Annotated in this window: 311 protein-coding genes, 7 tRNA genes and 16 pseudogenes (1 of these 334 only partly in view); 148 read left to right on the top strand and 186 right to left on the bottom strand. The window is 41.5% G+C overall.

Annotation, left to right across the window (positions count from 1 at the left end):
* The first annotated feature begins 467 nt into the window (after positions 1–467).
* Positions 468–2,702: a GumC family protein gene (locus tag D1367_RS23570; protein ID WP_181984939.1), complete on the top strand. Its 2,235-nt coding sequence runs from the start codon at positions 468–470 to the stop codon at positions 2,700–2,702.
* A gap of 51 nt (positions 2,703–2,753) precedes the next feature.
* On the opposite strand, the gene D1367_RS23565 is transcribed toward D1367_RS23570, so the two are convergent.
* The 4 genes from D1367_RS23565 to D1367_RS23550 form a co-directional block, all read right to left on the bottom strand.
* Entirely contained in the window at positions 2,754–3,251 is a 498-nt protein-coding gene (locus D1367_RS23565) for a lipase family protein (RefSeq protein ID WP_181984938.1), read from the bottom strand.
* Positions 3,202–4,152: an alpha/beta hydrolase family protein gene (locus tag D1367_RS23560; protein ID WP_118168641.1), complete on the bottom strand. Its 951-nt coding sequence runs from the start codon at positions 4,150–4,152 to the stop codon at positions 3,202–3,204. The genes D1367_RS23565 and D1367_RS23560 overlap by 50 nt, the downstream gene beginning before the upstream one ends.
* A 421-nt stretch (positions 4,153–4,573) precedes the next feature.
* Complete coding sequence (locus D1367_RS23555) at positions 4,574–5,941, bottom strand: lipoxygenase family protein (RefSeq protein WP_118168638.1); 1,368 nt, start codon at positions 5,939–5,941, stop codon at positions 4,574–4,576.
* Positions 5,942–6,153: 212 nt separating this feature from the next.
* On the bottom strand, positions 6,154–8,931 hold the full coding sequence (locus D1367_RS23550) for a LamG domain-containing protein (protein ID WP_118168636.1): 2,778 nt from the start codon (positions 8,929–8,931) through the stop codon (positions 6,154–6,156).
* Positions 8,932–9,650: 719 nt separating this feature from the next.
* Between D1367_RS23550 and D1367_RS23545 the strand changes: the two genes are divergently transcribed.
* Positions 9,651–10,796 carry a SpoIID/LytB domain-containing protein gene (locus D1367_RS23545; RefSeq protein WP_118171628.1) on the top strand — a complete coding sequence of 382 codons (1,146 nt, stop codon included), beginning with the start codon at positions 9,651–9,653 and terminating at the stop codon, positions 10,794–10,796.
* A gap of 127 nt (positions 10,797–10,923) precedes the next feature.
* Here D1367_RS23545 and D1367_RS23540 read toward each other — a convergent pair whose 3' ends face one another.
* Positions 10,924–12,222 (bottom strand): hypothetical protein, encoded by a 1,299-nt coding sequence (locus D1367_RS23540; protein WP_118168634.1) that lies wholly within the window; start codon positions 12,220–12,222, stop codon positions 10,924–10,926.
* 127 nt (positions 12,223–12,349) lie between these two features.
* Between D1367_RS23540 and D1367_RS23535 the strand changes: the two genes are divergently transcribed.
* Together D1367_RS23535 and D1367_RS23530 are read left to right on the top strand one after the other, a co-directional pair.
* Positions 12,350–13,390 (top strand): histone deacetylase family protein, encoded by a 1,041-nt coding sequence (locus D1367_RS23535; protein WP_118168631.1) that lies wholly within the window; start codon positions 12,350–12,352, stop codon positions 13,388–13,390.
* Positions 13,391–13,691: 301 nt separating this feature from the next.
* Positions 13,692–14,171 (top strand): hypothetical protein, encoded by a 480-nt coding sequence (locus tag D1367_RS23530; protein ID WP_118168629.1) that lies wholly within the window; start codon positions 13,692–13,694, stop codon positions 14,169–14,171.
* A gap of 89 nt (positions 14,172–14,260) precedes the next feature.
* Here the strand turns inward: D1367_RS23530 and D1367_RS23525 are convergent.
* The 9 genes and pseudogenes from D1367_RS23525 to D1367_RS23485 all read right to left on the bottom strand — a co-directional run bounded on the left by D1367_RS23525 (position 14,261) and on the right by D1367_RS23485 (position 22,858).
* Positions 14,261–14,332: transfer RNA gene (locus D1367_RS23525), tRNA-Gln, on the bottom strand.
* Positions 14,333–14,477: 145 nt separating this feature from the next.
* A pseudogene (locus D1367_RS23520) lies at positions 14,478–14,908 on the bottom strand (ISKra4 family transposase); the annotation flags it as partial.
* Between the two features lie 151 nt (positions 14,909–15,059).
* The gene (locus D1367_RS23515; protein WP_118168627.1) at positions 15,060–16,214 is read right to left on the bottom strand and encodes a polysaccharide pyruvyl transferase family protein; all 1,155 of its coding nucleotides are present in this window, start codon (positions 16,212–16,214) and stop codon (positions 15,060–15,062) included.
* A 113-nt stretch (positions 16,215–16,327) separates the two neighbouring features.
* Complete coding sequence (locus D1367_RS23510; RefSeq protein ID WP_118168624.1) at positions 16,328–17,779, bottom strand: lipopolysaccharide biosynthesis protein; 1,452 nt, start codon at positions 17,777–17,779, stop codon at positions 16,328–16,330.
* A 318-nt stretch (positions 17,780–18,097) separates the two neighbouring features.
* Entirely contained in the window at positions 18,098–18,895 is a 798-nt protein-coding gene (locus D1367_RS23505; RefSeq protein WP_118168622.1) for a WecB/TagA/CpsF family glycosyltransferase, read from the bottom strand.
* Positions 18,867–19,001, bottom strand: a complete 135-nt coding sequence (locus D1367_RS32900; RefSeq protein WP_267255621.1) for a hypothetical protein — start codon at positions 18,999–19,001, stop codon at positions 18,867–18,869. The genes D1367_RS23505 and D1367_RS32900 overlap by 29 nt, the downstream gene beginning before the upstream one ends.
* A gap of 656 nt (positions 19,002–19,657) precedes the next feature.
* Positions 19,658–19,741: transfer RNA gene (locus D1367_RS23495), tRNA-Leu, on the bottom strand.
* A gap of 106 nt (positions 19,742–19,847) precedes the next feature.
* Positions 19,848–20,990 (bottom strand): alpha-hydroxy acid oxidase, encoded by a 1,143-nt coding sequence (locus tag D1367_RS23490; RefSeq protein ID WP_118168618.1) that lies wholly within the window; start codon positions 20,988–20,990, stop codon positions 19,848–19,850.
* A gap of 452 nt (positions 20,991–21,442) precedes the next feature.
* Positions 21,443–22,858, bottom strand: a complete 1,416-nt coding sequence (locus D1367_RS23485) for an RNA-guided endonuclease InsQ/TnpB family protein (RefSeq protein ID WP_118168016.1) — start codon at positions 22,856–22,858, stop codon at positions 21,443–21,445.
* Positions 22,859–22,937: 79 nt separating this feature from the next.
* Here D1367_RS23485 and tnpA point away from each other — a divergent pair, with 79 nt between their 5' ends.
* Positions 22,938–23,342, top strand: a complete 405-nt coding sequence (gene tnpA / locus D1367_RS23480) for an IS200/IS605 family transposase (RefSeq protein WP_118168015.1) — start codon at positions 22,938–22,940, stop codon at positions 23,340–23,342.
* Positions 23,343–23,442: 100 nt separating this feature from the next.
* Here the strand turns inward: tnpA and D1367_RS23475 are convergent, their stop codons facing one another.
* From D1367_RS23475 to murA, 3 genes are all read right to left on the bottom strand, one after another.
* Positions 23,443–24,345, bottom strand: coding sequence for an RpnC/YadD family protein (locus D1367_RS23475; protein ID WP_118171627.1), 903 nt, complete (start codon positions 24,343–24,345; stop codon positions 23,443–23,445).
* A gap of 95 nt (positions 24,346–24,440) precedes the next feature.
* Positions 24,441–25,319, bottom strand: a complete 879-nt coding sequence (locus tag D1367_RS23470) for a M48 family metallopeptidase (RefSeq protein ID WP_118168616.1) — start codon at positions 25,317–25,319, stop codon at positions 24,441–24,443.
* Positions 25,320–25,904: 585 nt separating this feature from the next.
* Complete coding sequence (murA, locus tag D1367_RS23465; protein ID WP_118168614.1) at positions 25,905–27,272, bottom strand: UDP-N-acetylglucosamine 1-carboxyvinyltransferase; 1,368 nt, start codon at positions 27,270–27,272, stop codon at positions 25,905–25,907.
* 409 nt (positions 27,273–27,681) lie between these two features.
* Here murA and D1367_RS23460 point away from each other — a divergent pair.
* Both D1367_RS23460 and D1367_RS23455 read left to right on the top strand, forming a co-directional pair.
* Positions 27,682–27,762, top strand: a tRNA-Leu gene (locus D1367_RS23460).
* A gap of 93 nt (positions 27,763–27,855) precedes the next feature.
* Complete coding sequence (locus D1367_RS23455) at positions 27,856–28,677, top strand: TrmH family RNA methyltransferase (RefSeq protein ID WP_118168612.1); 822 nt, start codon at positions 27,856–27,858, stop codon at positions 28,675–28,677.
* Between the two features lie 80 nt (positions 28,678–28,757).
* On the opposite strand, the gene D1367_RS23450 is transcribed toward D1367_RS23455, so the two are convergent.
* From D1367_RS23450 to D1367_RS23440, 3 genes are all read right to left on the bottom strand, one after another.
* Entirely contained in the window at positions 28,758–29,015 is a 258-nt protein-coding gene (locus D1367_RS23450; RefSeq protein ID WP_118168610.1) for a hypothetical protein, read from the bottom strand.
* A 186-nt stretch (positions 29,016–29,201) separates the two neighbouring features.
* Positions 29,202–29,627, bottom strand: coding sequence for an acyl-CoA thioesterase (locus tag D1367_RS23445; RefSeq protein WP_118168608.1), 426 nt, complete (start codon positions 29,625–29,627; stop codon positions 29,202–29,204).
* Positions 29,628–29,768: 141 nt separating this feature from the next.
* A complete protein-coding gene (locus D1367_RS23440; RefSeq protein ID WP_323808667.1) occupies positions 29,769–29,930 on the bottom strand; it encodes a hypothetical protein in 162 nt (53 codons plus the stop codon).
* Between the two features lie 1,012 nt (positions 29,931–30,942).
* Here D1367_RS23440 and D1367_RS23430 point away from each other — a divergent pair.
* Positions 30,943–31,257 (top strand): S-layer protein, encoded by a 315-nt coding sequence (locus D1367_RS23430; protein WP_118168602.1) that lies wholly within the window; start codon positions 30,943–30,945, stop codon positions 31,255–31,257.
* A gap of 429 nt (positions 31,258–31,686) precedes the next feature.
* Here D1367_RS23430 and D1367_RS23425 read toward each other — a convergent pair whose 3' ends face one another.
* Both D1367_RS23425 and aroB read right to left on the bottom strand, forming a co-directional pair.
* Positions 31,687–32,262: a Uma2 family endonuclease gene (locus D1367_RS23425; RefSeq protein WP_118168600.1), complete on the bottom strand. Its 576-nt coding sequence runs from the start codon at positions 32,260–32,262 to the stop codon at positions 31,687–31,689.
* 80 nt (positions 32,263–32,342) lie between these two features.
* A complete protein-coding gene (gene aroB, locus D1367_RS23420; RefSeq protein WP_118168598.1) occupies positions 32,343–33,476 on the bottom strand; it encodes a 3-dehydroquinate synthase in 1,134 nt (377 codons plus the stop codon).
* Between the two features lie 249 nt (positions 33,477–33,725).
* Here aroB and D1367_RS23415 point away from each other — a divergent pair, with 249 nt between their 5' ends.
* The 4 genes and pseudogenes from D1367_RS23415 to D1367_RS23400 form a co-directional block, all read left to right on the top strand.
* Positions 33,726–33,881, top strand: a complete 156-nt coding sequence (locus D1367_RS23415; RefSeq protein ID WP_181984849.1) for a hypothetical protein — start codon at positions 33,726–33,728, stop codon at positions 33,879–33,881.
* Between the two features lie 18 nt (positions 33,882–33,899).
* Positions 33,900–34,046: a hypothetical protein gene (locus D1367_RS31210; protein ID WP_181984850.1), complete on the top strand. Its 147-nt coding sequence runs from the start codon at positions 33,900–33,902 to the stop codon at positions 34,044–34,046.
* A gap of 308 nt (positions 34,047–34,354) precedes the next feature.
* On the top strand, positions 34,355–35,077 hold the full coding sequence (locus tag D1367_RS31880; protein ID WP_220450974.1) for a hypothetical protein: 723 nt from the start codon (positions 34,355–34,357) through the stop codon (positions 35,075–35,077).
* Positions 35,078–35,304: 227 nt separating this feature from the next.
* Positions 35,305–35,559, top strand: a pseudogene (locus D1367_RS23400) (RNA-dependent DNA polymerase); the annotation flags it as partial.
* 373 nt (positions 35,560–35,932) lie between these two features.
* On the opposite strand, the gene fabG reads toward D1367_RS23400, so the two are convergent.
* Entirely contained in the window at positions 35,933–36,679 is a 747-nt protein-coding gene (gene fabG, locus D1367_RS23395) for a 3-oxoacyl-[acyl-carrier-protein] reductase (RefSeq protein WP_118168596.1), read from the bottom strand.
* Positions 36,680–36,876: 197 nt separating this feature from the next.
* Between fabG and trxA the strand changes: the two genes are divergently transcribed.
* Both trxA and D1367_RS31205 read left to right on the top strand, forming a co-directional pair.
* Positions 36,877–37,194: a thioredoxin gene (trxA, locus tag D1367_RS23390; protein WP_118168594.1), complete on the top strand. Its 318-nt coding sequence runs from the start codon at positions 36,877–36,879 to the stop codon at positions 37,192–37,194.
* A 216-nt stretch (positions 37,195–37,410) separates the two neighbouring features.
* Entirely contained in the window at positions 37,411–37,572 is a 162-nt protein-coding gene (locus tag D1367_RS31205) for a hypothetical protein (RefSeq protein WP_181984937.1), read from the top strand.
* A gap of 1,122 nt (positions 37,573–38,694) precedes the next feature.
* On the opposite strand, the gene D1367_RS23385 is transcribed toward D1367_RS31205, so the two are convergent.
* From D1367_RS23385 to D1367_RS23375, 3 genes are all read right to left on the bottom strand, one after another.
* The gene (locus D1367_RS23385; protein WP_118168592.1) at positions 38,695–39,951 is read right to left on the bottom strand and encodes a hypothetical protein; all 1,257 of its coding nucleotides are present in this window, start codon (positions 39,949–39,951) and stop codon (positions 38,695–38,697) included.
* A gap of 564 nt (positions 39,952–40,515) precedes the next feature.
* Entirely contained in the window at positions 40,516–41,043 is a 528-nt protein-coding gene (locus D1367_RS23380) for a hypothetical protein (protein WP_118168590.1), read from the bottom strand.
* Positions 41,044–41,755: 712 nt separating this feature from the next.
* Positions 41,756–42,355 carry a DUF4360 domain-containing protein gene (locus D1367_RS23375; protein WP_118168588.1) on the bottom strand — a complete coding sequence of 200 codons (600 nt, stop codon included), beginning with the start codon at positions 42,353–42,355 and terminating at the stop codon, positions 41,756–41,758.
* 613 nt (positions 42,356–42,968) lie between these two features.
* Between D1367_RS23375 and D1367_RS32895 the strand changes: the two genes are divergently transcribed.
* The 3 genes from D1367_RS32895 to D1367_RS23365 all read left to right on the top strand — a co-directional run bounded on the left by D1367_RS32895 (position 42,969) and on the right by D1367_RS23365 (position 44,937).
* Complete coding sequence (locus tag D1367_RS32895; protein WP_267255623.1) at positions 42,969–43,097, top strand: hypothetical protein; 129 nt, start codon at positions 42,969–42,971, stop codon at positions 43,095–43,097.
* Positions 43,098–43,591: 494 nt separating this feature from the next.
* Positions 43,592–44,248 carry a DUF2301 domain-containing membrane protein gene (locus D1367_RS23370; RefSeq protein ID WP_118168586.1) on the top strand — a complete coding sequence of 219 codons (657 nt, stop codon included), beginning with the start codon at positions 43,592–43,594 and terminating at the stop codon, positions 44,246–44,248.
* A 158-nt stretch (positions 44,249–44,406) separates the two neighbouring features.
* The gene (locus tag D1367_RS23365) at positions 44,407–44,937 is read left to right on the top strand and encodes an ElyC/SanA/YdcF family protein (protein ID WP_244944960.1); all 531 of its coding nucleotides are present in this window, start codon (positions 44,407–44,409) and stop codon (positions 44,935–44,937) included.
* 510 nt (positions 44,938–45,447) lie between these two features.
* Here D1367_RS23365 and D1367_RS23360 read toward each other — a convergent pair.
* Positions 45,448–46,527, bottom strand: a complete 1,080-nt coding sequence (locus tag D1367_RS23360; protein WP_228674762.1) for an SGNH/GDSL hydrolase family protein — start codon at positions 46,525–46,527, stop codon at positions 45,448–45,450.
* A gap of 259 nt (positions 46,528–46,786) precedes the next feature.
* Here D1367_RS23360 and dprA point away from each other — a divergent pair, with 259 nt between their 5' ends.
* A complete protein-coding gene (gene dprA, locus D1367_RS23355; RefSeq protein WP_118168580.1) occupies positions 46,787–47,902 on the top strand; it encodes a DNA-processing protein DprA in 1,116 nt (371 codons plus the stop codon).
* A 151-nt stretch (positions 47,903–48,053) separates the two neighbouring features.
* On the opposite strand, the pseudogene D1367_RS23350 reads toward dprA, so the two are convergent.
* Together D1367_RS23350 and D1367_RS23345 are read right to left on the bottom strand one after the other, a co-directional pair.
* Positions 48,054–48,310: pseudogene (locus D1367_RS23350) on the bottom strand (Txe/YoeB family addiction module toxin).
* Positions 48,291–48,497: a prevent-host-death protein gene (locus D1367_RS23345; RefSeq protein ID WP_118168578.1), complete on the bottom strand. Its 207-nt coding sequence runs from the start codon at positions 48,495–48,497 to the stop codon at positions 48,291–48,293. Before D1367_RS23345 ends, D1367_RS23350 begins: the two are co-directional and overlap by 20 nt.
* A gap of 542 nt (positions 48,498–49,039) precedes the next feature.
* Here D1367_RS23345 and D1367_RS23340 point away from each other — a divergent pair.
* A complete protein-coding gene (locus tag D1367_RS23340) occupies positions 49,040–49,645 on the top strand; it encodes a Uma2 family endonuclease (protein ID WP_118168576.1) in 606 nt (201 codons plus the stop codon).
* 7 nt (positions 49,646–49,652) lie between these two features.
* Here the strand turns inward: D1367_RS23340 and vapC are convergent, their stop codons facing one another.
* The 4 genes from vapC to D1367_RS32385 all read right to left on the bottom strand — a co-directional run bounded on the left by vapC (position 49,653) and on the right by D1367_RS32385 (position 51,164).
* Positions 49,653–50,060, bottom strand: coding sequence for a type II toxin-antitoxin system tRNA(fMet)-specific endonuclease VapC (gene vapC, locus D1367_RS23335; protein WP_118168574.1), 408 nt, complete (start codon positions 50,058–50,060; stop codon positions 49,653–49,655).
* Positions 50,057–50,308 carry a DUF2281 domain-containing protein gene (locus D1367_RS32395; protein ID WP_118168572.1) on the bottom strand — a complete coding sequence of 84 codons (252 nt, stop codon included), beginning with the start codon at positions 50,306–50,308 and terminating at the stop codon, positions 50,057–50,059. The genes vapC and D1367_RS32395 overlap by 4 nt, the downstream gene beginning before the upstream one ends.
* Positions 50,309–50,568: 260 nt before the next feature.
* A complete protein-coding gene (locus tag D1367_RS32390) occupies positions 50,569–50,901 on the bottom strand; it encodes a glycosyltransferase family protein (RefSeq protein WP_228674763.1) in 333 nt (110 codons plus the stop codon).
* Positions 50,898–51,164: an HsdM family class I SAM-dependent methyltransferase gene (locus tag D1367_RS32385; protein WP_244944959.1), complete on the bottom strand. Its 267-nt coding sequence runs from the start codon at positions 51,162–51,164 to the stop codon at positions 50,898–50,900. The genes D1367_RS32390 and D1367_RS32385 overlap by 4 nt, the downstream gene beginning before the upstream one ends.
* Before the next feature lie 299 nt (positions 51,165–51,463).
* Here D1367_RS32385 and D1367_RS23320 point away from each other — a divergent pair, with 299 nt between their 5' ends.
* Entirely contained in the window at positions 51,464–51,667 is a 204-nt protein-coding gene (locus tag D1367_RS23320) for a hypothetical protein (RefSeq protein WP_118168570.1), read from the top strand.
* Positions 51,668–51,863: 196 nt separating this feature from the next.
* On the opposite strand, the gene D1367_RS23315 is transcribed toward D1367_RS23320, so the two are convergent.
* The 3 genes and pseudogenes from D1367_RS23315 to D1367_RS33125 all read right to left on the bottom strand — a co-directional run.
* Positions 51,864–53,417: a serine hydrolase gene (locus D1367_RS23315; protein ID WP_118168568.1), complete on the bottom strand. Its 1,554-nt coding sequence runs from the start codon at positions 53,415–53,417 to the stop codon at positions 51,864–51,866.
* A gap of 177 nt (positions 53,418–53,594) precedes the next feature.
* On the bottom strand, positions 53,595–54,335 hold the full coding sequence (locus D1367_RS23310) for an RNA methyltransferase (RefSeq protein ID WP_118168566.1): 741 nt from the start codon (positions 54,333–54,335) through the stop codon (positions 53,595–53,597).
* Positions 54,336–54,902: 567 nt separating this feature from the next.
* Positions 54,903–54,953 (bottom strand): annotated as a pseudogene (locus D1367_RS33125) (HNH endonuclease); the annotation flags it as partial.
* A 138-nt stretch (positions 54,954–55,091) separates the two neighbouring features.
* On the opposite strand from D1367_RS33125, the gene D1367_RS23295 reads away from it, so the two are divergent.
* Positions 55,092–56,543, top strand: a complete 1,452-nt coding sequence (locus D1367_RS23295; RefSeq protein WP_118168564.1) for a RecQ family ATP-dependent DNA helicase — start codon at positions 55,092–55,094, stop codon at positions 56,541–56,543.
* Here the strand turns inward: D1367_RS23295 and D1367_RS31190 are convergent.
* The gene (locus D1367_RS31190; RefSeq protein ID WP_244944958.1) at positions 56,497–56,850 is read right to left on the bottom strand and encodes a hypothetical protein; all 354 of its coding nucleotides are present in this window, start codon (positions 56,848–56,850) and stop codon (positions 56,497–56,499) included. The two genes, D1367_RS23295 and D1367_RS31190, sit on opposite strands and share 47 nt — an antisense overlap.
* A 19-nt stretch (positions 56,851–56,869) precedes the next feature.
* On the opposite strand from D1367_RS31190, the gene D1367_RS23285 reads away from it, so the two are divergent.
* On the top strand, positions 56,870–57,007 hold the full coding sequence (locus tag D1367_RS23285; RefSeq protein ID WP_181984935.1) for a hypothetical protein: 138 nt from the start codon (positions 56,870–56,872) through the stop codon (positions 57,005–57,007).
* Between the two features lie 230 nt (positions 57,008–57,237).
* On the opposite strand, the gene D1367_RS32380 is transcribed toward D1367_RS23285, so the two are convergent.
* The 5 genes from D1367_RS32380 to pheS all read right to left on the bottom strand — a co-directional run bounded on the left by D1367_RS32380 (position 57,238) and on the right by pheS (position 60,292).
* Positions 57,238–57,393 (bottom strand): hypothetical protein, encoded by a 156-nt coding sequence (locus D1367_RS32380; protein WP_225892436.1) that lies wholly within the window; start codon positions 57,391–57,393, stop codon positions 57,238–57,240.
* Positions 57,394–57,396: 3 nt separating this feature from the next.
* The gene (locus D1367_RS23270) at positions 57,397–58,623 is read right to left on the bottom strand and encodes an RNA-guided endonuclease InsQ/TnpB family protein (RefSeq protein ID WP_118168562.1); all 1,227 of its coding nucleotides are present in this window, start codon (positions 58,621–58,623) and stop codon (positions 57,397–57,399) included.
* 252 nt (positions 58,624–58,875) lie between these two features.
* Positions 58,876–59,043 (bottom strand): hypothetical protein, encoded by a 168-nt coding sequence (locus tag D1367_RS31185; RefSeq protein WP_181984934.1) that lies wholly within the window; start codon positions 59,041–59,043, stop codon positions 58,876–58,878.
* Positions 59,040–59,255, bottom strand: coding sequence for a hypothetical protein (locus tag D1367_RS23260; protein ID WP_118168560.1), 216 nt, complete (start codon positions 59,253–59,255; stop codon positions 59,040–59,042). Before D1367_RS23260 ends, D1367_RS31185 begins: the two co-directional genes overlap by 4 nt.
* Positions 59,256–59,299: 44 nt before the next feature.
* On the bottom strand, positions 59,300–60,292 hold the full coding sequence (gene pheS, locus D1367_RS23255; RefSeq protein ID WP_012407694.1) for a phenylalanine--tRNA ligase subunit alpha: 993 nt from the start codon (positions 60,290–60,292) through the stop codon (positions 59,300–59,302).
* A gap of 405 nt (positions 60,293–60,697) precedes the next feature.
* Between pheS and surE the strand changes: the two genes are divergently transcribed.
* The 14 genes from surE (at position 60,698) to D1367_RS23180 (ending at position 72,918) form a co-directional block, all read left to right on the top strand.
* On the top strand, positions 60,698–61,495 hold the full coding sequence (gene surE / locus D1367_RS23250) for a 5'/3'-nucleotidase SurE (protein WP_118168558.1): 798 nt from the start codon (positions 60,698–60,700) through the stop codon (positions 61,493–61,495).
* A 299-nt stretch (positions 61,496–61,794) separates the two neighbouring features.
* Positions 61,795–62,691, top strand: a complete 897-nt coding sequence (locus D1367_RS23245; protein ID WP_118168556.1) for an MBL fold metallo-hydrolase — start codon at positions 61,795–61,797, stop codon at positions 62,689–62,691.
* Between the two features lie 369 nt (positions 62,692–63,060).
* Entirely contained in the window at positions 63,061–64,125 is a 1,065-nt protein-coding gene (locus D1367_RS23240) for a bifunctional riboflavin kinase/FAD synthetase (RefSeq protein WP_118168554.1), read from the top strand.
* Positions 64,126–64,288: 163 nt separating this feature from the next.
* Positions 64,289–65,197, top strand: coding sequence for an AAA family ATPase (locus D1367_RS23235; RefSeq protein WP_118168552.1), 909 nt, complete (start codon positions 64,289–64,291; stop codon positions 65,195–65,197).
* Positions 65,198–65,349: 152 nt separating this feature from the next.
* Entirely contained in the window at positions 65,350–65,715 is a 366-nt protein-coding gene (locus D1367_RS23230) for a hypothetical protein (RefSeq protein ID WP_118168550.1), read from the top strand.
* Between the two features lie 123 nt (positions 65,716–65,838).
* Complete coding sequence (locus tag D1367_RS23225; RefSeq protein WP_118168548.1) at positions 65,839–66,090, top strand: type II toxin-antitoxin system RelN family antitoxin; 252 nt, start codon at positions 65,839–65,841, stop codon at positions 66,088–66,090.
* Positions 66,080–66,445, top strand: coding sequence for a type II toxin-antitoxin system RelE/ParE family toxin (locus D1367_RS23220; protein ID WP_118168546.1), 366 nt, complete (start codon positions 66,080–66,082; stop codon positions 66,443–66,445). Before D1367_RS23225 ends, D1367_RS23220 begins: the two co-directional genes overlap by 11 nt.
* Before the next feature lie 147 nt (positions 66,446–66,592).
* Complete coding sequence (locus tag D1367_RS23215) at positions 66,593–67,180, top strand: cytochrome C (protein ID WP_118168544.1); 588 nt, start codon at positions 66,593–66,595, stop codon at positions 67,178–67,180.
* A 452-nt stretch (positions 67,181–67,632) separates the two neighbouring features.
* Positions 67,633–70,425 (top strand): preprotein translocase subunit SecA, encoded by a 2,793-nt coding sequence (gene secA / locus D1367_RS23205; protein WP_118168540.1) that lies wholly within the window; start codon positions 67,633–67,635, stop codon positions 70,423–70,425.
* A gap of 105 nt (positions 70,426–70,530) precedes the next feature.
* Complete coding sequence (locus D1367_RS23200; RefSeq protein ID WP_118168538.1) at positions 70,531–70,989, top strand: retroviral-like aspartic protease family protein; 459 nt, start codon at positions 70,531–70,533, stop codon at positions 70,987–70,989.
* A 28-nt stretch (positions 70,990–71,017) separates the two neighbouring features.
* A complete protein-coding gene (locus D1367_RS23195) occupies positions 71,018–71,488 on the top strand; it encodes a hypothetical protein (protein ID WP_118168536.1) in 471 nt (156 codons plus the stop codon).
* A 509-nt stretch (positions 71,489–71,997) separates the two neighbouring features.
* Positions 71,998–72,189: a hypothetical protein gene (locus D1367_RS23190; protein ID WP_100898302.1), complete on the top strand. Its 192-nt coding sequence runs from the start codon at positions 71,998–72,000 to the stop codon at positions 72,187–72,189.
* Positions 72,182–72,457 carry a type II toxin-antitoxin system PemK/MazF family toxin gene (locus tag D1367_RS23185; RefSeq protein ID WP_228674765.1) on the top strand — a complete coding sequence of 92 codons (276 nt, stop codon included), beginning with the start codon at positions 72,182–72,184 and terminating at the stop codon, positions 72,455–72,457. Before D1367_RS23190 ends, D1367_RS23185 begins: the two co-directional genes overlap by 8 nt.
* A gap of 128 nt (positions 72,458–72,585) precedes the next feature.
* On the top strand, positions 72,586–72,918 hold the full coding sequence (locus D1367_RS23180; protein ID WP_118168534.1) for a low molecular weight protein tyrosine phosphatase family protein: 333 nt from the start codon (positions 72,586–72,588) through the stop codon (positions 72,916–72,918).
* Between the two features lie 169 nt (positions 72,919–73,087).
* On the opposite strand, the gene D1367_RS23175 is transcribed toward D1367_RS23180, so the two are convergent.
* Positions 73,088–74,692, bottom strand: a complete 1,605-nt coding sequence (locus tag D1367_RS23175) for a 2-isopropylmalate synthase (protein ID WP_118168532.1) — start codon at positions 74,690–74,692, stop codon at positions 73,088–73,090.
* A gap of 95 nt (positions 74,693–74,787) precedes the next feature.
* Entirely contained in the window at positions 74,788–75,309 is a 522-nt protein-coding gene (locus tag D1367_RS23170; protein ID WP_041565194.1) for a LabA-like NYN domain-containing protein, read from the bottom strand.
* Positions 75,310–76,226: 917 nt separating this feature from the next.
* On the opposite strand from D1367_RS23170, the gene D1367_RS23165 reads away from it, so the two are divergent.
* Positions 76,227–78,611, top strand: a complete 2,385-nt coding sequence (locus D1367_RS23165; RefSeq protein ID WP_118168530.1) for a CHASE2 domain-containing serine/threonine-protein kinase — start codon at positions 76,227–76,229, stop codon at positions 78,609–78,611.
* A gap of 878 nt (positions 78,612–79,489) precedes the next feature.
* On the opposite strand, the gene gorA is transcribed toward D1367_RS23165, so the two are convergent.
* The 7 genes from gorA to D1367_RS31170 all read right to left on the bottom strand — a co-directional run bounded on the left by gorA (position 79,490) and on the right by D1367_RS31170 (position 84,839).
* Positions 79,490–80,836 carry a glutathione-disulfide reductase gene (gene gorA, locus D1367_RS23160; RefSeq protein ID WP_118168528.1) on the bottom strand — a complete coding sequence of 449 codons (1,347 nt, stop codon included), beginning with the start codon at positions 80,834–80,836 and terminating at the stop codon, positions 79,490–79,492.
* A gap of 441 nt (positions 80,837–81,277) precedes the next feature.
* Positions 81,278–81,661: an aspartyl protease gene (locus D1367_RS23155; protein WP_118168525.1), complete on the bottom strand. Its 384-nt coding sequence runs from the start codon at positions 81,659–81,661 to the stop codon at positions 81,278–81,280.
* Positions 81,658–81,972 (bottom strand): hypothetical protein, encoded by a 315-nt coding sequence (locus D1367_RS23150; RefSeq protein ID WP_118168523.1) that lies wholly within the window; start codon positions 81,970–81,972, stop codon positions 81,658–81,660. Before D1367_RS23150 ends, D1367_RS23155 begins: the two co-directional genes overlap by 4 nt.
* Before the next feature lie 662 nt (positions 81,973–82,634).
* A complete protein-coding gene (locus tag D1367_RS23145; RefSeq protein ID WP_118168521.1) occupies positions 82,635–84,236 on the bottom strand; it encodes a TROVE domain-containing protein in 1,602 nt (533 codons plus the stop codon).
* A gap of 37 nt (positions 84,237–84,273) precedes the next feature.
* Positions 84,274–84,399, bottom strand: a tRNA-OTHER gene (locus tag D1367_RS31180).
* Between the two features lie 85 nt (positions 84,400–84,484).
* A tRNA-OTHER gene (locus D1367_RS31175) sits at positions 84,485–84,611 on the bottom strand.
* Positions 84,612–84,709: 98 nt separating this feature from the next.
* A tRNA-OTHER gene (locus tag D1367_RS31170) sits at positions 84,710–84,839 on the bottom strand.
* A gap of 509 nt (positions 84,840–85,348) precedes the next feature.
* Between D1367_RS31170 and D1367_RS23140 the strand changes: the two are divergent.
* A pseudogene (locus D1367_RS23140) lies at positions 85,349–86,075 on the top strand (hypothetical protein).
* Positions 86,076–86,090: 15 nt separating this feature from the next.
* Here the strand turns inward: D1367_RS23140 and D1367_RS23135 are convergent.
* The 3 genes from D1367_RS23135 to D1367_RS23125 all read right to left on the bottom strand — a co-directional run bounded on the left by D1367_RS23135 (position 86,091) and on the right by D1367_RS23125 (position 87,839).
* The gene (locus tag D1367_RS23135) at positions 86,091–87,230 is read right to left on the bottom strand and encodes a quinone-dependent dihydroorotate dehydrogenase (RefSeq protein ID WP_118168519.1); all 1,140 of its coding nucleotides are present in this window, start codon (positions 87,228–87,230) and stop codon (positions 86,091–86,093) included.
* Positions 87,231–87,465: 235 nt separating this feature from the next.
* Positions 87,466–87,657, bottom strand: coding sequence for a DUF6887 family protein (locus D1367_RS23130; RefSeq protein WP_118168517.1), 192 nt, complete (start codon positions 87,655–87,657; stop codon positions 87,466–87,468).
* On the bottom strand, positions 87,654–87,839 hold the full coding sequence (locus D1367_RS23125; RefSeq protein ID WP_118168514.1) for a DUF6888 family protein: 186 nt from the start codon (positions 87,837–87,839) through the stop codon (positions 87,654–87,656). Before D1367_RS23125 ends, D1367_RS23130 begins: the two co-directional genes overlap by 4 nt.
* A gap of 110 nt (positions 87,840–87,949) precedes the next feature.
* Between D1367_RS23125 and D1367_RS23120 the strand changes: the two genes are divergently transcribed.
* Positions 87,950–90,892 carry a sensor histidine kinase gene (locus D1367_RS23120; RefSeq protein WP_118168512.1) on the top strand — a complete coding sequence of 981 codons (2,943 nt, stop codon included), beginning with the start codon at positions 87,950–87,952 and terminating at the stop codon, positions 90,890–90,892.
* Positions 90,893–91,277: 385 nt separating this feature from the next.
* Here D1367_RS23120 and D1367_RS23115 read toward each other — a convergent pair whose 3' ends face one another.
* Both D1367_RS23115 and D1367_RS23110 read right to left on the bottom strand, forming a co-directional pair.
* Positions 91,278–92,660 (bottom strand): aldehyde dehydrogenase, encoded by a 1,383-nt coding sequence (locus tag D1367_RS23115; RefSeq protein WP_118168509.1) that lies wholly within the window; start codon positions 92,658–92,660, stop codon positions 91,278–91,280.
* A 184-nt stretch (positions 92,661–92,844) separates the two neighbouring features.
* Positions 92,845–93,990 carry an ATP-binding response regulator gene (locus D1367_RS23110; RefSeq protein ID WP_118168507.1) on the bottom strand — a complete coding sequence of 382 codons (1,146 nt, stop codon included), beginning with the start codon at positions 93,988–93,990 and terminating at the stop codon, positions 92,845–92,847.
* 135 nt (positions 93,991–94,125) lie between these two features.
* Here D1367_RS23110 and D1367_RS31165 point away from each other — a divergent pair, with 135 nt between their 5' ends.
* The gene (locus D1367_RS31165; RefSeq protein ID WP_181984933.1) at positions 94,126–94,284 is read left to right on the top strand and encodes a hypothetical protein; all 159 of its coding nucleotides are present in this window, start codon (positions 94,126–94,128) and stop codon (positions 94,282–94,284) included.
* A gap of 291 nt (positions 94,285–94,575) precedes the next feature.
* Here D1367_RS31165 and ureC read toward each other — a convergent pair whose 3' ends face one another.
* The 7 genes from ureC to groES form a co-directional block, all read right to left on the bottom strand.
* Positions 94,576–96,291: an urease subunit alpha gene (ureC, locus tag D1367_RS23105; RefSeq protein ID WP_118168505.1), complete on the bottom strand. Its 1,716-nt coding sequence runs from the start codon at positions 96,289–96,291 to the stop codon at positions 94,576–94,578.
* A 63-nt stretch (positions 96,292–96,354) separates the two neighbouring features.
* Positions 96,355–96,660: an urease subunit beta gene (locus D1367_RS23100; RefSeq protein ID WP_181984932.1), complete on the bottom strand. Its 306-nt coding sequence runs from the start codon at positions 96,658–96,660 to the stop codon at positions 96,355–96,357.
* A 21-nt stretch (positions 96,661–96,681) separates the two neighbouring features.
* Entirely contained in the window at positions 96,682–96,984 is a 303-nt protein-coding gene (gene ureA / locus D1367_RS23095; protein ID WP_114081110.1) for an urease subunit gamma, read from the bottom strand.
* A 42-nt stretch (positions 96,985–97,026) separates the two neighbouring features.
* A complete protein-coding gene (locus D1367_RS23090) occupies positions 97,027–97,866 on the bottom strand; it encodes an urease accessory protein UreD (RefSeq protein ID WP_118168501.1) in 840 nt (279 codons plus the stop codon).
* 16 nt (positions 97,867–97,882) lie between these two features.
* Complete coding sequence (locus D1367_RS32375) at positions 97,883–98,530, bottom strand: hypothetical protein (protein WP_228674766.1); 648 nt, start codon at positions 98,528–98,530, stop codon at positions 97,883–97,885.
* A gap of 130 nt (positions 98,531–98,660) precedes the next feature.
* Entirely contained in the window at positions 98,661–100,298 is a 1,638-nt protein-coding gene (groL, locus tag D1367_RS23080; protein WP_118168499.1) for a chaperonin GroEL, read from the bottom strand.
* A gap of 103 nt (positions 100,299–100,401) precedes the next feature.
* Positions 100,402–100,713, bottom strand: coding sequence for a co-chaperone GroES (groES, locus tag D1367_RS23075; protein ID WP_100898362.1), 312 nt, complete (start codon positions 100,711–100,713; stop codon positions 100,402–100,404).
* Positions 100,714–101,055: 342 nt separating this feature from the next.
* Between groES and D1367_RS32370 the strand changes: the two genes are divergently transcribed.
* A complete protein-coding gene (locus tag D1367_RS32370; protein WP_228674767.1) occupies positions 101,056–101,361 on the top strand; it encodes a hypothetical protein in 306 nt (101 codons plus the stop codon).
* A gap of 484 nt (positions 101,362–101,845) precedes the next feature.
* Positions 101,846–102,523, top strand: a complete 678-nt coding sequence (locus D1367_RS23065; RefSeq protein WP_012407592.1) for a response regulator transcription factor — start codon at positions 101,846–101,848, stop codon at positions 102,521–102,523.
* Positions 102,524–102,600: 77 nt separating this feature from the next.
* Here D1367_RS23065 and D1367_RS23060 read toward each other — a convergent pair whose 3' ends face one another.
* Complete coding sequence (locus D1367_RS23060) at positions 102,601–102,909, bottom strand: NIL domain-containing protein (protein WP_118168497.1); 309 nt, start codon at positions 102,907–102,909, stop codon at positions 102,601–102,603.
* A 307-nt stretch (positions 102,910–103,216) separates the two neighbouring features.
* Between D1367_RS23060 and D1367_RS23055 the strand changes: the two are divergent.
* Positions 103,217–103,832, top strand: a pseudogene (locus tag D1367_RS23055) (Rpn family recombination-promoting nuclease/putative transposase); the annotation flags it as partial.
* A gap of 140 nt (positions 103,833–103,972) precedes the next feature.
* Here the strand turns inward: D1367_RS23055 and D1367_RS23050 are convergent.
* Positions 103,973–104,896 (bottom strand): transposase family protein, encoded by a 924-nt coding sequence (locus D1367_RS23050; RefSeq protein ID WP_118168495.1) that lies wholly within the window; start codon positions 104,894–104,896, stop codon positions 103,973–103,975.
* A 67-nt stretch (positions 104,897–104,963) separates the two neighbouring features.
* Here D1367_RS23050 and D1367_RS23045 point away from each other — a divergent pair.
* Positions 104,964–105,149 (top strand): annotated as a pseudogene (locus D1367_RS23045) (Rpn family recombination-promoting nuclease/putative transposase); the annotation flags it as partial.
* 126 nt (positions 105,150–105,275) lie between these two features.
* On the opposite strand, the gene asnS reads toward D1367_RS23045, so the two are convergent.
* On the bottom strand, positions 105,276–106,667 hold the full coding sequence (gene asnS / locus D1367_RS23040; protein WP_118168491.1) for an asparagine--tRNA ligase: 1,392 nt from the start codon (positions 106,665–106,667) through the stop codon (positions 105,276–105,278).
* A gap of 95 nt (positions 106,668–106,762) precedes the next feature.
* Positions 106,763–107,125, bottom strand: coding sequence for a sll0565 family protein (locus D1367_RS23035; protein WP_118168489.1), 363 nt, complete (start codon positions 107,123–107,125; stop codon positions 106,763–106,765).
* A gap of 44 nt (positions 107,126–107,169) precedes the next feature.
* Between D1367_RS23035 and D1367_RS23030 the strand changes: the two genes are divergently transcribed.
* The gene (locus tag D1367_RS23030) at positions 107,170–107,448 is read left to right on the top strand and encodes a DUF6439 family protein (RefSeq protein ID WP_094328229.1); all 279 of its coding nucleotides are present in this window, start codon (positions 107,170–107,172) and stop codon (positions 107,446–107,448) included.
* A gap of 169 nt (positions 107,449–107,617) precedes the next feature.
* Here the strand turns inward: D1367_RS23030 and D1367_RS23025 are convergent, their stop codons facing one another.
* The 3 genes from D1367_RS23025 to D1367_RS31160 form a co-directional block, all read right to left on the bottom strand.
* Positions 107,618–108,067 (bottom strand): ATP-binding protein, encoded by a 450-nt coding sequence (locus D1367_RS23025; protein WP_118168487.1) that lies wholly within the window; start codon positions 108,065–108,067, stop codon positions 107,618–107,620.
* A gap of 388 nt (positions 108,068–108,455) precedes the next feature.
* Positions 108,456–109,862, bottom strand: coding sequence for a 23S rRNA (uracil(1939)-C(5))-methyltransferase RlmD (gene rlmD, locus D1367_RS23020; protein WP_118168485.1), 1,407 nt, complete (start codon positions 109,860–109,862; stop codon positions 108,456–108,458).
* Between the two features lie 17 nt (positions 109,863–109,879).
* Positions 109,880–110,014, bottom strand: coding sequence for a histidine kinase (locus D1367_RS31160; RefSeq protein WP_181984931.1), 135 nt, complete (start codon positions 110,012–110,014; stop codon positions 109,880–109,882).
* A gap of 118 nt (positions 110,015–110,132) precedes the next feature.
* Here D1367_RS31160 and D1367_RS23015 point away from each other — a divergent pair, with 118 nt between their 5' ends.
* On the top strand, positions 110,133–110,618 hold the full coding sequence (locus D1367_RS23015) for an allophycocyanin subunit alpha-B (protein WP_118168483.1): 486 nt from the start codon (positions 110,133–110,135) through the stop codon (positions 110,616–110,618).
* Between the two features lie 555 nt (positions 110,619–111,173).
* Here D1367_RS23015 and D1367_RS23010 read toward each other — a convergent pair.
* Entirely contained in the window at positions 111,174–111,458 is a 285-nt protein-coding gene (locus D1367_RS23010) for a hypothetical protein (protein WP_118168481.1), read from the bottom strand.
* Positions 111,459–111,682: 224 nt separating this feature from the next.
* Here D1367_RS23010 and D1367_RS23005 point away from each other — a divergent pair, with 224 nt between their 5' ends.
* From D1367_RS23005 to D1367_RS22970, 8 genes are all read left to right on the top strand, one after another.
* Positions 111,683–111,997, top strand: a complete 315-nt coding sequence (locus tag D1367_RS23005) for a hypothetical protein (protein ID WP_118168478.1) — start codon at positions 111,683–111,685, stop codon at positions 111,995–111,997.
* Between the two features lie 425 nt (positions 111,998–112,422).
* Positions 112,423–112,764, top strand: coding sequence for a type II toxin-antitoxin system death-on-curing family toxin (locus tag D1367_RS23000; RefSeq protein WP_118168476.1), 342 nt, complete (start codon positions 112,423–112,425; stop codon positions 112,762–112,764).
* Between the two features lie 43 nt (positions 112,765–112,807).
* Positions 112,808–115,228 (top strand): phosphoribosylformylglycinamidine synthase subunit PurL, encoded by a 2,421-nt coding sequence (gene purL, locus D1367_RS22995; protein ID WP_118168474.1) that lies wholly within the window; start codon positions 112,808–112,810, stop codon positions 115,226–115,228.
* A 205-nt stretch (positions 115,229–115,433) separates the two neighbouring features.
* Positions 115,434–116,933 (top strand): amidophosphoribosyltransferase, encoded by a 1,500-nt coding sequence (gene purF / locus D1367_RS22990; protein WP_118168472.1) that lies wholly within the window; start codon positions 115,434–115,436, stop codon positions 116,931–116,933.
* A 147-nt stretch (positions 116,934–117,080) separates the two neighbouring features.
* Entirely contained in the window at positions 117,081–117,647 is a 567-nt protein-coding gene (locus D1367_RS22985; RefSeq protein WP_118168470.1) for a Uma2 family endonuclease, read from the top strand.
* A 78-nt stretch (positions 117,648–117,725) separates the two neighbouring features.
* Positions 117,726–118,007, top strand: coding sequence for a type II toxin-antitoxin system Phd/YefM family antitoxin (locus tag D1367_RS22980; protein ID WP_118168468.1), 282 nt, complete (start codon positions 117,726–117,728; stop codon positions 118,005–118,007).
* The gene (locus tag D1367_RS22975) at positions 118,004–118,414 is read left to right on the top strand and encodes a PIN domain-containing protein (protein WP_118168466.1); all 411 of its coding nucleotides are present in this window, start codon (positions 118,004–118,006) and stop codon (positions 118,412–118,414) included. Before D1367_RS22980 ends, D1367_RS22975 begins: the two co-directional genes overlap by 4 nt.
* A complete protein-coding gene (locus tag D1367_RS22970) occupies positions 118,390–118,569 on the top strand; it encodes a PIN domain-containing protein (protein ID WP_410477563.1) in 180 nt (59 codons plus the stop codon). The genes D1367_RS22975 and D1367_RS22970 overlap by 25 nt, the downstream gene beginning before the upstream one ends.
* Before the next feature lie 81 nt (positions 118,570–118,650).
* On the opposite strand, the gene D1367_RS22965 is transcribed toward D1367_RS22970, so the two are convergent.
* The 3 genes from D1367_RS22965 to D1367_RS22955 form a co-directional block, all read right to left on the bottom strand.
* Positions 118,651–118,932, bottom strand: coding sequence for a hypothetical protein (locus D1367_RS22965; RefSeq protein WP_012407641.1), 282 nt, complete (start codon positions 118,930–118,932; stop codon positions 118,651–118,653).
* Between the two features lie 189 nt (positions 118,933–119,121).
* Complete coding sequence (locus D1367_RS22960; protein WP_118168464.1) at positions 119,122–120,168, bottom strand: ABC transporter permease; 1,047 nt, start codon at positions 120,166–120,168, stop codon at positions 119,122–119,124.
* Positions 120,169–120,241: 73 nt separating this feature from the next.
* The gene (locus D1367_RS22955; RefSeq protein WP_118168462.1) at positions 120,242–120,760 is read right to left on the bottom strand and encodes an adenine phosphoribosyltransferase; all 519 of its coding nucleotides are present in this window, start codon (positions 120,758–120,760) and stop codon (positions 120,242–120,244) included.
* A 427-nt stretch (positions 120,761–121,187) separates the two neighbouring features.
* Here D1367_RS22955 and D1367_RS22950 point away from each other — a divergent pair, with 427 nt between their 5' ends.
* Positions 121,188–121,814, top strand: coding sequence for a DUF3038 domain-containing protein (locus D1367_RS22950; protein WP_118168460.1), 627 nt, complete (start codon positions 121,188–121,190; stop codon positions 121,812–121,814).
* The gene (locus D1367_RS22945) at positions 121,811–123,235 is read left to right on the top strand and encodes a DUF4335 domain-containing protein (RefSeq protein ID WP_118168458.1); all 1,425 of its coding nucleotides are present in this window, start codon (positions 121,811–121,813) and stop codon (positions 123,233–123,235) included. The genes D1367_RS22950 and D1367_RS22945 overlap by 4 nt, the downstream gene beginning before the upstream one ends.
* 611 nt (positions 123,236–123,846) lie before the next feature.
* On the opposite strand, the gene D1367_RS22940 is transcribed toward D1367_RS22945, so the two are convergent.
* Both D1367_RS22940 and D1367_RS22935 read right to left on the bottom strand, forming a co-directional pair.
* Positions 123,847–123,942, bottom strand: a complete 96-nt coding sequence (locus tag D1367_RS22940) for a toxin-antitoxin system HicB family antitoxin (RefSeq protein ID WP_225892439.1) — start codon at positions 123,940–123,942, stop codon at positions 123,847–123,849.
* Between the two features lie 44 nt (positions 123,943–123,986).
* The gene (locus D1367_RS22935; RefSeq protein ID WP_118168456.1) at positions 123,987–126,257 is read right to left on the bottom strand and encodes a transglycosylase domain-containing protein; all 2,271 of its coding nucleotides are present in this window, start codon (positions 126,255–126,257) and stop codon (positions 123,987–123,989) included.
* Positions 126,258–126,686: 429 nt separating this feature from the next.
* Between D1367_RS22935 and D1367_RS22930 the strand changes: the two genes are divergently transcribed.
* A complete protein-coding gene (locus D1367_RS22930) occupies positions 126,687–127,289 on the top strand; it encodes a hypothetical protein (RefSeq protein ID WP_118168454.1) in 603 nt (200 codons plus the stop codon).
* Positions 127,290–127,642: 353 nt separating this feature from the next.
* On the opposite strand, the pseudogene D1367_RS22925 reads toward D1367_RS22930, so the two are convergent.
* The 3 genes and pseudogenes from D1367_RS22925 to D1367_RS22915 form a co-directional block, all read right to left on the bottom strand.
* A pseudogene (locus tag D1367_RS22925) lies at positions 127,643–128,887 on the bottom strand (ISL3 family transposase).
* Positions 128,888–129,072: 185 nt separating this feature from the next.
* Positions 129,073–129,549 (bottom strand): signal peptidase II, encoded by a 477-nt coding sequence (lspA, locus tag D1367_RS22920; RefSeq protein ID WP_118168452.1) that lies wholly within the window; start codon positions 129,547–129,549, stop codon positions 129,073–129,075.
* A 92-nt stretch (positions 129,550–129,641) separates the two neighbouring features.
* On the bottom strand, positions 129,642–130,229 hold the full coding sequence (locus D1367_RS22915) for a biotin transporter BioY (RefSeq protein ID WP_118168450.1): 588 nt from the start codon (positions 130,227–130,229) through the stop codon (positions 129,642–129,644).
* A gap of 608 nt (positions 130,230–130,837) precedes the next feature.
* Between D1367_RS22915 and D1367_RS22910 the strand changes: the two genes are divergently transcribed.
* The 4 genes from D1367_RS22910 (at position 130,838) to pstB (D1367_RS22895) (ending at position 134,868) form a co-directional block, all read left to right on the top strand.
* Positions 130,838–131,911, top strand: coding sequence for a PstS family phosphate ABC transporter substrate-binding protein (locus D1367_RS22910; RefSeq protein WP_118168448.1), 1,074 nt, complete (start codon positions 130,838–130,840; stop codon positions 131,909–131,911).
* Positions 131,912–132,139: 228 nt separating this feature from the next.
* Positions 132,140–133,081, top strand: a complete 942-nt coding sequence (gene pstC, locus D1367_RS22905) for a phosphate ABC transporter permease subunit PstC (RefSeq protein WP_118168446.1) — start codon at positions 132,140–132,142, stop codon at positions 133,079–133,081.
* Positions 133,078–134,010 (top strand): phosphate ABC transporter permease PstA, encoded by a 933-nt coding sequence (gene pstA / locus D1367_RS22900; RefSeq protein WP_118168444.1) that lies wholly within the window; start codon positions 133,078–133,080, stop codon positions 134,008–134,010. The genes pstC (D1367_RS22905) and pstA (D1367_RS22900) overlap by 4 nt, the downstream gene beginning before the upstream one ends.
* Before the next feature lie 54 nt (positions 134,011–134,064).
* On the top strand, positions 134,065–134,868 hold the full coding sequence (pstB, locus tag D1367_RS22895) for a phosphate ABC transporter ATP-binding protein PstB (protein WP_118168442.1): 804 nt from the start codon (positions 134,065–134,067) through the stop codon (positions 134,866–134,868).
* A gap of 373 nt (positions 134,869–135,241) precedes the next feature.
* Here the strand turns inward: pstB (D1367_RS22895) and D1367_RS22890 are convergent.
* From D1367_RS22890 to D1367_RS22880, 3 genes are all read right to left on the bottom strand, one after another.
* Positions 135,242–135,312 (bottom strand) — tRNA-Gly (locus D1367_RS22890).
* Between the two features lie 50 nt (positions 135,313–135,362).
* Complete coding sequence (locus D1367_RS22885; protein ID WP_118168440.1) at positions 135,363–136,511, bottom strand: superantigen-like protein SSL4; 1,149 nt, start codon at positions 136,509–136,511, stop codon at positions 135,363–135,365.
* 462 nt (positions 136,512–136,973) lie between these two features.
* The gene (locus D1367_RS22880; RefSeq protein ID WP_118168438.1) at positions 136,974–140,519 is read right to left on the bottom strand and encodes a response regulator; all 3,546 of its coding nucleotides are present in this window, start codon (positions 140,517–140,519) and stop codon (positions 136,974–136,976) included.
* Positions 140,520–141,543: 1,024 nt separating this feature from the next.
* Here D1367_RS22880 and D1367_RS22870 point away from each other — a divergent pair.
* Together D1367_RS22870 and D1367_RS22865 are read left to right on the top strand one after the other, a co-directional pair.
* Positions 141,544–142,176, top strand: coding sequence for a GNAT family N-acetyltransferase (locus D1367_RS22870; RefSeq protein ID WP_225892440.1), 633 nt, complete (start codon positions 141,544–141,546; stop codon positions 142,174–142,176).
* A gap of 640 nt (positions 142,177–142,816) precedes the next feature.
* On the top strand, positions 142,817–143,371 hold the full coding sequence (locus D1367_RS22865; protein WP_118168431.1) for a hypothetical protein: 555 nt from the start codon (positions 142,817–142,819) through the stop codon (positions 143,369–143,371).
* A gap of 8 nt (positions 143,372–143,379) precedes the next feature.
* Here D1367_RS22865 and D1367_RS22860 read toward each other — a convergent pair whose 3' ends face one another.
* The 3 genes from D1367_RS22860 to gor form a co-directional block, all read right to left on the bottom strand.
* Positions 143,380–144,522: a histidinol-phosphate transaminase gene (locus D1367_RS22860; RefSeq protein ID WP_181985212.1), complete on the bottom strand. Its 1,143-nt coding sequence runs from the start codon at positions 144,520–144,522 to the stop codon at positions 143,380–143,382.
* Positions 144,523–144,642: 120 nt separating this feature from the next.
* Positions 144,643–145,278: a YqiA/YcfP family alpha/beta fold hydrolase gene (locus D1367_RS22855; RefSeq protein WP_118168427.1), complete on the bottom strand. Its 636-nt coding sequence runs from the start codon at positions 145,276–145,278 to the stop codon at positions 144,643–144,645.
* A 290-nt stretch (positions 145,279–145,568) separates the two neighbouring features.
* Entirely contained in the window at positions 145,569–146,945 is a 1,377-nt protein-coding gene (gene gor / locus D1367_RS22850) for a glutathione-disulfide reductase (RefSeq protein ID WP_118168424.1), read from the bottom strand.
* A 245-nt stretch (positions 146,946–147,190) separates the two neighbouring features.
* Here gor and D1367_RS32365 point away from each other — a divergent pair, with 245 nt between their 5' ends.
* Positions 147,191–147,655 carry a hypothetical protein gene (locus D1367_RS32365; RefSeq protein WP_228674768.1) on the top strand — a complete coding sequence of 155 codons (465 nt, stop codon included), beginning with the start codon at positions 147,191–147,193 and terminating at the stop codon, positions 147,653–147,655.
* Between the two features lie 66 nt (positions 147,656–147,721).
* The gene (locus D1367_RS32360) at positions 147,722–147,907 is read left to right on the top strand and encodes a hypothetical protein (RefSeq protein WP_228674769.1); all 186 of its coding nucleotides are present in this window, start codon (positions 147,722–147,724) and stop codon (positions 147,905–147,907) included.
* Positions 147,908–147,910: 3 nt separating this feature from the next.
* Here D1367_RS32360 and D1367_RS32355 read toward each other — a convergent pair whose 3' ends face one another.
* Positions 147,911–148,573, bottom strand: a complete 663-nt coding sequence (locus tag D1367_RS32355; RefSeq protein ID WP_244944957.1) for a FecR domain-containing protein — start codon at positions 148,571–148,573, stop codon at positions 147,911–147,913.
* 553 nt (positions 148,574–149,126) lie between these two features.
* Between D1367_RS32355 and D1367_RS22835 the strand changes: the two genes are divergently transcribed.
* Positions 149,127–150,425: a porin family protein gene (locus D1367_RS22835; protein WP_118168422.1), complete on the top strand. Its 1,299-nt coding sequence runs from the start codon at positions 149,127–149,129 to the stop codon at positions 150,423–150,425.
* 83 nt (positions 150,426–150,508) lie between these two features.
* Here the strand turns inward: D1367_RS22835 and D1367_RS22830 are convergent, their stop codons facing one another.
* Positions 150,509–151,327, bottom strand: coding sequence for a sulfurtransferase (locus tag D1367_RS22830; RefSeq protein WP_118168420.1), 819 nt, complete (start codon positions 151,325–151,327; stop codon positions 150,509–150,511).
* A gap of 160 nt (positions 151,328–151,487) precedes the next feature.
* Here D1367_RS22830 and D1367_RS22825 point away from each other — a divergent pair, with 160 nt between their 5' ends.
* The 4 genes and pseudogenes from D1367_RS22825 (at position 151,488) to D1367_RS22805 (ending at position 156,045) form a co-directional block, all read left to right on the top strand.
* Entirely contained in the window at positions 151,488–151,676 is a 189-nt protein-coding gene (locus D1367_RS22825) for a hypothetical protein (protein WP_118168418.1), read from the top strand.
* 766 nt (positions 151,677–152,442) lie between these two features.
* A pseudogene (locus tag D1367_RS22820) lies at positions 152,443–153,679 on the top strand (HD domain-containing phosphohydrolase).
* Positions 153,680–154,131: 452 nt separating this feature from the next.
* Positions 154,132–155,511: a bifunctional UDP-N-acetylglucosamine diphosphorylase/glucosamine-1-phosphate N-acetyltransferase GlmU gene (gene glmU / locus D1367_RS22810; protein WP_118168414.1), complete on the top strand. Its 1,380-nt coding sequence runs from the start codon at positions 154,132–154,134 to the stop codon at positions 155,509–155,511.
* Positions 155,512–155,622: 111 nt separating this feature from the next.
* On the top strand, positions 155,623–156,045 hold the full coding sequence (locus D1367_RS22805) for a DUF29 family protein (RefSeq protein ID WP_118168412.1): 423 nt from the start codon (positions 155,623–155,625) through the stop codon (positions 156,043–156,045).
* Here D1367_RS22805 and D1367_RS22800 read toward each other — a convergent pair.
* From D1367_RS22800 to D1367_RS22775, 6 genes are all read right to left on the bottom strand, one after another.
* Positions 156,036–156,989, bottom strand: a complete 954-nt coding sequence (locus D1367_RS22800; protein ID WP_118168410.1) for an isoaspartyl peptidase/L-asparaginase — start codon at positions 156,987–156,989, stop codon at positions 156,036–156,038. The two genes, D1367_RS22805 and D1367_RS22800, sit on opposite strands and share 10 nt — an antisense overlap.
* Positions 156,989–157,183: a DUF2256 domain-containing protein gene (locus D1367_RS22795; protein ID WP_094350216.1), complete on the bottom strand. Its 195-nt coding sequence runs from the start codon at positions 157,181–157,183 to the stop codon at positions 156,989–156,991. Before D1367_RS22795 ends, D1367_RS22800 begins: the two co-directional genes overlap by 1 nt.
* A 753-nt stretch (positions 157,184–157,936) precedes the next feature.
* Positions 157,937–158,242, bottom strand: a complete 306-nt coding sequence (locus D1367_RS22790; protein ID WP_118168408.1) for a hypothetical protein — start codon at positions 158,240–158,242, stop codon at positions 157,937–157,939.
* A 133-nt stretch (positions 158,243–158,375) separates the two neighbouring features.
* Positions 158,376–158,981 carry a sulfite oxidase-like oxidoreductase gene (locus D1367_RS22785; RefSeq protein ID WP_118168406.1) on the bottom strand — a complete coding sequence of 202 codons (606 nt, stop codon included), beginning with the start codon at positions 158,979–158,981 and terminating at the stop codon, positions 158,376–158,378.
* A gap of 306 nt (positions 158,982–159,287) precedes the next feature.
* Positions 159,288–159,461: a 50S ribosomal protein L32 gene (rpmF, locus tag D1367_RS22780; RefSeq protein ID WP_094328804.1), complete on the bottom strand. Its 174-nt coding sequence runs from the start codon at positions 159,459–159,461 to the stop codon at positions 159,288–159,290.
* A gap of 113 nt (positions 159,462–159,574) precedes the next feature.
* Positions 159,575–160,042 (bottom strand): hypothetical protein, encoded by a 468-nt coding sequence (locus D1367_RS22775; RefSeq protein WP_118168404.1) that lies wholly within the window; start codon positions 160,040–160,042, stop codon positions 159,575–159,577.
* A 200-nt stretch (positions 160,043–160,242) separates the two neighbouring features.
* On the opposite strand from D1367_RS22775, the gene D1367_RS22770 reads away from it, so the two are divergent.
* Positions 160,243–162,144, top strand: a complete 1,902-nt coding sequence (locus D1367_RS22770) for a caspase family protein (protein ID WP_118168402.1) — start codon at positions 160,243–160,245, stop codon at positions 162,142–162,144.
* 110 nt (positions 162,145–162,254) lie between these two features.
* Here the strand turns inward: D1367_RS22770 and D1367_RS22765 are convergent, their stop codons facing one another.
* Entirely contained in the window at positions 162,255–162,632 is a 378-nt protein-coding gene (locus tag D1367_RS22765; RefSeq protein WP_118168400.1) for a Mo-dependent nitrogenase C-terminal domain-containing protein, read from the bottom strand.
* Between the two features lie 367 nt (positions 162,633–162,999).
* Positions 163,000–163,125, bottom strand: a complete 126-nt coding sequence (locus D1367_RS32890) for a hypothetical protein (protein WP_267255625.1) — start codon at positions 163,123–163,125, stop codon at positions 163,000–163,002.
* 35 nt (positions 163,126–163,160) lie between these two features.
* Between D1367_RS32890 and D1367_RS22760 the strand changes: the two genes are divergently transcribed.
* Together D1367_RS22760 and D1367_RS22755 are read left to right on the top strand one after the other, a co-directional pair.
* Entirely contained in the window at positions 163,161–164,357 is a 1,197-nt protein-coding gene (locus tag D1367_RS22760) for an anion transporter (RefSeq protein WP_118171626.1), read from the top strand.
* A 424-nt stretch (positions 164,358–164,781) separates the two neighbouring features.
* Positions 164,782–165,183, top strand: a complete 402-nt coding sequence (locus D1367_RS22755; protein ID WP_118168398.1) for a hypothetical protein — start codon at positions 164,782–164,784, stop codon at positions 165,181–165,183.
* Between the two features lie 213 nt (positions 165,184–165,396).
* Here D1367_RS22755 and D1367_RS22750 read toward each other — a convergent pair whose 3' ends face one another.
* The 3 genes from D1367_RS22750 to D1367_RS22740 form a co-directional block, all read right to left on the bottom strand.
* Positions 165,397–167,169: a ribonuclease J gene (locus D1367_RS22750; RefSeq protein ID WP_118168395.1), complete on the bottom strand. Its 1,773-nt coding sequence runs from the start codon at positions 167,167–167,169 to the stop codon at positions 165,397–165,399.
* Positions 167,170–167,448: 279 nt separating this feature from the next.
* Positions 167,449–168,333 (bottom strand): 4-hydroxy-tetrahydrodipicolinate synthase, encoded by an 885-nt coding sequence (dapA, locus tag D1367_RS22745; protein WP_118168393.1) that lies wholly within the window; start codon positions 168,331–168,333, stop codon positions 167,449–167,451.
* Positions 168,334–168,466: 133 nt separating this feature from the next.
* On the bottom strand, positions 168,467–169,510 hold the full coding sequence (locus D1367_RS22740; protein ID WP_118171625.1) for an aspartate-semialdehyde dehydrogenase: 1,044 nt from the start codon (positions 169,508–169,510) through the stop codon (positions 168,467–168,469).
* A gap of 836 nt (positions 169,511–170,346) precedes the next feature.
* Here D1367_RS22740 and tig point away from each other — a divergent pair.
* From tig to D1367_RS22720, 4 genes are all read left to right on the top strand, one after another.
* Complete coding sequence (gene tig, locus D1367_RS22735) at positions 170,347–171,786, top strand: trigger factor (RefSeq protein ID WP_118168392.1); 1,440 nt, start codon at positions 170,347–170,349, stop codon at positions 171,784–171,786.
* 334 nt (positions 171,787–172,120) lie between these two features.
* Positions 172,121–172,819, top strand: a complete 699-nt coding sequence (gene clpP / locus D1367_RS22730) for an ATP-dependent Clp endopeptidase proteolytic subunit ClpP (RefSeq protein WP_118168390.1) — start codon at positions 172,121–172,123, stop codon at positions 172,817–172,819.
* Between the two features lie 9 nt (positions 172,820–172,828).
* The gene (gene clpX, locus D1367_RS22725) at positions 172,829–174,169 is read left to right on the top strand and encodes an ATP-dependent protease ATP-binding subunit ClpX (protein ID WP_114085547.1); all 1,341 of its coding nucleotides are present in this window, start codon (positions 172,829–172,831) and stop codon (positions 174,167–174,169) included.
* 128 nt (positions 174,170–174,297) lie between these two features.
* On the top strand, positions 174,298–175,218 hold the full coding sequence (locus D1367_RS22720; RefSeq protein ID WP_118168388.1) for an alpha/beta fold hydrolase: 921 nt from the start codon (positions 174,298–174,300) through the stop codon (positions 175,216–175,218).
* Positions 175,219–175,513: 295 nt separating this feature from the next.
* On the opposite strand, the gene D1367_RS22715 is transcribed toward D1367_RS22720, so the two are convergent.
* Together D1367_RS22715 and D1367_RS22710 are read right to left on the bottom strand one after the other, a co-directional pair.
* Positions 175,514–176,101: a Uma2 family endonuclease gene (locus tag D1367_RS22715; protein ID WP_118168386.1), complete on the bottom strand. Its 588-nt coding sequence runs from the start codon at positions 176,099–176,101 to the stop codon at positions 175,514–175,516.
* A 121-nt stretch (positions 176,102–176,222) separates the two neighbouring features.
* A complete protein-coding gene (locus tag D1367_RS22710) occupies positions 176,223–177,206 on the bottom strand; it encodes a GntR family transcriptional regulator (RefSeq protein ID WP_118168384.1) in 984 nt (327 codons plus the stop codon).
* A gap of 280 nt (positions 177,207–177,486) precedes the next feature.
* Here D1367_RS22710 and D1367_RS22705 point away from each other — a divergent pair, with 280 nt between their 5' ends.
* Positions 177,487–178,227, top strand: coding sequence for a dienelactone hydrolase family protein (locus D1367_RS22705; protein ID WP_118168382.1), 741 nt, complete (start codon positions 177,487–177,489; stop codon positions 178,225–178,227).
* Between the two features lie 101 nt (positions 178,228–178,328).
* Entirely contained in the window at positions 178,329–179,231 is a 903-nt protein-coding gene (locus D1367_RS22700) for a S1 RNA-binding domain-containing protein (protein WP_118168380.1), read from the top strand.
* 893 nt (positions 179,232–180,124) lie between these two features.
* Here the strand turns inward: D1367_RS22700 and D1367_RS22690 are convergent.
* Positions 180,125–180,313, bottom strand: coding sequence for a hypothetical protein (locus D1367_RS22690; protein ID WP_114085552.1), 189 nt, complete (start codon positions 180,311–180,313; stop codon positions 180,125–180,127).
* 129 nt (positions 180,314–180,442) lie between these two features.
* On the opposite strand from D1367_RS22690, the gene D1367_RS22685 reads away from it, so the two are divergent.
* The 3 genes from D1367_RS22685 to D1367_RS22675 all read left to right on the top strand — a co-directional run bounded on the left by D1367_RS22685 (position 180,443) and on the right by D1367_RS22675 (position 183,749).
* On the top strand, positions 180,443–180,820 hold the full coding sequence (locus D1367_RS22685) for a hypothetical protein (protein ID WP_118171624.1): 378 nt from the start codon (positions 180,443–180,445) through the stop codon (positions 180,818–180,820).
* A gap of 473 nt (positions 180,821–181,293) precedes the next feature.
* A complete protein-coding gene (locus D1367_RS22680) occupies positions 181,294–182,169 on the top strand; it encodes an SDR family oxidoreductase (protein WP_118168376.1) in 876 nt (291 codons plus the stop codon).
* 71 nt (positions 182,170–182,240) lie between these two features.
* Positions 182,241–183,749, top strand: coding sequence for a beta-barrel domain-containing protein (locus tag D1367_RS22675; protein ID WP_118168374.1), 1,509 nt, complete (start codon positions 182,241–182,243; stop codon positions 183,747–183,749).
* A 656-nt stretch (positions 183,750–184,405) separates the two neighbouring features.
* On the opposite strand, the gene D1367_RS22670 is transcribed toward D1367_RS22675, so the two are convergent.
* Positions 184,406–185,002 (bottom strand): glyoxalase-like domain protein, encoded by a 597-nt coding sequence (locus D1367_RS22670; RefSeq protein WP_118168372.1) that lies wholly within the window; start codon positions 185,000–185,002, stop codon positions 184,406–184,408.
* A 196-nt stretch (positions 185,003–185,198) separates the two neighbouring features.
* Between D1367_RS22670 and D1367_RS22665 the strand changes: the two genes are divergently transcribed.
* Both D1367_RS22665 and D1367_RS22660 read left to right on the top strand, forming a co-directional pair.
* Positions 185,199–185,816 (top strand): sigma-70 family RNA polymerase sigma factor, encoded by a 618-nt coding sequence (locus D1367_RS22665; RefSeq protein WP_118168370.1) that lies wholly within the window; start codon positions 185,199–185,201, stop codon positions 185,814–185,816.
* Between the two features lie 106 nt (positions 185,817–185,922).
* Positions 185,923–187,008 carry a tetratricopeptide repeat protein gene (locus D1367_RS22660; protein ID WP_181984930.1) on the top strand — a complete coding sequence of 362 codons (1,086 nt, stop codon included), beginning with the start codon at positions 185,923–185,925 and terminating at the stop codon, positions 187,006–187,008.
* Positions 187,009–187,523: 515 nt separating this feature from the next.
* Here the strand turns inward: D1367_RS22660 and D1367_RS22655 are convergent.
* Both D1367_RS22655 and D1367_RS22650 read right to left on the bottom strand, forming a co-directional pair.
* Positions 187,524–188,234: a hypothetical protein gene (locus tag D1367_RS22655; protein WP_118168368.1), complete on the bottom strand. Its 711-nt coding sequence runs from the start codon at positions 188,232–188,234 to the stop codon at positions 187,524–187,526.
* Positions 188,235–188,707: 473 nt separating this feature from the next.
* Positions 188,708–190,180 (bottom strand): sensor histidine kinase, encoded by a 1,473-nt coding sequence (locus D1367_RS22650; protein WP_118168366.1) that lies wholly within the window; start codon positions 190,178–190,180, stop codon positions 188,708–188,710.
* Between the two features lie 334 nt (positions 190,181–190,514).
* Here D1367_RS22650 and D1367_RS22645 point away from each other — a divergent pair, with 334 nt between their 5' ends.
* Positions 190,515–193,475, top strand: a complete 2,961-nt coding sequence (locus tag D1367_RS22645; RefSeq protein ID WP_228674771.1) for a hypothetical protein — start codon at positions 190,515–190,517, stop codon at positions 193,473–193,475.
* A gap of 119 nt (positions 193,476–193,594) precedes the next feature.
* On the opposite strand, the gene D1367_RS22640 is transcribed toward D1367_RS22645, so the two are convergent.
* Together D1367_RS22640 and D1367_RS22635 are read right to left on the bottom strand one after the other, a co-directional pair.
* A complete protein-coding gene (locus D1367_RS22640) occupies positions 193,595–194,032 on the bottom strand; it encodes a hypothetical protein (protein WP_118168362.1) in 438 nt (145 codons plus the stop codon).
* Between the two features lie 1,195 nt (positions 194,033–195,227).
* Positions 195,228–195,677 (bottom strand): hypothetical protein, encoded by a 450-nt coding sequence (locus D1367_RS22635; protein ID WP_118168360.1) that lies wholly within the window; start codon positions 195,675–195,677, stop codon positions 195,228–195,230.
* A gap of 811 nt (positions 195,678–196,488) precedes the next feature.
* On the opposite strand from D1367_RS22635, the gene ppk1 reads away from it, so the two are divergent.
* Positions 196,489–198,669, top strand: a complete 2,181-nt coding sequence (ppk1, locus tag D1367_RS22630; protein WP_118168358.1) for a polyphosphate kinase 1 — start codon at positions 196,489–196,491, stop codon at positions 198,667–198,669.
* A gap of 46 nt (positions 198,670–198,715) precedes the next feature.
* Here the strand turns inward: ppk1 and D1367_RS31150 are convergent, their stop codons facing one another.
* Positions 198,716–198,922: a hypothetical protein gene (locus D1367_RS31150; protein ID WP_118168356.1), complete on the bottom strand. Its 207-nt coding sequence runs from the start codon at positions 198,920–198,922 to the stop codon at positions 198,716–198,718.
* Positions 198,923–198,965: 43 nt separating this feature from the next.
* Here D1367_RS31150 and D1367_RS22620 point away from each other — a divergent pair, with 43 nt between their 5' ends.
* On the top strand, positions 198,966–199,382 hold the full coding sequence (locus D1367_RS22620; protein WP_118168355.1) for a response regulator: 417 nt from the start codon (positions 198,966–198,968) through the stop codon (positions 199,380–199,382).
* Between the two features lie 129 nt (positions 199,383–199,511).
* Here the strand turns inward: D1367_RS22620 and D1367_RS31145 are convergent, their stop codons facing one another.
* Entirely contained in the window at positions 199,512–199,685 is a 174-nt protein-coding gene (locus D1367_RS31145) for a hypothetical protein (protein ID WP_181984929.1), read from the bottom strand.
* Positions 199,686–200,285: 600 nt separating this feature from the next.
* Between D1367_RS31145 and D1367_RS22615 the strand changes: the two genes are divergently transcribed.
* Positions 200,286–200,855, top strand: coding sequence for a DUF2854 domain-containing protein (locus D1367_RS22615; protein ID WP_118168354.1), 570 nt, complete (start codon positions 200,286–200,288; stop codon positions 200,853–200,855).
* Positions 200,856–201,166: 311 nt separating this feature from the next.
* On the opposite strand, the gene D1367_RS22610 is transcribed toward D1367_RS22615, so the two are convergent.
* On the bottom strand, positions 201,167–201,427 hold the full coding sequence (locus D1367_RS22610; protein WP_118168353.1) for a CRR7 family NDH-1 assembly protein: 261 nt from the start codon (positions 201,425–201,427) through the stop codon (positions 201,167–201,169).
* Between the two features lie 574 nt (positions 201,428–202,001).
* Here D1367_RS22610 and D1367_RS22605 point away from each other — a divergent pair.
* Positions 202,002–202,202: a hypothetical protein gene (locus D1367_RS22605; protein WP_118168352.1), complete on the top strand. Its 201-nt coding sequence runs from the start codon at positions 202,002–202,004 to the stop codon at positions 202,200–202,202.
* Positions 202,190–203,215, top strand: coding sequence for a response regulator (locus D1367_RS22600; protein WP_118168351.1), 1,026 nt, complete (start codon positions 202,190–202,192; stop codon positions 203,213–203,215). The genes D1367_RS22605 and D1367_RS22600 overlap by 13 nt, the downstream gene beginning before the upstream one ends.
* 38 nt (positions 203,216–203,253) lie before the next feature.
* On the opposite strand, the gene D1367_RS22595 is transcribed toward D1367_RS22600, so the two are convergent.
* The gene (locus D1367_RS22595; protein ID WP_181984928.1) at positions 203,254–204,459 is read right to left on the bottom strand and encodes a histidine kinase; all 1,206 of its coding nucleotides are present in this window, start codon (positions 204,457–204,459) and stop codon (positions 203,254–203,256) included.
* Between the two features lie 545 nt (positions 204,460–205,004).
* On the opposite strand from D1367_RS22595, the gene D1367_RS22590 reads away from it, so the two are divergent.
* The 4 genes and pseudogenes from D1367_RS22590 to D1367_RS22575 form a co-directional block, all read left to right on the top strand.
* On the top strand, positions 205,005–205,283 hold the full coding sequence (locus D1367_RS22590; RefSeq protein ID WP_147337390.1) for a hypothetical protein: 279 nt from the start codon (positions 205,005–205,007) through the stop codon (positions 205,281–205,283).
* 470 nt (positions 205,284–205,753) lie between these two features.
* Positions 205,754–207,145 (top strand): S-layer homology domain-containing protein, encoded by a 1,392-nt coding sequence (locus D1367_RS22585; protein WP_118168348.1) that lies wholly within the window; start codon positions 205,754–205,756, stop codon positions 207,143–207,145.
* Positions 207,146–207,512: 367 nt separating this feature from the next.
* A complete protein-coding gene (locus tag D1367_RS22580; RefSeq protein WP_118168347.1) occupies positions 207,513–208,580 on the top strand; it encodes an SGNH/GDSL hydrolase family protein in 1,068 nt (355 codons plus the stop codon).
* A gap of 17 nt (positions 208,581–208,597) precedes the next feature.
* A pseudogene (locus D1367_RS22575) lies at positions 208,598–209,242 on the top strand (M42 family peptidase); the annotation flags it as partial.
* Positions 209,243–209,362: 120 nt separating this feature from the next.
* On the opposite strand, the gene D1367_RS22570 reads toward D1367_RS22575, so the two are convergent.
* The 7 genes from D1367_RS22570 to purE all read right to left on the bottom strand — a co-directional run bounded on the left by D1367_RS22570 (position 209,363) and on the right by purE (position 216,205).
* A complete protein-coding gene (locus D1367_RS22570) occupies positions 209,363–209,629 on the bottom strand; it encodes an NIL domain-containing protein (RefSeq protein ID WP_118168346.1) in 267 nt (88 codons plus the stop codon).
* Positions 209,630–209,872: 243 nt separating this feature from the next.
* Entirely contained in the window at positions 209,873–210,748 is an 876-nt protein-coding gene (gene cysW / locus D1367_RS22565) for a sulfate ABC transporter permease subunit CysW (protein ID WP_118168345.1), read from the bottom strand.
* Entirely contained in the window at positions 210,735–211,595 is an 861-nt protein-coding gene (gene cysT / locus D1367_RS22560) for a sulfate ABC transporter permease subunit CysT (protein WP_118168344.1), read from the bottom strand. The genes cysW and cysT overlap by 14 nt, the downstream gene beginning before the upstream one ends.
* Positions 211,596–211,821: 226 nt before the next feature.
* Positions 211,822–212,964 (bottom strand): sulfate ABC transporter substrate-binding protein, encoded by a 1,143-nt coding sequence (locus D1367_RS22555; RefSeq protein WP_118168343.1) that lies wholly within the window; start codon positions 212,962–212,964, stop codon positions 211,822–211,824.
* Between the two features lie 268 nt (positions 212,965–213,232).
* Complete coding sequence (locus D1367_RS22550) at positions 213,233–213,997, bottom strand: sulfite exporter TauE/SafE family protein (RefSeq protein WP_118168342.1); 765 nt, start codon at positions 213,995–213,997, stop codon at positions 213,233–213,235.
* A gap of 656 nt (positions 213,998–214,653) precedes the next feature.
* Positions 214,654–215,433, bottom strand: a complete 780-nt coding sequence (locus tag D1367_RS22545; RefSeq protein ID WP_118168341.1) for a class II glutamine amidotransferase — start codon at positions 215,431–215,433, stop codon at positions 214,654–214,656.
* Positions 215,434–215,686: 253 nt separating this feature from the next.
* On the bottom strand, positions 215,687–216,205 hold the full coding sequence (purE, locus tag D1367_RS22535; protein ID WP_118168339.1) for a 5-(carboxyamino)imidazole ribonucleotide mutase: 519 nt from the start codon (positions 216,203–216,205) through the stop codon (positions 215,687–215,689).
* A 171-nt stretch (positions 216,206–216,376) separates the two neighbouring features.
* Here purE and nagA point away from each other — a divergent pair, with 171 nt between their 5' ends.
* The 3 genes from nagA to D1367_RS22520 all read left to right on the top strand — a co-directional run bounded on the left by nagA (position 216,377) and on the right by D1367_RS22520 (position 219,332).
* Positions 216,377–217,597 (top strand): N-acetylglucosamine-6-phosphate deacetylase, encoded by a 1,221-nt coding sequence (nagA, locus tag D1367_RS22530; RefSeq protein ID WP_118168338.1) that lies wholly within the window; start codon positions 216,377–216,379, stop codon positions 217,595–217,597.
* 569 nt (positions 217,598–218,166) lie between these two features.
* Entirely contained in the window at positions 218,167–218,799 is a 633-nt protein-coding gene (locus D1367_RS22525) for an NIL domain-containing protein (RefSeq protein ID WP_118168337.1), read from the top strand.
* Positions 218,800–218,993: 194 nt separating this feature from the next.
* Positions 218,994–219,332 (top strand): NIL domain-containing protein, encoded by a 339-nt coding sequence (locus D1367_RS22520; protein ID WP_118168336.1) that lies wholly within the window; start codon positions 218,994–218,996, stop codon positions 219,330–219,332.
* Between the two features lie 6 nt (positions 219,333–219,338).
* On the opposite strand, the gene D1367_RS22515 is transcribed toward D1367_RS22520, so the two are convergent.
* Together D1367_RS22515 and cysE are read right to left on the bottom strand one after the other, a co-directional pair.
* Positions 219,339–219,929 (bottom strand): Crp/Fnr family transcriptional regulator, encoded by a 591-nt coding sequence (locus tag D1367_RS22515; protein WP_118168335.1) that lies wholly within the window; start codon positions 219,927–219,929, stop codon positions 219,339–219,341.
* A 224-nt stretch (positions 219,930–220,153) separates the two neighbouring features.
* Positions 220,154–220,879 (bottom strand): serine O-acetyltransferase, encoded by a 726-nt coding sequence (cysE, locus tag D1367_RS22510; RefSeq protein WP_118168334.1) that lies wholly within the window; start codon positions 220,877–220,879, stop codon positions 220,154–220,156.
* A gap of 228 nt (positions 220,880–221,107) precedes the next feature.
* Between cysE and D1367_RS22505 the strand changes: the two genes are divergently transcribed.
* Both D1367_RS22505 and cysK read left to right on the top strand, forming a co-directional pair.
* On the top strand, positions 221,108–221,575 hold the full coding sequence (locus tag D1367_RS22505; RefSeq protein ID WP_228674772.1) for an RrF2 family transcriptional regulator: 468 nt from the start codon (positions 221,108–221,110) through the stop codon (positions 221,573–221,575).
* Positions 221,576–221,593: 18 nt separating this feature from the next.
* On the top strand, positions 221,594–222,556 hold the full coding sequence (gene cysK, locus D1367_RS22500; RefSeq protein ID WP_118168332.1) for a cysteine synthase A: 963 nt from the start codon (positions 221,594–221,596) through the stop codon (positions 222,554–222,556).
* 330 nt (positions 222,557–222,886) lie between these two features.
* Here the strand turns inward: cysK and D1367_RS22495 are convergent, their stop codons facing one another.
* Positions 222,887–223,597 (bottom strand): cadmium resistance transporter, encoded by a 711-nt coding sequence (locus tag D1367_RS22495; protein WP_118168331.1) that lies wholly within the window; start codon positions 223,595–223,597, stop codon positions 222,887–222,889.
* Positions 223,598–223,754: 157 nt separating this feature from the next.
* On the bottom strand, positions 223,755–225,815 hold the full coding sequence (locus tag D1367_RS22490) for a beta strand repeat-containing protein (protein ID WP_118168330.1): 2,061 nt from the start codon (positions 225,813–225,815) through the stop codon (positions 223,755–223,757).
* A gap of 628 nt (positions 225,816–226,443) precedes the next feature.
* Between D1367_RS22490 and D1367_RS31875 the strand changes: the two genes are divergently transcribed.
* Together D1367_RS31875 and D1367_RS22485 are read left to right on the top strand one after the other, a co-directional pair.
* Entirely contained in the window at positions 226,444–226,602 is a 159-nt protein-coding gene (locus tag D1367_RS31875) for a hypothetical protein (protein ID WP_220450973.1), read from the top strand.
* Between the two features lie 483 nt (positions 226,603–227,085).
* Positions 227,086–227,748, top strand: coding sequence for a cadmium resistance transporter (locus tag D1367_RS22485; RefSeq protein WP_118168329.1), 663 nt, complete (start codon positions 227,086–227,088; stop codon positions 227,746–227,748).
* A gap of 232 nt (positions 227,749–227,980) precedes the next feature.
* On the opposite strand, the gene D1367_RS22480 is transcribed toward D1367_RS22485, so the two are convergent.
* Positions 227,981–228,778 (bottom strand): sulfite exporter TauE/SafE family protein, encoded by a 798-nt coding sequence (locus D1367_RS22480; RefSeq protein WP_118168328.1) that lies wholly within the window; start codon positions 228,776–228,778, stop codon positions 227,981–227,983.
* Between the two features lie 583 nt (positions 228,779–229,361).
* Between D1367_RS22480 and D1367_RS22475 the strand changes: the two genes are divergently transcribed.
* The 3 genes from D1367_RS22475 (at position 229,362) to D1367_RS22465 (ending at position 230,904) form a co-directional block, all read left to right on the top strand.
* Complete coding sequence (locus tag D1367_RS22475) at positions 229,362–229,949, top strand: TetR/AcrR family transcriptional regulator (protein WP_118168327.1); 588 nt, start codon at positions 229,362–229,364, stop codon at positions 229,947–229,949.
* A 4-nt stretch (positions 229,950–229,953) separates the two neighbouring features.
* Complete coding sequence (locus D1367_RS22470) at positions 229,954–230,343, top strand: tautomerase family protein (protein WP_118168326.1); 390 nt, start codon at positions 229,954–229,956, stop codon at positions 230,341–230,343.
* Between the two features lie 111 nt (positions 230,344–230,454).
* Positions 230,455–230,904, top strand: a complete 450-nt coding sequence (locus D1367_RS22465; protein WP_118168325.1) for an acyl-CoA thioesterase — start codon at positions 230,455–230,457, stop codon at positions 230,902–230,904.
* Between the two features lie 366 nt (positions 230,905–231,270).
* Here the strand turns inward: D1367_RS22465 and D1367_RS22460 are convergent, their stop codons facing one another.
* Positions 231,271–232,038, bottom strand: a complete 768-nt coding sequence (locus D1367_RS22460) for a DsbA family protein (protein ID WP_118168324.1) — start codon at positions 232,036–232,038, stop codon at positions 231,271–231,273.
* A gap of 23 nt (positions 232,039–232,061) precedes the next feature.
* Positions 232,062–232,943, bottom strand: coding sequence for a 4-hydroxybenzoate solanesyltransferase (locus D1367_RS22455; RefSeq protein WP_118168323.1), 882 nt, complete (start codon positions 232,941–232,943; stop codon positions 232,062–232,064).
* A 433-nt stretch (positions 232,944–233,376) separates the two neighbouring features.
* Between D1367_RS22455 and D1367_RS22450 the strand changes: the two genes are divergently transcribed.
* From D1367_RS22450 to D1367_RS22440, 3 genes are all read left to right on the top strand, one after another.
* Positions 233,377–235,026, top strand: coding sequence for a Ppx/GppA phosphatase family protein (locus D1367_RS22450; RefSeq protein ID WP_118168322.1), 1,650 nt, complete (start codon positions 233,377–233,379; stop codon positions 235,024–235,026).
* Between the two features lie 1,356 nt (positions 235,027–236,382).
* Positions 236,383–237,450 carry a DMT family transporter gene (locus D1367_RS22445; protein WP_118168321.1) on the top strand — a complete coding sequence of 356 codons (1,068 nt, stop codon included), beginning with the start codon at positions 236,383–236,385 and terminating at the stop codon, positions 237,448–237,450.
* 270 nt (positions 237,451–237,720) lie between these two features.
* Positions 237,721–238,860, top strand: coding sequence for a peptidoglycan-binding protein (locus D1367_RS22440; protein WP_118168320.1), 1,140 nt, complete (start codon positions 237,721–237,723; stop codon positions 238,858–238,860).
* Between the two features lie 2 nt (positions 238,861–238,862).
* Here D1367_RS22440 and D1367_RS22435 read toward each other — a convergent pair whose 3' ends face one another.
* Both D1367_RS22435 and D1367_RS22430 read right to left on the bottom strand, forming a co-directional pair.
* The gene (locus D1367_RS22435) at positions 238,863–239,318 is read right to left on the bottom strand and encodes a DUF2141 domain-containing protein (RefSeq protein WP_118168319.1); all 456 of its coding nucleotides are present in this window, start codon (positions 239,316–239,318) and stop codon (positions 238,863–238,865) included.
* Between the two features lie 354 nt (positions 239,319–239,672).
* Entirely contained in the window at positions 239,673–241,226 is a 1,554-nt protein-coding gene (locus tag D1367_RS22430) for an ammonium transporter (RefSeq protein ID WP_118168318.1), read from the bottom strand.
* Between the two features lie 525 nt (positions 241,227–241,751).
* Here D1367_RS22430 and D1367_RS31140 point away from each other — a divergent pair.
* From D1367_RS31140 to D1367_RS22410, 5 genes are all read left to right on the top strand, one after another.
* Positions 241,752–241,919: a hypothetical protein gene (locus tag D1367_RS31140; RefSeq protein WP_181984926.1), complete on the top strand. Its 168-nt coding sequence runs from the start codon at positions 241,752–241,754 to the stop codon at positions 241,917–241,919.
* 585 nt (positions 241,920–242,504) lie between these two features.
* Positions 242,505–242,990, top strand: a complete 486-nt coding sequence (locus D1367_RS22425) for a glutathione peroxidase (protein WP_118168317.1) — start codon at positions 242,505–242,507, stop codon at positions 242,988–242,990.
* A 129-nt stretch (positions 242,991–243,119) separates the two neighbouring features.
* Entirely contained in the window at positions 243,120–243,941 is an 822-nt protein-coding gene (locus tag D1367_RS22420) for an SDR family oxidoreductase (protein ID WP_118168316.1), read from the top strand.
* Positions 243,942–243,963: 22 nt separating this feature from the next.
* Positions 243,964–244,914: an alpha/beta fold hydrolase gene (locus D1367_RS22415; RefSeq protein WP_118168315.1), complete on the top strand. Its 951-nt coding sequence runs from the start codon at positions 243,964–243,966 to the stop codon at positions 244,912–244,914.
* Positions 244,915–244,991: 77 nt separating this feature from the next.
* Positions 244,992–245,726 (top strand): glutathione peroxidase, encoded by a 735-nt coding sequence (locus tag D1367_RS22410; protein ID WP_118168314.1) that lies wholly within the window; start codon positions 244,992–244,994, stop codon positions 245,724–245,726.
* Positions 245,727–245,795: 69 nt separating this feature from the next.
* Here the strand turns inward: D1367_RS22410 and D1367_RS22405 are convergent, their stop codons facing one another.
* Positions 245,796–245,987, bottom strand: coding sequence for a hypothetical protein (locus tag D1367_RS22405; RefSeq protein ID WP_118168313.1), 192 nt, complete (start codon positions 245,985–245,987; stop codon positions 245,796–245,798).
* 417 nt (positions 245,988–246,404) lie between these two features.
* Between D1367_RS22405 and D1367_RS22400 the strand changes: the two genes are divergently transcribed.
* The 4 genes from D1367_RS22400 (at position 246,405) to D1367_RS22385 (ending at position 250,350) form a co-directional block, all read left to right on the top strand.
* Complete coding sequence (locus D1367_RS22400; RefSeq protein ID WP_118168312.1) at positions 246,405–247,646, top strand: hypothetical protein; 1,242 nt, start codon at positions 246,405–246,407, stop codon at positions 247,644–247,646.
* Between the two features lie 93 nt (positions 247,647–247,739).
* The gene (locus D1367_RS22395; protein WP_118168311.1) at positions 247,740–248,507 is read left to right on the top strand and encodes a phosphatase PAP2 family protein; all 768 of its coding nucleotides are present in this window, start codon (positions 247,740–247,742) and stop codon (positions 248,505–248,507) included.
* A gap of 429 nt (positions 248,508–248,936) precedes the next feature.
* The gene (locus D1367_RS22390; protein WP_118168310.1) at positions 248,937–249,773 is read left to right on the top strand and encodes a sulfite exporter TauE/SafE family protein; all 837 of its coding nucleotides are present in this window, start codon (positions 248,937–248,939) and stop codon (positions 249,771–249,773) included.
* Between the two features lies 1 nt (position 249,774).
* Positions 249,775–250,350, top strand: coding sequence for a DUF1634 domain-containing protein (locus tag D1367_RS22385; RefSeq protein ID WP_118168309.1), 576 nt, complete (start codon positions 249,775–249,777; stop codon positions 250,348–250,350).
* Between the two features lie 63 nt (positions 250,351–250,413).
* Here D1367_RS22385 and D1367_RS22380 read toward each other — a convergent pair whose 3' ends face one another.
* Together D1367_RS22380 and D1367_RS31135 are read right to left on the bottom strand one after the other, a co-directional pair.
* Positions 250,414–250,686: a hypothetical protein gene (locus tag D1367_RS22380; protein WP_225892175.1), complete on the bottom strand. Its 273-nt coding sequence runs from the start codon at positions 250,684–250,686 to the stop codon at positions 250,414–250,416.
* 7 nt (positions 250,687–250,693) lie between these two features.
* Positions 250,694–250,840, bottom strand: coding sequence for a hypothetical protein (locus tag D1367_RS31135; protein WP_181984925.1), 147 nt, complete (start codon positions 250,838–250,840; stop codon positions 250,694–250,696).
* Positions 250,841–251,228: 388 nt separating this feature from the next.
* Here D1367_RS31135 and D1367_RS22375 point away from each other — a divergent pair, with 388 nt between their 5' ends.
* Positions 251,229–251,690 (top strand): DUF7980 family protein, encoded by a 462-nt coding sequence (locus D1367_RS22375; RefSeq protein ID WP_118168307.1) that lies wholly within the window; start codon positions 251,229–251,231, stop codon positions 251,688–251,690.
* 100 nt (positions 251,691–251,790) lie between these two features.
* Here the strand turns inward: D1367_RS22375 and D1367_RS22370 are convergent, their stop codons facing one another.
* The 5 genes from D1367_RS22370 to D1367_RS31130 all read right to left on the bottom strand — a co-directional run bounded on the left by D1367_RS22370 (position 251,791) and on the right by D1367_RS31130 (position 254,851).
* Positions 251,791–252,600: a prohibitin family protein gene (locus D1367_RS22370; protein ID WP_118168306.1), complete on the bottom strand. Its 810-nt coding sequence runs from the start codon at positions 252,598–252,600 to the stop codon at positions 251,791–251,793.
* Positions 252,601–253,173: 573 nt separating this feature from the next.
* A complete protein-coding gene (locus D1367_RS22365) occupies positions 253,174–253,362 on the bottom strand; it encodes an ADP-ribosylglycohydrolase family protein (RefSeq protein ID WP_228674773.1) in 189 nt (62 codons plus the stop codon).
* A gap of 7 nt (positions 253,363–253,369) precedes the next feature.
* Positions 253,370–253,918, bottom strand: coding sequence for an NUDIX hydrolase (locus D1367_RS22360; RefSeq protein ID WP_118168305.1), 549 nt, complete (start codon positions 253,916–253,918; stop codon positions 253,370–253,372).
* 68 nt (positions 253,919–253,986) lie between these two features.
* Complete coding sequence (gene folK / locus D1367_RS22355) at positions 253,987–254,559, bottom strand: 2-amino-4-hydroxy-6-hydroxymethyldihydropteridine diphosphokinase (protein ID WP_267255628.1); 573 nt, start codon at positions 254,557–254,559, stop codon at positions 253,987–253,989.
* A gap of 121 nt (positions 254,560–254,680) precedes the next feature.
* The gene (locus tag D1367_RS31130) at positions 254,681–254,851 is read right to left on the bottom strand and encodes a hypothetical protein (protein WP_181984924.1); all 171 of its coding nucleotides are present in this window, start codon (positions 254,849–254,851) and stop codon (positions 254,681–254,683) included.
* Between the two features lie 23 nt (positions 254,852–254,874).
* On the opposite strand from D1367_RS31130, the pseudogene D1367_RS22350 reads away from it, so the two are divergent.
* Together D1367_RS22350 and psb35 are read left to right on the top strand one after the other, a co-directional pair.
* Positions 254,875–257,210 (top strand): annotated as a pseudogene (locus D1367_RS22350) (transglycosylase domain-containing protein).
* A gap of 351 nt (positions 257,211–257,561) precedes the next feature.
* Positions 257,562–257,789, top strand: coding sequence for a photosystem II assembly protein Psb35 (psb35, locus tag D1367_RS22345; protein ID WP_118168304.1), 228 nt, complete (start codon positions 257,562–257,564; stop codon positions 257,787–257,789).
* A gap of 40 nt (positions 257,790–257,829) precedes the next feature.
* On the opposite strand, the gene D1367_RS22340 is transcribed toward psb35, so the two are convergent.
* From D1367_RS22340 to D1367_RS22310, 7 genes are all read right to left on the bottom strand, one after another.
* Positions 257,830–258,252 (bottom strand): tellurite resistance TerB family protein, encoded by a 423-nt coding sequence (locus D1367_RS22340; protein WP_118168303.1) that lies wholly within the window; start codon positions 258,250–258,252, stop codon positions 257,830–257,832.
* A 57-nt stretch (positions 258,253–258,309) separates the two neighbouring features.
* On the bottom strand, positions 258,310–259,722 hold the full coding sequence (locus D1367_RS22335) for a 16S rRNA (cytosine(967)-C(5))-methyltransferase (protein WP_118168302.1): 1,413 nt from the start codon (positions 259,720–259,722) through the stop codon (positions 258,310–258,312).
* 146 nt (positions 259,723–259,868) lie between these two features.
* Complete coding sequence (locus D1367_RS22330) at positions 259,869–261,320, bottom strand: glycoside hydrolase 100 family protein (RefSeq protein WP_118171621.1); 1,452 nt, start codon at positions 261,318–261,320, stop codon at positions 259,869–259,871.
* Between the two features lie 532 nt (positions 261,321–261,852).
* A complete protein-coding gene (locus tag D1367_RS22325; RefSeq protein ID WP_118168301.1) occupies positions 261,853–263,604 on the bottom strand; it encodes a DnaJ domain-containing protein in 1,752 nt (583 codons plus the stop codon).
* Positions 263,588–264,394: a PspA/IM30 family protein gene (locus D1367_RS22320; RefSeq protein ID WP_118168300.1), complete on the bottom strand. Its 807-nt coding sequence runs from the start codon at positions 264,392–264,394 to the stop codon at positions 263,588–263,590. The genes D1367_RS22325 and D1367_RS22320 overlap by 17 nt, the downstream gene beginning before the upstream one ends.
* Positions 264,395–264,576: 182 nt before the next feature.
* Positions 264,577–264,735, bottom strand: a complete 159-nt coding sequence (locus tag D1367_RS22315) for a hypothetical protein (RefSeq protein ID WP_410477566.1) — start codon at positions 264,733–264,735, stop codon at positions 264,577–264,579.
* 97 nt (positions 264,736–264,832) lie between these two features.
* Positions 264,833–265,018: a type II toxin-antitoxin system HicB family antitoxin gene (locus tag D1367_RS22310; RefSeq protein ID WP_118168299.1), complete on the bottom strand. Its 186-nt coding sequence runs from the start codon at positions 265,016–265,018 to the stop codon at positions 264,833–264,835.
* 55 nt (positions 265,019–265,073) lie between these two features.
* Here D1367_RS22310 and D1367_RS22305 point away from each other — a divergent pair, with 55 nt between their 5' ends.
* Positions 265,074–266,273 carry a Coenzyme F420 hydrogenase/dehydrogenase, beta subunit C-terminal domain gene (locus D1367_RS22305; protein ID WP_118168298.1) on the top strand — a complete coding sequence of 400 codons (1,200 nt, stop codon included), beginning with the start codon at positions 265,074–265,076 and terminating at the stop codon, positions 266,271–266,273.
* Positions 266,274–266,604: 331 nt separating this feature from the next.
* Positions 266,605–266,766 (top strand): helix-turn-helix transcriptional regulator, encoded by a 162-nt coding sequence (locus D1367_RS32350; protein WP_244944956.1) that lies wholly within the window; start codon positions 266,605–266,607, stop codon positions 266,764–266,766.
* A 15-nt stretch (positions 266,767–266,781) separates the two neighbouring features.
* Here D1367_RS32350 and D1367_RS22295 read toward each other — a convergent pair whose 3' ends face one another.
* The 4 genes from D1367_RS22295 to ldpA all read right to left on the bottom strand — a co-directional run bounded on the left by D1367_RS22295 (position 266,782) and on the right by ldpA (position 272,324).
* Complete coding sequence (locus D1367_RS22295) at positions 266,782–267,771, bottom strand: nucleotidyltransferase family protein (protein WP_118168296.1); 990 nt, start codon at positions 267,769–267,771, stop codon at positions 266,782–266,784.
* Positions 267,772–267,784: 13 nt separating this feature from the next.
* Positions 267,785–268,858 carry a DUF262 domain-containing protein gene (locus tag D1367_RS22290; RefSeq protein ID WP_118168295.1) on the bottom strand — a complete coding sequence of 358 codons (1,074 nt, stop codon included), beginning with the start codon at positions 268,856–268,858 and terminating at the stop codon, positions 267,785–267,787.
* Between the two features lie 487 nt (positions 268,859–269,345).
* Positions 269,346–271,079 carry a R3H domain-containing nucleic acid-binding protein gene (locus D1367_RS22285; RefSeq protein WP_118168294.1) on the bottom strand — a complete coding sequence of 578 codons (1,734 nt, stop codon included), beginning with the start codon at positions 271,077–271,079 and terminating at the stop codon, positions 269,346–269,348.
* An 84-nt stretch (positions 271,080–271,163) separates the two neighbouring features.
* Positions 271,164–272,324: a circadian clock protein LdpA gene (gene ldpA / locus D1367_RS22280; protein ID WP_118168293.1), complete on the bottom strand. Its 1,161-nt coding sequence runs from the start codon at positions 272,322–272,324 to the stop codon at positions 271,164–271,166.
* Positions 272,325–272,497: 173 nt separating this feature from the next.
* On the opposite strand from ldpA, the gene D1367_RS22275 reads away from it, so the two are divergent.
* The gene (locus D1367_RS22275; RefSeq protein WP_118168292.1) at positions 272,498–276,799 is read left to right on the top strand and encodes a PAS domain S-box protein; all 4,302 of its coding nucleotides are present in this window, start codon (positions 272,498–272,500) and stop codon (positions 276,797–276,799) included.
* On the top strand, positions 276,796–278,427 hold the full coding sequence (locus tag D1367_RS22270; protein WP_118168291.1) for a hybrid sensor histidine kinase/response regulator: 1,632 nt from the start codon (positions 276,796–276,798) through the stop codon (positions 278,425–278,427). The genes D1367_RS22275 and D1367_RS22270 overlap by 4 nt, the downstream gene beginning before the upstream one ends.
* A gap of 346 nt (positions 278,428–278,773) precedes the next feature.
* Here D1367_RS22270 and D1367_RS22265 read toward each other — a convergent pair whose 3' ends face one another.
* From D1367_RS22265 to lepB, 5 genes are all read right to left on the bottom strand, one after another.
* Positions 278,774–280,123: a hybrid sensor histidine kinase/response regulator gene (locus D1367_RS22265; protein WP_118168290.1), complete on the bottom strand. Its 1,350-nt coding sequence runs from the start codon at positions 280,121–280,123 to the stop codon at positions 278,774–278,776.
* Between the two features lie 788 nt (positions 280,124–280,911).
* Positions 280,912–282,747, bottom strand: coding sequence for a two-component system response regulator (locus D1367_RS22260; protein ID WP_118168289.1), 1,836 nt, complete (start codon positions 282,745–282,747; stop codon positions 280,912–280,914).
* On the bottom strand, positions 282,744–286,331 hold the full coding sequence (locus D1367_RS22255) for an ATP-binding protein (RefSeq protein ID WP_118168288.1): 3,588 nt from the start codon (positions 286,329–286,331) through the stop codon (positions 282,744–282,746). Before D1367_RS22255 ends, D1367_RS22260 begins: the two co-directional genes overlap by 4 nt.
* Before the next feature lie 559 nt (positions 286,332–286,890).
* Complete coding sequence (locus D1367_RS22250) at positions 286,891–287,676, bottom strand: MOSC domain-containing protein (protein WP_118168287.1); 786 nt, start codon at positions 287,674–287,676, stop codon at positions 286,891–286,893.
* Between the two features lie 572 nt (positions 287,677–288,248).
* Positions 288,249–288,890 (bottom strand): signal peptidase I, encoded by a 642-nt coding sequence (gene lepB / locus D1367_RS22245; RefSeq protein WP_118168286.1) that lies wholly within the window; start codon positions 288,888–288,890, stop codon positions 288,249–288,251.
* 244 nt (positions 288,891–289,134) lie between these two features.
* On the opposite strand from lepB, the gene D1367_RS22240 reads away from it, so the two are divergent.
* Both D1367_RS22240 and D1367_RS22235 read left to right on the top strand, forming a co-directional pair.
* Positions 289,135–290,454, top strand: a complete 1,320-nt coding sequence (locus D1367_RS22240) for a dihydroorotase (protein ID WP_118168285.1) — start codon at positions 289,135–289,137, stop codon at positions 290,452–290,454.
* 481 nt (positions 290,455–290,935) lie between these two features.
* Entirely contained in the window at positions 290,936–292,120 is a 1,185-nt protein-coding gene (locus D1367_RS22235) for a patatin-like phospholipase family protein (RefSeq protein ID WP_118168284.1), read from the top strand.
* 905 nt (positions 292,121–293,025) lie between these two features.
* Here D1367_RS22235 and tsaE read toward each other — a convergent pair.
* Both tsaE and D1367_RS22225 read right to left on the bottom strand, forming a co-directional pair.
* A complete protein-coding gene (gene tsaE / locus D1367_RS22230) occupies positions 293,026–293,481 on the bottom strand; it encodes a tRNA (adenosine(37)-N6)-threonylcarbamoyltransferase complex ATPase subunit type 1 TsaE (protein WP_118168283.1) in 456 nt (151 codons plus the stop codon).
* Between the two features lie 40 nt (positions 293,482–293,521).
* Complete coding sequence (locus D1367_RS22225) at positions 293,522–294,934, bottom strand: gluconeogenesis factor YvcK family protein (RefSeq protein WP_118168282.1); 1,413 nt, start codon at positions 294,932–294,934, stop codon at positions 293,522–293,524.
* 174 nt (positions 294,935–295,108) lie between these two features.
* Between D1367_RS22225 and ruvC the strand changes: the two genes are divergently transcribed.
* The 3 genes from ruvC (at position 295,109) to D1367_RS22210 (ending at position 300,060) form a co-directional block, all read left to right on the top strand.
* Positions 295,109–295,600, top strand: coding sequence for a crossover junction endodeoxyribonuclease RuvC (ruvC, locus tag D1367_RS22220; protein WP_118168281.1), 492 nt, complete (start codon positions 295,109–295,111; stop codon positions 295,598–295,600).
* A gap of 265 nt (positions 295,601–295,865) precedes the next feature.
* Complete coding sequence (gene tnpC / locus D1367_RS22215) at positions 295,866–297,407, top strand: IS66 family transposase (protein ID WP_118164650.1); 1,542 nt, start codon at positions 295,866–295,868, stop codon at positions 297,405–297,407.
* A gap of 343 nt (positions 297,408–297,750) precedes the next feature.
* Positions 297,751–300,060, top strand: coding sequence for an NACHT domain-containing protein (locus tag D1367_RS22210; RefSeq protein ID WP_118168280.1), 2,310 nt, complete (start codon positions 297,751–297,753; stop codon positions 300,058–300,060).
* A gap of 42 nt (positions 300,061–300,102) precedes the next feature.
* Here D1367_RS22210 and cruF read toward each other — a convergent pair.
* Positions 300,103–301,030 (bottom strand): annotated as a pseudogene (gene cruF / locus D1367_RS22205) (gamma-carotene 1'-hydroxylase CruF).
* Positions 301,031–301,055: 25 nt separating this feature from the next.
* On the opposite strand from cruF, the gene D1367_RS22200 reads away from it, so the two are divergent.
* Positions 301,056–301,307, top strand: coding sequence for a hypothetical protein (locus D1367_RS22200; protein WP_181984923.1), 252 nt, complete (start codon positions 301,056–301,058; stop codon positions 301,305–301,307).
* Positions 301,308–301,585: 278 nt separating this feature from the next.
* On the opposite strand, the gene D1367_RS31125 is transcribed toward D1367_RS22200, so the two are convergent.
* The 6 genes from D1367_RS31125 to D1367_RS22175 form a co-directional block, all read right to left on the bottom strand.
* Complete coding sequence (locus tag D1367_RS31125) at positions 301,586–301,729, bottom strand: hypothetical protein (protein ID WP_181984922.1); 144 nt, start codon at positions 301,727–301,729, stop codon at positions 301,586–301,588.
* 473 nt (positions 301,730–302,202) lie between these two features.
* Complete coding sequence (locus tag D1367_RS22190; RefSeq protein ID WP_118168277.1) at positions 302,203–302,460, bottom strand: hypothetical protein; 258 nt, start codon at positions 302,458–302,460, stop codon at positions 302,203–302,205.
* Between the two features lie 304 nt (positions 302,461–302,764).
* The gene (locus D1367_RS32345) at positions 302,765–303,145 is read right to left on the bottom strand and encodes a response regulator (protein ID WP_228674776.1); all 381 of its coding nucleotides are present in this window, start codon (positions 303,143–303,145) and stop codon (positions 302,765–302,767) included.
* A gap of 82 nt (positions 303,146–303,227) precedes the next feature.
* Complete coding sequence (locus tag D1367_RS22185) at positions 303,228–306,998, bottom strand: chemotaxis protein CheB (protein WP_228674777.1); 3,771 nt, start codon at positions 306,996–306,998, stop codon at positions 303,228–303,230.
* Positions 306,999–307,354: 356 nt separating this feature from the next.
* Positions 307,355–307,795 carry a response regulator gene (locus D1367_RS22180; RefSeq protein ID WP_118168276.1) on the bottom strand — a complete coding sequence of 147 codons (441 nt, stop codon included), beginning with the start codon at positions 307,793–307,795 and terminating at the stop codon, positions 307,355–307,357.
* Positions 307,796–308,483: 688 nt separating this feature from the next.
* The gene (locus D1367_RS22175) at positions 308,484–309,722 is read right to left on the bottom strand and encodes an RNA-guided endonuclease InsQ/TnpB family protein (protein ID WP_118164787.1); all 1,239 of its coding nucleotides are present in this window, start codon (positions 309,720–309,722) and stop codon (positions 308,484–308,486) included.
* A 433-nt stretch (positions 309,723–310,155) separates the two neighbouring features.
* On the opposite strand from D1367_RS22175, the gene D1367_RS31120 reads away from it, so the two are divergent.
* Positions 310,156–310,305 carry a hypothetical protein gene (locus tag D1367_RS31120; protein ID WP_181984921.1) on the top strand — a complete coding sequence of 50 codons (150 nt, stop codon included), beginning with the start codon at positions 310,156–310,158 and terminating at the stop codon, positions 310,303–310,305.
* A 181-nt stretch (positions 310,306–310,486) separates the two neighbouring features.
* On the opposite strand, the gene D1367_RS22165 is transcribed toward D1367_RS31120, so the two are convergent.
* Entirely contained in the window at positions 310,487–311,512 is a 1,026-nt protein-coding gene (locus D1367_RS22165; protein WP_118168275.1) for a LacI family DNA-binding transcriptional regulator, read from the bottom strand.
* Between the two features lie 271 nt (positions 311,513–311,783).
* On the opposite strand from D1367_RS22165, the gene D1367_RS22160 reads away from it, so the two are divergent.
* Complete coding sequence (locus D1367_RS22160) at positions 311,784–312,293, top strand: gluconokinase (protein ID WP_118171620.1); 510 nt, start codon at positions 311,784–311,786, stop codon at positions 312,291–312,293.
* Between the two features lie 441 nt (positions 312,294–312,734).
* Here D1367_RS22160 and arsS read toward each other — a convergent pair whose 3' ends face one another.
* The 5 genes from arsS to D1367_RS22135 all read right to left on the bottom strand — a co-directional run bounded on the left by arsS (position 312,735) and on the right by D1367_RS22135 (position 317,080).
* The gene (arsS, locus tag D1367_RS22155) at positions 312,735–313,739 is read right to left on the bottom strand and encodes an arsenosugar biosynthesis radical SAM (seleno)protein ArsS (RefSeq protein WP_118168274.1); all 1,005 of its coding nucleotides are present in this window, start codon (positions 313,737–313,739) and stop codon (positions 312,735–312,737) included.
* A 24-nt stretch (positions 313,740–313,763) separates the two neighbouring features.
* Positions 313,764–314,723, bottom strand: a complete 960-nt coding sequence (locus tag D1367_RS22150; protein ID WP_118168273.1) for an inorganic phosphate transporter — start codon at positions 314,721–314,723, stop codon at positions 313,764–313,766.
* A 15-nt stretch (positions 314,724–314,738) separates the two neighbouring features.
* Entirely contained in the window at positions 314,739–315,707 is a 969-nt protein-coding gene (gene arsM / locus D1367_RS22145; protein WP_118168272.1) for an arsenosugar biosynthesis arsenite methyltransferase ArsM, read from the bottom strand.
* A gap of 214 nt (positions 315,708–315,921) precedes the next feature.
* Entirely contained in the window at positions 315,922–316,596 is a 675-nt protein-coding gene (locus D1367_RS22140; RefSeq protein ID WP_118168271.1) for a response regulator transcription factor, read from the bottom strand.
* A gap of 193 nt (positions 316,597–316,789) precedes the next feature.
* Positions 316,790–317,080: a Mo-dependent nitrogenase C-terminal domain-containing protein gene (locus D1367_RS22135; protein ID WP_118168270.1), complete on the bottom strand. Its 291-nt coding sequence runs from the start codon at positions 317,078–317,080 to the stop codon at positions 316,790–316,792.
* A 332-nt stretch (positions 317,081–317,412) separates the two neighbouring features.
* On the opposite strand from D1367_RS22135, the gene D1367_RS22130 reads away from it, so the two are divergent.
* Entirely contained in the window at positions 317,413–318,030 is a 618-nt protein-coding gene (locus D1367_RS22130; protein WP_118168269.1) for a class I SAM-dependent methyltransferase, read from the top strand.
* Positions 318,031–318,227: 197 nt separating this feature from the next.
* On the opposite strand, the gene D1367_RS22125 is transcribed toward D1367_RS22130, so the two are convergent.
* Complete coding sequence (locus D1367_RS22125) at positions 318,228–318,740, bottom strand: GNAT family N-acetyltransferase (RefSeq protein ID WP_118168268.1); 513 nt, start codon at positions 318,738–318,740, stop codon at positions 318,228–318,230.
* 262 nt (positions 318,741–319,002) lie between these two features.
* On the opposite strand from D1367_RS22125, the gene D1367_RS22120 reads away from it, so the two are divergent.
* The 6 genes and pseudogenes from D1367_RS22120 (at position 319,003) to D1367_RS22095 (ending at position 324,349) form a co-directional block, all read left to right on the top strand.
* Positions 319,003–319,194 (top strand): hypothetical protein, encoded by a 192-nt coding sequence (locus D1367_RS22120; RefSeq protein WP_100898475.1) that lies wholly within the window; start codon positions 319,003–319,005, stop codon positions 319,192–319,194.
* Between the two features lie 770 nt (positions 319,195–319,964).
* Entirely contained in the window at positions 319,965–320,294 is a 330-nt protein-coding gene (locus D1367_RS22115; RefSeq protein WP_118168267.1) for a hypothetical protein, read from the top strand.
* 43 nt (positions 320,295–320,337) lie between these two features.
* Positions 320,338–320,886, top strand: coding sequence for a GIY-YIG nuclease family protein (locus D1367_RS22110; RefSeq protein ID WP_118168266.1), 549 nt, complete (start codon positions 320,338–320,340; stop codon positions 320,884–320,886).
* Positions 320,887–321,180: 294 nt separating this feature from the next.
* Positions 321,181–322,971, top strand: coding sequence for a protein kinase domain-containing protein (locus D1367_RS22105; RefSeq protein WP_118168265.1), 1,791 nt, complete (start codon positions 321,181–321,183; stop codon positions 322,969–322,971).
* A gap of 722 nt (positions 322,972–323,693) precedes the next feature.
* Positions 323,694–324,053, top strand: coding sequence for a Mo-dependent nitrogenase C-terminal domain-containing protein (locus D1367_RS22100; RefSeq protein WP_118168264.1), 360 nt, complete (start codon positions 323,694–323,696; stop codon positions 324,051–324,053).
* A gap of 22 nt (positions 324,054–324,075) precedes the next feature.
* A pseudogene (locus tag D1367_RS22095) lies at positions 324,076–324,349 on the top strand (cupin domain-containing protein).
* A 187-nt stretch (positions 324,350–324,536) separates the two neighbouring features.
* On the opposite strand, the gene D1367_RS31115 reads toward D1367_RS22095, so the two are convergent.
* A complete protein-coding gene (locus D1367_RS31115; protein ID WP_181984920.1) occupies positions 324,537–324,713 on the bottom strand; it encodes a hypothetical protein in 177 nt (58 codons plus the stop codon).
* A 244-nt stretch (positions 324,714–324,957) separates the two neighbouring features.
* On the opposite strand from D1367_RS31115, the gene D1367_RS22090 reads away from it, so the two are divergent.
* Positions 324,958–325,704 (top strand): creatininase family protein, encoded by a 747-nt coding sequence (locus D1367_RS22090; protein WP_118168263.1) that lies wholly within the window; start codon positions 324,958–324,960, stop codon positions 325,702–325,704.
* 51 nt (positions 325,705–325,755) lie between these two features.
* On the opposite strand, the gene D1367_RS22085 is transcribed toward D1367_RS22090, so the two are convergent.
* The 8 genes and pseudogenes from D1367_RS22085 to D1367_RS22050 all read right to left on the bottom strand — a co-directional run.
* Positions 325,756–328,512 (bottom strand): GAF domain-containing sensor histidine kinase, encoded by a 2,757-nt coding sequence (locus D1367_RS22085; RefSeq protein ID WP_118168262.1) that lies wholly within the window; start codon positions 328,510–328,512, stop codon positions 325,756–325,758.
* 599 nt (positions 328,513–329,111) lie between these two features.
* Positions 329,112–329,582 carry an N-glycosidase gene (locus D1367_RS22080; RefSeq protein ID WP_118168261.1) on the bottom strand — a complete coding sequence of 157 codons (471 nt, stop codon included), beginning with the start codon at positions 329,580–329,582 and terminating at the stop codon, positions 329,112–329,114.
* A gap of 107 nt (positions 329,583–329,689) precedes the next feature.
* Positions 329,690–329,857: pseudogene (locus tag D1367_RS22075) on the bottom strand (ATP-binding protein); the annotation flags it as partial.
* A gap of 255 nt (positions 329,858–330,112) precedes the next feature.
* Positions 330,113–331,705: an iron uptake porin gene (locus D1367_RS22070; RefSeq protein ID WP_118168260.1), complete on the bottom strand. Its 1,593-nt coding sequence runs from the start codon at positions 331,703–331,705 to the stop codon at positions 330,113–330,115.
* Positions 331,706–332,101: 396 nt separating this feature from the next.
* Positions 332,102–333,100, bottom strand: coding sequence for an ABC transporter permease subunit (locus D1367_RS22065; protein ID WP_118168259.1), 999 nt, complete (start codon positions 333,098–333,100; stop codon positions 332,102–332,104).
* Positions 333,097–334,653, bottom strand: a complete 1,557-nt coding sequence (locus D1367_RS22060) for a sugar ABC transporter ATP-binding protein (RefSeq protein ID WP_118168258.1) — start codon at positions 334,651–334,653, stop codon at positions 333,097–333,099. Before D1367_RS22060 ends, D1367_RS22065 begins: the two co-directional genes overlap by 4 nt.
* A gap of 514 nt (positions 334,654–335,167) precedes the next feature.
* Positions 335,168–336,193 carry an ABC transporter substrate-binding protein gene (locus D1367_RS22055; RefSeq protein ID WP_118168257.1) on the bottom strand — a complete coding sequence of 342 codons (1,026 nt, stop codon included), beginning with the start codon at positions 336,191–336,193 and terminating at the stop codon, positions 335,168–335,170.
* Between the two features lie 1,333 nt (positions 336,194–337,526).
* Positions 337,527–337,629, bottom strand: a pseudogene (locus tag D1367_RS22050) (IS5/IS1182 family transposase); the annotation flags it as partial.
* Between the two features lie 450 nt (positions 337,630–338,079).
* Here D1367_RS22050 and D1367_RS22045 point away from each other — a divergent pair.
* The 4 genes from D1367_RS22045 to D1367_RS22030 all read left to right on the top strand — a co-directional run bounded on the left by D1367_RS22045 (position 338,080) and on the right by D1367_RS22030 (position 345,282).
* Positions 338,080–339,084, top strand: a complete 1,005-nt coding sequence (locus D1367_RS22045; protein ID WP_118168256.1) for a zinc-dependent alcohol dehydrogenase family protein — start codon at positions 338,080–338,082, stop codon at positions 339,082–339,084.
* Positions 339,085–339,093: 9 nt separating this feature from the next.
* Positions 339,094–341,322, top strand: a complete 2,229-nt coding sequence (locus tag D1367_RS22040) for a pentapeptide repeat-containing protein (RefSeq protein ID WP_118168255.1) — start codon at positions 339,094–339,096, stop codon at positions 341,320–341,322.
* An 842-nt stretch (positions 341,323–342,164) separates the two neighbouring features.
* Positions 342,165–343,421, top strand: a complete 1,257-nt coding sequence (locus tag D1367_RS22035) for a hypothetical protein (protein WP_118168254.1) — start codon at positions 342,165–342,167, stop codon at positions 343,419–343,421.
* Between the two features lie 499 nt (positions 343,422–343,920).
* On the top strand, positions 343,921–345,282 hold the full coding sequence (locus tag D1367_RS22030; RefSeq protein WP_118168253.1) for a hypothetical protein: 1,362 nt from the start codon (positions 343,921–343,923) through the stop codon (positions 345,280–345,282).
* Here D1367_RS22030 and D1367_RS31110 read toward each other — a convergent pair.
* Together D1367_RS31110 and ilvN are read right to left on the bottom strand one after the other, a co-directional pair.
* The gene (locus tag D1367_RS31110; RefSeq protein ID WP_181984919.1) at positions 345,256–345,396 is read right to left on the bottom strand and encodes a hypothetical protein; all 141 of its coding nucleotides are present in this window, start codon (positions 345,394–345,396) and stop codon (positions 345,256–345,258) included. The two genes, D1367_RS22030 and D1367_RS31110, sit on opposite strands and share 27 nt — an antisense overlap.
* Positions 345,397–345,717: 321 nt before the next feature.
* Entirely contained in the window at positions 345,718–346,236 is a 519-nt protein-coding gene (gene ilvN / locus D1367_RS22025) for an acetolactate synthase small subunit (protein WP_118168252.1), read from the bottom strand.
* 606 nt (positions 346,237–346,842) lie between these two features.
* On the opposite strand from ilvN, the gene D1367_RS22020 reads away from it, so the two are divergent.
* Positions 346,843–347,211, top strand: a complete 369-nt coding sequence (locus D1367_RS22020; protein WP_118168251.1) for a BON domain-containing protein — start codon at positions 346,843–346,845, stop codon at positions 347,209–347,211.
* Positions 347,212–347,357: 146 nt separating this feature from the next.
* On the opposite strand, the gene D1367_RS22015 is transcribed toward D1367_RS22020, so the two are convergent.
* Complete coding sequence (locus D1367_RS22015) at positions 347,358–348,263, bottom strand: alpha/beta fold hydrolase (RefSeq protein WP_118168250.1); 906 nt, start codon at positions 348,261–348,263, stop codon at positions 347,358–347,360.
* Between the two features lie 1,036 nt (positions 348,264–349,299).
* On the opposite strand from D1367_RS22015, the gene infC reads away from it, so the two are divergent.
* Entirely contained in the window at positions 349,300–349,833 is a 534-nt protein-coding gene (gene infC / locus D1367_RS22010) for a translation initiation factor IF-3 (RefSeq protein ID WP_109010020.1), read from the top strand.
* 180 nt (positions 349,834–350,013) lie between these two features.
* Here infC and D1367_RS22005 read toward each other — a convergent pair whose 3' ends face one another.
* Positions 350,014–350,262 carry a hypothetical protein gene (locus D1367_RS22005; RefSeq protein ID WP_118168249.1) on the bottom strand — a complete coding sequence of 83 codons (249 nt, stop codon included), beginning with the start codon at positions 350,260–350,262 and terminating at the stop codon, positions 350,014–350,016.
* Between the two features lie 138 nt (positions 350,263–350,400).
* Here D1367_RS22005 and D1367_RS22000 point away from each other — a divergent pair, with 138 nt between their 5' ends.
* Together D1367_RS22000 and D1367_RS21995 are read left to right on the top strand one after the other, a co-directional pair.
* Positions 350,401–353,436, top strand: coding sequence for a HEAT repeat domain-containing protein (locus D1367_RS22000; RefSeq protein ID WP_118168248.1), 3,036 nt, complete (start codon positions 350,401–350,403; stop codon positions 353,434–353,436).
* A 104-nt stretch (positions 353,437–353,540) separates the two neighbouring features.
* On the top strand, positions 353,541–353,774 hold the full coding sequence (locus tag D1367_RS21995; RefSeq protein WP_118168247.1) for a hypothetical protein: 234 nt from the start codon (positions 353,541–353,543) through the stop codon (positions 353,772–353,774).
* Positions 353,775–353,779: 5 nt separating this feature from the next.
* Here the strand turns inward: D1367_RS21995 and D1367_RS21990 are convergent, their stop codons facing one another.
* Positions 353,780–354,781 (bottom strand): DUF389 domain-containing protein, encoded by a 1,002-nt coding sequence (locus tag D1367_RS21990; RefSeq protein ID WP_118168246.1) that lies wholly within the window; start codon positions 354,779–354,781, stop codon positions 353,780–353,782.
* Positions 354,782–354,911: 130 nt separating this feature from the next.
* Here D1367_RS21990 and D1367_RS21985 point away from each other — a divergent pair.
* Positions 354,912–355,271: pseudogene (locus tag D1367_RS21985) on the top strand (cation:proton antiporter domain-containing protein); the annotation flags it as partial.
* A gap of 253 nt (positions 355,272–355,524) precedes the next feature.
* On the opposite strand, the gene D1367_RS21980 reads toward D1367_RS21985, so the two are convergent.
* The 6 genes from D1367_RS21980 to D1367_RS21955 form a co-directional block, all read right to left on the bottom strand.
* Positions 355,525–355,743, bottom strand: a complete 219-nt coding sequence (locus D1367_RS21980; RefSeq protein ID WP_228674781.1) for a ribbon-helix-helix domain-containing protein — start codon at positions 355,741–355,743, stop codon at positions 355,525–355,527.
* A gap of 330 nt (positions 355,744–356,073) precedes the next feature.
* Entirely contained in the window at positions 356,074–356,901 is an 828-nt protein-coding gene (pstB, locus tag D1367_RS21975) for a phosphate ABC transporter ATP-binding protein PstB (protein WP_118168245.1), read from the bottom strand.
* Between the two features lie 52 nt (positions 356,902–356,953).
* Positions 356,954–357,853 (bottom strand): phosphate ABC transporter permease PstA, encoded by a 900-nt coding sequence (gene pstA / locus D1367_RS21970; RefSeq protein ID WP_118168244.1) that lies wholly within the window; start codon positions 357,851–357,853, stop codon positions 356,954–356,956.
* A gap of 5 nt (positions 357,854–357,858) precedes the next feature.
* A complete protein-coding gene (pstC, locus tag D1367_RS21965; RefSeq protein ID WP_118168243.1) occupies positions 357,859–358,800 on the bottom strand; it encodes a phosphate ABC transporter permease subunit PstC in 942 nt (313 codons plus the stop codon).
* A gap of 51 nt (positions 358,801–358,851) precedes the next feature.
* Positions 358,852–359,853 carry a PstS family phosphate ABC transporter substrate-binding protein gene (locus D1367_RS21960; RefSeq protein WP_118168242.1) on the bottom strand — a complete coding sequence of 334 codons (1,002 nt, stop codon included), beginning with the start codon at positions 359,851–359,853 and terminating at the stop codon, positions 358,852–358,854.
* A 57-nt stretch (positions 359,854–359,910) separates the two neighbouring features.
* On the bottom strand, positions 359,911–360,290 hold the end of the coding sequence (locus D1367_RS21955) for a sulfate ABC transporter substrate-binding protein (protein WP_118168241.1). The gene runs 778 nt beyond the window's last position; only the last 380 of its 1,158 coding nucleotides appear in the window; the start codon falls outside the window, past its right edge; it ends in the stop codon at positions 359,911–359,913.

The raw sequence follows: 360,290 nt of genomic DNA, 5'->3' as shown, positions 1-360,290 counted from the left end.
AGCAAATAGATAGCAGTTTAGTTTGAGGAGTAAATCAACTAGTTACCCAGTAATTTACGGTTCACTAAGTGTATTAATAATCTCCAAATACTATGGTTTAGATATACTTATCAATGTTTTTCTTGTATTACAAGTTATTCAAATAACTTTAATAGTATATTAATGTTGTAAATCAGAGAATTTTATACTTAAGTACTTAGCAAAAATAATTAATTTTTCGTCAAAAATTTTCCTCCTTAAATAAAATATTTATTAAAAATTTATTCTTCCAACACTGATTAAGAATTTATATGCATGAATTGATGAACATGAAAGCGCCAGTTGGCATAATATTGTGCCAAGTGAGCTTGTCATTGTTGGAAGAATAGTTAAGTATGCTATTGCTGCTATAGGTGTAAAAAAACATTTAACATTTCTTATAAATCTTCCAAATAAATATAGTGTTTCGATATTAGAGGAGTTTGATAGTGGCTAAGACTAGTCTGAATAAAGAGCAACAGATTACTACTTCAGCACAAGGCGCAGTTGACATCAGACAACTATCTACTATTTTGCTTCGGCGACGCTTGCTGATATTGGGGGTTTCCTGTGTAGTTATGTCAGCTGCTAGCCTCCTAGCTTTCATTGCGAAACCTACTTACCAGAGCAATATGCAGATATTGGTGAATTCCAATTTATCTGAAGGCACACAGTCAAATAATATCCCACCAAGAGAAGACACCAACGTTACCGATGTCTACGACGGGCTACGCCTACGCAATTCTCAAGTTGTTGATTCCACTACTCAGATGAAACTCATGCTGAGTTCTAAGTTGCTTCAGAAAACCGTAGATTTACTTCATTCTGATTATCCTGATATTACCTTAGAGTATATCAATGGTCAAACAGAACAGAACAAAAAAGCACCTCTAGAAGTGACTCCAGAAGAGGGAGGTATAGGAGCTAATAAAGTTTTTAGTCAAGTATTTAAGGTTTCCTTCAATGATGACGATCCACTCAAAACACAAAGGGTACTTCAAGCTCTACAAAAAGTCTATCAAAACTACAATAAAGAGCAACAAAAAGAACGTCTCAATCAAGGGCTGGGTTTTGTAAATGTTCGCCTACCTGAAATAAAAAAAGAGGTAACTAAAGCTGAGAAAAATTTGGAACAGTTTCGCAATAAACATAAATTACTCGATCCCGAAGTCCAAAGTAAAATTATTTTAGAATCTCTAGCTGATATTCAAAAACAGCTACAAAGCACTCGTGCCCACCTTCAAGATGTAAACGCTCGTTACGATAATCTAGAGCAACAAATAGCGTCATCATCTCAGCAAAATGCACTATTTTCTTCTCGTTTAAATCAGTCAAGTCGTTACCAAACACTATTGAGTGAAATTCAAAAAACTGAACTAGCTTTGGCTAAGGAGCGGCTGCGCTATACAGACGATTACCCATCGGTACAAAAACTAAAGCAGCAACGCCAAAGTCAACTGTTGCTATTACGAGAAGAGGTGAAAGCTATTACTACTAGCAGTAAAGGTGAAACGCCCTTCAAAGAGCAAATGGTAGGGGTTGAGCCAAAGCTACTAGACGAGTTAATTTTGGTACAGACAACTGTCTTAGGACTAACTGCTAATGAAAAGAATCTAGCCGAGTCAGAGCAGCGACTTCGCTCTGAGCTAAACAAATACCCAAGCTTAATAGCAGAGTATAACCGTCTGTTACCAAAGGTAGAAACTAGTCGTAAAACCCTTGAACAATTACTTCAAGCACAACAGTCTTTGGGATTGAAAATTGCTCAGGAAGGATATAGCTGGCAAGTTTTGGCAGAACCTGCTCTGGGTACTTATATGGGGAGCAACAGATTATTATTTTTGGTGGGAGGGGCGGTAATTGGGCCGATTTTAGGTATCTTAGCAGCCCTGATTTTGGAAAAGTTTAATGACGCTATTTATTGTGTCGGAGATTTAAAGAAACTGACGAATCTACGTGTATTGGGGTCAGTACCAAAACTACCGTCGTGTAATGTCAAAAAGCGGCGGCTGGCCCTACCTTGGAATGGGCGACGAAGCTCAGATTCTTCTATAGTAGAAGCCAGTACTAGATTACCTGTCCATGAAACCCTGGACATGATCTACCAAAATATTCAAATATTAAAATATCCCTTACCCTTCAAGTCGTTGATGTTGACTTCAGCACTACCAGGGGAAGGGAAGACAACTTTAGTATTAGGGCTTGTGGCTAGCGCTACCCGAATGCATCGACGGGTATTAGTTATTGATGCTAATTTACATAATCCTAGCCTGCACAAAATCCTGGAACTATCGAATGATTGGGGACTATCTCTGTTATTAGTTGATGAGACGACAACTCATTTTCAAGATTACATCCAGCCTATTCACCCCTGCATTGATATTTTGACTGCTGGGCCTGAAGCAGAAGACACGGTGAAGTTGCTTAGTTCTCAACGGATGAAAGAACTAATTGAGTTGTTTGAGCAAAGTTATGACCTAGTACTGATAGATGCTCCACCTATCTTAGGTACAGTTGATGCCAGAATCGTGGCAGCTTTTTGCAATGGGATTGTAATGGTAGAGCGCATGGGAAAAGTGACGCGAACTGAACTGACTCAAGCAACAGAAATTTTGAGTCAGTTGAATTTAATTGGAATTATCGCTAATGAAGTGAGCAATTCTAAAAATGTATTGGCATCGTAGACTGAAGAAGACGCGGGGACTAATTTCCCCGCGTTCTCTTTTGGACGATAACTACACCTTGTCAAGCTGACGCATAGCTAATCGGCGGTAGTCACCCATGCGGTGATCGCCGACACTGTCAGACTCAAACTCTAAATTGACAGTACTCTTATAGTAGCCCTTTAAGCGATCGCACCAGGCTGTCCAATTCAACCAGGAAAGTAGTATATTCTCACGCAAATTGCCATCAGAATCGAAATACAATAGCTTTCCGACATGACTAAACTTCATGCTGGGAATACGAGGAACTATATCATTATTGTTCACCGCTCGAAAGAAACGCTCTTTCATCCCCTTATCCAAGGATTGAGCAAAAATTTGATCGCCTACTCTTGGTTGCCCAAAAGTATAAATCCCCGCTATCTCATATTCTGGCATCTCTTGATCGAGAGTTGCACCCGCCAAGGTCGCTAATGCTCCACCTAAGCTATGCCCCGTTATCCAGATGGGCTGGTTATTGTTACGTAGACTTTCCAGACGACCGATTCGCCTCCGGCCAGAGAGACCCAAGGGATTGATAGAAGCCTGCATGAACCATTCCCACTTTCCAGGCGGCTTTCAGCAGTTTGATGTTGGTCATCCAATCCGTCAAATTTTCTGTCCCCCGAAAAGCAATAATGATTTTTTCATCATCACCAACCATAAGACCTTCGGTGTCAGTGTCGGGAAATTCCAGATAATGTTCATGACCATTGATCTGGAAACCCAGTTTTTCTAGTTTAGCTTTACTCTCCTCTGGGGTGCTGTAAGCTGCTTCGGCAAAATAAGCTAAATAAGCTAAATTTCCCTTACTAAAGGTGCGAGTGTTTGGCTCAAACACGCTTTCTAGAAAAGCACCTTCGGAAGTGATTTTAGTGTCTTCTTGTTCAACTTCCGATTTTAATTGCCACCACTCATTGGCATAGGGAGCCTTAGAAATATAACCATCGTAGCGAGTACATCGAGCCAGTCGTTGATTTTTGTAGTGGAGGTTAGTCAGATAAACATCGTCTCCCTGGCGAATTTTGTTGTCACCACTGCGATCGCGTTTGTTGATTTGCCAGCTTTGCTTTTTATTGTGAAAATTATCGATCCAATAGTAACAATCATGGCTATCTACCCAGCAACCCAAGACATTTTGCTGATTCGGCAGCGATTCTGTAGATTTTAGTCGGATCACTGCACCATCAGTTAACTCACCGGTTGAATCTCCCAGAATCTGCAACTGTATATTGTTAGATTCGACTAGCTTTTTATTCTTGCCTAGCTTTTTATTCTTGCCTAGTTTAGGCCAATGATACCGACTGGTTTTGCCCTTACTAAATTGAGTCACATAGTCGCCGTTCATGTGCTGTAAATAGATGATGTCGCCATACTTCAGCACATCGCCAAGCTTTGTAGCAGTAGACTCGGATTGCAAATTAACTACCATATTGTCTGCTATTTTTTGAGAATGAGTTTGATACTTTGTCCAGTAAAATTTGTGTTTTTTTTGAACTAAATTAGGACTTACGCATAAGAGATCCCCCAACCCCCTTAAAAAGTTGGCTCTTTTAGATCCCCCCCTTAAAAAAGGGGGTTAGGGGGCAATACGGTTCAGTTAAGGAAAATTGTAGGTTGGGTTGAGCGACAGCGAAACCCAACAAACCCGCCAAATGTTGGGTTTCGTTCCTCAACCCAACCTACGTGTATCAAGGTTTTTGGCTTTAACTGAACCGTATTGGGTTAGGGGGGATCGAGGTTTCAGGTTTTGAGTGCGTAAGTCCTATAAATGAAAGCAAAATCAGTACTTCGACTCCCTTCGACTACGCTCAGGGCAAGTCGCTCAGTAACAATGTCTTTTCAGACTGACACTAAATACTGATACTCATCAGAATTGTGTCGATCGCAATTCCTGGTTCGATTTGTTCCCGATTTTCCCAGAGTGCTTCTTTGAGCTTGTTAGCAACAGGCTGATCCACACCCATGATCGGGTTATGGCGAACTGAGGTAAGGTTCAAGGTCGTTGATAGCTGTCTGCCATTTCTCGCAGCCGTCATCGCGTCATTCTCCTTCCACATACCCAGGGTTGCATACTCAATATCCCCGCCATCTTCATACTGCTTGTGATTCACCCAAGAATGCTGGAAGGTGCTGATATAGATTACATAAACGCACATTTGGCGCAGGTCTTGCAGGGTTTTAATGTCTAATGTTCCCAACTCTGGTTTGAGAATGGAGTGAGCAGCTAAATCCTTGGACATTGCTTCAATTTCAGACCAGTATTGTTGAATACCAGCTTGATTTTGATCAAAAAAGTCTTTAACATACTTATTGATGATTTGCCAGAAGGCGATCGCTGCTCGGTCATAGTGATTATTAGCGACATAATCGGGCAGTGTGTGCGATCGAGGACTCCAATTACGATAGGTAAGGGTTTGCAATCCTTCTACCAGAATTTTTTGAGTATCCTGATAATTTAGGGCGGTTAATTGGGGAACAACACCCTCTTTAGTTTCTGAACCGACTAATTCGCTTAAACCCTGCTGATTAATCGACAGCAAGCCCTCAAAATGCGGCTCTAACAATTCAATGATCGGGTTATTGACCACATTACGGTAGTAGGCCATTGCATATTGATCGATGTTCAGGTGAGTACCACCTAAATGAGCTACGGTTTCGTGCTGCACAAACTCGGCAGAACGGAAAAGTTTTTTTGCCCATTCCCAATCTTGATCACTAGGACTAAGATTCTGGATCTTCGTCTCTCCGTGTAGGATAAATTCAATGGAATGGACATGAAGTTGTTGTCCATCCAGACAGAAACGGGCTTCAATGAATTGGGGTAAAATCCCGTTTGGATCAACGCTCACGCCACTAAAATCGTAACGAATAACATACTGCCAAGGCTGATTTTCTACTCGCTTCAGCTTACCCGGACTGAAACCATTCAAACGACGCTCGACAAAAAATTCATCACTAAATTTATCGGGACGCAGACGGGTAAGATTAGGTATCAGGTAGGAAATAGTATTAAGCTCAGTTCCCCCACTTTTTAGGTTAGGGGCAGTTAGAATTTGACGAACTCCGCCTAGTCCGTACAAGCTAGACTTAAAGTTGTACTGCCATTTAATGCTTGGTAGCACAGTGGGGGGAAGGGGTTTGGTGACATCAAAGGTAGGTATGTTGGACGCGTAGATGAATTTTTCTTGATTTGCCTTTCTTTGCTCAGAAACGGTCATGTTTAATACCTCTAAAATCTGGATAGAAAATGGGTTCAATGCGATCGCCTAAATCGGGGTTTCTCCCTCGATAATTCTTCTTTAGGACTTACGCACGAATTATGGAATAACGAACCGCAGAGGCGCAGAGGGCGCGGAGAAATTAGAGTTTGAGAGATATTTTGCGTAAATCCTTAAAAAAGTGAGACTTTTGGAATTACGTCAGAAGTCTGCTAAATGCTGATACTCATCATCAGCTTCTCTAGGGGAAGTCCTGGTTCAATTTGAGCGCGTTGTTTCCAGATTGCATCCTTCAGTTCAGCAGGCCCCACATCCATAATTAAGTTGCAACGAACCGCCGTCAGGTTTTGCATAGACAATATCTGTTTAGCGTGTCTGGCCGCTAACAGGGGGTCAGTGTCTTTCCACGCACTCATGGTCACATAATCAACGTCGCCAGCATCTTCAAATTGCTTGTTATTGACCCAGGAGTGGTAGAAAGTGCTGTTATAGATCACATAAACACACAAATCCTGGAGGTCTTGCATGGTTTTGATATCGAGAGTTCCCAATTCTTTTTTCAGAATGCTGTTGGCGCTCAGGTCTTCAGACATACCGACAATTTCTGACCAGTAACTTTGAATGCTTGCACGGTTGTTGGCAAAGAAACGACTCACATAGTCAGTAATGATTCGCCACATCGTGGATGCACTGCGATCAAAGTGGTTGTTGGTAACGTAATCGGGGAGAAATTGCGATCGCGGATTCCCATTACGATAGGTCATATTACTCAATTCCTGGCGAATCAAGACATACATATTGTCAACATCCACACAGGAGAGGAAGGTAACAGCACCGTCTACATCCTTGCCATCTTTATCCTTGTATCCCAGAATGGCAAATACACCCCGTGTATTCATATTCAGGACAATTTCCAGATGGGGTTCGAGTAACTTTTGAATGGGATTGTTGATGACGTTGCGGTAAAACGCCATTGCATACTGATCTATATTCAGGTGGAGACGACCCAGATGTATTCCCGTTTCGTGGTAGAGAAATTCGGTACAACGGAACAGTTTTTTCGCCCATTCCCAGTCTTGATCGCCGGGGCGTTGGGTTTGGACTTGGGTTTCACCAAAGAGGGTGTATTCGATGGAATGGGGGGTTAGTTGTTGCCCTTCCAAACAGAAGCGAGCTTCAATCAATTTGGGCAAAATGCCGTGGTTATCAATTTTTTGAATGCCACCCATGTCATAGCGGATGACATATTGCCAGGGCTGGTTTTGCACTCGCTTGAGTTGACCAGGGTTGAAGCCATTGAGACGGCGTTCTACAAAAAATTCATCACTGTATTTGTCGGGACGCAAACGTGTCAGGTTTTCCGGCGCAGTCGCAATTTGTTTAGCTGGCAGTTTGGCGGGAATTTTCGTAGGGTCGCCGCCATTTTCCATCAAGACTTGCCGTACCAAGACATCCTTGGTTGCTCCTCCCAAACCATAGGCTGATTGATAAAAATTAGCCAGCCAGCGTGCTGGTGGGTGTACTTCAGATGGAAGCGGTTTAAAGGCATCTAAAGCCCGAATATCACCAATTTTGCCTGCATAGCTAAATTTTTCTTTGGGATTTAGAATAGCGATCGGCAACTTAGATTTGCTCCAAGTGGCGCCAGCAATCATGCCAAAGTTATCAGAAAAACAAGAATCGTAGGCTATTTCCCCTGAACCCTTTTCCAGTAACCAATAGCCAACCAATCCTGGTTCAATATTTTCTAAACGGCGAGAGAGATTGGCTTGGATTTCGGCGGCGGTGCGAGGGATGTTCCAGATGCGGAGTTCTGCCAGTTGACCAGCAAAATAGGAATTATCGACATAACGTTTGCCAATCAATAAGTCTGCGTCGGAGTTGTCGGCGAACGCTCCTTCGATTTTAGCTGCACCTTGAGACTGTCCATTAACAAACAGTTCGACCTGCTGGTTACTGACAACCACAGCTAGGTGATACCACTTTTCAAGGGCAATCTCTGTCTTGGTAGTTCCTCCGAAAACCAGATTGCGTTTATCCTTTGTGGAGTAGATAAACATCGGCAGTTTTGTACTTTCTTCAATAAAGAGGCCATAGAAAATCGCCGCCTTATCCAAAGAAGGTTGACCTGGTTTGTCTGGTTCGGCGGGATTATATTGCTTTGTAAAAATTGCACCACCTTGGTAGGAACCTAAATTGACCCAGGCTTCCAAGGTTAGTGTTTGAGTTAGATTGAGAAACCTCAGTCCTTTGTCAGAACTTTGCCCCTTACCACAGGAAATATAGTCATCTTTGCCATCAAAGGAGAGAACAGATTGTTGCTGAGTTTCCAGCTTTACAGGGAGTTCTGCTTTCGTCCAAGTTGTTTCGTAGAGTTTGCCATTATTGCCAGCAATAGTGCGATCGCTTACATCTCCATCTAAAGGAAAATAACCAACCAATCCTCGTTCACTACCCACTAGACGGCGATTCATCTGCTGTTCAATTTCTAATTGAGTGCGGGCTTGATTCCAGATGCGAAATTCCGCGAGAGAGCCTTTCCAATAGTTAGTAGCACTAGCAAAAGAACCAATGACAAATTTTTGAATTCCACCTAACAATCTCTTCTGTCCACTACCTTGATGCCAGACTTTGCCATTTTGATAAATGTACATTTGTCCGGTGACAGCATCTTTGACAAAAGCCCAATGAGTCCAGACATTGTAATCAGTAAGTTGCACTGGTTTTTCAATGCGATCGAACCCATTCTGATTACCTGCATCCCAAAAAATCCGAGTATCTGCGATGTGTTTCCAAGGCAGATGAATATTTAAAACCCGGACATTTTGAGCGTTATAAGCCTCCAAAATACTGGTTTGTTGGGCGAGACTATTTTCTCCTTTAGCCCAAAATTCGATGGTGATTGCCTTTTCAATAGAAGGAAACCCTTTAGACAATTCAACACGATCATTCACACCATCAAAAGTGAGAACAAAATTTTGCTCAGACATGAATTACTTCCTTCCTAAATGCCTAATTGAGCGCTGCAAATAATCAATTTTAGACGATTATTAAAAGAGTTTAGGAATAGCAATACTAAACTCCAAACCCAAATCTCAGCTTCCAAAATTGGAGCGATACTTGATACTAAATTACAATTCAAAAGTCTGGTATGTAGTCCAAAAAAGTTATTAGCACTTAGCCTTCGTATAACTAGTTTAAATGTAGCAGCTTGCTTATTGGCACAGTATTTTTACTGGAAAAATAACTAATGACACATTTATTTTATAAATTCCGGTGTACCTTTTTTGTTGAAAAGTGTAATTTCGGGAAAAAAAGTTAAAGGTTGCCAGTCAATACTGCGTAGGTTTTGGCAAGAGACGCGATAAATCGCCGTCTTTACAATAATCAGTCCTTTGTAGAGACGGGGATTTATCGCGTCTTTGTGATGTAGGGTCTGTCATGATAAAACCTTATCCGAACCGTATTAGGTTGCCAGTAACATTACTGCTGACAACAGTTGCTCAAGGGTAAAATCACTGACTCCTTCACCGAATTTTAGATTTTAAATTTTAAATTTTGGATTGAAGATTTCTACCTGATAGCTAAAGCAAAATGCATAATTAGTAGGAGGTGGCAACCTCCTGCGTTGGAGAAGTGTCTCATCTTAAAGTAGTAGACGCCATAGTTAAGAGCGTCAATTAGATACTAGTGTGATTAGATGATCAGCATGAAATTCCAACTTTACTTAGGCTCTTTATTTTCCCAGATTAAAGTACGTCATTGGTGGGTAAGTGTCCTCTTGTGGATAGCTTTGGTTGCCCCAGCTCAAGCGTCTGTAATCCTACGGGTTGCAATTGAGAGGGGGGTTAATCAGGTAAAAGTGGGCAGTTCCACCACTGGGATCGTCAAGGATAGTACTGGTAGGACTCTCGGACAGTTGCCAGCGATGAGTGCATATTATGCCCAAGCTATTCCGGGCGGAGTTGCTTTAGATAAGTGGCAGTCTGGTTTATTTTGGATTGAGCCAACTGGTAAAGGATTCGTTTATATTGGCGATCGCTGGTATCGGGGTAGAACTCTGGTTGTTCCCACAGACAAAGGCTTAACGGCTGTTAACTGGGTTGATGACCAAGAGTATCTCTACAGCGTTCTTGGTGGGGAAATGGATGCTAGCTGGCCCCAAGAAGCTTTAAAAGCCCAGGCGATCGCAGCTCGCACCTATGCTCTTTACGAACGAGAAAAACAACGGAATAATCCCGTTTACGATTTAGGCAATACCCCCGATCGCTGGCAAATTTATAAGGGCGTCATCAGTGAATCTCCTGCAACTTACAAAGCAGTTGATGAAACAGCAGGACAGGTACTAACTTACAAAAACCGGATTATTCTCTCAGTTTTCCACGCTTGTTCTGGGGGACACACCGAAAACGTTGAAGACGTTTGGGGAAATGCGTTGCCGTACTTGCGGGCTGTTCAAGACTACGATCAAAATATCAGCGCGTGTAATTGGGTAAAAACCTTCTCGCCCAGTGATATTAGTGCTAAATTCCCTGAGGTAGGCAATGTGACGGCAATGATTCCAGAAACATTCTCGCCTTTTGGCAGTGTTAAAGTCTTGAAAATTGTCGGTAGCAAGGGCACAAAAGTTCTACAGCGCGAGCAAGTGCGGACAGCGCTGAAGCTAAAAAGTACCCGTTTTAGCGTCACGAAGGGAGCCGATGGCAATTTTGTACTCCAAGGGCTTGGCTTTGGTCATGGTTTAGGCATGAGTCAGTGGGGAGCATACAATCTAGCTCGGCAAGGAGTGAACCACCTGCAAATTTTGGGACATTATTATCAAGGTGTAGCCTTAACACCAATTCAGGCGAAGTAAAGAGAAAGTTAGGAGTTAGGAGCGATGCCCTGAGCCTGCCGTTCGCGCAGCGTCTCGTAGAGAAGGGTTAGGAGTTAGGAGTTTAAATAAATCTTAATTATTCACTCCTCACTCTTAACTGTTAACTCTATTCTCCACTCCCCCGTTCCAAGCGCCGTTGCCATTCAGCGTCCATTTTTGCGGAACGCTCAACTTCTTGGTCGAGTAAGTCAGTTTCGCTAGAATACACTAAATCTTCGTTGCCAATGACTTTTTCTGCTGCAAATTGTTGGGCATAGTTGATTTTTTGTTGCAAAGGTGCATCAGGACTTGCTAATATCCTTGATCTGGAAATGCGATCGCGGTTGCGATCGCCTATTTTGCGATTACGCCACTGAATCCAGAAATAACGCAATAACGGTATGCTTAAGAAACCTGCTCCGTAAGCCAATAGTAGCCAAGAAATTCCTTGCACAAAAGCTACCAGTCCACCTAATTGGGCAGCAATAGTGCCATCTCCCAACAAACTTCCGAGTACTAAGGCAAGAACAAAATTTAGTACACCCAACCCAGCACTCAGCATAATTTGCCCTGAACTTGCAGCACTAAAACGCCAAGGAAATTCCTCCAAGTGATCTGATATTGCATGACGGCGCTTTTTAACTGCACTCACCTGCAACTCTGGGAAGTAATAAACAATTTGCCCTTCTGGACTTACCCCCGGTTGCCCATTAAATCGCGTCAGAACGGGCAGCATATAATCTTCGTACTCTCTTGTATATCCCTCGCCAATGTCATCCAAATATGGGGCAATTTGTTCTGCTACTACTGCACCACGGTTATTCCGAATCACCGTAGCAATTTCTTGCCACCGACGTTCTTCTAAGTTGGCGTTAGGATTACCATCGCCAAACAAAAACGAAAACACAGCTTCAAAGAAATTTAGATCGCTTTCTTCTCGCCTTTCACGCCGTCGTTCCTGATAGTGGGTGTCATAATTTGGGCTAAAATACCAGAATAAATTTGGAAAATAGAAGAACCCCCCACCCCCAAAACTACTGCCCCGATTGTCGCCGTCACGATCTGAATTGGCAGCAGTAATGATCATGAAGATGGTAACAGTTATAAGGGCGATGGAAACAGTTAAGAAAATTCCAAAAGAAATGCGAATCAGATAAAACACAACACTCCAGACCTTTTTCCACCATTCCTGCAATCGTAACTGGAAGTATTTATTACGCAAAATTGCTCGAAAATTTTGTGGAAAAAGGTAAACTATATCACCTGAATCCGCCACTTGCAAATGTCCCCCAGCATCAGATGCCAGGGCTAATAAGCTTTGATTAGCTTCAGCGACGTTCAATCCTGCCTGGGTTGCCACATCACCAACAGTGACACGGTAGCCCAGTTTTTCCACAGCTTGCATGATGGTGGGACTAGGAGCCATTGCTCTCCCCTCCTGTTGAAACTTAATTGCCTTTTCTTAAGTATAAAGTTTTATTTGAAGCGACTTGGTAGGGGTAGAAATAAAGCATGAAATCATTAAAAATAGAAATTCTTACTATTTCATCTATATGAAAGCCATTGTCAGTCCATACTTTGAAGCTCAAGGCCCTTCGCAATTTATTCAAAGAGGACGCTTCGTTGAACACCCCGATGTAGCGCTAAGGGGTCGGCAAATTCTTTTGGGGTTGTTGGAGGGAGGATGCGAAATAGAATTTGCACCGCCGCCAGAACTCTGCATCTCAATCCTTAGCGAATCAATCCTTGCAGTACACGACACTAAATATATTGACTATCTCAAGGTTGCTTGGTCGCATTGGTCACAAATTCAGAATGCTAGCACTGAAATATTTCCCAATATTTCTCCAAACCGCCATATGGTCAATTTCAACGAAAACCCTGTTGCTTTAGCGGGATGGTACATTGCTGACTGTGCCGCACCAATCGGACAATTCACATGGGAAAACTCACTAGGTAGCGTATCTGCGGTGATTGTAGCGACATCTCTGATCAAAGCTGGGGAACTGGTTGTTTATGCTTTGTGTAGACCAAGTGGACATCATGCTTGCCGCGATATGGCAATGGGTATGTGTTTCTTAAATAACAGTGCCATTGCTGCTGTTGAGCTTCGTAAGCAATTTGACCGAGTGGCAATTATTGATATTGATATGCATCACGGTAACGGTACGCAGCAGATTTTTTATCAGCGTAGCGATATTTTAACAATCTCGATTCATGGCGATTCAAGAGATTTTTATCCCTTCTATAGTGGCTTTGAAAAGGAATGTGGCTCAGGCGATGGCGAAGGATATAACTTGAACATTCCACTGCCAAAAGGAAGCAATGAGGCTTTTTATCTAAAAGCTCTAGAAAAATCTGCCAGCAGAGTGTTATCGTTCAAGGCTGAAGCTTTGGTAGTGGCGACAGGTTTCGACACCTTTAAATCTGATCCTCTGGGTTGCTTTGCGCTGGAGTCTAATTCCTACTATAAAATCGGTAGAATGATTCGCTGTTTGAATCTACCGACACTATTTGTGCAAGAGGGTGGATATTTCGTTGAAGCCTTACGGGAAAATGCTCGGCAACTCGTTAAAGGTTTTGAAAACGTTTGAATAGTAGCTAAGGGAACTCCAAAAAATAAATTATTCCACATTAAAGTCGTTGACTGTTGACTGTTGACTGTTGACTGAAAACTCGTGAACCGTCAACGGTCAACGGTGAACAATAGCAATGGAATATTTTTTTACTTGGAAGTCCCTAATGCTGGTGTAGCTAGTTGCTGTTCATTAACGAAATCTTTACATAAATTTGGTAAATCAACACTAAAGTGAATCAGCCAACAAATAACCTGACACACAACATGTTATAATAATTTGCCTCAGCTTGGTTAACCAGCAAATTTTCTGCTCAAATATGGTTCAGTATACTCTCGCTCAAAGCCCAGAAATTATCCTTACTGTTTCTGGAAAAGATTCAGCAAAAGCCCGTGATAAAGCAATGGATCAGTTAATGGAACTGATGGATACAGGTAAGCTACCCACGGAACTGGAAGAAGGATTTGGCCCTCAACAATTAATTGAGGTTAAAGAGTCAACTATTGATACTGCTAGCGGTGAGGATACAATTACACAAGCTGTCCAGGTTCTAAGTAACCTAGCGACACTCAAGTTGAAAGTTCAGGAGTCACGAACTGAAGCGTTGGAAATTCGCAAAGCGGTTGATGTTCTGTTCACCGATGAGTCGGTGACTGAAGAGGAAATTACTCGACTCAAGGAAGGTTTTAAAGTTCTCAAAAATTTTGCCCAAGCTAATGTGCGTTACCAAGAAGCGCGATCTAAAGCAGAACAGGCTCGACAGACTCTGGATCAAGCTCTCAAATCGCCTGACAAGTAACATTTATAGACTTAGATGTATTGAGAAGCATCTTAAAAATGTAATTAAAAACTCTAAAAGACAGGCTGTTATACCTGTCTTTAGATTTACTGGGGCGCTAGGATTCGAACCTAGGGATGGCGGGACCAAAACCCGCTGCCTTACCACTTGGCTACGCCCCAACAACTTTACTCTAGTTAATATAGCAGTTAGACCTGGGTTATTGTCAAGTACTTTTATATTTAATTTCAGACAAAGGGTTTTTACAGCAGAAAATTGATTGGTTTGAATTCCTACAGTTCAAGTTAAGTTGACGCAAACAGGCAATGGCAATTGCAAATCTTGCCGTAGCACTAGTATGCGCTGAGTTGAGTGACCCACGGCTACCCCCGTCAACGCGTCTATCTCGGCTTCGGCATTTTGGTATGATTCGTTTGCAGACAGTCGTAAGCAACATTTTTCCAATAAAGGACTGAGTTAACTACGTGGCTTCAATCCTAATCGTTGTGCTTGTTTCGCTTTCAACTTCAGCACCCCCACACAACTTTTCACTCTTCGGAGTTTACCTATTTTGGTTCCTGTTGTCTGTTCAATAAAAAAAGGGCGATTTCGGGACTAACTCGTTCTAACATCTGAGTTCGCACTGTTTTTTCAATGCTTTCAAGATCGGTTAGTGTAGTTTTGTCCGTCTGTTCATATAGAAGGGTTGCTAGTTCTTTTAAGCAGGCTTCTAGACGTGCTTGTTTTTCGGGTGTCATGTTTTAGATGGGCGGTTTAAGTATTCCCCTACATTCTCCCAACAACTAGTGTATCTGCCAAAGAGGGATGCTCCTGAGATAAAGGTACTTATGCCAACTCTATACAGGCTCCTCAATATTTAGAGTTCCTCAATATTTAGATGCGTTTGCCCTAAGTCATTACCTGCTTAAATATTGCATCCGCAGAATTTTGGTTATGCTCAATACACAAATCAACATCTTTTCTTATCACATTAATATCAGCATCAATTTCATTTAATATTTCAGATATATGCGTGCCCTTCGAGATATCTATAACCATCCGCATTAGACCTGCATCTGAAAAGATACTGGTTATTTTATCATGCTTTAGTGTATCTACTACCGCAACTGGTATTGAACCACAAAGCATTGCAAACATCAGTACATGTAACCGATTGCTAAAAGTCATGTAGGCGCGAGAATACAAATCATACATAGATTGAGTATTTATCTTTTCTTCAATAAAAATTACGTTACAATCATCTTTATATCTATTACTAATATCTTTACAAATTTCATAATCAAGATCAACTTGATAGGAAATTAGCAACTTTTTCTGCCATTTTTTACCAACCATAGAAACAATTTTGTCTAAAACCGGAAAAAGACTGTTCTTATATATATCTGGATCGTCAAAAGAATTAGTAGAGTTTCTAAAACTAAATATTACGTATTCATCGTGTAACTTAACTAATTTATTACTCGCGTATGGAGTTTTCATCAACCAAGCCAAATCAGGAAAAATTTCAACTTTATTTATCCCTAATTTCTTTGCATAATCTTCTGATTTTGTGTCTCTAACTGAATAAAAATACATAAATTTAGATCTCCACCTTTCTGCTAGCTGATCTAGTTTTGAAAAGGGTCCAATGGAAACTCCAAATCTACATATACGAACACCAAGAATCTTAAATAAAGCCAAGCTTGTTATTTGTTTTATTGTTTCAATTAAGTACCTAAAATAATCTATCTTAGGATTAGGAATACTAAAACGATGTCCTGGAGTTAGAATATAGTAAATTTCGTTATTTGAATAAAATAATGCTTTCAAAGCAAGTACTAACATTAAAATACTAAATTTATTTCCGTACTTGCTAGCTTTTTCATCATCTTTTATATCTAATTCCTGACAAAACCACTCTGGAACTCCTCGTTCATTGATAATGATAGTTCCATATTTTCTTAAGTTATCTAATAAGATTTTAATGATCATCACATCTCCCAGATTTTCGTATTGAGTCTGGGCAGTAAAAAAAAATATTTTCTTTCTTTGACTATTTTTCACGTAAAATTACTCCGGCTAAGATTTAAATGTTACTTAAGACAATTAATAGTATACAGTATTTGTTTTAATTTTATTTGTCAAATCGTAATCAATTTTATCTTGACTGCATTAAGCTAACGGGCTATATTTCTTATCTGCCAAAACAATTTTGGTGCAATCAAGAAAATAGACAAAATGTATACAATTATACCAATAAATAGAGAAATAGCTAATACTGCCGAGGAACTTATTAAGTTACTCAAAAAATATTTGATAACAAAGATTACAAATAACATAACTATCGTTCCAGCTAACGAAGCAGCACCCTGGCGCAGATAAGTCAGCACATTAATATGGATTTGTTTCCAAATTACCCAAATAAGAATAGGCGCTATCAGGTACATTCTAATCACAAAAGCAGATGCAACAGCCACAATTCCCCATCGGACTGCTATGGAAAACCCAATAACATTGATAACAGCTTGAATGAAATCCATAGCTAGCTTATATGAAGGTTTTCCGACTGCCATTAGCACAGATCCATTGAAATAGAAATATGCGTAAGCAATACCAGTAAGGTTTAAAATTTGCATTACTGGCACACTGGGTAACCATTTTGTTCCAAATACAACTTCTACTATTTCAGGTGCTAATATCAATGTGCCTAAGAAAGCTGGAAAGGTAATCAAACTTGTTAGTTGGATTGCTTCATAAAGCGCATTTCTTAATCTTTCTGGCTCGTGCTGTAACTTTGAAAATGTTGGCAAAGTAACTTTTGCTATGGTGCTAGTTAGCAATTCTGTCAATATTGAGAACACGCGATAAGCAATGGTGTAATAGCCTAATGCAGAAGAACCTAGAAAATAACCGATTAAAAAGTCATCGGAGCGACGGCTAAAGAAGTAAAATAAATTCATCCCCATCACATTCACTCCGAAGGAAAATAGTTCCTTGAAGTGTCTTACCGAAAATCTTAATTTTGGTCGCCAATCACTTACCCACCATATTATCAAAACTCCTGCCAAATTATTAGATAATTGCTGACCGACAATACTCCAAACTCCAAATCCCATCAACGCCATAGTTATGCCTACTACACCGCCAATGGCTACTGCCACTAGCGATCGGGTGGCAAGAGTTTTAAATGCTAGCTTCCGCTGAAAGATTGCGTTCTGAACGCTACTGAAAGCAGTGATTAAAAATCCAATAGACAAATAGCGGATGATTGGTATTAACTGTGGCTCTTTGAATAAGTTACTAACGAAACTAGCACCGCTAACACATAGTATTGCTAGTAGTACGCTGATTCCCAAATTAGCCCAGAAGGCAGTATCTAAATGCTCTACTTCTAAGTCCTGACGTTGAACAATTGCTTGAGTAAATCCCTGATCGAAAAAAACTTGGAGAAATGCCAGAAATACACTAGCTAATGCAATCAAACCAAAAGTTTCTGGACCTAACAAACGCGCAAGTATAAAGAAAACAGCGAATGAAATTACCTGCCGTCCCCAACTTTCGATGGCAGACCACAATACTCCTTTAACAGCCTGTTGTCGTAAATTTGATGAACCTTGAGGTGATGCCATTACAGAATTGACCCATGAAACGACTGAGAATGTTTGATTTTAATCACCATTTTTTTTAATAAAGACTCCTATTAAACAACTTAATCAGAGCAATTGTTTACTAGAGCGCCATAATGATGGAATACTCTAAAAATTTACTGATGAATTTTGAGAGTTTTTATATAAAACGCTCTGTTACTTACATTTTCTGGCTTGAACTGGTATCTAACTTTGCTAGTTATTGGTTACAACAACATAAATTAATATTTTTGGTTAATAGAGTTAACAGCCGTATCATACCAACAATGCCATGTACAATAGAACACATATTTGTTTTCTTTAATCCCCAGTCTCGTGCAGGAAGACTGCTGCAATACGACTTGATGATAGTAGTTGCTTCGTAGCTAGCCATATAAATAGTGGAATAGTTTTAGCATAGCGACCGCAAAGCCTGCGTGGTTCTTGAATCCATCGATACAGCCATTCAAGTCCTAAGTCTCGAACTACGCGGGGTGCCCGCTTGTGAATTCCTGCATAAACTGGGAAAACTCCACCCAGTCCAATCATTACAGCTTCTATCTTACCTTTATGTTGAGCTATCCAATTTTCTTGCTTAGGACATCCCAGAGATACTAATACGGCGCTAGCACCACTAGAGTTAATTTTTTGAACCAAAGCTTCGTCTTCAGTTTCAGTCAGGGGGCGAAAGGGTAGAGGTTCCATCGCCGCAATATTCACCTGCGGAAATTCCCACTCTAACCTTTTTCGCATCCGAGAAAGAACTTCTGTTTGCGAACCTACAAAGAAAATACTAAGATTTTGTGTTTGAGTTAGCTGACACAATGCTAGGAAAATATCCATTCCTGCCACACGGTCTTGATAAAGCGCTCCCATTTTTCGCATCATCCATACCAGAGGCATACCATCAGGAGTAACTATGTCTGCATTTCGTAATACGTTAGCAAACTCTGGATTCCAATGAGCTTCAATGAGCATGTGTACATTGGCTACATATACAGTTTTACTCTCACGCCTCCTCGCCCACTTCAGTATTGTTTGTACTTGATCGTCAAAGCGTAAAGCAGTAATAGGAAAATCCAGTACTTTTTTAGTAGGTAGAAGCATTCTTGCCACCATCAATAACTCCTGTGTCCAACAAAAAAATCCATAGATTATCTAGACCATTCCGAATATTCAAGAATTCAGATAAAATGACTCCTGACTTTTTGTAGCCTTGTGTCATCGTTGGAAGTTAACACATGGAGATGCAATTGCTTTCTTAGTATACTTTTGACTTAACCCTTAATATTAGAATTATTGGCTGTTGTGTCTTAGTTTACTGTTTTAAGCTAGAGATTTCAGACGCTGCCTAGCAAAATTCATACTTCCTTCATAATTTTTTTTTGATTTGTTCATCCAAACATTACAATTGCGATATATTCCTATAAAATATATGTAAATTTGTAGTATCTTATACATTTTTTAATTACATAGTAAAGTGAAATACTAGACACTCAACTTGCCTATTTTGATACGTAAATATGCGCTTAAGAGGTAGAATTAAAATTAAATTAGTATAGTTTTTTCTTATGACTTTCCAAGTTTATTGCAAATTTAATTTAGTCTAGATATTGAAAAATCCCTGAATTTTATTTTTTTCTGAAATAAAATCCCAAAAAACAAGGGGAAGATAAACTTATCTTCCCCTGCTTTATTGTTTTTGTCATTGTCTGGTTTGTTAGCTTCTTTGAGTCTTTGTCGTAACATTTGCCTTTGTTTTTTGAGTTGCCTCTTCCTTGCAGAACCGCCTCTACCTTTGTCGTTCCTGCCTTCTTTACGGGGAGACTCCCATCTTTTCAGGCGCATAACTTTTTTACCTCTTTAGTAGTTATTTGGTAGTGGGCAGGAGGAGAATCGAACTCCTATGACCGCAAGGCCGCCACATTTTGAGTGTGGTGCGTCTACCAATTCCGCCACCCGCCCATATATCCAACCTTAACTAGTATACTCTAATTAAGTGATTTTGTAACAAGTCTGAAAATTAATTTTCAAAGTTTTCCTGGAATAATAGGTCTAAGAATTTTCTGGCTTACAGGCGTGACAGGGTCAATAAACTAGGGTCAATATCCTGTAGTTTAGCGCAGCCGCTAAGTGCCATTCCCAGATTTAACTCATCTTGTAGTAGTGAGATGACATGAGATACACCAATTTGCCCTGCTACTGCTAGTCCCCACAAAATGGGCCGTCCGATTAGTACCGCTTTTGCTCCTAATGCCAGAGCTTTGAGAATGTCTGTGCCCCTACGGATGCCTCCATCCAACAGGACTTCTACTTTACCATCTACTGCTGCTACTATTTCAGCTAGAGCGTCTAAAGAAGCGATCGCACCATCGAGTTGTCTGCCACCATGATTGGAAACAACAATTGCTTTGGCTCCATATTCTACAGCCCGAACAGCATCATCTCCTCGTAAAATTCCTTTGATGACTAAAGGGAGTGGAGATAAAGACTGCAACCATTCCAAATCGTCCCAAGTTACTGCTGGGTTTAGCTGTTGGGCAAAATAGGTAAATAATCCAGATTCGCCTTTTTCATGAGAAATATCTAGCCCTGAGATGGTGGCGAGATTAGCCAGATGTAAGTGTGAGGGTAGGGCAAACTCGTTACGTCTATCTCTTTCTCGCTGTCCGAGAACAGGTGCATCTACAGTTAGACAAAGTGCTTTGTAGCCTGCTTTATAGGCTTTTTCTACCAAAGCACGAGTTAATTCCCGATCTTTATGGATGTAAAGCTGGAACCATCGCAGAGAATCTGGAAATTTATCACATGCACTCGCCACTTCTTCCATGCTCTTTGTGGCCATTGTACTTAACACCATGCCCACACCAGCTGATGCCGCGGCTAATGCTGTGGCAATTTCTCCATCTGGATGGGCTAGACATTGAAAAGCCATCGGCGCAATTAATAAAGGTAATTGCAGGGGTTGCCCTAATATGGAGGTAGTGAGATTGCGTAGGCGTAGCCCGTCGTAGACATCGCTTACATCGACTAATACACGAGGTCGCAACTTGACTCTCTCAAAAGCAGCACGATTATCTCGTAATGTAATTTCGTCCCAAGCACCACTACTATAGTAATCAAGCGTCATTTGAGAGAGATGATCTTTTGCTAGCTTTTCGTACTCAAACAGATTTATGGGTTGAAAGCGATCGTCGTTGGGTAGAACTGTCATGGTAGAGGCTGTGGGTTAAGCAATGGGATGTTTTTTAATCCGATTGTCCGATTGAAGAAGCTTAAGGAATAAGAATTAACGTGACTTCGACAAGTCTTATTTGACCTCTCCCCCAACCCCTCTCCGACACGGAGAGGGGAGCAAAAAGCTGAATTTTTCATTGCTCCTCCTTTTCCGTTTCCCAGAGGGAGGCTGGGAGGGAGAGGTTCATCGAACTCACGTTAAGAATTAAATAACATACAATTTATGTCCTTGGTTTACCTCACCCTCAATCCCTCTCCTTTATAAGGAGAGGGAAGCTAGATAATTGATGAAGTTTTGCATTTTATTTAATTCACGTTACTAAGTAATCATCGATTTCTTTGTAAAGCTGGAAAACCCAGCATCTCCGACTGAGTTCTTCTAAAGGAACCTATTTATTGACACTCTCCGACCTGAAGGTGCGGAGATTCTTAAGACTTCACAATCTTAATATCCTGATTGCTCAGGTTCCCAAACTCACCACGTTTGCTCATGGAGCGTGGTAATATCTTTTGGGCGTTTAGCTGTCGAGCAGCAAGTTTCGCAGAGTCCCCGCGTACTATCTCAAAACCTCTATCCCTGATTGTCTTGGCTGCACCTATGTCAGCGTGTTCGTGATCCCCGCACTGGGTGCAGATGAACTTCTCACCATCACGATTAGACTTATCAACATGCTTACATTTTCTGCATTCTTGGGATGAGTGTTTGGGGTTAATTTTAATTACGACCTTTCCAAGCTTTGCAGCGAGATACTGAATCTTTAAAATCAACTCACCCCAGCTTGCATCAGAGATAGCGCGATTTAATCCTTTTTTTCTAGATTGTCCGTTTTTGAGAAATCTACCAGTTTTTTCGTCAACTTTAATTTTACATCGCCTCATCATTCCCGAAACATTGAGGTCTTCTAACGCAATAGCATCAACCTTTCTAGAAACTATCTTATTAGCAACATGCCACTGGTAAGCTGTTCTTTTGTCTACAGTTTTCTTATGAAAACGTCCTAAATTATTGGCTGCTTTTTTACGGTTTTTACTGCCTTTAACTTTTTTGCTAACTCTCCTTTGTCTAATCTTTAAAGTCCGTTTAGATTTCTTGTTGGTTGAAAACTTAGGATTATCGATTTGATGCCTGTCTGACAAATGGACAAGTTTTGTTATCCCCAGGTCGCAACCAAGAATAGAATTAACTTCATCCAATGGTTTTGATGCATAGCTAGGTATAGCTTTGTCCTCAATCCGAATTGAGACATACCAACCATCCTGACGTTTTCTAACTGTCGCAGCTTTGATAGTAAATCCATTCGGTATTAAGCGGGAATTAAAAAACCGCATCCATCCTAACTTAGGAAGATAGATTTTACTGCTTTGAACTTTAACACCCATCTGGAATGTGAAAGAGGTAAAGTTACTGCGGTTCTTAAACTTGGGGAATCCCCTACCCTCAAAGAAGTTTTTGTAAGCAGTGTCCAAACGTTTTACATTTTGCTGTAACACCGTAGAGTCGATTTCAGCAAACCAAGGTCTAGCTTTCTTCAAATCTGGCAACGCTGTTATTTGGATATCTCCAGCACTGCGCCGTGGATTTTTATCCTTACCATCTTTGCCCACTTTGACATCCTTCCAAGGCTCTCCGCTTGCACCATTTTTGCTAACGAAACAAGTAAGTGGACACGCCTCCGATCTAGTCCTGATGTCACAATATTCACCCTGGATGAACTGTTGATTGTATTGGGCTATTCTATCGGCTAAACTCCAGTTGTAAGTAGAACGAAGCATATCCAACCAACTACTCAATTTAGTTGACTGAGTAATGTTAGGACGAAGCTTGTAAACGTAATTTGTCAGCAAATACTATCACCCCCTTGTTGATTGATTAAGTCAAATATACACTATATATAGACAAAACACAATCACTAATTAGGGAAGTATGGGAAGTTTTTCTCCAGACGAGTACAGACACGAAGGTAATGCAATATCACTACTCAACTATCATTTTGTTTTTATACCCAAGCGCAGAAAGAAGGTATTGATAGGTGGAGTAGCAGAAAGGTTGCAGCAAATTATTTGTGAAGTTTGCATTGAAAATAGGTGGAAAATTGTTGCAATGGAAATCATGCCTGACCACGTTCACTTGTTTTTGAACGTGAAACCAACAGATAACCCATCCCAAATCATGAATAGAATTAAAGGACGGGCTTCTCATCACTTAAGAAAAGAGTTTCCAGAATTGCTTAAACTTCCAACTCTATGGACACCAAGCTATTTCGTTTCAACTGCTGGAAATATTTCTACAAAAAATGTAATAGAGTATATTGCACACCAAAAAGGTTAGGTCGGAACACCGTGAACGGTGCTGCTAGCCTTCATCCCCTGTCTGAAGTACGAGATACGGTGCTTACGCACCTGTCTCTCAGGGGTTTTCGGCATTTCCCTTATAATTCTTCCCTGGATAGTTGCAGCAATAAAGGAGTAAATTCCTCTGGAGATAATGCCAATAAAGCTTCAGTAATTCCTCTTAGTTCTGCATCTAAAGAACCAAAGCGAACTTGCAACAAATTCTCTATAACATTACGACGTTCTGCTTGAATTCCTTCTTGAATTCCTTCTTGAATTCCTTCTTGAATTCCTTCTTGTTTAACTTCTGCTAATTTTTGCTCGTAAATAGGTGATAAACGCATAATTAAATCTCTATCCTCGTCGTCTATATTGTGATTGAATTCTAAGGTAGTTTTTAAACTTAATAATAAATCAATTGCTTTGGAACGTAAGGGATTATTTTGCGGAAGTGCTTCTAGTTCGTCTATTGCTTGTTGCTGAACTCTTCCCTTACCTAAAATTCTCAACCATAGTGTGTCTTCTGTACAGGTTAATTGGTGAATTACCACAATTGCTGTTCTAAAATAATCGCCTAAAAAATGTACTCCTATTCCCCAATTTTCTTCATCTAGGTTAGTTCTAAAACCATCCAATATAGATTCAGAAGCCGTGGGTGATAAAATCCACAAACGTGGTAATTCTGATTCTGAAAGCCGAGTTTTATCACCTTTAGCTTGACGTTTTACTTCAGCAAAGATATCAAACAATTTATTTATGCAACTGCGTATCTCCGCAATTGTAGCTGCATTTCTAAATGGTTCAACTAATGCAGGTTCAGCCGCAAATTTTCCTAGCAGCCCTAATTCTATTGTATTTGTCGATTGGAGTGAAGGTAGAAAATAAACATCAATCTCTCGGATTTGGGCTGGAACTTTCCGACTTGTTTCTACTTCTCCCAATGGTTGTAACAATTCTTTAAGATAGTCTTTGGCGAACTGGTCGTAAGGAAACCTGGTCATTAGCTGATTTTTGGGCTGTACCAGCATTTTACATCACAGTGAATCGCTCATAGTTCGCCTCAAGAACTTTAATAAGTGCTATTTCACCAGTACTTTTACCAGTTTCGCCATCCGCCTTTGGGTGCAACTTCATTACTTGTAGACTTCAGTCCATGACTTTGGATTAAAGATTGATATTCTGTACTGCTTGCCCAACGGTCGATTTCTCGCGCCCGTAGCACTGGCACTGGATGGGTTAATTGGGCTGTGCGGGCAGCTTTGACCATTTCACCTAGTTCGGTCTTGCTAATATCATCGTAAGCACGAGCTTGGTCAACAAAGGCATCGAGATTCAGTTGTGGCGCTAAGGTGGGGGAACCACCCGCCAACTTCATCAATACTGACATAACAACTTTGGGGTCTTGGGTTGCTAGTAATGCGGCGCGATCGCAGGTAAACTCAGCACAGCGTACCCATTCTAAAAGCTGTGCCTGTATCGCTTGAGCAACGAAGGTTCCAACATTGGGCACAATCGCCGCAGCTAATATTAATAAATTTACAGGCGTCAAATAAACACTATGGTCACACTTGAGATGCCCCAACTCGTGGGCAATTACTGCCTGTATTTCTTCTGGTGTGAGGATATCAATCAGGGATGTGTGTAGCACAACAAACGGCTGCTTACCCCGCACAGCAAAAGTATAGGCGTTGGGAGCCGGATGTTGCCGGACGTACAACTGGGGAGGCTCTATATCCAGGATTTTGCAGGCATCTAACAACAGCTTGTATAAATCGGGCAGTTGCTTTTCACCCACCAGAATGCTGGAGGCAATATTTTCCACATAAAAAACCTGCTCTGCCATTGGCCCAAGCCAATTTCGCACCAACATATCTATGCCTGGTATTTGCTTGAGCGTTTTGGTAGCTTCCAGGTCTAATGGATGACGAAATGAGTCAGCTTTTAAACCAATCAGAGGGGTTTTGAAGAAAGACATAGTGCAGCAAGCTATAAAAAACACAACTATGGAATCTGGCTGTTCATTTAAACCAGTCACCTACAGTTAGTATAACGATGTGAACTACCCCACCGCTTATGCGGATGGGGCTTCCCAATTCAACGGGAACTGCCTCCAAGACTGCGTAGTTCTATTGGTCTTACATTCCCTCCTCTTGTCAGGAGTCCTGGTTCCCAAGACCCATACTTTTCCTTGCAACATATACCTATTAGCTAATGGTTTTCGCTTATGGCATTGATGGTCAAGATATCTCTATTCTAATGGAAGAGAGTTCCTTTCCTCATCCACTCCATGACGGTTGATATCTGCTCATATCAATTTGTTCAGGGGTAGAATTGTCACCTCACTCGCTATCCATGCCTACCGTAAGACGGATGGGGAATTCCGCGAAATTTGTTAACCAGGGTGGGCAGGGGGGAGAAAATTTTACCTTGCTTATCTCCCTCATTCCCGCCTCAGTCTCAACGAAGAGGCAGGGGACAGGGAGCAGCGGAGAACTTGCAACAAGTCTTTCCCCTTGTCCCCCGCCGCCTGCGGCAATTCCTCTTGTTCAACCTATCAATTTCAACTTGACAGACTACTGATGCTGGGAGCGATTTCTGCATCTGCTGATGCTTCGCCCACACGGAGGATTTTAGCGCCCAATTGCTGCAACTTCACATCGAGTCGATCATAGCCGCGATCGAGGTGCTGTAATCCTTGAATTGTGGTTTTTCCTTCTGCCGCCAGTCCTGCTATGACTAGGGCTGCTGATGCTCGTAAGTCTGTACCTAATACTGGTGCGCCAGATAGTTTCGGTACTCCCCGAACGAAAGCAGCGTTGCCTTTAACACGAATGTCTGCCCCCAAGCGATTCAACTCTGAGGCATGACGCAAGCGATTTTCAAAGACAGATTCGTTAATCACGCTGTCGCCTTCGGCCAATGTCAGCAAAGACATGAACGGCGCTTGCATATCTGTGGGAAAACCTGGATGATATTGAGTTTCAATATCCGTTGCTTTGAAAGTTTCCGCAGGCAGAATGCGTAAGTGTTCAGGCTTGTCCTCAATTATGGTCACCCCAATATCCCGCAGCTTGGCAATCACTGGTATAAGATGTTCTGGAGCCACTGGCGAGAGCAGAAGTTCGGAACGGGTAATTGCTGCTGCTAGCAAAAACGTTCCAGCCTCAATGCGATCGGGAATGATACTGTAGTCAACAGAATGCAGCTTGGGGACTCCTTCGATAATAATTCTGCTAGTCCCCGCCCCCTGAATCTTCGCTCCCATCGCGTTACAGAAGTTAGCTAAATCAACTACTTCCGGTTCTCTGGCAGCATTTTCGATGATCGTTTCGCCCTCTGCCAGGGTAGCCGCCATCATCAAGTTTTCCGTAGCTCCGACACTGGCGATGTCTAAGTAAATCTTCGCACCTTTTAATCTCCGGCTGCTGCCGGGGACATAGGCATTACAAATACCATGCTCAATTTGTACTTCCGCTCCCATTGCTTGCAGTCCTCGAACATGCAAGTCAACTGGTCTTGCCCCAATAGCACAACCGCCTGGTAAGGGCATCTGTGCTACTCCCAATCTTGCCAGAATGGCACCAATGGCGAAGAAACTCGCCCTCAGTTGGGTAACTAGTTCGTAGGGAGCTTTTGATGTTTTAATTTCGCTGGCGTTGATGTCTAAAATATCGCCTTGCCGGGTTAAACGTACTCCCAAAGCCAATAATACCTGACCCATCCGGTCTACATCCGCCAATAAGGGGACATTGCGGATACGACAATCGCCCGGACACAGCAAGGCTCCAGCCATGATTACCAGGGCTGCATTTTTTGCCCCGCTAATTTTCACATGACCTCGCAAAGGATGCCCACCCCAAATTTGCAAGACTGAGGAGTCCGCTTCTGGAGCAATTTTGGCATCTGGTAAGCTGGTAGAAGGATTGATAAGCCTACCTCCAAAAGTAATACGTATTTTATATGTTTGAAGTTGGTTTTGATTCTACAGTAAAGATTCAAATTGTCCACATCTTAGAACAGCATATTGCATAAAACAATTGTTTTTTTGTGAAGAATAATGGTTAAAAACCAGCCGCCGCAAGCGTTTTGAGATTTTAAAGAATTTAACAAAAATGAACGAAGAAGTAGTAGTTTTAAGCTAAATTAAATACTCAGTAAACTAACTTAAGTGTTCTCTAAAAATCAATGCTGTACTGTTCAGTTAATATTTTGATTCGACCTAATGCCCGGAAAAACTTGTTTCCAGTCTGAGCCTCTTAAAGGAGGCGTTATATTTTTACTTGACAAAGGTAAAACATAACGCAATAATAGGAAATTGTCTATAAAGACAAGTGCGAGCGGAACTGGCGGAATGGCAGACGCGCTAGATTCAGGTTCTAGTGCCGCAAGGCTTCCGGGTTCAAGTCCCGGGTTCCGCATACTATCAAGTTAGGAGTTAGAAGTTAAGAGTTATGAGTTGAAAGAAAACTAAATTAACTCCTAACTCCTAATTCCTAACTCCTAACTTTTTGATGTTGACCAGCTTACAAAATTCCTTAGTCAAGCAAATCCGCAAACTCCACTCCACCAAGGAGCGGCACAAGCAGCAGTTATTTTTATTAGAAGGGACACATCTGTTAGAGGAAGCTTGTGCGGTAAATTACCCACTAGAAACAGTTTGTTGTACTCCAGATTGGCAAGCAGCCCACCCTTCACTCTGGGAAGAAGCTTGTAGCCGATGCGATCGCGCCGAAATTGTGAGCAAAGAAATTTTGGATGCGATCGCTACTACAGTCCAACCGGATGGTGTAGTTGCAACGGCAAAACGAAGCGTTGGCGCTTCGCCCACGGGAGGTGTTCGCCAAACTCAACTACCATTTACTGGTATAATTCTGGCTTTAGAAACCGTGCAAGATCCCGGCAATCTGGGTACAATGATTCGCACTGCTGCTGCTGCTGGAGCATCAGGATTATGGGTAAGTGCAGACAGTGTAGATTTAGACAGTCCCAAAGTTCTCCGGGCTTCAGCAGGGCAATGGTTTCGCCTAGCAACAGCCGTAAGCGAAGATTTAAAAGCTACAGTTCAACAAAGTCAGCAGGCAGGAATGCAAGTAGTGGCAACCTTACCCAGTGCGACTTTAACTTATTGGGAAGTGGACTGGCGCAAACCCAGTCTGATTTTACTGGGAAATGAGGGTGCTGGATTGTCAGCAGAATTAGCAGCGATCGCAGACAAACAAGTAAGAATTCCTTTGAGTCCTGGAGTGGAATCATTGAATGTAGCGATCGCAGCTGCTTTAATGTTGTACGAAGCTCGGCGGCAAATAAGTCAAGAGTTAGGAGTTAGGAGTTAGGAGTTAGGAGTTAGGAGTTAGGAGTTAGGAGGTAGGAGTTAGGAGTTAGGAGGTAGGAGTTAGGAGTTAGGAGTTAAAACTCATAACTTTTCTTTAGTTTTTGTTATTTCTTCGAGATATTGTTCAATATCAGCAACTGCGTCCTCAAGAGCCGCTAAATCAATATCTGTCAAGTCTTGATCGAGTTCGACTTCACTGAGATTACTAGTATGCAGTTGTGCTTGGGGGATTTCTTCATCCTCAGTTGAACTTTCTTGTAAGATATCCTCCAACTGATCGAGGGATTCTTGAAACACTTGATCGGCGACACGGCGCGGTTGTGGCTGACTTTGCTCCATAATATTGACTTGAAAATCCTGATTTACTAAGCTAATTTTGATTGCAGTTCCTACAAATTTAGATTTTGCACTTATAACATCATAGTTGTGTATTCTTGATCGTCAGCATTACCTGAGTAAAAAATCAATCATTTGTTTTTCATGAGAATAATTAAGATTTATTAAATGGCGAATAACAAACCATTTTTAGCTTGTAACACCTGGGTTTTGGATTTGCAAAAATTTGTCTAACATGATACTGGGAATTGGTCGTGGGCGCATAGTCTGTGCATCCACCCAAACCCATAGCGCCTCTGCCGTTACTAACAAATTATCTTGGTTTTGTTTACGAATTTCGTAGCATCGCAAGGCACGAGTCCCGCGCATTTCCTTCAACCAGGTAGTGACTTCTAGGGTATCGCCTGCTACTGCTGGGCGTAAATAGTCAATTTCTACCCGCCGCATCACAAATACGCCACCTACTTGTCGATATACATCCAAAGTTAAGCCCAGGTATTCTGAATGCTCAATGGCTGCTTGTTCTAGATAATTTTGGTAGACGGCGTTATTTACATGCCCAAGGGCGTCCATCTCATAGTGGCGGACGCGTAGCAGAGTTTTGAACGTTAACATAGTTTAGTTGGTAGTGCGGCGCTGTTTTTTCCACTTCTCTATATTAGTTTTTCCACTTCAGTGCCTTTACTACCTCATGCGTAGGCATAGCCCGTCGTACACATCGCTTGTTAGCGTTCAGGGCGAGTTACCACGTTGATTTTATATGCCTCTGCGCTCTTGAGGGGCACACCACTGAGTTATTAGTTCAATTCGGGCTTGCTGAATTAATTCCAAAATTTGTGATTCATTACAACCATAGGTAGATGCTAACAATTCTTCACCTTGTTTTTTGCATAGTCGGCTGATGCCAGCAATTCTCATGATTTCTTCGTCTTGGTTGCCTGTAATTTTCTCAACTGGAATGATAAGCTGATGCGCGTCTAAACTATATAAACACTTTTGATGTCGTTAACTGTTGACTGTTGACGGGTTTTCAGTCATCAGTCAAGGGTCAACATTCAACAGTCAACAGTCATCAGTCATCAGTCATCAGTCATCAGGTAAATGTACAATATTATTTGCGTAACAGCTTACAGGTATATTGCGGTTCATTATGTCTTATTTGTTGCACCATTATTTACCTGCCTTTTTACTGTTAATTGTGTCTATTTTCAAGTCTAGATAAATCACGAGTAAAAGCGAAACAGAATCAATACTTAAGTAGTTTTTGATTTAAAAATACTAATTTTTATACTTAGTTAAGACAACGTTAAGAAATTTTTCAAACTCGCCAAATTTTTCAGTGTAAACAGTTACGTGTGGGACAATCAAGTTAAGCATCGACAAATATCTTTTTGTAAATTTTTGTTCGTTTTTTAGATTTCAGTAATGCGTTGAGATACATGCATTGGGAATGGCTGCATGAATTAATTTAAATCTCTGTTGGTTAATCTCTGGGATTCAGTAAATAAAGGCTGATACCCCGAAAGATTAACTTTTATTTACTCAATCCAGGCTTAATGCCAATACCGTTCAGTTAAGCCCAAAAACCTTGGTAAAGACGCGAAATTTCGCGTCTCTACAGGTTTAAAATCAGTACCACAAATCCTTAACTGAACTGTATTGGGCTTAATGCATTCAGTCAGTGCAAGTTTAATAAAAATTGGAGGTTATCAAATGGCAATTCGGAATAACTTAGTTACTAATTTCTGGCAAAGAGTACAAAAAGATTCAGTTAGTTGGGGATCGTTAGCTCTTTGGATCAGTGCATTAGTTGTTATGTTAGTAATGCTTACCATGTTTTCTAACGCTTAATCTCAGCAAGTTTATTATAGTTCCTGGGCAACAGCCTGGGAACTAACATAGGGTAGCCTTTCATCCCTAAACTCAAATTATGAACTGCAAACTTCTGGCAACAGTCGTAGTACTAGCTACTACTAGCTTTGTTACCCCTGTTAAATCTCAAGAACCTACTACCGATACACCAGCAAAATCGAATCAAGTTTTGAATGCTTGTGTTCAGAATCAAGCAGAAACTTTACCGAATCCCTTTAGTGATGTGCCATCAAACCATTGGGCTTTTAAAGCGGTTATGACTATGCACTACTGCGGTGCTTTCCGCAAAGCTACGCCACCAGCTTTATTTTACAAACTGCAACCAACAAATAGCCAGCAGCGATCGCAGAAAGAATCGCAGTTTCAAAACTAGGGCGTTGCTGGATAAAGATATAAAAGTTTGAGTAGTAACCGCCGATTGAAATTTCGATGGACGTTGAGATGAAGAGAATTGTGCTAGATGTAAAAAGTGTGCTATTCGGTATCTAAGGAATAAGAATTAAATAACTAGGACTTACGCATTGACAAGAAATACCAAATATAGATTAAGTTTAAAAACCACATCTTTCGTAGGGGCACAGCATTGCTGTGCCCCTACAGCATGATCTATTTACGATTGGAGGATAATTACGAAAAGCCTGAAAGAACCCATTTTCGTTAATTCACATCATGATGCATTTGTACAGTGCATAAGTCCTAATAACATACAATTTATGTCCGACAGCTTACCTCACCCTCAATGCCTCTCCTTATAAAGGAGAGGGAAGCTAGATAATTGATGAAGTTTTGCATTTTATTTAATTCACATTCCTAATGGTATTTTTGCCTTTTGAAACACCTGCTCAACAGTAAATTCCAATCCCTCAAATAAAGAATCTTTGAGTAATTCTTCTCCCATATAAGTTTGTGGTGCTGCATCTGGATAAAAAACAGTAATGCTTCTCGCTTTACTATCTACCACCCACACCCGCAACACCTTAGCATCTAAATAGTCTTTGGCTTTAGCTGCCATTTGTCCAAAGGTTTGTCCGGGCGAAATAATTTCAATCACCAAATCAGGAGGAACAGGACAAGCTTCGTTTTCATCCCAGTTAGCGGGTAAACTTTCATAAGAAATGTACAAAATATCTGGAATTGGCATCCAATCTCGCCCCCGACGGGTTAATGCAACAGCCCATTCCGGGCAAACTTCTCCTTTCCCCTCACACGATTGCTCAATCAAATTGAGAAGCACGCGCGTAAGTTTTGCGTGAAAAAATTTTGGTGACATTTTAGGAATTGCTTGACCATCAACAAGTTCATAAGTTATATCTCCCTCACCTGGTGAAAGATTTAAGAACTCTTGCAAGGTTAATTGATTCTTGGCTTGGAGTATCATGGCTGATTAATTCGTAATTCGTAATTGAAGGACAGTGGAACTAATTTTTATTCTGACTCCTGAATTCTTCTTCAAATTCTTCACATTCCCTGCAAAACTTGCCGAATGATATCCGATGGCACTTCATCGGTAACTGTAACTACACCAATCTCTGTTGGTAAAACGAACCGCACTTTCCCTGCTTTGACTTTCTTATCTAACTGCAACGCGTCAATAATTGCTTCAATATCTACCCCAGATGGTAACTGAGTCGGTAAACCTGCTTTTTGAATTAAAGCATTTTGACGTTCCGTGTCTTCTTTTTGCCACATTCCCAATTCCACAGCAATTTGACCGGCTGCTACCATACCAATGGCCACCGCTTCACCGTGATTTACTAGACGATAACCAGTCAAACTTTCCACTGCATGACCGATGGTATGTCCATAGTTGAGAATCGCCCGCAATCCGCCTTCTTTCTCATCTTTGCTAACAACATCAGCTTTAGCTTGACAAGAGCGCATTAATATGGTATGTATCAGTTCAGGTTTTACATAGCGGAGTTGGTCGAGACGTTTACTTGCTTCCAATTGGGCAAACAATTCGGCATCCCAAATTACACCATATTTAATAACTTCTGCCATTCCGGCGCGAAACTCACGCATAGGTAGAGTTTTCAATACTTCTGGGTCAATCAAAACCAAGCGCGGTTGATGGAATGCCCCAATCAAGTTTTTGCCGTGGGGATGATTCACGCCAGTTTTGCCACCAATTGCCGAATCCACCATCGCCAAGAGAGTTGTAGGCACTTGGACAACATTAATGCCGCGCAGCCAAGTTGCGGCTGCAAAGCCAGTCATATCGCCAATTACACCTCCGCCCAAAGCCACCATTGTAGAAGAACGTTCTAGGCGGTTTTCTAAGGCGATATCGTAAAGTTTTTGGATGGAATTGAGGGTTTTGTAGCGTTCACCTGGTGGTAGAGTGCAGCTAGCAACTTCAAATCCAGCAGATGTTAGGGATGCGTTAGCGGAGCTTAACGTTCGCGTAGCGTCTCGCAGAGAAGTTATCGCTCTTTCCCCAAAATGCTTAAAAATAGTCGGATTAGAAACTAGCAATACCTTCTTGCCTAGCTTCAGACTGGCCATCTGTTGACCCAGTTGATCTAAACTCGAAGGTGCGATCGCAATCTCATAAGACTGGTCTGGTAAATTTACATTAATTACAGAAGTCATTGCCCAACCCCTAAACAAGCGCCCGTGGGCTGTATTGTATCGTAATCTGGGAGTAGGGAGTGGGGAGCTTTCAAGGGTAGGTGTTTAAGAAAGTCGCCAAATGTAAGGTATGATAGCGAACTGAGGTTTGTGGGTAGAAACCACTCTCTTCATGGGGAGCGATCGTTAACTTTACTCTGAGGTTTTCTTTGGATGCAAGTGGTCAAGAATGAGCCATTAAATGAGTGGACGAGAACAGTGATCAAAAAAATGCCGCATCTGACCAAATCTCAAGCAGTTGTATTAGCAATGTGGAGTTTTGGCATTGTGATGACCCAATCATGTGGTTTAACGACGGTTTCTGTATTTTTAGCGACATTATTGGGCAAAAAAGAGAACACTGTACGTCAGCAACTTAGAGAATAACGAGCTGAACGACATTGGTTGGCGTTAGCGATCGCAATTTTATGGCAGGTAAGTGTTGGCGGTGTCGTTGATGCCAAGGAGCATATCAGTGGTGTCGATGAGTTACCCCCCAATCATATTGCCAGACGCAATTTTCTTACACAGAAAAAAAAACCGAAGGTTTGAGTTGTTTTCGACGTGGCTATTTAGTGATTAAAGCCGCATTCCTCAATCATTTGACGTTACCACAGGCTGGTTTTTTTCCTGAACCTTGGCCAAGCTTCATTCCACAACTCAATGTTTCCCAAATCACCCTCTCTAGTGCCTAATTTTTAAACACCTACCCTTGAAAGCCCTAACCCTCCCCGTATGTATTGGGGAGGGAACTAATTTTCCGGTTTCCCCCCCTTTACAAGGGGGGATTAAGGGGGGTAATTCTATCTGTATGTACACTGTAGTTAGTCAGGTTAAGATAACTCTTAAACGCAAAAAGCATGACTGAACCGCCACTGCTAAATTTATTTTTGGGACTGCGAGATGCTGGCTTACCTTTAGGTATTGACCAGTATTATTTAGCAATTGCTGATAAACAAGCAGTAGCGCGGCTGTGTCAAACTGTCTGGGTAAAATCTCGGCAACAACAGCGCCTTTTTGACCAGTGCTGGAATGAAATTTTATCCCATCCGGCAAGACTTAGCAAATCTCCAATTATTGATTCATCAAATTCAAAAAAATCAGCGCGTTCAAAGACAAGTTCATCTGATAAAAGTAAACCACTAAACAAAATTGAGGAGAATCAAAACCAGCCAGAAGAAGAACAAGAAGAAGAATCGTTAACCCCTGCTTCTAGCGACGCTGCTGTTGTTACCTCCGTTTCGACGAAGCTGAAAGAAGGAGATTATTTTTCTGTGCGGCGTCAACAATTGCGACGAGGTTGGCGGTTACTGATGCAAAAGTTGCCAAGTAGTATTCCTAGTCAGATAGATATCCGTGAGACAGTTACAGATGTTGCCAAACGGGGGTTTTTTCTCAAACCTGTTTTAACTGCTCCTCAAATTCAGTCGATCCTGGTTACTGTCGTTCTGCTATCCGCCTCAGGTACTATCCCGGCAACGACGTCAACGACTTCGGTTTTCGGGTGGTGTGTGGTGCTGCAGCGAGGACTCTTATATAGATATGAATATGCCGGGAAATCAACGATATTGGTACAGATTTAGGTGGTTGGATTAAACAGCAAAATAAAGTATAGCATTTATTATATAGTAATTAGAATCATTCGTGAATAACAAGATACCCAACTTTTTAGAAAAAAATGTGTAGGTTGGGTTGAGGCTTTGCGAAACCCAACATTTTGCGCGGTTTGTTGGGTTTCGTTCCTCAACCCAACCTACAAATATTATTAACTGAGCAGTATTGAGTCGGGGATTATGAGAACTACTATTTTATGAAACGTTACGGTAATCTTTACCCTGAAATTATTGAGTTTCAAAATATATTGCTTGCTGCACGAAAAGCGCAGAAAGGCAAGCGATTTAGAGAACAAGTTTTACCGTTTAATTATAATTTAGAAACTGAATTAATCAAAATACAACAAGAACTAGAAGGCAAAATTTATCAGCCAGGTAATTATAGAACTTTTTATATCAAAGAGCCAAAAATTCGCATGATTTCTGCGGCTCCCTATCGAGATAAGCTAATCGTCATTCATTTTTCCAGAATGATTAGCTTGTAGTAAGGGCTTCAGCCCTACCTTTATGCAACTTAAATGCCGATTAGCTTAGGGTGGTACATCATTCTTTGTATAATGTGATATTACCGATTCTTGAAAAGTTTATGACCTTTGAAGTTAGTTTAGAAGTTGAAAACTCGATTTACGAGAGTGAACTACCTGAAATAAAATGGGTGCGTTACGCTTTTGGGGTAACACACCCTACGAAAATGCTGTAGACGCGATGAATTGTGTCTCTACTTATACCGATTTAATTAATGATTGCAACACATCCTTGGGTAAAGACGCGATGAATCGCGTCTCTACAAATGGTGTATTTGTCGCATTCTTTTTTAAATTGGTATTACGCCATTACCATGCCGCCATCGACGTTAAAGACTTGTCCGGTGATGTAGGTGGCGGCGGGATCGGCGGCGAGGAAGCGCACCATGCCAGCGATTTCTTCTGGTTGACCGAAGCGACCGAGTGGAATGTATTTCAGAATATCTTCGGGGTTGTTGAGATCGCTGGTCATGTCGGTGGCGATGAATCCAGGGGCGACGGCGTTAACGGTGATGCCGCGAGTAGCTAGTTCTTTGGCAACGCTTTTGGTGAAGCCGATTACACCTGCTTTGGCGGCGCTGTAGTTTGACTGTCCTGGGTTGCCCATTAGCCCTGCAACGGAAGTAATGTTGATAATCCGTCCCGATCGCTGCTTAAGCATAATTTTACTGATGGCGCGTGTACATAAGAAAACACCAGTTAGATTTAGGTCTATCACAGCTTGCCAATCCTCTGTCTTCAAACGCAAAAGCAGATTGTCGCGGGTAATACCTGCGTTGTTGACTAAGATATCCACACGACTGAACTTTTCCATGACGGTCTTAACTAATGCATCTACTTGATCGCCTTTAGAAACATCAGCTTGGATAGCGATCGCCTGACCTCCCGCACTTGTAATTTCTGTAACAACTGCTTCAGCTGCTGCACTAGAACTGGCATAATTGATAACTGCGATCGCTCCTTGTAAGGCTAATTCAATTGCGATCGCTCGACCAATTCCTCGTGATGCACCTGTAATAATTGCGACTTTATCTTGTAATAGTGTCATTTAATCTTCCTCAATCTTAGAAATACCGCGCTAATTATCTTATGGTGATTTAGTTATAATTATTTAAGATTTTTTGCGGGACAATCAGTTTATTTTGACTAATCTAATTCTTTCCCAACAAAAACTCATGAAGTTATACCGCTTTTATTTTCTAAGAATTACTATTGAAACAACAATTGAAAATCGGTGTGTATCACATGGCAACTAAAAAGGAATTTAACAGCTTTGAAGAGATGCTGTCTGCTTCTGATGTACCTGTATTAGTAGATTTTTACGCTGACTGGTGTGGCCCATGCCAAATGATGGTGCCAATTTTAGAACAAGTGAATGCCCAACTTAGCGATCGCCTACGAATTGTCAAAATAGACACAGAAAAATACACAGATTTGGCTACCCACTATAAAATTGCCTCTCTACCAACCTTGGTACTGTTTAAGCAGGGTCAGCCTGTGGATCGGATAGAGGGAGTGATGCAAGCACCGCAGTTGGTGCAATATCTACAAACAAAGATTTAAGCTAAGACTTAAAATTTGGATTTTAGCTGCCAGAGGCGCGGAATATCGCGTCTTTTTTAGTGGAGTAGCACAGCTAGCTGTAGCCCTACGAATCACTGTGTAAAATCTTAAGTAAATATTAAGCATATCTACTTATACGTCTAAAGAAAGTAGTTTAGAAATTAGGATAGCTATATTGTATAGATATAAAAAATATCTTGACAATGAAAGCAATATATGAATAAGCAGCAAAGACCTGACAAAGCCTATATTTGGGTGAATATTGATTTTGATAAGGTTAAACATAGAATAGATGCGGTGACTTGCCAGATTGAGCGGGTTATACAAAAGCACCAACTTTCAAATCAAACTGGTAAATCAGGCAAAAGAAATAATTAGGTTATCTGTAAGGCGATGTCTATGATGGGCTACTGACTTTATTTTTAGTAAATTTGAAGGGTTATAAAAGTTCGTAGTAAGGACTTTAGTCCTAGATTTGAGCGATAAATCGCTCACTACAAACCCTTCATAACTAATGGGACAGACCACTAATGAGGCAATCAGAATTTTTTCTGAATTAACTTACCAGAACATCAGCTTGTATCGCAAGTATTAAATTATAGTAAATACTATTTTGGGAAAGAATTAACAATAAATTATATTGATAGTTTTTATAATTACGATAGAAATCCTAAATAAATTGTGAAGAGTACGTTACGTAAAATGCTTGATTCATAAGCCTTCCATTTTTTCTCTGTTCAAATATAAAATCGGATTGCTATATTGACAAAATAATAATTAAATTAGTCTGATTTTGTGATAAAGAATATAGGTATTGAGCTGAGGATTTTGGCTCAATACCTACCAAAGAATAATTTACTCAAAAAAAATTAAGAGACTGCGATCGCTGATCTGATTTTTCACGGCATCTGGAAAACCTCACTTCTATTTCTCTCATCCTTTAAGGAGAGAGACTTTGAATTTTCCGCATTAGAGCGACGAGTTGGGGGTTAGGTCAATCGTTGGATTTTTCCACATAACGTGAAAAGTCAGGATTTGGGTGCAGGTAAAATCAGGAGGAAAACGGTGGAAATAATTTCTCTTGCGGTTGTAGCCCACTGTAGGCATCAAACCAGTCTGTAATATCACATTTTAGCAAAATAAACAATACCTTACAGTAAGTAATATTTTTAACAAAACATTTGTAACTACCCTTGCAGTTTATTTACCCACCGCCTGCTATTCTTATAGTTACTTCGGTCTGTCATAGCAGATAGATTATCCTCAATAATGTTTCATTTATTAGCGCTCATATACCATCGTGGTAATGTGGGTGCTTTTACTTTATCCCTCATGGCAAAAATCCGGTTTAATTTTGAGGCGATGGCTGTTTCAAAGGAGAAACTGACTTAGCTGCTAATTCCGAAGCTATTGTGCGATCGCGCTCAACAAATTAAAATAACCAAAATGCGATCGCATTGTCGAAAAGTCTCAACTTGCGATCGCAATTTTTTGGATAAATTACCGGGATCTGTTGATAGTCGGTAAAGTTTGGTTTTGATTGAAATTCCGTATTTGGTTTTGATTTAAACTCGGTATTTGGTTTTGGTTTTGAAGGACAAGATTTGCATTGACTGCGGTTAGGAAATTTAGATTGACTGCTGGAGTTGTTGTGATTCCAGATAAGGTGCTTCTAGATAAGGTGACATTAGCAGATGGAACAGCTTGGAAATTACGTATTGTTGGTGGCAGATTTATCGAGTTTAGTTGAGCTAGCGGGATCTGGGTAGTACTTCGTAAAGCTCTAGCGTTAGATATCCTCACGGAATTGTCGGAACTACTATTAGTGAAGCTTAATATTGGTGTTTCACCACGCTTAACTGGAAATTGAGTCCAGTTAGTTGTAGTTACCTGAGGCCGTTGAGGATCTGTGTATTCGCTGTAAACTGTATAATATTCAGTTGGAGTGAGTTGTGAAAGTTGAGTAACTGCTGATGAAAAACCTTGAGTAACTGCTGATGAAATACGTTGACTAACTGCTGAAATTGGAGTAACTTGTGAAAGTTGCGTAACCGTTGAAATTGGAGTGAGTTTTGAAAGTTGAGTAACTGCTGATGAAAGACCTTGAGTAACTGCTAAAAGTTGAGTAACTGCTGAAAGACGTGGACTCACAATGGTGAGTTTAGGAGACACCATTGTGTATTGTCTTAATCTAGAAGTATTAGGGTTTCGGGGATCTCGTAGCTCAATTAACGAACGCAAGAATGAGGGATTCAGTTCTGTATTTGAATTAATCGTTTGGTAATATCCATAATGGAGTGCCACACAGCGCGAAACCTTACAATTTGTACCATCATTGTTGTAGGAAGGAGAATTAGTACCACCAGAATAAAGATCCAATAGCAGTGGTTGCCCCGGTTTCTCAGTGAATAAACCACTTATTTGGTTAGGACTTTGGTTAACTTGAAATTGAGATCCACCTACAGGTCTATTATTTAAGTAGTTGGTTGCAAATGGATCGTAGACGGTCGTGCTGTCAATATCAACAACACCTATACCAGAGTCATCAATTCTAACAATCCCACCAATTTGGACAACAGCAAGTTGAGTAGCTGTAGGAAATAGATTTATTAAGACAGCAGGATCAATAATCACATCAGTATTGACAAAGACTGTTCTGGATACATCTTGTGCATTAGATGAGGATGCGGAAAACACAGCAGAACCTATTAAGAGCAGAAAAGCTAGCTGTTTCCTGAACCCTTTGAAGGATTGCATACCTTAATCTCCATAAAAACAAAGACAAGAAAATACAAAGCTCCAAAGATACCAAATAATTTTTGTATTTGGTATCTTTGTTGCTTTTTATCTTTCTATGTTTATATATATAACTGGTAAATTGAAGGTTAATTTATTCCAAAATCAAACTTTACAATCCTTGAGTTATCGGATTTAAATCAATTTCATTCATGGGTATTGGGCTGAAGTAGAAAATATGTTGTCTATGTCTATAAGGTAGATGGGTGTTACTTTTTTCTAAAATTGGGTAATGAGCAACCTAGAAGATCAGGCGATCGCTAAACTTAATAGTAAGCTGTAACTGGTAAACCCTTAACAACCAAATAATCGCTCTTTAATTCCTCTGTAAAAATAAAAATGCAAATTATTCTGTAAAGCGATCGCACTTCCGAAATCCAAAAAACCGATCGCATTGTCGAAAAGTCTCAACTTGCGATCGCAATTTTTTGAATAAATCCATTATGGTATTGTAGCAATAGAAAAATTATGCTCGTTTAAGTAGCTTTGCGAAGGTAATCAAATGAAGCCAAGCAATCCCAAACTTTATTTTTGTTCAAGTCTAAACTTCAAATCTGTCAACTCTAATTCTCCTCCGTCCGTTCGTAATATTAAATTAATCCCGAAAACACCATTAGTCGTATAGTTAGTTGGAAGTATTTTATCGGTCAAATCAAACTTAATAGAACTTCCATATAACGGACTTTGATATAATACACGAGAAGGAGTTGGTTGATTGCCAATTAAAAGTGATGAGATAGCTACTCTTGCTGGTGCTTTCTTTACTTCACCTTTTAAAGCTAAAAACACTAGCCTAACTTGCTTTTGAGGATTAGAGGGACTAATTCTAATGATACATCTAGCCCTCTGCGATTGTCCGCTTACAGTTATCGGAGATACAAGTTTAAACTCACTTGTTTTCGGATCTAAATTTATATTACATGCACCAGCAACAATAAGTCGTGGTTGGTTTTCTATTGAAGTGGCAACGCTAGATGAATTGGCATCATAACAAAATAAAGAAAACAAGCATGTTAATATTAAAAAATTCCGTGCATCACTTAATCTGAACATAATCTACTCTCCATTAACAGCAATTTGGAATATTCAAAGATTTATCAAACAGAATTCAAGAGTCAGAATTAAATCAATGAACAGTCAACAGTTAAGCTGATGTGCGCCTAAATTGTATAAACACTCTTTACGGTCGTTAACTGTTAACTGTTGACGGTTCACGGTTATCAGTCATCAGTCATCGGTCATCAGCCTTCATGTAAATGTTCAAGTTAAATGCGTAACAGCTTATTAGTTATCACGGTTTCAGTTGGAGATTTTTTACAGCTATTTTCAGGTAAATAGACTACGCGGTAGGGGCACAGCATTGCTGTGCCCTTACAACAGATGTGGTTCAAATACATGAAAACTGCTGTAATAAATACCGCAGGTTATTAAAACAATTCGCAATGACGCTCGAAGACTCGCTAACGCTGCGCTAACGCAATTCGCAATTACGTTTTGTGACGGGGATTTAGACCCCGACACAAAACGCGCTGCTTGATAGAAGCAGGGGACTTAAACCTCTAGCACTTGTTAAACAATATCTAAAACAAGCTGATTCGATAAAGTGAATAATTAGCCCTGCTAATTATTTTTTGTGCTAGATGATTTTCTCAATAATCTCATTACCGACTCTCTCAATCTGCGGTGTGTGGGATTAAAGATTAGTCAAACAACAAAGTTTTCTACTAATATCATTACCATCTTCAATCCCACAAAAATAAGCAAATTAGCAACGAATTATCGGGAAACTAAATCTCACATTACCAGCATTGATATCGCCTGTATCAAGGACAATCTCACTTCCTACCGAGGATCGTGCAATCAGATTCATAGAGACTACTCCTTGTCCACCACATGAAGCACTTAGAAGAGAGTATCTATCAACCTCATTAATAACCGTGTCAGATGTAAACGAGGTAGATATAGGGGTAGTGGTAAGTATACCTAAAGCACCAAGAATGCTAAAGCTTCGGCTGAAGCTTGTACCTTTACTCCCTGAATTAACCACAGTATCTCCTTGGTACTGTACCTGTAGCTCTTGAGCGCGGAAACCACTTGGAATATTAGCCTCAACACGTAAAATACACCTTTGACGCTGACCATTGATTGCACTCATGTTATTCAAGACGATAGATAAGGTTCGACCGTCATTTAAGGAAGTCTGAGTGTCAATAGTACATCCACCCCCCGATGCTGTTGCTGGCCCAAAAAGAATACTAGGCGCTTGTTGAGCCAAAGCCTTGCTCGCAACAACATTCATTCCAAGAATTGTCGATATAGACAGTAATGCACCGAATTGTTTAAAGTTCATGTGAATTTTACTCATGTTATTTTCCTGAAAACAAACACAAGAAAATACCAAGCTCCAAAGACACCAAATAATTTTTTTATTTGGTCTCTTTGTTGCTTTTTATCTTTCTATATTTATATATATAACTGGTAAATTGAAGGTTAAATTATTCCAAAATAAAACTTTACAATCCTTGAGTTATCGGATTTAAATCAATTTCATTCATGGGTATGGGGCTGAAGTAGAAACTATGTTGTCTATGTCTAGGATGTAGATAGGCGTTACTTTTTCTGGAATTGGGTAATGACCAACCTAGAATATCAGGCGATCGCTAAACTTAATAGTAAGCTGTAACTGGTAAACCCTTAACAACCAAATAATCGCTATTTAATTTCTCTGTAAAAATAAAAATAAGAGCAAATCTTTGAACTGTTAGATGGAGCGAGAGTTTGAACGTTTATTTTCTAAAAGAATGGCTAAATTAAGCTTTTTGGTGAAATTCTTATGCTGTAAGCATCTAGATTATTCTCTGGCAAAGTGATGAAGATATCTTGGAGAATAACATTCAACGGGTACTCAAAAGGTTGCAATACTTTAAAAGCGAGAAAGGTGAATAATAGATGAGCTATCACTACAGCATGGTGATTCAATGGTCGTTTGTCTAGTGGCGATCGCTATTGACTTGAGTGAAAATCATTTTAAGCGATCGCACATCCTCGATCAAGAGCAATATCTGACGACAAACCGAGGAAGTGTCTACAGTTTTACGATTCTTTAGACGAATGCCATCACTCACCTCACTTTCCTATATCAACTAGTTATGGGGTTATCTGATTGCTAAAGTTTTATATGCACTAAACTTTAATTTTGTCAATATCTACTTTATATAGCTAAAGTCTAATGTTAGAATCAAGTCCTCAGCTAAACTAGAGACTATACAAACCATTGCTAATTACTAGTATAATATTGCGGAAGTTTGCCTACCTTTAACAAGGGGTAAAATTCCCTTGTTAGTCTGGTTAATTGAGATGATACCTGGATTTACGCCGTCCTTTACTGTTGCGATGTCTTTCGCTCTCGAAGGAAATCCGGTCAAATGGTAGAGATAATTAACGACTCTAGTGCGTCTGTCAAGTCAACTAATACTACAAAATTGGCTTAAAACTTTAAGGATTGTGACACTTAGTTCGTCTGATTGCCCATAATAATAAAAGTAACCCTTCAGCAATTTACTGTTGTACTCTATTAGTAATTCATAACTATATTTTAACTATGACAACGCAAACACTACCTCCACCAGAAGTTTATCAAGGTCAGTTTGGGGAATTTACAATTACTCAGAGCGATCGCACTGGCGTAATTATCTACCGCGCTGGGTTAATGGTAGCAGCACTGAGTTTTGCCATAGGCAGTACTTTGGTTTTGCTCAACAATAACCCGACTATTTTTACCGCACTTACACCTCTATATACTTGTTTTAGTGTCGCTCTAGGTGTAAGTTTATTTACCATTCACATCTATATGGCATCACTGCACCGAACGTTGCAAATTTTTTGGGCGATCGGTAGTATAGCATCAGTGATTCTAGCAATCTCTAGTAGTGAACCTTTAGCTCTGGCTGTTTACAATCAGCCTCTTACCTTATTTGGAGTTGGTTTTATCTTCGTTGCTTTGACAGGTATTTATTTTAAAGAGGCTTTTTGCTTCAATCGCCTGGAAACCAAAGTATTAACTCTAATAGTACCGCTACTATTGTTAGGACATTTGGTGGGAATTTTACCAATTCAGGCAGAAAGTGTTTTATTAGGAATTTGGGCAACGTTGTTTTTGGTATTTGCCCTGCGAAAGACAGTGCAAGCAATTCCTGCTGATATCGGAGATAAGTCTGTATTTACTTACTTGAAAGAACAACGTTTAGCTAAGGTTTAATGCAGACAAAAAATCGTCGGTGTCGAAAATTTCCAAAAATTAAACTAATAAAACACCAAGAAATGTGGACACTTACGGCTCAGGGGTGGGCGATTGCAATCGCTTCGATTGCTTATTTAATATTTTTCACTATTACTCATGTACACTCATTTCTCGCCGTGACTTCCCCTATAAAATCAGCAGAAGTATTGGTTGTTGAAGGATGGCTACCAGATTATGCCATACAACAAGCTTTGACTGAATTTAACAACGGTTCTTATAGTCTAGTAATTACCACGGGAGGCTCAATAGAAAAAGGAATTTATCTTAGCGAATACAAGAACTTTGCAGAAGTATCAGCCGCCACCTTCAAGAAACTCGGTTTAGAATCAGAGAAGGTGGTAGCTGTTCCGACACCTGTAGTAATTAAGGATCGTAGTTATGCATCTGCTGTCGAATTTGATCGCTGGCTATCCGATTCCAATTTAAAGCTACAATCAATAAATGTTTTTTCTTTGGACGTTCACACCCGTAGAAGTTGGTTGCTGTTCAAAAAACTACTTAGCCCTAAGATCAAAGTTGGTGCGATCGCTGCCAAAACACGAGATTATGATCCAAACAAATGGTGGGATTATAGCCAAGGTGTACGGACAATTATTGATGAAGGCATAGCTTATATTTATGCGCGGTTTTTGAATTGGAAATCCTAAAGTTTTAGTTTTTAGCCTTAACTGAACCGTATTGCACTAAACGTGGACTAATATAGACCAATACAGTTCAGTTAAGGATAATCGTAGGTTGGGTTGAACTTTAGTGTTACCCAACAAATTCTGATAAATGTTGGGTTTCGTTCCTCAACCCAACCTACGCAGTTTAAGGTTTTTGGCTCTAACCCAAGCGTATTGGGATATAGCGGTTCTCGTTTACATGAGGTACACCCGTAGGGGCACGGCACTGCCGTGCCCTTACACCTCGTGATACAATGTTGTACCGCATCTGAATCGGAACCGCTATAGAAACGCAGTGCGAGATTTATTAATGATATGGCTACGGCAAGACTTGTGTATACACCGTAGCCCCTTACTATGGGGAGGGGATTAAGAGGGGGGTTCTTGTAACTCGCTCAACTGAGAACCGCTATATTACGAACTACGAATTATGTTAGATAAAACGTAATTTTAATAGGGTGCTTTTACTATGGGCAATTAGACGACATCATATTACTTTTGCAGGATTTGTAATAATGCTTGTCGGTAAATTTTAAGGCCGTCTGCATTCAGATGATCGCCATCGCTCGACAAATTCTCTTTAAGAACATTATTCTCATACAATGGTGCTACTCCTGCTGCTGCAACTGGCACTTTTTCTGTTTCAGCAACTTTATTAATCAAAGCATTAATTTGTTCAACTCTAGAATTTGGGGCTGATACACTTGGATCTGAGCTTGCTGCAACTGTTGAATAAAAAGCCGGAATCAGAAAAATCTCTTTATTTCCCATTGTCCGAACAAGTGCGATCGCTTCTTGTAAATTTTTGCTAAACAACTCATCACTAGTTCCATACCAAGCATCATTTCCACCTACGGCAATAATAGCTTTTTCGCATTTAACCTTGGTAGGAATTAAACTTTTTAATTGTTCTAGTAATGAGATTGTACTCAGACCATTTAACCCAAAATTAAAAGTACCACTCCCAAGAGTATTGCCAAGTCCAGCCGAAATAGAATCGCCAAATAAGCAACCTGAAAACTGTTTATTTTGGGCGGCGAGTGTTTGATATTGTAGGGCAATTCTTCCTAAAGGTGAAGAACTTACGTCATCTTTTGGTGGTGCATCAGCAGCACTAGAAGATGAATTTGCCATACCAACTAGCTTAGAAATTTTTGACACATCAACAACTAGTTGATTACTAGGATATGCTTCTAGAAAGGTGGTTATTCCTAGACCATCTGGTGATTTTGCTCCGATGATGAGGGCAGATCGTAGGGCTTGTATACTGGCTTGATCGCGACGAGCGATCGCTTGGGATGCAAAAGATAAAATTTGCTTGCCCATTCCTGTATTTAGCAGTTTATCTAAAGCCACAATATCCAGAGACATTTTTACTTGAAGGGCTTCTTGAAACTTCTCTTTCTCTTTAGCGCTGAGGTAATCTAGGAAAGATTGCAAATCGCTAGAAGCCTTTTGCGTCTCGCCATAGTTGCGTATATCTGCCACCGGAATCGATTGCTCAAACAATCCGTATCTGACAGTAACTTTTTCGGCTGCCAAACTAGGCAATAAACCAAGGCCACTATGCACCAGTAAAAATATTAAGCACCCAGATAGGCTTATTAAAAGACGATAAAAATATTTCATCACAGAAGATCAGAATATAGATAGTCAATAGTTAATAGTCAAGAGTCAAGAGTCAAAAGTCAAGGGGAATTGGCAAAGAAGTCTTTGTAGAGACGGCGATTCATCGCGTCTCTTGCCTTAACCGAACAGCATTGCCCCCATCCCTATCAACAAACAACCCCAATTTGGGAATACTCAATCCAGTGGGCGTGAGGATGAAACCGTGGTAGAAGAAAGCGCATATTGGTTAGCTTGGGCGCAAATTTCGGGGATTGGCCCGGTATTATTGCGGCGGCTGCAACAGCATTTTGGCACGTTAGCAACAGCTTGGAAAGCTACCAAGGTGCAGTTAGGAGAAGTAGAGGGTTTTGGTTTTCAGACACTAGAAAAAGTAGTACAACAGCGATCGCGCCTACACCCAGAACAACTATTCACTAAGCATCAGCAGGAAAACTCTCATTTCTGGACACCAGCAGATGCAGATTATCCCCGCTTACTGCTGGAGACTCCAAGCCCACCGCCGATTTTGTACTATCGCGGTGAAGTCGAACTTCAAGAAAATCTCGGACAAAAACCGATGGTTGGAATTGTCGGAACCCGCCAACCTTCAGAATATGGTATCCGTTGGACTCGCCAAATTAGTACAGCTTTGGCTAAAAATGGCTTTACAGTTGTTTCTGGGATGGCTGAGGGAATTGACACAGAAAGCCACATCGCCGCTATGAAAGCAGGTGGACGCACGATCGCAGTTTTGGGAACTGGCGTAGATGTCATTTATCCCCATAAAAATCGGGATTTGTACAAGCAAATTTTGACGGCTGGATTAGTTGTGAGTGAGTACCCCACCAAAACCCCACCCGATCGCACTCACTTTCCCCGCCGCAATCGGATTATTGCGGGTTTAAGTCGCGCCATCCTAGTAATAGAAGCGCCGTTAAAATCCGGTGCGTTAATTACTGCAACCTACGCAAATGAATTTGGCAGAGATGTCTATGCTTTACCTGGAAGAGTGGACGATCATCCATCTCAAGGGTGCTTAAAGTTACTTAGTCAGGGAGCTTCTTTGATTGTCAAGGAATTAGACGAACTGTTAACAATGCTGGGAGCAATACCACAAATTGATCCAATTGAGGCTTCTACAGCACTAGAACAGTTAAGGCCAACTTTAGAGCCAGAATTGCAAAGGGTAATGGATGCGATCGCAAGTGATGCTTTACCCTTTGATTTTATTGTCCAACAAACCGGCATGGCTGCTGGTTCAGTTTCCGGCGCTTTATTGCAGTTGGAACTTATGGGTTTTGTTTCGCAATTACCAGGGATGCGGTATCAAAAAAGTTAAGAGTTAAAAGACAACAACTTTTATTGTGGGGTGGGCATCCTGCCCGCCCAGTCCATAGGGCGGGCGAGACGCCCACCCCACAAGAGTTAATTGGATATTTTTTTATTTGGAAGTCCCTAACACCTATTTACTCAAAACCAAAAAGCGATTTTTAGTAGTGAAAGCGGCAGGCAAGAATTCTGATTTTATCGTCTAGGACTTCATAAACCAGACGATGTTCTTGATCGATTGCCTTGACCAGCAACCAGATAGATCGTATTTTAATGCTTCAGGTTGTCCTGTTCCTTCAAATGGATCACGTTGTACTTCACGAATTAATTTGATGATTTTTAACGCTTTTTTACGATCGCTTTCGATCCACCAAACTAAGTCCTCAAAAGCATCTGCATCAAATTCCAAGTTTTTCACAGGCTGCTTCCAAGGAAATTCCCTCTTGACGTTTTCTAGCTGTAAGTAATCTTGCTTTCATGGCTGGACTGTTCAGCAGATAAGCAGTTTCTTTCTCACCCATTATTTCTTGCCAAAGAGCAATGGGGACAACTACGGAAACTGTTTGCCCTTCTGAATCACAGATGTATTGTAATGCGTCAGTCATAGCAGCAAATATAGCTTACTGGATTACTAATAATTGTAATTGTAAAACCTTTTATGAGCTATTTGCGATCGCCCCTCCAAAACTTTCATCCTCAAAACCGATCGCACTTCCCCGCATTTCCAAGGGGGGATTAAAACAATTCGCAATTCGCAATTCGCAATTCGCAATTACGTTTTGGGACGGGGATTTAAACCCCGACCCAAAACAGGCTGCCTGGAGAGGCAGGGGACTTAAACCCCCAAAGTTCGTTCATCACTCATGTAAACTACAAACTCTCTAACTCTTGTACAAACTATTCTAAATTTAACTTCTTCCTCCGTGTCCTCTGTGCCTCTGCGGTTTATAAATCATTTATTTAACCACAGAGGCGCAGAGAACGCAGAGAAAACAGATTAAGCAGTCGTGTAAAAATAAGTTGAACAATTTAATATTTGTAGTGCGGGCATCTTGCCCGCGCGAGCAAGATGCTCGCACTACTTATTTTTACTTGATGCCTAAAGAGTAACTTATAATAACTATCATCAACCATAAACTAATATGTTATGTTACTTTTAGACCCGAAGACACTTCAACCAACCGAAGACCAACGGCTCATTCTTTATGATGTCACCTGGGAACAATATGAACAACTCTCTGATATGTTTGTTGATCAATTTCCCCGGATGACTTATTTAGAAGGAACACTAGAAATTATTATGACTACCTCTCCAGAACATGAACGCCTCAAAAAAATAATTGCGAGATTACTAGAGGCTTATGCAGAGGAAAGAGACATTAACCTTAATGGTTATGGTAGTACTACTTTTCGTAAGCAAGCTGTTAAAAAAGGCGCAGAACCAGATGAATGTTACTGTCTAGGAGAACTCAATGAAGTACCAGATATTGCCATAGAGATTGTTATAACTAGTGGCGGAATTGACAAACTAGAGGTTTATCGAGGCTTAGGCGTAAAAGAAGTTTGGTTTTGGAAAAACCAGCAATTCGATTTTTATTATTTATCAGAAATTGATGGCAAATATACTCAAAGTTCTAATAGTATATTATTACCAAATTTCGACCCGGTTTTGCTAGCTAGTTTTGTTAGCGAAACTAATCAAACACAGGCGGTTAAACTATATCGAAAAGCATTGCAAAATCAAAATAGCTAATGCTATCTCAACTTTCTTCCTCCCAATCTTCAAGCTGCAACCCATTCACTCGACCAAATTCCCGTGTATTATGCGTCACTAATATCAAATTATTCGCTATTGCAATAGCCGCAATCTGTAAATCATAAGGGCCAATCGGCGTACCATTAGCAGCTAACTCAGCCCGAATTATCCCTGCTATCCTTGCAGCTTCCGCATCTAAAGGTATGATAGTAAACTGACTAAAAAAACGTTGCAATATTTCTAAATTTCTCTCCTGCTGAAAGCTACGGTAAGCACCATAGTAGAGTTCTAACTGGGTTATCGTAGAAATTAAAATATCTTTTGGTTGTTGGGATGCCAAACGATTTGTTACCGCAGCACTACTATTATTTATTAAGCGGATACAGACATTTGAATCGAGTGAATAAATCAAAATAGTGTCTCTCTAGTTTCATATTCTCCTTGTTCTGGTCGTTCTAGTGGTTCTCCTACCCAACCACCAATTACCTCTTCAAAAAAACCAGAATTCCAGCCTTTACCTTCAGGGGTCGTAAGTTGAATTTTATCTTTTTCTTGCGACTTGGTTTTCAAGTGAAGAAATTCCACAAAATCTAAAACTTCCTCTTGTTTGTCTTGTGGAAGAGAACGCCACTTTGTTAATAACTCTTGTTCTGGACTCATTAAAATTCACCCACTATTACTTTATGTCAAACTCATTTTGACGGTTAGAGAGCTACGGTGTACATACAAGTAGAATTACCCCCCTTAATCCCCCCTTAGAAAGGGGGGAAACAAGATAATCCAGTTCCCTCCCCTTTATAAGGGGAGGGTTAGGGTGGGGTAAAACCTTGGTTAATCACCATTTCAGAGTTGTGTGTACACAGTCTCTACAAAAGACGCGATAAATCGCCGTCTTTACAAAAAATCTACTACTTATGCTTCTATTCTAAGGTTGATAACCCCACGGAAGCACTGACAGCCTCCGCCGCTTCTTCCCCTTCTAGCAATATCATCAAACCTTCCATCTCCTTTGTGGCAATTCGCAGCTTTTCCATAATCTCAGCTGCAATTATCTCTGGCTCTGGTAAATTATCGCCCGATCGCAAGCTATCATCTCGCAGCCAGGAAATATCCAAATTTTCGTTACGCTTGGTAATCTGCTCTCGCGTGAAGCACCGGAAACGCCCATTTTCTCCCAAATCCACACGGGGACTATTGCCATTGGGTTCATCTCCATAGCACTGCTCAAACTCAGAGAAATGCCCACGAGTCACTCTGCAGAAAGGCTATCACCCAAATCTACAGCCCCTTCAATTCCGTGTAACATCATATTCATCAACAGCAAGCGGTGAGCATCTTGCACCAACTCCATACCATAAAACGCCTGATGCTGCTGGAAAGATTGCTGTGCTTCTGTCCACTCAAAGGGATCGTGGTATTGTCGAATATAGCGATCGCTTGCAATCAAAAACCCTCCTGTTCCAGCCGCCGGATCTTGAATCAACTCTCCTGGTTGCGGCTTCAGTAAGGAAACCATGCAATCAATCAACGGTCTGGGTGTAAAATACGGCTCTGCCTCCAGTCAAACATTGAGCCAGAGACTCAATGAATGCATTCCCAGGCTCTGCCTGGGAACGAGATCAACAAGAAAACAATGGAAAATCAAGCTTTTTTGACTTGTGTATACACCGTAGCCTTTACAAGGGGGGTAATTAAACTTGTGTGTCTTTAGAGGAGAGGTGTTAGGGACTTTTGCAACAAGTCTAATGACCAATAACTAATCAATTCATAAGTTCATTACAACAATTGTTGCAATGATTTAAACGTTTCTTATACATGGAAGAGTATTTGTTGCAAAGTATTAAGCCTTTGCAGCAACTGATTATACCTTTGCAAGAAATACTTAAGCCTTTCTTATATATGGAAGAGTATTTGTTGCAAAGTATTAAGCATTTGTTGCAACTGATTATACCTTTGCAAGAAATACTTAAGCCTTTCTTATATATGGAAGAGTATTTGTTGCAAAGGTTTGAATTTTGACAATTAGTGTTTGAATTTGAGCAAAGACTATTTGGTTGATAGTTTCGGGTATAGCAATCCTATTTGATTTGCAAACAAAAATTGTCACTACAATTGCGATCGCCAGCCTCTACGGAGTAGACTTTCTGGTTTGCAGCGCTTGCATACCGCTAATTCCCACAGTCCCCTGTGTTATCCCAACGATACGCCGACTTATTTATCTTTGAGGGTAATACTGAGGATTCATAACTGGAGACTGATAACCATTTGTCGGCACAGTACTTCCCATCCCATTAGGTACAGGACTCCCAATCTGGGGTTGATAACCACTTATGGGTACAGTACCCGTCGTACTGTTGGGTAAAGCAGGACTCCCAATCTGGGGCTGATAAACATTTGCGGGTATAGTGCTTGTACTGTTGGGTGTAACAGCATTTTGGCTAAACTCTTCGTAAGCAGCACGAGAAATTGAGCTAATCAATTTTTCAGCGCGAGGGTCATTATTGGGGCGTTGTACCATGACAGTAGCTACGTAGCGCTTGCCAGTTGGAACACCAATTAAACCTGCATCTGCCAGCATAGTACCAATATCGCCCGTTTTGTGATATACTCTCGCACCTGTTCCCAAACCTGATGGTAGCAGAGTGTTTCTCTGAGTGCGACGCAAAATATCGAGCATTAAATCGCGTGATGGCATACTCACTAAACTTCCCTGACTCACAATAGCCATCAAATTCCCCAATTCTTTGGGAGTAGTGGTATTTGTCCCTTGCAAATCTGGGAGTTGATTACGAATTATTGTGTTTGTCAATCCCCAGTTTCGGAAACGCTCGTTTAAAGCCTCCATTCCTCCCAGCCGGGAAATCAGCATATTTGTCGCCGTGTTGTCGCTGATTGTAACCATTTTAGTGGCGACTTCCAGAGCGGCGTACTGGGTTCCGGCTGATTTGTATTGCATATCTCCAGAACCGCCAGCAACCATATCCTGTTGCATGGTCAGCATTTCATCCAGGCGAATTTTTCCTGCGTCCACATCCTGGAAAAAGGCAATTAAAATCGGTATCTTAATTGTGCTAGCCGCCGGAAAATTAATAGAACCATTGACATCTACATAATTACCAGTATCTAAATCTACTATAAAAACTCCGGGTGTAAGACTTGGATTGGCCGCCGCCAAATTTTGTACGGCATTTTTCAAAGAGCTAATTTCCTGGGATAAGTACATACTCGAAGCTACAACTGGGGGAGTTTGGGTAGCTTGCGGCTGCGATCGCACCACATTACTATTAGATTGCGGCGCAGAAGTTGTGCTGATGCGATTAGCCGGGTCTAATACTGATAATGCTGTGCCAACAATTGCACCCATACCAACACCCACAATCAACAACCGCACAATATACAACAAGGTTTTGGCCATTGGCTTTAACCGCGTCTTCCGTGATGAACGCCTGCCTATTTTTGGCTTTTCCATCCGCACTGTTTTCACCATCACAGCACCTGGTCGAAAGGGAGGAATTTTGCCCTTCACACTAGGTATTGGTTTTACTGCCGTTGGCATGACTAACCCCGATTTTACCCTGCGTGTAGCGCCAGGGATTGGGGGAGGAGTAATCGGATTTTTTGGCCGTGTTAGCGCCGCTTCTCGCCCATTGGCAGCTTGTTGCTGGCTGTTAGCTTTAACTTTCTTCTTTACCACTTTTTGTGGACGCTGGCGGCGATTTAAGGGTTGACGCCGCGAAAAAGCTGTTAGTTCGTCACTTGACTCTGACACAGTTACTCCTTGTGACCGACTTGGCTGTTTTCTTGCAGACTCTTGACCCCAAACTTAATTTTTAAGCAATAATATTAATACTCAAATTCTACTTTGCCACTAAGTAGCATTTTTGTGTTTAGTTTAAGCGATATTAATTATTTTGGGGGGATGATTGCATATATATTAAACAAATAATTACAAGTTTTCACTATCCCTCTGGTTCTTAAGGGCCCATTCTACCTGCTGTAAAATTCCTCGCAGCATGGCCACCTCCCCAGTTTTCAAGTGAGCGCGATTATACAATTGGCGAAATTTTCCCATACGACTAGCTGCCGTATGAGGATATACATAACCAATTTTCAGTAATACTGATTCTAATTGCTGGTAGTATCCTTCTAAAACATCTAAAGATGCGACTTCAATTTGAGGTGAGGTTTGAATGTCAAGTTTTTGGGCACATTGTGACAATTCATAACAACAAATTGCCACAGCAGTAGCTAAATTTAGGGCTACATAATCTGGATTGGTGGGAATGCCAACAAACCTCTGGGCATAATTTAATTCTTCATTGCTTAATCCCCGGTCTTCCCTGCCAAAAATCAGTGCTGTGGGTTTTTCTGGTTCCTCCAGTAACCAGGGTAGTGCAGTGCGGGGGTTTTCTAAAGGTGTTTCTAAACTGCGAACGCGACCGGTGGTAGCGATCGCCCGTACACATCCATGCAATGCTTCTGGTAAGGTCGGCACTAATACCGCAGATTCGATAATTTCTTGACCATGAACAGCCATCATCAAAGCTTCCGACGATAGCGGATCGCATTGGGGGTTCACTAATACTAAATTATATAGTCCGAAATTTTTCATTACCCTGGCGATCGCTCCGATATTGATCGGCCCAGCTGGCTCTACCAACACAATTCTTAATCCAGCCAAGCCCATTTTTTGCCTCCTGCGATCGCACCATAAGATATTTTTAGGCTAATTCTCAGCATTGTGGTTCTGCTGAAGAGTTTCCTTGAAATCATTTTAGCTGTGTAAGTGAATGCTTGCGTTAGGTCTGAACAGTTCAGCGTAATCTTTTGCGTTCAGCTAGTCGTTCTTCACTATTTGTTTGTAGCAATCTAATTGTTGTACGTCCCGTAGGCGTTAATCCCACCAAATCCAATACGGTTCAGTTAAGGATTTTTGGTACTAATTTTAGACCTGTAGAGACGCGAAATTTCGCGTCTTTACCAAGGTTTTTGGGCTTAACTGAACTGTATTGCCACCAAATCCAGTTCTAAAAAGATGAAGTGTTCAGCCCATTTCTGGGTGCGTGGGTTGAAGAGAAAGCTAAGTAGTCGGACAAAAATATTTACAGTCATTGCGAGCGTTCGCGCAGCGTCTCGTAGAGAAGCGAAGCAATCCCAGCCCTTGCGATTGCTTCATTCCGCTTCGCTCCATTCGCAATGACATTGTGTAATTAATTCTGTCTGACTACTTAAAAGCCCCTGTTTCTGGAAAAAACTATCCTAAGTCAGTGCCTTTATGACGATTACATCGCCAGCCGATGAGGGCTAAATTATCTGCATTTGTTGCACCGCCGTGCTTTTAGTCAGTGGTTTGCAACCTGAGATGATGAAATTACTGAACCATTAGCAGGATAACAGAGGCTATATTCAGTTTTCAAGGATATAGGTGTATCTACTATTGATTATGAATCAGCCGACAATAAAATCTTGGCAAGAAGTTCTCGCTACGTTTAAAAAAATCTGGGGTTATGAAGATTTTCGTCCGCCACAAGGAGAAATTGTCAGCAGTTTATTGGCACAAAAAGATGCGCTGATTATTATGCCCACAGGTGGAGGAAAGTCGATTTGTTTTCAACTTCCCGCACTACTACAAACAGGATTAACCTTGGTAGTTTCGCCCTTGGTGGCGTTGATGGAAAATCAAGTTCAGGAACTACGAGAAAGCAACCAAAAGGCTGCACTTTTGCATAGTGAATTATCTTCATCTCAACGCCGTGCAACTCTGCAAGCTTTAGAACGCCAACAGCTAAGATTGCTTTATTTATCGCCAGAAACTTTGCTAAGTGCGCCAGTCTGGGAAAGATTATGTCAGCCGCAATTGCAAATTAATGGCTTAATTTTGGATGAAGCCCATTGTTTAGTGCAGTGGGGTGATACTTTTCGCCCAGCTTATCGCAGATTAGGGGCTGTGCGTCCGGCATTATTAAAATCAAAACCACCAGGAACAAAAATCAGCATCGCCGCTTTTACTGCGACTGCTGACCCCTTAGCGCAAAAAATTATTCAAACAGTTTTACAATTACAGCAACCAGAGATTTTTCGGTTGAATCCCTACCGTCCTAATTTGCATCCTAGCGTTCGCATTGCTTGGACACCACGAGGTAGGAAACAACAATTATTAAAGTTTATTCAAAATAGACCGCAACAATCGGGGTTAGTTTATGTTCGCACTCGGAGAGATAGCGAAGATTTAGCCCAATGGTTAGCAGAGATGGGTTATGCAACAGCTAGTTATCATGCGGGATTGGGTGCAACCGAACGCCGTGCAGTAGAAGGAAGCTGGTTAAGTGGCAAAATCCCCTTTGTTGTGTGTACCTGTGCGTTTGGTATGGGGATAAACAAATCAGATGTTCGCTGGGTAGCCCATTTTCACGCACCACATTTGTTATCTGAATATGTGCAAGAAATTGGCCGGGCTGGAAGGGATGGGAAACCAGCAGAAGCGTTGACATTAGTGAGTGAACCTACGGGGTGGTTAGATCCAGAGGATAAGCAAAGACAGGAGTTTTTTCAAGAACAAATGCGATCGCAACAACAAATAGCGCAGCAACTTGTGAAAAAATTACCAAAACAGGGAGAAGTGAATGCTGTAACCCGACAATTTCCTGAAGGTGCTACGGCATTAGCATTACTCCATAGCAACGGTCAGTTAAACTGGCTTGATCCTTTCCATTACACTATTAGCCAAAAAGCGGGAAATCAGCCAGCGACGCAATTACACGCTGCTAAACAGATGCATCAATACCTGACAACTAAGCAGTGTCGTTGGCAGTTTTTATTAAACGCCTTTGGTTTTGACAAAGAAGCCGCTAACTTGCGTTGTGGACATTGTGACAATTGCCGTCGCCGAGTATAAAAGACTCATTCACGAGTATCAAAGACTCGTCGCCGAGTATAAAAGACTCGTTAACGAGTATAAAAGACTCGTTAACGAGTATAAAAGACTCATTCACGAGTATAAAAGACTCGTTCACAAGTATCAAAGGCTCGTTAACGAATATCAAAGGCTCGTCGCCGAGTATAAAAGACTCATTCACGAGTATAAAAGACTCGTTCACAAGTATCAAAGGCTCGTCGCCGAGTATAAAAGACTCATTCACGAGTATAAAAGACTCGTTCACAAGTATCAAAGGCTCGTCGCCGAGTATAAAAGACTCATTCACGAGTATAATTGTCAACGCAATGCACGAGGCTGGTTTCCCTGTGCAATATGTACTTTATAGCGATGAAGGAGATGGTTTTGCCAGACCAGAAAATCGGTTGCACTTTTTTGCGATCGCAAAAAACTTTCTCGCCAAATACTTAGGTGGGAGATTTTAACCTACTCTGATCCTCAGACTCTTCTTTTTGCAAGAGAAAATCTAGATAGTCTTGTAATTGCAACATTCCCTCGTTTCAGGTTGTATTCTGGTAAGTCTTGCGCTAAGGCAACTTGAGAGAATAAGGGGTACTGTACCTTCATGAATTGGCTCCTTGATCTGGCACTAAGACGCTGGTCGTCTGCGTATTTGAGATATTGCTTTCTCCAGCGTTAAGTACTTGCTCTGCGGTTAGCTGAAATTCTGGAAAAATAGTAGAAGCGATCGCAGTATTTCCTGTAAATCTGGTTTCTTCATAAAACCCGTCCAAGCTCCAGACAGTTTGCCTTTAAGCTTATGAGTCTGCAACAATGGATCAAATGGATCGGCGGTTAGTAGTGGTGACATCTCCTACACTTCTGCTTCGCAGTAAGTGTAGGCTTCCAAGACAATCCGGCTATTGCTTAGGAGACTCTTGGCTTTAAGAACGGAATGCCCTACCGCCCTTTTCTTTATATTAATCGCAGCATTATGATCCCTATCCAAGTTGCATGAACAATGAGGACAACTATGCCATCTCTCATGCAGCTTTTTAGGAACTTTAGCCCCACAATTAGAACAATCTTGAGATGTGTTTTTTGGGTTAACAGCTATCACAAGCAAACCAGCATTTTCGGCTTTATTTGCAAGAATTGATAAAAAGCTTGACCACCCAGCATCATGAACTGACTTTGCTAGTTTGGACTTTGAAAGTCCTTTGATGTTTAAATCCTCATGGACTATGACATCATATTTTTTGAGTAAATCATTAGCAGTTTTGAAGTGAAAATCCCGACGTTTGTCAGCAACTTTTTTATGTTGCCTACCTAGTTGTTTAACTGCTTTTTGTCTCCCTTTACTGCCCTTTTTACGTCTAGATACTCGCTTCTGAACCACTATGTTGCGTTTTTGTGCTTTTCTATAATGTTTTGGAATAGCAACAACTTCACCTTCAGAAGTTGTTAAGAACTCTTTTAATCCCAAGTCAATGCCAGTAATCGATTCGGGATTAATGTCGGGCTTAACAGTAGGAACTGTAGGGTCTTCTAGACTTAAAGTGATGTAGTATCCATCTGCTTTTTTGGTGACAGCAGCAGTTTTAATTTTGAAACCAGTAGGTAGTTGACGATGCAAAACAACTTTTATTAACCCCAACTTTGGGAGATTAATCAAGTTATCCTGCAAGCAGTCTTCTTTCATCTGAGGATAAGTGAAGGTTTTGTATCTACTTCTAGATTTAAACCTTGGTTTGCCACTTTTCTTACCGTTGCTATCACCTTTCAGAAATCTGTCAAAAGTTACCTTAACTCGCTTAACAACATCTTGCAAAACTTGTGAATAAATATCACCGTAATGGGGATGACTTTTCTTCAGTTCAGGCAATGTTTTCTTTTGAGAGTAGTAGTCTGGATTATCTCTTAATTCTGGGAGATGACAAACTAGTGGACAAGCATTGACAGGACTACGGTTTTGTTCGTACCAATTAAATCTATCTGCCAACAAATAGTTATACTGAGCGCACAACATAGATAACCATCTATCTATCTCTGCGGCTTGCACTTTTGTTGGACGTAGCTTGTACTGGTATGCAATCCTCATTTCTTGATTCTCAGCACCAGATATACTTTATCCTAAAAGGGTAAACATTGTGTACCCATTATGAAAAATTCTAGATTAAGTGTCAGAATGTCAACACGTAGATTAAACAAGCTGAGGCAGTATGCAGCAAATAAGGATAAAACAGTGACACAAATAATTGAGGATTGGATCGATAGGTTGCCAAGCTCCAAGACTGATGATTCCTCATCGACCAACAACTAATTCAATCCGTAGGATTGAATTAGTTGTTGGTCAATTCGTCATCATCCAAAAATTCATCCCACACTGCCTTCGGTCAGATGTGGGGCTTCTTTTTGATTTAGCTAACCGATCTCCAATCCGCTCTTGTAATTCTGGCTGTCGTCGTACCAATCGCTTAAATGCTCGTTTAAACGATGATGCCAAAACTACAGTTATCACTTGCGTAACTCATCCATTATTTGAGTAACTGTACCACGGAACACTTTTCCCGACTGGTATTCTACTTGTGCTTGAGCGATATTAGCAGCAATTTCAGAACGCCGCCGTTCTGCCAACCGATGACGTATCAGATCAATTAATGTTTCTTGTTCATCTACTGATAAGTTTTCGATACTTTCTAGAACTTGATCTAACCTGGAAACTGAGGTCATTATTTATTGTTACCTTGGTTGCAGTATATAACTATTACGTGTGCCTAAAATTGCTGCAAAAATCGCAAATCACTAGCATACAACCGACGAATATCATCAATTTGGTGTAACACCATTGCAAAGCGTTCTACACCAAAACCGGCAGCAAATCCTGTATAAACTTCTGGGTCATAACCCACAGACTTAAGTACATTTGGATCGACCATACCGCAGCCCATCACCTCCAACCAGCGTCCATTCCACTGCAAATCAACTTCAGCCGAAGGTTCAGTAAACGGGAAATAACTGGCGCGGAAGCGAATAGGTAAATCGCCAAATATTGCTTGTAAAAATACTTTAATTGTGCCTTTGAGGTCAGTAAAAGTTAGTCCCTCATCAATGGCTAAAAGTTCTATTTGATGGAAAACAGCCGAGTGAGTCGCGTCTACATTATCTCGCCGATAAACTCGCCCTGGAGCCACAACCCGTATCGGTGGTTCTTCTCTTTCCATGTAACGAATTTGCACTGACGATGTATGAGTGCGTAAAAGATTACCATCTGGCAGGTAGAAGGTATCCTGCATATCACGGGCGGGGTGGTCAGGCGGGGTATTAAGAGCCTCGAAATTGTAGTAATCTGTTTCCATCTCTGGCCCTTGAGCCACGGTGTAGCCCATTCCGACAAAAATATCCAGTGCCCGGTCAATAATACCATTGAGGGGATGAATGCGACCTTGGGGGCTGTAAATTCCCGGCATAGTTACATCCAGAGTTTCCGCCTCTAGCTGTACCTGAATTTGTGCAGCTTCCAAGGCGACGCGTTGCTGATCTAGACTAGTTTGCAGGGATTCTTTGACAGTATTGGCGATCGCTCCAATTTTTGGTCGTTCCTCTGCGCTCATCTGCCCCATACTTCGCAACAGTGCCCCCAGTTCGCCTTTTTTACCCAGATAGTTAACTCTGAGTTCCTCCAGACGTTCTAGGGTGTCGGCGGCTGCGATCGCTTTTTCTCCTTCTTGGCGCAGTGCTAAAAGTTGAGCTTCTAAATTGCTAGTCATTAGTTCTTAGTCATTGGTCATTAGTCATTAGTCATTAGTCTATAGTCAAAAGCTGTAAGCTGCTCGATAAATCAACTTACAGCTATGCCATCAATATCAGCCAAAGGGGAGGTTTCCGACGAGGAATATTTAATTTTGAACTCTACCTTGCGGTACTAGTACAGCTTGGTATAAATCTAGGTAACATCTTAATATCCAGCTAAAATACACCTGAATTCACTAGACAAGGATCAGAAAGCCTCTTGTTAAAAGTAGGCAAACTTCCCCCACAGTCTAGTAGTGAGTATGTATGGTTTTTTGCTGCTTGTGACCTCAGACATTGACAAATTGCTAATAACAAATAACTAATAACTAATGATTAATGACCAATACTTCGGCTCCGCTCAGTACAAGTGACCAATGACTATGAAATTACTAATTAGCAACGATGACGGCATTTCTGCCTTGGGGATTCGTACCCTAGCCAACTACTTGGCAGAGGCAGGTCATGATGTGAGTGTAGTTTGTCCAGATCGAGAGCGATCGGCAACTGGACACGGGTTAACTTTACATCAACCCATTCGCGCCGAAATTGTTGAAGGGATTTTTCATCCTGCTGTCAAAGCTTGGGCTTGCGATGGTACGCCTTCAGATTGTGTCAAATTGGCGCTGTGGGCTTTGCTAGATACTCCACCCGATTTAGTTCTCTCTGGCATTAATCAAGGTGCGAATTTGGGAACTGAAATATTGTATTCCGGCACTGTTTCAGCGGCAATGGAAGGTTTAATTGAAGGGATTCCCAGCGTAGCGCTGAGTCTTATTAGTCACACTTCTAAAGACTTTCAACCTGCTGCTAAGTTTGCCAAAATTCTCGTAGACCAGTTAGCCCAAAAACCCCTGCCGGATTTAATGTTGCTCAATGTCAATATTCCTGCGGTCAAATGGGAAGAAATTGCCGGAGTTACTCTTACCCGTCAAGGAGTGCGGCGTTACATTGATGTGTTTGATAAACGAGTTGATCCTCGTGGAAAAACGTACTACTGGTTAACCGGAGAGGTAATTGAGGATGTGGAACCTTCAACCGGATTAAATCTGCTGCAAAATGTACCGTTAGATGTGCATGTTGTACGTAAAAACTACATCAGTATAACTCCGTTACAATACAATCTTACTTACGCAGATGGCCTAAATAAATTATCTGAGTGGGAATTCAATTTTCGGTGAATCATTTGATTTATCAGGATAAAACTAGAATTATTTAAAGGCATCAGAGAAAAATGTAGGCTATAACGTAGGGGCACTATTGAAATAACCGATACACATCGACCCGAAAAACTGGAAAATTTTACTTGAGAGTATTTCATTCACATTTACACAATCAGCCAGAAACAGTGTATGCTGTTTTACCAAGAAATCCTCCCAATAGCAGAATGGGTCAGACAGCATAAACTTAGACAAAATAAGTAGCAATTTTTTCACTTATCGCCCGCTCAGTCCAGCCAGCCAGCCAGCAAGCAATACCCATGTCTAGGATAGAGAATCAATTTACCGTACAATTTTGGGGCGTTCGCGGCAGCATCCCCAGCCCAGGGCCAAACACCGTTCGTTACGGCGGTAATACCCCTTGCATCTCAATGCAAGCGGGCGATAAACGCTTAGTTTTCGATGCTGGCACGGGACTACATGTTTTAGGGCAATCTTTGTTGCGCCAAATGCCGTTAGAAGCTCATATATTTTTTACCCATTCTCACTGGGATCACATGCAGGGTTTTCCCTTCTTTACCCCAGGTTTTGTGAAGGGGAATGACTTTCATATCTACGGCGCGATCGCACCTGATGGTTCTACCATAGAACAGCGCCTCAATGACCAGATGTTGCACCCGAACTTTCCCGTACCCTTGCAAATTATGCAAGCCAATTTAAGTTTCTACGACATTCGACCGGGGCAACCAATTCACATCAATGACGTTACCGTAGAAACAGCACCTTTAAACCATCCAGGTGAAGCTGTCGGATACCGCGTCAACTGGCGTGGTGGTGCTGCTGCTTATATCACTGATACCGAACATTTTCCCGACCGACTCGATGATAATGTGCTGTGGCTAGCTCGGAATGCTGACATTCTGGTTTACGATTCCACTTACACAGACGAAGAATACTATTCGCCCAAATCCCCGAAAATTGGCTGGGGACATTCTACCTGGCAAGAAGCAGTAAAAGTGGCACAAGCTGCTAACGTCAAAACTTTGGTAATTTACCACCACGACCCCGCACACGATGACGACTTTTTGGATTGTGTAGGGAAACAAGCAGCTGCAAAATTTCCTGGGGCGATCATGGCACGGGAAGGATTGGTACTTCAGATTCCCACCTCAGTTATCTTATCAGAATCTTTTCCTGTTAGTAAGTTTTCTACCTAAAGATTGCGATCAGAGAAATTGGAGATTTTAGATTAGATTGGTGATCAGAAGCTTTCAGCAGTCATTGGTCATTAGTCATTAGTCATTGGTCACTTGTACTGAGTTTCGACTGCGCTCAACTACCGCGAACGCGAGTGCGTCTTTAAGAGTTGCCGTAAAGCCTGCGGCATAGATTCGCTTAGGGCAAAGCCTCTCCAAGAGTTGTATTGGTCATTAGTCATTGGTTATTTACAAAAGACAAATGACAAATGACAAATGACAAATGACAAATGACAAGTTGGTACTAGAAAAGCTGTCCTCCTGTCGGCGGTTTACCATAAGGTAGCTTCCTGCTGATAGCTAAAATAAACCTAAAATCTCGAAATCCAAGTGCTAAATTTGTCTAAAAATGGGTGTTCTGTGTGGGTTGCTTCTTCAAGCGAAGGGCTGCTAACGCCGACTGCTGTTGCCCTTGGCAAGTTTGATGGTGTTCATCTTGGTCATCAAAGGGTAATTCAGCCAGTCTTGCACGCTGATGGTCAGTTGTCAGTAGCTAGTAGTCCGCAGTCAAAGGAAAATCAAGAATATATTTACTCAACAGTTGTCACCTTTGACCCCCATCCACAGGAATTTTTTACGGGGCAGCCCCGGACTTTGTTAACACCACTGGATGAAAAAGTCCAACAATTGCGATCGCTAGGGGTAGAACAACTGGTATTACTACCCTTTGACAAAGAATTATCTGCTTTGACCCCCGAAGAATTCGTCCAAAAAATTCTTGTGCAACAACTGCGATGCCAGCAAATTAGCATCGGACAGGATTTTTGTTTTGGCGAAAAGCGCAGTGGTACTGCTAAAGATTTGCAATTAATCGCCGCCAAGCACAATATCCCCGTTACTATCGTTCCCTTACAAACTTATACAGGTAACTCGCCCACCGAAAGCAGTTGCGTCAGTACTAATCCGACTCATGATGCCCGCATTAGCACTTCATTAATTCGCCAAACCCTTGAGCAAGGTGACATCGAAAACGCAAATCTACTACTAGGACGCCCCTACACTCTCCTTGGTATTGTCGTTCAAGGTCAACAATTGGGCAGAACAATTGGCTTTCCCACCGCCAACCTCCAACTACCAAAAGAAAAGTTTTTGCCCCGCCAAGGAGTTTATGCTGTCCGCGTTTTCATTCTCAGTGAAACATCAGATATCGCTCCTAATGAAAGCTTTGGCGTGATGAATATCGGTAACCGCCCAACTGTAAATGGTACTTATTCATCTGCGGAAGTACATCTGTTTGATTGGTCTGGTGATTTGTATGGCAAAAAACTGGCTGTAGAACTGGTGAAATTTTTGCGCCCTGAACAAAAGTTTGCTTCTCTAGAAGCCCTAAAAACACAAATTCAACTTGACTGTGTTGTTGCTAAAGAAATTTTGAATGCTGAGTGGGAACAATAGGTAGGGCATTGGGCATTGGGCATGGGGCATGGGGCATTGGGCATGGGGTATGGTTATTCTCCCTCATCCCCCTAATCCCCCTAATCCCCCTCATCTCCCGATTCCCCAGTCCCGATTCCCCAGTCCCCAGTCCCCACTCCCCACTCCCCACTCCCCGCACCGCATGAGAGAAAAAATTGACGCTTTAACAAAAAATCTGGCTCTTACTATCGTTGGCAAAGCTGAGGCAATACGTTTAGTGCTAGTAGCCTTGCTAGGTGGTGGTCATGCCCTGCTAGAAGATGTCCCTGGTGTTGGTAAAACCCTACTCGCTAAATCTCTAGCTCGTTCACTGGATGGTAAGTTTCAACGACTACAATGTACCCCCGATTTACTGCCAACTGATATTACTGGCACTAACATCTGGAACCCAAAAAGTGGCGAATTTACTTATCTGACTGGGCCAATTTTTACCAATATTCTCCTAGCTGACGAAATTAACCGCGCTACACCCCGCACTCAGTCAGCTTTACTGGAAGTTATGGAAGAACATCAGGTAACAGTCGATGGTGTCTCTCGTGCAGTTCCTCAGCCCTTTTTTGTCATTGCCACTCAAAACCCGATTGAGTATCAAGGTACATTTCCGCTACCGGAAGCACAAATGGATCGGTTCATGTTGTCGCTGAGTTTGGGCTATCCTTCCGAGGCAGAAGAACTCCTTATGCTGCAAAATCTCCAAAATGGTGTGAAGGTTGCTGATTTGCAGCCTTGTATTACTTTGGCAGAAGTAGAGGAATTACGTTACCTCTGCTCTCAAGTAAAAGTGGCACCCTCCTTGCAACAGTACATCCTCGAATTGGTACGAGTAACACGGCAAGATGAGGAAATAGCCCTTGGTGTTAGTCCGCGTGGCACATTAGCATTACAACGAGCTACCCAAGCGCTAGCTTTTCTCTCAGGGCGTGATTATGCCATTCCCGATGATGTGAAATTTCTCGTCCCTCACGTTCTTTGCCATCGCCTGATTCCTAGAGGTGGACGGAATGCAAGAACTGTTGTTGAGCGATTATTGCGATCGGTTTCTATTCCTTAAAGATATAGCGGTTCCCATTCAGATGCCGTACAACATTATATCGCGAGGTGTAAGGGCACGGCAGTGCCGTGTCCCTACGGGTGCACCTCACGTGAACGAGAACGGCTATAACTGTTGTTTCTAAGCTTTTACCTAATTGCTTTCTCTTGAAAATGCTACTAACAGAAGCTGAAATCCAACAAGTTCTAAACCAAGCTCAAGCTGCTTTTCCCAACTTGAGTAACTGGGAATACAATAATGAAAAAAATGGGGAGTATTTTGGCTTTTCTATATGGGGAGAGTTTGTTATTAACCCCAATGAGCTAATGCTACGGCGTTTTTTTATCACGCTCGATACTTATGAAGATAAGTGGCAAGGATGTTTAAGCATAGGGCAACACAGCTATCTTTGGTCAAGTGCTGATGTAGGTGATGCCCACTTGTTAGATACAGAACCAAGTGAAACTTTAGAAGAGGCAATTACAGTACTGAAAGCAAAAATGGTAGAACTGTTGGCAGCTTTTTCGGTAGTTGTCTAAAAAAGGCAGTTGTAAGCAGATCAAACTACTGCTCATAACTGCCTTTGCTTTACGGAGATTCGTCCTAATGCACCTAAAATCCTTAAAATGTTAGGATCTCCTACAAAATAAGGTAGACAACAAATGAAAGCGATCGAAGTTACTGGCAAGATTGACTCTCAGGGAAACCTAGTTTTAGATGAGCCGATTCAGGGAACTACTTATCCTCATCAGGTTCGGGTGATTGTGTTGGTTCCAGAGCAGTTAGAAGAGGTTGATCCTGACGATACAACCGTTGAGGAGATTAAAGCCAGCTTGAGGAGAGCCTTGCAGCAAGCAAAAGCGGGGCAACGCCTGCCATTATCCGAAATGTGGGAGGGAATCGATGCCGAATGAACAGCCATCGGTATTAATCGATTTAACTCCTGAATATAAACAAAACTTACGCTACCTTTCTAAGAGATTTCGCAATATTCGCTCTGATGTTCAACCGATTATTGAGCAATTACAACAGGGGAATATTGTTGGCGATCGCATTTCTAGCATTGGTGAAGAGTATATTGTTTACAAGGTGAGAGTTCGCAACAGTAGTATCCAAAAAGGTAAGAGTGCTGGATACCGATTGATTTATCAAGTTGAATCACCTACAAGTATTTTGCTACTAACAATTTATTCCAAATCTGACCGAGAAGATATTGGTGCAAATGAAATCCGAGATATTCTGGCTGATTTTTCTAGTGAGTCTGGTTAAAACTGCTAAGAGATTTTTCCTTGCAATGTTGAGAGATGCAGACGCAGAAGGGCTTGCCAATAGGCATTGCTATGTTGCTACTGCTAACGCTGGGTAAGTCCTATGATTAGCACAAGCGCCACTTCTGAATATCTAGGAATGTGAGGAATGTCAATTTTTGTTAAGCGCAAAATCCGCGATGCCTACGGCGGGCTACGCCAACGCCAATCGCTACAGCAAAGCGCCGAACGCCAATTCAAACGCCAATTTTTCGGTTTACTTCTGGTAATTGTAACCTGGAGCCTAGCTATGGGTTGGCTTCTAGCCTTGGCAACTAATGCTCAAAGTGCTACTCCTACCGCCGAAATTGGCACTGTTGACGTAGTACCTGCACAGTATCAATTAGGACAAGAATTATATTTGGAAAACTGCTCCACATGCCACATCGGCTTACCACCAGCCGTTTTACCCACCCAAACTTGGAAAAATCTCCTGGAAGACTCACAGCACTACGGCGCACAACTAAAGCCTTTAGTCGATCCGCCACGCATCTTGGTGTGGAAATATCTTTCGACTTTCTCTCGTGTTCAGCGAGACGACGAAGAAACACCATATCGCCTTAATGACTCACGTTATTTCAAAGCTTTGCATCCAGGAGTTAAGTTACCACGTCCCGTCCAGCTTGGCAGCTGTGTCAGCTGTCATCAAGGCGCTAGTGATTACAATTTCCGCCGCCTAACAGCAGAATGGAAGTGAGGACTAGAGACGCGATTAATCGCCTCTGTACAGGAAGAGACGCGATTAATCACGTCTGTACAGGAGTTAAAAGTTGAAAAATTCATAACTCCTAACTCCTAACTCCAAACTCCAAACTCCTAACTCCAAACTCCAAACTCCTAACTCCTAACTCCAAACTCCAAACTCCAAACTCCAAACTCCAAACTCCAAACTCCAAACTCCAAACTCCTAACTCTATTCCCTCTCCGGCCCCATCTGGGGGCAAAATGATACTATGAAGAAAGACTAAATATAAGATAAGAGTTAAAACCAATCATTTAATACACTGATTGCCTCGTTTTTCTCCTGTTTTTGAGTTAATTCTCATTTGAAACCCATCCACAACCAAGAAGGTTGGGTTGGGTTAAATGTTTATAATCAATGCCAAACCTTTAATCGCCATCCCCCTTGATTCAGTTCTATAATCTGCCATGCTAAAACTTTTGTTGGGCGACCCCAACGCTCGTAAGCTTAAAAAATATCAACCTTCTGTTACTGAAATTAACCTTCTAGAGGAAGAAATTAAGGTTCTTTCCGATGAGGAGTTAAAAGGTAAAACCGTCGAATTTAAACAACGGTTTGCCAAAGGCGAAACTCTAGATGACCTATTACCTGAAGCTTACGCCGTTGTCCGAGAAGCAGGACGGCGAGTCTTAGGTTTGCGGCACTTTGATGTCCAAATGCTTGGCGGTATCATTTTGCATGTAGGGCAAATTGCCGAAATGAAAACCGGTGAGGGTAAAACGCTTGTAGCAACCTTACCGAGTTATTTAAATGGACTTACTGGTAAAGGTGTACACGTCGTAACTGTGAACGATTACCTGGCTCGTCGGGATGCTGAATGGATGGGACAGGTGCATCGCTTCTTGGGGCTGAGTGTGGGGCTAATCCAGTCAACTATGACTCCCAGTGAACGCCAAAAAAACTATGATTGCGATATTACTTATGTTACCAACAGCGAGGTAGGATTTGACTACCTGCGGGATAACATGGCGACATCAATGGCAGATGTGGTGCAACGCCCGTTTAATTATTGCGTGATTGACGAGGTAGACTCGATTTTAATTGATGAGGCGCGGACACCGCTAATTATTTCTGGGCAGGTGGAAAGACCTACAGAAAAGTATCTGCAAGCAGCTGAAATCGCATTCACACTCAAAAAAGACGAGCATTATGATGTGGATGAAAAAGCTCGTAACGTGCTTTTGACTGATGAAGGATTTGCAGAATCCGAAAATCTTTTGGGAGTAACAGATTTGTTTGACCCTGAAGATCCTTGGGCGCACTTCGTTTTCAATGCAATTAAAGCCAAAGAACTTTTCCTCAAGGATGTAAATTACATCGTCCGCAATGGCGAAGTGGTAATTGTAGATGAATTTACCGGTCGGGTGCTACCCGGACGGCGTTGGAGTGATGGATTACACCAGGCAATTGAAGCCAAAGAACACGTAGAAATTCAACCAGAAACTCAAACTCTAGCGACAATTACTTATCAAAATCTGTTCTTGCTGTATCCAAAACTCGGTGGAATGACCGGAACGGCAAAAACGGAAGAACCAGAATTTGAAAAAATTTACAAATTGGAAGTTGCGGTAATTCCTACCAACCGCGATCGCAGACGGGAAGATTTGTCTGATATGGTCTTTAAGACAGAACCGGGCAAGTGGGGGGCGATCGCTAGAGAATGTGCCGAAATGCACGAACTCGGCAGACCTGTATTAGTAGGAACCACTAGTGTAGAAAAATCCGAACTTCTGAGTAGGCTGCTGAAGGAGTTGGCGATTCCTCATGAATTACTTAACGCCCGACCGGAAAACGTCGAGCGTGAGGCAGAAATCGTCGCTCAAGCTGGACGAAAAGGTGCTGTTACCATTGCTACCAACATGGCTGGTAGAGGTACAGACATCATTCTGGGTGGTAACTCCGAATACATGGCGCGTCTGAAGCTGCGGGAATACTTCATGCCCCGGATTGTTATGCCAGAGTCAGAAGATGCCTTTGGCGTTCAAAGGGCAGCCGGATTGCCTACAGGACATGGCGGTGGTCAAGGCTTTGTCCCTGGTAAAAAAGTCAAAACTTGGCGGGCTTCACCAGAAATTTTCCCCACGCAGTTAACAAAGGAAACAGAAAAACTACTCAAAGATGCAGTAGAAATTGCGGTGCGTGAATATGGCGATCGCAGTTTACCGGAATTGGAAGCTGAAGACAAGGTAGCTGTGGCAGCAGAAAAAGCTCCCATCGACGACGCTGTGATTCTGAAATTGCGAGAAGCTTACAACCGCGTTAAGCAGGAATACGAACAATTTACTACCCGTGAACATGATGAAGTAGTGGGAATCGGTGGTTTGCACGTAATTGGTACAGAACGCCACGAATCACGGCGGATTGATAACCAGTTGCGTGGACGTGCAGGAAGACAAGGCGACCCTGGAACCACAAGATTCTTCCTCAGTTTAGAGGATAACCTACTGCGGATTTTTGGAGGCGATCGCGTTGCTGGGTTAATGAATGCTTTCCAAGTGGAAGAAGATATGCCCATCGAATCTGGGATGCTTACCCGCAGTTTGGAAGGCGCACAGAAAAAAGTTGAAACTTACTACTACGACATCCGTAAGCAGGTGTTTGAGTATGACGAAGTGATGAATAATCAACGTCGGGCTATTTATGCTGAACGTCGGCGGGTGTTAGAAGGTCAAGATTTGAAAGAACAGGTAATCAAGTATGCCGAAAAAACGATGGATGACATCGTTGACTACTATATCAATGTAGACTTGCCCTCGGAAGAGTGGGAGTTAGAAAAGCTGGTTGAGAAAGTTAAAGAATTCGTCTATCTGTTAGCGGATTTGCAACCAAATCAATTAGAGGATATGACAGTCAGCGAGATTAAAGCCTTCCTCCACGAACAGGTGCGAATTGCTTACGACCTCAAAGAAGCGCAGATTGACCAAGTTCAACCCGGACTGATGCGCCAAGCTGAACGCTTCTTTATCTTGCAACGCATTGATACTCTGTGGCGGGAACACCTGCAACAAATGGATGCTTTGCGCGAATCGGTAGGATTACGTGGTTATGGGCAAAAAGACCCGCTAATTGAATACAAGAGCGAGGGTTATGAGTTGTTCTTGGATATGATGATTAACATCCGCCGAGATGTGGTGTACTCGTTGTTCATGTTCCAACCGCAGCCTCAGCAGATGATGCAGGCTTCGTCTGAGATGGTGTAAGTAGGGAATATCTGATGCAGAGACGCAGAGGCGCAGAGAGTGCTTTTGCGTCTTTGTATTTTAAGGCATCTCTCAAAAATATTTTGTTTTCAGGAGTTTGCTGAAATGGGTAAGCTGGTACTACCAAATCTTCAGGGTAAGCAAATGGGGCAAGTAATAATTACCCTCACTGTCACGAATCGAATTGATCAAGTTTTGGCACAGCGAGGCTTTATTTCTCCAGAGGAAGTTCGCTCTTGTATTTTGGATAATGTTTTAGTTGATACGGGTGCAACGTTACTATGTTTACCTGCTAGCATTATTAGTCAACTAGGTTTAGTCCAAGGTGGAGAAGCCCAGGTAGAGACTGCGGCTGGAGTGCAGCAGGGGCGGATTTTCCGAGATGTTGAACTTAGTATTGGAGAACGTCAAGGAACCTTTGATTGTTTGGAACTTACAGAAGTAGCTTATGCGCTTTTGGGTGTAACGCCAATGGAAGTTTTAGGGTTAGAACCAGACCTGAAAAATCGGAAGTTGCGGGTTTTGCCGATGAATTCTGAGCAAACTTACCTTAGTGTATTGTAAGCGACCATCTCAATTCAGAAGGGGCATTATGAAACAGAACAATAGAAGTGATTTCACTTACCGTCAGCTGGAAAATAATTTAATACATATTTCTGAATCAATTATTCAGGGTTTAAAATCTAACAAGTGTGAATTAAAAACTTCTACAGACTATGAAGAAAATGATGCATCTATGAGGGTATCTGAAATAGATGTCAGCCTGGAAAAATTTTTTATTGAGCTAGGAGTTTACTTCAGTTGGCCAAATGATATGTATATAATTCGTGTATGGGATAAAAGCATTACTCCTTCAGAGAAAGACAAAAAAATTTGGAAATCAAAAGAACCATGTCCTGGGCATTTAGTATGGCAAGATGAAGACGAAGATTTATCATCAGAGCAAGGATTTTCAAATTTTGATTCAGATTTGCACAAACTTGTTTACGAGTACGTTAAAAAAATTCAGGATTTTTATTTATCTGCTGGTGGTGTAAGTCCTGAAATAAGAAATCTATTGTAGTAAAATTTTTATGTTAGAGATATAACAGCTTATAATATAGTTAGCAGTCAAGAGGTCTGACCTTTTGAGATCGTGGAAGCTAGGTCTTCCCTTGACTGATTTTTATTATCTAAGAATAAACACCACACTCCAATGCAACTTTCTGAAGCTAAACAGAATATGATCGCTTCTACTTGGCGTAGTTTTGAGGTTATCTGTGGTGCGATCTCATCGAACAGAATGTTTATATAGCGACGTGCTATGCTATTTAGGGCTTGCTGAATAAGTCTAGAGAAGCAAATCTAGAAGCTACACAGCTTACAAAATAGTTGTTTCATCGCTCAGTTTCTAATATTTACCCAGCGATGCCTTCGGCGGGCTGCGCCAACGCTAACGATTGTGCAAGGGTTTTGAGACTCTAGATATTATAGCCTTGCACTTATTTTGGGGAAAAACGCTTAAAACCCTTATCTGGTCTATATTACACTTCTATTCAGCAAGCCCTATTTCGGTGTCTAATAAAGAGAGTCATGACTGCTCCAGTAGAAGAATTATTAAGCACCTTTGATCGTCTGCCAGAGTCAGAGAGATTGGAAATAGCTCTGGAGATTTTAAAAAGGGTCAGACATTTGGACTTTCCATATTTGTCAAATGAAGATTTGGTTTGGAATGCAGAAGAACTTTTTTTGGAGTTAGATCGGCAAGAAGCTTCCGATGAGTAGCCCGAATCGTGGAGAAGTTTGGCTTGTCGATCTTGGCTACACAGCAAAAGTCAGACCATGCTTAATTATCAGTATTCCTGCCCTAGAGCAAGATCGAGCATTAGCAACCCTAATTCCTCATACGACTAGCTCACGCGGTTCAAGATTTGAGGTGGCGCTAAAGGTAAACTTTCTCCGAACAGGAGTGTTTGACGTACAAAATATTATTAATTCCACATGCAAAGTTACTCCGAAAGTTGGGAGACTTGACACCAGAACAACTCATTGAAGTTGAAAAAGTATTACTCTTTTGGCTGGGATTGGAGGAGAGACATTTTGACAGCGATGAGTAGTAAATAGGTAAAAATCCTGGATTCAAAGGCTTATAAAATACTATCGCTTCATTCATATTAATTAATGAAAAACCTCTTATTTATCTGTAGCCAGAATAAATTGCGAAGTCCCACCGCCGAGGCTGTATTTTCTGAATATGAAGGACTTGAAACGGAATCGGCAGGTTTAGATCGCTATGCCCAAGTACCAGTTTCAACAGAATCTATTATCTGGGCTGATATTATCTTTGTGATGGAGAAGTCACATAAAAATAAGCTATCGAAAAATTTTCAGCCCTTTCTTAAAGATAAAAAAATTATCTGTTTAGATATACCAGATAAATATGAATACATGGAACCAGCTTTAATTGAATTGTTAAAACATAAAGTGCTACCCATATTAAAAATTAAAAAATGAACTAACTTTTGGGAGATAAATCTATAAACAATTCTGCTGATAATTCACCTTCAGCAAAAATTTTCGGAACTCACACCTAACTCCTCCCCAACGTCGGGAAGGAGTTTTTTAGCATCAGTTAAAAAGAAGGTGCGATACTTATATTATGGGCAGTTTGCCAGATACAATCTCAGACTTTCTGTGCAGATATTTCCTCTGGCTTTTCTTGCCTTTGCAACGCAGAATACAGCCTATTAAGTGCATTTACATAAGCTTGCGCGGATGCTACGATAATATCTGTGTTCGCTGCATGACCAGAAAACACTTTAGATTCATAACGTAAACGAATCGTCACTTCTCCAATGGCATCAATACCGGCTGTTACTGACTGCACAGAAAACTCAATCAACTCGTTGGGCACATTCACCACCCGGTTGATAGCCTTGTAAACTGCATCCACTGGCCCAGTACCGATCGCAGCATCGGTTAATTCTTCACCGTCTGGGGTACGCAAGGTAACTGTAGCTGTAGGGCGGGCGTTGCTACCACAGGAAACTTGCACCAACTCTACCCGGAACAAATCAGGTGCTTGTTGGATTTCATCGTTAACGATCGCTTCCAAATCCCAATCAGAAATATCTTTCTTTTTATCTGCTACTTCTTTGAATCTGACGAATGCTTTATTTAACTCAGTATCTGACAGTTCAAAGCCCAATTCTTTCAACCGGGTGCGGAAAGCATTTCTCCCTGAATGTTTGCCCAAAACTATTTGATTGTCTGTTAAACCAATCAATTGGGCATCCATAATTTCATAAGTGAGCTTATTTTTTAGCACCCCATCTTGGTGAATTCCAGACTCATGAGCAAAGGCATTCGCCCCGACGATCGCTTTATTTGGTTGTACTAACATTCCCGTCAAATTGGAAACTAAGCGTGAGGTTTTGTAAATTTGCCGGGTGTCGATATTTGTTAAGGATTCTTGAGATTCTTCTGGTCTTCCCAAATAGGGATTAAAATATTGTCGCCGCACATGCAAGGCCATCACCAATTCTTCTAGTGAGGCATTTCCGGCACGTTCGCCAATGCCATTGATGGTACATTCTAGTTGGCGTGCGCCATTTTTCACGGCTTCTAAAAAGTTAGCAACTGCCAAACCTAAATCATTATGACCGTGAACGGAAATAATCGCTTGGTCGATGTTGGGGACATTTTCAATAATCCCCTTAATGATTGCCCCAAACTCGCTAGGGGTGGTGTAACCGACTGTATCGGGAATGTTAACTGTTGTTGCACCAGCTGCGATCGCTCGCTCTAACACTTGGTAAAGAAATTCTGGATCGGAACGAGCCGCATCCATCGGTGAAAATTCTACATCTGTCACGAAGGACTTAGCATAAGCTACCATTTCTTCGGCGATCGCTAGCACTTCTGCCCGTGTTTTCCGCAACTGATACTCTAAATGGATATCTGAAGTGGAAATAAATGTGTGAATTCTGGCGTTAACTGCCGGTTTTAATGCGGATGCCGCTGCTTCAATATCTGCTTTAATCGCTCTTGCCAAACTGCAAATTACCGGGCCATTTTCTGTCCCCACAATTTTAGCAATCTTGCTGACTGCTTCAAAATCTCCGGGACTAGCAAAGGCAAAGCCTGCCTCAATTATATCCACACCCAAACGCGCCAGTTGCTTGGCAATAATTAGCTTCTCGTCTATATTCAGAGTCGCTCCCGGACACTGCTCTCCATCTCGCAGTGTAGTATCAAAAATGATGATTCGGTCTGTTTTGTTTGTCATTTGCGCTTTGTTGTTTAGTTTTTACTTGCGGATCAATATATCTTCAAACTTAGTTTTTCTTTTACTCTTACCTTTGTAAATAATTGCTAAGAATACTAACCTTCTGTTTTTTCTATTTGATCTCTGATATCATTTAAATCTATATATCTGTCTGTAGCATTCCGTAGTTCTCTAGCGATCATTCCTTCTGTCGATACTACTGTAATATGTGTATTTTTTGAACGTAATAGTTCGATTGCTCTTTCAAAATCTCCATCGCCACTGAATAATACTACTCGGTCATACTGGTCTACTGTATTAAACATATCTACAACAATTTCAATATCTAAATTCGCTTTTTGCGAGTAACGACCAGAGGTATCATCATAATATTCTTTAAGAATTTTAGTTCTAACTGTATATCCTAGACTAATTAGAGCATCTCTAAAACCTCGCTGATCTTGTGGGTCTTTTAAGCCAGTGTACCAGAATGCATTAATTAATGTTGTCTCTGATTGCTCATGTTTGAAGTATTCTAAAACTCGCCGAGGGTCAAAAAACCAGCCATTTTTTTGTTGAGCATAGAACATATTGTTTCCGTCTACAAAAATAGACAGACGATTCATTGGAGAACCCATACAAATTTACACCTAATAATATATATGAATTTAGATGGAACAATAGATTATAGCAATTTTCAAATGCCTTGTTTGCTAATCTCTATAAAGTAAGTCTTCATCTGTAGCTTTTATCCTACCTCTTTCAAGGCATAAAAACGCTTGCAACATTGGAGTTGAGATCCTGGGTGCTAAACCTTATTCACCTCCGGCACTGCAAGAGCCACCCTGTGATCAAAATCTACCAATAAAATTGAACTAGTAACAGCATTCATAACTGTATAACACTAAATTTTACTCCTAAAGAGGTATGGCTTATGCTTAGGGTAGGATATAAGTTAATGCCTATCTATAGCTTTAGCTTTCAGTATAAGGACATGCTTTGTGAGGAGTACCAATATTGCGCCAAAGACAGAAGACGGACTTGGGACAGCTTCAAGTAAAACCCCTGAGTTTTGAGCGTACTTATTGGTTAGGTTAGGGTAAAACACCGCCGCAACTAAGTACAGAGACGAAGTATATCCGGCTATGATCTGTGAGACAATCACTCTTTTGTAACTCATTCAATAGAAAAATAATAATTTAGACAGAATTAGGAATCTCTTGGGGGCTACCTTTGCCAATAAAAGTTTGTTGATGAATAGAAGATACTTTACAAATGTATAAGATTGTCATTTAAGTCTTATTTCAATGTGCTTGTACTAAAACGCAGGGCTATTTCATTCTCATGTAGCCCGCCTCAGAATAAATTCTAAGGCTAATAGCATTCATTCGTCTAAAGACGACTAACAAAGGCTTTTAGTCCACTAAGCGTGGACTTGGGCTATAAAAGAGGAACTTTAGTTATGGGCGGTTTATGTCTAGAACAAAATAGCCCTGTACTAAAACGTGGTCTGAATAAATAAAAGTGTTGGACTTAAATCAATCAGTAACACGATATGGCAGAAGAACCTACATCTACCTTAACTAAAAACCATGTCTCTGCTGCCAATAGACACTCAAGTAAACCGACAAAAGTAACGTCAACAGCATCGGCTCGTCAGTCTAGGTGGATGCTTCGCTTAGGTCATCTCCTGGCTGGCGGTTGGGTAATGGGTGCAGCACTGCTGAGTGCTTCTGGTGGGGAATTAGTTCAATTGATGGAAAATAAGGCGCTTTCTGCCTTTTTTCAAGTGCGTGGGCCGATTTTACCTCCAGAAGACATTGTAATTTTAGCAATAGACGATCAGTCAATATCAGTTCCCGAACAGTACTATAAAACAAATCCCAAACAGTATGCCTACTTAGAAACACTGAAATCTTATCCTTATAAACGGGCTGCTTATGCTCAGGTAATCACAAAGTTAATCAAAGCAGGTGCCCGCTCTGTAGCGGTAAATGTAGTTTTTGACACGCCAAGCAGTTATGGAACTACTGACGATCGCCAACTCCAGGCAGTATTACAAAAATATGGCAGCAAAGTTACTTTAGCCGCCGTCTACGAAAATTCCCAGATGCGCCAAGGGTCTTTTATGCAACTGATTGACCCACAAGAGATGTTTCGTACAGGATCTGTGTCCATTGGCTCAGTTAATTTCCCTCTGGAGGTAGATGGTAAAGTTCATCGATTGGGCAGTGAGTTTTCTAAGTTGTTAGCTGAAGATAATTTGCTCGAAAAGCTACCCTCTTTTGATGAAGCAGCACTGAAGGCAGCACAAGTAAATTATCCCCAACCAAAGGGCGATCGCATTCATTTTTGGGGGGCTGCGGGTACATTTGAGCAAGTACCCTTTTGGCATGTACTCGATCCAGAAAACTGGAACACCTATTTGCAGCAGGGAAAGGTTTTCAAAGACAAGATAGTGCTAATTGGTGCAACAGATAAGTTACACAATGATTATTATCCAGTCGCCGCTAGCAACAGCGCTAAACGGATGTCGGGGGTGGAAATTCACGCCAATGCGATCGCAACTTTGATGCAAGGTAAAGCGATCGCTTCAGGAATTACCAGTCTACCGTTGCGGGGTTTGTTTGTGCTAATTATAGTAGGCAGTACAGCCTTGATGATTACCAGACGCAAGCAAAGTATCAATAGATTTCTCTATAGCCTCGCCCTGTCTGGTACTTGGCTAGGAATTAGCTATGGGTTATTTGTTCACGGTCAGTTAATATTTCCCACTACTGTACCAATGATTGCGATCGCTATGATCGGATTTTCCTATCTGGGAACCTCATTAGTCAGAGAAAGCATCAAAAAACGCCAATTAGTAGACATTTTTCAGAAGTATAAAACTTCCGCCGTTGTCCAAGAGATTATCAGCCAACAAGATGATTTGCAAGACTTACTTCAGCAACGAGATTTAGCCTTATCAGGAAAAGTCCTGGCTCAACGCTATAGAATTGTCAAAGTTCTCGGTTCCGGTGGATTCAGTGAAACCTACATTGCCGAAGATACCCAACGTCCTGGGAATCCGCGATGTGTTGTCAAACAACTAAAACCAGCCAACACCAAACCAGAAGCCTTACAACTTGCCAGACGTTTATTTAACTCAGAGGCGCAAACACTCGAAAAATTGGGAACACACCCTCAAATTCCGCAACTTTTGGCGTATTTTGAAGAAGATGAAGAATTTTATTTAGTACAAGAACAGATTATTGGTCATCCTTTAAATCAGGAATTGCCAGCAGGCAGAGCAATTGATGAAATTGCAGCGATCAAAATTGTCAGGGACTTATTGCAAACATTAACATTTGTCCATAAAAACCATGTGATTCACCGGGATATTAAGCCCAGTAATATTATCCGCCGACATTCAGACGGTAAACTGATCCTGATTGACTTTGGAGCCGTCAAAGAAGTCAGTACAAAACAGCTTGATCATCAAGAGCAAAACCCCTTTACCATTGGTATTGGTACTCAGGGTTATGCACCAAGCGAGCAATGTTTTGGGCGTCCCCACTACAGTAGTGATATCTATGCAGTCGGCATGGTTGGGATTAAAGCCTTGACTGGTATAGCACCCCGTGAGCTACCTAGAGATGTTAATGGAGAGATAAAATGGAGCGATGCCCTTCGACAGGCTCAGGGTAAGACCTACGGCGGTAAACTACGCACCCAGGTAAGTCACTCCCTCGCTAAGATTCTCAGTAAAATGGTGCTGGATGACTTCAAACAGCGATATCAGTCTGCATCAGAGGCTCTTGAGGATCTGGAAGCTTTTGACGATGTTATAAATTCCCAAACCAGATACCCTATGCTACAGAATGACTCATTAATGAATACTTTAGATGACTTAGGCGCTCCCACAAAATCTTGCTCAGAAGCATCCTCAGAAACTACTTGACATCTGTCCGCCAAATTACCCACAGTCATTGCACCCCACCCCTTAGCAACTACGGTGTATACACAAGTCTGAAATAGTTTACTCACCTGGTTTCCACGTCAGTTTTACCCCACCCTAACCCTCCCCGATGGATTGGGGAGGGAACTAGATTTGTTTTTTCCCCCCTTGGAAAGGGGAGGGAACTAGATTAGGACTTACGCATTGACAGATATAGCCAAATGTGCATTACTTCTCGTTCCTGGGCTGCTGCCTTGTAATGCTATTCTGTTCGGCTCTGCCTCCAGTTTGACAGGAGGCAGAGCCTCCAACTATCACATTCCCAGGCAGCAGCCCAGGAACGAGGTAGGGCAAGACTTTTATGTTAATAAGCTTGATATGCATAAGATACTGAGTTTGTAAAGTGCGTAAGTCCTATAGATTTGTTTTTTCCCCCCAATGCATCGGGGGGATTAAGGGGGGTAATTTGACTTGTGTATACACGGTAAGGGCAGAGGAGACGAAGCGTAGCTTTGGCGGGGTGGGGTGATTCGGGTTTAATAAGCAATTAAGCTGACATGATTTCACTCAGTTCTGCATTTGACACTCTCCACTCTAAAGAGACGGAGATTCTTAAGACTTTTCAGCCTTAATATCCTGTTTGCACAGGTTCCCAGGCTCACCACGTTAGCACACAAGGTGCGTAGTGATATCTCCTCAAGGTTTTTCGGGCGTAGACTTCCCCCCAGTCCGGGGGTAGGTTTTTAAATCTTGTACTGATTTGAGTATTTTAACATGGCTGAGTCCTGAAGGACTCAACTAGCCTTCATCCCTTGCCTGAAGTACTTTGGACGCAACTACGTTGCTGTTCCTCAAGGGTTTTCGGCATATTTTCTATAATTTTAAATTAACGACAACAATTCTTCTCCTGTCGTGGGATGAATGCCTATAGTTTCATCCAAATCTTCCTTGGTAATGCCCTTGCGAATTGCCACACCTAGACTTTGAATGATATCTGCTGCATGTTCACCCACCATGTGAGCGCCCAAAACTTGCCCAGAATCACCATTTAACACTAACTTTATAGTGGTTGGCTCATCCTGTTCGATTAGCTGATACAACAGTGGTTGGAACTGGGTGCGGTAGCATTGTACAGATTCACCAAATTTTTCCCGTGCTTTTACCTCCGTCATCCCCACACTAGCCGCTTCTGGACGGCAAAAAACAGCAGTGGGCACATAATCATAATTTAGTTTTTGCGCCTTGTTGCCAAAAATTGTATCGGCAAAGGCAATAGCTTCTGCCTTAGCCACTGGAGTCAATTGCATACGACTGGTGCAATCACCCACAGCAAAAATGTTTTCTTGGTTGGTGCGGCTGTATTCATCTACTTTGATGGCACCATCTTCGCCAAGTTCAACATGGGCATTTTCTAAACCAAGATTCTTGGTATTTGGAACGTAACCTGTGGCAACTAAGATGCTATCTGCTGTAATTATTTCTTGGCTCTCACCAGTAATAGTCAGCAAGAAACCTTCTTCTGAGAATTTGATTTCATCAACGGTGCTGTTGGTGAATATCTTAATTCCGCGTTTAATCAAACCCTGTTGTACAGCAGAGCAAATGTCATCATCAAACCCCGATAAAATCATCTCGTCTTTTTCAATCACCGTCACTTCGCAGCCGAAAGCGTGCATCATGCTAGAAAATTCTACGCCAATGTAGCCGCCGCCAATAATTGCTAAACGTTTTGGCAGATAGGGTAGCTGAAACATCTCGCGGGATGTGATAGCGTATTCTATACCTGGGATTTTGGGCTTGAGTGGTTGCCCTCCCACAGCAATTAAAATTTTGTCGGCTGTAACTTTGCGTCCATCAATATTGATAGTATGGGTATCGATGAAAGTGACATGTTGAGAAATTAATTCAATTCCAGCTTTTTCCAATTGCTGAAAATACGACTGATTAATCTTGTGAATATGCTGATGTACTGACTTAATAAATAATGTCCAGTCAAAGTATGTTTGACAGTCACTCCACCCATAACTGTGCGCTATTTGATTTTGCAGGGCAAAGTCGGCTGCGTAGACAATCAGTTTTTTCGGAACGCAGCCGCGATTTACACAAGTCCCACCGACGGATTCTTGTTCAGCAACAGCGACACGTACACCGTAACTAGCTGCTTTTTTAGCTGCTGCCAATCCCCCAGGCCCAGCACCAATGACAAACAAATCGTAATCAAATGTCATAAAAATCTGTTCCTTTTTCACTGTTTGGAAAGCAGAGCTATTTCAGTTATTCACACAAAACTTGATTGATCTACTGCCTTTGGGTGGACAATTTCGGATAATAACAGGTTGATATGTAGCAGGTTGCCGCATTAATCATAATTAGATCCAAAAGGAACAGCGACACCGAACAGCCCACCGTAGGTCTTACCCTGAGCCTGTCGAAGGGCATCGCTCGATTTTTACTAAGTTATATTACATTATGTTGCCAAAGAAGCATTTTGTCTATTCTACAAGAGGTAGAAGTGCGATCGCTTTGGGGGGGTATGCGATCGCACTTTTGATCCAAAGCATATATACGAATTACTAAGTAATCGCACAGAATTATTTACACATGAGATTATAGTGTAGATAAGGGTTTCATAGCTTAATTTTGTGTAATTAATTTTGTTTAGCTACTGACTAATCTGCTTTCACTACTTCTAATGTCAAAATTCCTTTTGGTTTATTCACAACCAACTGCATAATATCTAACCACAGTGAACCAAGCAAAATATCAGGTAGTTCTTCTCCTACATGAACAGGAATGATAAATTCTTTGCCAGCAACAATGACTTTTCCTTCATATAAATCAAAATACTCTAATCCTCTGGCAGTTTGCATTTCAATCTTAGGTATAACTATCTGCCACTCAATAGCTTCCAAGTCTTGAGAATTAATCGCCAGCCACCCAGATGTAAAACCTGTATCAAGTATTGCTTCAACTTCAAATTGCTCTCCATTAGCTACAACCAATTGTATTTCAAAGAACAATTCTCCATTGTTACCAAACTTGCCCGCAATCATATCGTGCCGCAGGCTCCAATTTCGTTAAGGCGAAAGATAGTAAGTTTCGCATCTGGATTAGTATATCGCGCGCGAATTTGCTGTAGCAAACCTTCTAGTTTCGCGTCAATCACGTAGTTTTCGCTTTCTGCATCAATAGCGATAAACCAGTTGTAATGGTTGTCGATGAGTTGGGGACGAAGGCACTCAAAAATAGTACGACACCTAGCACCCAGTTCTTGACGTTGTGCTTGACGGAGATTTGTTTCTTCAGGCGTGACGTTAGATTTTATCCATCCCCGATTTCGGCTTCTTTTTGATAATTGAGTCATATTGAATAAAAATAGATTAGAAGCAGTATTTTAATTATTGCGTGCTATTGTTGATTGTCTATAAAATATTGGAATCGCTTCGGCTAATGCAGCTAAATGTTGTAGGTTGTGCTTACCGTGTGAGAGGTTGTTTGAAAAGTGGTTGGCTGTGATTTTAGGCACTGCTAGATCCCCCCTAACCCCCTTAAAAAAGGGGGGAACCGGAGTCAAAGTCCCCCTTCTTTAAGGGGGATTTAGGGGGATCTAAAACTTTTGATACCTAAGATAGGTCTTTTCAAACACCCTCTGAGAACCCAACATTAACATCGAGTGTTGTCATGGGTAATCTTGGGTTTCGTTCCTCAACCCAACCTACTAATTACGAAAATTATAGGACTTACGCAAAAAGTGCTAAAAAGCTTAATTTATCGAACCGCCAAGACGCCAAGAACGCCAAGAATCGTAGAGTTCGCGTAAGTCCTAAATTAAATCGCCTTCTTCTTTGCGTCAGGTAAAAATCAAACAAAGGCGGGTGCGGGGATTGAACCCGCTAATCCCCACAATGGTGGAGACGTAACCGATAACCTTAAATTCTTCGGCCCCGAAAGGCAAGTTGCGAACAAGGATAACCCGCCATGACGTATGAAGGATAAAGTGTTTCATCCTTTACCCTTCAGCAATATCTACAATTCACCCGTAGCTAGCATCTGGATGATCCGAGGCGTACCTGGGTCGAACCCTGCCAAATCCCAAGATAGCGAATCTTCAGGATCTACCAAAGTAATTTGGTAAGGTGTCAAGGTGACATACACCGCCTTGACGTTAGGATTTACCTTTTTGCGGTACTCCTTCAGCGCTTGACTTGGATGCTTATATCCAGCCCAGCTTTCCGAGTCAGTCCAAAAGCAGACTACATCTGCTTTAAACTTATTCTTAATCATCCAGTCATAAGCTACGGATGCATCAGTTCCACCGAAGTTTTGATTGCTAGCTTTGCGAACCGCAGAACTAAAACTATCTTTGGCGGTAATACCCAATTCACGGAATTCGGTAGCAAAGCCGCGAATCATGTAGTTTTTCTCTGCTTTTGCTGTCACCAGTGCCATTGTGGTGGCAATTTCACAACAAGTCAGTCCCATATCTGCAACCGAGTTACCCATAGAACCAGAAACGTCTACGGCGTGCATGAATACTTTACCTGTGGGTTGCACAACATCAAAAGACAGTTCAACCGCCTTTTCTAATATGTCTACAATCCGAGGAACTGGGTTCCAAGTTTTCTTACTGCGTCCTAATGTTCCACCAGATTGATAGGTTTTGAGTGCTTTCAAAACATCAATCGGATGAATGCGACCTTTACGCAGATGTTCTCTGCGATTAAGAACTGCTTCTACTTGGAGCAAATTAGCGTTTTCATCAGTTCGTAACACACCCAATTCAGTTAAAGAACCCAAGTTACGTAACATTGCACCTATTGGCATTTCCTGAAATAGCAGTTGCCAAGCAAGCTTGTCCATTTTGCCCACTGGTGCAGCCATTTCGTGAGTTAAGCGTCCTTGGGAAATAGCTTCATGGGTTTGGGTGGGATTCCGCTTGAGCCACTCATACCACCAAATCTGCGCCAATGCCTCTGAGGGGATGTCTGCTGGCAATTCTTCCCAGCCTCTAACTACCCACTCAAATAGTTGACGGTGATTTTCTGTAGGCGGTTTAACATGGAACAACCGCAACGCATCTCGATTCGAGAAGCCTTGACGCTGTTGATATTTCAACAGTTGATAAGCTAAACCCTTGACATCTTCCCTTGAGAGCCAAGTTTTACCAGCTTCCCGTACTACTTTGCCAAATCCCCGCAGAGATTTGGTGTAGTTCAACCATTCGTAGAAGTGGCTACCAGTGCGGACAATTTGCGGGAAGATTTCACCAAATGCCTGTTTTGCTTCTGGTGCTTCACCCATCGATAGCAGTACCAAAGCTAATATAGTAGCACTGTTATTGATGGCGCGTCCATCGCTAGCATACAAAATTTCTTCCGCTACACGGCTGGGATTTTCGGCAACAGCTTTTCTGACAACTGTTACAAAATCCTCAGTTAATTCCTGTTTACCAGCGTAGTAAGTGCTTTTTGCTGTGCCAACTAAAAGACAACGGCGCAGCATTTTCCAAATGCCAGCATTGAACATCCAACCACCGGAACGTCCCTGAACCATTTCTGCTTCTCGTCCGGGGATAGGTTGATTTTGAGATGTAGTTGTTTTCTTTTTAGTGAAAAAATTGTAATTCATCGTTTCATCTCCCGGCCCTTGCGGGCAAAAATGAAAGGTGGCAGAGCAGGAATCGAACCTGCGACATCCGGCTTAAGAGGCGATAACCCTAATTCGTCGGCCTTTTCAGGCAAGGTGTGAACAAGGATGTTTTTCGGCGCTCTACCAACTGAGCTATCTGCCACATGAAAATTTTGGATTTTGGACTTCGGCTACGCTCAGTCGAGCGATTTTAGATTTTGGATTGAATCTAAAATCTAAAATTATTTTGGTGTAGCGGAGCGGGATTTGAACCCGCGACCTCTCGAACCCTATTCGATAACCCTAATTCGTCGGCCTTTGCAGGCAAGGTATGAAAAAGGATGTTTAGCGCTCTACCTCTGAGCTACCCGCCACATATAAAGTTAGGAGTTAAGAGTTAGGAGTTAAGAGTTAAGAGTTAAATATTTAAAACTTCTCACTCTTGAGTTTCTACTCAGGATTCAGTACTCAATTGGTGTAGTGGAGCGGGAATTGAACCCGCGACCTCCCGCTTGGCAGGCGATAACCCTCGATTCGTCGGCCTTTTCAGGCAAGGTATGAATAAGGATATTTAGGCGCTCTATCCACTGAGCTACCCACCACATATAAAGTTATGAGTTAAACATTTAAAATTTGTGACTCAGCACTGAATTTGCTGTAGCGAAGTAGGATTTTTACCTACACCTCCAGAAGTTTGATCGAGGGTGTTTAAGTTATATACGATAACCCTTGATACGTCGGCCTTTCCGGGCAAGGTGGGCGCTCTGTCATTTGAGCTATCCGCTACTGGCGCAGGTTAACTCCTGATGAAAGTTGACTTGTATTATTAATGTAGTATATGTATTATCTGTTGTCAAGGGACTGACTATTTAAATTTATAGAGTTGTTAGTTGAGTTAAAAACCTTCTTTTTCTCTGGGTAAAAACTTTTGTGCGTACTTTACCGCCGTAGGCATCGCAGACCAATCTTAGATAAGTTGCAGATTCAAAAGGTTATAACACTCACCAAGGAAAGGTTTTGCCGGCAACTTTGCCAAAAGATACAAAAAAGTGTCCTAATTTTTGCCAATATAGATAGTATTATTTCTCAAAATTCACTTGGCAAAAATCGGCATGAGTGAGAAACCCATAGAAGATAACGGCAAGGCTTTTCTCGTTCTACTTTTGCCCATCTCGTTCTTGATTATTTTCCTAGTTACCACTTGGAGATTTTTACTGGCGCTAATTGTGCTGGTAATTGGCTTCAAGCTTTGGCAGGAATATCAATGGCAACAGTGGACTCATCGAGTTAACCCAATTTTTCATCAGTTAGTTCGGGAAAATCAAGGCAGACTTACGCCAATGGACTTGGCAATGAGGGGCAATTTTCCTGGAACAACGGCAAAACGCTACTTGGATAGTAAAGCTTCGGAATTTGGCGCTAGTATAGTGAACTCCGAAGATGCGGGGCAATCTTATTACTTTATAACTGCCAGCATTCTCGGTAATATTCTTGATAGTAGTGAGCCTGTTAAAGAACTTCCTACTCAACCAGTTACTAAAACTGCGCGATTCGCTCCTAGCACCACCACCAACCCCACAGGAGGAACGAGAAACCGAATCACCACCACAGCCAAGCCATGAAGAAACTAAACGATCGCTGGAAAAACAATTAATTTTTGGCTCTCTGATCCAATCTGAACTTGCCAAACGGCTAAATGTCTATTCCAGCACGGTTTATAAACGACGAAACGATCCAGAATTTTCTGAGTGGAGTCGCAGCAAAGACCCTGATGGTATTGCCTGGTCATACTCGGAAAAAACTAAGGAGTTTTTCCCGGTGGAAGAAGAGGTTAAATAATTCATAATTCATAATTCATAATTCATAATTAGAATTTTTGAATTCTAAACCTACAGCTTCGTTGATGGAATTTAAGCCGTTTTGTTCTAGTAGGACAAGCAAACCTGCTAGAATCTGGCGTACCATCAGTGGGCCTTCGTAAATCCAGCCTGTATAAACCTGGATTAGGCTAGCACCAGCAGTAATTTTCTCCCAAGCATCTTCGGCAGAAAAGATGCCACCAACGCCAATAATCGGGATTTGTCCTTGGGTTTGCTGCCAAATAAAACGAATTACCTCAGTGGAGCGATCGCGCAATGGTTCACCGCTAATTCCGCCCGCTTCATCCTGGGGTGATTTGCCTGTTTGGTCAATTACCTGGGTTTTCAGTCCATCACGGCTGATGGTGGTATTAGTAGCGATAATTCCTGCCAGTTGGTAGGTTTTAGCCAAAGAAATAATGTCAGCGATCGCAACCCAATCCAAATCTGGCGCTATCTTGACAAAAATAGGTTTTTGTGCAGTATTTTCTTGTTGCAATAAATTCAAGATAGCACTGAGCATAGAGGCATCTTGGAGCGATCGCAACCCCGGTGTATTTGGGGAAGAGACATTAACAACAAAATAATCTCCCAAATCTTTAAGTAAGCGAAAACTATCGAGATAATCCTGTGCGGCTGCTTCTAGAGGAGTTACCTTAGATTTACCCAAATTTATCCCTATGGGTATTGACGGGGTTAACTTCTGCTTTTCCTGTGTCAAACGTGCCGCCATTGCTGCTGCACCGCGATTATTAAAGCCCATCCGATTGAGAGCAGCTTTATCCAACGGCAAGCGAAACAAACGAGGAGGCGGATTTCCTGGCTGTGGGTGAAAAGTTACAGTTCCTAATTCTGCAAAGCCAAAACCCAGGTTAGACCAAATGTTAGCAGCGACTCCATCCTTGTCGAAGCCAGCTGCTAAACCTACGGGATTTGGAAAGTTTAGCCCAAACAAATTTTGTTCTAAGCGGGAATCGTACAGACGTAAGGATTTTTGTAAGCGTTGGTTTACCCAACTGGTAGGGGTTTGCGACAGCCAGCTAAAACTGCGAATCGTCTGCTGGTGTAACCACTCTGAATCGGCTTTTACCACATTGAACAAAAGCGGACGAATGGCAAATTTATAAATATCCATTAGCTTTTATTTTTCGATCTAGCGCAGATTACTCTGACTTTTCCACATAACGTGAAAAGTCCATCAAAACCCAACTCCCTTGCCTACCTGACAATTCAGATCATGTGGAAAAGCAGATGAAAGACCTAACCCCCTGTTCCCTTCCCGACACGGGAAGGGGGAAAATTCAAAGTCTCTCTCCTTGTAGGAGAGAGATTTAGAGAGAGGTTTTCCAGATTCCGTGAAAAGTCAGAGATCAATCCGCTTGGGATTGTCTAATTTTCTCGCGGACTAACTGCTCAAATTGATCCATTGAAGTGATCTCAATGCCAGGTTCATCTTGTAGTCTATCCATGTATGCTTGGAATGCAACCTGGTCTTGTGGATGGTTTTTTACGTAGTCTCTCAATTGCTCTCTGCTCATTGCGGCAAGATTGATATCGGTCATAAAAACCTCACTTTACCGTTTGGGTAAATCAGCACTTCTATTTCCTCGCCAGCCAAGACATAGATTTGGTTGGTTCTCTCATCTAGTCTGACTGCATTAATGGGCAGCATTACATTACTTAATCTGACGCAAACTAAGAAAAATTCAAAGTTTTGTTTTGCTGTAGGTACTTCTGGGTACATAACCCTCTATTAAGCTGTCCAGGTTCAATATTAAACACCCGTGGCAATATTACTCAAGGTACTTTTCTGGGCATCTTATATATTACAAGTTATGTTAACCAATAAATCAGATGGGGCAGCCGCAAAAACCTATAGCCGCCGAACAGCAAATCCTCTCATTGGGGCGCGTCCTCCAGAGTCTCAGAGAAGAAGATGATGTTGACGTTCTGATTGAAACCACTATTTCTTATCTTAAAGAACAGTTTGACTACAAACTGATTTGGATTGCTCTTTACGATCGCCTGAATCACATATTATTCGGCAAAGGGGGCATCACACCCGATAGTGACACGAGCTTTTTACGCCAAAGGGTTGTTCTCAGTCCTGGGGATTTATTAGAGCAAGTGGTGATTGAACAGCATCCTTTGGGCATAGCTGATTTGCAAACTGAAATCCGCGCCCCCGAATGGCGAAAAATTGCTGAAAAATCCCACATCCAAGGAACGATTATTTTACCAATTCGCTATAAAGACCGTTGCTTGGGTGTGTTGTTACTCGGTTCAGAACGCTGGGGCTACCTCCTGACAGGGGAAGCAAAAGCACGTTTGATGATGGTTTTAGGCGAATTGGGGGCAGTGCTTTATCAAAATGAGATGGATTTGCAGCAAAAGCAAACCAAGCGAACCGATGAGCCATTACTAGAATTGCTAGAAAATTTACGCAGCCTTAGTAACCTTAATCAAAGACTTGAAGCTGCGGTACAAGCAACTCATAAATTTGTCTCGCCCAGCCGGACAAATGTTTACTGGTTTGAGCGGGAAGGGCGCTATTTTTGGTGTCGGATGAGCAATCAGCTGGTGAAAATCGATCACAATTCTAGCAGTCAGCAAGCGGCGGGAATGACGGTGCAGGAGTTGAGTGACTTTTATTATGCTTTGACAGTTAACCAAATTGTCTCAATTGGTGATGCCCGCAGTTCTTTAAAAAGTCATTTTACAGCAAAATTACTGCAACGGCTGAAGGTGCGATCGCTCTTGGCATCTCCGATTATCTGGCAAAAGAACTTGCTCGGTTTTCTGGCGGTGGAAAGCAATCAACCTCGAATCTGGACGGAGGCAGACAAAAATTTTGTCCAAGGTGCTGCTGGCTTAATTTCCCTAGTTGCACCTAGCGAAAGCATGGAAAACACTATCAAACAGATTCAAGAGGATGCCCAACTGACTGGACAAGTTGCCCAAGGTATCTATAGCGAACATGACCTTCAGGAAACTTTAGACAACTGTGCTAAAAGAGTTTTAGCTCGACTAGCTGCCACCCGCTTTCTGCTGTTGCAGTATGATCCTGAACAGAATAATTATCAATTTATTTACCAAAGTCAGCCCTATAATCGCCGACCGTTGACATTTGCCCTTAATACTCTCAAAGAATTAGATGAGCAGCTTTTGCAACGTTCAACTCAAGCGGTGGAAATTGAGAACTTAGACGAAGATTTACGCTTTTTTAATTGGCGTCCGTTTTTGTTAGAAAATGGAGTGCGATCGCTACTTATTTGTAAATGCACTCACAGTGATATACCGCCAGCAATTTTGGTCATCACTCACGAAAACCATCGTTCTTGGACAACTCTCGAAAAAGACTTACTCTGGGCCGTTAGTCAACAGATTGGTGTAATTATTCGCCAGTGGGAATTACATAACCGCACCACCCAGCAGCAAAAAACTTCCCAGGCATTTGAGCAATGCCTACGCATCCTGACACAATCCCAAAATAGCAAAATCGAGGCAGGAAAAAAACATTTAGAACGTACAGCACTCGAACAAATAGCATCGATTCTGGGTTGTCCTTTAGCGGTATTACTATCCTGGTCGCCTGGTGAAAGTTGGGCAGAAATTATCCCTGGAGTGGTTAACAATAGCCTATTTGGAATTTTTTCCGATGCATCTATTTCTATTCAGGCTGAGGCACTAATTCAGTGGGCGCTTGCCACAGAGAGTTACCTGACTTTGAACGTAGATAATTTACCTTCCAAAACTCGAAAATGGTTGAATACTCCAGACAAAGGTCAAATTTTGGTGATGGCATTACGTACCAATGCTGATTATGAAATTACGGGTGTAGTGTTGTTAGCAGACTATCAAGAGCGTCAATGGTCAGAACAAAACCTCAGTGCGATCGCAACTCTGATTTCTCAATTAGCCTGGTGGCGTCGTGAAAAGCAAATTACCCGACTTTTAGAATCTACAACAGAAGATTTACGACAACTCAACTGGTACAAACATCGCCGCTTAGAGGAAATTCAAAGAATAACGGCACTATCTCTGAAACAAATACATGATTTGGGTATTCCTGCTAATGAACTAACTCAGATGCGGTACGAGTTATTGCTGCGGCAATTAGACCATACAGCCGCCTCCATGAGTGGAATGCTAAAACTTGAGCAATGGCAGCTACATATAAGTTGGGAAACTATGCCCATAGCCAGTTTACTGAAGCGATCGCTCGAACGCATTGAAAATTTACTTAAACATCAAAAGCTGTGGATTGGTGTACATGGTTTGGGTCAACAAATTGAGGAACAATCCCCAAATAATTCTTCACTCGCCAGAGGTATTCCTACCTCCAACGCTCAATCTGCAATGGCGATGTCTCCGACGGGCTACGCCTACGCTGGTGATATTGTCAAAATTGAGTTAGTTATCCATGAATTATTGATTAATGCCTGTAATAGTTCTAAAAATGGCGGCAGAATTGATATTTGGTGTCGCCGTTTAGATGCGTCAAAATCCTCAAATGCAAAGCATTTTTCTGCAAGTCGAGGGGCTGAACATCAGAAATCTCTAGAACTATCGATTACATACAACGGTGCGATCGAACCACAGCTACTCACAGAACTACATAATAATACACCCAAAGATGTGCTTGCTCCTTCCAAACTCGACCAACCGCCAGGTTTACATTTGCTAATCTGCCAAAACCTTATGCAAGAACTAGGAGGAGAGTTGAATTTCTATCAATTACCAGATAATCGAGTAGTTAGCCGTTTGTTGTTGACCTTAGTTGATCATAATTCTTAACTCCAAACTCCAAACCCCAAACCCTTCTCTACGAGACGCTGCGCGAACGGCAGGTGTTACAGTGAGCTTGTCGAACTGCTCAGGGCATCGCTCCAAACTCCAAACCCTTCTCTACGAGACGCTGCGCGAACGGCAGGTGTTACAGTGAGCTTGTCGAACTGCTCAGGGCATCGCTCCTAACTCCTAACTCCTAACTCCTAACTCCTAACTCCTAACTCCTAACTCCTAACTCCTAACTCCTAACTCCTAAATCCTAACTCCTAACTCCTAACTCCTAACTCCTAACTCCTAACTCCTAACTCCTAACTCCTAACTCCTAACTCCTAACTCCTAACTCCTAACTCCTAACTCCTAACTCCTAACTCCTAACTCCTAACTTTTACTTTTAACCCAGAAGTTTCTTTATGAGTGGCAATTTGCCTTCATATGGAGCGTATCGCCATTTTAAATCGAGCCAGAAAGAGTTTTGCAATACACTTTTGTTATGGGAAAAGGTGTTAAAACTAGCTTTGCCGTGATAGTTGCCAATACCGCTATCTCCTACTCCACCAAATGGTAAAGACGAGACAGCAAAGTGTATCACTGTGTCGTTAATACAGACTCCACCAGAAGAAGTTTCTTGCAAAACTCGCTTTTGTAGGTTTTTGTTTTGAGAAAATAAGTATAACGCCAAGGGTTTAGGTTTAGAGTTAATCAAGGCGATCGCTTCTGCAATGTCAGTATATTCAATGATGGGTAGAATAGGGCCAAAAATTTCTTCCTGCATTACAGAATCATCTAAGGAAACATTATCAATCACTGTAGGGGCGATATAACACTCTGAAGATTGAGTTTCTCCACCAATGATAACTTTCCCATCTTTGAGAAAGCTAACCAACCTATCAAAGTGTTTGTGACTAATAATTCTGGCATAGTCACAACTGTTTACAGGATTATCACCATAAAATTCTTTTAAAGATTTTTCCAGCCCATGTATTAAATCTTTTTTGATTTTTTTATTAACTAAAAGATAGTCAGGGGCGATACAAGTTTGTCCAGCATTAATAAATTTTCCCCAAGTAATTCGCCTGACAGTGTGTTCAAGATTAACGTCAGTATCTACAATACAAGGGCTTTTGCCACCCAATTCTAAAGTCACTGGTGTGAGATATTTTGCTGCTGCTGCCATAATAATTTTGCCGACGGCTGTGCCACCAGTAAAAAAGATATGGTCAAACCTTTCTGCAAGTAGTTTTTGACTTGCTTCCACGCCTCCTTCAACTACTGCAATATAAGCAGGATCAAAATGTTTGGCAATAATCTTAGCGATGACATCAGACGTATGAGAAGCAATTTCTGAAGGTTTGATAATTGCACAATTTCCGGCTGCGATCGCACCGATTAACGGTGATATAATTAAGTTAAATGGATAGTTCCAAGGCCCAATAATTAAGACAACTCCTAACGGTTCTGGATAAATTTTTGCCGTGTAGGAAAAAAACTCCCAGGAAACTGCCGCTTTTTTGGGCTTAGTCCAGCTTTGAAGGTGTTTTATAGTATAGTCAATGTCTTTAACTACGCTAATTTCTGTAAGGTAAGTCTCCACTTCTGGTTTATGTAAATCTGCTTGTAATGCCTCGACTATTGACTGTTCATACTCAAGAATTGCTTGCTTGAGATTTTTAAGTTGTTCAATGCGAAAATTTACATCTTTAGTTTTCCCAGTTTGAAAATAATCTCGCTGATACTGGATAATATCGCCAACGTTAGATAATTCAGTAGTAGTCATTTTTTTCTTCAATAAAAACACTATTTAAAAACCTATTTCTTTTATTTAGCGCTGCTATGTCAGCGTATTTTAGGCTTTATTTTCTAATTTAAATCATTACTTTAACTTCTTTAAAAAGATTAGTAAACTTATAGGTTATGAATTTTCTGGTAAAAAATTCCATAATTTATAATTACTAATTTTCTCATACTTTGGTGGGTAGAAGCACAATAAATACACTACCTTTCCCCAACTCGGAATTAAGCAGAATAATGCCCTGATGTGCCAGGGCAATTCGACGAGCAAGGTACAGTCCTAAGCCACTACCAGAACTCTTGTGGCTGCCTTGGCGAAATCGTTCAAATATGGTGGCTTGTTCTTCAGTGGGAATACCTGGGCCAGTATCCGCTATTTCAATTCTAATGTAGTCAACAGAATTTGATTTTTCAGATAACTGAGATTGATTACTTTTATCAAACTGGCGTTGAGAAGTAAAACGAATAGTCACAGAACCAGAGTCAGTAAATTTGATCGCATTGCCTATAAGATTGGTGAATAGACGATGCAATTCTAAGCGATCGCCCATCACTGTGTTTGTGTTTGACTCCGAAGTTTTGTCCAAATTTAGGGACAGTGCTTTATCTTGAGCTAAAGGTGCTAATTCTCCAGTTACCTCCTCTAGCAATTGGCCCAGATTAACTGGTTGAAATGCCAATGTTTTGCGACCTGCTTCAAAGCGATAAACTTCCAATAAGGTATTCACCATAGAAAGCAGGTTTACATTGCTACGGGCCATGATAGCGATTACTTCCTGCATTTGTGGTGATAATGTTCCCAATGCACCTTGTTGAAATAGCATTAACATGCGATCGGCGGCTACCAAGGGAGTGCGTAAATCGTGGGTGAGGCGGGAGACAAAATCTTCTCGCTGACGGGCGATTTCATCACGTTCATCCATACTATGCTTCAAACGCAGGAGCGATCGCACTCGTGCCAGCAATTCATCTACTGTTACAGGTTTGCGGATAAAATCATCAGCACCCAAATCTAATCCGTGGGCAACATTGGGCGCATCGTGGGCAGTGATCAGCAGTATGGGGATGTATTGTGGCAATTTCATATCACCGCGAATGTGCTTAGTGACTTCGTACCCATCCATATCTGGCATCATCAGATCCAGCAGAACCAAGTCACAAGGAGAAGCTTTCAATTCTGCCAAGGCCGAAATACCATTTTCTGCGGTGCTAATGGTGTAACCTTCTTCCTCCAAAATAGTTTTGATCAAAAACACGTTATCAGGAGAGTCATCGACAACCAGAATTTTGTCAGAACGAGAAGATTGTGAAGTCATATAGATGCAAGGTACGGGGTAAAAGTAAATTTTTAGAGTAGCTGGTTTATTGATATAGTTTTCTTAGATATTACCTTTAGATATACTTTATCCAAATAAAAATTGTTTACCTAAGAAAACAAGTAATAAATTTTCATGAATTGGGAATTAGTTAAAGCTTGTACCGTAGCGATCGCTTATTTACCAGAGGTGAGATTATCTAAAACTTGCTGGGATTCTGCCGTGGAAGGAATAGCGATCGCACCTCACCACAGAACAAGCGATCGCTCACATTACACAATTTGCACTGACTGAGTGTTAATTTCTGTTAAATTAGCCAATATAGCGTTTCCCGGCAAGCGTGACGTACACTCGTAGCACGGCACTGCCGTGCCCCTACACCTTGGGACTAAAATGTTAAAAACAATGCCTGTTTTTGTTGTGCAGCAATGTTTTCATCTTTTTAGCAGATTAATTTAGCATACTAAGTACTCAAGAGCCATTATTTTGAAGCAAGTGACTTTAGTTGTGAGATAATTACGAATTACGAATTATTTTGACTTCTTTCCAAGGACTATCGTAATCAGTAAGTTGCTCGGTCATGAATTAAAACAAAAAGTACCTCTGTGCCATTGGTAAAACTGTCGCGGGTTCACAAATCAGCAACTCACCATTAGCCCTAACTTGGTATGTTTCTGGATCTACTTCAATGTGCGGTAGTGCATCATTGAGCTTCATATCCCGCTTACTCAATTGACGTGTCCCAGAAACTGCAACTGCTGACTTTTGTAAACCTAGCTGGCTGGGAATTTCTTTCTCTAAAGCTGCTTGGGAAACAAAAGTTAATGATGTGGCATGACGCGCCCCTGCAAAACTACCAAACATCGATCGCATATAAACGGGTTGCGGTGTGGGAATACTGGCGTTAGCATCGCCCATTTGCGCCCATGCAATCATTCCGCCTTTAATAACTATTTCTGGCTTCACGCCAAAAAATGCCGATCGCCACAAGCACAAATCTGCCAATTTTCCCTCTTCCACCGAACCCACATATTGAGCAATTCCGTGAGCGATCGCAGGGTTAATTGTATACTTAGCAACATATCTTTTCGCCCGAAAATTGTCTGCTTTTTGCTCAGTACCTTGTGGGTTAAGAGTTCCCCGTTGCACCTTCATTTTATGAGATGTCTGCCAGGTACGAATTATCACTTCCCCTACCCTTCCCATTGCCTGGGAATCAGAAGAAATCATGCTAAATGCGCCTAAGTCGTGCAAAATGTCTTCGGCAGCAATGGTTTCTCGGCGGATGCGAGATTCGGCAAAAGCGACATCTTCGGCGATCGCTGGGTCGAGGTGATGGCATACCATCAACATATCCAGGTGTTCGTCTAAGGTGTTGAGGGTGTAAGGACGTGTGGGATTGGTGGAAGATGGCAGAACATTAGCTTGGCTGCAAACTTTGATAATATCTGGTGCGTGTCCACCGCCTGCGCCTTCAGTGTGGTAGGTGTGGATGGTACGATTCTTGAAAGCGGCGATCGTATCTTCGACAAATCCGGCTTCATTCAGGGTATCAGTATGAATCGCTACTTGCACATCATATTCATCGGCAACGCTGAGGCAGGTATCAATTGCTGCGGGTGTAGTTCCCCAGTCTTCATGTAGTTTTAACCCCATTGCACCGGCGGCTACTTGTTCTACAAGTCCTTGGGGTTGACTGGCGTTACCTTTGCCCAAAAATCCTAAGTTGACGGGAAAAGCATCAGCAGCTTGCAGCATTCGGTAAATATTCCAAGGGCCGGGGGTGCAGGTAGTGGCATTTGTACCTGTAGCTGGGCCAGTACCGCCACCGATCATAGTGGTAATCCCGGAAGCGATCGCAACTTCAATCTGTTGGGGACAAATAAAATGAATATGGGCATCAATACCGCCAGCAGTGAGAATCATTCCTTCCCCTGCTAAGGCTTCAGTTCCGGGGCCAATAATAATATCTACATTATTTTGAATATAAGGATTTCCGGCTTTACCAATTTTGAAAATCTTGCCATCTTTAATGCCGATATCTGCTTTGACAATACCCCACCAATCGAGAATTAAGGCATTAGTAATTACTAAATCTACAGCACCATCGGTGTTAGAAATTGGGGATTGTCCCATTCCATCGCGGATGACTTTACCGCCGCCGAATTTTACTTCATCGCCGTAGGTAGTGAAATCTTGTTCAACTTCAATAAATAATTCTGTGTCTGCAAGTCGGATGCGATCGCCTATTGTGGGGCCATAGGTTTCGGCGTAGGCGCGGCGATCCATTCTGTAGGGCATATAAAATCCTTTTTTTTAACGCAAAGGGACGCGGAGGGAAGCGCAGAGGTACGCGGAGAGTTTTTAGAGGTTTCCGTTAATTTTGCTGTTGAAACCGTAGACTTGGCGAGTACCAACGAGAGGGATTAGAGTTATTTCTTTTTCGTCGCCTGGTTCAAAGCGAACTGCGGTTCCGGCTGGGATATCCAGGCGCATTCCTCGCGCTTGTTCTTTGTCAAACTTTAAGGCGGTGTTAACTTCATAAAAGTGATAGTGAGAACCTACTTGTATGGGGCGATCGCCTGTATTTGACACTTGCAATTTTATAGTTGGACGACCAACATTTAGTTCAATTTCACCTTCTGGTGTGATAATTTCCCCAGGAATCATAATAAATTTAAAGTTCCAAACTTAACGAATTGGATTATGTACTGTCACTAACTTTGTGCCATCAGGAAAAGTTGCTTCTACCTGCACATCATGCACCATTTCAGATATACCTTCCATGACATCATCTCGCGTCAATAGAGTTGTACCATAACTCATTAATTCAGCTACAGTTTGCCCATCCCTAGCACCTTCTAAAATCGCAGCAGAAATATAAGCGATCGCTTCGGGATAATTCAGTTTTAAACCCCTTCCTTTCCGTCTTTCTGCTAATAAAGCAGCAGTAAAAATTAATAGCTTATCTTTTTCCTGCGGCGTAAGTTGCATTCTTATCTTCCTCTTGGCGTTCTTGGCGTCTTGGCGGTTCGTTCAAACCTGCCACACTCTTGGTATACAATTACCACGATTCAAAAAAGAAACTCGCAGCAACTGCCAAACATTAATAAACCAGTTTCTCACCTCAGATGTAGAAGCACCGCGATATCGGCACAATAATCCATGTTGTAATCGGCTAACACCCGCATCTCCTTCCCCATGCCATAAATTTCGCGTTTTTTCGACAATTTCTCCTGAAACTGTACCACCAACCCAAACTAGACTACCTACGATTGGTTTTCCAGCCAAGCCATGAGGACTGTGAAAAGTTTTTTCGCTACCCCGTAACCATTGCCGATCAATCCACAAAGGAACACCTTGCTGCCAAATTTCCGTGTGCGATCGCCATTCTCCCTGTAAGAATTTTTCTCCTCTAGCACTGCGACCAAATCGGGTAATTTCCCAGCCTAACCAACTGCCCCCGGTTGCTAATTCTACCCGTAAATCTTGCCGATAAATCGCGTCGTTAAATAAAATTGTCTCTTGCGGTAGCCATTCTAAACAAGCAGCAGCGTCAACCTGCATCTGGATGGTTTGTCTAGCTTGTAAGCCATTGCTGCGGTATATTTTGCTTGCAGCAGCCGTGGTGATTAAGGTTTGGGCTTGGGGTTGGAGGTGGATGTTAGAGGATAGGCGATCGCCTCCCACCATTCCCCCAGCCGTGTGTAAAATGACGCTATGACAAACTTTTTCTCCTTCTGGGTAAAATGGGCGTTGTACCTTCAGGGGCGCTTGTTGATGATTGTAAATTAATTGGGTTTTACCCTGGCGATCGGCATAGACTAAATTAAGTTTTCCATGCCAACCTTCTGCTGTTTGTGAATTGCAGGTCATTTAGAAATTGTTATTTTTAAATTACTTCGCCAAGGTGTACGCTAGTGCGATAGACCATATAGACAAAACCACTTTCATCACGAAAGCGCTGATATAATTCTTGAAAATTATCAATAAGCTGTTCGTATGCCGAGCCTTCACGCGGAAGGTAAGAAACACTCATTGCTCGTCCAATAAGTCCAGTTAAATCTAACTGTTGTCTATAAGTAAAATTATATTCACGGATGTTAACAAAATGGGGAGTTACTAACAATGGCTCTACCGACTGCATTCGAGATTCTGCTGGATGATTATTAGATGCTTCGCGGACTATTCGGCTATATTCTGTAGTTAACGCATCTTCTTGATCGCGGTTATTCCACACCACAGCAGGAAAATGAGCAATTCTAGATTTAAGTCGATTGTGCCGATTTAACGAACTTTGGGGGTTTAAGTCAAGAGCTTCTATCAAGCAGCGCGTGAAAGTGTCGGGGTATAAATCCCCGTCACAAAACGTAATTGCGAATTGCGAACTTGTGCCGAGCGAAGTCGAGGTATTGCGAATTGCGAATTGTTTTAATGCTTCTATGTAACTATGTCCCGGATTAGTAATAGTATGCCCAGGATTAGTGGAATCTGTCTTCCATTCCTGAGTTGCACCCTTTGCTAAGGTAGCAAAAATCATTGCTTTTAATAAACACTCAATGGTTACACTTCGTTATTTTCTTGTTTGAAACACCTGAATCTTGACACAAAAAAATAGCCGCCTCCGCAAAGGAAGCAGCTATTTTTACAAATTATGTAACTACAAAGTATTAGTAATCGAAGTCGCCGCCGCCGCCAGCACCAGCGCCAGCAGGAGCGCCATCCTTAGGCTCAGGCTTGTCAACTATAATACATTCGGTTGTCAACACCATGCCAGCGATGGAAGCAGCGTTTTGCAGAGCAGAACGAGTCACTTTCGCAGGGTCAACAATACCAGCAGCTAACAAATCGACGAATTCGTTTGTCGCAGCGTTGTAGCCAACGTTGAATTCTTTCTCTTTGACGCGTTCAGCGATCACAGCACCATTCTGACCGGCGTTTTCAGCAATCCGCTTCAGAGGTGCAGGTAAGGCACGAACGACGATCAACGCACCAATCAACTCTTCGTCCTTAAGATTGCTCTTTGCCCACTCTTCCAATTCAGGAGCAAGGTGAGCCAGAGTTGTACCACCGCCAGGAACAATACCTTCTTCCACAGCAGCTTTGGTGGCGTTGATAGCGTCTTCTAGACGCAACTTCTTGTCTTTCATTTCGGTTTCGGTTGCTGCACCAACTTTCACTACAGCAACACCACCAGAGAGTTTAGCAAGACGCTCTTGTAATTTCTCTTTGTCGTAAGAAGATTCGGTTTCATCGATTTGACGACGAATCTGTTCGACACGAGCCTTAACTGCAACTTCGTTACCTTCGGCAACAATTGTAGTGCTGTCCTTGGTGATGGTGATCCGGCGAGCTTTACCCAGGCTATCCAGCTTGGTGTTATCTAGCTTCAAACCAGCATCTTCGGTAACTAGTTGACCACCAGTTAAAACAGCGATGTCTTCTAGTAGTGCTTTGCGGCGATCGCCAAAGCCAGGAGCCTTAACAGCAGCCACGTTGAGTACACCGCGCAAACGGTTTACTACCAAGGTTGCCAAAGCTTCTTTTTCAATATCTTCGGCGATAATCACCAAAGGACGACCAGCACGAGCTACTTGCTCTAACACTGGTACAAGGTCTTGTACCAAAGCGATTTTTTTATCGGTCAGCAGGATGAAAGGCTCATCAAAAACCGCTTCCATCCGCTCCGGGTCAGTAGCAAAATAAGGAGAGATGTAGCCTTTGTCAAAGCGCATCCCTTCAGTGATTTCCAACTCGGTGAACATAGATTTCCCTTCTTCTAGGGAAATTACGCCTTCCTTGCCCACCTTGTCCATTGCTTGGGCAATCATCTGACCAACTTCTTCGTCATTACCAGCCGAGATCGCACCAACTTGGGCAATAGCTTTGGAATCTTCCACTGGACGGGCGTGTTCAGCAATTTTTTCTACCAAGAAGGCAGTAGCTTTGTCAATACCGCGCTTCAGGGAAATTGCGTTAGCACCAGCTGCAACGTTCCGCAAGCCTTCTTTGACGATCGCATGAGCTAAAACGGTAGCAGTGGTGGTGCCATCGCCCGCAGCATCATTGGTCTTAGAAGCAGCTTGACGAATCAGAGCTACACCAGTGTTTTCAATATGGTCTTCTAATTCGATTTCTTTGGCGATCGTTACACCGTCATTAACAATTTGTGGTGCGCCAAATTTCTTTTCTAGGACTACGTTACGACCTTTGGGGCCAAGGGTAACAGCTACAGCCTCAGCCAGGATGTCAATGCCTCGTTCCAAGGCGCGACGGGCGTTTTCGTTGTAGATAATGCGCTTTGCCATAATTTCTTGTTAGTTGTCCTTTGTCATTTATCTTTTGTTCTTCGTCATTTGTCATTTGTCCTTTGTCATTGGCTAATGACTAATGACCAATGACTAATGACCACTAAATAACGACTGCTAAAATATCTTTTTCAGAAAGCAGTACATATTCTTCGGTGCCGAGTTTGATGTCAGTGCCAGCGTACTTCGAGTACAGCACCTTATCGCCGACTTTGATTTCCAATTCCTGACGGTTTCCGTCGTCATTACGCTTGCCAGGGCCAAGAGCCACTACTTCCCCTACCTGGGGCTTTTCCTTGGCGGTATCGGGCAAATACAGACCACCTGCGGTCTTTTCCTCAGAGGCGTTCACTTTTACGAAAACGCGATCGCCTAAAGGTTTAACTGTAGAAACGCTTAGAGATAAAGCTGCCATATTATTTCTTTCCTTTAGAGATTAGCACTCTCAACTCCTGAGTGCTAATCTACCGAAAAGTAGCGTCCAATGGCAAGAATTCTTTTAGTACGGGTTCCCGAACTAGAGGCTCAGAGATGTACTTAAGTATAAATGCCTAATTGTTTCTACCTTTCGGGTTTTGTTCTGTAAGTTACGAAGAGAGTAGGGAGTGGGGAGTAGGGAGTAGGGAGTAGGGAGTAGGGAGTGGGGAGTTAGGAGAATTCTTATTCCCATTCCCCATTCCCCATTCCCTTCTATTTCCAAAGCTTGGAAATTGTTATAAAACTGTAATCAGGGAGCCGCTCGATAAGTAAAAATACAGTGATCCAGTCTAGCCATCAAATCCCCGAAGCCGCTAAGTCTCTAGAACATAGAGCTTTGAGTATTTGTGTAGAAACTTTAGGACTTGCAAAAATTCAGCGACACATTTTTATTTGTGCTGACCAGATAATTGCTAGCTGCTGCTCAAAACGAGCTAGTCTGGAATCCTGGGAATACTTAAAAAAGCGACTTAAAGAGTTAAAATTTGATGAGCCGCAACAGAGTCATCCCATTTGCGTTTATAGAACTAAAAGCCAACTGCTTGCGTGTTTGTTGTTCTGGACTCATAATGGTGGTTTACACTGATGGTGTCTGATATCGCCAAGCAAGCCCGGAAGTTATTGAGCGGATCATCCAAGAACACTTAATAGGCAATAAGGTGGTAGAAGAATATGCGTTTTTCAACCATCCTTTGCCAGAAACTTCCCTAGTTTCTTGTAAACACCTCATAGAGGCTTAATAACCGAAGGATATGGTACAGCAGTAAGCTTTAAGAAAGTGCGGGTTGGTTTTGAGGTAGGGTCATCTTTAAGCCAATACTTACTTGTGAGTCAGAAGGATTATTATTTAATCAGTGTTTTTTCGCCCGCCACTTTCAATGCGATATATAATAGCGCATTATAGATACTACTGCTATACGTATCCTTGCTGGACTTTTGCTATCTAGCTACTAGTCTCTTGAAAGTGCTCGGCATTTTTGAGGTTTCGAGACAGCAAAGGCAAGTTAAGTAGGATAAAAGGACAACATCTCGAAATAACCCACCATAGAGGATAAATATTCAAGACTTTGATGGACCGAAGCGCAACAAGTGCCACTGCTATGAAAGAGCCCAGCATGAAAGATCACAAACGACTTCTATTGATTGATGATGACCCTAACCTCATCTTGCTGGTGAAGGATTACTTAGAATTCCGGGGATACGAAGTCATCACCGCCGAAAATGGGCGTGAAGCTCTGGAAATTTTAGAGCAAGATGTTCCAGACATGATTATCTGCGACGTGATGATGCCGGAAATGGACGGATATACTTTTGTGGAACAAGTCCGGCAAAACGAACGCACCAGCTGGATTCCGGTTCTTTTCCTTTCAGCTAAGGGACAAAGTGCAGACCGAGTTAAGGGTCTGAATAAAGGTGCTGATGTTTATATGGTCAAACCCTTTGAACCAGAAGAACTCGTAGCGCAAGTTGAATCCTCACTGAAACAAACTATCCGTTGGAAAGAACACCAAGCAAAAGGAGGCGAAAACGGTTCCCGTATCCAGGTTCCCTTCGATGTGCAATTAACCCCAACCGAACTGAAAGTAGTCCAGTTTGTCGCTAGGGGTTTAGCTAACCGGGAAATTGCTGAAGAACTAAATGTTAGTCAGCGCACAGTTGAAAGTCATGTGTCCAATATGTTGGGCAAAACCAATCTCCACAACCGCACTGAACTAGCGCGGTGGGCGATTGAAAATCAAATGGCTTAAACAAAGTTAAGAGTTAAAAGTTAGGAGTTATAAATTATGAATTTTTTAACTCCTAACTCCTAACTCCTAACTAAGATTTACCACCCATCTTCTTCAGGGCTGGATTGGTGCAAAACTTCTAAATCTAGTTCATCCAGGTAAGTTAGGGCGCTTTCAATCTGAGAAACAGTACCTCGCAGTTCCAGATCGAAGCAGCTATATTGTGGCACGTTTGCGCTTACCTGAGCATCAGCAATAATCACTGTGATGCCATAGTGAGAAACCAGTCGTGAAATGACTGGTTCCTCATGTAAGTCTTTAGGAATGCGAACTTGGATACGACTTTGGGTGCGTCTATTATCTAAAATATCTGTATTAGATTTTACTTGTTTATTTGGAATTGCCATTCTAGCTTCCTACTCGACTTCTGGGATGAGGGTTTTACTTTGCACAATTGTTTTAACACTAGCGTTACTTATCCCACCCAGGCAAGCAAGAAAGTATTTGCCTTGGCAAACCATTAATCTAGTATGTAGTAGATGTGAAGAATTGCTCATAATTTGGTAGTTATGAGCTTAATTGTTATGGCGGTTTTCGAGCAAATCAAATCTAGCCAATCTGTAGGGTTACAACAATTGTTGTAACCCTAATTTATTGTGTATGAAATTAAAGAACTGCTACATTAATACCTGATACTCTTTCTTTAAGGCTGCCATGTATGACAATATCTGTAAATTCATTGCCGAAAACTTCAAAGATGACTTGGCAACTTGGTTACTAGGTTCACCGATTAAATTAACAGAACTTAGCCCTACTGAATTATCAAGCGAACCAATTCGCGCCGATTCATTAATTTTATTGCAATCTGATGATTTAGTTCTACATACCGAATTTCAAACCGACGCTGATGAAGATATCCCCTTTCGGATGCTAGATTATCGGGTTAGGGTTTATCGCCGCTTTCCTAATAAAGAAATGCGCCAAATAGTAATCTATTTGAGAAAGACAAGTTCACAATTAGTCAATGAAAACAGTTTTAGATTAAACAACACTTACCATCAGTTTGAGGTAATACGCCTGTGGGAACAACCTACAGACAGGTTTATGAGCATTCCAGGTCTATTACCCTTTGCCGTGCTAAGTTCAGACAAACGATCCTACAATGGTATTAACTGAAGTAGCCAAAGCAGTTGAAGCAATTAGCGATCGCCAGCTACAAAGAAATATAGCTGCTGCTAGTGGCATTTTAGCAGGTCTGGTGTTAAAGAAAGATGTAATTAGGAAGATTTTAAGGAGTGAGATTATGCGCGAATCAGTAGACATCTCCGAAAACGTTCAAAGCCTTTATATGGCTAGGCTATAGTCCGTAAATGCAATCATCCTAAATTAGCTAGTTTGTACGATAGAATAAGGCTTTGAGATATTTCCTGTTGATAATCAGGCAAAAACATCTAGTTATGTGCGTTAATTTTAACCTAATGACATAGCGGATATTTCTAATGGTAATATTAGCGCTCTAATTCGTAATCTGACTAATCCACAAATTGTCAAAATAACTTGTTCATACTTTTTTGGATTTAACCTAAATCTGTCTTGAACAACTCGAAATATTTTTACCGAACGGATTCGATGTTCGACAAATATTCGTTTAGAGGAGAATGCCTTGTTTGATTTTTTCTGGTCAGATGTTAACTCTTTATTTCTTGGTTTCTTAATGGGAGTATCAATTAAATCTTCTCCTAAATAACCTAAATCTCCCTTAAAACTTTGTTTTGGGTCAAAATTATCACGATTTTCTCTAAACATTGTTATATCGCTTTTAGTACCTGGTTCTCCTGCCACAACATCAACGATGTCTCTACCATCTGGCATGATGATTATTTGGCTTTTAAATGTGTGATTACTCTTTTTTCCTGAAAAATATTTTTCTTGTTCCTCGTTATCTCCAGGTCTTTCCCTGACTTGTTCATAGCTGTCTACAATTAATTCATACTCTGTAAGTATTTCTTGAACTACGATCAAGTCAGACTCGTTTTTTTTCACTTGTTCAAGTAAACTGCATGGAAGCAATTCTCTCAGTATTGGCAACCAATAATTAAATGTGTCATTCGCTGTCGATTCACTCACTCCAAACTGGATACCAAGAAGTTGAAATGTCGTCATTTGTCTGAGATACACCAAGGTTAAAATTATTTGTTCCTTAACAGATAGTTTTGGTTTTCTACCTCCACCACCAGCAATAATTCTAATTTTTTTTGATTCTCGTAAAGCTTGTTTTTCATAATTTAATTGCTCGGCATTTTCGATTAATTGTTGTAACTGTTCATACTCCAGACCAATTAACCTCCGTGTTTCTTTAGGATTTTCTTCAATATGCTTCAGTATATCACTCATGTTTATGTGTCAAAAAACTTCTCTAATATTCTTTTATCACAGAATGATACTATTTTGGAGATGTCTAGTCATTTATCAAGAAATCCTAGAAGAAGGCGAAGCCAAAGGCAAAGCAGAAGGAAAAGCAGAAACAACAAGAAAGTTGGCTTTAAATTTGTTGCGAATTGGCATGAGTTTAGAACAAATTTCTCAAGTTACTGAATTATCTATTGAGCAAATTCAAGTTTTACAAGAGGAGATTCAAAATTCTTAATTTTAATTAATCGCTTTAGAAAATACGTGCCTATACAAGCAAAACCCGCGATCGCGGGTTTCAAAGTATTAGTCCACGCAGACAGAATTGGTTGGTGCAAACGCGATAACAGGTCTAAATCTTAAACTAAAACTCAGCACTTTGTGGTGTACGCGGGAAGGGAATCACATCACGAATATTTCCCATACCAGTTATAAATTGCACGAGTCGTTCAAAACCTAGCCCGAAACCTGCATGTGGAACAGTACCATAACGACGCAAATCAAGATACCACCACAAGTCTTCTGGGTTTAATCCTTGCGCTAACACGCGGCGTTCTAGAACTTCTAGGCGTTCTTCGCGCTGGGAACCGCCGACAATTTCTCCAATTTTAGGTGCGAGAATATCCATTGCGCGGACGGTTTTTTCATCGTCATTCAAGCGCATATAAAATGCTTTGATTTGCGCTGGGTAATCTGTAACAATTACTGGCTTTTTAAACTGTTGTTCAGCTAGATACCGTTCGTGTTCTGATTGTAAATCTAAACCCCAACTCACTGGATATTCAAATTTAACATCAGCTTTTTCTAAAAGTTTGATGGCTTCTGTATAAGTTAAGCGTTCAAACTGATTATTAATAATATTTTCGGCTGTCGCTAACACAGATTTATCAATGCGTTCATTGAAAAATTCCATATCTTCTGGGCAAGTTTCCAACACATATTTAAAAATGTGTTTGAGAAACGCTTCAGCTAAATCCATATCGCCTTCTAAGTCACAAAATGCCATTTCTGGCTCAACCATCCAAAATTCTGCTAAGTGGCGGGACGTGTTGGAATTTTCTGCACGGAAGGTAGGGCCAAAGGTGTAGACGTTACTAAACGCCATCGCCATAACTTCCGCTTCCAACTGGCCGCTAACTGTTAAATATGTGGGTTTGGCAAAAAAGTCTTGGCTGTAATCTACTGCTTGATTTTCTGTGCGGGGAATATTCTTTAAATCCAAACTGGTAACGCTAAACAGTTCACCCGCGCCTTCGCAATCGCTAGCAGTGATGATGGGTGTATGTACCCACAAAAAGCCTCTTTCGTGGAAAAATTGGTGAATTGCTGTCGAACAAGCATTTCTGACGCGGAAAACTGCACCAAATGAATTAGTACGCGATCGCAAATGTCCAATGGTTCGCAGAAACTCAAAGGAATGGCGTTTCTTTTGCAGGGGATATGTATCGGGATCAGCTTCTCCGTAAACTTTCACTGTCTCGGCTTTCAACTCAATTCGCTGTCCTTTACCAAGGGAAGCCACCAGTACCCCTGTAGCCTCAACAGCAGCACCTGTATTCAATTTTTTCAATATAGCTTCGTAATCTGGCAAATCCTGATTAATGACGACTTGCAAATTAGCTAGTGATGAGCCGTCATTGACTTCAATAAAAGCAAACCCTTTGGACTCGCGTTTCGTCCGCACCCAGCCTTGCACTTGGAGGGACTCATCAGGTTGGCCACTTCGCAATATTTCTGCAATCCGTCGATTTGCCATATTTTACAACTTATATTTCGTCAACGTAAAAAGTACATATATTAAAGAATCTTAACTCTTTAACCCAATCCAAAATCCAAAATCCAAAATTGGATTTATCCAGCATAAGACTTTAATATCCAGCCTATGATAACGCCCATTCCACCAAAGCGGACGACTTGCCAAAAAGGTTTTTTGAGGCTACGCCAAGAAAATAACTGGCTTTCTAAGTTTAGTTCTAGCCTTTCCAACTGTTGTTGAATGTGCCGTAACTCTGCTTTGATTTCTGGTGTTTGAGATTTATTGTGCTTTAGTTGATCGCGGCGCTGTTGCCATTGTGCCTGTTGTTGGCGATCGCGTTGCACTTGATCGTAACGTTCTTTTAAGGATAGGAGCGATCGCTCTAATTCCTCTAGTTCTTGTTCAAAATCTGGTTCGGGATTTTCTGCTGACGGGTGTGATTGTTTTGGCGGCTTCATTTACAAGTAGTACAGTAGAAGTAAATGCAAATGTGCCAATAGTTATGTCCCAATCTACCCAGCTGCCGAAAACCAGTCAACTGAATGAACTTAGTACTCTAGAACTTGCTCAAGCCCTGATGGAAAGACTAAGCATTTCCCCTAACGATTGGCATCGCCTCAAGTCTAACCGCAATTCTCGCGCTAATGAACAAGTGGCAGCAGCGATTGTGTATCTTTTAAAGAATCAGCCACAAGAAGCTCAAGCTAGATTAGAACAAGCTATTGGTTGGTTAGATCGCTCCATTTCTGCCCCTCCCTGTCCGACTCACGGAAAAAGTTAAAAGTTAGGAGTGAGAAGTTAAAAGTTTTAAACTCCAAACTCCAAACTCCAAACTCCTAACTCCTAACTCCTAACTCCAAACTCCAAACTCCTAACTCCAAACTCCAAACTCCAAACTCCAAACTCCAAACTCCAAACTCCAAACTCCTAACTCCTAACTCCTAACTAAGTTACCGCCGCAGAGATAATCCCCGACGAGTTTCCATTTGTTTACAAAGTCTCAATTCTGTGCCTTTGCGGTTCCACTCTACCTGATCAAAGATTTGATGCAGAAGACATAAACCACGCCCATTTTCTGATTCGTCTGGTGGTAAATAGTCTGTTGGTTCTTCTTCATTACTAGATGAAGGAGTAAAGCCGCTACCCTGGTCTGATATTATCCACCAATATTGATTATCTATTAAGGAAAAACGGACTACGACTGTTTTACTTGGATCAAGATTATTGCCATGTTTAGCTGCATTTACTAGGGCTTCTTGAAGCCCTAGCCGCAGTTCTGCTTGTAATTTTGCTGGAATTTCTGCCAACAGTAAATCTAATATTGGACAAAGGTAGAGAGTTGAGGCAAAACTAATAGTGCCCCAATAACGTGCAACTGGACGGAGTGAAATTGTAATCACAAGAGAAACCCCATAGCTTTCAGTTAGCTAGACATCAGTTTGCTATTACAGGCACCCTGATAAAATTGAGGTGGTCATGCTGCCTTCAAACTTGCGTCTTAAAAACTAAATTTTGAAAATGCTAGGGAGCATTAGCTCTATAGTATGAGTTGGGATTGTTTAGATATTTAACGGCTGTAATAGTTTTGATAATGAATTAAGCAACTTAAAAAGATGCTAGTAATTTGACAGAGTATTGGCATACTCTAGTTAATGCCGATTCGTAATTTACACAATCCAATTCATATTTCTAAGAACCTATGCAACTTGAATTTATTTAAACAAAATGGATTTTTATTTTTGCCTTAATTCAATTTTAGCATCTTTAGTATGCACTCGACTAAAAATTTCAAATTTCAGTTTTTGTAAAGGAATTACTATCCTTGTGCAAATCTGATAGCACAAGAAAGGCCGCAGCTTCAACATGAGCAGTTTGAGGGAAAAAATCAGCAGGTTGTACCCGTGTGATAGTATATTGCCCATCTTGACAAAGCAATTTCAGGTCACGGGCGAGGGTAGCTACTTTACAGCTGACGTAAACTATCCGAGATGGTTTCAGTTGCCGTAAAGTGTCGATGACAGCGCGATCGCACCCCTTACGTGGCGGATCGAGTATTACTACTTCTGGTATTGTGCCCATTTTTGGAAGCAATTTCTCTACTGCCCCGACAAGGAAAGTCACATTATCAATTCCGTTGCGGTGGGCATTCAAAATAGCTTGTTCTACTGCTGCTGGTTGCACTTCTAATCCTGTAGCCATCCGTACTTTTTTAGCGAGGGGTAAAGTTAAAGTTCCAATACCACAATAGGCATCAACTAGCAACTCATGCCCTTGAAGATTGAGTTCTGATTGAATTACCTGCAATAGTGCTTCTGCTGTTTCTGTATACACTTGGAAAAATGTATCTGGGCGCACTTGAAATTCCAGTCCAGCAAAATTTTCACGCAGGTGGGGGACTCCAGCGATGCAACGGGTTTCTGATCCAAAGATAGCATTTGTGCGATCGCTATTGCGGTTAAGTGATACTCCCACTAACTGCGGATAACGCTTTAACCATTCCTGCGCTTGAGTTTCAATTCCTGATAAATTCCAGTCTTTCACCACCAAAGTCAGCAACATTTCTCCAGTGTGTCGGCCAATGCGTAAACCAAGATGGCGAATTTGTCCAAGGTGGCGCTGTTCGTCATAGATTCGCCAACCCCGTTGCTGAATATCTTGCTTAACTTCGGCAAGTAAGGGATTTAATCGTGAATCTTGGACTGGACATTGATTTAAATTAATTAATTGGTGACTACCTTTTTGGTAATAACCAGCTTGTACCTGCCCCGTTGCGGATATTCCTAAAGGATATGTAGATTTATTACGGTAGCCCAAAGCAGAAGGGGCGGCGAGTACCGGATCTACCGGTGGTTGAATAAAACCGCCAATGCGTTCTAAAGCTTGGATAACTTGATTTTGCTTGGCTATTAGCTGGTAATCATAATTAACATGCTGCCACTGGCAACCACCGCATTTATCCGCCACAATACAACTGGGTCTGATCCGGTGGGGAGATGGCTCCAATAGCTCCTGGAACTTCCCGTGGGCGTATTTTGGTTTAACATGTACCAAACGGACAATGGCGCGATCGCCTGGTACAGTATCTGGGACAAACACTACACGCTCATCAGCGCGTCCCACACCATCACCTGTATCACTCAAGTTAGCGATCGTTACTTCAATCAATTCACCCTGTTGCCAAATTATTTTAGTCATTAGTCATTAGTCATTTGTTATTGGGCATTGGGCATTGGGTATTGGGCATGGGGCATTGGGCACTTGTACTGAGCGAAGTCGAAGTATTGGGCATTGGTTATTAATTCTTGTTCCTCATCTCCCTCATCTCCCTCATCTCCCCCACTCCCCACTCCCCACTCCCTACTCCCTAAAAAGATAAATTCAATACATAAGTAGCTCCTATCTCTTCACTTGTGTACCTCCAACTCGCTAAACTAACAGATAATATTTCAGGTGATTTCAATAATCATGACTGTAATTAGCCAAGTTATTCTCAAAGCCGACGACGAACTGCGTTATCCCAGCAGTGGCGAACTTAAAAACATCAAAGACTTTTTGGAAACCGGCGTACAACGGACGCGGATTGCGGCTACCTTAGCCGAAAACGAAAAAAAGATAGTTCAAGAAGCAACCAAACAACTTTGGCAGAAGCGTCCTGACTTTATCTCCCCCGGAGGTAATGCTTACGGCGAACGCCAACGCTCTCTATGTATCCGCGATTTTGGCTGGTACTTGCGTCTAATTACTTATGGTGTGCTTGCTGGCGACAAAGAGCCAATTGAAAAAATTGGTTTGATTGGTGTGCGGGAAATGTACAACTCATTGGGCGTTCCCGTGCCTGGAATGGTAGAAGCGATCAATTCCCTCAAAACAGCCTCCCTTGGCTTACTGAGTGCAGAAGACGCTGCCGAAGCAGCACCCTACTTTGATTACATCATTCAAGCGATGTCTTAATACAAAGTGTGTGCTGGTTCTAGGAGTATACTTCCGCTCTACTAAAGTGAGTGCAATAAGCGCTCGATAGGCATAAGATACCCAATTTGATCATACCTTCCCCACATTTGGTAGTGGCTATGGCTAAATCTCTGTCAAGTTACTAACCAGTTGTGGGGAAATTTATTTAAGTATAGTTATGGGGCATGTCTCAAAGGATGAAGGATATACGGACATAAAAAACCGACAGTCCTTGATTAAGGCTGTCGGCTATTAAGTGTGTTCCCTATTAATGACTCGGCTAGAGTTCAGTTGTCATTAATTATGCCTAGTTAGCGATCGCAAAGAGACGATCCTAATCATAGATATGTGTGATTCTCGTCACATGATTATTACAACTAAACTGCATATCCTCGAATAATCTCTGAGTATCAGTATATATAAGCAAATTCTGGTGTCAAAAGTTTAAGTAATATTACTTAGTTAAGTTATCTTTAAATATAGCGCTTAAATTTACACAAAAGTAGAAGTGCGTAGCTTGCGATCGTAGGCATCGGGCTTTGCAACATAAATTAATTAGCATCCCAAAATACTTTTAATGCTATTCACCAACACAGCTACTAATTCCAATGATGCGGTGGTTGCACCAATTGTATTAAGCATTGCTCCCACTGCTGCTGATATTGTCTCCATACTAGCTCCTGCTATAAGCATTGTTATTACTGTACTTGAAATAGAAACAATCCCAGTAGCAGCTATATCCGAACCAGCTAAGATTGCGCCAACTATAGCAATAACAGTAGTCCATTCCAATGGATTAGGACTGTGACAAGCCTGAATAAAGATTATAGGAAAATTCATTTTCCTACTTCAATAATGTTGAATTTAGTTAATGTTAATTTTACAAACAAGCCTTTATTTGTCATAATAGTAAAATTACTCAAATTATCACCCTTCAGCTTAATTGGCTATAAAATTAAGTGTTTTTGCAGTTGCCTTGATTGAGTAAATCACAATAGCGCGATAAGCTTGAGTTAGGGACAAAACTGATTCACAACTGGCAACGTACCTAGCTTGGGGTAACGATGGCAACAGAACAAAAGCACAGCACTTATTTATCAGAAGCCGAAAGCCGTTTGCGTCAACTTTCTATTGAAAAGTTGCGATTAGCAGTTGCGTTTCTGGCTTATTTGCAAGAAACAGAAGAAAAGGAAGTTACTGAAAAAGTATTATTAAATATTCCTGATTTCGCCCAATCTTTCCGCGAGATTGAACAAAATGAAGACAAGTTAGAAAATACTGCCTCAAATCAGATTGCCTCAGATGAAGAGGTATGGCAGGCTTATTTAGCTTCTAAACAGAAATGGCAGGAGGTTTACCGTCGCCTTGCAGACTCCTAGATTTCTTTCTATTTCTCAAGTACTAGACATTCACCAAGATGAGATAAACAGCTTTGGTGGAACATCTGGCGTCAGAGGTTGTTTGAAAAGTATTTCGCTGTGATTGTTAGGCACTTTTGATCCCTCCTAACCCCTTTTAGAAAGGCTACGGTGTACACACAAGTCGAAAAAAGATCAATTTTCCATTGTTCTCTCGTTTATCTCGTTCCCATGCTCTGCATGGGAATGCTCCTCGTGGAGGCTCTGCCTCCAATCTGGCATTGAGTCAGAGACTCAATGAATGCATTCCCAGTCGGAGACTGGGAACGAGGAAAGTCTTATCAAGCTAGGTTTTTAGGACTTGTGTGTACACCGTAGCTTTAAAAAGGGGAAACCGGAATCAAAGTCTCCCAATTTATCGGGGGATTTAGGGGGATCTAAAATTTTTGATACCGACAAGAGGACTTTTCAAACATCCTCTCAGAGACGAAGGTTTGCTAGATTCAGCATTGGCACAACCTCAAGCTACTTTTAGCGGCGAACTTCTCCATCCTACAATTCACGAGCAAGCAGCAGCATACCTGTACCATTTAGCGATGAACCATCCGTTTATTGATGGCAACAAGCGCACTGCATTTGCGGTTATGGATACCTTCATAACCTTAAACGGCTACAGTTTGAACTTATCCCAAGAGCAAGCTTATAACTTGGTGATTCAAGTAGTCCAGAAAGAAATATCCAAAGAAGAATTATCTGCATTTTTGGAACTGCATCTACAAGGCAAGTAAATCGATAGAATAATGCTCTGTCCCCCCAGAGTGCATTACTTCCATGACTGCAACTTCAAAACCAGCCTTTTCTGTTGAAGAAATCGCCGCAGAAGGTCTTAAACCAGAAGAATACGCAGAAATTGTCCGTCGGCTAGGGCGTCATCCCAACAAAGCTGAACTGGGAATGTTTGGCGTCATGTGGTCAGAGCATTGCTGTTACAAAAATTCTCGACCTCTACTCAAACAATTTCCCACTGAGGGGCCTCGCATCCTTGTGGGGCCTGGTGAAAATGCTGGTGTTGTAGATTTGGGTGACGGATTCCAACTAGCTTTTAAGATTGAATCCCACAACCACCCATCAGCTGTAGAACCATTTCAAGGTGCAGCAACGGGAGTAGGCGGTATTCTCAGAGATATTTTTACAATGGGTGCGCGTCCCATTGCTCTATTAAATTCACTGCGCTTTGGTTCCTTAGAAGATGCCAAAACTCAAAGGCTCTTCCAAGGCGTAGTGGCGGGAATTTCACATTATGGTAATTGTGTGGGAGTGCCCACCATTGGCGGCGAAGTTTACTTTGACCCGGCTTATTCTGGTAATCCCCTGGTGAACGTTATGGCACTAGGATTAATGGAAACGCCAGAAATCGTCAAATCTGGAGCATCTGGCTTAGGCAACCCCGTGCTTTATGTTGGTTCCACCACTGGGCGCGATGGCATGGGAGGCGCAAGTTTTGCCAGTGCTGAATTGAGCGATCAGTCAATAGACGATCGCCCAGCTGTGCAAGTGGGCGATCCATTTCTGGAAAAGTCGTTAATTGAAGCTTGTCTGGAAGCGTTTAAGACAGGTGCAGTTGTCGCCGCCCAGGATATGGGAGCAGCCGGTATCACCTGTTCTACTTCAGAGATGGCAGCAAAAGGCGGTGTGGGAATTGAACTAGATTTAGATAAAATTCCCGCAAGAGAAAGAGGGATGGTTCCTTATGAATATCTGCTTTCGGAATCTCAAGAACGAATGCTGTTCGTTGCCCACAAGGGGCGTGAGCAGGAATTAATCGACATTTTCCACCGTTGGGGACTTCAAGCGGTTGTCGCTGGTACTGTCATCGCTGAACCCACTGTGCGGATTCTCTTTGAGGGTGAAGTCGCAGCAGAAATTCCCGCCGAGGCTTTGGCGGAGAATACCCCACTATATAACCGGGAATTATTGACAGAACCGCCAGAATATGCACGTCAAGCTTGGGAATGGACACCTGATTCTTTACCTGCTTGCACAACTGCTGGAATAGAACTCCAAGAAGGGGTGCAAAGTTGGAATGATATTTTATTAACTTTGCTCGATACACCCACGATCGCATCTAAAAACTGGGTATATCGTCAGTATGACCATCAAGTACAAAATAATACAGTAATACTCCCAGGTGGTGCAGATGCGGCTGTTATCCGTTTGCGCCCCCTAGAACAAATCCCCAATCGTTCGACTGAGCGTAGCCGAAGTCTAAAATCCCAAATCGTTCGACTGAGCGAAGCCGAAGTCCAAAATCTAAAATCAGGAGTGGCAGCAACGGTAGATTGCAATCCTCGTTATGTTTATCTTGACCCTTACGAGGGAGCTAAGGCAGTGGTGGCAGAAGCTGCACGCAATCTTAGTTGTGTGGGTGCAGAACCTCTGGCAGTGACGGATAACCTAAATTTTGGCTCTCCAGAAAAACCGATTGGTTATTGGCAATTGGCAGAAGCTTGTCGCGGTTTAGCAGAAGGTTGTCGAGAATTGGCAACACCCGTCACAGGTGGAAATGTCTCTTTGTACAATGAAACTCTTGATTCTCAAGGCATCCCACAACCAATTTATCCCACCCCAGTAGTGGGTATGGTGGGCTTGATTCCCGATATCACCAAAATTTGTGGTCAAGGTTGGCAAGCATCCGGCGATGTAATTTATCTTCTCGGATTGACTCTGGCATCCAAAATCAGTTTAGGAGCATCTGAATATTTAGCTACTATCCACGGTACTGTTGCCGGAAAACCACCACGGGTAGATTTTGACTTAGAACGCCGCGTCCAGAAAGTTTGTCGTGAAGGAATTCGTAATGGTTGGGTACGTTCAGCCCATGATTCTGCCGAAGGGGGATTAGCGATCGCAATAGCAGAATGTTGCATTTCTGGCAATCTTGGTGCCGAAATCAATTTAGAAATACCACCAACGCAGTTAAACCGTCTAGATGAGGTGTTGTTTGCTGAAGGTGGTGCCAGAATTTTAGTTTCTGTAGCATCAGAACAACAAGAAATTTGGGAATCATATTTACAGGAACATCTGGGTCAAGAGTGGCAAAAACTGGGCACGGTTCGTAATTATGAGACGGGCTTGGGGGTTTTCACTACTGATAACCAAGCCTTAATCAAAGTTACGATCGAAGATATGAGCGATCGCTATTCCCACGCGATCGCCAGACGTCTTGCCATCCACACCACTACCCCCAGTTAAAGAAGTTAGGAGTTGAAAGTGAGGAGTTAGGAATAAACAGCATAACTCCTAACTCCTAACTTCTAACTCTTCACTTTTTTATTAGCATCCCTGAGCATTATTACGGTACTGTTTTAATAGATGGTTAAAGATTTATTAAGAAAGCTACAACTATCTATACACATAATCCCAGTGACTTGACCCCCCCACCAGGAGCAAAGCTACCATGATTTCCATTCATTCTGTCACTTCGGATGAATACCCCGACCAGACCAACAACCCAATCAATAGTCATGAAAATCAGCCTGACAAGCCAGAAGAAGCTTGTGGTGTTTTTGGCATCTACGCACCAGGAGAAAACGTTGCTAAACTGACCTACTTTGGATTGTATGCCCTCCAGCATCGGGGTCAAGAATCAGCCGGTATTGCCACCTTTGAGGGTACACAAGTCCACCTCCACAAAGATATGGGCTTGGTGTCTCAAGTTTTTAATGAATCCATTTTGGATCAGTTGCCTGGTAGCCTTGCTGTTGGTCACACTCGTTATTCCACCACAGGTTCTAGCCGCAAAGTTAATGCCCAACCCGCAGTACTGGAAACTCGTTTAGGTTCATTAGCCCTAGCACATAATGGCAATTTAGTCAATACCGTGCAATTGCGTCAAGAATTGCTTGAGAAAAAATGCAACTTAATCACGACAACAGACTCAGAAATGATCGCTTTTGCGATCGCAGAAGCAATCAACGCTGGTGCAGATTGGCTAGAAGGTTCCATTCAAGCATTCCATCGTTGCCAAGGAGCCTTTAGTTTAGTTATTGGCACTCCTAACGGCGTTATGGGTGTCCGTGATACCAATGGCATTCGCCCTCTAGTAATTGGCACTTTGGCTGGTAATCCAGTTCGTTACGTTTTGGCTTCCGAGACTTGTGGTTTAGACATCATTGGAGCCGAATACCTGCGAGACGTAGAACCAGGTGAATTAGTTTGGATTACTGAATCCGGTTTAGCTTCCTATCATTGGAGCCAAAAGCCCCAGAGGAAATTGTGTATCTTTGAGATGATTTACTTTGCTCGTCCTGATAGCGTCATGCACAACGAGAGTTTGTACAGCTATCGGATGCGCTTAGGACATCAACTAGCTAAAGAATCCTTTGTAGATGCCGATATTGTCTTTGGTGTTCCTGATTCAGGTATCCCAGCTGCGATCGGATTTTCTCAAGCTTCTGGTGTAGCTTACGCCGAAGGACTGATTAAAAATCGCTATGTTGGACGAACCTTTATTCAGCCAACCCAAACCATGCGCGAGTCGGGTATCCGCATGAAACTTAACCCGCTTAAAGATGTGCTGGCGGGTAAACGAGTAATTATTGTTGATGACTCGATTGTGCGGGGTACTACTAGCCGTAAATTGGTTAAAACCTTGCGTGAAGCGGGTGCAGTGGAAGTACACATGCGAATTTCTTCTCCGCCAGTAACTCATCCTTGCTTCTATGGCATCGATACCGATTCTCAGGATCAGCTGATTGCTGCTACCAAGTCAGTAGCGGAAATTGCCAAGCAACTGGAAGTAGACAGCCTCGCCTATCTCAGTTGGGAAGGAATGCTAGAAGCGACACGAGAAGACACCAATAGTTTCTGCTCTGCCTGTTTTACTGGAGATTATCCCGTAGCGATTCCTGAGCAAGTGAAGCGTTCTAAGTTGAGTTTAGAAAAGGTAGTGGTGTAGAGCCTACTAGCATTAGGGAGATGAGGGAGTAGGAAGAGCAAGGGGTGAGTAATAACTCTTAACTCCTAACTTCTAACTCCTAACTCCCAACTAATGCCCCATGCCCAATCCGTCTAAAATAGGTAAATCCCCTAACAAAAATGATTTATGAACCAGCCAATATCTGAGAGAGTGCGCTGGACTACCGCCGATTTAGAGTTGTTTCCAGATAACGGGAACCGCTATGAAATAATTGACGGAGAATTGTTTGTGACCAGAGTGCCTCACTGGAATCATCAAAAAGTCTGTGCCAGAATTATTGCTCCATTGGATACCTGGTCACAAGCTACTTCTTTGGGACAGGTCGTACCTGCTCCAGGCATAATTTTTGGCGATAATGATAATGTGATTCCTGATGTTGTCTGGGCTGGCAATGAGAGATTGCCCCTACTTTTAGACGAGGCGGGACATTTGACTGGTGCGCCAGAACTTGTAGTAGAGGTTCTATCTGCTGGTATTGAAAATGAAAAGCGGGACAGGGAACTTAAACTAAAGCTTTACTCAGCAAGAGGTGTTAGGGAATATTGGATTGTGGATTGGCGCAACCAACAGGTGGAAGTTTATCGACGTGAACAAGCGAGTTTAAAGTTAGTTGCTACGTTGTTCAATGGTGATGAGTTGAATTCACCCATATTGCCTGATTTTACTTGTGCGATCGCATCCTTATTTACTTAATACAAGTTTGCACAATTGCTGTAATTTTTTACTATTCGTAATTTTCAATAAATAGTGATGCACACAGGTGAAAGCGCAATGTCTCAGGAGTATTCAATTGAGCAAGTTCCTAAGAATCTAGATAAAATTTTTCAGGGAATTGAACAAGGCGAATCGGTACAAATTACGCAACAGGGGCAGCAAGTTGCTGTGATTCTACCTGCGGCTGAATATCAGCGTTTGTTGCATGGAAAGCCGGATTTTTGGGAATCTGTGGAGCGATTTCGTCAAGAACTCATAGAAGAAGGAACCGAGATTGATCCCGATGAGGTTTGGAAAGATGTACGCGACAAGTCTCCTGGACGAGAGATCATCTTGTGAGCCGCTTTTTACTGGATACTAACGTCATCTCTGAGTCATTAAGACCACAACCAAATCCAGCAGTTATCCAAAGGTTGCAACAGTATCAAGGGGAATTTGCTATTGCTTCGGTTACTTGGCATGAATTGCTATTTGGTTGCTATCGTCTGCCCACTTCTAAAAGGCGAGAGAGAATTGAGCAGTACCTCTTGCATATAGTCCAGCCAAATATTCCTATCCTGCCCAATACTGCTCGGTTAAGGAATTTCTTGGTTGAGGCAAGCTGTTCAATAGCTGGGGGAGAAATGGAGGCTGGCGTTGAGTTTTTGCCTCCCCTGCCTCCCCTGCTTCCCCTGCCTCCCCTGCTTATCCGAGCAGTATTGCTATCCTGCCCTATGATAACGTGGGAGCCGAATGGTTTGCTTTAGAAAGAGCGCGACTGGTAACTATAGGAAAAACTCCCGCGTATCCAGATGGACAGATTGCAGCGATCGCAAAAGTAAATGGTCTGATTTTGGTAACAAATAATGTTTCAGACTATGCCGATTTTCAAGAACTTCAATTAGAAAATTGGTTTTATTAAGTGCGATCGCTCCTCTTGCTAGTTGAGGAACGAAACCCAACATTTATGATCGATATGCAATTAACAAATAGAAAGTACAGCTTAACTGTGCTGTAAAAACTCAACCTTGGGCAATAACGGGTCAGTCACAATACCCACACCGCTAAAACCCCAGCGTTTGAGCAAGTTTCCTAACTGTGTACGTGGAATAGATTCCACAGTAAAGCGATTTGCCACTTCTGCTGCGTGGGTGTTGAGATAGCTAAGGGCATCAAAGTTTTCCTGAAACAGCAATAAATAACCTGATGTTTCGGTGTCAGGACGAGCTATGAGATAATTACCGTCAGTTTTTGAGCGCACCAAGTAATAGACTTCGGACAGCATAGAGATGAGGATGGGGAGAGTGGGGTTAAAACAATTCGCAATTACGTTTTGTGACGGGGATTTATACCCCGACACAAAACGCGCTGCCTGTCTTGCTGGGGACTTAAACCCCCAAAGTTCGTTAAACCAATGACTAATGACTAATGACTAATGACTAATGACTAATGACTAATGACTAATGACTAATGACTAATTGAGATTTTCTAGGCGAATGCGTGGATCGGCAGCTTTTAACATTAAATCGGCGATTAAATTACCAGCAATCAGCAAGACTGCGCCCATTACCAAGCTTGCCATTAACAAATATAAATCTTGAGCTTGTAAAGCTTGTAGAGTCAACCTCCCTAAACCGGGCCAGTTGAAGAAAAATTCGGCAATGAAAGCACCATTTAATAAACCAGCTAATTCAAAACCCAATAAGGTAATCAAGGGATTTATGGCGTTGCGGAGTGCATGAACGTAGATTACACGGTTTTCTGGCAATCCTTTAGCACGAGCCGTTTGGATGTAATCTTGACGCAGCACATCCAATAATTCACCGCGAGTGATGCGTTGTAAACCAGCAAAACTAGTAATTGAGAGAGCGATCGTGGGTAAAATCATGTGCCAGCCGATATCTAAGATTTTGCCAAACCACGTTAGTTCTGAGTGATTAATGCTAGTCATGCTACCCACTGGGAACACAGGAGAGGTGATTTGGGCAAAAACCAGCAGCGCTAAGGCAGTGATGAAACTGGGAAAGCCTTGTCCGGCATAGCTAATTACCTGTAAAACCCGGTCTGATAGCTTATTTTGGTTAACAGCAGCAAAGATTCCCAGAGGGATGGCGATCGCCCATGTGACAATTAAAGATGCGATCGCTAATAGCAAAGTCGCTGGTACTCGTTCCCACAACAGCGATGCTACTGAACGTTGATAAATAAAACTTGTGCCAAAATCACCTTTTGTCAAGATTCGCCATAGCCATAGCCCAAATTGTTCTGGCCAAGATTTATCCAAACCAAATTGTCGCTTGATTTCTTCAATTCTTTCTGGTGATATCTTCGGATTTTGCCGCAGCGTATCTACATAATCTCCTGGAGCGAGTTGAATAATGAAAAACGACAACGCTGACGCCAACAACAAAGTCAGTAATGCCTGCAATACACGCTTTCCTACATAAACAAAAGTTTCACTCGTGACTAGCGTTATTAGCCAATCCCGACCTGTCTCCAAGGAAATTCTCGTAGATGTCATTTGTCCTTTGTCCTTTGTCCTTTGTCATCTGTCATTGGTCATTTGTCCTTTGCTAATGACCAATAACAAATAACTAATATTCTATTAGAGAGATAATCGGCACGTCTGGCAGATATTTACGCCCTTCTAAATCCTGTAGCTCGATAATAAACCCAAATCCTACTAGTTCGCAGCCAATCTTCTGCACTAACTTTGCTGTTGCACTCGCAGTTCCACCTGTGGCAATCAAATCGTCCACAATTAAAATTCGGCTACCTTGGTGTAAACCGTCTTGATGCACTTCTAGGCAGTCTGTACCATACTCTAGTTCATATTCAATTGAATGAACGGCTGCTGGTAACTTACCTTTTTTGCGGACGGGAATAAAACCAGATCCTAATTTATAAGCCAGAGGTGAACCAAAAATAAATCCCCTCGACTCTATACCAATGACATAATCCGCCGTTATCCCAGCTTCATTGCATTTTTGTGCTAGAAAGTCAATAGTGTAGCGCAGTCCTTCTGGATCACGCAGCAGGGTAGTAATATCCCGAAATAAAATTCCGGGTTTAGGGAAATCTGGGATGTCACGAACGAGAGACTTCAAATCCATAAAATGGGGAGTGGGGAGTGGGGAATGGGCAGATGGGGGAGCAGGGGAGGCAGGGGGAGATGAGGGAGATGAGGGAGAGCAATTAATAACCGATGCCCAATGCCTAATGCCTAATTTCAGATACCTGAAAAATCGTACACTATAATGTCATACGCTGGGGGTCGAGGCTGAAGCTTCGCCGTTTATTGACGATAATTAGGATTTAAATCAAGCTAGAAGAGGTATTGCGCTAAATAAATGAGGTGAATTAAGTTATGTTTTAAAATTTTGATTTCAATATAGGGAAAACTTTGAGTAGAAAGAGTTAAGTAATGTATATATCAGGTAGCCATGCTACTGCTACAAGTTTAATGCTCAAGTCTTGGCTACCGATCTTAAATTTGTTTGTTTTATCTAGTCTGTTGGAACCGCACAAGGTATTTATAGAATGAATGTCTCAGCAAGTTTAACGCCGTTCAACAGTCCAACTCAAGATTCACTGCCGATGGTTCTGGACACTTTGCCAGATCCTGCGATCGCTTCTAAAACGTGTCCTCGCAGAACCAGGTTGCAAATTGACCTGATTTTACTGGCAATTGAAGCTTTAGAGCTTGGTGGTTCGGAAGCAATCCTAACTTTTGCTCAAGAGTTGGATCTAAAAGGAATTGTTAAAGACAGGGTGAATTTATGGCGGATGCGTAGCTCTAATCCGCTACGGAGAGCGCATATCCGCCGTCCCTTAAGTATCATGGAAGCAAAAGCTCTGGTGGTCATTGCTTGCTACATAGCACGGCGTTTAACTGTAGTGATTCGCCAGTTATTAATGATCTGTCAACAAATGGAAGAAAAGCAGATTCCATTAGAACAGAATTTGCGCCTATCTAATTACCTAGAGCGGTTTAGAGCGCATTTTAAGAGCCGGATGAATGCTCGACGTTCTGGCGTCTTGGCATTAACTTCTGATGCAAAATTAGATGAACTAGCGATAAATTTGTTAGGACAATTACTATTTTGTACTGGTACAGCTGGAATGCAACGGTTCTGGATTAGTCTTTTTGACGGTGAAGTGGAATGAACATTCAACGTAAGTACAGTTTGCCTAATTGTACACTGCTTTTAGAAGGGTTAAGTGATCTCAGTAGGGCTGCACATTTCCAAGAAATGCGCCCGGAATTATCAATATTGGTAAATGCAGAATGTTATTTATCTGGTTACAACCAACCCCTAACCGGAGGGCGGGAATTTTTTGAAAGTTTGGTGAGGGCTGTTAGTGGCTATGCCCAAGAATTTTTAAGTAGTGTCCCCAATCCGCAGGCACACAACCAGGAATCGGAGCTAGTAGAGTTTCGGAAAATTGACAGCAACCGACATAGGTTAATTATATATTCAGAAGGCGCTCCAGAGGGGTTCGATAACTCTAACAATTCCAAAGGCCCGCCTATCGAAATAGATTTGAATACGGTGCAGTTGTTTGATTTAGTCGAAGCTGTGGATCAGTTTTTTGCTGATACCCAAACTTTACCGGAACTTTCCTTACAACTACAACCTGTTACTAGACGCTATGGCGGTGCTAGTCAGGCTGTAATCAGGCAGGCTGTACCTGCTGCTGTGGGTGTGTCAAGTTTAGCAGTAGCTGCGATCGCTTTTAACTTGATTCCACCTCCCCAAATGCGTCCACCACAGCCTAAACCAGATCAGCAAACTAGCTCTACCACAAACAATATCACTGCTCCAGCTACAGCTGCTGCAACACCCACAGCAACACCTACAGCAACATCCACAGCTAATACAAAGCCCGCTGTTAAAGATTTAGAAGCACTTTTAAATACAGTTCCAGAAATTACTGATCCATCGCAGTTGCGTGCATTGAATCGTCAAGTTTACAATCAAGTTCATCCAGCTTGGACTAATCGCTCAGGATTGCAACAGGATTTGATCTATCGTCTCGGTGTAGCTGCGGATGGAGCGATCGTCGGTTATAAAGCGGTGAATAAAGAGGCAAATATAGGAGTCGGGCAAACTCCTTTACCTAAGGTACTTTACAATCCAGCTAGCCGCCCTTCTATTTCCAATGAACCGATCGCCCAATTTAGAGTAGTATTTAATACAAATGGTGTGCTAGAAGTTAGCCCTTGGCGAGGGTATGCTAGGACACCAGAGGTAGTAGGTGCAAAAATTACTGACTCTAATATAGTCAAAGGTTTAAACCAGAAGCTTTATAGTACAGTTCGCCAAACCTGGAGTGGTACCCCCACCTTTACGCGAGATTTGAAATATCGGGTAGCAGTCAACAAAGATGGTGTAATTGCTGACTATGAACCACTAAACCAAGTTGCCTTTGACTATTTCCGCGAAACACCTCTTCCCCAGATGTTCAACGCTGTCTACGGTTCCAATGTAGCTGCTCCCAACAATAAAGAACCTCTCGCCCACTTCCAAGTGATATTCAAGCCTAGTGGCACGCTGGAAGTTAAGCCTTGGCAGGGATATCAATAATAGGGGAATGGGGAATGGGGAATGGGGAATGGGGAGATAAGGGGGATGAGGGAGAAAAATAACTCCTAACTCAGCACTCCTGAAGGGCATGGGGAATGGGGAAGAGAATTAAGTTGCTGCTATTCCCAATTCTCTATTCCCTATTCCGGGGTATGAGTATCATCGGAACAGAAAACCGAGTTAAGCTTAAAAGCTTTATTAGATAAAGATTCTCCTGATAACCAAGTTCATTGACGCTCTGCTGATCGTCGAGTCACTGCTCAACAATAAAATAAGGGTTTCAGCTTCTAAAAATGCTTGTATTGCTTATGTAATATCTCTTAACCCAGTTTTCTGCGTGAATGCTACTCATACCCCTAGATCAGCGCTGACAAATTATGAAACGGCTCTCAGTATCTGCTCAAACCTGCAATGAAGGTATTTTCAAACCAGGATTAAATGCAACTATAATTGTGCTTCAGCCAGGATTAACTGCAACTGAGCCAGGATGATTGCAGGTTGGGTGATTTATAATTGCAGGTCGCTACATCTAAGGGATTAAGAGGCTTTGTAGGGGATTCTAGAGCGTGTAACGGTTGGTCAGATTTGGAAGTGGGCTATAGCAGAAAACTTTAACACGCAAGTTTAAGGCTTACATAGCGATTTAAGCTAACATTTTGCTCTGCTGCTTCTATAGCTAATCTAGCTAGCTTTTCACAAAAGTCCATTGATCATTTATTGATCAATAGTTACCATCCCCAATGCCCATTTTTTACCTTGTAATTCTCCGCATATAATTTCCCCACAACTGAGCGGCTTGAGCGCTGCTACCAGATGTCGGGGAATTATCGTCGTTTCCCAGCCAGACACCAGTTACAAGCCGCCGACTGGGGATAAAGCCGATGAACCATAAGTCAACGTTTTTATCCGTCGTGCCTGTTTTCCCAGCTTCTCCTAGCCCAATGGCAGCACTACGCCCAGTACCTCTGGTAACTACACCACGCATCAAACTAGTCATCTCATCGGCTACACCATTTGAGAGAACTCGTCTGTTAGCATCTGGATCTTGGTCGAAGGAGTAGATTACACGACAGGTTTTGATATCATTGCGATCGCCGCAATCACCACTGTCTAAAATTCGGTTAATTGCATGGGGAGGATTCCGTACACCACCATTACTAATAGCGCCAAAAGCACCAGTCATTTCCAAAACATTGACTACACTTTGACCTAATACCAAGCCAGGAACTGGATCAAGGGTTGACTTGATACCCAAATTCTGGGCCATTGCCACGACTTTATTCAGCCCGATTTCTCTGGCAACTCGTAGGGCGATGGGATTTTCTGAAAGAGCAAGCCCCGTGGCAATATCTAAAGTAGCGCCAGCACCAGCACGACAGGGTTTATAGGTAAAGCCTTGCCAAGGTAAAGCGGCGCAAGAATAACTTTTTGATTCTGGAATTCCCTGTTGAATAGCAGCAGTGTAAGCAAAAATTTTGAAGGTAGAACCTGGTTGTCTTTTGGCTTGAACAGCGCGATTGAACTGACTTTTTCTGTAATCAGTCCCGCCCACCATTGCCAGGATACTGCCTGTACTAGAGTCAAGAGTGACTACCGCCCCTTGAGAAAAATTAAAATTTCTACCGGCGTTGTTCACTGAATTATTTAACGCTGCTTCTGCTTGGCTCTGTATCGCTGGATCAAGCTTGGTTTCAATGATATAATTTCCTTCTCTTGCGGCTCCCTCCCCCAAAATTGATTCAAGTTCGGAGAAGACATAACTGTAAAAATAAGGAGCGATGGTCTTAGCTTGCTGTTCACACACTTTAGGACTAATTTGGACAGTAGAGCGTCTAGCTCGGTTCGCATCCTCAGGTTTAATTTTGCCCATCTCCAGCAACCGCTTAATCACCCGATTCCGGTATTCGGCTGCTTCTAGCTTATTTGGCCCATCCCCACAAAAATCGAAAGCGTTGGGAGCAGGTAAAATCCCTACCAAGGTTGCTGCTTCTGCCAAAGTTAATTCTTTAGCAGGCTTCTCAAAATAATACCGGGATGCATCCTCAAAGCCAGAGGTATCTCCCCCTAAAAAAACTCGATTTAAGTACATCAGCAAAATTTCATCTTTGCTGTAAAAGGTTTCGAGCTTCAGGGCGACAACTGCCTCCCGCAATTTACGTCCAAGGGTATCTTGTCTGCCTACATACTCACGGAACAAACTGCGGGCAACTTGCTGGGTAACAGTGCTGGCTCCTTGTTGCACATCTCCACTACGGCTATTGATCAATACGGCTCGTAAAATTCCTACAGGATCAACCCCAAAGTGCCAGTAATAACGGCTATCCTCTGAAGCCACCACCGCAGCAGGCAAATAAGGGCCAAATTCTTCTAATCGCTTCATGTCTACATGAGAGGTAGTCCGAGGCTCTCTCAGGGGAGTGGCTCCATCACGGGCGTAAACAACTACTGGGGCGCGTGTAGCTGTAGGTAGGGGTTTAACTTGAAATTTCAGCCATTCAACGCCAATTACTAACGCTAACAGGGCACTAGTACCACCAACGCCATAAGCTGTCCAACTTGCAGCTTTCACATACCAGGCTGGTGGATCGACGTATTGCAACCGCACAGAAGCGGCAAGTTCTGGCGGGCCCAGAGTCAGAATATCGCCGTGACGCAGTTCTAGGGAATTGACACGACGCTTGCCCCGATAAATGCCATTGGTAGAATTTTCGTCTTTGATAACGAAAACTGGTGTGCGTTGAGTAGAATTCCGCGATAGCGACAGGTGAATTTGGCTGACAACAGGGTTACGGATGACGATATCGCTGGATTTGGAGCTACGACCTAGAATATAGCGATCGCCCAACAGTGGATATACCTCTGCTTTATCCGCCCCCGCATCCTGCACCCAGAGTTCCGGTACTTTGGCATTAGGCTTGAGCGCCAATTTAGAAAAATCGACTCTAGCTTGAATAGTATGTACCGCTTGAGTCAGTTGACCTAGTAACGTTTGTGGCTTGTGAGGGGGTTGGGGAGAACTCATCGGCTATTCACATCACACTTTTTAGTGAAGAATCGGGCGAATTACAATTTCAGATGTTAGTCTTTCATCATTTTACTCATAAGCCAAAGCATAAATTATCTATACGTAATTATTTGATTTAATTTATACTTGTATTCAGCATATTACCAAAAATTATTTGTAATTTTTGTCACTTATCTACATCAACATAAATTTTCTCTCCATTCTCAAAGGCTTATTTAATCTAATGTTACTAGTTTTATAAATACAACCATAATTGAAAAACTGTATTTTTAAACACTAGTTGTTGATAAGTAACAGATTTAATTTTTACCAATTTTACATATCCACATATTCTGAAACAAACCTAAATATATTCATTTAGGAAGATTTTCTAAATCCTATTGTCTGTTTTAATGGGCCGAGTGTTCCGTTGAGGTTAATTACAGAATGATGGGAAAATCTCTGACTCTGATTGGTGCAGCTTTATCTTTAGCATTCACCGCTAACATTGCTGTAGCCGAATCCAGTAAATCCCCCATAGCCCAATCTAGTAGCGACTCCACTAGTGCACCAACGGAAATCAAGATGTCGCCAGAAGGGATGAAAATTCTATGCGAGAATTTTCCGCTCAACTCCCGTTGTCCTGGCGGCACAGCACTCACCCCTAGCGTTCCTAGTAGCACTACAGCACCAGCAGAAACCACACCAGATAGCATAACTGCACCAGGTAGCACAACTGAACCTGGAGCTGGATCTGCCACTCCCGAAACCATTCCAGCACCAGGAACCGTTACCCCATCTGATCCTGGCGCTCCTAGCAACTTAACTCCAGCACCAGGAACTCTTACCCCATCTGATCCTGGCGCTCCTAGCAACTTAACTCCAGCACCAGGAAGCTCAACTACACCTGAGTCTGGCGCTCCTGGCAGCATTACCGTACCAGGAAACCCAACTACACCTGAGTCTGGTACTACTGACAGCAATCCCGAACCAAGTATGGGTTCTCCCAATAATACTCCAGGCTCTAGTTCGCCAACTCCTAGCCGATAATTAAATTAAAAGCTGAGGCATAATAATCTGAATACTAATTTGCCATTAGCGATCGCCAGTGCATCTTAACCTCTTACACCAGTTATGTAAACTGGCGTAATATCAAAACTCAAAATTGCTGGAACTAATAGATCAAGTCTTTGCATATAGGACTGAGCAAGGGTTTTAGTAATCAATAGCCTGGGATTAATCATCCCAGGCTTAATAGTTTAAGGGACTTGCAACTAAAAAATATTCCATTGCTATTGTTCACTGTTGACCGTTGACGGTTCACGAGTTTTCAGTCAACAGTCAACAGTCAACGACTTTATGTGGAATAATTTAGGTTCTTCAGTACCTATTATGCCAAACTGTTAATTAAAATGCCAATTTAATAGGCATCTAACTCTGAAATTTTCAAAGTTTCTAAATCCATATCCAGAACGTTTAATCAGTTTAAGCTTATTATTAATTCCTTCAACCGTACCACTAGTTGTACCATTATCAAAGTAAGCAACGATTTCATCAAACCAACGAATAATAGTATTGTTACTATTTGGAAAATATTTTTTAGCTCTTGATAACCACATACCTAGTTTAAATACTCCCGTATACCAATCATTCGTTTTATTAAAAATTTTTCTAATCTTTTCTTTTAGTTCATGCATTACTTTTAAGATAGGAGATACATTCTGAACTTGTATAAGTTTATTTAATTGCTCCTCGTTTAAGTTATCTTCATTTTTAAGCAGAGGGTATTTACTATTTTTCAATCCTAATAATATTTGTTGATAATCAGTTTTTTACTCTGCTGATTTTGCTCTCTTAATTAAATCTTCTACATTTCGTTTTTCTTTTTTTCTTTGTGTATCTAGTTCTTTATTTATCTGTGTCATTACATGAAATCTATCTGCTACGACTTGGGCATTAGGCATTAATTCTGTTACTAACGTTTTATACCCTTTCCACAAATCTATACTTACTTCCTCTATTTGCCCTAAAAGCTCAATCCCCCATTCCATAAGAGTTTTTTTGATTACATCTTGTGTGCGATCGCTTAAAACAGCAATGAGCTTAGATGTATCTAAATCTACTAGTACTGCACAGTAATTACCTTTCCCTTTAATAAGAGCTATTTCATCGAGTCCAAGTCTTTTTAGATTCAAAGGTTTTAAGTTAGGTAATGATTCGGATGCATCTTTTAACATCCTTTCTATTTCTTCTGTCGTCACTATACTTTTTGATGCTACACTATGAATATCCGAGTCTAAAACCCCTTGTATTATCTGCTGTGCAAGTCGTTTTGTGTAAGTTCTTTTTTTGCTAACAAAATCCAGGTCTTCACTAAACGGTTTTTTACATATTTCACATTTGAATTGTCGTCTATTAATTTCTAAAAATACTGGTTGATCTCCAAAGGGTAAGTCCTTAACAATATGTCGATGATTTTGATGTAATTTATGGCTTTTGGTATCACACCTGGGGCAAGTACTATATAATTTGTTTGATTCGGTTTGTAAAATTATTCCAATCCCATCATGAAGACGATGTGATATAACTTTTATATCGTCTAAATTAAGAAGTTCTGTTAAAATTTTAATATCTTTTTTGCTAGCCATAACTGTAAATTTACATAAAAATGTTCTGAGTCATATTTACAGTTAACAATAAATATTCCTTACGTGTCAATTACCACAAGAGTTGTATCAAAAATTTGATACATTTTTTTACATTTTTTGATAGTTGTTACTAATAATTTGGCATAACAAGTACTGAAGAACCATAATTTATTTGTTGGAATTCCCTAATGCAACCTGTCAGTTGAAGTCGGTGTTTTTTGGAAGGAAGCAATTAACAGGCAAACAATACCGATACTAATAAATGAATCTGCCACATTAAATACAGCAAAGTTAATCAGGCGAAAATCCAGAAAATCAACGACGTAGCCTAAAACAAAGCGATCAATACCGTTGCCCATAGCTCCACCTAAAATCAAGCCATAGCCCAACTGATCCCACAAATTTAATGTTGGGCCAAACAAGGCCAAGGCTATCAATACTAAACTCACTCCTAAAGATAACCAGCGCAACCACTCTACTTTCCCACTTAACAGACTAAAAGCAGCACCAGTGTTAGTGACATAGGTGAAGTGAAATATCCCAGGTAAAAGTGGTAGTGTTTGCCCCAAGCTAAAGGTTTGTACCACCCAGTATTTTGTTATTTGATCTAAGAAAAAAGCTATGAAGGCAGCAATCCAGAAAAGGCGATTTTTTAAAAGCATGAAACTAGGGGCTAGGATTAGGGACTAGGGACTAAGGACTAAGGATTAGAAAAATTTTAAATTTCTGCCCCTAGCCTCTAGCCCCTTCATGACTAATAAAACATTAAGTGACGCAATATATATGCTATTACAGTAACGGCACAGACCACACTTAGTTGCCCTGGTAGTGCAAACCAGGAGTATCTGAGGATTGCTTGCATCAAGGGTAGGTTTTCTGTGCCTTTCCAATGAAAAATATAGCTAATAATCAAATAAGTAATACCGCAGATGTGGAGAGTTAACAAGCCACAGATGCAACTAAAGGCCAGAGTTTCTAGTCGAGGTCTAGCTTTAAAAGCGAACAAGCCACAAATCCAAGCTCCAGGAATAAAGCCTAATAAATAGCCAAATTGAGATAATTTAACATAACCAATACCGCCCCCATCGGCAAATACAGGTAATAAGGTCAACCCCATGACTAAATAGGCAATTTGTGAGAGCGCCCCAGCATTTTTGCCCCCTAAACAACCCACCAACAATACTGCGCCAACTTGAAAAGTGACACCTAATGAAATTGTCTGAATTCCGTGCTTACTCCAATTCCAAGGTAAGGTGATGCCATAAGCTTCTAGGAAAGTGCCACCCATTGTCAGGAGTAAGCCAATCATTGACCATAGTAATTGATTGGAAGCAGCAAACATTTATCAGTCAACCAGGGAAAGGCAAAAGGGAAAACCAACAGCAACCAGTATAAACATTAATATATGAACTCTCCCACGTTAGCTTTGCCTACACTGCTAGTTCTCTTAAAAGTAAGGGTACGCAGAACCCAAATAGCAGGGAGGGGTTGCAATCTCACTGTGGAATACCCTACCTTAGAGGTTGTTTAATCCCTTCGATGTTTTGGGGGGAAATAAGAAAATCCGGTTCCCTCCCCAATATATCGGGGAGGGTTAGGGTGGGGTAAAAAATATTTTATACATCAATCATGACTTTTTAAACATCTTCTTAAACCTGCTTCTTAATTGCTAATTCGTACCAGTAAATTCATTTAAAATATGCAGGTTCAAAAAATCATTTTAACCGTACCCAAATTATTTGCATTTTACTTTATTTATTACTAATCAGTGGTAATATTTATATTAAGGATTAAAGTATTATGCTTTTTGATGTGTGCCTTTATTAACTTTAAATTTTATAAACTATAAGTATGTATTAGTATTTATTTAACCTTTTCTTAACCTTCCTCTTACTCTAGAGTGCTAAGGTTCATACTGTTAATCCATAGCATCAATTTATAAAGATCCTTATGTTCTCTTCAAAGGTGCAGTTGGTTGCTCCCCTAGTTGCTCTAGCAATTGGTATTAGCTCTTGCGGCGATAACAATCAAGCTTCTAACAACTCTAGCCCAGCATCTGATGGCGGCGCTACCCCAGCCACCAATACAGCAGCCGGATCAAATTTATCTGGAAAAGTCCAGGTAGATGGTTCTAGTACCGTCTATCCTATTTCTGAGGCGATGGCAGAAGAGTTTCAAAAGGCTAATCCTGGAGTGCGAGTTACTGTGGCTTCCTCTGGTACGGGTGGCGGCTTCAAGAAATTCTGTGCGGGTGAAACTGATATTTCTAATGCTTCCCGCCCCATTAAGCCGGAAGAAGTGGAACTCTGTAAAAAAGGTAACATCGAGTACATTGAATTGCCGATCGCTTATGATGGTCTATCTGTAGTGGTTAACCCCCAAAACAACTTTGCAAGTTGCCTCAAAGTTGATGAACTAAAGAGAATGTGGGAACCTGGGGCACAAGGCAAAATTACCCAATGGAACCAAATCAACCCTCAATTTCCTGCTCAGAAAATAGGTTTGTACGGCCCTGGTACTGACTCTGGTACTTACGATTATTTCACTCAAGCAGTTGTGGGTAAGGAAGGGGAAAGCCGAGGAGATTTCACAGCTAGTGAAGATGATAATACCTTGGTGCAAGGTGTAACCGCTGACCCAGGTGGTATAGCCTTCTTTGGTTATGCCTATTATGAGAACAACAAAGAGAAGTTAAAGCTGGTTGGCATTGACAATGGTAAGGGCTGTGTTCAGCCGAGTCCACAAACCATCAGCGATGGTACTTACCAGCCGCTTGCTCGTCCAGAGTTTATCTACGTTAAGAAAACTGCGGCAACGCGTCCTGAAGTCAAGGCTTTTGTTGATTTCAATTATGCTCCAGCCAACCAAAAGCTAGTTACAGAAGTAGGTTATGTGCCTTTACCTAGCGACATCCTGACTGAAGTTCAAGCACGCTTTAGTAGTGGTAAAGTCGGTTCAATTTTTGAGGGTAAAGGTTCTCAAGTGGGCGTTACTCTGAAAGACCTTCTTAAGCAAGAAAAGTAACAGTTATCTACTAATTACTTTTTTGAGAATGTAAGTTTATCTGCACAATTTGCACTCAGGCCCAGTAGCTGGAAGTAGTAGCTTGTCAAAAAAGCCTCTTGATACTGACTTTATTTAAGGGTTACGGTCTTGAGAGTAAGCTTTATTTCCAGCTTTAGGGCAGTTATCATAGAATGGTAGTGTATCCATAAATACCAAAGGAGTTTTAATTTATGAGGTTGTCCGCAAATGACTTCCAACCCGTTATCTAATAAACCAAGTAATTCCAAGTTATGGCAGCCCAATCGGGCTTTGAGTAAGTCGGTGGAAACTGGTGTCAAAGCCTTATTCGCATTGTTTGCCTTTGTCTCGGTTGTAACCACGATTGGCATTGTCTTAACACTGATTTTTGAGACTGTTGAATTTTTTCAAGAAGTCCCGCTCTGGCGATTTTTAACAGACACACAATGGACACCACTGTTTACTAATCAGCAGTTCGGAATCATGGTGCTAATTAGCGCCACATTGCTCACATCTGTAATTGCGATCGCAGTAGCATTGCCACTAGGTTTGTTAGCTGCTATCTGCTTAAGTGAATATGCTCCAGCTGAACTTCGCAAATGGTTAAAGCCAGCCCTGGAAGTATTGGCAGGAGTACCTACCGTTGTATTTGGTTACTTTGCACTGTTCACAGTTACACCATTCTTGCAATCATTCATCCCTGGTATGCAGGGATTCAATGCTTTGAGTGCGGGTTTAGTACTGGGAGTTTCGATTATTCCTTTGGTAGCTTCTTTGAGTGAAGATGCTCTCTATTCCGTTCCGCGTAGTTTGCGGGAAGGTGCTTATGCATTGGGATCAACCAAGCGGGAAACAATTATTTCAGTGGTATTGCCAGCGGCACTTTCTGGGATAGTAGCTTCTTTTATCTTGGCTATTTCTCGCGCCATTGGCGAAACAATGATTCTCACGATCGCGGCTGGTCAAAATCCTCAGTTGGGCTTCAATCCGCTAGTGCCAATTCAGACAATGACAGCATACATTGTCCAAGTAAGTAAAGGAGACACACCAGCAGGCTCACTGGCCTATAAAACTATTTTTGCGGTGGGTATGACTTTATTTCTCATCACCCTAACCCTGAATGTTTTTAGTTACTGGTTTGTTCGCCGCTTCCGGGAGAAATACGAATGACAAAGAGCAATACTCAGTCTACAAATCTGTCTGACTCTGGGGCAAATCCGAACTTTGACCTATCGATCAATAAACGCTACAACCTCGACAAAGTTTTTGCGATCGCAACTTGGGTTGCGACTTCCTTTGCATTATTAGTGTTAGCTATTTTGCTCATAGATGTCTTAACTGATGGTCTTGGCCGCTTGAATTGGTCTTTTCTTACCAGTTTTTCCTCTCGTCGTGCCTCTTCTGCTGGGGTATTGGCTCCTTTGGTTGGTAGTATTTGGCTGTTGGTAATAACTGCCTCAATTTCCTTTCCTTTAGGAGTAGGCGCAGGGATTTTCTTGGAAGAGTATGCTCAGGACAACTGGTTTACTCGGTTAATTGAAATCAATATTGCAAATTTAGCCGCAGTGCCATCGATTATTTATGGCTTGCTAGGCTTGCAAGTTTTTGTGCGGGTGATGGAACCAATCACCAGGGGACGCAGTGTGCTGGCTGGTGCTTTAACATTAAGTTTGTTGATTCTACCAATTATCATCATTACCACTCGTGAATCACTGCGTGCCGTTCCTGATAGTCTGCGACAAGCAGGTTTTGCCCTTGGTGCTAATAGGTGGCAAATCATTCGAGAACAAATTTTTCCTATTGCTTTGCCAGGTATCCTGACCGGTACAATTCTGTCACTTTCACGAGCGATTGGTGAGACGGCTCCGTTGATTGTAGTTGGGGCTGTTGGGTTTATTACTTTCTTACCTCAGCTTTCTTTCCAAGGTTTGCAAAGTTCTTTTACAGCACTGCCAATTCAAATTTTTGATTGGGTTTCTCGCCCTCAAGTAGAGTTTCACCAGAATGCTGCTGCTGGTATTGTTGTTTTGATGATAGTGCTGATGCTAATGAATTCAACAGCAATATTTTTACGCAATAAGTTCCAGCAGCCACGCTAAACAAATCAACCTCATTTAAATTGTAAATTTTCAGTACTTATCTGAAATTTTTGTATGATATCAAGCTCAAAAACCGTTACTTCCGAGAGTATTTTACAAGCCGAGCAATTATCTGTTTTCTATGGTAGTTTCAAAGCAGTCCGTGATGTTAACCTAAACATTGGCAAAAACAAAATTACAGCTTTTATTGGCCCTTCTGGATGTGGTAAAAGTACTGTACTAAGATGTTTTAACCGTTTGAATGACTTAATTCCTGGCGCACATATTGAAGGAAGAATTACCTTCGGTGAAACAGATATTTATGACAAAAGAATTGACACAGTAGAATTACGCCGTCGGGTTGGTATGGTTTTTCAGAAACCTAACCCCTTTCCCAAGTCAATCTATGAAAATATCGCCTTTGGAGCCAGGATTAATGGTTATAAAGGTGATATGGATGAATTGGTAGAACGGAGTTTGCGGCAAGCTGCTTTATGGGATGAAGTTAAGCATAAACTAAAGCAGAGTGGTCTATCTATATCTGGTGGTCAACAACAGCGCTTATGTATTGCTCGCGCTCTCGCAATTCAGCCAGAAGTTTTGTTAATGGATGAACCCTGCTCCGCTCTTGATCCAATTTCAACTTTGCGGGTTGAAGAATTACTTCAAGAACTGAAGTCGCAATATACCATTATTATTGTTACCCACAATATGCAACAAGCAGCGCGGGTATCAGATATGACAGCTTTTTTTAATGCACAGGCAACAGAAACGGGCAGCAAAATGGGATATCTGGTTGAATACAACTTGACAGAGAATATTTTCAATAATCCTCAACAGGAAGATACCCGAGATTACGTCAGCGGCAAATTTGGATAAAGAAATATTTTACGTTGTTGATGTTAAAGCAATGAGGAAAACTCGAAAATTAAAGCTGTACGATATTCCTCTAGTTTTTTATTTTTTTGTCAAAGTTGGCGATCGCTTACACATAGATCAGTAGTAGTATTGGCTTGCTATGTGTTATCTATCTGTAAGTTTTGTGATAACTATAGAATAGGTATTCCATAAAATAAACAGTTATTTTCAACTGTTTATTCTATCAAACCCAGACTAACTGCTTGCACTAGTACATTGTGGAGCAAGTCTACCTACCTCTAGTAATTTCCTCAAGTACCTTATCCGGTTAATTGAGATAGATAGTACATGGTTTTAAATCCTGCTGTACTACCTCATTTCCGAGCTTTTTCTAAGCGGGCGGCGGGAATCGAACCCGCATTAATAGCTTGGAAGGCTATAGTTTTACCACTAAACTACGCCCGCAACTTTCCAACCATATAAATTTAACACGGTTTTTGCAAAAATTCAAGAGTTTAGTTGGAATTAGCAGGTTGGATTTTGATCCTGACATACAGATCGCTCAATTCTGGTTTTGTGCCATCGTTATTGTGAGCAGCAATAAAGTTTTCTGTTTTGAAAACTTCGCTGAGGACTTGCTGGTATATGCTTTTTTCACTTCGAAGTGTTGCTGGTTCTATTTCTATAACTACAGCCTGTTGAAAGTTGCCATTGTTATCAATTATTAAGCTAGCCAAGAGTTGTGCTGGTTCAAGTCCAGAATTGTGGACAAGAAAACTTGAGTCTAATTCTTTTGTGCTGCTTCCCCTATATAAAGCGATAACGTCGGGTAAAGCATCTTGTCGTAATCTTCCTGATTGTATCAAGCTACTGACTTCATCTCTAAGCAAAGGAGCTACTATTGCTACCGATGCTCCCTGAGTGGGGGTGCGTGGAGTTTCCTTAGCCGGAGTTGCTGGAGTTTCCTGAGTGGGGGTGCGTGGAGTTTCTTTAGCCGGAGTTGCTGGAGTTTCCTGAGTAGGAGTGCGTAGAGTTTCTTTAGCCGGAGTTGCTGGAGTTTCCTGAGTAGAGGTGCGTGGAGTTTCTCTGTTTTCAGCTTCCGAACCTGGTGAATTTGATGGAACACCTGTTGGTAGTAGCGTTCCCTTTCCCAGTTTGATTTCTTGACGGCGGTTCCAAGGTAGATTACCGACTGGAACTGTAGGTGTCGGTGTCGGTGTCGGTGTCGGTGTCGGTGTCCCCCTAGCAACTCTTTGTTGTCTAAAAGGTTGGCTATTAGGTTCAGAGGCGTAAGTTTGCCTCTTCTGCTGGAGATTATCCGCAGAATTTATTGCGCCAAAATCTTGATTTCTAGTCGTACTTCGTGCTGTTTGTGGTGAACGTGCTGGTACAGACTTTTTAGTTGCGGATGCTGGCTTTGGCGAAACTGTTTTTGCTGTTGATTTTGTTTCAGGAGCAATGTCTATCAATTCAATGGGAACAGCAGATTGACTTTGTTGGGGAAACCAAAGACTAAATGCATTGGATGAGCGCATCAGCCAGAACGCCAGCAAGTGCAGAGAGACTGAACCTATAATGACAGAAATCCATAAAGCTGGTGGATCGGTGTGTCGCCTCCAGACTTTGGTTGGAATTGGAGTTTTATCTGCAATTGATGGTGTCATATTATATAAACTGGATATGATTAGGCACTCTTACTCATTGCTAATGCTTTAACGTGTCGCGGAAGTCCCCACCTTCAATGTACTCATCTCTGTGAGGATAGGGAGCACTTCGACAAGCTCAGTGACCACGGGGGGTGAGGATTGCATCCAGAATTTGTTTTTTGCTTATGCAATAAACAAATTCTGGATGTATAACGAATCCCCAAAATTTTCTGGTAAACTAAAAATTGTCTTGACCATCAATGCCATAAGCGAAAATCAAACTAATAGGTATATGTTGCATCGCCCTTGGCGTCTCCCCTTGGGAGAAGAAAAAAATTTGGGTCTTGGGAACCAGGACTCCTGACAAGAGGAGGGAATGTAAGACCAAAAAAACTACGAAGTAGTTGATGGCTATTCCCGATCAATTGGGAGAGCTACGTCCGTCTTCCTGCGGGATTGTTCACAATACCAGTCTAAATTTTAGCGATTAACCATTACTTCTGATGTAACAGCGAAAGTCAAAACTGTTTCATCTACTCCTTTAAGTTCTAGCGGACTACCTTTAGTAATTTCTTCTTCCTGCAAATAATCTGCCACAGCAGCAGAAACCAAGATAGTACCGGGAACAGCAGCAGCTTGCAACCTTGCAGCAATATTCACACTTGGGCCAATAGCAGTATAATCAGCCCGTTCAGCACTACCAAACATCCCCACAACAGCAGTACCTTGGTGGATACCGCACCGAAACTGGACGCTAGTAAGTCTGTCACCATCGAATACACCTTGGTTTTGCCAGCGCTGGTTCAACTCAGCTAGTGAGCGGTGCATTGCTCTTGCTGTATTGATGGCACGACGCACTTGTTCATTGGGGGTTAACTCTTCCGGCGCTCCATATAAAGCTAAAATAGCATCTCCCATAAATTTATCTACAGTGCCGCCATTGCCAAATACAACCTTGGTCATGGCTTCTAAATATTCATTTAGCAACTCTGCGACTCGTCGGGATCTGAGAGTATTTGATAGCTGTGTAAAACCCACGATATCACTAAACAAAACTGTAATTAAGCGTGGTTCTGGGCGCAAATCTAAGGTTAAATCTCCGGTTGCGGCTTTTTGCACCAACACAGCCGGTAAAAAGCGCTTTAGCACCGATTCTGTGAGATAAGTATTTAACTCCACGATTCGCCGTTCATTTTCCTTCAATGCCAAAAGATTCCGAACTTCCGCCAAAAGTTCCCGATCGTTGAATGGTTTTGCTAAATAAGCATCTGCGCCATGTTCTGTACCTTCGATGCGGGTTTCCTCATCAGCTTTTGCTGTCAGCAGAATGATTGGTATTCCTTTCAACTTCTCTTCTTTGCGGATCATCTGAATCATCTCAAGTCCGCTCACTAAGGGCATCATTAAGTCAGTCACAATCAAGCTGGGTATAATTTCCTGAGCTAGACGGTGCCCTTCAGAACCGTTACGAGCTGTGCGTACATGATAGCCGTTGCGGCGGAAAATCTCAGATACATAGGTTCGTAAATCCGGGTTGTCATCTACAACTAAAATTGAGTGCTGAGTCTTAAGTGCTGAGTCTTGAGTATTAATACTGGGGGAGGGGTTTATTGTAATATCTTCAATATTGTCTGTTGTTGATACCAATTCTAAATCAGCCAATTCTACGCTAGCGCGGCTTGTATTCAGTTCGGTAGGCGTTTCTAGTACTTGCTGTGTGGGTAAATGAGCATTTCCAGCCACAAGCCATAAACTAAAGGTAGTGCCTTGGCCGTAAACTGATTCCACAGTGACTTGGCCACCATGTAATTCCACCAATTCTTTAACTAAAGCTAAACCCAAACCACTACCTTCATAGGAGCGGTTTGCTGAACCTTCAGCTTGACGGAAGCGCTCAAATAGGTGGGGAATTTGATCTTTAACAATACCAATTCCAGTATCTTGTACTTGCAATATGCAGCGATCGCGCTCAGATTTTAGTCTGACACTAATTGTCCCACCTTCGGGAGTAAACTTCATGGCATTTGACAGGAGGTTATAAACCACCTTGTCAAATTTTTCCATGTCTAAGTACACCGGAGAACATTCATCTAACTGGGTGACAAGATGCAATCTCTTTTTCTCGCAGTAGGGACGAAAAGATTCCACAATTTGGGTGACAAATTCTGCTAAATCGCAGGGATGGAAACTAGGCTGCATTCTCCCTGCATTCAGGCGTTGTAAATCTAGGAGTTGATTTACCAGTCGCAGTAGGCGGCGAGAGTTACGCAGGGCGATCGCACTTTGAGAGTAAGATAATCCTTCACCAGCCGCCACCGCCGACTCTAAAGGCCCTTGAATCAGGGTGATGGGTGTACGAAACTCATGGGAAATATTTTGGAAAAATTCGGTTTTTTGTTTATCTAATTCCAGTAAGCGTTCAGCTTGTTGGCGAGTTTTTTGATACAAGTATGACTGCTGCACAGCGATCGCTGCTTGGGCTGCTACTGCTTTCGCCAAATCAATATCAGATGACAGCCATCGGCGGACTTTTTTACCTTCATGCAAAGTAATACTACCGATACATTTACCATCAGCCAATAATGGGACAAACATTAGCGATCGCGCTGGCATGTTTAACGGCAAATCAAAACCCTGCACATCTGAGGGAGAATGGCTCACATTACCAATTACCACAGGTTCATGAGTCTGTAGCATTTGTTGGAGGATTGGATTCTCTTGTATAGATGCTTGAGAATAGGGTAATCTCGGAGGGACTAGATGATTTTTGCTACCTGGATTATTGTCTGGGGCTGGCAATGCCTGGGTTGGGCTGTGCCTATGCAAATTTTCCGAATGTTGAAAACTGTCATACAAGGCTACACACTCGACAAACTCATCTTCCTCTGTCCACAAAGACAGAACACAGCCATCGACTTGTAAAGCTTGTCCCAATTGCTGGGTGATCGCCGCAAAAATATCTTGGGGGTCTAAGCTAGAGCGAATCGCACTAGTAATTGTATTAATTAAGGCTTCTCGCTTGGCAAGGGCACGTACTTGTTCGTAAGCATAAGCTTGAGACAAAGCTAAAGCTGCCTGATCCGCCACCATCAACACTAGCTGCACCTCATCATCCTCCCAGAAGCGAGGCAGAGAACACTGATGCAGTGCCAGCACTGCCATCAGTTCTTGTTGGCAGATCAATGGCACAACTAAACTAGAGCAAATGTTAGCAGCAGCAAAAGCTTCCCCACGTTGGCGTAGTTCGGGAGTATTACCGTGAATACGCTCATCATCAGTTACATCGTGAATCACCTGGACTTCACGGGTTTCCCACACCGTTTGAGCCAAAAGAGGCAGAGGGACAGAGGGTGAGAGGGACACAGCAGAAGAATTATTTGCCTGCACCTCTGCTGGTGTCTGTTCCCCTGCTTCTTCAGAAAGAGTCTTCTGATAAATAAATCCTTTATCCGCTAACTGCTCATCTTGGAAGGGACGCAACAGGCAAACATCCACCTCCAACATCTGACCCACTGTATCTACAATTGCCTGTAAAATTTGGCGATAGTCTAAAGCACTGCGAATCGTATTTGTGACAGTATTGAGCAGCGATTCTTGTCGGAGTGTGCGGGTAAGCTCACGGGTGCGGGCTTTGAGGACATTGTGAGTATCCAAAGCTTGGCGTACCAATGCTTTGAGTTCCTCAGCTTCCCACGGTTTGGTTACATATTTGAATACTTTACCAGCATTGATTGCTTCCACCAAGTCTTCGACATCGGTGTAGCCAGTTAAAATAATCCTGATAATATCTGGATATTGAGTTGCTGTCAGGCTCAAAAATTCTGTACCGCTCATCATCGGCATCCGCTGATCGGAGATGATCACCGCAACCTCCCCCTCTTGAGCCAGCAGATCGAGTGCCGCAGGGCCAGAGTTCGCCCTTAGCACCTTATAGTCGCGATAGAAAGTGCGGTAAAGCAAGTCAAGGTTGTCTGGTTCATCATCGACAACCAAAATTTTAGGCTTACTGTTTGCTTGGGATTTCATGCACCGCTTTCCTGCTGCAACGGCAGTCGGATAAAGAATAATCTGATCAGGTTAGAATTTTTCTGAGTCAGGTAAGAGCAGAGCATTTCGACCAATAAGGCTGTTTGGCTACATGACTGCTGAGTGTAGGAGCGTTTACGCACAGTAATTCGTCTCAATGGCTTATACCTATTACTGTTTGCGTTGGTGCAGTGTAATTGCTTTCATAATCAGTTTTAGGGGTACAGAGTCGCTGCTTGCTTGCCAAATTTTCCTTTACCTCCTGTGAGCAATGTCTGATACTAGATACAGCGCTCATAGCTAGCTGACAAATCCAGATGAAGCTGCATATTAAGTTTTCCCTTTGCAGCCGTTGTACTAACACTTGCAGGTAAATTTTATTTATGGTAGTCATGGTAGAGTCAGCAAGATTAAAACAATAAGATTTAAAGCCAAAGTATACTATTAGACAAATACCTCTTTCTAATTTAGCAATCAGAACTATCATTAAGACAAGTGTAGGGTTAAGAAGTTAGGGATTATGAATCTTGGAGATTCTTCCCCACTACCTGCACACACTGTTCCTATGACCTAGTAGTAAAGTCCTGTTAGTGTAGCGGCAATTGCATAAGCAAGTTCAGTACTGCAACTAAAGGTGATTTCCAACCAGAATTTGTGGGTAGTGTACTTACTTAACAATTTTGTAGGTAATGTCTACGGACAGGTTATGCTATTTATCTACCCATTCACCTAAACCTGTTCGACTTTACAGATGTTTTTGTGGTAAACAGACTGATATCCTTCCTACCTAAAGCAAGGGATGCACCTGAAGGGGCTGAACTTAACGATTTGTAGATTGATGAAGCTGTAACTTTTAAGATTATTCCAAAAATATCGGTTATAAAGCCCCAAGCTAAAGTGTAAAACTTTGTATGCTCCACAAGCAAAAGCAAATTAGCAATCTTAGGTCAGTTCAATATCCTGGGCAGATATAAAGTTTTTCTTCAGTTTAAATGGTGTTTGAGGATATTTGAGTAAATTTTCGTTGAATAAAATCAATACTAAACTAGCCTTGAAATATCGGTTTTTTCATCCATACCAGCAACAGCCAATCAATCCAGCTTGCTGCCAATTTCAAATTCGTACAGCTACACCAGCTGATTTGATCGGTGTCTCTCAAATTATTGCCGAAAGCTTTCACACCCAACAGGGTCTGTGGGGATGGGCTTTTCCACTGCTACGTCTCGGTATTTACGAAGACTTAAGGCATCGCATGGCATCACCTCCGTCACGTCATATTTGTTTAGTCGCTTTTGAAACTACTACTGGTGCGGCTAATAACCTAGTGGGAAGTGTAGAACTGGGTGTACGTTACAGTGATTCGTGGAGCCAGGTTGGCACGGGTTTTCCTTACTTATCTAATTTAGCAGTTCACCCACAATACCGTAGACATGGTGTGGCTTCAGGTTTACTGACTAGCTGTGAGAAAGTTTCTTGCAACTGGGGATTTCAAGACTTATATCTCCACGTTTTGGAAAATAATCATCAAGCAAGGCAACTTTATTTCAAACTGGGATATCGGGTACATAAAGTCGAATCGAGTTGGAATACATTTTTCCTAAGACGCTCAAGCCAAATGTTATTGCACAAGCATCTGAGTGCTGATTCCACGATTTGAATTTTGTTTGGGCAATAATAAGTAAGTTTTGATTTTGTAATAACTTTGGTGAAAAATTATCACCAATATCGACAATAAAATCCGAAACTAACTTAATTAAAAACTCAGCTAATATTAGCTATATATATCTAAATAGTTAGATGTATATAGCTTTGGATAATTGTTTTAAATATATTTATTTGGGCTTTTTATGTATGGCTCCTTTTATTCGTAATATTAATAAAATTATAGCTTTGAAAAACTTAAATGATTAATGAAATTATTAAATTTTGTCTTTTTTATTTACTATTAAACAACAAAAATTTTAGAATATTTATATAGATAAATAAATTAATTATCATATAAATAGCTGTAAGATTGCCCTGAGGGAATTAGAAATAGCTCATAATAACTTTTTAATTAAGATATTCATCTTTATAAAAACTTTAAGAAAACCCTATCCTAATTGGAAGACAAATCTAGTTATATCTCATAAAATATGATCACTCAATTAATAAAGAGTGCCTATTTATTACTATCTTAGTAAAATTGGCCAAAATACTCTTGATAATATAAAGAATTCAAAAACCTGATTTGAGATAACAGCTAATTCTGTTTTGAAGTGCATACTACTACCAAATTCGTTAAAAATTTAAAAAACATGGATAGCGAACAGCATCGGCGCTATCAGACCTCTATGGTATCAACTTATTACCCTGAAGCTAGTTTCCTTGACTCTCTTGTCATGCAAGATGGAACTGAGCAATCACAAGGCTCGGATATCCTTACACGTTTACACAGTGGGGAAGTTTTCATCGTCAATAGTCGTAGACGAAATGGATTAATCCTTTTTAAACGCTACCATGCAGAGTTTGCTGGGCCTGGGGCTGCTGTAGGTGGGGATTACGACTGTGATTGCCAAAGGGCACTGCCCATAGGTAATCTGTCTTTATTAACTCCCGAATCTAATGAAGAACGCCAGAAGGCTTACTTGATTAGACGACAGTGGATTCGATTGATCAAACAAATTACAGAAAACCCAGTGCCTGGGCAGCGAGTTCAGAAAATTCTCGATCAATTTGAACAATACTTTCCACCAGATATAGTGGCTATTCTGCCGGATGTTGCTTTTGCTCTTTTAGTAGGTGTGCTGCCACAAACAGTGGGAATAGTACGCCGTTTGGGCAGTGAGGTGGACAACCGATTTAATTACTGAGTGAATTTCTAAGATTCCAAATTTGCCAAAACAGCTTGGACTCGATTAACGGTGCGGGCGTTTTCCTCTATTGTCCCTACAGTAATTCGCAATCCTGGGCTAATGTGTCGCACAATAGTGCCAACTGTTCTAAGCTTCTGGTGGAAAGTTTTTAACGCACCATCTGGTGACTTAAAGCTATTTGGTTTAAGACGTAGGTAAATAAAATTAGCAGCGCTTGCGGTAATTTGTAGTTCTGGTTGCTGGGATAAAATTTCGATGAGTTTGGCTCGTTCACTCAGGGTTTGGGGAATTAATTCTAGCAAGAGTGTGCGGTTTTGTAAAGCAACTAATGCTGCTGCTATGGAAAAGCTAGGGAGATTGTAAGGTAAGCGAACTTTTTCTAAAATGGCGATCGCTTCGGGATGAGCGATACAATAACCAACACGGAGAGCTGCCAACCGGAAGGCTTTAGAAAAAGTACGTAATATCACCCAATTAGGGCGCTGTGCTAATTCACCTACTAGGGTAGTTTGACTAAATTCAAAATAAGCTTCATCAATTACTACCAAAATATGCTCGTTCAAACTTCTTAACCATGCCAACTCTGCCGCAGTTAAACTATTGGCAGTCGGTGAATTGGGATGCACTACAAAAACTACGCGAATCGGGGGATTTTGAGTATTTTCGATCGCAGCCTGTGCAGCTTTTAAGTCAATTTCAAAATTTGTTTCATTTCTACCCACCGCGACTACAGGAATACCCAGAGTTTGTGCCAAAATTCCGTACATAGAAAAAGTGGGATTGGCAACTAGAATTGAACCTTCTCCTCCTAGACAGGTGGCAATTAATAAAGAACGGATTAGTTCATCTGAACCATTTCCAACAGAAATATTGGCAGCAGTATATAGCGAGATGGCGGCTGATTCATTGACGTATTGGGCGATCGCATCTTTAAGTGTCTCATGTCCGCCATCGGGATAACGATTTGTTTCAATTACTTGCTGATATGTCCAGGCTAGCTTCTCTTTTAACTCAGGTGGTAAATCATAAGGGCTTTCATTTGTATCCAGCCGATCAAATTGCCCGGAGACAGATTCGGCTGTATCGCTGCTGGGGTGAGGTTTGTAAGCGGTAAATTTGGCTAAATCTGACCGGATAAAGGGAAGCATAATTTTAGTCATTAGTCATTAGTCATTGGTCATTTGTCATTTGTCATTTGTCATTAGTAACCAAAGAAAGGACAAATGACTAAGGACATTATTTATGTGAGAGTTTAATATTTTACAGCTTCAAGGTAATTGGCAAAAGAGGCGAATTGTCTGCCAAATTTCTTCCATAACATTACCTAAGGCGTGATCGCTGTCGAGTTCGACTAACTTTACCCAAGGACGCAATCGCCCAAAGTCCCGACTGGCTCCGATGGGGATGACTTCATCGTTTTTTCCATGCAAAATCAGGGTGGGGATAGGACGTTGCAAAAACTTCTCTTGGTATTGGGCAGCATCTGTAACGAAATCGTAACTTAAGGGAAGTTTTCGCTCCTCCCCATAGTGGTAGACCATGATATATTTATCTTGCTGCCACCGTTGTACTTCTTCATCGCCTAGTTTGGGCAACCAATGGGATAAAAACCCGAAAGCTGGTGCTAGCAGCACAAGACGTTGTATTTGTAAATATTGCTGTCCCAAGTGGGCAGTGATCAAGCCGCCTAAACTTGAACCAATAAGCGTTACTGGCGTAGAATTATTACTGAATTCTGCGGCAACTTGAGTAATTTGACGAGTGATTGTTAAGTGCGAAAAATCGCCAGCATTTAGATCGGGAATTTTTAGCTTTGTGTGAATTTGGGCAAAGCGATCGCCTATATCCCGCGCTTTGGTAGAATTAGGGCCAGAAGCGAAACCGTGAAGATATATATATTGCAAAGCTGTAGATAGTTAGAACTGAGAAGCGATGCCCTGAGCAGTTCGACAAGCTCACTGTAACACCTGCCGTTCGCGCAGCGTCTCGTAGAGAAGGGTTAAGAATTTTAACTTTTAAATTATGAGTTTCTTTCTTCAACTTATAACTCAATACGGTTCAGTTAAGCGCTATTTCTACTAAATCGCCGTCTCTATAAGACGCGATAAATCGCCGTCTCTACAAGTGTTTTGGTCTTATCTGAACTGTATTGACTTATAACTCTTAACTCATAACTCCTAACTCCTAAATCTCACTACCGCATTGTGACAAATTCTTCCGCTACTGAGGGATGGATACCAACGGTGGCGTCAAAGTCTTTTTTAGTTGCGCCCATCTTCACTGCGATCGCTACACCTTGAATTATCTCAGCAGCGTGTTCACCCACCATGTGAGCGCCTAGCACTTTGTCAGTGTTGCTGTCAACCACCAACTTCATCATTGTTTTCTCTTGCTTACCAGTCAAACTATAGTACATAGGTCGAAAGCGAGTGTGAAAAATTTTAACGGCATCGCCGAGTTTTTCCCGTGCTTCCGCTTCTGTCCAGCCGACTGTAGCGGCTTCTGGGGTAGAAAATATGGCTGTGGGAACAGTTTCGTGACTGAATTCGCGGCGGTTATTGCCGAATTCACTATCAGCGAAGGCTCGTCCCTCGCCAATGGCGACGGGAGTTAAATTGATTCGGTCAGTGACATCGCCAACGGCAAAGATATTCGGTTGATTTGTTTGACTATATTCATTGACTGCGATCGCATTTGTGGTATTGTACCCTGGCCCTTCCATAGAAGTAGCAGCAACATCAACCCCAGCGTTTTCTAAACCTAGTCCATCTATATTCGGAGTTCGACCAGTTGCCACTAAAAACACGTCGGCAATTACTGGTTCCTGGTCTTCCCCTGATAAAGTCAGTTTAAAACCTTCCGGCACGCGTTCAACTGTTTTTACCACATTATTCTTAATCAACCGAATTCCGTGGTTCGTCATCCCCTCTTCAATTTCTGTACGGATGTCCTCATCAAACCCCTTCAAAATCTTTTCACCTCTGGTAATTTGTGTAACCTCAGAACCCAAACCACGCATGATACAGGCAAATTCTGTGCCAATATAACCAGCGCCAACAATGACGATGTGTTTTGGTTGTTCTTTTAAATGAAAGATTTCGTTGGAGGTAATGCCATATTCCATCCCTGGTAAATCAGGTTTGATCGGACGCCCACCAACAGCAATTAAAATTTTATCTGCTGTAACTTTGCGTCCATCAACTTGTACTGTATGGGGGTCTAGCAATGTGGCGCGACCAGAAATTAATTCCACTCCCGCTTTTTCTAAAAAGCTGATATGTAGTTGCGACAGTCGCCGAACTTCCTTATCTATAGATGTAATGAAATATTCCCAGTCTAATTCGGCATTACCTACTTTCCAGCCATAGCCTGAAGCTTCACTGAACAGTGCAGGAAAGTGAGATCCATAGACCATGAGTTTTTTGGGAATGCAACCCCGAATCACACAAGTGCCACCAACTAAATCATATTCTGCGATCGCCACTTTTGCCCCATAGCTAGCCGCTCGTTTGGAAGCCGCCAAACCTCCAGAACCCGCACCAATTACAAACAGGTCGTAATCAAAAGTCATAAATTTATGTTCTCTCTAGCAAAAAATTAGTTCCTGGGAACTTACACAGAAAACGTCATTGAACTATATAAGGATATCCGGTGAACCCTGTTTAAGTCCTGTCCTTGATTTAATCTAGCGTTAGCAGATGTTCTCTGGTCGTAGGGAATATCACTTTTTGCTTTGGTTGCTGTAGAGGCAGTAGTTTGCAGTTGTTATATTTCTGCCCCTAGCATCGGGTATAAATTTACGTTTATGTGGTTGGTATGATTGGTGTTGGTTCTACAGGAGTGATTGGTGTTGGTTCTACAGGAGTGATTGGTGTTGGTTCTACAGGAGTGATTGGTGTTGGTTCTACAGGAGTGATTGGTGTTGGTTCTACAGGAGTGATTGGTGTTGGTTCTACAGGAGTGATTGGTGTTGGTTCTACAGGAGTGATTGGTGTTGGTTCTACAGGAGTGATTGGTGTTGGTTCTACAGGAGTGATTGGTGTTGGTTCTACAGGAGTGATTGGTGTTGGTTCTACAGGAGTGATTGGTGTTGGTTCTACAGGAGTGATTGGTGTTGGTTCTACAGGAGTGATTGGTGTTGGTACTACAGGAGTTGTTGGTTTTGGTACTACAGGAGTTGTTGGTTTTGGTACTACAGGAGTTGTTGGTTTTGGTACTACAGGAGTTGTTGGTTTTGGTACTACAGAAGTTGTTGGTTTTGGTACTACGTTAGGATTTTGAGTATTTACATTATTCTTATTACTATTTATTCCAGAAGGCTGCCCAGTATTTAACAGGTCTTGTCTTATGCCCTCAAAGGAATTTAATGGGGAATCATCTGCAATTGGGTCAACTGGGGAATTACCTGTAATAATGTTGTTTGCCCTGGAAGTTGAAGGACTAGTAGTTAGGTCTGCAAAAGATGGGTTTTCAACTATTCCCTCACCTGTTATTGGCGACTGTGCCCTCAAAGCCGCAGCAGTTTCAGCTTGAACGCTAGCGATTCGCTGGATCGGCCGTAGGCGTAAGATTTTGCCTAGTCAAATCAAGCCCCCGAACCATATCGCTCGTTTCATAAAAATTTCTTAGATCAAAATCGTATAATCCCTTAAATTCGCCTTTAACTATAACCATCATCTGCCCTGCTTGCAGCATCTGAGTTTGAGAAGCTTCCTTATTAGAAACTTCAATGCCGCTATTTGTCAGCGCACCCACAATCGTGGTGTCTGTTTGTTTGTCGTAGCGTACAAATAATGCTGAACCACGAATTGCTGCTGCTGCACTTGGCGTTTGTATACGTGTTTGACCCCTTCCAGGTGGGATAAGCAACAATGCGGTTCCGTTTGACAGTCTAAAGCTGCGAGTCTTTGGTAAAAATTGAAATATAGCCTGTTCCCCAACCCGTGCTAAAGAGCCGTCATTAAAGCGTAAGTCTGCTAAGGAAGCTCGGCCAGTTGACAACCCATCCCCAGGAGTCATTGCATCTGATTTGTGTGCTGGACGCTTGTTCTGTCTATCTTTAGGTATCAATTGTACTATGTTGCGGAGGTTCTGGATCTCCGCTCGCGTTAGAGGAGTTATGGCACTTACCTTATTTGGCAGCAGTACTATAACTCCCCATAAACTAATCACGAACAATGGAAACGATTTATAAAACATAGTTTGAGAACTTCTGATTTTCAATTAATACCAAAAAATTTAAATTTTAACCTACCTATAATTTTTATGGCGAGTTTACTTAGTAAATTCATTTGTACTTTAGCCTACATTTAAGTAGATAAAATAGACAACAAATAAATCCTGTTTTGAGTTGATTAAGTTTTTTTATGAAAGTTGCATTTGATAGAATAAAGCCTGCGGAACATTTCAAGGTTAGTACTTGCTTGATATTAACAATTCAATAAGTAGTACCTGATAGATAATCCATTCTAATCAGATCAGCTACAAGGACAAAAAGTTGTTAGGGAACTGTTGTAAAATGACTCACTGCCTGTATTTCACTAAATTTGAACATAAAGTCAACTATATCGGTCATCTCAGTTTTGCAAAAAAAAATCTGGGGAAAAATCCGAAAAGCAGCAATTTCAATTTGTAGTTTCAGTATATACCTACAAAGCTAAAATAGATGCATTCAATTGTATATTCTGAGTTGGAACTTCCGATATTGCTTATGGGTCTACATTTGCCAAACGCGATCAACGCAATCTAACAGATGCGACTCAAAAACTGGAAGAATTTGTTTTTTTGTATTTTGTTAGCTTCCAGTGGTGGAAGCTGGTGTTGCATTAGAGTAGATGCGTCAGAATCTGCAAATACAGATATTTGGCATTCTAAAAATTTAGCAAGCACACAGGTAAATTATCAGCTATGTCAAAATTTGGAGCAAGAGGTAATTAACTCTTGGTGTAAGCAGTCCAGTGAGTTGCATCCTTTAAACTCGCAGATGCCGTTAAAGGTGGTGCAGCAAACACCCGAAACTACTCAAGCCCCAGACACAACCAAAGAACCTGGGGATATTCAAAAGCAAAATGACTCTCCACAGCTAGAATCGCAGCCAAGTAATTTGCCTACAGCTCCTCCAGACTCAACAGAGCAGCTCTTGAATCCACCTGAGATAAATCAGTCCCAAAGGCTAGAGAAGCTAATGCAGCTGCTACGATCGCCAAAAAAGCCACCTGAATCTGATAGCGATCGCGAATTAGGGTTGCGGGTGCGGTTGCGACCCTTAGAACAGCCTACTTTTCCACCAACAGAACAACCAGTACCTAAGTTTAAACCTATAGGCTATCTACAAGGGCGTGTAGACTACTTCCAGACGAGTAATATTTTTTCCTCAAACGATATTCCTGTAGAAGATGGTTTAATTATTTCTGGACTGACGTTAGCCTCTGCATATTTCCCTTTAGGAGCTAAGACTTTTTTAAACGGCTCAATTGATGGCAATCTCATTCGTTATATCAATCAGTCACAATACTCTTACAACCAGGTAAAATTTAATCTTAGTATTTACCAGCAGCTATCGCAGCGAATGTATGGAGAAGTTAGTTGGAGCAATCAACAGTTATTTCATGCCAACAACAGCGATCGCCTGGATAGCTTCAAAGCAGGCGATCGCTTTTTAAATGAGAATTCTTTGCAAGTGTCTTTAGGACGGCGAGATCCTCTAACTTCAAAATTAATACTAAATAGCTTTTACGAATTGAGTGTAAATTTTGCTGATCCCCAAAGTCGCGATCGCATAATCAATTCCTTTTGGGTGTCTCTTAACTACTACTTGCAAAAGCCTCTCCAGGTTGGTATTGACTACCAGGTGAACTTTTCGGACTTTACACAGCGCGATCGAGAAGACCAATTTCATCGGCTATTCGGGCACTTAAATTACCGAATATCAGATACCAGCAATATGAATGTGCAGGCTGGAGTGAGTTTAGGTAGTTCAACCGCCGAAAACATTGATTTTGATGGCTGGTTCTTCAGTATTAATTACAATTTGGAATTAGGTCAGTTTTGAAATTTGTCCTTTGTCATTTGTCCAAAGTCCAATTATTTAGACCAATGACCAATGACCAATGACCAATGACCAATGACTAATGACTAATAACTAATCCAATCACTCCAGCTACCAGCATAAAGTTTACCCTTGCTAATGCCAGCTAATTCTAAAGAAAGTAAATTTACGCAAGCAGTAACGCCAGAACCGCAATAAACCAAGATTTCTTCGGCTGTTTCTAGCTGTTCCCAACGACGGCGTTGTTCTGATTGAGGCAGTAGGTAGCCGGAAGAGTCTGTAACTTCTTGCCAAGGATAGTTGACTGCACCGGGAATATGTCCGGCAATTTTATCAATTGGCTCTCGTTCACCTCGGTAGCGATCGCTTTCTCTAGAATCTACCAATACTACCTCATGGTTGTCTTTGAGGCTTTTCACCTCTGTAATATCTACCACCTTTTCTGTTTGTGCTTGAGCTACAAACGTACCCATCCGGGGTTGAGGAACGACATGTGTAACAGGATACCCAGCTTTTTGCCATCCAGCAAAACCTCCATCTAGTACTGCTACTTGCTCATGTCCTAGATAGCGCAACAGCCACCATAGACGAGCCGCAAAGGCAAGGCGCGAATCATCATAAGCTACAACTAAACTTTTTTGGTAATTTACCCCAATCGCTGCAAGTTTGTTAGCGATATCATTGGGGTTAGGTAAAGGATGTCTCCCACCATGTTTACCCACTGGACTGGAAAGATCCTGATTCAAATCTAAGTAATACGATCCATTTATATGACTTTTTTGATACTGTTTTTGCCCTAGTTGTGGATCGCCTAAAGAAAAGCGACAATCCACAATAACGACTTGCGGATCTTCTAGATGTTCAAACAGCCAAACTGGCGAAACAACAAATTGGGGGTTGGGCATTGGGAATGGGGAATTAATTGGGGATTGGGCAAAACAGTGCTGAGTTAGGAGTTAGGAGTTAGGAGTTAAGAGTTATTCTTTCGTCTGCCCCACTCCCAAGTCAGCACTCATTACTCAGAACTCTTGAGGGGCATTGGTGATTATTTAGTTTTTTTATAAAATGTCAGACTTAGAGAATTTTACACCTAAGTTAACAGCAGATGCTTCTTTCACCTTTGTCTCTCAAGAGTTTGGTGAATCATTTCACTCGAGCCTACCTCCCATTGGCGAAAAAGGTGGCTATTGGGAACAGAAAGCAGAGATTTTATGGGAACTAGTGGTCTGTCCCATTAATTTTGCGGGGTTGTAGAGACGCGAAATTTCGCGTCTTTACAGGGTTTTGGTAACAAACTAATCAATCAGAATTAATGAGACAGAGCACTAGTGGTCTGCCTCATTAATTCTGAAGGGTTATAAAAGTTCGTAGTAAGGACTTTAGTCCTGGATTTTTAAGGACGCTTTGTGCTTACTACCAACCCCTAACTTGTAGCTCGGTCTTTAGTAGTATTAAACACTACGTAATAGTTGACAGTAATAAAATATTGCTATAACTGAGTAAGTAAAAAGCTATACACATAATGTTTACCATAAAGACTTAACATTCCAAACCGGGTATTTCCAGATAAAACAAGCAATAACAAGGCTTTTTAGCGCCGCTAGATGAAAAAATATCCGTAGAAAACCTGACTTAAGAGGATGTTTGAAAAGGGTCGGCTTGAGCCTCAAGTGCGACTCAGGGGTGGGATCTCAAATCCCAAAACTCCTATTCTCTCGTAGCAGTTTCTCGGTAGCCAGGGTAGTGAAACACACGCTGAAGGACTTTTCAAACATCCTCTAAGATTTGTGCCAATTGATCATACTGGAATTAGAAGCAAAACAAAAAATTTGACAACAAGATACCCCTTGTTTGTAACATAAAAGATCAGTGCGAAGAAAAACTTAGATACGTAGCTTGAGATAATGGATAATCCCTATTAAAACTCTGGCTCAAATATACTGGCTCAGATATAGTTGAATATTAAATTTGTTTTTGAAATCTGACACTGTTAACTTGTGCAAAAAACTGGAGTGGCTTTGTGATTCAATGGAAATCCAACCATACAGGCTTTACAGAACAAATTGTTAGTGACCCAAACCCGATTAGCAGAGTGAAAAGTATCGATTCAAATCATGCCGTAGGATCGCAAAATAATGTGGAGGCTATATTCTTTAGGCTTATCTCAAGAAGACCTTATGTTTAAAGATAACCAAGTAGTGTCTTCTTGGATAAAAGCTGATGTTAACTGTGGTGATGATTCATTGGTCGCTAGAACACTACAAACCAAAGGTTCTAAAGTGAATGAGTTTGATTTAGAACCGCCGAAGGTTTTAGTAGTTGACGATCATGCCGCCAGTCGGATGACTGCTGTTGCCCTCTTGGGGATGGAAGGATACGAAGTGATTGAGGCGGACAGTGGTTCCATTGTTGTAGACTTGGTAACTCAAAAACAACCAGATTTGATTTTGCTGGATGTGATGATGCCAGGAATGGATGGATTTGAAGTGTGCCATTTACTCAAGCAGGATGAGCAGACTAGGCTAATCCCAGTGATTTTTATTACGGCCTTAAATGATAGGCGATCGCGCATTCGGGGGATTGAAGTTGGGGCAGATGATTTTCTCACCAAACCCTTTGATCGTGTGGAACTGGCGGCGCGTGTAAAGTCCTTAGTGCGGCAGAAGCGGCTGAACGAAGATTTAGAACATGCCGAACAAGTACTATTTTCCATTGCTATGTCAATTGAAAGCCGCGATCCCAATACAGGCAATCATTGTGAACGCTTGGTAAAACTGGGACTAGCTTTTGGTGAATACCTCAATTTTTCACGCTACCAAATTCGAGATTTGATGTGGGGTGGTTATCTCCACGATATTGGTAAGGTAGGTATTCCCGATGCTGTGCTGCTGAAAAAAGGCAAACTTACCCCCGAAGATTGGCAGATTATGCGGCAGCATGTTTTGATCGGAGAAAAAATCTGCCAGCCACTACGCAGTATGCGGGGTGTAATTCCCATTATTCGTCATCACCACGAACGCTGGGATGGCTCAGGCTACCCTGATGGACTCAAGGAGGATAATATTCCCTACCTGGCGCAAGTATTTCAGTTAATTGATATTTACGATGCCCTAAGGAGCGAACGACCTTACAAAAAAGCTTTTACTTCAGTAGAAGCACTTTCAGTGATGCAACAAGAAACTGATTCCGGTTGGCGTAATCCTAAATTAATGCAGCAATTTGCCGAGTTTATTCTCTCCTGTTATGAAAAAGAGTAGGGAGTAAGAAATTTTGTAGCTGCCGGAGCGGCGAAAATTGGTAAGCTAAACCACATCTAGTTTGCATATCTAAAATTTATATAACTTTTGTAGGGTGGGCAACATGAGCGCCGTAATTATGCAATTTTATTTGTGGAACAGCTTATTATAAAACTTTAAACAAAACATAGTCATATCTAATCAGCTATAGTCTTTTTCTTAGGCTTTGGCAGTTGTGCAATCCATGCCCTAACTACATCAGAATTTGACACTCCCCTTTTATCAGATTCTTGTTGCAAGTTTTGTGAACGAATGGTAATTTCTAAAAAGCCACGTCTGACTATACAGAACTGAACTATAATCCTGACTCATTGTATATTTCAGTCTTCTATGATTAACTGGTATGATTTGAGCCGATATTTGAAAGTACCAACAGCATTAATCATAGTTTCACTGATAGCTGATAGCTAATTATGGTAGTTGTAGCAATTCTAGCGGCGGGACGCGGCACACGGATGAAATCACGCTTACCCAAGGTTTTACATTCTTTGGGTGGGCGATCGCTAGTGGAGAGAGTTCTCGAAAGTGTAGAACCACTTTCGCCCTCACGGCGAATCGTAATCGTAGGATATCAATCGGAGGAAGTGCAAGCCGCCATGCATTCAATTCCTAGTTTGGAGTTTGTTGAACAGACTGTGCAACTAGGGACAGGTCATGCCATCCAGCAATTACTTTCTCACTTGGAAGACTACACTGGGGATTTGCTGGTACTTAACGGCGATTTACCGTTAATACGTAGCGAAACCCTGAAGGAGATGTTACAAACTCATGCCCAAAATAAAAACGCTGCCACCATTCTGACCTCCCATCTACCCGACCCTACGGGCTACGGGCGAGTTTTTTGTAACGATGAAAATATTGTGCAGCAAATGGTCGAACACAAGGATTGTACTGCTGCTCAAAGAGAAAATCACCGCATTAACGCTGGAGTTTACTGCTTTCGCTGGCCAGATTTGGCAAAGGTGCTTCCCCACCTACAAGCAAACAATGCTCAAAAAGAATACTATCTCACTGATGCCGTAACTCAAGTGGGAAAAGTTATGGCGGTGGATGTGGAAGATTACCAAGAAATTCTCGGCATTAATGATCGCCTGCAATTGGCAACAGCCTACGAGATTTTGCAAAAACGAGTCAAGGAAAAATGGATGCTTGCGGGTGTCACTCTCATCGACCCCACCAGCATCACCATTGATGAAACTGTAGAATTACAGCCGGATGTAATTATTCAACCCCAAACTCACCTGCGCGGAAATACGGTGATTAAAACAGGAAGTCATATTGGCCCGGGAAGTTTAATTGAAAATAGCCAGTTGGCTGAAAATGTCACGGTGCAGTATTCAGTGGTGACAGATAGCACTGTGCAGACGGGAAGCCGAATTGGCCCTTATGCTCATTTGCGCGGTCAGGTAGAGGTGGGTGCTGGTTGCCGTGTGGGGAATTTTGTGGAATTGAAAAATACTCAATTAGGCGATCGCACCAATGCAGCACATTTGTCATATCTAGGTGATACCGTTGTCGGCAATCAGGTGAATATTGGTGCCGGTACAATTACTGCCAATTATGACGGCGTAAAGAAACATCGTACAAAAATAGGCGATCGGACAAAAACGGGTTCCAATAGCGTTTTAGTAGCTCCAATTACCTTGGGAGATGATGTCTACGTAGCTGCTGGTTCCACTGTTACAGAAGACGTGCCTAATGATTCTTTGGTAATTGCCCGTAGTCGTCAGGTGGTGAAACCAGCTTGGCGAAGGAAAAGTGTTGAAAATAAAACCACAGATCAACATAAATAATTCATCAGTGTTAATCGCGGTTAATGTGGAATTTTAAAGCATAAACCCGGAGTTTTGCAAGATATCTAATCTAGCTAGATTAGTAGTGAAGCCAAAATCTCAATACATAACATGGAAGAACTGCTAGAACTTAGGCAATTTCTAGAACAAGGCAAAATCCATGAGGCGTTGCTGTTGGTGGATGAGTTAGAAGAAATGAGCCTTGGTGACAAAATCAATAAAATTGATAGTTATGGTGTTATTCTGCTCATCCATTTAATTAAACAAAAGGCCGAAAAACGTTCTACTCGCTCTTGGGATGTTTCGATAGAAAATACAGTGCGTGAAATCAACAAAATAAACAAGCGCCGCAAATCTGGTGGTTATTACTTGAATCAGGCAGAATTAATCGATATTCTGCAACAAGGATATCAAGTGGCATTGAAAAGAGCGGCGCTAGAAGCTTTTGAGGGGCGTTATGAAGCCCAAGAATTAGCCGCAATGGTTGACCAGCAAGAAATTTTAACTCAGGCGCTAGAATTTATTCAACAATAGCCAATCAATTCACTATCATTCCATTCCAAGGTGTCGCCAATTTTTTCGCCGTCGTGGTAGGCGGCGAGTAAGATTTCACTAGTTTTCCCCCAAGCGATCGCTCCACTACAATCTAAGGCGATCGCTCCCAAATCCCGTTGGTTCTGGTGCGCTTCTCTAAAGGATCGCTGCATCGCCTCCTTCAGGGACATCCCATCAGTTACACGCACTACAATCCGGGGAGCTAAACACTCATCGATGATATCTTCACCAATGCCAGTACAGCTAACACCAGCATTACTAGTAGCATAATTACCGGCTGGCATCGCAGAATCACTTACTCTGCCAATCCGCTCAAAGCCCTTACCACCAGTAGAAGTACCAGCAGCTAGCCTACCAGATGCATCTAAAGCTACCACACCGATGGTGCCGCGTCCGGCATTGCTGGTTTCTAGCAGTTCGGGTTCTGCTACCACGCCAGCCATTGCACTTTTAAAATTATCCTGGCGCTCTTGTATCCACTCTTGTAACCGCAAATCAGTTAAAGCATTATAGCTGGGAAGTTGCATTTCCCGCGCCAACTCAGCCGATCCGAAATCTGATAGTACTCGGTCTGGCGAACTTTGTAAAAATTGTGCCAACTCAATGGGATTTTTCACCCGCGAAATATTAATTACACCACTAAACCGCCCTAATGCGCCATCCATCAGGGAAGCACTCATGCGGATTTGCCCATCAGATTGTAGTACTGAACCAGTACCAGCATTAAAGCGGGGATTATCTTCGAGCATGTGGCAACCATGCACCACCGCCTCAGAGGCAGTTGCTCCTGACAATAGTAGAGAATAGACTTCTTCTATTACTGTATGGAGCGATCGGCGCACCGCTTCCAATCCGCCTTTACCGTGGAGAGAACTACCAGCCCCCCCATGAATAATTAATTTAGGTTGCACCTGTGACTCCATTAATCTCTTGCGCTATTTGCGTCTGTGTTGCGGTTAGTTTCATTTTGAGCTTCAGAACGGCGACGACGACAACGTTCTGAGCAGTATTTCACATCGTCCCAACAATCTTGCCACTTTTTACGCCATGTGAAAGGACGTTGACATACCGGACAGATTTTTGTCGGTAGGTCAGATTTAGAACGAACACGTCCCATATAAATTCTGTGTAGATGAGAATTTGATTTCTGAAAGAGATGGAAGATAATTATAACCAGTTTGCTAGGAAGGGAGGAAACTTTCGCTGAACAAATATATTGTCAATCTATCTCTAGAATTATTTTTCCCTTCTCTCCTACAGAACTTACACGCAAGCAACGGAAAAAGGAACCACGTTTGCGTAGCATCAGTGAGAGTTTAAGATAATTTTACTTTTGTCAATAAGCAATAGTACTTAAAGTTCTGATAAAAATGGGGCTAATCAACAGAATTTTTGGGCGTGCGATCGCCTCATATTTAAAAGCATCATTCGTTTTTGCCTCAGAATCCAGTACAAAAGTTAATCTTATACTCAAGATTTTACGCTTTTTTCAGTATTATTACTAATTGACAAAAATAATTTTGTTTTAAACTATCACCAATGACTGTTGTCAATCCTGCCCACAAATCTTGTTCATGAAGTGCAGGAAGTTGTGACACTGGTACGGTGTAAACCTGACGATTGAAGTATTCCTGAAATTTATCGAAAAAGCTTCATGTTCAAAACCTCGCCCGAAGTCAAGCGAAAAAATCCTTGTATTCTCTTGGTAGGTTGAAACCCCACCCCTAGCAATACTGCGTAGGTTTTGAAGATTTGTAGGTTGGGTTGAACTTTAGTGTTACCCAACAAAGCCCTGGAAATGTTGGGTTTCGTTCCTCAAACGCCACGTGCTTCAAGTCGGGGAACCGCAAGGGCGCAGTGGCTCCCCAACCTACACATTTTTATTTTTTAGCCAAAACCTACGCACTATTGCCACCCCTAGTGTCGGGCTTAATTTAATTGCGAATTGCTCTCTTCGTAGCGGGGCGTTCGCTTTTAGCGTCTCCAAGAGTTGCCCATTGCGAACTTGTGCCGAGCGACTTGTGCCGAGCGACTTGTGCCGAGCGACTTGTGCCGAGCGAAGCCGAGGTAAGTCCAGGTATTGCGAATTGATTTCATTGGTAATCTCAAAGCTATCTATGAAGGGTGTAAAAGATGCTTTGGTTTTACTTTTCTTGTTCTCAAATCCTGCTGGCATTACTCGAACTTTGGGGCTAGATCGATTAAATCTTACCCTAGCCTGGATAGTGCCACTTTGTTTCTAACTTGATTGCTGATCAGGTAAGTCCGCTTGCCAATAGGGTTTGAGATGCGCTAACCCTTCTGAACTATTAAAGCCCAAAAGCGTTGCTATAACGCTCCTCAGCCCAAGGTTCACCACGGCGATGGTAGCCATTACGCTCCCAAAAACCAAGTTCTTCAGCAGCTAAAAATTCCAAACCATTAATCCACTTAGCACTTTTCCAAGCGTACAGATGGGGAACAACTAGCCGCATCGGGCCACCGTGTTCAGATGGAAGGTCTTCACCAAAGACTTTAAAAGCAAAGAAGTTTTCTTCGCGCATAAAATCTTCTACAGAAATATTGGTAGTGTAGCCGCCGTAGCAGTGTTCCATAATGTGGGCTACTTTGGGGTCTAGCTCAATCAGACCCATGAAATCTGTAACTTTTATGCCAGTCCATTTGACATCCAGTTTAGACCAGCGCGTTACACAGTGAAAGTCTGCCGTAAATTCGTGTTGAGGCAGAGCCATAAAGTCTGACCAACTAAAAGTAGCAGGTTTTACCAAACCCCAAACTCGAAATTCCCATTCCTCAATGCTGACTTCGGGAGTTGCACCGTAAGTTAATACGGGGAAACCTTTAGCTAAGTGTTGACCAGGAGGGACGCGATCGCCCTCTTCCTTTCCTGGTTTCTGAAAATATTTTCCTAGCATAGTTAGAGAAAAATAAGTTTTCTCAAGATGTGTACAAGCTTTTTTGCTGAGTTGCCAACAGCACCAAATGTTTGACTCTTTATATTATTACTTGATTGTTACTCGTAAATGATAGGTAATGGGTAATGGATATTCCCAATTACTCACTACCAATTTTTTCGATCTAATGAGCTTGTGTAGAGTATCTAAGATTCATAATGCAATCAGGAAAGCTAAAAAAAGCATTTATCCAGTGGTAAGAAGTTTGATTGGTGACTTTGGCAATCAAATCTATCGGTGCTGTTCACGCTTTTCCTGACTGGGAAATTATGATTCTTCTTCCTCTTCTTCAGCAGCTGGATATACAAATGTAGAACGTCCAGTCAAAATTGATTTGCCCAAAGACAGGGCTTTTTGAGCTTCGACGACGGCTTTATGCCTCCAGGTAGCTCGACGTTTATCTCGTTTTGATTTTGAAGTTTTCTTCTTAGGAACAGCCATGTCAGCAGATATCGCAATTCTTGACAACCTTACTATTCTAGGCCATCCACTGACGCGAAGGACAACAGTAAAGGCAATTAATGAATTGCCCCTACTGAAAATAAGGGTTTCGGCTATTTTTTGGGTAACTCTTGGCTATTTTCCAAGAAAAGTAGCGATCGCGCCGTTTTGAAATAAGTCGCCCAAATTTGAGCATCAGGACGCGATCGCCATTCGGGACGACTGACATCTAATGCCAAAACTGGTGCGATCGATCCATTATTTTGTACGGACACAATGATTGAAACATCTGTCACCAAGATATCTTGGTCAAAGCTGCGTTGAGCAGATGCTCTAGCGGCTGCTTCTGCCCTCCTGAGAACAGTTTCATAGTTTTCATCTGGCAGGCGGTCAATAGCTAGATCAACTCTAGCGGTGTAAGCTCGCACAACCTGAGGCGCGATCGCTTCCGTCAAAAACCACGCAGGAACAGTAGATATGAGCAAAACTAATAAAGGAATTATCCGGATTCTTCCGGCAATTTGGCTAATAAATGAAAAGGGAGTGATCGATGATGGTAGGTGAGCAGAAATCTTGCTCATGACCTTCTATCTCCTTAGTGATGATCTGTTATTGAAATTAGGTAAAAGGTATTTTCCGGTCTATAAGCGTAATAAAAATTACATTTTAACTTAAGATTCGATCAGAATCACCTAGACTATAAAACATAGGTTAGCTTTGTTTTTTTGGCAAAGCCAACCGCAATTTTAAGACCAGCAAACAATAACTGACAAATAGCGGGATGGCAAATTACTGGGCGATCGCAATTGGCATCAATCAATATCAGTTATTTCAACCTTTAAGTTGTGCCCAAGCAGATGCTGAGGCACTTGAGGATTTTTTGGTGACGGAGGCAGGTTTTCTCCCCAAACACTGCCTGCTAATGACGGATACTTCACCACCGATTGGAGATAGATCAACTTATCCGACTAAAGAGAATATTTTACTGTTGCTTGAGGATTTGGCAGCGACAAGTTGGCAACCAGAAGATTATCTGTGGTTATTTTTTAGCGGTTATGGGGTCAACTACAAGGGCAAAGATTACTTAATGCCAGCAGAGGGCAACCCCGAAATGGTGCAAGAGACTGGCATAGAATTGCGATCGCTAATGCAAAGTCTGCAACTTGCTGATCTAAATGTATTGCTACTACTTGATATAAATCGCGCTTTTGGCACTCAAGCAGATGCTCCGGTTGGCGAAGAAACAATAGAATTAGCCCAAGAACTACAGCTTGCGACAATTCTTTCTTGTCAACCAGAGCAATTTTCCCATGAAAGTAGCGAATTAGGTCACGGATTCTTTACAGCAGTTTTGTTAGAAGCTTTACGTTCTGGTAATGGCAGCAACTTGGCAGATTTAGAAAGCTACCTAAGCCTGATCATGCCAAAAGTATGTCACCACCACTGGCGTCCTGTCCAAAACCCTGCCACTATTATCCCATCAAGGCAGCAAGTAATCTTGCCAAAATTGGCAATGGAAAGCGACTTGCAATCAGAACCGGTGATTTATCCTGAAGAATCTTTTGCTGTTGCCCTTGCGGCTCCTCCCCTCGACGATTACCCTAAAACTTCAGCAGAACGGGGCAGATGGGGAGAAGCTACTGTGAACTCCTCCCAACAGGTGAAGGCTCCCAAGGTCGAAAAATCTAAAGGTAAACAAGGAAAGGAGTCAGCTACCGGCTTAGTTTCCGAGCCAATGGCGGAAACTTCTTTAGGAGTGAATCCGAGCGGAAGATTTATTCCCAATTCCTCTAAAGGTTACGTTTCTCGATTGCCATCCAATCAGCCAAGCATCCCTTTTTGGAAACAGTTTATTTTATGGGGCGGAGGCAGCCTGCTGGTAGCAGGTTTAATCGCCGTAGTTTTTCTCCGTAATCAAGAAACTTTTAAAATTAAGCAAATATCAAGCACATCACCTAATGCTACTGCGAACGATCGCCAGGTTATCGAGAATTTACCAAGCGATGTCTACGACGGGCTACGCCTACGCACTCCACCAGTTAGACTTAAAAATCAATCTAGCGCCCAAATAACTACTAGTTCCGAGCCAGAAAAGCGGAATCAAGCAGTATTAGACCTAGCGAAAATGTCGCTCAGACAAACTCAGGCTAGCGATTTGGGCATGGCGATCGCTACAGCTCGGAAAATTCGACCTGGTGAACCACTGTACGATCAAGCTCAGGAGAATATTAAGATTTGGAGCCAAATGATTTTAGATTTAGCAGAGGGACGTGCTAAAGAAAGACAGTATGCTAGCGCGATTGCTGCTGCTCGATTAATCACCAAAGATGAAGCTCCTTATGCCAAAGCACAAGCAGCAATTAACCTGTGGCGGTTAGAGGGCAAGCAGTATGTAAGTAACAAAACTCTTTTAGATGCAGCTAATGCCTTAATCAAGTCTGGACAGGCATCTACTTACAATCGGGCGATTGAAGTTGCCAAGAAAGTACCAGCAGGTCAACCAGGCTTTGATAGTGCCCAAAAGTCGATCAATAAATGGAGTGACAAAATTTTAGACATGGCCAAGCGTCGCGCCACCGAAGGAGATCGCAATGCCGCAATTGCGACTGCTGCGCTAGTGCCAGAGGAGACAGGCGCTTACGAAGACGCTCAAGATGCCATTCAAAAATGGCAAAAGAAATAGTAAAAAAATAATAAAAAATGGTTAGGAGCTAGGAATTAGGAGTTATATTATTGATCCCAGACACGTTACTCCTGACTCCTAACTTTTCCCTGAGTCTTCATATCACAGTATTAGCAGTACTGCGATACATCTTCGCCACACTCGTCGGCTAGATAGCACAGCGCTCGGAAACGTAAACCAACCACTTCTTCATATAAAGGGTTGAGCTTGCACATCGGTGGAATGTGAAACAAAGTTTTCCCAAATATTTTGACATCGCGCTCAAAGGGACACTGAGATGGAATTAGCTTGCACAAACGGTGAGCTAGCTGGCGATCGCGGACTTGAATATTTTCTAAACGCTGCCGTAGTGGTTGGAGAATATCCCAGTAAGGCTTGGAAATAGAAGGGTTTAGCTGGGTTACTTGATGGTCACTAGTTTCTGCTTGATTGATTGATACCCAGCTTGCCAGAAAAATCTTTTTAGTGGTATTGTTGAATACCTTCATGGTTAATCCTCTGTGTTATTGAGGCTATTCATCTTTTTGATGAATATATACAATGTGGCAACGAAGTTTCCCGGAAGAATCTCGTTCTGACCGCGATATAATGTAATACCTAATTAGCCACTTAAGTCAGAACCTAGTTGGTTACTACGTCAAGTTAATCGCAATTTTCTGGGGATCGGTAGTGTAATATTACGATCTTGTTCATAACTTGACATAGTTTAGATTTTAGTAAAGACATCCGTCATTGGATAGGTTTTAGTGTAACATTTACAGAACTTAATATAAGGTCTTTCTAAAAGAATTTTTGCTAAGTATAAACATCAGTAATACCCTAGAAGGCATTTTTCCTTTCCGTGTTCCCACTTTCTCAGGTAAGTGTGTTCTGTTCATTGCTAGCTGAAGACTGTAGAAGTAGAGAGAAGTCTTGTAGACGTTGCTGTGGCTGAAAGCTAGGTGGGTTGGCTTTATCAGTAGATACAGAGCAGCTAGTCATGAAACATTCATTTGTCGCAAAGTCTCACTAAAGAAGTGATTTTTCTCCAATTTGCAATCTATAGCGTCTTAGGGCTAACTTATCTGGGGTTAGCATTGGGCTACATTCCTGGTTTACGGATGAACCGCGCCACGATCGCTTTGGTCGGTTCTGGCTTTTTAATCGCTTTAGGTGTTCTGAATTTACAGGAAGCATGGCAGGCTATTGATGCCAATACCATCGTATTTCTGTTGAGCATGATGGTAGTTAATGCCAACCTATCCTATGCAGGGTTTTTTAGGCGATCGCTATCAGTGATATTGAGTATCACTCGCAGTCCTCTGGGTTTGTTGATGGCTTTAACTTTTGGTAGTGGTATTCTTTCGGCCTTTTTTCTCAATGACACTCTGGCGCTAGTTTTTACACCATTAACCTTGAGTTTGACTCAAGCTTTGGGTTTAAATCCGATACCTTATTTACTAGCGATCGCAGGTGCAACTAATATAGGTTCGGTAGCAACTTTGAGTGGTAATCCTCAAAATATCTTGATTGGCTCTTTTTCAGGTATTTCCTATCTAGAATTTCTACGTGTATTGACACCAGTTGCCTTAGTCGGCTTAGTAATTCAGGTAATATTACTGTGGCTACTTTACCCAGATGTGCGCTCAGTCAAACCTTGCGAACAGGTAACAGTTGGCAACCAACGGATTTTTAAACCCTTATTTAAAAAAACATTAGTTATCACAATTGGATTACTAATTGCATTTACTGTCGGTTTACCGTTAGGGGAGTCTGCTTTAGTTGCTGCTAGCTTGTTGCTAATCACTCGCCGGATTAAACCCCAGCGCATTTTGCAAAAGGTAGATTGGAACCTGTTGGTGATGTTTTCTGGATTGTTTATCTTGACGAAAGTCACGCAAAAGTTGAATTTATTACAGCCATTTACCCATGCAATCGACTCTGCTGCGAGTTTTTTGGGTGTAACTGTTGTTTTATCTAACTTAATTTCTAATGTGCCTGCTGTACTTTTATTGCATCCCCTGGTTTCTCCAGGTGACACTAAGTATTGGCTATTGTTGGCAGCTGGATCAACTTTGGCTGGGAATCTAACTTTGTTTGGTTCAGTTGCAAATTTGATAGTTGTAGAAGCTGCTGCTGATTTAGGTTACAAGCTAACTTTTTGGGAACATCTAAGGTTTGGAGCGCCACTAACAGTGTGTACTTTAGTTCTAGTATACCTTTGGGTTAATTGAGAGCGATCGCTTTGCCGAGTTTAAGATTGCAATACTTAGGTGATCGCAATCAGTCCAATTAGCGCCATCAAATATTTAATAATTGTGAGCAGTTGTTTTTGTAGTGATCTGAGTATATTCCTCAATTTCTGCATAATATAAGTCGCCCATGATCAGGGCTATTTCGTTCTAAGATAAACCGCCCAGAACTAAAGTTCCGGGCTAATAGCCCAAGTCGTCTAAAGACGACTAAAAGCCTTTATTAGTCGTCTTTAGACGACTTTTGCTATTAGCCTCAGAATTTATTCTGAGGCGGGCTAGATGAGAATGAAATAGCTCGTATAACTTCCGTACTGCTCACTGAATCCTAATGTTCAATTTTTAACCTTCATTATTTGTTTCTAAATTCAACTTTGCAATTAAAATTCCTCAAAAAAAGAACGAGATGGTTTACAGAGGTCGTTTTGATCAACAGAGAGAAGGAATATCCATAGACAATATAGTTGTTGTTCAAGCTGATGCTATTACCGATTATTTATGTAGGAAGGATTCTTTATTAACTACTCAAATTTTTAATTTTACTTATAATTATTCTGCTGGAAAAACTGAAAAATCTACAAGAACCTGTAAGGAAGCAAGACAGAGTATGTTATTTGTACAGGGTTTTTCAGCCTATAAAACGAGAGTAGTAGATAAGCTTTATAAACCTATAAAAAGTTACGAAGTTCCAGTACCTCAAGCAGAAGTAATCATAAGCATGACCGATCAGTTTAAGTACTTTTGTAGAAGTGATATGTATAGTCAAAATCCAAGTATCTGTGAAGAAATAATGGAAAATATGAAATAATCAATTATATTTACAACTTGAATAAATTTAATTGACCAATAATTAAATATCATGATTAAAGCTTTGATGACGTTTTTAATATAAGCAGTCATCATTTTAAACTAAGTTATGCGTTAATGATGCGTTAGAAAAAGTTTTAACGCAGCATTATTTTTTAACAATTTGGTGTGTTAAAAAGCTTTAACACACCCTAATTAGTTTATTCTAAATTCTCTATGATGCTACCTGAGCAGCAGTCCGAGTGCGGCGTCTTCTCCCATCAGCAACTTTTACAGGTGGCTCATCAGGGATTTGCATTAACAAAGTCACAGATGGCTGACATTGCAATTCTCGACGGATGGAACGTTGCAATTCTCGTTCTAAAGTTCCTTGCAATCCACCCCAGTCTATATCTGCTGCTTGACCTTCCCCAGGAGCAAATTCTGTCCAGCGCACAGTTAAGATTTCTTCAATCCGTTGTTTGACCCAGGTTTGTAGGAGCGATCGCTCTACACTGGTAACTACACCCCGTAGGTGAACTTCTGGTTTTGCCAACAGTTTACCATTCCAATCAATAGCAGCTGCGATCGTAATAATGCCTTCTGAAGCCATGCGTTGCCGTTCTTGCAGGACTTTGGCACTTACCATACCCGAACTGGTAGTATCTACCAATTCGATACCAGATGGCACTTTCCCAGCGACGCGAATGGCATCTTCAGTCAGTTCGACAATATCACCATTCTGAATAATGATCATATTTTCTGCGGGAATGCCCATACTCTGAGCCGTTTCTGCGTGCTTCACTAGCATCCGATGTTCGCCGTGAAATGGCACAAAGAACTTGGGTCGAGTTAAGGCAATCATCAACTTTTGTTCTTCCTGACAGCCGTGACCAGAGACGTGAATCCCTTTATCCCGACCATAGACCACTTTCGCTCCCTGAATCATCAATTTATCAATGGTGTTGACTACTGCGATCGTATTTCCGGGAATTGGGTTAGCAGAGAATACTACTGTATCTCCTTCGCGGATTTTAATGTGAGGATGTTCCTTGTTAGCAATGCGAGTCATTGCTGCCATCGTTTCACCCTGAGAACCTGTAGTTAAAATTAGTACTTTTTCATCAGGGAGATTGCGGACTGCGTGCAACGGTTGCAGCAGATTATCTTCACACTTGATGTAACCTAAATTGCGGGCATGAGCAATCAAGTTCAGCATGGAACGCCCGACAATCGTTACTACACGGTTTTGCTTCTTAGCGATATCCAAAATCATGTTGATGCGATGGACGCTAGAAGCAAAGGTAGTGACGAATAATCGCCCAGTAGCTTGACTAAATACTCTCTCTAGATTGGGATAAACTGAACGTTCCGAAGGTGTAAACCCTGGTATCTCAGCGTTAGTGGAATCACTTAGAAGGCAAAGAACGCCTTTTTCACCATGTTCTGCTAACCTTTGCAAATCAAACTTTTCACCATCCACTGGGGTGTGATCAATTTTAAAATCCCCTGTGTGAATGACTACACCAAGGGGAGTGTGAATGGCAACAGTGAAACTATCAGCAATGGAGTGGGTATTACGGATATATTCAACTAAAAAGTTTTTGCCAATCCGCACCACATCGCGTGGTAGAACTGTTCTGATTTCTGTGCGATCGCGCACTCCTGCTTCTTCTAATTTACCCTCTAGCATTGCCATTGCTAGTCTGGGCCCATAAATCACAGGGATATCAAATTGCTTGAGATGGAAAGCAATTCCGCCAATATGATCTTCATGACCGTGAGTAACGATCATCCCTTTAATTTTGTGGCGATTTTCCCGCAGATAGGTTGTATCTGGCAGAACAATATTTACTCCATGCATCGCCTCTGTGGGAAAAGCCAATCCTGCATCTAACAGGATAATTTCATCGTCATACTCAAAAAGACAGGTATTTTTCCCAATTTCGTGCAAACCGCCCAAAGGAATAATTTTCAAGGCGGAATTATTAGCTTCGTTTTTAGCCATTTTCTCCTTAGATTGTTACTTGTGGTTAATTTAGTTGATAGTTAACGAACTTGTATTTAAGACAACATCATTTGTCTCTTACTTCAGTCCCAAAGCAATCAAGTTTTAATTGAAGATTTCAATTTTTTATTCAATAAAATCGACTGTACACTGACGAATTTATAGTATGTCTATCAGTCCTAACACAGATTTTTAAATTGCAACTTATGAACAATTATGACCATTGTTTATATGTATCTTTATAAAGCAGCAGATTACCAGCGCTTAACCAGATGATGGCTAGATTAAACTAAGTTCTTTCAAAACTGCTTCTAACTTTTGACTTACTTCTAAATCAGCTTCACATAGGGGCGGACGAGTTGAACCAACCTCCCAACCTTGAAGTTTCAGTGCTTTTTTCACTGGAATGGGATTTGAAGTGAGAAATAAAGCTTTAAACAACGGGAAGAGTTGGAGATGAATCTCGCTTGCTACCTCAATTTGCCCCGCACTAAAAGCTTGGATCATCTGCTGTAGTTGGTTTCCTACCAGATGAGAAGCCACACTTACCACGCCCTTCGCCCCGATCGCTAACAAGGGCAAAGTCATGTAATCATCACCAGAATAGATGTGGAATTCTTTTGGTGTCAAGCGACGAATTTCGCTTGCCTGATCTATACTACCAGTGGATTCTTTAATTCCAACAATATTGCTAACCTCAGCTAACCGGGCAACTGTTTCTGGCTGAAGGTTTTGTCCGGTACGACCTGGGACATTATATAACAACAAAGGTAAGTCGGGACAGGCTTGTGCTATGGCCTGAAAGTGCGCTTCCAATCCCGCTTGTGGCGGTTTGTTGTAATAAGGGACTACTTGTAAGGAACCATGTACTCCTATTTTAGACGCTTTTTCGGTGGCTGCGATCGCTTCTTTGGTAGAATTTGAACCACAACCTGCGATCACCTTGGCTTTTCCTGCCACGGACTGCAATACCTCGACAAACAGCTGGTATTCCTCATCCCAACTTAGGGTAGGGGATTCTCCAGTTGTGCCGCACACCACCAATGTATCTGTTCCGTTGTTAGCTAGATGCGCTGCCAGTTCTGCCGCTACATCATAATCTACACTACCGTCTGCTTTAAACGGCGTAATCATAGCGGTTAAAACATTGCCAAAATCTCCCACCCTGTTTTCACTCCTGATTACCCATGTTTTTATATCTTGGTGGTTTTCTATTGTAATAACCTATGTGCAAATTTATTTCAACAGTAATTTGCACATTTGCTCTTTTTCATTAGTTGTTTGTTTTTACTAATGACTAGCTTGAAACGTAAGCTTTCGCAGGTTTGAGTAGATTTTTTTCTACCAGCAATTCGGCGATTTGTACTGCATTTAATGCTGCGCCTTTGCGGATTTGGTCACCACACAACCATAATTCCAAGCCACAGGGATGAGAAATATCCTGACGAATTCTTCCTACGAAAACTTCGTCTTTACCAGTTGCTTCAATTGGCATCGGAAAATAGTTAGTTTCCCAATTTTCTACCAACTTGACTCCAGGGGAGGAATTTAAAATCTCTCTGGCTTCCTTTGCACTAAAGGGAGTCTCAAACTCTAAATTAATGGCTTCTGAATGGGCCCGGAGTACGGGAACCCGTATACAGGTCGCAGTGATTCTGATTTGCTGCGTACCAAATATTTTTCGGGTTTCGTTGACCATTTTCATTTCTTCTTCACAATAACCCAAATCGTTTAATGGTGAGTTATGCGGAAATAAATTAAATGCCAATGGGTAAGGCAATACCTCAGCGACTGGCGGCTGTCCTTGTAGTATAGCGCTTGTTTGCCTTTTGACTTCTGCCATTGCTCTAGCACCAGCACCACTAGCAGATTGGTAGGTTGCAGCTACGATGCGTTGCACTGGTTTGATTTTATGCAATGGCCATACTGCCACTGCCATTAAAATTGTCGTGCAGTTGGGGTTGGCAATAATGCCTTGGTGATTAGCTGCGGCTTCTGGATTCACCTCTGGCACTACTAAGGGAACTTCCGGGTTCATGCGAAAGGCACTGGAGTTGTCAATTACCACTGCGCCCTTTTCTACGGCAATTGCTGCCCAAGTTTTGGATGTGGAACCACCCGCACTAGCTAGTACTATATCGACATTTTCAAAAGCGCGATCGCTCACTGCCTCTATTGGGATATTTTCTCCTTTAAACCGCAGCGATCGCCCGACACTCCGCTCTGATGCCAATAGCTTCAAGTCAGCAATCGGAAAATTACGGGTTTCTAATAATTCCAGCAACTCTGTGCCAACTGCACCAGTCGCCCCTAAAATAGCTACACGATAGGATTTAGACAAACTCACTTCCTCCTTTAAGAGGTTTTTTGGCAATTTCTTGGAACACTTGAAAATTTATTTATATTTAAATGGCGATCGTAGCCTGGAAATACATTTTCAATTAAGCTTATATTTATCTCTAATTTAGTCTATTTCTGTCAATCTCTAAATATTTATACATTTATTTTTTTGGTTATTTACTAATTTAAGTTATGTTGCACTCTACAACAATGGCTATCCAATTTTTCCATTGATTTAAACTATATATTATTATACAACAACCAGCCATTTAGCAGAAAAATGGAGATATCTGCACTTAGCCGTTTCATAAGCATCCCACTTATAAGGCAACGAACCTCTTAGCTTCCAAGTTGCTTACCAAAATGAATACACTATGATGGCAATGGATAAAACCAGCACAACATAAAAATGAGCTATACGGTTAGGTAATAGATGCGCTCTTGTATCACAACTTAATAATAGCTAGACTCAATACTATAACTTTAACTTGGGAGTACTAACCAGTCGCTGAGAACCAGGATATCACAGCGTTAGCTCACTAAATAATTAATTCCTAAGTTTCAGAGGGAGTGGGGAGTGGGGATGAGGGAGCAGGAGGAGAAAGAATAACTAATGCCCAATGCCCCCATTAACTAAATTGTTATGAAGGTAAAATGTCAAGTCCTTGGTGATTGGCAGTAAACTGGATCTTTGCCCCAGGACAAACATCCATCCTTGGATGTCATAAAGCCTTTTGGCATCCCATTTCCTTAAGACACATCAAGCCATAAACGCAAACAATTATTGCATCTTGTGTGTACTTGGAGTATAAAATACCAGAAAACTAGAGACAAAGCATGAAAGTTACCCAGGAAAAACTTCCCGCCAGCCAAATTGGCCTGGAAATAGAGATTACGCCGGAAATTACCAAGCAAACTTACGAACAAGTCATTAAAAACTTAGCGAGTACTGCCAATATTCCTGGGTTTCGTAAAGGCAAGGTACCTCGGCCCATATTGCTACAACGGCTGGGTACAACTCGTATCAAGGCAGCAGCGCTGGAAGAATTAATTCAAGACGGCATTGAGCAAGCGGTTAAACAAGAAGCTATCCCGGCAATAGGCCAGCCACAATTACGCTCCTCTTTTGAGGATTTGATTAAGAATTATGAACCTGGAAAACCTCTGACGATTTCGGCTGCTGTCGATGTAGAACCAGAAGTGAATCTAGTTCAGTACACTGATTTACAAGCTAAAGCTGAAGAAGTCAAGTACGAGCCAGAACGAGTGGACGCTACCCTTGACAAGGAACGTCAAGAATTGGCGACATTAATTCCTGTAGAAGGACGTGCAGCCCAAATCGGTGATATTGCCGTAGTCGATTTTAAAGGTTCGTTCGCCAGAGGTGAAGGCGAAGACGAAACAGCTGAACTAGAACCGATTCCCGGAGCCGAAGCAACTGATTTTCAAGTTGAGTTGCAGGAAGATAAGTTTATTCCAGGCTTTATTTCGGGAATAGTCGGGATGAATCCTGAAGAAACCAGAGAAATTGCGGCACAGTTCCCAGATCCTTATGCTAATGAAGATTTAGCTGGAAAAGCGGCAACTTTCACAGTGACACTTAAAGAACTGAAGGAAAAGGAATTACCAGAAGTAAATGACGATTTCGCCCAAGAAATCAGCGATTTTGAAACCTTAGAGGAGTTACGCGCTTCTTTGGTCGAGCAATATCAAAAAGAGGCGGATGACAAAACAAAAACAAATAAACAGGAAGCATTGTTAACGGAACTGCTCAACCACGTAGAAGTTGACTTACCAGCAACCATGATTGAGCAAGAAGTGGATGCAATGCTAACGCAAACAGCAATGCGGCTGTCTCAGCAGGGATTGGACGTAAGGAAGTTGTTTACTCAAGATATTATTCCTCAATTGCGGGAGCGATCGCGCCCTGAGGCAATTGAACGCATCAAACGCTCTTTGTCCTTGCGTGAAGTGGGTAAACGCGAATCTATCCAGGTAACACCAGAAGAAATCGCAACCAGAGTCACCGAACTTTTGGAACAGTACCCAGAGGAGCAAGACGTTGATGAAGAGAAACTGCGCTCAATCGTGGAAAACGAACTATTAACCGAAAAAATCGTTGATTGGCTCTTAGAACATTCCTCAGTTGAACTTGTACCTGAAGGCTCGTTGAATCCCATAGAGGAAAAGGAAGACGCAGAATCAGATGCTGATGCTGATGCACCCCAGACAGAGGAAGAAACCAGCGAAGCTTCAACAGAAGTCACAGAAGGATAATTAAAAATCCCACAGCCATCAATTCACCAGTTCTGAGTTAAAGTACTGGTGAAATGGGTAAGGTAAAGGAGATGAGGGAGCAGGGGGAGAAATAACCAATGCCCCATAACTCTTAACTCCTGAAAAATTAGGGATTGAAGACAGATAATTAAAGAATTAATGAATTTTCAGCAAATTGTGACATATGTTATTGCCTGAGCTTGATACTGTGTTGCACGAGAGGAAATTATATGAGGCATAATGGTTAACACGTATTTATAAAAATCCCATTCGTCGAAAAGGCAGCATCTGCTGCTGAAACATCTGTCCTAAATTATCGTCAAAGAAAGCTTGTATGCTTGTATCGCAGTCGGCAAATAACCCCATCAGCAACCAAAGTCGAATAAACATTAACTCCCAGTTGAGCAGCCCTAGCAACATCGTACCGATGGTGGTAGAACAGTCTGGCATGGGAGAAAGGGCTTTCGACATCTACTCCCGCCTGCTGCGAGAGCGGATTATCTTTTTGGGAACGCCAATAGATGATACTGTAGCCAACTCAATCGTGGCTCAGTTGTTATTCCTAGACGCCGAAGACTCAGAAAAAGACATCCAATTGTATGTTAATTCTCCCGGCGGCTCGGTCTACGCAGGCATGGCAATCTATGATACAATACAACAAATTCGCCCTGATGTTGTTACCATCTGTTTTGGATTAGCCGCGAGCATGGGGGCATTTTTGTTGACAGCAGGGGCTGCCGGTAAGCGAATGTCTCTGCCCGACTCCCGGATTATGATTCACCAACCACTTGGTGGCGCTCAAGGTCAAGCCATTGACATTGAAATTCAAGCCAGAGAAATTCTTTACATTAAGGCTAAGTTGAATGAGTTAATGGCTCATCATACTGGTCAACCCATAGAAAGAATTGAAGCAGATACTGAGCGCGACTTTTTCATGTCGGCAGAAGAAGCCAAGAACTACGGTTTGATTGATCAGGTCATTTCCAGGCAAAATCTTCCCACAGCAGGGGAGAACGTCACCATTCTGAAATAAGAGGCTGGTATGTCTAAGTACGACTCCCATTTAAAATGTTCATTTTGCGGCAAGTCTCAAGAGCAGGTGCGTAAATTAATCGCGGGGCCGGGAGTCTACATATGCGATGAATGCGTTGATTTGTGTAATGAAATACTAGACGAGGAGTTACTCGATACCAATGGTGCGGCAGCACAACCGGCACCAAGAGCAGAACCACCTCAAAAACGGCGGACTCAATCTTCTAGTATTTCGTTTAATCAAATACCCAAGCCAAGAGAGATTAAAAAGTATCTAGATGAACACGTTATTGGTCAAGACGAAGCCAAGAAAGTCCTGTCAGTAGCTGTTTACAATCACTACAAGCGGTTGGCGGTGATTCAGTCTAAAGCCAGTGGCAAAGGTGGGGCTGATGATGCTGTAGAACTGCAAAAGTCCAACATTTTGTTAATTGGCCCGACTGGTTGCGGCAAAACTCTTTTAGCGCAAACCCTAGCGAAAATCCTGGATGTACCCTTTGCCGTCGCTGATGCTACGACGCTGACAGAAGCGGGGTATGTGGGAGAAGATGTGGAAAATATCTTGCTGCGACTGTTACAGGTGGCAGATTTGGATATAGAGGAAGCGCAGCGAGGAATTATCTACATTGATGAAATTGACAAAATTGCTCGCAAGAGTGAGAACCCGTCAATTACCCGCGATGTTTCTGGCGAAGGCGTGCAGCAAGCTTTGCTGAAAATGTTAGAGGGAACGATCGCCAATGTACCACCCCAAGGAGGGCGTAAGCATCCCTATCAAGACTGCATCCAGATTGATACAAGTAATATTTTGTTCGTCTGTGGTGGTGCTTTCGTAGGCTTAGAAAAGGTTGTGGATCAGAGAGTTGGCAAAAAAGCAATAGGCTTTGTGCAACCTGGAGAAGGACAAACGAAGGAAAAACGGGCAGCAGATACTCTCCGCCATCTAGCACCAGATGATCTAGTAAAATTTGGCATGATTCCCGAATTTATTGGGCGCGTGCCAATGGTAGCAGTAGTAGATCCGCTAGACGAAGAAGCGTTGATGGCGATTCTCACCCAACCACGCAGCGCCTTAGTGAAGCAGTATCAAAAACTGCTGAAGATGGATAATGTCCAGTTAGATTTTAAACCAGATGCTTTACGAGCGATCGCTCAAGAAGCCTACCGCCGTAAAACTGGTGCGAGAGCATTACGTGGTATTGTCGAAGAACTAATGTTGGATGTAATGTATGAGTTACCATCCCGTAAGGATGTGACACGCTGTACAGTAACACGGGAAATGGTCGAGAAGCGATCGACTGCTGAACTGATAATACATCCATCTTCACTACCGAAGCCAGAATCAGCCTAATAGTCATTAGTCAATTGTACTGAGCGTAGTCGAAGTATTGGTCATTAGTCATTAGGCAAAAACTAAGGAATAATAACTATGTACCAATGAAAAATGACTAATGACAACTGACAAAGGATTAATGACTAATGCCTTATATTAAAGTTCGTGGCGTTGAGCATTACTACGAATGGGTGAAAAAACCATCTGGTTCTTTGGTAAAACCAGTGATGATTTTCATGCACGGCTGGGCTGGTTCGGCTAGGTATTGGCAAAATACCGCGAATGCTTTATCTGAGCAATTTGATTGTTTACTCTACGATATGCGGGGATTTGGCCGTTCTGGTGGAAAGCCAACCATAGCCGAAGCAAGTGAAGCTGTTGCCGAATCTGAGTCTCTCCAGGAAGAATCAGAGGCAATTAGAGAATTAACTTATGAATTAGAGGAATACGCTGATGATTTGGCAGCTTTGTTAGATGGGTTGCATCTTCAGCGTGTTTATATCAATGCTCACTCGATGGGTGCGTCTGTTGCTACTTTATTTTTTAACCGCTACCCCCAACGAGTGGAACGAGGAATTTTAACCTGTAGCGGCGTTTTTGAGTACGATGAAAAATCCTTTAGTGCTTTTCATAAATTTGGTGGCTATGTAGTTAAATTCCGCCCCAAGTGGTTAAGCAAAATTCCATTTGTTGACCAAATGTTTATGGCCAGATTTCTGCATAGTTCCATACCACATTCTGAGCGGCAAGCTTTTTTGGAAGATTTTCTCGAAGCAGATTACGATGCGGCTTTAGGAACAATTTTTACTTCAGTCAGTAAGGCTCAATCTGAAGTGATGCCCCAAGAGTTTGCCAAGCTAACAGTACCGACTCTACTCGTAGCAGGGGAGTATGACAAGATTATTCCAGCCGAGATGGGGCGTCAAGCAGCTGCATTGAGTGACAAAGTGGAATTTGTGATGATTCCTAACACAGCGCATTTCCCGATGTTGGAAGATGCGTCAACTTACTTGCAACGGGTACAAGAGTTTTTGCGAATTAACACCGCACAGCCGCAAGCGAGTTAACTTATTTTTCCGGCGTTGCTGATTAAAAGTATGAATTAGCCTCACACAAAGGCGAGGCAGTGCGTTGGGCGGGTTTCCCGACTTGTTCGCGTAGCGTCTCCCCTTGGGAGAAACAACTGCCGTCGCAAAGAATTGTTCTTTAGTCATATCGAAAAATGTCATTGCAGGTTTAAAAGGTCGAGGTGCAATTCTAGTTACAGTATTTATCTCCAGGGACAATTCTCTCCAGATAAACAAATGGCACTCTTACCCAAGCTTGTTTGAGGATTATCGGTGAGACAAAAGAATTCTAATGTTATTTTCGGATAGCCTGCACAAATTCGGCAATAGCGTCGTACTGGTCAGGATATCCGATATATTGCAGCAACAAAGCTGGGTCTAAATTCGGGAAGAAACCACTACGGTTTACTTCTTCATACTCGCCAGTCGCATTTAAACGGAATATCTTTATCTGGTCAGATTTCCAGAACCAAACTTCAGGGACTTTCTTGGGTTTGTATAACTCTTTTCGATTAATGGTGCCACTAGTAACAATAACTTCAATAACAATGTCAGGAACTTCTGCTTTTGTATTAATGCTGTAAGACTCATCGGGTGTACCAGAAGCATACCCAGGTTCTTCTAGAGTAAAACCACCACGACCGTAGAACCGGATTCCCAACTCTCTCATGTAAGCTTCTAGCAAGTAGCCGAGAGTTCTTTTCACGTACTCATGTTTTTCACCAATGGGCGACATAATTTCTAATATTCCTGACAAATAGGAGAGTCGGACATTGCGGTTGTCTTTTAACTGTGCTTCAATACCTTTAAATTCCTCCCAAGAAACATCTGCGACGGTCACTAGTTTTTCTTCTATGGGATGGTCTAGAAGTGGGATACTCATATCGCCTCTTAGTAGTTCCTTTATTGGATAATTGACAGCAATGCCTGGTACGTTTTAAGCACGCTTTGTGCTAAAAACAAGGACTAAAGTCCTTACTACAAACTTATTTACTATTTTTAGGTTAACTCAAACCCAGTTCTCGTTTTAGCAAGTTAATTGAGTTAGTACCTATATAATTTTCAACCTTAATCAGCTTTGGTGGACGAATAATATCTTCATCACATGCTTGCACGGCTGCTTGGACTGCCGCAAAACTGGCTTGATCGGTTATGATTACTTCAGCCCGTTTAACCATTGCCTGAAGTTTATAAGCATCTTTTGGTTGCGAAGTCATCACTAATAGTTCATCTCCTCGTAAACCGTGGAGGATGACTTCTGCTGCTCGTGCAATCCCGGAACTGAGGCTAACTATACCTACACAGTTTTCTTTTGGTAGAGTTTTCAAGAGGCTGAGTTCTTTGCTGTAGTCGTAGATATCGAGAGGAATTACCCGTGCAGCTTTAGGAGCTGCGATCGCTTCCACATTACTGATAAAATACCGACTGGTAACTACTGTCGCAGAGGTAGTTTTATCTAACACAGCAGTTAATTCTTCCATTGCTACCAACTGGACTGGTATTTTTAGCGATCGCTCTAATTCATAGACCATCAACTCACCAGCACCCATATCATAAGATGGAACTGCAACCAGTACCCGCGCACTACAACGCAAGCGCCAGTCAATTTCTGCTAAAAATAGCTCTCTGGCTTGATTGAGTGAACATCCTTGAGTGAGCAAATCATCGAGTGCTTTTTGGACAACTTGATATGCATCAGGATTTTGTTTGAGAATTGGTGATTGCAGCCTGCTACCGCCCTCATGACCTTGGGGACGAACATAAATTCCTGAACCAGCCATACTTTCAACAAATCCGTCTTCTTCTAGTTGACGGTAAACTTTGCTTATGGTATTACGGTGTAACCCAGTTTGCATTGCTAATGCCCTTGTGCTTGGCAATTTGTAAGCAGGGGGATATTGCCGAGAAGCGATCGCAAACCGGATTTGATTAAACAGCTGGGTTGATGCGGGAATTTCGCTGTCTGGCTGAATACGGAATTGAATCATCAGCAAACCTCCTGAATACTGAGTGGGGAGTGGGGAGTGGGGAGTGGGGAGTATTTAAGTGTTGCTTTCCTACTCAGCACTTTTAACTCAACACTCTTTTACTGACCAGCTGTATCTGCTACATGTCAAATATTTTATTTACACATGAAGTTTTTCTGGTACAAATTTCTAATGCGCTCCTATTGGTAATTGATAATTTAAATGGAAATAGCCTGGACATACTGGCATAGTTATATCAAATAAACACACGGTTAATCATATAGCACTGGTAAAAATTATTATGACAGAGCAAGCAATAATTACCACAACGGTTAATCTTTTGCAAGATAATATTCAAATTTCAGCTTATTTGGCAGAGCCAAAAGAAGCTGGAACTTACCCAGGAGTGGTGGTATTACAGGAGATTTTTGGTGTTAACGTTCACATTCGGGATGTGACAGAACGGATTGCCAAACTTGGATATGTAGCGATCGCACCTGCACTTTTTCAACGGACTGCTCCTGGCTTTGAAACCGGATACACACCCGAAGATATTGAAACGGGCAGAAGTTACGCGATCCAAACTAAAGCCTCAGAGTTATTAAGCGATATTCAATTAGCAATTGACTACCTGAAAAATCTGCCTCAAGTCAAAAAAGATAGTTTTGCTTGTATTGGCTTCTGCTTTGGTGGTCATGTCGCATATCTTGCAGCTACCTTACCAGATATTAAAGCTACGGCTTCCTTCTACGGTGCTGGAATTACGACTCGCACACCAGGAGGTGTAGCTCCCACTGTTACCCGTACCAAAGAAATTCCAGGCACTCTCTATGCCTTCTTTGGTAGAGAAGATGCTAGCATCCCACCCAAACAAGTAGATGAGATTGAAGCAGAATTAGAAAAATATAAAATTCCTCATCGTGTGTTTCGCTACGATGGAGCTGATCACGGATTTTTCTGTGACCGTCGTGCCAGTTATAATCCTAAAGCTGCTGCTGATGCTTGGGAGCAAGTCCAACAACTCTTTAGTCAACTGAATTAGTCATTAGTCATTAGCAAAGGACAAATGACTAATGACAAGTGACTAATGACAATCTAAACTCCAGTTGCACCATATCAAATAACAATTAATCTTCAAAAGTCATGAATTCCGAATCGAAACTTTCTCAAACAGCCAATTCGCCGTTTACAATGGACGATTTTGCCAAAGCATTAGAAAAACATGACTACCAGTTTCAAAAGGGACAGGTTGTACATGGCAAAGTGTTCCAACTTGACCATGATGGAGCTTATGTCGATATTGGTGGCAAGTCGTCAGCTTTTCTGCCGCGCGATGAGGCTTCTTTGAGAGCAGTTACCGATTTATCGGAGGTGCTGCCATTGCAAGAGGATATGCAGTTTTTAATTATCCGAGATCAGGATGCAGAAGGTCAAGTCACCCTTTCTCGAAAGCAGTTGGAAATTCAGCACATCTGGGAACGATTGGCCGAAATGCAGGAGAATGCTCAGACTGTGCAAGTTCGGGTTATGGGTGTGAATAAAGGTGGTGTCACCGTCGATATTCTTTCTTTGCGGGGGTTTATTCCGCGATCGCACCTGGCAGAGCGTGATAATTTAGAAGCTCTCAAAGGTCAAAATCTGACTGTGGGCTTTTTGGAAATCAATAAAAACACCAACAAACTCATCCTTTCCCAGCGTTTAGCAACTCGTTCTAGCAACTTCAGCTTATTAGAACTAGGTCAACTGGTGGAAGGTAAAGTTACTGGTATCAAACCTTTTGGTGTGTTTGTGGATTTAAATGGTATGGGGGCTTTGCTTCATATCAAGCAGGTAAGCCAAAAATTCATCGACTCATTAGAAAAGGTATTTCAAGTTGGTCAGTCAATTAAAGCTGTAATTATTGACTTGGATGAGGGTAAAGGGCGGGTTGCTCTTTCTACCAGAGTTTTGGAAAACTTCCCTGGCGAAGTGTTAGAGAATATGGATGAGGTGATGGCTTCGGCTGAGGCGCGGGCTAATAGAGCTAATAACAAAGCTGCTGAATAGTTCTTGAGGTGGGCTGCTTGCACAAAGGGTTTAAATACCCATCTGAAACAATTTTGAATTGTTAATACTCCCCCTGCATCTACAAAGATGTAGGGGGATTTTAAATTGGGAAAACTTTTTTCAAGCTTCTTTCTAGCCTCTGGCGGTAAATGCGGGTAAAACAAGAATTTCAGTCAGCTTTAGATGACTTTCGCTATGAGCCGCAGAATTTATTCTGAGGCGGACGTGTGGGCAATGTCACATTTTGCAATGACTTAATCCACAATCTCACATTTGAATCCATCACCCGCCATAGGTTAGAAACCTACGGCTAATAGCGAAAGTCCTCTCAAGAGGACTAAATAAGAATTTGTCTGACTTCATGACTCGCTTACCCCGAAATTTGCAACCTGGATTTTGTTATCACATCAACACTCACAATACGGTTCGGTTAAGGCAGGAGACGCGATAAATCGCCGTCTCTACAAAGGACTGATTATTGTAGAGACGGCGATTTATCGGGTCTTTGCCATTAGCTAGTTAATGCATCGAAAAAATTGATCAAGTCGAATTTAATAAGCAAAATGGCATTTGACTTACTCAAAATAAGCTTTTACTTTCTCAAACCCCAGTTTGCTTTCTCATTTCAGTGTTTTCCGCAAGCAAAAGGAGCTTTTACTTTCTCAAACCCCAGTTTGCTTTCTCATTTTGGTGTTTTCCGCAAGCAAAAGGAGCTTTTACTTTCTCAAACCCCAGTTTGCTTTCTCATTTTGGTGTTTTCCGCAAGTAAAAGTAGCTTTTACTTACTAATTTCAGTGTTTTCCGCAAGCAATCAAGCATATTGCTTTTTCAACATGCTTAATTACTGACTCATTCCAGTAATTCACCCACTTGTAACAACTATCCCTTTGAGATTACTTTTCTCTATCTTTATCTAACGCTTCCTGGATTGCACGACGGCAAAATTCTGGAGGATCATCCTTGGTAGATAGTTCTTCCTTCATAGTTTTGGTAACACGTAAGTTAAGACGCTCACTTAAAGGTTCTTCCCTCTCTGATTTAAATGGTTTTAAATTTTCTGAATGACCTTTAGGGTTAGGCATTTATGTAGAAATATAAATATAAGCTGAATCACTGGTAGGCAGCAGATTAAATTGTTTTTTGGTGGTTGCTACAACTTGCCGGAAGTACAACCACCAATATCCAATTTCAAAAATGGACACTACTATTTTATGTTCACGCGTTCCGAACTTGAAATCAAGACTATTAAAGAATTACGCGACTTGTGTCGTAGATACGGCATTAAACCAACCGGGAATGCAGGATACAAAACCTCGTACATCGTAACTCTGATGGCATTTCCACTTTTAGCGCTGCAACAAATGAAGCAAGGTAAAGGGTTAAAATTCCCTAACTTTAACGCTATCCAGATAATCAGTTCTGCTATAGAAGAGATGAATTCACCCACAGATGAGCAAGCAGCACTAATTCGGATAACTTTGGAGGGCAGGAAAATGAGCTATCCTGACCGATACGACCAGGAGAACCTGCTGAATTTGCACAAGGCTAAGATGTCGCTTGAACAAGCTGTTAACTTGTTGAGCCAGTAAAACTAATCTCATTTACCCTATCCCCTGCATTTACAAAGATGTGGGGGATAATTTTTTGAGATTAAGATAAATAAGGTGTGACTTATTGGCTAATAAAGACCTAACCCCCATTGGTGTCAACTTAAGCTAAAACTCCTTTAAAGTCTCGTTTCCAGCCTCTGGCTGGAAATGCAAATTAAAAGCGGCTCTGCCGCGAGTTCGGGAGGCGGAGCCTCAAGGATGGGCATTCCCAGTCTGAGACTGGGAACGAGATAAATGAGATAAGAGGTAATCTCTAAAAGCTTGTTCTAGACTGGCTTTTACGTTAAGTTGACACCAATGCCTAACCCCCAACCCCTTCCCTAGTAGCAGGAAGGAAGATTCAAAGCCTCTCTCCTAAAAAGAGAGAGGAATGGAAGTGAGGTCAAAGTGTATTGCATACAAACGAGCTAACCGCTATATAAACCCTGTAACTATTCAATTTAGGTATTTATATGTTTCTAATAACTGGAGCAACGGGAGGAATCGGTCGCAGAGTTGTGCGACTGCTACGGCAACGAGAACAGTCTGTAAGGGCATTTGTCCGCCTGACTTCGCGCTATAGCGAGTTAGAACACCGGGGCGCAGAAATCTTTATCGGTGATTTGCTAGAAGACAGAGATATCCAGAAAGCTAGTCGGGGTGTCAAGTATGTTATCAGCGCCCACGGTTCTGATAGCGATGCCCTATCTTTAGATTACCGCGCCAATATTGAACTCATTGACCAAGCCAAAGCCAATGGCGTTGAGCATTTTGTCTTTATTTCCGTACTAGGAGCCGATCGCGGATATGAAGATGCTCCTGTATTTAAAGCCAAACGAGCAGTAGAACGATATTTGTCAGCTAGTGGCTTAAATTACACTATTTTACGCCCATCTGGATTAGCATCTAACTTGCTGCCACTAGTAGAACAATTTCGGCAAACGGGATTGTATTTGTTAATTGGCGATCGCAAAAACCGTACCTCAATTGTCAGTACCGATGATTTGGCAAAGATAGTGGTGGATTCTGTGACAGTTGAAGGCGCTCGTAACCAGATTTTACCAGTGGGAGGGCCAGACATTTTATTACGAGAAGATATTCCCCGGATTTTTGGCCGGATCTTCAATAAACAGCCAGTAATAATTAACTCACCACTATTTGCCATTGATGGGTTACAAAGTGCATTGGGTTTAATTAATCCTCAAATCCAAAAAACTTTGGGAACTTATCGCACATTGCTAGCAAATGAATTTTTCTGTACAAAAGATGAAATTGCCAATTTAGAAGCAATTTATAACTTCCAGTTGGAGACATTAGAAAGTTTTTTGCGGCGTTATCTAGCAGTTTGAATAGTCATTAGTCATTAGTCATTGGTCATTAGTGAATAACTATTGGACTTTGGACAAATGACGAATGACAAATGACAAATGACAAAGGACAAAAATATATGGTAAATGCTGCTCAAGCACGTCAGACAAAAGAGCGATTCGCCCAACCAGAGGAACAACTCACTTATGAATTGGGGAAGGCGGTACAGGAATTGCCACCCCTGTACACGAGATTATTAGCGGGAACGATGAGCGTTATCGTATTTGGAACGATCGCTTGGGCGTACTTTTCGCAAATAGATGAAGTAGCAACAGCACCAGGGGAATTAATTGCTTCTGCACAGGTAAGACCGGTGACATCCTTGGGTGGGGGGTCAATTGTTGCTGTTAAAGTTAAAGAAGGCGATCGCGTTACTAAAGGTCAAATTCTGGTTCAAAAAGATCCAGACTTGCAAATAACCGATGTTTCCCGCCTAGTCAAATCTTCTAGATTGATTCAGGACGATTTGCAACGTTTGGATGCAGAACGCACCGGAGGCAAAACTGCTGGGACGAAACTGCAAGATGAACTTTTAAGTTCTCGCCTGCAAGACTTCCAAGCGCGGCAAGCAGGGGCGGAAGCAGAAGCAAATCGCCAACAATCACTCATAGATCAAGCCAAAGTCCGCTTGACTCGGTTGCAAGACAACTTAGTGAATGCCAAAAGCAGCGTTGGCAATGCCAAAACTAACCTTGCCAATGCAGATAGCATCCGAATTAAAATTGAAAGTAATTTGGCCCTTGCAGAACAAAGGGAAAAAAGCTTACGAACCCTAATGACTCCTGGTGCAGTACCTCGTGTCGATTACTTGGATGCCCAAGAAAGATTAACTCGTGCAAAGACAGAAATCACTAGATCGCAAGATGAAGTGACTAACGCCCAGAATAAAATCACAGAGGCTCAAGATAAAGTCACATCATTAGAAAAAGATATTGCTGCCCAAGTCCAAGAAATTCGCCAAGCAGAACAAGCTTATAATGCTGCACGCAGTCAGGCGCAGCGTGTAGCATCAGAACGCCAAAGCGAAATTTTGACCCAATTCAACAAGCGTAAAGAAGAACTGACAACTGTTCAAGGTCAATTAGAACAAGCAAGGAAGCAACAAGCTTTAGAAACCATTGAAGCTCCCGTTGCCGGTACAATTTACAGAGTTAAAGCCACCAAGGGGCCAGTGCAATCAGGTGAAGAATTGCTGTCAATTTTGCCGGAAGGGGAAGAAATGCTTCTAGAGGTGAAAGTTCTCAACCGTGATATTGGGTTTATTCGTGAAGGAATGAAGGCAAAAGTAAAAATGGCAACTTTCCCCTTCCAGGAATTTGGCACTGTGAATGGGGAAGTTACGCAAGTCAGTCCGAATGCAATTGTTGATAAAGAATTAGGCTTAGTTTTTCCCACCAGAATTAAGCTAAGTAAACACTCAGTTAACGTCCGGGGTCAAGAAGTAGAATTTACACCAGGTATGTCTGCTTCAGGTGAAATTGTGACTCGGAAAAAATCAATTTTGACATTCATCACTGAGCCTGTGACGCGGCGGTTCAGCGAGGCATTTTCAGTTAGGTAGGTTTGTAGTGAGCGATTCATCGCTCATAGCACAATACGCTTGGGTTAGCGCCAAAAACCTTAAACTGAGTAGGTTGGGTTGAGGAACGAAACCCAACATTTTCGGTGATTTGTTGGGTAACACTAAAGTTCAACCCAACCTACGATTATCCTTAACTAAACCGTATTGGCTCATATAGGACTCATATTTGATTTTTGAACAAAACTCAGTACACCTTTATTCTTTCTTCCCAGTCCCCAGTCCCCAATCCCCAGTCCCTTACCTCTACAAGTGATTCAGAAATCAAATCGGATTGCTATAGCAAGGTTTATCAGAACTAAAGTTCTCACTACAAACTTTGATTTATTTACCTAGTACAGCGCGGCGTAAATAAACAGACCATTCAAAATCAACGGAACGCTTACTCTGTCTTAATTTTGAATTTTGAATGCGTGAATTTTGAATTCCGCCTTGCGGTACTAGCTACTTAAAAAACAATACAGTTCAGTTAAGCCCAAAAACCTTGGTAAAGACGCGAAATTTCGCGTCTCTACAGGTCTAAAATTAGTACCAAAAATCCTTAACTGAACCGTATTGACTTAAAAAATATTGGGTGGTGCGATGCCTATATGGCAAGCTACGCACCACCCAACCTAAAATAATCTAAAATCTAACAACTAATTCGCTACTTCAGCCACCTCAATCACGCGCCCTTCATAGTCCTTGACCAAAAAATTCAGGGGCTTCTGGTTGCGAATCTTGAATTTCAAACCGCGCACTTCAACTCGCATTAAAATCATTTCCAGACAGTCGTGATCAAAACAAACGTGGCGTTGCTGATTTTTGCTACCTAAACTCGCGCCAGTAATGACATGTAGCTGGGTGTTTTTCTTCAATTGATACCACAGCCCATCGTTGGCATTATTCATCATTTTGCTAGACAAGCTCGGCCCAGTAGACATATATAGTGGATCAATGCCAGTTGTGCCGATAGTTTGTTCGTAATTGTAGTAGTAGTGCAATGGCACCTCAGCTGCTGGCAAATCTAGCAGCCCTTCATACAACTGTCGGGCAATCTCCAAATCCGACACCATTACAGTGTGTACTTTTGGGGCACTGGTGAGAAACATCCACATTGCGCCAGCGTAAGCTGCTAGCAGCATCACCATAATGCCTTGGGTGGAGAACAGGCTATCTAAGGGCAGGGAAGGCAGAAAGGAGCCTAATGTAAGGGGACTGAGCAGGAACGATATCACACTAACTGCTATAACCATGAACAAATAAGGATTCTATAAGGGAGCCGATTTTATGATTGTCGATTAAGACTAAAATTAAGTCTTTGTTTCTAGTTTATCAATATTCAACTAGTCTGAGTTTGGGCTACAAACTGGACAACACCAAGATATTATGCGATTAGCTACGGGAGTTCAATTCCCAAAACTATTTTAACAACTATCAACTCAAAGGCTTGTGCAAATTCCTCATTTTCCCGAAGCTAATCACCCCTTGGTGAAGTCGCTGTTCCATCACAGTGACCATGAACTACTGACTCTGTTTCAGCAAAATCCAGATGCCGGAAAGTACTTCACGGTGATTTTTTGCCGCTATAGTCCCATAGTGTATACCTTAATTCGGCATTCGGCGCGATCGCCTGTGCAGGCAGATTATCTGTTTGCCCTCACCTGGCGACATATCTACTACGAACTCGGTGGACTAAATTTAACCGCCTCTGAATCAGGCGAGGAAACTTTAACCATGCAAAATTGGTTAATTAATATGACAGCTTTCTGTATTAACGATATTAAAGTACCACCCACAGAATCAATTCATTATTCTTTGCAAGCTACTTCGCCGCCATTATGGTGCTATGTACAACAGGCATTAGACCAACTACCACCAGTTTTACGATTAATCGTGTTAATGGCTCAAACTTTCCACTGGAGTGAAACTAGAATTGCTGCTTATCTGCAAGCCGAAGGAGAAGCGATCGCCCCTAACGAAGTAGCCGATTTTCTCCAGGAAGGCTATCGTATGCTAGAGGACAAATTACCCACAGATATCCGCGCTATATACTTTGGGGAAGATTGAGCGCAATCATAACTTAAGTGTAAATGCGTATATTGTTTGTCTTCAATTAAAAAATTAAAACTTTTTCTTAGACCTTCTACTTAAACCCGCAATAGGGGTAATTTTTATGAAACAACGGCTTGTATTTCCCAGGCTATTAGTTTACGTAGGTGTGATTTCTCGTCTCCAAATACTTTTACAGGGCTTTTTACTGTTTACTTTTTTGCTGAGTCCCATAGCTGCGGGTGCGGTTGATATTACGCAGCAAATCCACCGTCCAATAAATAGTTCCGTTGGGGGACAATCAAGAGATAAAGCAGATAGCTTGTTGCGTATCGGTGAGAAACAATACGCTTCAGGATATGCCGATAAAACAATTGCGTCTTGCTTGCGGGCATTGGAATTATATCACGCAATTGGCGACCTGAAAGCACAAGGACTAACTTACAATTTGCTTGCTAAGGCTTATGTGCAGCTAGGTAGTTTAAAAGAAGCGGAAGATGCGTTAAGAAGAGGATTAGCGATCGCTCGTGATACTAAAGACTTCCAATCTCAGATTTTTGTGCTAAATAATATCGGTACATTTTTCTTGCAACAAGGAGAATTTGCTGCTGCCAGGAATTCTGTTGAAGATGCACTCGCAATTGCTCACGGTGTCAAAAACATTGAAGGAGAAGGGCTATCTTTAAGTAATTTGGGATTAGTAACTGCCAGGTTGGGAGATTATAATAAGGCAATTAAATTTAAGGCAATTAAATTGTATGAAAATGCTTTAATTTTTCGCCGTCAGACTGGCGATGCCGTCGGTGAAGCAAATACCTTAAATAATTTAGGAGATGCTTACTTAGCATCTGGAAATTATCAAGATACCATTGGCACTTATGGGGCAGCAATGCGGATAGCAAAAACAAACCGCGATCGCACTAATGAATTACGGGCAATTGACGGTTTAGTTACTGCTCACACTGCTGTCGGACGCTATGAACGAGCTTTTGATTTACTAGAGCAACGTTTAACACTCGCTAAAGAATTGCAAAATTTGCGAGAAGAATTAAAATCTTTTGAGTCTTACGCTCAGTTATACAAGCAACAAGGTAATTATCTAACTGCTCGGAATTTTTACGAAAGGGCAATTATACTGGCGCGAACATTGGAAGACAGCAAACAAGAAGTGCAATTGTTGGATCAGCTAACTAAAATGCTTCAACGGTGAATAGAAGTTTTGAGTTAGGAGTTATAAGTTAGGAGTAAATCTTTTGTACAGTGTATTATGGCTTTAGCCTAACGCACTACCATATACAGCGTATTTTAGGTAAATGAGGTACACCCGTAGGGGCATGGCACTGCCATGCCCTTACAATTATCTGTACCTCACCAACTTGCAATCTGCTGTAACTAATAACTAACTCCTCACTCTTCACTCCTAACTCCTAACTATCTCTAAACTCCTATAGCGGTTCCCATTCAGGTGCGGTACAACATTATATCGCGAGGTGTAAAGGACTTCCAAATAAAAAAATACTCAACTACTTCTTGTGGGGTGGGCGACACGAGAACCCTTGTATATGGGCGCTCATGTTGCCCACCCCACAAGATTGGGTAATTTATTTGTTGGAAGTCCCTAAGGGCACGGCAGTGCCGTGCCCCTACGTGTGTACCTCACGTAAACGAGAACCGCTATAACTCCTAACTATTTCTAAACTCCTAACTCCTAACTCCTAACTATTTCTAATTCAAAAACACTGAACCGTTTCGTTCAATTCTCAAAGCGCTTCTACCCTGTGCCGCATTCGTAGCTTCATTAAATCTAACTTCCAAGCTTCCTGATTCTGACGAGGGTTGTGGAGTTACTATCAACTGTCCGCCATCTTCTCGTTCAAATGTCACTGTTACTGGTGCTTGTAGACCTTGTAGTGTTACATAAGACTTACCTTGTAGCGATCGCGGTGCCGTATCGCCAATTACTTGGTAAGTTACATTAGCGGCAGTGTCATTTACCAACCTGACATTAACAGTACCATTTGCCAGTGCGATCGTCGTGCTGGGGGTTTGCCGTGGTTGTACTAGTGGTTGCTCAGTGGAAACCGTTCCTGTTGAAGGCTGTTGAGTTTGAGGATTTGGGGCTGGTTGTGCAGCTTCACCACCTACACCCAATCTTATTTGCTCTTGTGATGGCGTAGCAGAGACGGGAAGAAGCCCTTGAGCAGCTAGTCTTTGAGTTAGCGCATTGGGAGGACATCCCTGTGGTACTACAACGCGAGTGTTATGTGGTTCTTCATAAAAAATTCTCGGACAAGGGTTAACTTTGGGAATAGATTCTTGTGCTACTGATTGTTGTGCTAGTGCTTGAGGAATTGCTGGCAAACTAATCAGTAATCCCCCAAAAACAGCACCAAATAACTCAGCAGACTTGCGAAAATTTTGAGACTTCATATTCATAGTGACTCCTAGCAAAACATCAAATTATCTTTTTTAAAAAAAAGCAAAAAAAAATGATGTTTAAATCAGCTTATCTACATATAAATTATCTTAAACAAGATATCTATTTTTTATATCTAACTAGAGACTGGATAATGATCTAAAACTAGACATAAATATTTCATTCATAAGGCTGAACATAGTGAGTAATATCATGTCCCCATAATTAGTTATGCTAACCAAAGTCATTGCACCCCACCCCCAACCCCTCCCTTTGGCAACGGGAGGGCACAATACAGTTCGGATAAGGTTTTTTAATGACACGCCGCTAATCGCAAAGACACGATAAATCACCGTCTTTACAATAATTCAGTCCTTTGTAGAGACGGCGATTTATCGCGTCTGTTGTCTTAACCGTTGTTATATAAATTAGTTATAAAGTAATTTATTTATTTTTCTACATCTATCACAGGAAACAAATATTTATTGCCGAATTAAGACTCAAGAGTTATTGGTAAAGTGACAGTAAACGTAGTGCCAATACCTTGAGTGCTTTCAACTTGAATATGACCCTGGTGATGTTCGACAATAGCTTGAGCGATCGCTAATCCCAATCCTGAACCAGTAGCACCGGCTGTAGCTGTATTCCCAGTTGTATGAGTCCGTGCCGGATCTACCCGATAAAAGCGGTCAAACAAGCGTGGTAGTGCAACTGATGGAATTCCCACTCCAGTATCAATCACTTTAACTTGCAACTGGGCGCTGGTATAACGTAGTCCAGAAACGCGATTTATTCCCTCTATCCGCGCCAATTCAACTTTCACCCGTCCACCGGCTGGTGTGTAATGCAAGGCGTTAGCAATCAAATTTGTGAACAGCCGCACCAGTTGATCCCAATTGCCCACAAGGGTAAACCAATTTTCCAATAATTCCGGGCTAGTTTCGGAAGCTGGAGGATCAACTAAGTCTAGAGAAAGAGCTATTTTTTTTTCAGGGACTAACAATTGTTGTTCTTCAACCACTTCTATCAGCAAGGCATCTAGCGGACAAGGTGAAAAGATATCTTTGCTAATACCACTATCCTGTCGTGCTAAAAACAATAAGTCATTAACTAACTTACCCAAACGCTGCGTTAACCGTTCCACCACCTTTAACTGTTGTCGATACTGCAAAGAATTAGTCGTTTCTGTCTCTGCTAAATCCAAGTCAGCAAGGGCGACTTGCACATTTGTTTGAATCAAAGTAATAGGACTTCTAAGTTCATGAGAAGCATCAGCAGTAAATTGTTTGAGGCGTTGATAAGACTCGCCTACAGGTTCCATTGCTTTACCCGAAAGAAACCAACCACTTGCACCCACAGAAAGCACCATTAACCCAATACCTAGCGCCAAATCAAAAATTAACTGGCGACTGGGTTTAGTGACTTCAAACCAGGGATGACTAACACGCAGATATCCTAATACTTGCCGCCCCACTTCCACCCGTTGGGTAACTTGCCGCAATAACAGTGGTGAAGGTAGAGACGTGATTAATGGCGTCTTGAATTTGGAATTTTCATTATCTCCCTTAACTACGGGCACAGTTTCACCAGTGCGGTTGGCATGAAGGGGAATATTTAAGGGTTCAGATAGCGTTGACCAAAGTAATTCACCAGTCGGACTAAACCATTCTAGGTCAATGTGGTCATCTTCTAAGGTGTCGGTGTTATCACGAAAACTGGTTTCTAGATTATTAATGCGAAATTTATCTGCATCAGCATTAATTGGCTCAAATATCAGTGTAGACGCACAACGGCTTGTTGTTAGACAGCGCTCTACTATTTCTACTACATGGTTAAGGGTATCGTCAATGCGCTCAATAAGTGTACTGCGGACGTATAAATAAACGCCACTGGCAAACAGTAGTAGTAATACAGCAGTGACAGTAGTATACCAAATGGCGAGACGGCGACGAGTAGCTTGAAACATATTTTTTTACTCCACTTTTTTGATTGAATATCCTCGAATTACGTATTTATACGGTTAAATAATAGCTCAACTTTTTAGTTGTGGTGATTTTGCTGAGGTTGAATTTTTGAGCAAGAATTAAACTCTTGTTGCAGTAAATCTGCTTAATCCTATTTTATTCCTTACTTACAGTATTAGAAATCAAAAAAATTTTGGCTATCTAGAATTTACTGAAAAATGGTTGAACGCATCAAATCAAAAAAACTAATAATAAATCCGAAGTTTAAGTATTAAATAATGATTATTTTGTGACATTAGCCAATGCCAAGCAGTTTACTAAACAACGGGTTGTATTGTGAATATTATAAAAAAAACAAGTCATAAAAATCTCAAAATCTCCCTAATGAGATTCAAAAAAAATGCAAAACTTCTGATTGTATGTTTGTTATCCTCAACAATTTTCTATAAATTTCTATTTATTGAATTATCTGCAAGCGCTTTAAATATAGACAACAAGAATAAGGTTACAGTAACATTAAATGATAGTGCAAATCATGGTAGTAAAAGTTTAAATTATTTCGATAAAGTAGATAAATACCAAAGCCAAGCACTATTAAAAGAGGCTTTAAAAAACGCTAAATCAAACTTGTATAAAACTAAACGGTTCAGTAGATTCACTATAGCTGATGTTATTCCAATTGAAAAATATAAAGTAGAACCTCCTAAGCCACCTGAGGAAGATGAGAATGAATCTAAACCAGATACAACTAAACCATCAATTTCAAATGAACAGAAACCACATACAACAACGCAACAATTACTAATAGAAAAACTCCGTCAAGCTAAAAAGCAACAACAAGCAAATCAAAAAAAAATTATTATTGATGCTCTAACATTTAGTGCTAATAGGTATCCGTGGATTGTTAATCCAACAGATAGGTTGACTTTTTCACCTCAATTATTTAAGCCAAATCAAGATGAAAATTATATAGATACCGATACAAGTGTCAGATTTTCTGAAGACAATCAGTTTATTGAGAAATTTACTTATGCTAAATTTCCTAAAGCTGATCAGTTTTATTGGCTTCTTGATCAGAATAGATTAGTAGTTGAAACTAAAGGTACACAAATAGGTATTATTTCCCAAGGTAAAGGCTCTGAAAGTTACAGTATCCAAAATATGACATCAACCCAAGGATTTTGGGGATTACAATATATTGTTAGTTTACCTGTGAATTTTCAGGATTTAATTGGCAAAGCTGAACTTAATAACTTTTCGGTAATTTCTATCGCAGGACAGCTAATTAATCCTGAAGGAGTACCTGCTGGTAAAGTGATAATTAATAGCGGAATTAATCCTGACAATCCTAATGTCACAATTCTGAAAAATCCTACACCAATTCTTGGTAGTGGTTCCACGTTTAGCAGTGACGGTGGCGGAGCTTTATTCAAATTATTAGATGCTACTAATACCCCTCTAATTATCCAAGGCTTTCCGACTACGGATTTAAAACCTCTGTTAGATGAGGGAAATGTTAAACTCAAACTAGGCGAAATTATTCCTGATTCTGTTTTAGAATCGGCTGGGATTTTATGGGGTAATATCTTGACGGGTGAAGGTTTTGGTTTTACTGCTCCTGTGTCTTCAACACCAGGTATTAAGATTGCCCAGCTTAACAAATTTGATAATTTTGATTTGTTGAATATAGCAGTCAATCCTTACCTGACACCAGTTGAGAGAGACTTACATTATCTTAATTCTTTATTATGGATATCTTTCGGGAAAAGAGCGCCTGTATTTGAAGTACTATCAGAAACACAAAAAAATTATAATTGGCACAGATTATATGTTAACTATCCTCATAATCGCAGCATTATTCAATATGATCCAGAAAAAATTAGTGCGACTTATTCTAATATTTTTGCTAGTCCAGGATTCTCTATTACAGCTAATTTAAGTGACTTAAGTATTGATGGCACACAAACAGCTAATTCTACTTTAGGACTGGCATTAGGAGGAATTTTTGAAGCAATTAAAATAGATAATATTGACAAAAGTATAGCAGAAGCGCGACAAAGCTTTAAAAACGGAGAAGGTTTTGTTCCCTTAAATACAAAGGCTACACCAAATCAAAGAAGACAAATCAATAACAGACTGAATAGCACTTTAGCCTATTCTAATGCAGTTAGTGGTCTAGAACAGGTATCTGGAACTTTCACACTTCCAAGTAAAATTACTCCCAATAATTCTAGGATATTGCAAATAAGAACCGGAAATTACAAACGCGCAGTCCAATTTTTACAAAAAGACATTGAACTTTTAGACCCAGGTGATACCTTCTTTTCAAGCGTCAGACTTTCTAATAAAAAATTTGGCCCTCTGAGTTTCATAGGAGGTCAAATACCTTTAAATAATACTGGCATTAGTCCCATTAACGAATCTAGTGCTGCTGAAGTTATTTTGACTAACTCCCAAGGTCAACAATTTGTCCAACGTTTTAGTTCGGGAGACAATACTTTAGTACCAATTCCAGTCCGAACATTTGATTTAGCATTCGATTATTTTGAGCTTACCAGAGTTGATCTCATAGGTGTGACTTATAAAAGTTTTAATGGTTATCTATCTTTACCATCAGTTGAGTTGTTAACAGCAGGTTCGGCTGGTGATTTAAACTATAGTGCTAGCTTGGGAACTTGGTTTAACATAAATGCTAACTCAGCGCCAGGAGTTTCTAATAATAATTTAGGGTTAGCTGAACCATCTATGGGCATATATGCTAATGTTCTGGTTAACTATATTAAAACTCATGTCCAGTTAGACTCAAATAAAAGACCTGTAGCTATCAATACTCATATACCATCCTTAAAAATTGACTGGAATAGTGCATCGAATAGCAATAATCCTTTATCTACTGTTTTAAGCTATTACTTTAATCATCAAGAAAGAAATTTCAGCTTTTCTTTAGCGCCTGCTATAGCTTTTGTTCAAAATAATGGAAATGGAGAACTTCTAGGACTGTTTAATGGGGATTTTAGTACTAGTACAGGTTTTAATATTAATACAAACATAGAGTTAGGTAAAGAAATTTTCTATGAATTACAGAGTTTACAAAGACTCGGTACTAATTTTTCTGTTGGTGCTTATATTAAAAATTCCGCTACAAGGAATATAGGTTTAAGTAGCCGTGTATCTGGCTTAAACTACGGAGTTATTTTTAGATATAACTTTACCGATAATAATATTTTTTTAGAATCTCAAGTTGGTACAGGCGAAAATGGATTTGATATGCAAATTAAAGGTGGTTATCGATTTTAAGCAAGCAGGGTGGTTTCATACGAAAAAAGAAAAATATATAAGTCTTGATTTCTCGTTTCGCGCCACGGATTTTTACCCCACTTCCAAACCTCTCCCCCTGTGGGGGAGAGGCTTTGAAACTATTCCAAAGCCCCTAAGCTATTAGTGTTGTTGATGGTCTGAATGAGAGATGCTGCATCGATAATTGATATTGGATTATTGACTGTTTGTATTGGATTAATAAGTGAATTGTTATTGATTGTTGCTATGTCTGTGGGTGTGCTTATTGTGAGAGATAAAGAAGTTATTCTTTCATTAGTTGCTCCAATATTTGCAAAAATAGGCGTTATTGTTAAAGTTGTGTTTGTGCCGGAAGTTAAAAAATTACTAACGGGGAAGGACAGTTCACCACTAACACTTTGATAAGCACCGGAAGGTGAAACTATAGAAACAGCACCACGCGCTACAGCTTGTTGTGAATATGCTGGCGCTGCAATAAAATTACCTACACTGATAAAACCCAGCAAGTAAATACTTCTTTGTATAGTTACAGGCAATTGACGAAACACGCTATACATGAATCATCCACTCCTCATGCTCTTTTAGATTTGCATGAGCAATATAGCTGTAACTTATGAGCAAATTTGATTCCTAGACTACTAAAATCTGGTATAAGTATTGACACTTAGAAATTAAAAGAGTAATAAACCCAATAAAAAAACACCCAAATTCTTGAACAATCTGGGTTTGTGGCTGGGGTGATGTGGCGAAACTCTAATTTAAAAGATTTCGTGAAGTATATTTTAGATGATGTTTTAAAAGTAGTTTGATGTGATTTTCGGCACTTCTAGATTCCCCCTAACCCCCCTTAAAAAGGCTACGGTGTACACACAAGTCGAATTACCCCCCTTAATCCCCCCTTGTAAAGGGGGGAAACAAGAAAAATCCGGTTCCCTCCCCTTTACAAGGGGAGGGTTAGGGTGGGGTAATTCGAGGACTGGTAGCGATTTGATAACTTGTGTGTACACCGTAGCTTAAAAAGGGGGGAACCGGAATGAAAGTCCCCCTTTTTAAGGGGGATTTAGGGGGATTTAGAACGTTTTGCTACCGATAAAAGGACTTTTAAAACATCCTCTTAGACATAGGAGTGAAAAAGAATGTAGAGACTTAGCGGTGCTACGTTTCTACAAGGGTTCTGGATAACGCATATTTAATTTCACCAGATGTCAATACTGCTCGGTTAAGAAAATTTGTAGGTTGGATTTGAACGAAGTGAAACCTAACAAAACCTCGATAATGTTGGGTTTCGTTCCTCAACCCAACCTACATTGGAGTTATTTATTAGGCTTAACCGAACAGTATTTCACCAGATGTCTATTTAAACAAATATCAAAAACCTGGTTTATTGAATAAACCAGGTTTTTTTTGTAATTTAGTGGATATTTGTGAAAATACAGCCCCTCAACTACGTTCAAGGTGCTGTATTTTTTACTCAATCTGTCACGTCTCACTGGCTCTCTACCTTATCCAGTATAAAAACTATTGATAGAGATAAAGGGGAGTGAGTCAGAAAGTTGATTAGCCTATTACCAAATATTTTGATGCAAATGCCTAGCGTGGGGATATTACAGTGATTTTGTCTCCACTGCTGGTAATGCTTCTTCAAGCAATACCCAAAAAGACACTGAAAATCAACGCGAGGTGTAAAAGCATCTAGGCTAGAAGCCGATAGATTTTTACACTACCGTTATTTTCTGTGAGGCAAAAACAAGTCTATTCTAAACCACCCAAGCCATTGACTCCACCAGCGGCTTTGATAATCGCTGATGCATCTTGAATGCTTGCAGCGTTACTGCCAGTGACAGCATTATCACCTTGGAGGATATCAATAATGACTCCTTGAATGGTTCCACCAGTTGGGATGGCTGTAGGAGTTCCTGCGCTAAGTGCTAGAGTTGTTATGCTTTCAGTAGTAGTACCTGGAGTAGCTATCACAGGCGTAACTAATAAAGTTTGAGTAGCAGGTGTTGCTCCTAGGAAATATAAACCACTAGGTAGCACCACCTCACCGCTAACGGATTGAGTAGCACCATCAGCTCTGCTAACTGTAACAGCAGCACGAGCAGCAGCATCTCCTGCGTTTGCAGGTGCTGCGAAGAAATTACCAGCACCAACCAAACCTAATACACAAATGCTTCCTTTGAGAATTGAAGATATTTTCATGATTAACAAACTCCTCAGTTGTTATCTTTACGTTCTCAATATAACCTTGAACCCTGAGTATCATTTCAGTAAAAATACTGGATTTTAAAAAATTTAGACGGTGATAGTTTAAAAAAACTAAGAGAAAAAATTGTTAGTTTAGGATCTAAGACAGCAGCATCAAAATCTTAATAAAATTAGAGATACAGCAACCTTTTGCCTAATTAATGCCTGTATTGCATTTGTAGTAATACATACAAACTTTTATATTTGGAAAAGCAACTCCAAAAAATACCGCAAGTACGGCTTTAGACCGCCTCTAATACCCAAACTCTCTGTAAACTTTGCTTAATAATCAGTCAAAAATTTTCAGAAATGCCTATGTCATATATTTGCTAAATCTTAAGTGTATTTTTATGAGAAATTGAATGTCCAGGATTTTAAGTCTGGATATTACCCACATTTTTTCAATCTCCCGCTTCGTTGCTATCCCACCTCGGAATCAATTCCGAGGCTAATAAACTAATCGGCATTTACAGCAGTTTTCATGTATTTGAACCACATTTGTCGTAAGGGCACAGCAATGCTGTGCCCCTACCGCGTGGTCTATTTAGCTGAAAATAGCTATAAGTTGCATAATCGGAGCGGCAAGATGCCCACCCCACAAGATTGGGTAATTTATTTGTTGTCAGTCCCTTAAAGCTGAAATTTGGCACCAGTCCTAACAGATGCTATTAGCGATCGCCTCAGCGTTATGCTCAAGCCCCATTTAACTTACTATATTTATTGTCCCCCACTTCAATGGGCTATATCTGCCTGCCTTTAAGTCATTATGGCAAAATCTAAAAAAAGCGCTAATCCCATCAATTTAAACGATCCACAATATTATCTTAACCGAGAGTTAAGCTGGCTAGAATTTAATGGCAGAGTATTACATGAAGCCTGCGACGATCGCACGCCTCTTCTAGAACGCCTGAAGTTTTTGGGAATCTTCAACTCTAATTTAGATGAGTTTTTCATGGTGCGGGTTGCTGGTTTAAAGCAACAAGTAGAGGCGAAAGTTACCCTGTTGACTCCTGATGGTCGGACACCACAACAACAGTTAGACGATATTCGGTCTACCCTGACTCCTCTTGTAAAGAAAGAGCATCAACATTTTGAGCAAGTACTTCGTCCTCTACTAGTAAATCATGGCATCCATATTCTGGATTACATAGATTTGAATCAAAAACAACGGACTCATCTCAACAGTTATTTTGAGGAACAAGTCTTTCCAGTTTTGACTCCTCTGGCTGTCGATCCTAGTCATCCCTTTCCTTTTATTTCTAATCTCAGTCTGAATCTGGCTGTTGTGGTCAAAAACCCAGACACCGAAGAAGAATTATTTGCCAGAGTTAAAGTCCCCAGTGTTCTCCCCCGATTTTTACCCATACCGCCGGAGTTGGGAGATCAGAACAACGAAAAACCTGCCCACTGGACTGGTGTACCTTTAGAACAAGCGATCGCTCATAACTTGGAATCTCTATTTCCAGGGATGAATATTCAAGAATATCATCCGTTCCGCATTACTCGTGATGCCGATTTGGTCTTAGAAGAAGATGAAGCAGATGATTTATTGTTAGCGATCGAACAGGAATTGCGAAAACGGCGCTTGGGTGGAAGTCCTGTCCGGCTAGAAATTCAATCTCAGACTCCTGAAATAGTGCGATCGCGATTATTGCATGATTTGGAATTAACAGAAAGCGATCTCTACGAAGTAGATGGTCTTTTGGGACTGCGGGATTTGATGTATTTTATGTCCTTGCCATTGCCAGAACTCAAAGATCCACCACGCCAATCTGTTGTACCATTACGCCTGCAAAGACTGAGAGAACCGAGTTTAGACCCAGATACCCTGGAGACGGACGAAGGAAAAGACTTTTTTGCTGTGATTCGAGAAAAGGATTTACTAGTACACCATCCCTATCAATCTTTTTCGGCTACAGTGGTGCGCTTTATTACCCATGCTGCCTACGATCCGAATGTGTTAGCCATCAAGATGACCCTCTACCGGACTTCTGGTGACTCGCCCATCGTCAACGCCTTAATTGCCGCGGCCGAAAATGATAAACAGGTATCCGTGCTGGTGGAATTAAAGGCGCGATTTGATGAGGAGAATAATATTTACTGGGCAAAACGCCTAGAAAGAGTTGGAGTTCATGTTGTCTATGGTTTAGTGGGGCTGAAAACCCATAGCAAAACCGTCATGGTAGTACGGCGGGAAAAAGACCGGATACGCCGCTACGTGCATATTGGCACTGGTAATTATAACCCCAAAACGGCACGGCTGTATACAGATTTGGGATTATTTAGTTGTCGTGAAGAATTAGGTGCTGACATCACAGATTTATTTAATTTCTTGACAGGCTACTCCCTGCAAAAGTCTTATCGAGAGTTGCTGGTTGCACCTGTGAATATGCGCGATCGCTTTTTGGCACTCATTCGCCGCGAAATCGAAAATGTTCAAAATGGATTTTCTGGACGCATTGTTGCCAAAATGAATTCTCTAGTCGATCCAGAAATTATCGCCACTTTATACGAAGCTTCCCGCGCCGGAGTACAAATCGACTTAATTATCAGGGGCGTTTGCTGTTTGCGCCCAGGACTCAAAGACATTAGTGAAAACATTCGCATAATCAGCATTATCGGTCGCTTTTTAGAACATTCTCGGATTTATTATTTTCATAACAATACACAAGAAGAAATCTATATCGGCAGCGCCGACTGGATGCGCCGCAATTTAGATCGCCGCGTAGAAGTAATTACCCCAGTGAAAGACCCTGATATTGCTAAAGATTTGCAAGAAATTATGGGAATTATGCTCGCAGATAATCGCCAAGCTTGGGAATTACAAGCTGACGGCACTTACATTCAACGGCGTCCTTATGATGATTCTCCAGAAGCTAATTCACAAAAAATTCTCATGAATATGGCATTACGCTCAAGTGGTGCAGCCTCAAACCTGATTGATTAAAAAATAAGTTACTTATACCTTGACAACTAGCTCAACTTAGTTTTTTTTAGAAAACTTGATTTTTTTGAGAAGTTATACCAATTTCAAAAAAGAATGCGACAAATACACCATTTGTAGAGACGCGATTCATCGCGTCTTTACCCAAGGATGTGTTGCAATCATTAATTGAATCGGTATTATCTAAGTTTTTTGTTATGGATTCACACAAGTTATTCAACCATAGGATAGAGTCAGTGCTGCCATTTGTTCCCATAAACTAGAGAGGCTGTTCTGAAATAATTTCGTCTTTTCCCTAAATGTTAATGTTATCCTGTGAGCTTTCTACCTTGCGTGTTCTAGTAGTTGATGACCACGAACTGACTCGTTTAACCTTACAATTAGTTTTTTCTTGCCAGGAGAATATTCAAGTAGTAGGTTTAGCCAGTAATGGTGAAGAAGCTATAGAAATGGTTAAACGTTGCCATCCTGACGTAATTGTTCTAGATTTACAGATGCCAGTAATGGATGGCTGGAGTGCGTCTAGTCAAATTAAAACTATATCTCCGAACACCCAGATCCTTGGTTACTCCTCAGTGGAAGACCTAAATTTTCACGGTACAAAGGCAATGTCAAACTTTGATAACATTTGCAAGAAAGATGTACCTACAAGCGAACTTATTGCCTTAGTTAGGCAGTTAGGTCAGCGTGCAGGAGATGGTTCAGTTGCAGGATAAATTATACAGCTATGTTGCTTCGCTAACTCACACTTAGTTAAATTCTGGGGATTTGAGGAGATGATAGTACTGAAAAGCGTCGGTATAACCTAAAGTTGAGGGTTAAACCGACGCAATTTTTGATAATTTCTACTCTACCGGAATAGTGCGTCTAAATTCATCAATTAATTCATCCAGTTCTTCCAAAGCCTGATTTACGTCAACTCTCAAAGTTCCCAAATTTGGTTGCTCCAGTAGACCTAACAGGTACTCGCGTTTGCTTTGAACTGCGACAATTCGTTCTTTTATAGTCTGTAAATCCATTATTTTTTTCCTATCTTTAACAAGTGGTAGGGGTTTAAGTCCCCTGGTTCTATCAAGCAGCGCGTTTTGTGTCGGGGTCTAAATCCCTGTCACAAAACGTAATTGCGAATTGCGTTAGCGCAGCGTTAGCGAGTCTTCGAGCGTCATTGCGAATTGCGAATTGTTTTAACTACCTTTAAATTTTAAGTTAACTCAAAATCCAAAATTCTGGGGCAATAATACGCCCTTGTCTCGTTCCCAGTCTCCGACTGGGAATGCCCCTCATTGAGGCGGAGCCTCAAGACTTGCAGCAGCAGCCCAATTGAAGAGCATTTCCAGCCAGAGGCTGGAAACGAGGTTTTAAAGAAGTTTCTGGTTAAGTTGACACCAATGGGCAAAGACAAGACCCTACACCTCGTGATGTAATGTTGTAACGCATCTGAATAAGAACCGCTATATAAAAAAGGCAGAACCCCTTGACTTCTTAGCGTATCAGTCTTAACCTAGCAATTTTGAGTTGGTTGAATACTACTGTCTAGGAAGGATGTTCTTCCCTAATTAGTTATTCATAGCCGATGATAATAAAACTGAGGTATTCAGAATTTATATTAATTTAAGCTCATGCTACGCCAAATCTCTTTGGGAACACTCGGTTTAACCATCGGCGGCATATTAACCATTATGGGTTTCGTCGCCTATGGTGCTAATAATGCCACATTAAATCTTGTCGGATTTTTTTACGGAATTCCTCTATTGTTAGGAGGATTGGCGCTGAAAGCTAATGAACTCAAGCCAGTACCCTTTACCCAAACTACGTCACCGTCAGCATTGATATTGCGCCAACAGCAAGCAACTGATACTCAAAATAAAATTCGCAAAGACATCACCCGATATTCTTACGGTCAAGATGCTCATCTAGATACAACACTTTCTTTTCTGGGTTTGAGTCCCTCAGATCAGGAACGACCAACAGTCACAGGCTTGCGAGAAGCAGAAGTCAATGGCAACTATGCCCTAATTTTAGAATTTGATTCACCGCTAATACCAATTGATGTCTGGCAAAAAAAGCAGGAAAAAATGACCAACTATTTTGGCCCTGGATTGGAGGTTGAAATAACGCAGCCATCAGAAAATACAATTGAGCTAGCACTGATCAATACTCAAAAAGAGTCATTAGTCAGTAGTCAATAGACATCTCCGAAAACCAATGTAGAGACTAGCAATTGCAACGTCTCTAAAAGGTTTTCAGGTAACGCATAATTAATTTCTGGAGATGTCTAATAGTCAAGAACAAAAATTATCGTTACCCAAACTCGATTCTTTTATGTAGCAATCCTGAATCAAACGCCTGACTTTTCACGTTATGTGGAAAAGCTAACGATTCACCTAACCCCCTAACGCCTTTCCCGGCTCGGTTAGGGGGAAAATTCAAAGTCTCTCTCCTCTTAGGAGAGAGATTTAGAGAGAGGTTTTCCACATACCGTGAAACGCTAACCAAAAAATTACTTTTCTAACCGGACTGCATACCACTGCAAATATTGCCCAGGAGCAATATCTAATTCGCAAGTGGTGTCAAGTAAATATTGTGCTTGAGCTTCCGCAGTATCAAACTTTTGCAAGTCAGGCGGCAAATCTTGAATTACGAGTTGTTGGAGAGTTATTTTGAGCTTTTCTAATAACTCTGATTGGGTCAGGAATTGTTCTGGTTGATTTGTTTCTAGAACAACAAAGTGATCTTGGTGATACATTAATGAGTCTGGCATTTGAAAGATTTAGTGAATGTAAATAGGTTTTGATTTGTAGATGAAAGTTATATCTTAATTCTGAAGTAATTGTCAGATTTAATTGTTCAATAACTCTTAATTTAGCATATCTAATTTTATAGAATATTAGCTATTAAACTACTGGTTGTTATAATAAATAACTATCAATTTTAATTGATCTAAAATATATCGGAATTAAATAAGAGTTTTTAATTATTTCATTAACCCAGAATGACTCGACAATAAAGCTTTGTACCAAGGGAAATGTCTAGTCTATAGTAATTAGACTAGACATTTGTAACCCTTGTCGAATAGACTAAATAAATTTGAGTCAAGTGATATAAATATTTAGTCTTAACTATCTTCTGAGCGCAGTTTTATAATTGCTTTGTCCTGTATCGTTAGGTTTCTAAACTAACTACAGAACTAAATCATTAAGGTTTACATTTGCAATTTTAAAAAAAATCGTAATTTGACTTTAACAATGGGGAAATATAAAAGTAAGATTTCCTCCCCTAACCATAGGCGAACAAAAAGGTAAGAATTGCCTTCGTGTTCCAATTATAGATTGTCTATGCAACTTAGTTATCTACCGCTTGCTTGGCTCAGTAACGCAAGAGCCTCTCTTGTCAAAAAACAGTTGATTGTGAAGCCAGACATACCTTTGCCGCAAATCCTGGCATTGATGAAAAGAGCGATCGCTCCCATGCGATTGAGTTGCACAGCCTTTTTCAGAATAGTTCTGCAAGTGGAAAGCAACTCATGTCAGGCATAACTCCATTTTCTGTTTCTAAGCAACCACCACTGATTCTAGTAGCTGATGATGACAAGACCATCCGAGTCTTGTTACGTAAAGCTATGGAACAAGAAGGTTATCGAGTGGTCGAGGCCAATGATGGTAAGCAATGTTTAGATGCTTACGAGACTATCAAACCGGATATAGTTTTGCTAGATGCTGTAATGCCTGTGATGGATGGTTTTACCTGCTGTAAGCACTTACTCCAGATTGCTAGGAATAATTTAATCTCAGCCCTTGCAACCTTTGATACTGACTCAAGCCTTAATAATACGGTGATCTCTAAGATATGGGAGCGCACTCCCATATTGATGATCACATCCTTGGATGATGAAGAATCTGTAGACCGTGCTTTTGAAGCAGGGGCGACTGATTATGTCACTAAGCCAATTCACTGGCCTGTATTGCGCCAGCGATTGCGTCGCCTGCTACAGCAAGCGCAAATCTACAAACAGTTAGAGGCGGCAAACCAAGCTTTGCACCACCTCGCCAATGTAGATGGCTTAACTGAGTTGGCAAATCGTCGCCGTTTTGACGATTATCTCAATACTCAGTGGATTAATCTGGCACAAGAGGAGTGTCCCCTGTCAATGATTTTGTGTGATATCGACTATTTTAAGTTTTACAACGATAAATATGGTCATCCGGCTGGGGATGTCTGTTTACAAAAGGTAGGTGCTTTATTAAGCCTCAAGGCGCAAAAAAATCAGGATTTAGTAGCGCGTTATGGTGGCGAAGAATTTGCTGTGATTATGCCATACACCCCTGCATCTGGCGCAGTTCACGTTGCCGCAGCGATACAAGAGGGAATCAAAGATTTGCGAATTGTTCACGATGGATCTGCGGTGAGTCAGTATGTCACGCTAAGTATGGGCGTGGCTACTGTTGTTCCCACTTGGGAATCCTCACCTTCAGATTTGATTGTGCAGGCAGATAAAGCACTCTACCAAGCAAAGACCGGGGGGCGCGATCGCTTTGTCTCAAGTTTTTAATTGTCATTTGTCATTTGTCATTTGTGAATGACCAATCTCTAAGAAGGATAAACTGGTAGTGTGAAGTGGAACCATGCTCCGTTATTGGGAGCAGAGTCTACCCAAATTTGACCATAATGGGCCAGGATGATGCGTTGACATAAACAAAGACCAATCCCGTAACCTTCTGTACCTTCATCCCGTTGTAGGCGGAAGTGATTTTCAAAGATGCGATCGCGATTCTCTACAGGAATACCAGGCCCAGTATCGCCGATACTAAACTGAACTTTTTGGGTAGTGCGGTGCAATCCGGCAACGCTAATTTTGCCACCTTGGGGAGTATATTTGATGGCATTATCCAACAGATTCACTAGCACTTGGCGGATGCGTTCTGGGTCAGCATATACATAAGGCAAGTCACTAGGAATATCTATTTCTACCTCTTGGGATTTGGCGGTGTAGCGATCGCACAATTCTTCTAGTACATCTAAGCAGACTTTACCTAGCTGTATTTTTTGTGGTAAGATAGGAAACTCTGTATCTTTTCCACGACCTACCTCTAAAAGATCAGCAATCATCCGGTCAATGACCTTAGTTTGATTGCGGGCTTGTTTTAATAAATGGGCCGTCATCGATGGCTTGAGGCGCTGGAATTGCCCTGTGTCTAAATTGTAATTAGATTGAAGAGTTTCGATGGCGATCGCGGCAGCAGTTAGCGGATTGCGGAGATCGTGCGCCAGCATAGCAATCACCCGGTCTTTAAACTGTAGCTGCTCTTGGAGGTTATCTTTTTCCTGTTTCAAGCGAAAAATTTCGTCTGAGAGTCGGATTAGTTCCGCAGAAACAGCAACTGAACGAATAGTGGATTTAGGCGATGTCGCTTTACCATTGTCCTCTATACGTTCTTGTAAGTCTTCCTGTACTTTTAAATAGGCGTCTAGAGCAGCTTGCCAGCGAGGCCACCAGTTTTTCAATTGCGCTATGATATTACTCCCAGCCAGAACCTGTCGTGGTTCGGGATGGATTTTGATTAAAGCTGGCGTTGCGATCAATTTAAAGTGTTCTGCTAAGTAAGGTTGTTGTCCAACATCGATAGTTTCAACTTCAAAACTATACTCAGCCTGCAATTCTTTTAAGTAAGCACGGATTCGCTGCACTTGTTGTCGGGACTTGGGTCGTCCATCGACAAATAGTAGCAGCTGGAGTGGAGCCTCAGAATAAATAGGCTGATCCTGGGAAACTTGCATGTAATCGTGTTTCAGCACTGGTAACAACCCGGCGACGTTTTACAGAAAGTAAAATAGACTGACGGTTGTCGATGGTCGTTGTTTTTTCTTCAATTTAATATCTATTTTAGATTCTTAATACTCCTATCAGTTCTGCGTTTTTGACATCAGACATATCTTTTTGAGCCTTTTGCCCCGTTTTGGTTAACTTTATCTCCAAGAAACACCCAAGTCCTTGAATATAAGTCTTAATTTGCCCTGAATCAAAAATTTGCGCCACTAGCAGGTCAAAGGTTTAACACTATGTCAATTTGAGTGCAGCAAACGCAGATGCTAATTGTATCTAATCTATCAGGAAGTTGTTTACTGTTCAGACCAAGTTTGTAGAGGGCTTTTTCAACCGCCATTGCATCCGATGAAGTGTCTTTTTGCCTCTACCCAATCCTAGTAATGATTGGGAAAACAGTCACAGCTAACTATGTACTGTCTCTATAACTTGCGAAGCGCACCTTCTGCCAAGCCTTCCTAAAAGAACCCCTACCCCATACCAGAAGAACAGGGGATGGATTGCCAAAGAAAAAACTTTGGATAACATAGAGGCGATGCCTACGGCGGTAAACTACGCCCTTTTAGAGAAAGCACTTACTGCTTTCGAGGCTGCCAATAAACTCTTGACTATAGCACAAGTAGCACTTTCCTCAGAAAATCAATTTAGAGATACTAGAGAAACTGCTGCGACACTTGACTGCTTTGCCTATCACCCCGCCCCCAAGAACTACAAGCTTACGTTAAGTTCCCGGAATTGCTTAATAGTGGCATTTCCACCTATTGCCTTATTCATCTTACCATCGTCAGATGAATAATTTCCAGAATCTATCGTCAGCAAGCGTTAGCGTTCTTTATGCATTCCTCTCCTTGGGTGAGGCTAAAGGGGGCGTCATAATCCCTGTGAGCTTAGAGCATCCAAATCACAAAACTCTTATCTAGCAAGTATTTCAGGTTTATTTATGTTTTTTTCCGCACAATGTTAGTTTGCCAGAATTTTAGGGAACTCTATAAATAAGCATGGGAATTATAAAAACCTAATGGCTGTAAAACGAAGACAATACGGTAGCTTCTTGCTACCGTTTACTCATTTTTAGAGATATTATCTTCACCAACAGAGACATTTACGAAGAAGAGGCCGTGAGTCGGTAGTGTCTTTTGGTGATATTAAGAGTCAGAGGAGCAGGGGAATAAAGGAGAATAACCATTCCCAATGCCCCATGCCCCATTCCCATTTAATGAACAGTCTGCGCTAGGGTAGGAATTGAAACTCAATTTGTGATTTCCTGTGCTTCCCTGTAAACGTCCAGCTGTATTTCTAATTTGGGCTGTTCTACTGACTTCGTTAACAGCCTGTGCTAACAGTCCAGTTGCCAAAAACCTTGAGGAATCTTTGGCGGCAGATCCGAAACTGCAAAGCAATCCAGTTGTCTTTGGAGAATCTCAGGATAACCAACCGCAAGCACAGCAAAACGAATCTACACTTCAGTTACCTGCTGATTTTCCTAAAGATATCCCCCTATATTCCAATGCCAAACTACAGGAAGTTACACCTGCTAGCGGCTCAGAAAACAGAGTCTCAACTCGTTGGTTGAGTTCTGACCCCAGCAACTTTATTGCTAGCTTTTATAGTAGCCAGTTTCAAACAAATAACTGGCAGATTTTGCAACAGCCAACAGATGATGCGGGAGGTGTGTTTGAGGCACGTCGTAACGATTTGCTGTTGAAGGTTTCCATTCAGCCTAAATCAGTTACTAACGCCACACCTAATCAACCCCAAACAGCTACAGAATTACTGATTGACTACGTACCAAATAGTACTGCAACGGCACAATCTACCCCAACTACAAATCCTAACGAAACTACTAACGCCGTTCCTCAACCAGGAAATTCCCAGTTTATTGGCCCGGTATCACCTGCAAACTTGGCAACACAGCCACCAAGTACGGCTAATAACCAAGCAACTTCTATACCCACAGCCGAATCTCAGGTATTCAACGATCTCAATAAAGTACCGCAAGAATGGCGGCAACATATCCAAGACTTAGCTGCATTAGGTGTTTTATCTATAGAAACAGAAGCAACTAAGAGCAATACTGCCACAACTAACCAGTTTGAACCCAGTAAAATTGTTACACATCGGGAATATGCTCGTTGGCTAATTGCTGCTAATAATGCTATGTATGCCAGCAATCCAGCTAAACAAATTCGCTTGGCATCAGAAACTACTCAACCTGTTTTTAGTGATGTGTCTGCAAAAGACCCTGATTTTCCAGCAATTCAGGGATTAGCTGAGGCTGGGTTAATTCCCAGTTCTTTGTCTGGAGATTCTACAGTAGTTTTGTTTCGTCCTGATTCACCCCTAACGCGGGAACAGTTGCTGCTATGGAAATTACCTCTAGATACTCGTCAAGCTTTACCCTCTGCTAACTTAGATGCAGTCAAACAAACCTGGGGCTTCCAAGACGCGGCGCGAATTGACCCCAAGGCTTTAAGAGCAGTGTTGGCTGATTACCAGAATGGCGAACAATCGAATATTCGACGGGTGTTTGGTTATACGACTCTGTTTCAACCCAAAAAACCAGTAACTCGTGCTGAGGCTGCTACAGTTTTGTGGTACTTTGGCAGTCAGGGTGAGGGTGTATCGGCTACTGAGGCTTTGAAATTAAAGCGAAGTTAAAGCGGTGTCTACAATGACTTACACCATTCTGTTGCGGTTAGTCCGTCGTTAGCATAAAAGTGGGCAATTTCCACGCTTTAGCATATAAATTTTGCCATTTCTTTGTAATATAGCTATTTTTTATCAAGAAAATGTAAATCTAAGTATTTTCAGCTTTTTTATCTGTGTTTGATAAATTTTTGAGGAATAGTTAAGTAAAACACTTAATAGGCGTACTTAGTCAGGGCTATTTCATTCTCATCTAGCCCGCCTCAGAATGAATTCTGAGTCTAATAGCTAAAGTCGTCTTTCGACGACTGAGAAAAGGTTATAGTCCCACCCTTTCATTACTTTTAAACAAATTAAAAATACCACAGGTAAAACAAATATGAAAAAACAAGCTGTAGCGGTAGGATTTGTTCTGTTATCTTTCATGTTGCCGCTCAAAGCGAATGCTGCGAGTTTTTCCAAATTTTATGTATTTGGCGACAGTCTTTCTGATACTGGCAATGTTTTCACTGCTACTAATGGTTTAGCCACTCCAACAACAGCCATTCCCCAAGAGCCACCGTACTTTCAAGGGCGTTTTTCTAATGATCAGGTGTGGGTAGACTACCTGGGAAATCAGCTAGGATTAAATCCTACCCCATACTTAATTTCAAATCCTACTATTCCCAATCAAGGTATTAATTTTGCTGTGGGCGGCGCTAGTTCTGGTCAGGGTAATGCTGTTGTTCCTAGTGCGCCGTTACCGGGAGTACTGGAGCAAGTCGGCTTGTTGACGCAACCAATTCTACAAGCGAATCAGAAGCTTGATCCAAATGCCCTTTATGCTGTATGGGGAGGTGCAAATGATTATGTGTTTGGTCAAGCTACCAATCCGGCTCAAACAGTCCAGAATTTATCAGATTCAGTAGGGTTACTTGCTTCATCTGGCGCAAAAAATATTTTAGTCTTTAACTTGCCTGATTTGGGCAAGATTCCATTTGCATTCGCTACAGGTCTATCTAGCAACTTGACTGCTTTGACAAATGATCATAACAAGAGATTAGCAGAGGAACTAGGCAAATTTAGCAATAGCTCGGACTTGAATCTGATCTCTGTAGATGTGTTTTCCCTATTTAATCAAGTACAAGCAAATCCAGGGAAGTTTGGGTTTCAAGATGCGGTTAACCCTTGCGTAGTAGGAAATTTCCAGACAATCATAAGTGTATGCTCTCAACCAAACGATTATTTGTTCTTTGACTCTGTGCATCCAACAACAGGCGTTCATAAGTTAGTAGCAGATACTGCACTGGCGGCGATTGAGGCTAAGTCTGTCCCGGAACCTGCGATAAACTTGGGGATTTTAGCCCTTGGTGCTTTTGGTGCGGTAGGAGTGCTGAAGCGTCAACAAAAAAGGTCAGCAGGTCGGATTGTTGATGCACAATTGTCTCATACAACAGTCGAAAATTAAACTAACTAACTATATTGATGTGGGATTACGATCGCTTATTTCAAATTATTGAAGAATTAATCATGCACCATTCTCCGAGTGGTGCAGAAGCTGAGATTAACCAGTTGCTGATGCAACGATTTGCGGCGCTGGGTGTGGAAGTCTGGTGCGATCGCGCCGATAATATTATTGCGAAGATTCCAGGGAAAAATGCAGACCGAGCGATCGCCATCACTGCACACAAAGACGAAATTGGCGCAATTGTCAAGAGTCTCGCTGATGAAGGTCGTGTCAAAGTCAGCAAACTCGGCGGTTCTTTCCCGTGGGTTTATGGCGAAGGCGTTGTAGATTTACTGGGAGATAACGAAACCATTAGCGGTATTCTCAGCTTTGGTTCCCGCCACGTTTCTCACGAATCGCCCCAGAAAGTGCAGCAGGAAGATACTACTGTGAAGTGGGAAAATGCCTGGATTGAAACGAAGCTCACATCTGCTGAATTAGAAACAGTTGGGATTCGACCTGGAACTAGAATGGTAATCGGCAAGCATCGCAAGCGTCCAATTCGGTTAAAGGATCATATTGCTGGTTACACCTTGGATAACAAAGCCTCTGTTGCGATTTTGCTAGCTTTAGCTGAAAATCTGAAACAGCCAGTTGTTGATGTTTATTTGTGCTTATCAAGCATTTTGGGCAACGCATAAGTAGGTGGGCGCTAAAAAACACAACTAGATTAAGAAATGTAAATTGCTAAAAAGCTTATATTCAAAGTAATTTAATTTCACCTGCGCTTGATTTTACAGACATTACCAATCGCTTGCTTTAGTGTCATCCCAGACTTCCAATTCCAAGTCGCGGAGATAAGTTAACCCGCTTTGAATTTGTGCATCTGTTCCTTGTAATTCAAGATCAAACCAACCATCTCCGACAGCATTGGCTCCCAAAATCGCTGCCGTGATATTCACAGTCAGTCCATAGTCAGACACCAAGCGAGAAATGACAGGTTCCTGGTGATAATCCTTAGGAATTCTTAGTCGAATCCGTTTATTGGTAAGTGTATTGTCAGTAGCCATATCTGAGTTATTTCAATTCCTGATCGGGATTGGTACAGAACTACTCTTAATCCTAATGGTAATTTCCTGATAGGTACTAGACATCTCCAGAAATTAATTAGGTGTTACCTGAAACCCTTGTTTTGACGTTGCATTGCAACGTCAAAACAATTCATTTTCGGACATGTCTACTAAGTAGATCGTACCATGTCCCATGATTTGCTTGTAGCCTATTCAAAGGATAACTATAATCTCTTGATTTTTCTATTCGACATCTTTAATGCGGGTTTTCCGTTCCAGAATCTCCTTCAGCACCAAGGTTACTACTGCTAGCAACGCTAACAGTACAGCCGCAGAGAAGGCAGCTTCGGTTTCATATTGTTTGTAAGCGTCTTCTACAAACAGTGGTAAACTCTGGGTTTGGTCACCAATGTTGCCAGATACCACCGAAACTGCGCCGAATTCACCCATTGCTCTAGCATTGGTCAAAATTAAACCGTAGAGTAAACCCCAACGGATACTAGGCAAGGTGACGCGCCAAAATATCTGCCAATCTTTTGCACCTAGAGTTCTAGCAGCTTCTTCTTGATCCTTACCAAACTCCTCTAAAACAGGAATGACTTCCCGCGCCACAAAGGGCATACTCACGAAGGCTGTAGCCAGTACCATCCCTGGAAAGGCAAAGATTATCTTGATATCATGAGCCTGGAGCCAAGGGCCAAACCAGCCATTGCGTCCGTAAAGTAGCACAATCATCAATCCTGCGACTACGGGGGAGATGGAAAAGGGCAAGTCAATAATGCTCAAAACTACGGCGCGTCCGGGAAATTTATGACGAGCGATCGCCCACGCTGCACATAGCCCAAATACCGTATTTAAAGGTAGAGAAATCACAGCTAATAACAGTGTTAACCAAGCAGCATGGAGAAAAGCCGGTCGTGTCAGGTTGGATAGAAATGGCCCAACTCCTTTGCTGAAGGCTTGGACAAAAACGTTAATTGCCGGGATATATTGAACTAAGGCTAAATAGGCGATCGCTATACCAATTAAAAGTATTGGCACCCAACTTTTCTGCTCTTTCGGCTTGGCTATATCTGTATCAGATGCAGATGAGTGAAAACTTGGCTTATCTACTGTCATATCGCCTTGCCCATGCTTGTAAGAAATTAATTGCCAATAGTAGTACCAATGAAATGGATAGTAAAACTATGCCAATTACTGTTGCACCAGAATAGTCATATTGCTCTAATCGCTGGAAAATCAGTACAGGTGCGATTAAATCTTGATAAGGAGTATTGGAAGAGATAATTACAGTTGATCCATACTCTCCAACTGCACGAGAGAAACCCAAGGCAACACCAGTCAAAATCGTTGGAAATAGAGGTGGCAAAATCACTTTCCAAAAGGTCTGCCATTGAGAAGCACCCAGACACCAAGAGGCTTCTTCAATTTCACGTTCCATTTCCTGAAGCACGGGTTGCACAGTTCTCACGATAAAAGGTAGCGAGATAAATATCATTGCTACCGCAACTCCTGTGCGGGTAAAGGATACCTTAATTCCCAATGGTGCTAGTAGCGAACCTATCCAACCATTATCGCTGTAAACTGTTGCCAGTGTTAACCCTGCTACCGATGTTGGTAATGCAAAGGGTAAATCTACTGTGGCATCAATCACGCGTTTTAAGGGGAAGTCGTAGCGAACTAAAACCCAAGCAATTAGAGTACCAAATACGCCATTGAGCAAGGCTGCAAATATTGCTGTAACAAAGGTGACATTATAAGTTGCTAATGCTACATCGCTGGTTGCGATCGCCCAAAATCTCGCCGGAGGTTCCGTACTCGCTTTCAGGAACATGGCAATTATGGGGATAAACAACATCACTGTCAGGTATCCTATGGTGATTCGCCAAGTCCAAGGAACCCGCCCCAATTTCTTCCAGAACGGTGTTTTGCGTTCAACTTCCAGAGAGGGAGATACAGTTGTCATAGTCAAAAATTCAAAATCTAAAATTCACAAGAAGTTTTGGCGTTGCTGATTGGGATATGAAAAATAATTTTGCGTAATTTAAAAATCCTTGTAGAGACGCAAAATTTTGCGTCTCTATATCTAGATTCATACCTCGATTCAGCAAGACCGAAGTTTTTCGTCATTAGTCGGTCTTTTTGTTTACCGACCATTAACAAATGACAAATGACAAATGACAAATGACTAATTACTTTTTCTTGGCTTGAATCTGGTCAAAAATAGCTCCATCAGCGAAGAACTTCTTATTTATTCCATCCCAACCGCCGAAGTCTGCAACTGTACCTAAAGTTTTCACCTTGGGAAATTTGTCTGCAACTTCTTTACTTAGGGTCAAAGTATCATCCGCCGGTCGGAATCCCAATTTTGCAAACTCCTGTTGAGCCTCTGGAGTATATAGATATTTGACAAAACCTTCAGCAACTTCACGCGTACCGTGCTTATCAACATTTTTATCTACCACTGCGATGGGATTATCGATGGAGATATTGACATCAGGGATAATCGCTGTCAACTTTTCACCCTTTTGTTCTGCCAAGATAATCTCATTTTCATAGTTAATCAGGGCATCACCTTGACCCTGCTTGAAAAAGGCATCAGTAGCTTCACGAGCATCCTTAGTCAACAAAGGCACATTTTTGTAGACTTTGGTAACAAACTCAGTCGCTTTCGCATCATCTCCACCAGTTTTAATCACTGAATTCCAAAGAGCTAAGAAATTCCAGCGAGCAACTCCTGATGTTTTCGGATCGGCGGTAATTAGTTTTATACCGTCTTTAGATAAATCTTCCCAGGTTTTAATGTTTTTCGGATTTCCTGGGCGGGTGACTAATGCTGCAACTGATTTGGAAACAATACCATTGTTGGGAACTTCTTTCTCCCATCCTGGCTGAATCAATCCAGCCTTCTCAATCTTTGAGGTGTCTCCAGCTAGCGCCAAGTGGACAACATCTGCTTCCAAACCATCAATAACGGCGCGAGTTTGGGAACCAGATCCGCCATAGCTTTGCTTGAAGACGACAGTTTGATTATGATCCTTCTTCCACTGTTCGACAAATTTAGGAATAATTGCTTCGTGAGCCGCTTTAGTAACTGCAAAGGAAACTAGAGTTAGTTCAACATTATCCTTGGTTGCAGCAACAGGACTGGCAGCAGGGGTTTCAGAGGAAGAATTACTCGCTGTTCCACCAGAGCAGGCAGCAAGCGCCACACTCAATACAGTCCCTACCAAAAAGAGTGATACAAAGCCTCTAAGCGAATTTAGTCTGAACCGATACGTTCTATGTTCAGCCATCGCTTGTAATCTTTTCAGTGGGCGTTGCCACAAACTCATTGCATTTCCTCCACTAAATCTACAAATAATTGATGGGAATACAGTTATATAGTGTTTATCATACTGGATGATTATATGTATCTAGTTGCAAACACCATAAACCTCACATTCTTTACCAAGAATATGGTGATTTTACCAGTTCTGTGAGGAATTAGAAATGCTTTTACTTTAAAGTATCAAGTTGTCATCACAATTTGCTGCCTGATATATCAAGCAACTTGCTAGGGAATAGCGAATTTTTGAGGATGGTCTACTCTATCGGCTTCGCTCAACGCAGTACAACAAAATCAACTAACGTCTTAAGTGCAAGGACAATTACTGTAGTGAGAAATATACGCCGCAACCAGATGTTACTGAGCCTGAGGGCAAGCCGTGATCCAACAATTCCACCCATGAACATAGTAACACTCAAAATCATACCTAGTTTGTAATCAACTATTCCCTGTGTAAAGAAAATAATGGTGGCAATTAGGGAAGAAAAAATGTTGATAAACTTTGTGTTTGCGATCGCCTGCACAAATGTCATCCGAAATAGGCTGACATAAGCTGCTGTGAGCATGGTGACATAGCCACCACTAAAGAAACCACCATAAACACCAAGTACAAAAGTTGCCACATATCCACCAATTTCTGCTATTGGTGATGGTTTCCCTATTCTTGAAACGATTCCAGCTTTCTGATTGGTGATTGAAAACACGGCAACCACAATCATCAAAATCGAGATAATTAGAGGCATCAATTTTGAAGGTACAACTAAAACAAATAATGCACCGATCATTGAGCCTAAAAGCGTTAGGAAAATCATTATTGGCAAGCGACTGCGGTCAATTGCTTTTTTACCAATAAAAGGCAATGTACCACCAACACTCATAAAGGTTAATGCCAACATATTAGTAGCAAGAGCAATACGCGGTTCAATACTCAATTGCAACATTACAGGGACGGTAATTAAAGAAGTGCTTCCTGTAATGACACTTATGACACTTGTGAGAAAGAAAATTGCAATGAGGAGCAGTAATTGGCTAGCATTCATCAGATAATTTTATTTTATGTTGTTAGGAATACATTTTCTGCAATGATGTTTGCAGTAAACAGAAATATCCACAACTGTTGTTAAACAAGATCTACAGCGTTTTCTTGACTATATTAATATAGATGTATTTCAGTGTAAAGACATAAGTTTTATACCAACAAAATCAGTATTTTATATAACTTTTTAACAACTAAGTTGGGCGAAAATTATCTAAATTGGTAAGTTGTAAAAGTAATGTACATCTGCAACAAAAAGATCCCCGACTTCTTCAAGAAGTCGGGGATCTGAGCCTCTCAGTAAAAAGCAAATTAAATAGGATTGCTATATAGGATTCCTATTTAATTTCTGAACAAAATTAAGTAATGTAGTGACGTGGCAAAGCTAAAATGTTGCAAAAAAATTGTAGGTTGGGTGGAGCGGAGTGCAACCCAACATATATAGCAATCCTATTTGAGTTGTGAAAATTAACGAACCGCCAAGACGCCAAGAGCGCCAAGAAAAGAAAGAGAAGTTTTCACAAATGATTTAGGACTGCTATATCTAATCCACTATTTTAAGCTTGCCACAACACTAAAAATTACTTAATATGAACACCATGAAAAATAAAACCCATCTAGAAAATATCTAAATGGGATAAATCGACTAACTACTTATTATTAACTGAATGCATATTTCATGGGCAAACCATCCTGAAAAACTAGTAATTCTCCCGGTTGAATTTTTGTCCAAACTTCGTTGTCAGTCAGGGGTGTAGTGGCAATGACAGCGACGCGATCGCGTTCTGTAGTTACCTCCCGAAAATCTACAGTCATGTCTTGGTCAATTAAATGGGCAGCTGCAAAGGGCGCTTGGCGGACAATGTAGCTGAGTTTGGTTGAACAATAAGCAAAAAAGTGGATTCCATCAGATAATAAGTAATTAAATATACCCACTTTTGCAATTACAGCAGTAATTTCTTGCAGTACAAAGTACAGTTCCTTGACGTCAGGCTTACCGTGGGGGAAATGCGATCGCAATGTTTCTAGCATCATACAGAATGCTTTTTCGCTATCGGTGTCACCTACGGCTTGATAAAATCCCATATTTTCTGGTTCAAAATTTGGCAAATTACCGTTGTGGGCAAACACCCAATATTGACCCCACAATTCTCTGCGGAAAGGATGGCAGTTGTGTAAGGCAACTTCACCCTGAGTAGCTTTGCGGATATGGGCTATGACATGGGTTGAGTGGATGGCATAACTCCGCACAAACTCTGCGACAGGAGAAGCAACAGAAGGTTGGGCATCTAAAAACATCCGACATCCCTTTCCTTCAAAGAAAGCAATGCCCCAACCATCGCTATGATCATCTGTTTTTCCTCCCCGTGCAGAAAACCCTTCAAAAGAAAAGCAAATATCCGTTGGAACATTGCAATTCATTCCGAGCAATTGACACATGGATGTTGTCGCTCTCAATTTTTGACTACGGCCTCAGAATCAAGATACTTCAGAATGCTGCCTTGATTCTGGAGCGATCGCTTCAATCTGAGAATTTCATTGGGCATTGGGCACTTGTACTGAGCGAAGTCGAAGTATTGGTCATTGGGAAGAGGCAGAGGGGCAGAGGGGAGAATAAAAAATTAGCTCTTTCCCCTCTGCTGTTAATCTTTCTTAACTAATTACGAATTACGAATTACGAATTACGAATTATCTAAGACATTTGCTGTAAATATTGTTCATAGCCTAATTCTTCTAGTTTTGCTTGCTTTGCAATTACTGATTCACATAAAGTTTTGCGATATTGTTGCACTCTTTCTAGCAATTCTGGTTGATGAGTTGCGAGGATTTGTACTGCTAAAAGTCCGGCATTTTTGGCATTACCGATCGCCACTGTTGCTACAGGAATACCCGCAGGCATTTGTAAAATAGAATACAAAGAATCCACACCCTGTAAGTTACGAGTGGCTACAGGAACACCAATAACAGGAAGTGGAGTTAAAGACGCTACCATTCCCGGCAGATGGGCAGCACCACCGGCACCAGCAATAATTACTTTAATACCGCGTTGGTGTGCAAGTTGAGCATATTGCACCATGCGTTCTGGGGTACGATGAGCAGAAACGATCGCCACTTCGCTCTCAACGCCAAATTCTTCACAAACTGCGATCGCGTCTTTCATGGTGGGCAAATCGGAATCGCTGCCCATGATAATAGCAACTAAGGGAGTCATAATAATTAAAAATTAAAAACTTGTACTGAGCTTGTCGAAGTATTAAAAATTAAAAATTATTTGAGCTAGGTTATGCCAATTATCATCTCATCTATTGGCGTTGTTTGAATTGATTTATTGATATTTATTGGTTCCGTCTAAAATCAGATTTAGCAATATCTCGTCAGTGTGATGACCCAAGCAACACAAAATCCTGTAGATATTATCAATGCTAGAGTGCCAGGTTACAAAGATTTGCAGATGCTCTTGGTTAACCAAGAGGGCATAATTGAGCAAATCTTGCCAATGGGTACAGTAGAGATGCACAGATGTACCTCCCTACTAGATGTAGCAGGTGACTGGATTTCTTTAGGCGGCGTTGATTTGCAAATTAACGGTGCGTTGGGTTTGGCATTTCCCGAATTGGCGGCTGAAAATGCTCATATACTCCAGAAAATCTCACAATTTTTATGGAATGTTGGGGTAGATGAATTTTTACCGACACTTGTGACAACTTCAGTCGAAAATATTCAGCGATCGCTTGCTATTATTGCTGAAGTTATCCCCAGTCAACAAGCTGGTGCGAAGATTCTGGGAGTACATCTAGAAGGCCCATTTTTGAATTTCCAAAAGCGCGGCGCACACCCAGCAGAGTATTTGTTACCCTTAACAATTGATCAGGTAAAGCGGGTTTTGGGTAATTATGCTCATGTTGTGAAAGTTATCACCTTAGCACCAGAGTTAGATTTAACTGGTGAAGTAATTCCATATTTGCGTTCTCTGGGAATTACTGTCAGTTTAGGACATTCTCAAGCAACAGCCGCCCAAGCGCAACGTGCCTTTGAGGAGGGTGCAACGATGGTAACTCATGCTTTCAACGCCATGCCAGCACTACATCACCGCGAACCAGGATTATTAGGGGCAGCAATTACCCATCCTGATGTAATGTGTGGTTTTATTGCTGATGGTGAACACGTTTCGCCCACAATGCTGCAAATTTTACTTCGCGCTAGCTATCAAGAAAAAGGGCTGTTCCTCGTCAGCGATGCCCTTGCACCTCTGGGGCTACCCGATGGCCTGTATCCTTGGGACATTCGGCAAATTGAAGTTAAAAAGGGTACCGCACGACTGTCCGATGGCACTTTGTCGGGGACTACTTTACCTTTGTTGGTGGGAGTACAGAATTTGGTGAAGTGGGGAATTTGTGACGTAGAAAGTGCAATTTTACTAGCTACTAATGCACCTAGAAAAGCGATTGGTTTACCAGGAATTGTCAAGAGTCAACCCGCTAATTTATTGCGCTGGCATTGGGATGAGACTACAAAAGAATTAACTTGGCAACGCGTTCTCACCGCAGAGATGGTGAAGAAAGCAGGAGGTTGGAATTTATCTGTTGCTCTCAACCCCATCTAAGAGGATGTTTGAAAAGTGTCCTATAGCACATCAAATTCTGACATTACCCCCCCAACCCCCCGATATATTGGGGGGCTTTAAGAGACTATTTCCCCCCTTTTACAAGGGGGGTTAGGGGGGTATTAGATATTTCGGGTAACAAATATAACTTATAAAAAATATCCAACTATTTCTTGTGGGGTGCGCGGCACGAGCGCCCAGTAACCAAAGGCGGGCAAATCGGCCCACCCCACAAGAACTGAGCTTAGTTACGTGCATTTACTCATTGCTTTTTTGCTTTTTTTGTGATATTTTTCTGACAATAAATACATTAAATTGATAGTGTTACCGTAGTTTAATAGAAGCCAGAAATATGAAAATCTCTATAAGGCAATACAGTTCAGTTAAGCATTTTTTTCTTCTCTCTGCGTCCTTGGCGTCTTGGCGGTTCGTTAAAAAAATTGACTTTGTAATAGAGTTTTAGGCTTAACCCAAGCGTATTGCTCTATAAGGCTGACATTCAAGCAAGCGCAGTTGAAAAAGAGCAAAAGCGCAGCCCGTTGTAGGCATTGCTATTGGGAATTAATCTGATGTCTCAGAATAAATCTATAGAACCTGCTTCAGTCCACAGTCGAATTCTCGTGCCTCAGAGGTATCACAGGCAACCTGTAATTTCCCGCCTGGTGTCTCGTTATGGTTTAACCGTCAATATCAAAGCTGCATCCTTGACATCCGACAGTGACAGCGATGGCTGGTTTGATTTGGATCTTTCGGGAAATCCCCAAAAACTGACAAATAGCTTATCTTACTTGCAAGGATTGGGAGTGAATTTGCTGGAATTAGCGATCGCTACCCAGATTCAACCCAACCAGCCCTCTTTAAATTTCCCACATCCAGTTAGCAAACTGAGTCCCAAAAACTCTGTATGGCTGACAAATCAATGGCAAGAACAATTCCAGCAATGGATTTCTCTCGGTCAAACCAATCGATTGCGCTTACAACTGTGCGTCTTAAAATCTTATTACGAAGAACCAGTGATTTCTGAGTTAGTTTCTCGTTATGGAATAACAGTCAATATCACCAGTGCTAGACTGCAACCCGATACCGAAGATGACGGCTGGTTTGACTTGGATTTGTGGGGGAGAACAAAGCAACTCTACTCTAGCCTGAGTTATTTAGAAAAACTGGGGCTACCAATTTGGCTGGATTTGTCTAGCGTTTAAGTAGAGCGATGTGAATAATTCAAGGTTTGTAGTGAGCGCCTCGATCCCTCATAAGAGGACTAAAGTCCTCACTACGAACTAATCTCAATATTTTTACATTACTTAATCTAGTTTGATTTATTCTCACCGACTTACTTGTAGCGATGTCTACGACGGGCTACGCCTACGCTAATTAATAAATTTATCACTATCCAATGGCAGCACTAAATAACCAAAAAACCAATTCCCAAACCAGATTATCACTGGTTTCTTCAGTTTATACAAAAAGCGAAGTCACCCAGATTCGTCTGCGGATATATATTCCTAAATGCTATCTGCAAACGCCTGTGATTTCGCAGTTAATTTCTGCTTACGGCTTGGTAGTTAATATTACTAAAGCTATGCTACAACCAAATACAGATCAAGAAGCATACTTTGACATTGAACTGCGGGGAACAGAGGCACAAATCTCTCACGGACTGGCTTACCTGGAATCTCTGAATTTGAGAATTGTGGGCAAGCCGAATGCTGACGGCGACGGCTGGTTTTGCTGAAATAATCTAAATTTCGTAGTACCAAATTTCTTCTTCTCGCAGCACAATTCGATGCAGGGAAAGACGATTAATCAGTCCCTCTTGCTCAAACTGTCCAAGAATACGAGTGATAGTCACACGAGTTGAACCGAGCATTTCCGCCAGGTCTTCGTGAGTCAGACGCATATCTATTAAACGTCCTTTTTCAACTTCCGAACCAAACTTTTTAGATAACCATGCTAACAGCTTGATCAGCATAGTTTCGACTTTTTTATGGCTACGAATAACCATCAATTCTTGAGCCTGTTGGATATGGGTAAGTAGAGTTTCTGTTAGTTTAGTCCATTCCTCTAGAGGTAAGACTGTCGCCTCTACTTTAGTTAGGCATTCCATTTGGTAAGGTTCTAATTTTGACAAAGCCTTACCAACGATATCTCCAGGCCCCCACAACCCCAGAGCCACGGTTGTACCATCTTCCAGATAGGTAAAAGTCCTGATAAAACCCGTTTCAATTTTCCAGAGTCCGTTTTGATGCTCTGGCAGAAATGACCTACGGGCAAAAATTTCTTTAGTATTATTACTTGTTGAGCTAGATAAGCTTGTGTACAAAGACACCATATTATTTAAGCCTATTCTCCGATAAATTAACCGTAGTATTATATTTATATCAGGTTATGAGAGAGTGTGAATATTTTAAAGAGGGGAGTGGGGAGTGGGGAGTGGGGGGATGAGGGAGATGAGGGGGATGTGGTTCGACTTCGCTCACCAACCGGGGGATGAGAGGGATGAGGGGGATGAGGAGGAATAAAATAACCAATTCCCCATTCCCCATTCCCCATTCCCTAAATTCCTGCACCATCAAGAAAATCTTCAATTATCCCATCAGAATTTTTGCTCTTAGGGTTGTCGGTTGGTTCGTTGTCAAACTCTGTTGGGGAGAAACTTGATTGTTGCAATTGCTCGAACTGTTTCTCTAGTGCCTTGACGCGTTCAAATAAAGCGCGGATGACTTCAGCTTCTACGTCGCGGACTTTATCATGATCCAAAACATTGGTAGACGAGTTGTTCTGACGAGTCACGCGCCCTGGAATCCCCACTACAGTAGTGTTACTGGGGACATCTCGTAGCACCACAGAACCGGCTCCAATACGGACGCGATCGCCTATTTGAATATTTCCTAATACTTTTGCACCTGCTCCCACAACTACATGAGAGCCTAAAGTTGGATGGCGTTTGCCGCTTTCTTTCCCAGTTCCGCCAAGGGTGACACCTTGATAAATCAGCGCGTGATCGCCCACGATCGCTGTCTCGCCAATTACAACTCCCATCCCGTGATCTATAAACACTCCCTGGCCAATTAATGCCCCAGGATGAATTTCAATTCCAGTTAAAAACCTACTAATATGAGAGATGAATCTTGGTATAAAGGGAATTCCAATTTTATACAGCCAGTGTGCTAATCGATGAAACACTAGAGCCTGAAGTCCAGGGTAACAGAACAATACTTCTAGCCAGTTACGGGCTGCTGGGTCACGCTCAAAAATGGTTCGCAAATCAGTTAGTAGCATACTCTGTTAAGGTTTTCGTTGGTAGGTGAGGCTCTGAAAACAGAAACTCAGGATAATTCCCACAAAAAGATCAAGTCATTTGTGAGAATTGTGTAAGATAATAATCTACGGTAAGTCGATAGGATAGAGTGTTTTTGTGGGTAATAAGTGGGATGCTATCACATTCCACAGTTGAAAAAAATTAATTTCGCATAAACTGCGATAAGTCCCCCAATTCACCGTAGTATATTGAGTACAGCCTTGAATAGCCAAAACTACGCTCTCTTGGATCTGTCTTCCAAAGTGGAATACGCGCTGCTAGCACTATTAGAACTGGCAAGCCACCACGGGAAAAAGCTTCCTCTAACCATGAGCGAGATCACTGCCAAGCAACCCATACCTGAACGCTATCTGGAACAAATTTTGACCAACCTCCGGCGTGCTGGTGTGGTGCAGAGTCAACGCGGCTCTAAAGGAGGTTTCGTTTTAGCTCGTGAACCTTGGCAGATTACAATACTTGAAATTGTCACTTTGGTAGAAGGCGAGCGGAAAGAGAAAGATACCTCTGACTCTCCGACTCTGGAAAAGACTCTGGTTTATGAAGTTTGGGAGCAAGCTAACGCTGCCTCAATTGAAGTTTTGGGTCGTTATACACTCCAAGACTTGTGCCAGGAAAGAGAAACTCGCGCACAGCAAAGTCCAATGTATTATATTTAGACACGAGGGAGTACTTACATGCGGATAGCGAAAGATATCACAGAGTTAATCGGCCGAACTCCTCTAGTTCAATTAAATAAGATTCCCCAAGCTTCAGGAGCGGTTGCTCAGATTGTGGTGAAGCTAGAAAGCATGAACCCAGCATCTTCTGTCAAAGACAGGATTGGTGCGAGTATGGTGCAGGTGGCGGAAGAAGCAGGCTTAATTCACCCTGGAAAAACCGTTTTAGTAGAGCCGACTTCTGGAAATACAGGAATTGCGCTGGCGATGGTAGCGGCCGCCAAGGGTTACCATCTTATTCTAACGATGCCTGACACAATGAGCCACGAAAGACGATCGATGCTCAAAGCTTATGGCGCTCAACTAGAGTTAACGCCGGGGGTAGAAGGGATGCGAGGAGCGATCGCTCATGCAGAGGAGATTGTAGCTAAAACGCCCAATGCTTATATGTTGCAGCAGTTCCGCAACCCTGCTAACCCGAAAGTTCACGCCGAAACCACAGCCGAAGAAATTTGGAATGATACCGATGGAGAGGTAGATATTCTCGTGGCGGGAGTGGGTACTGGTGGGACGATTACCGGAGTTGCAGAAGTTATTAAAAAACGGAAGCCGAGTTTTCAAGCGATCGCAGTTGAACCAAGCAACAGCCCAGTATTAGCAGGTGGTAAATCCGGGCCTCACAAAATTCAGGGTATTGGTGCGGGATTTGTCCCAGCAATTTACCGTTCAGAACTGGTGGATGAAGTGATTCAGGTAGCGGATGAGGAGGCGATCGCTTACAGCCGTCGTCTTGCAAAAGAAGAAGGATTACTATCAGGGATTTCTACTGGCGCTGCATTGTATGCTGCAATTCTTGTAGCACAACGACCAGAAAATGCAGGTCGCCTAATCGTCATGATCCAGCCCAGCTTCGGCGAACGCTATCTCAGTACTTCACTGTTTAAAGATCCAGAAGAGAATGAGTGGTTGAGTAAAGTTTAATTTTTAGATTTTATAGACTTCTAAAAAATAAATTATTTCGTAGGGTGTGTTCGTGCGATCGCGTAACCCACCTATTATCTGTTAGGCGGTGCGTTACTGCTTACGCCTAACACACCCTACATATACTTATAGGACTCATATTTGATTATTGAAATATACGTAGGGTGCGTTACGCCAAAGGCTAACGCACCGCCCAAAGGTTTAGGTGCGTTAGGCTACGCCATAACACACCCTACATACTACTTAGATTTTTTCAGAAATCAAATCATAGTCCTATAGATTTTTTCAGGAATCAAATCGGATTCCTATATAAATCTAAAATTTGCTTGATTACCTACTAGAATTTTCGCCAATTTCATCGGTACTTTCATTATTTTTCACCAAAATAATCAAACATACACAACTAGCAGCTAGCTTTATTAAGCTCAAAGCTCCACTTTTTAATACAATAAAAACACCTAATCCTATAAGAACAAAAGGTACAATATTATTACCATAACGAGTCAATACATCAGCTATTACTCTGTATTTAATTAATTTGTATGCCGCATAGCACCAAATTCCTAACAATAGAAAAAATAATCCGATAATTATCACAAAACTCTCTAAGTCGCTGCTAGCAAATAACGGCACATAGACACTAATATTATCACTACCATTTGCAACTGTAACAGCTGCTACGCTGTAAGTTTGAGGAGATAATAAACTAGTAATTGTTGATGCTTCAGTTTCTTCAGTTGTAGCTACAACTTCCTTTAATTCATCTTCTTGCTTATTGACTAAACTGCTGATACCTATGGCAATTGGTAGTAAACCAAGTAATCCAATCCAGCTTTTTGATAAAACTAACCCACCAAATAAACCAGAAAGGCTAAGGATTAACAAAACTGTAAAACCTAGAAACTGACCGGCAACTATATGCCTGCGGCGAAAGTTAGCATTTATTTGAGAAAAAAGCAACAATAGAATGACAATATCATCAATATTAGTGGCAATGAACGCGATCGCCCCAGTAGTAATTGCAGTAAGTAACTCGTTCATATTTTAAGAGAAACATAGACATGCTTTTATCTTGCAGGAAGCATCTCACCTGAGACATTTCTAGAAATTAAATATGTGTTATTCAGAACCTTGTAGAAACGTAGCACTGCTGCGTCTCTACATTCTTTTTTACCAGATGTGTAAGTAAATTCTTGTTTTAGGTCAAACTGGTGTAAGAGAAAGAGCTATCTGCAAAGATAAAATTCTCAAAGCCAGTTGTCGAAAGGGTAATGAGGTTGCCATTGTTGTTGAAGGTAATGTTGGCTGGGTTTAGACTATTGCCAGAAATAACACCAGATACACTAACTTCAGAACGCTTGAAAGCTCTTACATCAAGGGTGTCAAAACCTTTGCCACCGTCAACAATTGCAGACCCGAACCCTTTGAAATAGTCATTTCCAGCCCCTAGTTCAAAGCGGATACCGCCACCGATAGTGACTTTCTGTTGAACTTTATCGATCTTACTGGTAGCGGAAACTCTGTCATTCCCATTGCCAGTCTTGATGATTCCTTGCCCATAAATCCCATAGGCAATACCACCAATTGTGGTTGTTGCTTGTCCGGTGAGGATGTCATGGTCATTACCAGTATCAATGATGCCGTCATTGAAGATGCCATAGGCTAGGGTGTTTGCTTGCAAGCTTTTTGCAGAACCCTTAATCGTGTCCTTGTTCTCACCAGTAGTGATAATAGCTTTTTTAATGTTCTGGATGCCGATGGTAGTAGTGCCGATGCTGCTTTTGCTCGACCTTGTGATGATGGTGGGGTCTTCGATGTTTTTGTTCTGGCTGCTAATGCTACTAGGGCTGATGCTCTGTGCGGTGGGGATGGTGTCATTTTTAATGACGATCGGGAATGGCGATGTAATAGGGATAATTGTATATTCGCCGTTGCTACCGACAGTACCAGTACCGATGAGCGTATCTTCTCCTTTGCCAGTATTTAGTTTATCACTGTTACTAATGCCGATTCCAGCACCGCCGTAGCCGCTTTTCTCTCTAATACTGTAATCACTGGTAGTGCCCTCTGCCAAACCTTTGCTACCAGCACCACCAGTACCAGTACCACTGATGGTATCATTTCCGTTCCCTGCATCAAAATTGCTACTGTTGCGGATGCCGATTCCAGCACCACCAGTGCCACCAGTACCACCAGTACCAGTGCTAATGATAGTGTCATTTCCGTCCCCTGCATCAAAACTGCCACTGTTGCTGATGCCGATTCCAGCACCGCCGTCGCCGTTTTCGCCCGTAGGAGAACGATAACCAATACTGGCAAGAATGGGACCATAGATGGAACCATTGCCACCAGTACCACCAGTACCGTTGCCAGTGATAGTGTCATTTCCGTTCCCTGCATTGAGAGTATCACTGTTGCTGATGCCGATTCCAGTACTGCCGTCACTACCTTTAGCTTCATCGCGTCCCTGAGAGCCTCTGCCACCGGCGCCAATGCCACCAGTACCTTTGCCAGTGATAGTGTCATCTCCTTTCCCTGCATCAAAACTACCACTGTTGCTGATGCCGGTTCCAGTACCGCTTTCGCCAATAATGTCATCGGCGGAACCTTTGCTACCAGCACCAGCAGTACCAGTACCACTGATGGTATCATTTCCGTCCCCTGCATCAAAACTGCCACTGTTGCTGATGCCGATTCCAGTACCGTCTTTACGGTATTTAGCAGCATTGCCTCCGCTAGTACTGAAATTGCTGCCGCCAGTACCAATGCCAGTGATAGTGTCATTTCCGCTCCCTGCATTCAGACTACCACTGTTGCTAATGCCAATTCCATTTGCGCTGTTTCTATTAGTAATGCTGCCGTTGGGACTGCCACCAATACCAGTGCCAGTGATAGTGTCACCTCCGCTCCCTGCATTGAGACTACCAGTGTTGTTGATGCCAGTGCCATTGATACCAGTGGTTATCAATTTCAATTTGTAGCTAAAGCCGCCAGTACCGGTGCCAGCGATCGTGTCACTTCCATCGCCTGCATTGAGAGTACCACTGTTGTTGATGCCGATGCCAGTACCAGCAGCTTTCCCAAACTGACTAGTACCAGTAGCAGTACCAGTAATACTGTCGTTTCCTGAAAGTGTACTAATCACACCTGAATTTAAAATATCAATACCAATCGCCACAGATGTATTTGACTCTTGTGCTACTAAAGTATCGATACCGGAAGTACCAATGAAATTAGGTGGAATTGTAAGTCTAGGCATTGACAAAATCCTCTCTATGAAAAGACATCTAACTTAGAATCTCTAATTTTGCGAATCAGTCAAAATAATTCGTAATTCGTAATTATTACCCTACGACTGAAGTCGCTTGCTTTGAAATAGCGCTTGCGTTTGAGCAGAGGTTTCTTCCAGAACGTAGCCTCTTAGAGTCTGCGTCTCGTAGAGAGCCTCTAGCTTTGCTATTGCGTGTCGCTACTCTTAAGCAAGCTAACAACAGCGTCTTTGTCAGAAGAAGGTAAGAGAACTTTGTAAGAGATTGATATTGATTCTGAATTCTTTTTCAATTACGAGTTACGAATTATTTGAGCAAGCTCATAACTGCTTTCTATGTAATACTAAGTGATAATATGTAGACCACTACAAAATAATACAAAATCTTTATAAAGCCTTTATATCTATGCAGTTTTACTTCACACTCGCTTGATTAATTATTATTTGGGGCATCTATGCAAGAATTCTAAAACGCTCTTTCTTGAATCTCATGCTTGTAAAGGTAAAACTCTTGCGCTTGACTCTTTATAGTTGTACCAGAAGATTAATTTGACTTTTCACAGTATTTGGGGACTTCCAAGTAAAAAAATATTCCATTGCTATTGTTCACTGTTGACCGTTGACGGTTCACGAGTTTTCAGTCAACAGTCAACAGTCAACAGTCAACAGTCAACGACTTGAATGTGGAATAATTTATTTTTTGGAGTTCCCTTGGAAAACCTCTCTATTGAAAAGCTTTGAGCAAAGGAAACCTCCACTCAAACTTTTCGCTCTCTAAATCTTTCTTATAAAAGGCTACAGTGTACACACATCTGAAATGCAGAACCAAAATCGTTGTATATTCTGCTAAATACCCCGATAAATTGGGGACTTTGAGAGATTTATGCCCCCAATTTATTGGGAGGTTAGTGAGATCAAAAGTCTGTAGAGCAACTATCAAATACTTGTGTGTACACTGTAGTCTAAAAGGAGAGAGACTTTGAATTTTTCCCCTTCTCGCGTTGGGAATGAGGTTAAGAGGTTAGGTTTTGCGTGAGCTTTTCGATATGACGTGAAAAGTCAGAAAGGTTTATCACTGATTTAACTGATTTAAGGATTTCACGGAATGAAGGATAGGGTTTAATACCCCAACAATCTGTTTGTTGCAAGTTTTGGGTCGGGGTCTAAATCCCCGTCACAAAACTTAATTACGAATTACGAATTACGAATTACGAATTATTTAATTGGTATGGTGGTAAATCGTAGGTTATAAAAATCCAGGATGAGTAAGCTAGGAACAGCCTTCAGTGAAGGGATAATTGCCTTCATCGCCACTAACATAGATGACATCATTATATTGTTAATATTTTTTTCACAAGTAGATGGTAATTTTCGGCGACGGCATATCATACTTGGTCAATATGTGGGTTTTGCAGCCATTATCATCGCTAGCTTACCAGGATTTTTTGGTGGCTTAGTCGTACAGCGAGAATGGATAGGATTGCTAGGACTGCTACCAATAGCAATTGGTATTCACCACTTAGTATACAGAGAAGAAGAAACTACAACAGTTCAGACAGTCAACAGGGATTTTAGCCAGTCCACACCTACTAATCCCGTATTGTCTTTTATTTTGAGTGTTTTGCACCCCCAAACCTATAAAGTAGCGGCAGTAACGATCGCTAATGGTGGTGACAATATTAGTATATATATCCCCTTGTTTGCTGGTCATGATCTTGCCAGCTTGGGAGTAATTCTAAGTATATTTTTTGTCATGGTAGGGGTTTGGTGTGCGATCGCTTATTTTTTAAGCCGTCAACCTACCATTGCTGATATTTTAAGTCGCTACGGTCAAGCTGTCGTACCTTTTGTGTTAATTGGCTTGGGTCTGTTCATTATGTATGAGCGAGGTACATTCACTCTACTACCTTGGGTGAGAAGTTAATCAACGTTGGATTTTGAATGCTGGATTTGAGATTGAACGATGAAAACCCCAATCTGAAATTAAGGAGAAAAACTTTTAAGTAGCTCGGCGTAAATAAATTAAAGTTTGTAGTAAGGACTTTAGTCCTGATAATCCTTGTTTTGAGCGATGAATCGCTCACTACGAACTAGGATTTTATTTTATGTTTAATTATGCCTGCCTACTTACAACCAAACTCTATTAGCGAGTCTTGTCAAACCTGATGAACTAATTTCCAACTTACCATCATCAAAATAGTATAAATGATAAACCTTAGTGGGCGTTGCGGAGCTACCTGGCAGATTTTAGCGCCTACTAACACCCCTGGAACAGAGCCTAGCCATATAGGTATTACCAAACTCCAATCAACTGTTCCCAGGCTGAGATGACCGAGGGCTGTAAACAGCAGTAAAATTGCTGCGTGTGAAATATCTGTACCCACTAACTTGCGTGCATCAAGCCGGAAAAACCCAATCAGTACCAGGGCAAACATTGAACCTGAAGAGACGCTAGTTAGACCAACCAAACAGCCTAAAATTGCTCCTAAAGTGATTGTCACAAAGCGACCAAAGTTAGTTTCTAAGTCTAATTTTGGCAGTTCGGGTAAATTAAATTTGGGGAAAAAAGTTAATAGCAACAATTGCACCAGTGCTAATACTGTGACTAGCAAAATCATCACACCAAGCAAACGGAGCAAGATGTTATCCAGGTTATACTCACCTGTACGTTTAATGAAGTGCAAAATCCCCACGCCGAACAGTGAGCCTGGAACACTCCCGAATGCCAGCCATTTGACAACTTCTGTGTCAAGGGTTTTCTGTTCCCAATGCTTGACGCTACCAACAATCTTCATCAATGTGGCAGCCACAACATCAGAACTCACAGCGATAGAAGGCGGAACCTGAAAGACAAAAATTAACATTGGGGTGATGAGAGAGGCTCCGCCAATTCCCGTCAAACCAACGATAATGCCAACAAAAAAGCTTAAGAACGGTAGTAATAAATATTCCATACTTTTTGGGGGTTTCAACAATCAGTTATTAGTTATCAAAGTCCTGTTGAGTCTCCCACTTCTATTAAGTGAAACCAATTTGAAAAATGATTGCGACAGATGGACAGAGAAAACCAGATACACCAAGCTGAAACAGACTGTGATAACTGCTTATGAGTCAGTTGCTCTGCTAAACTCAACTTCTAACTGGTTTGTCTGTGGTTTTACATGTAAAAACCGGTAAGGCGATGCACTTACCGTATTTTACTTGTAAATATGAGCAAACGTCCAGCGTATTTGCGTTGTATCTCGCTAAATTATCTGGATAAAGATGTTAATTCTCAGTTATTCGAGCAGATTTTAACTATTTCAGCATAGGGAATGGGGAATGGGGAGCAGGGGGAGCAGGGGAGGTAGGGGGAGAATAATAATGCCCAATGCCTAGTTAAGAACTCAGCGCTGAAAAATACTTGACTTTAAAGCATTTCTCGCGCTATTTTAAAAAAACCATTCGGTCGGTAATATTTTATTTACAGCAATTTTCAATTCAATAAATTACTTTACTCCCTACTCCCCATAGTCCATTCATCTAAAAATCGCTGTAATGTCTAAAGGCGAAGAAACAAAAACCAGAATTCTCCACCAAGCAGCCGAACTGTTTAACCAACAGGGGTATGCAGGCTCATCGATGTCAGACATCATGCGTGTTACGGGATTGCAGAAAGGAGGAATTTACAATCACTTCCAAAGCAAAGATGATCTGGCGCTACAGGCTTTTGACTTTGCGATCGCTCGCATCCATCAGCATACTAGATTTGCATTACGAAGCAAACGCCACGCAGTAGAACGCCTGCAAGCAATCATTGGCGTATTTAGTAGCTTTGCAGAAAATCCACCTATCAAGGGAGGGTGTCCACTGCTGAATACTGCTGTGGAAAGTGATGATGCTCATCCGGCGTTACGAGAACGCGCTCAACAGGCGATGAATTCTTGGCTGCATCTGATTCGTCGAATTATTGAAACGGGAATTGCCAAGGGTGAAATTCGCCCTGAAGTGAATGCTGATGAAATCGCTACCATCATAATTGCAACAGTGGAAGGAGCAGTAATGATGAGCAAGCTTTATGGAGATTCAATTCATATCCATAGGGTAATTAATCACCTGAATCAATATTTGGAAACTCACCTTTAAATGTATGGTACAAATCAAGGTATATTCTTTAGCTGACAAATTAAATCCTATTAAAGCAGAGCTATCAGATGTAATCCATACCTCCCTCATAGAGGTTTTACAGATTACCCCTGAAAAAAGATTTCACCGATTTTTCCCACTGGATAAATCAGATTTTTACTATCCATCTGATAGAACAAACAATTATCTGGTTATGGAAATTAGTATGTTTGAGGGACGAACAGTGGAAACAAAAAAAGAGTTGATTCGCTTGCTAATTAAAAATATCAATGAAAAATTAAATATTCCTATATACGATATTGAAATCACAATTTTTGAAACGCCCAAATCTAGCTGGGGTATTAGAGGTTTACCTGGCGACGAGTTAACCTTAAACTACAAAGTAGAAGTTTGAAATTGTTATAGGTAATGGGTTATTAGGCAATTAATAATTACTCATACTTGAAAAGAGTAAAATTTTTTAGAATTTTACAGACCGCTCGGTTTTAAAATATCAAGGGAAATAATGCTAGTAAATAACAGTTTGCACAGACCATTAGAAGTAGTATTAAAAATTCCTGTAAAAACATACGACATTGATTTTATGGGAATCGTGAGCAATATTGTGTATATTAGATGGCTAGAGGATTTACGTTTAAAGTTTTTAGATGAACACTGGCAACTAAATCAACAAATTGAGCAAGGATATGCGCCTGTTTTAGCTGGAACTGAAATTGAATATAAACGTCCGATAAAGATTATTGATCAAGTAATTGGACGTTTATGGCTGAGTAATTTAGGACGCTTGAAGTGGACTGTACAAGCTGAAATTGTATCTAACAATGAGTTAGCAGCAGTGGCTACCCAGAAGGGCGCTTTTGTCAGTTTAGAAAATAGTCGTCCTATTCCCATTCCAGAGGGATTACAGAAGAAATATTTAGAAGATCAAAAAGGGAATTTGAAAGACTATTTATAAATTAATAGGCTTGTGTTAGCGCCAAAAACCTTGAAATGTGTAGGTTGGGTTGAGGAACAAAACCCAACATTTCGGGACTTTGTTGGGTTGCGCTTTGCTTAACCCAACCTACAATTTTCCACAAAGCCAAGCGTATTGATTTATAAAGTAATAGGCTTGAGTTAAGACTTGATCCTCCCTAACCCTCCTTAAAAAGGAGGGAACTAGAGCAAGCATTTTTAAGTTGATACAATAAAATCCTAGTTCGTAGTGAGCGATTCATCGCTCATAGCAAGGTTTATCAGGACTAAAGTCCTTACTACAAACTTGAATTTATTTACGCCTAGCTACTGAAACAGTGAGATGGCTATTTTCAAACACACTAATTTACTTAGGACTAGTCAATATACTTTCGATATCTGCTAGCTGCACCACTCCTGAAAAAGTTGGACTATTAATTACAAAAAAAGGTGTGCCAGAAACAGCCAATTTTTCAGCTAGTTGAATATCTTTTGTAATTGCGGGAGTAGCAAGATTAAGGTCGCGTTTAAATTTACCCAAATCTAGCTTCAGATTTTTAGCAATATCTAAATATAACGCCTTACCTAGTTGCTTTTGATTAGTAAATAGCGCATCATGATATTCCCAAAATTTGCCCTGCTGATATGCCGCCCAAGCTGCTGTTGCAGCTGGCAATGCTTCAGCATGAATTGAACTCAGGGGTAAATTCTTGTAAACTAATCTTAGTTTATCAGGATACTTTGCTAACAATTCTTTCAATTTTTTATGCGCCTCAGCACAGTAGGGACATTGAAAATCGGAAAATTCTATTAGCACAGTTTTTGATTTAATTGAACCTGTGCTGGGAGACTCACCAATCACTTTTTGAGGATTCGTCTTTAAATCCTGCAAAAATGCTTCCTGTGTTTGTTTGACTTTCTGTTGTTGTTGCTGTTGATAAGTTTGAACAGATTCGATAATTGCCTCTGGATGTTCGCGGATAATTTGTAACACTTGCTGTTCTAATTGCGGATCAATGCGGCTAGCAGCTTGTGCAGGAAATGACCAGGTAACAACCAAAAGTAGCAGACCTATTGCTGTGCAAGTACGTAGATACTGAAATAAGGGAATAAACCAATCAAAGAATGTACGCATACAAAAACTCATAAAATATTTTTTTAAAATGAGCCAGCAATCATCCCAGCAAGTAAAATAAAACCAATCCACACGTTTTGCCGGAACATCTCACCATAAACAGGATTAGGTAAGTTTCGCCCTCTTAATCGCCAAGACTGCCAAACCCATCCAATAGTAGCAACTGCAAGGCTAATCCAGAAGGCTAAGTGCAGATGTATGAGTACACCTAACCAAGCCAATAACAAGATTGTGCCAGCAAAGAAAATTCCAATAGCTACAGGGGCATAATTCCCAAAAAATAGAGCGCTAGAATTAATCCCAATGCGGCGATCGTCTTCCTTGTCGCTCATGGCGTAAACTGTATCAAATCCCAATGTCCACAATACAGTCGCGCCCCAAAGTAACCAAGTTGGTTGGGAGATGCTTTGTGTGACTGCACTCCAGCTAATCAACACGGCGAAACCCCAAGCGATAGAAAGCACCAGTTGCGGCACAGGAAACACCCGCTTTGCACCTGGATAAAGCAAAATTACGGGCACTGCTGCCACGCATAACCAGAAACTCAGGGGGTTAAGATAAAATGCCAGGATAGCTGCACATACTAGCGAGACGATCGCAACTACAATTCCAACTTTCACAGACAAGGCGCGAGATGCAAGGGGGCGATCGCGTGTTCTCTCTACTTCTGGATCAATATCCCGATCCCACAAATCATTGACAACACATCCGGCTGCACTCGTGGCTAGAGTACCTAATATAATCACACCAACCAGAGGTAAAGGCGGTTTCCCAGAAGCTGCTAAAAAAACAGCCCAAAGGGCAGGAATCATTAAAATTAACCGCCCTTCTGGTTTATGCCAGCGCAAAAGCCGGACAATTACAAGCCAAACTGGTTGCTGGGGGAGTTCTGGCGTCCTTAACATAGGAGTGGGGAGTGGGGAGTGGGGAGTGGGGAGTAGGGGATGGGGAGTGGGGAGAGGGCATTGTATATTTAAAGTTTTCTCTAGTTGCTATTCCCGTTCGGCTACGCTACTTCGACTGCGCTCAGTATAAGTCACGGCAAGCCTATTCCCTAATTCACACATCTTTACATTAATAGAATAACGTTATTTGTTATTTGTAAAAGCATAACCTCAAGTGGCAACTTTAAAATATCTTTAAATAGTCAGTGCGGTTAGAAGCAGTAGGGCGAATATACTTAGCTCAGTTACCCTCGATCAAACTGAGTTGCAAATGCTGAGTACTTTTTAATTTACTCAGCACTCAATCTGAGCAAGTGTGTTGCAACAAATATCAGTGTCAGCTACCCCGACATATCACCGTTTGCCATCATTTCTTATAAAGAGAGAAAACTAGATGCTGAATTTAGTTTCTAGCTGGGAGAGTGTTCCAACTCAACCACCTAAGCAACATCGGATTATTGCTGCCATTGACCTGGGAACAAATTCTCTACACATGGTAGTAGTTAAGATTGATCCCACACTACCAGCTTTCAGCATTATCGCTAGAGAAAAAGAAACTGTAAGACTAGGCGATCGCAATCTTTTGACTGGGGAACTCAAACCAGAGATAATTGAAAAGGCGATCGCGGCTTTAGGACGCTTCCAAGAAGTTGCCAAAACTATCAATGCTGAAACAATCATTGCTGTGGCAACTAGCGCTGTGCGAGAAGCCCCCAATGGTAAAGATTTTTTGCATAGAGTAAAAACCGAGTTGGGTTTAAGCGTTGACTTGATTTCAGGTCAAGAAGAAGCGCGACGAATCTACCTTGGTGTGCTGTCGGGGATGGAATTTAACAACCAGCCCCATACCATTATTGATATTGGCGGTGGTTCCACAGAGTTAATTTTGGGCGATAGTCACCAAGCACGGACTCTCACCAGTACCAAAGTTGGTGCAGTGCGACTCACTAGCGAGTTAATCACCACCGATCCCATCAGCAACACCGAGTTTCAACACCTGCAAGCTTATGCACGCGGGATGTTAGAACGTTCTGTGGATGAGATACTAGCAAACTTAGAGTTTGGGGAATCTCCGCGTTTGGTAGGTACATCTGGCACAATTGAAACCCTGGCGATGATTGATGCACGAGAAAAGTCGGGTGTTATTCCTTCAACTCTCAATGGCTACCAGTTAAGTCTTAAAGACTTGCAAGAGTTGGTAAATCGCTTGCGGAAACTGAGTTACTCAGAAAGGGCTGCGATTCCAGGTATGCCAGAGAAGCGGGCTGAAGTTATACTCGCTGGTGCAGTAATATTACAGGAAGCAATGACGCTTTTAGGTAGGGAATCGGTCACAGTCTGTGAGCGTTCTTTGCGGGAAGGCGTAATCGTAGACTGGATGTTAGCCCACGGTTTAATTGAAGATAAGCTGCGCTACCAAAGTTCAGTTCGGGAACGTAATGTTTTAAAAATCGCTAATAAATACCACGTCAATTTAGAATATAGCGATCGCGTGGCAAAAAATGCCTTGAGTTTATTTGACCAAACTCAAGGTACGTTACACCACTGGGGATTTGACGAGCGACAACTATTGTGGGCGGCTGCAATATTACACAATTGCGGTCATTATGTTAGCCATTCGTCTCATCACAAGCACTCTTACTATCTAATTCGCAATGGTGAATTACTTGGTTATACAGAAACCGAGATTGAAATCATAGCCAATTTAGCGCGTTATCATCGCAAATCGCCGCCTAAGAAAAAACATGAAAATTCCCAGATGTTGCTGACTAAACACCAGCGACAAATGGTCAGTCAATTGAGCGCAATTTTAAGATTGGCAGTGGCATTAGATAGACGACAAATTGGTGCGATCGCGCAAGTCCAATGTGAGTATTATCCACAATTTCAGCAGGTAAACTTGCTGATTTTTCCATCTCAACCTGATGATGATTGTGCTTTAGAACTTTGGAGCTTAGATTATAAAAAAGGAGTATTTGAGGAAGAATTTGGAGTGAAATTAGTAGCGAATTTAGAAAAGTCTAGCGTTGCTAAATTGTCTTAGAAAGTAGGGTGCGTTAACGTAGTGTAACGCACCTGCTAAATTTATAAACGCACATATATGCGCCACTACAAATCATTTGTCTTTGACGCATTTGCTTTCAAAATTTCAGTTAATTTATATAGGTTTCATCATACTTAAGGATGAATGTAAAAACTACCTAAAGAAATAGTTTAAAAATCAAAATTAGAAATACAATGAAATGTATAGTTAATAGTCTATAGTACTCTAGGTTATGTTGCTATTGGATATCTAAGCTGGGAAAACTTAGATATCCTTATATAAATAAAAAATAAAAAAATTTAATTAAATACGTTAAATTGCTCAGTTTTATGCATTGGAGAATACCAGGCTTATGCATAGAGCCTGTGTTGCATTATTGTGATAATTCATCACCTTTGGGGAGTATGCTATTAATTATTACGAAGACTTGATTCCTCAAAGAATCTGCATTGGTACTCAAGATTTATGCATTGCAGCAATTACGCTATCAATAAATGGTATTTTAGTATCCTGCAAACGCAAAAATTTTGAGAAAGTTCCTAATTTGCGTTTACAATATTGGGCTATATCTTAATTTGTCTCTGTGACATACTCCCACACCTACAACTTGCTGTAGGTGTGGGCTTCTCAGCGACTCCCGGTATCCCGTCGGACATTAACTGAGCTTTGTTTTGAGTCCACGAGATGCCCCTCCGCAGACTTTGAACAAATACCAAAAAGTATGTTCTTGCCTTAACCGCTAGAATTTTACCCATTCACGGAGACGACACAAAAGTGTCCATTCTTAAATGGAACCCCATATTCTAGATTGTCTTCGCGTTAGCGTCTCCCTTTGGGAGAAGGTTCAGTGTACGACCAGCATTTTCGGCTTTGTTCGTACTTGTTTATAATACCATTAATCGTGGTATTAAAATTAGAGAATATAATCAATATGGGTCATGGTTTGACATAGTAATTAACTGTTTAGGCTACGCAAAAATATATTAATTACTATATCTCACCACTCCCACGCATTCATCCCACACTCCTAAAAGTGAGTGTGGGGCTTCTGCTGATCTAGCTAATCTCTTATTCCTCCGTGTTCTCTGTGTCCTCTGTGGTTCGATTTTCCGTTACCTGTGCGTAAGTCCTGATTCTGAGTCTTGGGGTTTTTGATGACTTGTTCCGATCGCAGAACCCGCAACAGCTTTCCAATTCACAAAATTTCCTCTAACTAGTAATTTGACCCCATCCCATAGCCGGTAAAGCTACAGCTTGCCCTACTTTGCCACTAGAAACCCGTTTCAAAACTACATAATTCGGTAAAATTGGGTAAAGCAATTTTTGCGCTTGTAAAACAAAGGTATCTGCAAACCCATGCAACTGAAACTCAGTGCATCTAAACTTCCCTTCGCCCCTCTCCTCTTAATTGCGCCCTTTTTCCTATGGGGGACGGCAATGGTAGCCATGAAAGGAGTAATACCCCATACCACACCGCTATTCATGGCAGGTGTGCGTCTGATACCAGCAGGGATGTTAATTCTGATTGCAGCAGCATTCATGGGTAAACCCCAGCCGAAAGGTTGGGCTGCATGGCTGTGGATTACCTTATTTGCCCTCGTAGATGGGACGCTGTTTCAAGGCTTTTTGGCAGAGGGATTAGTTAGAACCAGTGCGGGGTTAGGGTCTGTGATGATTGACTCGCAACCCTTGGCTGTTGCCTTACTATCGTTGTGGCTATTTCAAGAACACATTGGTTTTTGGGGATGGCTAGGGCTAGGCTTGGGTGTCACAGGCATTAGTTTAATTGGCTTACCTGATGAGTTGATTTTACATTTTCTCGACTCAGGCGCAAATATTACAATTGGCAATTGGCAAGATTTGTTTGCGAGTGGTGAGTGGTTGATGCTGTTAGCAGCGCTATCAATGGCAGTGGGAACAGTGTTGATTCGGTTTGTGTGCCGACATGCTGACCCAGTAACCGCGACGGGATGGCACATGATTTTGGGTGGATTGCCACTATGGGGAGTTTCATCAGTTGTCGAATCCCAGCAGTGGGAGAATTTAGGAGGATCTGATTTAGTGGCTTTGGGTTATGCTACCGTATTTGGCAGTGCGATCGCCTACGGGTTATTCTTCTACTTTGCCTCTAGTGGCAGTCTCACCAGTCTTAGTTCCCTCACCTTCCTCACACCCGTCTTTGCCCTACTATTCGGCAATCTCTTCCTCTCAGAAGTCCTCAGTCCGTTGCAGTGGGTCGGTGTTTTCCTAACTTTAATCAGCATTTATCTCATTAACCAACGCGATACTTTAGCAGCGCGAAACGACACAGTTACTGTCGGCGAAATAGCTAATATACAGCAACCAGTCTTAGAAGCATCTGCTAAAAAATTAAATCCCATAACTTTCGGAGTGAGAGAATCTGAACGAGAAATTTTACCCTAACTGGTAATTCGTAATGCCTCGACTTACTTCGACTACGGCTCCATCGAGCGAAGTCGAGATGCTCAGTACAAGTCGCTCGGCACAAGTTCGTAATTCGTAATTCGTAATTCAGTAGGGAGATGAGGGAGAATAACTAATGCCCAATACTTCGACTGCGCTCAGTACAAGTGCCCAATAAAAAAATGACAGTTAACATTTGGTAATTTGGTAATCTTGAAGGTATTGTTGTATCGAATACTTCAAAAGCACCTTCAGGCTGAAACTTCCAATATGAGGCTATGCCGTTCCTCAATTTTAATATTTACCTGTTTTACTTGCGTGGGTTTTTACCCAAATCGTGCAAGCATAGCAACACCTAACCTAGCACCTGAAACTTTAGAACTTGCACAAGCTAGTTCGACAGTTACTGCTAGTCCGACTGTTTTGAGATATGGTAGTCGAAAATCAGATGTGCAGAGATTACAAACCCAATTAAAGCAGTTGGGATACTACACTGGCGTGGTAGATGGAGAGTACGACGACAGTACGGAAATGGCTGTAATTAAATTCCAGAAAGCAAAGGGTTTAAAAGTAGATGGTCTTGCTGGCTTGGCGACTAGGGGGAGACTGCAAGCAGCAATTGTAGCCAAAAATCAGATTGCCACCTCTCCAATTATTGCCTCTGCTGCTGCGACTTCCCAACCAACTACAACACCCAAGCCAACCGAGAGAGGTTTTATCTGGTGGTTAATATTGGCTATTGGAATTCTAGGAAGTATTGGCGCACTTGTTTACCTGTTGAGGTGGTTTCGTCAGGGCAAACAAGTGCAATCGGAAATATCAGAGACTAAAAGTTTGAGTGCAGCTAACCAAAACCCCATGACATCACCCTCACCAGAAACTGTAACTAATCGACAAACAGTTACACCACCAATCGCCACACAATTGCTGCTACCAGAAAAAACTTCCCGACTTGCTAAACTCAATATTGTTGACGAATTAATCCAAGACTTACGCAGTTCTGACCCAACGAAGCGGCGCAAGGCTATTTGGGATTTGGGTCAACAGGGAGATTCGCGGGCAATTCAGCATCTGGTTGACCTGATGATTGATGCCGATTCTCAAGAAAGCGGCTTAATTTTGGCAGCTTTGGCAGAAATTGGTACCCGCACACTCAAACCAATGAATCGTGCTTTAGCAATTTCACTGCAAGATGAAAGTCCACAAGTGCGGCAAAATGCGATCCGTGACCTGACGCGCGTTTATGACATGATGGGTCAAATGAGTCAGATGTTGCGCCATGCGTTAGATGACCCAGATGCCGAGGTGCAAGCAACAGCACGATATGCTTTAACTCAGATGAATCGAATGCGTGGTTTGCCGGAAGAACAAAGTCTACCAGAAGATTCACACAACGATTCACGAGAATAAACCTAAAAATATTTCAATTGGATTTGGATATTAGTGTCCGGGCCTGCGACCAAAAATGCTGCTTCGCTAAATTTGGCCGCTCTTGTGCGAATTTCTGGGTTCCTGGAAAATCCAAAACCTTCGCTTGGTATACCTAAAACATTGCTATTGAGGGTACCGTCGTTATTTTGATCGTGGAAGACAGCAACGGCGTAACTACCCGCTTTCAAGTTATCAAAGGTAATAGGTAAGGGAGTGCCACTAATCTTGGTACACTGCTTTTTTAAGCCGCGATCGCGATCGCTAGGAAATCCTTCACTGCTAGCAAATATACTCACACAAACTTGTCCTTGTTTATTCTTTAAGCCATCAATTTCTACGGTGAGTTTGCCGTTAAAATTTGCCTTGGCACTAAATGACCACGCCAGATTTCCCAGAACTGCCAATAGAAGTATACTAATTCTCAATCCTCTAACCATAAAATTTTCACAAGGTAAAATAAATTTTGCTGAAATTATGTTTTAACTTTGATTCCGACCGGGCAGATTCATGGTGACATTATTCAGTCAATACTCGCAAGTATATTGGTATATTTAATTTTATACTTTTCTAAGTAAGTTGGCGTTAACGAAGAGACAATGGGTTAACAATTCAAAATTAAAGACATTTCACAAGCAGGACTGTTTCATTCCCTAAAAGGCGCTGATTTACAAAGGTTTCAAGCAAAAAAATACACCGTATTTCAAGTAAATGAATTACACGGGTAGGGGCACAACATGTTGTGCCCCTACGATTATCTATACCTAACCAAGTTGCAATCTGCTGTATTTACCTTAATATCTCCCAATTGAGCTTTCTTCTCCAGAAAATCCAGTTGCATCACCTTCTTTGAGAAATCCACTGTAGGCTTCCATACCGTGTTCACCGATATCCAAACCTTCTAGTTCCTCTTCTTTGGATACTCTGATACCTAGAGTAGCTTTCAGGGCCAGCCAAAAGATGCTACTGAGTAAGACAGTGAAGCCGCCTACTGAGACAACGCCCAGCAACTGAACACCGAACTGTCCAAAGCCACCACCTGCAAATAAACCTTTTGCTGGGCCAAGTGCATCACCATACCAGGAATAAACACCAGGGCCAACTGCCCACAGACCTACTGCTAGAGTTCCCCAGATGCCGCAAACTAGGTGAACTGATGTAGCCCCCACTGGGTCATCAATGCCAAGTTTGTCAAAGAATGTTACGGAGAAAACTACCAGTACTCCAGCAATCAAGCCAATGACTAAAGAAGCAGGAATACCTACGTAAGCACAAGATGCTGTAATCCCAACCAAGCCAGCCAAAATACCATTGATAATCATTGACAGGTCTGGTTTACCTAAGTAGAACCAAGCTGTAATGGTGGCGGCAATTCCACCGGCAGCACCAGCCATGTTAGTGGTGACAGCAATGTGACTGATCGCACTAGGATCGGCAGCCATCACAGAACCTGGGTTGAAACCAAACCAGCCCAACCACAAGATCAGACAGCCCAAAGTGGCAATACTCATGTTGTGACCTGGCATAGCCACAACTTGCCTATCTTGATATCTACCAAGGCGGGGCCCAAGAAATGCTGCTCCCATCAAAGCTGCCCAGCCACCTACGGAGTGAACCACCGTAGAACCGGCAAAATCCCAAAAGCCTCTGTCTGCTAGCCAACCAGTTCCCCAAATCCAGTGTCCGGTAATGGGGTAGAGAATACCTACAAGTAAGAGGCTGAAAATTAGGAAATCAACAAACTTAATCCGTTCGGCTACTGCACCAGAAACGATTGTTGCTGCTGTTCCAGCAAACACTAACTGGAATAAAAACTTGGCAGCTAAAGGTACACCAGCCCAACTAATAGCACCGAAAACGCCTTTATAGGCTTCTCCTGTGGCGGGACTGTTATCTGCTCCTCCTAACAAAAACCCATTCAATCCAATGAAGTCGTTGCCATCACCGAACATTAAGCCAAAACCGAGTACCCAAAAGGCAATGCTGGATAAAGCAAATACAATCAAGTTTTTGGAAAGAACGTTGACAGCGTTTTTCTGACGACAGAAGCCGGTTTCTAACATACAAAAACCAGCGTTCATGAAGAACACTAAAAAGGCTGCGATCGCAACCCACAGTGTATCAAGAGCAACTTTGAGTTCTGCTGTCGTTGGCCCTGCGGCGGTCGTTTGGGCAACTGCGACATAACCCCAACCCAACACAATCAGACAAGCTAAAGGTAAACAAGCTTGCCAAGTGGGAGAGAGTCGCTTAATTGCTACCTTGACTTTTGAGTTTGATTGTGAGTTTGTAGCGTAACTTCTTGTTGACGGATGCCTATTTTTTGTTTTCGATTTTTGTTTGTACATTAATTTGAGTGTCATCCTCCAAACCATCCTTAAAAAAGGGAAAAAGCAGGTTAACCAGAAAAACTAGCGTGCGAAGTTAGATCCAGTGGTTTTTGATATTTTTGCTGTATACCAATTGTTTAAAGACCAGAAACTAAAATAACCTTAGTAGGAGTTTAAGAAACTATTGGCACATCTGTAAATATTTTTTGTAGTTCTTCGTAAGAAATTTATGATTTAATTTATTAAATAGTTAACTCTTCTTCACTTAATCTTTAAAAAAAATGGCAGAAAAATTGCCTTAAATTGTCTTGCTCTTGTCTATATTAGGACTTACGCACGAGTTACGGAATAACGTAGACACGTTCGTGAAGTGTCTTGTAGAGAAGTGGCTTCCCATTCGCGCAGCGTTTTTGCAGGAGAAGGGTACCGCAGAGGCGCAGTCTTTCGACAACTCTTGGAGACACTACGCGAACGCTCAATAACCGGGCACGGAGAAATGAGAGTTTGAGAGATATTTTGCATAAGTCCTATATATAATATTGTGTGCTGGTGGTAGTGTTCCCCAAGCAGGACGACCAGGATGGAGGCCAAGCAAATAGGCAGCTACCAACGCTGTGGACAACAGAATTACCGGCAAAGTTGCGATCGCTCAATTTCGCTAACCAGCCTGAGACTACTTTTTGTTTCACTTTTGGTAAATTTATGCCTTAACGGATAAATTTGATCGATTTTCTATTTACTTAAAATAAAAAACTGTATCGTTAAACACATTTTTTTGGCTTTTGTGATGAAATATATCTCCTGATGCAATAGATTAAGCAACTATATCCTTTGTAGTTAAGTATTTTCCGGTATTAGGATAGGATAATTTGGATATTATTAATTTTTAATATAAAAAGTTAATTGTTTGTTACTTTAGAGATGCGTTAATTCATCTCTAAAGTAATAATTACCGTATAAAAATTAATAAATTTACAGTAATTATGCTGAGATAGCGAATTTATCGGGCTATTCATACAACATAGGGTAAACTCATAGGCGATCGCGATCGGATTGGGTACGCTAGTTGAGCAAAGACTCTCCACCTTTTGGCTTGTCGTTAGACATAGCCTTGCTCATTAAGCACCAATCAGTGACGGAAACATCTATCGAAACTCCCATACAAGCTTATAGTCTGAATTAAATAGAACCGTAGGAGGAAACAAGGCTAACAAACCTAATTTCCTTAAAAAAAGAGGGTTTACAGTACCTGTAATATGGGAGACTTGGCAATATTCCCTATAAATCAGATTCAAGATGAGTAAGACAATTTCGGACATTGCAGTTAAGACGATCAACGGTGAAGATAAACAATTAAACGAGTATACCGGCAAGGTACTCTTAATTGTGAATGTGGCATCCTACTGCGGTTATACTTCTCAATACGAGGGACTAGAAAAATTGAACCAAAAGTATGGGGAAGCAGGGTTACGTATTTTGGGGTTCCCCTGTAACGATTTTGGAGCGCAGGAACCAGGAAGCAATGAAGAGATTGTGAAATTCTGCACGAGTAAATATAATGTTACCTTTGAACTATTCGATAAAGTTCATGCCAAAGGCTCGCAGCAGCATCCACTTTATGAGAGACTTACCAAAGCCGTTGAGCCAACGGGAACTGTTGCTTGGAACTTTGAAAAATTTTTAGTTAATAAACAAGGTGAAGTGATAGCTAGATTTAATAGTAGTGTCCAGCCAAATTCACCAGAAATAATTGCCATAATTGAGAAAGAATTAGCTAAATAGTCATTAGTCATTAGGTTGTACTATTGGTATTGATTTTTGGCTCTGGAGTGTTAAATTTATTTACGTCCAGTCCCTTAATTGAGAATATTGTCTCAATGAATAGTTTAAGTTATTTGTGTCTAATTTGTCATGAATGTTGCAATCATTGGTTGTGGTTATGTTGGTTATAAGGTTGCTCAATATTGGCAGGAAAAGGAAGATTTTGTTGTCAGTGTAACCACAACTTCCTCTGAGCGTGTCCCTGCACTAAAATCAGTATGCGAAAGAGTTGTAGTTACCCGTGGTAATGACTTAGATAGTCTAAAATCAGTTTTGCACGATCAAGATGTTGTAGTTTTGAGCGTTGGTGCAAAAGGTGCGGAAGTTTATGAAGAAACTTATCTACAAACTGCCCAAACTTTAGTTTCATCCTTACAGCAGGTTCCGAGTGTAAAACAATTAATATACACAGGTAGCTATGCAGTGTATGGTGACAGAAATGGTGTATGGGTAGATGAAGAAACACCACTTGCACCCGCTAATTTAAATGCACAAATTCTCCGAAAAACAGAGGATGTGCTGCTATCAGCATCTAGCGAAAATCTCCGCGTTTGTATCTTTCGCTTAGGAGGAATTTATGGCCCTGGTAGAGAACTGTTGAAAATATTTAACAGATGTTCTGCTACAACCCGTCCCGGCGGCGAGGATATCACAAATTGGATTCACCTGGATGATATTGTTGGTGCGATAGAATTTGCCCGTCACCGTCGGTTGCAAGGGATTTATAATCTGGTAGATGATGCACATCTTACCAGCCGAGAATTGCTAGATAGCCTATTTGAAAAACATAATTTGCCCAAAGTTATATGGGATACTTCTATTAAGAGTACCCGCCCATATAATGCTTGGGTATCCAATGAAAAGCTGAAAGAGGCAGGATACCAGTTAATTCATCCCCAGATAATTTTTTAGCAAGTATTAAAAACTAGGAATTATGCAACCATCTACTGTAACTAACACAACCAATTTGACAGCATCTCCTAGCCAGTTTTACAGTTGGCAAAATTATCGTTGCGCCTACGAAGTTCATCAACCAACTAACACAACACCAGAGGGCATTCCCTTACTGTTAATTCATCCTATTGGTGTTGGATTGTCGCGGCAATTTTGGCAGCGATTTTGCCGGGAATGGTATAATACAGGTCAGCGTAATTTAATTTACAACCCTGATTTATTAGGATGTGGTGAAAGTGATATGCCTCATGTGGCTTACACTCCTAGTGATTGGGCAGAACAGTTGCAGTACTTTTTACAAACAGTAGTGCAAAAACCTGTGATTGTAATAGTACAAGGTGCTTTATTACCAATTGCGTTGGCTTTGCCCGCCGCAGGCATCGCATTAGTCGAAAAGCAATCAAACTTAATTGCTAAACTTGTACTCTCTGGGCCTCCAACCTGGGCTTTGATGACAAATAAATCACCAGAATGGCGGCAAAAACTTGCTTGGAATCTGTTTGATTCGCCTTTTGGGAGTGCTTTTTATCGCTATGCACGCACCCGAAAGTTTTTACATTCTTTCTCGACTCGTCAACTTTTTGCTTCTGAGAATGCTGTGGATGCAGAGTGGTTGAATACATTGGTTGCAGGTGCAGAAAATCCTGCTAGTCGTCATGCAGTGTTTTCTTTTTTAGCAGGGTTTTGGCGACAGGATTATACTAGTTCTATCGCCTCTATTCAACAACCAACATTAGTGGTTATGGGGGAGACTGCATCGAGTATTAGTCAAAAAGGTAAAGAAGAAACGCCAGACGAACGCTTGGCCCACTACCTCACCTGTTTGCCTCAAGGTCGAGGTATAAAAATAAATGGGCGTAATGTTTTACCCTATGAATCAACTGCTGAATTTATAGCAGCGATCGCTCCATTTATTAATGAAGTTTTTTAGCTGATTGATAGTGACATCATACCAGACTTGCCATGATAGGTTATGACTGGAATTGATTACTAAAGGCAAGCAAAATTATGTTTCCCAATCGTCGAGGAGAAAGAGTTCCTAGTGTCACTTTTCATACTCGTGTGGACAACCAGTGGGTAGATGTGACAACCGATCAATTGTTTGCTAATAAGACAGTGGTCGTCTTCTCCTTACCAGGTGCTTATACACCGACTTGTTCATCAACTCATCTCCCTGGTTATAACGAATTGTCCGGGGTTTTCAAAGAAAATGGAGTTGATGACATTATCTGTATTTCTGTCAATGATGCCTTTGTAATGAACGAATGGGCAAAGGATCAAGAAGCAGAAAATGTTACACTTATTCCCGATGGTAATGGTGAATTTACTGAAGGAATGGGGATGCTGGTAGATAAATCAGACTTGGGATTTGGAAAGCGATCGTGGCGCTATTCTATGCTGGTAAGAGATGGTGTAATTAACCAAATGTTTATTGAGCCAGACGAGCCAGGAGATCCCTTTAAGGTATCCGATGCTGAAACAATGCTTAGATACATCAACCCCCAAGCAGTGAAGCCCGAAGTAGTTTCTCTGTTTGCCAAAGTCGGTTGTCCCTTCTGTGCCCGTGCTAAGGCGATGCTCAAGGAACATGGCATTAACTACGAAGAAATTACCTTGGGTAAGGATATCACCACACGGTCGTTAAAAGCAGTTACCGGTGCGACAACAGTTCCCCAAGTGTTTATCGATGGTAAATTAATTGGTGGTTCTGAGGCATTAGAAGCCTACTTCACTGCTAAATAGTTTTCACTAGGGGCGCACAGATGTGCGTCCCTACAACGTATTCAAAGATCGCCCTTGGATGATTGAGTTTTAGCAACGGCGATCGCGTTCTAAATCATAAATCACTTTCTCCAAATACCATTCATCCGATTCACCCTGATGCCTCTGGCGCTGCTGTTTGAGTAATCGTTCGGCTGTTGTCGCATCACCGTTAAGTAAAATCAGTAAACGTTTTTGCAGTTTTCTGTTTTTCGGGTTACTGAAGTATGGCTTAGAACCCAATACGTTTCAGTTAAAGCCAAAAACCTTGATACACGTAGGTTGGGTTGAGGAACGAAACCCAACATTTGGCGGGTTTGTTGGGTTTCGCTGTCGCTCAACCCAACCTACAATTTTCCTTAACTGAACCGTATTGGCTTAGAACCCTTGCCCCGTGGTTGAGATGACCACAGTTTGATTAAGGCAAGTGATAAGCTGATGATCAGAACCACCACAATCAATCCCATACTTCTTGAAATTAAGTAGTTATCACCTTATATTCTGTAAAAATATTACTTTTATAACATCAGTGATTTTTTGGATGTTTTCGTGGTTAAACTGAAAACATCTAAATAGCATAGTCGCATTAAATCAAATTCTTGTAGGGTCGTGTTGATTCTGACTTCTGACTTCTGAATTCTTCTTCAATCAAAATACAATATGTTTGCTAGAATCCGTCGAATTTTAAACCAATTTTTTAGTAACTCAAGGACAATCAACAACGAACCACTGAATAAAGTAAGTTTGATTGTCATTATTTTAATTGATATCTTTATTTTGATTAATGTTTTTACCGGACTCGATGATATTAGTAGATGGCATATCAGCCCGACTGAGGCTTATCCATGTTATTCAGAGTGGCAAAATTACCGGACAAAAACCACTCAAGATAAAGATTATGAAATTGTTAAACTTTCATTGCCAGATAATCTGAATAATCAACTCAGTTTTCAACGAAACTATCAACAAGCCGAAGCAGGACATCTGGGTAAGGTTTCTAAAACGTGTTTGCAATATGCCGACTACAAAGATAAAATTAACAATCCTGACAAGCAGCAAATCATCAAAACTATTGATCAGAAACAAGCGAAAATCAGTTCGCTTGAACAAGCAAATCGCACTATTAAAGCACAATATGACTCAACGTTATTAGAAAAAATTGCAGGTCAGGGTCGTGAACAATCAATTAATCAAGTCAGTGCTGAAAAAGCTAAACAGACATTAGAACAAAATAATCGCCAAATTTCTACCCTTAAACAAGAAAATTCTACTCTTAAAAATGAACTGCTTACCAAACCAGAAAGTATTAGTTTTATAGCCTTTCTTAAAGATGATAATCAATTCCGAGAAGTTGACAAAGGCTATCAGCAGGCATCATTTTGGTATCCAAGTATTCAGCTTGCTTTTCAGTCCCTCTTTCTTTTACCGTTGATTGTCATTGCTTTATCAGTTAACAAATTTGCCCAAAGAAGAGGATTTGGACTGATCTCGCTAATTAGCTGGCATTTGCTAGTCATCTTTTTTATCCCACTAATCGTTAAAATATTTGAATTTCTTCAAATCGGGGCAATATTTAAATTTCTCTTCGATATTATTAGCGCCCTTTTTGGTGGTTTACTTTTCCTGATCAATTATGCTTATATTTTGTTAATTCCAATTATCGGTTTTGGAATTATCCAGTTTTTTCAAAAAGTTGTATTTAATGTTAAAGTCCAGGCAGCTAGCAGAGTCCAAAAATCACGTTGTGTAAATTGCGCCAAGAAAATTCGACAACTTGATATCTACTGTCCGCACTGTGGTTATTATCAAGATATTGAATGTCAAAACTGTCATAATCTGACTTATAAACATTTGCCCTATTGTAAACATTGTGGAGCTTCTCAAAATACGAGTATTTTGTAATCGGTGAAGTCATGAAACTTTTGACAAAAACTATCTCCTGATAGATGACATGGATAAACAACTTCTACGTTAATTGATGACAACAAACTTAATATGGAAAAAGTGAAAAAAGCCAATATAGAGAGTCAGTCGCCTCTTTCTTTTCTCAAAAACTTGTTGATTGCCCGTTGGCGATCGCTCCTACTCCTGTTGATAGGAGTATACTTACCTTTGCAGATTTTTGAAATTCTGACAGTCAAGATATGGGAGAATAAAGCTGGCTTCCCGTGGGATGTGCCTATTCTGTTAGCAGTTCATTCTACAGCAAACCCACAGCTTGATGTTTTAGCCGTGACGCTAGCGAGAATTGGAGAGCCTTGGGCGGCGATACCGATTTTAGGTGCGATCGCACTTATATTATTACTTCAAAAACGCTGGCGATCGCTAGCTTATTTACTCACCGTCTCAGCAGGAAGTGTGATCATCAACCGCACAGCAAAGGAATTAATGCATCGAGTGCGTCCACAATTGTGGCAGTCCATTGCACCTGAGTCTAGTTTTGCCTTTCCCAGTGGTCATGCTATGGCGAGTATAACTGTAGTAGCAATTTTGCTATTCTTAACTTGGGATAGCTCCTGGCGCTGGTTGGTTCTGATCTTCGGCAGCTTATACATAATAGCTATTGGGTGGTGTCGTCTCTATCTGGGGGTACATTTTCCCAGTGACGTTCTCGCGGGTTGGATGGTTGCATTAGGTTGGACAATTGGCGTCAGTCTAATTATTAAACCCTATAAAACTATAGCCAAATCATTAGATGGCGATCGCCCTAAAGATGAAACTACCTTACTCCCTGAAGAAAAAGAGTTGATCACCAAGGAGTAATATTATGTCCGCTTAAAGGCTTATTGTTTAGGCTGACGCACTATAACCTTTTCTTAATAGCCTGACTGGTAAAATAAGATTGTTTTTCTCAGCGCTCTCTGTGCCTCTGCGGTTTAAAAGTGATTTATTTAACCGTAGAGGCGCACATAGCACAGAGAGAAGAGGTTAAAGAAGAATTTATATACTAAAATTTTCGCCCACCTTGAAACGGCTACCTTTTCTTAGTCGTCTTTAGACGAATGAGTGCTATTAGACTCAGAATTCATTCTGAGGCGGGCTAGATGAGAATAAAATAGCCCTGGCTTTCTTGGTAGATGCATTGATTACTCATGCGTCTACAATCTCTTGTGATCCGTTCGGGTAAGTTCTCAATAATACAAAAAATATTCTGCCATCTTGATATACATGTAAAAAAAAGAGGTATTAAATTTGACTATTTTAGAATTTTCATTCCTAATTTGGATTGGTTCATTTAGCGCTGGCTTGTTAGGGGCGCTAACTGGGTTAGGAGGTGGAGTAGTAATTGTTCCCTTATTAACTTCGGTATTTGGCGTTGATATTCGCTATGCTGTTGGTGCCTCACTAGTATCTGTAATCGCTACTTCTTTGGGTGCAGCATCTACCTATATTAAAAAAGGCTATACCAATTTGCGATTGGGAATGTTTTTAGAAGTAGCCACAACCATTGGTGCGATCGCAGGAGCAATAATCGCAACTTTTGTTTCTGTCAAAGCCCTAACTATTGTACTAGCGATCGTCCTCATTTATTCAGCATACCTTTCACAACGACCCAGAATAGAACATATTGAAGATGAAGTACCAGATGCGATCGCAAATTATCTGAAACTGAATGGTACTTATCCAACTCCTGATGGAGTAATGTCTTATCAAGTTCATTCAGTACCAATGGGATTTGGAATGATGTTAATAGCTGGGGTGCTTTCTGGGTTGCTTGGTATTGGTTCTGGTGGATTCAAGGTATTGGCGATGGATCAAGCCATGCGTTTACCCTTCAAAGTTTCTACCACCACTAGCAATTTTATGATCGGCGTCACAGCAGCAGCATCAGCTGGAGTTTACCTAGCACGCGGCTATATCGATCCAGGATTATCTATGCCGGTGATGTTGGGGGTATTACCTGGTGCTTTCTTGGGCGCACGAATTTTGACAGGCGCGAAAACGCAAATTTTGAGAATTATCTTCAGTGTTGTGCTAGTGGTAATGGCTTTGAAAATGGTCTACAACAGTTTAATAGGGGGGCTTTAAAATGTATAAATTTAATAGTAGCTTTCGCTGGACATTCCTGGCACAACCTGATATTGAAGTGGTTACACTAACCTTACCGAAGAAAGATATAGACTCTAATATCGAACAATTAGAACAGCCCAGTAACACAGTAGCACAATTGCCTAATAGCTGTGACATTGATGTTAACAAGAATTTGACAAAAACATCAAGTGAGCAGCAATTGGAATATTTGCTCAGTAATCTTATGAAATATGGCGTTTTAATAGCTAGTGCTGTCGTTTTACTGGGGGGTATACTCTACTTGATTCATCACGGTGCTGAACCTGCTGAATATCACTTTTTTCGGGGAGAACCATCGGAATTTCGCTCACCAACAGGTGTAGTAAAAGCAGTTTTTTCAGGTAGCGATGCCTACGACGGGCTACGCCTACGCGCCATTATTCAACTCGGACTTTTACTGCTAATTGCTACTCCAATTGTCCGCGTTTTTATTTCCTTATTGGCTTTCCTAATACAGCGAGAATTTATCTATGTCATTGTTACTTTATTAGTAATGACTAGTCTGATTTACAGTCTTGTAGGAGCATATTATTAAGAATATTAAAAAAAGGGTAAAATCAACCTTTTACCCTTACCAAAAGTTCATTTATTAGACCTATTACGAGCCTTGTAAAAGGTCATTTATTGAACTTATACTCTGTTTAATTTGTTCTAAAAGAGAAGTTTTTAAGAAGTCAAAACTTACCGTTGAAATATTAAATAATCCCAAAGCATATAATAAGCTCGAAATCCCAATAAATAGAGCTAAAAATCTGCCAAAAAAACCGGGATTAATTTCAATAAAACCTAATTTAGATTGCCCAATGACAGCAATCGTTATAAAAACAATTCCTGCTATTAAAAAGGTGCTATTTGGAGTTAAATCTGTCATTTTCCTATTAAGATGCCTCAGTAATTTTATTGTAGCTATTATTAATTAAAATTTCTGCCCCGGCTATATGCAAAATAAAAATTTTGCTACTCAACATCGACTTACCCCAGTCTAAAGAGGCTTTAGCTATTGCAGTATCGGTGTTGGATCTCATCGTCTGCTATAATTTCTATAGATATATTTTGATTTTGAAACCTATTGAGCGAGAAATAGCGGTGATTGTCTCAATTGCGTTTAAATCGTTATATTTAGCTTAGATACCAAAGAACAAACTCAGATTTTGCAAGATGCGATGTCTACGACGGGCTATGACGCTCGCGGACTCGCTAACGCAACGCTTACGGCGTCGCACTCATGCATCTCTGATCTAAATCAGCGCTAAACAGCACGGCGTAAATAAACCACCCATTCCAAATCAACGAAACTCTTACGCTGTATTGAATGCGTGAATGCGTTAATGCGTGACTTCCGCCTTGCGGTACTAGACTTTGGTTTAGTTTATATATTAAACTACACTAAGTCGATAAGAATAGTGGGTTTTTATGGAAAGCGTCCAAAACGTCAGCCAAGAGTTGAATGTAGCAGGAGACACAACTCTGGAGGACTTACAACAGCCAACTCCAAAAGAGTTCAAAAAAGACATTTTCAAAAAACTCAGAGGTGGATTTTTTCTAGTACTGGGATATTTATTGTCACCACTATGTTGGTGGAATGACTTACTATTTAATTTGCCAATAGCTTATGGTTTTGGGTATGCATGTAGTTTACTTTCCCCAAAATTACTTTTACCTTGTTCAATTATCGGATATTGGCTCTCTAATATTGTGGGAATTCTCTTGATGCAATTCGGTTCTAAAGACATTTTTCAAAAAGAACCTCAAGAGCATAACCTGAAAAAAGAATTAATCAGTGGTCTAATTTCTTCAACAGCTTATACCGTCTTGATTATACTATTGATCCAGTTGAAGATTCTCGATTCTCCCATTTTATTTGCCAACGGTTAATTTAGTTGATCGCGTTTCTACATAACAAACAGATCCCCGACTTCTTCAAGAAGTCGGGGATCTGATCCTCTCAGTAGAGAGCAAATCATTAAGAAGAATATCAATTTTTATCAAATTTTAAAATTTCACTTAAATTAAACAATTTTGGAGCCTCCTTACTGACAATTAATGGTAGCTTCCCATTCCATTTTTCTATTGCTTGCCTTTGCAGAATTTCGGGAGTTAAACCATCACGTAATAATCTGTGCGCTTCAGCCTCTCCTTTTGCTAAATTAACTTTTGCTTCAGCCTCTTTTGTTGCTTTTAAGGCGATAAACTCTGCTTGCTTTGCTTCTTGTTCAGCAATCTGCTTCGCCTCCACCGCCTCACCAAATCTTTCTGAAAAATGGACATGAACTAGAGAAATATCATCAACTGCAACGTGATAGTTACCCAGGCGTGTGGACAAAGCATCATCTACTCCACCTTTGACTTCTCCTCGTTTAGTAATAATTTCTTCAGCAGTATATTTTGCCATTACTGCTTTTAGTACTTCCTCAACTGCTGGATTAATAATGCGAATAACTACATCTTGTTCATCTCCAATTTCTTGAAAAATGGCATTTGCTTGCTGGGGAATAATATGCCAATTTAGAGCAACATCAGTAAAAACATTTTGTAAATCTTTGGAAGAAGCCTCAGCCGAAATTTCCTGCTTTTGGACTCGAATACTCAACTTTTTCACAGTATTAACTACAGGAATAATTAAGTGAAGTCCTTCACCTAATATCTGGTTTTGTACTTCACCAAATTTCATCAATACACCACGTTCACCTGCATTTACAATCACACAAGGCGTGAGAAAGAGAGTTATCAGGAACAAAAGAGCAGTCAGTTTACCGGCACTGTTAAAAGTTGGATTTTTTTTCATCTGTGTGAAACATCTATGCGTCTTGGATAGAGACACATATTTAGGAGTTGTAAGCTTCTTCCCGTCATCCTCTTATAACTTTGCCTCTAAGTCAATTTTCATATCACTCTAGCCAAGGTAACAAATCAGTATTTACCTCGTTCCCAGTCTCCGACTGGGAATGCCCCTAATTGAGGCTCCGCCTACCTTACTGGCGGCAGAGCCGCAATGAACAGCATTTCCAGCCTCTGGCTGGAAACGAGGTTTAAAAGGGGTTTTAGCTTAACTTGACAACAATGGGCAATGCCGTATACCTCATTCAAATGAGAATCACTATAGTAAAGGTTAGAGTAGCTTTATTTTTACATAAATTACTCTAATGACATAGAAAAACCGTAGTATTTAAAAAGGTAAGTTTGCCCTCGGTTTAGATCACTCTCCAGATAAGACTGCGTAGGTTTTGCCTAAAAAATAACTCCAATGTCAGGGTTAATTTTCGTTAAAAACTCTTCCCCATCTTGAATTTATCCCAGAAAATGGTGGAAGCTTCGAGAATAACCTTTTCTCTCATCGCGTTTGAAAGCTGTCACAAAACTATCGGCTAAAACTTATTGCGATGTGTGTGTCGTCGGTGTAGCTGCCAGGATTGAGTCGAAAACGCGCATGTTCCAGGTATCGACTCAAATCATTGTTAACGATTATCTTGTCAGCATATTCAAAGCCTGCACCGTAAGCATCTGCGTAGGCGTAGCCCGCCGTAGGCATCGCTAACTCTAGCAGCATATTGGTACTAAATTAAAAATCGACGCGCCAGAAAAAAGCTAGAAACTGATTTAGCATCTACCGATTCTCCCTCCAGAATCGCTTTCTCTAATTCTTCAGGAGTCAAAAACACAGTTTCGATATCCTCGTCTCCATCTTGTGGTGGTGGTGTTTCCAGCTTTTCCAAGTCTCGCGCCAGAAAAGCATAGATAATTTCATCAGAATAGCCGGGAGCTAAGAAAAATTCGCCTAATTTGTCCCATTTTTTGGCACTATAGCCAGTTTCTTCTTCAATCTCACGCTGTATCGTCTCTAAAGGTTCTTCACCTGCTTCCACAGTTCCCGCCGGAAATTCTAATATCCGTCCCTGAATTGCAAAACGATACTGGCGCACGAGTACAAGTTTACCCTCTGGCGTTATCGGCACAGCTAAAGCGCCACCAGGGTGACGAATACATTCCCATTCTCCTTCTGATTTATTAGGCAAACGCAAGCGATTAACTTCAAAATCAAATTTGCGTCCTTTATAAAACAGGCGTTGTCTTAGTAGTTGTGGTAATTCTCTACCTAATGGCATAATAAAATCTGATTATCTGTGAATACAGAGGTGAAATCAGCGTTCTTCTGCGTTTAAGGATGGTATTTTTAATTGCCCATCAATAAATGTACATCAGAACAGTCTACCTCTTTCAGCAGTTCTTTAATAACATACCCGGATACTGGTTCTATCCAATCTGGGGCAATTTCTGCCAGTGGTACTAACACAAAGGCCCGATCCCGCATTCTGGGATGCGGAATCTGGAGATTTGGTGTATCCAGAATAATGTCATCAAATAGTAACAAATCCAAATCTAGGATTCGTGGCCCCCAGCGTTCCTGACGCACACGCCCAAATTGTTGTTCAATTCCTAACAAAATTTCTAATAACTGCTGGGCTGTGATTTCTACCTGCAATGTGACGCAGCCATTTAGGTAATCTGGCTGTGGTGGCCCGACAGCTTTAGTTTGGTACCAATTGGATCTGGCTTCTAAGAAAATACCTGGCGTTTTAGCTAAAATCTCTATAGCTGCTTCTAAAATTGTTTGTGAATCGCCGATATTACTACCAAGAGCAACGGCGCTTCTTCTTAGCTCTGCTTTGGCGTCGTTCGCCTTAAGTAAGCTGGGTTCGGGCTGTCTTTGGGGATACTTCGGTATACCTGTTCCAGAAAATGCCAATAATTTTTATATTCCGAATAATTATCAAAGTTGCAATTTTTTTTACAAAGCTCAATTAACCAAATCTAAAAAACATTATTTTTTTATAGTGAATTTAGTTAATTATTTATAGGATATTATACTAACACAGAGGTAGTGCTATAATCCCAAAGCTGATTAATGGTAGCGAAAAACAGATTTCTGTATCTGATGCTAGCTGGAAAAGATTGGGACAATTCAGCAAGAACAAAGTCCGGCTAATTAAACGCTCTACCGGACTAATTGTCACCGCGACTAAAGTCGCTTGAGGCATGTTTCCTCTCAGGTCTAAAGACACTGAGTTTCCAGAGTTACCAGTATTTTTATGAGAGCTTACCACCAGCACATCTGGCGCAGGCGAGGCAGTTACTTAGCAAATGAAAATTTTACCATCTAGGATGAAGTCCAATCAGGCAACTCGTGGTAAACCACTCTATCGTCGCATCTGGTTTTGGGCAGGCTTGGGTGTAGGTGGTGGGATAGTTGCCTTAATCTACGGCATCAGTTTAATAGATCGAACTTTGCCAGATCAGGCACAGTTGAATGCCGTGGTTAGAGAGCAAACACTGACGATCAAAGCTGCTGATGGAACTATATTACAACAACAAGGTGAAACGGGCAGAGAACAGCTAAAGCTGGAACAAATACCAGATAATTTAAAAAAAGCTTTCATCGCCTCAGAAGATAGAAGATTTAAGCAACACAACGGATTTGATCCTCAAGGGATTGCTAGAGCCGGTTTGAATAATTTGCGATCGCAAGGTGTGGTTGAAGGTGCTAGCACTATCACCCAACAGCTAGCGCGGATTCTGTTTTTGAAGCAAGAACAGACAATCTGGCGCAAACTCAAGGAAATCCGCCTAGCACAAAAAATGGAGAATGAATTAACCAAAGATCAGATTTTAGAGCGCTACCTAAATCTGGTTTATTTGGGAGGTGGAGCTTATGGTGTGGCAGATGCATCAAGAGTATACTTTAGTAAAACGCCAGACCAGCTTTCTTTAGCCGAAATGGCAACGATTGCTGGATTAGCACCTGCTCCTAGCTTATACGCTCCAGACAAGAATCCCGAAGCTGCGAAACGGCGGCGGGACTTGGTATTGCTACGGATGCAAGAAGATAAAATAATTACGCCAGAACAAAAGCAGGCAGCAGTCCAAGAACCACTGACTCTCAAAACCAGTTTACCCAAGCGACTGGAAGTAGAATCACCCTACTTTACCAGCTACATTCAAAAAGAATTGCCGAAGTATGTTTCTGCTAACGTGCTAAAAAGTGAGGGATTAGTAGTAGAAACTACGCTAAACCCGACTTGGCAGAAAGTCGCAGAAGAGGCGGTTGCCAAAACGCTGCGAAATCAAGGACGCTGGGAGAACTTTAAACAAGGAGCAATGGTAGCAATTGACCCCCGCAGTGGTGAAATTAAGGCAATGGTTGGGGGAAAAGACTTTGGTAAAAACCAGTTTAATCGGGTTACTCAGGCACAACGGCAGCCAGGATCGACATTTAAAGGGTTTGTATATGCCACTGCGATCGCTAGCGGTAAAAGCCCCTATGATAGCTATGAAGATGCGCCTTTTGTCGTAGATGGCTACGAACCGAAAAACTATAGTGAAAGGTTTCGGGGTTCCATGAACATCCGAGACGCCCTCACCCGCTCTATTAATATTATTGCGGTGAAGGTGTTGATTGATGTAGGATTTACGCCAACGATTAAACTTGCCCATGATATGGGAATAAAATCTGAACTCAAGCCCACCTATTCCTTGGCTCTTGGCTCAAATGAAGTTAATCTGTTGGAATTGACTAGCGCCTATGGCAGCTTTGCAACTCAGGGATTGCACACAGAACCTCATGGTATTACTCGCATCCTCAACCGCCAAGGCAAGGTGATCTGGTCAGCTAATTTCAAGCCACAACGGGTTCTTGACGCTGACAGTGCCGCCATCATGAGTTGGATGTTACGCAACGTTGTAGAAGCGGGAACTGGTGCGGCTGCTCAATTAGGTAATAGACCAGTTGCAGGCAAAACCGGCACTTCCGACGAAGCCCGTGATTTATGGTTTATTGGCTACATTCCCCAGATGGTGACAGGGGTTTGGCTAGGTAACGATAATAACCGCCCGACATACGGCAGTAGTGGTAGTGCTGCTTACACCTGGCACGAATTTATGGAAAAAGCGGCAGAAGGGATGCCGGTAGAAAAGTTTCCCAAACGTCCCAAGTTAGAAGGTCGTAAAGGCACTATTAAAGCACAGGCTATCAAGCCCAAGCAAGTGCTAAATCGTTCTATTTCCTCTAATGATGACTCAGAAGCAGAAAGTGCTAGAAATTCTGAGGAGAGTGGTTCATCTAGGAGACGTAGGAGGAGGAGGTATTCTCAAGAAGAACAGCAATCAAGCGATTATACCCCAAGACGGAGAAGACGCGATCGCACTCAAGAATCAACTTCCACTAACTCTTCTTCAGAGTCATCTACTTCACGGCGGCGGCGCTCTAGAAGAGTAGAATCTGATTCTTCTCCCGCGCCTCGAAGAAGTCGGCGATCTTCCTCTCCCGCAAATAATTCCGGTTCTTCCGGTTCTTCATCATCACAACCATCCTGGCGGGATAAACTTAGACCTTCTAACTAATGAAGAGTGGGCATTGGGCAAAAGAGTGCTGAGTTAGGAGTTAGGAGTTAGGAGTTAGGAGTTAGGAGTTAGGAGTTAGGAGTTAGGAGTTAGGAGTTAGGAGTTAGGAGTTAGGAGTTAGGAGTTAGGAGTTAGGAGTTAGGAGTTAGGAGTTAGGAGTTAGGAGTTAGGAGTTAGGAGTTAGGAGTTATTCTCACCCCTGCCCCCCGCCCCCTACCCCCTGCCCTCTGCCCCCCATCCTATTTTCTATGCAATATGAAGTTGCTGAAACTAAACTCCAGAGGGATGTTAAGTGATACGCTCATTCTATAGTGTGTCAAGTAGTGTTACTTAACATTGGAGAATATACTCATGCATATATTGATGCAGGCAGCAGATTCAATCGCAACAAATGGGACTCATTTTCCTTTTGCTTTCACCTTGGTGTATGTCGTTGGTTTTATTGCTGCTGTAACCATTGGTTCAATAGCTTGGTACAACTCAAAACGCCCCGCAGGTTGGGAAAGCAAAGAGCGTCCTGATTTTGTGCCTAAGGTTGAAAAAGAAGAAACTCCGGGTCTGGGTGATCCGAAGCCATAATTTAGTCATTAGTTATTAGACTATGGACTTTTGACTATGATTAGTTTTGCACGTCAACCCAACGACGGTAAAGCTTTTGAATTTGTTTGAGAAGTGCAGTGTGAGCCGGTTGAGTTGAATCATTCGGCTTCGCTATATCCTGTAATTCCGTCAAGAGTCTGGCTTCTTCGACGGCAACTTCGCCATCGCTATAAATTAAGCCACTAATTGCTTCAATCAGATTTTCACAATCTTCATGGCTGGGGCGATCGCCTAAATACTCCCGCACCCAGTCATAGCATTCTTTTGGCTGTACAGGAACTAATTCGTATAGCCAAGGCTTAATTTCTGGATCGCTAGCTAAACCTTTTGCTTGAGCTATTTCGCGGAGATATTGCCGTTCTTCTGGTTGGATTCTGCCATCGATCCAGGCGGCTCCAATCAGGATTTTAACTAAGTTTTTGACATTGGAAGGGGTAACCATTGCTGCCTCCTCTGGTAGATTCAGGCCACCACCAAATCGTACAATCCCAAACAGTATTCACTCGGAATTATTGGTTTTTCTTAAGCGCACCATAAAAAAGCCATCCATGTCTTGTCTATGGGGCCAGACTTTAAACCAACCTTGAGGGGTGCTATATGCAGAAGCAGGCACCTCAACGCTGTTTGGAGACTCAATTTGCCAATCGGGTGACTTGGCTAAAAATGCCGAAATTACTTCTTCATTTTCTGCTGGATGCAATGTACAAGTGGCATAAACTAATACACCACCAGCTTTGACAAAAGTTGATGTATGTGTTAATAATTCTTTTTGCAGATCCGAAAGTTCGCGGACAGATTCTGGTGTCTGTCGCCAACGAGCATCAGCATGACGGTGCATGGTTCCTAGTCCAGAACATGGAGCATCCAATAATACACGGTCTGCGGTGTTTTGAAATTGGTTGAAGTGGCGACTGTCACCAGTGCAAATTTGAATAGATTGTAAATTTAGCCGTTGAGAATTTTCTTGGAGTTTGCGAAGACGAGAAGGAGTGCGATCGCAAGCCCAAATTTTTCCCTTATCTGCCATTAACTCAGCGATGTGGGTTGTTTTACCCCCTGGTGCAGCACAGGCATCAATTACCACCTCACCAGGTTGGGGGTCGAGCAAATGACTTACCAATTGGGCGCTACTATCTTGTACAGTCCACCACCCTTCTTTGAAACCAGGTATTTTTTGAATTGACCCACTATTACCAATCAATCGTAAAGCTTGGGGTAAATGAGGAATCCGTCTCACCAAAATACCAGCAGATTGCAAAGCCGCCTCAACTTCTTCGATGGAAGTGCGAAGGGGGTTGATACGCAAGTCAATTGTTGGTGATTGGTTCATCCATTCACACAATTGTTCTGTCTGGGCCAAACCCAGTTGTTCTAACCAAACTTGAATAATCCAGTCAGGAAAGCTGTGTAAAATACCCAAGCGTTCCACTGGGTTTTCGGGAAGTTGTAAAGAATCGAAATAGGGGAGTGGGGAATGGGGGAGTAAGAATGAGTTTTTCTCCTCTGCCCCTCTGCTCCCCTGCCCCCCTGCTTTTCTAAGATACTGGCGTAATAGACCGTTAACAAAACCTGTAAGTCCAGAAAAACCGTTTTCTTTAGCGAGTTGGACGGTGGTATTAACAGCAGCTGAGGGGGGAATCCGCTCTTGATAGCGCAGTTGATAGAAGCCTAGATGTAAGATGGTGCGAAGGTCTTGTGGTTGTTGGTGAGATTTCTTTTTGGCGAGTTGATCGATGAGAGTATCAAGAGTGCGCTGCCTTCTGACACTCCCATAAACCAATTCTGTCAGCAAGCGGCGATCGCAATCAGCCAAATTAACTTTTTGCAGCACTCTATCTAGGGCAACATCAGCATAAGCCCCCTTGTGAACATCTCGTAGGGCGATAAAAGCTAGTTGACGGGGGTTTGTCATGGAAAAATGATTCAGGAGTCAGAAGGCTTTTGTATTCTAACTCCCAACTCCCAACTCCCAACTCCCAACTCCCAACTCCCAACTCCCAACTCCCAACTCCCAACTCCCAACTCCTAACTCCTAACTCCTAACTCCTAACTTCCCTATCAAGTCATATACGGGTCAACACTGGCGATTTCAAACTCACATGCTCTAGAAACCTGTTCTGCTGGTAATTTACCAAAGCTGATTAATGGTAAATAAGTGGGGTTTGCCATCAGTTCTTTTGCTAATAAGAACCCAGTAATTGTCCAAGTTTGATATTTCCTAGCTTGTTTGCCAATTAGTCGCCCTTTCTTACCGTCGTAATATTCTGGCCATTCATCTGTACTGAGGCGTCCTTGGGCAGTTTCAATAGCCTTTTGTGCAAGACTTATTTTGTTAGTTTTCACTGCCGCCGCCGCTAACATCCACATTAAAACTGGCCAACTACCAGCATTATGATACGACCAGGGGATATTTTTGGGGTCACATCCAGTTACAATTCTGTATTCTTCATGTTCCAAAGCTGGGAAACAAATTTTCATTGGCATATCTCCCACCAAATCATCCCATCGATCCTCAATGAGAGTCATAATCCCTTGTGACTGTTCTTCGGTGGCTAAGTCTGAAATGATTGCCATTAAGTTTCCGAGTGAAAAGAAGCGAGTATCTAGCTGCGACGGCCCGACATTACCTGCTAGATAACCACCTTTTTTTGGCAGCCACTTATCTAATTCATAATAGGGAACAGAATCTACATATATGTTGAACAGATTAACGGCACCCTTGCCATATTCTTCACTTTTGAAGCGATAAATTGCATTCAGGCGATTAATATCTATCCAATAATGCTGGCGAATATGAGCGCATAAAAGAGGCAAACGGTTATCAATGGCTGCAACAATATCGGAATTACCTTGGCAAACTAGCAGTTCACGAGATGCACGCAATGCCGTGTAAAAGAGGACTTGTAGTTCTAGAGGATGCCCATAAATGCCCATACGACGGTCAATCATACAAGCACCATCTGGAACCAACAGCGTTGGGTACATATCAAAACGATTCGCCAAGCAGATTTCCATGATTAACCTGATGCCATTTTGGAATTCAGGTTGATAGGCTAGAGAAAAATCTTCTGTGGCAATTACATAAGCACGCAATAAAATAATCCACCATAAGCAAGAATCTACGGGTGTAACTCTAGCGATCGCATGTTCACCAAAATCAGCCTCTAAATATTCTTGCCCATTTTCTGATACAACTTTAAAGCTAGCTGGGATTAATCCTCGCCCAGGTTTATATGCATCTAATGCCCTTTCTTTAGGTTGCAACTTTAAGGTTTCTTCTAAGAAATTGCGAACAATATCTGTTCTACCTTTGATCAGAAAAATTAGAGCTGAAGATACAAAATCCCGAACAAAGCACTGGTCATAATTGAGCGCCTCTACAGATGCATCATAAGCGGCTACTGTCCCAACAGGACGCCCCTGATAATAGAGAATTGATTTTTCTAGTGTTCGCCAAGCTTCTTCGACTTCTTTTAAATTTTCAGTAGTTTCCAATTCGTTTAGGTGCATCGCCAGAATAGCTCCATAAGGATTGTGAATTTGTGGTAGATGCGTCTTCATTTATTATTTTTGCCATTCTCAGCATAACAAAAACGATTCTTTGAATAGCAAATATAATTTAGAGAAAAATTAATCAACTCAGAATAAATAAACCTGCTGACATAGATGCAGCTTTATTGCTAGTTAATTTGCTTATAATGTATTAATCTTTTGGTGAATTCTAATTGTTGTTCCTCACCGCCAGCAGTAACATGATTTAAAAAACAGTCACACAAGATATATTTTTAGATTATTTATTGTTCCGTTTCATGTACAGAATCTTTGCTTTACCAAATAAAAACATATCTTCAGTGCTGTTTAGGATTTGCATGAAGTTAAAACTGGTTGCAGTATATTTACTTGAGCCGGATTAGTTTTTGACACTAAGAGGTCAGATTATTACCCTATAATCTAATAATTTATAACGTTTTTTTAAAATATGCAAGATGAGTGCTTGAAAAAGTTCAGATGTCAATACACCTTAAGAGTTATATATTTTACCCTACTGACATTTGTAAGCGTTTAACTGCTCCTGAAATTCTTTATAAGCTTGATTAATTGCTTGCATTGAGGCTTTTGCAATTGTAGAACCGTTGACATCAGGATGATACAATCTTGCTAATCTAAGGTAAGCAATTTTGATATCTTTGGGGCGATCGCTCTGATTTACACCCAAGACTTCCCACCATTCCCCAGATAATTCAGAGTCGAGAGTAAATTGACTCCAAATCTTGATGCTTCCGCCATTACCGCCACTTACCAGCGTCTTGCCATCAGGACTGAAAGTAACGGGATTAAACCCAGAAAGATTTTGTATTAGTTCCCCAGTGTGGAAATTCCAAAGTTTGATCATACCGTCTCTGCTGGCACTGGCGAGGGTTTTTCCATCGGGGCTGATGGCAACAGACAAAACCGCCGTTGAGTGTCCAGTCAGAGTGGAGAGTAATTTTCCAGTTTGGAGATTCCACAGCTTTATTGTGGCGTCTGTGCTACCGCTAATAAGAGTTTGACTGTTAGGACTGATGGCAACTGTATTTACTGCTCCTAAATGTTCAGTGAGAATGTAGCGCTGTTGCCAAGTTTTGATATCCCAAAGCCTAATAGTTTTATCAGCACTACTGCTTGCAAGAATTTTACCATCGGGACTAATAGTAACAGACAAAACTGCATCTGAATGTCCATTCAAAGTGCGTTTTATTGTTCTCGTGTAGCGTCCCCAAATTCTTATAGTTTTATCGGCACTACCACTAGCAAGAATTGCGCCATCTGGACTGTAGGCAATCGAGTTAACAAAACCATTATGACTGTAGGGATTTAAATAAAAGAATGTATGGTGAAATTTTTTTGTGTCCATCTGCCAAGTGCTGATTTTGCGATCGACACTACCACTTGCAATCTGCTGTCCATCAGGGCTGATAGCAACAGATAAAACTGCTTCTGCTTGTCCAGAAAACGTGTAAAGCCATTTTCCGGTTTTCAAGTTCCACAAATTAACTTGTCTGTCATCACTGCCACTGATTAAAGTATTACCATCAGGACTGATAGCGATCGCATTAACTGCCGCTAAGTGACTTTTGAGTGTGCGTACACATCTCCAAGTTTCAGGTAGCTGGGTTGTCAGAGATATTTTTTCTGCTTCAATATTGGGAATAGAAGGTTTAGGGGTAACAAATTCTGATTTTTTCTTGAATTCAGCCTTAAGTGCTTGTAACTCATCTTCGACTTGCAAAATAGTAAATTTTTGGTTGAGATCCTCACCAGATAAAAATGCTTCTAATTCCATCACTACTTCGGAATAGTAATCCATCAGCAAAACTTTCTCTTCCATCCGCTCAAAAAGCTGTGCTGGACTTTCGCTAATTTCAGATTCATCTAACAGTTTGGCAATACCATAGGCGGCGAGTCCCACCACTGCACCAATTCCCGCCATCGGTACTGCACCAATCCCAAATGCCAGCCCTACTTTAGGTGCAATTAAACCCATACCACCGACGACGCTATAAACACCAGCACCGCCGACTGCACCAATTCCCATTGTAGCGAAAGCCGCTGCATCTCCCTGTGCGATCGCATTAATTGCACCGTAAACAGCTGCACCAGCCACAGCGCCAGCAGCCGCTACAGGAGTTGCACCAATTCCAACTGCACCAAATCCGCCTGCTAGTCCCATCCCGCCTACCGTTGCGGAAATACCAGCACCTGCTATGGTTCCGCCTGCAATGAATGCTGCACCTGTTTTAGAGTTTTGTGTCACTGCCTAATGTTTTCTTGAAATTTTCTAGAGTCATCAGATTTTGTCTGAGTACAGCTACTGTTGCTTGCTGCTGTTGAAGCTGAGTTAGAAGAATAAGCACAATTTTATTTTGAACTTTTTTATTAACTACAGCTTGAAGGGCTAAATCATCATCATTGTTTTTCAAAGCGTCCTGAACTTTTTCGTTCCAGTATTTAGTTTCTTTCTGGGCTTTTTCAAAATCTCTCTCAATACCTTCTTGATTAGCAACAGCGCTGTTGACAGCTTTTTTTGTCTCATTAATAGCCTCTGCTAAAAGCACTTTTCTGTCTTTTTTAGCTTTAGTTTGCTCTTGAGGTTTAGGTGATAGCATTAATGCTTTAAGTTGCTGTAATTCATCATCAACCCACACATCAATATCTTCATGTTCAAGCTTAATGAATGTCGGTGAAAACTCACTGTTACTAGGCTTGCTACTTAATACCTCATTCTGTGCTTCTGAAACCTTTTGCTCCCAAGATTTCAAACTAATTTTAATTGCGTCTACTTGTGGTTGTTGCTCCCCTACAAGTTTTTTTAGTCTACTAGCAATTGCTTGGTATCGTTCCTTTTGGAATTTTACTTGATTAATTAAATTCTGATTACTTCCTTGTACAGCAAGTTGATATTCTTGTTCCCATTTATCAGCTTCTGCTTGAGCTTTCGCATAATCTCGTTGAGCAATTTCTTGGGCTACTCTGGAGTGGCTTGCTCCTTCGCGTAACTTTCGTAGCGCATCCTGTGACGATTGATTTTGGTCGTAAAGTCCCATAAATTTATCTGAGTAGGCTTATTACCCAGAGCGTAGACTAATTAACACTGTTACGTCCTCGTAAAAATTACTTAAGCCTTGACTTTTGCTTTTAATGCTACGTCAGGAAATATGACCAGTCTAAGCCGTCTTCGGCATCTCCATTAAATTCAGTAAATTGAAAATCTTTTTCTGTTGATTCATTATTTCCAGAAAACATACCAAGCCGCATTATCCGCTTTTGAATTTGAGTTTTTTTCTTCTAAAAAAGTTACAATGACACGGCTTTCTGATACATCAGATGGTAATTCTGAAAGTTCTATATTACCGTTCTTATACACTTCTTCAATGGATTGCAACATTAGTATTTACCCAATTTGTATTCATATAAATTATAAAGTTAATACTAAAAAGATGCCGATTTGCTTAAAAATATCAAATTTTTGGACTGCACTGGCGCTAACTGCTGCTATGCGTTGCTTCCCCATGTTCCAGCTTATCTGCTAAGACACGCAGTGCTAATGCTTGAACTCTTGCAACAGCTTCTTCCTTTGTCTGCCCATAAGCCAGTACACCAGGAAAACCAAGAACTTCAGCCAAAAAGCGTCCATCGTGTTCTTGTTCAATCTCTATCGTCAAGTTCATAGCGAGTGACGGTATTGTAATAAAAGCGATTCCTGAAATAAAACAAAAAATTTATATGACTTCTGTTGATTCTAGCAAGCACAAAAAAGCCAGAGCCTTAAAATCTACCAGCCGCCGCCCTGCTAAAGAACTCTGTAGCGAGTGTGGACTATGCGATACATACTATATTCACTATGTCAAGGAAGCCTGTGCTTTTATTAATCAGCAGATAGGCGAACTTGAAGAAGAAACGCACACGCGATCGCGCCATCTCGAAAACCCCGATGAACTCTACTTTGGTGTTCACCAAGACATGATGGCGGCGCGGAAGCAACAGCCCATCGAAGGCGCACAATGGACGGGTATTGTTAGCAGCATCGCCATTGAAATGCTCAATCGCGGCATGGTTGAAGGTGTCGTCTGTGTGCAAAATACCAAAGAAGACCGCTTTCAACCCATGCCCATCATCGCCCGGACTCCAGAAGAAATACTAGCAGCGCGGGTAAATAAACCAACACTTTCCCCCAACCTTTCTGTGTTGGAACAAGTAGAAAAATCGGGAATGAAGCGGCTGTTGGTAATTGGTGTTGGTTGTCAAATCCAAGCGCTACGAGCCGTAGAAAAACAACTTGGCTTAGAAAAGCTGTATGTTTTGGGTACGCCCTGCGTAGATAATGTTAACCGCGCCGGACTGCAAAAATTCTTAGAAACCACCAGCCGATCGCCTGATACAGTTGTGCATTACGAATTTATGCAAGACTTCCGGGTTCACTTCAAACATCAGGATGGCTCATCAGAAACAGTGCCTTTCTTTGGCTTGAAGACTAACAAACTCAAAGATGTTTTTGCCCCATCTTGTATGAGTTGCTTTGATTACGTCAACTCCCTAGCCGATTTAGTCGTTGGCTACATGGGCGCACCCTTCGGCTGGCAATGGATTGTAGTTAGAAATGATACAGGTAAGGAAATGCTGGATTTGGTAAAAGACCAGTTAGATACTCAACCAGTAACGTCTAAAGGCAACCGGAAGGAAGCTGTACAGCAAAGTATTCCCGCTTACGATAAAGGCGTTACCCTCCCGATGTGGGCAGCAAAACTGATGGGTGTGGTGATCGAAAAAATCGGCCCCAAGGGTTTAGAATATGCGCGGTTTTCCATTGATTCTCACTTTACTCGGAATTATTTGTATGTAAAGCGAAATCATCCAGAGAAATTAGAAGCGCATGTTCCAGAGTTTGCCAAGCGGATTGTTGGGCAATATAAATTACCAGAATAAAAATAGGGCATTGGGCATTGGGCATTGCTTATTCCCTTTGCCACTCCCCACTCAATTATAATTACTAGCTTGACGAGCGAACATCAAGTGATACTGTCTGTCTAGTGGTATAAGTGTGATCGCACTGATATCAAGCTAATAGCAGACATTAGCTATCACATTATTTTGCTCATGTAAGTGACACACCAGTACTTAATCATCAGGGTATTGCTAACCTAGCTGCTGTATTCACACACATGTCAGTCTGTCTAGTAATCTTAGGAATACCACAAACAAGATTTAATTCTTCTGTAGCTAATCGTCTGACCCGCAAGAAAGTCAAATTACCGAAGTGGTAGCACAGGCGGTAAATAATGTCGAAATTGGTAAAACTTTGTGGATTACAGAAAATTCAGTTAAGCAAGCTTTGAAAAGGATGTTCCGCAAGTTGGAAGTTGCAAATCGTACTGAGATAGTGGCGCGGCTGCGTAATATAAAGATAATAAGTAAGTAAAAGCTTTTTGATAAATTAACGATCTTCACTATAAAGAAAAATATTATCATTATCTATCTCTATATCGGGATATAAAGTAGTTAATTCTTCTGTTATATGGCAGTGGTAGTTTTTTATAGGAATTTCAATAATTTTATTACGTATTAATATAGCAAACAAATATTGAAACAATGAAATACTACGAGGAATTTTTTGAGATGGAGTCGAGTTAATTTCTGTTTTTATATTTTCAATAATTTTTTGAATATTGTTTTCTTGGTTTGCATCAACAGCAAGACGATATAAGTTATCACAAAAACGATTCATATCTTTTGGCTGTAGTTCATCAGGAATTTTACCTTTTTCAAATAGCTTATTAATTTCACTGGCTAACTTACGTTTTATTTTTATATCAGGATAATTATTTTCTTGGATAATAAGAGAGGTTTGTTCAAAAGCCAGAATAAGCGTATCTAGTTGTTCAACATTTGCTTTAATTTGTGCTGCTAAACGTAATTTTCTCCAGTCAATTTCAGAGTTTTTATATACCAGATCATGAGTTGAAACTGACCATGCGTGTTCAAAAGCGCTTTTAATCTGAATTTCAAAAATAACATTATAAATACTTAATTTATCATCTATATTTATGGCATAATTTTTTTTGATTTGAGCATATATTCTAGTAGAATCAAACCTAAAAATATCTGGTGCTTTTTTATTTTGTCCTCTTTTAACTGTTCGAGCAATCTCAAAAGCATTTTTACAAAATTGTATAACTTCTTCTTCATGGGATAAAGTTGGTATTATAACTGTGCAAGCAAATAAATCGTCTAACGCCGACCATTTTTTAAATCTACCTGTTTCAATTTTTTCAGCCAGAGATTCAACACTTTTAATGCGCGAAATAAAAGCATATCCTTTGTTTTCACAAAAGTTTACCAATGTTGATTTAACCATTTCTGAAACTCTTTTAACAAAAGGGCTGTATTCGTTATATTTACGTTCTAGTATAGAAGGATAAATCATAAATCTAATAGTTTCATAAATTTATATTTCCCTGAATCACCGATTTCATAATTGTAATTCTAGTTTTTCTTGTTCCTGCATCTGTAAATGAAAATTTAACAGCGTTATAATAGTCTAGTGCATTTTTTTGGTATTCTGTTAGTGAATCTTTAGACTGATTTTTTAATTCTGCATCTCCAACTAATTTCAGAAAGTCATTAATTCTTTCACCAATATCTTTATTTATCATAAATTTATTATCCATTTCACGATTTAACTCAGCAATAGCACCAAATAAAGAGTAAAAATCAGCTTGGTTTTTCAATCTGGTTTTAGATAGATTTATATCTTGTGATAAATCTAATATCTCTTTTATATATTTAACAGTATTACGAAACTGATTTTCGATTTCCTCTTTCACTTCCCAGTTAATATCTCGGTCACTAAATGCTTTATCAAGATATTCTTGACTATAAGCTCTAACACCTTCTTCTAGAAATAGTAATAGTTGAGCTACCATTTCAACGTCTTTCATTTGTTTTTTGGATTTTCGGTCAATTGTTGGAAAAGTTCCACCTAAATAATCAAACATCCAGCTAGTTAATTCTTCTACGGTAGTAATGAAATCTCCGTTAAACTTTGCATGACGAAGTTCCTGAGGGGTTAATTTAATTACATTACGATTTATTCGATCAAATATATTACCAATTATTTTTTCGTCAGATGATGGTACATATTCTATAGCAAACTGATATTTCCAAAAGTTCTGTTTATCTTCAGGATCGAAATCTTTGAAATATTTACCACGTAATCTTGCAATCGTAGCTTTTTCATACACAGGAAATTCATTTTTTGCAAATTCAAACAAAGTAGATAATCTTTGTTTACCATCAACTATACTAACTTTAGATACTCCTTCAGGAGTAATCTCTTGATAGATAAATATTGCAGGCGCAGGATAGCCATTAAGTACAGTATCAACAAAAAAATCTTTATAATCTTGATTCCAAACACTACGTCTTTGATAAGGTGGATCAAGCTCAAGGAGCTTTCTATTATAAAGATCCCAAAACCAAGAAATAGTTTGAAAGTTAATTGTCCTACTCATTAGTATCCTTAGTATTATAGTTTGGTTTGTATTTAATCTATCGTAGCTATTAACTAGCTTTTCTTTTCAACGAGATTCAATCAAAGGGAAGGGGCTAGGGCAGTTAGGTTTGTGAGGCTTTGGTGTTACGAAAAATACTTTTCAAACATTCTCTTAGCTCGACTTTATCCAAAATTAAGAACTCGGTTTTCTTTATCCGGCAAAAACCCTGGCTTTTTGGCAAATACTTTTTCCACATCACAGATTATCGATGAAGCTGAAAAAGTAAAACTATTGTCCCACCAAGGTTTCAGCATCAGCTTGAGAGTTGCTAAAAAATGGATAAAGTCGAGCTTACATGCTAAGTCTCCGGTGTGCTTACATTAATGATTAGATCATCTCTTGTAAGGCTATCATCCTCATATTCCTCTACAAAACAAAATCAGCCCCTGCAATTAAGGCTGATTAGAACTCCCCTCTCCGAAAAGGAGAGGGGTTGAGGGTGAGGTTACGCCGGATAAATCCGTAATCTTCTATTTGGTTCTTCACCAAAACTATGCGACTTGAGGCGATAATGTTCTACCAACTCATGCTGCATTTTGCGGACTTGGGGAGAACGCGGCAATAATTCCACTGGCTGTCCTTTCGGAATCACAATTTGCTCAACAGCAAGTCTGGCTTCTTCCAAGGCATCCATCTCATCATCGCTACCATTGTGCAAAAATAGTTGCAATTCTAGGTCATCGGCCATTTCTGGATCGTCCATGTTCAGCAACCGCCGCAAACCACGGGTAATTTGGGGAATGGTGCTGGACTTAATCATGTGGATGGGTACATGACGGGCTTTGGCCATTTGGCGTAATTTGGCGTGGTTTTTGACGTGCGATCGCAGTGCTAAAATTGCATCAGCACTATCTATATCTTTTGTCAATACCACGGGCAAAGTTAGCACGCTAATTACCTGTTCTAGTTGATGGCGACTAACACCATAGGGGTAAACGTGCAGAGGCAAATCTTCACCATTGGGCCCTGGCACTCTTGTAGCAGCATCCAAATCAATGCTTTCAGAATAATTGAAGGATTCATCGAGCAAACGATCAAACTCACTACGTCCAGTTACCCGCTCTACAGGCAATTGCGGCAGTGCTACCATTTGTCCAGATGAACGCCAGCCATTAGATGGTCGCGCCGGTGGGAAAGATTCTTCTACTGTCGCTAGCTGTCCACCGCGACCGTTGACAACAGCTAACTGCCTTGTAACAGCGATTTTGCCCTGGTCATCAACGGTTCTCGTTTGTGGGGTAGCCTGACGCCCCCGCAGCAAATTATCTACTGTGTCAGCAACACTTTCGTGTACTGTCCAGCGTTGGCGCTCCAACATTTCCACAGCAATTTCAAATGTAGGAGGGGCTTTCCGCTCCAAAACCGTTTTTTGAGAACCTCGCCGTCTGGCTTCGTCGTCTCCCAGCGTCACAGCTTGGATACCCCCAACTAAATCAGCTAGGGTGGGGTTTTTAATCAGATTTTCGATCTGATTCCCGTGGGCAGTACCTACCAACTGTACACCCCGTTCTGCAATGGTACGAGCCGCTAAAGCTTCCAGTTCCGTGCCAATTTCATCAATGACGATGACTTCTGGCATGTGGTTTTCCACTGCTTCAATCATCACCTGATGCTGTTGATCTGGATGAGCCACTTGCATCCGCCGAGCGCGACCAATGGCGGGATGGGCAACATCACCATCCCCAGCTATTTCGTTGGAGGTGTCAATAATCACCACTCGTTTATGCAACTCATCCGCCAAAACACGGGCAATTTCCCGTAAGGCAGTAGTTTTGCCCACGCCTGGACGCCCCAGCATGAGAATCGATTTACCAGTTTCTACCAAATCGCGGATCATGCCAATGGTTCCGAATACCGCTCGACCAACGCGACAGGTCAAGCCAATAATCTTACCCGTGCGGTTGCGGATGGCACTGATCCGATGTAAAGTTTGCTCAATTCCTGCTCGATTATCTCCGCCAAAGATTCCAACTCGTTGAATGCAATCATCTATTTGTTCTTGAGTAACGGGTATTTCGCTCAGATACTCAGCTTGATTAGGAAAGCGAGCCTCTGGGCGACGACCCAAATCCAAGACCACTTCTACTAAACTATCTCGTTTAGGATGACTCTCTAGTACTTGTTGCAGGTCTTGGGGCAAAATGTCTAATAACTTTTGGAGATCGTCTGTAATCGTCATGCTTTCTATGGTGACGTTTTTAGAGATAGCGAGGACATTTGCGTGCAGGAGAACCCGCTCTGGGCAATTTTCCAAAACGAGCGATTAACGCTCCTGCTGTGACTTGATCTGGGAAACGAGAGAATGGGCAAGTTTTACAGCTTGCCAAAGTAATACGTCATTTTCTTCAAGGTGAAGATTTGCTTGCACATTGGTGTTATTTACCTCCTTATTCTCTAACTGTTCCAGAATTGGTGACAATAGTAGGCGGGCGTAGCTACCGTAGGCGACCCCAGCGATGGAGGCAGAGGGGCAGGGGGCAGGGGGCAGAGGAGAAAAGTTTTCCCCCTTGCTCCCTTCTCCCTGCTCCCTTGCCTCTTTGAGTAGTCCCATCGCCTTTAACTTAGCAACGGTATAGCTATTTGTGCCGCCTGCTAACTGCACATATCCCGGTAACTTAGCTGCCAAAACTTTTTGCCCTAATTTCACCGACGCTATTGTGGTGCCATCGCCAATATCACCACTCATGGGACGGCCGTCGGTTTGCCAAATTAAAGCACTCTTGAGTGGGGCAATCAGGTCATATACTGCTTTTAGGTAGTCAATCATCCCCTCGCCATCGGGACAGCTGATAGCTAGTAGCTTTAATTGATCCGCCCACGGTGAAATTGCCTGCCATAATTGCTCAAATTCTGTCAACCGCCCAACTTTCGTATGGATTTCTACGGCATCTACTCCCGTTGACATTACCAATGGCGCGATCGCTTCCGGCGTTGACATATATGAAGCTGTATCAATTATACCATAAGGACAAACTGGTATACAACGACCGCAGCCATAGCACTTTTCTGATATTACTCCCGAAAAGTTTTCTTTTACATTGTTAAACACGATCGCTTGTGCCGGACAAATCCGTTCACAGGGTCTAGGGCAGTCTGTAGGACACTCAGTAGGATTAAATTCTGCTTTCCGAAAATGGGGATCTTCTCCATCGTTCAGGCTTACCATCAAAAAGGGTGAGTTGCCTTTGTAGCCAAAGCCTCGCTTTTGGGCATCCGTAGCCAGAGTTTTAGCTACTTCTAGCCCTGCTTGTGCTGCTGCAATCACTGCTGGATCAGCTGCAACATCTATGCAGTCAGCGCCCGCCAAAGTATAGGCTAACGTTAAACTTCTGACTGCCGGTAAATGCTGGAAGCTGGCTCCGCAGATCAGCTTGAACCAGTCACCAAGTTTTAGAGATTGTAAAGGGGCGAACAGATCAGTCACACTTCTATTATGCGTTTATGCGACTAAAAATAGTACTCTGCGATCAAGAAAAAGTCCGGATTTGCTAATTTAGGGTTTATCGAATTGGGCATTGGGAAGAAATAAGGAGAAACTTGTTCAATAATTCCCTTTTTTCCCCTCATCTTCCCCATGTGTCTTAAGAGGTCAACAACATGACAATTGTCTTTTTTGTAGAAGACTCTGCTGAAGATAGAGTTTTGTATCGACGCTTCTTAGAGCGGGACGATCGCTATACATATAATATTTACGAATTTGAGTCTGGAAATAAGGCGCTACAAGAATGCCTTGGGAAAATACCCGATGTAATTTTGTTGGACTATCGATTACCAGATTTGGACGGGCTGGAATTTATCACTAAGCTACAGAGGCAAACTTTCAGCAGCCAAATTTCAGTAATTATGCTGACTGGACAGGGGGACGAAACCATCGCTGTCCAAGCAATCAAGAGTGGGGCGCATGATTATCTAGTCAAGGGAAAACTGACCTGTGAAAATTTACGGCGAGCGGTTCATGGGGCGATTAAACATAAACAGCTAATACAGCAGCAGGAACAACAAAAGTTACTAGGAGCGATCGCTCTTGATATTCGCCAATCCTTGAATCTTCAAGATATCCTCGCCACGAGTGTTCAAAAAGTTCGCCAGTTACTGGACGCTGATCGGGTATTACTGTATCAATTTACGCCTCAATTGCGGGGGAGCGTTGTAGCGGAATCGGTATTACCCCAATGGACACCAATCTTGGGAGTGGAGATCGAAGATACCTGTTTCCAGGAAAATCAGGTGGAAGAATATTGTCGGGGAAAAATTTGGGCAGCAACGAACATCTACGAAGTGGGTTTAAGTGATTGCCATATTAATCTTTTGGAACGGTTTCAGGTGAAGGCGAATTTAGTTGTCCCCATTTTGTTAGAGAACAAGGGGAGTCCAAGACTTGAACTTTGGGGGCTATTTATCGTGCATCAATGTTCTGCACCGCGCCAATGGCAGACATTTGAGGTGGAATTGCTCAAGCAACTGACGGTGCAACTAGCGATCGCTATTCAACAAGCCCAACTCTACCACAACCTGCAAACCCTCAACACCGAGCTAGAAGCCAAGGTACAAGAACGCACTGCCAAATTACAAGAAAGCGATCGCCGATTCCGGGCAATTTTCGATAACACTTTCCAATTCACAGGACTGCTAACGCCAGATGGTATTTTATTAGAGGTGAACCAGACTGCGCTCAGTTTTGGCGGACTGAAGCTTGAAGATGTGATTAATCGCCCTTTTTGGGAAGCACACTGGTGGACGATTTCACCTCAAATTAAAGAAAAATTAAAACAAGCGATCGCTCATGCGGCTCAAGGAGAATTTGTCCGCTATGAAGTTGATGTTCTCGGCGCAAATAACCGAGTAGCAACAATCGATTTTTCACTACGTCCGTTGCAAAACGAGATGGGTCAAATCGTTTTGTTGATTCCAGAAGGGCGAGATATCACCGACTTCAAGCGCACTGAAGAAACATTGCGCCAAAGTGAAGAACGTTGGCAATTAGCGATCGCAGGTACTAATGAAGCAATTTGGGATTGGGACATATCTACTAATCAAACCTTCCGGTCTGAGCGTTGGTTCACAATTTTGGGATATGAACCCAACGAACTTAGCAATGGCGATGATGAGTGGAGTATTCGCATTCATTCTGATGATTATACCAGAGTTATGGCTGCACAAAAAGCTTATTTGCTTGGGCAAGTTGCAGATTATAACGTTGAGTATCGTCTGCGGTGCAAGGATGGCAGTTATCGCTGGGTGCGATCGCGGGCTAAAGCGATCTGGAATGAGCAAGGAAATCCAGTGCGATTGGTCGGTTCACTTGGGGACATTAGCGAACGCCAACAAGCTGAGGAAAAACTTCGAGAAAGTGAGGAGAGATTACAATTAGCACTAGAAGCTTCTGGAGATGGTTTATGGGACTGGAATATTCTGACTGGAGATGTATATTACAGCCCCCTCTATTTAGAAATGCTTGAATACAGTTTCGATGAACTTCCACAGGATGTTAGTACCTGGAAGCGATTAGTTCATCCAGAGGATCTGCCTTGGGTTGAGAAAATCTTGGCAGATCACTTAAAGAATAATTTACTACCCTACAAATTTCACTATCGACTCCGAACTAAGTCGGGCGAATACAAATGGATTGCCAACTACGGCAAAGTAGTAATGCGAGATGGACAGGGTAATCCTTTGCGGATGACCGGTACTCATCGGGATATCAGCGATATCTACGATGAGCTTCGCTTACGCAAACAAACCGAAGCAGACTTAGCCAGAAGTGAAGAACAACTCAGACTAACGTTAGAATTTAACCACATCGGTATCTGGGATTGGAATGTTAAAACAAATGAAGTTATCTGGAACAACAACCATTTTCGTTTGTTAGGTTTAGAGCCAGAAACATTAACAGCCAGCTATCAGCTATGGCGCGATCGTGTTAATTTAGAGGATGTTGACCGAATTGAACAAGCTGTACAAGATGCCCTAGCACAACATACTAATTTTCAAGGTGAATATCGAGTGATTTATCCCAATGGTAAGGTTCACTGGCTGATTGGGAAAGGGCGCGGCATTTACAACGAAGCAGGCGAACCTGTTCGGATGTTAGGGGTAATTATTGATATTAGCGATCGCAAACAAGCAGAAGCAGCCCTGCAAGAAAGTGAAGCCCGGTTCCAGGCATTTATGAACAATAGCCCCGTGCTAGCTTGGATCACTGATGCGGACGGGCGTGTAATTTACTTAAACCAATCATACCTGTATACATTTAAATCAGTACCCGAACAGGTGATTGGACAATCCATTTGTGACCTCTATCCAGATGAAATTGCTCGGCAGCATTTTGATCGCATTCAGACAGTTATACAGACAAATCAGCTAACTGAGGCGATCGAAGTTGCTTCCCGATCAGATGGCACCCTTGGAGAGTTCTTAGTATATAAGTTCCCGATTCTGGGATTGTCTGCACAAAAGCTAGTGGGTAGGGTGGCGATCGATATCACAGAACGGAAGATTTTGGAGCGAGAACTGGCTCACAAGCAAAAGTTATTGGATACTTTCATCAATAACGCACCTGTTGGTATAACCATTCTGGATCGGGAACTGCGTTACTCATTGATTAATGAAGCATTAGCAGAAATTAATGGTATTCCCGCAGCCGCCCATCTTGGCAAGACACCGTGGGAAATTGTCCCTGATTTGGCACCGAAACAGGAGCAAGTTTTTCAACATGTTTTGAGAACGGGTGAATCGATTTTGGATTTGGAAATCAGTGGAGAAACCCCAAAATTCCCTGGTGTAATCAGGACTTGGTTAGCTTCCTACTTTCCGATTCAGTCTGAAGCGGATGAACCCATTAGCATGGGCATTGTGGTAGTTGAAATCAGCGATCGCAAACGCGCTGAACAAATGTTAGAACTACAAGCAGTGATTACCCGCAATATGGCAGAGGGAATTTGCCTAATTCGTGCCACAGATAGCGTATTTGTCTACGCCAATCCTAAATTTGAGCAGATGTTTGGCTATGAATCTGGTGAATTAATCGGTCAGCATGTATCGATTGTCAACTACGGTGATGAACATAATACACCTGAAGATGTGAATCAGGCAATTAGGACTGCTGTCTTGCAACACGGTGAGGCCACTTATGAAGTTTATAATGTTAAAAAAGATGGCACTCCGTTCTGGTGTAGAGCGAACACTTCGGTTTTTGATCATCCTGAGTATGGAAGCGTCCTTGTCGCTGTTCAACAAGATATCACTGAGCATAAACAAGCAGAGGAAAAAATTAAAGCCTCTTTAAAAGAAAAGGAGGTATTACTTAAAGAAATTCATCATCGGGTTAAAAACAATTTAGGAATTGTCAGCAGTTTGCTGCAAATGCAGTGCAGACGTACACAAGATCCTCTGGTGACAGCTATTTTGCGCGATAGCCAAAACCGCATTGCCTCCATTGCCTTGGTTCATGAAAAGTTATACCGCTCTGAAGACCTCGCTGATATTGATTTCGCTCAATACATTCCAGATTTAACAACTCATTTATTTGATTCTTATAACGTCAGTTCTAGCCAGATTCAACTGAAGATTCAAGTTGATAATGCTAGCCTCGACATCGAAACCGCCATTCCCTGTGGTTTAATTATCAATGAACTGGTTTCCAATGCTTTGAAATACGCCTTTGTTGGTAATCATAGAGGAGAAATTGAGGTTAAATTTTATCAAGAATCCGAGTCTACTTTGGCACTCATTATTCAAGATAATGGCATTGGCTTACCTGAAAATTTTGATAGCAAGAAAGCTCAAACACTCGGCATAACCCTTGTCCAAGGTTTAGTCAAGCAACTCAGGGGAAAGCTCGAAATTGACTCTCACCAAGGAACACAGTTCAAAATCACTTTTACAAACAGCCGGGTATGAACACAATTGCCATCCCATCAAACATACAGGCAACAAAGGAGACAGTTAGAATCCTTGTTGTTGAAGATGAATATATTCTTGCAATCAATTTGCAAGAAAGTTTAGAGTCTCTAGGATATAGTGTTTTAGGTATAGCCGATACAGCAGAAGAAGCAATTGCAAAAGCAAGCGAATTACGCCCAAACTTGGTTTTAATGGATATCAGGTTACGTGGTGAAATGGACGGTATCCAAGCAGCAGAGCAAATTTGGCGTAATTTGCAAATTCCTGCTATCTATGTCACGGGACACTCGGATAAAAGTACTGTAGAGCGGGCAACGTTGACATCCCCCTTTGGATATATTCTCAAACCAATCAAGGAGCAAGAACTCTACGTTGCTATTCAAACAGCACTAAATCGTTACGATCGCGAGCAATTTTTGAGTTCTATCCTTCGAGGAATGGGGGATGGGGTGATTGTAGTCGATCTTCAGTTAGGCATCAAGTACCTAAATCAGGTCGCTGAAGCATTGACAGGGTGGCGATGGAATGAAGCCAAAGGACGAATTTTAACCGATGTGTTCAAGCTTGTTGATGAACAAACTCAGATCCCTATCCAAAATCCAATTATCGCAGCCCTGCAACAAGAAACTACTATCTATTTAGGCAGTCGTATCTTACTAGTTGCGAGAGACGGGACAAGTATACCAGTAGCTGATAGCGCTACTCCCTTGAGAAATAATAGTGGTGTAATTACAGGAGCCGTATTAGTTTTTCGGGATGACACGCAACGCAGCCTAACTGAAGAACGCAATCTCGCAGCTGAACGTGCCCAACAACTAGAAATTCAAGTGGCAGAACTCCAACGACTCAACCAGTTAAAAGAGGATTTTCTCGCAACCACTTCTCATGAAATGCGAACGCCCTTGTCAAACATCAAAATGGCCATCTCCGCCCTAGAAAATCTTCTTGATCGGCAGGGTATCTTAGATTCAAGCGCAGTTTCCTCATCTGAATCTGTAGCCCGCTACTTAACCATCCTGCGTGAACAGTGCGAACAAGAACTAGATTTAGTAGACAATTTGCTATATATACGAATGATTGATGCAGATGTCTATCCATTGGAATTAACTTCAATTCAACTCCAAACCTGGTTGCCTCACGTTGCCGAGTATTTTGAGGAACGGGCTGGAGCTATGCAACAGACTTTGCAAGTTAGCATTCCTCCAAATTTACCACCTTTAGTTACAGACTTGGCTAGCTTGACCGAAATTGTCTCAGAGTTACTCAACAATGCTTGTAAATTTACTCCTCCTGATGAACAGATTACGGTAAATGTTAAGGTCATCGACACCACAAAAAGTCTAGTAAATGAGGATGCTGAATCTGGTGTATTAGATAATCTTCAATCCTACTTTCAAATCACAATTAGCAATTCTGGGGTAATAATCCCGAAAAAAGAACAATCTCGAATCTTTGAGCCGTTTTATCGGATTCCTCAAAGCGATCGCTGGCAACATGGCGGTACAGGATTAGGTTTAGCATTAGTGAAAAAGTTAGTAGAATATCTCCAAGGCACAATTGAAGTTACCAGTTCTCAGGGCTGGACAACGTTTACAGTTCAATTGCCGTTAAGCTTGTCAGAGTGATTTTTTATTATGCCGACTTACAAACTAGTAGTCTCTCTCATTAGTTATAAAGCAATACAATTCAGTTAGTGCCAAAAACCTTGAAATATGTAGGTTGGGTTGAGGAACGAAACCCAACATTTTCGGGGCTTTGTTGGGTTGCGCCTTGCTTAACCCAACCTACAATTTTACTTAACTGAACCGTATTGAGTTATAAAGGGTTTGTAGTGAGCGATTTATCGCTCAAATCAAGGACTAAAGTCCTTACTACGAACTTTTATAACCCTTCTAAATTAATGGGACAGACTACTAGCTGGTAAGGCTTTTCATTCGCCTTCAAACGACAATTTACCGAGTTTGCTGTTGGCTAACGCTCAGATTGCTCGATGGGAATTTCGATCGCAAACTCTGCTCCTTGCCCAACAGAAGAAGTGCAGCTAATATTTCCTCGGTGTTTTTGGACGATAATTTGATAACTAATAGATAATCCTAGCCCACTACCTTTGCCCACAGGTTTTGTGGTAAAAAATGGATCAAATAAACGCGATCGCAACGACTCTTCAATACCAAGGCCATTATCTGCGATCGCAATTTTGACCATATTCAATGTCACCTCTGTGTGAATCCGAATTTGGGGAGTAGGCTTGCCGTGAGCGTAGTCGAACGGGAGTAGGGAGTAGGGAGTAGAAGATAGATTCCCCACTCCCCATTCCCCATTCCCCACACCCTCTTCTATTGCATCAATAGCATTATTCAACAGATGCATAAATACTTGGTTTAATTCACTCGCATAACAACTAACTAGGGGCAAATTACCATAATCTTTCACTACAACAATTGCGGGACGATCTGCTGTTTCCCTGAGCCTATGTTGTAACATCACCAAAGTGTTTTCCATGTCCTCATGGATATTTACCCGCTTCATCTCTGCTTCGTCATGCCGAGAAAAGTGTTGTAGCGCTAGTACAATTTCCTGAATGCGATTAGAGCCTCTATACATTGCACCTATAAGGTTTTGCAGATCCTTAATCATAAAATTCAGGTCTATATCTTTGGCTATTTGCTGAATTTTTGGTGTGGGTTTGGGATATTCCTGTTGATAAGCTTCAATCAGCTTCACTAGGTCTTTCACATATTGACCAGCATATTGGAGATTCCCATAAATAAAACTAATAGGGTTATTAATCTCATGAGCAAGCCCAGCCACTAACTGTCCCAACGCCACCATCTTTTCGTTCTGAATCTGTTGAACTTGAGAGGCTTTCAAGTCGTCAATAGCCTGTTGGAGTAAAAAGTTTTTTTCTTGCAGTTGAACTTGAAGCAAACGTAAATTAATCTGATTTTCAATTCGCAACACAACCTCTGCCCCATGAAAAGGTTTTGTAATATAATCTACACCACCAACATCAAAGGCTTTTACCTTATCGACAATATCATCCAGGGCGCTAATAAAAATTACTGGGACATCACTTGTTTTATCGTCAGCTTTTAGCTGTTGACAAACTTGATAGCCATCCATATCTGGCATATTAATATCCAACAAAATTACATCTGGTAAAGCCATTTGGCAAGCAGTCAGTGCCATTTTCCCGTTTAAAGCTTTGCGAACTTCAAAACCTTGTGCAGTCAACATCGCCGATAAAAGCCGCAAATTATCTGGGGTATCATCGACGACTAAAATATTTTTTTTATGATAGTTAGTTTGATTTAAATGCATTATCTATAAAAAGCTATGTTTGTAATAATTGAGAATAGTAAATGCTTGTTTGAAATAATCCTGAAAAATTTTTTATGAATTTCACCGAAATACTTACAGCAGATTTCAGATAAATGAAGTATATACATAAAACCCAAAACCTTGTAGAGACGTAGCACTGCTACGTCTCTACCTGTATTCGATTAGAGCGCAATCTGCTGTATATTTATACTGACAATTCAGCTGTATCTGAAAAACCTCACTTCTCTTTCTCTTTTCCTTTAAGGAGAGACTTTGAATTTTCCCACTTAGAGTGTCGGGAAGGGGGTTAGGGGGTTAGGTTTTCGTGGATTTTTCCACATAACCTGAATTGTCAGATATTTATAGGAACACCCGGTAAGCGTACAACTCAGTGGCTTCAGCCCTAAGATATAAGCGGTTCGTGTGACTTTAGTCACAGTCATATTACTTTATAAAACCCTTGCTGGGCAAGGATCTTGATGAAAAAAAAATCGTTTAAATAATCAAACACTCAAACCCTTGCTATTAACGGATTCTTCTACTTTAAGTAGAGCGGCGTAAATAATTAAAGGTTCGTAGTGTTCTCGTAGAGACGCTGCGCGAACACTACGAACTAATTTCAATATTTTTTACATTACTTAACTTAGTTTGATTTATTCTCGCCTACTTACTTAGATGCGTTTGCCCCCTCAGGCTTGACAGACTACCACAGCTATTAGTCAATTAGGAGCTTTGCGAATTTAATAGCCCGCTTACCAATGAAATTTTTTCCAGGTGTTATTTGATAGTTACCATTGAGGTGATGCGGCAAGTAACTTAATAACCAATTGTTGTTCTATGGGTTTAGAAAAAAGATATCCTTGAGCAAAATTACAGTTTAAACTTCTCAATTGGGCTAGCTGTTCTTGTGTTTCGACACCTTCAGCGATCGCACTCATTCCCATTGAGTTAGCAATACTAATCATTGCTGGTACTAGTCCCATATTCTCTTTGTTTTCCTGCATACGTTTAACGAAAGATTTATCAATTTTGAGTGCATCAAAAGGAAAACTGTGTAGGTAACTCAAAGAGGAATATCCTGTACCAAAGTCATCCATGTTCAACTTTATTTTTCGCTGCTTTAGTTGTTCAAGAATTTTTTCAATTGCATTAGTATTTTCCATAATTACACTTTCTGTAATTTCTAATTCTAAGTATGCAGGATTTATTTTATATTCATAAATTATTCGGTCAATTTGCTCTACCAAATTAGGCTGTAAAAATAACCGTGCGCTCAAATTGACACTCATAGTTAGAGGTTCTGGTGTTACTGGATAACGTTGCCAGATGCTCAGTTGACGACAAGCTGACTGTAATACCCAAGAATTGATCGGATTAATTAAACCTGTTTCTTCTGCCACAGGAATAAATTCTATGGGAGAAACCAAACCGCGAATCGGATGTTGCCAACGTACCAAGGCTTCAAATCCAGAAATTCTGCCTGTAGCTAGAGAAACAATTGGCTGATAGTAAACGAGGAATTCTTGTCTTTCAACAGCCCTTCGCAGATCGTTTTCTAACTCTAAAAGCTGAATAGCTTCCTGATGCATCGCTGGATTGAAAACGTGATATTTGGCTCTTCCTTGAGCCTTGGCCCGATACATTGCCGTATCCGCGTCCCGCAGCAAATACTCTGGGAGATCGTAATCTTTATTACCCCAACTAATCCCAATACTGACATTCATAAATACTTCATATCTGGACAGCTTAAAAGCGAGTGATAGCTGTTGCAGAATCTGTTCGGCAACTTGAATTGCCATATTGATATCTGTGATATTTTCTAGGAGAATTCCAAATTCGTCACCGCCCAATCGTGCTAGAGTATGAATAGGTATGAGACATGCTTGCAGACGGTCAGCGATCGCGATCAGCAATTCATCTCCCACCAGATGTCCAAGGGAATCATTGATCACTTTGAAGCGATCGCAGTCCAAAAAAAGGAGTGCAAACTGATAACTAGATTCTTCCTTGGCCCGATTTAGAGCATTTTCTAATCGCCTAATAAACAAAATTCGGTTTGGTAATCCAGTCAGGGAATCATGCAGGGCTATATCTAGTAGTTGACTTTGCAATTTATGGCGGGAATTGATTTCTTCTTGGAGTTTTTGGAGAGTGTTTTCTAGCTCCCCAGTCCGTTGTTTTACCCGATCTTCTAGTTCGACATTTAGCTTCAATATTTCTAATTGCGCCGACCTCAAGGCCAGGTGATTTTGTACGCGCACTAAAACTTCTTGGAACTCAAAAGGTTTGGTGATGTAGTCTACACCACCGACCCGAAAGGCTTTAACTTTGTCAAAAACATCATCTAAAGCGCTAATAAAAATCACCGGAATATCGGCTGTTAGTTTCCAAGCTTTTAAGGTCTGACAAACTTCATAGCCATCTACTTCTGGCATCATAATATCGAGTAGAATCAAATCCGGTAATACTGTTTGAGTTGCTGTCAGTGCCATTTGCCAGTTCAATGCTTTACGAACGTTATACCCTTCCCTTGTCAATATGGACGATAAAACCCGGAGGTTATCCGCCATATCGTCAATGATCAAAATATCTTTTTTATTAGGGTCTAAATGCTCGTAATTCATTCTACGTTTCTTTTAGTCAATTCCATAATTTTTTCAAACTGGTAGTTATTCGCTAAATCCCTGATAACTTTGAAAACTTGACTATTATCTGATGGAATTTGCTTGATTAACTCTAAAATCAGTTCATCGCTACAGCTAGCTGCGGCATAGTAAATCTGTTGGAGCCACTCAGGTGACATTTCTGATAAACGGCTCAGGAGTTCGGCAGCACTGATAAATATCTGTGTAGGTTTGTTTTCTACTTGGTTGGTATACTTTACACCCAGATGTTGGCTCAGTTTTTCTAATAATACTTCTTGGATGAATGGCTTGCGAATAAAATCATCGCAGCCAATGGACAAAATTTTCTGGCGTTCTTCTTCAAAGGCGCTAGCAGTTAGGGCAATAATGATCGTGTTTGTATTAGAGCAACTCTGCTCTGCCCCAGAGAAGTCATCAGGGGGAGCCAGGGCTGTTGGCGATCGCTTTGCGGCCCCATTGCCATCATTTTCCATGACACCGGTTGCTTCTGCGGTGAGAGACGCTGCACCTAGCTGGCTTTTGAATAGGGGTACAACTTTTAGAACTTCGTACTCGTCGGAATCGGGGAACCCGGACGCAAGGTACTGGCTGGCCGACGACAGCAGATGTTCCGCTGGCAACCTCCGCAACGCATTGGCTGCCCCATACCCTTTTTGTTTAGCTTTAATTATTCTTGTCGCTTCGTAACCGTCCATAACTGGCATTCGCATATCCATAAAAATCAAGTGTGGTTGCCAAGATTCCCAATTAGCAACTGCTTCACTACCATCTGTAGCTTCCATGACTTCAAAGCCAACAGATGTAAGAATTTTAACTAGCAATAACCGACTTTCTTTGGAGTCGTCTACTACTAAGATCCGGTATGCTTTCTCCGTAGGTGCTAAAGCTAGAATTTGGGATTTAATTTGGTTTGTCGGGATTTCTCTGGGGCAAGTTAGAGCAATCTGAATATCAAAGGCAAATCTACTACCGACACCCGGTATACTATTGACAGTAATATCTCCTCCCATCAATTGCACGTATTTCCGGCTAATCGCCAAACCCAGTCCCGTCCCTTGTTGGGATTTTCTGCCGATTTCGGTTTGCTCAAAAGCTTCAAACAACAAGTCTATTTCTTGTGGGGCAATACCGCAGCCAGTGTCTTGCACCTCGAAGAAGAGATGAGGGGGATTTTGCTCCCTCATCTCCCCCTGCTCCCCAGTTTCCCAGCCCCCAGTTTCCAGTCTCACCCGTAGTGTCACCCTCCCAGTATTAGTAAATTTAATCGCATTTCCCAAGAGGTTGAGCAAGACTTGACACAGTTTATTTTCGTCCGTTTCTATGTACTTAGGAATGTTTTGTGCATATTCAAACACTAGTTCTAAATTTTTAGATGCAGCACTTGCGTGTTGCATCTCTTCTAACTTCTTCAATACATGAATTAAGTCAAAGCTGCTCTTATTTAATGTGATTCTGCCAGCTTCGATTTTAGACATTTCTAGAATGTCGTTAATTAAGTTGAGTAGATGTTCGCCAGCACGATTAATAATTGCCAAGTTTTCTTGATGTTCGCCAGATAGCGAATAATCTTGGCTCATGACTTGGCTAAAACCGAGAATGGCATTGAGTGGGGTACGTAGTTCATGGCTCATGTTAGCAAGGAATTCGCTTTTGGCGAGGTTGGCGGCTGCGCTTCGTGCCGCTTCCCGAATGGCTGCTTGTTGTTCTTGGGCGGCAATTTTTTGCGATTGAATCAGTTCTTGTTGGGTGGTTTGCAGTTGTTCGATAGCTTGTTGGAACTCTTCAGTCCGTTTTTTTACTTGAGCCTCTAAGGTGCGATTATATTCTGCTAATAAGTTTTCTGCTTGTTTGCGTTGGGTAATATCAAAAAATGTAGCGATCGCAAAAGCAAGATTTCCTGATTCATCATAAATTGGCTTTCCCAAAACTTCAATGGGAGTAATCTTGTCAAAATGGCGAATTTCCATATCATCAATCCTGGTACTTTCCCCAAGCAATGCTCTCAAAATCGGCAGGCGATCGCTGGGGTAAAGTTGATCAGTCCCACCAAGGTAAGCTTGATATACCTCTGATAATTGTTCGGCGCTAACTTTTGCCATCGCTCCTTGACCAAGAATTTGCTGCCCAATATTATTTGTATAATAAGGGTCACCTTCAGCATCTATGATAAATACACCTATGGGCATGGCTTCTAAAAATTGAGTTAGCCGACTCTGACTGTGAGATAGTGCCTGATTTAAGACTTGCATCTGAGCATTCTTTGCTGACAAAGTATTGAACGATACTTTGAGTTGCTTTGCCATAGTTTCAAATGACTTGGCTAGTTCCCCCAATTCATCAAAACGCTGAATTTCTGGTATTTGCTCCCATTCACCTTTAGCAATTTTCTTCGCTGATGTGTTTAATTGTAAAATCGGTTTTATTACCCAGCGACTAGTCAAAATCCCAATCCTGGTAGCGACTAAAAAAGCAACTATGCACAGCAAAATAGTGATGCGGGTGTTAGCGTTAATTTGCTCCATAAATTCGCCTTCGGGAATCACCGCCACAATTAGCCAATCTAAACCCAGTTCATCCTTCCAGTTTTTTACCTGCACAAAATAACGCATTTCATCGGCGGTAAAACTTAGCTGTTGTTTCTCTCCAACAAACTTAAGACTGCCAAAGCGTTTGATCAAAGACTGTGTTGTGAGTCTAATTAAATAATTTTGACTATCTAATGCTGATAGACGTTTTCCCTTACCATTAATGATGGTATATGGTGGTTCGCTAGTAGAAGAAGCCACGATTAACCCAGAACGCTCTAAAATAAAAGTTTTCCCTGAATCATTAATCTTTAAATTGGCTAAAAATTTGCCGATTTGTGATAATAGTAAATCAACACTAATCACCCCAACAAATTTGCGATTTTTATCATAAACAGGATAGCTGGAAGATATGGATATAATTTCTGGTTTATCTTCCCATTGATAAATTTGACTCCAAACTCGTTTGCCTAACTTGACTGGATCTGCATACCAAGCTTCTAGGCGAGGATCGTAATTTTTAATTTGCTGAGGCTGGCGGCGATTTCCTTTCAAGTCTGTAGGGTAAACATAAAGTTTGCCGATGCCATGCTTTTCGCTAACTTCATTAATTAAGAGCTTGCCATTATCTAGACGTTCAACACCGATAAATTCACCTTTAGGATTGGCAAAGCTGTTGTAGCCAACATTGAAAACCTGCATTTGTTTCCAAAAGTAATTGCCGGTGGTTTTAAAATCCGAAAGGTTCAGCAAACCTAGCTCAATCGCATCTAAATTGATTTGATTAATTTGCTTCGGAGTTGTTAAATAGCTATCAAGATGCTGTTCAATGCGATCGCAGATTTCATTTTCTAATTGATTAGCAAGTTCCGTTACCGCTTTTTGGCCGTTTTGATACGAAAGATAGCCCACAAGTCCCACCGCCCCACAAATTTGCAATATAAAAGGCACAATCAGAACATACCTCAGGGGCATATTGGCATAAACTCTGCCAACTAAGCGATTAATAGATTTGATGGGCTGAAGTTTGGATAACATTGTTGTTTAATTCTTCCCCAGCATATATTAGGGATATTTTTGCCATATCAGCTACACTTAATATCAGGATAATCACGGCGTTTTATGCATTTACTATGACATATATTTACAATATTTGGTATAAAAAAATACAAAAAAATTTATTTCTGATTGGCTAAATTCCTCCAACGGCTAATTTTCAGACTTTGCAATGCCGATAGCGAGTCTTGCCTACGGCACGATCTTGCATTCGATCGTCATAGCCCGCACTTCGGCAAGCTCAGTGACCATCGTAGACATCGCACCTGATTTACTCAGTTTCAACAGATTTTCTCGGATGAATTGAATTGAAATTTAACCGATAAGCTACAGTATGCCATTCTAAAATTCAGGTCGTCATTAGCACCCAATCCTAAATTTAATTTTTAATTGCCGATGTCTTGATTTTCCAGTCTCAAAACCTTTGGACTTGTACAAAACTAAGTACAACTATTTTCAAAATTTCATACAAATACAGAGTAAAAATAAAAAAGTCTAAAAAAATTTACTTAATATTTTTTATTTTAAACAAATGTTAATTTTATTGTGGAAATATGTCAACCTTATCGCCGATTTGTAAAATTTTTCCGGCTGACGATGGGAGTAATTGGGTATTGACACTCAATCTGTAAAAGTGATTAAAAGGCGATGAAGCAACCCAATTTGGCAGAGTTGCTTGTCGCTGTTTTGCAAAGATTTTTTGAAAGTTTGGGTAAGCTTTTCCTAAGTAAGAATCGCGTGTTGGGACTATACAACGCTGACATGGATTAACTCCAAGAAAATCCACATCTCCCACTCGAAAAGAGACTAAATCACCTTGTTCACTAAATAGCCGGTCTTCCCAAAATGCTGGTACACCATCAATCTCGATATTTGCACGCATCCGACGGCGCATTTCATCTACAGTTAAACCGGGAAACCAAGAAGCTACTTCTGCCAATGTTGCTGTACTAATTACCGTTGGGCCAGGTGAGTGTGTATCGTCAGGAAAACCCATCAGAGAGTTTTGCCTTAATCTGACACCAAACTCAAAAAAATCACTCAAAGTTGCTTCTAATGCTTGCCGTTCCTCATCCAGATGAAAAATTTGTTGTGAGTCACCGCCTGGGATGTGCAACGAAATAGTTCTATTTAAGAGTGCAAATTGTGCCCTTAGTAAATTGATTTTAGCATGACGCTTGCCATTGACAAATCTATCCTTTTCGTCAAAAATTGCAAATTCGCGGTCATGCTGTAGTGCGCCACTGGCAAGAACTCTAGCGTTCTCAACTTCAACACCATCTAGTGACTTAACTGGATACAGTAAAATCTTGGCTAGGTAAGGCATCATAGCAATTTTAGATTTTAGATTTTGGGAAAAATGGGCAAGGCGCAATGCCCATTGGTATCAACTTAACGTTAAAGCCATTCTAAAAGCAGCTTTTAAAGATTGTCTCGTTTATCTCGTTCCCCTGCTCTGACTGGGAATGCCTAATGGGGGAGCATCCCAAATGTGTAAGTTATATCAAACCCACATTATGAATTGTCATTGCGAGCGCAACGTAGTGGAGTGAAGCAATCCCATATCTTGCGATTGCTTCATTACGCTATCGCTTCATTCGCTTTTGACTTACACCTTTGTGCAAAATTGGGATGCTCCCCCTAATGGAGGCTCCGCCTCCCTGACTCGCAGCAGCAGCCCAATGAATAGCATTTCTAGATAAGTGGTCTGTCCCATTAATTTTGCGGGGCTGCTAGATCCCCGACAACTTCCGCGAAGTCGGGGATCTGAACACCACTAACCTCTCAAAAGTTTTGAGAGGTTAGTGGTGAGCGATTTATCGCTCAAATGAAGGACTAAAGTCCTTACTACGAACTTTTATAACCCTTCAGAATTAATGAGACAGATCAGTAATTTACTTATGGATATATTGGCGATTTATCTATTCCTCCAACATGATTTAGAGGCCAGAAGCGAACTACAGCCCGTCCAATAATATTCTCGCGGGGGACAACACCCCAGCAACGACCATCGTAACTATTATTACGATTATCACCTAGTACTAAATATGAACCGGTTGGTATAGTCTGGGGTTTCGCCAAAAAAGGTGGCTGTGGCCCTGATTGGCAAACATCAATAACTGTACTCTGACCAGAACCGAGGTAATTGGCTTCTGGGAGGGGTTTGTTATTGATATAGACTTTGCCATCCTTAAGTTGTACTTTTTCTCCAGGTAAGCCAATTACACGTTTAATAAAAGCATCTTGATATTGTTCTTTTTGTAGCTCTTTTGTCGGTGAAAATACGACAATATCTCCCCGTTGCGGGTCAGCAAATTTATACTTCAACTTATCGACAATGATTTTATCTGCCTCCCACTGGTTTGGCGTACCATGCAGAGTCGGTTCCATCGATCCAGAAGGAATCCAGCGTGCTTCAGCAACAAAGGTACGAATTCCCAGAGCTAGAACAATGCTCAATACAATTGTTCTACCTAGCTCTGCGATCCAAGAATTATCGGGTTGTTGACTAGAGTTGTTATCAGACACTTTATTTTGCATGAAATTACTTAAAAAAAGGAAAGATGCAGGTAATTAACTTGACTAGTAAGACTTGATCTGTTAATCTTAACGGGAAAATTTTAATTTCCTAAAATCCAAAGTTGATTGACGGGTTCTTCATAAATTAAAAATAAACTTTTTTTTAACGCGGGGCAAAAATTGGTTACTCCGATCGCGAATAAGTTTAACCTAAAAGCATAGTTGTCTGTAATACATAGCTCCCTATCTCAACAAAGTTAACCCTATGTCATCTCCACAAATTTTACTGATTCGTCGCGCTCGCATAATTCTACCCAATGGCGAACTGATGATTGGGGATGTATTGACCCGCGATCGCCAAATAGTCGAAGTTGCCCCAGAAATCTCCCAAACGGCACTAGCCACTGAAATTGACGCAGAGGGCTTAACTTTGTTGCCAGGAGTCATTGATCCGCAGGTGCATTTCCGAGAACCTGGACTAGAACACAAAGAAGATTTATTCACCGCCAGTTGTGCCTGTGCTAAAGGGGGAGTCACTTCTTTTTTAGAAATGCCCAATACGCGCCCCCTGACAACGACACAGCAAGCTTTAGACGACAAGCTAAAACGTGCCTCACAAAAGTCCTTGGTTAATTATGGCTTTTTTATTGGGGCAACAGCAGAGAATCTACCAGATTTGGTTTTAGCAAAGCCAACACCGGGAATTAAGATTTTCATGGGGTCGATGCATGGACAGTTGCTGGTTGATGGTGAAACAGCATTGGAGGCGATATTTGCCAAAGGCGATCGCTTGATTGCCGTTCATGCCGAAGACCAAGCTAGAATTAATCAACGCCGCCAAGAATTTGCCAACATCCACGATCCAGCCATTCACTCGCAAATTCAAGATAATCAAGCGGCAATGCTGGCAACCCAACTGGCATTAAAACTTTCTCAAAAATATCAACGTCGTCTGCATATTCTGCACATGTCAACTGCCGAAGAAGCAGATTTGCTGCGTCAGGAGAAACCTAGTTGGGTAACAGCAGAAGTAACACCACAGCATTTGTTGTTGAACACCAGTGCTTACGAGAAGATTGGCACTTTAGCACAGATGAATCCCCCTTTGCGATCGCCCCACGATAACGAAGTTCTCTGGCAAGCTTTGCGCGATGGCGTGATTGATTTCATCGCTACAGATCATGCGCCGCACACCTTAGAAGAAAAAGCTCAAGAATACCCCAATAGTCCTTCGGGAATGCCTGGGGTGGAAACTTCCCTAGCTTTGATGTTAACTGCGGCAATGGAAGGAAAGTGTACTATTGCCCAAGTTGTGAACTGGATGTCAAAAAATGTCGCTGTGGCTTATGGTATTCCGAATAAAGGAGCGATCGCGCCTGGTTATGATGCCGATTTAGTGCTTGTAGATTTAAACACATACCGTCCAGTCCGGCGCGAAGAACTGTTAACCAAATGCCGTTGGAGTCCCTTTGAAGGTTGGAACCTCACCGGCTGGGCTAAAACTACCATTGTCGGCGGTGAGATAGTTTTTGACAAAGGCCAGGTAAATACGCAAGTACGGGGTCAAGCTTTAACTTTCTTATAGCAAATATTTATTTAAGCTTACGTAGTAGACAAATAACTATACATCAAAGCCATACTTGAACTGGCAAGATTTTCATCTATCTAGAGTTAAGACTAGACCAATGCGGTTTGGTTAAAGCTAAAAGGCGAAAATCCTTGTTTTTTTCCTTTACCCTTTTAACCAAAGGGTATTGACTTATCGCTGTCTCAAAAATAGCAACTTGAAACCCGGAATTTATTTCTAAGTGTTTCAAGTCAAATCTTCAATAACTACTCCCTTCCCGCTATCAGATTACTTATTTATTCTTCTTTTCCCTGCTTGGCGTCCTTCTCTAACGAGACGCTACGCGATGGCGTCCTTGGCGGTTCGTAAAAAAACTTAGGTATCTTCCTAGCCGGATAAGAGTAAACAAGCTAATGAAAGCATATTGCGATTCATTTCATGATGCTTGTCCCCAGAAACTATGCCCAGAAACATAACCTAGAAATCAAAGATAATTACTATGTCCTTCAAAATTTTAGCTTTAGACGGTGGCGGTATTCGTGGAGTCGTTGCAGCACGAATACTTCAACAAGTAGAACAAGAAATTAGAAATCAGGGGAAAGGAAACTTTTTACACGAATACTTTGATCTGATTTCTGGCACATCTACCGGTTCAATATTAGTAGGAGGGATTGCTGTAGGAAAGGATAGTGATGAACTCATTAAACTATATAAGGATAGAGGTAAAAATATATTCCCATTGGAGAGAAAAGAGCGCTATAAAAACTTGCCCTCCTTCATTCAATCAATTCTTGATGTATTTTCACCACCTAAATATTCTCATGATGGAATTATTAGCGTCCTCAAAGATGTATATAAATCCAAAAAAATAAAGGATATTGAAAAACCCATTCTCTTGATTCTTGCTTACGATACGCTCTATCGTAATACAACCTTTTTTACAAATTGTCATCCCGATTTAGGAGACAGATGGTACGACGATTGTTATTTATGGGAAATATGTACCGCTTCGGCCTCAGCACCTACTTTTTTTCCACCATATAAATTAGAACCTGTAGATAAAGAAAAATTTGGTGATTGGGAATTCCCACACATTGATGGAGGAGTTTCTGCTAACAACCCCTCTCTTGCAGCTTTGAGTCTAATTATGAGGATCAGTCAGTCTTCTGAGTCTTCAGTCTCTTCAACAATCAAGCAAAAATATAAACTTGATAATCTGCGAATGGAAGATATTTCTATCCTTTCTATTGGCACAGGTCAAACTGGCGAACCATATCAATATAACCAAATAAGTAAATGGAGAGGCTTAGACTGGGTACAAAATATTACTAATATCTTTATGGAGCCTACATCTGAGATTGATAGTACTATTTGCCGACAAATTATGGGTGGATATGATTCTAAACGTTACTTACGGCTTCAGTTTGACTTAAATGAGAAATTTAAACCCAAGCCAAAAGAGACTTATAAAGATCCTCGCATTCTATTAGCTCCAGAAGATCGAACAAACCGATTTACACAGCAAAAAGTTAGTGAAGAAATAGATAACGCTAATTCGGAGATTATTCAGCAGTTAATAGATACTACTTCTGCATTCATTGATAAAGGTCTTACATTCTATACCAGAGACGACTCTGGTTCTCCGATAAAAGAGGCGATCGCCTCTTTCATTAAAAATAACTAGTGCATCCACGTAGGCACATTAATGTCAGCTAACAGAGGATAAAACATCTCGTATTTCTACATAATTTTCGTAGAAATACGAGATGTTTTATTTAATTTTATTAATATCAGTATTAATGACAGATGTGAATAGAAAAATTTATTGCTATTTGAAAGTTATTTAAATTAATTTAAAAAGATTCGATAATTCAGTATTTTTGTGTATAGATTATGACTTTAGTTTGGGTATATTGAGAATAAGGAAAAGTTAGACAACTTCTACAGAACTTGCTTGATGTTGTTTAACTTTTCTCTACTAGCTTTGGCTGCTAAATAATCCAGATTTGTTCTCTTAATGATAGTAGAGAACCAATCGGGTAAAACCAAGCTGACTAAGTTCTGTGAAAACTCTTATTTAACCCAACAACAGTTTACATTTTCTTCACTCATACTCCATCTAAATCAGTTTTTTAACTGATTATTGCAGCAATAAAGCTGCTGTTACAAAATTTTTTCATTTATTTTGGATTGAGATAACAATGTTAGTGATTGACAGTGGTGAGCGTGGTAGTGGCAGATAGAACGAGTGTGAAGTTCTCCCTCGACTGTTTGCAAAAATTTTCTCGTGTTGTATGTGCTTAAAAAGTCAGACTTCTCGTACTTACAGCAGAATTCAGAATTCAGGAGTCAGAAGGAAAACAGGCTTTCTACCTAACTTTTAGACCTATAGGATTACTATTTGATTTTTGAACAACACGTAGGGTGTGTTATAGCGAAGCGTAACGCACCAAACCCTTGAAAATGGTGCGTTAGACTAAAGTCATAACGCACCCTACAAATACTTAATTTTTTTCAGAAATCAAACCGGATTCCTATATATTGTGTACAACACCCAACTTGAAATCTGCTGTAAGTCGGGAAATAAGCTTAAAATGCGGCAATGGCTTCGCTAATGTCACAATTAAATGGGATGAGTTCGACTTGACGAGTGCCCTCATTTCCATAAGTCAAGGTCACACTGAGATAGCTATTTGGCTTGTAGGGCAATCTTTCCGCCCATTCAATTGCCACAATTCCTGGTATGACTTCAACGCCTTCCCAGTAACTTTCTAAATTCAGGGCTGCAACTTCTTGTGGTTCTAAGCGATATAAATCTAGGTGGTAAAGGGGGACGCGTCCTTCCGTATACTCATTAATCAGGGTGAAAGTGGGACTGACAATAGCTTCAGCGATTCCCAAACCCTTGCCAATACCTTGAACTAGGGTAGTTTTACCAGCACCTAAATCACCTTCTAGTAAAATTACACTGCCAGGAGTTAGGGATTCACCGAGAGTAATACCTAAGCGTAGCGTCGCCTCTGTATCTGCAAGAAAAATTTTCATAATTAGTCATTAGTCATTAGTCCTTTGTTTAGACTAATGACTAATTTTGATTTTCCTTAATTTTGAATTTGGAATTTTGAATACCCCGAAGAGACTGACCTCTACCGTACCACCGCAACAACACTTGTGCTAGTTTCTGCGGATTGTGACGGACAAAACCGGTTTCATCTTCATACAAAACATTAGCTGAAACAATCCTTCGCCCTAGCTGAGTTACGGCTTCTCTGTCTAAGAAAACCGGATGGGAGTTTTGTTCGGCGTAGCGCATGAGTGATTGCTGTGAGGGGGATTTTTTGTGGATTAGTACAGCATCGAATAGCCGTCTTTCCCCACAAGCAGCATCAATTGCTCTGATATGATCTGCAACAGTGTAGCCTTCAGTTTCTCCTGGTTGAGTCATTATATTGCAGATATAAATACGGGGGGCATCTGTTTGAGCGATCGCATCGGCAATTTCTGGTACTAATAAATTAGGAATCAGGCTTGTATAAAGGCTACCTGGGCCAATAATAATGTAATCAGCTTCTTTAATTGCCTTAATAGCTGCGGGTACTGCCGGAGGATTAGCTGGAATACAGCCAATTTTGACAATTTTCCCGCCAGCTTTGGGAATGCTAGACTCCCCATCAATGCGGCGGCCATCGGCTAATTCTGCCCAGAGGCGAACATCACTGAGAGTTGCTGGTAGTACTTGTCCCCGCACCGCTAGCACTTTAGAACTGGCTGCAACTGCTTGTTCTAAATCTCCAGTAATATCACTCATTGCCGTTAAAAACAAATTACCAAAACTGTGACCCGTTAACCCATCTCCAGCCCGAAAACGGTATTGAAACAATTCTGTTAATAACTTTTCTTCATCTGCTAAAGCAGCCAAACAATTACGAATATCCCCTGGTGGTAACACTCCAAATTCTTGGCGCAACCGCCCAGAAGATCCACCATCATCGGCGACAGTGACAATGGCAGTAATATTAGCGCTGTAGGTTTTCAGTCCCCTCAACAACGTAGAAAGTCCCGTACCACCACCAATTACCACTATTTTCGGGCCTCGGTACAATCGATGATGTGCGAGCAAGACATCGATGAGTTCTTCTCCGCCTTCTGCTCTCAGTACCTTAGTAATTGAGCCGACAGTGCGAGTTTGCCCCCAAAGCACTAACAGTAAGCCGCCAAGCAGCACTAAAGGCCCACTGATATAGTTGGGTAAGAGGTTGGCAATGACTCCCAGGAAACCTCTAACTAACTCAATCATCCAAAAAATTGGGGTCAGCTTAATCCAAATAGCTAACCCCAAACTCGCCAGCAGTACACCCCCAATACTGATCAACAACCAACGTTTTACCGATAGTCCAGGGGATAACCATTTGAACCACTGGTTAACCCGATAGGAAGTACGAGAACGCGACTGCTTTTGCAGGGCGTTGAGGGCTTGTCTGAGAAAACCAATTGACATACCTGATTTGGAGCAGTGCTACAAACAATAATTAACAGAAAATGTACACCAGTTGGTTTAAAACACTAGGCGTGAAACTATTATATTTGTCAATCCCATTAGACTAAGAGCAAGTGGTCAAAATTGCCAGTATTCCTAGTTAAACAATACCCTGGCTTGGTAAAAGTGAATTTAATGGAAAAACGAATTTTAGGATTAGATCCAGGACTGGCAATTTTAGGTTTTGGAGTAATTACCTGCACACCAACTCCTAATAAGGTACAAGATACTACAGTAAATATGCTGGATTTTGGGGTAATAAAAACGTCAGCAGATGTAGAAATGGGACAGCGCTTATGTACCTTGTTTGATGATTTACACACCGTGATGGAGGAATTTCAACCGGATTTGGTTGCGATCGAGAAACTATTCTTCTATCGAATGTCAAGTACAATTTTGGTTGCACAGGCGCGGGGTGTACTCATTTTAGTGTTGGGCCAGCGTCGTCTTCCCTACGTAGAGTTTACTCCTGCTCAAATTAAACAAGCTTTAACGGGGTATGGCAATGCTGATAAGTTAGATGTGCAAGAGGCGGTAGCGCGGGAGTTGGATTTAGATGAAATTCCCAAGCCTGATGATGCTGCGGATGCTTTGGCGGTAGCTTTGACGGCTTCTTATCAACTGTAGGATACACAGACAATAATGCATCTTTGAGCTAATTATGTTTAAAAAGGTAGTTACCAACACGGGAAAAGGACTAGATTCTTAACAAGTCCTTTGTCGCTAGGTAAACTCTCTCAATCATCAGATTAAGCTAAGTTATTTAAACACTAATTGTAACAAGCTAACTTCATGCACAAGCTTACAGAAGTGGTACAATAATTGTAAGCGTTCAGGGGGGTAGGAGAGCGATCGCTAAAAATTCCCCCCAAAATCTGATAAATTAAGTGACATGGAACACAAGCGCGTCAGTCATTTAGAACAGATACCCCCAGAAGATTGGGGAAAGACTCCAACCAGCGTCAAAAAACTGGTGGAGGAGATGGCGCAGCAAATAGAACAACAGGAAAAGAAACTAACAGAAGTCCTGACAGTTCAAGAACAGCTATTAGAAAAAATAAATCAGACATCAAAGAACTCATCATCACCCCCCTCAAGCGACCCACCAGGATTCTCCAAAAAGCCACCCAAACAGAAAAGCAGCAAAAAACGAGGGGGTCAGCCAGGTCATAAAGGAAATAGCCGGGACTTATACCCCATAGAAGAATGTAGCTCAGTAATAGAACATCATCCGCAATTATGTACGAATTGTGGAGCAACCCTCAGTGGAGTTGATACAAACCCCTATCGTCACCAGATAGTAGAAATTCCACCCATCAGTCCCATAGTCATCGAGCATCGTTTACATCAATTGACCTGTACTGGATGTGGCAGTAGTACTCGTGCAAAATTGCCAGAAGACGTGAACCAAAGTGGTTACGGAGTCAGAGTAGTAGCTCTAGTGGCACTGCTGAGTGGAGTGTACCGTAACAGTCAAAGGATGGTACAAAGTGCAATGCAAGAGGTGTTTGGAATCTCAATATCATTGGGAACAGTCAACAGACTGCGACTGGAAGCGAGTAACGCAGTGGCGACCTGTGTAGATGAAGCCAAACTTTATATTCAAAAAGCAAACATCGTTGGAGCCGATGAAACCAGCTTTAACCAAGGAAATATTGACGGTTTTAATCCTCAACAAAGAAAGGCTTGGTTATGGGTTGCTGTCACCCCCCTAGTCACATTTTTTGAAATTGCCCTAACTCGTTGTACCCAAGCAGCTCAGAACTTATTGGGTGATAACTTTGGAGGAATTTTAAACTCTGACCGTCATGGTGCTTACAATTGGGTAGAACTAGAACGTCGGCAATTGTGTTGGGCGCATCTGCGACGTGAATTTATCAAAATTTCCGAGCGTCCTGGAGTTTCGGCACAATTAGGAACTGCACTGGTTAAACAGCAAGAAAAATTGTTTGAACTATGGCATCGAGTTAGAGATGGCACATTATCTCATTGTGATTTTGGTGAGTTGGTTCTAGAGATTCGCTCATCAATCAAAGCAACTTTACTTGAAGCTGATAACTATTCTATTGGTACACGGGAAAAAACACCCCTAGCAAAAACTGTTCGCACCTGTCGTCAACTACTGAAAGTTGAGCCGGCGATGTGGTTGTTTGTGACCACCCAAGGTGTTGAACCCACTAATAATGCTGCTGAACGAGCTATCCGTCCTGCTGTAATCTGGCGACGGACTAGTTTTGGCTCTCAAACCCAGACTGGTAGTAATTTTGTGGCTCGGATGCTGACTGTGGTAACAACCCTGAAGTCTCAAAAACGTAATGTTTTGGAGTTTATGACCCAGGCTGTTGTTGCTACTCGTGGTGGTACAGCCACTCCTTCTCTGCTTCCTGAAGCCACTACTTGTTCTGATGATTCTGACTTGTTGACTGCTGCATAATTTTATTCCTTGATTTTGGGGGTGGTTTTTCGTCTTCTTTATACCCCCTGAACGCTTACCAATAATTAAAAATACTCAATTATACTTAAACTTTAGACTTGCCCCAGCACTAGAGTTACTAGATATACAAAAACTGTCCATAACACCAAATAAAAAGTTAGAGAATATACTTTAATCAATCAAATGATACTGATGATAATGCAATGATAGGATATTGCCTGAAGATGCTTTAAATCAATCATTAGGATTTAAAAATAACTAACTAAGTTTCTAAGTATTTCCGAAACTGGATGTTGCAATAATGTCAACTTGAATAATTATTATTTGATATGTGTAAGCTTCTATGGTAAAGCGATCGCTTCAGGGATCAGTCACCGGGATTGAACAAGCCAAAAAAGCGTTCGCTCATAAGGGGTGGACACAAGAAAATTTGGCTTTTGAAGTTAACTTAAAGACTCGCCAACCAATTTGGCGGTTTTTTAGTGGGCGTCCTGTAGAGCGCCATATCTTTATAGAAATTTGTTCTGTGTTGTCGTTGAATTGGCGCGAGATTGCGGCTAATCCTCCAGAAGAATTTTCTGAATCAAAAGAACTTAGTGCTGCTGAATTTTTAGATATTGATGCTCTAGTACAATTTGTGCGATCGCAACGCTTTGACAAAATTCAAGATCAGTGCGGCACTTTGCAGTTATTAGATGTTAGTCGCCCCGTTAGAATCGATGACATTTACATAGATGTCAACATTATGGAGGAGATTGCCAGCCTTCAGTGGTTAGAGTTTGCTGACTTACAAAAGTTTACATCAAAAGAATTCGATCGCTTTGGTTTAGGTGAAGTATCTCAAATAGAAATGGCGGGGATCACGGCAGTTGAAACTTACTCAAAGCTGCGGGTGTTGGGTAAACCGGGAGCAGGTAAAACCACTTTTTTACAACATCTGGCGATTCAATGCAACCGAGGGAGATTTGCTGCAAATCGAGTTGCCATTTTTGTCACCTTAAGAGATTTTGCCGATGAATCGAGAGTTGCAGGAGAGTTCAATTTACTCAACTATATTTGCAAAGAATTCCTTACTTGTGGAATTTCAGATCCATCTGTGCTTGAAACTTTGTTGTTAGAGGGCAGAGTGTTGCTGTTACTGGATGGATTAGATGAAGTGCTTCATCAACAGAGCATTGGTGTCGTCAATGAGATTCGCAGACTATCTGAAAAGTATCAAAAGAATATGTTTGTCGTCACCTGCCGCACGGCGGCTAAAGCTTTCAACCTTAGACGCTTTACAGATGTTGAAATTGCCCCATTTAGTCAAGACCAAATTGCTGCTTTTGCTCAGAAGTGGTTTACAGCACTTACAAAAACGAACATCCAGAATAAACAAGAACAGGCAATTGAATTTATCAAGAAACTAGATTTACCCGAAAACTTACAATTCCGTAGACTTGCCGCCTCTCCCTTGTTTTTACATCTCGTCTGCTGGGTTTTTCATCACCAGAACAAATTCCCAAACCAAAAAATTGCGTTTTATAAGCAATGTTTAGACCTTCTCTTGGGGAAATGGGATGAAACTAAAGCAATTGAACGGGATGAAGTGTATGAAGGTTTTTTATTACCACAAAAGCTGAAGTTGCTGAGTCAGGTTGCTAGCGCGACATTTGACCAGGGTAATTACTTTTTTGAACAACACATTGTTGAGCAATACATTAGCGATTATATCTGTGATTTACCGAATGCTTCGACGGAACCAGAGGAATTGCAATTAGATAGTGAAGGGGTACTTCAGGCGATAGAGTTACAACATGGATTACTAGCAGAACGAGTGCGGGGAATTTTCTCCTTCTCTTATTTGACCTTTCAAGAATATCTGACTGCTCAAAAAATCGTTGCTAGTTATAATTTACAAGCATTAGAACAACCGTTAGAACGTCTGGTGAGTCATATTACTGAACCCAGGTGGCGCGAAATCTTTTTGTTAACGGTTGCTATGCTGCGGAGTGCAGATTTCTTAGTACTGTTGATGAAGCAAGAAGTTGATGCACTAGTGGCTCAAGATCCATATTTGCAAAAATTTTTAACTTGGACAAGTCAAAAGTCTCTTGCTACTCCTGAGTCTGTTGCAATTCGGGCGTTTTATTTTGCCTTGGCTAGAACTCCTCACCTTACCTGGTACTTTGCCCTTGTCTGCATCTTCGATCAAGATATTTTTTTGGATGCGGCATTAGATAATCTAGTAATGGAATGCAAATCTAATTTTGCTGATGTCTATGAGTGCAATGAGGCTCTGAGTAGCGCTTTAACAATTGCTCAAGATGCTGGTTTACATCAAGCTTTACAACAACTTAAAGACCTACTGCCCGATCCAGAACAAAGTAGAGAAAGGATTCAGACATGGTGGCAAACAAGTTATCCTGCTTGGATAGAAGAGTTAAAAAGTGCGATCGCCAAGCATCGAAACATTGAGCATGACTGGCACTTCAGCCCACAGCAACAGGAAGTATTACAACAATATTACGATGCCAATCAGTTGCTTCTCGATTGCCTCAATAGCAACGGTGAGATTACAGACGTTGTGCGCCAGGAGATTGAAGCCAGTTTATTGTTGCCGAGAAAAGAACTCTTCGAGCAGGAATGGCAGGGGGGTAAACAAAACTCCTAACTCCTAACTCCTAACTCCTAATGTCCAATGCCCAATGCCCTTTCATTTCGCTGTAACTTTAACTCTAGCTACAGAGATTTCTGGTGGTTCAATGGGAACTTGAACAGGTGTAGATGAGCCTTTCAACCACAGCAGCACTGCGGGAATTACACCCAGCAACAAGCCTAGCAACACGGGTACAAAGAATCCAGATGTTAAGCTCATGACTGTAGCGAAACCAAAGTTACTTAAATAAACTGCCAAAGGTATATTAAGTTGCGATCGCTCCGGGTTAATTGGATTGTTTCTCCACAGCAGTGCAGTCACACTCATGAATATTGAGCTAGTACCCAGCCACCCCGCAAAGTTTTGGTAAGGCATTCCAAAGAAGGGGCCTGGTTGTTGCCAATACCAAAAGGGTAGAGATGTTTGACTCATTGCAGGATCGAGAACAAAATCCCAGGAGGTTAGTAATAAAGCACCCAAAGCGGTAAGCGAAGCCATGCCGTAGGCTTATCGCACTTATATGCCGCCACAAGTTGGGTTTTTTGTCCACTTCTAAACCTGCGCGTGCCAGCAGGTAAGAAACAAATCCCAAATAAAACCACGACAAGGGAATTGTAAATGGGACTAAACCCGCAATCTTATAACCTAAACCGCTTAGGTAACTATAATGACCAAATGGAAAACCAGTACTGGTTCCTAGTAATTCACTTCCTAGAGAAATAAATACAGATGGCAACAGAAATGCTAAGGCGCGACCTAAACCCAAAGTCCGCGTGGCATATAAGAAAACACCTGCCGCGCCTAAAATCATATAAACTACACCGCCTCCTGCCATACTCCATTGGATGGCAGTTTGTGCAACCTTGGATAAGTTAAAAATTACTTGGGCATTAGGTACAACCAGTAATATCCCTACCAATCCAAATACTGTTGACACGATATGACCAATGAGGCTTAGGCGTTCAGCAATAACAAGTTGTCTCATGATAATTCCTTTTTACTCACTGCTAATGAAGCGCTATTCATCCCAGCTATTGTTTAAAAATCTCCTAGCATTTATAGCGTTTCTCGAACGGAAGCAATACACATTTCACCTGCGAGTCGATACAACAAACGTGCAGGGCGATACAACAAAGGTGCGAGTCGATGCAACAAAGGTGCAGGGCGATACAACAAAGGTGCGAGTCGATGCAACAAAGGTGCGAGTCGATGCAACAAATGTGCGAGTCGATGCAACAAAGGTGCCAATACTGTTCGGTTAAGAAGATTTGTAGGTTGGGTTGAACTTTAGTGAAACCCAACAAATCCCTGAAAATGTTGGGTTTCGTTCCTCAACCCAACCTACATTGGAGTTATTTTTTAGGCTTAACCGAACAGTATTGACAAAGGTGCAGGGCGATGCAACAAAGGTGCAGATCAAGAGACTTGTGTGTACACCGTAGCCTTTTAGGAGAGAGGCTTTGAATTTTACTCCCCAACGCTAGAAGGGAAGGGGCTGTTCTTGTTAGGTCTGTATTCTATGCAACTGAGAACCGCTATATTAGGGACTGGTACTTGATTTATAACCAGCTAAAATGAGCATTAAGGGAACTCCAAAAAATAAATTATTGCACATTAAAGTTGTTGACTGTTGACTGTTGACTGTTGACTGTTGACTGTTGACTGAAAATTCGTGAACCGTCAACGGTCAACAGTGAACAATAGCAATGGAATATTTTTTTACTTGGAAGTCCCTAATGATATTTAAGTCTTGCTCTAATTGTTTGTCAAAATTAGATTTTTCGATCACTTCATCTCAAGAGTAACTATAAGTTTTGAAGTCTTTGATTTGTTTGACTAAATTAGAGTTGTCTTGCTGCATGAAGCTTCCCCTACTGTTCTGCTAGGACTCTGATTTCATAAAGTTCTCGTTGAATGAAATTGGATGTAAACATCAAGTGCTTACCACTACTGTTTACAAAAAAGAATCTCTGATTATGAGATTGATGGCTAAATTTGATTTGTTCCCCTCGGCAAGAGTAGATTTTACCCCGAATTAAATCGGTAGATTTAAACATTTTCCACCTTCTCATCCTCCTTATCAAAAACCTACTTACAGCAGAATTCAGCAGTCAGAATTAGCTACGCTCCACTGCGCTAAAAGAAGTAAAACAGTCTTTACGCCGGGGTTTGAGATTGTTTACAACACCCAGCTTGAAATTCGCTGTATGTCGTAAGTAAATCTGCCTCGGTAAGGAGTATCATCGTTTCTGCACCAACTCTGCCAAAGTCAGGCTCTAGCCCTAATGCCATCTCAATGAGATACGTCCATTTGCCAGATTCAGGAGTGTAGTTGCGTACAATCCCTTCTCCACCAACAAAGCTCACCCGTTGGGTATTACGAAACTTAGGCCTCTTCATGAAGGTTGCAGTCATGCGTAAGACTCCTCTAATTAATAGTTGATACCTTCTGTTTTATTAAAAAAAATCAAATATATTATGTATCTTTTTAAGTAAAAATGTAAGATATAACCTGTATCTTTGGAATGTTTTAGGTGCAGATTATACAATTTATACGTAATTCAAACGTTTGTTCAGACATTTGATATAGCAATCCTAAATCATTCGTCAAAAATTAGATCCCCGACTTCTTTGAGAAGTCGGGGATCTGGACACAGCAAATTTTTTATTCTGTACCTAAATTACGAATTACGAACTTGTACTGAGCGTAGCCGAAGTATTACGAATTATCTGCGCCTCTTCCACTCAAATTTGCAATCATCAATACCAATTCAGTCAGCTCAATCGGTTTAGCTAGATGCATTTGGAAACCAGCATCAATTGCTTTTTGCCGCTCTTGTTCGGTGGCATAGGCAGTGATTGCTGCTGCTGGAATTTGTCCCCCAGCTTCAGCTTCAAGCGCTCTCACCTGACGAATCAGGGAAAAACCATCCTCCTCTGGCATCCCAATATCTGCTAGAAGCACATCATATTTGCCAGGAGATTCTGTTAAAGCAGCGATCGCTTCCCTTGCCGATGTCACAATTACTACTTCAGCCCCAAACTCTTCTAACATCCACTTCATCAGATCGCGGCTATCCGCTTGATCGTCTACAGCCAAGATGCATAACCCTTGAAGGGTAAGGGGTGGATTTTTACCATCTAATGTGTCCAGAGTCTCTGATAAAAGGCTCGGCTCTAAATTAAGTTGGCGGTGTAATTTCTGGTGGCTTTAAGCGCAGAGGCAGCCTGATGGCGATCGTGGTTCCTAGTCCCTCGCCTGGACTTTGCGCTTGAACTGTTCCACCGTGAAGTTCTACAATATGACGGACGATTGACAAGCCTAATCCAAGTCCCTGAGTTGTTTTGCTGCTGCTGGAATCTCCTTGGCGGAAGCGATCGAAAACATAAGGCAGCAAGTCTTCCCGGATGCCAATTCCTGTGTCGCTGACTCGAAGTTCAGCGTGAGCATATACAGCTTCGAGCATAATTCCCACTCGCCCACCGGCTGGAGTGAACTTAATGGCATTAGAAAGTAAATTCCACAGAACTTGCTGTAAACGGTCAAAATCTCCGACAACTGTCGCCGAGTTCAACTCTGAAACAATTTCAATGCTTTTCGCCTCTGCGGAAAATTCGATAGACTCAATGGCGGCATTCACTACTGAAACTAGATCGATTAGACGAGTGTTTAAATGAAGCTTGCCACTCGTAATCCGCGAGATATCCAGCATATCATCGATTAACTGAGCTTGCACTCTAGCACTCCGCTCGATCACTTCCCAGGCCCGAATGACTGCTGAAGAATTTAAATTGCGGGTGCGGAAAAGTTGCGCCCAGCCCAGTATAGTATTGAGCGGGTTACGAAGTTCATGGGAGAGGTTCGACAGGAATTCATCTTTGGCTCGGTTGGCAATTTCCGCCTGTTGACGGGCTGACTGCTCTTGTGCTAGAAGCTTAGATCGCTCTAATTCAAACTGCTTGCGATCGCTGATATCTTGAATCGCCAGCAAAATCATTTGAGCCTCTCCCTGTTGAATAATTTTCCAACCATTGAGCAGCATGGTTTTCTGCCCAATCTGCTCAAAACGATGCTCTACCTCCAAGTTTTGAATAGTGGTATCGTTGGCGAGAATGTCTTCTAAGAGCGATCGCAATCCGGGCAGGTTCCATTGACCGTTCCCTAGTTCAAAAATCAGAGATTGGGCTGTCTCTGATGGTGAAACCTGAAATGTTTCATAAAACGAGCGATTGGCTTTGTTCACCCGGAAATCAGAATCAAGGACGATTAACGGCACTTGTACCGTCTCCACAATCGCTTCAGCGTAATTCCGGGCTTGTTCTAAGCTTTCTGCATTGCGTTTAAGACCATCAATATCTATTAACACCAACACTACACCGTCAATCTTGTTTTCTGTAGTGCGATAAGGACGGATGCGGAGGTTGTACCAATGTCCCCCTAGAGTTCGGACTTCTAATTCTTTGATGCTGAGTGTGTCAAGAACCTCCAAAATTATAGTTTCTAACTCAGGAACATCAAGATTTGCTCTGATGTCGCTCAAAGGTCGTCCAGCATCGGTGGGAATCAAATTGAAAAGTCGCTGCGCCATTGGCGTAAAACGTCGAATGCGTAAATCCAAAGTCAATATCAAAATGGGAATATTAATACTGGCAAGTAAATTCGTCAGATCGTTATTAACTTGGTGTAATTCCATATTTCGACTACGAAGTTCTTCATTAGTGGTGTTGAGTTCTTCGTTGGTTGCTTGAATCTCTTCTTTAGCAGTTTCTAGCTCCTCATTGGTGCTTTGCAACTCTTCATTACTAGAGAGGATTTCTTCATTGGCAACTTTCAGGTCTTGATTGATATGCTCCTGCTCTTGGATCACTGCTTGGAGATATTCTTGAGTTGCAGTCCGCTCTTGGATGGCGCTTGCGATTTCTTGCCTGAGCCGAACAATCTCCTGCGCTAAGTCTGACTGATCTTCGCTCTCAGGATTTACTGTGCTGGGGTTGTTAATTGTGGGTGGGGCTGATTCAAATAAAACCACAAAGTAGAGTTCTTTCTCAGTTCCAGGCTTGAATGGAATCACCTCAAGATTGATGATTTTTGCAATATCGCCCTCTTCAATGCGTAACCCTTCTCTTCTAACCAGAATTTTTTGCCGTTGTGCCTGATAAATTGTGGCGCGTAGCTCGATAAGCAAACCCTCGCGCACCATTTTGAATAAGTTAAGACTCGGTTTCCCAGGTACAAGTTTGAGGTAGAGATCGATTTCTCCCCGAAATTGCAGCACCTCCATCTTGTCGTTGATCACTACACCCACTGGGGCATAGCGATTCAAGATTAGTTGGTCAGTTTTTTTCTCTAAATCCAACTCATCCGATGGATTCTCATTGTTCGGCTTTGATTCGTCCACTTTTACTATCGGATAATTGCTGGTAATGAACGAAAAAGTTGGACGAACTCCAGTTAGCTTTTTACTATAGATTTTATACTTTTTGTCAATCTGAATAAACAAATCCGAATATTTACCTGTGCTTTCTGAAGTCCCTAGCAGCAAGAAGCCAGTCGGATTAAGACTGTAATGAAAGATGGGCAATATCCGTTTTTGCAACGTTTCGTCTAAGTAAATCAATACATTCCGGCAGCTAATTAAATCTAAGTTAGAAAAAGGGGGATCGCTGCCCAAGTCTTGCCTAGCAAACACACACACTTCGCGGACAGCTTTGTTAATTTGATATCCACCGCCCTCAAGGGCATTAAAAAATCGGCGGCGGCTCTCTGGTGAGACTTCCACCATTTGATTCTCTGCATAAATACCCGCTCTTGCTTTGTCAATCGCAATCTCGCTGATGTCTGTGGCAAAAATTTGGATCGGCGGCGAGGTGACTTTATTTGACAAAAACTCCAGCAAGGAGATAGCGATGGAATACACTTCTTCACCCGTCGAACATCCAGCTACCCAAATCCGAATCGGCAACTCTGCTGATTTGTTTTCGATGATGCTAGGAAAGACTTGCTCTTTCAACACTTCAAATGCTTCAGGATCGCGGAAAAAATGGGTTACATGGATCAGAATTTCTTCATAGAGCGCCTTGACTTCACTGGGATTGTTTTGCAAATACTCGGCATAATCCTCCAAGGGTTCTAGTTTATACAACAGCATTCGCCTCTGGATTCGGCGATCGAGGGTGTTGGGTTTGTAGTGGCTGAAGTCAACGCCAGTTTGCGATCGCAGTAATACAAATATAGTCGCCAGGGCATCTCCCTGTTCGGGCAACTTCTCAACCGCGATCGCTGGCAAAGAGTTAGAAATAAAAGGATTGCGACTGAGGTTTACCAGTTCCTCGGCGATTTTTTGCGGCGGTAGCACAAAATCCACATTCCCGGTAGCAACAGCAGTATTGGGCATACTATCGAATTTTGCCGTGTCTTCACACTGAGCAAAAGTCACGCCTCCAGCTGCCTTGATTGCCTTCAGCCCTAGTGAACCATCTCCATCTGCTCCAGATAGAACAACTGCGATCGCTTTGTGCCCTCGATCTGCTGCCAATGAAGTAAAGAACGCATCAGCAGGCATATATTTACCCTGAATTTTCTCTCGCGGCGTGAGTTGCAACACCCCACCAGACAGCATCATCTTAGTGTTGGGCGGAATAATGTAGACCTTGTTAGGTTCCACAGTCACGCCATCTCGCACTTCAGTGACGGGCATTGTAGTTGTTCTTGCCAGAATCTCGCTCAACAGACTCTTGTGGTTAGGATCTAAGTGTTGAATCAGCACAAATGCCATCCCTGTATCGGTAAGCAAATGTTTGAGTAACTGCGTAAATGCCTCTAATCCACCCGCAGAAGCCGCAATGCCAACGATGGGAAATAAAGTATCTTTATTGTCTTGTTGCTCTACGTCGAACACTTCAGTAGCGGTAGATTCAGATACAAGTTGCTCAGAGGGTTGATCGGATGTCATAGAATGATTTTAGCACTGCAACGGTTTAGCAGAACAGGTTTATATTTTAGGTCAGTTTACGTACTTGCGCTGTATTTAATAATAGTTTAGCAAATCATATAAACAATCTAAGTTTCCTAAATCCAAGTCAGTGCCAATAAATAAGAAGCTAGAATAAATACAATACCAATAATTCCGCTGCTTAAAAGCAAAAGTAATTGAGTGAAAATATACATTTGGATAACTCCTGAAATTAATTTTATCGTTTATCAAATTTATTAGAAGCGTTCACAAAAAAATATCTCCACTAATAAATGATCCATATTATTACTTGTCAAAAGTTAGACTACTATATATATATAAAACATTAATTAAAGCTAGTTATCATGAGTATGAGGATTATTAGCAATTGCTAAAATGCCAAGTACAGCAACAAAATCATCAACAACTATGGGTTTAGCAACGCATAGACTAAACCCAGCTAAAAGAGCACGTTGATACATATCTTCTGTTACAGTGTTTGTCAGAGCGATCGCTGGTACTACTTTCCCTCGCTCTCCCGCAAGTGTTCTTACTTGGTGAATCAGAGCATAACCATCCTCCTTTGGCGAGGAAATACCATTCAAGAGGACATCAGGTTGCCATTGCACAAATATTTCCAGAGCTTGCTCTCCTAAAAATGCCGCTTGCACGCTCACACCATAGGATTGCAACATCGGCGTCAACGAATTGCAGAAATTGACATCATTATCTACAAGTAGTACTCGTAGCCCTTGAAGAAATGAAGGATTAATAGGAAATCTATTATTTATGTGCATCACAGTTCAAAAATTTAAATTTTATTGAGCTTTGGAAAGTTATTAAACATATCCAATTAACTCCGTGGGGTGGGCGACACGAAAGCCCAGTTTGTATGACGGGCAAGATTCCCACCCCACAATATTGGATAATTTATTTCTTGGAGTTCCCTTGGATAAAGACGCGATGAATAGCGTCTCTACAGATGGTCTATTTGTCGCATTCTTTTTTCAAAATGGTATAGCAGTATTCACTTTAACAACAAGATGTTATAGTTCGTGTTTCAATAAATGTTTTAATAGCGTATAATATGTATAACAATGAAAATATATTTAAATTATTCCGATGATCGGTAACTACTGGTATCAATATTATATCTAGCGAATTAGATTTTTTATATCGTTTAGCAGAAGTCAAAACAACTTTCAACAATAAAGCAATACCCTTGGGTTAAGGAAAATTGTAGAAAATTGTAAGTTGGGTTAAGCAAAGCGCAACCCAACAAAGTCCCGAAATGTTGGGTTTCGTTCCTCAAACGCCACTTGCTTCTCCCAAGGGGAGACGCTGCGCGAACAAGTCGGTAAACCCGCAAGGGCGCTGTGGCTCCCCAACCTACACATTTCAAGGTTTTTGGCGCTAACCCAAGGGTATTGGACTATAAAGCATCCGCAAAAGGTAATGGTCAGGAATATTGACATCCTCCCCACCCTACTTCGTTGAGGGTGGGGATTCCAAAGATCGCTCTCTGGGTTTCCTCTTTCCACGAGTTGACTTGCTTGAAGGAGTTTCCTCACTCAAGTATTGGTCAGTCTCTCCAGAGGCGTTAGTTCCGACGTGACCCGCCGTACTCAATCCTTTTTCTAATATGTTCCGCGCTGCGTTCCAATCCCTGTCTTGGGTATGCCCACAATGAGGACAAACATGAGTTCTGGTTAAGAACGTCTTTTTGACAACCTCGCCACAGTTAGAGCAATTCTGACTGGTGTAGTGAGGTGGAACGGCAACCGTGACCACACCAAACACCTTACCGAAATACTCAACCCAATCACGAAACAACGACCACGAAGCATCACTAATAGACTTAGCCAAGGGGTGATTTTTCACCATATTCCGCACCATCAAATCTTCATACGCTACAAGGTCGTTAGACCTCACCACGCACCTTGCTGTCTTAACGGCAAAGTCTTTACGCTGGCGACTTACTTTGAGGTGTTTCCGTGCAAGTTTATTTCTAAACTTAATTCTGTTTTGAGAACCTTTTTTAGTCTTAGACATCCGGCGTTGCAACCGCCTCAAAGACTTCTCACTCTTGCGAAGATGTCTAGGATTGGGGACTGTCTCTCCGTTACTATCGGTGTAGAAATGGTTCAGTCCAACATCAATACCAATAGTTTTTCCTGTTGGTTCTCGTCTTTCAACTCGCTCTTGGTCAATGCAAAATTGGCAATAATAGCCATCTGCACGACGTACAACCCGCACCCTTTTAAACTGTTTAAGCTGGTAGAAATGCAGGTCACGAGTTCCCCAGAGTTTAAAGGTTCCTGCCTTAAATCCATCCGAGAAAGTGATATACCTGCGGTCATCAGAAAGTTTCCATCCACAGGTTTTGTACTCAACAGAACCATGCGTTTGTTCTTTCTTAAACTTTGGAAATCCCTTTTTCCCTGGTTTACCTTTTTTGCAGTTATCAAAGAACCGAGCGATTGCAGACCACGCCCTTTCAGCACTGGCTTGTCTTGCCATTGAGTTCAGCTTGTCAACCCAAGGAAACTCAATACTGGCTGCAAGTACAGCGCAAAATTTATTTAGGTCATAGCGTCCAATGCCCTTATTGTCCATCCAGTATCTCAGGCAGCTATTACGCACAAAACGAGCAGTACGAATCGCTTCATCAAGCGCTCGATACTGCTCGTTTTGTCCTTCAAGTTTTGCCTCAAATACGATCATTTATGTCTATTCTTGCTACATAAATAGTAGATCATGATTGTCAAAAACTCAACTACCTTCTTCCCTAATTTCGCTTACGCTCAATTTTGGTCAGAAGGTGTTTCGTTTTTGACCGCTTTACATCCACGAACTACGAAGCGTTGAGGCAGGGGTATTACAGCGATTTGATAAATAATTCGGTCGGTGAACCAAAACGGGCTGCGGGATTAGCTAACAAGGCTGGATCTACGTGACCATCTGGACAAACTAGGGGTAGTGCAGATATGCTGTCAAATAATTGATGAGCTAGTCGTCTTTGAACTGCTTCTGGAGAAAAGCAGCGATCGCTAGATAAAATCGGTTTTTTGGTTTACTGAATTTTTGTTGATTAAAATTTTTTTCAAATTATACGAATTCAATTAATGATTGCAACACATCCTTGGGTAAAGACGCGATGAATCGCACATCCTTGGGTAAAGACGCGATGAATCGCACATCCTTGGGTAAAGACCAATACAGTTCAGTTAAGCCCAAAAACCTTGGTAAAGACGCGAAATTTCGCGTCTCTACAGGTCTAAAATTAGTACCAAAAATCCTTAACTGAACCGTATTGGGGTAAAGACGCGATGAATCGCGTCTCTACAAATGGTCTATTTGTCGCATTGTTTTTTCCAATTGGTATTATTTATGGCTATTTATACAAAACCTTTTCAGGAATTGTACAGACGCGATTAATTGCGTCTCTCCCTACTCCCCGTCTCAATTGTGGTATAACTACCTGAAAATTACTGTAATTCTGCACTACTACGACGCTGTAATAGAAAAGGAGATAAAACGCGGTTTTCCACAGTTTTTTCTTCTAATAAATCAAGTAACATTTGCATGGCTATGCCACCAATTTCTAACATTGGCTGGCTGACTGTCGTGAGTGCGGGGGTAACGTAACTACCTAAAGCAATACCATCAAATCCAACTACACTTAAACTTCGTGGTACTAAAATACCTAGTTCTTGGCAGGCTAACAAAGCACCAACCGCCACCATATCATTGTAACAAAAGATGGCTGTTACTTCAGCAGTCAATAGTTTTGATAACATCTTTTGACCAGTAGTAACATCGCTTGCTCTGGTATCATCTTCATCACTAATTGCAACCCAATCAGTATTTTGTGGTAAACTAGCTTCCGCAAGAGCGATTCGATATCCTTCTAAGCGCTGCTGATTCGATCTGCTGCGATCGCCTACACCCAGATAACCAATTGCGGTGTGTCCCAGACTTATGAGATGCTCTGTGGCTAATCTAGCACCTAAGCGATCGTCTATTGCTACTGAGTGAAATATTTCGGATTGATTTTCTGTCTGGCTATTAATCAGAACTGTTGGCACAGCAATTTGCGTTAGTTGTTTGGTATGCTCTTTACTAATTCGTGAGTCGGCTACTAAAATCCCGTCCACTCTCCGGCGATGAAAACTATCAATAGCTGCTATTTCCTGCTCAAAATTTCGGTGTGAAGCACTTAACAAAACACTCAAGCCTGCTGGTCTAGCTATCTTCTCTATTCCCTCTACTACCTCAGCAAAAAAGGGATCTGCTATTGAAGTTACTACTACTCCAATAGTATTAGTGCGTTTATTTTGCAAGCTTTGAGCAATAGCATTTGGCACATAATTCATCTCCTGCGCCAGTTGCTTTATTTCTTCTCGCACTTTCGGGCTAATGAGAGCATTATCTCGCAAAGCGCGTGAAACTGTGGAATGAGAAACGCCTGCTCTTTGAGCAATATCTTCAATTGAAATTCTTCTTTTATTCATTTTTTATATAAAATATTAATTTTTGCACACCTGTGCATTTATTATATGTACTATAGAAAATAATCGTTATTTGTCAATAGATTTTAATACAACTGATATGTTGCAAGGAGTCTTGAATTCTGTCTCAATTTCAACAACTTAACTTTCTAGGACTTACGCAAAAGTACACGCCGTAGGGGCAATTCATGAATTGCCACTACGTGAAAATAAGGGTTTCGTCTATTGTTTGCGTAAGCCCTGTTTTCTTAAGAAAAATATGATTAAGCAGTCAATGATTATTATCTTAATGGGTGTATCCGGTTCTGGCAAAACAACTATCGGAAAATTGCTAGCAGACACGTTACAATGGGAGTTTAGCGATGCTGATGCTTTCCACTCGCCAGAGAATGTTGAGAAAATGCGGCGCGGTATCCCTCTGAGTGAAGCTGACAGGATGCCTTGGTTACAAGATTTGCAAGCAGCCATAAAAAATTGGCTGCAAGAAAATAAAAATGTGGTGCTGGCGTGTTCGGCTTTAAAAGACAGCTATCGGCAATTTTTGCTGTTGGATAGCGATGGCTTTGCCAACGCCAAGGGCGATCGCATCAAGCTAGTTTACCTCAAAGGGTCTTATGAGTTGATTCAAAGGCGGTTACAAGAGCGTAGCAATCATTATATGAGCGAAAAACTGCTTAACAGTCAGTTTTATACTCTTGAAGAACCATTACATACCATATCTATGGATGTTGCACAACCACCGCAGGTGATTGTTCAAAACATTAGAACAGCTTTGGCAATTTAGCTCACTGATGACAACTGTAATATTAAGATTAATCACGTCTCTACGAAAACACGAACTTTTGACAAGTAAATCACATCAGATGTAAGTCTAAAGAAATGTAAAAGCCCCGCCCCTGGTGGGCGGAATAAATCTGAAATCTACAATCTCCTATCATAATGCTGCATAGAAAGGTGGGTGCAGTCAATCTCCAATCTACAATCGGCAATCTCCAATTGGTTGACTGAAAACTCGTGAACCGTCAACGGTCAACAGTGAACAATAGCAATGGAATATTTTTTTACTTGGAAGTCCCTTATCTTGCAATGATACGCATTATGGTGAGGCGATTGGCATAATTTTTAACCCTGAAAAACTTTTCAAACATCCTCTAAGGTGTGATGAGATTATAGTCTGCTAACTCAAACGATATTGATTCCTTCTAATTTTATCTTTTTGTTCACCTTAGAGCAAAGCACCACCACAACTAGAACCACATCCAGCAGTACAACCATAGCAATAAGCAGCAGTTTGTATCTCACTAATTAGGTCTAAACTGTCAGCTTCTAAGAGTTTGCTAACTGTCAAACTTTCACCATTGCGATTTTTCGCAGGCAAATTCATCATTTGGTTAAAGTCGCAATCATATACATTGCCCAGATAGTCAATTGAAAGTTCATCGCGGCACATCAAATGTTCAACTGTGTCGGGATTAAAATGCGACTCTAAAAACTGCAAATAGCTAGTGTACAGCTTTCTCCGTTCTAAATGCATTTTGGTTCTACCAACTGGAAGGTTGGTAATGGTGAAGAGGTTGCTAAACACAATATTAAAATGTTCTTGTAAGAACATTTTGTAATCTCGTTCTAGGTTGGTCTGTTCAGGAGCTAAGGAAAACTTTTCATCCGTGGGTAACTGGGGATTAAATACTAAGTCCAAAATTAAATTTGGCTCTTTACCATAGCCGAGTTGGTTAAGCCACTGCAAAGCTTTGACTGAACTATCAAAAACACCAGCACCGCGCATTTTATCAACATTATCTGCTAGGTAACAGGGTAGGGAAGCCACAACTCTTATTTGGTGTTGAGCAAAGTATTCTGGTAAATCAGCAAATCCATCTTCAAAATAAATGGTCAAATTAGACCGGACAATTACCTGCTTACCATTTGCTCTTGCTGCTTCAACCAATGGCTTAAATCCATAATTCATTTCTGGTGCGCCACCAGTCAAATCCACAATTTTAATTTCGGGAAATTTATGGATTAGCGAAATCAATTGTTCGCAAACTTCAGGAGAAAGTTCTTCTGTACGTTTTGGGCCAGCTTCGACATGACAATGTGTACATGCAAGGTTACAACGCTTACCTAGATTAATTTGTAAAACACTGATTCCCTTTTTAGTCAAAGGATAATTGAGTTTGTTTTTAAATGGTGTGACTGTTGATAGTGTAACTTTTGATTGAGTTTGCATTAGTTACGACTCCTTAAATATTTTCTAACCTTGCAATAATCTGTAGGTTATTCCACTAATAATTGCAGCAGTTGGTAAAGTTAAAACCCACGATAATAGTATTTGATAAAAAACACGCATATTGTTTTTTTTACCAGTAAATCCCACTCCAAAAATAGAACCAACTGAAACGTGAGTGGTAGAAACCGGAAGCCCAAACCGACTAGCTGCAATTACCAGAATTCCAGTTACTATATTTGCTGATAAGCCTTGAGTATGATTCAATGAGGTAATCTTTTCACTCATGGTTACTGCAACTTTTTGGGAGTTGAGTAAACCGCCAAGTGCCATTGCGATCGCAATCGTAATCATTCCTCCCTGAATCGAAAAATACTCAATAACTAGAATGAGTGAGAAAATTTTGGGAGTATCATTTAATCCTCTAGTAAAACTGACAATTCCAGCGCTGAGAAAATGGCAAGTATCAATTATTTTCTGATTGACTGATAGGTTCCATTTTGAAATTATATAGTTATATAAACTGTAAATTCCTGCTCCTAAAGGAATAGCAATAATTGGACTGAGTAATAGAGGCAAAATAAAAGAAGCTCCCAAAGCTGCAAAATTAACTTGGAGTCCGATCGCAACTAATCCAGCGCCAACCAGCGCACCTGTTAAACTGTGAGTTGTAGAAATGGGAAAGCCCATAAGTGTAGCTATCAGTACAGTTAAACCAGCTGCGATCGCAACTGCTAGATGAAACTCTGGTGAATTAGCGATCGCATCAGGTACTAGTCCTTTTCCAGAGAAGTTTTTAATTAGTGTACTTGCTAAAAAAGTCGCAGTAACAGCACCAGCTAAAGTTGTAAAAGTTGCCCACAGAATTGCTGTTTGATAGCTGCTGGTACGGCTACCAAACAACGTTGCTACCCCTTTAAAGTTGTCATTTGCACCATTAGAATATGCTAAAAAAAGCGTGGCAATAAATAGACTAATTAACAACATTTTGGGGTTTATAAATTAACAGCAACCACCACCGCTATAGTGCCAGGTTGAATTGGTGACAATTATTTCTGCTGGGTTAATAGCCGCAAGTTTAGCAGCAGTTTTATCACACACGGCTGCGGGAATACCTCGTTGGAGTAGATGCCCTGCTGAGTCATCGAAAAATGGTTCCAAGCCAGCATAAACTGCTGTTTTTCCTGTAAAGATACAAGCACCATCTTCTGGAATAGCAACTTTAAAGGAAACGGAATCCAGACTTTCTAAAAGTAGGTGTTCTTCTAAATTATAAGTCTGGGAATCTAGTAGACGGTAAGGACGACGGGCGCGAATTTCAACTTGACCAAAACCAGCATTTGTAATCCGTTCAGTATACTCTTGATATGTGAGTGCGCCTGATAAACACATGGCTCTGAGTCGTTCATCTTGTTGAAGATGTGCTGGAATTTGACTAGTGGCAATTGGATCGCTCATCTGCAAACGTCCGCCTGGTTTTAATACCCGATAGGCTTCTTTTAAAGCACGGGTTAAATCTTCTGGTTCAAAGATGTTGAAAAGGCAATTTTGCGCCACGATATCGACGCGAAGATCAGCAACGGGTAAGTTAAAAGCATCGCCTTCGCGGATTTCTACAAAGCTAGTGTCAAACCACGGGTTTTCTTGAGCAGCAATTTCCAGATTGCGTGCGGCAGCTTCCCGCATGGCCGCAACCGGTTCAACAGCAATTACAGCACCTGCATGGCGGGAAAAATAAGCGAATTGCAACGCTTCTAAGCCGCCGCCAACACCGACATACAGCACGGTAGGTTGGTTTCCTAGTTCAGTGGGGTGAACGGTAGTGCCACAACCATAGTTCATTTCCTGCATTGGCAAAGGAATTTTCAATCCTGGTAGTTGCAGGGGTGTACTTTGCACGCAACAAAGTCCAACTTGCGGGGTTTCGGCAACTTCGCGGTAGAATTGCGCTGCTGTTTCTAGATAAGTCATGCAGTTTTAGATTTTATATGATGACAGCTTTGTGCATCCTAATATAATTAACCCGGAGTTGGATGAGTTCTTGCTCAGATTGCCAAAAACCCCAAACTTTCCTGGAATACAAAAGTTTGGGGTTTTACCGTTATTTGACACTGGAAGGGAGCGGGGAGTAGGGAGTGGGGAGTAGGGGGAAAATTCCCCATTCCCCATTCCCCAATGCCCAAATTCAATCATGTAATGTGTAGCCAACACCACTCACAGTTTGAATGAGGCTCTTTTCGTTATTGGCTTCAAGTTTCAGCCGTAGGTAGCGCATCTGAAGTTCAATGATGTTCGCATCGCCCATCAAGCCGTAACCCCAGACTTCTTGTAAAATGCGATCGCAGGTAATTACCTGTCGCGGATGGGCCAGTAAATATTCTAGTAAATCAAATTCCTTAACAGTTAACTCAATTAACCTCTGATCTCGGTACACTTGGCGCGTGCGACGATTTAAAGTTAGGTCTTTAAATTCTAAAACATCTGCACCATCTACTTGCTGGCTTCTTCGTAAGCGATCGCCGACTCTGGCTAATAATTCATCAACGCTGAAGGGTTTAACGAGGTAATCATCAGCACCAGTGTCTAAGCCTACAATGCGATCGCTCACTTCGTCTTTGACGGTTAATAAGATTATCGGCACTTTCTCAGCAATACTTCGCAGGCGGTGGCAAATTTCCAACCCCGATAAACCAGGCAACATCCAGTCTAAAATTACTAAATCTAGATGTAACTTACGCGCTGCGGTGAGTGCAGTTAATCCATCGTAGGCAATACTGACTTGATAGCCTTCATAATTCAATTCCAATTCGACAAATCGTGCCAGTTTGACTTCATCTTCAACCAGTAAGATGTGCGTCATGATGATGTTAATGATTTCAGCAGGGTACGGTAAGCAAAAATACGGTGTGGAAACACTATCTTCGAGGTGTCAGCTACTTAAATAGCCAAACATCTAAAATTGAGTGTACGTTACCTTAGTATAAACCTGAGTAAGTAACAACCGTAAATTTACAATTAGCGATCGCTGCTTGATCAAATAACGATCCAACTGGCTATGAGCAATAGGCTGTGACATCTTCGCCGCATTCATCGGCAAGATAACAGAGCGCTTTAAAACGCAAACCAACCACTTCCTCGTATAGGGGATTTAATTTACACATCGGAGGAATGTGAAATAGCTTCCGGCTAAAGAGCGTGATGTCTCGCTCAAAGGGACACTGAGCAGGAATAGCTTTGCACAGGAAATGAGCCAATTTGGAGTTATGAATTTCTATTGTTTCCAACCACTGGCGGACGGGATGGAGTAAATCATTGTGTAACCGGGTTTGAATAAAACTTGTCATAATTTTTCACCTTAATAATTTAAAGCTAGATTCAGTTTTTTGTATTTGAACCTCTATAAATATATACAGTTAGGTTCTATAGTTTTATGCAGTTTTATGCAATAATTGCTCGTTATTTGGTTCTTTACAGAGATAGAATGATTCTCTAGTAACACCGTTAACTACACATTCAACAGCCAAAATTCCGGATAATTTGCCAAAGTGAGCATAAGGATTTTGCCAAATCTTAGGCTAGATATTGCCGAACTGCAAAACTATAGTTAACCAACTTATTGGAGGCGCAGCTACTTACCCTAAAAAAGCATTCAGCTTCAGGTAAACTGCGAGAACTAATGACTAATGACTTTTTTAGTAACAAAAAGTTCCTTTTTGATCGATGGGCATCAAGTTACGACTGGCTCTTTCCTTCAGTGTTTTATCGAGCCATTCACAAACGGTTGCTGGAGTCCGTCGATTTACCAGAGTCAGCAAATGTACTTGATATCGGCTGTGGTACTGGACGTTTACTTGAGCGCCTTGCTACTCAGTTTCCCGACATGCAAGCCACTGGATTGGATTTATCTGCTAATATGTTGCGGGTAGCAAGACAGAGCAACCGCCACCGTCCACGCTTAATTTATATCGAGGGCAAAGCTGAGTCTCTTCCCTTTGCTGATGGTCAATTTGATGCTGTTTTCAGCACTATCAGTTTTTTGCACTATTTGGAACCAAAACAGGTGGTTAGTGAGATAGCACGGGTACTTTCTCCCGGTGGACGCTTCTACTTGGTTGATTTTACCTCCATAAAAGAGATAGAACCTCAATTATTGCCAATCTCTCCCTTTGGAATTAGCCTCTACAGCCCTAATCAACGTCAACTTCTTGGCTCCTCTGCTGGGTTATTGTGTTTGAATCACCACTATTTACTAGGGCCAGTCTTACTAACGATTTTTGCTAAACCTCAGATTTGAAAATGGGGAGTGGGGAGTGGGGAGTGGGGAATAGGGAATGGGGAATGGGGAATGGGCGAAAGTAAAGGGTTAGAAACAGGTTCTATCAAGCCTTTTCCTGCCTATCTTAATTACGAATTACGTTAGCGCAGCGTTAGCGAGTCTTGCCTACGGACACGCTGCGCGAACGAGCGTCATTACGAATTACGAATTACGAATTACGAATTACCTCGATGTTCCATAAACACCACAGGAACTCTGAACAGCCTTTTAACTAATTGCGAGAATCTAAATTTCCCCTTGAGCGAAGACTTGCCTCTTGTACTGGGAAATTGTGGCAAGTCTTCAAAAGATATTGGCACAAAACCAAAGCGACTGTAAAACTGCGCCAATCGTTCACCTAAACATTCAAGATAAAGTGGTTGCGTTGCCGTATTAATCAAATGCTGCGTTAGCAAAGTACCCAAACCGCGACCTCTCCAAGCTGATGCAACGACCAAACTACCAAGTTCTTGTGCCCCTGAGAAATTACGTAGCTGTCCACAAGCTACCAGATTGCGTAGGCTTTGCCTGCCGTAGACATCGCATTCTATTACCCAAAATTGCTGCCAATTTAATTGGGTTGGGTCGAGTTTCGCTGAAAACACTAGCAATCGAATCGACCACTGATCCCCAGAGGTTGCCTTGCGAAGCATACACCCAGATGATAACGATAGATTACTCTGGTTCATTAATTACACTTTGATAAGCTGTTACGCATTTAATTTGTACATTTACCTGATGACTGATGACTGATGACTGTTGACTGTTGACGGTTAACAGTCATCAGTCAACAGTCATCAGATAAATGGATTTTTCTCAGTATACATGAGTAGTACTAAACAATACTTTCGATAGAGCTAGAAATCAGCCATAACTATATCTGGATAGATGCACTAACACTGTTAATCTTCTTAAGATAATACCAACAATAAAATTATTAGGAATGCAATAATGTCTGAACCACAAAAAGCTGGTAGCCAAGAAAATACACCCAGTTCTGGTAATTACGAAACCACTCTTGACGAAAGTCAGCGCAAAACTGGCGATGATGAAAAGAGCGATGCTAAACCCACTGCTACACCAGAAGCACCAGAAAATGATTCTGTAGCAGGTAGCCCCAATCAGGGAACTGAGTCACGTTAATTGGTTTGAAGCTTACCAAGTTTCAATAATCTACTTAGGTTTTTCTAGTAAACCCGATTTACTAAACTTTGAGTGGATAGTTGTGGTTTATATCACGATTATCCACTCATTTTTGTTGTGTGAGAAGCGTTTTTAGGCAGGCTGGGCGCTGGTGTGATCAGTGCGTAGGCACAGCCCCAATACGGTTCCACGCCGCTAATCGCAAAGACGCGATAAAATCGCCGTCTTTACAATAATCAGTCCTTTGTAGAGCGATTTATCGCGTCTCTTGCCTTAACCGATTCGTCTTATGGTAGTAATATAGTGCAGTACATTGGTGTAAAACTCCTTTCAAATCTCGTTTCCAGCCTCGGGCTGGAAATGCTCATCATAGCGGCTCTGCCGCAAATCAGAGAGGCGGAGCCTTTAAGATGGCATTCCTAGTCTCCGGCTGGGAACGAGGCAACGAGGCAATCCTAAAAGCTTTTCTAGACTGGTTTTTACGTTAAGTTGACACCAATGAGTGCAGTATTACACCTTAATAAATGATTTTTTTACACTTAGTTATTAATTTGATATTAATCTTTGTAAGTACAATATCTGAAGTTTGTCAGCACAGCCTTAAGCACAAATCACCTATCCTGAAAATCTGCTCACGATTCTTAACCATCTTGCCGGCAGTCTAGGTGGGAAAATTCAAAGTCTCTCTCCTTCAAGTCAGGGAGAAATAGAAGTGAGGTTTTCCATATACCATGAAAAGTCAGAGTCGTTAATAGCTACCTATATAGAAAATGACCCTTAAAATCGTCCAGAACTTTGATAGCAGTTTCACTCTTGAAGCACAAGCTCAAGAAATTTTATTCAATTTATTGACCAGTGAGGCTTTTTTAAACCAAGTTTGTCAACAGTTGCAGTGTGAACAAGTTAAATTTACAGAATTACTTTTCCAACCAGTTCCTTACAGCTTAACTACCACTAAAGGAATGCCAGCAGAATTTGAAAAGTATCATGAATCTGATGAATATGCCATTATCAACGTACCACCAAATTTCATGTTTAGTGCTAAGATTTTTAAACCTAGTCGCCTTTGTGCAATTTACCAAAAAGTGGATAACGGGTAATTTTAAAGATATTTTTTCCCTAATTAGCAATTCTCTTTGATGTATGGCTCTTGAAACGAATCTTTCTTCTTTGACAGCCCTGGAATATATTCCTTACATTGACGATCGCGGCCAATTACCCGAACAATTTCAGGGTAAAATCGGGGTATATGCTATCTTTGACCAAGAAAAAGTGCTGCAATTTGTAGGATACTCTCGTGATGTTTATCTCAGCCTCAAACAGCATTTAGTCCGTCAGCCACAGCAATGCTATTGGGTGAAAGTTCAAACTATTGAACGCCCTAGTCGCACAATTTTAGAAAATACTGAAAATGCTTGGATTGCTGAAAATGGCAGTGTCCCTTGGGGAAATGGGGAGCAAAAAGAAAAATGGACTCATCCCATTGATGTCAAAGTCGTAATGACTCCTGAAGAACAGGCAAAATATCAACATCCAGCTAATGATGAATTAGCACAAATAAAAATTCTTAAAAATGTGGCGCGGAGAGTAGAAGCAGAAATTTTAACGCAATTGTTAGAAGTGCGTGGTTTGCAAATGCAAATTCGCTTCAATCCGAAATTGAAAGAAGAAGGATTACTAGATTTGAAGTGAAGGTAAGTAAAACGGCGTAAATAATTTGCATGTTTGTAGTAAGGACTTTAGTCCTAAAAGAAGGACTGAAGTCCTTACTACGAACTGGATTACAATAATTTTACATTAAAAAACACATAGTTCGATTTATTCGCACCGACTTACTTAGTCTGGGGAAAACTATCTTATAGCGGTTCCCATTCAGATGCGGTACAACATTATATCGCGAGGTGTAAGGGCACGGCACTGCCGTGCCCCTACGGGTGTACCTCACGTAAACGAGAACCGCTATATGAATACTGCTTGTAATCTCCCATGACAATACAGCTGCTGAACGATCGCTATCAAGTTATCCGCACACTGGGCGCTGGTGGGTTTGGTGAAACCTATCTAGCAGAAGATACCTATATGCCCTCAAAGCGCCGTTGTGTGGTTAAACAGCTAAGACCGATTCATAACAATCCCCAAATTTACCAGTTAGTGCAAGAGAGGTTTCAACGTGAAGCAGCTATTTTAGAAGAACTCGGTGGCGCAAATGACCAAATTCCAGCATTGTATGCCTATTTCTCGTCAGGTGGACAATTTTACTTAGTTCAGGAGTGGATTGAAGGCGATACCCTAACTGGAAAAGTTCAAACGCAGGGGTTATTTAGTGAAGGCGATGTCCAGGAATTATTCATGAATTTATTACCCGTCCTGGATTACGTTCACTCAAAGCATATCGTTCACCGCGATATTAAACCGGATAACATTATTGTGCGTCATCGGGACGGTAAGCCGGTGCTAATTGATTTTGGCGCTATCCGCGAGTCGATGGGAACAGTAGTAAATTCTCAAGGCAATCCTACCAGTTCGATTGTGATTGGTACACCGGGCTATATGCCGAGTGAACAAGCCGCAGGTAGACCAGTTTATTCTAGTGATTTATACAGTTTAGGAATGACGGTAATTTATTTGCTGACTGGTAGACAAGCGCAACAACTAGAAACGGATTTCCAGACGGGTGAAATTGTGTGGCGACAGTACGCGAGTCATATTAACCCAATTATGGCAGGAGTAATTGATCGAGCGATCGCATATCATCCGCGCGATCGCTACCCCACAGCCAGAGCAATGCTGGATACTTTGCAGAGCATAGCAAATCCAATTCCACCGACGCAACCCCTGTTGACTCAACGGACTGTAGTCTCTGCACCGCCACCTCAAACACTGCCTGTCAAACCACAGCCTACCCCTCAAAATAATAGTCAGAATGGTATCCTCATCGGTAGTTTGATTGCAGGTGGATTAATTGGTGCATCTGTGATTGCAAGTCAGGTATTCACAAAAGTTTCTCAATCGCCTCCAAATCAGCCAGAAGTAACACAAACGCCTGTATCAGTGTCTTCAGGTACTTCACCAACACCCCAAGTCTCCGAATCTGTAAACAACACTCTTTCACCTCAACAGGTGACAACACCCACACAACCAGATACTAATAGCGCGAGTTCTCCCAGTTCTTTTTATTTTTTGGCAGATTCTAGTTATTCAAATTCAACAAAAGCTAGTAAGCAAGTTGAAACCTTACAGGCGGGTGGTTATTCTCAAGCAGGAATGTTTTGGATACCAGAGTATCCGAATTTGTCAGGAAAGCAGTTATTTGAAGTGTATGCAGCCTTGTTTAGCGATCGCAACAAGTGCATTGACTTACTCAAAACTTATGGACAAGCTAATGCAAGCGCTTATTGCGCGTTTGCTAGTAAAGATCCAAATGCACCAGCTGATCGTTTGTATTTCAAGCAAATTGCTACCACATCTTCACCAGCAGTTGAAACCACAATTACAAACAATTATTCTTGGCTTTCCCAAAGACTTGTAACTGATACAGATTTGGATGAAAAAGACGGTTTTGAACTAGATATTATGCGAAATTCGATTTTTGCTAATCACGGTCGCCGTTTTGATACTCCTGAAATACAAGACTACTTTAATAAGCAATCTTGGTATCGCCCGATATATTCACCGAAAGCATTTCCACCTAAATTGCTGTCAAAATTAGAGCAACAAAATGTAGAGTATATCAGCAAATATCAAGATCGTTACGGCTTGAGATATTTTAAGAAATAAGATTTTTGTGATTATACCATTTTTTTGTAATTTAACCATTTCACAAAATATCTGATATACATATAACGGTTCTCCTTTGCATAAACTACTTTTTTGAACCTCACCCCCAACCCCTCTCCTTAGTAATGAGACAGGCATACTGCTGTACGTCCTTACACGCGATGCATTTATTGCAAAATATTCTTGGAAATGGTATAAGTTCTAAGTATATTAGCTTGGACTTATCAAAGGATTTCTTGCTACTTATTAGATAATATCTAGGTTAGCTAGTGTAACATAGTAGACAGATTAGTAGATATTTAATAGCCTAAAATCCCTAGATATTAGAGGCTAACCCTAGCGAAGTCTATGTGGAGTCAGAGCTAAACTGTTTTCTATTTCCCAAAGTCCATCTCTAGATACTAGGCAGTTTGAGAACCAGGCATTTATATTTAATATATAAAATTGCTATCTCCAAGATTAGCAATCTATAAGTTAAAGAAATGCCATTTTTATATTTTCTTTGTTATTTTGTATTTAACGGGACAGTTCTTCCCGATTTGGTGGGGTTAAATAACAATTAGTTAAACAATTTCCCCCCAAAGATGCATGTAAATTATTTGCCTTGTGCTTCTTTTCGTGCCTAAATTTCCAAGCATAATGCAAATTCGTTAACACATTACATGTTAATATTCCCAATCGGCAAATAGTTCATCTACACAAGGAAAACCTTGCCTAAAACTATGCTTAAAACACTTAATCAGCGTATTTTTCTGCCTGTTTTTGTTAGCCCTTTAGAAGAAAAGAATCAAAAAGGTAGTAAAAAGCGATTTGCTAGACCTGAATTAGATTTACTGCAACCATTACGTCAATGGCTGGACAAATTTGAGATTCAGAATCGGAAATTAGCCAAACTTATTGCTAAAGTGATTCCTGCCCAATGTCCATTTGAGCGCGATCTCATGCTGTTTGGTCGCAAAATAGGGCATATTCCGCCAATGTGCAAACTTAATCCGCTTTATAACGAACTTGTCTTCTTGCGTTTTCGCGCCTTGTGTTATTTAGTAGATCAGTGTGGAGAGGATATTCAATCTTACTGCTGAAGATAACTAGAGAAAACACAATATGGAAATTCAAATTGAGCATCAAGCTAAGACTTGAACGCCTCAATGAATTGGGTGTATCTAAATGGGGCATTTGGAAAAAGTAAGTCTCAAAATTTCCTTGGACTTATGATTCTCAATAAACCTGCTACTTTTTGGAAGGTGATGTTCTTGTTACTCCTGATGGTGGACAGCCAGTGCAAATAGGTAAAGGCGATTTAGTGACTTTTCCTGCTGGCTTGTTCTGCACATGGGAAATTACAAAGGACGTGAAAAAACATTATTTATTTGATTAGTCTACAGAAAAGATTGATCCCCACTATCTAGTTGATGATCCTGAAAAAAACATCTCATAAAAAAATTTAGATTTGTATTATGCGGAGGTTTGCAGCGATTGTCGGAGGATAAAGTGGCAGAATCGGTACATTGCTTATATCCATATCTGTCGAAACTTGTTGCGACTCCATCCCCTAAACAATATTCCTAGAAATAAATAGTTTCATTCCCTCCAAATTTCGCAGAAAATTCTTGCCAGATTGGTAGGTGATAACTCAATACGGTTCGGTTAAGCCAAAAGACGCGATAAATCGCCGTCTCTACAATAATTAATCCTTTGTAGAGACGGCGATTTATCGCGTCTTTGTGATTTAGAATTTTCATCAAAAAACCCTAACCGAACCGTATTGGGTGATAACTAAAAATATAAAAGTCATAGATCCCCGACTACTTTGAGAAGTCGGGGATCAAATTATTGAAATTTATCATAGCGATGTCTAGAACAAGCCTCTTCTCTAGGAGAGGCTACGCCACCACAGAAAATCCAGAGAGTTCATAATCATGTTAGTGGGGTTTTAACAGAAAAAGGTTTCGTCCACCGCCATTTTATTGAGGAAATTCATTAAAAATGTTACTACATTTAAGTACTTGGCAAGAAGTCGAAGTCTATTTACAGCAGTCAAAGGGGATTATTTTCCCAATTGGTTCCACAGAACAACATGGGCCAACGGGGTTAATTGGGACTGATGCTATTTGTGCAGAAGCGATCGCAGTTGGTGTCGGTGATGCAACTAGCGCGATCGTTGGCCCTACAATCAATGTGGGTATGGCACTGCATCACACTGCCTTTCCTGGCTCAATCAGTCTGCGTCCCAGCACTTTAATTCAAGTAGTGCGAGATTATGTAACTTGTTTAGCCAAAGCTGGTTTTAGCAAGTTCTACTTTATTAACGGACACGGCGGTAATATCGCCACCCTAAAAGCTGCTTTTTCAGAAACTTACGCGCATTTAGAAGATTTGCAGATTAATAATGCTCAACATGTGCAATGTCAAGTGGCAAACTGGTTTATGTGCGGTTCTGTATATAAGCTAGCTAAAGAATTATATGGGGATCAAGAAGGTTCTCATGCAACGCCAAGTGAAGTAGCCCTCACCCAGTACGTTTATCCAGAGGCGATTAAGCAAGCATATCTTTCACCAGAAGTTGCAAGCGGACATCGGATTTATAGCGCTGCTGACTTTCGAGTGCGTTATCCAGATGGACGCATGGGATCAAATCCGGGTTTAGCAACGCCTGAACATGGTAAGCAATTTTATGACTTGGCGGTGAAAGAACTTAGTAGTGGGTATTTGGAATTTGTGAACGCCCAATAAACGCCTAAAACTTTTCAAACGACCTCTTAGCGGGGGATAAATCCACTCTCTTTAGCGATCTATTTTGGCTGGAGGCTTGACGGGAATTTCAATCCAGAACTCTGTACCTTTGCCAACTTCTGAAATGCACTCCATTATTCCACCATGTTTTTCGACAATGATCTGATAGCTGATTGCCAATCCTAGTCCTGTACCCTTACCCACAGGTTTGGTAGTGTAAAACGGGTCAAAAATCCGCTTTTTGACCTCTTCAGTCATCCCAGATCCATTGTCGTTAATCCGAATTAATAGACGAGAGTCGTCTGCTGAGACTCTAGTAGAAATATGGATAGTGGGCATTGGATACTTGTACTGAGAGAAGCCGAAGTATTGGGCATTCTCTTTGTCCCTCTCATTCCCATTCCCAATTTCTAGCGCATCTATGGCATTGCTGAAGATATTCATAAATACCTGATTCATTTGACCTGCATAGCATTCTACCTGTGGTATGTTGCCATAATCTTTGATTACCTCAATGGGTGGGAATTCACCATTACCTTTGAGACGATGTTGCAAAATTAACAAGGTGTTGTCAATGCCTTCATGCAGGTCAACGCACTTGTTTTCAGCCTCATCCAAGCGAGAAAAACTGCGTAACGACAGCACTATTGAACGAATGCGATCGCTTCCTACTTGCATTGAGGTAATGATTTTTGGGAGGTCTTCTACCAAAAATTCAAAATCCATCGCTTGGATCGCTGCCTTAATTTCGCTATGAGGGTGGGGATAGTGTAACTGGTAGAGACGTAAAATTTCTAGTAGTTGTTCGGTGTAATCACTGGCGTGGCAGAGGTTACCGTAGATAAAGTTAATCGGGTTGTTGATTTCGTGGGCGACACCCGCCACCAACTGTCCTAAACCGGACATTTTTTCGGTGTGAATCAATTTTGTCTGTGTTTCTTGGAGTTCATGTAAGGTATGCTCTAACTGGGCGGCTTGATTTCTGGCTTCAGTTTCGGCATTACAGGTTTGTTCGTAGAGTTGCGCTTGTTGAATAGCGATCGCAGCCTGATCTCCTAGCTGTTGCAATAAATCAATTTCTGCATCCTGCCAATCTCTAGGAGCCTCACACTCATGGGCTATTAGTAACCCCCATACTTCTATACCTATATTAATCGGAACTATTAAGGTTGCTTGCACTTGCAGACTCTGCAAAAACTCTCGATGACAATCATTTAAAGAAGCTGTCAAAACGTTGTTAATTACCCGTATTCTGCCCAGACTATATAGAAGGCTAAACTCATCAGGAAAGCAATCGCCTGGTGCATTCATTCCCAAAACTGACTGCCAATTGCCATTAATCTCTTCGACAATCACCCATTTACTCTTCAGTTCAAAAATCACCACCCGGTCTGAGTTTAACAGGGCACGGACTTCTCGAACGATGGATTGCAGAGTTGTCTGCAAGTCTAATGTGCCGCGAATATGCTCTGTGACTTGCTTGAGTACTTTGGTAAATAATAATGATTTTTCGAGTTCATAAGTTTGCTCTTGCACCCGCAATTCTAGATTGGCATTCAGGGTTTGTACTTCTTTAAACATGTATTGCTGCTGAATTGCCATTGAGAAATGATCGTACAAAGCTTGCGCTAATAAAATGTCTTCCGGTTTCCACTGGGCTGATTGCCCCTTTTTTTGCTCTCGCCAAAGCTCAAAGGAAAACTGGGGTAATATTTGCCGCCGATTTTCTTCACATCGTCCCGCCCACAAGATTTCTGTTTCAAATTCAGAGCGAAAAATGCTTAATACACCAATAAATTTTTCCCGGTAATGTAGGGGAATCACCATAAGTCCGCGAATTGGAGTTGAAAAGAAGCCTAAAGCCAAAACTCGCAAATGTGGTTCTTTATACAGGTTGGTTGTTGCCCAAACATTACCCTGTTTACACTCAGCCATCCAGTTTTGCCATAAGGGATGCTGTTCGATAATGTTGTTATCTAACTCGTAGGGGAGTGTGGGTTGGTCGCCCCAGGTGTATAATTCCTGACTCAGTTCAATGTAAAGCCTGCCACCTACTCCATTGAAGGCAGTAATAACTTCTTCTAGCGCCCCCTGCAATTGGATTGTCGGCAGTTTATGTAATAGTGTGTTAACTCGATTAATAGTAGCTTCTCGCTCTTGCTTGCTGCGGGCTGCGGTGAGTAGATTACTTTGAGCGATCGCAATCTCTACTTGGTCAGCTACTTGCTGCAATACTTTTATTTCCCGCTTCAAAATCTTTCGGGGTTCACTTTGGTGAGCTACCAACAATCCCCACAATGTAGGTTTTGCCGATTGTTCTTGTAGATCACAATCTAAAATTGGCACTACTAACGAAGACTGCACACCCATTGCCTCTAAGTATTGAATATGGCACGGGTCTACCTGTCGATAGTAGATATTAGTTTCTAGACGTTTGCCAGTTTCTTTTGACTGGAGAGGCGATAGCCCGATCTTCCTGTTTGCCACATCCACAATCGAACGTTGCCCCACTAACAAAAACATCTCCCTAGCTTCTTGTGGAATATCACCAACTGGGAAGCGCTGCCCTAATAAGGATGGTAGACGCTGCTCATGGATAGATTCAGCAATGACTTCACCACTACCATCGGTATCAAAACGATATATCTTTACCCGATCTGCACCCAAAAATAAACGCACTTGGCTAACGGTAGTCGTTAATATTTCCTGGAGGTCGAGCGATCGCCTGATCTGGTTTATCATCTGGTGCAGTAAACTTTCTTGGTCTAAGCTTTGCTGCAACCCTTTTGATTTATCGGTAAATATCATTGCTTATATACACCATGACTGAAGTATAATTTTTTTATAATTGTCACTAATCAAATTTTTCAACTGAACAATGCCTTGATTTTCATCCGATTTCCAGAAATTCTTGCTACAAATGTGTTGCTTGGGGCGTACAGATGTTGCAAATATCTTTGAAAATGGATCGGAGGATATTTGAAAAGGATCAGATGTTTTGCTTGTTTTCTCTAACCCTTCTCCAGTGGGTTTAGTGAGGTATCAATTTTTTGTTGTATTATCAAATACTTTCAAAAGCTCCTTTCCAGTCTAAAATTAAGAAAATCTTAATCATTTATATCTATCAATTTTATATTCTCAATGATTAAACCATTGCAGTAATTTTACTTAAATTAATGAATTAAAAATTACGTTAAATTAAAAATATTTTTTTACCATTTTTGCCCATTAATTCAGTTCTTAAAATTTTTTCAAATAAATAACTAAATTATGTTGAATGTAACTATAGCAATCCGATTTGATTCCTGAATTACTCGTAGGGACTGGGGACTGGGGACTGGGAAGAAGGCAATAAAGGTGTACTGAGTTTTTTTCACGCAATCAAATATGAGTCCTGTATGATGAAATTATTCGTAAATTCCCGTTAAAGATAGTAAATTACGGATTTCTTCACGCACACTCATAAGAGTTTTACCGAGATGGTTAAGACCTGCTCTATTAGCACCACAGCCCCAAAAAGAATCCGTTGGGGAGTTTTCAACCAAAATCTCATCGCCAGTCTTCAGGAGAACTTCTCTAATATCACTATGAGTGATAAACTTTTTGAGGACAGCTTCTCGCATAATTTCCGTTTTGACCAAATCCCAGTCTCGACGGAGTTGGCGAGTGCTACACCTTCCCAATGCGGCAGCTTCTTCTGGGGTTGCGGCAGCATGGATGAGGGGTATAATTGCCGCATCTATGCTGCCAACAAATTTTTGCGCTTGATAATAATGCTCAACCGTTGGCCAGTAAGTACTCTGGATATGGATTCCGTGGGGAGAAAAGTTAGAAAAACAGCCATAAGGCTGCCAAACCTTATAAAAATAAATGGTCATTTGAAAATTGCTCTTTTATATATCAATTTTATAGGAGTTAGGAGTTAGGGGTTAAGAGTTAGGAGTTAGGAGTTAGGGGTTAAGAGTTAGGAGTTAGGAGTTAGGAGTTAGGGGTTAGGGGTGAACGCTGTTTGACCAAAAGATGTTGAGTCAAGGGTGAGATCGCCATGATGGCCCCTGGCAATTTCACGGGCTAGGCTCAGTCCCAGTCCGATGCCTTCTATCTTGCGGGTTCGAGCCGGATCGCCGCGATAGAAGCGGTCAAAAATGCGATCGCATCTGAGTGGGAACCGCTATAAGGAAAAAATTAAATTATACCAATTTGAAAAAAGAATGCGACAAATAGACCATTTGTAGAGACGCGATTCATCGCGTCTTTACCCAAGGATGTATTGCAATCATTAATTGAATTGGTATTATCCATTAATCTTGATGAGTTCGTAGTAAGCACAAAGCGTGCTTAAAATTCCAGGACTAAAGTCCTTACTACAGACAGCACTCTGTTGGTAAAGCAAACCATTCACATTCGGTTAAAAATCGAAGGTTGTGCGAATCACACCCACATACTGCGTATCATTCCTGCTGTCGTTTTCTGGGTTGAGAATCACCCAAAAACCAGGAGTAACTGAGATATTATCATTTAGTCGATAGCGATAGAATGCTTCGATATGATAAGCGTTATCTCGATCTTGCCGGACATCACTGTTAGAAACACGCGGCGGTATCCCAAAGAGAATTCCCGGTAAGTTACCCCTACCACCCACATCGGGAAACGACATACCGATCGCCCCAAACCAGACATTGGCATTGTCCCCACTGTTCACAAATAGAGAATCTGTTCCACCCCTACCATTAGAAATATCACTCAAACCAGAGTTTTCGGCATTTGCCCAAATATATCCACCCCAAGCGTGGATTTGAAAATTCGGGGAGAAGCGATAGAATCCCTGTGCGCCAACAATATCGTTGGAAGTAGCAATATTATTACCAAAGGGAGCGTTTGATAATGCGCTACCCGTCCCAGCTGCGACATCGACGACTCCAGCAGGGCTATAGCCATGAGAGTAGGCAACACCGATCGCTCCTTGCTCACCATAATAGGCTAAGTGCGCCAGGGCGTTGTAGCCACCATCAAACAAGCCATTGCTAGCCGATGGGACATTGGGACTGCTGGCTAAATAGCCCAAGGTGAGAACTAAGTCTTTGGTAATGTTCCAGTTAGCGGCACCGCCCCCGCCACCTCGCCGGAATAAGGGACTATATGACCCAAATAGTGAGGGAACCCCATTGCCGTCATCTGCGATCGTGGGGGGAGTGACGGTGGTTGAAATATCGGTGTAACCAATGCCTGTAGGCCCAACAACGAAGTTAAGAGAATCACTGACTGGGAAGTAATAACGGATGTGGGGAACTAAAAGTGTATTGTTGCTGTCATAATCGAAGTTCAGGCGGGTCATTCCTGTACCTGTGGCGGCGGCAATTTGGCTTGTACCATTAGAATTCGCAAAGTTGCCAAATTCTAGCCGGACTCGCAATAAATCTTTCCCGGTAAAGCTACTCTCTAAGTTGAGACGACCCCGATTTGAAAAGTAGAGATTGGATTCATCGCGATCGCCACCTACTCTATTACCAAAGGTATCACTAACGGCGGTAATAATTTGAGCAGTCAGCCTAGTAGTAGTGGAAAACTGCTGTGCCTCCAATGTTGCTGTGTGTGCCTCTACGGTATCTACTCGCCCACGCAGAGTTGCCAGTTCTGCACCAAAGTCTTGCTGCAACTTTTGCAGCACTGCTAAGTCTTGCTTATTAACTAAATCGCTAGTAGATGTGGCAATTAACTCATTAATCCGATCCAAACAAGCATTTAAACCTGCGGCAAACTCATAACGGCTTAAGGCACGGTTCCCGCGATAGGTGGAATTAGGATAACCTGCAATACAGCCGTAGCGTTCCACCAGCGATTGCAATGCACCAAATGCCCAATCGGTTGGTTGTACATCAGAAAACTGGGAAACTGAGGTGACTTGTCCCTGCAAATTTCTATCATCTTCTGGAGATGCTGCCCAAACTGCTGGAATTGCCAAAAATAAAATAAAAAAGCTATGAAAAATAATTTTTAGCATTGGTTTATTACTTGATAATGGTTTTATTATGAATTTGTAAATAAACAACACATCCTTGGGTAAAGACGCGATGAATCGCGTCTCTACAAATGGTCTATTTGTCGCATTCTTTTTTCTAAATCACGACCTTTCGGGGAGAGGAATGGAAACGGGGTTCTTCAGAATCTACCGAACTCACATTAACGGAGTTCAAAGACTCATTAATGGAGTTCAGAGACTCATCTTTTATTCTTAATGCTCCATGCCCAATGCCCAATTCCCAAAGAAATTAACAAACTTTGGGGGTTTAAGTCCCCAGCAAGATAGGCAGCGCGTGAAAGTGTCGGGGTCTAAATCCCCGTCACAAAACGTAATTGCGAATTGCGAATGGGCGAAAAAGCGAATTGGTTTAATTCTCTACCGTCTAGAACGTCTGCGTAACCGATCAATGGTTACTGCCAAAATAATTACTAGACCTTTGACGACTAGTTGCCAGAAGTAAGATAGGTTCAACAAGGTTAAACCATTGTTGAGAATCGCAATGATTAATGCACCTAGAAGTGTGCCGCCTATAGTACCAATACCACCTGTGAAGCTGGTTCCACCAAGAATAACAGATGCGATCGCATCTAATTCGTAACCTTGACCTATGATGCCACTAGCACTATAAAGACGGCTGGCACTCATGATTCCTGCTAAACCTGCCAGTAATCCACTAATACCATAGACGAATAGCAAGACACGATTAACTTTAATCCCAGTTAATCTGGCTGCCCGCTCGTTACCACCGACGGCATATATCTGCACTCCTAAAACAGTTTGCCGCAGCACAAACCAGCTAACTATCACAGTCAGTAGCGCAATGATTACTAGCCAAGGAAATGGGCCAATATATGTATTACCCACCCAAGCAAAATTTATGTCACGGTTAATCAGCGTTGTCCCCTTGGCAACTAAAAAGGCAACACCCCGCAAGGCTGTAAGTGAACCCAGCGTCACAATAAAAGGTGGTACATCCAAAAAGGTGATGAGAGCGCCGTTGAGTAAGCCTAAAAACAATCCTGCTAGCAACGCAGCAGGCACAGCCGCCCAACTTAAAGCCGGCAGTAGTGATACCAGCAGGGCAACTACGGCAGAAACAGCTAATATTGACCCAACTGAAAGGTCAATACCTCCGGTGAGAATCACAAAGGTCATTCCTGTCGCCAGCACAATATTGATTGATGCCTGACGCAAGATATTAACGATGTTACCGCCGGTGAGGAAGTTGGGAGAAAGGAATGCAAATAAGATGCAGATTATTACTAGGATTGGCAGAATACCGGCAACTTCTAAGAGAGTGCTAATTGATTTCCGGTTGCCAGATGCGGGATTGTTGGCTACTTTATTGGCAGGCGGTCTGACTGTCTGACTCATGATTCTAATACCTCCGATGCTCCAGTTGCGTAGTGCATAATCTTTTCTTGGGTGATTTCTTGACCAAGGCTGCCGTCCAGTTCGCCTACCAGCTGCCCTTCTCGCATCACTAAGACGCGATCGCTCATGCCGACAATTTCTGCTAGTTCGCTGGAAACCATTAAAATAGCTACACCTTGTGCTGCTAATTCGCTCATAATTCGGTAAATTTCGCTTTTGGCACCGATATCTACGCCGCGTGTCGGTTCATCTAACATCAAAACTCTCGGTTTAATGGCTAACCAACGCGCTAGCATTAGCTTCTGCTGATTCCCACCAGAAAGATCCAGCGCTCTAATTTCCAAATTGGCTAGGCGGATGTTAAAGTTCTCTACCGCGTCTGTTGAGAGCCGATTAACTGAACCCCAGTTAACAACTCCAGCTTTTGCATCCTGCTTGAGTGTGTTGATGGCAATATTCTTGCGGGCGCTCATCTCCAGAAATAAACCTTGATCTTTGCGGTCTTCTGGGACGTAGCCAATTCCCGCCGCAATGGCATCACTGGGCGTATTAATTTCCAGTTTTTTGCCATTCAAGAATACTTCACCACTGGCTTTCCGGTCTGCACCAAAAATCAGCCGGGATAGTTCTGTGCGTCCGGCGCCAACCAGCCCCGCTAAACCCAGAATTTCTCCAGCATGAAGTTCAAAACTAGCCGGCTCAATCTTTTTGCGGGCGTCGCTCATATTTCTGACTGACAACACCACTGGGCCCGGATTCATTTGCCGTTGATGTTCATAAAAGTCTTGCATGGAGCGACCGACCATCATTTGCACCAATCGTTGGGGAGAAATTTCACTGCGTGTCAGACTGCCAATATATTGACCATCGCGCAGTACGCTAATCCGGTCAGCTAGGGCATAGATTTCTTCCATGCGATGGCTGATGTAGATAATGGCAATGCCATCACGCCGCAGTTTGCGAATTACCTCAAATAAATGCTCACTTTCGCGGTCAGATAGGGCTGCTGTTGGTTCATCCATTACCAAAACGCGGCTTTTGTCTTTCAACGCCCTGGCAATTTCGACTTGCTGCTGTTCTGCGATCGCTAAGGTACCAACTATAGTTTGCGCTGTAAAATTAGCTCCAAGGCTTTCTAGCACTTCTTCGGCTTCGAGTTGCATAGCTTTGCGGTCTAAAAGCTGACCTCGCCGCAACTCCGTACCCATAAACATATTTTCGGCAACGGTTAAATTCGGTGCAACATTCAGTTCTTGATAAATGAGATTAATCCCCGATTTCCGTGCTGTCGCCGGATCGGTAATTTTCAGGGGTTCACCATTGATGCGAATTTCTCCTTCATCGGCAATGTAAGCCCCAGCCAGGATTTTCATCAATGTGCTTTTGCCTGCTCCGTTTTCACCCATGAGGGCGTGAACTTCTCCTGGATAAATCGTCAGATTAACATTTTGCAGCGCAGATACACCATGAAATCGTTTTGTAATCCCTTGCATTTCTAATACAGGGGTGATGCTTGGTGCATCAGGAAATGAGGTTTCAATAGTTGTTGTCATGAGCAGAATCTCTAAAAACAATTAAAAAATCGGTATTGTGAGTTAGAAATCAATAAACTCACATTTGATGTCAATAGGACTTACGCAATAACTCTCTGAAACTCTTATTCCTTTGTGTCCTTTGCGCCCTTCTCCCAAGGGGAGACGCTGCGCGAATGCAGTTCGTTTTTTCATTATTTTGCGTAAGTCCTGGTGAAATTAAAACAATTCGCTTTTTCGCCCATTCGCAATTCGCAATTACGTTTTGTGACGGGGATTTATACCCCGACACAAAACGCGCTGCCTGTCTTGCTGGGGACTTAAACCCCCAAAGTTCGTTAAAATCATCACAAAATCATGTTTTAAAAACCGACAACTATCTTGGAAACTTCTAAACGTCGTCTTTTAACATTTAGAAATTTTTGCAAATGCACATATATACATCATGGGTATGTGCAAAAACTCTGTCAATGCATCAAAAGACTCAACTCAGATTAGAAATAATTTTTAATTGCAAATTCACAATTTTTATTATTTACCAGCCTTTTTCTGTGCTGACATTATCTTTTGTGATCAACTTAACTGGAATCAGAATGGTTGGATTAGCAGGTTTTTTACCATTTAAGATGTCGTTCCCAACCTGAACTGCTTTTTGGGCCATTCCTCGGGGATTTTGAGTAGCAGTTGCGGCATATAAACCATCTTTAGCTGCGATCGCAGTGATTGCTTCTGGCGCACCATCAACCCCTACAATAAAGAAATCTTTACGTTGTGCTTGCTTTGCTGCTAGTTCTGCGCCAAGTCCACTCGGATCGTTAATAGCAAAAACAGCATCAATTTTCGGAAAGGTTGTGAGCAAATCAGTCATAACTCTCAGTCCTCCATCCCGGCTACCATCTGCATTCTGGTTTTGAGAGAGGATTTTGATATTGGGATATTTAGACAATACATTCTCGCAGCCACTAACTCGCTGAATTACTGAGTCCACTGGCGGCCCATTAACTATTACTACATTGCCTTTACCTTTAAGGCGGTCAGCAATATATTTGCAACTAACTTCTCCAGCCTGGACATTATTAGTAGTGATGGTGGCATCCACACCTCCCTCTGCACCTGTGTCTACAGCAATGACAATTCTACCTGCTTGTTTTGCTCTTTCAACTATTGGTCTAATTCCACGTTTATCAGCAGCATTTAAAACAATGACATCAGTATTCGCAGCCGTAAAATTTTCAATTTGATTGGCTTGTTGGTTGAGGTCATAGGCACTGGAAGCTACAATAATGTTGACATCTTTTCCGCCAATTCTCTTCGCTTCTGCCTCAACTGCTTGTCCCATAACGACGAAGAAAGGGTTACTTAGATCGCCAACGGTGAAGGCAACCGATCGCAACTTTCTATTCCCAGTGGCAATTTTAGTTTCTGCACTAATATTGGTAGCAGGTTTAGTATCAGTGTTAGCAGCAGTGTTGCCATCGGGAGAACTATTTGTACAGCCTATAACACTGCCACTAATAATACCTAGTATGCTAGCTGCGATCGCAATCTTTCTCACATTCATATATCTCCTAAAAGTCATTTTTATTTATACCGAAATTATCAAACAGAATTCAGGAGTCAGAAGTCCGAATGGGCTAAACCTTAGCTATCCGCTGACAGAATTAATTTTGACCGAAAAAGCGGAAAGCGAGTCTTGCCTACGGCACGCTTTAGCGCAACGAGCGTCTGAATAATCTGATTTGAATTAGCGCTATTAATTAGCCTAAATTATTTGGTTTTTTAAAGCAAAACTATGAGCGCTACACTAATTTAAAAAATCACATTTTTTTGTGAAAATACATTTGGAACCGTGTGTAATAAAAACAGCTTTTAACTAAAATTAGTAGAAACTGATATTATCAGATTTGGAAATTTGTATTTCCTTTTAGATTATTTTAGTTTAACCCGCATTATTGCAAATATGATCCCAGTTTATCGAACTTTACAAAGTCAAAAAACTATTCTATCTCTATGGAGTTTCAGGTTTTGCCATTAGAGAATTGGCGAGAATTAATTAATTTTCAGCCAAAGTATACTTTAATAAACTTAATATATTTAACTCAAGCCTAGTTGAAAAAAGTTAATCCTTTAGATGGAAAATATTTGTTTTTAAATCTATCTTTTAGGGGTAGAAAGATATGGACTATTACCATGTATAAAAATCCTTTTGTCTGATTTTCGGAGTTTACTCAAATATGCCTAAACCTGTATTGAACTTATTTTTGCACACGTATGCAAAATGTATATTAAGTTTTTTTTCATAATTGCACATGTGTGCAAACACTTCTTCCTTCAAGAATTAAAGCATTTGTGCGATCGCTAATTCTCAGAGATTTTGATGCCTTTTCAATAGCGATCGCAGCTATACACATATGTGGATAGCTGTAGTAAATATAATAAGCTCATCTTTTATTCTACACACTCGTGCAAAGTTAATATTTTTGTCAACTTCACTCACAGAAGTGTTAGAGGATGTTTGAAAAGTTTTTCAGGGTTAAAAATTATGCCAATCGCCTCACCATAATGCGTATCATTGCAAGATAAGGGACTTCCAAGTAAAAAAATATTCCATTGCTATTGTTCACTGTTGACCGTTGACGGTTCACGAGTTTTCAGTCAACCAATTGGAGATTGCCGATTGTAGATTGGAGATTGACTGCACCCACCTTTCTATGCAGCATTATGATAGGAGATTGTAGATTTCAGATTTATTCCGCCCACCAGGGGCGGGGCTTGTACCGAATTCAATCTGCTTTTCTTTCCTCTACAATCTGCAATCTTCTGTGTCAAAAGAGATATCTTTTGATGGGACTGTTTGACCCGTTTGAGAACTTGTTTTCCTCCTTCTCGTTCACCCACATTGGCTGCGGTGACTAAAACCCTCAACACTAATCCCAAGGTATCGACGGTCATAAATCCTTTACGTCCTTTGGTCTTTTTACCTGCATCAAAACCAATCAATTTATATTGCTCTAAACTCAGGTTGCTCTTGTATGCTTTACTCATACCACTCTCTCCGTGCTGTTTATTATCTATTCACAGCGTATACTGAGAGAGCTTTTTTACAACGTTCCCCACTTTTCAAACAACCTCTTAGATTCGTCCTGAGGCTGATTCGTATCTGCCTGGGCATATCGGCTTAAAACTTGATTGGCATCCATATTGGCTTGCCTCGCAACGAGTAGCGTTGTCGCTGTATATCTTTTATTATAGCTATGTTTCGGAATATTTAGTTTTATTTCAGATTATCGATAAATAGTTGACTTTTTCCATATCTACCTTTATGAAATTGTGGCTCTTGCGCTTTGTCGCCAGACATCGCAGTTTTCCCTCAGACATAACTTTGTGTCCACCCTCTTGCGCTAAAGTTGCAAATAAACGTGCATCTAAAGCCAGGAGGAAAGAGTTGTGAAAGCAGTCTTGATGACAACAGCTGGCAGTCCCGAAGTTCTGCAAATACAAGAAGTGCCAAACCCTGCTGTTTCAGGGAATACTGAACTTTTAGTGCGTTTGGTGGCGGCTGGCATTAACCCCATTGACACTAAACTTCGTAGCCGAGGCAGTTTCTACCCCGATCGCACGCCGACAATTTTAGGATGTGATGGTGCTGGTATAGTCGAAGCGGTGGGTGCTAGTGTTCAGCGTTTTCGCCCAGGCGATGAGGTATATTTTTGCTACGGTGGCTTGGGCGCACACCAAGGTAATTATGCTGAATATACCGTTGTGGATGAGCTATTTGTAGCACGTAAACCCGCGTCTATCTCCTTTGCCGAAGCAGCAGCAGCGCCTTTAGTCTTAATCACCGCCTGGGAAGCTTTATACGAACGGGGACGATTGGAACCTGGGGAAAGAGTTTTGATTCATGCGGGTGCTGGTGGTGTCGGGCATGTAGCAATTCAATTGGCGAAACTCAAAGGTGCTACTGTTTCCACCACAGTGGGTTCTGAAGAAAAAGCTGATTTTGTCAAACAACTAGGTGCAGATCATGTAATTTTTTACAAACAAACAGACTTTGTACAAGCAGCATTAGATTGGACAAACGGCGAAGGCGTAGACTTGGCTTTTGATACCGTAGGCGGCGAAACCTTTCACAAAACTTTCCCCGCAGTGCGAGTATATGGTGATATTGTGACGATTCTCGAACCAGATGCCAATACTGTTTGGAAAACTGCTAGACAACGCAATCTCCGCATTGGTTTAGAATTGATGCTCACACCAGCGTTGCTAGGATTAGAACAAAGCCTCCAACACCAAGCAGAAATTCTCGAACAATGTGCCACCTGGATCGATGAAAACAAATTAAAAATTCATGTTAGCCACAAATTTCCTTTAAAAGAAGCAGCCAAGGCACACCAACTAATTGAAAGCGGTTCTGTGACAGGTAAAATTGTTCTACTCATTAGCGACGATTGATCGAACAATTTGCATAATTTATTTTTTAAACGCATAGGTACGCAGAGCTTAAACGCAAAGGTACACAGAGGGGTTTCTCTGCGCTCCTCTGCGCTTTCCTTAGCGTTCCTTTGCGTTTTTTTAACTCTCCTCTTCCTCCCCCTACCAACTTCAGCAGCACAAACGCAACCAGAACGCACACCCTTAACCCTAGAATTATTACAAGAACGTCTACGCACACCCACACTCCGCGAAGGCAATTTGACGGTAGATTTGCAAAAGATGGTGATTGATTTGCGCCCAGAAAACGCTAGCTTTCGTGATGCTTTTTACCAACTGATGCGAAAAGGACTAAATACAAAACCTCTGGGTTTAGACCTCAGCTATACCCTAATTTTAGGGGATTTTGTGGGCAGCGATTTAGGTTTAAGAACCCCCTTATACGCCCAAGCGATCGCTTCGATTTTCAGCGTCCCCGAACAAAAAGAACTAGAACTTTTGCGCTTAGTTTGTCTAGAGTCACTCACGAACTCCAAAGATTGCCGATCGCTTTTGGGAACCAAGTCAACTCCATCCAGTGAAATCGCGGTCTTTCGTGGTGTCTTAACACTAGTGCAAACTCGTTTCAATGGCGAAATGAAGTTCTCTAATACATTTTTTCTTCAGTCTGTGGATGCCCAAGGTGCAACTTTTCTCCAATCCACTAATTGGACTGAAACCCGATTTGCTCGTCCCGTCAGCTTTAGCGGTGCTAAATTCAAACAACCAAGCAATTTTCAGGGCAGTATTTTTTTTGAAAAAGCTAATTTTAAACAAACTCAATTTCAAGAAACTGCTGATTTTCAAGGCAGCATCTTTGAAAAGGTCGCCAACTTCAACCAAGCAAATTTTAAGCAATTGGCTAAATTTAATAGTGGGCAGTGGCAAGAAAATGCTGATTTTTCTGATGTCCGTTTTGCCAATCAAGCGCAGTTTACTAAAGCAAATTTTAATCAGTTCCTCCTTTTAACAGAAGCAACTTTTGAGCAAGCTGTCATATTTAGAGAAGTGGAGTTTAATAAATCGGTAAATTTGCAAGGTGCAAGCATTCTCAACCAAGCAGATTTTAGTGATGCGAGATTTTCTAAAGAAGCTTGTTTAAGCGTACCCGGTTTAACTTTTAACTCTAATCAAGCAAAAATTTTAGGTAATCCTGGTCAGATTGGTAAGATGTTTTGCATCCCGACATTGCAAGGTAATCAAAACATCTTGCGGAATTTGGGGCAAAATTTTCGTCAGCAACAACAAGTTGCCGATGCTAATGAACTGGAATACACAAAACAACAACTGCGATTAGTAGAAATGGGTCGCCGTTTGACGGCTACAAATATTAATAGTGCAAGTGTTGCAAGTTTGATTAACCTGGGTTTTTCTGCAACTCAAGCCGAAGCGATCGCCCAGCGTCGTCTGATAAAATCGTTTCGCAATAGCAGTGAGTTACTGACTTTAGCAGACATCGATTTAGAAAAATACACACAACTGAGTAAACGCTTAATTGTTGGTGAACCCCTTTCGATCATTGGGTGGTTACTGCAAGCTTGGAGTTGGTTGGGATTGAGTGTACTGCTGTTGTTGAGTGGCTACGGTACAAATTTTTGGTTAGTTTTTGGCGTGGGAGGAGTTGCGATCGCTTATTTCGGCTTACTATTTTGGCTAGTAGATCGCTATCGTCGGCTGCATCCTGTACCAATTATTCCCACATTTTACGAAACCATTTCGATATTAATGAGTTTTAGCGTTTTAGAATTATTGAGCTTACTAGCCATCTTTCGTAATGCTCAACAACCTTGGCTGACATTGGGGTGTCTTTTAATAATTATTGTACCCGTCCCAATAGCTTTATTGATTCGACTTTACCAACAAGGTCGTTATCACGATTTAATGGACGTTTCTTACTTCACAGAAGACGGCACATTTCGCCAGCTACGATTATTGATTGGACGTTTGCCAGTCATACCAAGGAATCAGACATTTCGGGAACGATATATGCCTCTGTTGTGCGATCGCCGTTGGAACTGGCTCAACTACTATGATTTTAGTCTCAACAATCTAGTTAAATTAGGATTTAACGACATTCGCCTGCGAGACGAACACTTACCTGGTATCATTTCTGCACTTGCTTGGTATCAATGGAGTTTGGGTTTAATTTACATCACGCTAGTTTTGTGGACACTTTCCCGCACAATTCCGGGTTTGAATTTGCTGATTTATCTGAAGTAATCCTTGCGCCTGAACTTTTTTTACTGCATTCCGTACTGGTGCTAAATAAGTCGGCACGATAAAATTAAGCTATGTTGAGTTTTATAAAAACCCTGGAACGATTTACTTATAAACCTCATCTAAGTTGAGAACCGTAGTTTTTGCCCTCACCCTAAATCCCTCTCCCAGATATGGGAGAGGGACTTTGAAATTATGGCTCCCCGAATCCCAGATTTGGGATTCGGGGTTGGGGGATGAGGGAAAATCCTTTTCATCACCAAAGAACTACAGGTTTCAAGATAGACGCGGTTTAGTCTCTTTCCTCAACTTATATTTTGTTGCATAAGGTGATTTTTAACGCCGACTTACTTAATATGGTGCAACGTATTGCAGGGTGCCAGTAACCGTGCTATTTATTGATATCAGTCTTGCGGTATAACGTTGGATAAAAGTGGTAAAACCCCGGATAAATGCAGATTAATTAAATATCTAAAAAATTGGCAAATTTATCAAAAGATTATTCATTGCAATTTAATATTTAAACAAAATTTTGTGTTTTTAACAAACATCTAAGTTAATTTTTCAAGTTATTTTATACAAAAATCTACAAGTTTGATAAATATACCAAAATATTTTTCATTGTCCTTCAAAATTAAATCATATAAATTGTAAGTGTGAAGTAGCATTGATTAAAAATTGATTATCTGCACCCTAATAAAGATAACCAAATAATCTAATAGCTACCAACTAGTTTTGCTAACAAAAAGACAGCAAATAAGTCACGAAATAAACTTAATTTCTGTCTATTTTATGTTGCGATGCTAGCAAGATTTTTATCCAAACAATAGCGAGGATTAATCCTAATGGCAGAAGATATGAGTAAGAGTGGTAGCGGTCAGTCCTCTACTAGTGGGAACGATGCGATTGGACAATTTGGACAATCACCCTTCGGTCGCTTGAAAGAAGTTATCCCTGAGAAAGACCTCCCCAAGATATTCAGTGGTGTTGGTAATCAAGAAGGTGGCGGTAGCCCATTTGGTGGTGGCGGTGCTGGCGGCGGTGGCAGTCAGCCTGATTTACCCTATGGCGGTAATCCTTTCGCTGGTGACAACTTCTGGAATATCTTTGCAGGTGGTGTAAACCCATCCGCCCCATCCGCAGCAGGCGGTGGTAGCTCACCCGCACGCGGCAACCCATTTGCAGGTGGTGGTAGCTCACCCGCAGGCGGCAACCCATTTGCAGGCGGTGGTAGCTCACCCGCAGGCGGCAACCCATTTGCAGGTGGTGGTAGCTCACCCGCAGGCGGCAACCCATTTGCAGGCGGTGGTAGCTCACCCGCAGGCGGTAACCCATTTGCAGGTGGTGGTAGCTCACCCGCAGGCGGCAACCCATTTGCAGGCGGTGGTAGCTCACCCGCAGGCGGCAACCCATTTGCAGGTGGTGGTAGTTCACCCGCAGGCGGCAACCCATTTGCAGGCGGTGGTAGCTCACCCGCAGGCGGCAACCCATTTGCAGGTGGTGGTAGTTCACCCGCAGGCGGCAACCCATTTGCAGGCGGTGGTAGCTCACCCGCAGGCGGCAACCCATTTGCAGGTGGTGGTAGCTCACCCGCAGGCGGCAACCCATTTGCAGGCGGTGGTAGCTCACCCGCAGGCGGCAACCCATTTGCAGGCGGTGGTAGCTCACCCGCAGGCGGCAACCCATTTGCAGGCGGTGGTAGTTCACCCGCAGGCGGCAACCCATCCGCAGGTGGTGGTAGCTCACCCGCAGGCGGCAACCCATCCGCAGGTGGCAGGGACCCTTTGACTGGTGCTAGTAGCCAGACCTATGGTATTAGCACAACTGAAATACCGGACGGGTTCACTTTGAGAGCTACTATTGACAAGCTAATTGACTCAAGGCTTGACAAAGAATTGGGTGGTGGACAAACCCCATCATTTAATAGCGGACAAGGACAAAACCCATTATTTGGTGGTATTGGTGGTAGTAGTCCAACCTCATCATTTGGTGGTGGCGATCAAAACTTGCCATTTGGTGGTGGAGATCAAAACTCGCCATTTAGTAGCGGTCAAATCCCATCATTTGGTAGTGGTCAAACCCCGTCATTTCCCGGTCAATAAATCCCGTTCGCTTAATAGAATGATTGCGAAAATCAGCAGATAAATAAAGGAGAACAATAATGAGTTCTTCAGTACATAGTATGCTAGTACAGCTTTGGCGCAAATAAACATACCATTCGATAAAGCTGAAAAGCATGTATTATCAGTGATGTGCCTTCTGCCTTATTGTACTAGTTTGCTATTTTACGCCCTATAACTCTTTAGAGCTGATTCATAAAGAAAATCTTAAGGAAACTAAAATCATTACTAGGTCTGAGTTTCAGCGAATAAGTGCATTACTGGCTCAAATTCCTGAAACGCCTACAAGACAAGTACTTTACTTGAGTTTACAAATTAGCTCTTACAGGTAAAAATCGAGGCAATGTTTTCTGTTACTTTGACAGTCAGATGATTAAAGCCTTTATTTTAGAGATATTTTGGGTTGAGCAAATTCATAATTAGTATAAAAGGTGCTGAATACCCCATAATTTTTTAACTAAAAATAGGAGAATTACTACCAATGGAAGAGTCTGCTGTCAATCCCATTAATAGTGGATTTAATCCCTTAAGTGCAGATGGCGTTAGCAACCTGTATAGCGGTAGTTCCTTTGCTGCCAATGGCAGTTTGTCTCCTGAAACCAGCCTGTTGACCGGTGGTAGCAACTTGTTATTAGGTAACGGTAACAATTCCATTCCAGGTGGCGGTATTAACCCGTTTGCAGGTGATGGTGGCAGTGGGCTTCAGAAATTAATCTTTGATCGATTAAAGTTAGTTTTGGGTGATAACTTTTTCAAGGATATTAACAGTACATTGGCAGGAGGTAGTAACCCGTTTGCAGGAGGTAGTAACCCGTTTGCAGGAGGTAGTAACCCGTTTGCAGGAGGTAGTAATCCGATCGCGGGTGGCGCTAGTAACCCATTTGCAGGTGGTGGTAATCCGATCGCGGGTGGCGCTAGTAACCCATTTGCAGGCGGTGGTAATCCGATCGCAGGTGCTGGAAGTCTGCTTCAACAATCGCCTTTCGATCCGTTGAAAGAAGTCCTTGGTAATAATTTACCCTTTAGTAATGGTGGGAATACATCTAATCCTGGTAGCCAACGCTTTAATGAGGGCAATGCACCAGTTGGTAAAGGTAACAAGAACCTTGGTGATAATAACGCAACTATTGGTAATTTTAACTCCGATTATGGCAGTAACAGCGCAACCATTGGCAATGGTAACTGGAACTTTAATAATGACAACGCAACGATTGGTAATGGCAACTGGCTATTTGGAAAGAATAACACAACCCTTGGTAACGGCAATTGGTATTGGGACGACGGAAGTAATAATTCAACATTAGGTAATGGTAATTGGCACTTCGGCAGTGACAACGCAACAATTGGAAACGGCAATTGGGATTTTGGTACAAATAACACAATTATTGGTAATGGTAACTGGGTTTTTACCAGTGGAAATGAAATTATTGGTAATGGCAATTGGTTAGCGAATACTGACAATACAAAAATTGGAAACGTCAATAATCTCAGCAGTTTACAGTTATCCCCACTAGGGATCAAAACTGATGTTAACAATCTGATTGACTCTCTTATAGGTAAAATAGGTCAAAATTTTCTTGGCTTCACAGGAGATTTTGATGAATCGAGTAGCCAAACCTTTAACCGCCTCATCTCTTCTAGAAGTGTTGGTAATGATACTGATATATCTGTCGATATTGAGCAACTTTTGGCATCACTCAGCCCAATTCAAGGAAATTTCATCAATTATCAGCCTGTGCAAAACCCTCAGCCTGTCCCAGAATCTGCTTCTTCAGCGCCGTTGGTAGTAATGGGACTCGTGTGTTTGCTGTTGTCACTATTCAAAAAACAACAACACTGTTAGAGGATGTTTGAAAAGTGTCAGTTTGAGCCTTAAATGCAACTCCGAGAAGCGATCGCAATTCCCATAACCCTCATTATCTCGTTCAACTTCTCGATAGCCAGAGTAGTCAAACATACCTTAGATGACTTTTCAAACATCCTCTTAGCGTAAATTCAATCCTTCTAAGCTGATTGCGATCGCACTACAAAGTTAAATTAGGGAACTCCAAAAAATAAATTATCCAATATTGTGGGGTGGGCAACATGAGCGCCCAGTTTATATGGCTCTCGTGTCGCCCACCCCACAAGAGTTAATTGAATATTTTTTTATTTGGAAGTCCCTTAATCCGTCAGCCGCCTTGTTAATGCGTGGGAGTTAATTGACTTAAAACTATGTCAAATTATTTACATCAGAGCAAGCTCTCGAAAAGCGGGGAGGGGGTTCTTAATTTACCAACTAAACTTTTGCTTCCAAAGACTTGAGTAATTCGGTATTCACACCCGATTCACGAGTCAGAGCAACTTTGCCAGTGCGGGCGATTTCTTTCAAACCAAATTTTTGCAACACTTGTACGATCGCCACCATTTTACCTGGATCTCCCACAACTTCTAAAGTGAGAGAATCTTCCGCCACATCCACGACTCGCGCCCGGAAAATCTGAGACAGTTCGATCACTTCTGAGCGATTGCTGGTACTAGCATTCACTTTCAAAAGCATCAATTCCCGCTCGACGCACGGAGTTTCGGTAATATCTTGTACTTTAAGAACATTGACTAACTTGTATAGTTGCTTGGTGAGTTGCTCGATAATGCGATCGTCACCAGGGATAACCATCGTAATTCGAGAGACTCCTCCTTGTTCAGCAGGGCCAACAGCAAGGCTTTCAATATTAAAGCCGCGACGGGCGAATAAACCAGAAATGCGGGAAAGAACGCCCGCCTCATCTTCTACCAGAACTGAAAGGGTATGTTTCATCTTCGCCAACAGAGGCTAGCACAGGATTTGAGGAACGCAGACACTATTGACACTCTCCGGGCTGAAGCCACGGAGATTCTTGGTTCAACGAGTCCACTTAGATGAGACCCCTTGCGGTATCTCACCCAGAGGTGGTTCTCTCCTCAAGCGTTAACTTTCGGTATGCCCTACCGTAGTTGGATGACTCCAAAATTTTGAAGTGTAAATACTGGTCGTCTAGTCCCCATGAAAATTTTACCTATTCCTGGAAAGGAGCTAGAACTATGGAATAGAACCCCATATTTTCAATTGTCAAGGTGCAGCGTAGAGCCGTTAGGCAACATCGGGTTTTTAAACAGGTTGATTACCCTTCCTGTCAACTGATTTTAACATCAAAGCACCCTTGCATAGTGCAGCTAGCTTTCATTACCAGCAATCAAGTCCGAAAAACGCAACGATGTTGCTGTTTCTCAGGTGTTTTCAGCGTCTTTCTTAGAAAAAATTGGGTAAAAATCATTCTGCAAGGAGGGATTTCATTGAATACATCTCTTTTCTTTGGCAGATGCGGCATTTTTGGGAAGCTTTTATACTCAGATTTGATTAACCGAGAATAGGACAAAAGTTTTTATGGGTTGGTTACAAAGATTATTTGGAATGGAAAAACCTCAAAATGCCGAAGTAAATCCTACTCCGCAGTCAATAGCGCAAACTCCTAGTACTAACACTGCTCCTACTGCTACTCAATCAATACCCCCAGAACGTCTGGGATTAAGCGGCGAATATGACCAAAGTGGGTTGGCAAAGCGGGTAGCGTTGGCATTTGATCAAGACCCCCAACTGGATGATGTTAATACCCTTTGGGTTGCTCAGACTGGTAGCACTGTGGTATTGAAAGGTAAAGTTCCCAGTCAAGAAATTCTCAACAAGATGGTTTCTGTAGCTCGTTCTGTGAATGGGGCTACAGATGTTGACACAAACCAAGCCACGATTGGCTAGGTTTGAAGCAATTCAAAATTCAATAGTGGCTGCGATGCCTACGGCGGGCTACGCCTACGCATCCATTGCATAATATTTAGGGTGTTAGCAAAGGTTGGCGATGCCTGGGGCGGGCAACTCTTGGAGAGGCTACGCCAACGCCTACGCTAACCCCACCCCTCAATCCAATCTAAAATAGCTTGGTTGACTTGTTCAGGACATTCATCATGGGGACAATGGCCCACATTTTCTAAATTCAGCACTTCCAATTTCTCGTTGTACTGGGCAAATTGGCTAGCAAGGGCTGGAGGAACAAACCGATCCTTTTGTCCCCAAATTAACAACATCGGAATTGTTAAGGTTGGTAATACTTTCTTGACACTGGGACTAAAGTTAATACCGAGCGTAGCTTTAAACAAAGCACTAAAAGCTCTGGCGGAACCTCTATCTTGGGGAGGCCCTGCTAAAATTTCTATAAGTTCATCGGTAATCGCCTCTGGGTTAGCGTAGGCCAAACCTGCCCAGCTACGCAGCACCCCAGGACGACGCACGAAGTTAAATACAGGTTTAAGAATTAATGGCGAAGCGACAATATTTTTAATTGCTCTGACAAGGGGTTGCAGTATAGGCGGAATAGCTTCTTGTTCTAGTGAAGGGTCGGGTAAACTCATCATCACCATACCCAGCACCATATCGGGATGAGTGGCGGCGGCGGCCATCGAAATCAGTGAACCGTTAGAATTGCCCACCAAAATCGCTGGTTTACGGATAAATGTTTTCCAGAAATCGTAAACCTGCTCAACCCAGAGTTCGATGCTGTAATTAGCTGCGGCTTTTTCAGAAGCGCCAAAACCCAGCATATCGATGGCGTAAACTGTGTGATATTCAGCCAAAACTTCTAAATTATGTCGCCAATGCCCAATAGAAGCGCCAAAGCCATGTAGCAATATCAGGGGTGTTGTTTTGTGGTGATTTTGGCGAGGGCGAATGTAAGTGTAGCGAGTTTGCCAGCCGCGCCATACCCAATCTCTTTGATTACCAACCCGTTCTTGCCAGTGTAGTGTAGTGGTCACAGTCTGCTTTAATTCATCAGCGTGGAAATACTATTATAAAACTTTGATTTTTCACCTGATGTGGATAAACTAACGCGAAACTTAACAAGAACAGCCCCTTCCTTACAAGGGAATGGCAGTAAAGTTCAAAGCCTCTCCCCTCTCTGAGGCTATGGTGTACACAAAAGTCTTGCCGCAGGCATATCTTTATTCATAAATCTCGCACTGCGTTTCTATCCCGCCTCGGAATGAATTCCGAGTCTCATAGCTGAAGTCCACTCAAGTGGACTAATACCATTATTTTAACCACATTTTTTGTAGGGGCACAGCAATGCTCATACGTGTCAACTTAAGCTAAAAATCGCTTATCTGTTGGCGAACTCACCCGCCCGTAAATCTTTCACCCAACGCTGCGGTTGTGCTTTTATGGCGTTGCATAAATCCGGGATCAATTGGCGGTTGAAACCATTGGAAATTCGTTATCAATTGTGCGAAATTATCCCCTAATTCAGCAACGCCCCTTTTATTAGTCCACTAAGCGTGGACTTTGGCTATTAGCCAGAGATTAAAATCTCTGGCGGGTGAGTGGGTAAGTGAAAACTTCACTGCAACTCTCTCGCTGATAGCCACCGCATCTATATAATTAAATTGATCAGCGCTTTTTGACTAGAAATACTACTAGGTTTACTGGATGTAAGGTAATATGTTACATTAGTTTTGCTAGATGTCCTGCATCTGTAAGCTTAGTATTCTGGAGATATGATGTTGCTCCATGCGATCGCCTACGGTGGGCGGTTACGCGATCGCCAAAGGTATTGCTAAATAATTGTAATAATATTTAATATGAGTCTAGGTTGTGTAATTTAGATTAACTATTGCAAAGAAATTCTCAGAGACTTAGTAGAATGACAAATACAAGGAGGCAACTATTTTATGGATTAGTTACTCTAGAACTGTAGACTATGTTTTCAGTCCTGAGTTATTTCCGTATTTTGCCTCTGAGCCATACTAATCAAGACCACACCAAATCCTTCATTAAGAGCTCCCACAAATCATAATGCCTGTGATTGAGAAGAAAAGAACTCGCGATCTGCCCCAAATTAACGAACGAATTCGCTACCCAAAAATTCGGGTAATTGATACTGATGGTGCTCAACTGGGAATTATGCTCCCACAGGAAGCACTACAACTAGCAGAAGAGAAAGAGTTAGATTTGGTGCTAATAAGTGACAAAGCTGACCCGCCAGTTTGTCGGATTATGGACTACGGGAAATATAAGTTTGAGCAGGAGAAAAAGGCGCGGGAAGCCCGGAAAAAGCAGCACACGGCTGATGTCAAAGAAGTTAAGATGCGTTACAAAATAGAAGAACACGACTACAACGTGCGTGTCAAACAAGCAGAGCGCTTTTTGAAAGATGGCGATAAAGTCAAAGCTACTGTCATGTTCCGGGGTCGAGAAATTCAACACAGCGACCTAGCAGAAGATTTGCTCAAACGAATGGCAACCGATTTGGAGCCTTATGGTGAGCTTCAACAAGCGCCTAAAAAAGAAGGGCGAAACATGATGATGCTCATCTCGCCTAAAAAATAATCCTCTAACTGTATTAATAGACCCACTTTGAAAATCCTCTGGCTAAAAGTCAGGGGATTTTTTGATGTTTCGTTTCGATGCAACATGCGCCCAAAGCTGTGAGGTTGTATAAATTTATCTAAAATCGATAATTCTGAAGGCTAAGTGGGAAACATAATACTCAGTTGCTCATGACTTTTGCTATTTCCAGGAGATAAGGGAGATGAGAAAGATAAGGGAGATAATACCAATTGAAAAAAAGAATGCGACAAATAGACCATTCATCGCGTCTCGATTCATCGCGTCTCGATTCATCGCGTCTCGATTCATCGCGTCTCGATTCATCGCGTCTTTACCCAAGGATGTGTTGCAATCATTAATTGAATTGGTATAAGGGAACTCCAAGAAATAAATTATCCAATATTGTGGGGTGGGCATCTTGCCCGCCATATAAACTGGGCTCTCGTGTCGCCCACCCCACAGGAGTTAATTGGATATTTTTTTATTTGGAAGTCCCTAAGAAAATATTTTCTTCCCCTGCTCCCCCTGCCCGATTACGCGGTGATACTACCAGAAAAATAAAATTGCATGGAACTGAAAAATCACTGGTTGGCTGCAAATAAAGTTGCTTTACCACGACTACGACTACTACAGTGGGTAAATCTCCGACCAGAGGAGAGCGAACGAACTCAACTTATGTTCTTTTTTTACACAACTGTATGTGTAGGATTGCGGTGGGCAGAGGATAGTACTGTGGCGCTCTTTCTGGATGAATATGGGACTCAGCTACTACCGTGGATGTATATTGCTAGTGCCGCCACCAGTGCAGGACTGGTTTTTTTATACTCTTGGCTGCAAAAGATTTTTCCTTTACGCCGGGTGATTGTGGCGATCGCACCTTGCATGTTGATGCCATTACTATTATTAGTTGTATTACGTTGGGGAGCGCATGTTTCATACCTGGCAGTTATTTCGGCATTTCTGCTGCGGCTGTGGGTAGATGCCCTTTATGTAGTTAATGACCTCAACACTTCCATCGTCGCCAACCAAATATTTAATATACGGGAGATTAAACGGACTTACCCACTGGTGAGTAGTGGGCTTTTAGTCGCAGATGTGATCAGTGGCTTTAGTTTGCCTTGGTTATTGCAATACACCTCGCTGAATAAGATCATCTTCATCGCCTGTATAGTAATTTTATTAGGATCGGGAATTTTATTCTATTTAACTCATCAATATCAAGCGGCTTTTCCTGAAACCCCACAAAGACTAGTTACTGAAGAACAAGCTTCACGACAGCGTTTTATTAAAAGTCCTCTCAAGCGCTATGTTTGGCAGTTGTTTGCTTTTGTCGGACTATTGCAAGTCATTGGGTTGTTAATAGATTTTCAATATCTGCGCGAACTAAAATCCAATTTGAGCGACCGAGAACTCGCTAGCTTCTTGGGTCTTTTTGGTGGGACATTGGGACTGTGTGAGTTGTTGTTGCAGTGGTTTATTTCCAGCCGACTTATCGAACGAATGGGGGTATTTTTCACAGCCACACTTTTACCAATCACCGTCGGCTTTTCACTACCAGGAGTGCTGGTATTATTGCATTTAATTCCCGCCATCCAATCGCAAAGCTTTTTTTGGGGACTGATAATTGTCAAATTCTGCGATGAAGTTCTGCGCTACACCTTTGTCATGAGTAGCGGCCCCATCCTGTACCAACCGATTCCAGAGGCAATTCGCAGCCGGATGCAGACTTTATCTGGTGGAACCGCCGAAGCGATCGCTACAGGTTTGACAGGAGGGCTAATTTTTGCAACTATATTGTTTTGTGATCGGTTTATACCCGTACCGTTGCAAAAGTGGGTGTTAGTAGCAGAAACAATGCTGATAACTGGCACCTGTTTAAAAGTAGTTTGGGAATTGCGATCGCGCTATGTTGAACTGTTAGTCTTGAGTGTGGCACGAGGCCAGTTGAGTGCAACCAATGTCGGCTTACGATTCTTCAAGCAAGGTGTAGTCAAAGCCTTGGGAGAAAAAGGCAGCGAGGCAGATAAACGCTCTTGCATTGAACTTTTAGCCCAAATTGACCCCCAAGGGTCTGCGGAAGTTTTAGCACCTTTACTAATCAAGTTAACCCCAGATTTGCAGCGCCAAAGTTTGGAAGTCATGCTGACAGCAGGTGCAAATCCCGCTTATCTATCCGCCATCCGTCCTTTGCTAGAACAACCCCAAGAAACTAACTCCGAAGTTTTCGCTCTAGCGCTGCGCTACGTTTGGCTGGCTGAACCAAATCCGAATTTAAGCATCTTAGAAGAATACCTGAACCCCCGGCAAAACTCACTCATCCGCGCCACCGCCGCCGCTTTAGTCTTACGCCAGGGAACGCCCATGCAAAAGGTAGCAGCTACCCAAACCATGCGCCGGATGTTGACTCATAAGCAAGAACGGGAACGGGTAAATGGAGTTAGAGCGCTCAGAGAAGCAGTTTATTTGCAAGCGTTGCGGATTCACATCCCGAATTTATTACAAGATGAGTCTTTACGGGTGCGCTGTGCCGTATTAGAAATGATTGCAGCAACCCATTTAGAAGAGTACTATTCGGCACTGATAGCAGCACTTTATTACAAATCAACCCGCACTACAGCAATATCAGCTTTAGTGCGACTAGAGAATGAAGCTATAAAGATGTTGTTGCGGTTAGCTACCAATATTTACAAACCAGAAGTAGTGCGAATGTACGCTTGGCGTACCATTGCTCAAATTGGTACTCAGGAAGCATTAGAGACTTTATGGGAAAACTTGGAAACATCTTGGGGTACAACTAGAGATCATATTCTTCGTAGCTTACTAAAAATACACAAACAACCAGGAATTAAAGGTTTAGTAGATCGATTTTATGAAAGTCGGGTAGAAAATTTAATTGAGCAGGAATTAAAGTTTTTAGGCGAGATTTACGCCGCATATATAGACTTGAAAACAATAGACGAAAAAGAAAATGAGCAATCCAGACAGAGAATTGTGATTGTCTCTGAATTACTGCAACGCGCCCTTTTAGAATTAGAATTTGATGTCAAAGAGCGACTGCTACTGTTACTGAAACTGCTTTACTCGCCAGAAAAGATGCAGGCAGCAGCATTTAATCTGCGATCGCTCTCAGTAGTAAACTTAGCACGAGGGTTAGAAATCCTAGAGCATACTATAACTTTGTCTTCAAAGTCTTTATTGCTGAATATTTTAGATAACCGACCGCAGCCAGAAAAATTGCAACATCTGGTAGAAGCTAAGATTGTCGAATATGAAAATATGATAGTTAGCGATCGCCTCCACAGATTGCTGATGTTGGGTAACTTTCTTTCTGACTGGTGTCTAGCTTGCTGTTTTCATTTTGCTCAAGTGACTCGCACGCCACTGACAAGTTCTGAGATTTTAGTGAGTTTGCGTCATCCAACCGGCTTTGTTAGAGAAGCTGCGATCGCATACTTGAATATGGTTTCACATCGCGTTCTTCTGCAAATCCTCCCCCAGTTACAAAAAGATCCACATCCTTTGGTAGCTGCTCAAGTTAAAGAATTAATCCAAAAATACCAGGTTGAAAATGAACAGCCCATTGAAGAAATATCTAGATATTAGATACAACCCGTTGCAATTACTAATAATAGTTTTATTACTCTTGGGTATCTTCTAGTGATAATTCTTCCATAAATATCGGTAATTTAATTTCTCTTACATATCTTTTGGAGCCAAAAGTTAAAATTCAGTTAGTCATTAACCAAAATATACCCAAAATTGCTGATAACTTTAGTGATGTGTTTTTATTAAATCCTTCTGGTAAATTAAGTTCTGAGATGAAAAAAACATATCACTACAAAATTAAGCCCGTTTATCCACCTGGTATGCTCTGGCGTTTAGAGAAAAATGGCACTTCAACAAAAATCCCAGCCCAAATTTCAACAGCACGGGAATATTAGCAACTTCAGGGTGTGGGTTCAGAACTTCTAATTTCCTCCACTTGACCAACTTCAAAAATTAGAGTGAATGGTTGCCCCATCTCTCGCTTGATAAATTCTTCTAATAACTGTACTTGCCGAGGTGTAACAGGTTCCCTTGCGCGAACACTCAAACGAACTTCTGGGGGATTTGTCAACCAATTAGTATTACTGTTAAGCAACTGCAATCGCCCAAAAGTGACAGTTCTATTTAATAATGCCCGTCGTAAGCTAGTTTCTAGTTGCGCTTGTCGTACAAGTCGAGCAAAACTGACTCCCAAGGGAATTAGCAGGATAGCTGTCAAAGCCATAGTCCAAATTAGGGGTTGACGGGCCCGCGCTATTGAAGTGTAACCTGCTACCAAAAATGTCACCATACAGGAGAGGGCAATACCTAGCAAGTTGGTGAGATAAAGTAGGGTTGCTCCTAAACTGAGTGACCAATTTCCTTGTGCCAAGCCTAAGCCAATCACACAAATAGGAGGCATAAGAGCAACAGCGATCGCAGTTCCCGCTAAACTAGTAGATATTTTCGTCTCAACTTTCGCGTAGCCACTGATACCACCAGCCGCTACCGCAATTCCTAAATCTAAGAGCGTTGGTCTTGATCTAGCCAGTATCTCGCTACCATAGCTCGGCAAACCCACTAGCAAACCCAGAATAAAGGCGATCGCCACCGCTAACAACGTGCCCAATGCTACAGCAATTATCCCCTTGCGAAACAAAGTAATATCTGCTTGTAAAGCACCAAAAGCTAACCCCCGAATCGGCAACATTAGAGGGGCAATAATCATCGCGCCAATAATCACAGCCGCACTGTTAGACAATAAACCTAAAGTAGCGATCGCACAGGAGCTAATAATTAAAATTATGTAAGCTGAGTCTAGAGTTGATTCTGCCAGCAAGTCTGTTTGTACCTGTTGGAGTTGCTCCGGCTGCGAACCCCGGCGGCGGAAATTTTTAAACCGGTCTCGAATGTTATTACCCAAGACCTTCCTCCTAAATACTTGGTTAACCGTCAAATCTTCATTCTTTGCTAATTAAAGTCTTACATTAATCTAGTCTCATCTAAAAATAGTCAGATGAGGATAAGGGTAAAATTATACCAGGAATTTTCTTATGGTGCTTGAATCAGCGATCGCCGAGGAAGTCATTACAAACAATCTCAAGCAGTTTCTGTTGGTGCTTTCGGTGTCTCTAGGTGTGGCGACACTACCGCAGATATTTAGCTGGTTTCGCAATATACCTTACACCTTGCTACTGGTGATTGTCGGGTTAGGTTTGGCGTTAGTCGATGTCCGTTTAGTAACCCTTTCCCCGGAATTAATTTTGTTCATTTTTTTACCACCGCTGCTATTTGAAGCCGCATGGAATTTGAAATGGTCAGACTTGAAGCGGGATTTAGTGCCAATTTGCTTGTATGCAGTGTTCGGGGTGGTAATTGCGATCGCAGGAGTAGCGATCGCTCTCAATCCAATACGGTTCGGTTAGGGTTTTTTGATGAAAATTCTAAATCACAAAGACGCGATAAATCGCCGTCTGTACAATAATTAATCCCTTTGTCTTGACGGCGATTTATCGCGTCTTTTGGCTTAACCGAACCGTATTGTCTGTAGTGCGATCGCTATTTTAGCTGAAACAGCAAGAAGCCTCTCACCTACCCGCAAGGGAGGTGATGAGATGAATTGCGCGTGAGTGACGAATTGCCCAAAAGCGCGAAATTAAGCGCAGCTTAATCAGCGTTGTTGGGCGATAAGGAATGAACATTTAAAGTCCTAATATATTCACGAATAATGTCTGTTTTGGTTCTTCCTGTTTGCTCTACGTATTGCTCTAATATTTTCATCTCTGATTGTTCTACACGGACATTTAAATTTACTTTTACCATTTGCATTGTAATGATATTTCCATTACAATAATAGTAGATGGCAAAGCCGAAAATGCTGGTCATCTTAATCTGTACCTTGAAAACTCAGAGTAGGGGGTTCTGCCCAGTAAGAGACATTTTTGTGTCGCCACTGTGGGTAGGTAAAACTCTGACAGTACAAAGGATTGAACATAATGCAATTGTTCAACTGTGCGGAGGGGCATCTCGTGCAGTATAAATAAAGCTCAGTTAATGTCCGACGGGATACCGGGAGTCCCTGAGAAGCCCACACTGTACGCTTGCGTCAGTGTGGGAGTATGTCACTGAGTCTGATATCACAAAACAAAACCCTGTACAAAGTTTTACCTTACTGTACAAGGTTGTCTATTATCCTAAATACTTAGGACAAGCTCTTTAACCGAAACGTCCACTGATATAGTCTTCAGCTTCTTTAGTTTGAGGAGAACTGAACATTTGGGCTGTAGGATTAAACTCAACTAATTTTCCGCGACGTTTGCCATGCTCGTCAATTTCTGTATTGAAGAAAGCCGTGAAATCTGCGACCCTAGAAGCTTGCTGCATATTGTGTGTCACCATAATGATGGTGTATTGCTGCTTGAGTTCTAAGCAGAGTTCTTCCACTTGGCGGCTAGAAATTGGGTCGAGAGCAGAACATGGTTCATCCATTAATAATACATCTGGCTTCATTGCGATCGCACGAGCAATGCAAAGTCTTTGCTGTTGTCCACCAGATAATGCAGTTCCCTTCTCTTTGAGTTTATCCTTGACTTCATCCCAAATAGCAGCGCGTCTGAGGGAATCTTCCACCAATTCATCAAGGTTACCTTTGTAACCGTTAGCCTGTGGAGCAAAGGCAATATTTTCGTATATTGACTTGGGGAAAGGATTCGGTCTTTGAAAAACCATTCCGATTTGGCGGCGTAATTTGACCGAATTTATCTTAGGATCATAAATGTTGCGATCGCGATAATTCAGTCTACCCTCAACTTTAGCTCCAGGGATTAAATCATTCATCCGGTTGAAGCAACGCAATAAGGTACTTTTACCACATCCTGAAGGCCCAATAAAAGCAATTATTTGTTTATCAGGAATCTTTAGATAGACATCTATAAGTGCTAGAAATCCTCCATAAAATACCTTCACACCTTCAACATTGAAAACGCTATTACCTTGTTCAATTGTGGCACTATCTGATTTACTTCTACTATTGCTATAAGTCATGAAAGCGTATCTCCTAATATCTGTGAATATATCCAATTAGATATTTAATTATCTAACGTATTGAGAAGCGTTGCCGGATATAAATTGCTACACCATTCAAAGCTAAAATCAACAGTAACAACGCAATAATTGTTGCTGCTGCTGCACTAGCAAAACCCGGTTCAGGACGAGTGATGTAACTGTAAATTTGAATGGGTAATGCCATAAATCTCTGGAACAAACCAGGGTCAAAGGTGAGAAAACCCACAGCACCTACAACAATTAGAGATGCTGCATCACCAATGGCGCGAGATACAGAGATAATCACCCCTGTCAAAATACCAGGAACAGCATAAGGTATGACATGACTGCTAATAGTTTTCCATTTGGTGACACCTAAGCCGTAAGAAGCATTTCTCAAAGAATCTGGGACGGCGCGAATTGCTTCTCTAGAGGTGACAATAATGACTGGTAAAGACAACAAAGATAAAGTCAATGCACCAGAAATCAAAGCCGGGCCAAAGCCAAGCAAATAATTAAAAACTCCTAAACCCAGCAATCCATAGACGATAGAAGGTACACCCGCCAGGTTACTGATATTAATCTCAATAATCGCTGTCCACCAAGCTTTGGGTGCATACTCTTCGAGATATAAAGCTGCTCCTACACCAATTGGGACAGTTACAAAAATCACAACAAGTCCCAACAAAATGCTGCTAACAATAGCAGGACGGATACCACCTTGGTCAGGAAAACGAGAAGGGGTATCTGTGAGAAATCCTGGGGACAAAAATCTACCTAATCCGTCTCCCAAAATATCAAAAAGGAGCAAAGCTAGGACAAATATCCCAATCATTAAACCGAATAAAAAAATTACTTCAAATACTTTTCCTAAGCTCTCTCTTTGGTCAACATTATCAGTAAATTCTGCCCCAGATGCAAAATAATCATCTTCTTGATAACTAGTAGCCATATTTATTACTCGTATTTTTCCTTATAACGATTAGCAATCCAGTAACTAACAATGTTCAAAGATAGGGTAAGCACAAATAAAACCGCACCGACAGCATATAAAGTCTTAAAATTGAGACTTCCACGCGGACTATCTCCGCCAGAAATTTGTGCCATGTAAGCAGTCATTGTTGCGATTGATTCTGCAAAACTAACAGTCAGCTTTGGCTGTAGTCCGGCGGCGATGAGGACAGTCATTGTTTCACCTACAGCGCGAGAAATACCTAAAATAATCGAGGCGATAATTCCCGAAAGTGCGGCTGGTAAAACTACTTTAAAAATAGTTTCTAGTTTCGTGATACCTAAAGCATAAGCTCCTTCGCGCAAAGAACGTGGAACTGATTTAATAGCATCTAAGCTAATAGAGCCAACGGTGGGAGTAATCATAATCCCCATCATTACCCCCGCACTCAAGGAATTGAATATTTCTAAAGGGATAAAATTCCGCAGCAATGGTGTCAGAAACAATAGTGCAAAGTAACCATATACTACAGTTGGTACTCCTGCTAAAAGTTCTACGGCTGGGCGTAAAACTGCTGCTACTTTGGGTTGAGCATATTCACTCAAGTAAATGGCAGAACATAAACCCAAAGGAATCGCAACTGACATAGCTATCACTGTAGTCAAGAAAGTGCCATTAATTAATGGCCAAATGCCAAAATGTCTCTCTGCAAATAGCGGTGTCCATTTAGTATCAAGAAAGAATTGAGCAAAGGAAACTTCTTGGAAAAAACTAAATGTCTCCTGAAAAATAATTATGACAATACCAAAGGTAGTCAAAACAGAAACTAAAGCACAAGCAAATAAAATCGCTTCCACAATCCTTTCTAATATATCTTCAGATATATCTTTGTCTAGCGATTGTCTGGGTAGTAAATAAGGATCGTCTTGAGAAGTGGAATTTTGCATAAACAGTTAAGTTCTGACTACAAATCAAGTTACATCTGAATGAATATTTGTCTAAAGAAAGTTTGTAATTGGTTCACCTGGTTTAGCTTTTTGAAATTTTGTGCCAGTTTCACCAGTTGCAAATTTTTGTTTTACCTTGACGTAAGCTTCATCAGGTAGTGCTACATATCCAGCACCATCTACCCACTTCCAAGAATTTTCTAGATAAAAATCTACAAATTCTTTGACTGCTGGTTTGTTATCTAAAGATATCTTGCTGACATATATAAACAGGGGACGAGACAAAGGTGTGTAGGTATTTTTGAGGACATTATCCAACGGAACTGGTTTTTTGCATTCTCCTTTGAGATTTTCGATAGCAACTAAATTGAGCTTTTCTTGGTTTTGAATGTAGTAAGATATCCCTACATAAGCCAATGCTGATTCATCTCCAGAAACACCTTGCACTAGCAGATTTTGATTATGACTAGGAGTGTAGTCGGTGCGCCCATTCTTGGCTTTGCCAGTAACCGCTTGAGTTAAATAATCAAAAGTCCCCGTATCCGAAGCCGGAGCATAAAGCTTTAGTGGTAGCTTAGGAAATTTAGGATTAACTTGATCCCAAGTCAAGATTTTGCCGTCTGATTTAGCACTCCAAATTGTGTTCATTTCCTTAATAGTTAAACATTTAGCAAAGTCGTTTTTACGATTTGCAATTACAGCAACGCCGTCTAAACCTATAGGTAACTCTACAAACTCAATATTTTTGCTTTTACATTTTTTTATTTCTTCATTTCTGATGGTACGAGAAGCGGTAACAATATCAATATCACCATTACAAAACTTACTGAAACCGCCACCCGTACCACTGGAAGCAACACTAACTTTCGCGTCAGATTTAACCTTCTGGTATTCTTCTGCAACTGCTAAAGAAATAGGAAAACCCACTGCTGCACCATCAATACTCACTTGACTTTTCAATTCTTGTCCACCGTTACAAGCAGTGATGCTACTGGCAAGAACCATTAAAGATGTGAATAAAAAGCTATCTTTAAATCTGCGATGAAAGCTCATAAATTATCAATTGAGATAAAGTAACTATACAAATAATGCTGCATTAAAAAGTCAAGTTTATGCTTTGCTAGCAGCTTGAACTTTGTCAAAAATTGCCCCATTTTCAAAAAACTTTTTCTGAATAAGCTCCCAACCACCTAAATCTTGAGAGGTAAATAAAGTTTGAATTTGCGCTTGTTTTGACGCTACTTCTTGGGTAACAGTGGGGTTAACAGGACGATACTGTAATTTGGCAAATTCCCGTTGAGCTTCTGTTGAGTAAAGAAAATTTACAAACGCTTGTGCAACTTCTCTTGTACCGTGTTTATCAACGTTTTTATCAACTAAAGCTACAGGATTATCGATGGAAATATTAACTTGAGGTACAACATAAGGCAGTTTCAATCCACCTATTTGCGCCAAAATCACCTCATTCTCGTAGTTAATTAAGACATCTC

Origin of the sequence: Nostoc sphaeroides (genome assembly GCF_003443655.1) — a bacterium.
Taxonomy (GTDB): domain Bacteria; phylum Cyanobacteriota; class Cyanobacteriia; order Cyanobacteriales; family Nostocaceae; genus Nostoc; species Nostoc sphaeroides.
Note: the sequence above shows the minus strand (reverse complement) of the source record. Positions and strands in the feature narration are given on the sequence as shown.

Excerpts from the sequence above, each read along its gene's own strand:
- D1367_RS22805 (WP_118168412.1), top strand. The coding sequence starts at position 155,623 with ATGGAAGAACTGCTAGAACTTAGGCAATTTCTAGAACAAGGCAAAATC.
- D1367_RS23245 (WP_118168556.1), top strand. The coding sequence starts at position 61,795 with ATGTCTAGGATAGAGAATCAATTTACCGTACAATTTTGGGGCGTTCGC.
- D1367_RS22070 (WP_118168260.1), bottom strand. The coding sequence starts at position 331,705 with ATGCTAAAAATTATTTTTCATAGCTTTTTTATTTTATTTTTGGCAATT.
- D1367_RS22250 (WP_118168287.1), bottom strand. The coding sequence starts at position 287,676 with ATGCCTTACCTAGCCAAGATTTTACTGTATCCAGTTAAGTCACTAGAT.
- asnS (WP_118168491.1), bottom strand. The coding sequence starts at position 106,667 with ATGGCAAATCGACGGATTGCAGAAATATTGCGAAGTGGCCAACCTGAT.
- D1367_RS23550 (WP_118168636.1), bottom strand. The coding sequence starts at position 8,931 with ATGTCTGAGCAAAATTTTGTTCTCACTTTTGATGGTGTGAATGATCGT.
- D1367_RS22980 (WP_118168468.1), top strand. The coding sequence starts at position 117,726 with ATGTCTCAGGAGTATTCAATTGAGCAAGTTCCTAAGAATCTAGATAAA.
- D1367_RS22770 (WP_118168402.1), top strand. The coding sequence starts at position 160,243 with ATGGCAAATTACTGGGCGATCGCAATTGGCATCAATCAATATCAGTTA.
- D1367_RS22950 (WP_118168460.1), top strand. The coding sequence starts at position 121,188 with ATGAATGTCTCAGCAAGTTTAACGCCGTTCAACAGTCCAACTCAAGAT.
- D1367_RS22660 (WP_181984930.1), top strand. The coding sequence starts at position 185,923 with ATGAAACAACGGCTTGTATTTCCCAGGCTATTAGTTTACGTAGGTGTG.
- D1367_RS31145 (WP_181984929.1), bottom strand. The coding sequence starts at position 199,685 with ATGGATTTACAGACTATAAAAGAACGAATTGTCGCAGTTCAAAGCAAA.
- D1367_RS22110 (WP_118168266.1), top strand. The coding sequence starts at position 320,338 with ATGGCTCTTGAAACGAATCTTTCTTCTTTGACAGCCCTGGAATATATT.
- D1367_RS23560 (WP_118168641.1), bottom strand. The coding sequence starts at position 4,152 with ATGGTAGTTAATTTGCAATCCGAGTCTACTGCTACAAAGCTTGGCGAT.
- D1367_RS22775 (WP_118168404.1), bottom strand. The coding sequence starts at position 160,042 with ATGAGCAAGATTTCTGCTCACCTACCATCATCGATCACTCCCTTTTCA.
- D1367_RS23130 (WP_118168517.1), bottom strand. The coding sequence starts at position 87,657 with ATGACCGATATCAATCTTGCCGCAATGAGCAGAGAGCAATTGAGAGAC.
- D1367_RS22485 (WP_118168329.1), top strand. The coding sequence starts at position 227,086 with ATGAGTAAGCTAGGAACAGCCTTCAGTGAAGGGATAATTGCCTTCATC.
- rpmF (WP_094328804.1), bottom strand. The coding sequence starts at position 159,461 with ATGGCTGTTCCTAAGAAGAAAACTTCAAAATCAAAACGAGATAAACGT.
- D1367_RS22445 (WP_118168321.1), top strand. The coding sequence starts at position 236,383 with ATGCAACTGAAACTCAGTGCATCTAAACTTCCCTTCGCCCCTCTCCTC.
- D1367_RS22570 (WP_118168346.1), bottom strand. The coding sequence starts at position 209,629 with ATGGCTACTGACAATACACTTACCAATAAACGGATTCGACTAAGAATT.
- D1367_RS22130 (WP_118168269.1), top strand. The coding sequence starts at position 317,413 with ATGACTAATGACTTTTTTAGTAACAAAAAGTTCCTTTTTGATCGATGG.
- D1367_RS22545 (WP_118168341.1), bottom strand. The coding sequence starts at position 215,433 with ATGTGTCAATTGCTCGGAATGAATTGCAATGTTCCAACGGATATTTGC.
- D1367_RS22030 (WP_118168253.1), top strand. The coding sequence starts at position 343,921 with ATGGAAGAGTCTGCTGTCAATCCCATTAATAGTGGATTTAATCCCTTA.
- D1367_RS23320 (WP_118168570.1), top strand. The coding sequence starts at position 51,464 with ATGGAAGAGTATTTGTTGCAAAGTATTAAGCCTTTGCAGCAACTGATT.
- D1367_RS22035 (WP_118168254.1), top strand. The coding sequence starts at position 342,165 with ATGGCAGAAGATATGAGTAAGAGTGGTAGCGGTCAGTCCTCTACTAGT.
- D1367_RS32375 (WP_228674766.1), bottom strand. The coding sequence starts at position 98,530 with ATGATTTTTGCTACCTTAGCAAAGGGTGCAACTCAGGAATGGAAGACA.
- tig (WP_118168392.1), top strand. The coding sequence starts at position 170,347 with ATGAAAGTTACCCAGGAAAAACTTCCCGCCAGCCAAATTGGCCTGGAA.
- D1367_RS32890 (WP_267255625.1), bottom strand. The coding sequence starts at position 163,125 with ATGACTAGCTGCTCTGTATCTACTGATAAAGCCAACCCACCTAGCTTT.
- D1367_RS23230 (WP_118168550.1), top strand. The coding sequence starts at position 65,350 with ATGCTACTAACAGAAGCTGAAATCCAACAAGTTCTAAACCAAGCTCAA.
- cysK (WP_118168332.1), top strand. The coding sequence starts at position 221,594 with ATGCGGATAGCGAAAGATATCACAGAGTTAATCGGCCGAACTCCTCTA.
- D1367_RS22265 (WP_118168290.1), bottom strand. The coding sequence starts at position 280,123 with ATGCATTTAAATCAAACTAACTATCATAAAAAAAATATTTTAGTCGTC.
- D1367_RS22165 (WP_118168275.1), bottom strand. The coding sequence starts at position 311,512 with ATGAATAAAAGAAGAATTTCAATTGAAGATATTGCTCAAAGAGCAGGC.
- gorA (WP_118168528.1), bottom strand. The coding sequence starts at position 80,836 with ATGACATTTGATTACGATTTGTTTGTCATTGGTGCTGGGCCTGGGGGA.
- groES (WP_100898362.1), bottom strand. The coding sequence starts at position 100,713 with ATGGCAGCTTTATCTCTAAGCGTTTCTACAGTTAAACCTTTAGGCGAT.
- fabG (WP_118168596.1), bottom strand. The coding sequence starts at position 36,679 with ATGACACTATTACAAGATAAAGTCGCAATTATTACAGGTGCATCACGA.
- D1367_RS22960 (WP_118168464.1), bottom strand. The coding sequence starts at position 120,168 with ATGACATCTACGAGAATTTCCTTGGAGACAGGTCGGGATTGGCTAATA.
- D1367_RS23110 (WP_118168507.1), bottom strand. The coding sequence starts at position 93,990 with ATGACTTCACAATCTTCTCGTTCTGACAAAATTCTGGTTGTCGATGAC.
- D1367_RS23115 (WP_118168509.1), bottom strand. The coding sequence starts at position 92,660 with ATGACTACTACTGAATTATCTAACGTTGGCGATATTATCCAGTATCAG.
- D1367_RS32355 (WP_244944957.1), bottom strand. The coding sequence starts at position 148,573 with ATGTTTTATAAATCGTTTCCATTGTTCGTGATTAGTTTATGGGGAGTT.
- D1367_RS22310 (WP_118168299.1), bottom strand. The coding sequence starts at position 265,018 with ATGAACTTGACGATAGAGATTGAACAAGAACACGATGGACGCTTTTTG.
- D1367_RS22795 (WP_094350216.1), bottom strand. The coding sequence starts at position 157,183 with ATGGGACGTGTTCGTTCTAAATCTGACCTACCGACAAAAATCTGTCCG.
- D1367_RS23425 (WP_118168600.1), bottom strand. The coding sequence starts at position 32,262 with ATGATACTCCAAGCCAAGAATCAATTAACCTTGCAAGAGTTCTTAAAT.
- D1367_RS23180 (WP_118168534.1), top strand. The coding sequence starts at position 72,586 with ATGAAAAACCTCTTATTTATCTGTAGCCAGAATAAATTGCGAAGTCCC.
- D1367_RS22260 (WP_118168289.1), bottom strand. The coding sequence starts at position 282,747 with ATGAATTACGAGCATTTAGACCCTAATAAAAAAGATATTTTGATCATT.
- D1367_RS32895 (WP_267255623.1), top strand. The coding sequence starts at position 42,969 with ATGGTCGTTTGTCTAGTGGCGATCGCTATTGACTTGAGTGAAAATCAT.
- D1367_RS22520 (WP_118168336.1), top strand. The coding sequence starts at position 218,994 with ATGGCAGCACTAAATAACCAAAAAACCAATTCCCAAACCAGATTATCA.
- D1367_RS22335 (WP_118168302.1), bottom strand. The coding sequence starts at position 259,722 with ATGACAAACCCCCGTCAACTAGCTTTTATCGCCCTACGAGATGTTCAC.
- D1367_RS22655 (WP_118168368.1), bottom strand. The coding sequence starts at position 188,234 with ATGAATATGAAGTCTCAAAATTTTCGCAAGTCTGCTGAGTTATTTGGT.
- pstA (WP_118168444.1), top strand. The coding sequence starts at position 133,078 with ATGACAAAGAGCAATACTCAGTCTACAAATCTGTCTGACTCTGGGGCA.
- D1367_RS22605 (WP_118168352.1), top strand. The coding sequence starts at position 202,002 with ATGCAACTTAGTTATCTACCGCTTGCTTGGCTCAGTAACGCAAGAGCC.
- D1367_RS22175 (WP_118164787.1), bottom strand. The coding sequence starts at position 309,722 with ATGATCGTATTTGAGGCAAAACTTGAAGGACAAAACGAGCAGTATCGA.
- cysT (WP_118168344.1), bottom strand. The coding sequence starts at position 211,595 with ATGACAACTGTATCTCCCTCTCTGGAAGTTGAACGCAAAACACCGTTC.
- D1367_RS32365 (WP_228674768.1), top strand. The coding sequence starts at position 147,191 with ATGATTGGTGTTGGTTCTACAGGAGTGATTGGTGTTGGTTCTACAGGA.
- D1367_RS22240 (WP_118168285.1), top strand. The coding sequence starts at position 289,135 with ATGTCATCTCCACAAATTTTACTGATTCGTCGCGCTCGCATAATTCTA.
- D1367_RS22720 (WP_118168388.1), top strand. The coding sequence starts at position 174,298 with ATGCCTTATATTAAAGTTCGTGGCGTTGAGCATTACTACGAATGGGTG.
- D1367_RS31150 (WP_118168356.1), bottom strand. The coding sequence starts at position 198,922 with ATGGGAACAAATGGCAGCACTGACTCTATCCTATGGTTGAATAACTTG.
- infC (WP_109010020.1), top strand. The coding sequence starts at position 349,300 with ATGCCTGTGATTGAGAAGAAAAGAACTCGCGATCTGCCCCAAATTAAC.
- D1367_RS22910 (WP_118168448.1), top strand. The coding sequence starts at position 130,838 with ATGTTCTCTTCAAAGGTGCAGTTGGTTGCTCCCCTAGTTGCTCTAGCA.
- D1367_RS23430 (WP_118168602.1), top strand. The coding sequence starts at position 30,943 with ATGAACTGCAAACTTCTGGCAACAGTCGTAGTACTAGCTACTACTAGC.
- D1367_RS22635 (WP_118168360.1), bottom strand. The coding sequence starts at position 195,677 with ATGAAAATATCTTCAATTCTCAAAGGAAGCATTTGTGTATTAGGTTTG.
- D1367_RS22480 (WP_118168328.1), bottom strand. The coding sequence starts at position 228,778 with ATGGAATATTTATTACTACCGTTCTTAAGCTTTTTTGTTGGCATTATC.
- D1367_RS22765 (WP_118168400.1), bottom strand. The coding sequence starts at position 162,632 with ATGAAGGTATTCAACAATACCACTAAAAAGATTTTTCTGGCAAGCTGG.
- purE (WP_118168339.1), bottom strand. The coding sequence starts at position 216,205 with ATGACTCCCTTAGTTGCTATTATCATGGGCAGCGATTCCGATTTGCCC.
- D1367_RS22340 (WP_118168303.1), bottom strand. The coding sequence starts at position 258,252 with ATGGTTACCCCTTCCAATGTCAAAAACTTAGTTAAAATCCTGATTGGA.
- nagA (WP_118168338.1), top strand. The coding sequence starts at position 216,377 with ATGACCCAAGCAACACAAAATCCTGTAGATATTATCAATGCTAGAGTG.
- D1367_RS23215 (WP_118168544.1), top strand. The coding sequence starts at position 66,593 with ATGTCAATTTTTGTTAAGCGCAAAATCCGCGATGCCTACGGCGGGCTA.
- D1367_RS22385 (WP_118168309.1), top strand. The coding sequence starts at position 249,775 with ATGTATAAATTTAATAGTAGCTTTCGCTGGACATTCCTGGCACAACCT.
- D1367_RS22885 (WP_118168440.1), bottom strand. The coding sequence starts at position 136,511 with ATGACACCATCAATTGCAGATAAAACTCCAATTCCAACCAAAGTCTGG.
- D1367_RS23475 (WP_118171627.1), bottom strand. The coding sequence starts at position 24,345 with ATGACCAGGTTTCCTTACGACCAGTTCGCCAAAGACTATCTTAAAGAA.
- D1367_RS22085 (WP_118168262.1), bottom strand. The coding sequence starts at position 328,512 with ATGATATTTACCGATAAATCAAAAGGGTTGCAGCAAAGCTTAGACCAA.
- pstB (WP_118168245.1), bottom strand. The coding sequence starts at position 356,901 with ATGACTTATAGCAATAGTAGAAGTAAATCAGATAGTGCCACAATTGAA.
- D1367_RS23270 (WP_118168562.1), bottom strand. The coding sequence starts at position 58,623 with ATGAGGATTGCATACCAGTACAAGCTACGTCCAACAAAAGTGCAAGCC.
- D1367_RS22785 (WP_118168406.1), bottom strand. The coding sequence starts at position 158,981 with ATGCTAGGAAAATATTTTCAGAAACCAGGAAAGGAAGAGGGCGATCGC.
- D1367_RS23035 (WP_118168489.1), bottom strand. The coding sequence starts at position 107,125 with ATGAAGCCGCCAAAACAATCACACCCGTCAGCAGAAAATCCCGAACCA.
- D1367_RS23190 (WP_100898302.1), top strand. The coding sequence starts at position 71,998 with ATGACTGCTCCAGTAGAAGAATTATTAAGCACCTTTGATCGTCTGCCA.
- glmU (WP_118168414.1), top strand. The coding sequence starts at position 154,132 with ATGGTAGTTGTAGCAATTCTAGCGGCGGGACGCGGCACACGGATGAAA.
- D1367_RS22365 (WP_228674773.1), bottom strand. The coding sequence starts at position 253,362 with ATGCTGCTAGAGTTAGCGATGCCTACGGCGGGCTACGCCTACGCAGAT.
- D1367_RS22705 (WP_118168382.1), top strand. The coding sequence starts at position 177,487 with ATGACAGAGCAAGCAATAATTACCACAACGGTTAATCTTTTGCAAGAT.
- D1367_RS22290 (WP_118168295.1), bottom strand. The coding sequence starts at position 268,858 with ATGAGTAGGACAATTAACTTTCAAACTATTTCTTGGTTTTGGGATCTT.
- D1367_RS22930 (WP_118168454.1), top strand. The coding sequence starts at position 126,687 with ATGATGGGAAAATCTCTGACTCTGATTGGTGCAGCTTTATCTTTAGCA.
- D1367_RS23470 (WP_118168616.1), bottom strand. The coding sequence starts at position 25,319 with ATGTCTTTCTTCAAAACCCCTCTGATTGGTTTAAAAGCTGACTCATTT.
- D1367_RS23545 (WP_118171628.1), top strand. The coding sequence starts at position 9,651 with ATGAAATTCCAACTTTACTTAGGCTCTTTATTTTCCCAGATTAAAGTA.
- D1367_RS22790 (WP_118168408.1), bottom strand. The coding sequence starts at position 158,242 with ATGCCAGCAGGATTTGAGAACAAGAAAAGTAAAACCAAAGCATCTTTT.
- clpP (WP_118168390.1), top strand. The coding sequence starts at position 172,121 with ATGCTTGTATCGCAGTCGGCAAATAACCCCATCAGCAACCAAAGTCGA.
- D1367_RS22410 (WP_118168314.1), top strand. The coding sequence starts at position 244,992 with ATGTTTCCCAATCGTCGAGGAGAAAGAGTTCCTAGTGTCACTTTTCAT.
- D1367_RS22440 (WP_118168320.1), top strand. The coding sequence starts at position 237,721 with ATGAGGCTATGCCGTTCCTCAATTTTAATATTTACCTGTTTTACTTGC.
- D1367_RS22470 (WP_118168326.1), top strand. The coding sequence starts at position 229,954 with ATGGTACAAATCAAGGTATATTCTTTAGCTGACAAATTAAATCCTATT.
- D1367_RS22800 (WP_118168410.1), bottom strand. The coding sequence starts at position 156,989 with ATGGAGTCACAGGTGCAACCTAAATTAATTATTCATGGGGGGGCTGGT.
- D1367_RS22180 (WP_118168276.1), bottom strand. The coding sequence starts at position 307,795 with ATGCACATAAATAATAGATTTCCTATTAATCCTTCATTTCTTCAAGGG.
- D1367_RS22160 (WP_118171620.1), top strand. The coding sequence starts at position 311,784 with ATGATTATTATCTTAATGGGTGTATCCGGTTCTGGCAAAACAACTATC.
- D1367_RS23380 (WP_118168590.1), bottom strand. The coding sequence starts at position 41,043 with ATGTTCAGATTAAGTGATGCACGGAATTTTTTAATATTAACATGCTTG.
- D1367_RS23370 (WP_118168586.1), top strand. The coding sequence starts at position 43,592 with ATGACAACGCAAACACTACCTCCACCAGAAGTTTATCAAGGTCAGTTT.
- D1367_RS22395 (WP_118168311.1), top strand. The coding sequence starts at position 247,740 with ATGGAAAAAGTGAAAAAAGCCAATATAGAGAGTCAGTCGCCTCTTTCT.
- D1367_RS23100 (WP_181984932.1), bottom strand. The coding sequence starts at position 96,660 with ATGATTCCTGGGGAAATTATCACACCAGAAGGTGAAATTGAACTAAAT.
- D1367_RS32900 (WP_267255621.1), bottom strand. The coding sequence starts at position 19,001 with ATGACACAAGGCTACAAAAAGTCAGGAGTCATTTTATCTGAATTCTTG.
- groL (WP_118168499.1), bottom strand. The coding sequence starts at position 100,298 with ATGGCAAAGCGCATTATCTACAACGAAAACGCCCGTCGCGCCTTGGAA.
- D1367_RS22105 (WP_118168265.1), top strand. The coding sequence starts at position 321,181 with ATGACAATACAGCTGCTGAACGATCGCTATCAAGTTATCCGCACACTG.
- D1367_RS22860 (WP_181985212.1), bottom strand. The coding sequence starts at position 144,522 with ATGCTTCCCTTTATCCGGTCAGATTTAGCCAAATTTACCGCTTACAAA.
- pstB (WP_118168442.1), top strand. The coding sequence starts at position 134,065 with ATGATATCAAGCTCAAAAACCGTTACTTCCGAGAGTATTTTACAAGCC.
- D1367_RS22055 (WP_118168257.1), bottom strand. The coding sequence starts at position 336,193 with ATGAATGTGAGAAAGATTGCGATCGCAGCTAGCATACTAGGTATTATT.
- D1367_RS23165 (WP_118168530.1), top strand. The coding sequence starts at position 76,227 with ATGGCAGAAGAACCTACATCTACCTTAACTAAAAACCATGTCTCTGCT.
- D1367_RS22370 (WP_118168306.1), bottom strand. The coding sequence starts at position 252,600 with ATGAAAAAAAATCCAACTTTTAACAGTGCCGGTAAACTGACTGCTCTT.
- D1367_RS23375 (WP_118168588.1), bottom strand. The coding sequence starts at position 42,355 with ATGAGTAAAATTCACATGAACTTTAAACAATTCGGTGCATTACTGTCT.
- D1367_RS22955 (WP_118168462.1), bottom strand. The coding sequence starts at position 120,760 with ATGGATTTGAAGTCTCTCGTTCGTGACATCCCAGATTTCCCTAAACCC.
- D1367_RS22100 (WP_118168264.1), top strand. The coding sequence starts at position 323,694 with ATGCTTAAAACACTTAATCAGCGTATTTTTCTGCCTGTTTTTGTTAGC.
- D1367_RS22460 (WP_118168324.1), bottom strand. The coding sequence starts at position 232,038 with ATGCGTACATTCTTTGATTGGTTTATTCCCTTATTTCAGTATCTACGT.
- D1367_RS22380 (WP_225892175.1), bottom strand. The coding sequence starts at position 250,686 with ATGACAGATTTAACTCCAAATAGCACCTTTTTAATAGCAGGAATTGTT.
- D1367_RS23540 (WP_118168634.1), bottom strand. The coding sequence starts at position 12,222 with ATGGCTCCTAGTCCCACCATCATGCAAGCTGTGGAAAAACTGGGCTAC.
- D1367_RS22190 (WP_118168277.1), bottom strand. The coding sequence starts at position 302,460 with ATGACTGCAACCTTCATGAAGAGGCCTAAGTTTCGTAATACCCAACGG.
- D1367_RS22555 (WP_118168343.1), bottom strand. The coding sequence starts at position 212,964 with ATGAGTTTGTGGCAACGCCCACTGAAAAGATTACAAGCGATGGCTGAA.
- D1367_RS22125 (WP_118168268.1), bottom strand. The coding sequence starts at position 318,740 with ATGAACCAGAGTAATCTATCGTTATCATCTGGGTGTATGCTTCGCAAG.
- D1367_RS23450 (WP_118168610.1), bottom strand. The coding sequence starts at position 29,015 with ATGGAGCAAAGTCAGCCACAACCGCGCCGTGTCGCCGATCAAGTGTTT.
- D1367_RS23340 (WP_118168576.1), top strand. The coding sequence starts at position 49,040 with ATGTTACTTTTAGACCCGAAGACACTTCAACCAACCGAAGACCAACGG.
- D1367_RS22865 (WP_118168431.1), top strand. The coding sequence starts at position 142,817 with ATGGATAGCGAACAGCATCGGCGCTATCAGACCTCTATGGTATCAACT.
- ilvN (WP_118168252.1), bottom strand. The coding sequence starts at position 346,236 with ATGAAACATACCCTTTCAGTTCTGGTAGAAGATGAGGCGGGCGTTCTT.
- D1367_RS31135 (WP_181984925.1), bottom strand. The coding sequence starts at position 250,840 with ATGAGATCCAACACCGATACTGCAATAGCTAAAGCCTCTTTAGACTGG.
- D1367_RS23535 (WP_118168631.1), top strand. The coding sequence starts at position 12,350 with ATGAAAGCCATTGTCAGTCCATACTTTGAAGCTCAAGGCCCTTCGCAA.
- D1367_RS22400 (WP_118168312.1), top strand. The coding sequence starts at position 246,405 with ATGTTTGCTAGAATCCGTCGAATTTTAAACCAATTTTTTAGTAACTCA.
- D1367_RS22750 (WP_118168395.1), bottom strand. The coding sequence starts at position 167,169 with ATGGCTAAAAACGAAGCTAATAATTCCGCCTTGAAAATTATTCCTTTG.
- D1367_RS22090 (WP_118168263.1), top strand. The coding sequence starts at position 324,958 with ATGTTACTACATTTAAGTACTTGGCAAGAAGTCGAAGTCTATTTACAG.
- D1367_RS23285 (WP_181984935.1), top strand. The coding sequence starts at position 56,870 with ATGCACGAGGCTGGTTTCCCTGTGCAATATGTACTTTATAGCGATGAA.
- D1367_RS22360 (WP_118168305.1), bottom strand. The coding sequence starts at position 253,918 with ATGCCATTAGGTAGAGAATTACCACAACTACTAAGACAACGCCTGTTT.
- pstC (WP_118168243.1), bottom strand. The coding sequence starts at position 358,800 with ATGCAAAATTCCACTTCTCAAGACGATCCTTATTTACTACCCAGACAA.
- D1367_RS23225 (WP_118168548.1), top strand. The coding sequence starts at position 65,839 with ATGAAAGCGATCGAAGTTACTGGCAAGATTGACTCTCAGGGAAACCTA.
- secA (WP_118168540.1), top strand. The coding sequence starts at position 67,633 with ATGCTAAAACTTTTGTTGGGCGACCCCAACGCTCGTAAGCTTAAAAAA.
- tnpC (WP_118164650.1), top strand. The coding sequence starts at position 295,866 with ATGGAACACAAGCGCGTCAGTCATTTAGAACAGATACCCCCAGAAGAT.
- surE (WP_118168558.1), top strand. The coding sequence starts at position 60,698 with ATGAAATTACTAATTAGCAACGATGACGGCATTTCTGCCTTGGGGATT.
- D1367_RS23170 (WP_041565194.1), bottom strand. The coding sequence starts at position 75,309 with ATGGGTTCTCCAATGAATCGTCTGTCTATTTTTGTAGACGGAAACAAT.
- D1367_RS22200 (WP_181984923.1), top strand. The coding sequence starts at position 301,056 with ATGAAGCGCTATTCATCCCAGCTATTGTTTAAAAATCTCCTAGCATTT.
- D1367_RS22270 (WP_118168291.1), top strand. The coding sequence starts at position 276,796 with ATGAACACAATTGCCATCCCATCAAACATACAGGCAACAAAGGAGACA.
- D1367_RS22005 (WP_118168249.1), bottom strand. The coding sequence starts at position 350,262 with ATGGCGGGCAAGATGCCCACCCCACAATATTGGATAATTTATTTCTTG.
- D1367_RS22315 (WP_410477566.1), bottom strand. The coding sequence starts at position 264,735 with ATGTTGCAATCCATTGAAGAAGTGTATAAGAACGGTAATATAGAACTT.
- D1367_RS23455 (WP_118168612.1), top strand. The coding sequence starts at position 27,856 with ATGTTGACCAGCTTACAAAATTCCTTAGTCAAGCAAATCCGCAAACTC.
- D1367_RS22000 (WP_118168248.1), top strand. The coding sequence starts at position 350,401 with ATGGAACTGAAAAATCACTGGTTGGCTGCAAATAAAGTTGCTTTACCA.
- D1367_RS23125 (WP_118168514.1), bottom strand. The coding sequence starts at position 87,839 with ATGTACCCAGAAGTACCTACAGCAAAACAAAACTTTGAATTTTTCTTA.
- D1367_RS22880 (WP_118168438.1), bottom strand. The coding sequence starts at position 140,519 with ATGAAATCCCAAGCAAACAGTAAGCCTAAAATTTTGGTTGTCGATGAT.
- D1367_RS23415 (WP_181984849.1), top strand. The coding sequence starts at position 33,726 with ATGCCGCATCTGACCAAATCTCAAGCAGTTGTATTAGCAATGTGGAGT.
- tnpA (WP_118168015.1), top strand. The coding sequence starts at position 22,938 with ATGGGAAGTTTTTCTCCAGACGAGTACAGACACGAAGGTAATGCAATA.
- pstC (WP_118168446.1), top strand. The coding sequence starts at position 132,140 with ATGACTTCCAACCCGTTATCTAATAAACCAAGTAATTCCAAGTTATGG.
- trxA (WP_118168594.1), top strand. The coding sequence starts at position 36,877 with ATGGCAACTAAAAAGGAATTTAACAGCTTTGAAGAGATGCTGTCTGCT.
- D1367_RS31115 (WP_181984920.1), bottom strand. The coding sequence starts at position 324,713 with ATGAAAATTCTAAATCACAAAGACGCGATAAATCGCCGTCTCTACAAA.
- D1367_RS23235 (WP_118168552.1), top strand. The coding sequence starts at position 64,289 with ATGAGAGAAAAAATTGACGCTTTAACAAAAAATCTGGCTCTTACTATC.
- D1367_RS23065 (WP_012407592.1), top strand. The coding sequence starts at position 101,846 with ATGGACCGAAGCGCAACAAGTGCCACTGCTATGAAAGAGCCCAGCATG.
- D1367_RS23385 (WP_118168592.1), bottom strand. The coding sequence starts at position 39,951 with ATGCAATCCTTCAAAGGGTTCAGGAAACAGCTAGCTTTTCTGCTCTTA.
- D1367_RS23060 (WP_118168497.1), bottom strand. The coding sequence starts at position 102,909 with ATGGCAATTCCAAATAAACAAGTAAAATCTAATACAGATATTTTAGAT.
- D1367_RS23510 (WP_118168624.1), bottom strand. The coding sequence starts at position 17,779 with ATGGCATCACCTCAAGGTTCATCAAATTTACGACAACAGGCTGTTAAA.
- D1367_RS22210 (WP_118168280.1), top strand. The coding sequence starts at position 297,751 with ATGGTAAAGCGATCGCTTCAGGGATCAGTCACCGGGATTGAACAAGCC.
- D1367_RS22120 (WP_100898475.1), top strand. The coding sequence starts at position 319,003 with ATGTCTGAACCACAAAAAGCTGGTAGCCAAGAAAATACACCCAGTTCT.
- D1367_RS22985 (WP_118168470.1), top strand. The coding sequence starts at position 117,081 with ATGAACCAGCCAATATCTGAGAGAGTGCGCTGGACTACCGCCGATTTA.
- D1367_RS22150 (WP_118168273.1), bottom strand. The coding sequence starts at position 314,723 with ATGTTGTTAATTAGTCTATTTATTGCCACGCTTTTTTTAGCATATTCT.
- D1367_RS23135 (WP_118168519.1), bottom strand. The coding sequence starts at position 87,230 with ATGGATATTTATAAATTTGCCATTCGTCCGCTTTTGTTCAATGTGGTA.
- D1367_RS23005 (WP_118168478.1), top strand. The coding sequence starts at position 111,683 with ATGGCAACAGAACAAAAGCACAGCACTTATTTATCAGAAGCCGAAAGC.
- D1367_RS22080 (WP_118168261.1), bottom strand. The coding sequence starts at position 329,582 with ATGACCATTTATTTTTATAAGGTTTGGCAGCCTTATGGCTGTTTTTCT.
- D1367_RS22490 (WP_118168330.1), bottom strand. The coding sequence starts at position 225,815 with ATGCCTAGACTTACAATTCCACCTAATTTCATTGGTACTTCCGGTATC.
- D1367_RS22825 (WP_118168418.1), top strand. The coding sequence starts at position 151,488 with ATGTCAGACTTAGAGAATTTTACACCTAAGTTAACAGCAGATGCTTCT.
- lepB (WP_118168286.1), bottom strand. The coding sequence starts at position 288,890 with ATGCAAAATAAAGTGTCTGATAACAACTCTAGTCAACAACCCGATAAT.
- cysE (WP_118168334.1), bottom strand. The coding sequence starts at position 220,879 with ATGCTACTAACTGATTTGCGAACCATTTTTGAGCGTGACCCAGCAGCC.
- D1367_RS22235 (WP_118168284.1), top strand. The coding sequence starts at position 290,936 with ATGTCCTTCAAAATTTTAGCTTTAGACGGTGGCGGTATTCGTGGAGTC.
- clpX (WP_114085547.1), top strand. The coding sequence starts at position 172,829 with ATGTCTAAGTACGACTCCCATTTAAAATGTTCATTTTGCGGCAAGTCT.
- D1367_RS22935 (WP_118168456.1), bottom strand. The coding sequence starts at position 126,257 with ATGAGTTCTCCCCAACCCCCTCACAAGCCACAAACGTTACTAGGTCAA.
- D1367_RS23220 (WP_118168546.1), top strand. The coding sequence starts at position 66,080 with ATGCCGAATGAACAGCCATCGGTATTAATCGATTTAACTCCTGAATAT.
- D1367_RS22755 (WP_118168398.1), top strand. The coding sequence starts at position 164,782 with ATGGTTTACAGAGGTCGTTTTGATCAACAGAGAGAAGGAATATCCATA.
- D1367_RS22940 (WP_225892439.1), bottom strand. The coding sequence starts at position 123,942 with ATGGACTTTTGTGAAAAGCTAGCTAGATTAGCTATAGAAGCAGCAGAG.
- D1367_RS23530 (WP_118168629.1), top strand. The coding sequence starts at position 13,692 with ATGGTTCAGTATACTCTCGCTCAAAGCCCAGAAATTATCCTTACTGTT.
- D1367_RS23120 (WP_118168512.1), top strand. The coding sequence starts at position 87,950 with ATGGGGCAGCCGCAAAAACCTATAGCCGCCGAACAGCAAATCCTCTCA.
- D1367_RS31110 (WP_181984919.1), bottom strand. The coding sequence starts at position 345,396 with ATGTTTGACTACTCTGGCTATCGAGAAGTTGAACGAGATAATGAGGGT.
- D1367_RS22600 (WP_118168351.1), top strand. The coding sequence starts at position 202,190 with ATGTCAGGCATAACTCCATTTTCTGTTTCTAAGCAACCACCACTGATT.
- D1367_RS22455 (WP_118168323.1), bottom strand. The coding sequence starts at position 232,943 with ATGTTAAGGACGCCAGAACTCCCCCAGCAACCAGTTTGGCTTGTAATT.
- purF (WP_118168472.1), top strand. The coding sequence starts at position 115,434 with ATGATTTCCATTCATTCTGTCACTTCGGATGAATACCCCGACCAGACC.
- D1367_RS23050 (WP_118168495.1), bottom strand. The coding sequence starts at position 104,896 with ATGAGTGATATACTGAAGCATATTGAAGAAAATCCTAAAGAAACACGG.
- D1367_RS22115 (WP_118168267.1), top strand. The coding sequence starts at position 319,965 with ATGACCCTTAAAATCGTCCAGAACTTTGATAGCAGTTTCACTCTTGAA.
- D1367_RS32380 (WP_225892436.1), bottom strand. The coding sequence starts at position 57,393 with ATGTCACCACTACTAACCGCCGATCCATTTGATCCATTGTTGCAGACT.
- ureA (WP_114081110.1), bottom strand. The coding sequence starts at position 96,984 with ATGCAACTTACGCCGCAGGAAAAAGATAAGCTATTAATTTTTACTGCT.
- D1367_RS22430 (WP_118168318.1), bottom strand. The coding sequence starts at position 241,226 with ATGTACAAACAAAAATCGAAAACAAAAAATAGGCATCCGTCAACAAGA.
- aroB (WP_118168598.1), bottom strand. The coding sequence starts at position 33,476 with ATGACTTCTGTAATTAATGTAAATTTACCAGACCAGTCTTATGAGATT.
- D1367_RS22830 (WP_118168420.1), bottom strand. The coding sequence starts at position 151,327 with ATGCCCAACCCCCAATTTGTTGTTTCGCCAGTTTGGCTGTTTGAACAT.
- D1367_RS23345 (WP_118168578.1), bottom strand. The coding sequence starts at position 48,497 with ATGACTGACGCATTACAATACATCTGTGATTCAGAAGGGCAAACAGTT.
- arsS (WP_118168274.1), bottom strand. The coding sequence starts at position 313,739 with ATGCAAACTCAATCAAAAGTTACACTATCAACAGTCACACCATTTAAA.
- D1367_RS23010 (WP_118168481.1), bottom strand. The coding sequence starts at position 111,458 with ATGAATTTTCCTATAATCTTTATTCAGGCTTGTCACAGTCCTAATCCA.
- D1367_RS22415 (WP_118168315.1), top strand. The coding sequence starts at position 243,964 with ATGCAACCATCTACTGTAACTAACACAACCAATTTGACAGCATCTCCT.
- D1367_RS22420 (WP_118168316.1), top strand. The coding sequence starts at position 243,120 with ATGAATGTTGCAATCATTGGTTGTGGTTATGTTGGTTATAAGGTTGCT.
- psb35 (WP_118168304.1), top strand. The coding sequence starts at position 257,562 with ATGCATATATTGATGCAGGCAGCAGATTCAATCGCAACAAATGGGACT.
- D1367_RS22715 (WP_118168386.1), bottom strand. The coding sequence starts at position 176,101 with ATGAGTATCCCACTTCTAGACCATCCCATAGAAGAAAAACTAGTGACC.
- D1367_RS23445 (WP_118168608.1), bottom strand. The coding sequence starts at position 29,627 with ATGTTAACGTTCAAAACTCTGCTACGCGTCCGCCACTATGAGATGGAC.
- D1367_RS22685 (WP_118171624.1), top strand. The coding sequence starts at position 180,443 with ATGTTCACGCGTTCCGAACTTGAAATCAAGACTATTAAAGAATTACGC.
- D1367_RS23200 (WP_118168538.1), top strand. The coding sequence starts at position 70,531 with ATGGGTAAGCTGGTACTACCAAATCTTCAGGGTAAGCAAATGGGGCAA.
- D1367_RS22620 (WP_118168355.1), top strand. The coding sequence starts at position 198,966 with ATGTTAATGTTATCCTGTGAGCTTTCTACCTTGCGTGTTCTAGTAGTT.
- D1367_RS23295 (WP_118168564.1), top strand. The coding sequence starts at position 55,092 with ATGAATCAGCCGACAATAAAATCTTGGCAAGAAGTTCTCGCTACGTTT.
- D1367_RS22425 (WP_118168317.1), top strand. The coding sequence starts at position 242,505 with ATGAGTAAGACAATTTCGGACATTGCAGTTAAGACGATCAACGGTGAA.
- D1367_RS23030 (WP_094328229.1), top strand. The coding sequence starts at position 107,170 with ATGTCCCAATCTACCCAGCTGCCGAAAACCAGTCAACTGAATGAACTT.
- purL (WP_118168474.1), top strand. The coding sequence starts at position 112,808 with ATGACTGCAACTTCAAAACCAGCCTTTTCTGTTGAAGAAATCGCCGCA.
- D1367_RS22020 (WP_118168251.1), top strand. The coding sequence starts at position 346,843 with ATGGGTTGGTTACAAAGATTATTTGGAATGGAAAAACCTCAAAATGCC.
- D1367_RS21980 (WP_228674781.1), bottom strand. The coding sequence starts at position 355,743 with ATGACCAGCATTTTCGGCTTTGCCATCTACTATTATTGTAATGGAAAT.
- cysW (WP_118168345.1), bottom strand. The coding sequence starts at position 210,748 with ATGACAGTAGATAAGCCAAGTTTTCACTCATCTGCATCTGATACAGAT.
- D1367_RS23310 (WP_118168566.1), bottom strand. The coding sequence starts at position 54,335 with ATGGGCTTGGCTGGATTAAGAATTGTGTTGGTAGAGCCAGCTGGGCCG.
- D1367_RS23185 (WP_228674765.1), top strand. The coding sequence starts at position 72,182 with ATGAGTAGCCCGAATCGTGGAGAAGTTTGGCTTGTCGATCTTGGCTAC.
- D1367_RS22650 (WP_118168366.1), bottom strand. The coding sequence starts at position 190,180 with ATGTTTCAAGCTACTCGTCGCCGTCTCGCCATTTGGTATACTACTGTC.
- D1367_RS22710 (WP_118168384.1), bottom strand. The coding sequence starts at position 177,206 with ATGATTCAATTCCGTATTCAGCCAGACAGCGAAATTCCCGCATCAACC.
- D1367_RS22065 (WP_118168259.1), bottom strand. The coding sequence starts at position 333,100 with ATGAGTCAGACAGTCAGACCGCCTGCCAATAAAGTAGCCAACAATCCC.
- D1367_RS21960 (WP_118168242.1), bottom strand. The coding sequence starts at position 359,853 with ATGAGCTTTCATCGCAGATTTAAAGATAGCTTTTTATTCACATCTTTA.
- gor (WP_118168424.1), bottom strand. The coding sequence starts at position 146,945 with ATGACTTTTGATTACGACCTGTTTGTAATTGGTGCGGGTTCTGGAGGT.
- D1367_RS22700 (WP_118168380.1), top strand. The coding sequence starts at position 178,329 with ATGAATTCCGAATCGAAACTTTCTCAAACAGCCAATTCGCCGTTTACA.
- ppk1 (WP_118168358.1), top strand. The coding sequence starts at position 196,489 with ATGGCAAAATCTAAAAAAAGCGCTAATCCCATCAATTTAAACGATCCA.
- D1367_RS22835 (WP_118168422.1), top strand. The coding sequence starts at position 149,127 with ATGCGACTCAAAAACTGGAAGAATTTGTTTTTTTGTATTTTGTTAGCT.
- pstA (WP_118168244.1), bottom strand. The coding sequence starts at position 357,853 with ATGGCTACTAGTTATCAAGAAGATGATTATTTTGCATCTGGGGCAGAA.
- D1367_RS23090 (WP_118168501.1), bottom strand. The coding sequence starts at position 97,866 with ATGACCTGCAATTCACAAACAGCAGAAGGTTGGCATGGAAAACTTAAT.
- D1367_RS22680 (WP_118168376.1), top strand. The coding sequence starts at position 181,294 with ATGTTTCTAATAACTGGAGCAACGGGAGGAATCGGTCGCAGAGTTGTG.
- D1367_RS22255 (WP_118168288.1), bottom strand. The coding sequence starts at position 286,331 with ATGTTATCCAAACTTCAGCCCATCAAATCTATTAATCGCTTAGTTGGC.
- D1367_RS22515 (WP_118168335.1), bottom strand. The coding sequence starts at position 219,929 with ATGGTGTCTTTGTACACAAGCTTATCTAGCTCAACAAGTAATAATACT.
- D1367_RS22915 (WP_118168450.1), bottom strand. The coding sequence starts at position 130,229 with ATGTTTGCTGCTTCCAATCAATTACTATGGTCAATGATTGGCTTACTC.
- D1367_RS22495 (WP_118168331.1), bottom strand. The coding sequence starts at position 223,597 with ATGAACGAGTTACTTACTGCAATTACTACTGGGGCGATCGCGTTCATT.
- D1367_RS23505 (WP_118168622.1), bottom strand. The coding sequence starts at position 18,895 with ATGGTGGCAAGAATGCTTCTACCTACTAAAAAAGTACTGGATTTTCCT.
- D1367_RS23155 (WP_118168525.1), bottom strand. The coding sequence starts at position 81,661 with ATGATTGCGGGCAAGTTTGGTAACAATGGAGAATTGTTCTTTGAAATA.
- D1367_RS22135 (WP_118168270.1), bottom strand. The coding sequence starts at position 317,080 with ATGACAAGTTTTATTCAAACCCGGTTACACAATGATTTACTCCATCCC.
- D1367_RS22945 (WP_118168458.1), top strand. The coding sequence starts at position 121,811 with ATGAACATTCAACGTAAGTACAGTTTGCCTAATTGTACACTGCTTTTA.
- D1367_RS22550 (WP_118168342.1), bottom strand. The coding sequence starts at position 213,997 with ATGAATGCTAGCCAATTACTGCTCCTCATTGCAATTTTCTTTCTCACA.
- ureC (WP_118168505.1), bottom strand. The coding sequence starts at position 96,291 with ATGCCCTACAGAATGGATCGCCGCGCCTACGCCGAAACCTATGGCCCC.
- D1367_RS23175 (WP_118168532.1), bottom strand. The coding sequence starts at position 74,692 with ATGACAAACAAAACAGACCGAATCATCATTTTTGATACTACACTGCGA.
- D1367_RS22610 (WP_118168353.1), bottom strand. The coding sequence starts at position 201,427 with ATGCCAGACTCATTAATGTATCACCAAGATCACTTTGTTGTTCTAGAA.
- D1367_RS22060 (WP_118168258.1), bottom strand. The coding sequence starts at position 334,653 with ATGACAACAACTATTGAAACCTCATTTCCTGATGCACCAAGCATCACC.
- D1367_RS31205 (WP_181984937.1), top strand. The coding sequence starts at position 37,411 with ATGAATAAGCAGCAAAGACCTGACAAAGCCTATATTTGGGTGAATATT.
- D1367_RS23555 (WP_118168638.1), bottom strand. The coding sequence starts at position 5,941 with ATGACCGTTTCTGAGCAAAGAAAGGCAAATCAAGAAAAATTCATCTAC.
- D1367_RS23145 (WP_118168521.1), bottom strand. The coding sequence starts at position 84,236 with ATGAATTACAATTTTTTCACTAAAAAGAAAACAACTACATCTCAAAAT.
- D1367_RS22285 (WP_118168294.1), bottom strand. The coding sequence starts at position 271,079 with ATGACGATTACAGACGATCTCCAAAAGTTATTAGACATTTTGCCCCAA.
- D1367_RS22275 (WP_118168292.1), top strand. The coding sequence starts at position 272,498 with ATGACAATTGTCTTTTTTGTAGAAGACTCTGCTGAAGATAGAGTTTTG.
- D1367_RS22465 (WP_118168325.1), top strand. The coding sequence starts at position 230,455 with ATGCTAGTAAATAACAGTTTGCACAGACCATTAGAAGTAGTATTAAAA.
- D1367_RS23260 (WP_118168560.1), bottom strand. The coding sequence starts at position 59,255 with ATGACCTCAGTTTCCAGGTTAGATCAAGTTCTAGAAAGTATCGAAAAC.
- D1367_RS31130 (WP_181984924.1), bottom strand. The coding sequence starts at position 254,851 with ATGCCTCAAGCGACTTTAGTCGCGGTGACAATTAGTCCGGTAGAGCGT.
- D1367_RS22375 (WP_118168307.1), top strand. The coding sequence starts at position 251,229 with ATGGAAAGCGTCCAAAACGTCAGCCAAGAGTTGAATGTAGCAGGAGAC.
- D1367_RS22185 (WP_228674777.1), bottom strand. The coding sequence starts at position 306,998 with ATGACATCCGATCAACCCTCTGAGCAACTTGTATCTGAATCTACCGCT.
- D1367_RS31120 (WP_181984921.1), top strand. The coding sequence starts at position 310,156 with ATGAATCGCACATCCTTGGGTAAAGACGCGATGAATCGCACATCCTTG.
- D1367_RS22320 (WP_118168300.1), bottom strand. The coding sequence starts at position 264,394 with ATGGGACTTTACGACCAAAATCAATCGTCACAGGATGCGCTACGAAAG.
- D1367_RS22580 (WP_118168347.1), top strand. The coding sequence starts at position 207,513 with ATGAAAAAACAAGCTGTAGCGGTAGGATTTGTTCTGTTATCTTTCATG.
- D1367_RS22615 (WP_118168354.1), top strand. The coding sequence starts at position 200,286 with ATGCTACGCCAAATCTCTTTGGGAACACTCGGTTTAACCATCGGCGGC.
- D1367_RS22305 (WP_118168298.1), top strand. The coding sequence starts at position 265,074 with ATGACTTCTGTTGATTCTAGCAAGCACAAAAAAGCCAGAGCCTTAAAA.
- D1367_RS22640 (WP_118168362.1), bottom strand. The coding sequence starts at position 194,032 with ATGTATAGCGTGTTTCGTCAATTGCCTGTAACTATACAAAGAAGTATT.
- D1367_RS23195 (WP_118168536.1), top strand. The coding sequence starts at position 71,018 with ATGAAACAGAACAATAGAAGTGATTTCACTTACCGTCAGCTGGAAAAT.
- D1367_RS31165 (WP_181984933.1), top strand. The coding sequence starts at position 94,126 with ATGAATTGGGAATTAGTTAAAGCTTGTACCGTAGCGATCGCTTATTTA.
- D1367_RS23150 (WP_118168523.1), bottom strand. The coding sequence starts at position 81,972 with ATGACTCAATTATCAAAAAGAAGCCGAAATCGGGGATGGATAAAATCT.
- D1367_RS22525 (WP_118168337.1), top strand. The coding sequence starts at position 218,167 with ATGTCTCAGAATAAATCTATAGAACCTGCTTCAGTCCACAGTCGAATT.
- D1367_RS32360 (WP_228674769.1), top strand. The coding sequence starts at position 147,722 with ATGCCCTCAAAGGAATTTAATGGGGAATCATCTGCAATTGGGTCAACT.
- D1367_RS23015 (WP_118168483.1), top strand. The coding sequence starts at position 110,133 with ATGACTGTAATTAGCCAAGTTATTCTCAAAGCCGACGACGAACTGCGT.
- D1367_RS22670 (WP_118168372.1), bottom strand. The coding sequence starts at position 185,002 with ATGGTTATAGCAGTTAGTGTGATATCGTTCCTGCTCAGTCCCCTTACA.
- D1367_RS22965 (WP_012407641.1), bottom strand. The coding sequence starts at position 118,932 with ATGCTGTCCGAAGTCTATTACTTGGTGCGCTCAAAAACTGACGGTAAT.
- D1367_RS22450 (WP_118168322.1), top strand. The coding sequence starts at position 233,377 with ATGCTGAATTTAGTTTCTAGCTGGGAGAGTGTTCCAACTCAACCACCT.
- lspA (WP_118168452.1), bottom strand. The coding sequence starts at position 129,549 with ATGCTTTTAAAAAATCGCCTTTTCTGGATTGCTGCCTTCATAGCTTTT.
- D1367_RS22225 (WP_118168282.1), bottom strand. The coding sequence starts at position 294,934 with ATGTCAATTGGTTTTCTCAGACAAGCCCTCAACGCCCTGCAAAAGCAG.
- D1367_RS31880 (WP_220450974.1), top strand. The coding sequence starts at position 34,355 with ATGACTGAACCGCCACTGCTAAATTTATTTTTGGGACTGCGAGATGCT.
- ruvC (WP_118168281.1), top strand. The coding sequence starts at position 295,109 with ATGGAAAAACGAATTTTAGGATTAGATCCAGGACTGGCAATTTTAGGT.
- D1367_RS22690 (WP_114085552.1), bottom strand. The coding sequence starts at position 180,313 with ATGCCTAACCCTAAAGGTCATTCAGAAAATTTAAAACCATTTAAATCA.
- rlmD (WP_118168485.1), bottom strand. The coding sequence starts at position 109,862 with ATGACTAAAATAATTTGGCAACAGGGTGAATTGATTGAAGTAACGATC.
- D1367_RS32385 (WP_244944959.1), bottom strand. The coding sequence starts at position 51,164 with ATGGTTTCCTTACTGAAGCCGCAACCAGGAGAGTTGATTCAAGATCCG.
- D1367_RS23490 (WP_118168618.1), bottom strand. The coding sequence starts at position 20,990 with ATGACAGTTCTACCCAACGACGATCGCTTTCAACCCATAAATCTGTTT.
- D1367_RS32395 (WP_118168572.1), bottom strand. The coding sequence starts at position 50,308 with ATGAGTCCAGAACAAGAGTTATTAACAAAGTGGCGTTCTCTTCCACAA.
- D1367_RS22295 (WP_118168296.1), bottom strand. The coding sequence starts at position 267,771 with ATGATTTATCCTTCTATACTAGAACGTAAATATAACGAATACAGCCCT.
- D1367_RS23440 (WP_323808667.1), bottom strand. The coding sequence starts at position 29,930 with ATGAGAATTGCTGGCATCAGCCGACTATGCAAAAAACAAGGTGAAGAA.
- tsaE (WP_118168283.1), bottom strand. The coding sequence starts at position 293,481 with ATGAAAATTTTTCTTGCAGATACAGAGGCGACGCTACGCTTAGGTATT.
- D1367_RS22330 (WP_118171621.1), bottom strand. The coding sequence starts at position 261,320 with ATGCACCTAAACGAATTGGAAACTACTGAAAATTTAAAAGAAGTCGAA.
- D1367_RS22140 (WP_118168271.1), bottom strand. The coding sequence starts at position 316,596 with ATGACGCACATCTTACTGGTTGAAGATGAAGTCAAACTGGCACGATTT.
- D1367_RS22435 (WP_118168319.1), bottom strand. The coding sequence starts at position 239,318 with ATGGTTAGAGGATTGAGAATTAGTATACTTCTATTGGCAGTTCTGGGA.
- pheS (WP_012407694.1), bottom strand. The coding sequence starts at position 60,292 with ATGACTAGCAATTTAGAAGCTCAACTTTTAGCACTGCGCCAAGAAGGA.
- D1367_RS22475 (WP_118168327.1), top strand. The coding sequence starts at position 229,362 with ATGTCTAAAGGCGAAGAAACAAAAACCAGAATTCTCCACCAAGCAGCC.
- D1367_RS22675 (WP_118168374.1), top strand. The coding sequence starts at position 182,241 with ATGACAAATGACAAAGGACAAAAATATATGGTAAATGCTGCTCAAGCA.
- arsM (WP_118168272.1), bottom strand. The coding sequence starts at position 315,707 with ATGACTTATCTAGAAACAGCAGCGCAATTCTACCGCGAAGTTGCCGAA.